Source organism: Achromobacter deleyi, from assembly GCF_016127315.1.
In the GTDB taxonomy this organism is placed as follows: Bacteria; Pseudomonadota; Gammaproteobacteria; order Burkholderiales; family Burkholderiaceae_B; genus Achromobacter; species Achromobacter insuavis_A.
On the sequence record NZ_CP065997.1, the window covers coordinates 2,435,072 to 2,887,927 of the forward strand.

Here is a 452,856-nt window from a genome sequence, read left to right on the forward strand (position 1 = left end):
CCCTCGGCCACCATGGCGCCGTGCAGGTCCAGCAGGATGGCGTCGTAGCCGCCCTTGCGGACCTCGTCCAGCACCAGCTTGCACAGCAGCTCGTGGGTCTCGGCGCTGGTCGGGCCGCTGGGCCAGGACTCGGCCGCCACCGGCACCACGATCTCGGCGCCGACCCGGCGCGCCACCTCGATATAGCCGCCCAGGCCGCTGTCGGTGTTTTCGTAGGCCCGGATGGCGCGTTCGCCGGCCAGGATTTCAGGGTTGCCGCGGAAGAAACGCGCGAGCGGGGTGGGCACGGGCGAGAAGGTGTTCGTCTCGTGCTTGATCATTGCCAGAAGCCAACGCATGGAAATTCCTGTGGGTTGCCAAAGGGAAAGGGAGACTCTGCCGGCGGGCGTCAGGCGGCGCGGGGCGGCTGCGGCCAGGGATGCTGGGCCGGGCGCATGCGCTCCCAGGCGCGGGCCACGCGCAGCACGCCCAGGTCGTCGAAGCGCGCGCCGGCGATCTGCAGGCCGATCGGCAGGCCGGCCCGGGTGTAGCCGCAATTGACCGAAGCAGCCGGCTGCTCGCTCATGTTGTAGGGCAGCGTGTAGCCGATGTGGTGCATGGTCGTGGCGACCTCGTTGGTGGGCGCGGCCCACTCGGCGTTGTAGGCCACCACCGGCGCCACCGGCGACAGCACGTAGTCGAAGGGGGCGGTGGCGGCCACCGTCCTGGCGCGCACGTTGAGGGTTTCGTAGTAGCTGCGGAACACGGCTTCGCCGGTCTGGCCGCCGCCGCTTTCGGCCCAGGCGCGGATGAACGGCAGGATCTTGGCGCGGCGCGCCTCGGGCAGGGCGCCCAGGTCGATGGCCGAGCGGGTGCGCCAGAAGCGGTCGACGCCGTCCAGCATGTCGGGCGTCATCCACGGCTCGAGCGGGGTGACGATGGCGCCGGCGGCTTCGAACTGGCGGGCCGCGGCCTCGACCGCCGCGCGGATCTCGGGATCCAGCGGCAGGCCGCAACCGGCGTCCAGCTGCAGGCCGATGCGCAGGCCGCGCACGTCCCGTTCCAGGTTGAGCCAGTCGAAGTCCTGGAACGGCAGGCTCATGTGGTCGCGCGCGTCGGGTTGCGACAGCACGCCCATCATCAGCGCGGCGTCGGCGATGTCGCGCGTCATGGGGCCGGCGCAGCGGCCCATGAAGGGCGGATCGATGGGAATGCGGCCCAGGCTGGGCTTGAGCGTGGCGATGCCGCACCAGGCCGCCGGCAGGCGCACCGAGCCGCCGATATCGGTGCCGATGTGCAGCGGGCCGTAGCCCGCGGCGGCCGCCGCGCCGGCGCCGGCGCTGGAGCCGCCCGGGTTCTTGGTGAGGTCCCACGGATTGCGCGTCAGCGCATGGAAGCTCGACAGCCCCGAGGACAGCATGCCGTAGTCGGGCATGGTGGTCTTGCCCAGCACCACGGCGCCGGCCTCGCGCATGCGCGCCGCCGGCGGCGCGTCGGCTGCGGCGGGCGTCAGGTCGGTGGCGGCCGTGCCCAGCGGCACCGGCACGCCGCGGGTGGCGATGTTTTCCTTGATGGTGGCGGGCACGCCGTCCAGCGAGTAGCCGCCGCAGGCCTGCGGTTCGCCCTTCATCCAGCGCGCCTCGGAGGCGCGTGCCTGGGCCAGCGCCTGGTCGGGATCGAGCGCGTAAGTGGCGTGGATGTGCGGTTCCCAGCGCGCGATGTGATCGAGCACCGAGCGGGTCGCCTCGACCGGCGACAGGGTCTTGTTGCGATAGGCGGCCAGCAGTTCCTGGGCCGAGAGTTCATGCGGTTGCGACATGGCGGATTCCAATGGACGGTGGGTTGCCGGGGAGTTCCTAGGCGGCGGGGGACGCAAGGCCGGCCGCCACGGGCCGGAAGTTGCGGAAGTCCCAGTCGCGTCCGGGCGCCGCGTCGATCAGGGCGCGGGTGTACTCGTGGCGGGGATCGGTCAGCACGGCCTGGGCGGCGCCGGTCTCGACGACCTTGCCGCGCTGCATGACCATGATGGTGTCGCAGATCTGCGCGGCCACGCGCAGGTCATGCGTGATGAACAGCACGCCCACGCCGGTGCGTTGGCGCACCTGCTCGAGCAGTTCCAGCACCTGCGCCTGCACCGACACGTCCAGCGCCGAGACGGCCTCGTCGGCCACCAGGATCTCGGGGTCCATCACCAGCGCGCGGGCGATGCAGATGCGCTGGCGCTGGCCGCCGGAGAACTGGTGCGGATAGCGCCGCATGGCGTCGGGGCTCAGGCCGACCACCGACAGCGTCTCGCCGGCGCGCTGCTCGGCCTTGTCGCGGGGCACGCCGAAATTGAGCAGGCCCTCGATGATCGACTCGCCCACGGTGCGACGCGGGTTGAGCGAGCGGTACGGATCCTGGAACACGATCTGGATGCGGCGGCGCACCGGCCGCAGGGCCGCGCCGGACAGCGTGCTGAGGTCTTCGCCGCCCATCATCATGTGGCCGGCGGTGGGCTCGATCAGGCGCACGATGCAGCGCGCCACGGTCGACTTGCCCGACCCGGATTCGCCCACGATGCCGAGGATCTCGCCCTTGCGCAGCGTCAGGTTGACGTCGGCGGCGGCGATCACGTTCTGCGGCGCGCGGCGCGAGAACAGCGAGCTCTTGCCGCCATAGGTGCGGCCCAGGCCCTTGACGTGCAGCACCGGCTGGCCGACGGGCGCCTCGCGGTGCGAGGGCACCAGGCTCGGCACCGACGACACCAGCCGCCGCGTGTACGACTGCTTGGGTTCGGCCAGGATCTCGTGGCGCGTGCCGCTTTCGATCAGGTCGCCGCGGTTCATCACCACGATGCGGTCGGCGATCTCGGCGACCACGCCGAAGTCGTGCGTGATGAACAGCACGGCGGTCTGGTGCTTGACCTGCAGTTCCTTGATGAGCAGCAGGATCTGTTTCTGCGTGGTGACGTCCAGCGCCGTGGTCGGCTCGTCGGCGATCAGCAGCTTGGGTTCGAGGATCAGCGCCATGGCGATGACGATGCGCTGGCGCTGGCCGCCCGAGAGCTGGTGCGGATAGGCATCGTAGATGCGTTCGACGTCGGGCAGATGCACCGAGCGGAACATCTCCAGCACCTTGGCGCGGCGCTCGGCGGCCGACATGCGGCGATGCAGCCGCAGCACTTCGTCGACCTGCTTGCCGACGGTGTGCACCGGATTCAGCGCGGTCATGGGTTCCTGGAACACCATCGCCATGCGGGTGGCGCGCAGTTCGCGCAGGCGGCGCGGCGTGGCGGTGGCCACGTCCTCGCCTTCGACGCGGATCGAGCCGGCGCTGATGCGCAGCACGCCGGGCGGCAGCAGGCCCATGACGGCCAGCGAGGTGACCGACTTGCCGGAGCCGGACTCGCCGACCACGCACACGGTCTCGCCGGCGTGCACGTCCAGGCTCAGGTTGCGCACCACGCGGTTGCCGGCGCCGCCGACTTCCACCGACAGGTTGCGGATGGCCAGCACGGCGGACGAGGTGTCGCCCGCGGGGGGAGTGGGAGAGTAGGTCATCGGCATCAGATCCTGCGCACCATTTTCGGATCGAGGGCGTCGCGCAGCGCGTCGCCCAGGATGTTCACGCTGAGCACGGTCAGCGACAGGAACAGCCCCGGGAACAGGATCAGGCCGGGCAGCATGCGGAAGTACATGCGGCCCTCGGACATGATGTTGCCCCATGAGGCGATCTCGGGCGGGATGCCCGCGCCCAGGAAGCTCAGGATGGCCTCGGTCAGCATGGCCGAGGCGAACACGTAGGTGCCCTGCACCGTCAGCGGCGCGATCGTGCTGGGCACCATGTGGCGCCACAGCAGCAGCGGCAGCGGCGTGCCCAGCGCCAGCGCCGCCTCGACGTAGGGTTCGCCGCGCACGGTCAGGATCTGGCCGCGCACCAGCCGCACCACCCGCGGGATCTCGGGAATGGTGATGGCCACCAGCACCGTCATCAGGCTGGCGCCGGTCACCGACACCAGCGCGATCGCCAGCAGGATGCCGGGGATCGCCATGATGGCGTCCATGGTGCGCATGATGATGCCGTCGAGCGAGCGGAACCAGCCGGCGATGACACCCACCACCAGGCCGATGGCGACGCTGACGACCGCGGCGCCCAGGCCCGCGATCAGCGAGACGCGCGCGCCATAGGCCACGCGCGACCAGACGTCGCGGCCGAACGCGTCGGTGCCGAACAGGTAGTCGGTGAACGGCTGCTTCAGGCGCGCGCCGGGATTGATGTAGGTCGGGTCGACCGTGCCCAGCAGCGGCGCGAACAGGGCGATGGCGACGATGATGAGCAGCACCACCAGGGCCAGCATGACCGGCCAGCTCCTGAGGCCCTGGCGGATCTGGCGCCAGGCGGTGACGTGGGGCGTGCCGCCGCCGGGAAGATCGGCGGCCGCTTGCGCGGCGGCGTCGGTGGGCGTTTGCATGGCGTGGCCTCAGTATCGGATACGGGGGTCGAACACCGTGTAGGCGCAATCGACAACCAGATTGATGAACACGTAGACGAAGGCGAAGAACAACGTCAGGCCCTGGATCACGGGATAGTCGCGCGCCAGCACGGCTTCGACCACCAGCCGGCCCAGGCCGGGGATGTTGAACACCGATTCGGTCACCACCACGCCGCTGATCAGCAGCGCGATGCCCAGGCCCACCACCGTGGCGATGGGCACGGCGGCGTTGCGCAGCGCGTGGCCCAGCAGCACGCCGGTCTCGGTCAGCCCCTTGGAGCGCGCGGTGCGGATGAAGTCCTCGCCCATGACCTCGATGACGCTGGTGCGCGTGATGCGAGCGATCAGGGCGATGTACACCGTGGACAGCGCCAGCGACGGCAGGATCAGCCGGTGCAGGAACAGCCAGAAGCCATTGGCCAGCGGGGTGTAGCCCTGCACGTTGAACCAGCCCAGCTTGATGGCGAAGGCCCAGATCAGCAGATAGCCGGTGACGAACACCGGCACCGAAAAGCCCAGCACCGAGAAGCCCATCACCGCCCGATCCAGCAGCCGGCCCTGGCGCCAGGCCGCCAGCACGCCTAGCGGAATCGCCACGATCAGCGTGAAGACCAGCGTCAGCACCGCCAGGCTCAACGAAGGCTCGAGGCGCTGGCCGATGAGCTGGGTCACGGGCACGCCGGACATCAGCGAGGTGCCGAGATCGCCCTGCAGCAGCTTGCCGCCCCAGATGACGAATTGTTTGACGACCGGTTTATCCAGGCCCATCGTCTGGCGTATCTGTTCGATACGCTCGGGCGTGGCGCCATCGCCCGCCATGATGATGGCCGGATCTCCCGGGCTCAGACGCAATATCGCGAAGACCACCACCGCGACCATCACCAGAACGGGGATGGTCGCGAGGAGCCGGCGTGAGACGAATGCCAGCATGTATTTCCCCCTGAACTACCTGCCCGTCAAGGGGCTTTCTTGACGTTCCAGAACGCGAACACCGGCGCGTGCACCAGGCCCGAGAGCTTGGTCGTGTAGACGGTGGGCACGGACATCTGGCCCAGCGGCACGTACAGACCCTCGTCGATGCCGATGCGTTGCAACTCATCGGCGATCTTCTTCTGCTCGGCCGGATCGGAGGTCAGCGCGAACTTGGTGCGCAGTTCCTCGACCTGGGGGAAATCGGGCCAGCCGAACCAGGCGTTGTCGCCGTTGGCCGCGGCCGGCGCCGAGCGCACCGGGTCCATCACGTCGGTGGCGTACCAGTTGGTGTTGTGGATGTTCCAGCCGCCTTCGGCCGGCGCCGCCTTCGAGGCGCGGCGGGTCGCCACGCTCTGCCAGTCCATCGCCGCCAGGTTGACGTTGAAGCCGGCCTTGCGCAGGGCCTGGGCCATCACCACGGGCTGGGCCGACAGCGTGCCGACGTCGGTGGCGTGCATCACCAGGATCGGGGTGTTGTCATAGCCGGCTTCCTTCAGCAGGGCCTTGGCTTTCTCGATGTTCGAGGGCACCACCACGTCCTTGCCGATGTCCGATTCCAGCGGCGTGCCGCAGCCCCACAGCGAGGCGCACGTCTTCCAGTACTTGGGATTGCCGACCAGCGCCTTCATCACGTCTTCCTGGCCGATGGCGTACATCGCGGCCTGGCGGATCTTCTTGTTGTTGAAGGGCGGGTACTTGAAGTTGAAGCGGTACATCGTGAAGTAGCCGACCGGGCTGAGCGACTCTTCCTTCAGGTCCTTGTTGCCCTCGACCATCGGCAGCAGGTCATACGGGAACTGTTCGACGAAGTCGATCTCGCCGCCCAGCAGGGCGTTGGCGGTGGTCAGGGCGTCGGGCATCACGTCCCACTCGACCTTGTCCACGTTCACGACCTTGCCGCCGGCCAGGCCGCTGGCGGGTTCCTTGCGCGGCACGTAGTCGGTGTTCTTGACGTAGACGGTCTTCACGCCCGGCTTGAATTCGGCCACCTTGAACGGGCCCGAGCCGGTCATGTCGGTGATCGGTTGGCCGATGGCCTGTTCGGCGATGCGCTTGGGCATCATGAACGGCGCGGTGCCGGTCGGCTTGGACAGGGCGCGCAGCGCCAGGTCCGTGGGTTCCTTCATGACGATGCGGAAGCTGTTGTCGTCGATGACTTCGATCTTGTCGGTGAATTTCAGCAGCGTGCGGCCCATGCCGTCGCCCGCGGCCCAGCGCTTGATCGACGCGACGCAGTCCTCGGCCGTGACGGGCTTGCCGTCATGCCATTTCTGGCCCGGGCGCAGCGTCATGGTGTAGGTCTTGCCGTCGGCCGAGACATCCCATTTCTCCAGCATCTGCGGCTGGATCTTGTTGTCGGCATCGGTGGCCAGCAAGGTGTCGTAGATCATGTAGCCGTGCCACGTCGTGATGTACGCGGTGGTGGCGTGCGGATCGGTCAGGCGCAGCGGCGAGTGCATCACCGCCTTGATGACGGTGTCGGCGTAGGCGCCGTGGGCCATCAGCAGGGTGGCGCCGGCGAACGCGGCCGCGCGGATGAACTTGAGCATGAAATTCCCCTTTTATGCGTAGTGAGCGGCGCGGATTGCCGCTACGTCGTTGACGCGCCGCGCCGGGGCGCGGCGTGCGAGGGTCAGTCGGCTGCGGCGCCGGCAAAGACCGGGCCGCAAGGCGCCATTCTGATGCCCGGACGCAACCGTGTCCATGGTTGTTTTGCCGCATCCATCAGCATCGAGCCGGGCGCGGCGCAAACCAGGATCGTGTGCGCGATCGGCGTGAAATCCGCGCGGAAATGCGCCGAGCTTTTCACCGCCAGGATGGCTGTGCGGCGCGGCTCGACGCCGGCGAAGCGGAACATTTCCTGGTCGGCCATCTGCACCTTGTTGGACGCCACCACGATGCGTACGCCGCCGATGCGCAGACAGGCGCTAGGGCCCAGGTCCATGTGGAAGCCGCGGTAGAACGCGCCGTGCGTATCGAAGCGTCCATCCGAAGTTTTCTCCACGATGAACTCCGCGTCCAGCGGTTCGTCGTCGGGAATACCCGAATGTCCACCTAGTGCAATGCGGACCGTTTTACCCACGCCGGCGCGGTGCGCGGCCAATGCGGCTTCCGGATCGACGATCAGGCCGATAGCGGCGTCGCGCACCTGGTGGCGGATCAGGGCGCGCAGCAGGCCGGTGGTGTCGGAACTGCCGCCGGCGCCAGGGTTGTCCTGCGCGTCGGCGATGACCACGGGCGCGCTGGCCTCGCGCGCCAGCCGCAGGGCGGTGGTGACGGCGTCATCCGGCGTGTGGAGCGTGCCGCCGAAATCGCGCTCGGCATCGAGCACCGCGCGCGCCAGCGCGTCGGCGGCCGCATCGGCCTCGGCCTGGGTCGCGCCGTAGGCCCACACGGCGGGCAGGCAATCTGGAAAATCCGCCGCCGGGAAACCGGTGGCCAGCGACACGCTCTGGGCGCCACGCGTTTCGATCTCGCCCACCATCTGGTAGAGCGAGCGCGCCGGCTCGATGTCGGTCGATTGCCAGCACAGCGGAATCAGGTAGGGCAGCTGCCGCAACGCCACGCAGGGCCGCGGCGCGCCGGCCAGGCGTCGCGCCAGCAGCGCGGCGGCGCGCTGGCCGGTCTCGGCCATGTCGATGTGCGGATAGGTGCGGTAGCAGACCAGCGCATCGGCGTGGCGCACCATCGCGGGCGTCATGTTGGCATGCAGGTCGAGGCTGGCCACCACCGGCACGTCGGGGCCGACCAGCGCGCGCACGCGCTTGAGCAGTTCGCCCTCGCCGTCGTCCAGGTGCTCGGTGACCATGGCCCCGTGCAGGTCCAGGTACACGCCATCCAGCGGCATGGCCGCTTTCAGGCCCTGCAGGATCAGCGCGCTGATGCGTTCGAACGCATCCTCGGTGACCGGGCCGGAAGGACTGGCCGCGGCCCACGTGGCCGGCAGCAGCGTGTGCTGCTGCATGGCCTCGATGAAACCGGCCACCGGAATGTTGGCGCCCGCCACGGCCTGGAACATCGCCGGGCCGCTGACCAGCTTCGGCCAGCCGCCGCCCTTGTCGGCGAAGTCCTCCCAGGCCGCGCGCGAAGGCGCGAACGTATTGGTTTCATGCTGAAAGCCGCCGATCCCGATGCGCATCAGGATTCCCCTTGTTGTGTGTCTTTCGGCAAAACCCCGGCCGCTTTGCGGCTCGGGGCGGTGAGAGCGTCTACATGATTACTTGGCCACCGGCATGGTGAATTCCGCGCCCTTGGCGATGCTGTCCGGCCAGCGCTGCATCACGCTCTTGTAGCGCGAGTAGAAGCGGATGCCTTCCTCGCCGTAGGCGTGGTGGTCGCCGAACAGCGAGCGCTTCCAGCCGCCGAACGAGTGCCAGGCCATCGGCACCGGGATCGGCACGTTGATGCCGACCATGCCCACCTTGATCTGGCGGGCGAAGGCGCGCGCCACGCCGCCATCGGACGTGAAGCAGGCCACGCCGTTGCCGAATTCATGGGCGTTGATCAGTTCGACGGCGGCGGCGAAGTCGGGCACGCGCACCACGCACAGCACCGGTCCGAAGATCTCTTCGCGGTAGATGTTCATCGTGGGCTTGACCTTGTCGAACAGCGTGCCGCCCAGGAAGAAGCCCTTTTCCGCGCCCGGCACCTTCAGGCCGCGGCCGTCGACCACCATCTCGGCGCCGGCGGCGATGCCGTCCTCGATGTAGCCGATGACCTTGTTGCGGTGCTGCGCCGTGACCAGCGGGCCCATTTCGGCGTCGCCCTGCATGCCATCCTTGACCACCAGCGCCTTGACGCGCGGGACCAGGCGTTCGATCACCTTGTCGGCCACGTCGCCCACCGCCACGGCCACCGAGATCGCCATGCAGCGCTCGCCGGCCGAGCCGTAGGCCGCGCCCATCAGCGCGTCGGTGACCTGGTCGAGGTCGGCGTCGGGCATCACCACCAGGTGGTTCTTGGCGCCGCCCAGGGCCTGCACGCGCTTGCCGCGGCGCGTGCCTTCGGCGTAGATGTATTCGGCGATCGGGGTCGAGCCGACGAACGACAGGGCCTCGACGTCGGGGTGCGCGATCAGCGCGTCCACCGCCTGCTTGTCGCCGTGCACCACGTTGAACACGCCCGGCGGCAGGCCGGCTTCGGTCAGCAGCTCGGCCAGGCGCAGCGAGGCCGAGGGATCGCGTTCGGACGGCTTGAGCACGAAGGTGTTGCCGCAGGCGATGGCCACCGGGAACATCCAGCACGGCACCATCATCGGGAAGTTGAACGGCGTGATGCCGGCCACCACGCCCAGGGCCTGGCGCATGCTCCAGTTGTCGATGCCGCCGCCGATCTGGTCGGAATACTGGCCCTTGAACAGATGCGGAATGCCGCAGGCGAATTCGACGATCTCGATGCCGCGCATCACTTCGCCCTTGGCGTCCGAGAACACCTTGCCGTGCTCGCGCGTGATCAGCTCGGCCAGTTCGTCCTGGTGCTTGTCCAGCAGCGCCTTGAAGTTGAACAGCACGCGGGCGCGCTTGAGCGCGGGGGTTTCCGACCAGGCCGGAAAGGCGGCCTTGGCGGACGCCACGGCCAGCGCCACCTCATCGGTGGAGGCCAGCGGCACGGACGTGATGATCTCGCCCGTGGCCGGGTTGAAGCCATCCGCGTAGCGGTTGCTGCGGCCATCGTAGGGCTGGCCGTTGATGTAGTGGGAGAGGTTCTTCTTCATGGGAAAGCTCGGGGCAGGGTTCTTTGAAAACGCCGGAGGGCGGCCCGGGGCCGCCCGCCATTGTGTGCGATGCGCGGCGCCTGCGCCGCGCGGGAGTTACGCGATTTCCTTGAGCACCTTGCCGATCTGCTCGAAGATCTGGCCGATCTGGGCCTCGTCGATGATCAGCGGGGGCGAGACGGCGATGATGTCGCCGGTGTAGCGCACCATCAGGCCGCTGTCGAAGCACTTCTGGAACACTTCGGCGGCGCGCGCGCCTGGCGCGCCGGCGCGCGGCGCCAGCTCGACGCCGGCCACCAGGCCCAGGTTGCGCACATCGATCACGTGCGGCGCGCCCTTCAGGCTGTGGGCGGCCTGCTCGAAGGCGCCGGACAGTTTGCGGGCGCGGCCGAACAGGTCTTCGCGGCGGTAGATGTCCAGCGTCGCCAGGATGGCGGCGGCCGCCAGCGGGTGGGCCGAATAGGTGTAGCCGTGGAAGAACTCGATGCCGCCGGCCGGGCCGTTGACGATGGCGTCATGCACCTCGCGGCGCACCGCGACCGCGCCCGCGGGCACGGCGGCGTTGCTGACGCCCTTGGCCATGGCGATCAGGTCCGGCGTCACGCCGAAGAATTCCGACGCGGTGGCGGCGCCGAGGCGGCCGTAGGCGGTGATGACTTCGTCGAAGATCAGCAGGATGCCGTGCTTGGAGGTGATCTCGCGCAGCTTTTCCAGGTAGCCCTTGGGCGGGATCAGCACGCCGGTCGAGCCGGCCATCGGTTCGACGATCACCGCCGCGATGGTCGAGGCGTCGTGCAGCGCGACGATGCGTTCGAGTTCGTCGGCCAGTTGCGCGCCCCAGGCCGGCTGGCCCTTGGAATAGGCGTTGTGTTCCAGGTTGTGGGTGTGGGGCAGGTGGTCCACGGCGGGCAGCAGCGCGCCGGAGAAGGTCTTGCGGTTGGTCGAGATGCCGCCGACCGAGATGCCGCCGAAGCCCACGCCGTGGTAGCCGCGCTCGCGGCCGATCAGGCGGGTGCGCTGGCCTTCGCCGCGGGCGCGGTGGTAGGCCAGGGCGATCTTCAGGGCGGTGTCGACCGACTCCGAACCCGAGTTGGTGAAGAACACGCGGTCCAGGCCCTGCGGCATGAAGCTGGCGACCGCGGTGGCGGCCTCGAAGGCCAGCGGGTGGCCGAGCTGGAAGCCGGGGGCGTAGTCCATGATGCCGGCCTGGCGCGAGATCGCCTCGACGATCTCCTGGCGGCCGTGGCCGGCGTTGACGCACCACAGGCCGGCGGTGCCGTCCAGCACCTGGCGGCCGTCGGCCGAGGTGTAGTACATGCCCTTGGCCGACGCCAGCATGCGGGGATGCGCCTTGAACTGCTTGTTGGCGGTGAAAGGCATCCAGAGATGGGACAGGTCGGGCAACTCGGCGGGGGCGTTCATGGTGGCTCCAGGGGAAGGACAAGCGCCGGAGCCTGCGCGCGTTTCGGGCGGGCGGCCGGCGGGATGCGATTGATTCTGGTACGTCCGGCGAGGAATGAAAATATACAATCCGCGCAAACCGGGCTAACTGTATAGTTGCAAGCATGACAACTGTACAGTTAGCGTAGCGCCGTGATCGACTTCAAGCCCGTGCGTGCCCGCGGCCAGGCGCCGACCCTGGTGGACCAGGTGGTGGCGGCCGTGTTGCGCGCCATCGAGGCGCAGGAGCTGCGTCCGGGTATGTCCCTACCCTCGGTGCGCGACTTCGCGCGCCAATACCAGGTCAGCACCTTCACCGTGGCCAGCGCCTACAGCCGGCTGGTGTCGCTGGGCTGGCTGGCGGCGCGTCCGGGCGCCGGCTACCGGGTGGCCTCGCCCGACGCGCCGCCGCGCCGCGGCGAGCCGCAGTCCTGGGAGCCGCCGCGGCTGAACGCGGCCTGGCTGCTGTCGGATATCTTTGCCGACCACTCCATCCCCATCAAATCCGGCTGCGGCTGGCTGCCGGGCGAGTGGCTCAATGAAGAGGGGCTGCACATGGCGCTGCGCCACATGGGCCGGGTGCCGGCCATGCGCATCGCCAACTACGGCCATCCCTATGGTTACGCGCCGCTGCGCGAGACCATCGCCGCCACGCTCAGCGCCCAGGGCATGGAAGTCGAGGTGTCGCAGGTGCTGCTGACCCAGGGAGTGACGCACGGGCTCGACATGGTGATCCGCACGCTGCTGCGTCCGGGCGATACCGTGCTGGTCGAGCAGCCGGCCTACGCCAACCTGCTGCAGATGCTGCGCCTGGCCGGGCTGCGGGTGGTGCCGGTGGCGCGCACGCTGGACGGGCTCGATTGCGAGGCGCTGGAGCAGGCCGCGTCGCAGCACCGGCCGCGCGCGCTGTTCGTCAACACCGCCCTGCAGAACCCGTCGGGCGCCAGCATCAGCATGGCCAACGCCTTCCGCATCCTGCAACTGGCCGAGCGCCACGGGCTGTGGGTGGTCGAGGACGACATCTCGCGCGAACTGGCGCCCGGCGTCACGCCCATGCTGGCGGCGCTCGATGGCGGCCGCCGGGTGGTCTACCTGGGCGGTTATTCCAAGGTCATCAGCCCGTCGGTGCGGGTCGGCTACGTGGTGGCGCACCGCGACCTGGCGCGCGACATCGCCCGCACCAAGATGGCGGTGGGGCTGACCTCGCCGGAGATCATGGAACGCATCGTGCACCAGGTGATCCGCGAGGGCCGCTACCGGGCGCACATCGAACGCACCCGCGAACGGCTGGCCCAGGCCCACGCGACGGTGGCGGGGCTGATGGCGCAGCACGGTTTCGAGATCTATGCGCGGCCGCAGGCGGGCCTGTTCCTGTGGGCCAAGGTAGCCGGCCAGTGGCGCGAGCGCGGCGCCAACGGCCTGGCCGGGCTGGCGCTGAAGGACGGCATCTGGCTGGCGCCGGGGTCGTACTTCGAGGCCGACGAGGCCGACACGCCGTGGGTGCGTTTCAACGTGGCGTATTCGGAAGCGCCGGCGTTGTGGCGCTTCATGCGCAACGAGGGCGCGGCCTAGGGCCTGTTCACACTGAAAGGCGCTTCGCACAGGCCGGTAATCGGCCGCCAGGCCGGGCGCCGCCGGCATCCAGGGCGGCCGGCGCCCGATTCATGGCGCGGGTTCAGGCGCGTTCGTACGTCACGAAGTCGTAGCGGTAGCCGTTTTCCTCGGGCTGCGCCTCGCGCGCGGTTTCGCGCCACTGGAAGCCGGGCAGCAGCGGGAAGAAGGCGTCGCCCTCGACCTCGGCGTGGACTTCGGTGGCCAGGATGCGGCTGGCCAGCGCCAGCGCTTGCGTGTAGATCTGCGCGCCGCCGATGACGAAGGCCTCGGCGCTGTCGCCGCAGGCGGCGATGGCGGCTTCCAGCGTCGGCACCACGGTGGCGCCCGCGGCCTCGAAGGCGGGATTGCGGCTGATGACGATATTGGCGCGGCCGGGCAGGGGGCGGCCCAGCGAGTCCCAGGTCTTGCGGCCCATGACGATGGGATGGCCCAGGGTGCTGCGCTTGAAGTGCGCCAGGTCGCCCGGCAGTTTCCAGGGCAGGGCGTTGTCGCGGCCAATGGCGCGGTTGGTGGAATAGGCGACGATCAGGGTCAGGCGGGCGGACATGCGGGCGGGGGCGCTCAGGCAAGGGGAGCCGGCGTGGCCGGCGGGAAGACCCCAAGCGTAGCAAATCTGGCCCGCGCCGTTTCAGCTGGAGGCGTGTTCCAGGAATTCGTCGGCCGGCATCGGCTTGCCCAGCAGGAAGCCCTGCAGTGAATCGCAGCCCAGGCCGGTCAGGAATTTCTGCTGCGCGGTGGTTTCCACGCCTTCGGCCACGATGCGCAGGTTCAACTGCTGCGCCAGCGCGACGATGGCCGAGATGATGGCGGCGTCCTCGTTGTCGTTGTCCAGCTGGTTGACGAAGCCGCGGTCGATCTTCAGCTCGGTGGCGGGCAGGCGCTTCAGGTACAGCAGGCTGGAGTAACCGGTGCCGAAATCGTCGATCGAGATGGTCACGCCCAGCCCCGACAGGCGCTTGAGCACCGTCAGGCTGGCCTCGGCGTCGCGCATCGCGGTCGATTCGGTCACTTCCAGCGTCAGGCAGGCGGGCGGCACGTCGTGGCGCGCCAGTGCGCTGCGCACGGTCTCGACCAGGCCGGAATGGGCGAACTGCAGCGCCGAGATATTGACGGCGATGGTCCAGTGGCCCTGTCCGGCGTTGATCCACTCGCGCATCTGGCGGCAGGCTTCGTTGATGACCCATTCGCCGATCGACAGGATCAGCCCGGTCTTTTCCGCCGTGGGGATGAACTGGTCCGGACCCACCAGGCCGCGGGTCGGGTGATTCCAGCGCAACAGCGCCTCGGCGCCCATGATGGGGCCGGCGGGCGCTTCGTACTTGGGCTGGTAGTGCAGCACGAACTGGTCGCGTTCCTGCGCCAGGCGCAGGTCGTGCAGCAGCTCGATCTGCTCGTGCGCGTCGGCGTTCATCGACGGCTCGAAGAAGCTGTAGCCGGTGCCGCCCAGGCGCTTGGCGTGGTACATCGCGGCGTCGGCGTTGGTCAGCAGGGCGTGGGTGTCCTCGCCGTCGTTGGGGTAGATGGCGATGCCGACGCTGGAGGTCACCAGCACTTCGTGGCCGTACACCATGACGGGGCGGGCAATGGCCTCGATCAGGCGGTCCGCCACGTTGGCGGCGTCGGTCGGTTCCACCACTTCGCTGAGCACGATGAATTCGTCGCCGCCGAGCCGCGCCACGGTGTCGTGGGTGCGCAGCGTTTGGCGGATGCGCTGGGCCAGGTCGATCAGCAGGGCGTCGCCGGTATGGTGGCCGTAGGCGTCGTTGACCGCCTTGAAACCGTCCAGGTCGAAGAACAGCACCGCGAAGTAGCCCTTGCGGCGGCTGGCGCTCTCGATCGCCTGCTCCAGCCGGTCTTCCAGCAGGATGCGGTTGGGCAGCTTGGTCAGCGTGTCGTGCAGCGCCAGTTGCACCAGTTCTTCGTTGGCCTCGGCCAGCGACGAGGCCAGCGCCGAGGTGCGGGCCTCGAGGCGGTTGTCCAGCACCGCCACCACCAGGGCGATGGCCAGTACGCTCAGGGTCACGGCGGTGACGGCGATGGCCAGCCAGCCGGCCGAGATGCCGCCGTCCGCCGCCATGCAGATGCTGCCGGCGGGGAAGCCCGCGGCTTCCATGCCGGTGTAGTGCATGCCGACGATCGCCAGCCCCATCACCACGGCCGCCAGCGGCCGCGACAACGCCACCCGCGGGCCGTCATGGCGCAGGCGGTAGGTGATCCAGAGGGCGGCGCCCGAGGCCGCCACCGCGATCACGATGGACAGCGCGAACCAGAACGGGTCGTAGACGATGCCCGGCATCATGCGCATGGCGGCCATGCCGATGTAGTGCATGGCGGCGATGCCCGCGCCCATCAGCAGCGCGCCCACGATCAGCCGGCGCCAGGGCAGGTCGTCCTTGCAGACGATCCACAGCGCGAAGGCCGAGCAGCCGATGGCGATGGCCAGCGACAGCACCGTCAGCGGCAGGTCGTAGCCCATCGGGATCGGCAGGTTGAACGCCAGCATGCCGACGAAGTGCATGGACCAGATGCCGATGCCCATGGCGAGCGCGCCGCCGCCCAGCCAGTAACGCGCCGCCGGCAGTCCGTTCGCCGCCCTGACGCGGTTGGCCATACCCAGCGCCGTGTATGACGCCAGGATGGCGACCCCTAGGGATACGAGGACGAGCGAAGGGTTATATGTTCCAACGAGCATTTTTGGGGTCCTGTCCTGAGCGCATACAGCCGCCGCGCCGGCCTCAATTCAAATCAATTAGTAGTCAACAGTTGCAAACGAGCCGCAAGAGGATCCTGCTGTCGACGCTGGCGATTTACGTACTCACTAGTCTGGATGGGGGGTGCGGCGCTGCACTGCAGGCGGTCGGCGAGGTCGGGCGGCTTGCCCGGCTACGCGGCGAGTGGCAGGCACGGCGCGACATGGGCCGTTCAGAAACCAAGGCGCGCAGGGCTTGATGGCCGCGCGTCCGAGGCTAAGGGATGGGTTATACCGAAAACGCGCCTCCAGAAGCTCACCAATCTTCACCTGCGCGAGAGGGGCGCTCCCGGCGCCTGGGCGGCCGGCCCGGGCGCCGGTGTGCAATGCCGCTCGCCGGCCTCAGACCGCCATGGGCGCCGTCAGCGGGGCGTGGTGAGTGTAGCCCTCCAGCGAGAAATCGCCCGGCTCGACCTTTTCCAGCCATTCCGGCTCGTAGCGGCCGGTCTGGGCGAAATCGGGGATGCGATCCGACAGCACCAGCCGGGGCGCCTCGTGCGGCGTGCGGGTCAGTTGCTCGCGCAGCATCGGCAGGTGGTTCTCGTAGATATGCGCGTCGCCGATGAAATAGGTGAACCAGCGCGGCTTGTAGCCGGTCAGCCGGCCCACCAGGTGCAGCAGCGCCGCGCCCTCGGTCAGGTTGAACGGCGTGCCCAGCCCGACATCGTTGGAACGGATGTACAGGCACAGCGAGATTTCGCGGGTGGTGGCGTTCGGCAGGAATTGATAGAGCAGGTGGCAGGGCGGCAGCGCCATTTCCTCGATCTGCGCCCAGTTCCAGCCGTGGAACAGGATGCGGCGGTCGCCCGGACGCTCGTGGATGGTATCCAGGCATTGGCGCAACTGGTTGACCGCTTTATAGAGCAGCACCTTGGAGACGCCGCCGTCCTGCAGGTCGGCCACCTTGGTGTAGCCGCGCGCCAGGGCATCGTCGACCTGGCCGGCGCGGTTCGCGTCCAGCAGCTTGTACGCCGGCCACTGGCGCCATTGCACGCCGTAGACCGGGCCCAGGTCGTCCGGGCCCTCGCGGTAGGGATTGGCCAGCCACTGGGCGTTTTCGTTGGCGTTCTGGTCCCAGACCTTGCAACCCAGTTCGCGGAACTGCGCCGCGTTGCGCACGCCGCGCAGGAAGCCGACCATCTCGCCGATGGCGGACTTGAAGGCCAGCTTCTTGGTGGTCACGGCCGGAAAGCCCTGCTGCAGGTCGAAGCGCAGTGACGCGCCCGGCATGCTCAGCGTGCGTATTCCCGTCCGATTCTCCTGCCACGCGCCGGTGTCGAGGATGGATTGAACGAGGTCCAGGTATTGTTTCATGGGTACAGAATCAGAAAAGGCTTAGGTGGCGTCGGCGACGGGCCGCGTCAGGCCGCCGCGGGAGCTTCCTGGGTGTCGATGATATCCACCGAGAAGGTCATTTCGGCGGTCTTTTCGAGCATGGCGGACGCCGAGCAGTATTTCTCGTGCGACAGCTGCACCGCGCGCTCGACCGCGGCGCGCGGCAGGTTGCGGCCGGTGACCGTGAAGGCGAAATGGATGCGCGTGAACACCTTGGGGTCGACATCGGCGCGGTCGGCCTGCAGCTTGACGCTGCAGCCGGTGACGGCGTGGCGGCCGCGCTTGAGGATCAGCACGACGTCATAGGCGGTGCAGCCGCCGGTGCCGGCCAGCAGCATTTCCATGGGACGGGGCGCCAGGTTGTGGCCGCCGCCGTCCACCGCGCCGTCCATCACGGCCACGTGGCCGCTGCCGGTGCTGGCGGTGAAGAGCATGCCGTTGGGGCCGCCCCAGTCGATCGTGCATTCCATTTGTCAGTCCTTGTGCTTGAGCGCAGTCAATGGCTGATGATACCCGTTGCGTACAATTCCGCTTGAGAGCCCCGCCCCGCATCAGGGGTGTGCGGCCAATCCAGGAGCCGTCCATGTCCCCCACCTTGTCCCAATCCGGTCCCGCCGCCTTCCTGCGCCGCTCGAATCCGCTGGATGCGCTGTTGGCGGAAGCCGACCGGGCGCTGCGCGTGCTGTCCGGCAACGCCAGCGCCGGCCGCGCCAATCCGGCCACGGCCGAAGAGGCGCCGGACACCCTGTCGGCGCAGGAAAAGCGCCACGCGGCCGGACTGATGCGGGTCAACCACGTGGGCGAAGTCTGCGCCCAGGCGCTGTACCGCGGGCAGGCGGCGGTGTGCCGCGAACCCGGCCCGCGCGCCCTGTTGCTCGAGGCCGCCGGCGAGGAGGTCGACCACCTGGTGTGGTGCAACCAGCGCCTGACCGAGCTGGGCAGCCGTCCCAGCCTGCTCAACCCGGTCTGGTATGCGGGCTCGTTCGCGCTGGGCCTGCTGGCCGGCTATGCGGGCGCGCCGCGCAACCTGGGCTTCATGGCCGAAACCGAAAAGCAGGTCGAGGCGCACCTGGAAGGGCACCTGCGCACCCTGCCCGAGCAGGACGCCCGCTCGCGCCAGATCGTGCGGAAGATGAAGGAAGACGAAGCGCAGCACCGCGCCAGCGCCGAGGCCGCCGGTGGCGTGCCGCTACCCGGTCCGGTCAAGGCCGCGATGCGGGCGATGTCCAAGGTCATGACGACGACCGCTTACTGGGTCTGACCGCGGGGCCCGGCGTCGGGGGCGGGCGGTGGCCAGCCCCGGCATGCCTGCCCATGGGGCATGAAAATGTTGCAATGCGCAAAAATTGCAGCATATTGGTGCCGCATGCACCTTTCCGGTGCAAGGAATAGGGCGGGAATACCCGGAACCAGCTAGGGTAAGTCCGCAAGGGGTTTACCCCTTCGGCAATAACCCTCCGTTTTTGCAGGTCATTGCTACATGCGGCTTTGCGGGCGGTGGCCGCAGGGATTGCGGCAAAAATGCAACGCGAAATGCTGCGGTGCGTTGGGCCTAAAAAAATTCTTGCATCGCACAAAAAAACCCGATACTATGCATCTCATCGGATGTTGAAACGCAGTCGGCGCGGTTCAAAAGCAAAACCCAAGCAACACTGAACCCCGACAGCGCAGCGAGCGAAAGCGGCTCCCAACATGCCACGGTTGTCTCCTCCACCCTCCTCCTTTGGTGGATTTAGCCCGAGATCTCACGATCTCGGGCTTTTTTTTAAGTCAAAATAATGCGTCCCCATTTATGCTGGATACCCGGCCGTCAACGCCGGACGAGGCAGGGGCGGAAGGGGCACGATCATGCCCTGGCGTGCTCCGCGTTTTCCCTTGGATATTTCGCATGTACAGAGGCGGAAAGCTCTACAATTACTGCATGAAATCCGTATTTCCGCGCGCCGCCGGCCGCGTTGCAGCATCTCCCGCCAAACGGGGATCCCCGCACGTGTCCAGGCCGGGGTTGCGGACGTTACGTTCTGTCCCGGTGATTTGCACTTCCTTATCCCTCCCATATATGGGCGTTACACCTGCCGCCGATAATGGCCGGCCTGTCTCGATAGACCAACCAGAGGTGACCCTGTGACCTGGCTGTACATATGCGTGGTCGCGTTCATGGTGGGGGGACTCATCGTGGCGTCGGAGCGCTGGCATGGCGCCTTCACCGGCGACAGCGATCTCAACAAACCGCAAGCGAACCATTCGCGCGCCACGCCTCGCGTGGGCGGACTGGCCGTGCTGGCGGGCACGCTCATGGGCCTCTTGGTGCTCGGGCCCGAAAACATGACCCTGACCTGGCTGTGGCCGGCGCTGTTCGTGTCGGCGCTGCCCGTGTTCGTGGCCGGCCTGCTCGAAGACATCACCAAGGACATCGGCGCCAGCAAGCGCCTGCTGGCGGCCTTCGCGTCGGCCGCGATCGCCTGGTGGCTGCTGGGCGGCGTCAGCCGCGTCGGCATGGCCCCGGTGGATTACGTCCTGTCGTACTGGCCCGTCTCCCTGATCTTCACCATGTTCGCGGTCGGTGGCTGTACCCACGCCCTGAACATCGTCGATGGCATGAATGGCCTGGCCGGCATGGTCGCGACGCTGATGGCCGTGTCCATCAGCCTGGTGGCGCTGCAGGTGGGCGACGTGCCGATCTTCCTGGTGGCGGCGGCGCTGGCTTCGGCCACGCTGGGCTTCCTGGTCTGGAACTTCCCGTTCGGCCGCGTCTTCCTGGGCGATGGCGGCGCGTATTTCCTGGGCTTCATGCTGGCCGAGCTGGCGGTGCTGCTGGTGGTGCGCAACCCCTCGGTGTCGCCGTTCTACGCGCTGGCGGTGTTGTTCTACCCCGTCTTCGAAACCGGCTTTTCCATCTGGCGCCGCCGCTTCAAGCGCGGCGTGCCGGTGGACCAGCCGGATGCCTTGCACCTGCACCAGCTGGTGTTCCGCCGCCTGGTGCGCGTGACCTTCAGCCGCGGCCGTCGCCATGCGGTGCCGGCGCTGTGCAACGCCCTGGCGTCGCCATACATGTGGGTGCTGGCCCTGATCGGCCTGGTGCCCGCCACCATCTGGTGGGACAACGCCTGGGCGCTCAGCGCCAGCCTGGTGGTGTTCGCCAGCGTCTATATCTGGCTGTACGCGCGACTGGTGTCGTGGCGCCGTCCGGGGTGGCTGCTGTTGCCGTCCGTCCTGCGAGCCGATTAAGTGTTGAGCGCCCCGGTGATCGCCGCCGGGGGCTCGGTTATCCATCACCCCGACCATATTTAAATGCCGTAATCGCGTTACGGTGAAGGGAGAGTTATGTTGCGTATTCAGGATGTGAAACTCGCGGTCGTCGGCCTGGGCTATGTCGGCCTGCCGCTGGCAGTGGAATTCGGCAAGAAGCGCTCGGTCATCGGCTTCGATATCAATACGCGCCGGATCGACGCCCTGAAGGCTGGTCACGACCACACGCTGGAAGTCAGCGACATCGAACTGGCTGAAGCCAAGCAACTGTCCTATACCGCCGACCGCGCCGAACTCGGCCAGGCCAACGTCTTCATCGTCACCGTGCCCACGCCGATCGACGAGTACAAGCAACCCGACCTGACGCCGCTGGTCAAGGCCAGCGAAACCATCGGTTCGGTGCTCAAGCGCGGCGACATCGTCATCTACGAATCGACCGTCTATCCCGGCGCCACCGAGGAAGACTGCGTGCCGGTGCTGGAACGCGTGTCGGGCCTGAAGTTCAACGTCGACTTCTACGCCGGCTACAGCCCCGAGCGCATCAACCCGGGCGACAAGGAACACCGCGTCAGCACCATCAAGAAGGTCACCTCCGGCTCGACGCCCGACGTGGCCGAGCTGGTGGACCAGCTCTACAAGCAGATCATCACCGCCGGCACCCACAAGGCCTCCAGCATCCGCGTGGCCGAGGCCGCCAAGGTGATCGAGAACACCCAGCGCGACGTCAACATCGCGCTGATCAACGAACTGGCCCTGATCTTCAACAAGATGGGCATCGACACCGAAGCCGTGCTGCAGGCCGCCGGCACCAAGTGGAACTTCCTGCCGTTCCGTCCGGGCCTGGTCGGCGGCCACTGCATCGGCGTGGACCCGTACTACCTGACGCACAAGGCGCAGTCGATCGGCTACCACCCCGAGATCATCCTGGCGGGCCGCCGCCTGAACGACTCGATGGGCGGCTACGTGGTGTCGCAGCTGGTCAAGGCCATGACCAAGCGCCGCATCCACGTGCAGGGCGCGCGCGTGCTGGTGATGGGCCTGACCTTCAAGGAAAACTGCCCCGACCTGCGCAACACCCGCATCGTCGACATCGTCAAGGAACTGGGCGACTACAACGTCGACGTCGACGTGTACGACCCGTGGGTCGAGCCCGAGGAAGCCGTGCACGAATACGGCATCACGCCGGTCGCCAAGCCCGAAGAGGGCAAGTACGACGCCGTGATCCTGGCGGTGGCTCACCACCAGTTCAAGGATCTGGGCGTCGAAGGCATCCGCAAGCTGGGCAAGCCGGAACACATTCTTTATGACCTGAAGTACGTGTTGTCGCCCGCCGAATCCGATCTGCGCCTGTAAGGAGGACGTCGCATGACCACACGCTTTGAATCCGTCACCCGGGAACTCGCGGCCGCGCCGCGCAAGTGGCTGGTGACCGGCTGCGCCGGCTTCATTGGCTCCAATCTGCTGGAGACCCTGCTGAAGCTGAACCAGACCGTCACCGGCCTGGACAACTTCGCCACCGGGCACCAGCGCAACCTGGACGAGGTGCAGGCCTCGGTCACGCCCGAGCAATGGGCGCGGCTGACCTTCATCGAGGGTGATATCCGTGATCTCGAGGCTTGCCGTCGAGCGGTTCAGGGCGTGGACTTCGTGCTGCACCAGGCGGCGCTGGGTTCGGTGCCGCGTTCATTGAAAGACCCGATCACCACCAACGAGGTGAACATCGGCGGCTTCCTGAACATGCTGGTCGCCGCGCGCGACGCCGAGGTCAAGTCGTTCGTCTATGCGGCGTCCAGTTCGACCTACGGTGATCATCCGGCCCTGCCGAAGGTCGAGGAGAACATCGGCAAGCCGCTGTCGCCCTACGCCGTCACCAAGTTCGTCAACGAGCTGTACGCCGACGTGTTCGCGCGTTCCTACGGCTTCGAGACCGTCGGCCTGCGCTATTTCAACGTGTTCGGCAAGCGCCAGGATCCCAACGGCGCCTATGCCGCGGTCATTCCCAAGTGGACCGCCGCGATGATCCAGGGCGAGGACGTCACCATCAACGGCGACGGCGAGACCAGCCGCGACTTCTGCTTCGTCGAGAACGCGGTGCAGGCCAACATCCTGGCCGCGACGGCGCCCGCCGAAGGCCGCAACCAGGTCTACAACGTGGCCGTCAGCGGCCGCAGCACGCTGAACCAGCTGTTCGGTTTCCTCGTGAAGGCGCTGGGCAACCAGGGCGTGAACTACGGCAAGCAGCCGGTCTACGCCGATTTCCGCGCGGGCGATGTGCGCCATTCGCAGGCGGACGTCAGCAAGGCCGGCCGCCTGCTGGGCTACGAGCCCACGCACACCGTGCTGCAGGGCCTGGAAGTGGCGATGCCCTGGTACACGCAATTCCTGCGTTGATTTGAAAGCACTCATCCGCAAACTCGGCAGCATCCACCCGGACCACCAACGCATTTTCAAAGGTGCGTTCCGGGTGGCGGTGTTTCTGCTGCTGGGCAAGGCCGCCGGCGCCGTCAAAGAGATGGCGGTAGCGTACCGCTACGGCGTCAGCGACGCCGTGGACGCCTATCAGTTCACGATGACCATGGCCACCTGGCTGCCGGTCACGATCGTGGGCGTGCTGTCGGTGGTGCTGATTCCGGTGTTGGTGCGGCTGCGCCGCGCCGAGGACGCCGAACGCGAACAATTCATCCGTGAACTGCAGGGTTGGGTGGCGGCCGCGGGCATCGCGCTGGCCGCCTTGACCTGGTTCGCCTGGCCCAAGGTGCTGGGCGCGCTGGGCCAGGGACTGTCCGCCCGGGTCGGCGAGATGACGGGCGAACTGCTGCTGGCCTTCGCGCCGGTCGCGGCCCTGTTGCTGGTCGCCGGCATCAGCGCCGCGCGGCTGCGTTCGCACGAGCGCCACGTCAATACGCTGCTGGACAGCGTGCCGGCGGTGGCGACGCTGGCGTGGGTGATGCTGGCGGCCAGCGCCGAGAGCGTCGGTCCGCTGCTGTGGGGCACGTTGGTGGGCTACGCGATCCAGACCGTTTGGCTGGCCTGGCTGGCCGCGCGTGCCGACGGCGGTTTCTGGGGCGCGCCGAAACTGACTTTGCGATCGCCGCACTGGCCCGAATTGATGAGCGCCGCGGGCGTGATGCTGATCGGCCAGGTGGCCATGAGCTTTGTCGGCCCGCTGGACCAATACGCCGCCGCCAACCTGGGCGCCAACGCCAACGCCACGCTGGGCTACGCCAGCCGGCTGCTGTCGCTGCTGCTGGGCATCGGCGCGGTCTCGGTCGGCCGCGCGGCGCTGCCGGTGCTGGCCGACGTGCAGGCGCGCGGCGACAGCGCGCGCGCGCGCGGCATGGCATTGAAATGGTCGGTGCTGATGGTGGCGGCCGGCGCCGTCGCGGTGGCCGTGGGCTGGGTGCTGGCGCCGTGGGGCGTGTCGGTGCTGTTCCAGCGCGGCGCCTTCACCGCCGAGAATACCGAGGCCGTGGCGCACGTGCTGCGCTGGGGCCTGTTGCAGCTGCCGTTCTATTTCGGCGTGCTGATCCTGGTGCAGTTGCTGGCCAGCCAGAACCGCTACCGCATCATGGCCGCCATCGCGGTCGGCAATTTCGCGTTGAAAGCCGCGCTCAATACGGTGCTGGCGCCGAAGATGGGCGCCGCGGGCATCATGCTGGCCACCAGCCTGATGTACGTGCTGTCCTATGCCTGCTATCTGGTGGTGGCCCTGCGCCGCGCCGAACCCAAAGAGGCCGCCTGAATGCCCGCCGTTCCCGACTCCGGCCGCCCGTTGCGCGTGCTGCTGTTCATCCATTCGCTGCACGGCGGCGGCGCCGAACGGGTCGCCGCCGACCTGAGCGCGCATTGGGCCGACATGGGCCGCGAGGTCATGGTGGTGACGCAGGCGAGCGCCGGCGGCGACGTCTACGCCCTGCATCCCAAGGTGCGGCGCGAGGTGCTGCACACGGCGGGCGAGGGCGGCGGCCTGCGCGGCATCTGGAGCAATGTGCAGCGCGTGCGCGCGCTGCGGCGCGTGATCAAGGCGTTCCGCCCCGACATCGTGCTGGGCATGATGACCACGGCGTCGGTGCTGTCGGTGCTGGCGTGCACCGGCCTGTCGTGCCGGGTCGTCGCCACCGAACACACCCATCCGCCGTCGCAGACCCTGTCGGGCTTCTGGCAGCGGCTGCGCCGCCTGACCTATCCGCGCGCCGCGCGCGTGGTGGCCCTGACCCGCGGCACCGCGCAATGGATCGAGCAGCATGTGCCGGGTTCGCGGCTGGCGGTGATCCCCAATCCGGTGCACTGGCCGCTGCCCAAGGGCGAGCCGATGCTGGCGCCGCCGTCGGGCGACGGCCGCAAGCGCCTGCTGGCGGTGGGGCGGCTGCATGCGGACAAGGGCTTCGACCTGCTGTTGCAGGCCTATGCCCGGCTGGCGCCGTCGCATCCGGACTGGGATCTGGTTATCCTGGGCGAGGGCGACGAGCGCCGCGCGCTGGAAGCGCAGCTGCGCGAGGCCGGCCTGCAGGATCGCGTCAGCCTGCCGGGACGCGCGGGCAACGTGGGCGATTGGTACCAGAGCGCCGACCTGTACGTGCTGACGTCGCGCTTCGAGGGGTTGTCCAATACGCTGCTGGAATCGATGGCCAGCGGCCTGGCCGCGGTGGCGTTCGATTGCGATACCGGGCCGCGCGAGATCGTGCGCGAAGGGGTCGACGGCGTGCTGGTGCGGCCCAATGGCGACGTCGACGCGCTGTGCCGCGAACTGGATGCGGTGATGGGCGACGCGGCCCTGCGCCAGCGCATGGCCGAAGCGGCCACGGCGGTGCGCGAGCGTTTCTCCGCCGAGCGGGTGCTGGGCCAATGGAAAGAACTTTTTGACGGTGTGCGCGCATCGGGCCGCTAGGCCGCGCCACCCCGTTGCTGCGGTGACCACGAGAACCTGAAATCATGTGTGGAATTGTCGGAATTTGGGGCCCCCTGGGTGACAAGGCGCAAGTGCTGGCGGAAAGCTGCCGCCGCATCCGCCACCGCGGGCCGGACAGCAACGGTTTCTGGGAAGACACCGGCGCCGAGCTGGCGCTGGCGCACGTGCGCCTGGCGATCCAGGACCTGACCGAAGCCGGGCATCAGCCGATGGTGTCCGCCTGCGGCCGCTATGTGATGGTGTTCAACGGCGAGATCTACAACCACATGGACATGCGCCAGCAGCTCGAGGCATCGGGCCTGGCGCCGTCCTGGCGCGGCCATTCCGATACCGAGACGCTGCTGGCGGGCTTCACCGCGCTGGGCATCGAGGCCACGTTGCAGGCCTCGGTCGGCATGTTCGCCATCGCGCTGTGGGACCGCGCCTCGCGCAAGCTGGTGCTGGCGCGCGACCGCATGGGCGAAAAACCGCTGTACTACGGCTACTCGGGCGCCGAGCTGGTGTTCGCCTCCGAGCTCAAGGGCCTGATGCCGATCCCCGGGTTCGGCCGCAACCTGAACCGCAATGCGCTGGCGTCGTTCATGCGGCACAACTACATTCCGGCGCCGCAATCCATCTACGAAGGCATCGCCAAGCTGCCGCCGGGCACCTGGATCGAATTCACCGCCGACGACACCCGCAGCCGCCGCATGCCGGAGCCGCGCGTGTACTGGTCGGCGCGCGAAGCCGCCGACACCGCGGCGCAATCGCTGCTGTCGTTCGATTCCGACGCGCAGGCGACCGACGCGCTCGAAGGCGTGCTGTCCAAGGCCGTGGGCGGCCAGATGCTGTCCGACGTCAGCCTGGGCGCCTTCCTGTCGGGTGGCATCGACTCGTCCACCATCGTCTCGCTGATGCAGTCGCAGAGCTCGCAGCCGGTGCGCACCTTCGCCATCGGCTTCCATGAAAAAGGCTACGACGAGGCGCAGCACGCCAAGGCGGTGGCCATGCACCTGGGCACCGACCACACCGAGCTGTACGTGACCGCCGACGACGCGCTGGCGGTGGTGCCGGGGCTGGCCGACATGTACGACGAACCGTTCGCCGATTCGTCGCAGATCCCGACCTCGCTGGTGACGCGCATGGCGCGCCAGCACGTCACCGTGGCCTTGTCCGGCGATGGCGGCGATGAACTGTTCGGCGGTTATTCGCGCTATTTCCGCGTCAACAACTGGTGGCAGAAGTTCGAGCGCGTGCCGTCGCTGCTGCGCACGCCGGCCGGCGCGCTGCTCAGCGCCTCGACCCACCTGCCGGGACGTGGCGCCTGGCGCGGCAAGGTCGGCAAGCTGGGCGAGTTGCTGCGCGCCGACAGCCGCGGCGATTTCTACCGCCTGTTCGTGTCGTACTGGTCGGACCCGGCCCGCGTGGTCAAGGGCGGCGTGGAACCGGTGTCCGAGTTCGCGCAGGCGATGCGCGGCTCGACCTTCGAATCCATGATGAAGCTGGACACGGTGACCTACCTGCCGGACGACATCCTGGTGAAGGTGGACCGCGCCGCCATGGCGGTGAGCCTGGAGACCCGCGTGCCGCTGATCGACCATCGTGTCTACGAATTCGCCTGGAGCCTGCCGCACCAGTACAAGGTGCGCGGCGCCACCGGCAAGTGGCTGTTGCGCCAGGTGCTGTACCGCCATGTGCCGCAGGCGCTGGTCGACCGCCCCAAGCGCGGCTTCGCCGTGCCGCTGGCGTCCTGGCTGCGCGGACCCTTGCGCGACTGGGCCGAGGCGTTGCTGGATCCGGCGCGCCTGCGCCAGGAAGGCTGGTTCGAACCCGAGCCAATCCTGCGCAAGTGGCGCGAGCATGTGTCCGGGCACCGCAATTGGGATAGCCATCTGTGGGGCGTGCTGATGATGCAGGCCTGGCTGGACCGCTACCGCGCCGGTGGCGAACAGGGAGGATCGGTTGGGAGTCGCTGACGAATGAAAATACTGATGCTGGTCAGTTCCATGCATGCCGGCGGCGCCGAGCGCGTGGCCGCCACGCTGGTCAATGCGTGGGCCGAACGCGGTGACGACGTCACCCTGACGCCGACCTATTCGTCCAAGGGCACCTGCTTCTACCCGCTGTCGGACAAGGTCAAGCTGGATTGGTTGGCGGACCTGGCGGGTACCCGCGTGTCGGGGCCGATGGCCGCGTTCAAGCGCCTGCTGACGCTGCGCCGCCACATCCGCGACACCGCGCCGGACGTGGTCGTGTCGTTCCTGACCAACGTCAACGTGGCCGCCATCCTGGCCACTCGCGGCCTGCGCGCGCCGCTGATCGTCTGCGAGCGCACCAACCCGGTCGCCGAAACCACCACCAGCACGGTCTGGCGCCGGTTGCGCCGGCTGCTGTATCCGCACGCCGACATGGTGACGGTGCAGGCGGCCGACACGGCCGGCCCGTTCTCGCGCCAGGTGCCGGGCATCAAGCGTCTGGCCGTGATCCCGAACCCCTTGCCCGCGCCGCTGCTGGACGCGCCGCTGGTGCCGCAGTATGAGGACGGCGCGCCGCGCACGCTGCTGGCGATGGGGCGGCTGGTGACCGACAAGCAGTTCGACCTGCTGATCGACGTGTTCGCGCAACTGGCGCCGGACTTTCCCGACTGGAACCTGCGCATCTGGGGCGAAGGCCCCGAGCGCGGCGCGCTGGAGGAACAGGTCGCGCGCCTGGGCCTGCAGGCGCGGATCAGCCTGCCGGGCCGCACCGAGACGCCCTGGGATGAACTGGCGCAAGGCCAGGCCTTCGTGCTCAGTTCGCTGGTCGAGGGCTTTCCCAATGTGCTGCTGGAAGCGATGGCGCTGGGCCTGCCCTGCGCCGCATTCGACTGCCCCAGCGGCCCGCGCGAAATGACGCGTGATGGCCAGGACGCGCTGCTGGTGCCCGCGGGCGACCGCGACGCGCTGCGCGAGTCGCTGCGCCGCCTGCTCGGCGACGTGGCGTTGCGCCGGCAATTCGGCCAACGCGGCGCCGCGGCGGTGCGCCAGCGCTATGCGCTGGCCAGCGTGCTGACGGAATGGGACGAATTGTTCGAAGCCGTGAGGGAAGGCCGATGAGCGCGGCGACCTTGCGCGTGGTGCATGTGATCGCCGGCCTGGGGCAGGGCGGCGCCGAATCCGTGCTGTGGCGCCTGTCCACCTATCCGGGGCAGGCGGTCGAGCACATCGTCGTGTCGCTGACCGACGAGGGCGTCTACGGCGAGCGGCTGCGCGCCGCCGGCGTGACGGTGCATACGCTGGACATGCCGCGCGGCCGCATCACGCTGGGCGGCTTCCTGGCCTTGCGTCGACTGATCGCCGCTGCCCGCCCCGACGCCGTGCAGACCTGGATGTACCACGCCGACCTGATCGGCGGCCTGGCGGCGCGCCTGGCGGGCGTGCGCGCCATTGCCTGGGGCATCCGCAATTCCGGCGCCCATCTCGAGCGCAGCAGCCGCTCGGCCCGCATGGTGCTGCGCGCCTGCGCGCTGCTGTCGGGCGTGCTGCCCGGCGCCATCGTCTGCGCCGCGCAGGACGCGGCCGAACGGCATGCGGCCAAGGGCTATCGCCGCGATCGCATGGTGGTGATCGCCAACGGCTACGACCTGTCGCGCTACGCGCCCGACGCGGCCGCGCGGGATCGGGTGCGCGGCCAGTGGGGCCTGGCCGGCGACGTGCCGGTGATCGGCTGCGTGGCGCGCTGGGACCCGTTGAAGGATCACGCCAATCTGTTGCGCGCGGTGGCGGCGCTGGTGCGCGACGGCCGCGACGGCGGCCTGCGCTGCGTGCTGGTGGGGCGCGGCATGACCGCGGACAACCCTGAATTGATGGCGCTGGTCGACAAGCTCGATCTGCGCGAACGGCTGGTGCTGGCCGGCCCCAGCGATGACGTGCCCGCCGTGATGAACGGACTGGACCTGCACGTGCTGTCCAGCTGCGCCGAAGGCTTCCCCAACGTGGTGGCCGAGGCCATGGCCTGCGGCGCCTATTGCGTGGCGACGGACGTGGGCGATGCCGCCTATATCATCGGCGACACCGGCGTGGTGGTGCCGCCCGAGCAGCCCGAGGCGCTGGCGCGCGGCATCGAGACCGCGCTGCGCGAGGTGGCGTCGCGTGGCCGCGGCCGCGCCGGCGAGGCCGGCCGGGCGCGGGTGCTTGAGAATTTCGACCTGGCGCGCATGGTGCAAAGCTACGCCGCGGTGTGGCGCCGTCTGTCCGGAGCATCGGCATGAGCGCCGCCCGTCGTCTGCTGTTCGTGGTCAACAACCCGGCATTCTTCATGTCGCACCGGCTGCCGGTGGCGCAGGCCGCGCAGCGCGCCGGCTACGACGTGCACGTGGCCACGATGGACGGCCCCGCCGTCGCCGACATCGTCGCGCTGGGCATGACCCATCACGTGATCCCGATGACGCGCAGCGGCAAGCGTCCGTTGCAGGAGCTGGGCACGCTGCTGGCGTTGCTGCGCCTGTTCCGGCGCCTGCGGCCGCAGGTGGTGCACCTGGTGACCATCAAGCCCGTGCTGTACGGCGGCATCGCCGCGCGCCTGGCGCGCGTGCCGGGCATGGTGGCCGCGATTTCCGGGCTGGGCTTCGTGTTCCTGTCCAATACCCTGAAGATGCGCCTGGTGCGCTCGGTGGTGGCGCGCCTGTATCGCCTGGCGCTGGGCCATCCCAACAGCCGGGTGATCTTCCAGAACGCCAGCGACCGCGACCTGCTCAAGTCGCTGGGCGCCGTGCGTGACGAACAGGTGGTGCTGATTCGCGGCGCCGGTGTCGACCTGGACCAGTGCCAGGCGCTACCCGAGCCAGCGGCGCCGCCGGTGGTGGCCACCATGGTGGCGCGGCTGCTGCGCGACAAGGGCGTGTGGGAATTCGTCGAGGCGGCGCGGCTGCTGCGCGCGCGCGGCGTGCCCGTGACCATGCGGCTGGTGGGCGGCGTGGATGCCGGCAACCCGACCTCGGCCACGCCCGCCGAGGTCGAGGCCTGGCAGCGCGAAGGCTGCGTCGAGGCGCTGGGCGAACGCTCGGATGTGCCACAGTTGTATGCGGCGTCGCACATCGCCGTGCTGCCGTCCTATCGTGAAGGCCTGCCCAAGTCGCTGATCGAGGCGGCCGCCTGCGGCCGCGCGGTGGTGACCACCGACGTGCCGGGCTGCCGCGACGCGATCGACCCGGACAGGACCGGGCTGCTGGTGCCGGTGCGCGACCCGCAGGCCCTGGCCGACGCCATTGCCCGGCTCGTGGACGACGCGGCGCTGCGCCAATCGATGGGAGCGGCCGGCCGCGCCTTGGCCGAGCGCGAATTCAACATCGAGCGGGTGGCCCGCATCCACGTCGAGCTGTACGACACGCTGAGCGCCTGATTCCGCCTCAGTGGCCCAGCGCGGCGCCGTCGCGCCGGGGGTCGGCGGCGCCATCCAGCCCTTGCGGCGTCACGCGGATCGCGGCGGCGCCGCTTTTCATTTCCACCTGTTCGATCTTGTGGCCCTGCGCGGCCAGCCGTGCGGCGGCGTCCGCCGGCACGCGGCCCTTTTCGACCTGGCTGCGGCCGGTGTTGCCCGCCACGTGCGGCAGCGCCAGCGCATCGGCCGGGCGCAGGCCCCAGGCCAGCGTGCCGACCACGGCCTGGGCGATGTAGTCGACGATGTAGCCACCGCCCGCCGAACCGGTGACCAGCGCCAGCTTGCCGTCGCGGTCGAACACCATGGTGGGCGCCATCGACGTGACCGGCCGCTTGTTGGGCGCCATGGCGTTGGGCGCGCCCTTGCCATGCGCCGACGAGAAATTGGTCAGCGCGTTGTTCAGGAAGAAGCCGTGCGGCATCAGCCACGAGCCGAAGTTCAGGTTGATGGTGGTGGTCATCGACAGGGCATTGCCGTGCGCGTCGACGATGGCGACCTGGCTGGTCTCGGTGGTGCCGGGCGCCTCGGCGCCGGCCGGCGCCGGCACGCCCGCGAACACGCCGGGACGCGGATGCGTCACGGCCTTGGCGGACAGCAGCGCGGCGCGTTCGCGCGTGTAGTCGGGCGCGATCAGCTGGCGCACCGGCGCCTTGACCTGGTCCGGATCGCCGATATAGGCCAGCCGGTCGGCGCGGGCGATGCGGGCGGTGTCGATCAGCAGGTGGTCGGCCGCGGCCGAGCCGGGCGCCAGCGTATCGATGCGGCGCGCGGCCAGCATGCCCAGCTGCTGCAGCACGGACACGCCGCCGAAGCTGGGGGGCGGGAAGGTGCAGACCTTCCATGACAGGAAGGGGCCGCAGATCGGCGTGCGTTCGGCCGGACGATAGGCGGCCAGGTCCTGCGCCTGGATCAGGCTGGGGTACTTGCCCGCGCCCACGGCGGCGAGGACGTCGGCGCTGAGCGCGCCTTGGTTGATGGCGTCGGGATCGGCCGCGACCTTGCGTAGGGCATCGGCCAACAGCGGATTGCGGACAGTGGCGCCGACCGGCAGCACCTGGCCCTGCGCGTCGTAGAAGACCTTGCGGATCGCCGGATTCTCGGCCAGCTGCGGCAGCCGCTGCAGGCTGTCGTGCAGATAGGGCGACATCGGGAAGCCGTCTTCGGCGCTGCGGATGCCGGCCTGGAACAGGCTGGCCCACGGCAGCTTGCCGTAGCGCTGGTGCGCCAGCGCCATGACGCGCACCGTGCCGGGCACGCCCACCGGGCGGCCGTAGCGCGCCACGTCCTTGAGCGGCAGGGTGTCGCCGTTGACGTCGGTGCGCAGGCTGGCGGTGGCGCGTGCCGGGGCCGCGGCCAAGCCGTCCAGGGCTGACAGCGTGGCGCTGCCCTGGTCCCACACCAGCATCAACGAACCGCCGCCCAGGCCGGACGATTGCGGTTCGACCACGGTCAGCACCATCTGCACGGCGATGGCGGCGTCGACCACGCTGCCGCCGCGCTTGAGGGCGTCGAGCCCGGCGGCAGCGGCCAGCGGATTGGCGGCGGCGACGATGCCGGCTTGTGTCTGGGACTGCGTCTGAGCTTGGGCCTGGGCGGAGGCGGCCGCGCACAAGGCGATGGCGGCCAGGAACCGTACGGTGCTGCGGGCTAGCGTAGGCATGGGGCGCTCCGGGTGGGACGACGGGCCATTATTCGCCCGTCATGGCGTCCTGTCCATAGCGGCCCCGGCGCGGGCGGGCGTGCCGTTGCAGCACCGGGCCCGCCGCCGCGGCGAGCGCCTACCTCGGGTTGCGTCGCGCGATGGCGTCGATCCAGAAGCGGGTGGAGGGGTCCTGCGGCGCGACCTGCTGCTGCGGCGAGTCCAGTTCGCGGATGATGTTCTTGGCCAGGGCCTTGCCGAATTCCACGCCCCATTGGTCGAACGGGTTGATGCCCCAGATCACGCCTTGCGCGAACACCTTGTGCTCGTACAGCGCCAGCAATGCGCCCAGCGTGTAGGCCTCCAGGTGCGGCAGCACGATCAGCGATGACGGCCGCCCGCCCGGATGCACCTTGTGCTGCGCCAGCAGGCGCGCGCGCGCCGGATCGGCCTCGACCTGCGAGGTTTCGGCCAGCGCTTCCTCGAACGACTTGCCGCGCAGCAGCGCGGCGCGCTGGGCCAGGCAATTGGCGATCAGCAGTTCATGGTGGCGCGCGTAGGCGTGGTCGGGCTGTTCGCACAGGATGAAGTCGACGGGCGCGCCCGCGGTGTCCTGGTGCAGCCATTGGAAGAAGGTGTGCTGGCAGTCGGTGCCCGGCATGCCCCAGACGGCGGGGCCGGTCGGCACGCCGGTGGGGCTGCCGTCCGCCGTGGCCACCTTGCCCAGCGATTCCATCTCGAGCTGCTGCGCCCAGGGCACCACGTGGAAAAGGCGCGAATCGTACGGCGCGATGACCAGCGAGTCGAAGCCCAGCACGCTGCGGTTGACGACGCCGGCCAGGGCCAGTTGCAGCGGCGCGTTCTCGGCCAGCGGCGCGTGGCGGAAATGCTCGTCCATGGCGGCCGCGCCCGCCAGCAGTTGATCGAAGGTGTCGTTGCCCAGCGCCAGCGCCACCGGCAGGCCGATGGCCGACCAGAGCGAATAACGGCCGCCGACCCAATCCCAGAGCTGGAAGATGTGGTCCGGCGAGATGCCCAGGTTGAGCGCGGCCTCGACGTTGGCCGTCACGGCCACCACCTGCTTGATCGGATCCGCCACGCCGGCGTCGCGCAGCCAGTTCATGGCGACTTCGGCATTGGCCAGCGGTTCGGTGGTGGTGAACGACTTGGACGCCACGATCACCAGCGTTTCGTGCGGGTCGAGGCGCACCATGGCGTCGGCCACGGAATGCGAATCGACGTTCGAGGCGAAGTGCACTTCGCGATGGATGCCGCCGTAGCGCAGCGCCCGGTTGACCAGGCGCGGCCCCCAGTCGCTGCCACCGATGCCCAGGTGCAGCACGCAGCGGTAGCGCTTGGCGGCGTCGGCCGCGCGCACGAACTGGCGCACGCGCTCGCGCTCGGCCAGCACCGCGGCGGCCACCATGGCCGGCGGCTGGGGCGCGCGCAGCGCGGTATGCCAGGCCGGGCGCTGCTCTGTCCAGTTGGCGTTGCCGCCGTCGAACAGTTGCGCGCGGGCGGCCTCGAAGCCTTGCTGCTCCAGCAGCGCGGCGGCGGCTTCCTGCAATGCCGGCGAATGCGCCTGCGCGGTCAGGTCCAGGCGCAGCCCGGGGGCGTTGATCAGTCGCAATTGCTCGCCGCGCCGGTCGGCGTTGCGTGCCTCGGTGGCGAAGCGTTTCCAGGCGGGGCTGTTGAGCAGGGACATGTTCTTAAAAGGGCAGGGAGGCGTCGGGCGCCAGTTTAGCCAGTTCGCGCCGGAAGTCACCCTGGATGCGCGCCAGCGCCTCGGCGGTTTGCGCCTCGAAGCGCAGCACCACGACCGGCGTGGTGTTGGAGGGGCGCGCCAGGCCGAAGCCGTCGGGATACTCGGCGCGCACGCCGTCGATGGTGACCACGCGCACAGCGCCGGGGAACTGGCCCTGCTCCTGCAGCGCCTGCACCAGCGTGAACGGCTGGCCTTCTTCCATTTCCAGCTTCAATTCCGGGGTCGAGACGTCCTGCGGCAGGGCCTCCAGCGGCGCGCCGGCATCGGCGTGGCGCGACACGATTTCCAGCAGGCGGGCGCCGGTGTAGAGCCCGTCGTCGAAGCCATACCAGCGTTCCTTGAAGAAGATATGGCCGCTCATCTCGCCGGCCAGCGGCGCGCCGGTCTCGGCCAGCTTGGCCTTGACCAGCGAGTGGCCGGTCTTCCACATCAGGGGCTCGCCGCCCGCCGCCTGCACCGACAGCCCGACATGGCGGCTGCACTTGACGTCGTAGATGATGGTGGCGCCGGGATTGCGTTCCAGCACGTCGCGGGCGAACAGCACCAGCTGGCGGTCGGGCCAGATGATCTGGCCGGACTTGGTCACCACGCCGAGGCGGTCGCCGTCGCCGTCGAAGGCCAGGCCGAGTTCGCAGTCGGTGGTGGCCAGGCAGTGGATCAGGTCCTGCAGGTTCTTCGGTTCGGCCGGGTCGGGATGGTGGTTGGGGAAGGTGCCGTCCACTTCGCAGAACAGCTCGGTGACCTCGCAGCCCAGGGCGCGGAACAGCTTCGGGGCGATGGCGCCGGCGACGCCGTTGCCGCAGTCGATCGCGATTTTCATGGGGCGGGCGAGCTTCACGCCCGAGGCGACGCGCGCGATGTACGCGGCCACCAGATCCAGCTCGCGGCGCACGCCGGTGCGGGCGGCGGGCGCGTCGGCGGCGCCGTTCATACGGCGCGCCAGGGCCTGGACGTCCTCGCCATACAGGGCGCGGCCGCCCATCATCATCTTGAAGCCGTTGTACTTGGGCGGGTTGTGGCTGCCGGTGATGGCCACGCCCGAGCCGGTTTGCATGATGTGGGTGGCGAAGTACACCAGCGGCGTGGGCACCTGTCCGATATCCAGGGTATCGACGCCGCCCTCCAGCATGCCTTCCTGCAGCGCCTGCGACAGCATCTCGCTGCTCAGGCGGCCGTCGCGGCCCACCACCAGCGTCTGCACGCCCTGGTCGTGCGCGACCGCGGCCAGCGCGGCGCCCAGCGATCGGGCAAAGCGCGCGTCGATCAGATCCGGCACGGTGCCGCGGATGTCATACGCCTTGAAGACGGAGGAGGGGAATTGCGCGTTGTCGGCCACGTCGGATCCTTATTGTTTGCTACGGCTTGCCGCGGCAGGACCGTCCGGGAGGGCGGCGGCCTGCTGGTAAACCCGGATGCCGGCGCATGCCGGCCCAGGGGGGGCGGAGTTGAATTATCCTCCATTGGCCGGCCGCGTGCCGCCCTGATCTGGTGCGCGATGGGGGCCCTTTTCGCCTTGTTCCGGTGCGCCGGCGCAACGGAACCGGACCCTTCCTATCTTGGCGACCGATGGCATGGAACTTGCTGGTCATCCGAAGGTGATACGCTTGTCATGCAAGCAGAAAGACCAGAAAGACCGGAGGGGCCCATGGGAGCCAAAGTATCCACAGTCACGTCATCGGGCGGCGCCAGGCGCAGGCGCGGGCCGCCCACGGACTTCGTCGGGCCGGCGGCCGGGCGGGAACGCCGGCTCGACGTTCATGTATTCGTATCGCCCGAGGGCGAACTGGCCACGGGCCGCGCCTGGGAGCGCTGTGTCTGGCGCGACGCCCGCGTGCTGATCGCCGAATGCCCGGCGCCGCATCTGCCGGCCTCGGTCGAAAGCGCCTTGCGCGGGATCGCCGCCAGCGTGGCGCGGGATCGCGCCTGGCAGGGCATGGGCACGGTGGCCTTTTCGCTGGATGACCGCAGCGGCGTGTTCCGCGTGATCCGCGCCGAGGCCCAGCCGCGTTCGGGCGCCGCCGTGGCCGATTTCGAGCCGGTCGCGGCGCATGCGCTGGAAGTGCGCATCGACGGTTGCGCCGATCGCCACATGCCGTGCACGCACCTGCTGGTGTGCGGCGCCACCCGCGGCGAAGCGCTGCGGCGCGCCTATCGCGCCCTGTCCGAAATGCCCGGCCCCGCCGGCGTGGACCGGGCGTTCCTGATGAACCGCATCGCCTCGCGCGCCTATTGCACGGGCCTGACGGGCACGCGCCTGGACCAGGCGGTCGGCTAAGGCCGCCGCGCCCGCTCTGCCTCTACAATAGTCCGCACCAACCTTGAACAGCGCCCGGGCGCGGCCCGGCGCGATTTTTCCGTGCGGCGCCTATGACCTTGCTGAGCGAATTGCAGACCCTCCTGGGCGAGTCCCATGTGCTGACCGGCGCCGATGCCGAACCTTTCGCGCTGGACTGGCGCCGCCGCTATCGCGGCCAGGCGCTGGCCGTGGTGCGGCCCGGCTCCACGCAGGAAGTGGCCGATGCCATCAAGCTGTGCGCGCGTCATGGCGTGCCGGTGGTGCCGCAGGGCGGCAATACCGGCCTGTGCGGCGGCGCCACGCCCGACGGCTCGGGCAGCGCCGTGGTGCTGTCCACCGCGCGCCTGAACCGGGTGCGCGCGCTCGATACCGACAACGACACCATTACCGTGGAAGCCGGCTGCATCCTGCAGGCCGTGCAGCAGGCCGCCGCCGACGCCGGCCGGCTGTTTCCGCTGAGCCTGGCGGCCGAGGGCAGCTGCACCATCGGCGGCAACCTCGCCACCAACGCCGGCGGCACCCAGGTGCTGCGCTACGGCAACACGCGCGACCTGGCGCTGGGGCTGGAAGTGGTCACCGCCGAGGGCGAGATCTGGAATGGCCTGCGCGGCCTGCGCAAGGACAACACCGGCTACGACCTGCGCGATCTCTACATCGGCAGCGAAGGCACGCTGGGCATCATCACCGCGGCCACGCTCAAGCTGTTCCCGCGGCCGGTGGCGTCCTGCACCGCGCTGCTGACGCTGGACAGCATCGACAACGCGGTCGAGCTGCTGTCGCGCGCCCGCGCCGGCTTCGGCGCCGCGCTGACCGGCTTCGAACTGATGAGCGGCGACTGCCTGCAGGCGGTGGTGCGCCTGTTCCCGCAGCAGCGCCTGCCGTTCGACGGCGCGTCCGCCGCCTCGCCGTGGTTCGCGTTGCTGGAGCTGTCCGACAGCGAAAGCGAGGCGCATGCGCGCGAACGCTTCGAGACGGTGCTGGGCGAGGCCATCGAGGCCGGCCTGGTGAACGACGCGGCCATCGCCGCCAACGTCGCCCAGAGCAAGGCGCTGTGGCACCTGCGCGAAAGCATTCCGCTGGCCGAGGCCGAGCTGGGCAAGTCGGTCAAGCACGACGTCTCGATTCCGATCTCGGCCATCGCCGGTTTCGTGCACCAGACCAACGGCCTGCTGCAGGCGCGCTTTCCCGGCGTGCGCCATGTGATCTTCGGCCACCTGGGCGATGGCAACCTGCACTACAACGTCGCCAACGCGCCGGGCCAGACCGAGGCCGAACTGCTGGCGCTGCAAAGCGATATCTACGGCGTGGTGCACGACAGCGTGCATGCGCATGCCGGCTCCATCAGCGCCGAGCACGGCGTCGGCCAGCTCAAGCGCGACGAGCTGCCGCGCTACAAGAGTCCGGTCGAGCTGGCCCTGATGCGCCGCATCAAGCGCGCGCTCGACCCGCAAGGCCTGATGAATCCCGGCAAGGTGCTGCAAGCCTGAGCGGGGCGCACACAACCTTCTTTCCATGGGGAACGAGAACATGGCGGCCAGTCCCGCAGCGGGTGCGAATCACCGGATCCTGATCGTCGAGGACGATCACATCATCGCCGGCAATCTGTACACCTTCCTGGAAGCGCGCGGTTTCCTGCCGGACGTGGCCTACAGCGGCCCCGCCGCGCTCAAGCGCCTGGAAGAGCAGCGGTTCGACGCGATGATCCTGGACATCGGCCTGCCCGGCATGGACGGCCACGCGGTCCTGCACACCGTGCGCGCGGACCGGCGCCTGCCGCTGCCGGTGCTGGTGCTGACGGCGCGCGACAGCCTGGACGACAAGCTGGCCGGTTTCTCCCATGGCGCCGACGACTACCTGACCAAGCCCTTCGCGCTGCTCGAGGTCGAGGCGCGCCTGCTGGCGCTGATCCAGCGCGCCAAGGGCTCGACCGTGGACACGGTGCGGGTGTTCGGCGACCTGTCCTATGACACCCGCAGCCGCGTTGTGTCGATCGGCGGCAAGCCGGTGCACCTGACGCGCAAGGCCATCATCATCCTGGAAGCGCTGCTGCGCGATCCGGGCCGGGTGGTGTCGCGCGAGGAACTGGAATCGCAATTGTGGGGCAGCGAGCCGCCGTCGTCCGACGCCCTGCGCAGCCAGGTCCACCTGCTGCGCCGCGCCCTGGCCGACGCCGGCTTCGACGGCATCGAGACCATGCACGGCACCGGCTGGCGCCTGGTGACGGCGGAGCGCGGCGCATGAGCCGGATCGCGGGCAGCGGGACCCTGACGCAACGGGTGGTGTGGGCGCTGACCGGCACCGTGGCGTTGTTCGTGACCGCGCTGGCCCTGCTCGCCTACCTGACGTTCGACCAGATGGAAGACGATCTGGTGAACGACATCCTCAACACCGAAATGGACCGCCTGGTGCAGCATGCCCGCACCAGCGACCAGTTCCTGCCACGCCGCGGCGCCCGCGAACTGGGCGGCTCGATGCGCGCCTGGCTCAGCGTCGACGGCGAGGCGCCCGTCGGCATGCCGGAGGAAATCCGCGGGCTCGACAACGGCCTGCACCTGATCGAGCCCGGCGCCTACACCTGGCACGTGATGGTGGCCGACACCGGCAACGGCAAGGTCTACCTGCTGTATGACGCCACCGACAACGAAGAGCGGGTGCACGATTTCGGCCTGATCGTGCTGGGGGTCGGCGCGATCTGCGTGGTCGGGGCCTACGCCCTGTCGCGGCGGGTGGCGGCGGTGGCGGTGGGTCCCTTGCTGGACCTGACCGACCGCCTGTCGACCTGGGCGCCCGGCGCGCCCGACCTGGCCGTGACCCGCGACGACGAGGCGGGCCGGCTGATCGAGGCCTTCAACCGGGTGCAGAACCAGGTCGACCGCTCGATCGCGCGCGAACGCGAGTTCGCCGGCAACCTCAGCCACGAGGTGCGCACGCCGCTGGCCGCGATCCGCTCCGACAGCGAACTGATGCTGCTGACCCAGGACCTGACGTCCGACCAGCGCCAGCGGCTGACGCGGGTGATCGACAACGTCGACGACGTCATCGTCTGCCTGGAAAGCGCCCGCGCCATGGCCCGCGACCAGATGCGCCCGCCCGAGCCGGTCGACCTGTCCGAATGCATGCTGGACGCCTGGCGCGGCTACGAGACCCAGGCCGGCATGGCCGAACTGCGTTTCGACAACGTCATCCCGGCGGACCACATCCGCATCCTCGACCGCTACGCGTTGCTGACCGTCCTGCGCAACCTGGTGCGCAACGCGGTCGAACATGCGGCGCCGGCCACGCTCACGGCCAGCCTGGGCGCCGACGGCGCACTGCAGTTGAGCGACGACGGCAAGGGCATCGCGACGGACGACCTGCCATTCCTGTTCCGCCGTTACTACAGCGGCCGCCTGCGGGATTCGGGCACGGCCGGGCGCGATGAAACCGCGCGCGGCCTGGGGTTGGCCATCGCCAAGCGGGTCTGCGACATGCAGGGCTGGACGCTGACGGTGGATTCGTCGCGCGAGGGGCCGCAGCGCGGCACCCGTTTCACCTTGCGCCTGGACGCGGCGGGGGGCGCGGCGTAGGGCAACCACGGGGGCGACGGCAGGGGCTACTTCAGGGGGCTACTTCAGGGGCGCCAGCCCGTTCCCGGCGAGGCCGAATTTGACGAATTTTCGACTATCGGCCGCCTAAGCTGTTTGCTTCGGCCGAGCGCCATCGTCCCCCGCGCTACATGTCACCCATTTCTCCGCCAGCGGCCGTCCGGCCGACGCCCGCTTTCTACTTTTCCACGCATGTCCTCGGGGTGACGCTGATGCTGGCGTGCCTGGCATGGTGGGTCAACGTCTCAGGCCTGGACCTGGCCATCGCCCGCGCCCTGTTCAGCGTGCCGCTGGACGACTTCCCCCTGCACACCAACCGCTGGCTCGAACTGGTCGGCCATCGCATGGTGCTGGCCCTGCCCATCGGCATGGCGCTGGGCGCGATCGGCGTGGCCGCGGCCAGCTACCGCATTCCCGCGTGGCGCCACCTGCGCGGCGCCGCGCTGGCGGTGGCGGCGACCTGTATCGTGGGGCAGCTGGCCGTCACGCAGCTCAAGCACCACACCACCCTGCCGCGCCCCTTTGACCTCGAGACGCTGGGCGGGTACACCCCGTATCCGCTGTCATGGTGGACCTGGGATCGCGCCAAGGCGGGCGGGGCGCTGCCGAGCGGCCACGCCGGCGCCGGCTACTCGATGCTGACCCTGTATTTCGCCGGCTGGGCCGCGCAGCGGCCCGGATGGCGCTGGTGGGGGCTGGCCGTGGGCATCGCCGCGGGCGTCGGGTTCTCGATCGTGCGCGTCCTGCAGGGCGCGCATTTCCTGAGCCAGACGCTGTGGTCGGCGGCCCTGATGTGGCTGCTGGCCGCACTGTTCTTCTGGCCGGTGCTGCGGGGCCCGACCGCCTCGCGCGGCCCGGCCCGCATGCCCGGGGTTCAATTCAGCAGCACGCCCGGCAGCCACAGCGAGAACGCCGGCACGTAGGTGACCAGCGCCAGCGCCGCCAGCAAGGCGCCGTAGAATGGCCAGATGGTCCGCATCACGGTGCCGACCGAGACCCCGCCGATGGCGCACCCCACGAACTGTGTGGTGCCCACCGGCGGCGTGTTCAGCCCCAGCGCGCAGTTCAGCAGCATCACCATGCCGAATTGCACCGGCCCCATGCCGTACTGCATGCAGATCGGCAGGAAGATCGGGGTGCAGATCAGGATGGTCGCGGCCATGTCCAGGAACGTGCCCAGCACGAACAGGATCACGTTGACCATCAGGAAGATCGCCCACGGGCTGGTGGACACCGACGCCATCAGCTCGCCGGTCTTTTCCGCCACGCCGTAGAAGCTGATCAGGTAGCCGAAGGTGGCCGAGATGCCGATCAGCAGCAGCACCACGCCGGTCGTCTTGACCGCCTTGCTGGCGGCCCGTACGAACTGGTCCCAGGTCAGCGAGCGGTAGACGAAGACCGTCAGCGCCAGCGCGTACAGCACGGCCACCGCGGCCGATTCCGTGGCGGTGAAGACCCCGCTCAGGATGCCCACGATGATCAGCACCACCACGAACAGCCCCGGCGTCGCGGCCACCAGCGAGCGCGCCACGATGTGCCAGCCGGGAAACGTGCCGGCCGGATAGCCGCGGCTGCGGGCCACGAAATACGCCGCCGCCAGGTTGCACAGCGTCAGAATCAGCGCCGGCACCACGCCGGCCGCGATCAGCGCCGCGATCGACACCTTGCCGCCCGCCGCCAGCGTGTAGATGATGATGTTGTGGCTGGTCGGCATCAGCGCGCCCACCAGCGCCGCGTGGGTGGTGACGTTGACCGCGTAGTCGGCGTGGTAGCCCTCGCGCTTCATCATCGGGATCATCACCGAGCCCATCGCCGACACGTCCGCCACCGGCGAGCCCGACACGCCGCCGAACAGCGTGCAGGCCACCACGTTGGACATGCCCAGGCCGCCGCGCACGTGGCCCACCAGCGACTTGGCGAAGGCGACGATGCGGTCGGCGATGCCGCCGTACAGCATCAGTTCGCCGGTGAAGATGAAGAACGGGATGGCCAGGAACGAAAACGCATTCATGCCCGAGGTCATCTGCTGGAAGGCCACCGCCAGCGGCAGGTCCTCGTACATGATCGCGGTGATGGACGACAGCCCGATGGCGAACGCCACCGGCACGCCGATCACCAGGAAGCCCATGAAGGTGAACGAGAGTAGGGTCAGCGCCATGCCGGTACCACCTTTTGGTTGCGCAACAGGGCGATGATGTGCTCGATCGAGAACAGCGCGATCAGTACGCCGGAGAGGGCCGCGGGCACGTATTTCCAGCCGTTGGAGATGCCAAGATTGGGAATCTTGTAGGCCCACACGGATTCGGCCAGCAGGGCGCAGTTCCACGCCATCAGCGCGCCGAACAGCAGCACCAGCAGGTGGATGAATATCTTCAAACGCCGCTGGCCGGCCGCCGGCAAGGCGTCGACCAGCGACTCGAAGCCGATGTGGCCGGCGTCGCGCACGCCGACGGCGGCGCCCAGCATGGTGACGTACAGCACCAGCAGCAGCGCCAGGCTCTCGGCCCAGGTGGGGGTGCTGTTCAGCACGTGGCGGCCGAAGATCTGCAAGGTGACCGCGATGATCAGGCAGACCAGCCCGAACACGCTGGTCCACATGCACAGGCGCGCCAGCCGGGCGCAGCCGCGGGAAAAGACGTCCAGCGGGGCAGCCGGGGCATGCGCCCGGCCCCCCGCCGCGACATCCGGGTCATGGGTGGAGGTAGCCAACATGCGGATTCCTTATTGGACGGCCTGGATCTTGGCGACCAGGTCTTTCATGTCCGGCGTGGTGACGAAGCGGTCGTACACCGGCTTCATCGCCGCCTGGAACGAGGCCTTGTCCACCTCGATGATCTGCGAGCCGGCCTTCTCGACCACCGCGCGCGACTTCTGTTCGCGCTCGTCCCACAGCTTGCGCATGTAGGGCACCGATTCGCGCGCGGCCTCGCGCAGGATCTTCTGGTCCTCGGCCGACAGCTTGTCCCATTGCCGCTTCGAGAAGATCAGCATTTCCGGTGTCATGGTGTGCTCGGTCAGCGCGTAGTACTTGGCGACCTCGTAGTGGTGCGCGCTTTCGTAGCTCGGATAGTTGTTCTCGGCCGCGTCCACCAGGCCGGTCTTGAGCGAGGTGTAGACCTCACCCATCGGCATCGGCGTGGCGTTGCCACCCATGGCTTCCACCATCGCCACCGACAGATCCGACTGCTGCACGCGGATCTTCAGGCCCTTGGCGTCGGCCAGCGTCTTGATCGGCTTGTTGCGCGTGTACATCGAGCGCGAGCCGCTGTCATACCAGGCCAGGCCGACGAAGCCGGCCGACTCGCAGGACTTCAGGATCTGTTCGCCGAGTTCGCTGTCGAGCACCTTGTGCAGATGATCCTTGGAGCGGAACAGGAATGGCAGCGACGGCACGCGGGTGGTCTGGCAGATGTTGTGCATGGCCGCGCTGGACACGCGCGCCATGGCCAGCGCGCCCATCTTCACCTGCTCGATCGAGTCGTCTTCATTGCCGAGCGCGCCGCCGGCGTACACCTTGATGGTGATGCGGCCGTTGGTGCGCTGCTTGACCAGTTCGCCGAACTGGCGCACGGCTTGCACGGTGGGGTAATCGTCGGGATGGATGTCCGCGGAGCGCAGCTCGGCGGCATGGGTGGCGGGAATCAGCGTCAGCAAAGCGGCCGCGGCCAGGATGGCGCGGGTCAGGGTCGGGCGCAACATGTCTACCTCCGGTTGGGAGTACGGCGTTTCGTTGAGGGCCATTGCGGCCCCGAAGCTCTTCGATGTGTACGGACCTGCTCACTACTCGTGCTTGGGCGCCTGGGGCGCCGCGGTCGGGTGCTAACCGGCGCTTGCGGTTTCCTCCAGGCCCCGCGCGCCGGGGCGCAGGGCAAAGACGGCGCCGGCGGCGGAATCGGGGGCGGCGTCCGCGGGGCGGATGGACGTGACCAGCAGCAGGTCCAGGTCCGGCCCGCCGAAGGCGCACATGGCGACGCGGGCGGCCGGGACGTCCAGGCTGCGGTCGAGGCGGCCGTCCGGCGTATAGCGGTAGATGCGGCCGGCTTCGTTGCCGCAGATCCAGTAGCCGCCGTCGGCGTCGACGGCGGCGCCGTCGGGCCGGCCGGCCGGCAGTTTCGGGATGAAGACGCGGCGGTTGCGCGGCAGGCCGCTGTCGATGTCGTAGTCGAAGGCCCAGACCACCTGCCGCGACGGGTGCGAGTCGGACAGGTACATGGTCCTGCCGTCGGGGCTGAAGGCCAGGCCGTTGGGCACGATCAGGTCGTCGACGATCGCTTCCAGCGGCTGGCCGGGCGCATGGCGATACAGTTTGCCGGCGTTGCGGGCCAGGCCCATGTCCATGACCATGGTGCCGGCCAGGAAGCGGCCCTGGCGGTCGCAGCGGCCGTCATTGAAGCGCATGCCGGGCGCGCCATGGCGCACCGGCGCCAGCGGCCGCGGCTGGCAGGGTTGGCCGGCCACGAGCGGCCCGCAGGCGTACAGGCCGTCCTCCATCGCCAGCAGCCAGCCGTCGCCGCGCGGGGCGAGGCAGCCGGCCATCTGCGGCAGCGTCCAGTGATCGAGCCGGTCGCTGGCGGGCGTCCAGCGCCACAGCGCGCGGCCGGGGATGTCGGTCCAGTGGAACGCCTGGTCGGCAGCGCGCCACACGGGGCTTTCGCCCACGCCGCAAAGCAGGGTTCCGATGCGTTCGGCAGAGGTTGCCATGATGGGGAAGAGGGGTGTCAGCGCGGGGGGAAGGGGAACGGGCCGGCCTTGACGAACGCGCCACCCTGGTAGCGCGCGGCGGGGTCGTCGGCCGCCAGCGGCGGCTGCGCCTCGACCTGCGCGCGGAAGATTTCGGAGGAGTCCCCGGGGGCGAAGCCGAGCGCGGCGGCGCCGTGGTTGTCCCACCAGCTGTCGCGGTTGGCCGACGCGCCATAGGCGATCAGGTGGCCCACGTCCGGCGTGAACAGCGAGCGCACCACCAGGTCGGTCAGGTCGTCGTGGCTGAGCCAGGTCACCATCATGCGGCGGTCCTTGGGCTCGGGAAACGACGAGCCGATGCGCAGGCAGACCGTCTCGATGCCGTAGCGGTCGTAGTAGAAACGCGACAGGTTTTCGCCGTAGGCCTTGCTCAGGCCGTAATAGCCGTCGGGCCGCAACGGCACGTCGGCATCCAGGCGCGCGCCCTGTTCGTAGAAGCCGATGACGTGGTTCGAGCTGGCGAACACCACGCGCCGCACGCCGTGGATGCGCGCCGCTTCGTAGACGTGATAGACGCCCTGGATGTTGGCCGGCAGGATTTCCTCGAAAGAACGCTCCACGGAAACGCCGCCCAGGTGCACAATGGCGTCGGTGCCGCGCACCAGTTCGGAGACGGCGGCCGGATCGGCCAGGTTGCACGGCACGACCTCCTCGCCGGCCGCGGCGGGCGCCATGGCCGCGACGTCGGAGACCCGCAACACGTCGGCATGGGCTTTCAGCCGCGGGCGCAGGACCCGGCCCAGGTTGCCGGCCGCGCCGGTCAATAACAGGCGATGACAGCGGGGGGAGGCAGGCATGCGGTCGACGGCTAGGCTCATGGCGCAACGCTCGGTGGATGGCGCGGTGGAGTGGACTTACCTGGTACGTTATCGTACAACCTGTCCAAAGTATAATAAGCACGAAATTTTGCAGTCAAGCGCCACGCAACCGCTCTCGGATAATCCCTGATGAACGCTCCTGTCGATACCCCCGTCTTGCCGCAGCGTCGTCCTCGGAACCTGGCCCAGGGCCTGGTCGAGAGCATCTCCGAACGCATCCGCGGCGGTGAGATCCGCCCCGGCGACAAGCTGCCCACTGAATCCGAGATCATGCGGCAGTTCGGCGTCAGCCGCACCGTGGTGCGCGAAGCCTTGTCGCGGCTGCAGGCCTCGGGCCTGGTCGAAACGCACCACGGCGTCGGCACTTACGCGCTCGAGCCCAGCGGCAGCGGCGATTTTCGCGTCGACCCGGCCGATATCGCCACGGTGCGCGATGTGCTGGTGCTGCTGGAACTGCGCATCTGCCTGGAAAGCGAGGCCGCCGGCCTGGCCGCGATGCGCCGCAGCGAGGCCCAGCTGGCCGAGATGCGGCGGGCGCTGGACGCCTTCAAGGGCGCGCTGGACAGCGGCGGCGACACCATCACGCCCGACTTCCAGTTCCACCTGTTGGTGTCGCAGTCCACCGACAACCGTTATTTCGCCGACCTGATGTCGCACCTGGGCTCGGCCATCATTCCCCGCACCCGCATCAATTCCGCCAAGTTCGCCCACGAAGACCGCGCCGCCTACCTGGCCCGCGTCAACCTGGAGCACGAGGACATCTACAGCGCCATCATGCGCCAGGATGCCGAGGGCGCGCGCGCCGCGATGCGCACCCACCTGAGCAACAGCCGCGAACGCCTGCGCCGCGCGCAATGACGCCGATCCGCGAGCGCGCCCGAGGGTAGCCGGGCGCCTTGCGTGGCGCGTTGGCATCGAAATCGGATGTCATACAACATGACAAGGTTGTCATCCACCTGATACGGGCCTCGTGCCGCGCCGCCGCCGGCGCTGCGGCGCGTCAATCCGCGTTAACCTTGGCCGTTTTCAATCACCGGACGGCAGGCATGGTTTGGCTGGGTAAGCGCGGCGCATCAACGGATTCCATTTGTCTGGGGAGGGCCGCCGCATGCGCCGCCTGACGCTCCGTTTCATCGTGTCCGTGCTGGTTCTGCTGACGCTGAGCCGGCTGGGCCTGTCGCTGTGGATGTGGGACCGGGTCGAGGCGGCCGGCGGCCTGTGGCCGGTGCTGTTCGGCGGCCTGCGCATCGACGTCTGCCTGCTGTCCATGGTGATCGCGCTGCCGGCGGTGTTCTCGCCGTGGCTGGGGCACCGGCCATGGGCCGCGCGCGTCACCGCCTGGTGGTTCCGCGTCTGGTGGATGCTGTACGTGCTGCTGGAAGTCTCCACGCCGCAGTTCATCGCCGAATACGACACGCGCCCGAACCGCCTGTATTTCATCTACCTGCTCAACCCGAAGGAAGTCGGCTCGATGCTGTGGCAGGGCTACAAGGGCGTGTTGCTGGCCGCCCTGGTGGCGCTGCTGGTGGCCGCTTGGCTGGCGGTCAAGCTGTTCCCGGCGCGGGTGCGCGATCCGTTCCTGGCGTGGTGGAAGCGGCCGCTGGCGTCGCTGGCGATCCTGGCGCTGGTGGTGCTGGGCGCGCGCGGCACGCTGGAGCATCGCCCGATCAACCCGGCCAAGGTCGCGTTCAGTTCGGACGCCATGGTCAATTCGCTGGCGCTCAATTCGCTCTACAGTGTGTTCGATGCCGCCTACCGCATGCGCGACGAACGCTCGTCGGCGGCGATGTATCCGAAGATGCCGGTGGACGAGATGAACGCCATCGTGCGCGACAAGGCGGGCCTGACGGGCGCGCCGCTGGATGCGCGCTACCCCAGCCTGCACGAGCAGAAGGCCACGGTGCGGCGCGACAAGCCGCTCAACCTGGTGATCATCCTGCAGGAAAGCCTGGGCGCGCAGTATGTCGGCAGCCTGGGCGGCAAGGACCTCACGCCCAACATCGACCGCCTCGGCAAGGAGGGCTGGATGTTCCACCGCGCCTACGCCACCGGCACGCGCTCGGTGCGCGGCATCGAGGCGGTCACGGCGGGCTTCCTGCCCAGCGTGGCCGACGCGGTGGTGAAGCTGCCGCGCTCGCAGACCGGTTTCTTCACGCTGGCGCAGGCGCTGGGCAAGCATGGCTACCACTCGCGCTTCGTGTACGGCGGCGAATCGCACTTCGACAACATGCGCGCCTTCTTCCTGGGCAACGGCTTCAACGAGGTGGTCGATCGTCCGAAGTTCGAGAACCCGGTGTTCGAAGGCTCGTGGGGCGCGTCCGACGAAGACATGTTCACCCAGGTCGACCGCCTGCTGCGCGCCGACGGCGACAAGCCGGTGTTCACGCTGGCGTTCTCGGTCAGCAACCATTCGCCGTGGGAATATCCGGCGGGCCGCATCCAGCCGGTGGGCGATCCCGCCAGCGTCGACAACACCGTGCGCTACGCCGACTGGGCGCTGGGCCAGTTCTTCGACAAGGCGCGCAAGGCGCCGTACTGGGACAACACCGTGTTCCTGGTGATCGCCGACCACGATTCCCGTGTGTACGGCTCGATCCCGGTGCCGGTGCGGCACTTCCAGATCCCGGCCCTGATCCTGGGCGCCGGCATCGCGCCGCGCCAGGATGAACGCATCGTGAGCCAGATCGACATGGCGCCCACGCTGCTGTCGCTGATCGGGCTCGACAACGTCAACCCGATGCTGGGCGCGGACCTGACGCAACGCGATCCCAACCGCGCGCTGATGCAGTACGCCGACAATTTCGGCTACCTGCAAGGCGACAAGCTGCTGGTGCTGGAACCGTCCAAGGCGCCGCGCGAATTCCGCTACCGCGCCGCGCCGGTCGGGCAGGACGAGACCTACGAGCCGGTCGAGCCGGCGGATGAAGCCCTGACCAAGGAGGCGCTGGCGCACGCGCTATGGGCCAGCTGGGTCTACCGCGAAGAAAAATACCGCCTGCCTTGACTTCACCCCGTCCGGGGCTGGGGCCGGTTTGATCCCGCTCAAACCGGCCCGAAGCCAGCCCTCGCACACTCGCGCTCATGACTTTTCCCGATCCGCTCGCCGGTCCGATCCGGCCCCCTGTCGCTGATGCAACCGACGCGCCCGCGTCCGCCCCGGCCCCGCGCTGGCGTGGCTGGCCGGTGCCGCGTGGCCGCCTGGCCTGGCTGACCGGCGTGTTCAGCACGCTCATGATCGGCGTCAGCACGCTGTTCTGGTGCCTGCTGCTGTTTCCCATGGCGCTCTTGAAACTGGCGCTGCCGTTCGCCGCGGCCAGGCGCCGCATCGATCCGATCCTGAACGGCATCGCCACGGCCTGGATCAGCGTCAATACCGCCTGGTTCACGCGCATCCAGCGCGCGCCCTGGGACGTGCGCGGCAACACCGGCCTGCGCTACGCCGACTGGTACCTGGTCAACTGCAACCACCAGTCCTGGGTCGATATCTTCGTGCTGCAAGGCTCGCTGAACCGCCGCATCCCGCTGCTGAAGTTCTTCCTCAAGCAACAGCTGATCTACGTGCCGGTGATCGGGCTGGCGTGGTGGGCGCTGGACTTCCCGTTCATGAAGCGCCATGGCAAGGCGGCCTTGCGCCGCAATCCGGCCCTGGGACGCCAGGACCAGGAAACCGCGCGCCGCGCCTGCCAGAAGTTCTCGCTGGTGCCGACCAGCGTGATGGTGTTCGCCGAAGGCACGCGCTTCACGCCGGCCAAGCGCGATGCGCAGGGCTCGCCGTACCGCCACCTGCTCAAGCCCAAGGCGGGCGGGCTGGCGGTGTCGCTGAACGCGATGGGCACGCGCTTTCGTTCGATGATCGATGTCACCATCGCCTATCCGGCGGGCGTGCCCAGCTTCTGGGATATGGCCTGCGGCCGCATGGGCGAGGTGCGGGTGCGCATGCATCACGTGCCGGTGCCGCCGGCCTTCTGCGAAGGCGACTACAGCCGCGACAAGGCTTTCCGCACCGAATTCCACCACTGGCTGGGCCAGCAATGGCAGGCCAAGGATGACGAGATCGAGGCGTTGACGGCCGATGCGGCCGCCACGCCCCGATCCTGACGGGCGCCGCTCAGACCCGCGCCGGCAGCACCGTGCCCGAGCATTCGCCGAAGCCGATGCGCGGGTAGCCGGCCTTGACGCACTCGGCGCGCATGATGACCTGGTCGCCATCCTGCAGGAAGGTGCGCTTCTCGCCCCAGGGCAGCTCGATCGGGTTCTTGCCGCCGTGGTTCAGTTCCAGCAGCGAACCGGCTTCCGACGGCTGCGGGCCCGACAGCGTGCCGGTGCCGAGCATGTCGCCCGGCTGCAGGTTGCAGCCGTTGACCGTGTGGTGCGTGATCAGTTGCGCCACGTTCCAGTACGCATCGCGGAAGTTGCTGCCCGACAGCCGGGCCGGCGCCTGCTTGCCGGCGCGCGACTGTTCGGTCGTCAGAAGCACTTCCATCCGCACGTCGTAGGCGCCCTTGGCGCGGTTGGCGTCGGAGGCCAGGTACGGCAGCGGCTGCGGCTCGGACGGGCCGCGGTTCCATTGCGTGCGGAACGGCTCCAGCGCTTCCAGCGTGACGATCCACGGCGAAATGGTCGAGGCGAAGTTCTTCGCCAGGAACGGGCCCAGCGGCTGGTATTCCCAGGCCTGGATGTCGCGCGCCGACCAGTCGTTCAGGATGCACAGGCCGAACACGTGGGCGTCGGCGTCCGCCAGCGCGATGCGGTCGCCCTGCGTGTTGCCGGTGCCGACGAAGATGCCCAGTTCCAGTTCATAGTCCAGCCGTGCGCAGGGGCCGAACTGCGGCGCCTCGCCCTCGTTGGCGGGACGCGTCTGGCCGACGGGGCGGGCGAACTTCTGGTCCACGCCGATGCTGGAGGCGCGGCCGTGGTAGCCGATCGGCACCCACTTGTAGTTCGGCAGCAGGGGATTGTCGGGGCGGAACTGCTTGCCCACGGCGGTGGCGTGGTGCACCGAGATGTAGAAGTCGGTGTAGTCGCCGATGCGGGCGGGCGTGGTGTATTCGGCGTCGGCCTGGGCCACCAGCAGCGGCTCGACCGTGGCGCGCAGCGCGGCGCCTTCGCGCAGGGCGCGCGACAGCGCCAGGCGCAGCGCGCTCCAGTGGGCCTGGCCCAGGGCCATCAGCGCATTCAGGCTGTCGCCCTGGCAGGCGGCCAGCGCCTCGGCGGCGGCGCCCTCGAACGGCTTGGCGGCGGCCAGCGCGGCCAGGTCGGCGATCTGGTCGCCGATGGCCACGCCGGGGCGGAAGGATTCCTGCGAGCCCTTGCGGCGGAACGCGGCGTAGGGCAGGTTCTGCACCGGGAAGTCCGACGTCCCCGTGTTGGCGCTGGCGATCCAGCTCTTCAGGGACGGGTCGTGGGTTTCGTTGATGGGAGAGGTCATGGCGGGAATGTCTCGTTCAGTGTTTATAAGGGGCCGGCGGGCGCCGGGAAAATCCAAAGCCAAACGGCGATGCGCTTGCGCGCATCGCCGTGGGCGGGCGTGACGGCGGAAACGCCGGTCACGCCTTGCGGGGATCGAAGTGCTTCTTCAGGCCCTGCCAGCACCGGTAATAGTCGCCCTGCAATTCTACCGAGGCCATGGCCTGGGCCGTCGGTCGGATCACGCGCCGCGTCTCGAACATGAAGGCCATGGTGTCGCGGATGTAATGGGCCTGGCTGGTATCGGCGTGCGAGGCTTTCTCGAACGTGCCGGCATCCGGGCCGTGGCCGCTCATGCAGTTGTGCAGGCTGGCGCCGCCGGGGGCGAAGCCGTCCGACTTGGCGTCGTACACGCCCTGGATCAGGCCCATGAATTCGCTGGCGACGTTGCGGTGGAACCAGGGCGGACGGAAGGTGTTTTCCATCGCCAGGATGCGCGGCGGGAAGATGGCGAAATCCATGTTGGCCGTGCCCGGGGTGTCGGACGGCGCGGTCAGCACCGTGAAGATCGACGGGTCCGGATGGTCGTAGCTGATCGAGCCGATGGTGTTGAAGTGGCGCAGGTCGTACTTGTACGGCGCATGCGTGCCGTGCCAGGCCACCACGTCCAGCGGCGAATGGCCGATCGAGGCGCGCCAGAAGCCGCCGGTGAACTTGGCGATCAGCTCGAAGTCGCCTTCCAGGTCTTCGTACCAGGCCACCGGCGTCTTGAAGTCGCGGGCGTTGGCCAGGCAGTTCGAACCGATCGGACCCAGTTCGGGCAGGCGCAGCGCGGCGCCGAAGTTCTCCAGCATGTAGCCGCGCGCGGTGTCGTCCAGCAACTGCACGCTGAAGCGCACGCCACGCGGGATCACGGCGATCTCCAGCGGCTCCAGGTCGATCAGGCCGAGCTCGGTGGCCAGGCGCAGGCGGCCCTGTTGCGGCACCAGCAGCAACTCGCCGTCGGCGTTGTAGAAATAACGGCCCTGCATCGAGCGGTTGGCCGCATACAGGTGGATGCCGACGCCGCTTTGCTCGTCGGGGCCGCCGTTGCCGCCCCAGGTCTTCACGCCCTCGACGAAGTCGGTGGGCGCGGTGGGGATGGGCAGGGGGCTCCAGCGCAGCTGGTTGGGCGTGACCGGGCCATGGCCGAACGCGCTTTCCCAGCCCGCGGCGCCGCCGAACGGCTCGAACGGCAGGTGCTGGGCGCCCGGGCGGATCCGATACAGCCACGAACGGCGGTTCTCGCTGCGCGGCGCGGTGAAGGCGGTGCCGGACAGCTGTTCGGCGTACAGGCCGTAGGGGCATTGCTGCGGCGAATTGCGGCCCAGCGGCAGCGCGCCGGGCAGGGCTTCAGTGGCACAGTCGTTGCCGAAGCCGGTCTGGTATTGCAGTTCCATGGAATCCTCCTGGGTGGCGCGCGATGCTTTGCCGCGCGGTCTTGGTCGTGGCGCGCCGGATGGGGATGTCCGGCGCCGATACGCCATTGTCGGAAAAATCCCCCGCCACGGCTACGGGAATGCAAAAATAGCAACTATAAATTTTGTGAATAGTAGGGGTGCCTGAATGGCGGACTTGCGCGACGTCGACCTGAACCTGCTGATCCTGTTCCAGCACCTGCTGGAGGACCGCAATCTGTCCGCCGTGGCGCGGCGGCTGGACCTGTCGCAACCGGCGGTCAGCAACGCCCTGCGCCGGCTGCGGCTGGCCTTCGGCGACGAGCTGTTCGTGCGCACCGCGCAGGGCATGTTGCCGACGCCGCGCGCGCAGCGCCTGGCCGGCCCGGTGAGCGAGGCGCTGGCGATGCTGTCGCAGGCCTTGCAGGACCAGGACGCGTTCGACGCCACCGCCAGCACGCGGCGTTTCCGCGTGGCGATGACCGACGTCGGCGAGATCCACTTCATGCCGCGGCTGATGGAAGTCTGCGTGCAGGTCGCGCCGCAGGTGCGCATCGATTCGGTGCGGGTGCAGGGGCCCGACCTGCCGCGCGAGATGGAGGCGGGCCGGGTCGACCTGGCCATTGGCGCGTTCGACGAGATGGGGGCGGGCACCTTGCAGCGCATGCTGTTCCGGCAGGGGTACGCCACGCTGTTCCGCCAGGCGCATCCGACCGCGCATGCCGGCATGGGGCTGAAGGCGTTTCGCGCCGAGCGCCACCTGATCGTGTCGCGCGCCGCGCCCTACGGCCAGGTGGTCCAGTCGATGGAGCGCGCCGGGGTGATGCTGGCCGAGCACTTCAGCGTGCCGCATTTCTCGGCCGTGCCATACATCGTCAGCGCCACCAACCTGCTGGCGACGGTGCCCGAGAAGCTGGCGGCCAGCGCCGCGCCGCCCTTTGGCCTGCGCTACATGACGCCGCCGGTGAAGGTGCCGGCGCTGCAGACCAATATGTACTGGCAGCGCCGCTACGACCGCGATGGCGGCAACCAGTGGCTGCGCGCCCTGATCGTCAATGCGTTTGCGGTGGGTTCGTCGCCGGCGTGACCGACGCGCGCGCCTGCGCCAGGGCTTCGCGCAGCACCCCCATGTCGCCCAGGTGGTTGGCCAGCAGCAGGATCAGCGCGGCGTTCATTTCCTGGCTCTGCTCGTTGCTCAGGTCGCGATGGGCGTCGATCAGCGCTTCGTAGAAGTCGTCCGGCGCGGCCAGGTTGGTTTCGGTGTTCAGCATGGATAGGGCCTCCGGGTTCAGGCGCGGCCAATCGCGCGGTTGACGGCCGACGCCACCGCGTCGGGCTGGAAGGCGCGCCAGCGCGCGGCGATGTGCTGGTCGGGGCGGATCAGATAGGCGGTGCCGGACAGCGCGTCATAGCGCCGGGCCAGCAGGCCCTCGCTGTCGACGACGCGCGCCATGTCTTCCGGCCAGCCGGCGGTGTCGCAGCCGGGGCCGGTCACCAGCACGGCTGTCACCGGCACGGCGGCCAGGCGCAACGCGCGCAGGGCCTGCAAGGTGTCGATGGCGGGCGGCTGGTCGCCGCAGAACAGGGCCAGCGTGAAGCCGGCATCCAGTTGCGACAGCCACCAGGGCGAGTCGCCGGGGCCGCGCACCGGCGCGTCCAGCGCCACCGCGCCCGGCCGCATGCGGCCCGCGAACGCGTCGCGGTCGGGGCTGTTCAGCGGCGAATCGGCGTAGGTGGCGGGCAGCGACAGGCGGCCGCTGTTGACCAGCGTGCGCGCGAACGCGTGGGTGCGGGCCAGGTTCAGCACGGCGTTGCGGAAGCTGCGGCTGATGTCGCTCTTGGGCGTGATGAAGTCGGTGGCGCGCGAGGAATTCAGGATGTTCTCGTCGGCGGCGTGCTCGCGTTCGGCGGCGTAGCTGTCGATCAGCGATTCGGGCGCGTGGCCGGCCAGCACCAGGCGCAGTTTCCAGGCCAGGTTCTCGGCATCCTGCACGCCGCTGTTGGCGCCGCGCGCGCCAAACGGCGAGACGCGGTGCGCCGAGTCGCCGGCGAACACCACGCGGCCGTGGCGGAACTTGTCCATGCGCTCGCAGGCGAAGGTGTAGACGCTGACCCATTCCAGGTCGAATTGCGCGTCCGGGCCGAGCAGGGCGCGGATGCGCGGCAGCACGTTCTCGGGCTTGACGGCCTCGACCGGGTCGGCGTTCCAGCCCAGCTGGAAGTCGATGCGCCAGACGTTGTCGGGCTGCATGTGCAGCAGCACCGATTGATTGGGGTGGAAGGGCGGGTCGAACCAGAACCAGCGCTCGGCCGGGAAGTCGGCCTTCATCTTGACGTCGGCGATCAGGAAGCGGTCGCGGAAGATGCGGCCGTGGCTTTCCTGGCCGATCAGCTTGCGCACCGGCGAACGGGCGCCGTCACAGGCCACCAGCCAGTCGGCATGCAGCGCGTAGCCGCCTTCGGGCGTGTCGATCGACAGCACCACGCCGTCGCCCGCCTGTTCCAGGCCCACCACCTTGTTCTTCCAGCGCAGGTCGATGTTCGGTTCCTGGCGCGCCTGTTCGTACAGATAGCCTTCGGCGTAGTACTGCTGCAGGTTGATGAAGGCGGGGCGGCGATGGCCGGGTTCGGGCAGCAGGTCGAAGCGCCAGACCTCCTGGTCGCGGAAGAACACCTTGCCCACGTTCCACGACACGCCCTTGTCGACCATGCGCTGGCCGACGCCGAGGCGGTCCCAGATTTCGAGGGTGCGCTTGGAAAAGCAGATGGCGCGCGAGCCGGTGGACAGGCGGTAGTCGTCGTCCAGCACCACTACCCGCACGCCCTGGCGCGCCAGGTCCAGCGCCGTGGTCAGGCCGACCGGGCCGGCGCCCACCACCACCACCGGGTGGCGCGCCTGCGTCGCGGCGGCCTGGTCGGCGTGCTTCTCATAGGCGAATTCCATCGCCTGAAAGTCGATGTCTCCCACGGTTGTCTCCTGTGTGGGTCATTTTGTTTTTATGCGCGGCGCCGCGCGTCGCCCGCGGCGCATGGCCGGCGGGTCGTGCGGCGCCGTTTCAATCGGTGGAACCGCGGCCGGCGGACCGGCCGCGCGGGATCAGCCCTCCAGCTGGGCCCACATTTCCAGGTCGCGCTTGTCGGTCCAGATGCGCGGGTGGACGTGGCCGCTGGCCTCGTCGTAGGCGCGCGACACGTCGAACGGCATGCAGTGGTCGAAGATGACCCAGTCGCTGTAGCGCGGCTTCATGAAGTCGTAGACCTCGCGGTAGATCGTCTTCAGGTCCTTGCCCTCGGCCACGCCGCGGTTGACCGCGCCGTACAGGTCGGTCAGGAAGGCGCGCGTGCCGGCCAGGCCCTGGCGCACTTCGGTGGCGTTCTTCAGCGCGGGGCCGCGGCCGGGCACCATCTTTTCGGCCTCGAAGCCCGACAGCGCGTCCAGCGTGCTGGGCCAGTCGCGGAAGTAGGCGTCGCCGCAGTAGGGGGTGGACTGGTATTCGACCAGGTCGCCGGCGAACAGGATCTTCTGCTCGGGCAGCCAGGCGATGGTGTCGCCCTTGGTGTGGCCGCGGCCGACCTGCAGCAGCTTGACTTCCAGGTTGCCCAGGTTGACGGTCATCTCGCCCTTGAACGTCATGGTGGGCCAGACCAGGCCGGGGGGAATCGATTCGGCGTTGCGGAACAGGCGCGGGAAGCGGCCGATCTCGCTGGCCTTGTCCTGCTCGCCGCGTTCGGCGATCAGGTCGTAGGTGTCGCGGCTGGCCAGGATCTCCTGGGCGTTGTAGGCCGAGGCGCCGAACACACGCACCGCGTGGTAGTGCGACAGCAGGATGTACTTGATCGGCTTGTCGGTGACTTCGCGGATGCGGCGGATGACGTCCTGCGCCATGACCGGCGTGGCCTGGGTGTCGACCACCATGACGGCCTCGTCGCCGATGATCACGCCCGTGTTGGGGTCGCCTTCGGCGGTGTAGGCATAGGCGTTGTCGGACAGCTTTTCGAACGAGACGACCTTGTCGGTCAGGTCGGCGTGCGAAGCGAATTGCTTGCTCATGGAGGCTCCTTCCACTTTTATAGGAATAGGGTGTGTGGACGGACTATAGCTTGACGTTAGTGGTTGTGCAATACGTTTGCTATAAACGAATTGACCCTTTTTGCCAGGGATTCCCTTGGGTTTCCGGGGCTTGCCCAAATGCATCCGGGCCGCGCAGGGCGGCCCGGATGGGAACCTTTCAGGCCGCGGGCGGCCCCAGGGGGTGGGATGTTTCGAGGGGGCCGCTCAGGTCTTTTGGCACTTGGGGCAGTAATAGGTCGCCCGCTGGCCCTGGACGATGCGCTTGATCGGCGTGCCGCAGACCCGGCAGGGCTGCCCGGCGCGTTCGTAGACCGCGGCGTGGATCTCGAAATAGGCGCCTGGCTCGCCGGTGGCGCCGACGTAGTCGCGCAGGGTGCTGCCGCCGGAGGTCAGGGCGTCGGCCAGGGTGGCGCGCACCATGTCCGCCAGGCGGTCGCAGCGGGCGCGCGACAGTTTGTTGGCCGGGGTCTTGGGATTGATGCGGGCGCGGAACAGGCTTTCGGAGGCGTAGATATTGCCCACGCCCACCACCGCCATGCCGGCCAGCAGCACCTGCTTGATCGCGGCGCCGTGGTTCTTGAAGTGGTGGTGCAGCCAGGCGCCGTCGAAGCGCGGGTCGAACGGCTCGATGCCGAGCTTGGCCAGCAGGGGGTGGTTTTCGACCGGTCCGTCCGCATCGGGGTGCCACAGCACCGCGCCGAAGCGGCGGGGGTCGTGCAGCCGCAGCACGGCCTGGTCGAAGATCCATTCGACGTGGTCGTGCTTGCGCAGGAATTCACCGGGCGCCACGCTGCGCAGCGATCCGGACATGCCGAGATGCACTATTTGGGTGCCGTGGTCGAAGCGCAGCAGCAGGTATTTGCCGCGACGGCCGCATTCCAGTACGGTCCGGCCGCCCAGCAGGGCGGGCAGGTCGGCCGGGATGGGCCAGCGCATCCGGGACTCGTGGACGACCAGCCGCGTGAGGGGGCGGCCGGTGATGACGGCGTCGATTCCGCGACGCGTGGTTTCAACTTCAGGCAGTTCCGGCATGAGCCAGTGTAAGATCATCAATTGCGTGTACGAAGATTGTGCCACCAACCGGACGGGCCGCGTGAAGTCGTCTTTCAAACAAATGAATATCGGGATTGCCGCGCTGGCGCTTGCGTTGGCCTCCGCCCTGGCCCCTCAGGCCCAGGCCGCCGACAGCCGGACGCGGGATGCGACCGGCCCCCGCATGGCGCCCCAGAACCGCCAGCCAGAAACCGAGGTGATCCGCCTGCGTCCGGGCCAACTGCCCTACGTGTCGCTGACCGCCGACATCTTCTATCGTGTCCTGGCGTCGGAAATCGCCGCCCAGCGCGGCATGTACGGCACCGCCGCCAACACCATGGTCGGCCTGGCGCGCGACACCGGCGATCCCCGCCTGGCGCGCCGCGGCCTGGAATTCCAGCTGGCCGGCGGCAACCTGCCGGGCGCCCTGGACGCCGCCCGCGTCTGGGCCCGCCTGTCGCCCAACGACCTGGAAGCCAGCTCCACCGAACTGGCGCTGGCCGCCGCCAACGGCCAGACCAAGGGCCTGTCGCAGGCCCTGCGCAACCGCATCGAGGCCTCGCGCGACAAGCCGGCCGCCATCGGCCAGGCCCTGGCCGTGCTGAGCCGCCTGAACGACCGCCGCCTGGCGCTGCGCATCCTTGACGAAGCCCTGAGCGACAGCGTGCGCAAGCTGCCCGCCGCCCACCTGGCGCTGGCCGACGTGGCCTCCGCCGCCGGCGACTACCCGCGCGCCTCCCAGGAGGCCCATGCCGCCCTGGCCGCCGACCCCAAGTCCGAACCCGCCGCCCAGCGCGTCCTCGAGTACGGCGCCAAGGTCGACCCGCAGCGCGCGCAGGCCGATGCCCGCGCCTATATCAACCGCAATCCCAACGCCCGCAAGGTCCGGCTGATGTTGGCCGGCCAGATGGCCGACGCCGGCGACTACAACGGCGCCCTGGCCGAACTGCAGGCCATGTCGCGGCGCTCGCCGGAAGACTTCGACCTGCTCTTCATGCAGGCCCAGCTGGCCTACAAGGCCGGCCAGCTGCCGCAGGCCAAGACGTTGCTGCAGCAGTACCTGGACGTCCAGAACCAGCGCCAGCGCGCCATCGTGCCGGGCGCCACCGACGCCGGCGCCGCCGCGGCCGATGCCCACGTGCTGCTGTCGCGCATCGCCGAAGACCAGGGCCAATACGACGAAGCCATCGCCGAACTGGGCCGCATCGACGATCCCTCGCTGCGCTTCTCGGCGCGCATGCGCCAGGCCGCCCTGCGCGCCAAGTCCGGCCGGGTCGACGACGCCATCAAGATGGTCGACGCCGCCGCGCCCCAGGACGAGGAAGAACGCACCCTGGGCGTGCTGACCAAGGCCCAGATCCTGCGCGACGCCGACCGCGTCGGCCAGGCCGTGTCGGTGCTGGAAGCGGCCGACCAGGCGCTGCCCGACACCGTCGAGATCAAGTACGAACTGGCCATGCTGTACGAGCGCCAGGACCGCCTGGCCGACCTCGAGCGCATGCTGCGCCAGGTCATCGCGCTGGATCCCGAGCATGCCCACGCCTACAACGCGCTGGGCTACACGCTGGCCGACCACAACCAGCGCCTGCCCGAGGCGCTGGACCTGATCACGCAGGCGCTGGAACTGTCGCCCAACGACCCGTTCATCCTGGACAGCATGGGTTGGGTCAAATTCCGCATGGGCGACCAGGTCGCCGCCGCCGACTACCTGCGCCGCGCCTACAGCGTGCGTCCGGAAGCCGACATCGCCGCCCACCTGGCCGAAGTGCTGTGGACCCAGGGCAAGCGCGACCAGGCGGTCGAGCTGCTGCGCGCCGCGCTGCTGAAGGATCCCAAGAACAAGACCGTGCTCGAGGTCGTCAAGCGCCTCGGGGTCAGCCTGTGACGGCAGCGGTAGTCACGACGCCTCGCGGCCTGGCCGCCGGCATGGCCTGGCTGCGCTGGGCCTTGCTGGCCCTGCTGGCCTTCGCGCTGGCGGCCTGCACCACCACGCCCAAGCCCATTGAAGGCGCCTCGGCCGACGCCTTCTCGCGCATCGGCCGTTTCGCCATCACGGTCAACGAGGAAAGCGGCAAGCAGAATGCCGTGCAGGGCGGTTTTTCCTGGTCGGACGACGGCCGCCGCTATGTGCTGGACCTGACCAACCCGCTCGGCTCGACCGAGGCGCGGGTCGAGGGCCAGCCCGGCGCGGCCAGCCTGACCAAGGCCGACGGCACCCGCCTGGTGGCCGACAACCCCGACGCCCTGGCCGAAGACGCCCTGGGCAGCAGCATGCCGGTGTCCGGCCTGCGCGACTGGCTGCGCGGCAGGCTGCCGGGCCAGCCCGAGGCCACCGACGTCTCCAACGACGAGCTCGGCCGCCCCGTGGCGTTCGAGCAGGGCGGCTGGCGCGCGCGGTTGTCGCGCTACGACACGCTCGGCCCGCAGATGCTGGTGCTCGAGCGCCAGGAACCCGGCCGCCGCATCATGGTGCGGCTGGTCGTCAACAAGCCCTGATTCCTGCAGTTTCGTGACCACCGCGACGGCCCTTCGGGGCCGTTTTGTCGTCGGTCGGTAGCACGTCCCTCCGGCTTCAATTTGGCAAATAAGCGTTGCAAAACCGACGCTGTTACTGATTGATAGATTCTGTTTAACCTGAATAATTCTTCCGATACCCGCGCGCACGACCCCTGCGCGCGGCATGCAAGGCCGGTGGCCGCGGATCGCGCCGCCGCTTTTTTACGGAGAATGCCAATGTTCAGGAATACGCGAATCGCGACGATGCTCTTGGGGATCATCGCGGTGTTTTTCACTTTCCAGCTGCTGGTGGGCGGCATGGGTTTCGTCGCGCTGCGCCAGACCAACCAGGACGTCGGCCAGCTCTATCGCCTGTCTTCGCAACAGGTCAATGCCGTGAACTCGGCCGCGTTGTCGCTGGTGGCGGCGCGCACCGACCTGAGCCGCTACGCCACCCGCGTGGCGCAGGGTAATGCCAGCGACACCACCGCGCTGCGCCTGGCGCGCCAGCGCATCGCCGCGGGCGATCGCGCCTTCCAGACCTTTGCCGGCGGCCTGTCGGCACAAGAGAAGACCGAGTCCAAGGACCTGATCGAGGCCTACAACAACCTCAGCGGCAACCTGCAGAGCGTCGGCAAGGTGCTCGAGGCCGGCGACATGGACGCCTACTTCAAGCAGGGCACGCAGCAGGTGCAGGAGTTGCTGGTGTCCGAGCGCGACGCCTTCATGCGCCGCGCCGAAACCACCGGGCAGGAGGTGATGGACGAGATCTCGCTGTTCCACATGATCTTCACCTATCTGCTGGCCGGCATCCTGGTGCTGGGCCTGTTGATGGCGGTGGGCGCGCATGTGCTGATCCGCCGCATGATCGTGCGTCCGCTGGTGGAAGCCGGCGAGATCTTCCGCCGTATCGCCGAGGGCGACCTGACGCGCCGCGTGGCCGATCGCGGCCGCAACGAGATCGGCGCGCTGCTGAGCGCGCTGCGCGCGATGCAGGACAGCCTGGTGCGCACGGTGTCCACGGTGCGCCGCGGCGTCGATGAGATCAACGTCGGCGCGCGCGAGATCTCGTCCGGCAATGCCGACCTGTCCAGCCGCACCGAAGAGCAGGCCGCTTCGCTCGAGGAAACCGCCGCCAGCATGGAAGAGCTGGCCACCACCGTGAAGCAGAACGCCGATACCGCGCGTGAAGCCAACCGCATGGTCGCCGCCTCGGCCGCCGTGGCGCAACGCGGCGGCGAGGCCGTCTCCAGCGTGGTCGAGACGATGCGCGCCATCTCGGGCAGCTCGTCGCGCATTTCCGACATCGTCGGCGTGATCGACGGCATTGCCTTCCAGACCAACATCCTGGCGCTGAACGCCGCCGTGGAAGCCGCGCGCGCCGGCGAGCAGGGCAAGGGCTTCGCCGTGGTCGCCAGCGAGGTGCGCACGCTGGCCCAGCGCAGCGCCGCCGCCGCCAAGGAAATCAAGCAGCTCATCGAAGACTCGGCGCAGAAGGTCGGCGTCGGTTCCGAGCAGGTCGAAACCGCGGGCGCCACGATGCGCGAGATCGTCGATTCGGTGCAGCGCGTGACCAGCCTGATGGGCGAGATCTCCGCCGCCTCGGAAGAGCAGGCCACCGGCATCGACCAGGTCAACCGCGCCGTGACGCAGATGGATGGCGTGACCCAGCAGAACGCCGCGCTGGTGGAGCAGGCCGCCGCCGCGGCCGGCGCGCTCGAAGAGCAGGCGCGCCAGCTGGCGGGCGCCGTGGCCGTGTTCAAGCTGCCGGAAGGGCAGGTGATCGAGGCCCCGGCCGAGCGCCTGGCCGGCCGCGTCGCGCCGCAGATCGCCTGATCGCGGGTGGTGCGGCGGGCGGCGGCGGTCCGGTTTTGCCGCGCCCGCCGCCGTCGCATCCGGCGGATCGCTAAAATCGACGCAACCGTCCTTTTCCCCGATCCGCCGTGACTCTCTACGACGTACCCGCGCCCGCCAAGGTGAACCTGTTCCTGCATGTGGTGGGCCGCCGTCCCGACGGCTACCACCTGCTGCAGACCGCCTTCCGCTTCATCGACCTGTGCGACACGCTGCATTTCGAGGCGCGCGCCGATGGCGTCATCAGCCGCGCCACGGAATTGCCCGGCGTGTCGGAACAGGACGACCTTACCCTGCGCGCCGCCCGCGCCCTGCAACAGGCCACCGGCACGCGCCAGGGCGCGCAGATCGCGCTGGAAAAGCGCATTCCGCAGGGCGGCGGCCTGGGCGGCGGCTCCAGCGATGCGGCCACCGTGCTGATCGCGTTGAACCGCCTGTGGGGTACCGGCCTGTCGCGGCGCGAGCTGATGGACCTGGCGCTGCCGCTGGGCGCGGATGTGCCGGTGTTCGTGTTCGGCCAGTCCGCCTTTGCCGAAGGCGTGGGCGAGCAACTGACCGCGCTGGACCTGCCGGCGCGGGCCTATCTGGTGGCGCAGCCGGACGCGAGCGTGCCGACTGTTGGAATTTTTTCCGCCCCCGATTTGACAAGGGATTCTTCTTACATCACAATAGCGGACTTTCTTGCTTCGCCTACATTTTCCTTCGGGAAAAATGATTTGGAGCCGGTGGTCTACCGTCTTTATCCTGAGGTTCTCAGGGCATCGCGGTGGCTTGCAGAGCAGGGTGTGTTGAAAGACACGGGTACCCAAGTTCGCATGTCGGGATCTGGCGCGTGTTTATACGCCGAGTTTTCCGAACTTTCGGAGGCCGTTTTGGCGAAAACGGAAATTACCGCTACAATGCGCGGCGCTGTTGAAGCAAACTGCAAACTCAACAGCACAACGCAACCACGGTTCCGGTTAGTGCAGGCATGTCCTGGGTTGACTGAGCATCCGTTGCGGAATTGGATTGCAAGATAGTTGGGGAGTCGCCAAGCTGGTTAAGGCACCGGATTTTGATTCCGGCATGCGAAGGTTCGAATCCTTCCTCCCCAGCCAACCGAATACATAAAAAAGCTGTTGAACACGCCTGTAAGACACTGGCCCGGGTTCAGCAGCTTTTTTATTTTCCGGTTTCCGCAGGTTCTCGCATCACCTCGTTAGTGTCTCGAAACGACCATCGCATCATCCATCATGGCAAACGATAGCTTCATGATCTTCACGGGCACGGCCAATACTCGGCTGGCCGTGGACGTAGTCAACCACCTCGATATGTCCCTGGGCAAGATGACCGTCGGTCGCTTCTCCGACGGCGAGGTGATGGTCGAGATCAACGAGAACGTGCGCGGCAAGGACGTCTTCGTCCTGCAGCCCACCTGTGCGCCTACCAATGACAACCTGATGGAAATCATGGTGATGGTCGATGCCCTGCGCCGCGCCTCGGCCGGCCGCATCACCGCCGCGATTCCCTATTTCGGCTACGCCCGCCAGGACCGCCGCCCGCGTTCGGCGCGCGTCGCGATCTCGGCCAAGGTCGTGGCCAACATGCTGCAAGTGGCTGGCGTCGACCGCGTCCTGACGATGGACCTGCACGCCGACCAGATCCAGGGTTTCTTCGACATTCCCGTGGACAACATCTACGCGGGCCCGATCCTGCTGGGTGACATCTGGCGCCGCAATTTCTCGAACCTGGTCGTCGTGTCCCCGGACATCGGCGGCGTGGTGCGGGCCCGCGCGCTGGCCAAGCAGCTCGAAGCCGACCTGGCCATCATCGACAAGCGTCGTCCGCGCGCCAACGTGTCGGAAGTGATGAACATCATCGGTGAAGTCGACGGCCGCACCTGCATCATCATGGACGACATGGTCGACACCGCCGGCACGCTGTGCAAGGCGGCCCAGGCCCTGAAGGACCGCGGCGCCGGCGCCGTTTACGCCTATTGCACGCACCCCGTGCTGTCGGGCGGCGCCATCGACCGCATCGAGGCGTCGGAACTGGACGAACTGGTCGTCACCGACACCATTCCGCTCTCCGAGCAAGGCCAGGCCAGCGGCAAGATCCGCCAGCTGTCGTGCGCCGCGCTGCTGGGCGAGACCATCCTGCGTATCTCGAACGCGGAATCGGTCAGCTCGCTGTTCGTCGACTGACGCCAGGCGTCGGTCGGGCGTTCGGCCCACCCCTGTTTTTTGTGTCTTGCTGGTCGCGGCAAGACGCAAGCAACACGGCGCACCTGTCGTGCGCCGTGATCACAACCGGCGAAGTCCGCTTCGCCAATTTTTGTTTTTGGAGTTTTCCATGAAATTTATCGCCACTGCGCGTAGCGTCCAGGGTTCGAGTGCGAGCCGCCGCCTGCGCCGCGCGGGCCGCGTTCCCGCCATTGTCTATGGTGGTACGGCTGCCCCGCTGAACATCGAGCTCGACCACAACGAGATCTACCATGCCCTGCGCAAGGAAGAGTTCCACGCGTCGATCCTGCAAATGCAACTCGAAGGCGCCAAGGACGAACAAGTCCTGCTGCGCTCGGTTCAATGGCACGCCTACAAGCCGCAAGTCCTGCACGTGGACTTCCAGCGCGTCGACGCCAACCAGGCGCTGCGCACCAAGGTGCCGCTGCACTTCGTGAACGCTGAAGTCTCGCCGGCCGTCAAGCTGAGCGGCGCCATCATCAGCCACGTCGCCAACGAACTGGAAATCACCTGCCTGCCGTCGGCGCTGCCCCAGTTCATCGAAGTCAACCTGGCCGACATCCTGGCCGGCGCTTCGATCCACCTGGCCGACATCAAGCTGCCGATGGGCGTGACCTACGTCCCGCACGGTGGTGAAGAGAACCCGCTGCTGGCCGCCGCTGTCGTCAAGGGTGGCGCTGCCGCCGACGAAGCCGACGCCGCTCCGGCCGCTCCCGCCGCCTAAGTCCTGCCGGAAAGCTCCGGCTTTCCCGCGGCTTGCGTCCGAAACCCTGCGTGTGCATTTGCATGCGCAGGGTTTTTTGGTTTAAACACCCCCCATCATGTCTATTCCCATACGCCTCATCGTGGGATTGGGTAACCCCGGTCCCGACTACGAAACCACCCGCCACAACGCGGGCTTCTGGCTGGCCGACCACCTGGCGGACGACCTGCGCACCTCGTTCGCGCTGGAGAAGTCGTTCTTCGGCATGGTGGCCAAATCCCGCCTGGGGGCCGACAACGTCCTGCTGCTCAAGCCCAACACCTACATGAACCGTTCCGGCCAGGCGGTCGGGGCGCTGGCGCGCTTCTACAAGCTGACGCCGGAGCAGGTGCTGGTGCTGCACGACGAGCTCGACCTGATGCCGGGCCAGGTGAAACTCAAGCAGGGCGGCGGCCATGCCGGCCACAACGGCCTGAAGGACATCCAGGCCGCGCTCGGCAGCCCGAACTTCTGGCGCCTGCGCATCGGCATCGGCCATCCGCGCACGCTCGGCCTGGCGCAGCAGGTGGCCGATTTCGTGCTGCATCCGCCGCGCCGCGAAGAGCAGAAGGAAATCGAGGCGGTCATCGACCGCTGCCGCGCCGTGGTGCCGGCCATGCTGGCCGGCGACTTCGCCCTGGCCACCCGCCAATTGCACAGCGGCAACGACGCCTGATGGACGGCGCCCCGGGTTCCGCCGCGCCGCGCAAGCTGCGCTTCCGCAGCGAGCTGGCGGACTTCTGGCGCTTCGTGCGTCATCCGCATCCGGCGCGCCGCCTGCCCGGGCGCACGCCGGCGATCGGCTGGGTGTCGGACTGGTGGCCGGGCGTCGGCCCCGGACGCCTGCTGGCCTGGGCCGCGGTGCTGTGGCTGATCAACCTGTTCGCCCTGGGGCCGGTGGCGGTCGCCGCGGCCGGCGTCGGCGGCGTCACGCACCGGCTGGACCCGGCCAACATCCCGTGGCTGACGGCGGTGATCTGGGCCCCGCTGGTCGAGGAAATGCTGTTCCGCTATGGCCTGCGCCGGCCCAAGCAGGCGCTGTGGCTGTGCCCGGCGCTGTTGCCGGTGGTGCTGTACGGCCCGCGCATCTGGACGGGCCTGCTGCTGGCGGCCTTCGTGCTGCTGGCCTGCTGGTCGCTGCGTCCGCGCCCCGAGCCGCTCAAGGGCTGGAACACCGCCTGGCGGCGCCATTACCTGAAGCACTTCGGCTGGGTGTTCCACCTGGTGGCGCTGACCTTTGCCGCCGTGCACCTGACCAACTTCGTCTTCAACCACACGCCGTACTGGCTGCTGCCGCTGCTGGTGTTGCCGCAGTGGCTGACCGGCCTGGTGCTGGGCTGGATCCGCATCCGCCGCGGCATCGGCGCGGCGATCGCGCTGCACGCGATGTTCAATGCCGGCCCCATTTTGCTGATCTGGGCCGTGATGCGCTGGGCCCCCACGGCGGCCAGTTGAACCGTCCGTCCCCCCGGGCGCGGTCATCATGGCGCGTCGCCCGGCGGGGTAAACTAGAACGTTAACGATCAATACCGTACTTACACAGGATTCCCATGGCTCTGCAATGCGGCATCGTCGGCCTGCCCAACGTTGGCAAATCGACACTCTTCAATGCTCTGACCCGCGCCGGCATCGCCGCCGAGAACTACCCGTTCTGCACCATCGAGCCGAACGTCGGCGTGGTCGAGGTGCCGGATCCGCGTCTGCAGAAGCTGGCCGAGATCGTCAAGCCCGAGCGCATCCTGTCGGCCACGGTCGAGTTCGTCGACATCGCCGGCCTGGTGGCGGGCGCCAGCAAGGGCGAAGGCCTGGGCAACCAGTTCCTCTCGCATATCCGCGAAACCGACGCCATCGTCAACGTGGTGCGCTGCTTCGAGGATCCCAACGTGATCCACGTGGCCGGCAAGGTCGATCCGATCGCCGACATCGAAGTCATCGAGACCGAACTGGCGCTGGCCGACCTGCAGACCGCTGAAAAGGCCCTGCAGCGCCACCAGAAGACCGCGCGTTCCGGCGACAAGGAATCGCAGCGCCTGGTCGCCGTGCTGGAAAAGTGCGTGGCGCAACTGAACGAAGCCAAGCCGATCCGCTCGCTCGACCTCACCACCGAGGAAAAGGCCGACATCGCCCAGCTCTGCTTCATCACCGCCAAGCGCGCGATGTACGTGGGCAACGTGGCCGACGACGGCTTCACCAACAACCCGCTGCTGGACCGCCTGACCGAATTCGCCGCCGCCCGCAACGCGCCGGTGGTCGCCATCTGCGCCGCCATCGAATCCGAGATCGTCGACCTGGACGACGCCGACCGCCAGGCCTTCCTGTCGGACATGGGCATGGAAGAACCGGGCCTGAACCGCCTGATCCGCGCCGCCTTCAAGCTGCTGGGCCTGCAGACCTACTTCACCGCCGGCGTGAAGGAAGTGCGCGCCTGGACCGTGCCGATCGGCGCCACCGCGCCCCAGGCCGCGGGCGTCATCCACACCGACTTCGAACGCGGCTTCATCCGCGCGCAGACCATCGCGTACGAAGACTACATCGCCTACAAGGGCGAGCAGGGTGCGAAGGAAGCGGGCAAGATGCGGGCGGAAGGCAAGGAATACATCGTGCAGGATGGCGATGTGATGAATTTCTTGTTCAACGTCTGATCCGACGATTCGATTTCACGGCGTTTCGTGAAACTCGGTGAAATGATGGAAGTGTCTGAAAAACCGCGTATTTACGCGGTTTTTTGGTTTCAGGGAGTTGCTTGGTCGTTCTCCGGTTGCCGAGCTATATGTGAGTACGATGCCGAGTACGAAAATTTGCGACTCCTCGGAAAGGTGAGTGCATTTGCGCAGATATTTTGTTGTTAAAGGGGCAACTCATGCTCACGGATGCGCATTGCCGCAATGCAAAGCCACGGGAGAAGCTGTATCGGCTCAATGATCACAAAGGCCTCTACCTGGAGGTCAAGCCTTCTGGAGTGAAGGCGTGGAGGTATCGATATACGCTCCACGGCAATGCCAGCATGTACGCATTGGGCGACTATCCCGACGTCAAGCTGTCTGAGGCACGGCAGCTTTGTGAGGACGCGCGCAAGCTCGTGAAGCAAGGTATCAGCCCAGCTCAACAGCGACAGATCGATCGGATCAGACAGGTCAGCGAGGCGAAGAATACGTTTGAGCTTGTCGCCAAGGAGTGGCTGCAAACCAAGGACTGGCAGACGATCACCAAGCAAAGACGCTTGGACATGATGAACAGGGTTGTCTTTCCAAAAATCGGCGCGATGCCGGTACGAGATGTCACCCCTGTGCACGTCTTGAGTATTCTTCAGGACACGGTCAAGCGAGGGGCGCCATCAGTGGCGGCAGAGGCCCGGCGGACGATGTCGGCCGTATTCGAGTTCGCTGTGGCGACCTTGCGGGCCGAAACGGACCCGGTCTGGCCTGTCCGCAAGGCAATCCCGGCAAACAAGACCCAGCACAAGACGGCACTCACCGTTGAGCAGATCGGCAGGCTTCTCCGTGACTTCGACAACCACCGCTGCACATTTCAGATCAACTATTGCATGCAGCTTATGTGGTGGACGCTCGTGCGTCCTTCCGAGGCTGCCGAAGCTGAGTGGTCGGAGTTCGATCTGGCTGCTGCAACGTGGCGCATTCCTGCAATTCGGATGAAAGCGAGGAAGGAGCACGTCGTGCCTTTGCCCAGACAAACAATTGCGATGCTTGAAAAGCTTCGCGGGCTGACTGGTGACCGCAAACATGTTTTTCCTGGACGCGACGACCGCAACGGACCAATGTCCATCGCTGCGCTCCGGCAGGCTCTCAAAGTTGTCGGTTGGAGCGGGACCTATAGTCCCCACGCCACTCGCACCACTGGACGCACCCGGCTGAACGAGATGGGATATAGGCCCGATGCGATCGAGGCTCAACTCGCTCATGCTGATCAGAACAATGTGCGTCGCACGTACAACCACGCTACGTACCTTGATGAGCGCAAAGCGATGATGCAGCAATGGGCGGACCGCCTAGACGAATGGAAGGAACTATGACGTACTCACCATATCGGCTGGGGCATATTTCAGCCAAAACGCGGCGATATTATGGGCAGGCGGGGCAATCCAAGGGGAGTGTCCTACACCCCACAATGGTCAATACCGAACGCGAGGTCAGATCGATAGCTGGAGGGTTACGTCATGGGCTGGACCATGCTCCGTGATCGTCCCACTGATACAATTCGAGGCCGTTCGGCCAAGTTCTCTGATAAAAAATCACAACTAATGACTCAGCGTGGAAATATTCCGGTGATCGATCTATTTGCCGGACCGGGAGGGCTGTGCGAAGGATTTTCGTCTGTCGTAGATGCGGCGGGCGTTCGCAGGTTTGCAGTCAAGGTCTCTATCGAAAAGGATCCCGTCGCTCATCGGACGTTGCTACTTCGGGCGATCTTCCGCAAGTTTCCCAAGGGACAAGTTCCGAACTGTTACTACGACTACGTCCGCGGCCAGATCACGCGCGAGCAGTTTCTGTCCCATCCTGATATCAAGGTCGCTGCGGAGCACGCAGCCAAAGAAGCTCGTTGCGCAGAGCTCGGCGTTACCTCGCCCGAGGAGGTCGACGGATGGATTCGCGAGGCGCTGGGTGCCCAGGCGGATTGGGTGCTTATCGGCGGCCCGCCTTGCCAAGCCTACTCCCTCGCGGGCCGATCGCGGCTTCGCAGCAAGGACGTGAAGAAGTTCGAGGCGGATGCCAAACACTTCCTCTACATGGAGTACTTGCGGATCATCCAGCAGTTCGCTCCGGCCATCTTTGTGATGGAGAACGTCAAGGGGATGCTCAATTCCACAAACTCCGGCAAGCGCATCTTTGAACAGATCCTTTCTGACCTAAAAGCTCCCCGTGCCGATCTCAAATATGAGATCCGATCGTTTGTGGTCCACAAGGCCGAAGGCGAGCTCGAGCCCAACGACTATGTGATCGAAGCCGACGACCACGGCGTTCCGCAAAGTCGGCATCGGGTGATCCTTTTTGGTATTCGTTCAGATGTGGCGAAGACTACTCCGGCGCTCACAGAGCGACCTGAGTCTTTTCTGCTTAGAAAGGTGAGCAAGAAGGTTGGCGTGAGTGCAGCTCTGGCCGGCCTACCGCCGTTACGCAGTCGTTTGTCGAAGGAGCCTGATTCGCCTGAAGCGTGGATCGCTGCGGTTCGCGAGTCGCCTCAGGCGCTTAAGGGGTGGCGTGTGCCGCTGCGCAGTGTTATTGAAACGGCCATGGGGAAGTACATTAAGAAGGCCGAGAAACATACGACCTTTGGTGCACCGTTCGTGGAAGCTTTGGTAGCACCGGGGAGGTGCATGCCCCAGGATTTGCAGGACTGGTACCTGGACCCGAAGCTCGGTGGCGTCTTGCACCATGAGACCCGCAGCCACATGCGATCGGATCTGCATCGCTACATGTTCGCTGCCTGTTTTGCCGCGACGCACCCGTACTCCCCGGATTTGCGCAATTTTCCGCCGAAGTTGCTCCCCGATCATGTGAACGTGGACGAAGAGACGATTCCATTCAAGGATCGTTTTCGCGTCCAGATGGGGAAATCTCCATCGTCTACGGTGGTTGCTCACATCAAGAAGGATGGGCACTACTATATCCACCCTGACCCTGGACAGTGCCGCAGCCTGACAGCGCGCGAAGCCGCCCGCTTGCAAACCTTCCCCGACAACTATTTCTTTGAAGGAAATCGGACGGAGCAATACGGCCAGATCGGCAACGCCGTCCCGCCGTTGCTAGCCAAGCAGATCGGCGAGATCATCCTCGACTTCATGACATCACCGCGCCGGCGGTGATGCCGTGGTGCCGGTCAGGATGGGACACGAACGTCTCGAGCTTTACAAGAATCCTGACCGGGCGCACAGCGCGCCGAGGATGCAGCATACGCCGTCAGCGGCCGGAGTCATTGTGCTCTGCCGGAATGCCACTTCGCCTTGCAGAAATCGTGCGAGTGGCATCCGCCATACTATGCTTCGACGCGCTTGAGCTCGAACTGCGTTGCTTCCCGGTCAGGCTGGCGCCCGACCCTCGTAGAATTCGCGGGCAAGCATTTCAATGGAGGGGGCGTGGTGGCCACGGCTCGGCTTGAAATTAGGACAGTTCGTTAAGGTACGCTGCCTGCCCAGGCTTGGCGTCAGCCGCCGGAATTGGTGCGCTGATCTCCCCAAGGCTTACGTCGCTATTGATCCATTGTCGCAGGGCTGCGGGCAGGCCCGCGGCGGTCTCACGATCGCGCGTCGAGCACTCCCATACGGTTAGCACTCGCCAGCCCAACTCGGTCAGCTTGGCGACAGCGTGGTGATCCCGATCGACATTGCTACGCAGCTTGGAGGTCCAAAACTCAGTCCGTGTCGACGGCGTTTTTGCGTATTTGCATCCCTGGTGCGCGTGCCAGAAACAGCCGTGTACAAAGATCGCAATCTTGTGGCCTGGCATGGTGATGTCCGGAGTGCCCGGCAAATCGCGCCGATGCAGCCTGAAGCGATACCCCATCGCGAACAACATCTTACGGACCCGCATCTCGGGAAAGGAATTCTTGCCCTTGATGCCGGCCATCATCTGACTGCGTTTTTCTGGGCTGACGACATCGGTCATAATGATTGACTATACCGCTCGACTACCCTAGCCGCTACTCATGTGGCCTTTACCTCGGGAATGTCGTCGGCTGGCTCCGAGTAGTTCGCGCCCATCACAGCATCCTTGCATTCAGGGCGCTTGGCCCACTCCGATACCATGCGCCCGCCAGAAGTAGCGTGCAGCATGTCGTTGACTTCTTTGGCCCAGATAGCAATCTGCGACATCAGCTCCGGCGATGCAGCTTGTTTGGTCCAGATGCGATCAAGGTCGATGCGTGCACCCAGCTTTTCGGAGAGCACGGCGATAGTGTAGGAGGTTACGTTCGCTTGGAATGCTTGGAACATCGGCCGCAGCAACTTCTGGGTTTCTCGATACAGTTTGGCTTTGGCTATCATTGCCTTGAAGTCGGCCACATTTGGCAACGGCATCTCTTGGCCGTCAATGGGCGAGAGCGCGGCCATGAAGCTGTCGAAGTTCTTCTGCGAACCCCTGCTCACGATATCCGGCTTGCAGTCCCAGGCGTTGAGGTACTTTGCCAAATCGGTCTTGGTCACGCGGCGGGCCGATGGAATGGCCTCCTTCAGTGCCCTGAGACGAGCTGGTGTATTCCCCTCGCGAGTGAGTAGGGTGTTGTAACTTCCTGCGGCGCGCTCGTAGAACCATTGACCCACCCCGTCTGGGCAGTAGACCGAGCGCGACAGCTTTTCGATCTCTACGTGGAATGGCTTATTGGCTGAGAGGTCCGACTGGCGAACTGCGTTCTGGCTGTTGGCGTAGCGCGAGATGTCGGACACCAAAGCTTCCTCCTTGGTGGAGTCCTGTACCTTCATCACGATGATCTTCGCGGGCACGCGGACGTGACCGAGATCCGTCTCAGGATGTTTCTTCTTGGTGAAATAGAGTGAGGCCGTCGTTTGGCCGCCGTTGACGATTTGCAGCCCTTTGAGCCAGGCGATGCCCTGCTCGCCCTGGGATGTCTTGCCCAAGATCATCTCATCAGCCACGATCACAATTCCATTGTTGTAGGCCATGAACCGCTCGGGTGCCGAACGTAGCGTCGACTGAATACCGGCGTTGACACTTTTCTTGCTTGTGACGCTGAGGAAGGATCGGACATTGGCCTCAAGTAGGCGTGCGCCAAACTTCTCATAGAGCAGCCGCAGGGCTTCGCCTGGAACTGCCGTCAACGCGTAGTCATAGTCATCGTTTTCGCCTGGTACATAGACGCAGGGCAGGGAAGATCCTGACACCTCATTGAAGTCAACAACCAGTTCGTCGCGCGGCTTTCCCTCGGACGTGTGCCTATGCAGCCGCTCGATGTCCATCACTTCCAGGCGCACGGCCTTGCCACCAATGTCACGTGTCTTGAAACTCTTGGATTTGGCCACACGGTCCGTTATTACGTAGACGCGGATCTGTTCAAGGTCATTAAAGACAGTCTGCAGCGTCTCGGCCAATGAGCGCACGTCGCTGGATGGATCGAGCCTTTTGGCCATCTTCCCTTCGGCGCAAAGTGTCAGAAAACGCAGGCAGCGCTCGGCAGCTAACTTGGCTTCGGAATCTGCGATGGGTGTGAGCTCATCGACGCCGGCATACAGGCTCACGAATAGGTCCAGCTGGTCGCTGTCTTCGGAAATGGAGTAGCCACTGAGCCGCAGGATTGCATTGCTCACAGTGCCTTCGAAGTGACACTCGACGGGTTCGAAGGTCATGCCGATCTCCGACATGTGTTCCATGACAATGCCGGCGAAGACCAGTTCCTCGTAGAGCGCGCCATCGCGCAATTGAGATTTCACTTCGGACTGCGTCTCGCGCAGGAAGTCCAGCAAAGTAGAATTCATATCGCTCTCAATCTCTTCAATGCATCAGCGGCCGGGATACTCGATCCCGCGACCTTGCCGAGGTCAATCTCGTAGGCGACTCTAGCAATACCCAGTGGTACGCTGTCCGGCGTGAGGCGGGGGAATCCGTCCTTCACCTCGATGACGAGAATGTTGACCAGCGTGAATCGGCGGATATAGTTGTCCGCGTGGGCGTCAAAGTAGCCGGCGGCAATCAGCCGCTCGCTCAACAGACGAATGGCCTCGGCTTCGCCCGCGGCGACATCGCGCATCTCCGCCACTAGTTCCGGCAGACTCTGCCCGGTTTCACTTTGGTGCAGACGCGTGCCGGCGAGGAACAGCGGCTGGCGCGCGGAGTCATCGAGCTGTTCGAGCGAGCCGATTTTGGCGGGGAATCCCGCGGCCGAAATAGTGGCCTTGACCTCCAAAGCCCCGGTGCCGATCTCGAAGTCTTGGATGCCATCGAGCGGACCAACCCACGATTCGATGGCGGAGATCACCGGCACGCCCGCGTCGATGATTGTCCGAAGCAGCGTGAGCTCTCCCACCAAGCCGATCTCAGCCTCAGGGCTTAGCGACTGCGAACCCTTGCGCATGAACTCTTGCCATGCGCCAACCCGACCGAGAAACACTTGCAGTAGCTTCCTTTCGGTTGCTCCGGCCGAGGCTGCCTCGTCCAGCGTTCCCACCACGTCGCAAACCATGGCGGCAAAGAGTTCAGCGCTGCCGGCGGTCCGCCTCGTCAGCGCGAGGCGTAGCTGGTGGATGCCGTCGGAATCCGCGCGCTCAACGCTGAATCCCTGGCCTTCGGGCAGCTTTTCAGCCGGCGTCAGTCGGGCAGAGGGGAAGCCAAGCAGAATCGCTTCGGCGTTGTCAGGCGAGCGTCGACCCGCTTGCACATCGACGGGGCCGGCTGGCGGCAGCACGATGGCTTGCCAACCTGGTGTGGGGTCATCAGCGGACAGCGATAGCCACGCGAGCAGGAACTCTTCATTCGGACGGGCCATATTCCTGAAGCCAGTAGAGGTGGTTGACTTCGTATTCCACGCTGATAGCGTTGTCGCTTGCAGGGAACGCGATGGCAAAGGCCATGATGGGTTTATCCCAATCGGGGACGATTAAACGTTCGGGAGTCGTGCTCTTGTCTTTGTAGATGTAGGGTGTGAGAGGATAGAGCAGTAGCAGTCCGCGATCCGCTTCGCCGCCGAGCTTACCGCGCGTTTTTCGGATGCCTTTGCCGCTTGGGAAGGTCGATGGATTGCTTGGCTCGCGCTTGGATGCTGCTCTGGTGCGAGCCAATGCGTCTCGCCAGGCATCATCGTTAAGGTCGATGCCCTCATCCTTCGGATCGGTGAGGACGCCGATCGCGAAGAGCTTCGGATCGATCTTCTCCTGGTCGTCAGGGTCCTCGGTCTTACGTATCGAATAGGTCGTCGAAGGTTTGCCACCGGGGAAGGTGTGTGGTTCGCCCGAGCCCTGGCCACCGGCGAGCAGGGCAACGCTCCACTTGGTGAGCTGCCCGATATCGACCATCTTGATGATGAACTCCGAGAGTAGTGCGGATTTCGCGCTGCTAGCGTTCGGATGCGTCGCGTAAGCCCCCAGGAACGTAAGCACCTTGGATGCATCCACATCTCTCCAAAGGCGAGCGCCAGGCCAGGAGTCTGGGTCGCCATCTCGGCCGTATTTTGGATCAGGGAGCCAGTTGTCGCCGAGGGATGCGATCAAGGCGTCGGTGGCTTCCAGGTTTTGCTGTTGGATCGCCGCATCCCGATGGAAGAGGATGGTCTGAGGTCGTGTTCCACTGTAGCTGAGCGAGAGGGTCTGCGCGTTTCGCATTTTCAACCGGGAGGTGACAGTAAGTACCTCGTGCGACATAACTTTGAGGCCGTACTGTTCTGGCGTCAACTTGGCATCGGCCATGAAGTCGAACTCATCCCGCAGCTCCTCCGATGCATCGGCAATGTGGGCGAACCATCTCACCAAGTCGGGGGACGTGTAGAGACGGCATAGGTCCAGGTAGCCAGGGCGGTAGCCAAACCAGCGACCCATCTGCATGAGAGTGTCATACATCTTGGTGGTACGGACGAAGTAGCTCACGCACAGCCCTTCCAACGTCAGGCCACGAGCCAGCTTGTCTCCGCCAACCGCAATTACTTTGAGGGCAGAACCCGGAGTTGCATAGTCGAGCGCGTCTTTCGCGGTGCCATTGATCGACCGGACCTCAATATCATCGAGCACGTCGGGCAAGGCCTTAAGGACATCGTTCCAACTGGGCATCGCCGGCGGACGTTCGTCCGGCGGCGAAAGTTCAGCGACTTGGTCCCGGATGGGGAGGAAGTCCTTCTCCCAGAGCTCGCGCAACTGATTGAGCAATACGTCGGCATCGATTCCGCGCGTAATCTTCTGCCGCATGCGACGGACAGCCTCTTCAACCTGTTCGCGCACATGGGTCTGCACGTCAATGAGCCGTGTAACGTGGATAAGCATTGAACTGTGCTGGTCCCCTTGGCCGCGCAGGTCTCGCACGGCGCAAGCAAGGACGAATCCACAGATAGCCTCGTGCAACGAAGGAGGGATGATCTTCTGGCCGTTGTAGGTCGGCACATGGGTCTTCTTGTGCTTAGGTGGCATCCAGCCTGAATCAGCCTTGGGGTCGTAGTGGTCCGCGATGTTCCGCGAGAGCGGCAGCGCGCCCGTGCGCCCATCTTTGGTCATCTTGCCGAACATGCGGGTTGGGCCTACATAGTTGGAGGGCGCGGCAAGGTTGATGATAAAGGCCCGTGGGAAAAGGTCGGGTCCCTCTTTGGTTGTCGTGCCCTTGTGATGAATGAAGATGTTGGCAAATGGAGTGGCGGTGTAGCCGACATAGGCCTTGCGGGTAAAGGCGTGCAGCACTTGCCGGATCAGGCTGTTAATTGTCTTCGGCTGATGCTCTTCATCTGGCGTCCCGTCGTCATTGAACATCTGTTCGCCCGTGTCGACCGATGCATGGTCTGCCTCGTCGTCAATCACGAGAAGCGGTAGCTTGGTCACGAGCTTACGGCCGTCGACTGAGTCAGTGCTGTCGGCCACGCGCGTCCGGATCCAGTTTAGCAACTCCGTGAGGACGGTTTTCTGCTTCTTGACCACGAAAAGCCAGGGCCGCTCTTCGGGCGAGATGCCGTGGAAGTGTTTGGCGATGGCCTTGTTGAAGTCACCATTCTCTGCTCGAGTGGTCGCGGAGTTGGTCTTCAAATCCTCGCCGAATTCGGCTACGCCGATGGGCATGCCAGGATCTCGGTCGACGGTCGTCTCGTAGCCCAGGAAGCTTTCCTCAAGCCGCATCTGGGTTTGCGATCTCAGGTTGTTATGCATGCCTGCAAGCACGATTATGATTTTGTAGCCGGCGTCAGCGGCCTTGCAGATGAGGCCTGAGTAGTTACTGGTCTTGCCTGACTGCACATGGCCGACAACGAGCCCGCGGCGGTCCCAGTCGTCGGAGCGTTGTGGATCTTCTAGCAGACCAAGAATTTCATCCGTGGCTCCATTGAGCTCTTCGACCACAGAGTCGGAGAGCTTGGCTTCGAGGAAGTCTCGGTAGCGACGCCAGTAGTGCCAATCGCGCTTGCGAGCGGCTGAGAGCCAGTCGAAGTGGTTCGTATTGTCCTTGAGCGTGGTGGCCTTGCCGATCCGATGGCTGAATCGCTGGATCAGAGCGATGACAGCCTTGTTTTGGTCAACGGCGTCCGGTGAAGCGCCCGCGAAGATAGTGGCAGCCAACTGTACCTTCTCGGCAATGAAGGCCGGAGTGATCATGGATGGATCTTTCTCCGCCTTGATCAGTCGCTGCGCAGTGGCAATGACATTTTCCAACAATTCAGCCTGAGCGGCTGTCGCTTCTGCTGCGGTCATTGATTCCTCCCTAGTGTTGCGACCAGCGTCGGATATTTCTGAAATGGTTCGGTCCTCAGCATCGACCTCCGGGCCTCCTCTTCGCTCAGGCCTTTACGTTCGATCAGGTCATTGAAGAGTACGGTTGCAACCTCGATGACGGTAGCAGTCGGTTCGCCCTCGAAGTCCGTGCGTGGCGTTTCCTTGTTCTCTGCAGTGTCAAGCCAGATGCGTTGGATTGGAACGGTCTCTTCGATCACGCGTAGCATGGCCCTCACTAGTGGCTGCAGATCTCTGGAGCGTTCCAAGACAGCAGTAACTGACGGGTGCGAATCGTCGATGCGGTAGCGCATGCCAGCTTTAAGTCGTTCGACCCGCCAAGCTTGCCCGATAGGTTGATTGCCTGCAGCAGGAGTCGGCGCCCCGCGGAACGCGAAGACGCGACGGGCGCGATCGCGCGTATTCTCGGCGAGAGCCATCAACCAGGGGCGCAGTGAAACAGGCGGCCGTGCTGTCGACTTGCGGACATCGATCTTCCAGTCGGCGTCGGCAGTATTGGGGATGTCCAGCCGAATGCGCGCTAGGCGATATACTTCCTCGCGATTCCAGGCCTTCGGCCTGCCAAGTCCAAGCCAACCGCCAGTCACCAGCAGCCGTTCGTTGCGATAAACGTAGAAACCTTGCTGCGCAGTCCAGCCAGCCGATCCGGCGTTCTCTTCGAACTCATCAGTGCTCAGCTGGTCGCGGTGGGGCAGAACGTGGCACTGAGCGAGAACCAATCCGCTGTCGGTGCGCTGTTGAGCGACAGGCGAGGCCCACGGCTTAGCTGAGTGTCCCGTCATGAATGGATCCCAAGGTTCGACGGGGCGGTTGTTGATCAGCAGCTTGATTCGCGCGCGAGGTCCTTGCAGTAGGCGATGAAAGACCATGGCCAGATGCGACTCGACGCCGTCGATGAGGTCGCCAAAATTGTCAGCGGTGTAGCCGGCAGTGACGATGCGGTCGAGCCTCTCCCAGAGCACCAGCGTCCCGGCCGCTTTGCCGTCGAGGCTGGCGAGATGTTGCTGAGAGCCGTCGGCTGGGCCCTCGAAGAGCAGCCAATCGCTGTTCGGGTCGGACGCGAGCTCGTCGAGATCCCATCGCAGGCAGCTCCGCCTCTTATCTTTTACGCTGGCGACTGTCAGCCGCCGGCACTGTGAAAGAGACGCGGTCTTCAAGCCCATGCCGAAGCGCCCCAGGTCATGGGCCTCGCGCTTGGTCAAAGGGCTCCTGTCGCCGAGCCTCATCGCACTTTCGAGTCCTGGGTCGTCCATGCCACAACCGTCGTCCAAGATAAGCACGCGGCTGTCGAGGCTATCCCACTGGAAGTCGATGCGCACCTCGCTCGCTCCGGCGGAGATGCTGTTGTCGACGATGTCGGCCAGGGCTGTTGCCGTCGAGTAACCCAACCCCCGCATGGATTCAAGCATGGCGGTTGCGCGGGGCGGAGCTTTGCGCGTTTTCACTATCATTTCCAATAGCCCTTCCCAGGCCAATACTCGAAACCTAATCCCAAGAGTTTGCGCGCAAGCCTTCGATGCTGGTGGTCGGGAGTAGCCACCAGCTTCACCCAGATGCCGCCGGAGACGGCCTCCCGCCCGTCTTCGACCGGCACGTTGAGCGTGGCAGCCTGCGCGAGTACTTGGCCCAGGGCTAGAGACTTAGAGGAGCCGTTCCGTTGAGTTGACTTGCTAGGCGGCGCAGTTTCCGCAATGCAGGGGGTGTCGGCTTCGGGGGGGGCTCGTTCTTGAGAGACGAAGATGTGTTCCTTGCGCTTCAGGCCCAAAGCTAGTCGTGCGAGGGGTTCTGTCCGAGCCGAATGCCGGAGCTTCCTGAGCGCCTTGCCTTCGATTTGCCGGATCCGCTCTCGCGTCAAATCGAAGCACGTGCCGATCTCGTCTAGTGTGAGTGTCTCTTGAACCCCAATGCCGAATCGCATCCGCAAGACCAGCTCTTCCTTGCGGCCCTTCGTCGAGAGAGACGAGACGAAGCGGTCTAGCACTCGATTCAGTTGCATCTCGTTGACAACGTCCGCTGGATCGGGCACCGAATAGATGTCGATGGCTTTCATGTCGTCGGTGAGCAGCTCATCGATGTAGGAGACGTCGAGCGCGATACGCTGCAGCGCCGCAAGCTTGTGATGCGACATTTCCATGCGTTCGGCCAGTTCGTCGAGGGTCGGTCTACGGTTGGTGGGTGTTTCGAAGGTCCGGGTGATGCGCTCCATGCGCTGGATCTTCTCGTGGATGTGAACCGGGATTCGGATGGTCCTGACTTTGTCGGCGATATGGCGGCCGATCTGTTGCCGGATCCACCACGTGGCGTAAGTCGAGAAGCGATAGCCGCGGCGCCAGTCGTAGCGGTCCACGGCTTTAAGCAGCCCGATGTTTCCCTCCTGTGCCAAGTCGTCCAACGGCTCTCCGCTGTACAGATATTTTTTGGCTTGAAAGAAGGCCAGCTTCAGGTTGGCCGTTGTCATCCGATCGCGAGCCTTTCGGAAGTTGGTCATGGCGCGCTGGAATCCATGGCAGGGAGCGATTTGATACGGGGCATCAATCAGCTCCAGCAAGAAGCGACGATTGAGGCGCAGGGCCGCAAGCGCCTGGCGGATCTCATGCGGTGGTGTCCGGGGTGCTACGTTTGCCTCAATCAAGGCGGCCAGTCGCTGGAGCGCGTCGGCAAAAGTGGCTTTGCCAGGGTTTACAGCTGTTTCTTGCCCTAGCTCATCGGCCTCGGCCGTGGCATTTTCCGGCTCCGCGGCCACGAGCATGCTCGTTTCCAAGTTTTCGTCTGAGGCCGGCTCCGGATCTACTTCGGCCCCGCCGACCCAGATCGAAGAGAGTTGGCGCGATCCTTTGATAGCCTCGGCGCCTGCGGCAAGCGTTTGCGAGATGCCATCCGGCCATCCGGCAAGTTCATCAAGTGCGTCATCGAGGGCCGCTTCCATGTCTTTGGCGAGCTGAATTTCCTCGTCAGCTGTGAGCAGGGGCAGGCGTTGAAAGTCGCGCTGATACATTTGCAGCGGCTCATGGCGAGATGACGCGGCGCGGTCGATTGCGACCAGGACCTCGTCAAGGATGATCTCTTCATCGGGCGTTTCTTCGGGATCGATGAATACCTCAAAGCTCTCGTCGACGTTCGAGTATTCAAATCGCTCGTCGACCTCGGCACCAAGGTCGTTGATAACCATGGTCAAGTAGGCTTCGGCCCAGGAATTGACCGACCGGTCGTCGTTAGTCGACTGGTTTTGAACATCCAGGCCTGGTACGCTGCCTTCGCGAATTGCTCGCAGGAGCAGGCGCCTGAGTTGCGCGCGGCCTTCGGCGTCATCCACTCGGGTCAGCGGCAGTGCCAATGCGGGCAGGTAAGCGTCGATGTCATTCCACTCGGCCGAGGAATCGATTGGCTCATGAGCGGTGATTGCTGTCTGGACTGTGCTGGCCGAAATCAGGACGGTCAGGTTGGCAACGGGTTTTGTAGGTTCCTCTTCGACTTCCCAACCGGAGAGGTCGAACTCTCTATCGTCTATCTCGTCGACCGCAACTTCGGGAGCAACTTTCTCGGCCTCAACTGGCGTGGACTCCAGGGCGATGACCTCAATGGGGGAGGAGAACTCAGCGGCGGTACCCGGCGACGGATAGGTTTGGGTGTCGGAAGACGGAAGGGGAGGGATCGGTGTGCGAGCGACGTCGAGGATTGCTGCGGTGGCTTCAGCTCCTGCAGCGACGGCGATCTCAAAAGCGGTCCTGCCAGAAGGGTCGAGCAAACCCTGGTCGGCACCCGCGGACAGCAGCAGCTTGCAGATATTCGGCTTGTTGCGAGAGGCGGATAACATGAGGGGAGTCAAACCACGGGCGTCGCGGGCGTTCAGGTCGTCGCCCCGCTCGATGTGTATTTGAACTGCGCTCTCGACGCCGGCTATCACGGCCAGCCGTAGGAACTGGCTTAAGGGGCGGCTACTGGCGATGTACGCTTCGTTCATAAGAACATGCCCTTTCCGTCCGGCTGATTCGTGGGCTCTATTTCTTGCTCGTTCAGCTTGCCATTACGTTTTGTCGCAATGTGCAGATCCTGGCCAAGCATTTTGGTTCTCCTGGGCCGACGCGGCCATTTTGTTTTCTGGGAGTTACAAAATTGTACAGGATGCCCGTGGGTCAGTATTCGGCATTGCACAGGAAGCGGTTATCAGGGCGCGAGATAGTGACACATTATTTACGCAGTCCTCTCACAGGCCCCGCTCAATTTGACCCTGCTGTTTCCATTCCGCTTACACAAAGCGCCTTATTGCCGCCACGCTAGTTACGTGTTGGTTTCACGATTGCCACGTAACGCTGATCGAAAACTCAGGTGTATTTAGAAAATACGGGATCCGAAAGGATGGACGCGTATCTTTGGTTTGTTTGTCCCCACCGAGTTCCGACATTCTTTGAGCTGCATTCTTCGAGCTCAAAGAATGTGGCCGCTGAGCGTGATGCCGTTAGGAATCATGCGTTGCGGCCGATGGGGACAGTCTTCTTCTATAGTGCGTCCAACAAGGGCGCTGTGGTACCTGACTGCGGCCATGGGCCGGTGTTGCCGCCGCGGCGCTTGAGGACCTGCGATGGTGCTATCAAGTCCAATGCATGTCGTCAGTTCGGACCCGCAATGAGTCCAGAGACTATGGGGCGCATGGCTTGTTGGTACTTCATCGTGCCTGCAGCGGCGAACGAGTTGCTGCTGTGGGCTATCGCTATCCCATGCTCTAACAGAGTCAACAATGAACAGCCAGTTGGAAGACATACTGTGCCAGAGATATCCGAAGATCTATGCCGAGAGACAGGCCTCTAAAGGCGCAAGCAGCATGGCATGGGGGATCATGTGCGGCGACGGTTGGTTCGACCTGCTCGATGCGCTGTGCTCTTCGTTACAGTTCCAGACCGATCGATGCGGCGCTCCGCAGGTTGTAGCCTCGCAGATCAAGGAGAAGTTTGGCGTGCTGAGTTTTCATAGAAGGGATGCAAGTGAGACGCAGCGCGGCATGATTGCGATGGCGGAAGCCATGTCTACGAGGATTTGCGAGAAGTGCGGCAAGCCGGGGCGGATACTTGCGGTCGACTCGTTGAGGCAGACTCTGTGTACAGAGCATGCCCCTGACTGCGCAAGGCCTCTGGGCGCCGATTAGCGGCTCAAGTGGGCCGCAATCCCATTGCGTGGAGGCGCGCGGCTTCGTGAGGCTTTACCTGTATTTTTTCTGAATCTGTGTTTTGCAGGTAAAAGTCATGATTATCAGTATGTTAAGAGTCGAGCTAAGCTTGGCCGCGCCTGCCTGCAGATGACTCGTAGTGCTAGCTTTCCATCGATCGGAAAATTGAGTACGCAGTTGAGTATAAATTCTGATCTGGATTGGTCGAGCGCAGTAGATTCAGTAGCTTAGCCTCCAACTTCCTGTTCAACGTCTGACGCCTCGTTTCAGACATACCCGCGCCAGGCTGGCGCGGGCCTTTTTCAGATAAAGGCCCGCACCTGCCTGGCGTTTGCAATTCCCTTCGCGGCGCGGTCTTCAGAACTTCGCCTGCAAGCTCAACGTCACCCGCCGCGGCTCGCCATAGATCAGGCCGTTGTAGAAGCCATACTGGCGGTAGTAGGTCTTGTCGAACAGGTTGCTGACGTTGAGCATGGCCGACAGATGGCGGTTGATGTCGTAGCGCGCCATCGCGTTGAACAGCGCATAGCCCTTCAGCGGAATCGGCGAGTCGTCGAAGCCGCCGCGGCCATTCGGCCGGCCGGGGTAGGGCTCGGACACCGTCTTGCCTTGCCAGGTCAGGCCGCCGCCGATGGTCAGCCCCCGCAGCATTCCCTGCAGTCGGTAGGTGGTGTTCAGCCGCAGCAGATGGCGCGGGTCGGGGCGCTCGGCGGTGTCGTTGTTGCCGACGTCCAGATAGGTGTAGCCCAGATAGACGTTCCAGGCGGCGGTCATGGCGCCGGCGATCTCGGTGTCGACGCCCTTGACGATGACGCCGGTGCCGGGCCGGTAGGCCTGGTCGCCATCGGGCGTCAGCCTGTCGCCGTCTTTCAGGGCGACGTTCTTCTGCAGGCTGCGGAATGCCGACACGGCGGCATTGAGCGCGCCATTGAACCATTCGCCCTTGATGCCGGCCTCGTAGCTCGCGCCCGTGATGGGCTTGAGGGTGTCGCCGCCTTCGTTCTTGCTGGTCTGCGGCGTGAAGACATCGGTGTAGCTGGCGTAGACCGAGTAGGTCGGCGTCAGCCCATAGACCAGGCCGTAGTAGGGCGTCCAGGCGTGGGCGGCGTTTTCGCCGGTGCGCGCGCCGCGGACGCCCGCCGCGTTGTAGTTGTCGCTGTGGATCTGGTAGAGGCTGCGGCGCAGCCCGGTGATCAGGGTCAGGTCGTCGGCAAGCTCGAAGCGGCCCGCGACGTAGCCGCCGTAGAGCGTTGTCCGGGTGACGCGGCGGGCGTCGGTGCGGAACGCGCGGATGTTGCCGTATTCGTCGCCGCGCCAGGCGCGCCAATCCGCCACGGGCAATTCGGTGCGGTACTGGCAGCGTCCCTTGAAGCCGGCGATGCCATCGATGCTGCAGTTGCTGCTGTTGAAAGTCCAGGATGGTTCGTCCATGCGGGAGCCGTTCAGGCCGACGAGCAGTTCATGCCGGCGTCCGAGCAGTTCCAGCGGGCCGGACAGATCCAGCGAGAAGGCGTCGGTTTCGCCTTCCGTTTCCGAGTGGATGGCATTGAGGTAGGCGCCGCTGCCGTCCTGCTTCCAATGGGGCCAGCGGACCTTGCCGTTGTTGACCTTGATGGCGCCCTTGTTGTTCAGGTCCGCGCGCGAGGTGTGGGCATAGTCGGCGCGCAGCTTCCAGTCGTTGTCGAAGCGATGGTCGAGCGAGGCGAACAGCGTCTTCGCTTCCATGTCGCTCTTGCTCCAGTCCGCCGCGAGATTGAGGCTGCGGCGGAAATGGGTCGGCGAGCCGTCCGCGAACCAGGCGGGCACGTTGGCGCCCCAGGAGGCGCCGTGGAAGATGCTGTGTTCGTACTGGAAGCCCAGCCCCACCTGCGTGCGGGCGGTCACATCCATGGCGACGCTGGCCAGGAACCCCTGCCGTTCGATGCCGGAGCGGTCGCGGAATCCGTCGGAGTCCTCGCCGCTGAACACCAGGCGCGAGCGGACGCGGCCGTCCGCCGCCAGCGGTATGTTGATGTCGCCGACGGCATTCTTCTTGTTCCAGCTGCCGGTGCGCAGGATCAGGCTCGCGCCGAGCGTGCGGCCAGGGCGCTTGCGCACCAGGTCGACGGTGGCGGAGGGATCGCCGATGCCGCCCATCAATCCGTTCGCGCCGCGCACGATGCTGACGCGGTCGTAGAGATCCATGTTGATCGCGCCGCTGCCGCCGCCGTTGAACGAGGACCCGCCGATGATCGACAGGCCATCGACCTTGTAGTTGGTGATGTCGAATCCGCGGGCCCGGTAGGTGGTGCGCCCGCCGTTGTCCAGTTCGGTGAAGGTGATGCCGGTGGTGCTGCCCAGGACGTCGCCGATGGACTGCATGCCCTGGTCGTCCATCTGCTGGCGGGTCACCACCGACACGGACTGCGGCGTTTCCTTCGGACTCAGCGTCAGGCCCGTCGATGCCCGGGTCGCGGGCACGGTATAGGCGCGTGTCGCCTCGGTGGGCTCGTCGGCCTGGCCGCTCACTTCAATGGCCGGCAGCGTGGCCGGTCCGGGCGATGTGTTGCCGGCGGCATCCGGCTGCCGCGCCTGGACGGGGGCGGCAGCGGATGCCAGGGCAAGCGAGATCAGGCCAAGCAGTACGGACGAACCTGACGAGTGGTGGTGCATGACAATTCATCCCTGTTCATATTGGAAAAGAAGCGCCATTGATTGGTATTTTTATTTATGAAAATGGCTGCCCAGGGAATATGCCGGATATCAGCCGGGATGGACCGCGCAACGCGCGATGGCGCGGCAAAAGAAGACTTGTTGAAGGGGGGGCGGCGCCGCCGCGCGGACGGGATCATGCGGTGCGATGGCGAGGAGCGCGGAGCTTCATCGCCATGCCGACGCACCGGCACCGTGTGCGCTCACCAGGGCTGCAGCAGCCAGCCCTGGTCCGTTGCCCGCAGCCGATCGGTCAGCGCGAGGTTGTCGAGGAACGCCTCGTCATGCGACACCACGACCAGCGCGCCAGGATAACCGCGCAGCATGCTTTCCAGCGCGAGCGTGGAGGGCAGGTCGAGGTGATTGTTCGGCTCGTCCAGCAGCAACAGCCGCGGCGGCGGATCGGCGTAGAGCACGCGCGCCAGCGCCGCCTTCAGCCGTTCGCCGCCGCTGAGCGCGCCGCTTGGCGCCGTGACCTTGTGCGCGTCCAGGCCGAGGTGCGCCAGGCGCATGCGCAGCTCGCCTTCGTCCAGGGCCGCGTTGACGGCCTGCAGCTGTTCGAGCGCGGGCCGATCCGGCGCCAGGTCGGCCAGCCGCTGGTCGAGATAGACGCATTCGGCCACGCCTTTGCGCTCGCCAGACAAGGGCGCCAACTGGCCGGCCAGCACCTTGAGCAAGGTGGATTTGCCGCAGCCATTCGGGCCGGTGACCGCGACGCGTTGCTGGCCGCCCAGCAGCAGGTCGACGTGGCGGGTGGGGCCGTCGATGAAGGGCAGGGTGACGGCATCCAGCGCCGCCACGCGCCGCTGTGCCGCCTGCGCGACGGGCAGGGCATGCAGCGAGATGTCGGCGTCCCTTTTCACCTGCGCCGCGGCATCGCGTACGGCCTGGGCCAGGCGGTCATGGGCGGCGGCATGTTGCTGGCGCAGCCTGCCGGCCGAGTCCTCGCTGCGGCCCTTTTGCCGGTCGAGCAGGATCTTCGCCTGGTTGGCTTCCTTGCCATGCCGCTGGCCGCGCGCCTGCCGGCGCTCCTGCCGTTCGCGCTGCGTCTGCATGGCCTGTTCTTCGCGGCGGCGTTCGAGCTTGCGGTGTTCGAGCCGCTCCAGCGCATTCGATCGTTCCTGCGCCTTGCCGGTGGCATAGGCGCCGTAGTTGCCGCCATAGCTGCGCAGGCCCAGCGACGACAGTTCGACGATGCGCGTCAGGGTGTCGAGCAGTTGGCGGTCGTGGCTGACGACCAGCAGTCCGCGCGGCCAATGCCGCAGCTGTTCGATCAGCGCCTGCCGGTTGCGCCGGTCCAGGTGATTGCTGGGTTCGTCGAGGATGAGGAAGTCCGCGTCGGACAGCATGGCGCTGGCCAGCGCCACGCGCATGGCCTCGCCGCCGCTGAGGGCGCTGGCCGGCGTCGAGGCGTCGAGATGGCCGAGGCCGTCGCGTGCCAGCGCGTGTTGCAGGCGTTGGCGGATGTCCCAGCGGTCGCCGACGCGCTCGAAGTCTTCCGGCGCGCTGCTGCCGGCCTCGATGCGCGCCAGCGCCTCCAGCGTGGCTTGCACGCCGGCCAGGCTGGCGATGGTGGCGCCGGCGGGTGGGGACACCTGTTGGGCCAGGTAGAAGACGTTGCCCGATCGCAGGCAACGTCCGCTCGATGGCGACAACTGCCCGGCCAGGATCTTCGCCAGCACGGTCTTGCCGGCGCCATTGCGCCCGACCAAGCCGGTGGGGCGCGGGTCGAAGGTTTCGTCGAGTCCGGAAAAAAGCGGGCTGCCATCGGGCAGCAGGTACGACACGCTTTCCAGCGTGAGATAGGGAGTCGTCATGCGTGATGCTTCCAGGGATGCCAGGAACTCCCCCAGCGAACGGGGGCGGGTGGAGACTGGCCGTCAGGGCGACGGCGGCATCAATGGCGCATGGGACGAATACCTCGATGAATGGCGATCAGGCCGTTACTTTAAAAGCCCTGGGGGAAATTGGCAAAACGCGCGCGGGGCAAGGTCGTTCGGGCTGGCGGGAAGCGCACGCGGCAAGGGCATTCAGGCCCGGGGAAGCATGCGCGGCGTTTCAGGCCTCGAGGGCCTGCGCCACCGCCCAGCCCGCGAGGTACAACCCGACGCCGAACGACGCATGCGCCATCAGGCTGCGCAGCCGCGCCACGCCGGGTTTCGGCATCCGCGAGGCCGCGATGCCGGCGCCCATGCCGGGTTGCAGGATCAGGAACGGCGCCGCGACCGTGGCGATGCCGACGATCAGCGCCGGCGGCAGGGTCGGCCGCGCGGCCCAAGCCGGGCCCCAGAGCGCCAGCAGCAGCAGGGCGAACAGGACGCCGATGGCGTAGTGGGCGATCCAGCCGATGGCGCGTTCGCCCGCGATGGGCGCCGAGCGCGCAATGCCGGGATGGGTCAGGCGGCCGCGCGGCAGATGGCCGATCCAGCGGCCGACCATGGCGTAGTCCAGCGACGGCGCGTTGAACAGGCGCTTGAGCAGCAGCGCCCACAGATCCATGACGAGGGTGGCGCCGACGCCGATCAGCACGGCGCGGAGAAGGAGGTCGGGCGGCATGCGGGGAGCTCCGGCAAGATTAAATAACAATCAATAGATTAATTGAATGTTATTCAATAACCTTTCCAGGTGTCAATGTCACGGACGAATGTCGGGGCTTTGCCCGCGCGTAGCGGCAGGGGGGATGGCTTTGGTCGCGACCGTTGGCGGGCTGCCCTGGGCGGCCCCGGGCGCGGTTATTCGCCCTTGCCGCCGCCGGCCGCGCGCAGGAAATTCTCTTCCAGCACGTTCAGCACCCGGTTCAGCGTGTCGATGTCGGCGGCCGACAGGCCCTTGAGCGATTCGTCGAAGAAGGCCGCGCGCTTGGGCAGGGCCTCGTCGACCACGGTCTGGCCGGCCGGCGTGAGGCGGGCGTTGGTCAGGCGGTTGTCGTGCGCATCAACGGCGCGGGCGATCCAGCCGAGTTTCTGCATTGCCTGCAACTGACGGGTGAGCGAGGCGGGATCGAGGCGGCAGCGCTCGGCCAGGTGCTTCTGCGAGCATTGGCCGTTTTCATGCAGCGCCAGCAGGATGCGCCAGCGCGGCAGCGCGTGGCCGACCCGGCCGCTGAAAGCGCTTTGCATGACGCGGTAGGTCTGGCCCATGTGCTGGATGACCTGCAGGCCCTGTTGTTGTTTGGGCAAAAGCTACTCTCCGACGCTGGCGGGCTCCGGCTTGGAGACGCGCGCCAATTGCACCAGGGGGACGCGCCGCACGCACCAGAGCGCCAGCACCGCGACCGCCAGGGCGATGAGTTGCCCTTCGTGGATGGCGCTGACCAGCGCCACGCGCGCGATCTCGATCAGCGACGCTCCATCCTGGCCTTGATGCGCCAATTGTGCCAGGAACTGCGTCTGGGCCTCGGGATTGACCAGCATCTGCGGGTCGTCCAGTTGCGGCAGCCAGCGCGCCGAGGCGCCCCGCAGCGTCGATTCGACGCCGCTGAAGTAGCTGTGGTTGACCATGGTGCCAACCACCGCGGTGCCGAGCATGCCGCCGATCATGCGCAGCGATTGCAGCAGCGCGGTGGCGATGCCCAGGTGGGTGCGCCCGGCGGTCTGCTGCGCGAACACGGTCAGGTTGGGCATGATGAAGCCCATGCCCAGGCCGGCCATCAGCATGTAGCCGGCGATCAGCCAGTGCGCGGTGTAGTTGTGGGTGGTGACGATGCCCAGGCAGGACAGCGCCATCAGCAGGAAGCCCGCGTACAGCATGCGGTTGGGGTTGCGGATGCGGGTGATGATGCGGCCGTTGATGATGCTGCCGACGGTGATGAAGACCACCAGCGGCGTGATCAGCAGGCCGGCGTCCTGCGGCGACAGGCCGAAGCCGCCCTGCAGCAGCAGCGGCGCGTAGAACAGCAGCGAATACATGGTCACGCCGACCAGCAGCGCCAGCGTGAACAGCGTGGCCAGGCCGCGATTGCGGAACATGTCGAACGGCAGCAGCGGATGCGGGCAGCGGCGTTCCCACCAGTACAGCAGGCCGAAGGCGGCGATGCTGCCGACGCCCAGCAGCACGATGGTGGCGCTCAGGCCCTGCTTGGGCAGCAGTTCCACCAGCAGTTGCAGGCCGCCGAGCGCGACGGCGATCAGCAGCGCGCCCTGCCAGTCCAGGCGCACCTTGCCCTCGGTGTGGTTGCGCAGGTGCGGCAGGTAGCGCGCCACGAACCACAGGCCGAGGATGCCGATGGGCAGGTTGACGTAGAACACCGAGCGCCAGCCGTAGTGCTCGGTCAGCGCGCCGCCCAGCGTCGGGCCGACCGCGTTGGCGATGCCGAAGGCCGAGCTGAGCATGACCTGCCAGCGCAGCCGCACGTGGGGATCGGGGAACAGGTCGGGGATGGAGGCGAAGGCCGTGCCCACCAGCATGCCGCCGCCCACGCCCTGCAGGGCCCGCGCCAGCACCAGCGTGAACATGCTGTCGGCGGCGCCGCACAGCACCGAGGCCAGCGTGAACAGCACGATCGCCGCCACCACGAAGGGCTTGCGGCCGTAGTAGTCGCCCAGCCGGCCGAAGATCGGCACAGTGATGACCGAGGTCAGCAGATAGGACGTCGCCACCCACGCGTACAGTTCGAAGCCCTTGAGCTCGGCCACGATGGTGGGCAGGGCGGTGCCCACCACGGTCTGGTCGATGGCGACCATCATCATGACGAAGCACATGCCCAGCATGGCGAGCAGGGTCTGCCGGAAGGGAAGCACCTGGCCGGGCGAGTAAGGGGTGCTGGGGGCGGGGGCGGGCATTGTTGGATGGATCAATTATTGATGAGTCAATAATTCTAGCCCTACAATCCCCGAGACAGAAAACCGTCAGTTTCGGGGTCGGCGCGCAGGCGGGCCCGATTTGTTACGATAGCGGTATGTGCACGCTGGTCATGCTGGCGTCTTCAGCAGGTCTTTCCATGGCAGTTCCTCTCCGCTTGGCGTATCGGCCCCCGGCCTGACGCAGGCGACGGCACGCGATCGAAGACGGATAAATCAGGAAGCCGCGCGTCCGGCGCGACGGCAAAGCGCCATTCCCGCGCCAGGCGCGGCGGGTGGCATTCAAGGATTACCAGTCGAGGTACCGACGGGGCGGCAATGAAAACGTGGTTCAAGCGCATTCTGATAGGCCTGGTGGTGTTGGTTGTCGTGGCCGTCGTTGGCCTGGCCATCTTTTTGCTGACGTTCGACCCCAACGCGTACAAGTACAAGCTCGAAGAGCTGGTCCAGGAACGCTATCACCGCACGCTCACGATCGACGGCGAAATCGAGCTGTCGCTGTTCCCGCGCATCGGCCTGTCGGTGCAGGGCGTGTCGCTGTCCGAGGTCAATAGCACCGAGACCTTCGCCTCCATCGAGAGCACGCGCCTGGCGGTCGCCGTGTGGCCGCTGCTGTCCAACAGCTTCGTGGTCGACCACGTCGCCATCAGCGGCTTCAAGGCGCGCGTGGTGCGCAACAAGGACGGCCAGTTCAATTTCAGCAACCTGGTGGGCGGCACCGCGCCCGTGGTGGCCACGCCCGCCAACCCCGCCGAGGCCCTCGCGGGGGCGGCGCAGACCGCCGCGCAGGCGCTGACCAGCGGCACGCTGCCGACGTCGCGCAACAACATGCAGATCGACATCGCCGGCCTCGACCTGAAGGACGGCGAGGTGCTGCTGCAGGACGAGATGTCGGGCATGGCCGTGGCCGTGACCAAGATCAACGCCAACACTGGCCGCGTGACCTTCAACCAGCCGTTCGACGTGCGCCTGACGGCGCGCCTGGAAGGCGGCAACCCGCGCATCGACGCCAACCTGACCGGGCAGGCGCTGCTGACGCTGGACCCGTCCGCCAAGCGCTACGCGGCCCAGAAGCTCGACCTGCGCATGGACGGCAAGCTGCCGGGCGCCGAGGCCAAGAGCCTGGCGGTGCGCGGCAACCTGGCGTTCAACGGCCAGAAGTCGGCGCTGGACGTGGCCGGCCTGGAAGTCGTGTTCCAGGGCGACGTGACCGACCCGGCCGCGCGCGCCACCAACGTCGACGCCAGCGTGGCCATGCCCAAGCTGTCGATCGACCCGCACAAGAGCCAGTTGCAGATCGAGAAGCTGGCGGTGCGCGCCAAGGGCGGCGTGGCCGACGGCCCGTTCGAATTCGCCGTGGACGCGCCGGCGCTGAACATCTCGCCGACGCAGGCCACGGGCGAGGCCCTGACCGGCCGCGTGCGCATCAGCGGCCTGGACGCCAGCTTCGGCCTGAACGGCATCAGCGGCAACGCCACCGAACTCGACATCAAGGAAGCCAAGCTCGACAGCACCTCCAAGAAGGGCGACCGCGTCGTCAAGCTGACGTTCGCCTCGCCGCTGTCGCTGAACCTGCTGCAGCGCCAGGGCGGCCTGTCGGGCCTGCGCGGCGACGTCAACATCACCGATCCGGGCCTGCCCAAGGGCAGCCTGCAGATCCCCGTGATCGGTAGCCTCAACGTCGACCTGCTCAAGGACACGGCCAGCAGCAAGATCAACGCCGTGCTCGAAGGCGGCAAGTTCGACCTGAGCGCCGACATCGCCAAGCTGAGCGACGCGCCGCAGGTGAACTTCGCGCTGGCGGTGGACACGCTGGATCTGGACAAGCTGGTGCCGCCGGCGGCGGCTGCCGCCGCGCCGGCCAAGCCGCCCGCTGATGGCAAGAAGGACGAAAACAAGCCGGTGCCGCCGGCGCCGGCCGCGCCCGCGGACGATTCGATCAACCTGTCGGCGCTGGTCGGCCCGAGCGTGAACGGCACGCTCAAGGTCGGCAAGCTGGTGGTGCGCGGCCTGAAGGCCGATGACGTCGCCGCCGCCGTCAAGCTGGATCGCGGCAAGCTCGACATCTCCAGCCTGACCGCGGGCCTGTACGGCGGCAAGCTGGCCGGCGCGCTGTCGGTGGACGCGGCGCAGGGCAACCAGCTGGCGACCAAGATGTCGCTGGCGGGCATCTCGATCGAGCCGCTGCTGATGGACCTGGCGCAGCGCAACGTGCTGAGCGGCACCGGCAGCCTGGCGCTGGACCTGAAGACCGCCGGCGCCAACGCCTATGCCATGAAGAGCGGCCTGGGCGGCACGCTGCAGGTGCGGCTGCGCGATGGCGCGGTCAAGGGCATCAACCTGACGCAGACGCTGCGCGAGCTGAAGGCCGCGCTCAAGCCCGAGTCGCAGGACGAAACGGTGGCGGCCGACACCAGCAAGCAGACCGCGTTCTCCGAAATGGATGCCGACCTGGCGTTCACCAAGGGCGTGGCGAGCGTGAAGCGCCTGAACGTGGTGTCGCCGCTGCTGCGCGTGACGCAGGGCGAGCCGGCCACCATCGACTTCGTCAAGAGCGAGCTGGACCTGGTGGCGCGCGCGCGCGTCGTCAATCCAGCCGCCGACCCCGAAGGCAAGGAACTGATCGACCTGAAGGACGTGACGATTCCGGTGCACGTGCGTGGTCCGTTCGAAAAGCCCAGCTACACGCTGCTGTGGAAGGACGCCATCGCCGGCATCCTCAAGCGCAGCCTGGAAAACAAGCTGCGTGAAGCCGTGACCGGCAAGGGCAAGGGCGGCGCGGCCGTGGACAAGGCGCTCAAGGGCCTGCTGGGCAAATGAGCGCCGCCTTCCAGCCCATCGCCCAATGCGGCCACACGGAACAGGCCGAGGCCGCCGCCTATCACCGGCAGTGGCTGGTCGCCAATGATTCGGGCCAATGGCTCAACCGCGAGCTGTGCCCGCGGCTGGCCGACGTGACGGTGGAACTGCGCCTGGGCTACCTGGTGCTGCGCGCGCCGGGCATGCTGCGCATGGATATTCCGCTGGACGTGATCGAGGACGACGACAGCGTGCGCTACAGCATGAAGGTCGGCGAGCAGGTCATCGACGTGGTCGACGAGGGCGAGCTGGCCGCCGCCTGGATCTCGAATTTCGTGCAGGTGCCGTGCCGCATCATGAAGGTGCACCCGGACACGCCGGTGACCGCCTGGCCGGACTGAGTCCGGGGCGCGGCCAGGCGCCGCGCTCAACGCGGGGCGAGACCCGCTTCAGGCCGCCTGCTTGCGCTTGAATTCAAATACGGTGTGGGCCAGCAGGCCCGCCACCAGGCCCCAGAAGGCCGAACCGATCCCCCAGAAACTGAAGCCCGACGCCGTCGCCAGCAGCGTGATGAGCGCGGCTTCGCGCCGCTGCGGGTTGGCCATCGCGGCCGCCATGCCGCCCATGATGGTGCCCAGCAGCGCCAGGCCGGCCAGGGCCGCCAGCAGCGCGGCCGGCAGCGCCTGGAAGAACACCGCGACCGCGCCGGCGACGATGCTCAGCGCGAAGTAGCTGATGCCGTAGGTGGCCGCGGCGATGTAGCGTTTGGACGGCTCGGCGTGCGCCTCGGGGCCGGTGCAGATGGCCGCGCTGATCGCGCCCAGCGTGACGCTGTGGGCGCCGAAGGGGGCGGCCAGCAGGCCCAGGAAGCCGGTGGCGGCGACCAGCCGCGAGGCCGGCGGGCGATAGCCGGCGGCTTGCAGGATGGCCAGGCCGGGCAGGTTCTGCGAGGCCATCGCCACCACGAACAGCGGCACGCCCAGGCTGACCGCGGCCTGCATGCTGAAGACGGGCGTGGTCCAGACGAATTCGGTCAGGTGCCAGTCGAGCTGGTCGACCCGCATGAGGCCCAGGCCGGCGGCCATGGCGACCGCCACGGCCATCACCATCAGCACGGCGTAGCGTGGCGCCCAGCGCCGGCACACCAGGTAGGCGGCGCACATGGCCAGCACCAGCGCCGGCTGCTTGCCAACGTTGGTGAAGATGCCCATGCCGAAGTTGAGCAGCACGCCGGCCAGCATGGCGGCGGCGACTTCACCGGGAATGCGGCGCAGGATGGGATCGATCCAGCCGAACAGGCCGCAGGCCAGCGTCAGTGCGGCGGCCAGCACGAAGGCGCCGATGGCTTCGGGGAACGGCACGCCGGCCAGCGCGGTGACCAGCAGCGCGGCGCCGGGCGTGGACCAGGCCATGACGATGGGCAGGCCGGTGCGCAGGCTGTAGGCCGCGCCGCCCAGGCCCAGCACCAGGCTGAGCGAACCGATCCAGGAACCGATGCGGGCGGCGTCCAGGCCGGCGGCATGGCCGGCCTGCACCATCAGCACCGCGGTGCCGCCAAAGCTGACCAGCACGGCGACCAGGCCGGCCGCGATGGCGGAGGCGGACAGGTCGCGGCGGGCGTTGGGGCGGGAGGAGGGAGTGTCGAAGCCGGGCTGGGCGGTGTCGCTCATGCGGCACCGGTCAGGCGACGGTACTTGGCCATCAGCTGTTCCTGGCCTTCATTCCATTGCGGATGCAGCTCGATGCACTCCACCGGGCAGACCACCTTGCATTGCGGCTCGTCGTGGTGGCCGACGCATTCGGTGCAGCGGTCAGGGTCGATGACGTAGTAGTCCTCGCCCATGGAAATCGCGTCGTTCGGGCACTGGGGCTCGCAAACGTCGCAATTGATGCATTCTTCGGTGATGGTCAGGGCCATGATGGAGGGGCTACGGAATCCGGCAGGGATATTGCAATTGTACTGCCGGGCCCGCGTGGGGCCGGGCAAGCCCCTGGCGCCGACCTGCCCATCGCCTTCGCCACGGTGCGGGCGGGGCGCCAAAACGCAGGGAGGGCGCACGAGGCGCCCTCCGGGAGGGTTCGGTTAGGCGGAGAGCGGGGACGCTCAGCCCGGCCAGGACTGCTCGCGGCGTTCCTTGGCTTTTCCCTGCAACCAGCGTTCCACCGAGGGGAACACGAACTTGCTGACGTCGCCGCCCAGCTGGGCGATTTCGCGCACGATGGTGCCGGAGATGAACTGGTATTGATCCGACGGCGTCATGAACAGGGTCTCGACGTCGGGCAGCAGATGGCGGTTCATGCCGGCCATCTGGAATTCGTATTCGAAGTCGGACACGGCGCGCAGGCCGCGCACGATGACGCGTCCACCCTGGTCGCGCACGAAATCCTTGAGCAGGCCGCCGAAGCTCTGCACTTCCACGTTGGGATAGTGCCCCAGCACTTCGCGCGCGATGTCCACGCGCTCGTCGATGCTGAAGAAGGGCTTCTTGTTGCGGCTGTGGGCGATGCCGACCACGACTTTGTCGAAAAGCGTGGCGGCGCGGCGGACCAGGTCTTCGTGGCCTCTGGTCAGCGGGTCGAAAGTGCCAGGGTAAACAGCGATGATCATGCGAGCTCCGTACCGTTATTAGTGGTGTACACCATCCTCCGAAGCTCGGATTATTGATCTATTTGCGCAATGCAGCAAATTCCAGGAGGTGGTAGTGCACCGCCCCGGCCTTGTCCTGGCGCAGGATCGTGAATCCCTCGGGAGGCTCGATGGCGTTTTCGGCCTCGACGTAGACCAGGCCGCCCTCGGCCAGGATGCCCGGCAGGATCGGCCACAGGCGCGGCAGCCAGCCTTGTCCGAAGGGCGGATCGAGCAGGATGAGATCAAATCGGGACGCATCCATTCTTTCGGCGACCTGCATCGCATCGCCCACGTGGATGCGTATCATGTCGGCTTTGAGCTTGTCGCGCAGTGTCCGCAGCGCGGACGCGGCGGTCTTGTCCCGCTCGACCATCTGCACATGCGCCACGCCGCGCGAGGCCGCCTCGAAGCCCAGGGCGCCGCTGCCGGCGAACAGATCCAGCACCTGCTTGTCGGCGAATGCGCCGCCCCACAGGTGGTTGAGCCAGTTGAACAGCGTTTCCCGCACCCGGTCGGGCGTCGGGCGGAGCGTCTCCACGTCGGGCACGACGATAGGGGTGCGCCGGTATTGGCCCCCGACGATACGAATATACTTGTTACCCATGTTTAGCCGCTTCTTCAAGAAAAAATCCCCTCCGCCCGCCGCGCCGGCCCAGCCCGCGCCGCCGCCGGAGCAGGTGGACGCCGGGATCGCGCCGCAAGCCGAGGTCGAGGTCCCCGCCAAACCCGTAGAGCCCGCCGTTTCGGTGCGCGAATTCGCGCCCGTCGCGACGCCCGAGGTGACCCTGCCGGTGCCATCCGCCGAGGTGCCCGCGCCGGCTTCGGCCAGTGTGCCGCAACCCGCGCCGGCCGTGGTGCCGCAGCCGCAGGCCTCGGCGCCGGCGGTCGCGCCTGCTGCCACGCCGGTTTCCACCCCCGCTTCCGCCGTACCCGCACCGGCTTCCGCGCCCGTTGTCGCCGCGCCGGCCGCGACGCCCAGCGCCGCCGCGCCGGCCGTTGCCGCGCCGCCAGTTGCGCCCGCGCCAGTGGCACCGCCGCCCGTCGTTACACCGCCGCCGGTCGTCGCCGCGCCGGTGCCTGCCACGATTGTGCCGGCCCCCGCTGCGCCCGAACCCGAGTCCGAGCCCGCGCCCAAGAAGGCGTCGTGGCTGTCGCGGCTCAAGCAGGGCCTGTCGCGCACCGGCCAGAGCATTGGCGGCATTTTCGTCGGCGTCAAGGTCGACGAGAACCTGTTCGAGGAACTCGAATCGGCGCTCATTATGGCCGATGCCGGCCTGGAGGCCACCGAGAAGCTGCTGACCGCGCTGCGCGCGCGGGTCAAGAAAGAGCGCATCGAGGACCCGGCCAAGGTCAAGACCGCGCTGCGCCAGCTGCTGGCCGATCACCTGCGCCCGCTGGAGCGCGCCTTCGACCTGAAGCGCACGCAGCCGCTGGTGGTGATGATCGCGGGCGTCAACGGCGCCGGCAAGACGACTTCCATCGGCAAGCTGGCGCACACCTTCCAGCGCCAGGGCGCGAGCGTGCTGCTGGCCGCGGGCGACACGTTCCGCGCCGCGGCGCGCGAGCAGCTGATCGAATGGGGCAGCCGCAACAACGTCACCGTGATCTCGCAGGATGGCGGCGATCCGGCGGCGGTGGCGTTCGACTCGGTCAACGCCGGCCGCGCGCGCGGCGTGGGCGTGGTGATGGTGGACACGGCCGGCCGCCTGCCGACCCAGCTGCACCTGATGGAAGAACTGAAGAAGATCCGCCGCGTCATCGGCAAGGCCGACCCGGCCGCGCCGCACGAAGTGCTGCTGGTGGTGGACGGCAACACCGGCCAGAACGCGCTGGCGCAGATCCGCGCGTTCGACGCGGCCATCACCCTGACGGGCCTGGTCGTGACCAAGCTGGACGGCACCGCCAAGGGCGGCACGCTGGCGGCCGTGGCGGCGGGCAGCCAGGGCGTGCGGCCGATCCCGGTGTACTGGATCGGCGTGGGCGAAAGCCTGGAAGACCTGCAGCCGTTCGTGGCCGACGAATTCGCCGGCGCTCTGCTGGCCGACTGATCGCAGCCGCCGGGCCTTGCCGCCCGGCGCTGAAAACACCGCGCCCCACGTCTCCTGTATCGGAGGCGTGGGGCGCGGTGTTTATGGCGGGCGCGAACGTGGTCCGCGAGGGACCGCGCCGGCTTATTTCCAGAAGGGCTTGCTGCCGGCCAGGTCGTCGAACGCGCGTTGCGCATCCACCGCCAGTTCTTCCAGGCGCGCGCTGATCCAGCCCAGCGCGAACCAGGCTTGCGGATGCGTGGCCGTACACGACTCGTAGTAGTCCTTGGCCACGGCCAGGTCGTTGATCTCGCCCAGGATGTCCTGCACCCGCGACAGCAGCTTGCGGTAGCCACGCAGCTTGGTCGGCGGCAGCAGCGATTCGGCGAAGGCCAGGCTGTAGCGCAGGCGCTTGCCGCGCTTGCGCAGATCATGGCGCGTGGGGATGTCGAGCGTGGCGAACTGGGTGCCCTGGTCGGCCACCTTGCTGTGCCAGCGATGCAGGCGCCGCGCCAGCTGCTTGTGCAGCCGCTGCGTGTCGGGCTCGGGCGCCAGCATCGGGATGATGGTGGGTTTGACGCTGGGGCCGGCGATGCCGCCTTCGAGGCGGATGGCCGGTTCGGGCGCGACGTCGCTGGGCATGCCGTTGGCGATCGGCAGGCCGTCGCTGGTCGGCACGGCGGGCGGCACGTCCAGGCTCCATTCCAGCAATTCCAGCAGCCAGGCCTGGAACGCCTTGCCGCCAGCGATGGCGCGGGCGTCCTGTTCGGGCGGCGCGGCTTCCATCGGAATCACCGGCATGCCGGCGCGCATCAGCGCGGGCGCCACGGTTTCGTTCAGCACGTCCTGGTCGCGGTTGGCGCCAAAGGCGGCGAAGTGCGCGCGCACGCCCTGCATGATGGAATCGGAGACCGGCGCGATCCAGCCGTCGAACAGCTTCCAGGCCGAGCGCAGGCGGCGGATGCCGACGCGCAGCTGGTGCACGTGTTCGGAATTGCCGGCGCGATACACGCCCTCGGTGTCGACCTCGGCCAGCACCGCGGCGTTGCGCGCGATCTGGTCGAGGCATTCGGCGGCGATGCGGCCCATGGCCTGGGGCGCGGTCATGTCCTCGCGCAGCTTGACGGCCGCGGCGCCGCGCGGCGCCCAGAACTGCGCGATGGCCTGGGCGCGGCGGCTGTCGAGGTCGTCGCCGGGAATGGCGTCGACGTCGGCCAGGCGCTGCGCCAGCTGGGCCAGCGCGTCGCCGCGCTCGGACTTGCTGCGCGGGTCCAGCACCAGGCTGTGGCGCTGCTGCCAGCCGCGCGCGACCGCGAAGATGGCGGCGGGGCGGCCCGAGACCAGTTCGAATTCGAGTTCGGAGATCGGCAGTTCCAGCGCGCCGGCGCGCAGGATGCCGGTGTCATAGGCCAGCTCGACCGTGCCGTAGCGGGTGCGCACCTTGCGCAGCATGCGCTGCACGTCGGTTTCGTAGCGCAGGCCGAGTTCGCCCTTGATGGCCGCCAGTGCAGCCTCGACCTCGGTGCCGGCGTACACCGACAGGTCGAGCACGGGGCCGGGCCGCGGGTGGTTCAGTTCGATGCGGGTGATGGCGTTGATGCCGGGCATCTTGAGGGTCTGCACCCAGTCGCGCCCTTCCTGGCGCAGGCGGATGGCGATGCGGGCCTTGGCCAGTTCACGCTCGGGCGTGTCGAAGTACATCGCATGCAGGCGGATGCGCGTCGCCTCGCGTTGCTTGATCTCTCGCAGCACGGCCTGGCGCGAAGCCGTGGGCACGTGCAGTTTCAGTTCCTGTTCCGACATGGCGGCGGGTGTCCAACGGCAAAAGCCGAGATCTTAATCAAAGGGGGCGGGAGGTTTGATGACCGGTCATATTTATTTCACAAATGCCCTGTCGAGCATAGACGGGGTTGCGGTGCATCAACAATCGTCCGCATGCCGGTCGACCCATATTCTGGGCTTTGATTGCGTCCGCTCAATTACCCAGTTTCAGTGATAGGCAAGGCGGGGCCGAACTTTTCTAATTGTAATTGGCGGGCCGGACGCTTTTCGCGGGGCCTCGATACCCATTCGCGCCCGCCCCGGCACTGCCGGCGACGGGCCATGACAAAAAGAAGAGAGGCCCATGAACCGCACGTATCGCATCGTCCAGAGCCGAGCCACGGGCCAGTGGCAGGTGGCCAGCGAGCACGCCCGGGGGCGGGCCAAGGGCGGGGCGCCCGCCATGGCGCTGGCGGCCGTCCTGGCGCTGGCCTGCGCCGTGCCCGCCGCGCAGGCGGTGGCCGGCGCGGCGGTGACCGGCGACGTGACGCCCGTGGTGAACTGGGGCGATGCCAATGACCTCGTCGTCGGCGATACCGCGTCCGGTTCGTTGCAGATCGAACCGCCGGGGACGGCCGTGCGCAGCGCCAGCGGCTGGCTGGGATTGACGACGGGCGGCGTGGGCACGGCGAAGGTCTCGGGCCTGGGCGCGTACTGGATCATGAACGGCAGCCTGGTCATCGGCGCCAGCGGCAACGGCACGCTGACGGTCGCCAACCACGGCTCGGTCACGGTGGGCGCGAATGGCCAGGGCTTTGCCGAGCTGGCCCGCAATCCCGGCGCGGTCGGCGTCATCAACATCGGCACCGCGCCCGGCAGCGTGGCCGCCGATGCCGCGGGCGTGCTGGACGCGGCGGAGGTCCGCTTTGGCGCGGGCAGGGGCACGCTGAACTTCAATTCGGTGAGCATGGTGCTCTTCAATTCGGCGCTGGTCAGCAGCGCGGCGGGCCGCCACCAGCTCAATCATTACGCCGGCATCACGCGATTGCTGGGCGACAGCGCGCGCTTCAACGGCGATACCACCGTCAGCGGCGGCGAACTGCGGATCCTCAACGTACTGGGCACGGAGGAAGGGCGGATCGATGCCGGCGCGGCGGCCGACGCCACGGCCAGGGTCAATGTATCCAATTCCGGATCGACCTGGGCCCTCACCGGCAACCTGTTCGTCGGCGGCGCCGGGCCCGCTGAATTGAGCGTCGCCAACAGCGGCACGGTCTCGAACCAGTTCGCCACGGTCGATGCGCAGGGCAACGGCACGGCGAGCGTGGCGATTGCCGATGCCGGGTCGCGCTGGGTCAATCGTGCGGCCCTGCTGGTAGGGTCGGAAGGCGGGCGCGGCGCGGTATCGATCCTGGCGGGGGGCTATGTGAGCAGCGTTGATGGCGTCATCGGCCGTCTCCAGAACGGCAATGGCACCCTCCTGGTGACGGGGCGCGGCTCGACCTGGGCCAACGCCCGCGAGCTCAGGGTGGGCGATGTCGAGGGCCAGGGCGCAATGATGATAGAGGCCGGAGGCATCGCCTCGAACGTCGACAGCTTTGTGGGCAGCATGAGCGGCAGCGGCAATGTCATCGTCCGCGGCGCCGGTTCCCTCTGGAACAACAGCGGCGCAATGACGCTGGGATTCGGCGTGGGGACGGGCGCGGGCAGCCTGACGATCGCGCAAGGCGGCGTTGTCAACGTCGGCGCCAGCAACACGGGGAGTGTCTCGCTGGCGAAGGATTCGCTCCTGTTCTACCGGACCTCCGGCACGATCAACATTGGCGCGCCGGTGGGGCAGGCGGCGGTGGGCGCGGGCACGCTCAACGCCGGCGATATCCTGTTCGGCGCCGGCAACGCCACCGTGAATTTCAACCATAGCGACACGGCCTACGCATTCGCGACGCGGCTCGCCAGCGTGGGCAATGGCTCCCACAGCCTGAACCAGATCGCCGGCACCACGCGCCTGACAGGCGACAGTGGCGCGTTCCAGGGCAAGACCACTGTGTCGGGCGGCAGGCTGGTGGTGCTGAATCAGCTGGGGGGCGCGGCCGAAGTGACGGGCGGGACGCTGCAGTATGGCGATGCGACGACCGGCGCCGCCAACCGCCTGGCCGGCGACCTGCAGGTGTCGGGCACGGGCAGCACGCTGGCGGTGCAGGGGACCGCCTCCCTGGGGGTGGCGGGCAACGTCGGCATGGCCGACCACACCATCCTCGATCTCACGGCCGGTACCCACGGCGCTGCGCTGCGCGCCGACACGGTGACGCTCGGGGCCGATGTGAGCTTCCGGCTGGGCGGCATCTATAGCGCCAGTCCGGCGGAGGTCCTGCTGATCGACACCACCCACGGCATCAACGGCGACTTCGCCCGGATCAGCGCCGGTGGCGCCGCCGGCGCGGTGGACTATCTGAGCGTCAACACGCGCAAGTCGGCCGACAGCCGCCAATACCTGGCCAGCTACGGCCTGACCTGGACCGCCGGCAACAGCCTGGCGCATGGCACGTTCACGCTGGCCAACGCCACGGATCGGTTCACGGTGGGCGCGGCGCTGGCCGACCAGGCCGCCAACGCGGCGACCGGCTGGAATGGCAGGACGCTGACCAAGGCCGGCGCCGGGACGCTGGTGTTGAGTGGCGCCAACACCTACAGCGGCGGCACGCGCGTCACGGGTGGCGCGCTGGAGGTCGAGCGCGACGCCAACCTCGGCGCCGTCGCCGGTGGCCTGGCGCTCGAGGGCGGTGGCATGCTGGCGACCACGGCGACGTTCGATACGGCGCGCGCCGTTACCGTGACGCAGTCGGGCGGCTTCGACGTGGCCGCCAACACCACGCTGGGCCTGACCGGTGCGCTGTCGGGCAGCGGCGACCTGATCAAGGCCGGCGGGGGCGTGCTCGACCTGAAGGGCGACGGTTCCGGCTTCACCGGCCGCACGCTCGTCAATGGCGGCCGGCTGGCGATCAACGGCCGGCTGGGCGGTTCGTTCACGGTGGCCGATGGCGGCGTGCTGGGCGGCAATGGCACGATCGGCGCTGGCGTGGGGTCGAGGGTCACCGTGGCCAATGGCGGCGTGTTGTCACCGGGCAATTCGATCGGCATGCTGACCATCGACGGCGACCTGGTGATGCAGCCGGGGGCGCGTTATCTGGTCGAGGCCGACCCCGCGGGCGGCAGCGCCGACCGCGTCCACGTCACCGGCAACGCCACGCTCAACGGCGGTTCGGTCGTGCACATCGGCGCCAGCGGCAACTACGGTCTGCGCGCCAGCTACACGATCATGGAAGTGGACGGCACGCTGTCCGGCCGCTTCGATACCGTGTCGTCCGATTTCGCGTTCCTCACGCCCAGCCTGGACTACGACTACGGCGCGGGCCGCGTGTCGCTGAACCTGGCGCGCAACCAGACCGGCATGGCGTCGAAGGGCGCGACGCGCAACCAGCGCGCCGCGGCCGCGGCCATCGACAGCATCGGCCTGGCCGGCGGGCATGCGCTGTATGACGCCGTCGTGCGCCTGCCGGACGATGCGGGAACGCTGCAAGCCGGCTTCGACCAGTTGTCCGGCGAGCTGCACGCCTCGGCCAAGACCTTGCTGCTGCAGGACAGCCGTTACCTGCGCGACGCCATGAGCGGCCGCCTGCGCGCGGCCGCCGGCAACGGCACCGGTCCCGCGCCATTGGTGGCGGCGCTTGGCGGCGGCGCGCCGTTGCCGGCCGGCCTGAACGGGCCCGCCAGCTGGATCCAGGGCATGGGCAGCTGGAGCCGGATCGACGGCGACGGCAATGCCGCCCGCGTCAAGAGTTCGACCGGCGGCTTCCTGATGGGAGTCGACGCGCCGGTGGGCGAGGCCTGGCGGCTTGGCCTGATGGCGGGCTACAGCCGCACCGATTTCGACGTCAACGACCGCGCGTCGTCCGGCCACAGCGACAACTACCACCTGGGCGCCTACGGCGGCGGCCAATGGGGCGCGTGGGGCCTGCGCGGCGGGCTGGCCTACAGCTGGCACGACATCGCCACGCGCCGCTCGGTCGCCATGCCGGGCTTGGCCGACCGCCTCAAGGCCGGCTATGACGGTCGCACCGCGCAGGCCTTCATCGACCTGGGGTATCGCATCGAGACCGCGGCCGTCGCGCTCGAACCGTTCGCCAACCTGGCCTACGTCAACCTGCGCACCGACGGCTATCGCGAAAGCGGCGGCCCCGCCGCGCTGCGCGCCAGCGGCCAGACCACCGAGACGACCTTCACGACGCTGGGGCTGCGGGCCGCGTCCGGCTTCGACATGGGCAGTGCCCAGGCGGTGGCGCGCGGTTCGCTCGGCTGGCGCCACGCGCTGGGCGACGTCAAGCCGGTGGCGACGCAGGCCTTCTCGGCGGGCGACGCGTTCACGGTGGCGGGCGTGGCCATCGCCCGTGACAGCGCGGTGATCGAGGCCGGCCTGGATCTGCAGGTCACGCGCCGGACCACCTTCGGCCTGGCGTACCAGGGGCAACTGGCCAGCGCGGCGCGGGATCATGGCGTGCGGGCCAATCTCGCGATCCGCTTCTGATGCGTCGCGCCCGGTCCGCCAAGCTTCGTTGGCCCCCGTCGTTCGCGGCCTCTGCACATCCCGCGCGGGCAAAAAAAACCGCCCGTTGCCAGGCGGCGCAAAGGAACGTTGGTTGCGGGCGCGTCAGAGGATGCGCTTGCGTGCCTGCGTGATGAGGATCTCGGCCAGCACCACCACCACGAAGATGGCCGCCAGCACCAGCGCGACGCGGTCCCACTGGAACAGGTTGAGCGCGGTGTCCAGCGCCATGCCGATGCCGCCGGCGCCGACCAGGCCGAGCACGGCCGATTCGCGCACGTTGATGTCCCAGCGCAGCAGCACGATGGACCAGAACGCCGGGCGGATCTGCGGCCAGTAGGCGTACCAGATCACCGAGGCCTTGCTGGCGCCGGTGGCGGTGACGGCCTCGATCGGGCCGCGCTGCGCTTCCTCGATGGCTTCGCCCACCAGCTTGCCGACGAAGCCGATGGAGCGGAACGCGATGGCCAGCGTGCCGGCCAGCGCGCCGGGGCCGAAGATGGCGATGAACAGCAGCGCCCACACCAGCGAGTTGACCGAGCGGCTCGACACCAGGACCAGGCGCGCGAGCATGTTGATGGTCTTGCTGGGCGTGAGGTTGTTGGCCGCCAAGAGGCCCACGGGCACCGCCATGAACACCGACAGGATGGTGCCGAGCGTGGCGATGTGCAGGGTCTCGATCAGCGCGTCGTGCACGCCGCCGCGATAGTGGGCCCAGTCCACCGGCCACATGCGCTGGAACAGGTCGGCCATCTGCTCGGGCGCGTCGTAGAGGAACTCGGGGATGACCTCGACGCCGCGGATGGCCTGCACGATGGCGGCCACCAGCAGCAGGTAGAGGGCGAAGCGCAGCAGCCGCTGGCCCAGGCTGTAGCGGTGCCAGACGCGCGGCGCGCCATTGGCGGGCAGGGTGGGAGCGTGCGTGTTCATTGGTCCGCCTCCGCCTTGCGCGCGGCCTGGTAGGCCGCCTTCGAGGCGCTTGAGCCGAGGCCGCGCGCGCCGGCGAAGCGGCTCTGCAGGATGCGGTCGAAGCCCAGGTTGTCCAGGAACACGGCGCGCACGAAGCCCGCCAGGATCTCGCCCAGCATGATGATGGCGATGAGCGTCAGCAGGATGGCGCTGACGAAGTCGTAGTCGAAGCGCTGGAAGGCCGAGAACAGCGTGCCGCCCACGCCGCCGGCGCCGACGATGCCCACCATGGTGGAGTTGCGCAGGTTCGAGTCGAACTGGTAGGTGGCAAAGCCGATGAAGCGCGCGAACACCTGCGGCAGCACGCCGAAGGCCAGCACGTTGGCGAACGAGGCGCCGGTGGCGCGCACCGCCTCGACCTGCTTGAGCGAGATTTCCTCGATGGCCTCGGTGAACAGTTTGCCGATGAAGCCGATCGAGGCCACCGTCAGCGCCAGGATGCCGGCCAGGGCGCCAAAGCCCACGGCCTTGACGAACAGGATGGCGACGATCACCGGATGCAGCGCGCGGCACAGCGCGACGATCGAGCGCGCCGGCCACGAGACCCACGCCGGCATCAGGTTGCGCGCGCCCAGCAGCCCCACGGGCAGCGCGAACAGGATGCCCAGCACCGAGGCCAGCACGGCGATCTCCAGGCTTTCGGCGATGCCCTTCCACAGCGTGGCGGGCTTCTCGAAATTGGGCGGGAACATGCGCGCCAGGAAGGTCGAGGCGTGGCCCATGCCGCTTTCGAAGCGGGCCCAGCTGAAGTCCAGCTGCGCGGCCGCGTAGACCGTGTACAGCACCAGCAGCAGCACGCCGGCCTTGGCGCGGCCGGACAGCGCGAAGGGGCGCGGGTGGGAGGAGCGGGGAGTCATCAAGCCAGCCAAGACTCGCCTCCGTAGATGGTCTTGAGCATGGTGGCGTCCAGGCCATGGCCGTCGCCGTCGTAGACCACGTGGCCGCCGGACATGCCGACGATGCGGCCGGCGTAGCGCCGCGCCAGCTCGACGTCGTGGATGTTGACGATCACGGGGATGCCGCTGGCGTCGCCCTGCGCCGCCAGCAGCTCCATGATCTCGACCGAGGTCTTGGGGTCGAGCGACGAGGTCGGCTCATCGGCCAGCAGCAGCTGCGGGCGCTGCATCAGCGCGCGGGCGATGCCCACGCGCTGGCGCTGGCCGCCCGAGAGGGCGTCGGCGCGCTGGTCGGCGAAACCGGCCAGGCCGACGGTATCCAGCAGCTGGTAGGCGTGCTCGATGTCCTCGGCCTCGAAGCGGCGGGTCCAGGCCTTGAAGGCGCCGGTGTAGCCCAGCCGTCCGGTCAGCAGGTTTTCCATCACGGTCAGGCGTTCGACCAGGTTGTATTCCTGGAACACCATGCCGATGCGCCGGCGCGCGCGCCGCAGCGACGCGCCACGCACCCGGGCCAGGTCGACCGTGCCGTCGCCGGACTCCAGCACGATCTCGCCGCGGGTCGGCTCGATCAGCCGGTTGATGCAGCGCAGGAGCGTGCTCTTGCCGGTGCCCGACGGGCCGATGATGGCCGTCAGGCCGCGTCCCGCGATCTGCAGGTCGATGCCGTTCAGTACCGGCCGGCCGGCCCGGTATTCCTTGACCAGGCCGGAAATGCGTAGCGACGTCGTCATGCTGATTACTTCTTGCTCTTGGCGGATTCGCGGTCGTAGGCGGCGCGGTTGAAGCTCTCGCCGCCGGATTCGGCGACCTGGCGCACGATGGCCCAGTCCTTCTGGTAGGTCACCGGGTAGAAGCGGTCGGCGCCGTCGAAGGCCTTGGACATCTCGGCCGGGAAGCGGTAGTCGTAGAAGCACTTGAGCATCTGGTCGCGGAACTTCGGCTCCAGGTCATGCGCGTAGGCGAACGACGAGGTCGGGAATTTCTCGCTCTTGTAGATGACGCGGAAATCGGCTTCCTTGACCTGGCCGCGCTCGATCATGCGCTTGAACACGTCCGAGGCCACGGCGGCGGCGTCGTAGTCGCCGGAGTTCACGCCCATGACGGACTGGTCGTGCTTGCCCGAGAACACCACCTTGTAGTCCTTGTCGGGCGTCAGGCCTTCCTTGGGGAACAGCGCCACGGGCGCCATGTGGCCGGAGTTCGACGACGGCGCGGTGTGCGCCAGCTTCTTGCCCTTGAGGTCGGTGAGCTTCTGGTACGGGCTGTCCTTCTTGACGATGACGATCAGGTTGTAGCCCTGGAAGCCGTCGGCGTAGCCCTTGACGGCGAACGGCACCGCGCCGGCGATGTTCACGGCGAAGGCGGTGGGGCCGGTGGAGAAGCCGCCCACGTGCAGGCGGCCCGAGCGCATGGCCTCGATCTCGGCGGCGTTGCTCTGCACCTGGTAGAACACCACGCGCTTGCCGGTGCATTCCGACAGGTGCTTGGTGAACGGCTTGAAGATGTCTTCATACACCGCCGGGTCTTCCACCGGGGTGTAGGTGAACACCAGCGTAGACGGCGTCTTGAGCTTGGCCGGATCGGTGGGCGTGTCGGCCACCAGGTCCTTGTTGGCGTCGCAGTACATCTGGTCCAGGTCGCCCCGGTTCGGGCAGGTGTCGGCGGCGTGGGCTGTGGATGCCCCGAACGCTCCGAACGCGAGCGCGGCCAGCGAGGCCGCTTGCAGGTGACGCAATGCGCGCATCGTATGTCTCCTCTTATAGGTCTGAATATGACTGGTAACTGAATTCAAACATACAAGCGGGGGGCCGACACTTGGGAAAGTCCCTGCCTTTTTTTTCGGGTTTTGTTCGTTTTGTTCGCTTCAGGTTCGTTTTTGCGCGAACGGCGCGAGGGCCCCGTGGACGGATCGGCGGATCCGCCCGCAGGGCTCGCGGGTCAGGCGGGAGGCAGGGTCAGGCGCGGTAGCCCAGCTTGCGCGAGATTTCCTGCGCGCAGGCCAGCAGGGGGCGGGCGATGGCGCCGTCCCAGGACACGTCGAACAGGCCGGTGGGGCCCAGGCTGGTCAGCCCCAGCACGATGTTGCCGGTGTTGTCGAACACCGGCACCGACAGGGCGTCGACGCCGGGCAGCGGGTTGCCCAGGGCGCGCGCCATGCCGTGCACGCGGATGTCGGCCAGCTGCGCCTCGATGTTGGCGCGGCTGGCCTTGCGCGGCGGCGGCACGCTGGCGATGACGGCGGTGTCGCCTTCCTCGCGGGCAATGTAGTGCTCGCTGACCTTGGGCGGCAGCCAGGCCGCGAACACCAGGCCGGTGGCGGTGTGCAGCATGGACATCACGGTGCCCTTGCGCATGTTCACGTGCACCGGGTAGCTGGCCTCGGTCATGTGGATCATGGTGGGGCCGTGCGAGCCCAGCACCGCGATCCCCAGGGTGTGGCCGATCTCGGATTGCAGCTTGGCGATCTCGGGCATGGCGATGCGCACCGGATCCAGCCGCTGCAGGCTGACCAGTCCCATCTGCAGGGCGAACGGCCCCAGCTCGTACTGGCCGGTGATGCTGTCCTGCTGCACCAGGCCGACGCGGATGAAGCTGACCAGGTAGGGGTGGGCCTTGGCCGAGGTCATGCCGGCGCCGGCGGCCAGGTCGCGCAGCGTCAACGGCTTGGCGGCGTCGACCAGCGCGGCCAGCAGCGGCACGCCGACTTCGATGGACTGGATGCTGCGGCGGCCGTCGTTGGCGGCGGGGGCGGAAGGTTTGGCGGTGGCCACGGTGCGAGCCTCAGGTAGTGACGGCGCGGGCGGCCAGCAGGCGGTCGGCCATCTCGGTGAAGCCGGCGCCGCCGTGGAACGCGGCCACGTAGGCGGGGCGATGCGTCAGACGGTGCAGCTGCGACTGGATGTTGGCCACGCCGACCGAGACCGGGAAGTAGGCGAACATGGGCTCGTCGTTGGGCGAGTCGCCGATGAACAGGGTGCTGTCGAGCGCGCCGGCCACGTCCATGCCGAATTCGCGCTGGAACAGGGTGCGCGTCATGGTCAGCTTGTCGTAGTCGCCGAACCAGCCATTGACGTGGATCGAGCTGACCTTGGCCTGGGCGCCGGCGTCTTCGAAGATGCGCACGATGCGGCCGATGTCGGCCTCGGGCAGGGGCGGCACGTCCTCGCAGAAGTCGATGGCCAGGTCGGCCACGCGGTAGTCCTGGTCGCTGGCGACGGCGGCGCCGGGCACCTCGGCCAGCACCCGGTCGCGGATGGCGTCCAGCTGCTTGCGGCTGGCCTGGCGCGAGGCCGCGTCGGTCCAGTAGTGCGTGACCATGCGGCGCGCCTGGCGGTCGTAGGCGTAGTAGAACGCGCCGTTCTCGCCGACCACCGCGCGCACCGGCCACATGCGGGCGATGTGGTCGCACCAGCCGGCCGGGCGGCCGGTGATCGGCACCACCTGGATGCCGGCCTGTTCCAGGCGTTCCAGGGCGGCGTAGGCGTCGGCCGGCAGCCGGCCTTCGGTGGTCAGGGTGTCGTCGATGTCGGTGAGCACGACGCGGATCCCCGCCGCGACGGTCGAAGGCATGGCCGCAAGGGCTTGCATGGCGTTTTTCCTTGGTTTTATGGGGTGTTCTCCGGCCGAAAGTTTAACCGGACGGCCCTGTTTGGGCGGGGGCGGCGCGGCCCGGTAGGGGATATGGCGCCAGGGGCGGTAAAATCCGGGCTTTCCCGCCTGGTTTGCGTGCCCGCCATGTCCGTCCAGTTGTCCCCGTTGCCCGGCTCCGAGCCGGAATCCTTCGATATCGCCTCGGTCGCCGAGATCATCGCCGAGCTGCGCGCCGGCCGCATCGTCATCCTGGTTGACGAGGAAGACCGTGAAAATGAAGGCGACCTCGTCATGGCCGCCGAATTCGTCACGCCCGAAGCCATCAACTTCATGGTCACCCACGGCCGCGGCCTGGTGTGCCTGACCCTGACCGAAGAGCGCTGCCGCCAGCTGGACCTGCCCCTGATGGCGGCCCGCAACGGCACGCGATACGGCACCAATTTCACCCAGTCGATCGAGGCCGCCGAAGGCGTCGAGACCGGCATTTCGGCCGCCGACCGCGCCCGCACCATCCAGGTGGCGGTGGCGCGCGACGCCAAGCCGTCCGACCTGGTCCAGCCCGGCCATATCTTCCCGGTACGCGCCGTGCCCGGCGGCGTGCTGGTGCGCGCCGGCCACACCGAGGCCGGCTGCGACCTGACCGCCATGGCCGGCCTGACCCCGGCCGCCGTGATCTGCGAGATCCTCAAGCCGGACGGCACCATGGCGCGCCTGCCCGACCTGGTCGAATTCGCCCGCGAACACGGCCTGAAGATCGGCACCATCGCCGACCTGATCCAATACCGCAGCGAGCACGAATCCATCGTCAAGCGCGTCGGCAAGCGCAGCATGCAGACCGCCTGGGGCACGTTCGAGGCCGTGGCCTACGAAGACGCGGCCACCGGCTCGGCCCACCTGGCGCTGGTGCATGGTACCGTGACGCCTGACGTCGAGACCCTGGTGCGCGTGCACGAGCCGGCCTCGGTGCTGGACGTGCTGGATACCGGCGCCAGCCCGCACAGCTGGGGCGTGGCGCAGGCCCTGCAGACCATTTCGCAGGCGCCGGCCGGCGTGCTGGTGCTGATGAACTGCCAGTCCTCCACCGAACACCTGTTCGCGCAGATCGCCGGCTGGAACGACCCCAAGGCCAATGCCAACCCCGCCAACGCCGACCGTTTCGGCCTGCGCACCTACGGCATCGGCGCCCAGATCCTGCGCGACCTGAACGTGGGCCAGATGAGGCTGCTGGCCCGGCCGCGCAAGATGCCCAGCATGGCGGGCTTCTCGCTCACCATTACGGGTTACGATTGCGACCCTCTGAACACTCCCGCAACACACTGAAGGCCGACACATGAACCCTTACATCCTTACCCCCGACCTGAACGGCGAAGGGCTGCACATCGGCATCGTACGCGCCCGCTTCAACGAAGAGATCGGCCAGGCCGAGCTCGAAGCGTGCCTGAAGGAACTGGCCGAACTCGGCGTGGACGAGCGCGACGTGATGGTCGCCACCGTGCCCGGCGCCCTGGAACTGGGCGTGGCCCTGTCGCACATGGCCGAGACGTTCGAGTTCGACGCCCTGATCGCGCTGGGCGCGGTCATCCGCGGCGAGACCTATCACTTTGAAGTGGTCAGCAATGAAATGGCCACTGCTATCACCCGCATCTCCCTCGAGACCGGCATCCCGGTCGCCAACGGCGTGCTGACCGTGGACACCGACGAGCAGGCGCAAGCCCGCGCCGCCGGCAAGGGCCGCGACTGCGCGCAGGTGGCCGTTGAAATGGCCAACCTGGTGGCGGCCCTGGAGCCCGAGGAAGAAGACGAAGACGACGAAGACGAGGACGAAGATTTTGACGACGAAGAAGACGACGACCAGCGCTGATAGCGCGGCGCAAGCCCGCGCCAACGCCCGCAGCGCGCGCCGCCGTGCGCGCGAATTCGCGCTGCAGGGCGTGTACGCGTGGCTGCTGCGCGGTGGCGAAGGCACGCAGGACGCCGGCGAGATCGACGCCCACCTGCGCGACACCGAGGAATTCTCCGAGGCCGACGCGCAATGGTTCAAGACCTTGCTGCATGGCGTCCTGCGCGAGGCGCCCGCGCTGCGCGAGCGTTTCACGCCCTACGTCGACCGCCCGCTGGCCGAGCTGTCGCCGGTCGAGCATGGCATCCTGCTGATCGGCAGCTTCGAACTGATCCATCATGTCGAAGTGCCGTACAAGGTCGCCATCAACGAAGCCGTGGAACTGGCCAAGTCGTTCGGCGGCACCGATGGCTTCAAGTTCGTCAACGGCGTGCTCGACAAGCTGGCTGCGGACGTGCGGGCGCACGAGATCAAAAAATAGGCCCCCCCCCCCCGAAGCGCTGCGCGCTTCCCCCCCAAGGGGGCGCCGCTGCGGACCGGCGGAGCCCGGATCCGCGCGGCCCGGGTCTGGAGGGCCTATTTCATTTGGGGAGCCCATTTTTTGGGGTGAGCTTCCTGGGGCAAGCTTCCTATTGGGGTGAGCTTTCCCTCGTTCCTTTGGCGATTCTCCCTTTGGAGCGGGGCTCCTGTTTGGGAGTCAATTCCGGCGCATGGCGCCGGACTGCGGAGTTGTCGTGGCGTCCGAATTCGATCTGATCGCGCGCTATTTCACGCGCTCCGCCCCGGCGGGCCTGCTGGGCGTGGGGGACGACTGCGCGTTGTTTCCCGTGCCGCCCGGCGAGCAGGTGGCCACCAGCACCGATCTGCTGCTGGAAGGCCGGCATTTCTTTCCCGATGTCGATCCGAAGGCGCTGGGGCACAAGGCCCTGGCGGTGAACCTGTCGGACCTGGCCGCCATGGGCGCGCGGCCCATCGGTTGCGTGCTGGGGCTGGCGTTGCCGCGGCTGGACGAGCCATGGCTGGCGGCGTTTGCCGACGGGTTTCATGCGCTGGCGGCGGTCCATGGCTGCCCGCTGATCGGCGGCGACACTACCCGCAGCGCCCATGACCTGGCCATCAGCGTGACCGTGTTCGGCGCCGTGCCGGCGGGCGCCGCGCTGCGCCGCGACGGCGCGCGCACGGGCGACGACATCTGGGTGTCCGGCGAACTGGGCGCGGCCGACGTGGCCTACCGCCTGCTCGACGGGCAGTACCCGGCCGACGCGGCGAGGCTGGCCGCGACCCGCGGCGCGCTGGAATGGCCCGCGCCGCAGGTGGCGCTGGGCCTGGCGCTGCGTGGCATCGCGCACGCCGCCATCGATATTTCCGACGGGCTGTTGCAGGACCTGGGCCACATCCTGGCGGCCAGCCGGGTGGGCGCGTCGCTGCATGAAGACCGCATGCCCGTGGCGGCCGCGCTGGCCGGCATGCCCGCCGAGCAGGTGCGCCGCGCCGTGCTGGGCGGCGGCGACGTCTATCAGCTTTGCTTCACCGCGCCGGCCGACCGCCGCGACGCCGTGCGGGCCGCCGCGCAGGCGGTGGGCGCGCGCGTGACCCAGGTGGGCAGCGTCGTGGCGCAGTCGGGATTGGCGGTGCTGGACGCCGCGGGGCAGCCGCTGGCCCGCTTGCCTGCCGGCTTCGACCATTTTCCCGCGGCCTGAGCGGCCGCCGGTTTGGCGGCGAGCGCCGCCAAACCCTGCCACAATCGCTGCCATACGCGCCGCCAACAACAGCGCCATTCCCCCAGCCATCACCGGGCCCTCATCCATGCCGTCCTCTTCCCCCCATTCCCCGTCGATGCGCGAACGCTCGCGCGCGGTCTATCCCTCGCTGTCCTGGGTCTGCCGCGATCCCGGCCGGCTGATCGCCTTCGGCCTGGGCAGCGGCCTGATCCGGCCCGCCTCGGGCACCTGGGGCACGCTGCTGGCCTGGATCATCTGGGTCGCGGCCGCGCCGGCCGCCTCCGACCTGGCCATCGGCATCTTCCTGGCGCTGGCCTTCCTGTACGGCTGCTGGGCCTGCGACCGCGTCGGCCGCGAACTCCAGCAGCCCGATCATGTCGGAATGGTGTGGGACGAGATGGTGGCGTTCTGGCTGGTGCTGTGGCTGACGCCGGCCGGCTGGCTGTCGCAGACGCTGGCGTTCGTGCTGTTCCGCGCGTTCGACATCGTCAAGCCGCCGCCCATCAAGTTCTTCGATGCCCGCCTGAAAGGCGGTTTCGGGGTAATGTGGGACGATATCGTCGCGGCCGGATACGCCTTGCTGATCATGGCGCTGGCCGTGCGCACAGGAGTCTTGGGATGAACCAGCAACAGGAAAGCACGCGGTCCAATCTGTCGGCCGAACAACTGGCGCAAGCCACCGCCTATGGCCTGGCCGAACGGCTGGGCGACACGCTGCGGCGCCAGGGCCTGATCCTGGGCACGGCCGAGTCGTGCACCGGCGGCCTGCTGGCCGGCGCCGTCACCGCGGTGCCCGGTTCCAGCGAATGGTTCGACCGTGGTTTCATCACCTACAGCAACGACGCCAAGGTGGCCGAGCTGGACGTGTCGCCGGATGCCTTGCATCACTTCGGCGCGGTCAGCGAGCCGGTGGCGCTGGAAATGGCCAACGGCGTGCTGCTGGCGTCGCCGGCGGCGCAGGTGGCGGTGTCCACCACCGGCATCGCCGGCCCCGGCGGCGCCACGCCGGGCAAGCCGGTGGGCATGGTGTGCTTCGGCTTCGCGCAGCGAGTCGGCGACGGCATCAGCAGCCGCGCCGTCACCCACGTGTTCAGCGGCGACCGCGCGCAGGTGCGCAACGCCTCGGTCGAATTCGCGTTGCGCGGCTTGCTTGAACTGCTGGGAGCGCCGGTCAACCGGCGTTGAGACGGCCGCGCGCGATGGCGCGGTCGGGAAACACACAGGCGGGGGCCGGGCGGCCCCCGCAAGCGCGGGTCAGCGCACCGCGTTGATGGCGTCGCGCAGGCCGCGCGCGGCCGTGCCGGCGGCTTCGCGCCAGTCGTCGCCGCCGCTGGCGTAGATGATGGCGCGCGACGAGTTGATCATCATGCCGTTGCGCGCGGCGTTGGCGCCGGCGTTGACGGTGGCGGTGATGTCGCCGCCCTGGGCGCCGATGCCGGGCACCAGCAGCGGCACCGCGTCGCCGATGCGCTGGCGCACCGCGGCCAGCTCGTTCGGGAAGGTCGCGCCCACCACCAGGCCGCATTGGCCGTTGGCATTCCACTTGTCGGCCACCAGCCCCGCCACGTGCAGGTACAGGGGCTCGCCGTTATCCATCTTGAGGAACTGCAGGTCCGAACCGCCCGGGTTGGAGGTGCGGCACAGCACGATCACGCCGCGGTCGCGCCACGCCAGGTAGGGCTCGACCGAGTCCAGGCCCATGTAGGGGCTGACCGTCAGCGCGTGCGCCTGGTAGCGCTCGTAGGCTTCGCGGGCGTAGTTCTCGGCGGTGGAGCCGATGTCGCCGCGCTTGGCGTCCAGCACGATGGGCAGGTCGGGGTGCTTGTCGCGGATGTGCTGGCAAAGCGCTTCGAGCTGCTCTTCGGCGCGGTGCGCGGCGAAGTAGGCGATCTGCGGCTTGAAGCTGCAGGCGTACGGCGCGGTGGCGTCGACGATGTCGCGGCAGAACTGGAAGATCGCGTCCGGCTTGTCCTGCAGTTCGCGCGGGAAGCGCTGCGGGTCGGGATCGAGCCCGACTTGCAGGAGCGAGTTGCTGGTGGTCCAGGCGTGTTCGAGTCTTTGGAGGAAATTCATGGGGAGTTCAGTGCAGTTTGACCCGGGGGCGCGTGCGCCGCATGAGCAGGCGCGCCAGGGCCAGGGAGGCGGTGCGTGAGATGCCCAGCACCGCTTTGTGGTGCATCAGGTGCAGGCTCATGTACATCAGGCGCGCCAGTGTACCGCTTACGAACAGTCCCCGTCCGGCCAGCTTGCCCATCAGGCTGCCCACGCCGGCGTCCTGGCCCAGCGAGACCAGCGAGCCGTGGTCCTCGTAGACGTAGGGGGCGGTGGGCTCGGCCGCGCGGCGCAGGCGCGCGGTGAGCTTCTTGCACAGGTAGTCGGCCTGCTGGTGCGCGGCCTGGGCGCGCGCCGGCACGGTGCGGCCTTCGCGCCAGGGCGCGGCGCAGCAGTCGCCCAGCGCCAGGATGTGCGGGTCGGCGGTTTCGAGCCGTTCATTGACCTCGAGCTGGCCCAGCTTGTTCAGCGGCAGGTCCAGCTCGGCCAGCAGGGCCGGGCCCTTGATGCCGGCGGCCCACATGCACAGGCGCGCCGGGAATTCGCGGCCGTCGGCGGTCTTGACCGAATCGGCGGTGACTTCCGAGACCCGGCAGGCGGTTTCGACGCGGATGCCGAGTTCGGTGAGCCGCGCGGTGGCGGCGGCGGAGATCTTTTCGGGCAGCGCCGACAGGATGCGCGGCGCGCCCTCGACCAGCGTGATCGCCAGGTCGCGCTCGGCGCGGAAGTTCGGCAGGCCGTAGGCGCTGACGACGTGGCTGGCCTCGGTCAGCTCGACCGCCAGTTCGACGCCGGTGGCGCCGCCGCCGACGATCACCAGGTCCAGCCGCGCGGACGGATCGCGCACCTTGGCCTGGTCGACCAGCGCCATGGCCTTGAGCATGGTCAGGCGGAACTGCTCGGCGTTCTCGGTGGTGTCGAGCGTGACGGCGTGCTCGGCCGCGCCCGGGGTGTTGAAGAAGTTGGAGGTGCTGCCCAGCGCCAGCACCAGCGTGTCGTAGGCCAGTTCGCGGCGCGGCAGCACTTCCTGGCCTTGCGCGTCGGCCACGGCGTCCACGGTGACCTGGCGGCGTTCGCGGTCGACGCCGACCAGCTGGCCCTGCGCGAAGGAAAAGCCGTTCAGGTGCGCCAGCATCAGGTAGGACAGGCCTTCCTGGTGGATGTCCAGCGTGCCGGCCGCCGCTTCATGCAGCGACGGCTTCCAGATGTGGAACGGGCGGCTGTCGACCAGGGTGACATGCTGGCGGCCGTGGATGCGGCCGAGCTTGGCGGCCAGTTCAAGGCCGCCGGCACCCCCGCCGACGATGACGATACGTTCCGAGGTGGCTGGCGTCGAATTGGGCATCATGGCTCCCAGTATAGAGGCGCGGGCCCCTGGACGGGCAAGCCTGCGCCGGGATTCAGTGCATCACGAAGCGGCTGACCGCCACGCCGACCCAGACCGCCACGGTGAACAGCAGCAGCAGCATGACGGCGGCGCTGCCCAGGTCCTTGGCCCGGCCCAGCAGCGGATGGGTGTCCACCGACAGCGCGTCGGCCAGCGCCTCGACCGCCGAGTTCAGCAGTTCCACCGCCAGCACCAGCACCACGGTGCCGATCAGGAAGAAGACCTCGACCGTGGTGCGGCCCAGGAAGAACGCGGCCGGGATCAGCAGCACGGCCAGCGCCAGTTCCTGGCGGAAGGCCGCCTCGTACTTGATGGCGGCCTGCAGGCCCTGCAGCGAGTAGCGCAGCGCGTTCAGGATGCGGCGCAGGCCGCCGGTGCTTTTGTAGGGCGAGTGGTGCGGATCGGTCGACATGGGGAGCGTAATAAGGCCGGGTGTGGCGGCTTTTTAACAGATATGGATTGCCGGCGTGACGCGATGCACGACGGGCGGGCCGGCAGGGCATCGTCTTGGTAACGTCGAGTTACGTTTTGCCTTCGTCACGCCCATGCGATACCCTTGCGACGCGCGGCTGCGCGACGGGGCCATCGACCCTGCCCGCCGCGTGCAATTTCCCTACCAACGCGCCTATCTGCAGGCCACGCGGCAGACGCATGACGGCGCTCTATGGCACGGCAATCCATGCTCGAACGCTTGAATACGGAGTCCTTGGCGCGTCTTCCCGCAGACGTGGAAAAACCCGGCTACGACCGCAGCCGGCTCACGCCGGGCATCGTGCACCTGGGGCTGGGCGCCTTTCACCGCGCGCACCAGGCGGTGGCGACGGACATCGCCATGGCCGCCAGCCAGGACCTGAGCTGGGGCATCCTGGGCGTATCGTTGCGCAGTCCCGCCACCCGCGACGCGCTGGCGCCGCAGGACGGCCTCTATACGCTGGCGCTGCGCGACCAGGGCGCCGACGGCCAGCCGCGCGAGCAACTGCGCGTGGTGGGCGCGGTGCAGCGCGTGATGGTGGCCGAGGAAGATCCTAACGCCGTGCTCGAGCGCATCGCCTATCCGCAGACGCGCATCGTCAGCCTGACCATCACCGAGAAGGGCTATTGCCACGAGCCGGCCAGCGGCCACCTGCGATGGGACGACCCCGACATCCTGCACGACCTGGAGAACCCGATCCGCCCGCGCAGCGCCATCGGCCTGCTGGTCTACGGCCTGGCGCTGCGGCGCGAACGCGGCCTGCCGGCGCTGACGCTGCTGTCCTGCGACAACCTGCAGGCCAACGGCGATACCCTGCGCAGCCTGGTGCTGGCCTTCGCGCTGCGGCTGGACGTGGCGTTGACCGGCTGGATCGACGCCCACTGCACCTTTCCCAATTCCATGGTCGACCGCATCGTGCCGGCCACCCGCGACGACGACCGCGCGCGCATCACGCAGCGGCTGGGCATGGAAGACACCTGGCCGGTGGTCGGCGAGCCCTACCTGAACTGGGTGATCGAGGACAAGTTCGCGGCCGGCCGTCCCGCCTGGGAAGCGGCGGGCGTGACCTTCGTGGCCAACGCCGCGCCCTACGAACGCCTGAAGCTGCGCATGGTCAACGGTCCTCATTCGGCGCTGGCCTACCTGGGGGCGCTGCTGGGCATCGAGACCATCCGCGAAGCCGCGATCCTGCCGGCGCTGCGCGAGTATCTCGATGACATGATGCGCCACGAGATCGCGCCGACGCTCAAGGGCATCCCGGACTCGGGGCTGGAAGGCTATCGCCAGCGCTTCCTGGCGCGCGTGGACAACCCGGCGCTGCCGCAGCCGACGCGGCAGGTCGCGATGGACGGCTCGCAAAAATTGCCGCAGCGGCTCTTGGCCACCATCCGCGACCGCCTGCGCGGCGGTGACGATATCCGCCGCCTGGCGCTGGCGGTGGCGGCCTGGCTGCACTATCTGCGTGGCGAGGACGAGAACGGCGCCAGCCATGAGATCCAGGATCCGCTGGCCAGGCCGCTGGCCAGGCTGGTGGCGCGCGCCGACGTCGCGGCGCGGGCGGCGGCGCCCAAGCAGGCCGCGTATCGCCGCGCGCTGGTGCTGGCCGGTTTTCGGCCGGTGTTCGGCGACCTTGGCGAGAAGCCGGTGTTCGTGGCCGCGCTGGCCGCGCAGCTGGAGACCCTGCGCGAACACGGCGTGCTGCATGCGCTGGAAGCCGTGGCGCGCGAACCCGAGACCATCGCCCCGTCAGACAGCCTGGCGCTGGCCGACGCCATGGATGCGGCTGACGCCGATGCGGCGGCGCAGCCGCGGGAAGCGGCGGGCGTCGGCATGTGATCCCACGGCGCGCCGCCGGCGGCCGCCGCGCTACACGCCCAGGTAGTGCAGCAGGCGCGGCTCGTCGTCGATGAAGGCCTGCGAGGTGCCGCTCCAGGCCACCCGGCCTTTCTCGATGATGGCGTGGCGGTCGGCGGTGGCCAGCAGCGGCTCCAGGTTTTTGTCGATGCACAGCACCGCCAGCCCGGTGCGCTTGAGGCTTTCCAGCGCCTGCCAGATCTCTTCGCGCACCACCGGCGCCAGGCCTTCGGTGGCTTCGTCCAGGATCAGCAGGCGCGGGTTGGTCAGCAGCGCGCGGCCGATGGCCAACATCTGCTGCTCGCCGCCCGACAGGTGGCTGCCCAGGTGGCGCGCGCGTTCGGCCAGCCGCGGGAACAGCGTGTAGACGCGTTCCAGCGTCCACGGCTGCGCCAGCCCCTGGCGGTTGTGCGCGGTGGCCACCAGGTTCTCGCGCACCGACAGGTTGGGGAACACGTGGCGGCCCTCGGGCACGAGGCCGATGCCGCATTGCGCCACCTTGTAGGCCGGCAGCGCGGCGACGTCGCGCCCGCCGAACGTGATGGCGCCGCGGCTGGCGCGGTTCAGGCCCATGATGGCCTTGACCGTGGTCGACTTGCCCATGCCGTTGCGGCCCAGCAGCGTCACGAATTCGCCCGGCCCGATATCCAGGTCGATGCCGAACAGCGCCTGGCTGGCGCCGTAATGCGCGGTCACGCCGCGCAGCGACAGCAGCGCGCTCATGCGGGGGCTCCCTGCGCGCGGCGGCCGGCGTGGCCGCGCTCGCTGCCCAGATAGCATTCGCGCACCTGCGGATCATTGCGGATCTGGTCGGCGTCGCCGCAGGCCAGCGCGCGGCCATACACCAGCACCGTGATGCGGTCGGACAGCGCGAACACCGCCTGCATGTCGTGCTCCACCAGCAGGATGGTGTACTGCCCGCGCAGCCGCTGCAGCAGCCGCGTCATGGCCTCGGATTCGTGCTGGCTCATGCCGGCCATGGGTTCGTCCAGCAGCAGCAGGCTCGGCTCGCAGGCCAGCACCATGGCCAGTTCCAGCTGCCGCAGCTCGCCATGCGCCAGCGCGGCGGCTGGGGTGTCGGCGCGGCCGTCGAGTCCGGCCAGCGCCAGCGCGTCGCGCGCCGGTTCGCGCAGCGCGGGGGTGGACAGCATCGGCCGCCAGAAGCGGAAGCTGTGGCCGCGCCGCGCCTGCACCGCCATGGCCACGTTCTCCAGCGCGGTGAACGGCTTGAATACCGACGTGATCTGGTACGAGCGCGCCAGCCCGCGGCGCACGCGCCGCTCGACCGGCAGCCGCGTCACGTCCTCGCCATCGAGCAGCACGCGGCCGCCGTCGGGCCGCAGCTCGCCGCTCAACTGGCCGATCAGCGTGGTTTTGCCCGCGCCGTTGGGGCCGATCACGGCATGCAGTTCGCCCGGCCGGATGTCCAGCGACAGGTCGTCGGTGACGGTCAGGCCGCCGTAGCGCTTGACCAGGTGTTCGACGCGCAGCGCGCTCATCGTGGTTCTCCGGTGGGATGGGGCAGGGTGCGGGCGGCGCGCAGGCGTATCGGCGCGTCCGACAGGCCGCCATAGAGGCCGCGGCGCGACACTAGCACCACGCCCACGATCAGCAGGCCCATCACCAGCATCCAGTGGTCGGTCAGCAGCTTCAGGCCTTCCTCCAGCAACAGGAAGGCCAACGCGCCGGCCACCGGGCCGACGACCGTGCCCAGCCCGCCCAGCGCCACCATCACGATCAGTTCGCCGGAGGTGGTCCAGGCCAGGTACGAGGGCGACACATACAGCGTCAGGTTGGCCAGCAGCACGCCGGCCACGCCGCACACCATGGCCGACAGCACATAGGCCGCCAGGCGGTAGCGCAGCGTCGCGAAGCCCAGCGCGCGCATGCGCCGCTCGTTGGCCTGGCAGCCGCGCAGGGCCATGCCGAACGGCGCGTGCACCAGCCGGTGCAGCGCGGCCAGCGCCAGCAGCAGCACGCCGAACGCGGTGTAGTACAGCGCCAGCGGCGTATCGAGCCGGAACAGGCCGAAGTCGCTGCCGGCGAACAGCGACATGCCGTCATCGCCGCCGAAGCCCTCCAGCCCCGTGGCCAGGAAATAGAACATCTGCGCGAACGCCAGCGTGATCATGATGAAGGCGATGCCGGACGTGCGCATCGCCACGTAGCCGCTGACCAGGCCGACCACGGCGCAGGCGCCCAGCGCGGCCAGCAGGTGCAGCCAGCCGTTCTCGATGCCGTAGTGGTTCAGCACGCCAACCGCGTAGGCGCCCAGGCCCAGGTACAGCGCGTGGCCGAAGCTGACCATGCCGCCGTAGCCCAGCAGCAGGTTCAGCGCCAGCGCGGCGATGCCGTACACCAGCACCCGGCCGAACAGCGCCAGCAGGAACGGTTCGCCCTGCCATTGCGCATACAGCGGCACCAGCGCCAGGAGCAGCAACAGCGCGCCGGCGGCGAGCGTGCGGGGAGAGAGTCGAAGCATGTCGTGGCCTCCTTGGGCGCTATCCGTGCCGCACGGGAAACAGGCCCTGCGGCCGCAGCGCCAGCACCAGCGCCATGACGATGTAGATCAGCATCGAGGCGATCGCCGGCCCCGCCGCGTTGGCGGCGGCCGGCGGCAGCGCGGCGCGCAGCAAGGCGGGCAGCAGCGCCCGCCCCAGCGTGTCGACCAGCCCCACCATCAGCGCCGCCAGGAAGGCGCCGCGCACCGAGCCGATGCCGCCGATGACGATCACCACCAGCGTCAGGATCAGGATCGGCTCGCCCATGCCGGTCTGCGCCGACAGGATCGGCCCGGCCATCAACCCGGCCACGCCCGCCAGCACCGCGCCCAGCACGAACAGCAGCGTGTTCAGGCGCGCGATGTTCACGCCCAGCGCGCCCACCATCATGCGGTCGGTGGAGCCGGCGCGGATCAGCATGCCCAGCCGCGTGCGGTGGATCAGCACGTAGCAGCCCGCCGCCACCGCCAGCCCCGCCACGATGATGAGGAAACGGTACAGCGGATAGGTGACGCCCAGCAGGTCGATGGTGCCCGACAGCCACGACGGCAGGCCCATGCTGATGGGCGCCGGGCCCCAGATGATGCGCGTCAGTTCGTTGAAGAACAGGATGAAGCCGAAGGTGGCGAGCACCTGGTCCAGGTGCTCGCGCGGATACAGCCGCGCCAGCGCGATGCGGTCCAGCAGCAGTCCCAGCAGCGCCATGCCGGCCACCACCGCGGCGGCGGCCAGCAGGAACGAGCCGCTGTGGCGGAACACGGTGGCCGCGATGAACGCGCCCATCATGTACAGCGAGCCGTGCGCCAGGTTGATGAAGTTCATGATGCCGAACACCAGCGTCAGGCCGGCGGCCAGCAGGAAAAGCAGGATACCCAGCTGCAGGCCGTTCAGGGCCTGCACCAGGAGCAATGTCGCGGACATGGCGCCTTACCTCGTTCTTGCCCGGCAGGCCGGCGTCATTTCATGGCGCACTGGGCGGCGTACTGATCCGAGACCTTGGACAGGTCGGCGAAGATCGGGCCCTTGTTGACGAAGCCGACCTTGCCGTCCGCGCCCGCCGCCACGTCGGCGCGGAAGAAGCCGGCCGCCGGGAAGTGGTTGGGCTGGTAGCGGAATTCGCCGCGCACCGACTGGAAATCGGCCGCCTCCAGCGCCTTGCGCAAGGCTTCCTTGTCGTCGGTCTTGCCGCCGGTGCGCTTGAGCGCCGAGCCGATCAGCTGCGCCGCGTCCCAGGACTGGGCCGCGTAGCTGGAGGGCTCGCGGCCGTACTTCTGGCGGAAGGCGGCGGCGAAGGCCTTGTTGGCGGCGTTGTCCAGGTCCGGCGAATACGGCACGTTGGTGACCGCGCCCAGCGCATCCTTCTGCAGCGCGGGCAGCGTGGCGCCGTCGATGGTGTCCACCGACAGCAGCGGGATCTTGTCGAACAGGCCGGCCTGGCGGTACTGCTTGATGAAGTTCACGCCCATGCCGCCGGGAAAGAACACATAGGCGGCATCGGGCTTGGCGTCGGCCAGGGCCGCCAGCTCGACCGAGTAGTCGGGCTGGTTGACCTGGGTGAAGACCTCGTTGACCACCTCGCCCTTGAAGAAGCGCTTGAAGCCGGCCATGGCGTCCTTGCCGGCCTGGTAGTTGGGCGCCAGCAGGTAGACCTTCCTGAAGCCCATCTGGTTTGCCATCTCGCCGCTGCCTTCGTGGCGCTGGGTGTTGTTCCACGAGGTCGAGAAGAAGAACGGCGAACAGTCCTTGCCGGCCAGGTTGGTGGGGCCGGCGTTCGAGCCCACCAGGAACACGCCGGCGCCCGTCACCGGCCGCGCCACGGCCAGCATCACGTTGGAATACACCACGCCGGTGATGATCGGCACCTTGTCGCTCTGCACCAGCTTGCGCGCGGCCTGCACGCCGACCTCGGGCTTGAACTGGTCGTCTTCCTTGATGACCTGCACCGGCACGCCGCCCAGCTTGCCGCCGCCCTGTTCGACGGCCAGCATGAAGCCGTCGAGCTGGTCCTGCCCGAGCACCGAGCCGGGGCCGGTCAGCGTGGTCAGCAGGCCGATCTTGACGTCGGCCCAGGCGGCGGCGCCGGGCGCCAGTCCCATAGCCGCGGCGGCGGCCAGCAGATAGATGCGTTTCATGGTGATTCCCCTTGCGTTGCCGTGTCTCACGGTCATGGTTGGCGGGTGCTTCAACGGCCCAGCCCGAAAAAGGTCTGCGTGTTGCCCGACAGGATCTTCTGCTGCACGGCGGGCAGCAGCTCGGAGTTCGAGACCAGTTGGCCGACCTCCTGCTCGCCCAGCGGATAGGGATAGTCGGAGCCCAGCAGCACGCGGTCCTCGCCCATCACGTCGATCAACAGGCGCAGCGAGCGCGGATCGAACACGGCGCTGTCGACGTAGAAGCGGTCGGTGTACGACGAGGGCAGCCGCGGACAGTCCTGGCGCACGATGTCGCGGTGGCGCCAGGCGTTGTCCACGCGCCCCAGCAGGAAGGCGAAGCTGCCGCCGCCATGGGCGAAGCAGAGCTTGAGGCTGCGCGGGATGCGCTCGAACGCGCCGGACAGGATCAGCGACAGGATGCCCAGCTGCGTCTCGGCCGGCATGGCGACCAGCCATGGCAGCATCCAGCGCTTCATGCGGCCGTCGGTCATCATGTCCCACGGGTGCACCAGCACCGGGATGTCGTGTTCGGCGCAATGCACCAGGAACTGCACCAGCGTGTCGTCGTCCAGGTCGCGCGGGCCGACGTGGTTGCCGATCTGCACGCCCAGGTGGCCGGCGGCGCGGGCGCGCGAGGCCTCGCGGCAGGCCAGGTCCAGATCCTGTAGCGGCACCTGCGCCAGGGCCTTGAGGCGGTCGGGCGCGAACGCGCAGTGCTCCAGCGCCAGGTCGTTCATGCGCGCGGCCCAATCGGCCGCGGCCTGCGCCGGATAGGTGTAGCCGAACATCACCGGCGTGGCGCACAGGATCTGCAGGTCGACGCCGTGGCGGTCCATCTGTGCGACGCGCAGGGCCGGGTCCCACAGGGTGGCGTCGACGGGGCGGAACGGACGGTCACCGGCCATGATCTGGCCGGTCGAGCCATCGCCGTCGCGCCGCAGCCAGGGCGCATCGACCGGGTCCAGCGCCGCCGCTTCCTGCCGCGTGATGGGCGGGAAGAAGTGCGCGTGCATATCGATTTTCAAGGTCATAAAAGGACGGATGACAGGTTGGGGGCGTCAGGCGGGCGACGGCTGCGCGGCGGGGGCTTGCGCCTTGCCCGGGTGGATCGCGCCGCAGCCGGGGCAGGTGCGCTTTTCCTCGCTGGCGTAGAAGGCCTGGAACAGCGGCGGCAGGTCGGTCACGATGCTTTTCAGCTGCACCTCGACGCGGTGCACCAGCTGGCCGCAATGCGGGCAATACCATTCGAAGCCGTCCAGCAGCCCTTGCGGGCGCTGGCGCTCGATGACCAGACAGGCGCTGCCGGTCTCGGGGCGCTGCGGCGAATGGCGCACGTGCGGTGGCAGCAGGAAGATGTCGCCTTCCTTCAAGTCGACGCGCTCGGGCTTGCCGTCGATCCACAGCGACAGCCAGGCGTTGCCGCGCACCTGGTAGAAGAACTCTTCCAGCGGATCGTCGTGGTAGTCGGTGCGCAGGTTGGGGCCGCCGACCACGGTGACGATGAAATCGGCGTCCTGCCAGATCTGCTGGTTGCCCACCGGCGGTTGCAGCAGGTGGGCGTGGTCCTGGATCCAACGCTGGAAATTCAGGGGCGGGCCATAGGCGGGCATGACGGTCTCCGGGAGGCTCTTGCGGACTTCGCTGAAGGCAAGTCTAGGCGGGGGAAGGGGCCGCGGCACAATAGAAATTGCGCGGTTGGATATGCGGGGTATCTATCGCGGGGTTTCCCTGAACGGGATATCCCGGATGCGCCGGATCAGGCGTCCTGAGGACCCGGCGCGCGCTGCGCCGCGATCTGCTTGAGGTAGTCGACCAGGCGCAGGCAGGCGGGCGTCAGCGGCCGGTCGGCGCGGATCGAATAGCCGACGTCGCCGAACGCGCCGAAGGCGTCGGTGGGCAGGCGCGTCAGCACGCCCATGGCCAGGAACTGGGCCGCGGCGTCATAGGGCATCAGCGCCAGCGCATCGCTGTGCATCAGGATGCCGATATTGGTCAGCAGCGACAGCGACTCGACGTGGCGCGTGGGCAGCCGCACGCCGGCATCGAAGAAGCTGCGCTCGATCGAGGCGCGCAGCGGCGAGGTGGGCGCGGGCAGGATCCAGATGTGGTCGGCCAGCTCGGCCAGCGTCACGCGAGCGGCCCCGGCCAGTGGATGGCGCGCGCCGGCCACCAGGCACAGGTCTTCGCGATACAGCTTGTGGTGGTCGACGGCGACGCCCGAGATCGACGCCATGTCGGCGCCCGGCAGGCGGCCCACCACGATGTCGACGTCGCCGGTGGCCAGCGCCGGCAGCAGCTGCGCCGACGGCCCTTCGCGCACCGTGACCTGGATGCCGGGGTGGTCGGTCATCAGCCGCGCGATGGCCTCGGGCAGCAGCTTGGCCGAGGCCGCGATCAGCGTGCCCACCACCACGTGGCCGCTGGCGCCGCCCAGCACCGCGTCGATGTCGTCGGCCATGTAGCGGATCTCGGCCATCATGGCGTGCACGCGGCGGCCCAGCACCAGCGCCAGCTCGGTCGGCGTGACGCCGCGGTTGGAGCGCTCGAACAGCGTCGCGCCGAAGAAGGCCTCCAGGTCGTGGATGGCCTTGGTGACGGTGGGCTGGGTCAGGTGCATTTCGCTGGCGGCGCGCGACAGCGAACGGCGCGCCAGCACGCGCTCGAAGATCTGCAGCTGGTGCAGCTTCAGTTTGTGGCTGAGCGCGTTGGGCGTGATGCGGAAGTTCGACATGCGCGCGGCCGTCCCGGCGCGGCGGCCGGGGCGGCGATCCTGTTCCGAAGGAAAAGCCGGAAGGCGGTCTGGCGCCATGGCCGCGCGGGTGTCGGTCAACGCGCCAGCGGCTTGTAGGCGACCGCCTTGATCTCAATCAGCAATTGCGGGTGCGGCAGCTGATGCACCGCCACGGTGGTGCGTGCCGGCCCATCGGCGTCGAAGAACTCGCCGTAGACCTGATTGTAGCCACCGAAGTCGTTCATGTTGACCAGGAAAGTACTGATCTCGACCACGTCCGCCAGGCCCGCGCCGGCGCTGGCCAGGATGTCGCGGATGTTCTCGATCACCGCGCGCGTCTGCACGCGGATGTCGAGCGTGGTGGTGCCCATCGCGTCGACCTCGGCGCCGGCGATGCGGTTGTCCGGCAGGCGCGAGCTGGTGCCCGAGACGAACAGGAAGTCGCCGGCGCGCTTGATGTGGGGATACTTGCCACGCGGGGTGGCCTTGCCGGCGACGACGGTGGCGCTGACGGAAGCTTGGGTCATGGCGGTGTCCTTGGAGGCGCTGTGGCTCACAGCTTGATGCAGACGTTGGTGGGTTCGGTATAGAAATGCAGCGAATGGCGGCCGCCCTCGCGGCCGATGCCGGACAGGCCGCTGCCGCCGAACGGCGTGCGCAGGTCGCGCAGGAACCAGCAATTGACCCACGCCAGCCCCACCTTCATCGCCTGCGCGACGCGGTGGCCGCGGGTCAGGTCCTGCGTCCAGACGGCGGCGGCCAGGCCGTAGCGGGTGTCGTTGGCCAGGCGGATGGCCTCTTCCTCGGTGTCGAACGGCGCCACGTGGCAGACCGGGCCGAACACTTCTTCCTTGATGCAGCGGGCGCTCTCGGGCAGGCCGGTCCAGATGGTCGGCTGCACGTAGGCGCCGGCGTCGCGCGCATCGCCGAACACCGGCACGCCGCCGCCGCTGACCACGGTGGCGCCTTCCTCGCGCGCCAGGGCGAAATACGACAGCACCTTTTCGCGGTGCTCGCGCGACACCAGCGGCCCCATGCCGGTGTCCGGATCATCCGGCCAGCCGATGCGCAGCGCCCGCGCGCGCTCGGCCAGCGCGGCGACGAAGCGGTCGTAGATCGGGCGTTGCACGTACACGCGTTCGGTGCACAGGCAGACCTGGCCGCAGTTGGCGAACACCGAGCGCGCGGTGCCGTCGACCGCCGCCTCGAAGTCGGCGTCGGCGAACACCAGCGCCGCGTTCTTGCCGCCCAGTTCGAACGACACCGGCTTCACGCCCGGCGCCACGGCGCGCATGATGGCAGCGCCGGTGGCCGACTCGCCGGTGAAGGTGATGCCGTCGATGTCCGGATGCGAGGTGATGAACTCGCCCGCGGACCCCGGTCCGAAACCGTGGGTCAGGTTCAGCACGCCGGGCGGCAGCCCGGTCTCGTGCGCGACCTCGGCCAGCAGCGTGGCCGTGGACGGCGTGACTTCCGACGGCTTCATGATGACGGTGTTGCCGAACGCCAGCGCCGGCGCCACTTTCCAGGTCAGCAGCAGCAGCGGCAGGTTCCACGGCGAGATCACGCCGACCACGCCCAGCGGCTTGCGGTAGGCGTAGTTCAGCGCCTGGCGACCGTCGGGCGTGTCGGTCATGTAGCTTTCCATGTCCAGCGTGCGCGCCAGTTCGGCGAAAGCGCGGAAATTGGCGGCGCCGCGCGGAATGTCGATCTGGCTGGCCCAGGAGACCGGCTTGCCGGTGTCGCCGATCTCGGCCTGCAGGAAATCATCGAAGCGGCGGTTGATGCCGTCGGCCAGCGCCAGCAGGTGGTCGGTGCGCTGCGCCACCGGCAGTGCGGCCCATGCCGGCAGGGCGTGGCGCGCGGCGGCGACGGCGCGGTCGACCTGCTCGCGGCTGGCTTCGTGGGCCTGGGCGATCAACGTGTGATCCACCGGACTGTGTTTGTCGAACGTGGACGCGCCGTCTTCGAAGCGGCCGTCGATGTAGTTGCGCAGCTGGCGGATCATCATGGCCTGTTTTCCAATGTCAATTAAGTACGTATACGTACCATATTGGAAAATAGTAGGCAGCGGCTGGCGGCAAGTCAATGGGGGGAAGCGATGGGCCGGCCCGCGGGCCGGCCTCGGGGATGGCGCCGGATTACCACCGATAGCTCAGCGTGCCGTACACCTGGCGTTCCTGGCCCCAATAGCACGACGTCGTGCTGCCGCAACTGGCCACATAGCGGCGGTCGAACAGGTTGGTGGCGGACAGCGCAATGGCCAGGCCCTTGAGCGACGGATCCAGCGCACCCAGGTCGTAGGCCAGGCGTGCGTCCACCAGCGTCACGGGCTTCATGGCCAGGGTGTTGTTGGCATCGCCGTAGGTGCTGCCGCGATAACGCACGCCCAGGCCGGCGCTCAGGCCCTGGGCGATGCCGCCAAAGCGGTGGTCGGTCCACAGCGCGGCCTGGTGGCGTGGCAGGTTCTGCAGGGCGTTGCCCTCGGTGTTGACGCCCATGGCATCCGGCGTGTTGCGCGTGACTTCGCCCTGGCTATAGCCATAGGAGGCGATCACGCTCCAGCCGCCGCCCAGTTCCGCCTTGCCTTCCAGCTCCAGGCCGCGCACGCGCGCTTCGCCCGTCTGCACGCTGAAGGCGGGGTTGGTCGGATCGGTGGCGATCACGTTCTTCTGCGTCAGCTGGAACACGGACAGGGTGATCAAGGCCTTCTGGCCGGGCGGCTCGTACTTGATGCCCGCTTCGTATTGCTCGCCCTTGGTTGGCTTGAACGGCGTGCCGGAGCGGGTCGCGCCGATGGCGGGGTCGAATGACGTTGAATAACTGACATAGGGCGCCAGCCCATTGCGCGCCAGGTAGACCACGCCGGCCCGTCCGGTCCAGGCGGTGTCGTCCTGGCTGTTGGCCGCATCGCTGCCGAAATTGATGCCCTGCTTGCGATTCCAGGCGCGGTCGTGGCGCACGCCGCCGGTGAAGGCCCACTGGCCCGCGCGGATCTGGTCCTGCAGGTAATAGCCGATCTGCGTGGCGCGGGTGCGGGTGTCGGTGTATTCGGCAATGTCCTGCGGCCGTTGGCCATAGACGGGGCGATACAGGTCCAGCGGACCCAGCGACCCCATGTAGAAGCGGTAGCCGTTGTTGGTGCGGCGCAGGTCCAGCCCGGCCAGCACCGTGTGCGACAGCGGTCCGGTGTCGAACTCGGCCTGCGCCTGGTTGTCGACGCTGAAGGCGTAGACCTGTTCACGCCAGCCGACGTAGCTGCGGTCGACCAGCCGCTTGTCGGCATCGAGGAAGCCATTCAGGAAGCTGTTGCGGGCGCTGAAGTCGATCTCGGCGTAGCGCAGGTTCTGGCTGACCTTCCAGGTCGAGTCCAGGCGGTGGTCCAGGCGATAGCCGACCGAGCGTTGTTCCACGTCCCAGCGATCGACACCCGGCTCGCCCGGAAAGCGCGAACGCTTCAGGCCGCCATTCGGGTTGTCGTACAGCGTGCCCTCGGCCGGCAGGAAGTAGCCGGTCCAGCCGTCGACGCGGTCGCGCTGGTATTGCAGCCGCAGGGTGAAGCTGGTGTCGGCGTTCGGCGCCCAGGTGAAGGCCGGGGCGAAGTAGCGATTGGTTTCGGACACGTGATCGAGCGAGGCGTCGGCATCGCGATACAACCCGGTCAGCCGGTAGCGCAGCGTCGCCGCCTCGTTCAGCGGACCGCCCAGGTCGAAGGCGCCTTGCTTGTGGCCGTTGTTGCCGCCTTCGAGCTGGATCTCGCCCTGGCGCGCATCGGGCGGCGCCTTGGTGACGTAGTTGACCAGGCCGCCCGGCGTATTCTGGCCATACAGCACCGAGGCCGGTCCCTTGAGCACTTCGATGCGCTCGGCGCCGTAGGGGTTGAGCCGGGGAATCACGTATTCGCCGGTGGCGGTGCGCAGGCCGTCCTGATAGGTGGCGTAGTTGGCGTTGAAGCCGCGCAGCTGGATCACGTCGAAGCGCACGTCATAGCCCGCCCAGGCGGCATTGACGCCGGGCGTGTAGGCCAGGGCCTCGGCGGTGCTGCGCACCGGCCGGCGGTCCATCTCGGCGCGGCTGATGACATTGATGGTCTGCGGGGTTTCCAGCAGCGCGGCATCGGTCTTGGAGCCGGAAGCGCTGCGGGTGGCGACCAGCCCGTCCGCCGGCCCGAACGCGGATTCGCGCAGGCCTGGCACCGTGATCGGCGTCAGTTCCACCGCGTCCGGCGCCGGCGTGCGGAAGACCTGCAACCGGCCTTCGGCGTTGCGGCGCGCCGACAGCCCGGTGCCGTGCAGCAGGCCGGACAGATCCGCATCGGTCCCTGTCGGCGCCGGCAGGCCGGGGCTGCGCAGCCCGCGCGTCAGCGCGGCATCGTAGGAAATCACCAGGCCATGGCGCTGGGCATACGCGCCCAGCGCGTCGTCCAGCGGTCCGGCCGGAATCGGCGCCTCGCCGGCGGCGTGGGCCACCGTCTGCAGCAACAGGGTCAGGCCGGCCAGGGTCCGGCGCAATCGTCTCGGGTACATCGCAATGCTCCATGCGGTTGTGCATGGAAGAGATGACGTGCCAGGCGTCCAAAGGGGAAAGGGCGGTTACAACTTTTCCTGGGCTGCCGCTATCCGGGTGTCGCCGGCGCTAGCGGCGTTCGACTCGCTGCAGCCAGGGACCGTAGTGGCGCACGCGGATGGGCAGGTTTTCCTGGAGCGAGGCCAGCGCGGCGTCGCCGTCCAGCGGCAGCACCGCCGACACCCGCAAGTCGGCCAGCGCCTGCGCGTCATACAGCAGCAGGCCACGGCGATGGCGCGCCAGTTCATCGAGCACCTGGGGCAACGGCGTGTCACTGACCGACAGGCGGCCCTGGGTCCAGCCCTCGGCATCGCGCGGGGCGGTCCGCGGCGGGCCGACCGAGTCGGGGCGGATATCCAGCGTCTGGCCGGCCGCGGCATCCTGGCAGGCAGCGCCCGGGCGCGCAGGACACGCCTTGACGCGCGATTCGGTCACCGTCACGCGGGTGGCGTCGGGCAGCAGGCGGACGATGTAGCGCGTGCCCAGCGCCGTGGCGCTGCCATCGCGGGTGTCGACGACGAAGGGCCGGCCGGCCTGGCCCGGCGCCACTTCGGCCAGGATCTCGCCCTGCCGCAGCACGATGCGGCGTTCCTGCGCGGTGTAGACGATGTCGACCGCGCTGTCGGTGTTGAGCGTCAGGCGGCTGCCGTCGCTCAGTTCGATGGTGCGGTGTTCGCCCACGCCGCTGCGCAGGTCGGCGGTCAGCCACGGCAGTTGGGCGTGCAGCGCCCACCAGAGCGGCGCCAGCGCGGCCAGGGCAAGCGCCGCCGTTCGCACGGCCGCGCCGCGACGCTTGCGGCGCCGGCCGCGGGTTTCTTGCAGCATGGCGCTCAAGCGGTGCCCCGGCGCCTGCTGGGCCGGGGCCGCCAGCAGCCCCCACAGCGCCTGCATGCGCTGCCAGGCGCGTTCGTGATCGGGATGGGCGCTGCGCCATTGCTCGAACGCGCGCGCTTCTTCCGCGCTGGGGGCGCCGTCCATCACGCTGTGCCAATGCGCCGCCTGCTCCAGCGCGGCGCGTGGCAGCGTCGCCTCGCCGGACGGGCCGGCGGCATCGTCAAACAGCATGGGCGCGGTCCGCGGCCGATTCGGCCAACGCGTCATGGCAGGCCAGCAAGGCCTGCGCGATATACAGCTTGACCGAGCGTTCCGACACCCGCAAGACCTGCGCGATGTCGTGTTGCGGCATGCCGTCGTACAGGCTCATGAGAAAAGCCTGCGCGGCTTTGTGTGGCAGGCGATCGATGGCCTGGCTGACCGCCGCCAGCGCCTGCACGGCCATGGCGACCTGCTCGGCGGAGGCCTCCGCGCGCAGCGCGTGCTGCTCGGCGTGCAGCGCCAGATAGGCCTGCTCGATATCCTGCCGGCGCCGTTCGTCGATCACCAGCCGGTTGGCCGTGGTGGCGAGCAGGGCGCGCGGCTGGTCCGCGGTTTCCAGGCCGCCATGCCGCAGCAGGCGCAGGAAGGCGTCGTGCGCGATGTCCTCGGCGTGGAATCGGCATTTCAGCTTGCGCAGCAGCCAGGCGCGCAGCCAGCCGTGATGCGCCGCGTAAAGATTCTGGAAGGCCGGCAGGACGTTCGGTCCGGACATGGTGGAAAAAATCAGGAATTGAGAAGCGTTATCAGCTTGAGGATTGTACGCGGCTTCGCCGTCCATGCCACCCCGAGGGTTCCCGGCCTACAATCGCCAGGCTGATTCACTGGATCCCAGATGACCTCTTCCGCCCGATCCGTCCGCCCGGCCAGCGCCCGGGCCCTGCAGCAATTCGACCTGACACAGGTGGCCTCGCACCTGCTGCGCCGCGCTCACTTCCGGGCCGAGGCGCTGTTCGCGCAGGCGTTTCCGGACGAGGACCTGACGCCGCGCCAGAAGGCCTTGCTGATCACGGTCCACCAGAACCCGGGCGCGACCCAGAGCCGTATCGCCGAACTGATCGCGCTGGACCGCAATTCCTTCGCCGAAATGATCGCCCGCATGACCGCCAAGGGCTATGTGCGGCGCACCCGCTCGGCCGAGGACGGCCGCGCCTATGCGCTGGAGATCACCGACGAGGGCATGGCGCTGCTGGCGCGGGTGCTGCCGCGTGATGCGCAGGTGGAGGCGCAGGTGCTGGCGCCGATCCCGGAGGAACTGCGGCCGGTGTTCCTGCAATGCCTGAGATTGATGGCGGGGCTGGAGCCGCCGGCGGGGACGTGAACGGCGCCGCCGCACCGCGCTCCCGCGGCATCGGGCCGTAACGCGGCCGTGCGTCGCCTCAGGGCGCGTCGGACGGCGGTGGCGGCGCGGTGTTTGCCGGCGCCGGGGTGGGCGATGATGCCGCCGTCGCGTGCTTGTCGTTGGCCGCGCGGCCGAAGCGCAGCGCGAACTGCCGCGTGAACACCGCGCCGAAAAAGAAGATCTGCGCCGAGTAATAGATCCACAGCAGCAGCGCGATCAGGGAGCCCGCCGCGCCGTAGGCCGACACCGCCGCGCCCCGGCTCAGGTACACGCCGATGCCCCACTTGCCCACCAGGAACAGCGCCGCCGTGACGATGGCGCCGGGGATCACGTCGCGCCAGGAGATCCGCGCGCTCGGCAGCAGCTTGAAGATCACCGCGAACAGCGCCACCACCACCGAGAACGAAAACAGGCTTGAGGCCCAGTCGGCCGCCGTGGCGAAGGCCGACGCCGTCCACAGGTCGCCGTAGTACTTGCGCGCCGCGCCCAGGCCCGCGTTCACCGTCAGTGAAATCAGCAGGAACAGCGCCAGCACCAGCACCAGGCCGAATGACAGCATGCGGCTGCGAACCATGCCCTGGATGCCGCCCTTCTGGTTGCCGGACACTTCCCACAGGTCGTCCAGGCTGGCCTTGAGCTCGGCGAAGGCCGTGGTGGCGCTGAAGATCAGCACGAAGATCGAGATCAGCGCCGCGATCCAGCCGCCGCCGGATTCATGGGCGCTGGCCAGCACCGTCTGGATCACCTCGGCGCCGCGCTCGCCGGTCAGGTCGCGCAGCGACGCGAACAGCTCCGAGCGCACCGCGTCCTCGCCGAAGAAGGCGCCGGCCACGGCGATCACCAGGATCAGCATGGGCGCCAGCGAAAACACCATGTACAACGCCAGCGCCGCGCCCTTGCTGGAGGCGCGATGGGTCGACCACTGGTTGGCGGAATCCATCAGCAGCCCGCCGATCTCCGACGGACGCAGGACACGCAGGCTGTTGGGAAGGCGCATGGGTCTGGGCTCGGGCTAGGGAGCCTTCATTGTAGGGACGCATGCGCCGGCGCGAAACCATGAACTTGTTGGCAAACGTTCCGGGGCCCGGCGCGATGGCCGGGTCCACAAAAAGAAAAACCCCCGGGGCGAAGGTCCGGGGGTCTTTCGGGGTACTGCGTTCCCCGGCCGAAGCCGGGGAGGCCATGCAAGGGAAGCGGGACTTAGAAGTCCATGCCGCCCATGCCGCCCATGCCGCCGGGCATGGCCGGGGCAGCGGGCTTGTCTTCGGCCAGTTCCACAACGGCGGCTTCGGCGGTCAGCAGCAGGCTGGCGACGGAGGCGGCGTTCTGCAGGGCGGTGCGGGTCACCTTGGTGGGATCCAGCACGCCTTGCTCGACCAGGTCGGTGTACTCGCCGGTCGCGGCGTTGTAGCCGTAGTTGCCCTTGCCGTTCAGCACGTTGCTGACCACGACGCTGGCTTCTTCGCCGGCGTTGGTGACGATGGTGCGCAGGGGCTCTTCCACAGCGCGCAGGATCAGCTTGATACCGGCGTTCTGGTCAGGCGTGTCGCCCTTCAGGTCAGCGATGGCTTGCTTGGCGCGCAGCAGAGCCACGCCGCCGCCAGCCACAACGCCTTCTTCCACGGCAGCGCGGGTAGCGTGCAGGGCATCTTCGACGCGGGCCTTCTTTTCCTTCATTTCGACTTCGGTGGCAGCGCCAACGCGAATCACGGCAACGCCGCCGGCCAGCTTGGCCACGCGTTCTTGCAGCTTTTCACGGTCGTAGTCGGACGTGGCTTCTTCGATCTGGATACGGACTTGCTTGACGCGAGCCTCGATCGACTTGCTGTCGCCAGCGCCGTCGATGATCGTGGTGTTTTCCTTGCCCACTTCGATGCGCTTGGCTTGGCCCAGTTCAGCCAGGCCGGCCTTTTCCAGCGACATGCCGGTTTCTTCGGAGATCACCGTGCCGCCCGTCAGGATGGCGATGTCTTCCAGCATGGCCTTGCGGCGGTCGCCGAAGCCAGGCGCCTTGACGGCGGTGGTCTTCAGGATGCCACGGATGTTGTTGACCACCAGGGTCGCCAGGGCTTCGCCCTCGACGTCTTCGGCGATGATCAGCAGCGGACGGCTCGACTTGGCGACTTGTTCCAGCACCGGCAGCAGGTCACGGATGTTGCTGATCTTCTTGTCGAAGATCAGGACGAACGGGTCTTCCAGCGCGGCGACTTGCTTTTCCGGGCTGTTGATGAAGTAGGGCGACAGGTAGCCGCGGTCGAATTGCATGCCTTCGACGACGTCCAGCTCGTTTTCCAGCGACTTGCCGTCTTCGACGGTGATGACGCCTTCCTTGCCGACCTTGTCCATCGCGTCAGCGATGATCTGGCCGATCGAGGAATCGCTGTTGGCCGAGATCGAGCCAACCTGGGCGATTTCCTTGCTGGTCGTGACCGGCTTGGATTGCTTCTTCAGCTCGGCGACGGCAGCGGCGACAGCCTTGTCGATGCCGCGCTTCAGGTCGATCGGGTTGAAACCGGCGGCAACGTACTTCAGGCCTTCCTGAACGATGGCCTGGGCCAGCACGGTGGCGGTGGTGGTGCCGTCACCGGCGTTGTCGGAGGTCTTGGAGGCAACGTCCTTGACCAGCTGGGCGCCGATGTTCTCGAACTTGTCCTTCAGTTCGATTTCCTTGGCGACGGAGACGCCGTCCTTGGTCACGGTCGGGGCGCCGAACGAGCGCTCCAGCACGACGTTGCGACCCTTGGGGCCCAGGGTGGTCTTGACGGCGTTGGCGAGGACATTCACGCCACGGACGATGCGCACGCGGGCGTCGTCACCGAACAGTACTTGCTTGGCAGCCATTTGTTAGCTTCCTTCGAAAATTCGTTTGAGGCAGGGTTTACTGGACCACGGCGAGGATTTCGTCCTCGCGGATGACGAGCAGTTCTTCGCCGTCAACCTTGACCGACTGGCCGGCGTACTTGCCGAACAGAACCTTGTCGCCAGCCTTCAGGTCGACCGGCAGGATCTTGCCGTCTTCGGTCTTCTTGCCGGGGCCGACGGCCACGACTTCACCCTGGTCGGGCTTTTCAGCGGCGCTGTCGGGGATGACGATGCCCGACGCAGTCTTGCGCTCGTTTTCGAGGCGTTTGACGATCACGCGATCGCCCAGGGGACGCAAGGCCATGAGGAACTCCTGTTACTAAAGAAGAAAGTGAATGATCGGTTAGGCCCGGGAGGACTGTTAGCACTCACCGGTGTCGAGTGCTAATTATAGGGATGATGTCGCGAGGTTCAAGGGGGGGAGGGGGGCTGTTACATATGGCGGAGCCGTGTGGTGGGTGAGTGGTGCGTCCCTTTTTATTTGCCGCCTTGCGGTCGCCGGTGTCGAAAATCATCCAACGCGGGATTTACGTCACTCAACACATAAGCCCTGATCGCGATACTCACCCGGTGCCCCCAGCGCGGCGCAGAACTTGTGGTTTTCGCCGGAATAGGCGTGTTTGGCGCGGATGGTCAGCGTGGCGCCGGCCAACCTGACCTTCTTTGGATCGCAGGACCAGAAGCCGCTGGAGATTTCGTTGTACGCCGCCCTGGCGACGAGGCGGGGCGGTTGTTCGGGCTGCTTCTTTCCGGATGTCGTCGTGGCCAACCACTCGATCCAGACACGGCAGCTCACGTGCTCGAAGCCCACGTTCTCGAGGATCACCCGGTAGGAGCCCTGCCCGTCGCGGGAATGCCAACTTCCGCCAGTCAGCGTCCCCAGGAGCTCCGCTTGATCCGCGTCAGTCTCCGCGACGGAGGGAGCCGCCACCAGGAACGAAAGGCTGAGCAACGCTGACGCAAGAATTTTCATGGTTCGGATTGCCTGTCGGGATTCGGCGTGAAAGGAGTGATGGACGGCGCTCGGCGGCGTTTTATGGACGGGATGGCAAGCATAACCGGCAGGTATCGCAGCAGGTCGCATCCGAGGTCGAAGCGCGGCGAGGATTTCTGGCCGCCGCTCGCCATACCCGCAGTTATACGAATCGCAGTTGCGTCCCACATAGATCTTGTCCGCCAGGTTCCGCGCATTCAATGCCAGGCTCCAGTGCTGGAAGTCATAGCCCAGCATGGCGTCGAACAGGGTGTAGGCCGGCACCTTGGCGGGGGCGGAACTATTGGCGCCGTCGGTCGCGCCTACGAAGCGCACGCCCATGCCCACCTTGATGCCGTTGGCAAAGCGGTAGTCGCCCCAGGCCGAGGCCTGGTTGCGCGGAGTGGCGGTGAGTTGGGTGCCGATCTTGTCGGGGTTGGCGTTCTTGGTCACGCGGGCGTCGGGCGTCCACGTATAGGACAGCAGCAGTCGCGGGTGCCGGGCGGCTGGTAACGCAGGCCGACCTCGTATTGGCGTAGTTGGGCAACAGCTGATTGGCGGGCGTGCCGCAGGCCACCGTCACACCGGAGACGGTGCAGTCCGCCATGGCGGCGGGCCCCCAAGCGGCCAGCCCCAGGGCCGCGGCCATCGCGTGCAAGCGCCACCGCACCGGCGCGTAAACCGCCGTGGGCGCCGCCCCGCCGCGCGGTTGGGCCGCCAGCTCCGACACGGGCTGCCACATGCGCCTAGCGCGTTCCATACCAGGCGGTACACGGGCTTCAAGGCCTACTCCTCCAGGATTAGCGGTGATCGCTGCGGGGCGTCCGCGACGCGGAACGGCCAAGGACGGCGACAGCCGGGCGCGGACGATTTCCGGCCGGGGCGCGACTATACCGCTGCGCAACTTTTTATTACAAAAATAGAATGGAAGAAGGGCCGATGTTTATCCAGCTTGCGTTACTCAAGGCGTATGCCTGGGTTGTCGCCTGTCACGGGTTCAAGGAATACCGGAGCCAAAAGTTGCACAACCTCCCGACAAACGGGAGAATCGGCCGCTGGTCCCCCCTATCGGTGGCCGCAGACTATTCAGGAGTGATGGACGTGCGCAACCCCGTTCTTGCGGCAATACCGGCCGGCATCATGGAAGGCTGGCGCCGGCAACGCGCTCAAGGCAGACACACGATCCTGCATGCCGTCATCTGCGCGGTCCTCGCCAGCGTTCCTTTCCTGCCGGTCGAAACCGCCCATGCCGTCGGCTTCGACTGCAAGGCCGCGAAAACCCATGTCGAACATCTGATCTGCGCCGACCCAGCGCTGTCCAGGCTGGACGATCAGACGAAGGCGCTTTACGACAGGATTCAGGCCGAAACCGCTGGCCGTGACGGCGAAACCGGTGAATGGCGCGATCCTGTGGCGAAAGAGCAGACGCAATGGCGCACCACCGTGCGCGACCGTTGCACAGACGCCGCCTGCCTGAAATCCGCTTACGAGGACCGTATCGCCGCCATGAAAAAGAACTGGGCAGAGGCGCTGGGACCCGCGGGCGAGTAATACGCGAAGCCCTGCTCTGCGAATGCCTGTCATAGCGCTCAACTCCTTGGCATCTGAATCGCTGTTCCCCCTGGCTCTGAAAAAGGAAAGAGGCCTGGGCTTGGAGTATTGGCCACTTGGTTTCCGCCCCTCTTTTGATATCAGCAGTCTTCGCGCTGCAAAGCCTGTTTCAAGCAGCTAAAAATCTGCTCGATCTGCTCAGTGTTGATGATCAAGGGTGGCGAAATAACGATCATGTCGCCAGAGGCACGCACCAGCACGCCATTGTTGAAGCAATACCGCGCCACATCTGCTCCTCGGCTGCCGGTCGCCCCAGGGCGCGGCGCCAGATCCACCGCGCACAACAAGCCTATGCTGCGAACGTCAGTGACATGAGGCAACCCCTTGAGCGCCAGCGCGCTCGACTGCCAGAAGGGGCTGATCTCCTGCACCATGGAATTGATGCCCAGTTCCTCATGCAGTTGCAGCGTCGCCAGGCCAGCAGCGCAGGCCAGCGGATGAGCCGAATAGGTGTAGCCGTGCATCAATTCGACCACCTGCGGAGGACCAGCCATGAAGGCGTCATACACACCACCACTGACGATGACACCACCCATGGGCACGGCACCATTGGTCAAGCCCTTGGCCACCGTCATCAAGTCGGGCGTGACGCCAAAGACCTGTGAGGCGAAGTTGCCGCCAACTCGCCCGAAGCCGGTGATCACCTCGTCGAAAATGAGGAGCACACCGTGCTGGGTGCACAGTTCGCGCAGGCGCTGAAGATAACCAACCGGCGGCGGATATACGCCGCCCGAACCGGTGACCGGTTCGACGATGACGGCGGCAACCGTGCTCGGATCCTGGATGTCCAGCAGCAAGGAAAGTGCTTCGGCATAGTTTGCCCCTTGCTCGGGGTTGCCAGCGCTGAATCGCATGCTGGCGTCATAGGGCAATGGCAAATGACTGACCTCACCAAGGAGCGGGCCGAAGTCGCGCTTTTGGCGGCCGATGCCGGAGACGGACAGGCCGCCAAAGCCCATGCCGTGATAGCCCTTGGCCCTGCCAATCAGTTTAGTGCGCCGGCTGTCGCCACGGGCCTGATGATAGGCACGCGCAATCTTCAGGGCCGTGTCGACCGCCTCGGAGCCCGAGTTCGTGAAGAACACCTTGTCCATGCCCCCCGGGGCTAGCGCGATCAAGGCATCCGACATTGCCTGAGCCGCCGGGTGGCTCATCTTGAACGAGGACACGAAGTCCAGGCGGGCGGCGGCCTGCTGAATCGCCTGCACAATGCTGGCCTGACCGTGGCCGGCGTTGACGCACCACAGACCCGCCATGGCGTCCAGAATCAGCTGACCGTCGGTCGTGCGGTAATACATGCCCTCGGCGCTATCGAACATCATCGGCTGTTGTTGAAACTGCCGCATGGGAGTGAATGGGGCCCAGAAGGCATCGGAAACGGAACTGGCGTCGGTCATGGGATCTCCTTGGTTTCTGAATCGGCGGCGGGCTCAGTGTTCAGCTGAGCGGATGCGGTAGCCACCATTGGCGAGTTTTTCCAGCGGGCTGGCAGCGGCCAGCAATTTACGTGTGTAGGGGTGCTGCGGACCGTCAAACAACACGTCGCGGCTAGCGATTTCGACTATTTTTCCTTGGCTCATGACGGCGACTCGATGCGCGATCCGTTCAACGGCTGCCAAATCGTGCGAGATGAACAGGCAGGCGAAGCCATATTGCTTTTGCAAGCGCTCGAACAGATCCAGAATCTGCTTCTGAATGGTCATGTCCAAGGCGGAGATGGGCTCATCGGCGATCACCATCCTTGGCCGCCTCACCAGCGCTCGGCCAATGGCCACACGTTGACGCTGGCCGCCTGAAAGTTGATGCGGGAAGCGCTCGCTGAATGACGAATTGAGGCCAACATCGTTCAGCGTCTCCGCCACCCGTGAGCGGCGTTGCGACTCGTTCAGATCATCACTATGCCGCAACGGTTCGATCAGGATCTGCCCGATGCGCATGCGCGGATCCAGCGAAGAATACGGATCCTGGAAGATCATCTGACATTGCAGCCGGGTGCTGCGATTGACAGACTTGAGCAAATCCACGCCCTGGAACTCAATGCTCCCAGCGCAGGGCTTGACCAGCCCGGCCACTGCGCGGCCCAGCGTGGTCTTGCCGGAGCCGCTACCGCCCACCAGCGCCAACGTTTCGCCCGGCGCGATGCTGAGGTCTACCCCGTGCACCACGCGATAGGCATCGCTACGCCTCCAGAAGCCGCGTTGTCCGGGATACTCGATGCATACGCCTTTGACTTCGAGCAACGGGGCCTTGGACTCGGGCAAAGGAGGCAGTACGCCGCGGCGCGGCAACGATTCGAGCAACTGACGGGTGTATTCGGCGCGGGGAGCCAACAGGATGGAATCAGTCGGCCCCTGCTCGACAGCCTGCCCATTGCGCATGACCACCACTCTGTTGGCATAGCGCGCCACCAGCGAAAGATCATGGCTAATGAAAAGCACGGCCGTGCCCTGCTCGCGCGTCAACTCCAGCATCAGTTCGATGACATCGAGTTGTGCCAGGCAGTCCAGCGCCGTGGTCGGTTCATCGGCAATCAGCAAGGCCGGACGAAGCAGCATGACCGCAGCCAGCATGATGCGTTGGCGCATGCCGCCCGAAAACTCATGCGGATAAGCTGCCAGGCAGCGCACCGGGTCTTTGATGCCAATGCGCTCCAGCATGGTCAGGCAGCGCTGACGTATCGCGCCCGCGCTGAGTTCGGTATGCAGCTTGAGCGCTTCGCTCATCTGCCGGCCTATGGTCAAGGCGGGATTGAGCGAGACCATTGGCTCTTGAAACACCATGCCGATCTCGGCCCCGCGCACTCGGCGCAGGGCTTTGGCATTCTGCGTGTCCAACAACTGGCCTTTGAAACGGATCTTGCCGCCAGACAACTGCATGGGCGCTGGCAATAGGCCGATCACGGCACGGGCAGCCATTGTCTTGCCGCTACCCGACTCACCCACCAGCGCCAGGATCTCGCCCGCCGCAAGTTCAAAACTTACATCATTGACGGCCAGCGGGCCATCATGGCCGGCTCGAATCCTGAGGTTTTCAACGGCCAACAGTGGCGCTTTCTCGGTCATGCTCAACTCCTCATGCGCGGATCGAGGCGATCGCGCAATGCATCGCCAAACAGATTGATGCCTAACAAGGCCAGGCTGATCAGCACCCCGGGGAACACGCCCAGCCAGGCGGCCGAGGCGACGTAAGGACGGCTGGCCGCCAACATGCTGCCCCAGGTCGCGGCGGGCGGCGGCACGCCCAGGCCCAGAAAGCTCAAAGCGCTTTCGGACAGGAGCGCCCAGCCAAACATGCTGGTCGCCAGCACGCACACCGGTGCCAGACAGTTGGGCGCGATGTGTCGGAACATGGTGTACAGCTCAGAATTGCCGATGACTCGCGATGCCTCGATGAACTCGCGTTCGCGCAGCGACAGTACGCTGCCGCGCACGACACGCACCACCGACGGGGTGTAGGCCATGCCCAGCGCCAGCACGATGCTGTACTTGCTGGCGCCCAAGACGGCCATGATGCCCAAGGCCAGCAGAATGCCCGGAAAGGCCAACAAGGCATCGTTGAACATCATCAAGATTCGGTCGGTCCAGCCGCGCAGATAGCCAGCCAGCATGCCTATCATCGTGCCGCAGACCAGAGCCACCGCCACCGACAGGAGGCTGATCCACAAGCTGGTGGAAGCACCGATGATGAGACGGCTCAAGACATCGCGGCCGAACTCGTCGGTACCAAGCCAGTGCGGCGCGCTCGGCGCCTGCAGCCGCGCGCTTAGCTCAAGTTTCAGCGGGTCATACGGCGTCCAGACGAGACCCAGCAGAGCCAGCAAGACCAGACTAAGCAAGAGGCCGCCGCCGATCACGGCGTTAAGTGGCAGCGGATTGCGCCGCTGCGCAGGCGCCGCCGGAAGAGAGATGGCGTTGCCAGTCATAGCTTTACCCTGGGATCAAAAATTGGATACAGCAGGTCGACGATCAAGTTCACCACGACGTAGATACTGGTGATCAACAAAAGACAACCCTGCAAGACAGGATAGTCACGCGAGAAAATCGAATCCACCATCAGCCTGCCTATGCCAGGCAGCGTGAAGACAGTTTCCAGCACGGCGATACCGCCCAGCAGATTGCCCAGAATCAGGCCTACCAGCGTCCAGGTCGGCGCAAAGGCATTGCGCAAGGCATGGCCCCACAGCACCGCCGTCTCCGACAGCCCCTTGGCGCGAGCATGAGCGATGTACTCGAGGCGCAAGACCTCGATGGTGCTGGCGCGCGCCATGCGTGCGATCGAGCCGAACTCCACCAGCGTCAGCGTCACGACCGGCAATACCAGATAGCTCAGCCCGCGCAAGGGATCGGCGCTGACGCTCACATAGCCGACGATGGGCAACCAGCCCAATTTCATGCCGAAGAAGTAAAGCAGCAGCAAGCCCAGCCAGAAGGCCGGAATCGACAGCAGCAAGGTGGCGCTGGCAACCAGACCCAGGTCCATCAGGCTGTTCTGCTTCCAGGCGGCGTAGAGGCCGACCGGCACAGCCAGCAGCACGGCGAAGCCGACCGAGATCAGGACGATGACAGCGCTGACGCTGAAGCGCTCAATCAGCAGATCCAGAACCGGCTGGCTACTGCTGATAGACAGGCCGAAATCACCGCCTAACACGGCTCGGATCCAGATCAGGTATTGGGTCAGAATCGAGTGATCCAGACCCAGGGTCTTGCGCATCTCGGCCAGGCTGCTCGTGTCCGCCATATCCCCCAGCATCAACAAGGCGGGATCGCCGGGGATTAAGCGGATCAGGCCGAACACCATGATCGAGATCAGCAGCAGAGTGGGCAGCGCCATGCCCAGGCGCTGAACGAAGAATTTCAACATGACTGGCCTACTTCGCGGTCACCGCCAAAGACACGCCCCAGAGGCGTGGCTTGGAAATTGGCCAGGTTCGATAGCCCTGTATGTCGTCACGGAAGGCGCCGATGGCGGTGCCGTTGTAGATGATGACCATGGGCACATCCTGAATTAGCTTTCGGTGCAACTGGTCAAACAGCGCTTGACGCTTGGCCGGTTCGGATTCCTGCATGGTCTGCTGCAGGATGCCGATGGCGTCTTCGTTGTCCCAGACTTTGCGGGTTTCCTTGGACTTGTCGCCTAGCACCTGCTCAAAGCTCAAGGCTGGATCGAAACGCGGCGAGTACGAGAACGACATCATTTGATAGTTGCCGCTCTGGTAGCGTTCCAGCTGCGTGCCCCATTCCAGCGTCTCCATTTGGATATTGATGCCTGCGGCTGCCAGCATGGCCTGACTGAGGATGCCCATGTCGAACATCTGCGGATAGCGCTTGTTGACGATCATCTTGATCGGCTGGCCGCGATAGCCGGCAGCGCTCAGCAAGGCACGCGCTTCGACCAGATCGGTGGTGTAGCCTTTGGCGGTCGCCGCGTCGTAATAGGTACTGCTGCTGGGTACGGCCGAGTTATTGACCTTGGACAGGCCATTGGACAGCGTGGCTACCATCTGGCTGTAATCCAGCGACAGGGCAATGGCGCGGCGAATGCGCACATCTTTCAGCAAGGGGTCGCGGGTCTGGAGCAGCAGGCCGTTGATGGACATGGCAGGGCTGACCTGAATGGTCAGCCCTTTGGCGTGCTGCAAGTCAGCCGCGTCGGTTGCCGTGACGTCAGGAAGCAGATCGACACCGCGCGCCATCAATGCAGCTTTGGCCGTGGCGTTATCGGGGATTACGACAAAGCGCAGCTGGTCTACCAGTGCCTGCTTATTGCCTGTATAACCGTCCGGCTTGGCCTCGGCGCGAGCGGAATACTCGGCAAAACGCTGCAGATCGATATATTGACCGCGTTTCCATTCGCCCAGCTTGAAGGGCCCTGTACCCACCGGCACACGCCATGCGCCCTCGGGCGTCAGCGAATCCGGGTGCAGAATGCCGGTGCCACCGCAATCGGTTCGGGCCATGGTGGCCAAGAACAGCGCATTGGGCTGCTCCAGCTGGAAGACCACGGTCATCGGGTCCGGGCTACTGATGTCCTGCACCTTGAGCAAGCCCCGGCCATCGAAATCGGGTAGGCAGCGCCATTGCGTTTTGGGGTCCAGGTAACGGCGCCAGGTCCATAGAACCTCGGCGGCGGTCAGCGGCGCTCCATTATGAAAATGCACGCCCTCGCGCAATTTAAAGCGGTAGATGCGTCCATCGTCGGATACCGTGACCGACTCGGCCAGCATGGGGCCTACGGTGGCGTCCTCGCGGTAGGCCACCAGGCCTTCCACCATATGCATGAGGACGGCGTCGGTATTCTCGTCGCGGTTGACGCCGGGGTCAGTGCTGCGGATGTCACCGCTGATGCCGACCTGGATGCGTGACGGCTCGGCGGCGTGAGCGCCGGCGGTCGCAAAGGCCAAGGCTAGCGCAGCGTAGCTCAGGGCTGCCTTTACAGAGTTGCGCATGAGGTATTCCTCCTTGAATGGAATGGGCGGCATGGACGGATGAGGCCTTGCCGCTTGTGCTTATTGCTGCACTTAGGTGGCCCGCCGCTGGCGCAACACTGCCGCGAAGAACTTCTGCGCGGCGGGCATGACTTTGATGCCCATATGTGGAACGTTGGGAATTTGGTCCAGCTTGACATTCACGCCAGCTGCTTCAAAGCTGGCGCGCAGCCGTTCCAGGCGCTCGGGCCGGGTTTGGCCGGCGTCGTTGGCGCCTTCCATGTAATGCTTGCCGCCGGGGCGATGGGTAATCTCCCAGGTTTCGAGATCGGCGGCGCCCACCGCCATATGGATGGGTACCTGGCGCAAAGCGTCCAGGTTCAGGGCTTTGCCAAAACGCGCGTCCATATCGGCCACCCCCACCCACCATTTGCGCCCGGTGTCCAGCAGCGTGACCGAGCCCGGCGCGCCTATCGACGCGGCCCACAGCCGTTCGGGATGCAGGTAGCAGAATCGGTGGGTGAACTGGCCGCCGCCGGAGTAGCCGAAGAGCGCAAATTTGTCGAAGTTGCGGCCATACTTCTTGCCGACGTCAGCAACCATGTCCAGCAGAATCTGGTCGTAGCGAATATCGCCTTCGAGAATCTGTTTGTAGCCGTCGCCGTTGCCGTCCCCCTGCACGCCGACCGGAAACAGCGGAGCCAGAATGACACAATCGTTCCAGCGGCCAAATTCGGAGAAGTTGTTGCGATAGGTCTCCATCGCACGATTCGAGCCATGGACCACCACCACCAGATCCACCGGACACGCCGTATTTTCGATGGACTCCGGCACGTAGAGGCAATAGGCAAATCGCTTGTCGCCCGCATGGGAATAGACAGTCGTCGGACCTTGATCGTAGAGACGCCGCGCAGTTTGGCGCGCCAGCAGATCAGCCTGGGAATCGTGAGTAGCGGTGCTCATGGTCTAAACCACTTAATGAGAAAGATCCGCAGTATCCGCCAGCGCCAAACAAAAGAAAATATAATTTATTTTTAATTGGGGTAAAGTAAATTTTTATCCAAGAAATTCAATGCAACATGAGTAGCATTCGTTTTTTAAGAACATTTATTGCCGTCGCCGAGCAAGGCAGCTTTGCTGCCGCCGCCGATCGGGTTGCACTGACTAGCGCCGCGGTTGGTCAGCAGATGCGTGCGCTGGAGGATGAAATGGGCCGTCCTCTGTTCGAGCGTAGCCATAGACAGACCGGTTTGAGCCGGGAAGGTCAGCTGCTATTGCCGCGGGCTAAACGTCTGGTAGCCGATTACGAAGCCATGCTGGAAGATCCTGAACGCGATTTGCGCATGGAGGGCGAGGTCACGGTTGGCGGTATCATTTCTGCCATGGGCTTGCTGGCCAATTGCCTGGTGCAGTTGAAGGCCGTTCATCCTCTGGTGTCGGTCACACTGACCAGTGCCCGCTCGGATGAATTAGCGCCGCTGCTACTGGCTGGCGAACTGGATGCCGCCGTGGTGGTGGAATCCCCTCGGCAAAACTTCAAAGGCCTGAGCAGTTCACGGCTGTATGACGAACCCCTGATCTTGCTGGCCAGCGCCGAAGCCCAGTCCAGAACACCAGGCATCCGCGAGTTGCTGGCGACCCAGCCATATATCCGCTATGACCGCAATACGGCAACTGGCGCCAGAGCCGACCGAGTATTGCGCCGCTTGCGAGTCAAGCCTCAAGAAATACTGGAGCTCAACTCGATACTGGGCATTGCCGCTCTGGTGCGCCAGCAAGTGGGTGTCAGCCTGGTACCCCTGCTGCAACACGTCTATTGGGATCAGGATCCGGCCTTAGCGGTGTTACCGCTGCCGGGTCCGCAAGAATTCCGTAGCATTAGCATCGTTGAGCAAGGTCGCAAGCGTCATCTGACCAGCGAGATCAGTAAATTTCTGCGGGCGGCGCTGACATGAATCGCCGATCCGGCCTTCAGCGAAATAGGCTGGCCGGCGTCTGATGTATCCGCTCGATCAACGTTCTCTGATCCGCTGGCTTTCCATGCCGCCGCTGTTACCAAGGCGCAGACCCGCATAGCCTCGACGACGTGAATCATGTCCTGGCGGTCACGCCCCTTTGATATGAGCTACGAAGAAGAGCGAACCAGCTCAGCATAGACGCCGCGCTGCGCCAGCAGTTCTTCATGGGTGCCACGCTCCACGATCCGCCCGGATTGCAGCACTATGATCAGGTCGGCGTGGCGAACGGTGGATAGCCGATGCGCGATTGTGATGATAGTGCGGTCCTTCGAAAGGGTGTTCAAGGCTTCGGTCAGGGCCCGCTCGGTGCGAGTATCGAGCGAACTGGTGGCTTCATCGAGCAACAGCACTGGGGGATTGCGCAGTATGGTGCGGGCCAGCGCCAAGCGCTGTTTCTCTCCGCCTGAGAAACGGTGTCCACGTTCTCCAACCAATGTGTCGTAGCCGTGTGGCAACCTGCGTACTGCGGCATCGAGTTGTGCTGCCTGGGCCGCCGCCACCAGTTCCTCGTCGGTTGCCTCCGCTTTGGCAAAGCGCAGGTTGTCGGCCACCGAGGCGTCCAAGAGGTACGGTTCCTGCGAGACCACGCCGAGCATTTCGGACAACGATTGGAAACTGAGATCTCGGACGTCGATTCCGTCATAGCGGATCGAGCCGTCATCGACGTCGTATAGGCGAGCCAGCAAGTGGCCGAGTGTACTCTTGCCCGATCCGGTAGCACCGACGATAGCGACGTGGCTGCCAGCGGGGATGTCGAAGCTGATCTCCTCCAGGACGGGAGGGCTGCGCTTGTCGTAGCGGAAGGTGACGTTGTCGACCTGCACCCGGCCACGCATGGATTCGCGAACCAGCTCCACTGCGGCCGCTCGTTCTTTGATTTCGATCGGCGTGTCCAGGTACTCGAAGATGCGGGCGAACAACGCGCGGGTTGTGCGTACATCGCGTCCAAGCTGCAACAGTTGCTCGAAAGGCCACAGCAGCTGTTCCTGCAGGGCGATCAGGGCGACCAGAGTGCCGATGGTCAGTGGCGTGCTGCCGCTTATCAGCACCCCCCCGAGAAGCAAGGTCAGCGCGGGCAGGATCGAGAGCGTCAGGCCGATCAACGCCCACTGCCATTCGCCTGCGGTCCGGGAGCGCACTTCCAGCGCGGCGACGTCTCGCGAAGTGCGCGAGAAGCTGTGGATCAATAGGCCGCTTCGGCGCAGAGTGCGGGCCAGGATGATGCCGGAGAGCGAGAGAGATTCCTGGATCGCCGACGAAAGGTCCGCCTGCCTGGCTTGCTGCGCGTAGATAATGGCCTCTCGCTGCCGGGCGACTCGTTGGCTGATCATGACCGTCAATGGTACGACCAGCAACGAGAAGAGCGCCAACCGCCAGTCAAGCAGACACATGGCGATGGTCGTCATGAGCACCGTGCTGAGGCTGCGCGCCAGCTCGTTCCCCGCGTCGGTAACCAGCGACTGCAGTCCGCCGATGTCATTGGCGATGCGCGACTGGATTTCACCGGTGCGGGTGCCGGTGAAAAATCTCAGGGAAAGGGACTGTAAATGCGCGTATACCCGCACGCGCAGGTCATGCAGAATGGCTTGCCCGATTCGTGCCGACAGAATCGTCTGCAAGGCGCCGATCGCAGCGCCCACTATAGCCACCGCGATCATTCCGCTGACGAGCCAGAGCAGCATGACCAGGTTTGCATGGGGCAATGCTTCGTCGATAACGGCACGCAGCATGAATGGCGAGGCCATGCTGGTCAACGAGCCTAGCAGAAGCAACACCACAACCAGTAGGATTCGTCGGCGATAAGGTGTGAACAAGGTGAACACACGCGCAAGCGAAACGTGCCTGACGGCTAGGTCTTCGTAGCACTCTGGGTCATTCCCGGGACGTTCATTCCGTGTTTGCATCTCACGCTACCTACGGGCGTTGACCGGATTCGTCCGCGAGCGGCACCTCGGATCGCCCAAAGCTCTGATTCTCGCAATCCTTTATAGAGATTCGTTCCCGCTGCTATGGACACTGTGTGGAGATAGAGGGGGGGCTAGCAACAGCGACGTGCGGATGCGGGCTTCCATCCTATGTCCACAATTGCGCAACGATGTATCCACCTCGGCCACGCAAACTCTCCGCACCCATTACGGAGATTCCGCGTCCATGTCCATCGACACCGCCAGCCTGCTGGCAGATGAAGCCCGTTATTGCTCTTTCGGCGATACGGTCCACTACGTAAACCCGCCCAAGATATTCGCCGGCTGCGAAGGCAGTTACATGTTCGACGAATCGGGTACGCCGTATCTGGATCTGCAGATGTGGTACTCGGCAGTCAACTTTGGTTATCGAAACGCCCGTCTTGAAGACGCCATGCGGCGTCAACTCGAAACGTTGCCCCAGGTCGCCAGCCAGTACCTGCATCCGACCAAGATCGAATTGGCCCGTGTCATCGCTCAAGACGCCGAAAAGAAGTGGGGCCGCGCCGGGCGCGTGCACTTCAACGTCGGCGGGGCTCAAGCCATCGAAGATTCGCTCAAGATTGTGCGCAACGCCAGCCAGGGAAAGAGTTTGATGTTTGCCTTCGAGGGCGGCTATCACGGTCGTACGTTGGGCGCGTCGAGCATCACGTCCAGCTATCGCTATCGACGCCGCTATGGGCATTTCGGCGATCGGGCGCAGTTCATTCCGTTTCCGTATCCGTTTCGTCGCCCCAAGGGCATGACCGCTGAAGAGTACGCGGACTCGATCGTCAGGGAGTTCGCCCGAAAGTTCGAGAACGAGTATCACGCGGTCTGGGACCCGAAAGCCGCGCAGTGCGAGTATGCCGCCTTCTACATTGAGCCGATTCAGGGCACGGGCGGGTATGTGATTCCACCCGCCAATTTCTTCACCGGCCTCAAGCACGTGTTGGATCAGCACGGCATTCTGCTCGTGGTCGACGAGATTCAAATGGGCTTCTGGCGCACGGGAACGCTGTGGTCCGTGGAGAACTTCGGTATCAAGCCGGACGTGCTGGTGTTCGCTAAAGCGCTGACCAATGGCCTGAATCCGCTTTCCGGCCTGTGGGCGCGGGAGGAACTTATCAATCCAGAGGTGTTTCCCCCCGGTTCTACGCATTCGACTTTCGCCTCCAATCCCTTGGGGACGGCCATTGGCCTGGAAGTCATGAAGATGACGCATGAGGTCGACTTCGGGCGCCGAGTAAGAGATTCTGGTGCCTACTTCCTGGAAGGCCTGCGCGATCTGCAAAGGCGCCATCGAGAAATCGGCGACGTTGATGGTCTAGGGCTTGCGTTGCGCGCTGAAATATGCACGGAAGACGGCTATACGCCCAACAAGGCCCTGCTGGATCGCATGGTCGACATCGGCTTGGCAGGGGACCTGGACTACCAGGGACGCAAGCGTGGTCTGGTGCTTGATGTGGGCGGCTACTACAAGAACGTGATCACGTTCGCGCCATCCTTGATGATAAGCCGTTCGGAAATAGACGAGGCACTGGCCCTGCTCGACCAGCTGATCGCGCGCGCCAGGCGAACCTGATGCCCGCAAGCCGTGTTCTGCGGAACTCGCTCGAACCCAACGCCCTTGTCGAGTGCTTCGTAAAGCATCCTCCGGAGGGCTTCGAGATCCTGCAGGAGTCTCCCTTGCTGGCGTTTGTCGCGCCGTTCGATCTGCTGACAACGGCGGACGATGCCCTCAAGGAGCGAGTGCGAGGTCTGCCCGGCTACGCGCGGTGGTCGCGATGGCTCACCCTGCGCGCGAATTTCATTGGCACGACGGTGAGCGAGTACGCCTTGATTCCGGTCGATGCGGATCCGGCGGCCATGGTGCGAGCGCTAGGCCAGGGGCCTGGGCGGCGCCGCGGACTGACCATCATCAAAGACCTGCCGCACCACTCTCCGTTGCTTGGTGAGGCAGAGAACGCGAACGCGGACGCTTTTGCGCAGGCCTGCGAGGAGCAGGGATGGGTGGTGGTCGAGGGCCAGGCGCTGGCGTACGTTCCCATTGATTTCTCTGATAGCGGCGCCTATGTGGAGCGCCTGCCCAAATCCGCGCGCCGGTACTTGACGCGAAAGCTGCGTGCCAGGGATCGGGTCACGGTCGAGAAGATTGTCACGGGAGCGGCATTTTCGGACGATGCGCGAATCGATAGTTACTACGCCTTGTACGAAGAGGTCTACGCCCAGAGCAGCATCCACTTCGACCGTCTGACGCGCCCTTTTCTTGCGGCCTTGCTACGCGATGAAGCCGCTCAAGGGATCGTCTTTGAGTACCGTCACTCCGACACCGGCGACCTGCTGGGATGGAACCTCTGTTTTGACGACGGTACGCGCCTGGTGGACAAGTATATCGGCTTGTCCTACCCCGGCTCGCGCCAGGTGAATCTGTACTTCATAAGCTGGATGGTCAACCTGGAATACGCCTTGCAACGAGGGCTGACCCACTACGTCGCAGGCTGGACCGACCCTGGTGTCAAGGCGATGCTGGGCGCGAAGTTCACGGCGACGCGCCACGCCGTGTACGTGCGCAATCCAGTGCTCCGCATGCTGGCGCGCAGCTTCCGTAAACACTTCACGGCGGATAAGCAATGGTTGCCTTAGAAGAAGCGTTCCACGCCGCAAGCCGCCCGGTGGTATTCGACACGGATGGCTCAGTCGGAGCGCTTCCCGCCGAAATCAGATTGATACTGAACGATGATTGGCGTGAAGCCATCCGCTATGGCTGTCGGCGCGACGTCTTGAGGGCATGCATGCGAAATCTGGAAAGCCGCATGCCGGCCGCGGGCGATCACGGCACCGTCTTTCTTGGCAGCGGTGATTTTCATCATCTGAGCTTGCCGTTGGTCGAGCGTTGCGCACGGCTGCAGACGCACGCTGGCCTGCGCGTGGTTGTCCTGGACAATCATCCAGACAACATGCGGTTCCCTTGGGGAGTCCATTGCGGTTCCTGGGTTCATCATGTGGCTCGTATCCCTGAAGTGGCCCAGGTGCATATCATCGGCATCACGTCCGGCGATCTGGGGTTCGCACACGCGTGGGAACACAAGCTAGGCTCCCTGCTGGCCGGAAAGATCTCTTACTGGAGCACCGGTGTTGACACGCGGTGGGCGCGATGGCTTGGACTTCAGGCACATTTCCATAGCTTTCCAGACCGGGAAAGCCTGATCCTGGCAGCCAGCGCGGCGCTGCGGGCCGAGCGTCGGCCTACTTATTGCAGTATCGACAAGGACGTGTTGTCACAGGACGAGGTGCACACGAACTGGGACCAGGGCGTGCTCCGCCGTGCCGATGTGGCGGCTATCGTCAACGCGCTGCAGGGGTGCGTGGTTGGCAGCGACGTCACGGGTGACGTTTCCGTTTGGCGCTACCGCACCGCCTGGAAGCGTTGGCTGAGCGCGGCAGATGGGCAGGAGACTGCCCATCTGGTTGAGCATTTGCTGCCATGGCAGGCTCGCCAGAATGCCTTCAATTGGCAAATTCTTCGTATGCTCAACGCGGCGCGCTAAACGGCATCGTGTTCATTTTCGCCGTGGCTTCGAGGTCGAAGATGACTCGCTAAGGGCGAGGCATCCTATGCCAGCCAAGATCAACACGGTTCCGGCGACCTGCGGCCAGCCGATGGTTTCGCCAAAAAAGTAGGCCGACGCCAGCAGTACCGCGACAATCTCCAGGTACGATGCGGCGAAAGCGGGGCCAATGGGAGCATGCCTGAGCAAAACCATCCAGGCAAAAAATGCTCCCGCGTACCCGATAAAGGCGCCGTAGATCCAAGGCTGCCCGAATACCCGGCCCATCCAGGCCCACGACATCTCGAGCGGAAGCGCCTGCTCGCCCGCCAACTTGAAGCTCAGTTGCGCGAGGGTGTCGAACGACATCAATACCAGGAATCCGATCAAATAAAACCGCCGCATCGTTTCCTATCCTTTCAGGCCCACGACGGCCACGCCAATCGAAACCAATAAGATCCCCATTACCCGCAACGGCGTCAGGCGTTCCCCGAACACGATGCGACCGAGCAACATCACAATCACGATACTGATCGATCCCAGCAGCACGCCGTCGGAGAGCGGTACCAGGGAAATGAATGCGAGCCAGAGCACGAACTCCATGGCATAGCAGACGAAGCCGATCCATATCCAGGGCCTTCTTGCCATTCTCCGCCACCGATTCCCGCCTTCCCCCAGGTGTGGGTCGACCGCCGCAGCTTTGAATACGAGTTGTCCGATGCTGTCGAACAAGAGATTGAGAATCCACAGCATCATCACCAAGGGCGACATCGAGTCATTCATTCCGCTGGTTCCTGTCGGTTGAAGGTCGATCCGAGAGCTCGGCAATGAATGCGGCCACGCTGGTGATGACGGTCCGGCGCTCCTTGTCGATCGTGATCATGTGATAGCTGTCTTCAAGCAGCTGCAGACGTACGGAAGCATTCTTTGCTCGTCGCACTATCTGCAGCGCGTTCGACACTGAAGCGATATCGTCGTGTCGGGCATGCATGACCAGGCAAGGCGCGCGCAGCGCTTTCATGTAACGCAATACCGACGACGCCAGCTTGCGCATTTCCACCACCGACCACCAGGGATTACCCGGCAATCCGGATGCGCGGCTATTTCCCTCGCGCATACTGGCAACGACCCGGGCGCGCAGTGCTTCGTCCTTGATTCCGTAGGGGGGCTGTTCCAGGAAGACGCGACCGCGACCGATGCCGAGCCCTCGAAATAGCGGCAGAAGGAAAGACAGTCTGGTGTAGTAGGGCATGCTCCAGCCATCATGGCGAAATGCGGGCGACAGTGCCAAGACACCGGCGACGTGGAATGGGCGCTCTTGTGCCAAGGCTAGCGCCAACAGCGCGCCCATCGACAGCCCGCCGACGAAGAGGCGATCGACCCGGCTGGCCAGGATGTCGGCGCCACGACGCACGCAGGCGAGCCAGTCCAGCCACGTCGTGGCGACCAGGTCTTCCTGTGTGCCGCAGTGCCCTGCGAGCTGTACCGCGAATACGCTATAGCCGAGAAGATGCAAGCCGCGCGCCAGTACGCGCATCTCGTTGGGGGTACCGGTCAAGCCATGGATGAGAAGCACCCCGGTACGGGCCCGGCTTCCTCGTCCTTCAAGAAAATACTCATTCCCAAGGGTTGGGACGTGGGGATGCTCATCTCGTGGGAAGTTTGCCCGCTTGCCAAGCGGCGGTGGGGCGGCGTTCGCGACGAAAGTGGGAAGGATCACGCCAACCACCTTTCTTCCCGGCGAATCGGAAGAGAGGAAAGGCGTAACAGGGCCTCGTCGAAGTCGAGAAAGGGGGCGTGGGGAATCTCGTTGCCGCGGCAGTATTCCAACAGCCTGGACTTGGCAAGCACGTAGTCGGCATTGGCGGAGACACAGTAATCCGAGGTTCCGTCGCCCACATAAAGGACGCGCTTGCCTGCCTTCCGGTGGTCGTTCAATTGCCCGCACTTGCAATTTGCGCTGGCGCAACCCGCTTGCGCCCACGGCGTTTCCAATTTCCAACACCGGAGCCCGGCAGGTAAAAGCTGGTTGGCCACGATAGGAATCTGTCCTAGGCCTTCCCGGGAAAGTACCGTGGAAATAGCGTGATCCAGCCCGTCGCTGACCACGCGCACTTCCATGCCCAGCTGAAAAGCATGCTGTACGAAGCGGTGAAACCCCGGGTCTATGGTGATCTGGTTCAGGCTGCTCTGAAGCTCCAGAGCGCTCATGTCCAGAAGGGCCACCTGCCGCCTCATGCACTCTCGAGAGCCGATTTCCCCTCGCTGCCATGCTTCTTCCAGCGCTTCCCACCCGGGACGACCATAGCGTACGAGAAGTGTGTCGGTAACGTCCTGATGGCTGATGGTGCCGTCAAAGTCGCAAAGGATCGTCCAATTGGAAAAAAAGGTCTCATTCATGAAATTTCACTATTACGTTTTGCCCAACGAGCGCGGGGATCGGACCGTCGAATTCCAGGATGCACTCGACCACGGGGGCAGGGGCGCGTTGCGTGTCCTGTTGTTGAAGGCCATTTCTATAGATGGGGTTGATGCGGACTAGCCGCGCTGGCGGCCATGGGGATGCGTTTGCCGAGGGATCCTGGTCCGACGCCACGGTTGCCAGCATGCCCGGGCGCACCGAGGTGACGTACGTGGCATTGAGCTCCGCGCGCACAATGAGCGGGCGGCGCGGAAGGAGGGTCAAGGCAGCATCACCGGGTTTCAGATGGGAGCCGACCTGAGTGGAGACCTCCACCACGAACCCTTCCGCGGGCGCGCGCAGCGCCAGCTGTGTCACCGCGGCCTCGGCTTGCTTCAGGCGGGTTTCGGCCACCTCCGATTCGGCACGCGCCACTGCGGCGTCGGACTTTGCCTCGGCCAATCTTTGCTGCGCTTCATCGGCCAACTGAGGCGAGGCCGCGCCTGAGCGTGCCGCTTCGCCGTAGCGCCCAGCAGCCCGCCGCAGCTCGGGCAGGCGCCGCTCGCTAGCCTCCAGCTTGGCGCGAGCCAGTTTCAATTCGGACTTCGCCAAGGATGCCGCCGCGGAGACCTGCTCACTTTCCATCTTCAGCAGCACCTGGCCGCGCTCGACGCGAATGCCCTCGCGCGCGTCCATGGCGATGACTGATCCTGCAATTGTCGGCGCCAGCACAATCAGCCCACCTTCGACCTCGACTTTTCCGCGCGCGACCGCGACGGGGCGCGGGCCCTGGCTTTCGGTGCGTTGCGTGGAAGCGTCCGCCGTGTCGCGCTCCGAGCAGGCGCAGAGCGCCAGGGTGCATGCGATCACTAAAATGTGCCAGCGCGCGATGGCTGAACCCCTCATTCCTCTACTCCTCGATGATCTGGCATATTGCGTGTATCGCTGCGTATGCTCCCGTCTTCCATGTAGATGACACGATCGGCATGTTTCACCAGGCGCGGGTCATGGCTGACGCACAGTACGGTGGCCCCGCGCTTGCACGCGAAGCGGCGCATGATGTCGACCACGCGCTGCCCGTTTTCGGCGTCCAGCGAACTGGTCGGCTCGTCCGCGAACAGCAGGTCTGGCGCTTTGGCGATCGCACGGGCAATGGCCACCCGCTGCTTTTCCCCGCCGGAGAGCTGGGCGGGCCGCAAATGGGAGCGATGTGACAGCTGGACCTCGTCCAGCGCATGCCTGGCAAGCGCGAGGCTGTCGGCGTTGCGGACTCCCAGATAGCCGAGCGGCAGTTGCACTTGCTCCAGCGCCGTGAGCGCCGGAAACAGATTGAACCCTTGAAACACGAACCCCGTGTGTCTCAGCCGGAAAGCCTCTTGCGCCTTGCGGCTCATGCTGCCAACGTCATGCCCGAGCGCCCGTGTATGGCCGCTATCTGGACGCTGAAGGCCGGAAAGCAAGGAAAGCAGGGTGCTTTTCCCGCATCCCGACGGACCTGAAATCAAAGTCAGTTCGCCGGGGTACACGTCCAACGACAGCCCTTGCAACACCGGTGCGTGTACCCCGCCCGAAGAAAAGGACTTCACGAGTCCGACCGCTTCCAGGCTAGGGGTGGCGACAGCATTGGCCGAGGGGCTATGCCGGCTGGGGTGTGACATATCCGAGTCCATCAACGAAGCAACAAGGATGGGTCGGTGCGGAACAGGGCGCGAATGGCCATCAGGCTGGAAAGCAATGCCATCAACCCAATCATGACAATACAGGCCAGGGCCGCCGTCGGTGTCATGGCGACCGGGACGTGATAGGCTGCCGCGGCCGCCAACAGAAGCGCGCTTGCGATAGCCGCAATCAGTAAGCCCAAGCCCCCTACCAGGCAAGCTTGTTCGATCACTACCCGGGAAAGCGCGTAGCGGCTGGCACCAAGGGCGTTGAGCGTGGCGTACTCGCGTGCCGATGCCGCTACGACAGCCGAGAACGATTGACTGGTGATCACGACACCGACGATGCAGACAATGAGCGCCATGAACATTACAGCCGTCCCCGCGCCCGTATCCAGCAGCCAATAGCGCTGGGAGCGTTGCGCGAACTCCCGCGCCGTCCAAACCTGGAGTGGCCCGAAACTCGAACCGACCTTGGCCAGTCTCGCATACGCCGCCTGGATACGACTGGAGTCGGCAAGGCGCGCAACGTAATAGGTTTTTCCTTGATTGGCCTGCTGCGGCGCAATGGCGGTTGCGGTTTCCAGCGACGCCAATACGTTCACCCCGCCCAGGCCGCGCAGGCCAGGCAGCGTGGCGACAACACGCACCGCGTAGCGATTGATCCAGGCCCGCCCACCCACGCTCACACCCAGCGAATCGAGGTCTGCGCTGTCTACGATGACCGCGCCTGGCTCGCGCAGGCGTGCTCGGAGTTCCGGGGGAAGTAGCCTGGAGAAGAGCATCGCCTCGCGATCAGTCGAAATGCCGGATAAATACACGGATACGCTGCCCAATCCGGGAGACTCGGGGGTCCAATCGCCATCGACCCATTGATAGGGCTCAACCGCCACGACGTCCGGGTCCATGCGTAACCACACCTCGGCATCCGCGCTTACAGAACGGCCGAAATTGACGCTCTGTGTGCCTGGATAGCCCGCCCAGATATGTCCCGAAGACTCCCGGACGTACAGGGCCGCCGTGCCGAATATTCCCAGTACCAAAGCTGCCTGGGTTGCCAGCATCAAGCCGGTGAACCCCACGGATAGCACCACCGGCACGAAGCGTTTCCATTCGTGTATCAGTGTCTTGCGCGCCAGGGCGATCATGGATTCGCTTCCCCGCCGTCGTCGAGCGGTGCGCCGCCCAACGCCTTGTATAGCGCGACGAACGCCAATGTTCTGGAGCCCCGCGCCAGTTCGGTCTTTGCCCGCGCTTCGAGAAAGGAACGCTTTTCCGCCAGCGTCTCGAAGTCGCTCGACAAGCCGAGCGCGGCCAGTTGGCGCTGTGCAGCGACGCGTCGAGCCTGCGCTTGGCCGGCTTCCTCCAGCGCCTGGACCCGCTCACGCAGTCGCTCAAGCGAAGACAATGCTTCTTCGACTTCGGATACTCCGGTCAGTACGGCCTGTTGGTATCCCAGTAACGCCGCATCGATCCCACGCTCGCTGGCTACGACCTGGGCCCGTCGCACCCCCCAATCCCATAGCGGAATATCGATCGTTGGTCCCACTGACGGCACGAAGTTGCTGTTGGAGCGGCGATTCTGGGTGACGTTGTAGGAATATAGGATCGAGCCTCCCAGGCTTAGCCGCGGGTACATCGCCGCGCGGGCGATCCCCAGACTCGCGGCCGCCCGCAGCACTTCAGCCTCGGCTTCGCCAATATCTGGCCGGGTTCTAAGGAGATCAGCCGGAATGTCATGTAGAGCGAAAGACGTTAGCGTGCCTGGTTGCACGGCTTCGTACCACGCCGGGTCGGGACCGCTTCGGCCGAGCAGTAGCGCCAGCGCCCGCGCAGCACGGTCCGCCGTCAGGCGCATGGCGGCGAGTTCTGACTGCGTTTGCCAACGTTGCAGGCTGGCGGCATCCACCTCTTTTTGACTTCCGAGATGGGCGTTCAACCTGGTCAGGGTGAAACGTTCGGCTTTCGAGTCGATGGCTTGTATCTGACGCAGGATCTCTATCTGTCCATTCGCCACACCCAGATCGAGATAATTGCGCACCACTGCGGCGACGAGCGATACGCGCAGGCCTTGTTGGCGCGCCTCGGCCCGCTCCAAATCCGCCTGGGCCAGAATCCGTCCGCTCTCCGCGGCGCCGAACAGGCCCAATTCCCACGCCATGTCGAGGCCGACGTTGAAGTATGAATCCCGTGCGGCGGCATCCTTGGCTGGATGAGCACCTGCCGTAAGCCAGGGAAGGAATCGCGCATTCGCTCGGCCGGCAAGCTGACGTTCCGCTTCCAGCAGGCGGGCGGACTGAGCAAGGTCCAAATTGTGATGCAAGGCTTCTTCGACCAATCTGTTCAATCGGGAGTCGTCCAGCGCTTTCCACCAGGACCGCAAATCCACGGGCCGTCCTGCCGGCTCCGCCGGCTCCGACCAGGCGCTGGGCACCTGGCCGGGCATTTTCGGTACCGAAACGGCAGTGCAGCCGAGTTGCGTGGCAATGGCTAGCAGCGTGATAAAGCGGATCCTGGATAGAGCGGACGGGCTTGTCATGGGAAAATCGCGTGGCAGAAATCCACCCGTGTCGATTGAATGGCCAATGCAAGGATCATCGTTGCCTGACGTTGCGCAGGCATGCGGTTTGTATGGAGAACTGATGGACGTGGAGTTTGGGGGGGGGAGATCGCCCGTTATTCCTATACGGGTTGCGGCATGCGCCGGTCGCTGGTGGCAAGGCTTGGCACAAATACGTAACCTTGTCCCCAGACTGTCTTGATACAAGAGGGGCCGGGATTTTTCCCGTTCAGCTTGCTGCGTAACTTGCACACGCATACATCGATCCTGGTCTTGCTGCCGATGTGCCTGGAGCGGGAGTCACCCCGCGTCAGCCTTGTCAGCTCCTCTCGCGACAGGACTTTCCCCGCATGATTGGCCAATACCCACAAGATCTCGAACTCCGCCGTGGTGAGTGGCACGGTTGTGCCGTCGCCCCATATCGCCGAGCGGGTGCGGCGGTCGATGGTAAGCGCTCCGAGTACCAACTTGTCGCGTCGGATTTCCGCCGTGATCTGCCGGCGCAGCAGCGCGCGAATTCGTGCCAGCAATACCCGTGGCTGTACCGATTTGACGACATAATCATCTGCACCGGACTCCAGGGCCTGGATGTGGCTGCGACTGTCGCTGGCGGCGCTCAGCACCAGGATCGGAACCTCCGATGTAGCTCTGAGATCTTTGCATACTTGCAAGCCGTCGTAGTCAGGAAGCTGTAAATCGATAATCGCTATCGCCGGACTGTGGTGTTCGAAGGCCCGCGTTGCATGCTCTCCTCGGTATGTCTGGGCAACCTCGAATCCGTGCAGGCTGAGGAACCGCGCGACCAGGTTCGACATTTTCGGATCCTTTTCAATCAGCAGAACCTTTGTCGATTGAGCGGAGGCGAGGGACATAGTCAGTTCCTTTGGTCGAGAGATGTTCGCGACCGCGGCAAAATTGCCGGATAGGGAAAGTATGTCGAGAGCATGACCCACGCACGTGGTGGTTCAGTGCATGCTTTGCGGAGGTTTGATGTAGTGGATCGTCAAATACGCGTTTCGCATCTGGTTCGACGGAACTCGTCTTGCCCGAAGGAGAGGCGTCCGAGCCAGGCAGGCGCGGGACGATGCCGCCGGTTTGATGGAGGCCCGAGCGTAGCGCTACGAGTCCGCCGTCTTGTCGCTAGCCGACAGTGCGATGGGCCAGCGTAGTTCGAAGCAAGAACCGCCGGCCGCGGACGGGTGGCACGACGCACGACCTCCGTGCGCCTGGGCGATGGCTGCGGCTACGGCCAGGCCCAACCCGCTTCCGCCACTACTACCGGTGTCCTTGCCGTCAGTCCGCTGCAGGCGTCGAAATGCGGTAAATACCTGCGAAGCAAACTCCTTCGGGATGCCGGGGCCTTCATCTTCAACCTGCAAGATGCTCCATTCATCCTCCAGCCGAGTCCGGATAGTGACCACGCCGGGCACCGCATGCCGGCGCACATTCTCAAGCAGCGCGAGCAGCGCTTGGCGGATGCGCACTGGGTCGCATAGTACGGCTCCCGCTTGCAGATCGAGTTCTGGGCGATGGCCCGATGCCTGCAGGGCATGCGTGCAGAAATCAACCACTGAGGCCACCTCGATGGAAAGATCGGTCTCTTGGATGTGCAAATCGAGATGCCCGTTTTCGGCCAGGCTGACCGCGCGCAGGTCTTCGATCAGTCGCGATAGGCCCTCAACCTGTGCCAACAGGCTGCGGAACAGAGATTCTTCGGGATAGAAAACGCCTTCCGCCAACCCTTGCAGGCGCCCGCGCAGAATCGTTACTGGCGTGCGCAATTCGTGGGCAATTGCCGCATTCCAGAAAGAGCGCTCGTGAGTCATGCGCTGCAATTGGCTGGCGAGCGCATTGAAGTCATCCGCCAGCGCGGACGCCTCTCCAAGTGAACGGTCGCCCGCATCCGCGCGCGCGCTCAGATCGCCGTTGGCCACCAGACGGATGCTGTTGGCGAGCGAATTGAGTGGAACCAGGATGCGTCGCGCCAAATGAAGGGCGACAACGGCGGCCAGCACTAATGCAACCACCGTGGTCAATATCATCCAGACCCACTCGACATCCGTCACCTCCCATTCAGACGTCTCTGTGATGGTCTCGGGCCAATACTTGTCCGCGAGGTAAAACACGGCATAGGAGGTCAATATCAGGAACAGCACCACCCCAAACGCCAGGGCAACCATGCTCAGCACGATCTGGCGGCTCAGTCCGGCAGGTTTCATTCGGCGCCCAGCAGTTTGTAGCCAACACCGCGAATCCCGACCGGGATGCCCTCTATGCCGACATCCTCCAACTTCTTGCGAAGCTTGCTTATATGGCTGTCCACAGTGCGTTCCAGCGAGTCGCCTTCCGGCAGGCAGGACGCCAGCAATTCGGCCCGCGTGCAGACCTTTCTCGGCGCGCGCGCCAGATGTGTCAGGAGTCGGAATTCGGTGAGCGTCACGCTGACTATCTGGGGTTGCCCATCCACGCTGACGGTGACCACATGCTGGTCCAGGTCGATTTCAAAGGGAGAGACCCGCAGTATCCGGCCATTATCCGTGGGGCCAGCCATCGAGCGGCGCAGGACGGCCTGTGTGCGTGCGACAACCTCTGCCGGATTGAACGGTTTGACCACATAATCATCAGCGCCAAAGCGCAGCCCCATCAACTTGTCGACGTCCTGATCCATGGCCGTCAGCATAATGACCGGGGTATTGCCTCGATGGCGGATTTCGGCGAGCACTTTCCAGCCGTCCACTTTAGGCATTTGCACGTCAAGCAGTACAAGGTCCGGCTTCATCGCCAGGTGCATATCCAATGCCCGGCGGCCGTCAGCCGCATGGCAAGTTCGTAGCCCGGCGCGCTTCAGATAGGCCTGCAGGATGTCTGCGATCTCCAGCTCGTCTTCGGCGATGAGGATCAAGGCCTGGTGGTCTGCGTAACTACCAAGCGAGGAGGTATCGGTGGACATGACGGCAGTTGCGAGGGGTGGGGTTATCGATGCCGCCATCATATCTCCACACAATACCGGCGTAAACGCCACCCCGAGCCTTCAGCATGCGGCCATGCTTGCGTGCAGATCGGCAGCGAAGGGCACGGACGGGAAGGAATCTCCAAATGATATTTGCAGGTCTGTGCCGCGGTTCGAGTGCGTTCGAGATTGATTTTTTCGGGCGTGTCCGCGCACGGTCCGAAGCGGCGTTCGCCCGTTCCGGCGGGCGCATCAGAATAGTGAATTGGAGGCATCCCAGGCGCGCAATGCGTTGCGATTTCTGGTCGGGACGGCGCTTCCGGCTGGAGGCCTCTGACGAGGCTGGGCAGCGGACGACCCATGAAGAGCAGCCTCGCGTATCCCTATGACCGACCCGTTCGATAAGCCGGACACGGGAGGGGCGTTCCAGCATTTGTCATGGGGGCAAAGGGCGCGGGGGCGCCTGCGTGCCGGATGGGTGGCGAGTTGCCGGGCGTTGTCACGGCTTGGTACTTCAGTGACCCAGTTCGCCTTGTTGTGGTGGATCGCCGACACGACGGGGAGCGCGGCGGCAATCTCCGCTGCGGCGTTGGCCGCCCTGTTGCCACGAGCGTTGCTATTCCCGGTGAGCCGGGCGCTCATGCTCCGCCATGGCTTGCGGCTGCCGACCATCATTGGCAGTCTTGTCGTAGCGCTACTCGTGCCGTTGCTGATGTTGTTGATGTCCGGTGAGCGCATCGAGCTTTGGCATGCTTACGCAACGATGGCCTTGCTCAGCGCCTTGCAGGCGTTCCAGCGGTCGGCAGATGACGGTGACTTTTCGATTCTCGTGCCTGGCGGCTTGGTTGCGCGAGGCGCGAAGCGGGGTGATGCGGCACAGCGAGTCTCTCTGGTTGTCGCCGCTCCGCTTGGGGCATTTTTACTTCACATCCTGGCGCCCGGCCAGGTAATGGCGAGTGCCGTGTCGACGGCTTTGCTTGGCCTCGTACCCTTGGTGTGCTTTGACGGGAGGCGGAAGAGTTCCCATGCCGTTCGCGGCAAGGGGCCGTGGGAAGAATTCCGGAAGGACGCTAGTCTGAGTTGGCATACGCAGGGGCTGCGTCAGCTGTGCGTGATGCTCGGCGCGATGGCGCTGGTGACCACGGCCGCCTTCGCGTTGATGCCCTTGCTCGTCAAGGACCATTTTGGCGGCGGAGCGGGCCAGTTCGCCTGGTTGCAAGTGTTGACGGGCATGGGCATCGGGTTGGGTCGCCTGTTGATGGCGGCCATGGCTCCTCGGCGTTCCGTGCGGTGGGTCCTGGGTGGCTTTTCGGTTTGTTCGGTTTCAATTGTGCTTGCAGCGATGGCGCCGAGTGGCCTGTTCGGCGTGGCGGCCGCCTGGTGGGTGATGTGTGGAATTACTTTCGCGTTCGGGGTGACACCAGTGGCCGAGCTGCTGCGGGCGGCGACGCCGATTCACCTGCGGAGGCGGGCGCTATCGGGGATCATGGCGATCGTTGCACTCGCTGCGCCGCTGGGCCTTGTCGTGGCAGGGGGCGTGGGGGAATGGCTGGGGATACGCGCGGTCTTCGTCATGATCGGTCTGGTAGGGCTGGGAACCTGCCTTGCCGGAGGGCTTTCCTCGTCCCTGGCAGCCCTCGATGAACAGGGAACGTAGCGCAGGCCTTTCTAGTCGCCTCCATCCAATATCCATGATTCCCTGGAACAATCACGATGCAGGTGGAGCAAGCTTCCGGAATTTTCCTGGCTATCTTCAAGCTGGCCGTCCTTGCATGGGCAACTTGATCCGCAATGCAATGGATCACGCCGCACGCGCCACGCTGACTGTCAGCGCAATCGCAGGTGGAATTGAGTTGCGGGATACTGGCAAGGGCGTAAATCCGTCGACCTTGCCGTTTATTTTTGATCGCGGCTTTACCGCCAGGCAGCCGGATGGCCATGCTGGCGATAAGACGACCTGGGGTTGGCTCCCGCTTCCTGGGCTTGCAGTGGAAACGGCCGGGTGCGGAGCTTGGGATTCATTCATCAAAGGAAAAGCAATGGAGACGATTACGTCAAGCCGCCTTGTCTTGAGGCCCTTCGCTCAGCGAGATGCCGCGGACTATTTCGAGTACATGCAGGAACCCGTTGCAAGCTGCTTCCTGTCGCTAACGCTCACGAACTTGAAGGATGCCGAGCACGAAGTCGCAAAGCGGAGCACCGACGAACAAAGCCTCGCGGTATGTTTGCGCTCCTCTGGCAAGCTCATCGGGGATCTCTTTGCCGAGCCGGAGGGCGACACCTTCTCGGTGGGATGGAATTTCAATCCCGCTTTCGGGGGAAAGGGCTATGCGTTCGAAGGCGTGGCCGAGATGTTCGCCCACCTTTTTACCGGGCGCGCGGCGCGTAGGTTGTATGCCTATGTGGAAGACACCAACCTTCGTTCTCGAAGACTGTGCGAACGACTCGGGATGCGTCAGGAGGGGGTCTTCCAGGAGTTCATATCTTTCAGGAACGATGAAAATGCCGTTCCGATCTACGAGAACACCATGCAGTTCGCCCTTCTCAGGCGCGAGTGGTTAGCCCGGGGCGGGAGCGCGCGCTCCGTGCCTCTTTAGGTTCGGCCCGGGGAGGGGCCTTCGGAGGGCGCACGTCGGCATGGTGTCGTGTTCGCAGGCTCGGAGCGTCGCCGTGGTAGTCAGAACATGCGGGGTAGGACATCGCTGCGCGGGTCACGGTCGAGGAACCGACGCTTCAGGGCGCCTGCTACGTGCAGGGAAACCAGCCCGAGCAAGGTGTAGGCCAGCGTCTTGTGCAACCATTGGAAGACGATAAACCACTTGTCATTCTTTGGCAGGAGCTCCGGCAGATGAGCGCCGAAGAACGGGATGCCGTCGCTCATTGTGAACGTGCTCGACATCGAATAGCCCATCAGCGGCACCAGGACGAGCAATACGCGTAGGTGGCCCGATGCACCAGTTTCGATAGCGCCTGCTCGTAGGCCGCAAGCGAGCGCGGCGGTTCGGGCAGGCGAGGCTGGCGCCAGCGGATGACGAGTTGCGCCAGGACGACCAGGAACGCCAGTACCCCGAAAGTCTTGTGCCAGGGGTAGTACAGCTCGAATTTCTCGGGAGCCTGGTCCTCCATTCCGGTCATATGCCAGCCAGCCCACAGCACGCCGAGTATCAACACGGCGCGCAGCCTCGGGATGAGCCTCGGGTTCTCGCTGGTGTGCATGGGGACCAGCAGCGGCTTTTCAGTCGAGCGAGATGCCGGACTCTTGGGCCACACGCCGCCATTTTCCTTGTTCGGCCGCGAGCATGTCGTGGAACTGTCCGGCTGTACCCGGCGACACATCCACACCTCTTGCTATCAGCTTTTCCCGCACATCGGGCATATGCAACACGGAGTTCAAGGCGGCATTGAGCCGTTGTGCCACGTCGGGCGCCATGTTAGCGGGCGCGAATACTCCCATCCAGCCTTCAGCGGCCAGGTCCTGAAAGCCCAGCTCTTGCAGGGTGGGCGTGTCCGGCAGGTCACGCAGTCGTGCAGGGGACGGCGTGGCTAGCGCGCGCAGCTTTCCCGATTTGATCTGGGGCAAAGCGACCGCCGCGGTTTCGAATGTGAAGTCGACTTCGTTCGCCAACAACGCGCTCATTGCCGGCGCGCTGCCTTGGTAAGGGATATGTGTCGCTTTGATCCCGGTGCGTGACAGGAACAACTCGCCGATCATGTGATTGGTTGATCCAATGCCGAAGGACGAAAAATTCAGGCGTTCGGGTTGCGCCTTGGCACGGTCGATCAGTGATTGCACGCTGGTGATGGGCGAGGCGGAGGGCACGACCAGGACAAAGCTGACGCTACCCACTTCGCCAATCGGCGTGAATTGTTCGAGCACGTCGTATGGTGCCGTCTTGCGGGTCACTGGGTTGATGATCAATTCGGCGCTGGTGCCAAAGAACAGCGTGTTGCCATCGGGCGCCGCCCGCGCCACGTTCAATGCCCCCAACGTGCCCCCGGCGCCGCCGCGGTTCTCGACGATCGTGGGCTGGTGCAGAAGCGAGGGGAGTTTTTCCGCAATGATGCGGGCGGCCCCATCGGTGCCCCCGCCAGGAGGAAAGCCGACTACCAGACGTAGGGGGCCCGCGGGATTGCCGGCGGCGCCGGCCTGAGCCGCGCACAGCGCGCCCACGCACAAGAAGACCAAACGGAGCAGCATGCTCATGGAGGATTCTCCAACCGGAACGGTACGTTCCAAAAGGCAAAAGGGAAACGATTGCGTTACGGCTGACCCGCGTGTTGGCGTACGCCTTCTTCCTGTGCGGCCTTTTCGGCGGCGCATACGCTGGCACGAGCGCCGACCCGTTGCAGGTAGCCTTCCAGATGGGACCATGCGGTTGTGTCGATATCGTGGGCGCGGGTCCACATGGCGATGGTGTAGCAATGGGCGTCCGCAATCGTGAAGTGGCGGCCCATCAGGAAGTCCCGTTCCGCCAACTGATCGTTGAGCCATTGCAACCGGCCTTGCAGATACTGGCGGGCGATCAATTTGTACTCGGGCGGCGTGATGGCTTTGAACAAAGGCATGAAGCCGCCTTTGTGCAGATCCGCCGCGATGAAGCTCATCCACTCCATGATGCGGTAGCGAGTCAGCGACCCGGGCGGCGCGAACAAGGTCGTGCCGGGCTGTTGGTCGGCCAGGTATTGCATGATGACGGCTCCTTCGCTTAGGTACTGCCCGTCGGGCAATTGCAAGGTGGGCACTGTGCCCTTTGAGTTGACGAGCAGGTAGTCCGTCCCGTCGGCCAGCCGCTTGGTGCGCATGTTGACCCATTGCAGGTCCAATGCGATGCCGAGTTCGCGCGCGACGATGTCGACCGCCAGGGAGCAACCCCGTACCTCGTGATAGAACTTCATGTCAGTCTTCCCTGGTGATATGCCAAAACTGCAGCGAGAGGCTGACGGCCTGGCATCAGATTGAAACTTCGAAATATCGGAAAACAGTAGTACAAAAATAGAAAAATATCTAAATCAGTACTACAATTCTCCCGTGGCTCGAGGTTGTTTCCAACTAGGGGAAACACTTGCCCGGCCGATGGTCTGCCGTCGGCGGCTGCTTGAGCCATCAAAGGCCAGCCGGCCTTCGGACAGCGCCGGTGCCGAGGGCGGCCGTGCCCTGTCCGAGCACGTATTTCCTAAAAGGGGAAGGAGCACATCATGCAAGGCACGATCTTGGTGGGGACTGCGGGGCAGGGCATATTGCGAAGCGCCGACAGCGGCGCGAGCTGGCACCGGCTAGGTCTGAAAGAGGCGATTGAGTTTGATGGAGTCGTGCGCTGCCTGGCGGTAGACCCGTCCGACCCCGCCCGTGTGTTCGCGGGCGCGGATGCCGGTATCTGCCTGAGCACCGACGGCGGAGCGCACTTTCGGCGGCTGGAGTCTCCGGCCAATGGGCAGACCGTGTGGGCCCTGGCACTGGACCCGAGCAACCCCGCGCTTGTCTACGCGGGTACAGGGGCACCGTCGCGCGCGCGCATGTTCCGTTCCGCCGATGGCGGCCAGACGTGGGATACGTTGCCGGTCGAGTTGCCGGAGTTCTGCGCCGGTGTGAATCGGCCGCGTATTCTGGCCATTGCCGTGGATCCCGCCAATGGCGAGGTCTGGTTCGGGGTCGAAGAGGGCGGCGCGTGGCGCAGCCGCGATCAGGGCGATTCCTGGCAGAGGGTTGACGAGGCCGCCAACGGAATCGTCAGTGGTGACATCCACGCCATCAGCGTTTTGCCGTCGCGCGGCAAGCTCCCGCGAACGCACCTGATCTGCACAGTCAATTCGGTCTACACCAACGTCGACAACGGCGAAGGCACCTGGCAAGGCGCCAGTTCGGCGGATCGCTTCGATGGCATGTACTACACCCGCACGATCCAGCCACTGCCTGACGGCGAGGACACCCTGTTGCTGGCGGTTGGCGATGGCACGCCTGGCACGCGGACTCGGATATATCGCTCCGAAGACCGCGGCCGCACTTGGGCCAGCGCGATTTTGCATTCGCCGCCGAACTCGACCTTCTGGGCCTTCGGCGTGCATGCGGCCGATCCGTCGCTCGTGTTTGCCGGCACGAAGTATGGGCATCTGTTCCGGTCGATGGATGGCGGACGCAGCTGGTTCAAGGAGTGGCGTGATTTCAGTGAGATCACCTCGGTGGCGTGGACACCGTTCGTCGCGCCGATCAAGGCCCACCCCCAATCCCGGTTGCAGAGCCTGGCTACGTGACCGCCGGATTGTCGTCGCGTCGGCCGCGCTCGTGAGGCGGCCCTCCCTATCCCATTCCATTTCCTGAACAAGAGACGGACCTTATGAAGACCCATAATTTCAGCGCCTTCCATATCCGCAAGTGGTATCTGCAGATCGAGGATTCCCTGGCAGGAGAAACCGGCGCGCCCGCGGATGGCGAGCCATTGCGAAAGATCGTCATTGCCGCCTGCATCCACAATCCCTATGCTGGCCGCTATGTCCAGGACCTGTCCGCGTGGATCGACGCTTCGCCCGAACTGGGGCAAGAGTTTGGCCGCCGCATCCGCGAGGCAGCTGCGGGAAGGGCGATCGAGAGCTATGGCAAAGCGTGCCTGGTAGGGATGGACGGAGAATATGAGCATGGCAATGCCCTGCTCACCAATCCCGCGGCCAACCCTGTGCGGGATGGCCTGGGAGGCGCCAAATCCTGGGTGCCGTCCACCGGCAAGCGCGGCGCGCCCGGCACGGCCATCGATATTCCCCTGGCGCATAAGGACGCGCTCTATGTGCGGTCGCACTACGACACCGTCACGGCGCAATTCAACGATGGCCCGAACCGTGACGAAGTCGTGCTGGTCTGGGCGTTCGCAACACGGGGACGGCTGAACGCGCGCCTGGGCGGATTGCGCGCTTCCGAAGTGAAGGGGCTTGACGGCCTCTGCTGATCTGGCCAGATTCAAGGAGAGGTATATGAATCGTCGCGACTATTCGCTGACCGTATCCGGGCTGGGCCTTCATGTCGTTGAATGGGGCGAGGTCGACGGTTATCCCATTGTCATGCTCCATGGCATCCGAGGCTACGCCGAGACCTTTTCGCGCTTGGCGGCCGCATTGCAACCCGGGGTGCGGGTGATCGCCTTCGACCAACGTGGCCGAGGCGATTCCGATTGGGACCCCGGCTGGAATTACTATGTGGACGCCTATGTGGCGGACCTGGAGGGCGTCACCGGGGAACTGGGGCTGGGACGATTCGATTTGCTGGGGCATTCGCTGGGGGGCATCAACGCCATTGTGTACGCGGCGAGGCATCCGCAGCGGGTCCGCCAGTTGGTCATCGAAGACGCGGGACCGGGAGCTTTTGAAGTCAGCGCGGGGGCCTCGCGTATCTGCCAGGAACTTCAGACCACGCCGGAGCGGTTCGCGTCATGGGACGAGGCCTCGGCGTTCATGCGTGCGTTGCGCCCTTCTGTCAGCGACGCGGCGCGCCAGGAGCGTTTGGCCAGCATGCTCAAGCCGGCAGCGGAGGGGGGCTTTACCTGGCGCTACGATCATGCGGGCATTGCCGCAACCCGCTTGAACCCGGATCCCGCGCGGGTCGTAGACTTGGAGCCATATGTGCGGGCGATTGCGTGTGATACGTTGGTGGTACGCGGCGGGAGGACGGACTACTTGCAGCCCGACATGGTGCGGCGCATGTGTGACCTCAATCCGCGTCTTCAATGGGTCGAGATCCCGGATGCCGGCCATTATGTCCACGATGACCAGCCTGTCCTGTTTGCTGAAGCGGTGCGGGCATTCCTGAGCGGCCAGCGTGCCGCGGACGCCTGACGAGAGTGGCATGGCGGGAAAGGCCCGCCAGGATGCATCCAGGCCCCCGGCTTGCATGCCAGGGGCTGGACTACTCGTTCCCTATCCGGCCAGATCTGCCGCTTCCGTCGCCAGGACCTTTTGATAGATTGCGATGGTGCTTTCCACTGCGGCCTGCAATCCTGTCGGCGAAGAGCCCACCCAGTCGTAGCCCTGTCCAATCATGCGTTGGCGAGCGGCGGCGTCTTTGCCCAGGTCTTCTGCCAGCCTCGCGACGCTACCGCAAATGGACGCGGGGACGCCCGCGGGTCCAAACAAGCCGAACCAACCGCTGAAGTCCAATTGCCGCACCTGCTGTTCCTCAAAGGTCCTGGCTTCGGGAAAAACTCGCGTGCGGGTCTCGCCCGTCACACCGAGGACGCGAACCTTGCCTTCGCGGACCAGGCTTTCAAGCGCGCTGCTGGTCAGGAATACCGCATCGATGTGGTCGCCCAGCAGATCGGTGAGCGCCTGCCCGGAACCTTTGTAGGGCACGTGGGACAACTTGGCTCCCGTCGACTGGGCCAGCAGCAGGCCATACAGATGCGCTGACGAGCCGGTGCCGAAGGTGCCGTACGTCAAAGCCTGCTGGCGGGCGTCGGCCAGGAATTCCTCCAGCGTTTTCCAACGCGACTTGCTGGCGACGGCCAGCACATTGGCGGTGGTTGCCAGCAAGGTGACGGGGCTGAACTCTTTGGTGATTTCGGCAGCGGCCGTCTTGGCGATGAGCGGCCCGAGCACATGCGTGCTGGATGTGCCTAGCAACAAGGTCGCACCGTCGGGCTTCTGGCGCGCGACATGGCGGGCGGCGATGGCGCCGTTGGCGCCCGGTTTGTTCTCCACCACGAAGGTGGTGCCGGGTGCGTGTGTCTGGGCGAAGTGGGCGAATTCGCGCGCGAGCTGATCGGCGCCTCCCCCCGGGGCGAAAGGCACCACCAGCGTAATCAGTGCGGGGAGTGGTTGGCCCTGGGCCTTGGCCAGCTTGGTTCGCCCCAGGGCCCCCGCCGCTATGAGGCCCAATAACCCTGTGGTGAAAGATCTGCGTTTCATGACCGCCTGCTCCTGGGGTAAGGATCGGCCGCGGCAACGCCCGCCAGCCGTCCGAGAACGTGAGTGACGGTCCAGATCGTACTACCAAAAATAGATAAAATTGATTTTGGTACTACAATTTAATGGATAACACCTAGTGCTGGCGGATCCGCAATACCTGTAGTGCCGTACGCGCGGCTTGACGGACGTGGTGCAGGGCGGCTTTGCCGGCGGCTGCTTCGTCACGGGCCTTGAGCGCATCGAAGATCTGGGTCAATTCATAGAGGGTTTCAGGTAACCGAGCGGGCGCTGATAAGGATGTCCGTCGCAACAGCACGATGCGGTTGTGCAGTTGGCGCAGCATGTTGCCCAGCAGGCGATTACCGCACCCCGCGGCTATTGTGTCGTAGAAGGTATCGCTGAGGGCGACCGTCTGCTCGACGTCACCGCGACGCGCGGCGTCGGCGAGAGAGTCGAAGGTGGTTGCCAAGGTCTGCATGTGCTCGCTGCGCGCGCGTAATGCGAAGCCGGTGCAGATCTGCGCTTCCAGGATGCCTCGTACTTCGTAGATTTCTTCTGCCTCTTCGTAGGTCAGCACCGCGACCACTGGACCTCGATTGGGGATGATCTCGATAAGGCCTTCGGCCTCGACCTGGCGTAGCGCTTCGCGCACCAGTGTTCGACTGACGTCGAGCAGTTCCATCAACTCACGTTCCTTGAGGCGCTCGCCTGGTTGGAATCTGCCTGAAAGGATGGTTTTGCGTAGCGCATCTTCCGCTTGCCGCCGCAATGGGGTTGACGGGATGTCCTGTTCGGTAGGCGCGTGCGAGTCCTGTTTATCGTTATTCATAGAGTGTCATACCGGAATTTGCCGTTCTCTCAAATCGATCATACGAAAATTGTATGGCATTGCGGAGTTTGATCGTACGTCGTTTCCGTCCAGGCGCTTGAACTGCGCATCCCCTGCGCGCTCAGCGAGGTGTGCTTTCGGTCCCCCTCGATGAACCAAGCGGCTTTAAACCCTTGATTTCCATCAGCGAGCCCGGCGCAACGCCTCGCTTACGGCGCCGAGGTCGAGCTTTCGCGCCGCGGCGGAAAGTGTCCGCTGCGCCAGGCCGCGCCTGATCCAGTCGAGCACGGCATCTTGTTCGGCATCGCCCGCGATCGTTTCGGCCTCGTGACGTGGCACCGCGATGACCAGGCCGAGCTGCTCGCGCGCCGCCTGGTACCGGCCCTTGGCCTCGAAGCCGTGCTGGCCGTGGTCCGTCACGCTGCCGCCGATCCACAGCGAGAGATCGAGCGTGGCGAGACCGGACACCGCGAGCGGCGCGAGCGCGGCCTTGAGCCGCGGCCGGCAGCCCACGATGGCGGCAAGGTACCGCACGCCGGTTTCCGGGCCGCCCATGACGCCGTGCAACGTGACTTCCATGTTTTCTCCTTCAGCGTGTCTGGCCAGACGATACTCGTATCTGCCCTGGCGCATGCGGGAGCACCCACTTCAGTGAACGCGGACGGGGGGCGCGCCGGGTGTCGACGCGGCCCCCAGGTTCAGTCCGCCTTGAGCTGCAGCTTCTCGAACAGGGCGTCGATGCGGCGTTCCAGTTCCGGGGTCGCGGGCATCATGGGCAGGCGATGTTCGTTGCTTTCCAGCAGGCCCATCCGCTTCATCAGGTATTTCAGCGGGATGGGGTTGGTGTCCCAGAAGATCATCTTCATCAGCTCGAACAGCTTGAAGTGCAACGCGCGCGCCGCTTCGAGCCTGCCGTCGCGCACCAGGTTGCACAGCTGCGCCACTTCCGCCGGCGCCACGTTGGCGACCGCATTCATGGTGCCGCCCGCGCCCAGGCACATCATGGGAAAGGTGAATTCCTCCAGCCCCACGAAAATGCGGAACTCGGGGCCGAAGCGATACAACATCTCGGTCACGAACGAGTGGTCGTCCAGGGCATGCTTGATGCCCACGAAGTGGGGAACCGCCTCGGAAATCTGCTCCAGCGTGGCCAGGTCGGTCTTGAACGCGGTGCGGCCGGGGATGTGATACATCATCAGCGGCACGTCGACCCGCTTGCCCAGGTCGATGAAATAGGCTGCCACGCCGCGTTGCGGCGGCCGGATGTAGTAGGGCGTCACCACCAGCAGCGCGTCGACCTCGGCGCGGGCCGCGTGCTCGGTCAGCACGACGCTTTCGGCATGCGATTGCGAGCCGGTGGCGGCCACCACCTGCAGCCGTCCGCGGGCCGCCTCGACGGCGACGGTCACGGCCTGGTTGCGTTCTTCGAGGGTCAGCGTCGACGGCTCGGAGGTGGTGCCGTTGATCAGCACGCCATGCGTGCCGTTGCGCGCCTGGAAGTCGATCAGGCTGGCCAGCCTGTCGTAATCGACCTTGCCGTTCCTGAACGGCGTCACGATAGGCGGGATCGAGCCCCGCAGGGCGTCCTTCTGCAAAGTGATCATTGCGGTGCTCCGGCGTTCAGGCGGCCTTGCGGTTGGTGATGAAGCCTTCCTGCTTGCCCAGCACGGCGGCGGGGTGGTGCAGGTCTTCCTGCCAGAGCAGGGATTCCATGAAGATGTTCAGGGGCTGGTCCTGCACGGTCAGCTCGTACACGTAGTCATCGTAGGAGGCGTGGTTGTGCACCGCCCAGCCCGGCGCCGACAGCATCAGGTCGCCGGCTTTCCACTCGTAGCGGTTGCCCGCCACGCTGCTGTAGCCGCTGCCGGAGAAGTAGTAGTTGATGGCGGCGGAGACGTGGCGGTGCGGGCGGTCGATGATCTTCGGCGGCCGGATCGTCATGGTCGCGAAGAAGTTCGGGGTGATCCCGTTGAAGCGGCCGGTGGCGGGGTTGTAATACATGTACAGGCGCCGTCCCACATATTCCTTGCCCAGCGCTTCCAGCTTGTCCAGCTGCGGCTTGACCTGGTCCCAGGCGAAATGCAGCGTGCGCGAATCCACCGCGGTCGGGTTGATCAGCGTCTCGTAGGGCATCAGCAGCCCGCCGTCGTCGTTGATGGGAAAGATGCCGAAGGGATTGCGGCGGCGCGGGTCGTCGGACTCCTCGCGCTGGCCCGTGCCGGCGCGCGCGTCCATGTCCGGCTGCGCATCCGTCACGTAGACGTCCATGAACTGCAGCAGCGGCACGTTCGAGTAGGTCAGGCGTACCTGCAGGTCCTCGCCGTCGTTGTAATGGCTGTACGGCGTATAGCTGGGGTGGTTCCACACGTCGTACTGCCTGAAGGCGACCTGCTTGCCGCCCACTTCGGTCACGCCCTGCCCGCGGATGCAGAAATTCACCTCGGTGGCGTTGTGGCGAAAGGGCGCGGTGCGCTCGCCGGGCTTGAGCACCGACAGCCGGACCTGGATGCCCGGCGCCATGCCGGGGGCGAACTCGCGTGCGTTGGGGTGGGCGATCAGCGACTCGCGGCGGCCCGAGGCCGGCAGCGGCGAGGCGGCCAGGCGCTCGATTTCGGCGTCGATCTCTTCCTTGGTCACCACGATGGGCGCCCATTGCGTGTTGTACGAAACGGGCGGTTCGCCGCCGCAATCAAGGAAGCGGCCATTGAGTCTTTCGAATTCGCGGGTGTATTCGTTCATGGTTCGATCTCCGGGGTCGGTGTGGATGTCGGGTCGGTATGTCGAGCGTCGTCGTGTTCGTGTTGGGGGGGCAGTAGGTATCGCGCGCCGTGCCTGTGCGCGTCCTCAGGCCTGCCGCGCGGCGAAGAACCGCGGCTTGCTCTTGACCGGCGCGGGCATGGCGCGGCCGATGCCCTGGTTGCGCGCGCGTTGCAGGATCTCGACGCCCAGCGCGAGGTCGGACAGGCCCATGCCCATGGCCTTGAACAGCGTCAGGTCGGCGTCGGCGGGGCGTCGCGCGCCGTCGTGGATGCGGGTCGACAGGGTCTGCACCGTCTCCCAATCCTCGCCATAGCGGGTGCGGAACTCGCGTGACAGGCGCTGCACGCTGGACAGGTCGTCCACGGCGATCACGCCGGCCCGGTCGAACACGTCCTGGCAGAACTCTTCGCGGTCCGGCGCGATGGCGCCAATGGCGTTCAGGTGCGCGCCGCGCGCGAGCATGCCGGCGTCGACGAAGGGGGTGCGCGCGCGCGTCGCCAGCGTGACGACGTCCGCGCCGTCGCAGGCCGCCGCCATGCTGGCGCAGGCCTTGACGCGCAGCCCGCGGTCGGGGAAGGCTTCGGCGATGCGCAGGGCGAAGGCGTCGCGCGAGGCCTCGGTCGGGGTGTAGACGCGGATTTCCTCGATGTCGCGCACGGCCAGCACCGCGGCCACCTGCGACATGGCCTGCTTGCCGGCGCCCGCCATGGCCAGCACGCGGGCGTCGGGCCGGGCCAGCCAGTCCGTGGCCACGCCCGTCGTGCCGCCGGTGCGCATGTTGCCCAGCGCGAACGCCTCGATGATCGCGGCCAGTTGGCCATCCTCGGCATTCCACAGCAGCAGCAGCGGGCATGTGCCGCCATCGGTATGCGCCCAGCTTTTCGTGCCGACGTAGTGGCCCAGCCGCGCGCCCAGCGCGTGCAGGTTGCTCTGGCCGAACTGCAGCATGGTCTTGGGCATGCTGGCCGCCAGGCCCTGCGCCTGCATGCTCAGGCCCGTGCCGAGCGCGGGGATGGCCTCGTCCAGCGTCAGCAGCGCGGTGACCTGGGCTTCGGTGATCCACACGGGTTCTGCATTCGTCATCATGGGTTTCCTTGCGTGGGTGGCGCGCTGTTGGCGGTGGGCGGGGCATCCGCGGCGGCATCGGCGCCGAAGCCGTCGTCCCAGATGGACGGCACCGGCGGGCGCAGCCCGAACGTGTTGACCACCAGCGCGTGGGTGATGTAGCGGCCGGCCAGCATCGCGATGGCGACGGCCTGGCTGGCGGGCAGCAGCGCCGCCAGCCGCTCGAAATCGTCCTGCGCCTGCAGGCCGCGTGTGCGCACCGCCGCCATGACGTAGCGCTGCACGGCGCGCTCTTCCTCGGACAGCAACGCGGCTGAATCGGGTTGCAGGCGTTCGGCGTCCTTGACCCAGTCGCGGCCCAGGCCCAGCCGCACGCACAGGCGCTCGTGCTGGTGCCGTTCATAGGCGTTGTCCATCAGGGTGGCCGTGGTCAGCACCGCGACTTCGGCCAGGTTGTCGGGCAGGGCCTCTTTCAGCGACTCGGTAAAGCGCATGAAGTCCAGCAGCACGTCGGGCGCGTGGGCGCTGACCTGGAACAGCTCGCCCAGGTAGCCCAGGCGGCGCACCCGCGGCGTCAGGTACTCGGCGAGGTCGGGCCGCATGGCTTGCAGCTGCAGGCGTGGAATGGTCTGGCTCATGATCGTCAGTCGATGGTGATGTGATATTGGTCGGCCAGCTTCTTCCACTTCACGAGCTCGGCGGCGATCTGCTTCTGCAGCTCGGGGCCGTTCATCTGCAGGGGCACGAACAGGCGGTCGGACAGCGCCGTCTGCGTGGCCTTGTCCTGGGCCAGCGCCATGAATTCCTGGCTCAGCTTGTCGACGATGGGCCGCGGCGTGCTGGCGCTCACGAAAAAGCCGATCCACACGGCGAAGTCGTAGTCCTCGAACCCCGGCAGCTCGGCCAGCGCGGGCACGTCGGGATGGAAGGGGACGCGATGCTTGGTGGCCACGGCCAGCAGGCGGATCTTGCCCGTCTTCAACTGCGGGCTGATGTTCGAGATGGCGTTGAAGATCACGGGCACCTGGCCGCCGATGCCATCCGTCAGCGCGGGCGCGCAGCCCTTGTAGGGCACGTGGACCATGTCGATGCCGGCCCGGTGGGCGAATTCGACGCCGGCGAAATGCTGCGCCGTGCCGGTGCCGCAGGACGAGAAGCTGAGCGTGCCGGGATGGGCCTTGCCGTAGGCGATCAGTTCCTGCACCGAATTGACCGGCAGCTTGGTGCTGACGGCCAGCGCGACGGGAGTCTCGGCAATCGCCATGATGGGGGTCAGGTCCTTCTGCAGATCGAAGTTCTGCGCCACGCCCAACGCGGCGTTGACCGTCATGGTGTTGTTGCCGATCAGGATGGTCTCGCCATTGGGCACGGACCGGGCCACCGCGCCGCTGGCGATGTTGCCCGACGCGCCGGCGCGGTTCTCCACCAGGAAGCTCTGCTTGAAGATCTCGCCCAGGCGCGGCGACAGCATGCGGCCGATAACGTCGGTGCTGCCCCCCGGCGGGAAGGCCGAGATCATCGTCACCGGGTGCTCGGGATAGCCGGCATGGGCGGCGCTGGCCAGCATCAGGGTCAGGCCGAGCCGGGCGGCCCAGCGGATGGCGCGGCGATGCGGGGATTGCTGCAGGCGGATGTTTCGTTCCGTCATGGTTGTCTCCTTGTGGCTGTTGGGTTTTTGTTCCCAACTTTGCGTTGTGATTTTGGATATCATCGTAGGATCGCAATCAACCTATGTATAGATTGATTTACAATCAATCAACTAGCATGGTGATCTGGAAAACCGCTACAGCCGGACGCTTGGCGCCACCGGCCGGGAACACGCAGCATGGAAAACCGACGCAAGAAAACGGCCGCCCCGGTGGCTGACGAGAACGCTCCCGCCGCGGGGACGTTGGTCGATGCGCGCACCGCCATCGAGCGGCTGGGCATCAAGATGCAGACGCTGTATGCCTACGTCAGCCGTGGCTGGGTGCGCGTGGTGCCGGCGGTGGGCGGCAAGGGCAACCTGTACTACGTGGAAGACCTGGATGCGCTGGCCGCGCGCGGCCGCGGCCGATCCATGACCGGCGCGGGGGCCGAGCGCATGATCCGCTGGGGCGGCAACGCGGTCATGCAGACCTCGATCACCGCCATCGGTCCCGAGGGGCCGCGCTACCGGGGCAAGCCCGCGGCCGAGCTGGTGCTGCACCATCGAACCTTCGAGGACTGCACCGAACTGCTGTGGAACGGCATGCTGCCCGACACCTCGGTGGCCTGGCAGCCCGCCAGGCCCGGGGTCGGGTTCCAGGCGCTGGCCGACGGCATCGTGCAGGTGGCCGCGCGCAATCAGGCGCGCCGGCTGCTGTCCGTGGCGGTCGAGGCCTATGCGGCCAGCCTGGGCCGCAATCCCGAACTGGCGCTGGGCGCGCCGGTGCTGGCCGCGCGCCAGTTGATTCAGGCCATGTCCGCGGCGACCGGCCTGCTGGCCGACCCGCCCACCTATGCGCTGAACGAGACGCCGCAATCCATCGCGCAGATACTGGCCGTCAATCTGCGCGTGGGCGATACGCCCGAGCATCTGCGCCTGCTGGACGCGGCGTTGATCCTGAGCGCCGACAACGAACTGGCGCCCGCCACGTTTGCGGCGCGCATCGCCGCGTCGGCGGCGGCCGACCTGTTCTCCTGCGTGACGACGGCGCTGGGCGCCTTCGAGGGCATGCTCACCGGGCTGGGCTGCGAACAGGCCGAGTCGGTGCTGGCGCAGGCGCGGTCGCGCGACGCCTATCTCGATCAACTGAAGAGCCTGCTGGCGCGCAAGAGCCCCGTGCCGGGGTTCGGCCATCCGCTCTATCCAGACGGCGACCCGCGCGCCACGCTGCTGCTGGACCTGGTGCGCGAGGTCGGACCCGCCAGCGCGCGTGGCGAGATGGCGCTGCAAGGGGTGGACCAGGCCAGCAACGAGCTAGGCCTGAAGCCCAACCTGCCGCTGGCCCTGGCGGTGTTGTCGGCGGTGCTGGGCGCGCCGCTGGGGGCCGCTGGCGCGCTGATGTCCGTGGGACGCGCGGCGGGGTGGGTGGCGCATGCGCTGGAGCAGCGCCTGGCCGGTTTCCTGGTGCGGCCGCGCGCGCGGTACATCGGGCCCTCGTGAGGCCATCGCGGGCCTGAGGTCCGCGCCACCAGGCCTCAGTGGCCGCGCCCCAGCGCCTTGGCCATGGTCTTGGCGTATTCGCGCGCCACGCGCGCATCGATCACCGCGACCTTGCCCGCCTTCACGGCGGCAATCGCCTCGTCCAGCGCCTGGGCCAATTGGTCCGCGGTCTGCACCGGTCCCCAGCCCAGCGCTCCCTGCGCGCGAGCCAGCCCCGCCAGGTCGATCTCCGGGCCTTCGATGCGCTGGCCGATCCATTTATTCTCGACCGGGCGCGAGCGTATTTGCGCCACCTTCTCCTGGTGGACCTCGTCGTTGAAGAACGAGCGGTTGTTGGCCACGATCACCAGAAGGGGGATGCCATAGCTGACGGCGGTCCACAGCGCCGTGGCGCCCATCAGATAATCGCCGTCGCCCAGCACCGCCACCGGCAGCCGCGGCGTGCCGCGAAGGCCCAGGGCCGCGCCCACCGCCATGCCCGGACCCGAGCCGATGCCGCCGCCGCCGTCATAACCCAGATAGTCGAGCGGATGCGCCAGCGGATGCGCGTCGCCGGGCCAGCCCAGATTGGCGCGGATCAGGCAGGCGGGCGCATGGCGGCGCAAGTGCTGGCTGACCGTGCCCGAGAATACGGCCAGCGACATGCCTTCGGCGGCGTCGCCCGATTCGTGTGGCGCCATGTCGGGCTCGGGCGGCAAGTCGGCCGCCGCCATGCGCGCATCGCCCAGGTCGCGCAGCGCCGCCAGCGTCTGCGCCACGAACTCGTCGGGATCGCACATCAGATAGGTGTCCGCGCCCACCAGCCCCTGATGCTCGCCGCCGAAGCCGTTGTGCAGCACCTGGTCCAGCGACACCTGCATCACGTGGGCCGGCGTGCGCGTCGGGCCCCAGGCCGTGCGCAGCGTGCCGGCCAGATCCACCCAGTCCAGGCTCAGGACCACGTCGGCCTCGCGCAGCGCCTGCAGGCCTTCGTCGGCCATGAAGAACGACGGCGTCGTGCCGTGCAGCGGATGGCGCGTCGGAAACGCCGCGCCCACCTTGAAGTCGGTCAGCACCGTGGCGGCGCAATGTTCGGCCAGCGCCACGCGGCGGTCCCAGTCGGCTTCGTCGCGCGAGACGCGTCCGATCAGGATGACGGGCCGCCTGGCCGCGTGCAGCCGTTGCGCCGCCTCGCGCGCCAGGCGGTCGGCGATGCCCGGGCGCGGCGGCGGCGCATGCCGCGCCAGCGGCAGCAGCGGCGGCGCGTCCGCGCAGGGCGCTTCCTGCAGCGCGCTGTCGAAACACACGTAGACCGGGCCTTGCGGCTGCGTCGTGGCAATCTGCCGCGCGCGCAGCACCGCATCGCGCGCGCCTTCCAGCGAGTACGGCTCGGCGTCCCATTTGACGAACGAGCGCACGAGCGCGCCCTGGTCCTTCGAGGTGTGCAGCCAGTCGATCCACGGACGGCGGCGCGCCGAATCGACCGGCCCGGTGGCGCCGAACACCATGACGGGCACGCGATCGCAATAGGCGTCGAAGATCGCCATAGAGCCGTGCATCAGGCCCACGTTGGCGTGCAGGATGGCCCCCATGGGGCGTCCCGTCACCTTGGCATAGCCATGCGCGATCGCGACCGCGTGTTCCTCATGCAGCACGGTCAGCATCTTGGGCGATTCGTCGCCCAGGTAGTTGACCAGGCTGTCGTGCAGGCCGCGATAGCTGGCGCCCGGATTGAGCGCCACGTACTCCAGGCCGAGATGCCGCAGCAGCGCGGCCAGGTAGTCGCTGCCCCATTCGGGCGGGGGCGTGTCTTGGTGGGACGGGGCGTGCGTGGGAGTAGACATCGAATGAATCAATCCAGGGTGACGTTGACGTTCTTGGTCTGCGTGAATTCCAGCAGCTCTTCCTTGCATTCCTCGCGGCCGACGCCCGACTGCTTGTAGCCGCCGAACGGCGCGCCGATGAAGTGCGCCGACGAGCCGTTGATCCACACATAGCCGGCCTGCACGCGCGCCGCGGCGCGATGCGCGGTGCGCAGGTCGGTGGTCCAGATCGAGGCCGTCAGGCCGTATTCCACGCCGTTGACCGCGGCGTACAGGTCTTCCTCGTTCGACCACTTGAGCACCGACAGCACCGGGCCGAAGATCTCCTCGCGCGCCACGCGCATTGACGGCGTCACGTTGGCCAGGATGGTCGGCTCGACGAAGTAGCCCGCGGCCAGCGCGGGGTCGCCGCTGCGCTTGCCGCCATGCGCCACCCGCGCGCCTTCGGCCACCGCCGATTCCACATAGGACAGCGTCTTGTCCATCTGCTGGCTCGAAACCAGCGCGCCCATCGTCGTGCGCATGTCGGTGGGCAGGCCGGGCGTGTGCAGCTGCGCGGTCAGCTCGACGATGCGCGCCAGCACGTCGTCGTGGATGGACTCGTGCAGGAACAACCGGCTGGTCGACCCGCACGATTGGCCGCACCAGGTGAAGTTCATGCCGCGCACCGCGCCCAGTGGCATCTTGTCCAGGTCCGCGTCGGGATAGACGATCATGGCATTCTTGCCGCCCAGTTCCAGCAGCACCTTCTTCAGGTCGTCCGCGGCCGTGCGCATCACCGCCTTGCCGGCGTTGACGCTGCCGATCAGCGCCACCGCCGCCACGTCCGGATGCGCCGACAACGCGGCGCCCGTCTCGCGGTCGCCGCCCAGGCAGTTCAGCACCCCGGGCGGGAACAGGTCGGCAATCAGTTCGAACAGGCGCAGGGTGGACAGGGGCGCCTGCTCCGGCGGCTTCACGATCACCGTGTTGCCGGCGGCCAGCGGGGCCGCGATCTTGCCGGCGGCGAACATGAAGGGATGGTTGAACGGGATGATGCGCGCCACCACGCCCAGCGGTTCGCGCAGCGTGTAGTCCAGCGAGCCGTTCATCGTGGGGATGGTCTCGCCCTTCAACTCCATCACCAGGCCGGCGAAGTACTCCAGCTGCGCGGCGGCGAACACCGCGTCGTCCTGCATCTGCCTGACCGGGTTGCCGCAATCGACGGCATCGATCAGGGCCAGTTCCAGGCCATGTTCGCGGATGATCGCCGCCGCCTGGCGCAGCAGCGCGGCGCGGGTCAGCGGCGGCGTGTCGCGCCACGCGGGGAATGCCTGCCTGGCCGCGGCCACGGCCGCATCGACGTCGTCGGCATCGGCCACCGCATAGCGTCCCAGGTCGGCCTGCGTGCCGGGGCTGTGGCTGCGTTGATAGTTGCCGCCGCGGGGCGGGTGCCAGGCGCCGCCGTAATACAGGTCGCGCCGGGTCGGCAGGGCGTGGGGCACCTGCGCGGACAGGTCGGGCCCCTGGTCGGGAGTGATCATCGATGTGCTCGCTGACAGGCCGGCCCGCGCGGGGATGTGCTGATTACGCGCAGGCGGCGGGGTGATGAAGAACGCCTAGGCTATTGCCGTGGATACATATCGGTCAATCTTGATTTGAAATCAATATAAGAGGGAGGGCGGCCGCCTAGATCGATTGGCCGCCGGAGACTTCGATGCGTTGGCCGTTGACCCAGCGGTTGGCCGGGCCCAGCAGGCTGGCGATCATCGGGCCGATGTCATCGGGCACGCCCACGCGGCCCAGCGCGGTCATGTTGGCGAAGGCGTCGTTGTAGTCCGGGGTGTCGCGCACCGCGCCGCCCAGGAAATCGGTCTCGATCGCGCCCGGGGCGACGACGTTCGCGGTGATGCCGCGGCCGCCCAGTTCCCTGGCCAGGTACACGGTGAGTGTTTCCACCGCGCCTTTGGCGGCCGCGTAGGCCGAGAAGCCGGGAAAGGACACGCGGGTCAGGCCCGACGAGAAGTTGATGATGCGTCCGCCATCGGCCAGCATCGGCAGCAGCGACTGCGTCAGGAAGAACACGCCTTTGACATGAACGTCGAAGAGCGCGTCGAACTGCGCCTGCGTGGTGGCGGAAAACGCCGTCATCTCGCCGTGTCCGGCGTTGTTGATGAGATGATCGAACGTATCGCGGCCCCAGGTGTCCTCGAGCGCCGCGCGCACAGCCATGACGAAGTCCGGGAAAGATGAGACTTTGCTCGTATCCAGCCGCAGCGCGACCGCCTTGCGGCCGAGCGCCTGGATGTCCGCCACGACGGCATCCGCGGCGTCCTTGCCATCGCGATAGGTGACGATCACGTCGCCGCCATGGCGGGCGATGCTCAACGCGGTGTTGCGGCCCAGGCCGCGGCTGGCGCCGGTCACAAGGGAAAGGGTGGTCATGGGGAAGCTCCTGGTTGGGTGAGCTTCGATCTTAGGAACCCGGGGCGTGGGCAGGTTGCCTGATTATTTTGAATTCTTGCCCGATTGTTTTGTTCGCGCCGGTTCAGGCTTGAATGGTGCTATGTTGGCGGCAGGCGGAATCCCCATGCAATTGCCCGAAGAAATGAAAGAGGTTGCCCGATCCTGTGATGAAAGCCCCGCGGGGGCCGGCCTGTCCAGGCCCGGCGAACTGACCGGGGCCCTGCTGCGGGCGGCACGGCAATATGCCGACGCACGCCTTGACGGCGAGGGCGTGGCCGCCACCCCCATCGATGGCATGTTCATCCTGCGCGAGACCGCGCCGTCGCCCCTGCAGTACGCCATCACCCGGCCCCTGGTCGCGCTGGTGCTGCAAGGCGGCAAGCGCGTCGGCATGGGCGAGCGCAGCTTTACGTTTGGCGCTGGCGAGTCGCTACTGATCGCGATGGACGTGCCGACGGTGAGCCAGGTCATCACGGCGAGCGCGGCCGCGCCCTACTACTCGCTGGTCGTGGAACTGGATGCCGCGGTGATCACCGAGTTGGTCGGTGAAATGGGCGAGCTGCCGCTGCAACCCGACCACCCGGTACGGGTGGGCCGGACGGAAGCGGAGGTCGCCGACGCGGCCTTGCGCCTGCTCAGGCTGCTCGACAGGCCGCGATCGCTGGCGGTGCTGGGCCGCCAGCTGGTGCGGGAACTGCATTACTGGTTGCTTGCCGGGCGGCATGGCGGCGCCATTCGCGTGCTCGGAGTGGCCGACGGCCATGGCCGCAGGATTGCCCGCGCCATCGAGATGCTCAGGGCCGGATATGCCCGGCCCCTGCGCATCGAAACGCTGGCCGAGGCGGCGGGCATGAGTCTGTCCGTGTTTCATACGCACTTTCGCAACATCACGACGCTGACGCCGCTGCAATTCCAGAAGCAGCTTCGGCTGCTCGAGGCGCGGCGGCGCATGCTCGCCGAAGGCGTTGCCATCGGCGCCGCCGCCCATGGCGTCGGCTATGAAAGCGTGACGCAGTTCACCCGTGAATATGCGCGGATGTTTGGCCAGCCTCCGGCCCGCAACATCCGGGAAATGCGCGCGCTGGCGCATTCGGCGACGTCTTGAGCCGCGGCGCGCGCGGTCAAAAATTGATTGTAAATCAACCTATACACACGTTGATCGGGCTTCTAGGATAGCGGCGACGCTACAAGCCGAAGCGGCACACGCGCCGCACAATCAGGAGACGAGCCATGCCCGCAGAAACTTCAGGATCCGCATTCGCGCCCATCGTCCACAGCGCGCAGCAGTGGCGCGACGCGATGTCGGAAATGTCGAAACGCAAGACGCCGAGTTTCTTCCATATCCGCGCCCGCTTGCCGCGGCAGGGGCGCACCAATCAGGTGCTGGGCGCGTCGCCCTACATGAACGTCGTGCTCAAGACCTATGCCGGCGGCGGCGAGAACGAGATCCATGCCCACACCAACGAGGACCACGTCTTCGTCGTGCTGCAGGGCGGCGCCACTTTCCTGGGGCCGCGTGGGGAAACGCGGCGGGTCGGGCGCAACGACTGCGTGCTGGTGCCGGCAGGCGCGTTCTATTCGTTCCAGGCCGACGAGGCCGAACCGCTGGTGATGCTGCGGGTGGGCGCCGCCATCGACCGGGCGGGGGACGTGCTGGCGCGCGTCGACGAGCGGGGGCAACCTTTCGATGGCTACTCCGAACGCAACAGGGAAGTCCCCGCCATCCTGCACGATGCGCTGATTTACGAGTGACCCGCGGGCGGCCGGCCGCGGGATCCGCTAGTCCCCCGCGACCGCATGCGCCGGGAATGCCGGCACCACGAATTCCCCCAGTTCCTGGACGACTTCATGCGCCGGCCGGCGGCTGTACTTGAGGTTGAGACCGACGTGGTTGACGCCGATGGCCTTCAGGGAATGCAGGTACTGGATGACGAAATTTCGGCCCGCGCGGAATCCCAGATGCATGGGAGCGGGCGGCGCATCGGCTTGCTCGGCCAGGTCGATGTACAGCGATTGCGCAAACGGCTTGAATGCCGGCGTCAGCGATCGCCACCGCTTGATCGTGCCGGCCTGCTCCGCCAGGTTCTGCGGATAGAAGAGCCAGCCGTCGCCATGCTCGGCGATCCATTCGATGGATTGGCGGGAGTTGCCCGTCACCATCACGGGGATGTTCCGCAATGTCGGCTTTGGCAGCGTGTCCGCGCCGGACAGGTTCACGCGAGGCGTGGCGATCCGCGGAAAGTCCTCGGCCCAGGCCTGGCGCATGACGGCCAGGGCCTCCCGGAACAGTTCGCCACGCGCGGCCAGGGTCTGGCCGAAGGCCGGGAACTCCGCCGGCCGGTCGCCGGTGGCGATGCCCAGCACCAGGCGCTGGTTCGACAGGCGGTCGATGGACGCCGCCGCCTTGGCGACGAGCAAGGGGTGGCGCAGCGTGGTGATGATGCTGCCGGTCGCCAGGGCAATGCGCGACGTGTGCGCGGTCACGTAGCCCATGAATGCCCAGGGGTCATGGATGTGGCCCACGTCGCCGAACGAGGGCACGTTGAGGAACACGTCCCGGAAGTACAGGGCCGCGAAGCCATGGGATTCGGCCAGTTGGGCCGTGCGGATCTGCTGCGCCAGGTCCATGTCGGGAACGGCGCCGGAATAGGACTCGATGGCGAAGAAGAGCCCCAGCGTCAGGCTTGCCTCCCGGTACATGGTCGAGTAGCCACGGTGGTGTGTGATCGCGTTCATGATCTGGCATTCAGAGAGGCGAAGGGGACTGCTTCTTCTTGAACGCGCGCCAAGTCATGGCGCGTTTGCCCGGCGCGTCGGTATCGCCCGGCTTCAGGCGGTGGATCGCCTGGTTGTGCGGCGCGGACTTGACGATGCGCGGATCGGAATAGGCTTCGTCGGAAATCTGCGCGAGCACCGCGATCCAGCGGTCCAGCGCCTCCTTGCCGTACATCTCGCCGGCCTCCGGCGTGAACGGTTCGGGCAGCAGCCAGGGTTCGTGGCTGGTCCACATGGCGTCGATGCCGAAATCGGTCATTCGATTCTGCACGTCATGGACGTCGACGCCGGTCTCCTCCTTCATCTGTTCAAGGCTGTAGCGGGTCATTTCCAGCCTTGGCAGCGTCGCTTCGGGATGGGATCTGTTGACGCCGCGGATCGCGAGCAGTCCCTTCTCCATGTAGTTGTTGGCCAGCACCGAGATGTCGGAGGCTTGCGCGATGCCGGCGGCGCCCATGGCGCGGACCCAGGCATAGGCTTTCAGGATGACCTGCACGTTGCCCCAGAACTCGCGGATCTTGCCGACGCTTCGCGGCCGGTCATGGTCGAGGCGGTAGCGGCCGTCCGCATGCGTCACCAGCGGCGTGGGAAGAAACGGCGCCAGCTCGGCGGTGCATCCATAAGCCCCGGTGGCCGGGCCGCCGACGCCGCTCTTGGGCGCGCCGAAGGTCTTGTGCAGCATGAACATGCAGGCGTCGAAGCCGATCTCGCGGGCCCGGACCTTCGACATGGTGCCGTTGAAGTTGGCGGCGTCGTAGAACGCCAGGCCGCCGGCCTCATGCACGATGCGGATCCATTCCTTCATCTCGGGGTTGTAGACCCCCATGTCGTCGGGGTTGTTGACCATCAGGGCGGCGGTGCGGTGGGAAACCGCCGCTTTCAGCGCGTCGAGCGACGGATAGCCGTTTTCATCCAGCATCAGCGTGATGACCTTGAATCCCGCGGTCGCCGCCGTCGCCGGATTGCACGGGTGGGTCTGGATGGTCGTGATGATCTCGTCGCGCTGTTCCAGTTCCCCGCGCGCGGCGTGGTAGGCGCGCGTCACCGCACAATGCGTGAACGCGGCCTCGGCGCCGCCGCCGGCCTGGAACACGAACTGGTCCATGCCCGACAGCTCGCGCAAGGCCAGGTCCATGTTGTGCACGATCTCCAGGGCGCCCTGCATGGTGTCTTCATGCTGCAGCGGGTGCAGTTGGGTGAGCTCGGGGCGCCACGCCATCTGCTCATTGATTTGCGCGTTGTACTTCATCGTGCAGGTGCCGAACAGGCTGGTGCCCATCATGCCGAGCGTCTGCTGCGACAGGCGCAGATAGTGGTACAGAACCTCCGGCTCCGACATTTCCGGCAGGGCGGGCTTATCCTGGCGGCGCAGGGCGAACGGGATGAGGTCGTCGGCGTCTCCGACCTGGTCGCGGATCTCGCTTTCGATCGGCGGGAACAGGAGGCCTCGGCGTCCGGGGTGGCCCATTTCCATGATGATGGGTTCGTTCCAGACCGGGGCGTGATATTCCTTGGGCTTGATTGTCATTGCTGGGTCACCTCTTTGAGGGCGCCGGCCAGGCGCTCGATGTCGGATAGGGTGTGGATCTCGGTCACGCTGAAGAGGGCGCTTTCGCCCAGTTCCGGAAAGTCCGCCCGCAGGTCCTTGCCGCCGAAAATTCCCCTTGCGAGAAGGGCGCGGTTGATGTGCGCGACGGTCTTGCCGGTGCCGTCGAAATTGACGACGAACTCCTTGAAGAAGCCCGCCGGGAAATGGATGCGAATCCCGTCGATCTGCGCCAGGCGCCGCGCGGCATGATGGGCGCGCTGCAGAATCAGCCTGCCGACGTCGACGAATCCCTGCGGACCCATCATCGCCATGTAGGTGGTGGCGGCGATCGCCCACATGTAGACCGAATGCCCGGTCCAGTCATTGCCCTTGTCGCGAAGGCCATAGGATGACTGGTGGAAAAGGCCGAGGCCGAAGCCATATTCGCCCGGCTTCAGGGTCTCGGAAATGCTGATGAAGAGCGTGGGGTACGCCTCGGCGTAGCGGGGTTCGTCGCGCGATGCGATAAAGCCGCCGAGGCCTCCGCCGGCGTGCAGGTGGACGCCCAGCGGCTGGATGGTGCCCACCACGATATCGGCGCCGTAGTCGGCCGGCGAGGCCAGCACGCCCAGCGAGATCGGATCGACGCCGACGATCGTCTCTGCCCCCGCGGCACGGGCGATGGCGGCGATGGCGGCTGCCTGGTGCTCGATCACGCCGAGATAGGACGGCACCTCGAAGTACACGGCGGCGGTCCGGGAATTGACGGCGGCGCGCAGGTCGTCCAGGTCGATCAGGCCGGTGGCGGGATCGTAGTCGACGAGGCGGATGGCGATATGGCTTGCCATCTCGGGCGGCTCGCAATAGTTGCGGATGACCGACAGCCGCTCGGGATCGATCGCGCGCACCACCACGACCTCGCTGCGCGCCGTCAGGCGCGCGGCCATCCGCATGGCGTGGCCGGCCGCGGTGCCCCAGCTGCGCACGGGCAAGCCGACGAGGTCGAGGTTCAGCAGTTCGCCGAGCTGGCTGCAGAATTCGAACCACGCCTGGTTGCGGCCGTGATCGGAGCTGGGCTCGCCGAAGATGGACGTCAGCCACTCGTTGCGGCGGACCACTTCGTCGACGGCCGCGGGGACGTGATGCTGCCAGATGCCGGCGCCCAGGAAGCTCAGGTTCTGCTCGGTGGTCTGGTTCTTGGCGAGCGTTTCGACGAGATGCCGTCGCAGTTCGCGTTCGGTGAGCGCCGGCGGCAGGTCGAGCGGTCGCGCCAATCGATGATCCGCGGGGATCTGGGCGAACAGTTCCTCGATGGTCTGGACGCCGACCGAGGCCAGCATGTCCTGCTGTATCGATGGCACTGAATTGGCCATGTAGGGGTGGGCTGTGGATGGTCGCATCGGACGCTCCTGTCTTGTTTGGGGGGAAGGGGTCAGGCGGTGAGCCTGAGGCGGGTGCTGCGGCCGGGGCCGATCTCGACCCGGATGTGGCCCGTGAGCAGGGCGTCGACCTCGTCGTCGCCGGTGTCCACGCGCAATGGCGCATTGCCGAGCGCGATGAGTTTCTCGGTGCTGGCGATGACGGTGATCCGGTCGCGGCCGACCTGGCGGATGACCTCGGCGCTGATCTGTTGATTGCCGCGTCCGAACACGCTGCCTTGTCCGCCCAGGACGCCGACGATGAGGTGCGACGCGCGCCGCGCCATCAGGCGCAGCAGGGTCTGTTCGTCCAGGTCCTGGCCGACCAGCGCGCCGTTCAATACGGCATCGACGCCGAGCAAGGTGCTGGGCAGCCCCAGCGCGTTCGAGACGCGTCGGGTGGTGGTGCCGGGGCCCAGGATGTAAAGCCGGTCCGGCCGCATGCCGACGGCGATCTGACGAGCGATCGCATCGAGTGTCGCGTCCTCGCCGGGGCCCGCGCCGGCTTTTGCGTTCTGGGCCAGCCGGCGTGCGTGCGGGCTTTTCGCATAGCCGAACAGGCGCGCGGATACGCGGTCCTGGCGCATGGCCGCCTCGTCCAGGTCCATGATCTCGGCGTCGCGCAACGACACGCCAGGGGCCCCGCTAAGATGCAGCGCTGCCAGCAGGCCCGCGTTGCCCGGGCTCGTGCCGAAGACGGCGGAGTGCATTTTCACGCCGGCGGGGACGCCCAGCAGGGGGACGCGATCGCCGACGGCGGCGAGGACGTCGCGCGCGGTGCCATCGCCACCGACGAACAGGAGCAGCTCGATGCCGTGGTCCAGCATCGCGGCGGCGGCGGCCCGGGTGTCGGCGCTGGAGGACGCGGCGCCGCCTGGAAACGGCAGCAGCGCGGGCGCGAGTCCGGCGCTTCGGACGGCGTCTTCACCCATGCCGCCCCGAACGGTCAGGACACGCAGGGCGGGGCAGGCCATGACGGCTCGGCGCAGCGCCTTGGCCGCTTTCGACCCGGCGATGGGGCGCGCGCCGCGGTGCAATGCCGCTTGGAGAATGGCGGCGCCATCCGTTCCTTTCAAGCCGACGCTGCCGCCCATGCCGGCGATCGGATTGACGATGAGCCCCATGAGCGGGCAGGCAACCCCGGCGCCGGCGGTGATCTCGACATTGGCCATGCAGCCTCCACGCTTGCAACGGTTTCAGGTTTCACATACATTGTGAATGTGGAATTCTGAACGGCATACATTGTGTATGTCAAGTGAAATACATTATGTATGTGAAAAAAGGGGGAAGGGGTGAGAAGTCGTGCTGAGACCATGGCGGAAACGCGCGAGAAGCTGATCGCCGCGGCGCGGAAAACGTTCGCGGCCCGGGGATATGTCGACAGTCCGATGGAAGACATCACGGCCGAGGCCGGGCTGACCCGGGGAGCGCTCTACCATCAGTTCGGCGGCAAGAAGGGCCTGCTCGAGGCGGTCATCGAGCAGATCGATGCGGAGATGACGGAGCGCCTGTCGGCGATCTCCAGCCGCGCGACCTCGACGTGGGCGGCGCTGATCGACGAATTGGTGGCTTATGTGGCGATGGCGGCCGAGCCGGAAATCCAGCGCATCGTCCTGCTGGACGGTCCCGCCGTATTGGGCGAGCCATCTCAATGGCCGACGCAGATTGCCTGCGTCCGCAACACCCGGAGGCATATCGAGCGGCTCATCGACGAGGGCGTTGTCCAGCCCGTCGATGCCGAGGCCACCGCGCGCCTGGTGAGCGCGGCCGCGCTCGGCGCCTCGCTGTGGGTGGCGAACGCCGAGGATCCGCACGCGTCTTCGCGCAGGGTGTCGGAGAGTCTTCCCGTGCTCCTGTCCGGCCTTCTGGTCAAGCCGCCCAAGGCGGCGGGAAAGTAAGCCGACCGCGTCCTGCCGGCTAGGCCCGGAAGTGCTTGCGCAGGATGCTGTCCAGCTGGTTCGCGGCGGGATCTTCCAGGGCCGAGGCCGCGCGCAGCAGGACGATCTCATGCGCGGCGATGGCCGGCAATTCCTCCAGCACCCGCATGCCCGCGGTGATCCGCGAACGGTCGACCAGGCTTATGCCCAAGCCGGCTTCCACGCACGCTTCTACGGCCTGGCTGGACGGGCTGCTCAGGACAATGCGCCAGGCGCGCCCCGCCTGGTCGAGCGCGCCGGTCATGGCGTCGCGATAGGGGCAATGCGTGGCATGCAGCGCCAGGGGAAGGGGCTGCGGCAGATCCCCGGTCCGCATCGCGCTGCCGACCCAGACCGGCGTGGCCCTTGCCAGCACCTGCGCCGCGGGGCCGGCGCGCGCCGGTCGCACGGCAAGGGCCAGGTGCAGCCGCCCGCGTTCGACCTGCGCGCGCAGCGTCAGGCTGGGCGCGGTCGAGACATCCAGCACCACGTTGGGCCACGCCGCGGCGAACAGGGGAAGCACGTCGCGAATCACGTGAACCGCGTACTCGTCGGGCACGCCCAGCTTGATGCGCCCGGTCAGATCGGTGCCGCGCAGATCCTCCAGCACCTTGTCGTGGCGGCGCAGCAGGTCGGCCGTTCCGGCCAGCAGCCGTTTGCCCAGCGGCGTCAACGTGACGGACTGGTTGTCCCGCTCCAGCAGGCGTCCACCGGCAACGGCCTCGAGCCGCTGGATATGCATGCTGACGGCGGCGGGGCTGCGGTGGACGTGCTCGGCGGCGGCCCGGAACTGCCCGAGTTGGGCAACCGCCTGAAAGGTACGCAGCAGCTCGATGTCCAGGACAGGATTCATGGTTTTGATTTCTTGAACGACATAGTCAGTACATTTTGATTTATTTAATAGCGGGGCGGCGCTAAGGTCAAGGCATCAGAAAGACGTGTTGATGAGCCGAACCCTCCATGCCCGATGTCGATGCCCGCGTGATCCCTTGTTCCCCGCCGCCTGCCGTGTCCCGCGGCGCGCCCGGGGTGGCGCCGCTCCTGCTGCTGGAAGCGGCGCTGGTGGTGGCCTGGAGTTCGGGCTTCGTGGGCACGCGCTTTTCGATCGATCACGCGCCCGCGTTCCTGGTGGTGTTCTGGCGCTGCGTGGTGGTGACGCTGGTACTGCTGCCGTGGGCCATCGGCGCGCTTGGCCGCGTGCCGGCCGCCGTGCTGCTGCGCCATGCCGGGATCGGCCTGCTGGCCATGGCGGGCTATCTGGCGGGCGTCGCCAAGGGCATCGAGCATGGCGTCCCGGCCGGGTTGGCGGCGTTGATCGCCGACCTGCTGCCGCTGGGGACGGCGCTGCTGGCCCTGCGTTTGCCCGGCAAGCGGCTTGGCGGGCGTGGCTGGGCCGGCCTGTTTGTCGGCTTGCTGGGCGTGCTGATGGTGACGCGCGATGCGCTGGCGTGGGGGGACGCGCCGCTCTGGGCGTATTGCCTGCCGCTGCTGGGCATGCTGTCGCTGGCCGTGGCGACGTTGTGGCAGAAGCGGATGCACGCCGAGGCGTCGCTGGGTCTGTTGCCCAGCCTGTGGTTGCAGTGCGCCGTGTCGGCCGTGGCGTTCGCGGGGTTGGCGGGCCGGGAAGGCAGCTTGATGCCGGTCGCAAGCGTTGGGTTCGCCGTGAGCGTGTCGTGGACGGTCGTGCTTTCCACGTTGGGCGGCTATGGCCTGTACTGGGCCTGCCTGCGGCGTTCGTCGCCGACCCGCGTGGCCAGCGTGCTGTACCTCAGCCCCGCGGTGACGCTGCTGTGGGCCTGGGCGATGTTCGGCGAGCCGCTGTCATGGCTGATGCTCGTGGGCACCGGGGTCTCGGGCCTGGGGATCTGGCTGGTGGCGCGGTCGGAGCGGGCGCTGCCGGCAGGCGCGTCACACTGCGGGCGATGATAAGCTTTATTCTCATCTTCGCTCGCGCCTGGCCCGCGCTTTCTTCGCTATTCAAGTCTCATGGCAACCTGACGCGCGCTCCGCCTGACCGGTCGCAGACAGCCGCAACAGGTCCGGTCCACGGATTTGAAAGGGCAACGGGATCGGCGGCGGCCTGGCGTGATGAACCCCGGATTCAAGACGATTGCGGTACGACCTGGAGTGGACCGATGAGAGCGGCAAAATTCCTTTCATGCATCAAATGGGGCTTGCTGTGCGGGCCGCTGTTGCTGGCGGCGGCCGGGTGCGGCACGCACGAAGCGGCGCGCGCCGCGCCGAAGGCGTCGAAGCTGGAGGCGCCGGTCAAGCAGGTGGCGAATCAGGCGCTGGTCATCAAGGGTTCATCGGGAGAGGGAGAGCTGCCGCTCTATGCTTCCGCCGATATCCTGGCCCGGGCCCCGAAGATATCGACCGTGCTGATCGTGATCCATGGCACCTTGCGCAACGCGGACACGTACTTCGACACCGGCAAGGAAATCGTGTCGGGGGCGGGGAAATCGGACGGCACGGTGATGGTGGTCGCGCCGCAGTTCCTGACCGCGCCGGATGTCGAGAAGTTCTCGATGTCCGCGCGCACCCTGAGGTGGTCCCAGGAAGGCTGGAAGAGCGGTGAGCCGGCGCTGGGCCCGGCGCCCCTCAGCTCGTTCGAGGCGATCGACGCGCTGCTGGACCACTTCGCGGACAAGAAACGCTATCCGGCCCTGACGCACGTCGTCGTGATGGGGCATTCCGCGGGCGCGCAGATCCTTCAGCGATACGCCGCCGTGGGGCGCGGCAGCGCTGCCCTGGCGCGCCGCGGCGTGCCGCTGCGCTACGTCGTTGCGAACCCTTCCAGCTACGTCTATTTCAGCGATGAGCGGCCCGCGCCGCCGGCTGCCGGCACCTGCCCCGCCGCGACGAAATGGAAGTACCAGCTGACGGGTGGCCCGCCCTACGTGGCCGCGCAGGATCCCGCCGAGGCGGAGGCGCGTTACGCCAGCCGGAATGTGGTGTATCTGCTGGGCCAGGCGGACACCGATCCCTACACCCACTTCATCGACCGTTCCTGCGGCGGCATGGCGCAAGGCCCCAATCGGCTGGAACGCGGCCGCGCCTATTTCGACTACCTGACGCGCAGGCACCCGGCCGGACTGAACCAGAAGGTCGTGGAAGTGCCGGGCGTCGGCCACAACAACCTGGGGATGTTCACCTCGGCATGCGGCATCGCGGTGCTGTTCGATCGGCCGCTGCCGGCGAGTTGTCCGGTCGTGGGGCGATGAGGTCAGGCGGCCTTGCTGATCACCACCGGAATCGACTTGTAGCTGGGCGTGCCGCTTTGCCTGTCCTGGTAGTCCAGCGGGCATAGGTTGTTGGCCTCGGGGTAGTACGCGCCGACCGAGCCGGGCGCGATGTCGTACGCGATCGCGGTCAGTTGCAGGCGGCGGTGCGCCTGGCCGGGCAGGCCGCTGTGCAACTCCACCTTGTCGCCGTGCTTCAGGCCGTGGCGCGCCAGGTCGTCGGCATGCATGAACAGCACGTCGCGTCGGCCGAACACGCCGCGGTAGCGGTCGTCCAGCCCGTAGATGGTGGTGTTGTACTGATCGTGGCTGCGCAGCGTGGTCAGCGTCAGCGCGCCCGCCGCGACCGTGCCGGGATCCTCCTGCAAGCCTTTGAATGGCAGGAACTCGGCCTTGCCGGACTTCGTCTTCCAGATGCGTTCGGTGGGCGGCAGCGACAGGCGGAAGCCGCCCGGCTGCAGGATGCGTTCGTTGTAGCCGTGAAAGTCCGGGTAGACCTTTTCGATCAGGTCGCGGATGCGGCCATAGTCTTCCACCAGATGCAGCCACGGCACCCGCGTGTTCGGCAGCGTCGCGGCCGCCATGCCCGCGATGATCGCGGGTTCCGACCGCAGGTGCTCGGACGCGGGCGCGAGCTTGCCGCGCGAGGCATGCACCATCGACATCGAATCCTCGACGGTGATGGACTGCGCGCCGCTGGCCTGCACGTCGCTTTCGGTACGGCCCAGCACCGGCAGGATGATGGCGTCGCGGCCGATCAGCAGGTGCGAGCGGTTCAGCTTGGTGTTCATATGCACGGCCAGGTCCAGCCGGCGCATGCCGGTTTCGCACTGTTCGGTGTCGGACAGCGCCATGGCGAGATTGCCGCCCAGGCAGATCAGCACGCGGGCATCGCCGTTCACCATCGCCTTCATGGCGTCGACCGCGTCGTGCCCGTGGCGCTCGGGCGGCCGGAAACCGAAGGTCTTTTCGATGTTGTCGAACATCACCGGGTCGATCTTCTCGGTGATGCCGACGGTGCGGTTGCCCTGCACGTTGGAGTGGCCGCGCAGCGGGCAGATGCCGGCGCCCGGCCGGCCGAAGTTGCCGCGCATGAGCAGCAACGCGGCGATCTGCTGCACATTCTGCGTGCCGCGCGCATGCTGGGTGATGCCCATGCCGTAGGTCACGATGGCGGCCTTGGACCGGGCGTAGGCCGCGGCGACCTGTTCCAGGTTGTCGCGCGTCAGCCCGCAGGCGCGTTCGATGTCGGCCCAGGCGGTGCCGTCCAGGTCCTCGACGTAGGCGTCGAAGCCGTTCGTGTGCTCGGCGATGAAGGCGTGGTCGATCGCGCCGGGCGCCTGCCGATCAAGCGCCAGCAGCGCCTTCATGATGCCTTTCAGCGCGGCCGCGTCGCCGCCCACCTTGACCTGGTAGTACGTGGAGGCGATGCGGGTCGAGCCCAGCGTGCCCATCTCGATGGGGTTCTGAGGATCGGCGAAGCGTTCCAGCGCGCGCTCGCGCAGCGGGTTGAACACGATGATCGGCACGCCGCGGCGCGCGCACTCGTGCAGCGTGCCCATCATGCGCGGATGATTCGTGCCGGGGTTGTGGCCCATCGAAATGATCAGGTCGCAGGCATCGAAATCGTCCAGCGACACGGTGCCCTTGCCGATGCCGATGGCCTGCGGCAGCCCGACGCTGGTGGCCTCGTGGCACATGTTCGAGCAGTCGGGAAAATTGTTGGTGCCATACTCGCGGGCGTACAGGCTGAACAGGAACGCGGCCTCGTTCGAGGCGCGGCCCGAGGTGTAGAACTCCACCGCGTCGGGATCGGGCAGGCTGGCCAGGGTGCGGCCGATGTGCTGGAACGCGGCGTCCCACTCGATCGGCTGGTAGGTGTCGGTGGCGGCGTCGTAGCGCAGCGGATGCGTCAGCCGGCCGGCGTCTTCCAGGTCGTGGTCGGACCAGGTCAGAAGCTCGGTCACGGTGTGGGCGGCGAAGAACGCCGGGGTCACGCGCTTCTTGGTGGCTTCCCAGGTCACGGCCTTGGCGCCGTTCTCGCAGAACTGGAACGTGGACGTGTGCGCCTTGTCCGGCCAGGCGCAGCCGGGGCAGTCAAAGCCGTCCGGCTTGTTGGTGCGGAAAAGCAGCACCGGCGCCTCGGCAATGCGCATCTGGTCGGCGATGGCCTGCGCGGTGGCCTTGAGCGCGCCCCAGCCGCCGGCGGGCGCGTCATAGCGTTCGATGCCGGTCAAGTTACGTGATGTCATGCAAACCTCTTCATGTCGGGCCGGGCAGCGGCGCGCCGGCCGCTGCCGCTGCCGCGGTCCGGGTGGCCCGAGCCGCGCAAAAATGGTGGGTCGCCGCGGAGCCTACCACCGCCAGGATGATCGGCACCAGGAAGCCCTGGTCCACGCGCGTGAATTCCAGGATCAGGACGGTGGCGGTCAGGGGCATGCGCATCGATGCTGCCAGGAACGCCGCCGCGCCCACCACCGCGTAGGCGCCGGGCGGCGCGTCGGGCCAGACCTGGTTCCAGGCCGCGCCCAGCACGACCGCCAGCAAGGCGCCGATGGCGATGCCGGGCGTGAGCAGGCCGCCGGAGGCGCCGGCGCGCAGCGAGCCGCTGGTGATCGCCACCTTCAGGACGAGCAGCAGGGCCGCCATGCCCAGCGTCAGCTCGCTGCTGAAGCCCAGCTGCGCCGCGCCCTTGCCGTTGCCCAGCAGCGCCGGCAGAAAAACCGCCAGGACCCCGATCAGCGTGAAGTTCACCAGCGCCGCCGCCGGCAGCCGCCATCCGCGCGCCGCCTGGCGCCGCGCGGCGGAGGTCAGTTGCACGAAGCCGTGCGCGGCCACGCCGAAGACGGGGCCCGCGATCACCGACCAGACGATCAGGCTGGCGTCCGCGGTCATCGGCGGCACGGCGTACTGGATCTCGTTGCCCAGCCCGATCCAGGCGATCACGGCGCCGATGCAGCACGCCGCCAGCGCCACCACGGCGGCGGGCCACGCGAACGAACCCAGCAACACTTCCAGCACGAACAGCGCCGCGCCCAGCGGCACGTTGTACACCGCGGCCAGGCCCGCGCCGGCGCCGCACGCCACGATCAGGCGATGCTGGTCGGCCGGCAGGCGCAGCCACGCCGACACGCCGCTGGCCGCCAGCGCGCCGACTTCCCGCGGCGCCACCTCGCGCCCCAGCGGCGATCCCAGCGCGACGGTGACGATCTGCAGGATCGCATGCGCCAGGGTGGTCTTGGCCGGCATGCGCGCGGCGGGATCCTGCACCGCCTGTGTCACGCTGACGAGCGGCCGTCCGAACCGGTAGACCAGCCACCAGCCGCCGCCGGCCACCAGGCCGCACAGTATCAATACCGCCAGGCGCCGCGGGCCGCCGGCGGCCTCGACGCCCTGCAGGAAGGATTCGGGGCCGACGATGCGGTCCAGGCTGTAGCCGTACGCCACATGCTGCACGGCGTGCAGCAACATGCCCAGCAGCATGCCGCCCAGGCCGGCGGTCAGGCCGGTGAGGAGGATGGCGAGCAAAAACCGCGGATGAGAGCGTGGTCGGGCGTCAGCCGGCGCTTCATTCATGCCTGGATCGGCTCCTGTCGGGTCGGGGAGGGGGCAGCGGTCCGCTTTCGGTGGATGATGATGGACGGTAGACCAGGCAACGTCAACGAATCGTTAACGACCGGGGCCGTCACCCCTGGGGACGGTGGCAGACGGCTTCCAGATTGTGGCCGTCCGGGCTGATGACAAAGGCGGCATAGTAGTGGGGATGGTAGTGCGGGCGCAGGCCTGGGGGGCCATTGTCTTTTCCCCCCGCGGCGAGCGCGGCGCGGTGGAAGGCGTCCACTTGCGCGTGGTCGTCCGCGCTGATGGCAATATGTAAAGGGGCCGAAACATGGGTTCCCGAGTACAGCCAGAGTGACGGCTTGCCCTGCCTGCCCAGTCCGAGGCTCGTGGGGCCCTGCATGACCAGGCTCACGCCCAGCGGCGCCAGCGCCTTGATGAAGAAATCGTGGCTCAGGTCGATGTCGCTGACGCCAAAGCCGATGTGATCGAGCATGCCGCACCTCCGGAGTCATTGGGGTATGCGTGCTCTTTTAACACCCCGGACTTCGCGCCATAGCGGGGGGACGCCGCCGCTGTTCAACCCGTCTTGCGCGGGTAGGGCCGCGCCTGGCCGATCGGGTATTCTTGCGACTATTCACGCGAAGGAGCGCGATCCTGTCACCGCAGAAATCGATTCGCCGGGACTTGGCGATCCTCTGGTTCTGGATCGCCATCGTCGCGCTGGTGTTGGCGGGGTTGCTGGTCGCACTCAGCCGCCAGGGCGCCAGTTCGCAGGTCGCGCGTGCGCGCGACCTGGCGGCCGTCAGTTGCGAGGCCCTGCGCGCTGGCTCGGCGCGCCTGCGGCTGGTCGACGCGGTCGGCCCGCAAACCGCAGCGTCCGCTCTGCCCGGCGCCCAGGCGATCCTCGATCTGGCCTTGCGGGATCGTCCCGGCATGGAAGGCGGTTTCTGGCAGCCGGGCGCGGGGGTGGTCGCCTATGCTTTTCCCACCTATGACGGCACCGGCATCAAGCGTGACCCGCCCAGCGCGGAACTGGAGCGCATCGGCGCCACGGCGCAGCGCGCGCTGGACGCGGCCGTGCTGGTGACCGACATGCGTCCCGGCCTGCGCGAAGCCGTGGTTTTCGCCGCCTGCCCCGTCGACACCCCGAATAACCCGCTTGCGGCCTGGACCCTGACCCGCGTGCCGCTGATCGGCGGCGACGTGATCAATGCGCTGATCCTGGCGGTCAGCCTGCTGCTGGGCATGGTGGTGGTCTCCGGCCTCTGGCTCGGCCGCACGTTCGCCCGCTGGCGCCGTCAATCCGACGACATGCAGCGCCAGCTGCAACAGGCCGAACGGCTCGCCACGCTGGGGCGCATGTCCGCGGGGCTGGCCCACGAAATCCGCAATCCCCTGGGCACCATGCGCATGAAGGTCGAGAATGCGCTGGTCGCGCCCGAACCGGTCCGGGAGGCGCGCGTGGCCGGCGCCCTCGAGGCGGTGCTGACGCAGACCGAGCGCCTCGAATCGCTGGTGGCCAGCCTGCTGGCCCTGACGCAGCCGTTTCGCGTCGAGCGCCAGGCGCTTGATCTCGCCGCCTTCCTGGATGACCGGGTGCAGGCGCATGCGGCGATGGCGCAGGAGTCCGGAATCCGGCTGACGACGGACGTCTCGGACGTGTCCGGCTCGCGCGGGTGGTTCGACCCGGCACAGATGGCGCGGGTATTCGACAACCTGCTGCTGAACGCGCTGGCGCACACCGGCGACGGCGGCGTGGTCGAGCTGGGCGCCGGCCGCAGCCCGCGCGGCGCCTTGCTGCTGTGGGTCGCCGATGACGGCACGGGCGTGCCGGAAGCATTGCGCGAAACCCTGTTCGAGCCGTTCGTCACGGCCCGCACCGGCGGGTCCGGCCTGGGACTCGCCCTGGTGCGGGAAATCGTCCAGGCGCATGCCGGGCAGATCCGGTTGGCCCGGACCGCGCGGGGCGCCCGCATCGAAATGGAGCTGCCATGGCCCGCATCCTGATCGTCGACGACGACGCGGCATTTCTCGACAGCCTGAGCGAGACGCTGCAAGACCTGGGCCATGCGGTGCTGCAGGCCACCTCGACCCGCGCGGGCCTGAACCGCCTGCGCACCGAGGCGGTGGATCTGGCCATCGTCGATCTGCGCATGCCGGGCGATGATGGGTTGGTGTTCCTGCACAAGGCGGCCGAGCTGTCGCCGGTTCCCTGCATCATGCTGACCGCCTACGCGAGCGGCGGCAATACGATCGACGCCATGCGCCTGGGGGCCTTCGACCACCTGACCAAGCCGGTGGCCCGCGCCGCCCTGGTGGAGACGCTGGATCGGGCGCTGCGCAGCGTCGCGGCGGCCGGCCAGGACGCCGCCGGCGCCGACGCTGACGACGCGCCCGTCGACGACTTCGAACTGGTCAGCGGCAGCGCCGCCATGCGCGAGGTCTTCAAGCGCATCGGTATGGCGGCGCGTGGTGATGCCACGGTGTTGATCCTCGGCGAGACCGGCACCGGCAAGGAACTGGTCGCACGCGCCCTGCATCGCAGCAGCGCGCGCGCGTCGCGGCCTTTCGTCGCCGTCAATTGCGCCGCCATTCCGGCCGAACTGATGGAAAGCGAACTGTTCGGCCACGTCAAAGGCGCGTTCACCGGCGCCACCAACGATCGCGCCGGACGTTTTCGCGAGGCCGAGGGCGGCACGCTGTTTCTCGATGAAATCGGCGATATGCCGCTGGCGACGCAGGCCAAGATCCTGCGCGTGTTGCAGGAACGGGAAATCACGCCCGTCGGCGGCGCGCGCGTCGTTCCCGTGAACGTGCGCATTGTCGCGGCGACCCACCGCGATCTGCCGGCGGCGGTCTCGGCGGGGCAATTCCGCGAGGATCTCTGGTATCGGCTGCAGGTGGTGCCCATCGCGTTGCCGCCCCTGCGCGACCGGCTGGGCGACGTGGTGCTGCTGGCCGAGCATTTCCTGCGGCGTATCGGCGGTGGCTCGCCCAAGCGCCTTTCCCGCGCGGCCGCGCAGCGGCTGCTGGCCCACGGCTGGCCCGGCAACGTGCGCGAACTGCGCAACGCCATGGAGCGCGCGGCGGTGCTGTGCCGCGGCATGACCATCGAGCCCGAGCACATCGACCTGCCGTCCCTGCATGCGGCCCCCGAGACGGGCAGCGATATGGCCCTGGATGGTCCGTTGGCCGACGCGGTGGCCGCCCTGGAACGCACCATGATCCGGCGCGCACTGGCGGCCACGGCCGGCAATCGTGCCGAGGCCGCCCGCCGGCTCGGGCTGTCGCGCCAGCAACTGTACCGAAAGCTGGCCGAGCACGGCCTGGAATGAGGTGTCCGGTCCTGTGACGCCCGGCCGTCACAAGATCGGACACCTGTGGCGTGCCGGACTGCGCAAGTCCTTGATTTTCCTGGATCTCCTTGTTGGCACACGGTTTGCGTTCAAACCAGGTGTGTTCACTGCCGGTGCAAGGAGTCCATCATGTCTCGATCCGCGTTTTCCCTTTTCGCCATTGCGGCCGCCCTTGCCGCTGGCACGGCCTGCGCCGCGCCGCCGCCTGCTGGCGCGATGCCATCGCCACCCCTTGGCGCGATGCCGCCGCCCGCGCCCGGCGCCGCCGCGCCGGCGGTGGCTCAGGGGCAAGTCCAGCGCCTGCTGATCAACCCCTATGGCGAGGTCGACGGCCTGCGGCTGGTCGATGGCACCGTGGCGCAGTTCCCGCCGCATCTGTCCCAGGCGCTCAGCGCTGCCGTCAAGCCCGGCGACACCGTTCGCATCATCGGTCGCCCGCTGTCGCGCGACAGCGTCAAGGCCGATGCCATCGTCAATGCCACCAGCGGCCAGACCGTGTACGACCAGCCGCCGACGCCGGACGCGGGGCGGCCGCTGCCGCCGCATCTGCGCGCGCAGGCGCTGCGGCCGCAGCGGGTGGAAGGCCAGGTCGATGCCGTGTTGACCGGCCCGCGCGGCGAAGCCAACGGCGTCATCCTGACCGACGGCAGCATCGTCCGCTTCCCGCCGGAGAGCCTGCGTCTGTCGGTACTGCCGGGGGCATCGTTCGCGGCCGACGGCCTGGGAACGCGCAATGCCCTGGGCACGTCGCTGGAGGCCGTCAGCATGGGGACCAGCCTGTCGGCGCTGCAACCGCTGTACGACCGGGCCCCCTAAATGTCCCCCAAGCTCCTGCCCGTCGCGCTGCTGCTGGTCTCCAACGTATTCATGACCTTCGCCTGGTATGGACACCTGAAGTTCGGCGAACGTCCGTTGTATGTCGTCGTCCTGGCCAGCTGGCTGATCGCCTTCGCCGAATACTGTTTTGCGGTGCCGGCGAACCGCATCGGCCACACGGTCTACAGCGCCGCCGAGCTCAAGACCATGCAGGAAGTCATCACGTTGACGGTGTTCGCCGTGTTCTCGGTCTTCTACCTTGGCGAACGGCTGACGCTCAATCACCTGGTGGGATTCGGCTGCATCGGACTGGGCGCGTTCTTCGTTTTCAAGGGCCCGTTGCCTTAGGAAGCGATCATGCAGACCGCGCAAACGGACAACGACTCGCGACGCTGGCTCGCCGGCGTCAATTTCTTCCTGGCGGATGTGCGTGACGGGCTTGGCCCGTTCCTGGGGGTATTCCTGTTGGGCCATGGCTGGCGAGCCGATGCCATCGGCTACCTGATGACGGCGGCCGGCCTGGCGGGCATGCTGGCCACCACGCCGATGGGGGCGTGGGTGGACGCGTCCCGCCGCAAGCGCGGCTTGCTCGCTGGCGCCACCTTGGCGCTGATCGCCTGCAACCTGATGCTGTGGGCCATGCCCGTCGCCAGCGTGGCGGCCGCCACGCAGATCCTCGCGGCAATCATCGGCGCGTTGTTCGCGCCCGCCATCATGGGCCTCACGCTGGGGCTGGTCGGCCCGCACGGCCTGCCTCGGCAGCTTGGCTTGAACGAAGCCTGGAATCACGCGGGGAACGTCGCGGCCGCGGCGCTGGCCGGCCTGGCGGGCTACCGCTGGGGGTTGTCCGCCGTCTTCGTCCTGATGATGATCGTGCCGTGTGGCGCGTTCCTCTGCCTGGGGCGGATACGGCCGTCGGCGATCGATCATGAGGTTGCGCGCGGCGCGGCGCCGACGGCGCAGGCCGACGCCACCCAGGAACGGACGCCGACAACCTGGCAAGTGCTGTCGCGCTCGAAGGCGTTGCGCCTGGTAGCGCTCGTCATGATGCTGTTCCATCTCGGCAATGCGGCCATGCTGCCGCTGTTGGGGCAGGCCGCTGTCTCGCGTGGGGAGGCCGACCCCAGCGCCTACACGGCATTGACCATCATCGTGGCGCAACTGGTCATGATCCCGGTGGCTTTGCTGGCGGGACGCCACGCCCGGCGGCATGGCTATTGGCGGCTTCTCACGCTGGCTTGCGCGGTCCTGCCCGTGCGCGGATTGCTGGCCGCCACGTTGCCACCGAGCTGCGCCCTGGTGCCGGTGCAGATGATGGATGGCGTCGCCGCGGGCCTGGTGGGCGTGGCGCTGCCCGGGTTGGTGGCATCGATCCTGCGCGGAAGCGGTCACGTCAATGCCGGGTTGGGCGCCGTCATGGCCGTGCAGGGCGTCGGCGCGGCGCTCAGCCCCGCATTGGCCGGCTGGGTGGCGCAACGCTTTGGCTACGGGGCGGCGTTCGTGGCGCTGAGCGTGGCCGCGGCCATCTCGCTGGGACTGATCGTGACGCATCGGGCTGAATGCGGGAGCGGCCGATCCCGCAGGCCAAGGCGCGTCCCCGACGTACACTCTTCACATTGAACATGCAGGTCCCAAGGCGGGAGAGCACGCCATGCTATCGACATTGATCTACCGCAGCCGCGTCCGTGAACCCTGGAATGCCGAGGCGCTCGGTGTTCTCATCCAGCAAGCCAGGGAGCGCAATGCGTCCTTGAACGTCACGGGGATACTGCTTTTTGACGGCGTCCATTTCGTGCAGCTGCTGGAAGGACCGGCCCGGGCATTGGCGGTGCTGTTCGAGGCGATCCAGAAGGATGCGCGGCACACAAATGTCGTGCATCTTCTGCGCGACCAGGGGCCATTTCGTCGCTTCGCGGGCGATCAGATGGCGATGGTCGATCTGCGTGAGCTCGACTCGACGCAGGTGGCATCGCTGATTCTCGAAAAAATGAAGAAGAAGGCCAGGTTGGCCGCCAGCGACGACCGGGTCATCAAGCTTCTCTCGTGGTACGCGCTTGCGAGGGGCACGGGCCATATCGTCGAAGGGGAAAACGCGGGGAACTGGCGATTCGTGACGCAGGGGGAAACCTCGCCCGGACAGGGCTTGCTGGCGGAGCAGGCGTATCAATTCGCCTTGCAGCCGATCGTGGAGCCCATGCGTCGAACGATCACGTCCTTCGAGTTCCTGATCCGCGGCGATTCCGGCGGCTCGCCCGAGCAGCTGTTCTCGTCCGTTCCGCCTGTCCAGCGCTACCGGATCGACCTGGAGTCCAAGGCATCCGCGTTCCGATTGGCAAGCCGCCTGTGCTTGGAGGACGTCAAGCTGTCGGTGAATTTGTTGCCCATGTCGCTGGTTGCCGATCCCTCCGCAGTGGATCATCTGCTTGACCAGATAGCCGCCTGCGGCCTGTCTCCCCAGCAGGTGATCGTGGAGGTCACCGAGCAGGAGGCCGTCGCCAATCAGGGCGATTTCGGCTCCGCCATCGAACGTTTGCGCAGAGCCGGGATCGGGGTCGCGATTGACGATTTTGGCGCGGGCTTTGCCGGCCTGTCCCTGCTGGCCGAGTTTCAGCCCGACAAGCTCAAGATCGACCGGAAGATCATCCAGAACATCCATTCGGACGGCCCCCGCCAGGCGATCGTGCGCGCGATTCTCGAGGCGTGCGCGGCCATGGGTATCACGCCGGTGGCCGAGGGCGTGGAACTGATCGAAGAGTGGTGCTGGCTCGAGGCGGCCGGACTGGAGCGTTTCCAGGGCTACCTGTTCGCCAGGCCCGCGCTGAATTGCCAGCCCGAGGTCAGGTGGCCTGAACGGGTCGCCCCGTGCCAGATCACCTGAGGGGGGAGTGTGGATCTGATTACCGGTGCGGCGACCGGGCCGAGGCCATGGCGATCATGCACAGGCCCGCGGCCAGCGCGCCGCAGGCGCAGATCGCCAGCGGCAGCAGCGCCGGCCCTTGGGGCGCCAGGCTGACGGCATAGCCGATGGCGGCCGACATCAGGTAGTGCAGCGTGCCCATCAGCGCCGACGCCACGCCCGCCTGCCTGCCGGCGTGGCTCATGGTCAGGGCGGTGAGGTTGCCGAAGATCAGCCCCAGCGCGCCGACGGCCACGGCCAGCAGGCCCGCGTACACGGCGAACGGCGCGTGGCCGGCCCGCGCCAGCAGGAACAGGACCAGCCCCGCCAGCGCGTGCGCCGCGATGCCCGCCAGCAGGATGGCGCCGGCCGGGCGTCCTTGTCCAAGCAGCCGGTTGCTTATCATGCCCCCCAGCACCAGGGCCACCGAGTTGCCGGCGAACAGATAGCTGAACTGCGTGGCGCTGAGCCCGAAGTGGCCAGTGAACACGAAGGCCGACGCGCTGATGTAGTTGAACAGCGACCCCAGCACGAAGCCGCCGGCCAGCGTGTAGGCCATGAAAACCGGATGCCGCAGCTGGCGGCCGTAGGCGCGCAGGATCGCGCCGGCATGCAGCGGCGCGCGGCGCTCGGCCGGCAGCGAGTCGGGCAGGGCGCGCCAGCCCCATGCCAGCCCGGCCACGCCCAAGCCCGCCAGCACCCAGAAGATGCCGCGCCAGCCACCGTGCGCGAGCAAGCTGCCGCCCAGGATCGGCGCGGCGATGGGCGCGATCATCATGACCTGCATCAGGAGCGAGAAGATGCGCGCCGACTCGGCCACGCCGCACAGGTCGGCGACGATGGCGCGCGGCGTCACCAGTCCGGCCGCCGCGCCCAGCGCCTGCACGAAGCGCGCCGCCAGCAGCCATTCCACCGTCGGCGCGACGGCCGCCATCACCGAGCCCGCGACGAAGATGGCCACGCCGGCCAGCAGCGGCAGGCGGCGGCCGTAGCGGTCCAGCAACGGGCCGTACAGGGCCTGGCCGATGGCCAGCCCCGCCAGGAACACGGACAGCGTCTGCTGGATGCGCCCGGCCGAGACGCCGAAGTCCGCGGCGATGGCGGGCATGCCCGGCAGGTACATGTCGATCGCCATGGCGTCGAGCGCGGTCAGCAGCGCCAGCAGCAGGATCAGGCCGGCGCCGATCAGGTCGCCGCGTTGGGTCGTGGCGGCGCCGTTCATGCCGCGCGCTCCGGCCCGATGGCGTATGCCAGGGCGTCGGCCTGCAGGCGCTGCATGGCCGCCAGCCGCTGCCCCGCCTGATCGGCATTGGTGTAGACCAGCTTGACCTGCACGGCGTCGATCATGCCCAGATAGGCTTCCGCGTAGCGCGCCGCGGCCGCCTTGGACAGCCGGGCGCGCTGGCCGACCCAGGCGCGCAGCCGGGCGTCGAAATCCGCGCGCAACTGCGCCAGATAGGTTTCGTAGTCGGCGGTGATGGCGCTCTCGAGCGTCTCGGGCGGGACGTAGCTGGCGCGCAGCAGGAAGCGCAGGTGCAGGGAGTCGCCATGGCGCCCTACCAGATGGGCGCAATAGGCGGAGCCGGGCAGGGCGTTGCCGGCCTCGGCGTCGAAGCAGTCCCGCGCCAGCTGCATTTCCAGCGCCAGCGCATCGCCGAAGATCTCGCGGTACAGGGCGTCCTTGCTGGCGAAGTGCGTATAGAGCGAGGCTTTGCGGATGCCGACGGTGTCGGCGATATCGGCGAGCGACGCGCCGTCGTAGCCCTGGTTGGCGAAGTGGCCGAGCGCGGCGTCGAGGATGCGCTGGACGGAAGGGGTGCGTGTCATGGCGGGGAAGTCCTGGTCGATCCGCTGAAGGCCGGGGGCGGGCGCCGTTGATGGCCGGCCTTCAGGTGAACGGACTTTAAACTAACTACCGGTCGGTAGTCTAGTGCCCGGCACGCGCCACGCAGCACGTGGCAGGGGGGCAAGCGCCGCGGACTCAACCCGCGGCGAAATCGGTCGAGCGCGCCAGGGCCTGCCAGGCCTCGGTCTCGCGCGCCACGTAGGCCTGCTTGTCGGCGATGGCGGCCAGGGTGTCGCTGCCCAGCGGCAGGCGCAGCGGCGGCTCGGCGGCGTTGGCCAGTTCGACCATGGCCGCGGCCAGCTTGACGGGGTCGCCGGGTTGCTGGTGGTTCAGGTGCGCGGCCTTCTGGCGCACCTGGCCCGACGTGGCGGCGTAGTCGGCGATTTCGCCGGGCGCGACGACCAGCGAACTGGCGTCCAGGAAGTCGGTGCGGAAGTAGCCGGGTTCGACCACGGTGGCGTGGATGCCCAGCGGCGCCAGCTCGTCGTGCAGGGCCTCGGTCAGCCCCTCGACGGCGAACTTGGTCGAGCAGTACGCGCCGAAGCCGGCCCCCGAGCGGAAGCCGCCGATGGACGAGATATTGATGACGTGGCCGGCGCGGCGCGCGCGCATGGCCGGCAGCACCGCGCGGGTCACGTTGAGCAGGCCGAAGACGTTGGTGTCGTACATGCGGCGCACGTCGGCGTCGCTGGATTCCTCGACCGCGCCCAGCAGGCCGAAGCCGGCGTTGTTGACCAGCACGTCGATGCGGCCGAAGGCGTCCAGCGCGGCGGCGACCGCGGCCTGGGCCTGTTCGGGGCGGGTCACGTCCAGCGCGACCGGCAGCAGGCCGGGCGCCTGGCCCAGGCGTTCGATGATGGCGGCGGTATTGCGGCCGGCGGCGACCACGGCGTTGCCGTCGGCCAGGGCGGCTTCGGCGATCAGCGCGCCCAGGCCGCGCGAGGCGCCGGTGATGAACCAGATTCTCTTGAAATTCGTCGGGGTGTTCATGCGTTTCTCCAGTCAGGGGGAAGGGATGAAACGCATGGTAGAGAGTCAGGTGTGTTCCGAATAGCGGCTATTCAATAGAATGATAATCAACTTTTATTTGCCAATAGGCCGCCCCGACCGGCCGGGAGACCTGCCATGAATGAAGTCCGCGCCCTGACCATCTTCGTGCGCACCGCCATGCTGGGCAGCCTGCGCAAGGCCGCCGTGGACCAGGGCATTTCGCCGCAGGCGGCGAGCCACGCGGTGATGCAGCTGGAGAAATCGCTGGGCGTGCAACTGCTGCGCCGGACCACGCGCAAGCTGAGCCTGACCGAGGAAGGGCGGCGGCTGCTCGACAGCGCCAGCCCGGCGCTCGGCCTGCTGTCCGAAGCGCTGGCGGATGCGCGGCGCGCCGGCGACGAGATCAGCGGTCCGCTGCGCATCAGCGCGCCGCGGTCGCTGATCCACTGCATGCTGTGGCAGCACGTGCTGGCGTTCGCGCGTGAATATCCCGCGGTGCAGCTCGACGTGCATTTCGACGACCGTTTCACCGATCTCGTCAGCGACCGGGCCGACGTGGGTTTTCGCGGCGGTTCGTTGCCGGCGGCGGGCACCGTGGCGCGCCGGCTGCTGCCGATCCAGCTGCTGATCTGCGCCGCGCCCGACTACCTGGCGCGCCACGGCGCGCCCGCCGATATCGACGACCTGGCGCGGCATCGCTGCACGGGGTACATCCACGCCAACACGGGCAAGCTCGCGCCGTGGGCATTCCAGGTCGATGGCGAACAGGTCTACCGCGAGATCACGCCGGCGCTGTGCATGAACGACATCGACGCCGAGGTCCAGACCGTGCTGGCGGGCGAGGCCATCGGCCAGCTGGGCAGCTTCAGCGCCGTGCCGCACATCCGCGCCGGCCGGCTGGTGCCTTTGCTGCTGCGGCACGTGGTGTATCTCGAGGGCATCTACCTGTACTACGGGCGCCGCACCGAGCAACCGCTGCGCGTGCGGACGTTCGTCGACTTCATGGTCAGGCAGCTGGAAGGCAACCGCCAGTTCTTCCTGGAGCCTGGCGAGCTGGCGCGGGCGTGGGGCTAGCCGCGTCAGGCCTGTCGCCTCAGGTTCGCGGCGTCTCGCTTTCCAGCACCGCCAGCACCCCGATGATGAGCGCCTGCATGCCCTGATCGAGCTCCGCCTCCATCTCGGCTTCCTCGGCGGTGCGCGCCGCCTCGACCACCGGCTCCAGGCCGGCCACCGAATACACGGTGTCGGCCACCGCCATGCAATGGAACGCCACCGTCGCCAGCAGCATGCGCGCCTGTTCTTTTGAAATACCGTAGGCGTGGGCGATGTGGCGCTGGTGCCCTTCGATCTTGGCGATCATCGACGGCGTGGCCGCCAGCCGCCGGATCACGTAGGGCGTCACGCCCGGATGCGCCTTGACGAATTCCCGCACGGATGCGGTGAACACGGTCAGGTATTCCTTCAGCCCGCCGCGGCCGTTGCCGCTCGCTTGCGGGATCTGCCAGCGCTTGAAGATCTCCTCGGCGATCAGGCGCTTGAGCGCCTCGAGGCTGGGCACGTGCTTGTAGAGCGCCATGTGGCTGACGCCCAGCGCGGCGGCGACGCCGACGAAGGTGAGGTTGGGCAAGCCCATTGCAATGCCGGCGTCGGCAATCCGCTCCAGGGTGATGGTGGGCGGGCGGCCCCGCGCCGGACGGCGCTCTGGCGGGTTCATGTCTGGTCCTTGGTGATGACGGCGGCTATCCGTCACTTTAACCCGCGCACGATTATTTAGTTTATGGCAATGCAACTAATTCAGGATTTAGTTTATAGTCATGCAAATAATTATCACCAACATCTGGGTAGTCCGATTTCATGAGCACGTCCGCAGTCGCCGCGGCCACCCCTGGCCCGCTCAGGCAAGTGTTGTCCCCGATCCGCGGGCAACTGATCGCCGCGGCGGTATTGGCCTCGGTGGGCACCATGCTCACACTGGCGCCGCTGGCGGGCATCGCGCACATCGCGAAGCTTCTGCTGGCCGCCCTCGACCTGGCGGACGCCGCCCGCGCGGCGGTGCAGGCGGAACTCTGGTGGGTGGCGGGCGCCAGCGTGATCTGCCTGTTCGCCGGCATGGCGCTGGTGTCCGCCGGCGAACTGACCGCGCATCTGGCCGATAACCGCGTCACGCACCACCTGCGACTGGCCGTGGCGCGGCGGCTGGCGCAGGCGCCGCTGGGCTGGTTCAGCGGCAAGGCGTCGGGCGAGGTCAAGCAGGCGATGCAGGACGACATCGCCACGCTGCACAGCCTGACCGCGCATTTCTACACGGCGGTGGGGCGCGCGGCGGGCGCCATCGGGCTGTCGGTCATCTACCTGTTCGCGCTGGACTGGCGCATGGCGCTGGCGGCGTTGCTGCCGTTTCCGGGGTTCTTCCTGTTCCTGCGCCGCGCCATGAAAGCCGGCGGCGGCGAGATGCAGGCCTTCGTCACCCGGCTCGAACGCCTGAACGGCGCGACAGTCGAGTTCGTCGGCGGGATGCCGGTGGTCAAGGCGTTCGGCGCCGGCGGCAAGGCGCATCGCGGCTACCACGAGGCCGTGGATGGACTGGCCGAGGCCTTCGTCCGTTTCACCCGCCCGCTGGTGGCGTCGATGGCCCATGCGCACGCCATGATCGCCCCGGTCACGGTGCTGGGCGTGGTGTTGGCCAGCGGCGCGCTGTTTGTCGGCCTGGGATGGATCGCGCCGGTGCAGGTGCTGCCGTTCGCGCTGGTGGCGCCGGCCATCTGCGCGCCGGTGCTGCTGTTGCATACCTTGCTGCACGACCTGGGCAGCGCCACGGCCGCCGCGCAACGCGTGCTGGCGTTGCTGCGCACGCCGGTGCTGGCATCGCCCGAGGCCGCACGCCGCGGGACGCCGGCCGGCCACGAGGTGCGTTTCGAGAACGTCGCCTATGCCTATGGCGAGTCACGCCAGGTATTGTCGAACATCAGCTTCACGCTGGAGCCCGGCACCGTGACGGCCGTCGTCGGGACGTCGGGCGCGGGCAAGTCCACGCTGGCGCGGCTGCTGCTACGGTTCTTCGATCCGGACGAGGGGCGCATCACGCTGGGCGGGGTGGACCTGCGGCACATCGAGACCACGCAGCTCTACCGGCGCATCGGCTTCGTGTTGCAGGAGGTGCGCCTGATCCACGCCAGCATCCATGACAACATCGCGCTGGGCCGGCCGGCGGCCAGCCGCCTGGAGGTCGAGGCCGCCGCGCGCGCCGCCAACATCCATGAACGCATCCTGGCGCTGCCGCGTGGCTACGATTCGGTGGTTGGCGAGGACGCGCAGCTGTCGGGCGGGGAGCGCCAGCGCGTGAGCATCGCGCGCGCCGTGTTGCTCGATGCGCCGGTGCTGGTGTGCGACGAGGCCACGGCGGCGGCCGATGCCGGCAACGAGGTGGCGATCCAGGAGGCGCTGTCGCGTTTCGCGCAAGGGCGCACGCTGATGGTGATCGCGCACCGGCTGGACACGGTGATGCACGCCGACCGCATTCTCGTGCTGGAGGATGGCGCCATCGTCGAGCAGGGCCGTCACGATGCGCTGCTGGCGCTGGGCGGCCGCTATGCCCGGCTGTGGACGCTGGGCGGCTACGACGTGGCGGCGGAACAGGCGGGGGCGTCATGCTGAAGACCTTCCTGCTGTTGCTGGGCAAGGAGGCGCCCGTGCTGCGGCGTTATGCCTGGATGGCCGTCGCCTATGGCGTGCTGTGCGGGCTGGCCATCACCTCGCTGGCGCCGGTGCTGATCCATCTGCTTGACGGTGACGTGCGGCGGGTGGCGCCCTGGCTGGCGTTGCTCGTGGCCGAGGTGGCGGCCTGCTGGCTGCTGCGGCGCCAGGTGGAGCGGGCCGGCGTGCGCGTGGGCGTGGCCATCCTGCAAAGCGGTCGCCATCGCCTGGGCGAGCACGTGGCGAGCCTGCCGGTCGGATGGTTCACGCCGGCGAACACGGCGCGTCTGGGGCATGTGGTCACGCAGGGCATGATGGCGGTGGCCCAGCTTCCCGCGCACGTGTTCACGCCGGTGCTCACCGGGATCGTGACGCCGATGGTGCTGGTCGTCGCGCTGTTCGCGCAGCACTGGCTGCTGGGCATGATCGCGCTGCTGGCGTTGCCGCTGCTGGCGGGCATGCTGGCGCTGACGGCCGCCATGTCGCGGCGGGCGGACGACGCCTTCCATCGCAGTTTCGCCGACGCCAGCCAGCGCGTGGTGGAGTTCGCCCAGGCGCAGTCGGTGCTGCGCGCGTTCAATGGCGACGGTGGCGGATTGCGGTTGCTGGAGCAGGCGGTCGAACGCCAGCGCCAGGCCGGCGCGCGGCTGATCGGGTTGTCGGCGGGGGCGGCCGTCCTGAATGCCTGGGCCGTGCAGGCGGCGTTCGCCGCCATGCTGATGGCGGCGGTGTGGTGGGCCAATGGCCTGGCGGGCGGTCCGTTGGCGTCCGGGGCGGTCGTGGCGGTCATCGTCTCGCTGGTGCTGGCGGCCCGCTACGTCGATGCGCTGCTGGAGGTGGCGGGCTATGGCGAGGTGCTGCGCGGCGCGCGCGGGCAGCTCGATGCTATTGCGGCGCTGTTCGCGGTGGAACCGTTGCCGGAGCCCGAAGCGCCGCAGGCGCCGCGCGATGGCGCGATCGAGCTGCGCGGGGTGGACTTCCGCTACGCGCCGGATGAACCGGACGTGTTGCGCGACGTGACGCTGCGCATCGCGCCGGGCAGCATGGTCGCCCTGATCGGCGAGTCCGGCTCCGGCAAGACCACGCTGGCGCGGCTGATCGCCCGCTTCTTCGACGTGACCGCGGGCAGCGTCAGCGTCGGCGGCGTGGACGTGAGGCAGATCGCCAGCGCGCGCCTGGCCGGCCAGATCAGCCAGATCTTCCAGGACAACTACCTGTTTTCGGGCAGCATCGCCGACAACATCCGCGTCGGCAAGCCGGACGCCAACGACGCCGAGGTCATGGAGGCCGCGCGGCAGGCGGGCGTGGCGGCGATTGCCGAACGGCTGCCGCAAGGCCTGGACACGCCGGTGGGCGAGGGCGGCGCGCGCCTGTCCGGCGGCGAGCGCCAGCGCGTCGCCATCGCCCGCGCGTTGATCAGCGCCGCCCCGATCCTGCTGGTGGACGAGGCGACCGCGGCGCTGGACGCGGAGAACCAGATCGTCGTCACCGAGGCGCTGGCGCGGCTGCGCGGCCGGTGCACGCTGGTGGTGATCGCGCACCAGTTGTCCACGGTGGCAATGGCCGACCAGATCGTGGTGCTGGAAGCCGGCCGCGTCGTCGAGCAGGGCTCGCCCGCGCTGCTGCGCGCAAGCCAGGGGCGCTATGCGCGATTCCTGGCGCAACGCCGGGCCGCCAAGGGCTGGCGCATCGCCGCCGCGGAATCGGACGAGGTGTGCGGCTGATGCGTGCGGGTCTGGTCGGCGTATTCATCGTGCTGTGCGGCGCGTCGTTGCTGGTGGGCGCGCGGCAGATGGCGTGGTCGCAGGTGTTTTCGCTGTCGGGCGACGACTGGCTGACGCTGACGGCGAGCCGGTTGCCGCGCCTGGCGGCGCTGGTGCTGACGGGCGTGGGCCTGTCGGTCTGCGGGGTGATCCTGCAACACGTCGTGCGCAACAAGTTCGTCGAACCGGCCACCTCGGGCGGGCAGGATGCCGCCAAGTTCGGCATCCTGGTGTCGCTGACGCTGGCGCCCGCCGCCGGCACGGCGGCGCGGATGCTGTTCGCGCTGGTCTTCTGCCTGGCCGCCAGCCTGCTCTTCGTGGCGATCGTGCGCCGCGTGAAATTCAAGAACACCGTGCTGGTGCCGGTGATCGGGCTGATGTATGGCGGCGTGCTGAGCGCGCTGGCGGAGTTCTACGCCTACCGCCACAACATCCTGCAGAGCATGCAGGGCTGGATGCTGGGCGACTTCTCGCGGATCGTGCAGGGCCACTACGAGATCATCTACCTGATCCTGCCGATCGTCGCGCTGACGTATCTGTACGCGCACCGCTTCACCGTGCTGGGCATGGGCGAGGGCATGGCGTCGAGCCTGGGGCTGAACTACTCGGCTACCGTAGCGCTGGGGCTGGTGCTGGTGGCCGTGACGGTGTCCGCCACGGTCATCACGGTCGGCGCCATTCCCTTCGTCGGCCTGGTGGTGCCGAATCTGGTGGCGCTGCATTACGGCGACAACCTGGGCCGCACCCTGCCGCTGGTGGCGCTGGGCGGCGCGTCGCTGCTGCTGGCCTGCGACGTGCTTGGCCGCCTGTTGATCCACCCGTTCGAGGTGCCGATCGGCCTGACCGCGGGCGGGCTGGGCGGCCTGCTGTTCCTGGCGCTGATCTTCTGGAAGCACCGATGATGCGCCGGGCTCCACGGCAACTGGCCTGGCTGCTCGTCATCGCCCTGGCGCTGGCGTTCCTGTTCCTGGGCGCCGGCTTCGATTTCGACTACGTCATCCCCAAGCGGCTTGCGCGGCTGGCGGCCATGCTGATCGGCGGCGTGGCCATCGCCTGGTCGTCGATCGTGTTCCAGACGCTGACGGGCAACCGCATCCTGACGCCGGCCATCATGGGCTACGAGGCGGTCTACCTGTTGCTGCAATCGCTGCTGGTGCTGGCGCTGGGGGCGCAGAGCCTGGTGCTGCTGGGGGCGAACGGCAATTTCTTCCTGTCCGTGGCGGTGATGCTGGGCTATTCGTGGCTGATCCATCGCGGATTGTTCCGCCAGGGCCGGCAGAACGTCTATTTCCTGCTGCTGGTGGGGTTGGTGCTGACGATGGTGATCGGCACCTTCACGCAGTTCGTGCAGCTCAAGACCAGCCCCGGCGAGTTCTCGATCCTGCTGGGGTTCTCCCAGGCGTCGTTCAACAAGACCGAACCGGCGCAGTTGCTGGTGTCGGGCCTGCTGGTGGCGGGCGTGTGCCTGGCCGGCCTGAAGACCTTGCCGACGCTGGATGTGATGTCGCTCGGACGCGATCAGGCGATGTCGCTGGGCGTGGATTATCAGCGCCAGGTGCGGCGGCATCTGGCGCTGATCGCCACGCTGGTCGCGGTATCGACCAGCCTGCTGGGACCCACGGCGTTCATGGGCATCTTCGTCGCCAACATGGCCTATGCGCTGGCGCGCACGCGTCGCCACCGGGTCACCCTGCCCACTGGCTGCGCCATCGCGATCGGCCTGTTCCTGCTGGCCCAGTTGGCGGTGGAGCATCTTTTCAACTATCGGACCACCGTCGGCATCCTGGTCAACCTGGTGTGCGGCGCCTGGTTCCTGGCGCTGATGGCGCGGGCGCGGGGCACGGCATGATTAGCGTCAAGCATCTTTCCAAACACTATGGCGCGCGGGCGGTGCTGTCCGACGTCAGCGCGCAGTTTCCGGCGGGGCGGCTGACCTCGCTGATCGGCCCCAACGGCGCCGGCAAGACCACGCTGTTGATGATGATGGCGCGGCTGCTGGAGCCGACCCGTGGCGACATCCTGATCGACGGCCGCGACGTGTCGGGTATTCGCATCGGCGACTACGCCAAGCGCGTCGCCACGCTGCGTCAGTCGCCCGATTTCAACCTGCGCCTGACGGTGGAAGAACTGGTGGCGTTCGGGCGCTTCCCCTACAGCCGCGGCGCGCTGACGCCGCAGGACCGGGGGGTGATCGACGAGGCCATCGCGTTCCTGTCGCTGGGGCCGCTGCGGCAGGCCTATCTCGACGAGTTGAGCGGCGGCCAGCGGCAGATGGCGTTCCTGGCCATGACCATCGCCCAGCAGACCGACTATCTGCTGCTCGACGAGCCGCTGAACAACCTGGACATCAAACACGCCGTGCAGATCATGCGGGCGCTGCGCCGCCTGTGCGACGCGCACGGCCGCACCGTCATCCTGGTGGTGCACGACATCAACTTCGCGGCCAGCTACTCCGACCACATCGTCGCCATGAAGGATGGCGCGGTGCATTGTGCCGGCACAGTGCAGCAGGTCGTGACCGAGGACCGCTTGCGGGAACTGTATGGGCTGGATTTCGAGATCACGCACGGCGCGCGCGGACGCCTGTGCAACTACTTCAACCCATCGGGAGAATTGACATGACCTTCAAGCACAGATCCTGGGCGCTGGCCCTGCTGGCGGCCGCCACGATCGCGGTGCAGGGCTGCGGCCGGGAGGCGGCGGATCCGCCCCAGGCCGCGCGTGCGCCCGATGCGCCCAGCGCCGCCGCGCAACCGGCCTATGCGGCCGTCACGGTGCAGCACAAGCTCGGCACCACCGTCATCGACAAGCGGCCGCAGCGCGTGGTGGCGCTGGACATGAACGAGGTCGATTTCCTGGACCTGCTGGGGGTGCCCGTGGCCGGCATGCCGAAGGATTTCGTGCCGCACTTCCTGGCGCAATACAAGGACGCGCCGGACGTGCGCGACATGGGCGCGATCGTGCAGCCGAACCTGGAGCGGGTGCACGCGGCCAAGCCGGACCTGATCCTGATCACGTCGCTGCAGGCCAACCACTACAAGGAACTGAGCCAGATCGCGCCGACGATCCATTTCGACGTGGATTACCGCGACAGCCAGGTCAATCACATCGAGGTCATCAAGGACCACCTGATGACGCTCGGGCGGATCTTCGAGAAGGAAGACCTGGCGCGCCAGCAGGCGGCGGCGCTGGACGATAAGGTCCGGGAGGCGCGCCTCCTGATCCAGGGCCGCCCCGAGAAGGCGCTGATCGTGCTGCACAACAACGGCGCCTTCACGTCCTTCGGCGTCCAGTCGCGCTATGGCTTCGTCTTCAACGCGCTGGGCGTGAAACCGGCCGGCCCGGGCGGCGAGGCCGGCCTGCATGGCCAGCCGATCTCGAGCGAGTTCATCCAGCAGGCCAATCCCGATGTCATCTACGTGGTGGACCGCACCGCCGTGATGGAACGCCGGCCGGTCCTGAACGCCGAGACGCTGGGCAACCCCCTGCTGCGCCAGACGCCCGCCTGGAAGAACGGCCGCGTGGTCTTTGCCGATGCCGAGGCTTGGTACGTCACCGCCGCCAGCGTGAATTCACTGCGCATCGTGATCGACGACGTGATGAAGGGCTACCGCGACTGACTCGAGCGGCCGGCGCTTCGGCGCCCCGGATTTTATTGATTAACGATTCCCATTCGCTTCATTGTTTTCATTCGCAGTGCAGAAAACCGATGAAGGCCAACCCACGCTCAACCGAACGGAGCATCCCATGAGCAAACGTCGCCATAGCGGCCGCGTCGCACGTCCTTCATCGCGCGCCGCGAATGCCAGGACCGTCTTTCCCTTCAATGTCCTGACCGCGGCCCTGTTCGGCCTGACGGCCGGCGCCGCCCTGGTCGCGGCCCCTGCCGCGCTGGCCCAGGAGGCCGTCGATGGCCGCGCCCGAACCAGCGAAACGGCGACGCAGGCGCCAGCGGGCGAGTCCGGCGCCGGGGTCAAGACGCTGCCGGCGGTGCGCGTCACGGGCCAGTCCGAGGAACCCGCCGCGCCTTATGCCGGCGGACAGGTCACGTACGGTGGCCGCGCCGGTTTCCTGGGCGAACGGGACTCCATGAGCACGCCGTTCTCGGTCATCAGCTACACCGACAAGTACATCCAGGACCTGCAGGCCCAGGACATCACCGACGTGATCGCCCGCACCGACCCGTCGGTGTTCAGCAATGGCGTCACCGGCGCCTGGAGCGAGAACTACTCGATCCGCGGTTTCGCTTCCGCCACCACCGACATCTCCTTCGGCGGGCTGTTCGGCATGGCGCCGTACTACCGCACCACGCCTGAAATGTTCGAGCGCATCGAGGTGTTGAAGGGTCCGTCGGCCCTGCTCAACGGCATGCCGCCGGGCGGCTCGGTGGGTGGCACCGTCAACCTGGTGCCCAAGCGCGCCGGCGATGAACCGTTGACGCGGCTGACCGCGACCTACATGTCGGACGCGCAGTTCGGCGGGCACCTGGACATGGGCCGCCGCTTCGGCGAGGACAAGCAGTTCGGCATCCGCTTCAACGGGGTCTACCGCAACGGCGCCGGCGCCATCAAGGACCAGGACAAGAAGGCGCAGCTGGCCGCCGTCGGGCTGGACTGGCGCAGCGAGCGCGTGCGCATCTCGGCGGACCTTTACGACAGCGACGAGCGGGTCGACGGCGTGACCCGCGGCATCAACCTGGCGCCGGGCGTGGGGGTGCCCAAGCCGCCCAAGGCCGACACCTTGCTGAACCCGGACTGGGCGTACGTGCACAACCGCGATCGCGGCGCGATGGTGCGCGGCGAAGTCGACCTCAATGACAACCTGATGGCGTATGCGGCGATCGGCGCCAGCCGGTCCGAGTACACCTACAACGGCGCCATCTCGGCCCAGGTGCTCAATGCCGCGGGCGATTTCCGCACCACCATCGGCCAATTGAACATGCACATCAAGAAGACCACGGGCGAAGCCGGGGTCCGGGGCAAGCTGCAGACGGGCGGCGTCAAGCACCAGTGGGTGCTGAACACCACCTACTACACCGATACCGAACATGACTATGGCCGCCGTTCGGTGCCCGGCGCGGACTGGACCACCAACATCTACAAGCCGGTCTGGGGCCCGGAGGTCGACGGCGTCTGGCCGGCGATCCTGCATACCGAGACGCGCCTGATCAGCTACGGCCTGGCGGACACCCTGTCGTTCGCCGAGGACCGCGTGCAGCTGACGCTGGGCGCGCGCCGCCAGGAAGTTCGTTCGGACACCTTCAACGTCGCCACGGGCGCGCGCACCAGCCGCTATGACGCCAATGCCACGACGCCGGCGGCGGCGATCCTGGTCAAGGCCACCGACAACATCTCCGTCTACGTCAACTACATCGAGGGCCTGAGCAAGGGCCAGACGGCGCCGGTCACCGCGGCCAACGCCGGCCAGTTGTTCGCGCCGTACAAGACCAAGCAGAAAGAGGCCGGCATCAAGCTCGACTTCGGCGACTTCACGCATACCCTCAGCGTGTTCGAGATCACGCGGCCGAGCGGCTACACCGATCCCGTCACCAACGTGTTCTCGTTCGGCGGCGAACAGCGCAACCGGGGCGTGGAATGGGGCTTCTTCGGCGAGCCGCTGCGCGGCGTGCGCCTGATGGGCGGCGTGGCGTACATCGACCCGAAGGTCACGAAGGCCGCGCTGGCCGTCAACGAGGGCAGGCAGGCGACCGGTGTGCCCAAGCTGCAGGGCAAGCTCGGCATCGAGTGGGACGTGCCGGCCGTGCAGGGGCTGACGCTGACCGCCAACGCGACCTCGCTGTCCAAGCAGTACATCAGCGCCGACAATTCGCTGTCGGTGGCTGGCCGCACCACCTATGACGTCGGCGCGCGCTACGCCACCAAGGTGGCCGACCGTCCGCTGATCTTGCGGGCGGGTATCAACAACCTGACCAACAAGGCCTATTGGGGCATGCCGCAGCTGTCGAGCCTGGCGCTGGGCGCCCCGCGCACCTTCATGCTGTCGGCATCGATGGACTTCTGACGGCGGCAAGGCGCCGGCCCGCGGCGCTGACGCGGGCCGGCGTTGCCTATTGGCAGCGCTGCGGCACCTTGCGCAGGGGCTCGGTGTAGCCCAGCGCCGCGACGCGGCCGGCCAGCTGGGCGTAGGCGTCGTCGCTCAGGCACGGCACGCGCGCCATGATCCACACATAGTCGCGCTTGGAGCGGCCGATGATGGTGGTCTGGTAGGCGTCGTCCAGATAGGCGATGACGTACTCCGCCTGGATCGGCCAGATGAATTGCATGCCCCAGACGGCGTTGCCGCTGTCCGGCCGCACCGTGGCCACCGGGTGCATGGTGCTCACGTCGGCGTCGAAGCTGCCCTTGCGGTAGCGGAAGTCCGTCCGGATCCGGCCATCGGGCAGTGGCCGGTAGCTTTCCACCGCGTCGTAGGCGTTGCGCTCGGGCCAGCTGGGGATGTGCGCGATGACGTACCAATCGCCCATGAAGCGCGACAGGTCCACATGGGCCACGGGCGGCATGGGCGCGGGCCCGGCGCAGCCCGCCAGCAGGCCCATCGCGGCGACACACAGGGCGCGCAACATGGCGGTCTCCTCAGGGACGGGTGAAGCGGTAGTGGGCGACGCCCCATTGCTGGCCGTCGTCGTAGCCGAACAATTCGGCGCAGGCCATCCAGAACATGCGCCAGCGCTGGTGCCACAGCGGCGCCAGCTGGGGGCCGTAGGCCTGCTCCAGCACCGCCCGGGCCTGGGCGGCGCGGGCGTCCTGGTTGGCCAGCCAGTGGTTGGCCGTGCGCGCGTAGTGCGTGCCGTCGAGAAACCACTTTTCCTGCAATTGCAGGTCGCGCTGGAAGTGCAGCAGCGTGTCGGCCGCCGGCATGATGCCGCCGGTGAAGAAGTGGCGTCCCATCCAGTTGCCGGCGCCTTCGGTCTCGAACGGGTAGGCGCGTTCGCGGTGCGCGAAGATGTGCACGAACAGCTTGCCGCCGGGGCGCAGCCATTGGCCGATGCGGGCCAGCAGGTCCTGGTAGTTGCGCATGTGCTCGAACATTTCCACCGAGACGCAGCGGTCGTAGGCGGCCGCGGGCAGCGCCAGCACGTTCACGTCGCAGGTGATGACCCGCACGTGTTCCCAGCCGCGCTCGCGGCAGCGCGCCTCGATGTGCTGGCGCTGGGTGGCCGAGTTGGACACCGCGGTGATGCGGGCGTTGGGATAGTGTTCGGCCATCCACAGCGTCAGCGAGCCCCAGCCGCAGCCCAGTTCCAGGATGTCCTGGCCGTCGGCCAGTTCGGCGCGTTCGCCGTACAGGCGCAGCATGGCGGCTTCGGCCTGGTCCAGGGTCTCGGCGCCGGTCGGGTACAGGCAGCCGGAGTATTTCATGCGGGCGCCCAGGCAGAGCTGGAAGAATGCGGTCGGCAGTTCGTAGTGCTGGGCATTGGCGGCGTCGGTGTGGATGGCCACCGCGCTGGCGCGCAGGCGCGCGATCAGGTCCTGGTTGCGCGCCGTCCAGGCGTCGATGCCGCCGGCGTATTCGGCCGCCAGGCGTTCGGCGCACAGGCGGCGGATGCCCAGGCGCAGCAGCGCGTCGGGCACCAGGCCGCGTTCGGCCAGGCCGAGCAGGCCGGGCGCGGGGCGGTCGGTGGCGAGCGGAAGGTCGTGCAGGCTGGCGGTCGTCATGGCGGGCCTCGTCAGGATTTGGGGAACCACGGGAAGAAGGCCGAGGTGCGGCGCTGGTACGCGCGGTAGTCGTCGCCGCGCGTGCGCAGGGCCTGCTGCTCGGTGAAGGGGATGCCGCTGATCCAGCGCAGGAACACGTACATCAGCACGGGGCCGAGCCACGCCAGCCAGGCCAGGGGCGAGCCCCAGGCCAGCGCGACGTAGCCGAACCAATGGCACCATTCGAAGAAATAATTGGGATGGCGCGAGTAGCGCCACAGGCCATCGCGGCAGGTCTGGCCGCGATGGGCCGGATCGTCGCGGAAGCGGTCGAGCTGGCGGTCGGCGATGACTTCGCCGGCCAGCGCCGCCAGCCAGATCGCCAGGCTCAGCGCGACGGGCAGGCCGCGCGCGGGGCTCACGCCCACGGCCAGGAAGGGCAGGCTGAACAGCATCACCAGGCCGGCCTGGAACATGAACAGGCCGAAGAACTTGCCCTGATGGCCCGCCCAGTGTTCGCGCAGCGCGCGGTAGCGCCCGTCCTCGCCCTGCCGGACCCTGCGCCACAGATGCCAGGCCAGCCGCAGCGACCAGACGCCGGCCATCACGGCCAGGCTGGCCCTTGGCGCCCGGTCGCCCTGGCCGGTGGCGGCGACCAGCAGGGCGCTGGCGCCCATGCCCGCGGCCCAGACCACGTCGACGATGCCCGCGTTGGCGCGGCGGCGCTGCCAGGTCCAGGCCAGCGCCATGGCGATGACCATGACGACGGCGATGACCAGCCATTGCGACAGGGGATTCATGCGGCCTCCCGCGTCCAGCGGTGCGCCCAGCGCGTCAGCGCCGGCAGGATCAGGCCCCAGCCCAGCGCCAGCGCCACGGTGGCGCGCCAGGCGGGCGCGTCGAACTGCACCGCCTGCCAGCCGCGCGCAGCGCCCCAGTAGGCCAATGGCCCGCCGATGGCGCCGAAAGCGCAGGCCAGCCAGCGGCGCGGCCGCAGGTAGGCCAGCGAATGATTCAGCGTCAGGGCGAAGGCCGCCCACAGCGCCAGGATCCAGCGCGGCGCGGGCCAGGCATCGGCGGCGTACACCGACCAGCCCAGCGCGGACAACGCGCCGTCGAGCAGGCAGCCGCACAGCAGCGCGGCGGCGGCCAGCTTGAGGTCGGCGCGCCACTCGACCGAGCAGGCCAACTGCGCGGCAATGAAGACCAGGGCCGAGACCACGCCCGGCCAGGCCAGGCCGCGGCCGGCGCCGATGACGGCGCTGAACCAGACCAGCTGGTAGCCGAGCAGGTTGGTCCAGAAGCGCATCACACGCCTGCCTGGACCCAGCGTTCGCCGCTGCCGCGGGCGCCGGGGTGGGTCAGCAACAGGTGCGAGACGCCGATGGAACGCTCGCGAAAGCCGCCTTCGCAGTACGCCAGATAGAACTCCCACAGGCGGCAAAAGCGGCTGTCGAAGCCCTGATCCCGCACTTCGGGCAGATGCGCCAGGAAGCGTTGCCGCCAGGCCTGCAGCGTGCGCGCGTACGACAGGCCGAAGTCCTCCAGGTGCACCAGGGCCAGGTCGCTGGCGCGCGTCTTGGCGCGCAGCATCGCTTCGATCGAGGGAATGAAGCTGCCCGGGAAGATGTGGCGCTTGATGAAATCCACTTCGCCCAGCGCTTGCTGGTAGCGGTGGTCCTCGATGGTGATGGCCTGGATCAGGGCGCGCCCGTGCGGCGCGAGCAGGTCGGCGACCTTGGCGAAATAGGTCTCGAGGTATTGCGCGCCGATGGCCTCGATCATCTCGATCGACACCAGCTTGTTGTAGCGGCCCTGCAGGTCGCGGTAGTCCTGCAGCACCACGCTGACGCGATCGTCCAGGCCGGCGGCGCGCACCCGCGCCAATGCCATGACGTGCTGCTCGCGCGAGATGGTGGCGGTGGTGACGTGGCAGCCGTAGTGGCGCGCGGCATGGATGGCGAATCCACCCCAGCCGCTGCCGATTTCGACGACGCGGTCGCCCGGGCCGAGTTCGAGCTTGCGGCAGATGGTGTCCAGCTTGCGCCGCGACGCCTCTTCCAGCGTGTCGTCGGCGCCGGCCCACAGGGCCGACGAATACATCAGGTCGGGCGACAGGAACAGCGAGAAGAAATCGTTGCCCAGGTCGTAGTGGGCGGCGATGTTGCGGCGGCTGCCTGCGTGGGTGTTGCGGTTGCCGGCGTGCCAGCGCTTGAGCACCCAGCCGGCCACGCGCGCCAGCCCCGATTCCATGCCGTCCAGCGTGTCGCGGTTGCGCACCAGCAGGCCCACCAGGGCGACCAGGTCGTCGCAGGTCCACATGCCGTCGCCATACGCCTCGCCCGCGCCGACGCTGCCCTGCGTGGCCACCAGGCGGTAGAAGGCCATGTCGCGGATGGTCAGGCGCACCACCGGCTCGCCCTGGCCGAGCGTGGCGCTGCCCAGGCTGTCCTCGATCGCCAGCCGCCCGCCGGTCAGCGTCGAGAGGCTGGCGAACAGCCGCTTGCGCAACAGGCGATCCAGCGCGCCGGGCGGGCGGGTCGCCGCGATGGCGGCATGTTCGGAAGGCGTCATGGCTTTCATTGGGGTTCTCCGTTGGGCGTGCGGGGATGGTCGTGGATCGGGTTGCGCTTGAGCCAGAGGCGCAGGGCCTGCCAGTGGATGGCGCCGATGACCTGCGCGGTCATCAGCGGAAAGCGCCACAGCAGGCGCGCCAGCGCCGCGCCGTCGAGTTCGCGGCGTTGCAGGTGCAGGTGGGCGTCGAACTGCGGCTGGCCCTGGCGGTTGACGCGCATGTGCACCCGCAGGTCCTCGCCCGGCGCGTTGAAGCGCCAGTCGTAGACGCAGTCCATCGGCATGAAGGGCGAGACGTGGAAGCGCTTGTCGAAGCGCCAGGCCAGCGCGCCGTCGCGGCGGTCGGCGGTCTCGACCGGCAGGACGACGCAGTGGCGCTGTTTCCAGGGCGTGTTGGTGATCTCGGCCAGGATGGCGGCCAGGGTCACGCCATCGGCTTCGTAGCAGTAATAGAAGCTGACCGGGTTGAAGACATAGCCGGCGTAGCGCGGATGGGCCAGCAGCCGGATCGGTCCGGCGGGGGCCTGGCCCAGGCTGGCCTGCAACCGCGCCCGCACGGCCTGCGCCAGCGGCAGGCCGGCATCGCCGTCGAGATAATCGCCGCGGCGCCATTCGGCCAGGTTGGGCCGGTCCACCGACCAAAGCCAGCGGCGCTGGAACACCTGGTCGATCTCGTCCAGGTCCAGGTAGAGCTGCGCCATGCAGTAGCTGAAGCCGTGCGCGTGCGGCACGTGGCGCCGGTGCGTCACGCGGCCTTCGTAGAGGGCGCTGTGGCCGTTCATGCCGCCACCGCGGACAGCGCCGCGGCCTGTGACTGGATGCCGCGCACCACGTCCAGCGCGCTGGCCACGCCGTCTTCGTGGAAGCCCCAGCCCCAATAGGCGCCCGCGTACCAGCAGCGCTGGTGGCCGGAGATCTCGTCGCGGCGCGCCTGGGCGGCCACGGACGCCAGTGTGTGGACCGGGTGGTGGTAGCGCATGCGGGCCAGCACCCGCGCCGGATCGATGGCGTCGCCGCGATTGAGCGTGACGATGAACGGCTGGCGCGATTGCAGGCCCTGCAGGAGGTTCATGCAGTAGCTGACCGAGCACGGCGCCGACGGATCGGCCGGCACGTAGGCATTCCACGCCGCCCAGGCCTTGGGGTGGCGCGGCAGCAGGCGCGCATCGGTGTGCAGCACGACGTCGTTGTGCTGATAGGTGATCGCGCCCAGCACCTCGCGCTCGGCGGCGCTGGGCGCGGCCAGCAGCTTCAGGGCCTGGTCGCTGTGGCAGGCGAACACCACCTGGTCGTAGCGCGGCCGGCCCTCGCACGAGGCCAGGGTGACGCCGTCCGCCTGGCGCGTGACCTGGTACACCGGGCAGTTCAGGCGCACCCGCACGTTCCAGCGTTCGCGCAGCGCGCGGATATAGCTGCTGGAGCCGCCCTGCACCACGCGCCATTGGGGCCGCGGATCGACTTGCAGCATCTGGTGGTTGGCCATGAACTGCACCAGGTAGCGCGCCGGGAACTCCAGGATGCGCGCGGCGGGCGACGACCACAGCGCCGACGCCATCGGGATCAGGTGGTTGGCCTGGAACGCCTGGCCGTAGCGGCGCCGCGCCAGGTACTCGCCCAGCGTCGGGCCGGGTTCGTCGCCGGCCAGCAGCGCCGGCGCCTCGCGGTAAAAGCGCAGCAGGTCGCGCACCATGCCCAGGAAGCGCGGCGACAGCAGGTTGCGGCGCTGGCAGAACAGGGTGTCGAGCGAGGTCGCGTTGTATTCCAGGCCGCCGGCCTCCTGGTGTACCGAGAAGCTCATGGTGGTGGGCTGCGAGCGCACGCCCAGCTCGTCCAGCATGGCCGTGAAATGCGGGTAGTTGACCGGGTTGTGCACGATGAAGCCGCTGTCCACCGCGTAGCGGCGGCCGTCCTGCTCGACGTCGTGGGTGTGGGTGTGGCCGCCCAGGTAGTCGTTGGCTTCGTACAGCGTCACGTCATGGTCCTGGCCCAGCTTCCAGGCGCAGACCAGTCCCGCGATGCCCGAACCGATGATGGCGATGCGCATGGTCATTCCTTGGCGCGCGCCAGCACCCAGGCCGGCACGGGTTTCAGGTCCCAGATCAGGCCGGTGGCCGCCAGCAGGCGCAGGCCGTACCAGGTGAGGTCGATTTCGCGGGCGCGAAAGCCCTGGCGCGCCGAACCGGGATAGAAATGGTGGTTGTTGTGCCAGCCTTCGCCGAAGGTCAGCAGCGCCAGCCAGGCGTTGTTGCGGCTGTCGTCGGCGGTGTCGTAGCGGCGCTTGCCGTAGCAGTGCGCCAGCGAATTGATGGTGACGGTGGCGTGGAACAGCGCCACGGTCGAGATGAAGAAGCCCCACACCAGCATCTGCGGTCCGCTGGTGCCCAGGCCGGGAGCCAGGCGTTCGAGCGCGGCGCCCAGGGCGTAGCACAGCAGCGCCAGCGCGATGGGCACGGCGGCGTCGAAGCGGTCCAGCCAGCGCAGTTCGCGGTAGCGGCGCAGGTCCGGCACGCGGGCCAGGTCGGTGGCGAAGGCGCGCGGCGTCAGGAACCACCCCATGTGGCTCCACCAGAAGCCATGGCGGGCCGGCGAGTGCAGGTCCTGGTCGTCGTCCGCGTGGCGGTGATGGTGGCGGTGATGGGCGGCCCACCACAGCGGGCCGCGCTGGGCGCACGAGGCGCCGAGGATGGCGAAGACCAGCTGCATGGTGCGCGACGTGCGGAAGGTGCGGTGCGAGAAATAGCGGTGGTAGAAGCCGGTCAGGGCGAACATGCGCAGGGCGTAGAGCGCCGCCGCCACGGCCAGCGCCACCGGCGATACGCCGGTCCACGCCACGCCCAGGCAGCCCGCGTGCAGCAGCGCGAAGGGCAGGGCGCGGGTCCAGTCGATACGGTCGGGCGGGCCGCCAGGCGCGCCCGCCGCCTGGGTGTCGACCCAGCGGCGCATCGAGGCGGTCCAGCGAGAGAGTTCGGGGCGCATCATCGTGTCCTGTTCAAGGCTTGCGGGGATATACGGGCGGGCGCGCCGGCTGGATGCGTTGGTAAAAACCCTTAGTCGCAACGCCCCGTCAGCGGCGTGGCCGCGGCGGCGTCCATGTCTTGCTGCGTGGGCGGGGCCAGCTCGGCGTCGGCGGGGAATTCGATCCGCACGGTCTGCGTGCCGCCGTTGCCGTCGCGCAGGTTGCTGGGCCCTTCGAAGCGGCGCAGGCGCCGGCTGTCGCGGTCGTAGGTCACGCGCAGCGGGGGCGCGGCGAAGCCGTACCAGGCATCGAGCCGCAGCCGGAACATGCGCTGGCCCGGCTCCGGCGAGTCGCGCACCTGGACCTCCAGCGGCACCCAGGCCAACCGGCTGGGCACCAGGAATTGCAGGGGCGCGGCGGGCGCGTCCCAGTGCGTGCCCAGCCAGGCGTCGAAGCCGGCGTCGATCACGGGGTCCGCGACCGCCGGCAGCTTCTGGCTCTGCATGGCGGCGCTGGCGCGGGCCTGCATGTAGACGTGACGTTCGCCGTCGCGGCGGCTGGCGCCCTCGCGGTAGCCGTCGCGCTGGTCAAACAGCGCGAAATCGGGCGCGGGATCGTCGACGCCGCCCCGCACCCATTTGCGCGCGAAGGCGGCGCCGTCCGGACAGCGGTACAGCACCAGCCGGGTCTGCCGCGCGCCGTCCCTGACGACCCAGTGCTCTTCGCGGTAGCGCTCGGCGCCGCCGTGGGGGGCATAGGCGTAGCCCAGGTAATGCTCGTTGGCCGCCCGGGTGACCAGCGGCGCCAGCGGCAGGATCAGGGCAAGCAGCAGAGCCAGCGGCAGGTCGGGGCGCATGGTCATTCTCCTGGGGAGGGGGCGCAGGGGCGGGCCACGAAGGCGGCGATGTCGTCCAGCACCGGCGCGCGCCAGCGCAGGGGCCGCGCCAGCGCGCCGACCAGCAGCTTGTGGCCGAGGCCGGGGTATTCGACCAGGCGCGCGCAGGCCCCCGCGGCGCGCAGGTCGCGCGCCAGGGCGGCGCTGTTGCGTTGCGGGTCCACCTCGGTGTCGGCGGCGCCGGTCAACAGCAGGCCCGGCGGGGCCGCGGCGCTGGCGTGGCGGATGGGCTGCGAATCGGCCGGCGTGTCGGGGAACAGGAAGACCGGCCGCACGTCGCGCGCGGTGATCGGCAGGAAGTCGTAGGGGCCGGCCAGGCCGATCCAGCCGGCCAGCGTGCCCGGCGCGGAGCCGGCCTCCCGCAGCCAGCGCGGGTCCAGCGCCAGCATGGCGGCGAGGTAGCCGCCGGCGCTGTGGCCGGCCACGAACACCCGGCCCGGGTCGCCGCCATAGGCGCCGATATGCCGCTGCGTCCAGGCCACCGCCAGCGCGGCGTCCTGCAGGAACGCCGGGTAGGCGGCTTCGGGGTAGAGGCGGTAGTCGGCGATGACGGCAATGATGCCGCGCGAGGCCAGCGCGTCGCCGGCGAAGCGGTAGTCGGCGCGTTCGCCGCTGCGCCAGCTGCCGCCGTAGAAGAACACCACCACCGGCGCGCCGGCGGCGTCCGGCGGCGCGTAGAGGTCCAGGCGCTGGCGCGGCAGCGGGCCATAGGCCAGCCCGGACGTGGCGCGGCTGGCGCCGTCCGGCACGGCGCCGTTGAGCAGGGTCAGGGGCGAGCAGGCGGCCAGCAGGCACAGCGCCAGGCCGGCCACCAGCAGCATTTCGAGCAGGCCGCGCGGGCCCGGGCCGATCCAGGAAGACATGGGGTGCTCCGCAACGGGGACACCCCTCTATACGGGCCCGGGCCCGCGTTGGATGCGGCTCAGATCTTCAGCACGTCGCCGCTCATGATGACCGGCCCGGTGGGCGCGCCGGTGGGCGAGCCGCCCGGCGGTTCCAGCGTGATGGCCAGTTGCTGGACGCCGGCCAGGCCCTGGGCGCGGCGCAGCGCCGTCAGGCCTTCGGGCGACACCAGCCCGACCGACTGCGGCGCCTGGCCGGGCGGGATGGCCCAGAGCTCCAGCGCCTTGCCGCCAGCGCGCGTGGCCAGGTTCTGCAGCGCCTGGATACGCAGGCCGCCGGCTTCGTCGGCGCGCACCACCAGCATGGCCTGGGCTTCGGGGCTTTGCAGCACGGCCATCAGTTGCGCGCGGGCGGCGCGGTCCACCTGCATGGGGTAGATGACGACGCCGGCCACCAGCAGGGCGGCCAGCGCGCCGCTGGCGATGCGCCAGAACGCCAGGCCGCGCCACCAGGGGGCGGCGCCGGGGCGCAGGCGCGATTCGATGGCGCGCCAGACGCGGCCCGGCGGCGTCCTGCCCGGCAGCGACCAGAGCAAGGGGTAGATGTCGTCTTCCCAGCCGCGCACCTGCCGGCGCAGGTTGGCATCGGCGGCCATCAGGCCCTCGAAGCGGCGGCGGGCGCCGCCCCGCATGGCGCCCGAGACATAGTCGGCCGCCAGCCGGGCGCGCAATTGCGGATCGCGGTAGTTCATGACAGGCACCTCTTGAGCCGTTCCATGCCCCGCCGCACCCAGCTCTTGATCGTGCCCAGCGGCGCCTGCAGGCGGCGGGCGATCTCGCCGTGGCTCAGGTCGTCGAAGAAGGACAGCGCGATGGCCGTGCGCTGCTGGCCTTCCAGCTGCTTGAGGCAGTCGGCCAGGCGCCGGGCGTCCTGGTCGGTCTGCAGGCGCTCGAAGGGGCCGGGCGCGTCATCCGCCCAGGCCAGCGTCAGTTCGCCGTCGGCGTCCGGGCGCTCCAGGTCCGGCCTGCGCAGCAGGTCGATACAGCGGTTGCGCACGATGCGGGTCATCCAGGTCATGACTTGGCTCTGTTCCGAAGAATAGCGGGCGGCGTTGCGCCAGATATTGATGAAGCTGTCCTGGAGGACTTCTTCCGCCCAGTCGCTTCGTCGCAATATACGGACGGCGAGGGCAAACAGATGCGGGGACGTTTGACGATAGAGTTCGGCCAGCGCGGATTCCTGGCCGCGCGCGCAATCCTGTATCAGGGCCTGCAGACGTATCGGGTCGGGCATGAAGAATATCCGGGGTCACATTGGGGTGCGGCCGCAGAGTGCGCGGAAGGGGGGCGGCGGCGGAACGCGCCGCGGCACCATGGCGACATACTACCGAAAACTCCGGCGTCGTTGCGCGGTCCAGGTCCCCGATCCGGCGATGCGCGCCGCCTTGGCCCGGGCGCGCGGGGCTCATGGGGCGCGGGGCCGGGCCTCAACCCTGAGCGGTCGACGCCTGTCGTGGCAGCGCCACGCGGAAGCGGGTGATGCCGTCGCGCGATTCGGCGCTGATGCGGCCGCCATGCGATTGCGCGACCTGCTGCGCGATGAACAGCCCCAGGCCCAGGCCGCGATGGCCGCCGGCCGGCCGCACGCCGCTGCGGAACGGATTGAACAGCTGCGGCAGCAGCTCCGCGGGGATGCTGCCGCCGTTGCTGACCGTGACCACGACCCGGTCGGCGGCGGAACCATCCACCTCGATCCGCACCGGCACGTCGCGGGCGCCATGGTGCAGGGCGTTGCCGAGCAGATTGGCCAGCACCTGCGCGATGCGCTCGCCGTCCCACTCGCCGATCGGGTCGCCATGGAATTCGGCGTCGATGTCGCGCTCGGCGAAGCCGGTGCGCAATTCGTCCAGCGTGCGGTTGACCAGCGTGTCCATGCCGATGCGCGCCGGCGTCAGCGCCAGCCCGCCGGCCTGGCGGATGCGCGTCACGTCGAGCAGGTCCTCGATCAGGTGCTTCATGCGCTCACTGCTTTGCAGCATGCGCTGCGCCAGGCTGACGACGCGGGCGTCGCCGCCCTGGCGCTCCAGCATCGACGCGCCCATGATGACGGCCTGCAGCGGCGTGCGCAGGTCATGGCCCAGCACCGCCATGAACATGTCGTTGACCCGCAGGGCCTCGGTGCGCGCTTCCAGCTGCTGCGCCAGCGCGCGCCGGCGTTCGTGCAACTCGAAGAACACGTTCGCCTTGCTGCGCAGCATGTAGGGGTCGACCGGCTTGTAGAGGAAGTCCACCGCGCCGCTCTCGTAGCCGCGGAACTGCCAGTTCTGTTCGCGCGAGCCGGCGGTGATGAAGATCAGCGGAATGTGGCGGGTGCGTTCGCTGCCGCGGATCAGTTCGGCCAGCTCGAAGCCGTTCATGTCGGGCATCTGCACGTCGAGCAGCGCCAGCGCCACGTCGGGATGGTTCAGCAGCAGTTCCAGCGCCTGCGGGCCCGACTGCGCTTTCAGAACCTCGACCCGGTCGCTCGCCAGCAGCGCTTCCAGCGCCACCAGGTTCTCGGGCACGTCGTCGACCAACAGGCACTTGATGCGGTCGTCCGAGGGTTTGGCGGATGTCAATATCATGGTGTCGTGGGGTTGGGGAGTTCAGGGGTGCGGCTGCGCGGGCTGTTGTGACAGCAGCGCCGCGATGGCGGCGGGCGCCAGGACTTCGGCGGCGTCGATGCGGGCCAGGGCGGCGTCGGGCATGGCCCGCATGGCGGCGGTGTCCGGCGCCTGGACCACGGCGCGGCCGCCCGCGGCGTGGATGGCGGCCAGGCCGGCGGCGCCGTCCTCGTTGGCGCCCGACAGCAGCACGCCCAGCAGCCGTTCGCCATAGCCGTCGGCGGCGGACTGGAACAGCACGTCGATCGACGGCCGCGAGAAATGCACCAGCGGGCCGATCGACAGCGCCAGCCGCGGTCCGCGGTCGACCAGCAGGTGGTAGTCGGGCGGCGCGAAATACACGTGGCCCGGCCGGACGGGCTGCTGGTCCTCGGCCTCGCACAGCGGCAGCGCGCAACGGTCGCGGAAGATGTCGACCAGCAGGCTGCGGCGGTCGCGCGGCAGGTGCAGCAGCACGATCACGGCCGCGCGCAGGCCGGCCGGCAGGGCGGGCATCAGCAGGTTCAGGACCTCGATGGCGCCCGACGAGCCGCCGATGACGATGGCGTCCCAGGCGAGCGCCGCGTCGCGGCGATCCGGCGTCGGGGCGCTCACAGGCCGGCCTTCTTGCGGTAGATGCGGTCTTCGAGCACGAAGTCGTCGAAGCCGTCGGCCTGGGCGGAAAAGCGCACCGACTCGCGCGAACCCAGGCCCATGAAGCCGCGATGCACCAGCGCGTCGTGGAACAGGCGCAGCGCGCGGTCCTGCAGGTCGCGCTCGAAATAGATGAGCACGTTGCGGCACGACACCAGGTGCACTTCGGCGAACACGCTGTCGGTGGCCAGGCTGTGGTCGGAGAACACCATGTGCTCGCGCAGCCGCTTGTCGAACACCACGCGGCCGTAGCGCGCGGTGTAGTAGTCGGACAGCGAGCTGCGGCTGCCGGACTGGGCGTGGTTGCTGGTGAAGGCGGCGACCCGCTCCAGGTCGAACACGCCCTGTTCGGCCGCGCGCAGCGCATGCGGGTTGATGTCGGTCGCGTAGATCAGGGCGCGGTCCAGCAGGCCTTCCTCGTGCAGCAGGATGGCGAGCGAATAGACTTCCTCGCCGGCGCTGCAGCCGGCCACCCACACCTTGATCGAAGGGTAGGTGCGCAGGATCGGCACCACTTCGCGGCGCAGCGCCAGGAAGTAGCTGGGGTCGCGGAACATGTCGCTGACCTGCACTGTCAGGAATTGCAGCAGGCCGGTGAACACCGAGGGCTCGTGCAGCACGCGGTCCTGCAGCTGCGACAGGGTCTTGCAGCTGAAGTGCGACAGCGCGCTCTGCAGGCGGCGCTTGAGCGAGGCCTGCGCATAGGCGCGGAAATCGTAGTGGTACTGGTGGTAGATCGCGTCGAGCAGCAGCCGCTGCTCGATATCCTCGGTATGCGCCTTGTTCGGTGGGGACTGGGGCATGGTCGCGGGGCCGCGTTACTTGCGCATCCAGACGCGCACCAGCGACAGCAGGCGCTCCACGTCCAGCGGCTTGGCGATGTAGTCGTTGGCGCCGGCCGCCAGGCATTTCTCCTGGTCGTCCTTCATGGCCTTGGCGGTCAGCGCGATGATCGGCAGGCGGCGCCATTCCGGCCGCGTGCGGATCTCGCGCATGGCGGTGTAGCCGTCCATCTCGGGCATCATGATGTCCATCAGCACCAGGTCGATCACCGGATGACCGTCCACGCCGACGCGATCCAGCGCCTCGAGCGCCTCGCGGCCGTTGCGCGCGATCTCCACCCGCAGGCCGGTCGGCTCCAGGATGCTCGACAGCGCGAACACGTTGCGCACGTCGTCCTCGACCACCAGCACCGTGCGGCCTTCCAGCGTGCTGTCGCGGCTGCGGGCCAGCTCCAGCATCTGGCGCTGCTGCGGCGGCAGGTCGGCCTCGACCTGGTGCAGGAACAGCGTCACTTCGTCCAGCAGGCGCTCGGGCGAACGCGCGTCCTTGATGATGATGGACTTGGAGAAGCGGCGCAGCTGCTGCTCTTCGTCGCGCGACAGGGCGCGGCCGGTGTACACGATCACGGGCGGGAACGACACGCTCTCCTGCTCGGCCATTTCGCGCAGCAGCTCGTAGCCGCTGATGTCGGGCAGGTTCAGGTCCATGACCACGCAGTCGAAGGTGGCCTCGCGCAGCAGGTTCAGGGCGGCGCCGGCGGTCGCGGCCGGCACGATCTCGACGTCGTCGCGCGCCAGCAGCTCGCGCACGCTTTCGCGCTGGCGGTCGTCGTCCTCCACCACCAGCACGCGCCGCACGTTCTGGGTGAACTTGGCTTCCAGGCGCAGCAGCGCCTGCGTCAGCTCTTCGCGCTTGACCGGCTTGAGCGCGTAGCCGATCGCGCCGCGGCCCATGGCCTCTTGCGAATAGTCGGCCACCGACACGATGTGCACCGGGATGTGGCGGGTCTGGGGATTGCGCTTGAGTTGGTCCAGCACGCCCAGGCCCGAGAAGTCGGGCAGGTTGATGTCGAGCACGATGGCGTCGGGCCGGCGCTGCGCCGCCAGCGCCAGGCCGTCGGTCGCGGTGTGCGCGGCCAGGCAGCCGAAGCCCATTTCGCGCGCCAGGTCGCCGAGAATGCCGGCGAAACGTTCATCGTCCTCGATGACCAGGATGGTGCGGCCGGCCTCGGGGGCCGCTTCCAGGTCCGGCTGGACCGGCTCGGCCACCGGCGCTGGCCCGGGCGCGGCGGGCGCCGCCCAGGCGGGGATGACGGGGGGCGTCGGGATCGGCGCGGGCAGGCTGGGGCCGGGCGCCACCGGCGCGGCCTCCAGGCGCATCGGCAGGAGCAGCGTGAACACGCTGCCTTGCCCCGGCGTGCTGACCAGCGACAGGGAACCGCCCAGCAGCTTGGCCAGGTCGCGCGAGATCGACAGCCCCAGGCCGGTGCCGCCATGCTTGCGGTGGCTGCTGCCATCGGCCTGGCGGAAGGCCTCGAAAATCAGTTCCTGCTGGTCGGCCGGCACGCCGATGCCGGTGTCCTGCACGGCGAACGACAGCATGTTGCGCGGCGCGCGCGAGACCTTGAGCGCCACGCTGCCCTGCTCGGTGAACTTGAAGGCGTTCGACAGCAGGTTCTTGAGCACCTGGCCCAGCCGCTGCGGATCGGTGTGCAGCGACGCCGGCACGTCGGCGGCGATGTCCAGTTCCAGCGTCAGGCGCTTGTCCTGCGCGATCGGCCGCAGCGGATCCAGCAGCCGTTCCAGCGTGGGCGCGATGGCCACCGCCTCGACTTCCACGGTGGCCTGGCCGGCCTCGATCTTGGCCAGGTCGAGAATGTCGTTGATCAGCGCCAGCAGGTCGCTGCCCGCTTCGTAGATGGTCCGCGCGTACTTGACCTGGTCCGCGCTCAGGTTGCCCGGCTTGTTCTCGGACAGCAGCTTGGACAGGATCAGCGTCGAATTCAGCGGGGTGCGCAGTTCGTGGCTCATGTTGGCCAGGAACTCGCTCTTGTACTGGCTGGCCTGCGTCAGCAGCCGCGCCTTGTCGGTGAGCGCGCCCTGCACCCGCAGCAATTGCTCGGTCTGCATCTCCAGGCTGACGTTGGCCTGCTTGAGCTCGGTCTGCTGCACTTCCATGCGGGCCTGCGATTCCTGCAGGATGCGGCTTTGCTGTTCCAGCTCTTCGTTGCTGACGCGCAGCTCTTCCTGCTGGGTCTGCAGTTCTTCCGACTGGCGCTGGGTTTCGGCCAGCAGCGCTTCCAGGCGCGTGCGGTCCACGCCGGCGCGGATCGCCGAGGCCAGCATCTCGGAGGCGCCTTCCAGCAGGCTGCGCTCGCTCTGGCCGACGGCGTGGTTGAAGCCCAGTTCGATCACGGCATAGACGCGCTCGTTCTGCATGGCGGGCGCGAGGATCAGCTCGGCCGGGTTGGAACGGCCAGTGGCCGACGAGACCTCGAAGTGGCCGGCCGGCACGTCGCGCAGGTGCAGCAGCTTGCGCGAGGCGGCGGCCTGGCCGACCAGCCCCTGCGCGCCGGGAATCTTCTGCGCCAGCCGCTCGGCCGGCAGGGCGTAGCCGCCAAAGAGCTCCAGGTCGTCGCCGCCGTTGGTGACGACGTAGCCCGCGCCGACGCTGGCGTGCAGGTAGTCCGCCAGGTAGTCCAGCGCGCGCCTGCCGATCTCGTCCAGGCGATGGTCGCCGCGCAGGCGCAGGCTCAGGCCCGAGAGGCCCGTCGTGACCCAGGCCTGGCGCGCCTTGGCGCGATATTCGCGGATGGTCATGCCGGCCGATGCCAGGATCAGCACCAGCAGCAGCAGCGATCCGCCCCATGAGTAAAGGGTGGAGGTGGCCGAAGCCGCCGCCCAGGCCTCGCGTTCTTCCTCGACCTGGCTCAGCTGGCGCGTGTACAGGTCGGCGACCAGGTCGCGCAAGCGGTCCATGGCATCCTTGCCGGAATCCGTGCGCACCACGGCCATCGCGCCTTCCACGTCGCCGGCCTTGCGCATTTCGACCGTCTCGCGCAGTTCGGTCAGCTTCTGCTGCGTGATGCCGGCGATGTCGTTGACGATGCGGCGTTGCGCGGAATCGTCGGCCGCCGCTTCCTTGACCACTTCCAGGCGCTGTTCGATCAGCGGCACCGAACGCAGGTACGGTTGCAGGTAGGAAGGGTCGCCCGTCAGCAGATAGCCGCGCTGGCCGATCTCGGCATCCTTGAGCGCCGAGTTGAACAGGCTGAGCTGGCGCACCGTTTCGGTGGCGCGGTCCATGGCCTTGACCGCGCGGGTGCGGGTCTCCGCCGAACGCACGTTGACGAAGGCGATGAGCAGGGTGGCCAGCGCCGCCAGCACGAAACCGGCCATCAAGGTGCGGGGAAGAGTATGGCGGCTGGCGGGTTGCAGCGAATTCGGCATGAGAACGGTTTACGGTTCAGAGGAAAGGGCGGCGCGCGGGGCGGGGGACGGCGTGGACGATTATAGGGATGCGTTCTGGTCCCCGCCGCCAGGCCAAACCGGGGAAATATACAGGGGTATGGGGCGTTCGTTTCGCCCGGATACAATTACTTCACACATGAAGAGCCCGCATGTCCTAGGATTCGGCCTCTCCCCCAAATCTGTTTTGCCCGCCGGCGTCTTGAATGCATGGCACCGACAACCATGACGAAAATCCTTTTGGTCGACGATCAGCCCGTGCTGGTCGCCCTGATGAGCGAATTCCTGAGCGGCGAAGGCTATGACGTCACGACGCACACGGACGGCTTGACCGCGCTGCGGCAAATGCTCGAAGTGCGGCCGGATCTGGTCATCACCGACTTTTCCATGCCCGGCATGGACGGCGGCGCCCTGCTGACCGCCATGCGCGAGAACGCCTACCTGGGCGACACGCCGGTGCTGGTGCTGAGCGGCCGTCCGGAATCCGAGATCGCCGCGGCCTGCGAAGGGCGCGCCACCCTGATGCGCAAGCCCGCCGAGCCGCACGACGTGCTGGCGGTCGTTCGTCGCCTGGCGCCGATGCCTGCGCGGCGACCGCGCGCCGACGCGCCGGTCCTTGCGGCGGGCGAGGCCCGCGAACTGGCCGCCCTGGCTGCGTAGAGACGCTTCACTGCGTGCAGCCCCGGGCCCGGCCCGCGCGCGCACGGAATCACATCGACGACAGGGCCGGCAAGCGGCCTCAGCGCGCCCCGGCGGCCAGCAGCAGCTGCGTCGTCGCCGCCTGCCCGCGCTGGCGCGCGTGCCACAGCGGGCTGCGGCCATCGCCGTCGGCCAGGTTCACATCGGCCCCGCCCGCGATCAGCAGCGCGACGACGGCCTGGTGGTCCGGCCCGCCGTCGCTCAGGATGATGGCCTCCAGCAGGCCCGTCCAGCCCAGTCGGTTGACATGGTTCGGATCGACGCCGGCCGCAAGCAGCATGCGCACGGTCTCGATCAGGCCGCGTTCGCAGGCGGGGATCAGTGCGGTGCCGCCGTAGCGGTTGGTGCTGCGCAGGTCGGCGCCATGGCGCAGCGTCCGCGCCAGGATGCCGTTGTGGCCGCGCGCGCCGGCGTACAGGTAGGCGCTGTCCTGCATGGCGTTCTTGGCGTTGACGTCGGCGCCGGCCTCGATGAGCGCCGTGGCGGCCGCCTCAGCATTGGCCAGCGTGGCGCGCAGCAGGGGCGTGTTGCCGTCGGCGTCGCGCGCTTCCCGCGGCGCGCCCTCGGCCAGCAGGGCCTGGACCCGGGCGGCGTCGCCGTCGCCGGCGGCCCGCAGCAGGGCGGCCCCCGCCTCGGTGGTGTTGGGACTGGCGGCGCCTACGCCGGTCGCACCTACGCCGGTCGCACCGCCCTCCGCGACCATGAGCAGGGTGGCGGCCAGGAATGCGCGCCAGGAACGGATGATGGACATGCGTCGAGCCTCCTTGTCTTGGAACGGGATACCCCCCGACTATGCCGCCATGGCCCGGCACGGTCCGCCTGTTTGGCGAATGCCGCCGATCCCTGCAGAATCCCAGGATTCCCTTCTATCCGTTTCCGCCATGGACACCTTCAACTACATGCGCGCCTTCCGGCGCATCGTGGAACTGGGCAGCCTCGCCAAGGCGGCCGAGGACCTGGACCTGTCATCCGCCGGTCTCAGCAAGCAGCTGCGCACGCTGGAGGCCCACCTGGGCGCGGTGCTTCTCCAGCGCACCACCCGCAAGATGAGCCTGACCGACACCGGCGCCGCCTACTACGCCGAATGCTGCCGCCTGCTCGATGAACTCGACACCCTGGAGAAATCCATCAGGCAGCAGGCCGGGCGCGTCGCCGGGCGGCTGCGCGTGAACGCGCCGGTGTCTTTCGCGTTGAGCGTGTTGTCGCCGCTGCTGGCGCGCTTCCTGCGGCTGTACCCGGAGCTGCGGCTGGACCTGGCCATGGAGGACCGGCTGGTCGACGCCGTGGGCCAGGGGTTCGACGTGTCGATCCGCCTGCGGGCGCAACTGGACGATTCCTCGTTGATAGCGCGCCGGCTGGCGTCGCTGACCCAGGTGCTGTGCGCGGCGCCGTCGTATCTCGACCGTCGCGGCCGGCCCGACAGCGTGGACGCGTTGCGCACGCATGACCTGCTCAGCTATAGCCTGGCCGACAGCCCCGGCCCGGTTCCGGACGACGACGCCGGGCAGCCGGCTGACCCGTTCGGCGGCCCGGCGCGGGTCCAGGCCAACAACAGCCTGATGCTGCGCGACCTGCTGGAGGCCGGCCTGGGAATCGGCGCGTTGCCGTCCTTCCTGGCCGCGCCCGCCATCGCCGCGGGCCGGCTGGCGCAGGTGCTGCCGGAGCTGCCCGGCGCGCCGCGCCAGGTCTACGCGGTGTATCCGACCAGCCGCCACCTGCAACCCAAGGTCAAGGCCTTCGTGGATTTCCTGGCCGAGCATCTGCCCGCCGCCATGCGCGGCGATTGCTGACGCCCAGCGAATAATGTCCTGCCGGCGGCCACCTTACTGGCGCGCCGTTCCCTCCGTAAGCTGGCGTCCATTGAAACCACGCACAAGGTGCATCATGTCGCTGTCTTACACCCGCAAACTGCTCGGCCTGGCGCTGGCCGCCGCCCTCGCCGGCAACGCTTTCGCGCATGGGGCGCCGTCGCGCGCCCCGGCGTCCGGGCAGGAGGTGGGCATCAGCCCCTGGGGGCCCGACGACGAGATCGGCCGCCTGAACCTGATCACGCCCGAATCGCGCGCCGCGATCATGTCGCGCGTGGCCGGCGGCAAGGTCTACGACCTGGCCACGGAATACTACGTGGGCATGCCGAGCTGGCAGGACGCGGGCGATCCGCGCTACCAGTTCTGGATGACGCACACGCCGCGCGGCACCGAGGTCGACGACCCGATGGGCGTGGGCAAGGACATGAACGCCACGCGCAGCTACACCGGCACCGCGTTCTCGATGTACAGCCACACCGGCACGCACATCGATGCGCTCAACCATTTCGGCATCCACGGCAAGGTCTGGAACGGCTTTCGCGCCGACGAGCATCTGGGCGACCGCGGCTGGCGCCGCACCGGCATCGAGAAATTCCCGCCGCTGGTGGCGCGCGGCGTGCTGATCGACGTGGCCGCGCTCAAGGGCGTGGACATGCTGCCCGATTCGTACCGCATCACCCGCCAGGACCTGAAGGCGGCGCTGGCGCGCCAGAAGACCGCGTTGCAGCAGGGCGACATCGTGCTGATCCGCACCGGCCGCATGAAGCTGTACGACGATCCGGCCGCCTACATGGCCAAGCCGCCCGGCATGGGGCTGGACGCGGCCCGCTATCTGGTGGAGGAGGGCGGCGCCATGATCCTGGGGGCCGACAATCTCAGCTTCGAGACCTTCCCGTCCGAGGTGGCCGATGACTACGTGCCGCTGCATACGTATCTGCTGGCGCAGCAGGGCGTGCCGATCATCGAGCTGGCCGCGCTGGACGAGTTGTCGCGCGACCAGGTCTATGAATTCGCCTTCATCGGCGGCCCGCTGAAGATCCGCGGCGGCGACGCGGCGCCGCTGCGCCCGGTGGCGATGCCGTTGCGCTGAGGCGGCCACGCCGCCCCGCCTGCGCCTGCGGCCGCGCCGCCCGGCCTATGCCTTCGTCCGGGAGGGTTCGCCGTGCTGCGGGCGATCGAACGCGCGCATCGGCGGCAGGACGCCGCCGTAGCGCTCGACCTGCACCGCCGTCAGTTGGCCGCTGCAACCCTGCGCCAGCGACGAGGTGCCGACGTCGCGCGTCAGGATGTTGGGATTGCCGTGGCCGCACAGCGTCACCTCGCCGCGCTCGTCCCGCACCGGGTCGTACCAGGCGCCGGTGGGCAGCTGCGCCACGCCGGGCATGATGGCCTCGCTCAGCGTGGCGCTGGCCAGGCAGGCGCCGCGCTCGTTGAACAGCCGCACGATGTCGCCCTCGGCGATGCCGCGGGCGGCGGCGTCATCGGGATGCAGGGTGCACACCTCGCGGCCCTGGCGCTTCTGTGACGCACTGTGGGCGCCGAAATCCAGCTGGCTGTGCAGGCGGGTGGCGGGCTGGTTGGCGACCAGGAACAGCGGATGCGCCGGCGTCGGCGCGTCCTGTGGCGCCAGCCAGGCCGGATGGCCGGGGCAATCGGGGTAGCCGAAGCCGGCCACGGTCGGCGAGCTGATCTGGACCTTGCCGCTGGGCGTGGGCAGCGGCTTGCCGGCGGGATCGTCGCGGAACGCGCGCAGGATGCCGCCGTCGTCGTCCTGCTGCGGCAGCGTCCATTCGCCGCGCGTCCAGAACTGGTCGAAGTCCGGCGCCTCCAGGCCTTTTTCCTCGAGGGCCGCGCGGGTTCTTTCATACAGGTGGCGCAGCCATTCGCCGCTGCTGCGGCCTTCGGTGAAGGCCTCGCGCGCGCCCAGCCGTTCGGCCAGGTCGGCGAAGATGTCGTAGTCGTCGCGCGCCAGGCCGTTGGGGGCGGCGATGCGGTGCATGGCCACCAGCAGCGGGTCGGTGGGCGCGCCGCCGATGTCCTCGCGTTCCAGCGTCATCGTGCAGGGCAGCACGATGTCGGCGTGGCGCGCGGTGGCGGTCCAGCCGATCTCGTGGACCACGAAGGTGTCGAGCGTGGCGAAGGCGCGCGACAGGCGCTTGAGGTCCTGGTGATGGTGGAACGGGTTGCCGCCCGCCCAATAGGCCAGGCGGATGTGCGGGTAGTCCATGCGCTTGCCGTTGTAGTCGAACGGCTCGCCAGGGTGCAGCAGCATGTCGGCGATGCGCGCCACGGGGATGAAGGCCTTGACGCCATTCACGCCCTGCGGCAACGACGCCACCGGCACCGCGTTGCTGCGCTTGCCGTAGTGCGCCAGCGTGCCGAGCGCGTAGGCGTAGCCGCCGCCCGGCAATCCCAGCTGCCCCAGCGCCGCGGCCAGCACCGCGCCCATCCAGACCGGCTGTTCGCCATGTTCGGCGCGTTGCAGCGAATGCGCCACGGTCACCAGCACGCGCTTGCCCGGCAGCAGACGCGCGATCCGCGCGATGTCCGTGGCCGGCACGCCGCAGATCGGCGCGGCCCAGGCCGGATCCTTGGCCTGGCCGTCCGCGCGGCCCATCAGGTAGTCCTCGAAGCCATCCCAGCCTTCGCAGAAGTCGCGCAGGAACGCCTGGTCGTGCCAGTCATTGGCCACCAGCTCGTGCACCAACGCCAGCATCAGCGCCACGTCGGTGCCGGGCACGGCGCGCACCCACTGCGCCATCGCGTCCGCCGGCAGGTCGGAGGCCAGCGGACTGATGTTCAGGAAGCGGCAGCCGCGCCGCGCGGCCTGGCGCATCGAGTCGCGCTCGATGTGCCGGCTGATGCCGCCGCTGGCCACGCGCGAGTTCTTCAGCGCCATGCCGCCGAAGGCCAGCACCACGTCGGTGTGCGCCACGATCTGTTCCCAGGTGACGTTGCGGCGCGCCACGTCGTCCATGCTGCCCAGAATGTGCGGCAGGATCACGGCCGAGGCGCCCGCGCTGTAGCTGTTTACCGAACGCACGTAGCCGCCCAGCGCCGTGTTCAGAAAGCGGTGCACCTGGCTCTGCGCGTGATGGAAGCGGCCCGCGCTGGACCAGCCGTACGAGCCGCCGAACACCGCCTGCGGGCCGTGCTGGTCGCGCACCCGGCGCAGTTCGGCGGCCAGCAGGTCCAGCGCGTCGTCCCAGCCGAGCGGCACGTAATCGTCGCGTCCCCGGCGCGTATCCGGACCCGGCCCGCGTTCCAGCCAGCCGCGCCGCACCATCGGCGTGGTGACGCGCGCCGGATGGTCGAGCGCGTTGGTGAAGTTCTGGATCAGCGGGTTGGGGTCGGGATCGCCCGGATGCGGCCGCACGTCGAGCGCGCCGTCTATCCAGGCGGCCGAGAACACGCCCCAGTGCGCGCTATGGGACAGGCGGCCGCTGTCGGGACGGGGCGGGCGGGAAGAGGCGTCGATCATGGGCGGATCAGGGGTTGGCGCCCGTGGCGACGGGCGCGTCGGGTTGCGCGCTCCATTCGCTCCACGAGCCGGGGTAGAGGGCGGCGCCGGACAAGCCGGCGATTTCCATGGCCAATAGATTGTGGCACGCGGTGACGCCGGAGCCGCACTGGCACACCACCGCGTCCGGCGCGCGGCCGTCCAGCTGCGCCAGGAAGGCTTGGCGCAGCGCGGCGGGGGGCAGGAAGCGTCCGTCGGCGCCGAGGTTGTCGCGAAAGAACCGGTTGCGAGCGCCGGGGATGTGTCCGCCCACCGCGTCCAGGGTTTCGTTCTCGCCCCGGTAGCGGTCGGGGGCGCGCGCGTCCAGCACCCGGCGCGCGTCGGTGGCCAACGCCTGCCGCAGCTGGGGGTAATCCAGCGTGGGCTGGCGGCCCTCGCCGACGGCCAGGGCGCCCGCCGGGCGCGGCGCCGGCGCATCGGTCGTGAACGGCTGGCCCGCGGCTTTCCAGGCGCCTTCGCCGCCATCGAGCACCGCCACGGCCTCGTGGCCGATCCAGCGCAGCAGCCACCACAGGCGCGCCGCGTACATGCCGCCGGCATTGTCGTAGGCGACCACCTGGGTGTCCGCGTTCACGCCCAGCGCCGCCAGGGCTCGCGCCAGCGCGGCGCGGTCGGGCAGCGGGTGGCGGCCGTTGCGGCCGGTCTTGGGTCCGCTGAGGGTGTCTTCCAGGTGCACGTGGAAGGCGCCCGGCAGGTGGCCGGCATCGTAATGGCGGCGGCCCGCCTGGGGATCCGTCAGCTCGAAGCCGCAGTCCAGCACCACGATGTCGCGGTGTCGCGGGTCTTGCAGGGCGCGGGCCAGTTCGTCCGCGCTGATCAGGGTGGTGTACATGCGTGGCTCCCGCTCAACCCTGGCCCGCCGTCAGCGCGTCCATCGCGCGCAACGAATACACGTAGGCGGCGCCCGCGTTCAGGGCGATGGCGGTGCTCAAGGCCTCGCTCAGCTCCAGTTCCGTCACGCCGGCCTTGCGGGCGGCGTCGGCATGCGCGGCGATGCAGCCGTCGCAGCGCGTGGTGACGGCCACCGCCAGCGCGATCAGCTCGCGCGTCTTGGCGTCCAGCGTGCCGGTGGCGCCCTGCGCCTGGTTCAGGGCGCGGAACGCGGTCAGCAGCTGCGGGTTGTGCTTGCCCAGGGCCTCGCCGGCCTTGCGATTGTTGGCGAGGGTGTCGGTCCAGTTCTGCAACATGGTGGGGTCTCCTGAAAATCGGTTTGGTCGGATCGGGTCATTGGCCGATCTGCTTGAGCAGGTCGGGGGTGGCGGCTTTGCGGTAGTTGGCGATGTCTTCGAGGATGTACTGCCTGAACTGGTCCAGCGGCAGGTCGCGCTCCATCGCGGCGTCCTTGCGGATCGTGTTCTGCACGGTGGGGTCCGCCAGCGCGCGCGACAGGTGCTCGGACAGCACCTTGAGCACCGCGGGCGGCGTGCCGGCCGGCGCCGCCAGGCCGTACCACTGCGTCATGGTCATGTCGATGCCGAGCTCCTTGAAGGTCGGCACGTCGGGCAGGATCGGGCTGCGCTGGCGGCCGGTCAGGGCCAGCACGCGCAACTGGCCCTGCTGCACCTGCGGCACCAGCGGCGAGGCGGTGGCGAAGAACATGTCGATCTGTCCGCCCAGCATGTCGGTGATGGCGGGGCCGGAGCCCTTGTACGGCACGTGCAGGAGCTTCAGGTGGCCCAGCTCCTTGATGGTCTCCATGCCGATGTGGGCGGCGCCGCCGGTGCCGGTGGAGGCAAAGGTCAGTTCCTTCTGCCTGGCGGCGTCGATCACTTCGCGCGCCGTCTTGAAATGCGACGGCGTGGCCACGAACAGGCCGTGCGGCGCTTCCAGGATCAGGCCGATCGGCGCGAAGTCGTCCGGCACCTTGTACGGCAGGCTCTGCGGCTTGAGCGCCGGCGACACGGCCAGGTTGCCGCTCATGGCCAGCAGGATGGTGTAGCCATCGGGGGCGGCCTTGGCGACCAGGCCGGCGGCGATGTTGCCGCCCGCGCCCGGCCGGTTCTCGACGATCACGGTCTGCCCCAGCGTCTTGCCCATGGCGGTGGCGACCAGGCGGCCGTAGAGGTCGCCGCCGCCGCCCGGCGGAAAGCCCACCACCAGGGTGATGGGACGCTCGGGAAATGCCGCCTGCGCCTGGCCGCCGGCCAGCGCGGCCAGGCCCAGTGTCGCGGCGATGGCGGCGCGCCGCCCCAGCCGGCGCATGGCGCCGCTCGCGAAGGAAATGCCCATGGTGTTTGTCTCCTGTGTATTTTTTATCAGGGGGGAACCGTCAGGCCTGCAGCCAGCCGGCTTGATGTCGCTGCACCACCCTGTCCACCGAGGCGGCACACTGTCCCAGGTAACCCGCGGGATCGGTCAGGCGCAGGATCTCTTCTTCGCCCAGCAGGTTGGCCAGATCCTTGTGCTGGCGCAGCGCCTGGGCGAAATCGAGCTTGTGCGTGATGCCGTGCATCGAGGCCTCGTAGATCCATTCGTGCGCGGTCTGTTTGCCGACGCGCTCGGACAGGTCCAGCATCACGTGTTCGGACAGCAGGTAGCCGCGCATGCGGTCCAGGTTGCGCGCCATGGCGTCGGCGTCCACGCGCAGCCCGGCCAGCAGGTTCTTGGCCTGGAACAGCATGGCGCCGGCGATCAGGCAGCATTCGGGCAGCGCCTTCCATTCGATCTTCCAGGCAATGCCGTCGCGCTCGCCTTCCTGCACCATGCCTTCGAGCATCAGCGTCGCATTGGCGCGCAGCGGCCGGCACAGGCCGGCGAGGTTCTCGGCCGAGGTCGGGTTGCGCTTGTGCGGCATGGTCGACGAGCCCAGCTTGCCTTCCGAGAAGGCTTCCTCGACTTCGGCGAATTCGTTGCGTTGCAGGTTGAAGAGTTCATTGCCGATCTTCGACAGCGTGGCGCCGATCATGGCCAGCACCAGCGCGTATTCGGTGAAGCGGTCGCGCGCCGGCGCCCAGCTGATCGGGGCCGCCTCCAGTCCCAGCTTGGCCAGCGTGCGGCGCTCGACCTCGGCGGCCTGTTCGCCCAGCGAGGCCTGGCTGCCGACCGCGCCGACCACCATGCCCACCAGCACCCGCGCCTCGCATTCCTTCAGGCGTTCGTGATGGCGCGACAGTTCGTCCAGCCACACCGCGCACTTGTGCCCGAAGGTGATGGGCAGCGCCTGCACGCCATGGGTGCGCCCCGCCATGGGCGTGTCGCGATGGCTTTGCGCCAGGCGCGCCAGCTCGCGGCCGATGGCGGCGAGGTCGCGCATGAAGACGGCATGGGCCTGCTTGAGCTGCAGCGCCACGCCGGTGTCGACCACGTCCTGGGTGGTGGCGCCGTAATGCAGCCATTCGCCATGGTCGGGGCCGCAGCGCGCCTGCAATTGCTTGAGCGCCGGCACCAGCGAATGCTTGATGCGGCGGATCTCGGCCGACATCGCGGCGATGTCGATATTGGCCACCGCCGCCTGGGCGCGGATTTGCTCGGCGGCGGCGGCCGGGATGATGCCCAGCTCGGCCTGGGCCTCGGCCAGCGCGGCCTCGAAATCCAGCCATTGCTGGACGCGGTTCTCTTCCGAGAAGATGGCGCGCAGTTCATCGGTGCTCCACAGGTGCTGGAGCGATTGCATGTCGAAAACGGAAACGGGCATGGTGCGGGTCCTGGAGGCTTAGGAGTGATGGGCGGGGCGCGGCAGCAGCCGGCCCGGATTGAACGTGCCGCGCGGGTCGAGCGCGTGCTTGATGCGTTGCATGACGTCCACCGAGACGGCGGGCTTGTATTGCAGGAAGGCGTGTTGCTTGAGGCGGCCGATGCCGTGTTCGGCCGAGATCGATCCGCCCAGCTGCGCGGCGACCTCGTGCACGACGTCGTGCACCGCGTCCTCTCGCGTCCGGAAGGCGGCGTCGTCCATCGCCAGCGGCTTGCTCTGGTTGTAGTGCAGGTTGCCGTCGCCGACGTGGCCGAAGCAGACGATGCGGATGCCCGGCATCAGGGCCTGCAGCCGCGCGCCGGCGGTGGCGATGAATTCGGGGATGCGCGACACCGCGACCGAGATGTCGTGCTTGATGGAGGGGCCGTCCAGCCGCTGCGCCTCCGGCACGTGCTCGCGCAGCGCCCACAGCTCGTGCGCCTGGCGGCCGGAGGCGGCGATCACCGCGTCGGTCACGCCGCCGTGTTCCATCGCGGCTTCCAGCACGCCTTCCACGGCGGGCTCGGGATCCATCTGCGCCGAGGTCTCCGAGACGTCGAACAGCACCGCCCAGGGCGAGGGTTGCGCCAGCGGATCGCGCATGCCGTCCAGCGGATGCGCCAGCACCTGGTCCAGCGTCTGGCGGCCGATCAGCTCGAACGCCGTGACGCGCTCGCCGACCGCGTCGGTCAGGCGCGCCAGCAGGTCCACCGCCGCCTGCGGCGTCGGCACCGCGGCCCACACGGTCACCACTTTGCGCGGCAGGGCGTACAGGCGGAAGGCCGCCGCCGTGACCACGCCCAGCGTGCCCTCGCCGCCGATGAACAGCTGCTTGAGGTCGTAGCCGGTGTTGTCCTTGCGCAGCGTGCCCAGTTGCGGCAGCACGCGGCCGTCGGCCAGCACCACTTCCAGCCCCAGCGTCAGTTCGCGGGTATTGCCATAGCGCAGCACCTGCTCGCCGCCGGCGTTGGTGGAGACCACGCCGCCGATGGTGGCGCTGCCTTCCGAGGCCAGCGACAACGCGAACAGCCGGCCGGCGTCGGCGGCCGCCTGCTGCGCCGCCAGCACGGTGCAGCCGGCTTCCAGCGTGATGCTGTTGTCCAGCGCGTCGACCCGGCGCACGGCGGTCATGCGGTCCAGGCTCAGCACCACTTCGCGGCCCGAGGCGTCGGGCGTCGAGCCGCCGACCAGGCCGGTGTTGCCGCCTTGCGGCACCACCGCCACGCCCTGCGCCGCGCACAGCGCCACCACCCGCGAGACTTCGGCCGTATTGGCGGGGCGCGCCACGGCGCGCGCGGCGCCGGGAAAATTGCGGCGCCAGTCGGCCGTGTAGCGGGCCATGTCGGCCGCGTCGGTCAGGACGTGGGACGGCCCGACGATGGCGCCGAGCGCCGTGGCGATTGCATCGATCTGATTCGGCATAATGCTACGGTGCGCGGCGCCGGGGGCTGGCCCCCTTGCCGCGCGACGCTTGTCTCCTGGTTGAAACCGGGACGGCATTTCCCTGGTCCGGTAGCCGTCTTTCGTTTCATTGATTAAAATACGTTTTATTGAACAAAACTATAGGAAGCATCCGAAACCGTGTCAAGCGAGAATTCCCCTAAGCCGCCCGCCGGCGTGCTCGAACGCGGCATCTCCGTGCTGGAGTGTTTTGGCGAAGACCATCTGCGCCTGTCGCTGCGCGACCTGGCCGACCGCACCGGCCTGGACAAGGCCACGCTGCTGCGCCTGCTGGGCGTGTTCATCAAGGCGCGCATGATCCATCGCTACGACAGCAGCACCTACGCGCTGGGACCGGCGTTGCTGCACATGGGCATGCTGTATCGCGATACCTTCGACCTGGGTTCGCGCCTGCAGCCGGCGCTGCGCAGCATCGTGGCGCAGACCGGCGAGACCGTGGCCCTGTACGTGCGCAGCGGCGACGACCGCATCTGCCTCTACCGCGAGAACACCACCAAGGAAGTGCGCCACCACGTCGAGGTCGGCACGCGCATCAGCCTGAAGGACGGCGGTTCGTCGGCGCATGTGCTGCGCGCCTTCACCGGCGGCACGACGCCGCTGGCGCGCGACATCCAGGAAAAGGGCTACGCCATGACCCGCTCCGAGCGGGTCGCGGAAATGGCGTCGGTGGCCGTGCCGGTGTTCGATGCCGACGATGCCTTCGTCGGCGCGCTGGTGGTGCTGGGGCTGGCGTCGCGCCACAACGAGGCGGCGCAGCGCAAGGCGGTCGAGATCGCGCGCCACGAACTGGCGCAGCAGGGCTTTCGCACCGCGCCGCCTGCGTCCTGGACGCCGCCCGTCACGCCATGACGGGCGCATGAGGCGCGGCGCGCCCGGGCGGGCGCGCCGCGGCAGCGCCTAGCGGGACGACGCCGCGCCGAACAGCGCGGGATCCGGCAGGCAGGGCCGCGCGTCATTGCCGGCATCGGTGAAGCGCTCGCACCAGGCCACGATGGCCTGGGCGGCGGCGTCATCCATGGCCGGCGCAAAGGCGCGCATGCGCGCCTGCAGCGCGGGCCAGTCGTAAGGGTCTTCGGGATCGCCGCGCCGCAGCTGGCGCAACGCGCTCAGCCGGCGCCCATCTTTCAGTATCAGGGTCACCCGGCATGGCCGCAGGCGCGGAAATTCGCGTTGGAAGGCATCACTGGTGCGCACCGTGATGCGGCGCGCCAGCGCCACCAGGTCGGGCGCCTGCAGATCCGCGGACTCCATGTCTTCGATGCCCAGCCCGCCGGTGAGCAGCAGCCGCGCCACCACGTAGCGCAGCGAGAAGCAGGTCTGCGCGGGCGTGGCGGGCCAGTCGACGCCGGCGATCTTCAGCGCGTGCGTGAATATCTCGATGTCCACCGATTCGATGTCGTCGGGCGTCGGCGCGTGCGCGTCCAACAGCTCGCGGGTGGCATCCAGCGGCGTGAAGAGCTGGGCGCAGCAGGGCCAGGCCTTGATGGTGGCGGTGTTCAGGCGCTCCTCGGCATCGAGGCCGCCGTCGAGCGCATCGAGCGGACCGTCGCCCGCCAGCAGCGCGTACAGCCCGCGCGCGCCGGTGGCGAAGCGTCGCGCGCCCGGCAGGCCGGCGCGCGCGGCATAGGCCGCGGCCAGGCCGTTGCGCACGGCGAAGGCCGGATGCAGCGACTTGGCTTCGTGCGCGTCGTCGTCCACCAGTTGCCACAGGCCCGCCGCCTGGGTGGCGCCGATGCCGAGCGCGTGGTGCAGGGGCGTCGGCGCCAGCCTCAGGGCCACGCCGGCAGCGGCCGCCGCGCCCACCGCGCCCGCCGTCGCGGTGGCATGAAACCCCGCCGCGTGGCGCGTGCCCAGGGCCTCGCCCAGGCGCAATGACACTTCATAGCCGGCGATGATGGCGTCCGCGACCTGCCGCTGCGTCATGCCGCCGTCCGCCGCCAACGCCAGCGCCGGCGTGACCGACACCACGCCCGGGTGCAGCATGGCGGCGCGATGCGCGTCGTCGATTTCGCGGATATGGGCGATGGCGGCATTGGCGAAGGCCGCGCCATTGGCGTTGACGGCCGGGCCGCCGAAAACGGGCGCCGGCCCCGCGCCCGGCTGGCAGTCGTGCGCCACGCGCCGGTAACGGGCCGCCGCCGGCGTGTCGGCGGCGGACCATCCCGCCGTGAACCAGTCCAGCAGCGCCTGCGCCAGCCGCGCGCGCGTGGTCGGGGAAATCGGGCGCCGTTGCAGGTCGGCCAGGTGGGTCACCAGGGAGTGTTCAGCGGAGGAGGTCATTGTCGTTTCGTTGAATGGAATGTGTTTCATTCAACGAAACAAGAGGCGGTTTGTCAAGCGCGGGGTTGCACGCCTCGCTACTGCTCTCGCTGCCGCGCCTATCGTTGGCCGGCGTCCTGCAACGCGGTCAGCGCCGCGAGCCGGGCCAGGTCGGTGCCGGCGGGAGCCGCGGCCAGGGCCGCGCGTATGCGTTGCGCCATCGGCTGGTTGAAATCGGCCGCGATCTCGGCGCGCAGGGTGATCCGCCCCGTGGCGCCATCGAGCCGCATGTCGGGCGTCACGCCGTCGCGCTCGAGCGTCGCGCCGTTGGCCCGGTGCACGCGCGCGCTGGTCACCACCAGCGCGCCCTGGTTGTCGGGCAGCGGCAGGACCGTCTGGATCGTGCCCGCGCCGGCGGTCTTCTCGCCGATGAGCAGGCCGCGGCCGTGGTCCTGCAACGCCGCCGCGACGATTTCCGCGCCGGCGCCGGTGCGGTGGTCGATCAGCACCACCATCGGCACGTCATGCGGCAACCGGCCGTGCCGGGCGACGAGCGTCACGGCATTGGCCGGCGTGCGCCCGCGCAGGCTGCCGACGCGGGTGCCCTCGGCCAGCACCATGCCCGCCACCTGCTCGGTCACCTCGAGCAGCCCGCCGGCATTGCCGCGCAGGTCCAGCACCACGCCCGCCAGCGGCGCGGCGCCGCCGGACCGCGCGGTATCGAGGGCGTCCCGCAGCAGCGCGCCGGTCTGGCTGTTGAAGGCCGATATGCGGATCACCGCCACCGCGCCGTCCCGCTCCCAGCGCACCGATGGCGGCGCCTGGACCGGCCCGCGCACGGGACGCATGACGAGGGCGTCGGCCACGCCGGGTCGCTGGATCTCCACCGTGGGGCGGGTGCCGACGACGCCGCGCAGCAGCGCGACGGCCTCGGGTAGCGGCAGGCCGGCGGTCGGGTGGCCGTCGACGCGGGTGATGATGTCGCCGGCCTGGATGCCGGCGCGTTCGCCCGGGCTGCCGGGCAAGGGCCGTTCGACGGTCAGGACGCCCCGCTGGATCGACATCTCCAGGCCGACCGAGGCCGGCGGCGGCGCCATCTCGGCGCGCGTCGCCACGCGGCTGTAGGCGTCCAGGCTGGCCAGCATGCCGCGCAGGGCCGCGTTCAGGGCGGCTTCGCGCGCCGCGCCGGCGGCAAAGCGCAGGATCTCGTCGGCCAGGATGCGGGTCTGCGGCGTGATGCCGGCGGCCTTGTCCTCGGCCTGGATCGCCTGCGCGAGGGAGGCCTTGCGCGCCTCGTCCGAGGCGCCGGGCAGCGCGGCGAGGGCGCGCAAGCCATGCACCGCCAGCGCGCGCGAATCGAGCGGGTCGACGTATTGGTCCGTGAGCTGCGTGACGGCCGCGGCCAGCGTGCCCTCGACCTGCTGGCGCGATTGGGCCCAGGCGGGCGGCGCCAGCGCGACGCCGCAGGCAAGCAGCAGCGCGAGCGTAGGCCGCGGCAAGCGGGGCCGCGGCGCCTGGCGCGCGTCGATCACTGCACCTTCACGCGCACCGCGGCGCCAGGGCGCGGTTCGAATGCCGGCACCGTGCGGTTCTTCACGGCCTCGCCCCTGGCGTTCCACACCAGCGTGTCGGTGGGGAAGCTCTCGTCGCGCGTCATCTTGTCGATCTGCGCGGCCACCAGCTTGGCGGCGCCGTCCACCTCGGGGTTCCAGGCGTACACGCCCCACTGGCCGTACCAGGCCGCGGGTGCGTCGGCGTCCAGGCGCCGGTCGGGGCACATCACCAGGCCCTTGTCGAGCAGCACGCGCAGGCCGCCCACCGGCACCAGCTTGACGGCCGGGGTGGTGCGCTCCTTGCTGTGTCCGGGGCATACGTTGGCGCTGCGCGCCACGGTGGTCTCGACGACCTCGCGGTCGGATTGGGCAACGGCGGTCGATGCGGCGCACAGGGCGAATGCGGCGGCAGTCCAGGCGAGAGGGATACGGCGGGTCATGCGTGGCCTCCTTGTCCGGGAGCGGACGGGTCGGTGGGTGGAAGTCCTGGCTGCCGGCCGCGCGGATGCGGGCCGGCGGACAGGGCGGTCATGGCGTTGGCGGCGTGCGCGGGCGGTCGGGGCGGATGATCCGCCAGAAGCTGGCGCCCACCACGGCGCCCAGCGCGGCGGCGGTCAACGGCACGATGGGGCGCGACACGATGGTGTCGGCCATCATGGCCAGCGCGAGCCGCAGATCGCCGGGACCGAATATCGAGGAAAGCAGGATCAGCGCGCACCAGCTCACCAGGCCGATGGCGGTGAAGGCCAGCAGATAGGGCGCCAGCGTGGCGCGGCCGCGGCGGCGCAACGCGAAGTGCGCGGGCAGGCCCAGCAGCAGCATGGCGCCGGCGCCGGCCGCCGCGCCCAGCAGGGTGGCCATCAAGGTCCAGTCCGGCTGCTCGGCGGCCGCGATGAAATCGGGCTGGCGCCAGAACAGATGGGCCTGCAATCCGATGACCAGCGCGGACCAGAAAGGTCCGGCCAGAAAGGCAAGGAGAAGTCTCGTCATGCTGCGGAGTGCGTCGCCGGTGCGGGCACGCGGCGCCTGGCTTTTTTTGCGTGCGGCGATCTTATCAGCCGCCATGTTTCGCTGGCGGTTACAGGTGCGACAAGATCCAGGCGGCCGTGCCGCGACCGCCCGTCGCCGCCGTGTCAGAAATCCATCGTCGCCGACAGGCTGATGGTCCGCGGCTGGCCGAGATACAGCCAGTTGCTGGAACTGCCCGACCAGTAGTCGCGGCCGAATGCGTTGTTGATGCCGGCGCGCAGCACCAGCGGGCGATCCCAGGCGCGGGTCTTGTAGCGGGCGCCGAAATCCCAGCGCGTCCAGCCGGGAATGCGGCGCGTATTGGCCTGGTCGAGATATTGCGGGCTGGTGGAGGTCATGCGCGCGGTGAGCGTCAGGCCGGGCAGGGTGGACAGGTCGTATTCGCCGCCGAGGTTCACCTGCCAGCGCGAGACGTTGGGCGCGATCTTGTCGTCGTACAGGCCGCCATCGGTCTTGGTCAAGCGCGGATCGGTGTAGGCCACGCCGCCCAGCAGGCGCAGGCCGCGCGCCGCTTCGCCGAAGACGTTCAGCTCCACGCCGCGATTGCGCTGTTCCATGCCGACCTGGTAGGTCGAGGTGCCGTCGCCGTTGGCGACCGCCAGGCCGCTTGGCTTCTCGATCTGGAACAGACTGACGGTGCCGCTGAAGCGGCCGAAGTCGTACTTCACGCCGACCTCGCGCTGCTTGACCTTGATCGGCGCGAACATCTGCCCGGCGTTGGTGGTGCCCATCGGCGCGGTGTCGCCCTGGATCAAGCCCTCGATGTAGTTGCCGTAGATCGACAGGTCCGTCGCCGGCTTGATCACGGCGGCGAGAACGGGGGTGATGGCATGTTTGTCGTAGGTGGCGCTGGCGACGCCGATGCCGGTGTCGGTGACGATGTTCCTGACCCGCTGGTAGCGCGCGCCAAACGTCAGCGCGATGCGGTCGTCGAGCCACGAGACCGTGTCGGACAGCGCCACGGACGGCAGCCGCAGCGAATTGGTCTGCGGCGGGTTTGACGAAAAGCCGTCCGTCGACGGACGGCTGACGCTGACGGGATGGTAGATGTTGGTGGTGAAGCTGGAGAACCCGTAGTACGCGTTCGTATAGCCCGTGTCGCTGGTCAGGTGGGTCGCGCTCAGGTTGACCTGGTGCTTGAACGCGCCGGTCTCGAAGGCGCCGCGCACGCCGGCCTGGACGACCCGGTTCTCGATCCAGTTGGGCCAGTAGTAGACGGTGGCCTGGGCGTTGCCGGCGGCGTCCGTGACGAACAGGTCGGTCGACAGATAGCGTGACCGTGTCTTGCTGGCGCCGACCGCGCCGTACACGCTCCAGTCGGGGTTGAGGTCGTACTCGGCCTTGGCGAGCAGGTAATCGCTCGTCGACCTGGAATACTCCCAGTCCTGGGCGATCTGGCGCCTGGCGGAGGGCGGCCTGGGAATGGACAGGCCATCATCGATGCCGAACCCGGCCGCGCCCTGGGGCGCTTCGTTGTTCATCGTCTGGTGTCCCGCGTCCAGCGATGCGCGCGCATTGACGCCGCGATAGTCGATACCGACCACCGCCGCGCCGAACTCGACCGATTGCCCGGCCGTGGCGGTTCGGCCGTCGCGGTACAGGCCGTTGAAGCGGATGCCCCATTGATCGTCCTGGCCAAAGCGGCGGCCGAAATCCAGGTGGCCGCCGACGTTGCCGTCGGACAGGTAGGTGGTGGTCAGGCGCGTCAGGGGCTTGTCGTCCGCGTGCTTCGGTACCAGGTTGATCGCGCCGCCGACGGCCCCGCCGGCGCCCGCCGCCATGCCGTTCAACAGCGCATTCGGGCCCTTGAGAATCTCGACGCGCTCGACCAGTTCGGCGGCGCCCGCGCGGCTGGAGATGATGCCGGGAATGCCATCGAGCAGGATCGAGTCCTGGACGGACAGGCCGCGGATCATGAAGATCTCGCCGCCCGCCGCCGCGTTCGTCAGGCCATAGGACACCGTGCGCACGGAGGGATCGTTGGCCAGCACATCGGCGATGGTGATGGCCTGCTGGTTCTCCATCAGGTCGGCGGTGTAGCTGGTGGCGTTGAACGGCGTATCCATCAGGTCCTTGTTGCCGAGCAGCCCCATGCGGCTGCCGCGCGCGACCTGGTCGCCGGCGTAAGGCGCCGGCAGGCCGCCGGCCGGTTCGGCGCTGGCGGTGACGGTCACGGCGGGCAGCGTGGTGGGGGATCCGGACGCCGCGGCGGGCAGCGCGCGCAGCAGGTAGGCGCCATTCGTCTGGCGCACCGCTTCCAGGCCTTGCCCCGAGAGCAGCGTCGCCAGGCCGGCCTCCACGCCATACGTTCCGCGCAGTCCCGCGCTGGCCTTGCCCGCTGTCAGGCCGCCGGGCGCGGACAGCAGCACGCCCGCCTCCTGCGCGAAGCGGTTCAACACCGTGGTCAGCGGACCGGCGGCGATGTCATAGCGCCGCGTCTGCGCGGCGTCCGCCTCGGCTCGCGCCGGCACGGGCCAGGCCGCCGCGCAGAGCAGGGGGCCGGCGATGGACAGGTGCAGGGTGAGCAGCAGGGGGCGCAAGGTGGTGTCGGGCTTGCCCGCGGTCAGGCGGCGTGGCGCGGACGTGACGCGGTGCGGGAGGCGGCTACGGCGGTACATGGATGGCTATCCTCGAAGGTTGAAGGCGATGAGGCGATCAGCGAGGGCGGCGGCGGGCGCGCGCTGTCTGATCGACGCTTATCTCTTGAACCGGATGAGGCGGAAAAAGGGGAACCGTCCTACGCGGGAAAATTGCCGGGCTAGCGGGCGTCGACCGTGATCCACCAGGGCAGCGAGTGATGGATGCGGATCGGCAAGGTCTGCGCCAGCATGGCCAGGGCCTGGTCCGTGTCATCGGTCGGATAGACCCCCATGACCTTCAGGCCGGCGACGGCGGGCGCCACGTTGATATGGCCGCGACGGTAGCGGCTCAGTTCGGCCAGCAGGTCACCCAGCGGCATGTTGTCGGCGAGCAGAATGCCCTTGCTCCAGGCCGCGCGCATGTCGTCGGCGCCATCCAGCGGGGTCAGCGCGCGGTCGTCGAAGCGCGCCGCTCCGCCCGCTTCGATGCGCCGTTGCCCGCCATATTGCGTGAGGATCTCGACGGCGCCGTCGAACACGTCCAGGCGTGTCTGCTGGTCGGTCAGCCGAACCGTGAAACGGGTGCCCAGGGCCTGCAACCGGCCGAACCGCGTCTGCACGAAGAACGGCCTGCCCTGGGCGTCTGGAGCGGTCTCGATGAGGATTTCGCCGGCCAGCAGCGCCAGGCTGCGCATGCTGTCCTGGTAGCGCACCTGCAGCGCGGTGCCGGTGTTGAGCCAGACCCGGGAGCCATCCGCCAGCCGCAGCTCGCGCCGTTCGCCCGTGCCGGTGGCGTAGTCGGCGCGCAGCGCCGCCACCAGCGCGGGCAACGGTGTGTGGCGCCATCCCAGCCACGTCGCCGCGCCCAGGCCCAGGATGCCGGCCAGGCCGTTGACGACCCGGCGGCGCGTGGCCAGCGAGCGGCGGGCGGCGGCGACGCCCGCCGCGGCCGCGGCGCCGCCGGCGCTGGTCTCCCGCAATGGCATGAACTTGCGGCTGACCGCCTCGATGTGTTGCCACGCCCGGCCGTGGGCGGGGGAGCCGGCGAGCCAGGCGCGCCACGCGTCGCGTTCCTGGTCGGAGACGGCCGCATCGCCCAGCGTCGCGTACCAGTCGGCGGCCTGCTTGAGATGTTCGACGGTGACGCCGCGCTCGTCGGCGTCGTCGCCGTTGTCTGCGGGCACGGAAGACGCGTCGCCGGCCAGCATGGTCAAGCCTTTAATCCGGCTTCGATCAGCGCGCATTCCAGCATCGCCTGGGCCATGTACTTCTTGATCATGCGTTCGGAAACGCCCAGCTCGACGGCGATCTCGCGATACGGCATGCCATCGACCTGCGCCATCACGAACGCGGCGGCGGCCTTGTGCGGCAGGCGGCCCAGCATGCGGCCGATGTCGAGCAGGGTCTCGATGACGATGGCCTGGTGCTCCGCCGAGGCCGTGACCGGCTCGGGTTGCGCGGCCAGCGCATCGAGCCAGGCGCGCTCGACCTCGCGGTGGCGCCACAGATCCACGCACAGCGCATTGCCCACCGTGCGCAGATAGGCGCGGGCTTCCGCCACGCTGCCGAAGCGGGGAAATACCGTCTTGCTCAGCAGCCGGATGAAGGTGTCATGCGCCAGATCCGCGGCGTCGGCGGCATTGCCGAGCCGGCGGTGCAGCCAGCTGCGCAGCCAGCGGTGGTGATCGCAATAGAGGGCCTGCGCGGCGGCAGGGGGCGGGCAGTCGGAGGCGCTCACGGGATCAGGGGGGGCGGTTGGGGGCGGCCGGTGCCGGCGACGGGCAGCTCTGGCGATAAATCTGGAATGAGAATTAATAATCGTAGCGCAAACGTGCCGCTCGACACAACGCGCCGAAACCGCAAGCGCCACCGACGGTCACGCGCATGACGTCCGCCACCCCGCTGCCGCCGCCGGTGGCCGTGGCCGGCAGCGCGGCTTCGCACCCCGTGGAATAAACCGCCCGGCTCGATTGTCTGCGCTGATGAGGGTCCATTGGGGACCCCGCAACTGACAGGAGCCGCCATGTCCCGAATCCATCACCTGTGGCGCAGGCGCGCGCTCGCCTGCGCGCTGACCCTGCTGGCGGGCGCCGGCAGTGGCCAGGCCTGGTCGCAGTCCGCCCCATCCGCGGAGGAAGCGGCGTTCCTGGCCGAAAACGACGCCGCCATGAACCGCATGATGGACGCGATGGCGCCCCATCCCAGCGGCGACATCGACCAGGATTTCGTCGCCATGATGGCGCCGCATCACCAGGGCGCCATCGACATGGCCATGGCCGAACTGCGCTATGGCAAGAACGAACAGCTGCGCCGCCTCGCGCAGGAAATCATTGTCGAGCAGCAGCAGGAAATCGCCGCCATGCGCCTGGCGCTGGGCCAGCCGCTGCCCGAATCGCGTCCCGCGCCCGACCAGCCCGCCGATCTGCGGCCGGCCCCCGCCCCCGCCCAGTCCCACCACGGAGCTTCCCATGCCCAGTAGTTCATCCCTCAATCTCCTGGCCGGCGCCGTCGCGCTGGCCCTGGCCCCGGCCGTGTTCGCCGGGCAGGCGCCCGGCGCGGCGGCAGCGCCCGATATCCCCGTGTCGCACCGCGACCGCATCTATGCCGCCGAACAGTTTTCCAACACTGTCTCGGTCACCGACCCGGTGGACAACAAGCTGCTGGGCGTGATCCGGCTGGGCGATCCGGCGCCCGGCAACTTCAGTCCGTTGTACAAGGGCCAGGTGCTGGTGCATGGCATGGGCTTCGCGCCTGATCACCGCACGCTGGCGGTGGTGTCCATCGGCTCGAATTCGGTCACCTTCATCGATACGCAGACCAACATGGTCAAGCACACCACCTACGTGGGCCGCTCGCCGCACGAGGCTTTCTACACGCCCGACGGCAAGGAGGTCTGGGTCACGGTGCGCGGCGAGGACTACGTCTCGGTGATCGATGCTGCGACGTTCAAGGAAACCGACCGCATCAAGACGGCGGCCGGCCCGGGCATGCAGATATTTTCGCCGGACGGGAAGTACGGCTACATCTGTTCGTCGTTCAACCCGGAAACCGTGGTGGTGACGGTCAGCGACCACAAGATCGTGGGCAAGGTCGCGCAGGCCAGTCCGTTCTGCCCCAACATCGCCGCCACGCCGGACGGCCGGCAGGTGTGGTTCACGCTCAAGGACGTGGGCAAGACGCAGGTGTTCGACGCGCGCCCGCCGTTCAAGCTGCTCAAGACCCTCGATACCGGCCCCATCACCAACCACGTGAATTTCGCCCGCACTGGCAAGGACAAGGCGACCTACGCCTACATCACGGTGGGCGGCTTGAACCAGGTGCAGGTCTACCGCACGGATGACTTCTCGCGCGTGGCGACGATCGGCGTGGGCAAGCTGCCGCACGGCGTGTGGCCGTCGGGTGACGGCAGCCGCGTCTACGTCGGCCTGGAGAATGCCGACCAGCTGGCCGCCATCGACACGGCGACCAACAAGGTGGTCGCCAACGTGCCGATCGGCCAGGCGCCGCAGGCCATCAACTATGTGCCGGACGCCGTGCCGCAGGGCGACGGCCTGCAGAACCTGCAGCCCCTGGGCGTGGCCGGGCAGGCCGCGCACCTGGAGTTGCAGGCGTGGGCCGACGGCAAGCGGCAGCTGGCGGCGTCGGCCCCGACCAGCGTCACCCTGTTCGACCAGGGCCTGACGCAGGTGCTGCAGGCCTCGGCCACCGGCCTGCAACCGAAGCAGCCGTACGTGCTGGCGCTGTCGGAGCAAGCCGATGGGTCGGGTCAGCTGCAAGCGCTGTCGAACTTCATGACCAACCCGGCCGGGTCGGCCATCGTCAACGCCATCGGGCCGATCCGCCAGATCGTGCAGGGCGCCGGCGCGGCGACGGACGCGCGTCGCTACCTGGTGATCGCCCCGCTGCGCGACGGCAAGCCGGGCGCGCCGGTGCAGGTCCAGGCGCTGTGAACGCCGGCCGCGCATGGCCCCATGGCCATGCGCGGCCGGCGCGATAATGCAAGGCAAGCATGGAGAGAGTCCCCGTATGGACGATCTGGTCCAACTGATTGAGCCGATGATCCCGGCGATGCGCCGCTACGCCAGGGCGCTGCTGCGCGACCAGGCGGTGGCCGACGACCTGGTCCAGGACTGCCTGGAACGCGTCATCGCGCAATGGCACAAGCGGCGCGACGCCGGCAGCACGCGCAGCTGGGTGTTCGCCATCCTGCACAACCTGGCGATGAACGTATTGCGGCAGACCCGCGCGCGCGGCCATCACCTGCCGCTGGATGAGATCGACGAGGCCGTCCTGACCACCCGCGCCACGCAGGAAGACGGCTTGCGCTATGGCGAGTTGCTGCGCGCCCTGGACACCCTGCCCAAGGAGCAGAGCAGCGTGCTGCTGCTGGTGTCGGTGGAGGGCCTGTCCTATGCCGAGACGGCCAAGGTGCTCGACGTGCCGATCGGCACGGTGATGTCGCGCCTGTCGCGCGGCCGTGAAAAACTGCTGAACCTGATACAGGGCGACGTTGCCGCGCCCGCTCGTCCCGCCTTGCGGAGAGTCAAATGAACATGGACCGACCTTTACTCGAGGATGACCTGCTGGCGTATGTCGATGGCGCGCTGGACGCCGACATGCGCGCGCGCGTCGAACAGTACCTGGACACGCATCCCGAGGCGGCCCGCCGCGTGCAGGGCTACCTGGCGCAACGCGAGGACCTGCGCGCCGCGCTGGCGCCGATCGCGCAGGAGCCGATCCCGGCCGCGCTCAACCTGTCGCGGCTGGTCGATGCGCATCGCTCCGCGCGCCGCGTGCCGTGGAAGATCGCGGCGTCGGTGGCGCTGGCCTTTACCCTGGGCGGCACCGGCGGCTGGTTCCTGCGCGGCCCGGCCGACCAGGCCGGCGTCGCGGCGCTGGCGCGCGAGGCGGCCAGCAGCTACCAGGTCTATGCGGCGGATCGCACCCGGCCGGTGGAGCTGCGCGCCGACAGCACGCCCGAATTGGTGAGCTGGGTGTCGCAGCGCTTGAATCATGCGGTGTCGGTGCCGGACCTGAGCCAGTCGGGCTACCGCTACATGGGCGGACGCCTGGTCGCGACCGAGCACGGTCCGGCCGCCCTGTTCATGTACGACGATGACCGCGGCACGCGCGTGACCATGCTGGTGCGGCCGATGAAGGTCGAGGGCGACATGAAGATGGTGCCGCACCGGCAGGACGGCGTGGCGGGCTACTCGTGGGCCGACCAGGGGCTGGGCTACAGCCTGATGTCCAGCCTGGACCCCGACAGCATCCATCGCCTGGCCGACGAGACGCGGCGTCAGTTGACGGCGCCGCGCGGCGCCGGCTAGCGGGGCGTCAGCGCTCGGGCGTGGCCAGCATGTCGGCGCGGCGCTGGTGGCGCCCGCCTTCGAACGGCGTGTCGAGGAACGCGCCGACGCAGTCGCGCGCGACGTCCAGGCCGATGATCCGGCTGCCCAGCGCCAGCACGTTGGCGTCGTTGTGCTGGCGGCTCAGCCGCGCCATGGTGGCGTTGGCGCAGAGCGCCGCCCTGACTGCCGCGTAGCGGTTGGCCGCGATCGAGATGCCGATGCCCGAGCCGCAGATCACGATGCCCAGGCGGGCGCGGCCGTCGGTGATGGCCTGTCCCATGGCGAAGCCATAGGCGGGATAGTCCACGGATTCCTCGCTGTGGGTGCCCAGGTCGAGCCAGTCGATCGACGCGAATGACTGCTTCAGTTTTTCCTTGAGGTCGTATCCGGCGTGGTCGGCGGCGATGGCGATTTTCATTCTGGGGTTCCCGGTGGCTCGGTGAGGGTTCAGGGCCGCGGCAGGCGCGGGTCCGTTGTTGGCATGTCGACATCGCCGAGACCGGCGCGCAGTTGCACGATGTCGCGCTTGACGGCGTGGGTGAAGGCGCGCCAGGGCGCGCCGGCCTGCTGCTCGCGGCCGTCGACCCACATCAGTTTGTGGAAGAAGGGCGGCGCCACGATGGGCACCACGAACAGGTGCGGATCGCGCCGCTCGCTCAGCAGCCCGGCCGATTCGAAGATGGTGACGCCGACGCCGTCGCGCACCAGCAGCATGCGCGCGCCCAGGGCGTCGACCTCGTGCACGATGTGCGGCGTCAACTGCAGCTGCTTCATCGCCTGGTCCAGGTCCAGGCGGGTGCCATGGCGCCGCGTGGGAATCAGCAGCGGCAGCCGCGCCAGCTGCTCCAGGGTCAGGCCCTGGTCCAGGTCCAGCCCATGGCGCCGCGCCAGGTCGCGCGAGCCGACCACGTAGACGGGTTCCAGGAACAGCAGGTCGCCCGCCAGCTGGCGCGGCCGCTTCGGTTCATAGATGACGGCGGCGGAAAGCTCGCCGGCAAGCAGCCAGTCATGCAGGTCGCCGCTGTGCCCTTCGCGCACCACGAAGGTCAGGGCAGGGTACTGGCGCTGCACGCTGGCCATCAGCTTGGGGGCGATCGATTGCGAGAAGAACATCGGCACGCCCAGCTTGAACACGCCGGCCAGGTCGCGGTCGGCGGCCTTGCCTTCGGCCTTGATCTGGGCCACCTGCTGCAGGAAGCCGGCGGCCAGCTCCAGCAGGCGTTCGCCGGCGGCGGTGGGAATCACGCCGCGGCCATGGCGCCGCAGCAGCGGACAGCCCATTTCCTGTTCCAGCGCGGCCACCTGCCGGCTCAGCACGGACTGGTTCAGGCCCAGCGTGTCGGCGGCCCGGGAAAAACTGCCCGCCCGCACCGCCTCCCTGAGGTATTCGAGTTGCTGCGTGTTCATGATCGACCGATCCGTTGCGCCATGCATATCGGGTCGACACGACCGCGCCTGCTGCAAGGTATGCAAATAATGCATGGCTGATAGTAGCGCAATCGGCTAGGTCCGCGCCATGGCGCTCCCTACACTGCCTGCACGTTCCCGCTTCCGCCGGGACGACACATATACAAGGGGAATTCATGCGTCTGCCCAGTCTTCTGGCCGGCCTCGCGCTGGCTGTCATTTCCGTTTCCACGCACGCGGCGTCCACGCTGGACACCGTCAAGAGCCGCGGCACCCTGCGCTGCGGCGCCCTGAACGACATGCCGGGCTTCGGCTCGCCCGACAGCCAGGGGACACTGCGCGGCATCGACGTCGACTTCTGCCGCGCCATCGCCGCCGCCACCCTTGGCGACGCCAACAAGGTTACCTTCGTGGCGACTTCGCCGCTGAACCGCTTTTCCGTGCTGCAGTCGGGCGATGTCGACGTGCTGATCCGCCAGACCACCCAGACCTTCACGCGCGATTCGCAGCTGGGCTTGCTGTGGGCCGGCATCACGGTCTATGACGGCCAGGGCTTCATGGTGCGCAAGGACATGGGCGTGACCTCGGTCAAGGAGCTGGACGGCGCCAGCATCTGCCTGCTGCCGGGCAGCAACACGGAACAGAACATCGCCACGTTCTACCAGGCCAACGGCATGCGCTACAAGCCGATCTCGATCGACAACGCCGACGCCCTGCGCCGCGCGTTCTTCGAGGGCCGCTGCGACGTCTACGTGGGCGACCGCGCCCAGCTTGCCGCCAACCGCTCGGTCGCGCCCAAGCCCGACGATTACGTCATCCTGCCCGAGGTGCTGGCCAAGTCGCCGCTGGGCCCGATCGTGCGCCAGGGCGACGACCAGTGGCTCAACATCGTCAAGTGGACCATCTATGCGACGCTGCTGGCCGAGGAAAACGGCGTCGACAGCGCCAACGTCGAGGCCAAGCGCGCCGACGGCGCCAACGCCGAAGTCGCGCGCCTGCTGGGCAAGACGCCGGGCCTGAGCAAGCAGCTGGGATTGGCCGATGACTGGGCCTACCAGATCGTCAAGCAGGTCGGCAATTACGGGCAGATCTATGACCGTTCGCTGGGCGAGAAATCGCCGCTCAAGCTGCCGCGCGGCCTGAACAAGCTGTGGACCGACGGCGGTCTGCAATACGCCCCGCCGTTCCTGTGAGCCACGCCATGACGGATGCGACGACGATGGCGCCGGCGCCGCCGCGCGCCGCCGGCCAGACGCCCGGCGCCCTGCGCCGCAAGCTGTGGCAATGCGCGGTGGGCGCGGCGCTGGCGCTGCTGGTGATCGCCAGCGGCTTCATCCTGCGCGATAACCTGCAGCGGCTGGGGCTGACGGTCGGCTTCGACTTCCTGCAGCGGCCCGCGGGCTTCCAGATCGGCGTGTCGCTGCTGCCGTACGCGCCGACCGACTCGATCGCCTACGCCATCCTGACCGGCGCGCTCAACACGGTGATGCTGGTGGTGCTGGCCGGTGTCTGCGCCACGGTGCTGGGCGTGGCCATCGGGCTGGCGCGCCGCAGCGTCAATCCGCTGGTGCGCGGCCTGACGCTGGGCTATGTGGAACTGCTGCGCAACACGCCGCTGCTGATGCAGATCCTGCTGTGGTCGGCCGTGCTGCTCAAGCTGCCGCCCGCGGCCAAGGCGCTGCAATGGGGCGGCCTGACGCTGAGCCAGCGCGGCATCTATTTCCCGTCGCTGCATTTGGTGGCCGGGCAGGGCATGGCGCTGGCGGCCTGCGTGGCCGCCGCGCTGGCCGCCGCCGTGGCGGTGCGGGCCGGCTTGCGCCGCTTGCGGCCGGGCGCGGGCCGCGCGCTGTGGATGGGAGGGGCGGCGGTGGCGGGCCTGGCCGTCCTGGCGTCGTGCTGCGCGGCGCTGGGCGTGTTCGAAGTCAGCGTGCCGGTGCGGCGTGGCTTCAACTTCCAGGGCGGCGCGAGCCTGTCGCCGGAGTTCGCCGCCATGCTGATCGCCCTGACGCTGTACTTCGCGGCCTTCATCGCCGAGATCGTGCGCAATGGGGTGGACTCGGTCGCGCGCGGCCAGTGGGAAGCCTCTCAGGCGCTGGGCCTGTCGGGCCTGACGACGATGCGCGAGGTGGTGTTTCCGCAAGCCCTGCGCATGATGGCGCCGGCGCTGATCGCGCAATACGTGTCGCTGATCAAGAACTCCAGCCTGGCCATCGCCATCGGCTATCCGGACCTGTTCTGGTCGGTGTTCACGACCATCAACATCACGGGACACGCCATCGAAGGGGTGTTGCTGCTGGCCGGCGCCTACCTGGTGCTGACGCTGGGCACCTCGTGGGCGTTGAACCTGTGGTACGCACGCCTGCGCCGCAAAGGATGATTCCATGACATTGCCTCTTTTCCTGCGGCCGTATTTCGGCACGGCCGGGCGCACCCTGTTGACGGTCTGCAGCCTGCTCATTCTCTACAGCCTGGCCGCGCCGGTCTGGCGCTGGGCCATCGCCGACGCGGTCTGGACGGGCGACGCCCAGGCCTGCCGCGCCGCCGCCGGGGCCTGCTGGAGCTACGTCGGCGTCAAGCTGGATTTCTTCCTGTTCGGCTTTTTCCCGCCAGCGCAGCAGTGGCGGGCCGGCATCGCCATGGCCATCCTGGTCCTGGTGATCGCCGCCAGCCTGTTGCCGCGCTTCTGGCGCGCGCCGCTGCTGGCGGTGTGGGCGGCCAGCGTGGCCGTGGTGCTGTGGCTGATGGGCGGCGGCGCCGGCCTGGCGCCGGTCGCCTCGGACAGCTGGGGCGGCCTGCCGCTGACGCTGCTGCTGGCCGCCTACGGCCTGGCGCTGGGCTACCCGCTGGGCATCCTGCTGGCGCTGGCCCGCACCGGCAGCATTCCGTTGCTGCGCTACGTGGCGGTGGTCTTCATCGAGGGTCTGCGCGGGGTGCCGTTCGTGGCCATCCTGTTCATGGCCAGCGTGACACTGCCGCTGCTGCTGCCGGAAGCGGCCACGCCGGGCAAGCTGCTGCGCGCCTATATCGCCTACAGCTTCGTGGCCGCCGCCTATTTCGCCGAGGGCTTTCGCGGCGCGCTGCTGGCCATGCCGCGCGGCCAGACAGAGGCGGCCAACGCGCTCGGCATGGGCTACTGGCAGACGATGCGCGACGTGATCCTGCCGCAATGCGTGCGCAGTTCGCTGCCAATGCAGGTCAACACCGTGGTCAGCTTTTTCAAGGACACCTCGCTGGTGGTGATCATCGGCCTGACCGATTTCCTGCGGGCGGTGTCCGCCGGCTCGCGCGACGCCGAATGGCTCGGCTTCGACGTCGAGGGCTATGCCTTTGCCGCCGCCACCTACTTTTGCATCTGCTTCGCCATGAGCCGCTATTCGGCCTGGCTGGAAGGTCGCCGCGGCGGGACCGTGGCGGCCGCGCCCGCCGCGGGGCAGACGCCGTAATGGAGAACACGATGGTTCAACACGACACGCAAGACGCCGCCCTGGCCATCCGGCTCAAGGACGTCGAGAAATGGTACGGCCGCATGCACGTGCTGCGCGGCATCACGCTGGACGTCGCGCCGGGCGAGAAACTGGTCATCTGCGGCCCGTCGGGCTCGGGCAAGTCGACGCTGATCCGCTGCATCAATCAACTGGAGGCGCACCAGCGCGGCAGCATCACGGTGGAAGGCATCGCGTTGTCCGACGACCCGAAGGTGCTGCGCAGCATCCGCCGCGAGGTCGGCATGGTGTTCCAGGGCTTTCACCTGTTCCCGCACCTGACCATCCTGGAGAACTGCATCCTGGCGCCGATGCGCGTGCGCGGCCTGGACCGCGCCAGCGCCGAGCGCACCGCCATGCAGTACCTGGAAAAAGTGCGTATCCCGGACCAGGCCGGCAAGTATCCGAGCCAGCTGTCCGGCGGCCAGCAGCAGCGCGTGGCGATCGCGCGCGCCCTGTGCATGCAGCCGCGCGTCATGCTGTTCGACGAGCCGACCTCGGCGCTGGACCCGGAGATGGTCAACGAGGTGCTGGACACCATGATGGAACTGGCCGAAAGCGGCATGACCATGCTGTGCGTCACGCACGAGATGGGCTTTGCCCGCAAGGTGGCCGATCGCCTGGTCTTCATGGACCAGGGCCAGATCGTGGAGGAGGGCGCGCCGGACGAGCTGTTCGACAATCCGCGTTCGCCGCGCCTGCAGGCCTTCCTGGGCAAGCTGATGCGGCCGACTCAGGAGCACGCATGAACGCCGCCGCCCACCTCGCGCCGCCCGCGCTGCGCCACGTCGTCACGGACGGCGCGCCGACGCCGCGCGGCCATTATTCGCAGGCCATCGTGGCCGCGGGCCTGGTGCATGTCTGCGGCCTGCTGCCGGTCGATCCCGAGTCCGGCCGCATCGTCGGCGCCGACGGCGCGGCGCAGATCGCGCGCGTGCTGCGCAGTCTCGACGCGGTGCTGCGCGCCGCGGGTTCGGAGGCGGGCAGGGTGGTGTCGCTGCAGGTGTTCCTGTGCGACAGCGCCCTGTGGCCGGTCGTCAACCAGGCCTGTGCCGACTACTTCGGCGACCACCGCCCCGCCCGCACCGTCGTGCCGATCAGTCCGCTGCGCGACGGCGCGCTGATCGAATTGAACGCCATCGCGCTCGCCTGAGCGCCATTCCCTCCTGCCACTTTCACCACTATGACCGTTCATCCGCTGTTCGACCCTCGCGACTTCCGCATCCCCGAGGGCGTTTCCCACGTGTGCGCCGCCGGCGAGACGGCGTTCTTGCGCCGACACGACGAGGCCTATGGCCGCTATGTCCGCGACAAATCCAGCGGCGCCCGCGGCCGCGCCGCGCAGGAGGCGCAGGTCGAGCGCGCCCGCGAGCAGGTCGCGGCGCTATGGGGCGTGCCGGCCGGCGACATCGGCTGGGTGGGCTGCGTCGCCGAAGGCGTGTCGCTGGTGCTGGAGAGCATCGACTGGCGCCCGGGCGACAACATCTGCGCCATGGCCACCGAGTATCCCTCGCTGGTGGCGCCGTTCCTGGCGCGGCGGGACGCGCCCTACCAGCTGCGGTTCGCCGATCCCGCCAGCGCCGCGGGCGTCGCGGCGCGGGTCGACGACCGCACGCGCGTGATCCTGGTCAGCTACGTGTCGTACCTGAATGGCGAGCGCTTCGATCTCGGCCCGCTGCGGCAGGCGGCGGACGCGGTGGGCGCGCTGCTGATCGTCGACTTCACCCAGGCCTCGGGCTACCTGCCCATTGACGCCGAGGTGGCGGACTTCGCCTTCAGCGCCAGCTACAAATGGATGCTGGGCATGACCGGCGTCGCCACCGCCTGCTGGAACCGCCGCCGCCAGCCCGACTGGGCCCCGGCCACCGCCGGCTGGTACTCGCTGGCCAACGACAACACCCGCTTCGACGCCGGCATCACGCTGCGCGGCGACGCGCTGCGCTTCACCCGCGGCAATCCGGCCCACGCCAGCCTGTATGTGTTGTCCAGCGCGCTCGACTACCTGGCGCGGTTCGAGGCCGACGCCGTCCAGGCGCACGTGCAGGCCCTGACCACCGACCTGCTCGGCCGCCTGGCGGGCCTGGGCATCGAGCCGTCGACGCCGGCCGATCCGGCCCGGCATGGCGCCAGCGTCTGCGTTGCCCGTGCCGACGCCCGCGCGCTGCATGAAGCGCTGGACCGCGAGCAGGTGCTGACCTGGAACGGGCGCGGCCGCCTGCGCATCAGTTTCCATGGCTACAACGGCACGGCCGATGTCGACCGGGTGGAAGCGGGACTGGCCAAGGCCCTGGCCGAAGTCATGGCGTAGGCGTGGCGTTGGCGCGCGCTCAACGCGGCGCGCGGGCAACGCGCTGGCCGGCCGGCGCCTGCGCGCGTCGCAGCCCGCGGCGGCGCCACCACAGCCAGATGCCGCTGATGCCGAGCGCGCCGAGCCCCAGGCCCAGCAGGGCGACGGCGGCTTCACCCGCCACGCCGCCCAGCTCGCCGGTGTGCAGCGGATACAGGATGGAGTTGATCCGCGCGCCGGGGTCGAGTTCATTCCAGCGCTGCGCCGCCACCACCGTCGCGGTGCGCGGATCGAGCCAGACCGTCGAGCGGCCGTTGGGATGCGGGTCGTCCGGCAGGCGCATGCGCACCGCCAGCGGACGGTCGGCGTGCGGGGTATAGAGAAAGAAGCCGATGGCGCCATCGGGGTAGGCCGCCTGGGCCGCGGCCGCCAGTTCGTCCAGCGGACGCATCGGCGCCTGGCCCGGCGCCAGCTTGGGCGCGACGACGCGCGGCTGGCCGCTGGCGGCGGTGATCCAGCCGCCGATCGGACGCCAGGCCAGGTAGGCGCCGCTGGCGATACAGACCGCCAGCGCCAGCGCCAGCAGCGCGCCGCCGTTGCGGTGCACGTCGAACAGCGCGCGCAGGGTGCCCTTGTCGAACACCATGCGCAACGACGGCGGCCACTTGCGCGGCCACCACAGCACCAGCCCCGACAGCATCAATAGCAGGTAGGCCAGCGAGGCCCAGGCCAGCACGGCCTTGCCGGTCCGCTCGAGCAGCAGGGCGCTGTGCAGGTTGTAGGCCACGGCGACGAAGCCGTCGTTGTCGCCGCGCCGGCCCTGTTCGCGGCCGCTGGCGGGATCCAGATAGACCGTGCCGCGCCAGGCCGCGCGCACGCGGACCTGCACGGTTTCGCCGGGTTCGCGCGGCGGCCTGAAGGTGAATGCGGCCTGTGGGCCGAACTCGGCCGCGAGCGTGGCGCGCATCGATTCCAGCGAGGCCGGCTGCGCCGTCGCGGCGCCGGCCGCGACGAAATACACCGGATGCAGCCACTGGTCGAGCGGGCGCGCCACCACCAGCAGGGCGCCGCTCAACCCGGACAGGATCAGGATCCCGCCCAGGCCGAGCGCGATCCAGCGGTGGCAGGACAGCCACAGGCGGCGCGCCATGCCCGGTCCGCGCTCAGTACGCCAGGCGCGCCTGCACGTAGACCATGCGCGGCGCGCCGACCATGCGGCCGGCGTTGCTGTCGACGTTGCGGGTGTAATAGCGGCGGTCGAACACGTTGTTCACGCCGAACGCCAGTTCGCTGCCCTTCCATTGCGGAATCTTGTAGCTGAGCTGGGCGTTCCAGACGCTGAAGCCCGGCACGCGGCCATTGCTGGCATCGGCGGTCTCGCGTTCGGTGTTGGCGGTGTCGGAGTATTGGCCGCTCTGCATCGTGGTGAAGACGTTGAAGGTCCAGTCGCGCAGGCTGTAGCGCCCGCCCAGCGTGCCGGTCTGGCGCGAATAGAACGGCACGTCGTTGCCCTCGAATTCGCCGGACTTCTGGATGGCGCGCACGTAGGTGTAGTTGGCGTAGACGTTCAGCCCGGCGAGCGGGCCGGCCTTGTCGAAGTCGTAGTCGATCGCGAACTCCACGCCGTTGTGCGTGGTGGCGCCCAGGTTGCGGAACACGGCCGGATTGGTGCCGGGGATCGACAGGATCTGGTTGTCGAAGCGCAGATTGAACGCGGTGAATTCGGTATGGACCTGTTCGCCCGAATAGCGCAGGCCGGCCTCCAGCGTCTTGGCGACCTCGGGGTTCAGCGGGTTGGTCGCCGACATCGAGTTCAGCTGGGTGTACTGCACGGCGCCGAACGAGGTGCTGTAGTTGGTGTACAGCGTGAGCGCGTCGTCGACCAGGTAGGCGACGTTCAGCGACGGCAGCGCGCGGTTGTTGCGCACGTCGAACGGCGTGTCGTCGGGGGTGCCGCTGGGATTGCGGTTGCTGTGGATGCGCTCGTAGCGCACGCCCGGCGTCAGGCGCCAGTTGCCGAACGCGATGCGGTCGTCCAGGTAGATCGAGTGGGCCTCGGTCTCGTTGTCGAAGACCTGCGTGACGCCGACCTGCCGGCCGGTCGCCAGCGATTCCGAATAACGCCGATCCTGGCCGGTCTCGCGGATGTAGCGGTAGCCGACGGTGATGTCATGCGTGGTCGGGCCCCATTCGACGCGCTGGGTATAGCGCGGCTCGATGCCCAGCACCTGGTTGTTGCGCGGCTGGAAGTCGTTGCGGCCGGTGGCGGTGTTGATCAGCGAGCTCTGGCGCGAACTGTCGTAGTGGTAGACGCGCACCTCGAATTCCTGCGTGTCCGAGAGCGAGTTCAGGTAGCCGACGTCGACCTGGTCGCGCTGCCCTTTCCAGTAGTCGGTGGGCCGGGTGTTCTGGAACGGATCGTCGCGGTACTGGGCCACGGTCAGGCCGCCCGGCGTCATGGACTTGACGTCGTAGTGGGCGAACTTGCCGTAGATTTCCGAGGTCGGGGTCAGCGCGAAGCGCCACTTGAGCGCCACGTCGTTGTAGCGGTCGTGGCTGCTGTCGCGCCATTGCTCGCCGTCCATGCCCGAATACATCAGCGCCACGCCCAGGCCGTTGTCGAACTGCGTGCCGAGAAAGCCGGTGTACTGGGTGTTGGTGCCGCCGTGGCTGAAGATGTTGTAGCGCGCCGAGGCGTCGGCGGTCAGGCCGCTGGTGTTGGGGATCGAGCGCGTCTTGAAGTTGATGACGCCGCCCACGTTCTGCGGGCCGTAGCGCACCGCGCCGCCGCCGCGCACCACGTCGATCGACTCGATGTTGCCCAGGCTGGTCGGCGACATCACCAGGTTCGGCTGGCCATAGGGCGCCATGGCCATCGGGATGCCGTCCAGCAGCATGGTGGTGCGGAACGAGTTGCGCGGGTTCAGGCCGCGGATGCCGACGTGCAGGCCCACCGAGCTGCCGCTGGCGCTGGTGCTGCCGCTGATCTGCACCCCGGGCACGCGCCGCAGGGCGTCGGCCACGTTGGTCGCGCCGCTGTTGTTGATGTCGTCGCTGCGCAGCAGGGTGCGGGCGCCGCCGAAGGTCTGGACGCTGTTTTCAAGACCGGTGCCAAGCCAGTCGGCGCTGACCTGGATCGCTTCCATGGTGTTGGCGCTGGCGGCGCGCGGCGGGCGAACCACGTAGCCCTGGCCCGGCTGCGGTTCCGCGCTCAGGCCGGTGCCGGCCAGCAGTTGCGCCAGGCCGGCGTCGATGGTGTAGCTGCCCTGCAGGCCGCGGGTGGTCTGGCCGGCCGCGTCCTCGGGGCGGAACGACACCGTGATGCCGCCCGCCTTGGCAAAGGCGTTCAGGGCCTGGTCGAGTTGTCCCGCGGCGATGTGGAAGTCGTGCGCCGTGGCCTGTTGCGCCGCCTGGGCCCGGGCCGGCGGCGCCGCCGCGAAGGCGGCCGCCAGGGCGAAGGTCAGCGCCGCCAGGCGGGCGCCTTGTCCCGATTGGCGGGCGCGGGTGGATTGGAGTCGAAAGGCCACGGTTCACGTCCCTGGTTGATCATCAATGTCCGCTATGCCGGACGAGCGATGGGAAAAGGGACAGGGGAAGGAAAATTGAATTGAAACTAAATGAAACTAATGGCTGGATGTGGCAGGTCACGCGGCCGCGCTCGACAGCGTCACCCAATAGCGGGTGCGCTCGACCACGCGCAATCCCAGTGTCCTGGCCAAGATCGCCAGCACCGCGTCCGTGTCCTCCAGGCGGAACACGCCCGAGACGCGCAAGCCGGCCACGGCCGGATCGCAGCGGACGACGCCGCGCCGGTAGCGCGAGAGTTCCGCCAGGAATGCGTCCAGCCGCATGTTGCTGGCCTCGATGACGCCGCGCGTCCAGCCCGGCGCCTCGGGGCCGGCGGGTCGGGCCGGCAGGAAGGCGTTCGCGGTGAAGCGCAGCGACTCGCCGGCGTTGACGATGCGGGGGGCGCCGCCGCCGCGCAGGGTGACCTCGACGCGGTGTTCCAGCACCGTCAGCGCGGTCGTCGCGTCATCGCCTTCCGGCCGCCGCACCACGAAGCGGGTGCCGAGGGCGCGCAGGCGTCCCTGCGGGGTTTCGATGATGAAGGGCCGCGCCGTGCCCGTGGGATCGGACGCGGTCCGGACGTAGACTTCGCCGGCGCGCAATTGCAGCATCCGGGTGTGTTCGGAGAAACGCACGTCGACGTCGGTATCGGTGTTCATCTGCACCTGGCTGCCGTCCGCCAGCGTCAGGTCCTGGTGGCCGCCGACCGCGGTGCGGTAGGCCTCGCCGCCGGAGGGCGAGACCGTCAGGCGATAGCCCAGCCAGGCCGCGGGCAGCGTCACGCCCAGCGCCGCCACCGTGCGCAGCACCGCGCGGCGGTTGGCGCGGCGTTGCCGCGTCAGCAGGGGCACGCCCAGGGCGGGCGGCACCGCGTTGAATTGCTGGCTCAGGCGCTGCGCGCGCTGCCAGGCGACCTCGCGTTCGGGATCGCCCTGGCGCCAGCGCTCGAAGGCGGCATGGTCTTCCGGTCCGGCTTCGCCGGAATGCAATCGCACGAGCCAGCGGGCGGCCTCGCGGATGACCGCGGCGTCAGGGGGCGTGGTGTTGATCGTGGCCACGGCGGATCAGTGGTCCATCAGGGTGAGGCAGATCTCGAAACCCTGCGCCATGTAGCGTTTCACGGTGCGGTCGCTCAACCCGGTGCGGGCGGCGATCTCGACGTAGGAAAGCCCTTCCAGTTGCGACAGGACGAAGACCTCGCGCGCCTGGGGCGCCAGGTTGGCGAGCATCTGGTCCAGCTGCTGCAAGGCTTGCTGTACTTCCAGCAAGGCATCGGGCGAGGCTTCCATTTCGGGCGGCAGCGCCGCCACCGCCTCCAGCCACGCGCGCTCCAGCGAACGGCGGCGCCAATGATCGTTGAGCAGGCCGCGTGCGATGGTGGTCAGGTAGGCGCGCGGTTGCCGCAGCGCGCTGACTTCGTGGGGCTTGCGCAGGACGCGCAGGAAAGTGTCGTGCGCCAGGTCGGCCGCCTCATCGCCATGGCCAAGCCGATGCCGCCACCATTGGCAAAGCCAATCGTAGTGATCTTCGCAGAATAGCTGGAGGGGATTGGACATGCTTGGGAGTCCCCGCGAGCGGCGGGGAGGACACGAGGAACCCGCGTCCCTGTGCCAGGTCCAGCGGCCGATATGCAGGAAATGATACCAAGAATTGTTCGCAGTTTCGAACCCTTGCCGTGACGTGTTGCGTGATTGCTATGGGGACGGATTGCACCGAGTTGGTGCGTCGCTGTCAGGAGGCCGGACCGGGGGCCGGCAGCGTTGGCGGCGTCGTGCAATTGCCCTCGATCTGTTCGCCCGCGAAGGCGCGTTTGATGAAGGCGGTGGAGTCGGGCAGCGATCCGTTCACCGTGGCGGAGTGGTCGAACCCCGGATAGACGTGCCATTCGACGCGGCTGCCCGCCGCGCAGGCCGTCGTCACGCCGGACTGCTGCGCTTCGGGGAAGACGTCGGTGTCCTTGCCGCCGGTGCCCCAGAAAATGGGGATCTCCGTGTGCAGGGTGGGCGGATGCTTGACGCCGGCCAGCTTGCGCGTGATGGCCGAGAGATCCTGGCGGAAGCTGTTGTCCTTGTCCAGGTGATCGAAGCGGGCCCGCTGCTCGACCTGCGGAAAGCACGCCGTGCGGGTCAGCTCGAACGCCGGCAGGGCCTTGTCGGACACGTATTCCTCCGGCTTGATGGCGGGATCGACCAGCTGGATCGCGTTCAGGTACACCAGGAAATAGGCGACCCGCTTGGTGTTGTTCATCGGCGCCGCGTAGTCGCGCGCCGACAGGTTCACGCCGGTGCCGACGGCGCCGGCGATATCGAGTTCGGGGGCGTAGTCCTTGGCGAAGGTGGCCGTCGCCACCACCGCGCCGCCGCCTTGCGATTGCCCGATCAGCACCGTGCGCGCGGAGACCGGGTAATGCTTCTGGACGGCGCGAATGCTGTCCAGGATGCTGTAGGCCTCGGACCGCACGTGCGCGTAAGGATGCGCGCCCGGGGTGCCGAGGCCCTGGTAGTCGGTGGCGACGATCGCGTAGCCCTGGTCCAGCCAATAGTCGAGATAGCGCGTGTCGCGGTCCCCGCGCCCGGCAAAGGACGGGGCGCAGACGTCGGCGATGCCGACGGTGCCATGGGCCCAGGCGAGCAGCGGCCAACCGCCGGCCGGCGGCGCGCGGGCAGTTCTTTCAGTCGGTTCCGGGATGGCGGACTCGCGCAATGCCGCAGCGGCCCAATGGCGCCGCCGGCAAATGGCGCAGGCCCCAATATTTTTGGCGCCAATTTTGTGAGAAAATTTCCGCGATGCCCCAGGACATGGCGCCCGAGCCGCGCGCGTCATGTCCTGGCGGTCCGACGCCACCCCACGCGTCCGCCCGCCGCGCCGCTTGCGCCGCCCGGCGCCGGACGTCCACCTCGCCATCGCCCATGTCCGCACCGCTCGACGCCGTCTCTCCCGCCCATGACTCCAAGGCCCGCCACGACGGCCTGTGCCGCAAGACCGCCAGCGCGGCCGGCGTCGATCCCGATGCCGTGATCGGATTCCTCGACGACGTCGAACAGGCCGGCCTGGACCTGCATGGCTTCATGCTGTTCCGCGACGGCGCGGTGGCGGCCGAGGGCTGGCGCTGGCCCTACGCCGCGCAGCGGCCGCGCAATCTGCATTCGGTGGCCAAGAGCTTCACGGCCAGCGCCATCGGCCTGGCGGTGCAGGAAGGATTGCTGCGCCTGGACGCGCCGGTCATCGGCTTCTTCCCTGAATTCGCCGAGGAGGCCCGGCAGCCGGGCCTGGAAGCGATGACCGTCGAGCACCTGCTGACCATGAGCGTCGGCCATGAATCGGAAACCTCGGGCGCGGTCTGGCGCGGCATCAAGACCAGCTGGGTGCGCGAGTTCTTCAAGATCCCGCTGGCGTACGCGCCGGGCGAGCGCTTCGTCTACACCAGCGCCGCCAGCTACATGCTGTCGGCCATCCTGACGCGCCTGACCGGCCAGACCATGCACGACTACCTCAAGCCGCGCCTGTTCGAGCCGCTGGGCATCGCCGGCGAAGCCTGGGACGTGGGGCCGGACGGCGTCAACCCGGGCGGCAACGGCCTGGTGGCGACGACGGCGGACCTGCTCAAGCTGGGCATCCTCCATCTGCAGGACGGCGCCTGGCAGGGCCGCCAGGTGCTGCCGCCGGACTGGGTGCGCGCCGCGACGCGGGCGCAGGGGCCGTCCGCCGGCTATGGCTACCAGTGGTGGGTGTACGACGACGCCACCTATGCCGCCATCGGCAAGTTCGTGCAGATGGTGCGCGTCTATCCCGAACATGGCGCGGTGCTGGCGGTGATCGGCGCGATGAAAGGCAGCTCGCGCCTGGTGCCGCACATGAACGCGCACTTCCCGGCGGCGTTTGGCGTGTCGAGTCCCGACGCCGCCAAGGATGAGCGCCTGGCCGCGCGCCTGGCGGCCTGGCAGCACGAGGAGGCGGCCGCGCCGTGGAAGTCGCCGTTCCAGGCCGCCGGCCTTCCCGCGCAGCCGCCGCGGCGCCTGCGTTTCACGGCCGCCGACAACGCCCAGGGCATCACCGGCATTGAACTGGACCTGTCCGCCGAGGGCTGCCGCTTCACGCTGACGGATGCCGACGGCCGCCACACCATCATGGCCGGCTGGGATCGCTGGGTCGAGGGCGTGACCGACATGCCGGGGCGCGACCTGCACCACGGTTATCACATCCCCGATTGCGTGGTGGTCGCGCGCGCCGCCTGGCTGGACCAGCGCCGCCTGCACATGACGTGGATCCTGCCGGAGACGGCGTTCCGCGACACGGTGCTGTGCGAGATCGACGGCGACACGCTGCGCTATACCCGCACGGTGAACATCAACAGCGGCGCGCTCGGCTACGACACGGTGGTCGCGCGCGCGGATCAACCGGCCTGACCGGGCGTCACGGTTCGGTCACAAACGCCGACTACGATGCAGCAGCTCTGGCGCCTGCCGTCATCGCGGTGAACATCGCGGCTGTGTTCGACTATTCCTGCCATGACTCCCTCCCGACGCGCCCGCGGCGCCTGGTTCGTGACTCGCTGCTTCCTGCTCGCCGCCGCCCTGGGCGTGCACGGGCAGGCCGCGCGCGCGCAGGGCGCTGGCGACCTGCGCTTTTTCGACATTCCCGCTTTGCCGTTGGCCGAGGCGCTGCAACGCTTCACGGCCAGCACCGGTCATTCCGGGTTGTATGACAGCCGCCTGACGAAAGGCCGCCGCTCGAGCAGCGTGGTGGGCAACTACACGGCCGAATCGGCCTTGCGGCTGCTGCTGCGGGATTCCGGCCTGCAGGCCCGCTACGGTTCCCCCGACACCTTCATCATCGCCGCCGAGGCCCCGGCCGCCGCGCCGCAACCGGCGCAGGCCCTGGCGGCGCGCAGGCGCTTCTACGGCAAGCTGCAGGTCGCCATGCGCGCCTTGCTGTGCGGCGACCCGGCCGTGCGCCCGGGGCACTATCGCGCGGCGATCAGCCTGTGGTTCGGCGATGCCGGCCAGGTCCGGCGCGTGCGCCTGCTGGATTCGACCGGGTCGCCGCAGCGCGATGCGCTGCTGGCGCAGCGGCTGGAGCGGCTGCGGCTGGACGAACCGGCGCCGCCGGGCGTGAACCAGCCGGTCACGTTCGTCATCCGGCCGCAAGCCGCCGCCGCCGAGGGAGACTGCCTTGCGTCGTGACGCGGCGGCCACTAGCTGGCCGGGACGGGGGGCGTGATGGACGTCGGCCTGGCCGCCTTGCGCAAATCGCTGGTCACCCACTATGACCGGCTCAAGCGTCGTCTCGCCGCCCGCCTGGGCAACGACGAGCTGGCCAGCGACGCGCTGCAGGACGTCTACCTGAAGCTGGACGCGGTGGCCGCGCCCGACAGCGTGCGCCAGCCCGAGGCCTATCTGTACCGCATGGCGTTCCATATCGCCGTCGACTACGCGCGCTCGGGCGACGAGCGCCTGACGTCCGCCGAGACCGACGAGATTCTCGGCCTGACGCCGGATTCGGCGCCGGGCCCGGCGCAGATCACGGAGGACCGGCAGACGCTGCAGGTCCTGCTGGCGGCGCTGGAGCGCCTGCCGGTGCGCCAGCGCGACATCCTGCTGGCGCACCGGCTGGATGGAACGCCGCAGAAGGATCTGGCGCTGCGGTATGGCATTTCGGTGCGCATGGTGGAGCGCGAATTGCAGAAGGCGCAGGCGTATTGCCGCGCGCGACTGCCATCCCCGAGACAGGAACGATGAACATCAGCCGTTATTTCACCTGCGCCGCCGAGGCGCTGGAGCGCGAGGCCGACACCTGGGTGCGGCGCATCCAGTCCGGCCAGGCCACCCGCCGCGACGCCCTGGCGCTGCGCGAATGGTGCGCGCGCAGCGACGCGCACGCCGCGGCCTTCGAACGGGCGCGCCGCGCCTGGGCCGAACTGGGCGCGGCGGGCCGCGAGTTCCGCGCCGTCCACCCGCGCACGGCGCCGGCCCCGTCCGGACGCCGGCGATTCCTGCGCATGGGCCTGGCGGGCGTGGGCACGGCCACCGCCGCGGTCGCGTTGGCGCCGCTGGGATGGTGGTCGACGCTGGCCGGACTGGGCGCGGACTACAGCACCGGCGTGGGCGAGCAGCGCACCGTCGAGTGGGGCGGGCAGGCCGTGGTCGAACTGGATGCGCACACGCGCATGAATGTCTCGGACGGGCAACGGCGCCTGGCGCTGCTGGAAGGGCAGGCCGCCATCAGTTGCCCGCAGGCGCAACAGGCCCTGACCGTGTCGGCCGGCGCGGGCGAGATGGTGGTGGGTGGGGCGACGGTGGGGCTGCGCCGCATCGGCGACAGCGTCACGGTGACCTGCCTGTCGGGCCAGGTGGCGATCCGCCACCCGCGCGCCGAGCTGGCGCTGCGGGCCGGGCAGCAGGCCAGCTACGACGCCGACGCCGTGATGACGCCGGTGCGCGCCGACCTGGAACAGGCCATGGGCTGGCGCGAGGGCGTGCTGGTGTTCCGCGACATGCCGCTGGCCGACGCGGTGGCCGAGATCAACCGCTATCGGCCGGGCCGCATCCTGGTGCTGGGCGACGCGCTGGCGGCGCGGCGGGTCAGCGGGCGGTTCCAGATCGCGCGGCTGGACCTGGCGATCGACCGCATCAGCGAGGCCTTCGGCGCGCACGTCAGCACGCTGCCCAAGGGCGTGGTGGTCCTGAGCTGACACCTGCATGAGCTGAAACAAAAGCTTCACGAAAAAAACGGTTCGGGTTCGGGATGGGCAAACACGACAGGAAGTAACGCAGGCGCACGCCCCGCTCCCACGCGGAGGGCGCGCCATCCGGTCCCTTACCTGAGTCCGTTTCCATGCCCGGCCATTCCCGCTTCGCTTCCCGCCTTTCTTCCCGCTCCCTCGCCCGTGGCCGCGCGCCGCGCCGCACGCCGCTGGCGTTGGCGCTGGCCTCGCTCGCGTTCGTCGGCGCAGGCGCGCAGGCCCAGCCCGCCGCTTTCAGCAGCGGCTGGTTCGCGGCCAAGAACGCGACGCAGGCCAATACGCTGGCCACCGGCCGCCTGCCCAATGGCCTGCCGGCCACCTCGCTGCCCGGCGGCGACCGCCAGGCGCAGGCCGCGCGCGAGCAGCTGCAGCGCTCGGTCGGCAACCTGGGGCGCAGCGCCGCCTCGATCGCCGCGCAGCAGGCGGCGCAGCGCGCGGCGCGCGATGCCGCGCTGGCCGCTGGCGGCAGCGTGCCGGACGGCCTGGCCGAGGGCGGCCTGAAGGTGGACGCCAATCCGCTGACCGCGGGCTGGCGCAATGCCAAGGCGCCGGTGCAGACCGCCGCCGCCGGCCGTGCCAAGGTCACCATCGAGCAGACCGGCGACAAGGCCATCCTGAACTGGGAGACCTTCAACGTCGGCCAGCGCACCACGGTCGAATTCCGCCAGGAGGCGTCCTGGGCCGTGCTGAACCGCGTCAACGATCCGAAGGCGCGGCCCTCGGTGATCCAGGGGCAGATCCAGGCCAACGGCACGGTGATGATCGTCAACCGCAACGGCGTGGTGTTCGACGGCACCTCGCAGGTGAACGTGCGCAACCTGGTGGCGGCGGCGGCGCGCGTCAGCGACGCGCAGTTCCTGGACAAAGGCCTGTACAGCGCCAATGACAGCACGCCGACCTTCGCCGATGCGCTGGGCAAGGTGGAACTGCGGCCGGGCGCCAGCATCGAGACCAACCGCCCGTCGAGCGTGACGCAGTCGGGCGGCTACGTGCTGCTTCTGGGCCGCGAAGTCGACAATGCCGGCACCATCGCCACGCCGCGCGGCCAGGCCGCGCTGGCCGCGGGCGACAGCTTCGTCATCCGCCGCGGGCAGGGCACCGAGGGCAATGTGGCCTCGACCACGCGCGGCAATGAAGTGCTGCCGTCCGGCGACGGCATCGTGCGCAACCGCGGGCTGGTGCTGGCGCCGCTGGGGGACATCACGCTGGCCGCGCGCCAGGTCGAACAGGCCGGCGTGCTGGCCGCGACCACCTCGGTCGACGCGCGCGGCGCCATCCATCTGAACGCCACCGGCGCCAACGGCGCCGTGACCCTGTCGTCCGCGGCGACCACCGCGATCCTGGTCGACGCCGACGGCGCCACCGCGCTGGACGGCCAGCGCGACAACCTGATGCTGCCCAGCGTCAGCGGCGGGCCGACCCTGGCGCCGACAGATGCCAACCGGCGCGAATTGTCGCTGGTGCAGATCCAGAGCAGCGGCGCCGTGGACTTCCAGTCCGGCTCGCTGACGCTGGCCACAGGCGGCCAGGTGGCGGTCAAGGCGGCCGGGCGCAGCCTGGTGCGCGACGGCGCGCAGATCGACGTCAGCGGGGCCATCGGCGTGGCGGTCGCGATGGAGTCGAACAATATCAAGATCAACCTGCAGGGCAACGAGCAGCGCGACTCGCCGCTCAATCGCGATAGCGGCCTGCTGAACAACAGCGACGTCTGGCTGGATCGCCGCGACCTGATCCGCGTGGCCGCGGGCAATGGCGGCACCGATGCCGACCGCTGGTACAGCGGTGGCGGCCTGCTGGAAGTGGCCGGTTATCTCGGCAACCTGGCGGTGCCGGCCAGCCACTGGCTGGCGCAGGGCGGGCAGGTGCGCTTCGAAGGCGCGGAGGTCGTCACGCAGGCGGGCTCGGCGATCAACCTGTCGGGCGGCACGCTCGACGTGCAGGGCGGCACCTTGCGCCAGACCTGGCTGCGTGGCGAGGACGGGCGCCTGTACGTGGCCGACCGTGCGCCGGCGGACATGCTCTACACCGGCCTGTATCGCGGCTACGAACAACGCTCGGAGCGCTGGGGCGAGCAGGCCACGCGCCGCTTCTACAACCCGCTGCTGGCGCCCGTCACGCGCTACGAGGATGGCTACACGGTGGGCCGCGATGCCGGCGCGCTGGTGGTCTCGACCCGTAGCGCGGTGCTGGAAGGCACGCTGGTTTCCGACACCTACCAGGGCGTGCGCCAGGACCGCGCGCCGCAGGCCGGGCTGGACGGCTACAGCCAGTCGCAACGCGCCGTGGCGCGCCGCGCGCAACTGGTGGTCGGCAACAACCTGCGCTACTACGACAGCGCGACGCGCCAGGTCCATTACCAGCTCGGCGCGACCGCCGATACCGTGGCCGAAGTGCGGTTGGGAACGGGCCAGTCGCGCATCGCCGATAGCATCGACCTGCAGGCCGCGCTGCCGCAGGACCGCGCCGGCAAGCTGTTCCTCGACACCGATCTGCTCAACGGCTTCGGCCTGGGCGGGCTGCGCATCGCCGCCAGCCGCGAGATCGTGGTCGATGGCGCCTTGCGCGGCGCCGATGGCGGCGAGATCACGCTCTATGCGCCGCGCATCGACGTCCGGGCCGACGTCACCAGCCGCGGCGGCCTGATCCAGATCGGCAACGTGCTGCTGCAGCCGGGCACGCCGGGCCGGATCGAGGAGATCGCGCTGGCGCCGGCGGCCAACACGCGCGCCTGGCTGCGCGTCCTGGATGGCGTCACGCTGGATGCGCGCGGCACCTGGGCCAACCTGCTGCGCGACGGCGCCGGTCTCGCGGGCCTGCCGACGCGCGATGGCGGCCGCGTGGCATTGCGCGGCACGGGCGACGTGATCCTGCAGGCGGGCAGCATCGTGGACGTGTCCGCGGGCGCGTCGGTGCTGCCGACCGGCAAGCTGGCGGGCGGCAAGGGTGGCAACGTGACGCTGGCCGCCAATACGATGAGCCAGCTGGGCGGCAGCGGCGGCAACCTGACCCTGGCGGGCGAGGTGCGCGGCTATGGCGTGACGGGCGGCGGCACGCTGGCCGTGGTGAGCGGCGGCCGCATCGTGCTGGGCGGCGCGGCCGTCGCGGACGCGACCGCGCTGCGCCTGGACCCGTCCTTGTTCCGCAGCGGCTTTGGCCGCTATGAGGTCAACGGCCACCAGGGCGTGACGGTCGCCGACGGCGCGGCCATCGACGTGCTGATGCCGGTGCTGCGGCTGGAGATGGGCACGGCGCAGGCGCCGGGCTCGGGCCTGGCGCCCACCGACGTGCTGTCGTTGTGGACGCCGCCGCTGTATGCCGAAGACCCCGTGCGCGGCCGGCTCACGCAACGCGCCGGCGCCGACCTGGCGCTGAGCTCCGATCGCAATGCGGTCGGCGGCGCCATCCTGGTGGGCGAGGGCGCGCGGGTCAGCGTCGACGCGGGCCGTTCACTGTCGTTGAAGGGCGCGGGCCAGATCACCGTGCTGGGCCGGCTGGAGGCGCGCGGCGGGCTGATCTCGCTGCAGGATGCGCGGCTGGTCGAGCAGCCGTATGCGCCGACGGCCAATCCGCGCTCGGTCTGGATCGGCGAGCACGCGGTGCTGGACGCCTCGGGACGCAGCCAGGTCGCGCTGGATGCGCAGGGCCGGCGCTATGGCGTGGTGCAGGCGGGCGGCGCCATCGAGATCGGCGGCCGGCTCGATTGGGAAGGAAGCGGCTATGCCGGATCGCGGCTGATCGATGCACACCTGATCGTGCGGCCGGGCGCCGTGCTGGACGCCTCGGGCGCGCAAGCCGTGCTGGACCTGCCGGGCCGTGGCGCGGTGCGGGTGGGGGGCGACGGCGGCCGTATCGTGCTGGCCTCGGCCAACAGCCTGCATCTGGACGGCACGCTGCGCGCGGCCGCGGGCGCGGCCGGCGCGGCGGGCGGTACGCTGGGCCTGTCGCTCGGCGGCGCCTTCTACCTGCGCGCCGCGTCGCCCGACCTGGCGGTGCAGGCCGAGCGCCTGCTGACGCTGGTGCAGTACCAGGGCGCCAGCGCGCTGGCCGACGGCCTGCTGCCCGGCCAGGCCAGCGCCGCGCTGGCCTATGGCCAGGCGCGCCTGGGCGTGGACCGGATCGCGGCGGGCGGCTTTGACAACCTGGCGCTGTACGCCAGCGTGCGCACCGAGGGCGACCTGGACCTGGCCATGGGCCAGAGCCTGCGCCTGACCGGCACGCTGTCGCCGTATGCCAACGCGCCGGCCGGCAGCGTGGTGCGCCTGAGCGCGCCCTACCTGCGCTTGAATGAAACGGCCTATGCGCCCCTGGGCGGCGGCGACACCTTGCTGCAGATCGCGCCCAGGGAGCTGTGGCGCCTGAAGAATGGCCACCGCCTGGCGCTGGCGGCCGATCTGCTGGACGTGCGCGGCAAGCACGACATGCTGGGCTTCGAAGACGTGCAGGTGGATGTGAACGGCGACCTGCGCCTGCTGGCGATGGCGGACTTCTCCAGCCTGGCCTGGCGCAGCCAGCTGCGCGCGCCGCACCGCCTGACGGTGACCGCGGCGCAGATCTATCCCGGCACGGGCGCGACGGGTCGCCTGGAGGTCGGCACCTACCAGACCAGCTCGCCGTCCGGCAATGTCACGGCCTACGATCCGGACGCGGTCCTGACCCTGCGCCGCACCGCCGGCACGCAGCCGCAGGCGCCGGATTCGGTGTTCGGCAGCATCTCGTTCGCCGGCGCGCGCGTCGAGCAGGGCGGCGTCGTGCGGGCGCCGCTGGGCCGCATCGTGTTCGACAACGACCTGGGGCCGGCCGGCGTGGTGCGCTTCCTGCCGGGCAGCCTGACCTCCATCAGCGCACAGGGTCTGCTCATGCCCTACGGCGGCACGGTCGACGGCGTGAAGTATCTCTACGGCAGCCAGGAAGTGCGGCCGGTCGGCGTGGAAGGCGACATCCTGGGCGGCCTGCGCCGCGAGATCCTGCTGGCCGTCAAGCGCGCCGAGGTGGACGAGGGCGCGGTGCTGGACCTGTCCGGCGGGGGCGAACTGACCGGCGCGGCGTTCGTGCGCGGCCGCGGCGGCTCGGTGGACGTGTTGCGCCATGCGCTGGCCGACGCCAACCCCGGATTCAGCTTCAGCAATCCGGGCAACGCGGTCTATGCGATCGTGCCGGGGTACGGCGCCGGTTATGCGCCGCTGGCGCCGGACGCGGGCGCGGGCGACCCGGCGGTGGGGCGGCGCGTCACCGTCGGCGCCGGCGTGCCCGGCCTGCCCGCCGGCACCTACACCCTGCTGCCTTCCACCTATGCGTTGCTGCCTGGCGCCTTCCGCGTCGAACTGGGCGCACAGGGCTTCGCCGATGCGCCGGCGGCGCGCACGCGCGGCGGCAGCTGGGTCGCCAGCGGCTGGCTGGGCACCAATGGCACCGGCCAGCAGGCGGCGCTCGCCAACCGGCTGCTGATCACGCCGGGCGACGTGGTGCGGCGCCATGCGCAGTACAACGAGACTTCCTACAACCGCTTCGTGGTGGCCGACGCCGCGCGCACCGGCGTGACGCGCGCCGGCCTGACCGTCGACGCCGGCACGCTGCAGCTGGCGCTGAAGGCCGGCGCCGGCATGGACGGCCAGGCCGCCTTGCGCTTTGCCGGCAGCACCCGCTTCGGCGTGCCGTCGGATAGTGGCGGCTACGCCGGCGCCCTGGTGGTGACCGGCCCCGCGGCCGGGCTGGAAATCCTGGCGCCGGGCCAGGCGCCCACGCTGGGGGCGCAGGCCGCGGCGGTGTCGGCCGCCGACCTCAACGCGCTGGCGCCCGCCGCCATGTTCCTGGGCGCGAGCAAGATCAACTCCGCCGGGGGCATGCGCCTGTCGGGGCCGACCGGCACCCTGCTGGTGCGCAGCGGCGTCGAACTGTCGGCGCCGGAGCTGTTCCTGTACACCTCCGGCAGCGGCCGCGGCATCGTGGTGGAATCCGGCGCGACCCTGACCACCCTGGGACGCGGCGCGGTATCGCGCGATGCGCGCGACGGCCTTTACTACGTCACGGACTTCGGCGGCGTCCTGGCGCTGTCCAACGGCCTGGTGAATCTGCTGCCGGTAGGCGACAGCGCGCCGGCGGCCATCGACGTGGGCGCGTGCCTGGCCAATTGCGCCGGCCCGGCGCGTCTGTTGTCCGAAGGGTCGATCAGCGCGGCGACCAACGGCGCCTTCACGCTGCGGGACACGGTGCAGTACGGCACCCGCAACCTGGCGTTGAGCGTTTCGGCCGTCAACCTGGGCAGCGCCGAAGCGCTGGCGCAGGCCGGCGCCGCCGGCAAGCTGCCGCCCGGCATGGGCCTGAACCAGAATGTGCTGGCCAACCTGCTGCGCGGCAACACCGCGCTGGGCGCGCCGGCGCTGGAAAGCCTGATCCTGACCGCGGGCGAGTCGGTCAACGTCTACGGCAGCGTGTCGCTCGACGCGCGAGGCCGGTCGCTGCAACGCCTGGTCCTGGGCGCGCCCGCCATCTACGGTTATGGCGCGGCGGGCGACGTGGCGACCATCGCCGCGAACGAATTCGTCTGGGCCGGGTCGATCCCGGCCGACCGCAGCGGCAACGTGCCGTTGGGCTCGTCGAAACCGCAGGCGCCGGGCGGCGCCATCCTGGACCAGCTGGGACACGGCCGCCTGGACATCGCCGCCGACGTCATCCGGCTGGAAGCGTCGCCGCTGCAGCTGCCGTCGCCGCTGGTGGCGGCCAACCGGTTGGCGCTGGGCTTCTCGGCCGTCACCCTGGACGCCGGGCGCATGATCACCGGCAGCGCCAAGGGCGGCGTCGTGGTCTACCACGAGCAGGACGGCTACACCGCCGCCGACGGCTGGCGCTATCGCGGCGGCGATCTGCTGATCCGCACGCCGCTGCTGACCGGCGAGGCCGGCGCCGAGCTGGCGTTCAAGGCGGGCGGCGCGCTGCGTGTCACGGGCACCGGCGCGGCGCCCGAAGCGCGCAAGGCGCTGGGCGCCAGCCTCAGCCTGGCCGGTGGCAGCGTCGTCGTCGATACCACGGTGGTGCTGCCTTCGGGCAAGCTGGCCATCAAGGCCGACGGCGACATCACGCTGGGCGCCGGCGCGCGCATCGACCTGGCCGGCCGCGAGGTGCAGTTGTTCGATGCCGCCCGCTACAGCTGGGGCGGCGACCTGGAACTGCAGAGCGTGGCGGGCAACATCACGCTGGCGGCCGGATCGGTCGTCGACCTGTCGGCGCGCCACAACCGCGGCGGCCGCCTGCAGGCCATCGCGCTGGGCGCCGGCGCGGGCCGCATCGACCTGGCCGGCGTCGTGCTCGGCTCGGCCTCGGGCCTGTACGACGCGGGCGGCACGCTGGCGCCGTACGACAGCGCCGAAATCGTGCTGCGGGCGCAATCGCTGGCGGATTTCGCCGGCCTGAACACCCGCCTGAACGATGGCGGCGTGACCGGCGCGCGCCGCTTCCAGATCAAGCAGGGCGATCTCTCCGTCGGCGACGAGGTGCGGGCGCGCCATGTGGAGATCGTGCTCGACGGCGGCAGCCTGACGGTCAATGGCCGCATCGACGCCAGCGGCCAGCAGGTCGGCAGCATCCGCCTGGCCGCCAAGCGCGACCTGATCGTCAACGGCCTGCTCGACACCCACGCCACCGGCCTGCGCGTCGACAGCTACGGCCAGGTCATCGACAGCGCCAACCGCGCCATCGTCGACCTGACCGCGCGCGAAGGCACGCTGACCCTGGGCGCCGGCGCGCGCGTGGACCTGCGCGCGGGCACCGAATCGCCGCGCCAGGATGGCGTCGCGCGCGGCACGCTCGACCTGAACGCGCGCCGCCTGGGGGGCGGCGCCGAGCGCGGCGCGATGGCCGGTTCCGGCGACGGCGCCAACGACGTGGCGCTGGTGGTGGCGGGCACGCCATCCATCCTCGGCACCCGGACCGTGGCGGTGAACGCCTTCCGCCGCTACGATGACGCGCCGCTGGCCAGCGCGCCCGACGTCAACGGCAAGCGCCCGCAGGAAATCACGCAGGGCTACCTCGACGGCATCGACCGCGAGAGCCAGGCCTTCATCAATGCCGCGCTGGGCAACGCGGCGCTGGGCGCGCGCCTGGCGGGCCTGGGCGGCTACCGCCTGCGGCCCGGCGTGGAGGTCGTCAGCGCCACCGCCGATGGCGACCTGAGCGTGGTCGGCGACCTGGACCTGTCGAACCATCGCTACGGCCCCAATGCCGACCGCTACACGCCGGCCTTGCGCGGCTACGGCGAGCCGGGCGTGCTGGTGCTGCGCGCCGGCGGCAACCTGAACCTGTACGGCAGCATCAACGACGGCTTCGCGCCGCCGCCCGATTCACCCGACGACGCTTCCGGCTGGAAGCTGGTCGAGGGCCGCCTGCCGACCACGCCGCTCACCCCGGTCACGCCGTTCGGCGAGGACCTGGTGGTGCCGATCGGGGGCATCAATCTGGAAGCCGGCACGCGCTTCCCGGCCGGCCGGGCGTTGAACTACGACCTGTCGGCCAAGGCCGCGACCCTGCCCGCCGGCACGGTGCTGCCGGTCGCCATGACCCTGGATGCGCCGGTGACCCTGCCGGCCGGCCTGGTGCTGACCGGCGACGTGACCGCGGCCGACGGCAGCGTGCTGCGGGCCGGCACGGTGCTGGCCAATGCGCTTGCGTTGCAGGCGGGCGCCAAGCTGGGCGCCGGCTTCGTGCTGCGCTCGCAGGCCGCGATGCGCGCCTTCGTCTGGCCCAAGGGCGTGGCCCTGCCGGTGATGCTGGAGGCCGCGACCCGCGTGACCCTGGCGCAAGGCGCGATCATCCCGAGCCAGACCCGCGTAGTGCTGCTCAACGGCGAACCGGTGAACCTGCGGCCGCAGGGGGCCGACGGCAAGCAGGGGCGCAACTGGGCCCTGGCGCCCATGCTGGGACCGGGCGCGACCGCCTGGGACCTGACGCTGGTGGCGGGCGCCGACCTCGCTTCGGCCGACCTGCGCGCGCGCAACGTGCTGGGCACCGGCGACATCGTGCTGGCCGACGCGCATCACGGCGTCGCGGCGCGCGCCAAGGAAACGATCACGACCGTCTTCATCGGCGACCTGGTCATCACGCGCCAGTTCATCGAGGAATGGGGCGAGTCCGAATCCCTGATCGGCCGGCTGGCCAAGGAAGTCGCCGCGGAAATGGGCTTCGGCGGCGAGGCCGACCTGTGCGGCATGTCGCCGGCCTATTGCGTGCCGGCGCCGCGCCGGGTGTCCGAAGCGGGCTCGGTGCGCTGGCATGGCGACGCCAGCTGGGCCGGCCGCACGGTCGACGAACTGGCCGCGCTGCTGGGCAAGACGGCGGACGAGGTTTGCGTCGACGCCAGCTATTGCGTCGGCGGCAAGGCCGAGACCACCATCACCCGCGAGTACCGCTATGGCTTTGGTTCGCCGGCGTTCAGCGTGCTGCGCACCGGCGCCGGCGACCTGACCCTGCTGGCCGGCCGCGACGTGGCCATGACGTCGATGTATGGCGTCTACACGGCCGGCGCGCCCACTTCGCTGGGCGCGCGCGATGCCGACTACAACCTGGCGCGCGGCCATGACGGCAAGTTCGGCGGCCCGCTGGGCATGATCCTGGACGACCACAAGTACGACGCGGCCATGGCCGCCTACCGCGCCTGGTATCCCGACGGCGGCGGCAACCTGGTGGTGCAGGCCGGCCGTGACATCCACGGCGACGCCTGGGCCAGGGAAACGCTGACCGCGGGCAAGGATGACACGCTGGGCGGCCGGGCCCATTACGCCAGCGCGACGACCGGCAACTGGCTGTGGCGCCAGGGCGTGATCGGCATGCCCGGCGTGGCGGATATCGCGCCGGCCTGGTGGATCAACTTCGGCACCTACGTGTCGGGCGGCAGCGTCTCCGAGCGCGAACCGCGCCTGGTCGGCTTCACCGGCTTCGGCACGCTGGGCGGCGGCAACGTCAGCATCAGCGCCGGCCGCGATGCCGGCGTGCGCGATGCGCGCGGCGACGCGCTGGCGGCGCAGGGCGGCGTCGTGCCGCGCTCGCAAGGTCTGAGCGCCGCGGTGGGCAGCACCGGCCGGCTGGTCGATGGCAAGCTGGTGCTGACCGGAGGCGGCGATCTCGATCTGCGTGTCGGCGGCAGCCTCAACCCCGGCCTGCGGGCCACGCAGATGTCGACGCTGTTCACCAGCGGCACGGGCGGCGGCGACAACCTGGACCTGAACGGCGTGCTGGTCAACCTGCGCGGTCGGCTGGCCCTGGACGCTGGCCAGGTCGGCGGCCTGTCGCCGAAGTTCGGCGATGGCGCCGGCCTGCGGGCGCCCGATCCGTTCGCGCTGGCGGGCGGCGTGCCGCTCGGCGCGCCGCGCCTGGTGCTGGGCGATGCCACCGCCTGGATCGACACCCGGGGCGACCTGGCGCTGGGCGCCGTCAGCGACCCGGGCCGCGTGGCGCCGCTCAACAGCAGTCCGTACCTGAAGGCCGGCGCCACCACGGCGACGCCGGGCGGCGCGGAATCCTGGTTCACGCTCTGGACCCCGGCGACGGCCGTCAACCTGTTCTCGGCCGGGGGCAACCTGTCGCCGATGTCGGCGTCCAACAGCCTCTCGCTGGGCAGCGAAGTGGCGTCGGAAAGCCCCGGCGGGCAGGCCAAGGCCAACTATTACGTCTATCCGTCCATCCTGCGCGCCGTGGCCGCGGGCGGCAATATCGTGCTGGCGCCGGGCGTCGGCAACGCGGCTACCGCCAACACCATCTTGCTGCTGGCGCCGTCGGCCGGCGGCCAGCTCGAACTGCTGTCGGCCGGCTCCATCCTGGCCCAGGGCGGCCATGCGGTGTCGATGTCGGGCGCCGACACGGCCCTGCCGACCCCGATGCGGCCCGCGTTCACGGCCTATTCCCTGGACGGGACCAGCGCGCCGCAGCTCAGCAACCGGGCGGCGGACGGCGGCGCGGTGGCCGAATCCGCGAGCAGCAAGCCGCTGTTCGTGTTCGGCCCGAACACCGCCACCGATCGCAGCCTGCACCCGGACAACGGTCCGGTCGCGAGGTTCTATGCCGTGAATGGCGATATCGTCGGCCTCAGGAGCGGCGGCGTCTCGGCCCTGGTCAATATCGGCAACGAGCCGGAACGCCGCGTGCTGTCCTGGCACGAGGCGGCCTTGCCAGTCTCGGTGCGCGCCGGCCGCGACATCCTGAAGCTGGACGTGACGGCGCTGCACAACGATGCGCGCGACCTGTCGCTGATCCAGGCGGGCCGCGACATCGTCTATGCCAACGCGCAGGTGGCCGGTCCCGGCACCTTGCTGATGCAAGCCGCGCGCCAGGTGCGGCAGGACGACGCGGCCAGCGTGCGCAGCCTGGGCGCCATCGTCCGCGGCGACACCCGGCCGGGCGCCGACATCGCGGTGCTGGCCGGCGTGGGCGCGGCGGGGCCCGACTACGAGGGCTTCCTGGCGCGCTATCTGGATGCCGAGCGGGCCTTGCCGGCGGGGACCGGCCTGGCCGCGCGTCCCGACAAGGTGGCGCAGGCCTACGGCGGCGAGCTGACGCTGGCCGACTGGCTGCGCCAGCGCTTCGGCTACAGCGGCGACGAAGCCGGCGCGTCGGCAGAACTGGCGCGCCAGCAGTCGCTGCGCGACGCCGATCCCGACCGGGCGCGGCGCGACCTGGCCCGCGATTTCGCGCAGGACAGCGGGCTGTACCTGGTGAACTGGCTGCGCACCCGCCACGGCTACGCGGGCGGCGAGGCCGACGCGCGCGCCGCGCTCGCGGCGCTGCCGCCGGCCGAGCGCGGCATCTATGCGCGCCAGCTGTTCTTCGCCGAACTCAAGCTCGGCGGGCGCGAGTACAACGACGACGCCAGCGCGCGCTTTGGCAGCTACCTGCGCGGCCGCCGCGCCATCGCCGCGCTGTTCCCGGCGGTCGATGCCAACGGCGCGCCGATCCGCTATGACGGCGCCTTCACCATGTTTGGCGGCGCCGGGCTGCGCACCAGCTTCGGCGGCAACATCCAGCTGCTCACGCCGGGCGGGCAGCAGGTGCTGGGGGTCGAGGGCGTGGCGCCGCCCGCCAGCGCCGGCATCGTCACCCAGGGGCAGGGCGACATCCAGCTGTATGCGCTGGGCAGCGTGCTGCTGGGCCAGAGCCGCATCATGACCACCTTCGGCGGCCACATCCAGGCGTGGTCGGCCGAGGGCGACATCAACGCCGGCCGCGGCGCCAAGACCACCGTGCTGTACACGCCGCCCAAGCGCGTCTACGACGCCTACGGCAACGTCACGCTGTCGCCCACGGTGCCTTCCAGCGGCGCGGGCATCGGCACGCTGGCGCCGATTCCCGAGGTGCCGGCGGGCGACGTCGACCTGATCGCGCCGCTGGGCACCATCGACGCGGGCGAGGCGGGCATCCGCGTGTCGGGCAACGTCAACGTGGCGGCGCTGCACGTGGTCAACGCGGCCAACATCCAGGTGCAGGGCGACAGCAAGGGCGTGCCGGTGGCGGCGACAGTCAACACCAATGCCCTGTCCAGCGCCAGCGCCGCGGCCTCGTCGGCCTCCAGCGCCGCGCAGGACGTGATGCAGCGCGACCGGGCCGCGGCGCGGCAGTCGATGCCCTCGATCATCTCGGTGCAGATCCTGGGGTATGGCGACGAGCAATTGCCGGCCGGCGCGCGGCCGCCGGGCCCGGCGGCCAACGCCGGGCAGGATCCGCTCTACCGCGCCGACAGCGTGTTCCAGATGGTCGGCGACGGGCCGTTGACGACGGCGCAGCAGGCCGCGCTGACGCCGACCGAACGGCGCAACTGGCAGCCATGACGGCCGCCCTGCTTGACGCGCGCCCGGCCGCGGGCGGGGCGCGCGCCGCCAGCGGGGGCGAGCCGACGGCGCTGCAGCGCTTCATCGCCAGCCACTACGACGACCTGCGCTGCCGCCTGGCGACCTACCTGGGCTGCGAGGACCTGGCGGGCGACAGCCTGCACGACGCGTGGCTGCGCCTGGCTTCCTGCGAAGCGCGCGAGGTGAGCAACCCCGCAGCCTACGTGTTTCGCATGGCTTGCAACCTGGCCATCGACGGCATGCGCCAGGGCTGGCGCGAGATCGGCCAGGAAGGTGACGAGCAGGGCGCCTACGCCGACGAGGCGCCGGGGCCGGCCCAGGTGGCCGAAGCCCGTTCCGAGCTGCTGTCGTGCCTGCGCGCGATGCAGGGCCTGCCGAGCCGGCGCCAGGGAATCCTGCTGGCGCGCAGCGTCGAGGATCTGTCGCCGCGCGAGGTGGCGCTGCGTTATGGCATCAGCGTGGACCGCGTCGGCGGGGAAGTGAAACGCGCCCGCCAGGCGCTGGCCGCGCCGTCCTGGGCGCGCGCCAGCCGCCTGTCCGCGCAGCCTGCGTGAGGTCAGACCGGCCCGGCCGCGCCCTGTTCCTGCTTGGCCAGTTCCTTGATGCGTTCCTGCACCTTTCTGGCGACTTCTTCCTTTTGCGCGGGCGTCATCGCGGCATATTGTTCCTTGGTGATGCCGAGCGACTGCAGGATCTGCGTGAACAGGCGTTCCGCCGGCGACATCGTCAGGTAATCCTGCAATTCCTGCTCGGCGTCGGACGGCCCCTGGGCGGCCAGGCCCAGCTTGTGGCGGCCGGCGTCCGCGTCCTGCGCGTCCTGCAGCGTCGCGGCGAACGATTTGCCGCCGGCGCCGGCGGCCATGGCCGATTTGCCGGCCCAGGCGCCCAGGGCGCTGCCTGTCGATTCGACTTTGTTCACAGCCCATTCTCCGGTGATTGGTTCAGCCGGCATTAGACGGCCGGGGCATCGTCGTCAATGTGCCGAATTTGACGGTGAACCTGGCCCTTACTTGTTGTTTGACCACGCGTTGGCGCGTGCGTCAATACGGTCCTGTCCTTGTCGGTCTGCGGCCTCGGCCGCTTGCGTCGTCTCAGGCGGCGCGCTTGCGGGCCAGCGACTTGGCCAGTTTCCAGAACGCCGCGGCCGCCGGCGAGAGCCGGCCCTCGTTGAGGCAGGCCAGCCCGACCCGGCGCGAGGTCTGCGGCGTCAGCGGCCGGTACACCACGCCGTCATACTTCGCGGGCAAAGCCAGCGCCGCCACCACCGAGATGCCTTCGCCGCGCGCGACGAAGTCGAGAATGGACAGCATCTGCGACAGCTCGTGCGTCACCTTGAGCGTGACGTCGGCGCGGCTGAACATCCTGGCCACCAGGCCCTGCGAACCCGCGTGGGTCAGGATGAAGGGGAACTGCGCCAAGCTCCTGACCTCGATCGTGTCGGCGGCGGCCAGCGCGTGGTTCGCGGGCACCACCGCGACCAGCTCGTCGTGGGCGATGGCCAGGGTGTCGAACCGCGGCTTGGGCAGCGTGACCACGCCGATCTCCAGGCGGCGTTCGATCAGGTCCTGCTCGATGTCGGCGTCGGCCTTCTCGAACACGCGCAGGTCGATGCCGGGATAGCGCTGGCGGAATTGCCGCAGCAGCGGCGGCAGCAACCGCAGCGACGAACTCAGGCCGAACGAGCCGATCTTCAGCACGCCGCTTTTGAGCCCCTCGCTGGCGTTGGCGGTGGCCTGTATCAGCTGCAGGGCCGCGAACAGGTCGCGCACGTGCGGCAGGATCTGCTGCCCGGCGTGGCTCAGTTCGAGCTGCGGCGCATTGCGGTCGATCAGCATCACGCCCAGCGTGGACTCCAACGCGCGCAGCGCGTGGCTGGTGGCCGACGCGGTCATGCCGATCTTGGCGCCGGCGCTGGCGATACCGTCGGCGCAGGCCAGGGATAACAGCAATTCCAGCTGGCGCAGCGTGGGCGCGTTGGGACCGAGAGTGGGAGTCATGTTGAATTCAAATTCAATTGAGATTGAATCATGTGAATTCTAGAATGATTCCTCTCATCCAGGACCGCGCCCATGTTCACTCCCATTGCCTGTTTCCGGGCGTGCGCGTCCATCCGGGCCGGCAGCCCCCCCGCCGGCGTTGCGCCGTCACCCAGCAGCTGGGCGGCGCAAGAACCGGCCAGGATGCGCGAAAGCATCGAGGATGCGCACGCCATCGAACGTGCCCGGGGTCAACGGCCGCATGCCAGCTTGCATGAGCGATGTCGGGGCAGTCTAGAATTCACCCCGCTCATTTTCACTTTAGTTTTCTTCAAGAACCACACATGAAAAACACATTGATGGCCACGCACCTGCGACTGGTCGGCATGGCGGCGCTGTGGGGCGCGTCGTGGTCGTGGGGCAAGGTGGTGGCCCAATCGATGGCGCCGCTGGCGGCGGCCAGCCTGCGCTTTTTGTTCGCCAGCGTGGTCCTGCTGCTGTGGATGCATCGCGCCTCGGCGTTGCGCGACCTGCGCAAACTGAGCGGACGCCAGTGGTTCGGCCTGACCGCCGCCGCCATGGCCGGCGTGTTTGGCTATTCGAGCTTCTTTATGTTGAGCCTGCAGTTGGTGCCAGCCGGCAAGGCCGCCATCGTGGTGACGCTGAATCCCGGCGCCACGCTGCTGCTGGCCGCCATCCTGTTCCGCGAGCACCTGAACCCGGCCATCCTGGCCGGCATGGTGCTGTCGGCCATCGGCGCCTACATCGCCATCAGCGGCGGCTCCAGCGCCGCCCTGCCGGGCACGCTCGGCATCGGTGAACTGCTGCTGCTCGGCTGCGTCGCCTGCTGGGTCGCCTACACCCTGATCGGCCGGCTGGTGCTCAAGGGCGTGGACGCGCTGACCACTACCACGGTCACCACCGTGATCGGCGCGCTGATGCTGCTCCTGACCAGCCTCGGCGTCGAAGGCCAGGCCGCCTGGCAGGCGCTCGGCAATGCGCCGCTCAAGGCCTGGGGCAGCCTGGCCGCCCTGGCCTTCGGCGCCACCGCCATCGCCTACGCCTGGTACTTCGAGGGCGTGAAGGCGCTGGGCGCCGGCGCGGCCTCCGGCTACATCACGCTGGTGCCGGTGTTCGGCGTGCTGTTCTCCAGCCTGTGGCTGAGCGAGGCGACCAGCCCGAGCCTGTTCCTGGGCGCGGCCCTGGCCATTTCGGGCATGACGCTGATGCACCTGGGCCGACGCCGGGCGGAGCGGCGCAGCCTTGGGAGTCGTGCATGCCGATAGATTTCGAGCCGATCGAGCAGGCGTTCATGCAGACCCTGCGCGCGCAGCCCGCGTTCGCGGGCTGGAAGAAGCGGCGCAAGCGTTGCCTGTGGCGGGCGCTGGCCGACGGCGTCGAGCAGGGCGTGGAACTGCTGCGTTACCGCGACTCGTTCGAGAATCGCCAGCTGGTGTCGCTGGGGCTTTACGTGTCGGTCCCGTGCGAGCGTGAATGGCCGGTCTACGTGCCGCCGGACGTGTGGGACAAGGGGCGGCTGTACCGCCGCGCCTGCCTGGCGCCGGGGCAGGGGCTGGTCGGCGAGGCCACGTTGGGCAGCGGCGCGGTGATCGAGCTGTGTTCGCCCGACGACCTGGCGCGCTGGCTGGCGGCCTTGCCGGCCGATATCGAGCGGTATGTCGGCCCCTGGTTCAGCCAGTACGACACGCTGGCCGCCGCGTCGTACGAGTACGAGATTCCACGTTGGCGCCTGCAGCAGGCCGGCCTGCTGCCGTAGCGCCGTCCGCGCCGCGGGGCGGCCTGGCGCCCCTGTACGATGAAATGACAGTGCTGTGGGTATCATTCAACCCTTATGTGCTGGCGGCGGCCGCGCCCGTCGCCCCATTTCAGCAGAAACCAGGAGTTCCCATGATTCGATCTCATGCGCCCAGCCGCTTCCTCTTCGCCGTCGCCGCCTTGCTCGCGGCCGCCGGTAGCCACGCCCAGGGCCCGGACCGGCCCGCCGTGCTGAAGGCGCTGGAGGCGCGCGGGCTGCGCGTCGTGGAAGAGTTCAAGGTCGGCGGCGATCTGCGCGCATTCGCCGGCGTGGCGGGCGACCAGCCCGTGGCGATCTATGTCACCCGCGACGGCAACGCCATCGTCGGCGCCCGCCTGGACGCAGAGGGCAAGCCGCTCGACGACGCCAAGCTGGAAGCGCTGGTCAGCAAGCCGATGGGCGACCAGGCCTGGGCGCAGCTCGAGAAATCGACCTGGGTGCTGGACGGCAAGAAGGATGCGCCGCGCATCATCTACACCTTCAGCGACGCCAACTGCCCCTATTGCCACAAGTTCTGGGAAGCGGCGCGGCCGTGGGTGGATTCCGGCAAGGTGCAGCTGCGGCACGTGCTGGTGGGCGTGATCCGGCAGGACAGCCCGGCCAAGGCTGCGGCCATCCTGGGCGCGGCCGATCCGTCGGCGGCACTGATCGAGAACGAGCACAAGTTCAACAATGGCGGCATCACCCCGGCCAAGAGCGTGCCCGACAACATCGGCAAGATACTCGACGACAACCAGGCCTTGATGGTGTCGCTGGGCTTTCGCGGCACGCCCGGCATCGTCGTGCGCGACGACACCGGGGCGATCAAGAAGTACAACGGCATGCCGCAGGCCGCCAAGCTGGCCGAGGTGTTCGGGCCGCGTTGACGCGGCTCGTCCTGCGTTGTGATCGCCGCGCGGCGGCCCGGCGCAAGGCGGCCGGGCCTGTCGGATCACCCCTTGCGGCCGGCGGCCTGCAGGATCAGGTTGGTGATCTCGTCGGGATGCGACAGCAGCGACAGGTGGCCCGACGCCAGCTCGATGGTGTGGGCGTTCATGCGCTTGGCCAGGAAGCGCTCCAGCTCGGGCGAGGTGGTGCGGTCGTTGGTCGACACCGCGTACCAGGTGGGCTTGTGGCGCCACGCCGCCTCGGTGGTGCGCGAGGCGAACAGCGTGTCCGAGATCCGGCCCTGTTCGGCATACAGCACGCGCGCCTGCACCGGGTCGAGGTCGCCGGCGAAATCATGCAGGAAGGCCTGTTCATTCAATTGCGCGAAGCCGCCGGACTTGACCAGGCCGGCGCTGGCCGGCGGCGTGGGGAACTTGGCGGCCAGCGCGCCGTAGTCCTCGCCGGCGTCGGGCGCGCGCGCCGCCACGTACACCAGCCCGGCCACCTTGGGATCATTGCCGGCCTGGCTGATCACCGTGCCGGCCCACGAATGGCCCACCAGGATCGTCGGGCCGTCCTGCAGCGCCAGGGCGCGTTGCGTGGCGGCGGCATCATCGGCCAGCGAGGTCAGCGGATTCTGCACCGAGGTCACGTGCAGGCCAGCCTTCTGCAGGCGCTCGATCACGGCCGACCAGCTCGAGCCGTCGGCGTAGGCGCCATGTACCAGCACGACGTTGCGGATGGGGGCGGCGTCGGCGGCCGACGCGGTGTGGGCGAGGCCGGTGCCGGCCAGGGCGAGCGCGGCGGCGATGAGGGTGTGCTTGATCTTCATGGGATGTCCTTCGGTTCTCGGTCGGTAAGGGGCATGCAGGCCTGGGGCGCCCGACGCGATGTCGCCAGCGTCTGCCTGTCCGCCGTAAGACGAACGGGCCGCGGGCTTATTCCCGCGAGATGAAAAAAAAGCCGCCCGGTTCGGGGCGGCTGGATCGCGGGCCTTGCGCGGCGGTCTGGGCTGGCTGGCTTGGTCGGGCTGACTCAGGCGTCCGGCGCCACCGCCTGCTGAACCGCGCGCGCGGCTGGCGTATCGCTCGGGCTGACCACGCCGTAGAAGTAGCGCCCCTGTTTCCAGTACTGCGCCGTCAGGTCGCCGTCGCGCCGCTTGCCGTCGCCGAAATTGACCACGCCGCCGGGCGGACGCACGTAGTACAGCACCGATTCGCCCGCCGGGTTCTGGTACAGCACCATCGCCGCCGGCCCGTACTCCGATGACATCAGGCGTCCGCCCACCGGCTGGAAGCCGAAAGCGTTGAAGTCGGGCAAGGGCGCCGGCTGCACGAAGTGCCGGTTCAGCCAGGCCTGCAGCTCGGCGGGCTGGCTGGAACGGAAGTCGACCATCGACGGCGCCGCGTCCGAGGCGAACATGCGGTAGGCCTGCACCGCGTCGGCCATGGGCAGGTAGTTGGCGCGGATGGCGGCGTCGCGGATCTGCCAGCCGCCCACGCTGCCCAGGCCCAGCATCAGCACCAGCGAGGCGGCCAGCGCCATGGCGCGGCGCCGGCGGGCCGCCTGGGCCAGGCGGATCTGCGCCGGGTCCAGCCGCGGCGGCGCCGCGAAACGGCCCAGGTCGGCGTGCTGGCGGCGCAGGCCGTCGGTCTGCTGGCGGATCGCGTCGACCTCGCGGGCGGCGTCGGGGTGGTTGGCCAGGTAGCGCTCGACCTCGCGGCGGCGGTCGGCGTCCAGCTGGCCATCGGCGTAGGCATGCAGTTCTTGATCGCTGGGAGTCGGCATGGTCATTTCATCAATCGCAGGGCAGGCTTGGCGGCCACGTGGCCTTCCGTAATGTCGCGCAGCGCCTTGCGCGCGCGGGACAGCCGGGACATTACCGTACCAATGGGAATATCGAGCACGTCGGCGGCTTCCTGGTAACCCAGGCCTTCCACCGACACCAGCAGCAGCAGGCTCTGCTGGTCGGTGGACAGGCGCGCCAGGTCGCCCAGCGCGGCGCGGGCCATCGCCACGTCCTCGGCCGACGGCGCCACCGGCTCGGGGGCGCCGCTGAAGAAGTCGAGGATGCGGGCATAGCGCTTGCCGCGCCGCTGGCTGTCCAGGAAGCACCGGTACAGGATCGAGAACAGCCAGGCGCGCAGATCGCCGCCAGCATGCCGGCCGCCGGCCCGCGACAGCGCGCGTTCCATGCAGGTCTGCACCAGGTCATCGGCGTTGGCCACGTCATGGGTCAGCGACAGCGCGAAGCGGCGCAGCCGCGGCAGCACCTCGCGCAGATCATCGTCGGTAAAGCCGCCAGTCATGGGGAAACAAGCCTTTCACGGGTCCAGGGTTGCCGTAAGACGACTGACGGTCGGGTTTATTCCCGGCCTTGGCGGGAATATTACATTTGGACGGTCAGGGCGGGAATCCCGGCCCGTTCATCCAGGTTGGGGACGGTTCAATAGCGGCCCTGCGGGAGCGCGTCCGCGAGATACGCCGGCGCATCGGGCCGCGCCGTCAGCATGTGCCGCACCCAGGCATCGCGCTCGTGAGCGGTCACCACCAGCTCCCAGACGCAGGCGAGTGGCGGCAGGGATGCCGTCATTCTATTCGGCCCTTGCGCGCGATTCGTTCCACGTCGACAACGCCCGGGCGCTTCCCTTGCGTTCGCTGTAGCGGTCGGTCAGGTACGGGGCCACGTCGCGCGTGAGCAGCGTGAACTTCATCAGTTCCTCGACCACGTCGACGATGCGGTCGTAGTAGGGCGACGGCTTCATGCGGCCGGCGTCGTCGAACTCCTGGTGCGCCTTGGCCACCGACGACTGGTTGGGAATGGTCAGCATGCGCATCCAGCGTCCCAGGATCCGCATCTGGTTGACGGCGTTGAAGGACTGCGAGCCGCCGGATACCTGCATGACGGCCAGCGTCTTGCCCTGCGTCGGGCGCACCGCGCCCACCGACAGCGGAATCCAGTCGATCTGCGTCTTCATCAGTCCGGCCATGGCGCCGTGGCGTTCCGGCGAACTCCACACCATGCCCTCGGCCCACTGCACCAGCGCCTGCAGCTCGCGGACCTTCGCATGGTCGGCGCTGCCGGGGGCGTCGACCAGCGGCAGGCCGGTCGGATCGAAAAGCCGCGTCTCGCCGCCCAGGGCTTGCAGCAGGCGCGCGGCCTCCTCGGCGGCCAGCCGGCTGTAGGAGCGTTCGCGCAGCGAGCCATACAACAGCAGGAAGCGCGGCGCATGGCGCGCGCGGACGGGGTCGAACAGCGCGGCGGCGTCCGGCCGCGCGAACCGGGCGGCATCGAGGTTGGGCAGGTCGGTCAAGCAATGTCTCCGAGTGAAGGGGGCGGGGTCAATGGCGCGCCAGGCCGGCGTCGTACCAGCCCTTGCTGCGGTTGACGACCCGCACCACCAGCAGCATTACCGGCACTTCGATCAGCACGCCCACCACCGTGGCCAGCGCTGCGCCCGACTGGAAGCCGAACAGGCTGATGGCCGCGGCCACGGCCAGTTCGAAGAAATTGGAGGCGCCGATCAGGGCCGACGGGCAGGCGATGCTATGGCGCTCGCCGACCTTGCGGTTGAGCCAGTACGCGAGCCCCGAGTTGAACAGCACCTGGATCAGGATCGGCACCGCCAGCATGGCGATCACCAGCGGTTGGCCGAGGATCGCCTGGCCCTGGAAGGCGAACAGCAGCACCAGCGTCAGCAGCAGCGCCGCCATGGAGAACGGGCCGATCCGCGCCAGCGCGGCATCGAAGACGGCCTCCCCGCGGCGCAGCAGCGCGCGGCGCCACAGTTGCGCCAGGATCACGGGAATCACGATGTACAGCCCCACCGAGACCAGCAGCGTGTCCCACGGCACGGTGATGGACGACAGACCCAGCAGCAGGCCCACCACGGGGGCGAAGGCGAACACCATGATGGCGTCGTTGAGCGCCACCTGCGACAGCGTGAACAGGGCGTCGCCGCCGGTGAGCCGGCTCCAGACGAACACCATCGCGGTGCAGGGCGCCGCGGCCAGCAGGATCAGGCCGGCGATGTAGCTGTCCAGCTGCTCGGCCGGCAGCCAGGGCGCGAACAGCTGGCGGATGAACAGCCAGCCCAGGAAGGCCATCGAGAACGGCTTGACCGCCCAGTTGATGAACAGCGTCACGCCGATGCCGCGCCAATGGCGGCCGACCTGGCCCATCGCCGCGAAGTCGACCTTCAACAGCATGGGGATGATCATCACCCAGATCAGCAGGCCCACCGGCAGGTTGACCCGCGCGAACGCGAGCCGTCCGATGGCCTGGAACGGCGCGGGCAGCAGCTGGCCCAGCGTGATGCCCAGCACGATGCAGAGCAGGACCCACAGCGTGAGATAGCGTTCGAACAGGCTCAACCCGGGCGCGCGCCGCGAGGCGGGCGCCGACTGCGTTTGCGACGTCATGGGTCTACTCGCGCGTATTGCCGATGCCGCGCAGTTCGGCCTGCAACGACAGGGCGTCGAGCTTGTCGTGCGGCAGCGACAGGAACAGTTCGATGCGGCGCTTGAGCATGCGCGCCGCGTCATGGAACGCCTTGGCGCGCTCCGCCTCGTTGCCTGCATGGCTGGCCGGGTCCGGCACGCCCCAGTGCGCCGTCAACGGATGTCCGGGCCAGAAGGGGCAGACCTCGCCGGCGGCGTTGTCGCAGACCGTGATGATGAAATCCATCCGCGGCGCGTCGGGCGCGGCGAATTCATCCCAGTTTTTGCTGCGGTAGCCATCGACCGGCAACGAATACGAGGCGAGCGTGGCCAGCGCCAGCGGATGGACCTCGCCCTTGGGCGTGCTGCCGGCGGAATACGCGCGGAAGCGGTCGCCGGCCAGGCCGTTGAGCAACCCCTCGGCCAGGATCGAGCGGGCCGAGTTGCCCGTGCAGAGGAACAGCACGTTGAAGGGGCGGGATGACATGGGGACAACTCCAGTTCAGCAGGTGGTGCAGGCGCCGGGGGTGTTCACTTCGCAGGGTTCGCCCTGGCAGCAGTGTTCGGTGAGATAGCCGAGCAGGCCGTTCATGCGGGCGTAGTCGGCGCGGTAGATCAGGTTGCGGCCCTGTTGTTCGACCGTGACCAGGCCTGCGTGCGCCAGCTCCTTCAAGTGGAAGGAGAGCGCGTTGCGGGCCACGCCGAGCTGCTCGGCCAGCACGCTGGGCGTGAGGCCGGGCAGGCCGGCCACGACCAGCGCGCGGAAGGTGCGCAAGCGTTGCGGATGGGCGAGGGCGCCGAGGGCGGAGACGACATGATCTTCATTCATGATTCGATAATACAACGATTATTGAATCATTGGGTGTTTTTTCGTCGGTATCCGGTCCTGCCCGCGCCATTGGCTAGCGCGGCCCGCCGCGCTCCACCCCGAACCTTCCTCGCAACGCGCGGTTCAACGGCGTCGAGTACCCGCGCGCCACTACCGCGCCCAGCAGGCACGAGCCGATGAAGTAGGCCAGCAGCAGGCCGAGCCGCTCATCTCCGGCGAATTGCGCCGGTGGCAGCCAGACGCGCAGCAGCCCCAGCACCAGCAGGTGCAGCAGGTAGATCTCGTAGCAGTCGCGGCCGCAGCGCCGCAACAGGCGTCGCGCCAGCCCTGGCGGCGCCTGTCGCGCCGTCGTTCCTCCGAGCAGCAGCAGCGCCGTTCCCAGCGCCATCGCGCTGACGCCCAGCACGTTGCTCTGGCTGATCGGCCAGGCCAGGTACAGCGTGGCCATGGCGATGGCGGCCAGCGGCCGCATCAGCGGCCCGTGCAGCGACGGCCAGGGCCGCCGCGGCGACAGCACCGCCGCGCAGCAGCCGATGGCGATGGCGTCGAAGCAGGCGAGATAGCCATAAAGGTACGCTTCGCCGTCGCCCTGGTTGGCAAGGCGGTAGAGCGGGCCGGCCACGATCAGCAGCGCCGCCAGCGCCAGCAGCCGCGCGTCGCGCCGCAGCCACGCGCAGGCCAGCGGAAACAGCAGGTAGAAGGCCATCTCGACCGACAGCGACCACATCACGCCCAGGGCATAGTTGATCCAGCCCGCGCGGATGACCAGCACGTTCATCCAGGCGCCGAGCGCGGCGGCGTTGGTGGTCCAGAGCGAGACCCCGCTGCCCGCGCGGTTGCCGAACAGCGGCAGGCCGGCCAGCGCGAGCGCGTCGACCGCCAGCAGCGTCAGCGCCAGCGTGGGCAGGATCCGCGCCAGGCGCAGCAGCCAGAACGACGCCGGCCGGATGGCGTCCAGCCGGCCCCAGCGCTCGAGCGCGTTGCGAGTGATCAGAAACCCCGAGATGACGAAGAAGATCGTCACGCCGTAGTTGCCGTTGCGCGCGATGGCCTGCGGCAGCGGCCAGCCGGGCAGGCCGGCCAGCAACGTGTCGCGCAGCGGATAGGCGATATTGAAGTGGTGCAGCAGCACCAGCAGGATCGACAGCCCGCGCAGGGTGTCGATGCCGTCATCGCGCGTCTCGGCGTTCATGGTTCGCGCCGGCTTACTTGCGGGGCGCGTCGGCCATGGCGGGCCAATCGCGCATCAGGTCGTCGCGGGCGCGCAGGCCGGCGTTGGGCTTGGTGGCCTGCTCGTCCTGCACCAGGCGGGCGAACACCAGCTGGCGGCCGTCCTTGCGTGCCCAGCCGACGAACCAGCCGTAGGCGTTGGCCGCCGTGTAGACGCCGTTGCTGCCAGGCGAGCCAGTGCCGGTTTTACCGTAGAGGCGCCAGCCGCCGGCTTCGCCGGCGTCGAACAGCGTCTCGGCCAGATCGTAGGCGGCCGGCTTGAGCGGCAATTGCCGGTTGACCAGCTTGCGCAAGAACGCCAGTTGTTCCAACGGAGAAATTCGCAGCGACGAGTTGATCCATGCGCCGTCCAGGCCGTTGTGCTTGCCGGGTTCGCCCGAGGCATCCTCGTTGCCGTAATGGAAGGCCGAGGCATAGCGCTGGAAGCGTTCCTGCCCCAGCGCCCGCGCGGTCAGCTGCGAATACCAGACCACCGAATACTTGATCCAGCGCGCCGGATCCGTGGGCTGGCGCCAGGCGTCGCCGCCCCAGTCGGGGTAGCCGGGCTGGTAGTTCCAGACCGGCGCGTGCGGGCCCGTCAGGATGCCGGCGTCCGCGCCCATCAGGGCGATGGGCAGCTTGAAGGTCGAGGCCGGCGTGTAGCGCGCGGCGCAGGCCTGCTGCGTGCCCTGCTGGTACACGATGCGGCCGTCGGCGGCGTCGGCCACCACGGTGCACAGGACGGCCGCCTGGGCGGGGGCTCCGGCCAGCGCGGACAGGGAAAGGGCTGCGCCGAGGGCGCACGAAGAGAGTCGAACGGTCATGATCGATGAAGCGTGGCGGGGAAAAACGGGGAAAAGCGGTCAGGCGCGATCGGGGTGGCCGTTGAGCAGCACCAGCGTCAGGTCGCGGTCGTCGATGTGGATGCGCATGGCCAGGCAGCGCCCGGCATCGGTCGATGTGCCGGTCTTGGACAGGCGGATGTCCCAGCCCTGCGCGCCGACCAGCGGATTGGTGTTGTGGTAGCGGAGCCGGTTGCCGGCCGTGTCGACCGTTTCGGCGAGCGCGGTGGTGTCGCGGGCGATCTGCGGATAGGCCGCGGCCGCGCCGACGATGCGGCCGATGTCGGCGGCGCTGGCGCGATTGGCGTTCGACAGTCCGGTCGGCTCTTCCAGCGTGGTGTGCTCCAGGCGCAGCGCGACGGTCTTGCGCTGCAGGGCCTGGGCGAAGGCCGCCTCGCCGCCGGGGTAGGTGCGCGCCAGCGCGTGGGCGGCACGGTTGTCCGAGGCCATCAGCGCCAGCTTGAGCAGCGTGTCCAGCGTCACGCTGGCGCCGACCGGCAGCGGCGACGCGGCGCCGGCGGCGGTGGCGCGCGCGTCGCGCTCGTCGATGCGCACGGTGCGCGACAGGTCGGGCGCCGCGTCCAGCACCACCATGGCGGTCATCAGTTTGGTCAGCGACGCGATCGGCACGGCGTCGTGTTCGGCGCGGCCGAGCAGCGTGGCGCCGGAGCGGCTATCCAGCAACAGCACGTGCGCGGCGCCGCTGGCCTCGATCAGCGCCTGGACGCCCGGCAGCCGCGCCAGCAGGCGTTGCGCTTCCTGTGCGGACAGCGGCTGTGCCGGCCCGGCCGTCAGCGCCGACCAGGCGCCGAAGCCCGCCAGCGCGCAGGACAGCGCCAGCACCGGCAGGGCCACCGCGCGCCGGGCGCACAGCGTATCGGGGCGCACCAGGCGGCGGATGCGGTCGAGCAATTCACCGTCGCGGGCGCCGGGCGCCACCGGCACCGGTACGCCAGCGCCGGCGTTTTCCAGGGCGTGCAGCGCGCGCGCCAGCGGCATGGGGTCGCCGATCAGGGTCGCGGCCATCTGGTCGGCGATGCGTTCGCGCTCGATCCGCAGGCGGCGCGACAGCCACCAGATCGACGGATGGAAGAACAGCAGCACCTCGGCCGCATGCTGCAGCAGGTTCACCAGGTAGTCGTGGCGCCGCACGTGGGCCAGCTCATGCGCCAGCAGCGCGGCCAGCAGGTCCGCCGGCATGCCGGTGACGAGCGAGGCCGGCACCAGGATCACCGGCTTGAGCCAGCCGGCGGTGACCGGCGTGGACAGGTGACGCACCACGCGCAGGCCGACCGAGCGCGACAGCCGCAGGTGGCGCGCCATGTCCGCCACGCGGGTTTGCCAGGCGGCATCGTTCCAGGGTTCGCTGGCGCGCAGCACGCCGCGCAGCCAGCCCAGTCCCAGCAGCACCCGCAGCGCCGCGAGCGCGCTGCCGGCCAGCCAGGCCAGCGCCAGCCACAGCGGCCAGGCCGTGGCGGCCGCATCCGCCGCTGACGCGGCCGCGGCGGGCATAGGCGCCGGCAGGCCGCGCCAGGCCAGCGCCACGTCGGTCACGCCGATGCCCACGCCGGCGAACAATGCCGCGCCCAGCAGCGCATAGCGCAGCCGGGCATCGTCGGGACGCGTCAGCGACAGCAGCGCCAGCGTGGCGGCGTGCAGGCACAGGATTTTCCAGGCCACCGCCGGCAGGCTGCCGCCGAGGGTCCAGGCCGTGGCGAGCAGGAAGTCGGTCACAGCTTGCCGTCGCGCAGCAGGGCTTCGATTTCCGCGCGCTCTTTCTTGCTGACGTGGCCTTCGCGCAGGGCGGCCAGCACCAGCGCCTTGCCGGAGCCGGCGAAGGCCTTGCCGATCAGGTCCTTGACCAGCCCGCCCTGCGTCGCCTTCTGGCTCTGGGCGGCGGCATAGACGTGCGAGCGTTCGCTTTCATCGCGCGTGAGCAGGCCCTTGCCGTGCATGATCTGCATCAGCCGCAGCACGTTGGCGTAGGTCAGGCTGTCGCGCCCGGCCGCCATCGCGGCGTGGACCTGCTTGACGGTGGCGGGGCCGGTTTCCCAAAGCGCCTGCAATACGTCGAGTTCGGCGCTGGTCGGCTTGGCGCCGGCGGGTGGGTTGGAGGTCATGAAGAAAAGGAAGTCGACAAAAGACCGATCTAGAATAAATGTTCTAGAATAGTTTGTCTACTTCCGCTTCTTGCCGCATGGGAGCGGCGCGTCGGCCGGGCTTCAGCGCGACAGACGGGGGTTGAACGCGTCGTTCAGCGCATCGCCCAGCAGGTTCAGCGACAGCACCGTCAGGATGATGGACACGCCCGGCAGCGCCGCCAGGTACCAGGCGGTGCGCAGCATCTCGCGGGCGTCGCCGATCATGCTGCCCCACGACACGGCGTTGGGATCGCCCATGTTCATGAAGGACAGCGCCGATTCCATCAGGATGGCGTTGGCCACCAGCACCGAGGTCGTCACGATCACCGGCGGCAGCGCGTTCGGCAGGATCTCGCGCAGCGCGATGCGGGCATGGCTGAAGCCCAGGCTGCGCGCCGCCTGCACGAATTCGGATTCGCGCAGGGTGCGGAATTCGGCCCGCACCAGCCGCGCCACCACCGGCCAGGAGGCCACGCCGATCGACAACGCGATCACCGTCACCGAGGGCCGCGCGATCGCCACGATGACCACCACCAGCAAGAAGGCGGGAATGGTCTGCAACAGCTCGGTCACGCGCATCAGCGCCACGTCGACCCAGCCGCCGAAATAGCCGGCCGCCGCGCCGATGGCGATGCCGATCACCAGGCTCAGCAATGCCGCGGTGACGCCCACCGTCAGCGACACGCGCGCGCCATGGGCCAGGCCGGCGGCCACGTCGCGGCCCATGGTGTCGGTGCCGAGCCAGAACTCGTGGTCCTGCCCGGGCCACAGGATGGGCGGCCCCACCATGTCGAGCGGGTCGTGCGGAAAGACCCAGGGCGCGGTGAGCGCGGCCAGCAGGATCAGGAGCAGCAGCAACGCGCCGGCCACGGCGGCCGGGTTGGCCAGCAGTCGGCCCAGCGCGCCGCGGCGCAGCCGGGGCAGGGGGGCGGAGGGCGCCGGCGCGGAAGCGGATTGAGCGGTCATGGCGAATCAGAAAAAAAGGTCAGCGCACGCGGATGCGCGGGTCAAGCAGGGTCTGCAGCAGGTCGACGACGATATTGGCCACGATCACCAGCAGCGACGACAGCACCAGGATGCCCAGCAGCACCACGTAGTCGCGCGCCATCACGGACTCGTAAGCCAGGCGGCCCAGGCCGGGCCAGCTGAACACCGTCTCCACCACCACGGCGCCGCCCAGCAGGGTGCCGACGTTCAGGCCGGCCACGGTGGTGACCGGGATGAGCGCGTTGCGCAGCACGTGGCGCAGCGCCACCGCGCGCGGCGTCAGGCCCTTGGCGTGGGCGGTGCGCACGAAGTCCTGGCGGTTCACCTCCAGCATCGAGGCGCGCGTCAGGCGGGCGAAGATGGCGACGTAGAAGCCGGTCAGCGCCAGCGTCGGCAGCACCAGGTGGCGCGCCACGTCCAGCGCATGGGCCCAGCCGGTGGCGCCCGAGCCGATGGTGGACACGCCGCCGGGCGGCAGCCAGCCCAGCTTGACCGACAGCAGGATGATGGCCATCAGCCCGAGCCAGAAGCCGGGCGTGGAATACAGCAGCAGCGCCGCCAGCGATAGCACGCGATCGAGCCAGCGGCCGGCGAAACTGGCCATGACCGCGCCCAACGCGATGCCGGCCGCCAGCGCGCAGGCGAGCGCGCTGCCCATCAGCAGCACGGTGTTGCCCAGGCGGCTGAAGATCAGCTCGGACACCGGCAGGTTGTAGCGCGGCGACACGCCCAGGTTGAGCGTGGCCAGGTCGCGCAGGTAGGCGCCCAGCTGCTGCAGCACCGGCTGGTCCAGCCCGAAGTGGCTGCGCAGCGCCGCCATGCTGGCCTCGGTGGCCGAGCCGGACTCGGCCGCGATCACGTCGGCGGCGTCGCCCGGCACGGCCTGCAGCAGGAAGAAGCTCAGCAGCACCACGCCGATCACGGTCGGCACTGCCTGCAGCAGCGACCGTCCCAGGACGCGCAGGGAACGGGAGGCGCTCATTGCAGATAGACGTCGGCCAGGTTGGATTCCACTCCGTCGGCCGTCAGCGAGTGGTCATGCACGCGCTGGTTGGCGATGGTGATGAACTCCGGCTGGTACAGGTTAAGGTCGGGCACTTCGCGCGCCACGATCTGCTGGAACTCCTTGAACAGCTGCACGCGGCGGGCCGGATCGTTCTCGACCGCGGCGGCCTCCAGCAACTGGTCCACCTTCGGGTTCTGGTAGTGCGTGCCGTTCGAGAACGGCACGCCCTTGATGAAGTTCTTCGACCAGTACAGCCGCTGCACGCCGACGGTGGGGTCGAACAGGTTGCTGGCGCCGTTGGTGGTGAAGGCGAAGTCGCGGTCGGTGTAGACGCGCTTGATGAAGGCCGAGGCGTCCTGCGCCCGCACCGTCACCGCGATGCCGACGCGCGCCAGCGTGGTGCGCAGGTAGTCGGCCAGGCGCGGGCCGTCGGCGCCGATCGGGTTGTAGTCCAGCGTCACGCGAAAGCGCACGCCGTCGGCGCCCTTGGGATAGCCGGCCTCGTCCAGCAAGGCATTGGCGCGCTTGAGGTCGAAGGGGTAGGGCGTGGGCGCCGGGTCGTTGTAGGTCTTCAGGCCCGGCGCGATGGGCGAATACGCCACCTGGCCGACGCCGTAGTTCACCACCTTCAGGATGACGTTGCGGTCGATGGCGTGGGCCACCGCCTGGCGCACCTTCTCGTTCTTGAAGTGCGGGTCGTCCAGGTTGAATTCCAGGCGCGTGACGTTGTACGAGTAGCTGTTGCCCTTGGTCTCGAAGCGCAGCGACGGCACCGCCTTCAGGCGCGCCAGATCGGCCAGCGGCACCGGAGTGCGGTAGCCCAGGTCGGCGGTGCCGGTCTCGAAGGCGATGGCCGCCGCCGCCGGGTCGGCGACGATGCGCACGATCAGGCGGTCGATGTAGGGCTTGGGCTTGTCCCAGTAGTCGGGGTTGCGTTCGTAGACGATGTGGCTGCCGCGCACCCATTCCTTGAACTTGTACGGGCCGGTGCCGATCGGCGCCGAGGTGGCCGGGTTGGTCAGCGGATCGGTGCCTTCGTAGATGTGCTTGGGGATGATCGGCGTTTCCGTGGCGACGAACGCGCGGATCAGGTAGGGCGCCGGCTTGGACAGGCGCAGCACCACGGTGTGGTCGTCCGGCGTCTCGATGGCGGTGACGTTGGCGAAGGTGTTGCGGCCGCGCGGATGGATCTTCTTGAGCAGCTCGATGGAGAAGGCCACGTCCGCCGCCGTGAACGGCTTGCCGTCATGCCACTTGACGCCCTGGCGCAGCGTGAAGGTGTACACGGTGCCGTCGGGGCTGATGTTCCAGGCGGTGGCCAGCTGCGGTTCGGGATTCAGGTCGTAGTCGTACTTGAGCAGGCCTTCGGTGACCTTGGCGCTGACGCTGAGGATCGGCGTGGCGACGTTGCCCACGGTGACGAGCGCGGTGGGTTCGGACGGCAGCAGCAGCGTCAGCGTGCCGCCGCGGGTGGGTTCCGCATGGGTGTACGGGCTGGCGGCCAGCAGCAGGCCGGCAAGGGTCAGGCTGAGGAAGGAACGGCGGGTTGGCTTCATGATCGTCGGGTAGGGGAATGAGGTGGGCCCCGGGACGCGCCCGGGGCGTCTGGGAAGGCAGGCGCTCAGGCGCCGCCCTGCTGGTAGGCGTCGGCGGCCTGTTCCGCGCTGACCAGGCCGTAGCGCACGTCGCGTTCGACGCGCGCGGCGTCGCGCCGGGCCGGGTCGCCCAGTCCGCCGCCGCCCGGGGTGTGCACCACCAGGCGTTCGCCGGCCGGCACCAGTTGGCGGCCCTTGGCGCGCAGGCTCGGGCCGGAGGCCAGCCCCAGCGCGCCGCCGGCGCCGGCCTGTCCGCCGAGCGCGCCGCGGGCCGGATGCACCACGCGGTCGAAGGCGGCGGCGATGATCATGGCCGCCTGCGGATCGGCGTGGCGCACGACGATGGTCTGGCCGAGGCCGCCGCGCACGGCGCCCGGGCCGCCCGAGTCCGCGCGGTATTCCTTTTGCTCGAACACCAGCGGATTGGCGCTTTCCAGGATTTCCAGCGACACGTTGCGCACGCCGCTGGGGTACGAGGTGACGGACAGCCCGTCCTTGCCGGGCCGCGCGCCGGTGCCGCCGGTGGAAAAGCTCACCGCGTTGAAGCGCGGGCCGGCCAGCAGCGCCTGCTGTTCTTCCTGCGTGGCGCCGGCCAGCGGCTCGCCGCCGACCAGGTGCAGGTTCCACAGCGACGAGGCGCCCTCGGCCGGCACCTGGTCGGGCCTTGCCTGGCGCAGCGCGCCGAACACGGCGTCGGGCAGCAGCTGGCCGATGATGTGGCGCGCCGTCACCGCGGCCGGGAAGCGAGCGTTCAGGATCGAGCCTTCCGGCGCCGCCACCTCCACCAGCGACAGCGAGCCGGCGTTGTTGGGCACGTCGGCGCCGATCAGGCAGCGGATGCCGAACGAGGTGTAGGCGTCGGTGTACGCCTTGACCACGTTGATGCCGCGCGCCACGCTGGGCGAGGTGCCGTCGAAGTCCACCAGGATCTTGCCATCCCGTACCGTCACGCTGGCCTGCAGCGTGATGGGCGCGTCGTAGCCGTCGATCACCAGCGTGTTGTGCCAGGTGCCTTGCGGCCATTCGGCGATGGCCTGGCGCATGGCTTGCGCCGATTGCTCGATGATGTAGCCGCCCAGCGATTCCAGGTCGGCCAGCTGGAACTCGGTCAGCAGCGACTTCAGGCGGCGCCCGCCGATGTCGTTGCAGGCCACCAGCGCGTACAGGTCGCCCTCGACCTGTTCCGGCTCGCGCACGTTGGCGCGGATGATGGCCAGCACGCCGGGGTCGACCTGGTGCTGGTGGAAGAAGCGCAGGATCGGCAGGAACAGGCCTTCGTGATAGACCTCCAGGCCGTCGGCGCTGCTGCCGATGCCGCCGATGTCGATCACGTGCAGGGTCGAGGCGAACAGCGCCACCAGCGCGCCGTCGTGGAACACCGGCGACACCATGGTCATGTCGAACAGGTGGCCAGTGCCTTTCCACGGGTCGTTGGTCAGCAGCACGTCGCCGTCCTTGAGCGTCTCCGGCGGAAACACCTTGAGGAAGTGCTTGACCGATTCGGCCATGGCGTTGACGTGGCCGGGCGTGCCGGTGACGGCCTGGGCGATCATGCGGCCGTCCGGCAGGAACACGCCGGCCGACAGGTCGCCGGCTTCGCGCGTGGCGGTGCCGAAGGCCGAGCGGATCAGCACCTGGGCCTGTTCTTCCACCACCGACAGCAGGCGGTTCCAGGCCAGCTGGAAGCGGATGCGCTGCTGGGGGGTATGTTGCGGGGCGGTCATGCGGGGTCCTTTGCGGCGCGCGCGGCGGCCGCCTTGATGTCGTCCAGCACCAGCGAGCCGAGCCGGCTGCGCCGCGCCTCGAAGCCCGCGGGCACGAAAGTGGTGGTCTCGTCTTCCACGACCAGCGCGGGGCCGGCGAGCTTCTGCTCGGCGTCGAGCGCCTGGCGTTCGTAGGTCGGCACCTCGATCCAGTCGTTGCGGTCGAAGTCGTAGAGCCGGCGCGTGCCGGCCTGGCGCGCCGCCGTGGCCGGGCCGCTGGCGATGTGGTCCTGCGGCCGCGCGCGGCGCTCGCCGGCCTGGGCGGCGACCGACCAGCTGACGGCCTCGGGCGCCACGTGCGGCAGGCTGCGGCCATACAGCTGGGCGTAACGCTCGGCGAAGGTCGCGCCCAGCCGCGCGCTGGCGGCGGCGTCGAAGGGGCCGTCCGGCAGGTCCACGGCAATCTCGTGGCCCTGGCCGCTGTAGCGCATGAAGACCACGCGCTTGTGGTGCAGCGGCGCGTGGGGCGCGGCACGCCGCACCACGATGTCGACCCCGGCGGTCAGTTCGTCCAGCAGGCGCTGCACCGCGGCATGGTCGATGTCGGCCAGGCGCTGGTGGAAGCTGCGCACCGCCTGGTAGGCGATCGGCGCCCACAGGAAGCCCACGGCCGAACCGACGCCCGCCGATTCCGGGATGATGACGCGGCCGATGCCGAGCTTGCGCGCCAGGCCGGCGGCATGCAGCGGGGCGGCGCCGCCGAAGGCGATCAGGGTGTGTTCCTCGGCCGCCTTGCCCAGCTCCGAGGCGTGCACGCGGGCGGCGTTGGCCATGTTCTCGCTGACCACCTCGATGATGGCCTGGGCGGCCTGCGGCGCTTCCAGCCCGGCCTGGCCGGCCAGGTGCGCCTGGATCGCCTGCCGCGCCAGTTCCGGCTGCAGACTGACCTTGCCGACCGCGAAGCGTTCGGGCGTGACGGTGCCGATCAGCGCATGGGCGTCGGTGACGGTGGGCAGTTCGCCGCCGTTGCCATAGGCGGCGGGTCCGGGCGACGAGCCGGCGCTGTCCGGGCCGACTTGCACCACGCCCAGGTGATTGACGCGCGCGATCGAGCCGCCGCCGGCGCCGATCTCCACCATCTCGATCACCGGAATGCGGATCGGCAGGCCCGAGCCTTTCAGGTGGCGGTGCACGCGGCCGAATTCGAAGCTGCGGCTGACCTGCGGCTCGAAGTCGTCGATGTAGCAGATCTTGGCGGTGGTGCCGCCCATGTCGAACGACAGCGCGCGCGCCGTGCCGGTCTGTTCGGCGATGTGCTGGGCCAGGATCGCGCCGCCGGCCGGGCCGGATTCCACCAGCCGCACCGGTTCGTCGATGCCGGTCTGCAAGGTGGCGATGGCGCCGCCCGAGGTCATCAGGAACGGCTCGTCGCGCAGCCCGCGTTGGCGCGCGGCCTCGTTCAGGCGGCGCAGGTAGCCGGACACCTGCGGCTGCACGTAGGCGTTGGCGCTGACGGTGGACAGGCGCGGATATTCGCGGATCTCGGCGCAGACGTCGGAGGACAGCGACACCCACAGCTGCGGCGCGTGTTGCTTCAGCAGTTCGCGGATGCGGCGTTCATGGCCGGGGTGGGCATAGCTGTGCAGCAGGCACACCGCCACGCTCTCGATGCCGGCGCGGGTCAGCTCGCCGGCCAGCGCGACCACCTGGGCCTCGTCCAGCGGCGTCAGCACCTGGCCATGCGCATCGACGCGCTCGGTGACGCCATGGCGCCAGGGGCGCGGCACCAGCGGTTCCGGCTTGTCCAGGAAGATGTCGTACTGCGCGAAGCGGTCTTCCAGGCCGATCTCGACCAGGTCGCGAAAGCCCGCGGTCGTCAGCAGCGCGGTGCGGGCGCCCTTGCGTTCGATCAGCGCGTTGGTGGCCAGCGTGGTGCCCAGGATCAGCAGGTCGACCCGCGGCCACGCCAGGCCGGCCTGGCCGAGCAGCTCTTCGATGCCTTGCAGCACGGCGGTTTCGGGCGCGTCGGGCGTGGTCAGCAGCTTGGCGGACCAGCGTCGCGGTTCCTGTTCGAGGACGATATCGGTGAACGTGCCGCCGACATCGACGGCAACGCGCACCGGCGCCGTCGAGGCGGACTCAGAGGGGGAGTGGGACATGTGGGCAGGGAAGGAAAAAGCGGAGGAGGTCACGCGGGGCGCCGCCAGGCGGGGCTTTGCAAAAGACCGATCCTAAGCAGTCAGGGCGGCTGCCAGAAGGATGTTTTTCGCATGTCGATATGCGGATTTCGTGCCAGCCGGCCTTGGCGCCGGGTAATCTGGCAATCGGTGATTTGCTAATCGCCGATCTGTCGTTGCCCGCCGCGCGTCGGGCGGCGTGGCGGCCCCGGCCGCGCGGCACGACGGCGCGATGGCGTCGCTGCGCGCGCGGCGGCCAAGGACGGGCGCCTTATTGCGCGCCGTCGCGGTCCATCGATCGCAATTGCTTTGGAATCTGATAGCGCTGGCCGTCGAATTTCAGCGTGCGCGGCGTCTTGCCCTTGTCGACGACTTTTTCCTCGCAATCGCCGCGGACCACGGCCGCCCGGCTCGACTCGTACGATTCGCTCGTGACGATGTCGCGGTACCCCTGCGTGACCGTGTCGCCCATGGACAGGGTGACGGCGCGGCTGGTGAATCTTCCCGCGCAGTTGGTGTCCCATTCGCCGCCCGAGCGGCTGGCGGTCAAGCCATCCAGCACCATGGCCAGGCCCTTGGGGCCGATGTCGAACAGGCGCAGGCTGGTCTCGTCGAAGGGGTTGGCGCGCGAGGCGCCGACGCGGGAGATGCGCAGGCCGAAGGCGCGGCGGCCGGGCGCGAGGTCGTAGCGGGCGGTGTCGAAGGCCACGTTGGTCAGGCGTATCGCATCGTCCGACATCAGTCCTTCCAGCCGGATGTCGTGGCGGATTTTCAGGGAGGAGCCGTCCAGCACCAGGATGCGCAGGTCGCCCGCGTGGCCATCGTCTGGGTTCGGCGTGTCCTGCATCAGCGGAATCGCCGCCAGCAGAAGGCCCGGCTGGGCCGGCCAGGTCTTGCACGTCACGGCGAAGGGTTCGCCGTAGTCGGCGTCGGCGATGCGGATGACGATATTGTCGTGTCCCAGGCGGAGGTTGCCTTCGTTATCGGGGGCGGGCGCCTCGGGGTAGGCCACATGCACGATGGCCGCGGCCTGCGGGCAGGCGTCACGGGCGGCCTGCGCGGCGCCGGGGACGAGCCAGGCGGCCAGCGCCAGCGGCGCGGCCAGGACCAGATGACGGATCATGAGGGGGATCTCTTGGTTTATTGCACGTGGGTGGGCGTGGCGGCGCGCGAGGCCTGCGTGGGCAGCGCTTCCTGCGTCAGGGTGCCGGGATCGGTGGCGGACGGGCGCACCACGACCGCGTTCTGGGCGTCGTTGGCGCCCAGCTTGGGCAGGTCGGCGGGCCGCGCGGCCAGGGTCGCGAACGGGCCGCCGCCGGTGGCGGGCATGCCGTCCAGCGTCAGGCTGGCCGCCCAGACGCCGTCGCGGCGCGACAGCACCAGGTAGCGCTGGGGGCCGCCGGCCATGCGCGCGACCACGTACAAGGTGCCGTCGATGAGGTGCAAGGCCGGCGGCGAGGCGGCCGCGGCGTCGAGCCTGGCCGGCTTGCCGTGTTCGACCAGCCAGAGCGGCCCGTCGGCGCGTTCCAGGATCGCCACGATCACATTGCCCTGCGCATCGGCGTCGATGGCGGGGCGGCCGATGTAGGGCACGCCCAGGTCGGTCGGCGTGCTCCACTCCATGTCCAGGTCGGTGGTGTCGCCGGCTTCTTCCAGCCGCGTCAGGTGGTTGTTGGCGCGCTGGCGGAAATAGAGTTCGACGCGGTGCTCGTGGTTGCGGATCGCGGCCAGCCCGCCGGCGGCCTGGGGCGCCTGCACGCGGCGCCAGGAATGCCACTCGGGGCGCTGGCCCTTGCGGGCCGGCAACTGGCGCGTGTAGAACAGCTGGCCGCCGCCGGCCGACGCGAACACGATGTAGCGGCCGTCGTCGCCGCGCACGACCGCGGGCGCGCCGGTGGCGCCGTCCAGTGGCGGCAGGCTTTGCCACGGGGCCCAGCTGCCGTCGATCCCGGACGGCGCGATCCAGTGCAGCAGGCCGTCGTAGCCGAGCGCCACCGCGGCGGCCTCGCCGCGCGGCGCCACGGCCGGGATCTGGCTGACGCGCACGCCGGCCAGAGGCTGCCAGCCCTGCCAGGTGCCGTCGTGGCGCTGCTTGTTGGCCCACACGCCGCCCAGGGGGTCGCGCGCCATCAGTCCGGCGGTGCCGTCGGCGTGGCCGAACGTGACCAGCGGGCCGCCGGTGCGGCCGCCCAGGCTCTGCCAGCGGCGCTGGCCCGCGTCCCAGCGGTTGGCGGCCGCGTTGGTCTCGCCGGCGGCGAACACCACCAGGCCGTTGCGGCCGTCCGGATAGATCTGCGGCGGCATGTCCTGGCGCGAGACGTAGTATGCGCGCTGCACCCAGGCGGCCGCGGGGCCGGCGGGCTCCTTGCAGCCGGTCGGGCCGGCGCAATAGTGGTAGTCGTTCCAGGCGTAGTGCTGGAAGATCATCGATTTGCTGGCGATCTCGTTGTCGGCGAGGTTGCTGGCGCGTTCCTGGCTGGGGTAGTCGATGTAGCCGATCTCGGCGTAGTTGCCGGGCGCGCGCACCATGGCCGCGCGCACCAGCCGCGCGCTGGCGATATGGTCGGGGTGCCCGTGACCGGCGCAGCGCCAGCACAGCTGCGTGTAAGGCACGCTGATGGTGTCGTCCAGGTGCCGCACCGTGGTCGGCTGGTACTGGCGGATCAGCTCGGCCAGGGTGTCGATCAGCTGTTCGCGCGAGTAGACCTCCGGATACGGCCCCAGCGTGTCCACCGTCTGCCCCGGCTCCGATTCGGTGCGGCTCAAGGGCGTCAGGCTGCCCCAGCCCTTGCCCAGCCACGGGTCTTTCAGGCGCAGATGCCACAGCTGCACGCGCGGATTGCCGGACAGGGTGAAACGCGCGATCTGGCGCTGGCCGGCATGGCCGGCGCTTTCCTTCCACAGGTCGGGCTGGTGCGCCATGTAGGCATAGGCCGCGCGCACGCCGCGCTCGCGGCCCAGCATGTAGGCGTCGCCCTCGCCGGCATCGCTGGCGGTCAGGTAGATCACCCGCACGCAGCCGCCCGCGGCGACGTTGGACGCGATGTCCGGATTCATGAACAGCAGGTCGTCATCCAGGTGGGCGACGACGGCCAGATCCTTGATGCCGTTGCATTGCGCCAGGGTGGGAGGCGCGGCGAGCGCGGCGGAACTGGCCAGGCCGGCGAGCAGCAGCGTCCGGCCGATAAAGGAAAGCAAGGTCGTGAGGATCCGCGTCAAAGGGGCGTCGCTCCGATAGGCATGGGGATGAAACTGCCGATTGCGGGCATCTTAGCAAGTCCGATCCAAAGCGCCGGTCACATGGCGATTGAGAATAAATCTCAGTACAATGCGGCGAATTCCAACCCGCCCGCATCGCCTGCCCGCGAATCGCTGGTCAAACCGTCGGCACCGTGTTCATCATTGCCTCCCATCCTTGTCATCAGCGTCCGCTCCCGGCCTGTCCCGGCCGGGGCGGGCCATGCGTGGCACGGGCACGGGCAACGGAGCGCGCGGCATGAGCCGCAACCCCTTGCTGGCGTCCCGCGAGACGGCGCTGCCCGATGAGCCTGGCAACGACAATGACAGTGTCATCGCCAAGGCCTACGCACGCTGGCGGCTGCCGTTGCTGCGCGGACTGGCGCGATTCAAGGGCAGCATCGGCAGCGCCGAGGACGCGCTGCATGATGGCGTCGTCAAATGGGTCGCGGCCAACCCGGCGCTGGATTCCATCGACGAGCAGGGCGCCTATCTGCGCAAGACCGTGCACAACGGCGTGGCGGACGAGTTCCGCGAACGCGAGGCCGGCCGACGCCTGCGCACCGCGTCGTTCGACGAGATCGCCGAGGACGCGCAGGGCTGGGCGGCGGACGAGGCATCCTGCCCGATGCGCGCGGCCGCCCACCAGCAGCGGCTGCAGCGCCTGGCCGAGGCCCTGCGGGAATTGCCCGAGCGCCAGCGCGAGGCCTTCGTGCTGAGCCGCTTCGACGGCTTGACGCAGGATGAAATCGCCGCGCGCATGGACATTTCCCGGCGCATGGTGGTCAAGCACCTGGCGCGCGCCATCGCCTACTGCGAGGTCCGGGTGCACTATGCTACGGTGGCCCAGATGCAGCAGATGCATCGGTTCGCCGCCGCTGACGGCGGGCCGGACAATAACAACAAGAGCGACGCCGCCCCGTCATGACCGATACCGCTTCCTCCGTCCCGCCCGACCTGCTGGCCCTGCATGAGGCGGCGGCCGAATGGCTGGTGCGCCGCCAGGATGCCAGCTGGTCGGCCGCGGACCAGCGCGACCTGGAGGCCTGGCTGGCGGCCGCGCCGGCGCATCGGCAGGCCTACGCGCAGGTGTCGCGCACCTGGCGGGACCTGGCGCAGACCCCCCGGCCGGCGCTGGCATCGGACCGCCCGTCGGCGGCGCCGCGTCGCGCCAGGCGGCCGGGCGGCAGGTTCTGGTTGCCGGGCCCGCCGGCGTTTTCGCGCGCGCTGGTTGCCGCCTGTGCGGCGCTGGCCATCGCCGCGGGCGTGGGCGGATACCACTGGGCCAATACCCCGGACTACGTGCTGGAGGTGCGCACCGTGGCGGGCGAGATGCGCCAGGTGGACCTGCCCGATGGCTCCCATGTCGCCTTGAATTTCGGCAGCACCTTGCAGGTGCGCTACTACCCGGGCCGGCGCGAGGTCGTGCTGGACCAGGGCGAGGGCTTTTTCGAGGTGGCGCCGGACAGCGGCCGCCCCTTCACCGTGGACGCGCGCCAAAGCCGCGTCACGGTGGTGGGCACGGCCTTCGACGTGCGCACCACGCCGGACGAGGTCTTCGTCAAGGTCCTGCATGGCCGGGTGCGGGTGCAACCCGATCGCCACAAGGGCGGCGACGAGCTGTCGCTGGGGGCGGAGCAGGGCGTCGCCGTGGCCGCGGGCGCGACCGCCTACCAAGCGGTGGCCGTCGGGGCCGATGGCATCGGCGGCTGGCGCAATGGCCGCCTGGTGTACCGGCGCACGCCGCTGGCCGAGGTGGCGCAGGAAGTCGCGCAATACCTGGGCAAGCCGGTGACGCTGGGCACGCCGGGGCTGCAGGCCCTGCCGGTCTCGGGCTTTGCCGCCACCAACGCGCCGGCGGCGTTCCTGGAAGCCTTGCCCGACCTGCTGCCGGTGCGGGTGGCGCGCACGGCCGACGGCGGCTACCTGATCCAGCCCCGTTGAGCGGCCGCGCGCCGCCTGAAAAATATTTCTCCACGCGGGTTCCCAATCCTGCCCTGAAATCCGTTTACCCCTGCAAGGCCGGTAGCGGTCAACAACAGTGAGCGGGAGTGGGAATGGGACGGGGTAAGTTGAAAAGCGCGTTGGCGGGCAGCGCATTGACCGTGGGCGTGCGGGCCAGGGCATTGCCGATGTGGGTGGCGGGGGCGCTTGCCGTCCTGGCGGCGCCGGCGGCGCAGGCGCAGCAACCGGCCGAGCCGGTGCAATTCAGCATTCCGGCGCAGCCGCTGGATCGCGCCCTGAGGCTGTTTTCGGAGCAGTCGCGGCACCAGGTGCTGTTTGATGAGGCCGTGGTGGCCGGGCACCAGGCGCCGGCCGTCAATGGCCGCCTTACGCCGCGCGAGGCGCTCGACCAATTGCTGGCGGGCACGCAGGTGCGCGTCAACAGCAGCCGGCCGGATGTGTTCACCCTGACCGCTGCCGCCAAGCCGGGCCAGTCCTCGAGCGATGCCGTGACGCTGCAGGCGGTGACCGTCAGCGGCGGCAGCCTGCGCGACCCGACCACCGAACTGACCGGTTCGTACACCAGCGGCGCGCTGACCATCGGCAAGATGACGCAGTCGATCCGCGAGACGCCGCAGTCGGTCAGCGTGATCACGCGGCAGCAGCTGGACGACAAGAACCTGACCACGCTGGACGAGGCGCTGGCCCAGACCACGGGCGTGACCAAGACGGCGCGCAACTTCGGCAACCACAAGTTCTCGATCCGCGGCTTCACCGTCGACGACAACAATTACCTGGTCGATGGCGTGGCCGGCATCGTTTACGCGCCCGTGGGCTGGCTGCCCATCGACACGGCGGTGTTCGACCGGGTCGAGGTGCTGCGGGGCGCGGGCGGGCTGATGCTCGGCTCGGCCGACCCCAGCGGCGCCATCAACATGGTGCGCAAGCGGCCGCGCGCCGAAGGCCACCTCGAGATGAGCACGACAGCGGGGTCGTGGGACAACTACCGCATGGAGGTCGACGGCGGTGGCCCCCTGAACGCCTCGGGCACGGTGCGCGGGCGGCTGGTCACGGCCTACCAGGACCGTCATTATTTCTATGACGGCACCAAGGCCAGGTCGCCGCTGTTCTACGGCGTGATCGATGCCGACCTCGGTCCGCGCACCACGTTGACGCTGGGCGCCCGCCACCAGGCCACCGATACCGATGGCTATTGGCTCTTCGGCCTGCCGCGCTACACCGACGGCGGTCCGCTGGACGTCAAGCGCTCGACCTCGCTGATCCAGGACTGGAACCGGCAGAATGGCCAGGTGAACGAGGTCTTCGCCGAGGCCGAGCACCGCTTCTCGAAGGACTGGAAGGCACGGCTGTCGGTCAACCGCACGGAGGTCGACCTGGACCAGCGCGTGGCCATCCCGATTGGCGGCGTGGACCGCGCCACCGGGCTGGGCCCCAGCTTCTACACCACCTACTTCAACCGCACGAGCGTGCGCAGCGACGGCGTCGACCTGCACACCACGGGCAGTTTCCAGGCGCTGGGCGGCACACACCAGCTGCTGCTGGGCGCCAGTTGGGCGCGCCAGCGCACCAACCAGAAGTCGGCGAGCCTGGATACCGACATGCCGATCGACATCTACAACCCAGACCATTCCGCGCTGCCCAAGCCGGCGCGTCCGGCCTGGGACTCCAAGGAAACGGCGCGCAACGAACAGGCCGCGCTGTACGGCAACATGCGGCTGCAACTGGCGGACCCGCTGCACCTGCTGCTGGGCGGCCGGCTCACCTGGCTCAAGTACCAATCCACCGACGGCCTGACGGGGGCCAGGACCCGCGATTACGAGCAGAAGCACGAGTTCACGCCGTATGCCGGCCTGGTCTATGACCTGAATTCGCAATGGTCGGTCTACACCAGCTATGCCGACATCTTCCAGCCGCAGAGCTCGTATGTGACGTCGTCCGGCTCGCCGCTGGATCCGGCCATCGGCGCCAACTACGAGGCCGGGATCAAGGGGGAACTCTACGGCGGCCGCCTGAACCTTTCGGCCGCGGTGTTCGCGGTCAAGAAGTCGGGCATCGCGGTGGTGGACGAGTCCAACCCGGGCGGTTGCACCGGGTCGCTTGCCTCGAACGACTGCTATCGCAACGGCAGCACGCTGCGCAGCAAGGGCTTCGAACTGGAAGCCAGCGGCGAGCTGTCGCCGGGCTGGCAGGTGATGGCCGGCTATACCTTCGTCACCAGCCGCGATGACGAGGGCGAGACGATCAGCGCCGAGACGCCGCGCCACCTGTTCCGCCTGTCGACTACCTATCAACTGCCCGGCCGCTGGAATGCCTTCAGCGTCGGCGGCGGCGTGTCGGCGCAAAGCGGCTACTCGTACCCGGCGTACGACGACACGTCCGTGCGCATGGGCGCGCCGGGCCGCGCGGTGTGGGACCTGCGCGCCGGCTATCGCATCGACAAGCACTGGAGCCTGGCCCTGAACGTGGCGAACGTGTTCGACAAGCACTACTACGGCATGGTGAGCCAGATCCGCCGCGGCAACCACTTCGGCGAACCGCGCAACGTGATGCTGACCCTGCGCGGCACGCTATGACGCGTCATGCGGCCCGCCGCCGGCCCTCGCGCGGGTCGGCATGAAGGCCGGCTTGCGCCAGGGCATGGCCTGGCTGCACACCTGGTGCGGCCTGGCCTGTGGTTGGCTGCTGTGCGCCATCATGTTCACGGGGACGCTCAGCGTCTTCCGTGAGCCGATCACGCGGTGGATGGAGGCGGCTACCTTGCCCGCGATGGCCGCCGGCAGCCAGGCCGACCCGTTGGCGCATGCGACGCGCATCCTGGCGTCGCGCGCGGGCGGCGCGGCCGCCTGGGACATCGACTTGCCGGCGCGGCCAGGCCAGCCGTTGCGGCTGGCCTGGCATGGCAGCGACGGCCAGGAACATGAAGCCTGGATCGATCCGGTCAGCGGCGACGAACGGGCGCCGCCGCGGCTGCGGCAAACGGAAGGGGGGCGCCATTTCATGTCGTTCCACTACACCTTGCACGGCGGCCTGCCGGGCTACTGGCTGGTGGGGGCGATATCGCTGTGCATGCTGGTGGCGCTGGTGTCCGGGGTGGTGGTGCACAAGCGCATCTTCAAGGACTTCTTCACGTTCCGGCGCGGCAAGGGCCAGCGCAGCTGGCTCGATGCGCACAACGCCACCGGCGTCCTGACCCTGCCGTTTCTATTCATGATCTGCTACACCGGGCTGGCGTTTTTCTACACCAGTTACATGCCTTGGCCGCTGCAGGCCGTGTATGGCGCGGATGACGGCGCCTATCGCCGCTACCAGGCCGAGCTGAAGCCGGCGCCGCCGGCACCGGCCAGCGCGGGAACCGGCCAGGACGCCGGATTGGCGCTGCGCGCGTTGGTGTCGCGGGCCCGGATGCTGACCGGACAGGAGGCGGATCGGATCGCCATCGAGCGCCCCGGCGCGGCCGGCGGCATCGTCCGCGTGTCGGGACGCAGGGAAACGGGCGCGGCGCCGCGCCTGCTCACCCATGCCAGCCTGGTCGTGTTCGACGCGCGCAGCGGCGCGGTGCTCCAGGCCGTGCCCGCGTTCGAGGCGGGCACGGCCGCCCATCAGGTCCACGAGGCCATCGAAACCCTGCACAAGGCCGACTTCGGCGGCTGGAGCATGAAGTGGCTGTATTTCGTCAGCGGCCTGGCAGGCACCGCGATGGTCGCCACCGGCACGCTGCTGTTCGCGATCAAGCGGAGCAAGAAGAGCGAGCACGAGTTCGGCGCGGCGACGGCGCGGGTCTACCTGTGGGTGGAGGCGCTGAACGTGGCGGCGCTGGCTGGCATTGCCTTGGCGAGCATCGTGTATCTCTACGCCAACCGGCTGATTCCCGCGGCGCTGGCGGGGCGTGAGAGCTGGGAGATCCGGGCGTTCTTCCTCGCGTGGGCCGCGTCGTTGGCGCACGCCAGGTGGCGCGGGCCCCGACGCGCCTGGATCGGCCAACTGGCCTTGGCGGCGTTGCTGTGCCTGGGCTTGCCGTTGCTGAACCGGGCAACCACGGGCCAGCATCTGTGGGCCTACGCCGAACGCGGCCTGATGCAGCAGGCGGCGCTGGAACTCACTGTGCTCGGGCTGGGCCTGGCCCTGGGCTACGCCGCCTGGGCGGTGCGGCGCGGCTGGGGGCATGCCGCCCCGGCGCCGGCGAACGCGCGACGGCCCGCCGCCGGCCCGAACCCGCCCACGGCGGCCCACCGGTGGCAGGTCGGGAGCCGCGTGCTGGCGGCTTCGGTGGGCGGCTATGGCGTGTCGGCGCTGGCGCTGTCGTGGCTGGCGCTGGCGTTGCCGACGGCGGGTGTGTCGCCGGCCGTGGCGGTGCTGGCGGCGACGCTGGCAAGCTTTGTCCTGTATCCGTTGATCGTGCTGGGGGTGTTCAGCGCCCGCAGCGCGGGACGGGCGTGGGGCGCCCTGGCGCTGGTCGGCGCGCTATGCACGGCGCTGTTGCTGGGGTGGCGCGCCTAGCGTCGCGGCGCGCCGGGTCGCGCCGGGTTGCATCATCAGGCATTTGCTAATCGCCGATCTGTCGTTAGCCGCCGTGCCGCGCGGGCTTAGCATCGGCGCCATGACCGAACTCCTGCGCATCCAGAACCTTACCGTCGACCTGCCGGCAGGCGCCGACCGGCGCCACGCGATCCACGACCTGTCGTTGTCCATCCAGGCGGGCGAGATCGTCTGCGTGGTGGGCGAAAGCGGCTCGGGCAAGTCCCTGACCGCCGGCGCCATCCTCGGCCTGTTGCCGCAGGGCGTGCGCGCCAGCGGCGGGCAGGTGCTGTGGGAAGGGCAGGACCTGCTGCAACTGTCGCCCGCGGCAATGCGCCGCCTGCGCGGCCAGCGCATCGGCATGATCTTCCAGGAACCGATGACGGCGCTCAATCCGCTGCGCACCATCGGCGACCAGATCGGCGAGGTGTTCCGCACTCACACGCGCTTGCCCGGCACCGAGATCCGGCGGCGCACGCTGGGGTTGCTGGATTCCGTGCGCCTGCCCGATCCGGCCCATGCGTTCAGCGCTTATCCGCACGAACTGTCCGGCGGACAGCGCCAGCGCGCCATGATCGCCATGGCGCTGGCGCTGGAGCCGGCCCTGCTGATCGCCGACGAGCCGACCACGGCGCTCGACGTCACCACCCAGGCGCAGATCCTGCACCTGATCCACGACCTGCAACGCCGCAAGGGCACCGCGGTGCTGTTCATCACCCATGACTTCGGCGTGGTGGCCGAGATCGCCGACCGCGTCGCCGTCATGCAGCGCGGCGAACTGGTGGAAAGCGGCCGCGCCGACGAAGTGCTGGGGCATCCACGCCATCCCTATACCCGCGCCCTGATCGCGGCCGTGCCGCCCTTGTCGCCGGCGGCCGCGCGCGCGCCGGCCACGCCGGACAAGCCGGCCATCCTCACCACGGCCGGCTTGTCCAAGACCTACCGCAAGCGCGGCTGGTTCGGCCAGCCGGGGCGGGTGACCCACGCGCTGGACGGCGTGTCGCTGACGCTGCGCGAAGGCGGCACCCTCGGCATCGTCGGCGAAAGCGGTTCTGGCAAGTCCACCCTGGCGCGCACCCTGCTGGGGCTGCTGCCGCCGGATGCCGGCGCCGTCACGCTGGCCGGCGAATCGCTGGCGTTCAAGGGCGCGGCCGCGCGCCGCGCGCACGCGCGGCGGGTGCAGATGGTGTTCCAGGATCCCTATGGCTCGCTCAACCCGCGCCAGCGCGTCGGCGAGATCGTCGCACGCGGCCCCATCGTGCATGGCATGCCGCGGCGCGAGGCCTGGGCCCAGGCGCGGGAATTGTTCGAACTGGTCGGCCTGTCGCCGGACGCGGTCAACCGCTATCCGCACGAGTTCTCGGGCGGGCAGCGCCAGCGCGTGGGGTTGGCGCGGGCCTTGGCGATGCGGCCGCGCGTGCTGATCGCCGACGAACCGGTGTCGGCGCTGGACGTCTCGGTGCAGGCGCAGGTGCTGGCGTTGCTGGCGCGCCTGCGCGAGCAGCTGGGGTTGTCGATCCTGTTCATCACCCACGACCTGCGGGTCGCGGCGCAGGTCTGCGACCACGTCGCCGTCATGAAGGATGGCAAGGTGGTGGAGGAAGGTCCGTGCGCCGAGGTGTTCGGCCAGCCGTCGCATGCCTACACCCGGGCGCTGCTTGCGGCGGTGCCGGGGCGGGGCTGGAATCCCGTCGAGGCCGCCGCGCAACGGGCGGCATAGCGATCGTGGCATGGCGGCCGACGCGCGGGCGGGAAAAGACGTAACAGCCCGCGCGACGTTCGGGGTATAACCGACGGATACAGCGCCACGGCTCACGCGTCCCGCGCGAGCCGCGGCCATCCGAGCGGGAGCGCCCATGGCCGACATCGTCCAATTGCATCCTGAGGGCCTGTACTGCGCCGCGGGCGGGTTCTACATAGACCCCTGGCGTCCGGTGGACGTCGCCGTCCTCACGCATGGCCACGGCGATCACGCCCGGGTTGGCATGGGGTGCTATCACACCAGCGCCGAAGGGCTGCCCATCCTGCTGTGGCGGCTGGGGCGGCAGGACTATCGCGTGCACGCGTACGGCGAGCCGTTCACGCTGGGCCGGGCGCGGGTCTCGCTGCATCCGGCGGGTCACGTGCTGGGGTCCGCGCAAGTGCGCATCGAAGTCGATGGCCAGGTCTGGGTCGTCTCGGGCGACTACAAGCGCCAGCCCGATCCCACCTGCACGCCTTTCGAGGTGGTGCCATGCGACACCTTCATCACGGAAGCCACCTTCGGCCTGCCGATCTACCGCTGGCCGGACACCGCCGAGGTGGCGCGCGACATCGTTCAATGGCGCGACCATTGCGCCGCCCGTGGCGACGCGGCCATTCTCTACTGCTATGCGCTGGGCAAGGCGCAGCGGGTGCTGGCCGAACTGATGCCTTTCGTCGACCGCCCGGTCTACCTGCATGGCGCGATTGCCGCGGGAGTGGACGTCTACCGCGAGGCCGGCATCGCGCTGCCCGACACGCGCCTGGTCATCGAGGCGGACGGCGTGCCCGCGGCCGCGGGCACGGGATTTGCTGGCGAGCTGGTGCTGGCGCCGCCCTCGGCCGCCGGCAGCGCGTGGCTGCGGCGCTTTCGCAAGGCGCAGCATGGCTTCGCGTCCGGCTGGATGCGGCTGCGCGGCAATCGGCGCCGGCGCAACATGGACCGCGGCTTTGTCGTATCGGACCACGCGGACTGGCCCGACCTGCTGCGCACCATCCGCCAGACCGGCGCGCGGCGCGTCATCGCCACGCATGGCGACACCGACGCGCTGGTGCGCACCTTGAATGAAGCGGGCGTTGCCGCCGAGACGCTGGCCACTCAGTACGGCGAAGACGACTAGGGCGGCGGGCTTTTTCGGGTCGACAGGGGAACGGACGCAGGCATGAAGCGATTCGCGGCGTTGTATCAGGAACTGGACCGCAGCACCGCCACCTTGGACAAGCGCGCGGCGCTGGTGGCGTACTTCCGCGATGCGCCGCCGCGCGATGCGGTGTGGGCGCTGTACCTGCTGGCCGGCGGCAAGATCACCAGCGCGCGCCGCAAGATCGCGGCGGTCGGCGAACTGCGAGCCTGGGCCGCGGTCGCGTCCGACACCGCGCCCTGGCTGGTGGATGCCTGCTACGACCAGGTGGGCGACCTGGCCGAAACGCTGGCGCTGCTGGTCCCCGATCCCGCCCAGGCCGCGCCCGAGCGCGGCCTGGCGGATTGGATCGAGGAAATCCTGGTGCCCATCGCCAATCGCGACGAGGCCGAGCGCCGCGAGGTCATCGTGGCGGCGTGGCGGGGGCTGCCGTATATCGAACGCCTGGTCTTCAACAAGCTGCTGACCGGCGCCCTGCGCGTCGGGGTGTCACAACGGATGGTGCAGCAGGCGCTGGCGGAGATGTCGGGCGTGCCCATCGCCCGTATCGCGCAGCGCATGCTGGGGGCGTGGTCTCCCAGCCCGGCATTCCTGCGCGACCTGCTCAGCGCCGACGAACTGCCCGGAGACCGGCAGCAGCCTTACCCCTTCTTTCTGGCCTCGCCGCTGGAGGGCGAGCCGGCCCTGCTGGGCCCGATAGGCGACTGGCTGCTCGAATGGAAATGGGACGGCATCCGCGCGCAACTGATACGGCGGCGCGGCGAGGTGGCGCTGTGGTCGCGTGGCGAAGAGCGCCTGGACGGCCGCTTTCCGGAAGTGGAGGCCGCCGCGGCCGCGCTGGGGGTGGATTGCGTCATCGACGGGGAACTGCTGGCCTGGCACGACGACACCGCCAGCCCCATGCCGTTTTCCGCCTTGCAGACCCGCATCCAGCGTCTCAAGCCCGGGCCCCGATGGCTGGCCGAGGCGCCGGTGCGGATGTTGGCCTACGACCTGCTGGAGCTGGACGGCGCCGACCTGCGCGACCTGCCGCAGACTGAACGTCGCGCGCGGCTGGAGGCCCTGTTGCGCATGCACCCGGACCCGCGCCTGCGGCTGTCGCCGTTAGTGGCGCCGGCAAGCTGGGACGAGGCGCGCGCGCTGCGGGCGCAATCGCGGGAACGCGGCGTGGAAGGCTTCATGCTCAAGCGCGCCGGCGCGGCGTACCAGGCCGGCCGGCGTCGTGGCGACTGGTGGAAGTGGAAGATCGATCCGCTCACCATCGACGCGGTGCTGCTGTATGCGCAGTCCGGCCACGGCCGCCGCAGCACGCTCTACACCGACTACACCTTCGGTCTGTGGGAAGGCGATGCGCTGGTGCCCATCGCCAAGGCCTATTCGGGCCTGGACGACAAGGAGATCCTGGCGCTGGATCGCTGGCTGCGCGCCCACACGCGCGAGCGCTTCGGCCCGGTGCGCTCGGTCGACCCGGTGCAGGTGTTCGAGCTGGGGTTCGAGGGCGTCAACCTGTCCAAGCGGCACAAGTCCGGCGTGGCGGTGCGCTTTCCCCGGATCCTGCGCTGGCGGCACGACAAGCGCGCCGACCAGGCCGACCAGCTGGCCACCCTGAAGGCGCTGGCGCGATGAGCGCCGCGCGCCGGGACCGGGAGGCGCCGCTGGCGGCGTGGTTCGCCGCGCGCGGCTGGAAACCCGCGCCGTTCCAGCGCGAAACGTGGCGGCGCTATCTGGACGGAGAGTCGGGCCTGCTGCACACGCCCACCGGCAGCGGCAAGACCATGGCGGCATTCGGCGGTCCGCTGCTGGAGGCGCTGGCCGATGAGGCGCCAGCGCCTCCGGCGGCGGGCGAAGGTCCGCGGGTGCTGTGGGTCACGCCGCTGCGCGCGCTGGCCGCCGACACCACCCGCGCCCTGACGCAGACGGCCGCCGACCTGGGCCTGGCCTGGACGGTGGCGCTGCGCACCGGCGATGCCAGCGCGCGCGACAAGCGCCTGGCGCGGCAGGGCAAGGCGCAGGTGCTGGTCATCACGCCGGAGTCCCTGGCGCTGCTGCTGTCCTACGCTGACGCGTCGCTGCGCTTTCGCGCGCTGCGCTGCATCGTGGTGGACGAATGGCATGACTTGCTGGGCAACAAGCGCGGCGTGCTGCTGCAGCTTTGCCTGGCGCGCCTGCGGCGCCAGTCGCCCGGCGTGCGGACCTGGGGCCTGTCGGCCACGCTGGGCAACCTGGACGAAGCCCGGGCCGTGCTGCTGCCCCATGCGCCCGGCAGCGCGCTGGTGGCGGGCGCGCGGCCGCGCAAGATCCAGATATCGACCTTGTTGCCCGAACGCAGCCGCGCTCTGCCGTGGGCGGGGCACCTGGGGCTGTCGCAGCTGGAACGGGTCTTCAAGCGCCTGTTCGACGTGCGCGCGACACTGCTGTTCACCAACACCCGCGCGCAGGCCGAGCTCTGGCATCGCGCGCTCGAATCGATCTGGCCGGAGGCGCCGGGCACCCTGGCGCTGCATCACGGTTCGCTCGATCCCAAGCTGCGCGCGGCGGTGGAGCAGGGCCTGCGCGACGGCGCGGTGCGCTGCGTGGTGGCCACCTCCAGCCTGGACCTGGGCGTGGATTTTCCGGCGGTGGACCAGGTGTTGCAGATCGGCAGCCCCAAGGGCGTGGCGCGCCTGTTGCAACGCGCAGGCCGCGCCCGGCACCGGCCGGGCGAGTCCGGCAACGTGGTGTGCGTGCCGGCGCAGGCGCTCGAACTGATCGAGTACGCCGCCGCCCGGCAGGCCATCGCGCGCGGCGAGATCGAATCCCGGCCGCCGCCGGTCGGCAGCCTGGACGTGCTGGCCCAGCACGCCGTTACGCTGGCGCTCGGCGGCGGCTTCGACGCCGACGCGCTGTACCAGGAAGTGCGCGGCACGCACGCCTATGCCGCGCTCGATCGCGCGACCTGGCAGGCGGTGCTGGACTTCATCGTGCAGGGCGGCCGCGCGCTGGCCAAGTATCCGGATTATCAACGGGTCGTGCGCGACGACGACGGACGCTACCGCGTGCACGACCGGCGCGTCGCGTTCCGCCATCGCCTGTCCATCGGCACCATCACCGCCGACGGCGCCGTGGCCGTCAAGTACCTGCGCGGGGGCAGCCTGGGCTCGGTGGAAGAAGGCTTCCTGGCGCGCCTGCGGCGTGGCGACCGCTTCCAGTTCGCCGGCCGCACACTGGAGTTGGTGCGGCTGGAAGGCATGGTCGCCTACGTGCGCCGCGCCAAGGGTGGCGATGGCCCGGTCGCGACCTGGCAGGGGGGGCGGATGCCCCTGTCGACGCAGCTGGCCAGCGAGGTGGAACGCCTGTATTCGCATCCCGGCCAGCATCCGGAGATGCGCGCGGTCGCGCCGCTGCTGCGGATCCAGGCGCAGGCCAGCGCATTGCCGGATCGCGGCCGGCTGGTGGCCGAGCGGATCGGCACGCGGCGCGGCACGCATCTGTTCCTGTTCCCGTTCGCCGGCCGCGCCGTGCACGAAGGCATCGCGGCCATGATCGCGCTGCGCTGGGGCCGGCTGCAGGCCAATACGATTTCCTACACCGTCAACGACTACGGGCTGATGCTGACGCTGGCCGAGCCCGCCGCGCTGGATGACGCGCTGCTGCGCCGGCTGCTCAGCCCCGCCAACATGGCCGACGATCTGCGCGATGGCGTCAACCTGGGCGAAATGGCGCGCCGCCAGTTCCGCGAGATCGCGCGGGTGGCGGGCCTGCTGACGCCGTCGCTGCCCGGCCAGGCGGCGCGTTCGCTGCGCCAGGTCCAGGCGTCCAGCGGCCTGCTCTACGACGTCCTGCGCCGCTACGACCCGGACCATCTGCTGCTGGCGCAAGCGGAACGGGAGGTCTTCGAACTGCAACTGGAGGCGCCGCGTTTGCTGGCGGCGCTGCACGACTGCCAGCGGCGCGAGCTGCTGCTGCGCGAGCCGCGGGCGCTGACGCCGCTGTCGTTCCCGCTATGGACGGAAAGCCTGCGCGGGCAGCTGAGCACCGAGACCTGGCAGGCGCGGGTCAGGCGCGCCGCGGCGCAACTGGAGAAGCGCTATGAGCGGATCGCCTGAAGCGGCGCTGGCGGTGGCGCTCGCGGGCGAACCCATGACGCTGTTGGGAGAGCGGGCGCTGTTCTGGCCCGCCCGGGCGCGATTGATCATCGCCGACCTGCACCTGGGAAAGAGCCATGTCTTTCGGCGGGCGGGGATCGCGGTTCCCAGCGGCGCCACGCGCGGCGACCTGGATCGCCTGGCGGCCCTGGTCGCGCGCACGGCGGCCCGGGAATTGTGGATCGTGGGGGACGTGCTGCACGGACCCTCCACGCAGGCGGCCTGGCGAGACGCCTGGTCGGGCTGGCGGCGGCAACATGCCGCGCTCGACGTCGCCGTGCTGGCGGGCAATCATGATCGCGCCTTGGATGGCGCCACCTTCGACGTGCGGCAGCTTGGCGAGGCCTGCGTCGACGGCCCGTTCCAGTTCAGCCATATCCCGCGTGCCGGCGCGGACGGCCGGCATGTCATTGCGGGGCACGTGCATCCGAAAACCGCCGTGCCCGGGGTGCCGCGCAGTTGGCCGGCGTTCTGGCTGCGCGAAGGCATCACGGTCCTGCCGGCCTTCTCGGACTTCACCGGCGGCCACGTTGTGGGCGGCGCCGACGGCGGGCGGATCGTTGCCTGCGTGGAAGGCGTCCCGATCGCCGTGTGGGGACGCCTGCGTTGAGGTTGCCAACGCGGGCTGGTGCCGCATGCCGCGAGCCGCATGCCGTGTGGCGCGCGTCGGGGCGTCGTGGGCCGGCGGCCGTGCGCACCGCGCCGCGGGGCGAGCGGCGTTCGCGTCAGCCCTGCTGCGCCAGCCACATCTGGCGATAGCGCCCCTCGCTGTCCAGCAATTGCGCGTGCGTGCCGCGTTGCGTGATGCGGCCGTCCTCGAACACCAGGATGCGATCGGCCGCGACGATGGTCGACAGTCGATGCGCGATGACGATGACGCTGCGGTCCGCCACCAGGGTGTCGATGGCGGCCTGCACCGCCAGTTCGCTCTCGGTGTCGAGCGCGGCGGTGGGTTCGTCCAGGATCACGATCGGCGCGTCCTTCAGGATCGCGCGCGCGATCGACAGGCGCTGGCGCTCCCCGCCCGACAGCTTGCCGCCTGCCTCGCCCAGGCGGGTCTGCCAGCCTAGCGGCAGGCGCTCGATGAAGTCCAGGCAATGGGCCGCGCGGGCCGCCGCCTGGACCTCGGCCTCGCTGGCATCGGGCCGCGCCATGCCGATGTTGCCGAGCACGGTGTCGTCGAACAGGTGCACGTCCTGGAACACGGTCGAGATCAGTCGGTTCAGGTCGGCGGGCGGCAGGCTGCGGATGTCCACGCCGCCGATCCGGACCGCGCCGCGCTGCGGATCGGCGTGCCGCATGAGTAGCCGCGTCAGCGTGGTCTTGCCGGAGCCGGACGGGCCCACCAGCGCGGTCAGGCCGCGCGCCGGCAGGTCGAGGTCGATGCCGCGCAGGGCCGGCATGTTGCCGCCGGCGTAGCGGAATTCCAGATCCTCGATGCGGATGGCCGCCGGGGTCGCCGCATCGCCTTGCGACGGCCATTGCGGCAGCGGCGCCACCGCGCGTACGGCCTCGATGCGGGCCAGCGCGGCCTCGATCAGCGACAGGATCGTGGTGAAGTTCACGAAGGTCGCCAGCGGTTCGGCAAAGCGCGCCACCAGCACCAGCACCGCGCCCAGCGCCGCGGGCGCCAGGCTGCCCTGCGTGACCCACAGCATGCCGCAGCCCAGGATCGCCAGCATGCCGGATTCGACGGTGGCGGCCACCATCAGTGACGGTTTGGCGCCGCGCTGGTGGTGTTCGCGCTGCAACTGCTCCACGTGCTCGAAACCGGCGCGCAGGCGGTCGTTGGCGGTGCCCGCCCGGCCCGTCGCCAGGCACACGGGCAGCCCCTGCATGTATTCGAGCAGTTCGGCATTCAAGGCCTCGTTGGCGCGGCCCGTGGCCGTGTGGCCGCGATCCAGCGCCGGCCGGCGCCAGCGGTAGAGCGGCACGATGGCGGGGAATACCAGCATCAGCGCCACGCCCAGCCGCCAGTCCCAGGCCAGCAGCGCCAGCGCCGCCGCGGCGGGCGTGACGACGGCGCCCAGGATCAGGTTGATCACCGTCAGCGCATAGTTCATCTGCTCGTCGACGCCGCCCAGCAGCTTGGCCGCGATGCCGCCGGTGCGGTGGGCCTGCAAGGTCTCCAGCGGCATGCGCCGCAGCTGTTCGCCCAGCAGCACGCGCAGCTCATGGGTGGCGCGCGCCATGTGGCCGCGATAGTCGAAGCCCTGCGCGCGCCAGCGCAGGGCGATGGCGGCCGCCGCCAGCAGGGTGAAGGCCGCCAGCCAGTGCCACGAGGCGGACCAGGGGGCGCCGCTCGTCACGTGGACGAACAGGGGCACGATGCAGGCCAGCGACAGGCCCTGGCACACGGCGGCCAGCAGCAGCAGGCACAGGCTGGCGCGCAGGCGGCCGGCCTGGCTGCCGGCGCTGCGCAGAAGGCGGCGATAGGTGTCGCGCCAGGGCGCGGGAGGGGTCGTCATGATGGCTGCTCGCCCAAGGTCCAGCGCCGGGCGCGCTGATGGTTGTCCCACAATCGGGCATAGAGGCCGCCGGCCGCGACCAGCGTGTCGTGCGTGCCGCTTTCGGCCAGCCGGCCCCGGTCCAGCACCAGGATCTGGTCGGCGTGGCGGATGCTGGCCAGTCGGTGGGCGACCATGATGACGGTCTTGCCGCGCATCAGGGCGGCCAGCGCCGCGCCCACCGCGCGTTCGTTCTCGGGGTCGGTGGCGGCGGTGGCTTCGTCCAGCACCAGGATCGGCCGGTTCATCAGCACGGCGCGCGCGATCGTCAGCCGCTGGCGTTGGCCGCCGGACAGGTCCCTGCCGCCTTCGCGCAGCGCGGTGGCGTAGCCGTCGGGCAGCGCCAGGATGAAGTCATGCGCCTGCGCGGCCCGGGCGGCGGCCTCGATCTCGGCGGGGCTGGCGTCGGGACGGCCCATGGCGATGTTCTCGGCCACGCTGCCGGAAAACAGGAAGTTGTCCTGGAACACGAAAGCGACGTGCTCGAACAGGGTCTCGCGTTCCAGGTCGCGCACGTCGACGCCGCCCACCAGCAGGCGCCCCGCCTCGATGTCCCAGAAGCGCGCGATCAGCCGCGCCACCGTGCTCTTGCCGGCGCCGGATCGGCCCACCAGCGCCGTCACCTGGCCGGCGTGCGCGGTGAAGCTCAAGCCGTCCAGCGCCGGGTTGCCGCCATAGCCGAAGCGCACGTCCTCGAAGCGCACGCTGGCATCGGCCGGCCGCCGTTGCGGCGATCGTGCCGGCGGCAGCGGCGCGATCGCCAGCACCTGCTGGATGCGCGCCACGCTGAGTTTGGCCTGGTCGATCATGTGGGCCAGCGACATCATCGGGAACATGGCTTCGGCCATGCCCATGCCGAACAGCAGCACGGCCAGCCAGATGGGAAAGTCGAGCTGGCCCTGTGCCGTCCACCAGGCGCCCAGCCACAGCAGCACCGCCAGCGTCGGCAGCGGCCCCAGCGCGGCAATCGCGAAGCGGGAACTGAAGCTGGCGCCGCGGTACCAGTCGGTCAGCATGGCCAGGTAGCGCTCCAGGGCGCGGTGGTAGCGGCCGAAGGTGGTCTGGCCGGTATCGAAGGTGCGCACCACCGGCATCGCCTGCACATATTCGATCACCGCGGCGCTGACCTGTTCGCGCGCCTGGTGATAGCGCCGCGTCATGACCTCGCGGCCGCGCATCGCCAGCGACAGCACCCCCACGCCCACCGCCAGCACGCCCACGGCGGCCAGCGCCATGCGCCAGTCCAGCGCGAACAGCAGCACCGCGCTGAACACCGGCATGGCATAGGCGCGGGCGAACAGCGGCGTGCTGTCGGCCACGAACACGTGCAGCGCCTGGACGTCGTTCTGCACCACCTTGGCCAGCGGCCCGCTGCCCAGCGCCTGCAGCTCGCCGAACGACAGCCGCGCCAGGTGGCGGACCAGGTCGTTGCGCAGGATCACCTCGAGGCGGAAGGCGGCATAGTGCGATTGGTTGAAGGCCTGCAACCGCAGCAAGCAGGCCAGCAGGGTGCAGGCCAGCGCGCCCAGGAACGCCGGCCAGGGATAGTCCGCCGATGACCGCAGCAGGTCGCGCATGGCGAGCGCCAGGCAGCCCAGGCTTGCCAGGCTGCTCAGCACGCCCGCCACCGCCAGCCCCATGGCCAGGCGGATCTGGCCCCGCACCGGCCGCATGATTTCCCAGGGTCCGTTCATGCGGCCTCCCGGGGCACCCAGCGCGCGGCGGCGAGCAGGCCCAGCACGGCCAGCGCGACGGCCACGCCAATCACGCCGCCGTAGCCGATGCGGCCCGCCAGCAGGGTGCCGGCCGAGGTCAGCAGCATCGAGAAGAAATGGCTCACGCTCATCTGCAGGGTGTAGTCGGTGGCCGGGCTTTGCGGCGACGACTGATCCATGATCAGCGTGCACAGCACCGTCGCGGCCGGGGTATACAGCATGTAATACAGCACCACGGCCACGCCCGCGCTGGCGTGCGACCCCCAGGCCATGGCCGGCAGCGCCAGGACGGCGATGCCCACGACCTGCAGCAGCGCCGCCGACAGCGTGGCGCCGCGCCGCGACCAGCGTTTCAGCAGGCGGCCGTAGGCCAATGCGACAAGCAGGCCGGCGATGGCGCCGACCACGTTGAGCACCAGGCCGATGTCGGCGAGCGACCACCCGGTATCGATCAGCGAGGGCATGATGACCGCATAGCCCAGCGACGCGGAGGCCGGGTAGAGCACCAGCAACAGCAACCAGCGCTTGCGCTGCGGGCCGCGCCAGAAGGCCAGCAGGCGCGCATGGCTGGCGGCGCCGGCGCTACGCGCCCATTGCGGTTCGCGGTAGCCCAGCAACTGCACCCACGACACCGCCGTGAGCGCCGCCAGCACCAGGCAGCAGCCGCGCCAGCCCAGCTGCGGATACAGCATCAGCATCATGCCGCCGCCGACCAGGTTGCCGATCAGGCCGCCGGCGATCTGCAGGCCATTGCCCAGGCCGCGATCGGCCGGGTGGGTCAACAGCCGGCAGGCCAGGCCGTCGAGCGCCACGTCCTGCGCGCCCGAGAACAGGGCGGTGGCCCAGCACAACAGGTAGACCAGGGTGAAGTCCTGGCGCAGGTCGAGCATGCCGATCAGGACCAGGCACAGCACCAGCCCTCCCTGGGCCACCAGCAGCCAGCCGCGGTAATGGCCGCGCAGGCCGGTGGCGTGGCGGTCGATCCAGGGCGCGTACAGCGCCTTGAGCGGCCACGCCATGCCCATCAGGTAGACCAGCCCGATGGTGTCCAGGCTGGCGCCACCCTCGCGCAGGATGGCCACCATGGCGATGACGAAGAACATCAGTCCCAGGAACTGGGTGCTGTAGAGACTGGCCAGCAAGGCCCAGGCGCGACGCGATGGCATGGAAACTTCCGGATCAATAAGTATAGGAAACGCCGACCCCGAGCGTGCGGCCGCGGGCCGGCGCGCCATAGGACACCGACGGCGGCGCGAAGTAGCCGTACAGGTCGTACTGCCGGTTCAGCAGGTTGCTGCCCCACACGTAGTACTCGGCGCGGCCGTTGGCCACGCCCAGGCGGGCGTTCAGCAGGTGGTAGCTGTCGAGGTCGAAATGGTTCTGCGGATCGGCGGCGCGCTTGCCGACGTATTGGTAGTCGATCCGGGCATTGAAGACGGGCGCCGCCATCGCCAGCATCGCCGGCAGGGCGCGGCGGTAGGTCACGCCCAGCGTGCCGCCCCAGCGCGAGACGTCGGGCACGCGGTTGCCGGCCTTGACGTCGCCGTCGCCGATGCCGTTGACGGCGGTGGTGATCTTGGCGTCGATGTAGCTCAGGCCGGCGGTGAAGCCCAGGCCGTTGTCCAGCTGCACCGTGCCCTGCAGTTCGGCGCCCTTGCTGCGGGTGTCGGCGTTGAGCGCGTTGACGGCGAACGTGGCCGAGTCGTACGACAGCAGGTGGTTGTTGCGCACCTGGTTCAGGTACACGGCGCCGTTCAGGCCGTAGCGCCCGTCGGCGCTCAGGTACTTGAAGCCGAGTTCGTAGGAGTCGGTCTTGGCCGCCTTGTACGGCTCGCTGTCCAGCGGCTGCGCCGCGTAGTCGTTGAAGCCGCCGGGGTTGTAGCCGCGGCCGTAGCTGCCGTACAGCGTGGTGGTGGGCGTGAGGGCGTAGGCCAGCGCCACGCGGCCGGTGGTGAAGGTGTCGTCGAGCTTGCGGTGGTCGGTGGTGACCATGCCGCCGCCGTGGTACTTGCCGTCGTAGGTCTTGCGCACCCATGACTGCCGCAGGCCGGTGGTGAGCTTCCAGTCGCTGGCCAGCGGCACCGTCATTTCGCCGTAGATGCCGTAGCGGTCGGTATCGAAGTCGCGGTACTTGGCGCTGGCGTTGCCGTAGGTGTTGCGCGGCGTGTCATACGAGCGCTTGGCCTGCGAGTACGACAGGCCCGTGACCCAGAACACCTGGCTCTCGGGCAGCGAGGCCAGCCGCACGTCCTGCGTGAACAGGCGCTCGCGCGCCTCGTCGACGTTCCAGAACTCGCTGTCGCCGCGGCCCATGGCGTTCTGCAGGCGCCGGTCGTAGACCACCGGGCCGATGTTGTAGCTGTCGGTGTAGGCCGAGGTGGCGGTGAGGCGGGCGCGGTCGAAGCGGTGGTCCAGCTGCAAGGTGTAGCGCTCGACGGTCTTCTTGGCGTCGTCCAGCAGCGACGGATCCATGTCGACGGTGGGCGGCCGGCCGTAGGGCATCAGCACCAGCTGTTCGCCCAGGTGGCGGATCTGGTGGCGTTCGGCCGACACCAGCGCGCTGGTGCGCGCGGTCAGGTCCCACAGCAGGCTGCCGCGGAACGCCAGGTCGCGCGGCTTGGACAGCGGCTGGTCGGTGCGGGCGTTCTCGATCCAGTGGTCCGAGCCGCCGGCGCGGATGGCGAAGCGGCCGGCCAGCTTGTCGGTGAGCGGGCCTCCGACCGCCGCTTCGGTCAGGAACTGGCGGTCCTGGCCGTATTCGGCGCGGGCATAGCCTTCCCATTCGCGGGTCGGGCGGCGCGTGGTCAGGTTGACCGCGCCGGCCTCGCCCATGCCGCCGAACAGCATGCCCTGCGGACCCTTGAGCACCTCGATCTGGTCGACGTCGAGCGTGCCGATGGAGATGTGGCGGGTCGACAGAGGGCTGCCGTCGACGTTCAGCGCCACCGAGCTGTCATCCATGCTCATGGGGTACAGCGCGCCGACGCCGCGGATGTAGATGGTGGACACGTTGGCGCCGCCCGACGAATTGACGTTGACGCCGGGCGTGGCGCGCAGCACCTGCTCGACATTGAGCAGGCGGCGCTGTTCCAGGGTGATGCCGTCGATGACCTCTACCGTGTACGGCAGGTCCTTGGCGTTTTCGTCGGCGCCGCGCGCATGCACGGTGACGGCGGGCAGGGTGGCGGCGTCGGTGGCGGATTGCGCCTGGGCGGGCAGGGCGATGGACATTGCCAGCGTGGACAGGGACAGCGCTGGCAGGGAGGGGAGTCGCATGGGGGCCTTCTGGAAGTGGGGAGTTGGAACAATCGCGGTTGGCCGGACCGCGATTGCGGGCTTGATACGAATGGATGATAATGATTTACATTTGTATTGCTACCCGGATCCGATCATTCCCGCCCGAATCGGATCAACTCTGCCTGGTGCGCGTCCCATGAGTTCCGGCCTGATTCCGCTTTCCCGTGTCGTGATGGATACCTCGGTGCTGCGCCTGGGGCCCGGCAGCGTCTGCCGCATCACCCGCATGCCGCTGCAGGATGGCGCCGAGCTGGTCTACTGGCGCAGCGCCTTTCGCGAGGCCATGGACATCCCCCTGCAGGACGACAGCGACTACGTTCATTTCAGTTTCAACAGCCGCATGGACGGACGCGCCGCCTGCCACTTCGACGGCTGGGAGGGCGGCCGCGAGTTCGCGGTGCGCGAGGGCACCGGCACCATCAGCTACGGCCCGGGGCGGCGCGGCCACTACTGCCAGGAAGGCTGCCTGGACAACGTCACCGTGATGGTCAGGCCCGACGTGCTGCGGCACTGGAGCCACGACCTGGAAGGCGACCTGGCCAGCGGCCTGGCGTCGGCGGCCTGCTTCCTGCATGGCCATGGCGGCGCCGAGCTGCGCGGCACCGCGCATCAGCTGGCGCAGGGCCTGGCCGGCGAGGGCGCGGCCAGCCGCCATGGGCTGTGGATGCAGGCCCAGTCGCTGTTGCTGGTGGGCCTGTTCCTGGAATCCTGCGGCCGGCCCCTGGCCGGTTTGCCGGTGGCCATGCAGCGCCGCATGGCGCGAGTGCACGAGCATCTGCTGGCCGACCTGAGCCGCGCGCCCAGCCTGGAGGCGCTGGCGCGCGAGGCGGACGTCAGCGTGCCGACCCTGGCGCGGGCGTTCCGCCGGCACTATGGCCGCAGCATCTACGACTGCTTCCAGCACGAACGCATGCAGCAGGCGCGGACCCAACTGCTGCGCGGACGGCTGTCGGTGGCGCACGTGGCGACGGACCTCGGCTACAGCAATCCCAGCCATTTCTCGGCGGCGTTCCGCAAGCAGTTCGGCGTCAACCCGTCGGCCCTGCGGCGCGGCAGCTAACTGCCCTGGCGTCCGATTTTCCGGGATGACGCCAGGGGCATCAGGCCTTGGGGCACGGTTTATATAATATAGTCCCCTACACTATATTTTTCCGCGCACCGACCATGGCCCACACCATCCGCCAGAAAGAAAAGCTCATCGCCCGCGTGCGCCGCATCCGCGGCCAGCTCGATGGCCTGGAACGCGCGCTCGAGACCGAGGCGGCCTGTGGCGAAGTGCTGCGCCAGCTGGCCTCGGCCCGCGGCGCGCTCAGTGGCCTGACGGCGGAAGTCATGCAGGGCCACCTCGACGAGCACATCGTGCATGCGCCGTCCGAGGCCGAGCGGGTCGAGGCGGCGCGCGAAATGATGGACGTGATCCGGGCCTACATGAAATAGCGCCCGCCGGCATGGGGCCGCCGGTTCAAGGCCCGCGAGCAGGAGCAATGCCATGACTACCCCCCCGACCCATGACCATGTCTTTCTCGGCCTCGACCACCGGCGCAACGAACGCCGGGTGTGGTGGGTCATCGCCCTGACGGCGGGCATGATGGTCGTCGAGATCATCGCCGGCAATCTCTACGGGTCGATGGCGCTGGTGGCCGATGGCTGGCACATGTCCACGCATGCCGGCGCCATGCTGATCACCGCGCTGGCCTATGGCTACGCGCGCCGCCAGGCCCGCAATCCGCGCTTCACCTTCGGCACCGGCAAGCTGGGCGAGCTGGCCGGGTTCGCCAGCGCCATCGTGTTGGCCCTGATTGCCATGATCATCGGCTGGGACAGCCTGGCGCGGCTGGTCGATCCGGTGCCGATCCGCTTCGACGAGGCCATCGCCATCGCCGCGGCGGGGCTGGTGGTCAACCTGGTGTCGGCCTGGCTGCTGCGGGACGACCATGGCCACGCCCATGGTCACGCGCCGCACGATCATCATGATCACGAACACCTGCATGAACACGGCCACGAACACGATCGTGCCCACGGCCATGAGCCCGTCCACGCGCACGGCGCGGCGCATGGCGGACCGCAACAGACCCACGACAACAACCTGCGCTCGGCCTACGTCCACGTGCTGGCCGATGCCTTGACCTCGGTGCTCGCCATCGTGGCGCTGCTGGCGGGCCGCAGCTACGGCTGGCTATGGGCGGATCCGGCGATGGGCGTGGTCGGCGCGCTCGTCATCGCGCGCTGGTCGTGGGGCCTGATCCGTGATTCCGGCACCGTGTTGCTCGACGCCACGCCGCAAAGCGGCAAGATGCGGCGCGACATCGAACAGGCGCTGGATGCGGGCGACGGCGAGATCGCCGACCTGCACGTCTGGCAGGTCGGCCCGGGCCACTATGCCGCGATCGTCTCGCTGGTCACGCGCCATCCGCGCGACAGCGCGTTCTACAAGGCCAAGCTGGCGCATATCGCCGGCCTGTCGCATCTGACGGTGGAGACGCAAGCCTGCCCGTGAGGAGCGGCCCGCAGGCTCACTCGCAGGCCTTCGCGTCGCGCCGCGCCGGATCGACGCAGCGGCTCCAGGCCTGCGCGTCCAGTGCCGTCACGGGCAGGAAGCGGGTCATGTCATGCACGTACAGGAAGACCCGCCCCGGCGTTTCCCGCAAGGCCTGGTGGAACGGCGCGATCTGCGCCGCATCCAGCACCACGCGGCCCTGGGCATTGCTCTTGCCTTTCAGCAGGACCGTCTGCACTTGCGGGTCCCACGAAGGCAAGGCATCGCCCTCGACCGTGTCGGCCGGCACGCGCACCACGCGCCACGGTTCGTCGGGGATCTCGGTGATGACGACCGGCGACGCGCCGGGCGCCACCGGCAGGATCCGGTCTTGTGGGTCGGGCGGCAGCGCATAGGCGATCAGCGCGCCGTCCCGGTCGGGGTCGGGACGCGAGCGGTAGACCGCACGCGTGCTGCCATCGGGGTTCAGGCTGCGCACCACCGTGCCGAGCGGCCCGGCGCGCTGGTCGATGGCGCGCAGCAGCGTGCCGCCGTCGTCGCGCACGTAGTACACCGGCCGCGACGGCGTGCCCCCGCAGCCGTCCTGGAACACGGCCGTGACGCGGCCCTGGGCGTCGCGGGTGACGCAGGCCTGTTGCAGCGCGCTCTGGCCATGGCGCGCCGACGTGAATTCGGCATAGGCCGCCAACCGGTTCCCGGCATCGTAAGCGAGCCGGTAGCCGCCATCCTCGACCTGGCGTCCGCGCACCTGCCGGTAGCGGTCGATGCGGCACAGCCGGCCGTCGGCGTCCCGCTGCAACACGGTCATGCCGGGGGCGCCGGCGGGGCTGGCGTAGACGCTCCAGTCCACCGCGTCGGTCCAGATACGCGGCGTGAGGTCGCCATCCTCGGCCACCGCGATCAGCCGGGTGTCGGCCTGCACGCGTTCTCCATGCAGGCCCAGCAACACGCGCGGGCCGTCCAGCGACAGCGCCAGCGGCTGGGGGCGCAGCGCGACGCCCGCCGGCTCGGCGCCGAAAGACGTGTCGATGGGCGCGCAGGCGGCCCAGCCCAGGGCGGGGGCGGCGGCCAGCAGCAGGGCGCCGAGGTTGCGCTGCCAGCGCCGGGACATCGTTGCGTCAGCCATGTTGCTGGTCGTCCACGAAGCGCACCACGTTCCAGTATTCCCGCGTCATGGCGCCCAGCCGCAGGCGCGGGCCATCGTCGAACACCAGGAAGGGATAGACGCCGCGCTCGAGCGTGCCGTCGGGGGGCAGGCGATAGGGCTTGGCGGCATCCGGGTTGTTGAAATAGCGTTCCAGCTGGCCGCCGCCGTCGATGTGCAGGTACCACGCCCGCAGTTGCAGCGGCGCCTTGCCCGGCGGCGTGTCGGTGTAGGGGCCGCCGTCGCCCGCCACCACCGATTGCCGCAGGAGGCCGAGCAGCAGGCGCGTCGGCCCCTGGAACACGATTTCGCCCGACACGGCGCCGGCCGGTTGCGCCGCCAGCTGGCGCACGAAGGCCACCGCGCGCGAGGACGGCACCACGGTATCGGCGAAGAGGCGCTCGACGTCGGCGTCGGTGGGATTGGGCAGGGCGGCCAGCCGGCGCAGGTCGCGCTCGAAGTCGCCGAGCCATTGTTGGTAGCGCTGCGTCTGGGCCTGGCGATCGAAGGCCTGAGCGGCAGGGGCGCAGGCCAGCCACAGCAGTGCCGCGACGCAGCAGAGCGCGCGGCGCAGGCGATGGGTGGCGAGACGCGGCAACGCCAGCGAGGGGGAGGTCATGCCGGTGGACTCCTGCGGGAGGACGGGATGCCCGGGATTATGCGCAGAGCCGTGGCGGTCTGTCACCCCGGGGGGATCGCCGCCGCGGGGCGCGGGATATTCGCCAACGCTTCGTAACGTCTGCGCACCGGGGCCGGCGTTATGCTCGATTGGGTGGCATTTTTCCGTTCGCGTGTCGTTTCTCATCGCAGGAGACCGATGATGATCAGCAAGAATACGATTTGCCTCTGGTACGACCGTGACGCGCTGGACGCGGCGCGGTTCTATGCGCAGACCTTTCCCGACAGCGCCGTGGGCCGCGTGATGCATGCGCCCGCCGACTATCCGTCGGGGCGCGAGGGCGATGTGCTGACGGTGGAGTTCACCGTTGCCGGCATTCCCTGTCTTGGCCTGAACGGTGGGCCCGGCATCCTGCACAACCAGGCCTTCTCATTCCAGGTCGCGACCGACGACCAGGCCGAGACCGACCGCCTGTGGAACGCGATCGTCGGCAATGGCGGCCAGGAAAACGTGTGCGGCTGGTGCCAGGACCGCTGGGGCCTGTCCTGGCAGATCACGCCGCGCGTGCTGACCGAAGCGCTGGTGTCGCCGGACCGCGCCGCCGCTAGGCGCGCCTTCGAAGCCATGATGCAGATGGGCAAGATCGACGTCGCCGGCATCGAGGCGGCGGTGCGCGGCTGACGCGCGCCCCGGTGGCGCAACCGTTACCGCCTCGCCGCGAGACGGCGATCAATCCGCCGGCAGCCCGAACGCCTCGCGCAGCGCCGCGCCCGCCAGGTCGAACAGGCGGCGGGCGTCGGGCGTGAGTCCCAGCATGTGGATGCACGCATGCACCATGCCCGGCAGCAGTTCGTCGCGCGCCGCCACGCCGGCCTGCCGCAGCCGTTCGGCGTAGGCCAGGCCCTCGTCGCGCAGCGGATCGTATTCACAGATCAGCAGCGTCGCCGGCGGCAGGCCGGCCAGGTCGGCGCGCAGCGGCGAGGCATACGGCGAGGCGCCGTCGCGCTCATTGACCAGGTAGGTGAACCAGCAGTAGCGCATCACGGCCTCCGTCGCCGCCGATGGCGAGGCGGGCGGGGTCGATGCCCAGCATGCCGGCATGGGCCGCCACCCAGGTCAGCGCCGCGTACACGTCCTCCAGCGGAATCGGGAACTTGCTTTCCGGCGCCAGGCGGTAGTCGACCGACAGCACCTTGCAGCCGGTGGCGTTGGCCAGCGCGCGGCAGGGGTTGTCGTAGACCTCCAGCGAGCACTGGAACCAGCCGCCGCCATGCGCGTACACCAGCGCCGGCAACACCGCGCCGGGCGTCGCGCCATTCGGCGTATAGGCGCGCACCCGCAGCGGATGGCCGCCATGGCCGGGCACGATGTGGGTCTCGATGGCTGCCACCGGTTCCAGCGGTCCCTGCAAGGCGCGCAGGCCGGTTTCGGTGGCCGCGCGTTGCGCCTGCAGGTCCAGCGGCGCGGCGGCCGATGACAGGCGCCGCAGATAGGCGTCGATATGCGGATCCAGGGGCATGCTCAGCCCGCCTTCGACAGGAACGGCAGCAGGTGCGCGAGGAATTCCTCGGGGCACTCCTCCGTCACGAAGTGGCCGCAGTCGGCAATGATGGCGCCGCGCACGTCGAGCGCATTGCGCTGCATGGTGACCAGCGGCGCGTCGCGGGTGGCGTGTTCGGCGCCGATGGCCAGCACCGGCATCGGCAGCGGGGTGCGGGCGCGCTCGCCGTTCTGGCGCACGGTCTCGGGGATGGCGCGGTAGTAGGCGAAGCCGGCGCGCAGTCCGCCCGGCGCGGCGTAGGCGTCGATGTAGGCCTGCGCGGCGACGCGGTCGCGGCGGTGCGACCACTTGTCGAACATGTACGTCAGGTAGGCCTGTTCACGGCCCGCGATCAGCGCCTCGGGCAGGTCGGGCAGGCGGTTGAACATGAAGTGCCACAGGAAGATGTTGTCCTCCGGCGGCGCGAAGATGGTGGGCTCGGGCGCCAGGCCGGGGATCACCGCTTCGGTCAGCGCCAGGCGCGTGACCGCGCCGGGGAAATCGCTGGCCAGCGCATAGGCGACCCACATGCCGATGTCGTGGCCCACGACTTGGTAATGCGCGTGGCCGAGCTGCGCCATCAGCTGATGCAGGGTGGCGGCGATGGCGCCGGTGTCGTAGCCGGTCTGCGGGCGATCCGAATCGCCGGTGCCGGGCGGATCCACCGCAATGGCCTGGTAGCCCTGGCCGGCCAGCGCGTGCATCACGTGGCGCCAGGTAAGCCAGGTCTGCGGCCAGCCGGGGATGAGCAGCACCGGCGTGCCGGTGCCGGCGACGGCGCAATGCAGGCGCGCGCCGTTCACCATTACATAGCGATGCGAGAAATCCGCGCCGGGCGGCAGGTAGGCGTCGTGGGGGTGTGTCATGAGTCTTGGGATATAGGCAAGTATTGGAGGGGGAACGTGCGCGCGCAAATCAGGCGATGCCCAGCAGCGCATTGATCTGGCGCTGGTCGATGGCGGCGCCGGCGAAGTCGTCGAAGATCTTGCCGGTGACCGGGATGATGTGCTGCTGGATGAACGCCGCGCCTTCGCGCGCGCCGGCTTCCTGGTCCTTCAGGCAGCATTCCCATTCCAGCGTGGCCCACCCGGCGTAGTCGTGGTGCGCGAGCCTGGAGAAGATCGCCTTGAAGTCGACCTGGCCATCGCCCAGCGAGCGGAAGCGGCCGGCGCGGTCGCCCCACGACTGGTAGCCGCCGTAGATGCCCTGGCGTCCGCTCGGATTGAACTCGGCATCCTTCACATGGAACATGCGGATGTGGTCCTTGTAGATGTCCAGGTAATCCAGGTAGTTCAACTGCTGCAGCACGAAGTGGCTGGGGTCGAACAGGATGGCGCAGCGGGCATGGCGGCCGACGCGCTCGTGGAACATCTCGAACGTGATGCCGTCGTGCAGGTCCTCGCTGGGGTGGATCTCGTAGCACAGGTTCACGCCCTGCTCATCGCAGGCGTCCAGCACCGGGCGCCAGCGCCGCGCCAGTTCGTCGAACGCGGTCTCGATCAGGCCGACCGGCCGTTGCGGGAACGGGAACAGGTAGGGCCAGGCGAACGACCCCGAGAACGTGCCCATGTCGGTCAGGCCCAGGCGGCGCGAGGCCTGCGCCGCCAGCAGCAGCTGGTCGTGGGCCCATTGGGTGCGGGCCAGCGCATTGCCGCGCACCGCCGCCGGCGCGAAGGTGTCGAACATCGCTTCATAGGCCGGATGCACGGCCAGCAGCTGGCCGAAGATGTGGGTGGTCAGCTCGCTGATGACCAGTCCATGGCTGGCCAGCATGCCGGTGATCTCGTCGCAATAGTCCTGGCTGGACGCGGCCAGCGCCACGTCGAACAGGCGCGCGTCCCAGGCCGGAATCTGCAGGGCCTTGAAGCCCAGGCTCGCCGCCCATTCGGCGATGGCGGGCAGGCTGTTGAACGGCGCGGCGGCGTCGCTGAATTGCGCCAGGTGGATGCTGGGGCCTTTGAGGGTTTTCATGCTGTGGTCTGCCTTTCGTTTGCCGGATATCGGCTTGAGTCAATTGTTTGTCGAACGACAAAGAATAGACCGAAACCGGCGCGCGACGCAAGCGCATGCGCGCCGGAGTGCCCGGAGCGGCGCGGCGCTACACTACGAAAACACGCAACTCATCAGGCATGGCACATGGCAGGCAGACCCAGGGAATTCGACCGCGACCTCGCATTGCAGCAGGCGATGCTGGCCTTCTGGCAGCATGGCTACGAGGGCACGTCGATGGCCGATCTGGTGGCCGCCACCGGCCTGGCCTCGGCCCGCCTGTATGCGGCGTTCGGTTCCAAGGAAGGCCTGTTCCGCGAAGCGGTCGAGCGCTACGAGGCGGGCGACGGCGCCTTCGCCGAACACGCATTGCAGTCGGCGGACGTGCGCGAGGCCGTCGAGAAAATGCTGCTGGAGGCCGTGTCGACCTACACGCGCCGCGGCCGGCCGCAGGGCTGCATGGTGGTCAGCGCCGCCACCAACTACGCCGCCGAAAACGAAGCCGTGATGCGCTGGCTGGCCTCGCACCGCAAGGCGCGCACGCAATCCATCATCGACCGCCTCGAGGCCGCGCAGCGCGATGGCGCGCTCAAGCCCGGCACCGACGTGCAGGCCTTGGGCGACTACTACGCCGCGCTGCTGCACGGCCTGTCGGTGCAGGCGCGCGATGGCGTGGGCAAGGCCCGGCTGCTGGCCCTGATCGCGCCGTCGCTGGCGCCGCTGGCGGCCGCGATGCGCGCGGCCTGATCGCCCCGCGCTGGACTGGAACGTGTAGCGCATCCGCGCCAGCACGTTGCGCGGGTCGGTCTGCGGCGTGCTGGCGGGCGTCAAATAATAATGAATCTCACTTGTGGCATGTGGCCCGTCGCACACCGCGCCGTCCGCCGCGGGTGCCGTTATTGCCGGTTCTTGTAAGGGATGCGCGCCGCGTTCCGTCGGGCCGGGGCGCGGCGCGGGGAACGGCAATTGCGCAGGCGGGGGATGGCATTACCGCAACCGCAAGGAGAATCGACGTGCAAACCGTATCCGACTTCGTGCTGGACCGTCTTGGCCAGTGGGGCGTGCAGCGCATCTATGGCTACCCCGGGGATGGCATCAATGGGCTGATCGGCGCGTTCGGCCGCAACCCGGCGCTGCAATTCGTGCAGGCGCGGCACGAGGAGGGCGCGGCCTTCATGGCGTGCGCCCACGCCAAGTTCACCGGGCAGGTCGGCGTCTGCATGGCCACCTCCGGACCCGGCGCAATCCACCTGCTCAATGGTCTGTACGACGCCAAGCTGGACCACCAGCCGGTGGTGGCGATCGTGGGCCAGCAGGCCCGCAGCGCGCTGGGCGGCGACTACCAGCAGGAGGTGGACCTGGCCAATCTGTTCAAGGATGTGGCGCACGATTTCGTGCACATGGTGACCTCGCCGCTGCAGGCCCGGCACATGGTCGATCGCGCCATGCGCATCGCCATGGAACGGCGCAGCGTCACCTGCCTGATCTTTCCGAACGACGTGCAGGATCTCGAGGCCGTCCCCACGCCGCCGCGCGAACACGGCACGGTGCACACCGGCATTGGCGTCACCTCGCATGCGTCGGTGCCGGCGGAGGCCGCGCTGGCGAACGCGGCCGACATCCTCAATCGCGGCGAGCGGGTGGCGATGCTGGTGGGCGCGGGTGCGCTGGCGGCGGGCAACGAAGTCCGGGCGGTGGCCGAGCGCCTGGGCGCGGGCGTGGCCAAGGCGCTGCTGGGCAAGGCGGTGCTGCCGGATGCCTTGCCATACGTCACCGGCGCCATCGGCCTGCTCGGCACCCAGCCCAGCTGGGAAATGATGAACGAATGCGACACCCTGCTGATGGTGGGCACCTCGTTTCCCTACGCGGAATTCCTGCCGCGCGAGGGGCAGGCGCGTTGCGTGCAGATCGACCTGGACGGGCGCCAGCTGAGCCTGCGCTATCCCGCCGAGGTCGGCCTGGTCGGCGACGCGCGGCTGACGCTGGAGGCCCTGCTGCCCCTGCTGCGGCCGAAGGCGTCCGGCGACTGGCGCGGATACATCGAAAAGCGCGTGCTGCGCTGGCGCGAAACGGTCCAGGCGCGCGCGGCGGTCGCGGCCAACCCCGTCAACCCGCAACTGCCGTTCGTGGAATTGTCCGAGCGCCTGCCGACGGATTGCATCGTCACCTGCGACTCCGGCTCGGCGGCCAATTGGTACGCGCGCGACGTGCAGTTGCGTGAAGGCATGATGGGCTCGGTGTCGGGCGGCCTGGCGAGCATGGGTTGCGGCGTGCCATACGCCGTGGCGGCCAAGCTGGCCTATCCCGGCCGGCCGGTGATCGCACTGGTGGGCGACGGCGCGATGCAGATGCTGGGCATCAACGAGCTCATCACCATCGCCCATCGCTGGCGCGAATGGAGCAATCCGACGCTGGTGGTGATGGTGCTCAACAACGGCGATCTCAACCTGGTGACGTGGGAACAGCGTGTCATGGGCGGCGATCCGCGCTTTGCGGATTCGCAGTGGCTGCCGCAGTTCTCCTATGCCGACTATGGCCGCCTGCTTGGCCTGGAAGGCATTCGCGTGACGGCGCCGGATCAGGTTGGCCCGGCCTGGGACCAGGCCCTGGCCGCCGGAAGGCCCGCGGTGCTGGAAGTGGTGACCGATCCGGAGATGCCGCCGCTGCCGCCGCACGTGTCGCTCAAGCAGGCGCGCGCCTATTTGGCCGCGCTGCGCAAGGAAAGCGATGGCGCCGGCGCCGCGGCGCTGCGCGCGACGCTCAAGCAATGGTGGGCCGGCTGAGGGTGCGGCACGCGGCTTGCTAACGGATTGGCGTCCGTCGCCGCGGCCCGCAGCGGCTCGCGCCTGGCGGTCATTTTTTCAAGGAGAGGTCATGGCTACACAAAATGGCAGCGACACGCTGCGTGAACTGGTGTCGGGAACCGAGAACCTGCTGCGCAGCACCGCCAGCTACGGCGGCGCGGAGATCGAGGCGGCGCGGGATCGGCTCAAGCACCAGCTGGACGCCGCGCGCGTCCAGGTCCGCGACAGGGGCCGGCACGCGTGGCGGCGGGCCAGGGAAGTATCGGCCGCCACCGACGGCTATGTGCACGAGAACGCCTGGAAGACCATCGCCGGCGCCGTGCTGGTGGGCGCGCTGGCCGCCGTCTGCCTGATGGCGGAATCACGCCGCCGCTGAGCAGGCCGTTCATCCATTCCATTCAATTCAATACATGCCGCGGGCGACCGCGCAGGAGCGACACCATGGAACACCAATCGAATATCGTCGGCGGTCCGAAAACCAACGCGCTCGGTCCGGGGCCGGAGGTCATGGCCGCCAATACGCTGGAAGGCAACGACGTCTACAACGCGGCGGGCGAGAGCCTGGGCGACGTCAAGGCCATCATGATCGATGTGCCGCGCGGCCGGGTGGCCTACGCGGTGCTGGCGCGCGGCGGCGTGCTGGGCATGGGCGAAAAGCTGTTCGCCATTCCCTGGCACGCGCTGACGCTGGATACCGACCGCAAGTGCTTCGTGCTCAACGTCGACAAGGAAACGCTGAAGAACGCGCCGGGCTTCGACAAGGACAACTGGCCGAGCATGGCCGACGAGACCTGGGCCCGCGACCTGCACAAGTACTACAACCAGGACGTCTACTGGTAAGCGGCTTCCAGCAATCGCAGCAGCATGCCGGCCAGCGCCTCGCGCTCGGCCGGCGTGAAGATCGCGCACGCCTCCTCGTCGATCTGGCGCAGCAGGGCGCGGCCCGGCTCCAGCTTGCGCTGCGCGGCCGGGGTCAATGACACGAGGCTGCTGCGGCCATCGGTGGGCGACGGGTCGCGCCGCACCAGGCCATCGCGCTCCATGCGCGCCAGCAGTTGCGCCATGCTCGGCTGCTCGACGCCGGCGGCTTCGGCCAATTCGCGTTGCGTCAGCGCGCCGCCGTCCTTGAGGGCCGCCAGCACCGGCAGCTGCGAAGCGGTGAGGCCGATGGTCTTGAGGCGCTCATCGGCCTGGCGCGTCAAGAGCCGGCCGTAGTGGTTGATGAGCAGGGTCGGCATCTGCCGCGGTTGCCAATCGGGTTGCCAATCGGTAGGGGCGGTCATACGTCCTCTTTTAATTGAATAGGTACCTATGTAATATATATAGGCACCTATTAAATTAAAGGAAAGACCGCCATGCGGCAAGCCCCCACCATCGCGATCGTCGGCGCCGGCCCGGCCGGCCTGACCCTGGCCAATGTCCTGCAGCGCCATGGCTGGCGCGCGGACGTGTTCGAGGCGGACGTCTCGGTCGACGCGCGCGACCAGGGCGGCTCGCTGGACCTGCATCCCGAGGAAGGCCAACGGGCGCTGGCGCGGGCGGGATTGCTGGATGCCTTCATGGCGATCGCGCGGCACGAGGACCAGGAGACACGGCTGGTCCACCACGCCACCGGGGAATTGCTGCGTGAACAGATTCCCGCGCCGGGCGAGGGCGACCGTCCGGAGATCGACCGCCAGGCGTTGCGCGCGCTGTTGCTGCACCCGCTGGCCGCCGGCGTGGTGCGCTGGGGCGAGCGGCTGGAGGCGGTGCTGCCCCGCGCCGACGGCCGTCATGACCTGCGTTGCGCCAGCGGGGTGAAGGGACCGTATGACCTGGTGGTGGGCGCCGATGGCGCCTGGTCCAGGGTCCGCGCCGCGCTTACGCCCGCTCAGCCTGCCTACACGGGCGTCACTTTCATCGAACTGTGGTTGCGCGACGTCGACCGCCGCCATCCGCGGGCCGCCCGCCTGGTGGGCCACGGCACGCTGTTCGCGTTGCATGGCGGCGCCGGCATCGTGGGGCAGCGCAATGGCAACGCCACCTTGCGCGTCTACGCGGCGCTGCGGACCGGGGCGGTGGCCGGGGCCTGCTCCGACCCGGCATTGGCCACAATCGGCAAGGATGCGCTGCTGGCCCGCTTTGCGGGCTGGGCGCCGTCATTGCTGGACCTGATCGCCGAGGCCGAGGGGGTCGCCGCGGTGCGTCCGATCATGGCGCTGCCGCCGGGCCTGCGCTGGCCGCACCGGGCCGGGCTGACCGTGATCGGCGATGCGGCGCACGTGATGCCGCCGCTGGGCGTGGGGGTCAACCTGGCGATGCTGGACGCGGCGGAGCTGGCCGAGGCGCTGGTCGGGGCCGATGATTGGCGCGCGGGGCAACGGCGCGGCGAGGAATCGATGTGGGCGCGCGCGGCGGGCATCGCGCCGGGCTGCATCGAGGCGCTTGCCGACATGTTCGATGACAACGGCGCGCGGGCCTTGGTCGAACAACTGGAGGCGCATGCCCGGCGCGATGACGCCGGCCTTAGTCGATGAGCGAGGCGGCGTCGGCCCAATCGCCGCGGTCGGGCCGCACGGCCAGGCGTGTGTCGCCGCGCCGCACCTGCTCGTCGTCGAGCCGCGCGGCGCCGGCCGGGTCGATATCGAAGGCGATGTCCAGCACGGCCGCCACGCGCGGGTCTTCGATGGGCAACTCCCAGGTCAGGAATACTTGCGACAGGTCCGGTCCCGGCGCGAAGTCCGATTCGCGGAACACGTGGGCGCCGCGTGGCACCACGCCGTGCGGCTGGCAGGTATCGAACAGCACCGCGGTGCCGCGCGTCAGCGCGATGCGCTGGCCGGTCTGCGCGAAAACCAGGTCCAGGCCCTTGTCCTCGCTCAGGAACAGATTGCAGAAGGCCGCGCTGCCATATTGATCGCCGTCGTGGTGGTAGCGGGCGCCGCGGCAGGCCATCAGCGCGATGTCGCCGTCGGCCAGCACGTCGCCCAGCCCGAGCGCGGCGCTCCAGTCGCGCATCGACCGCACGCAGGCGCTGTATTCGGGCCAACGCGTCATGGTGCGCGCCAGCGGCATCTGCTCGACGTCGCCGGGTTCGAGTTCGAGCCGGGTGTCGATTTCCCGCGCCCAATCGGCGACCAGGCGCGCCGGCGGCGCGGGCAAGGCGAGCGTGGCGGTGCGCACGGCGGCGCCGACGCCGCGGCTGCGCAGCGCGTCGCCGCGCCAGAAATAGGAAACGAGGGGGGCGGTGGACATGGCGCCATTAGAGCCCAAACCCGCCCGGTTTCAGCCGCCCAGGGCGCCCGCCCACAGCCGCTGCACCCACGAGCGGCGCGCCGGACGCGGCCGGTTGCCGGTGTAGTCCTTCTGGGAGGCCTTGACCACGTCGCCGAACGGCGCGTCGTTGCGGTAGTCGCAGGGCGAATGACCGGCCGCCAGGGCCTCCTGGTAGTAGCGCTCGAACAGTTCGGCCAGGTCGGCCCGGGCGTGCGTCACCACCTCGCCGTCGAACCAGTGCTGGCGGCCTTCGGCATGCAGGCGCGGCATCGCATAGCGGTGCGAGAACTGCGTGCCCATGTCGGAATAGTGGAGGATGCCGATCTCGTCGCGCGCCAGGTTTTCGCCGTCGATGCTGTTGTAGCGGGCGTCCAGGTGCTGGACCAGCCGCGGCCGGTCGGCGAAGTAGTGCTTCATCTCGCGATTGGCGTTGCGCTTGGCGCGCAGGGCCTCCAGCGTGGGCAGATAGGGGCGAGCGCGGGCGCAGTCCCACAGCGCCACGCAGGAGCGCCAGCCGTCGCCGTCGCGGCAGCCCGCGACGATGGCCTCGCCATCCAGCGGCAGGTTCCAGATATCGGCCAGGTCGCACAGCACCAGCATGTCGGCGTCCATGTACAAGGCGCGACCCTGGAAGCCGGCGGCGGCCGGCACCGCCCAGCGGAAGGCCGAGAACGGCGTCGACCATTTTTCGGTGCGCCAGCCGCGGCCGCGCTCCGGATCACAGTACCAGGGGCTGGCGGGGTCGCGCGACAGGCGCATCCAGGTGATCTCGACCGGGCGCGAGGCATGCTTGCGGGCGCTGTAGTCCAGCACCATCATCTGTTCGAGATCGCAATCGTTGGGGTCGCAGCCGACAAAGATCCTGATGGGGTCTTGCATGGTGTCTCCGTCTTCCCAGGTTGTCACGGCGCGCCGATCCCCGCTCTTCGGCGAACCTGAATTATTCCTGAATTGTAGACGGACTGGCCCGCGAACGGCGGGCTTTTGCCTCAGAACACCTGGATCAGCATGTTGATGCCGGCAATCAGCAACACCAGCAGCGCGATGCGGTTGAACACCTCGACATTGACGCGGTGGTGCAGGCGCTGGCGCTGTGCCTGGCGGCCATCCTGCGCGGCGCGTCGGCCGGGCGGGGCGCGGACGGCGCGTCCTGAGGCGGGGCATCCCGCCGGGTCCGCGTGCTTGCCGCCGCCGCGTTGCACGTAGCGGACGCTTGCCTTGTCCACGCCACCGGCGGCGGGCAAACGGAATACAGTGCGCAACAGACCCCGCCGCGTTCCCGTGGCGGGAGAACACCACACAGGGAGACAGCATGGATACGGCAGGTCAAACGGGCGCCAGCGTGCGCGAACGGGTCGGCGAGACGGAATGGCAGGTGCGCAAGGACCTGGCGGCGCTCTACCGGCTGGTGGCGCTGTTCGGGTGGGACGACCTGATCTTCACGCATATCACGGCCAAGGTGCCGGGCACCGAGCATTTCCTCATCAATCCCTACGGCATGATGTTCGACGAGATCACGGCGTCCAGCCTGGTCAAGATCGACCTGCACGGGCGCAAGGTGATGGACTCGGAATACGACATCAATCCGGCCGGCTTCACCATCCACAGCTGTATCCACGCGGCCCGCAAGGACGCCATGTGCGTGCTGCACACGCACTCCATCAACGGCGTGGCGGTGTCGGCGCAGAAGGAAGGCCTGCTGCCGCTGTCGCAGTTCGCGTTCATCGTGCTGCGTTCGCTCAGCTATCACGACTACGAGGGCCTGGCGCTCAATCCCGAAGAGCAGCCGCGGCTGGTGCGCGACCTGGGCGGCAACAACTACCTGATCCTGCGCAATCACGGCCTGTTGACGGTGGGGCAGAGCATGGCCGAGGCGTTCCAGGCCATGCACCGGCTGGAAGCGGCCTGCATGGTGCAGGTGCGGGCGCAGGCGGGCGGCGAACTGACGTTCATTCCGCCCGAGGTGCTGGCGCGCGCGGCGGTTGAATCCCCGGCCGACCGGGCGCACAAGGCCTCGCTGGCCTGGCCGGGCCTGCTGCGCCGGCTGGACCGGCGCAATCCGGGCTACGCCGACTGACGGCGCCGGCCGCCGGGCGCATTGCGCCGCGGCGGCGAGACTGGCGGGGCCGGGACACCGCCAGGGTGGCCGGCCCGCGCGTCACTTCTTCCCGGGATGCGGTTCCAGGAACTCGGCGCAGTCCGGCACCGGCGTGGCGGGCCGGTAGACCGAGCCCTCTTCCTGCCACTTGTAGGTCACCGTGTAGCTGCACTGCTTGTCGGCCCGCGGCTGCAACTGCGCGGCCGTCGGCGCGGGCCGCTTGCCCGGATCGCCGTAGCGGCTGGCGTCGGCCGGGCTGCGCGTGGCCTGGGTGGTGACCTGCAGGTCCGGATACGGCTGCTTGCTGGGCAGGGCCTTCACCGTGGCGTCATAGCGGTAATAGTCCATGCAGTTGCCTTCGCGGCGCTTCTCGTCGGCCTCGTTGGCGCAGGCGCGGATGCCGGCCTTGGCGGTGTAGGGAATCAGGTGCGCCAGGGCCGAGGACTTGTCGCCCAGGTCGACCATGAACAGGTACAGGTCGCGGCGCGAGAAGCTGCCGCCGGGGAACTGGATCTCTTCCTTGTAGTCCGGTTCGTTCGGGCCGATCACGCCGACCAGGGCGCGCTCCTCGCTCAGGCGGATGAGGTGCGGCCAGACGGTGAAGCGCGTGAAGTTCGGGATGTCGGGCAGGTCCCAGAAGCGGTAGTCGGCGCGCAGGGTGCGGCTGGTGGCGAACGGGCCATTGTCCTCGAAGCCGCCGTCGACCTTGATCCCCACGCACCAGTCGGCCTGCTCGTTGCAGTACAGCTGGTTTTGCGGGTTGAGCGTCAGGGGCTCGACATCGGGCTGCACCGCGGATGCGGCGGCGGGCAGGACGGCGCAGAGCAGCAACGCAAGGACTTTGTTCATCGTGGTTCCTCGTGGATCGGGAAAAGCGCCGGCGCATTGTGGCCCGATTTTTCCGGCGAAGCGTCACTAATTGTATGAAGCGGTGCGAAAGTTCCGCGCCCGGCGGCGCCTCAGCGCGGCCCCTGCTCGCGGTGCCGCAGGATCAGGTCGTGCAAGGCCTGGGCGGCGGGCGACAGGTGCGCGCCCTTGCGGCTGATGAGCGAAAAGGTGCGGCCCACGACCGGCGTGTGCAGCGACACCACCCGCAACCCCGGATACGAACCGGCCTGCCAGGCCAGCCGCGGCACCACGGCGATGCCGGCGCCGGCCGCCACCAGCCCGACCGCGGTCGAACTGCGCTGCACTTCATAGAAGGCGGTCAGCCGCGGCGCCAGTTCGGCCAGCGCGTGGTCGAGCAGCGGCCGGTTGTTGCTGCTGGTGCCCGGAAAGATCAGCCGATGGCCTTCCAGCTTTTCCCAGGGCAGCGTGCGACGGCGCGCCAGCGGATGGTCTTCGCGGCAGATCAGCACGAAGTCGTCCTGCAGCAGCGGGATGCTCTGCAGCGTGGGGGCGTGGGTCTCGGCGATGTTGATGCCGAACTCGGCTTCACGCGTGAGCACCGCCTGGGCCACCGCGCCGGACGAATGGTCCAGCACCTTGACGCGGTTCTGAGGATGCTCGGCGCTGTAGCGCTGCAGGATGTGCGGCAGGTAGTGCACGCCGATGGTCGGCACACAGGCCAGCGTCACGTCGCCGCGCTGGGCCTTGCCGGTTTCGCGGATCTCGGTGAGCGCCGCGGCCAGGTCGGCCAGCAACCGGCGCGCCTGCGGCAGGAAGCTGTCGCCGGGCGGCGTCAGCGCCACCGAGCGGGTGGTGCGTTCCACCAGCCGCACGCCCAGGAACGATTCCAGGTTCTGCAGCCGGCGGCTCAACGCGGTCTGGGTGATGCTGAGCTCGCCGGCGGCGCGGCGAAAGCTCTTGTGATCCGCGATCGCCACGAAGGCCTGTACGCCGAGCACGTCGATTTTCATGAGGAAAACGCATCAATTGACTAATTAATATCATTTTACGGTCGGCTGGCGGGCGCCCACAATGCCCGCATCCGAGGAGGACGACAGACCATGAACATCACCATTCTGGACGATTATTTCGACACGCTGCGGGGCTTGCCCTGTTTCCGCAAACTCGACGGCCACGCCGTCACGGTCTGGAACGACCACGTGCAGGACGTGGACGCGCTGGCCGAGCGCCTGCGCGACACCGAGGCGCTGGTGCTGATCCGCGAGCGCACCCAGATCCGCGCGCCGCTGATCGCGCGCCTGCCCAAGCTGCGGCTGATCAGCCAGCGCAGCGTCTATCCGCACATCGACGTCGACGCCTGCACCGAGCATGGCGTCATCCTGTCGTCGAACCAGCACGCCGGCACGCCGTCGTACGCGGCCGCCGAACTGACCTGGGGGCTGGTGCTGGCCGGCATGCGGCGCATCCCGCAGGCGGTGCAACTGCTCAAGCAGGGCACCTGGCAGACCGGCATGGGCCGCACGCTGCGCGGCCGCACGCTCGGCATCTACGGCTATGGCCGCATCGGCGCCGAAGTGGCGCGCTACGGCGCCGCCTTCGGCATGAAGGTGCTGGTGTGGGCGCGCGAGGCCTCGCGCCAGCGGGCCCGCGACGACGGCTGGGACGTGGCGCCCGACAAGCAGGCCTTCTTCGAGGCCTGCGACGTGCTGTCGCTGCACATGCGGCTGGTGCCGGACACGCGCGGCATCGTCACGGCGGCGGACCTGGCGCGGATGAAGCCGTCGGCGCTGCTGGTGAACACCAGCCGCGCCGGCCTGATCGAGCCCGGCGCGCTGGTGCAGGCGCTGCGCGCGGGCCGGCCGGGCGCGGCGGCGGTGGACGTGTTCGAGTCGGAACCGATGACCGATCCGCAGCATCCCTTGCTGCAGCTGCCCAACGCCCTGTGCACGCCGCACATCGGCTACGTCACCGAAGACGAATACGAGACCCAGTTCTCCGACGTCTTCGACCAGATCGTCGCCTACGCCGCCGGCAAGCCGATCCACGTGATCAACCCCGCGGTCCTGGCCTGACGGCCGTTGCATGGACGCGGCGGGGCGCCGTCCCGCCGCGCCGGTTTCACGCGCGTTTCAGGCGGCCGGTCAGCAGGACGGCCGCCGCCGGCGCGAGGGCGAACACGCCGAACAGCACCAGCGCCGCGCTTTTGGCGCCGTCGATGCCACCCGGCTGGGTCAGGCCGCCGGCATTGGCGACCACGCCGGCCAGCGCTGCGGTCAGGGCGGTGGCATACAGCTGCACCGTGGTGATCGACGACGACGCCAGCGTTTCCTCGCCCGGCGCGGCCGCCGAGAACACTCGGGTCAGCAGATGCGGCCAGCCCAGGCCGATGCCGAAGCCCACCGCCGTCAGCGCGATGCCGTGCAGGACCGGGCCCAGCGACGCCGGCTGCCAGGCGACGACCGGCATGGTGGCCGCCAACGCCGCCAGCGCGGCCAGCACCACCAGCGGACTTGCCCGGATCAGGCGCCAGGCCCGGGCCGGCTCGCGGCCGGCGCTGTAGATCGAGGCCAGCGTCCAGCCGCCCGCCATCAGCGCGGTCATGTAGCCGGCGGCCAGGGGTGTCATCGCGTGCGCCACCTGCAGGAAATAGGGCACGAAGATCTCGGTGGTCAGGGCCGCCACCAGCAGGCTCATGATGGCGTACAGCAGGCCCAGCTGGGTGCCGAGCGAATAGGCGCCGGTCGGCAGCAGCTTGGCGCGGGCGCGGCTGTCGATGCGGGCGATGGCGGCGGCGATGGCGATGCCCGCCACGATGCCGGCGGCGTTCCAGGCCAGGCTCTGCGACAGGCCGGCGGCCGAGATCGCCAGCACCGACAGCACCAGCAGCGTGATGGTCAGCCAGGGCACCGGGCCCGATGCCGATTCGCCCGCGCTCTTGCCGCGGAACTGGCTGGCGACGATCAGCGCCAGCAGCAGCGCCACCGGCACCAGCACCCAGAACGCCGGCCGCCAGTGGCCGCTCTGCGCGAACACGCCGCCGATGGCCGGGCCGCCCAGGGTGGCCACGCCCCACATGCCGGACACCAGCGCCATGGCCCGCGGCCACAGCCGCGCGTCGAACACGACCCGGATCAGCGCATAGCTCAGTGCGAACAGCACGCCGCCGCCCAGGCCCTGCACCGTGCGGCCCAGCAGCAGGGCCGGCATCGACGGCGCCAGCGCGCAGCCGATCGCGCCGGCCGAGAACACCGCCAGCGCCAGCAGGTACGCCAGGCGCGGGCCGAGGCGGTCGATGAGCTTGGCCGACAGGGCCGAGCCGACGATCGAGGCGGCCACGAACAGGGTGGTGTTCCAGGCGTAATAGGCCAGCCCGCCGATCTCGCGGATGATGGTCGGCAGGATGGTGGTGACGACGTAGATGTTGATGGCGTGCAGCGCGACGCCGCCGGCCAGCGCGATCGAGCGCAGCCCGTTCCTGCCGCGCAGCAGGTCGCCCCAGGAGGCGGGGGCGGCCGTCGCGGCGGACGCGGGGGGAGGGGATGACATGGGAGGCGTCTCTTTTGTAAATTATCAATCCAACAAATGATGGAATGATAGGAAGATGATATGGTCGCGTCAATGAAGACCCTGCCGCCGACTCTGCCAATGACCGATCCCGCCGCCGATTCCCTCGATGACCTGGCCGATGCCGCCAAGACGCTCGGTCATCCGCATCGCCTGGCCCTGTTGCAGGCGGTGCTGCAGCGCGAAAGCACGGTCGAGCAGCTGGCCCTGGGATCGGGGCTGTCGGTCACCAATGCCTCGCAGCATCTGCAGCAGCTCAAGCGCGCCGGCTTCATCCAGTCGCGCCGCGACGGCAAGCACGTGCTGTATCGCGGCGGCGCCGGCCCGGTGTCGGAAGTGCTGTCGGCCTTGCAGGACTACCTGTCGCACCAGCGCCAGGAAATGCGGCGCGTGGCGGCCGACAGCGTCAACCGTCCCGAGCAGCTCGAAGCGGTCTCGATCGAGCAACTGGTCGCCAGGCTCGACGAGGGCGCGCTGCTGCTGGACGTGCGTTCGCGCGAGGACTACGCCGCCGGCCACATTCCGGGCGCGGTCAACATCCCCACCGAGGAACTGGAGCCGCATCTGGCGCAGCTGCCGCGCGACCAGGACATCGTGGCCTATTGCGGCGGCCGTTACTGCGTGCTGTCGATGCGCGCGGTGGCATTGCTGCGCGCCCGCGGCTTCCAGGCGCAGCGCCTGGGCGACGGCTTTCCCGCCTGGAAGGCGGCCGGCCTGCGCATCGAGGCCACGCGCCACTGATCACAACCAAGCGGGAGACACACATGGATATCGGATTCATCGGCCTGGGCGTCATGGGCACGCCAATGGCGCTCAACCTGGCCCGCGCCGGCACGCCGCTGGTGGTCTGGAGCCGTTCCCCCAGTGGCTACGACGCGCTGCGCGCCGCGGGCGCGCGCGTGGCCGACGATGCCGGCCAGGTCTTCGCGCAGTGCCGCACCGTGATCCTGATGCTGGCCAACGACGCGGCCATCGACGCGGTGCTGGCGCGTGGCACGGACGACTTCGCCGCGCGCGTGCGCGGCCACGTGATCGTCAACATGGGCACCACCTCGGCGGACTTCTCGCGCCAGCTCGGCGCGGATATCGAAGCAGCCGGCGGCCGCTACGTCGAGGCCCCGGTGTCGGGCTCGCGCAAGCCGGCCGAAGCCGGGCAACTGGTGGTGATGCTGGCCGGCCATGACGACGACGTCGCTGCCGTGCGCGAGCTGGTGCGGCCGCTGTGCCGCGACAGTTTCGTCTGTGGCGCGGTGCCGTCCGCGCTGGCCATGAAGCTGTCGGTCAACCTGTTCCTGATCACCATGGTCACGGGCCTGACCGAGTCGGTGCATTTCGCCGCGCGCCAGGGCATCGATCTGGCGCTGTTCGCCGAGGTGCTGAACGCCGGGCCGATGGCCAGCGACGTGTCGCGCGTCAAGCTGGGCAAGCTGGTGACGCAGGATTTCTCGGTGCAGGCGGCGATCACCGACGTCCTGAAGAACAGCCGCCTGGTGGCCGAGGCCGCGCGTAGCGCCGGCATCGCCTCGCCGCTGCTCGACGCCAGCCATGCGCTGTACGGCGAGACCGAGGCCCAGGGCCTGGGCGCGTCCGACATGGTGGCCGTCATCCGCGCCATCGAACGGCGCACCGAGGCCGGCTGACGCCTCGCCGTGATCTCTTCCTTTCTTCTTTCCGTAGCACCATGATCACCCTGAGAATCTCCACCCCCGCCGACGGCGAACGCGTCGTCGACATCTGGCGCCGCGCCGTCGATGCCACCCATGATTTCCTGTCGCCGCAGGACCGTCGCGATATCGAGGCCGAGGTGGTGGGCTTGCTGCCCGCCGCCACGCTCGATCTGGCCGTGGATGCGAACGACCGCGCGCTGGCCTTCATGCTGCTGGACGGCAGCCACATGGAAGCCTTGTTCGTCGATCCCGACGCGCGCGGCACGGGCGTCGGCCGCGCGCTGGTCGAAGACGCGCTGCGGCGCCATCCGGGCCTGAGCACCGACGTCAACGAGCAGAACGCGCAGGCGATCGGTTTCTATGAACGGCTGGGGTTCGAGCGCACCGGGCGTTCCGATCGCGACGGCCAGGGGCGGGCTTACCCGCTGATCCATTTGCGTCATCGCGCGGCCGCGCCGGCATGAGCGCGGTCTTCAAGTCCGAGCGCCCTGCCGAGGCGGTGCGCGCGGCCTGGCAGGGCGCACGGGCCGTCGGTTGCCGCGTTCCCGTCCGGGCGCGCGCTTGCGCCGCTACGCTGTGGTCCGCGTGTGCAGCGCCGGCGGCTCGAAGGCCCGCACCGGCGGCGCGTGGCCATTCCAGCGTTCCACCTGCACCAAGGCTGACAGCGCGCTGGGGCCCTGCGCCAGCCGCGACGTGCCCACGTCCACCGTCAGCACGTTGGGATTGCCGTGGCGTTCCAGCGCGCCATCCTGCGGATCGAACCAGGCGCCCGTGGGCATCACCACCACGCCGCGCAGCAGGTCGGCGCTGAGCTGCGCGCCGCCCAGGCAGGCGCCGCGATCATTGAATATCCGCACCACGTCGCCCTGCGCGATGCCGCGCTCGGCGGCATCGTCGGGATGCAGCAGCACCGCCTCGCGGCCGGCGACCTTGTTGGCGCGCGTGGCCGGGGCCGGGTCCAGCTGCGAGTGCAGGCGGTCGGCGGGCTGGCAGGTGACCAGGTGCAGCGGCCAGCGCGCCGCGCGTTCGGCGCCCAGCCATTCCACCGGCGGCAGCCAGGCCGGATGCGGCGGGCAGTCGTCGTAGCCGAATTCGGCGATGGCCGCGCTGTGCAGTTCGAGGCGGCCTGAGCGGGTCTTGAGCGGATGCGCGGCGGGATCTTCGCGGAACTGCTCGAATAGCACGAAGTCGCGCGTCGGCGGCGGCAGCGCGACGTGGCCGCGTTGCCAGAATTCGTCGAAGGCCGGCAGCGTCAGTTGCGCCGCCTCCCAGGCCGGCCGCATCTGTTCGTAGATGTGGCGGATCCAGGTCATCTCGTCGCGGCCTTCGGTGAAGGCGTGCTCGAACCCGCCGCGCGCGGCCAGTTCGCGGTAGATGTCGAAATCGTTGCGGCTGTGGCCCACCGGCGCCACCGCCTGCCGCATCGCCAGCAGATAGCGGTCGCGCGACGAGCCGCCGATGTCGTTGCGTTCCAGCGTGGTGGTGGCCGGCAGCACGATGTCGGCGCGGCGCGCGGTCGGCGTCCACCACGGTTCGTGCACGATGATGGTCTCGGGGCGTGTCCAGGCACGCATCAGCCGGTTCAGGTCCTGGTGATGATGGAACGGATTGCCGCCGGCCCAATAGACCAGGCGGATGTCGGGATAGGCGCCGGTCCGGCCGTTGAATTCGTATGGCTCGCCCGGCTGCAGCAGCATGTCGGTCAGGCGCGCCACGGGGATCGAGGCGCCGGCCGGATTGCGGCCGGCGCGCATCTCCGGCGCGGGCAGGTCGGGGCGCGGATTGCCGGCGCCGTTCATCGAGCCATGGCCGAAGGCGAAGCCGCCGCCGGGCAGGCCGATCTGGCCCAGCAGCGCGGCCAGCGCGACGCTGCCCCAGTAAGGCTGTTCGCCGCGATGGCCGCGTTGCAGCGACCACGAGCACGACAGCAGCGTGCGGGCGCCGGCCGCGTCCCGCGCCAGCGCGCGGATGGTAGCGGCCGGCACGCCGCAGATGCGCTCGGCCCAGGCCGCATCCTTGGGCTGGCCGTCGGCGCGGCCCCGCAGGTAGTCGGCGTACTGCTCGAAGCCGTTGCAGCAGCGCGCCAGGAAGTCGCGGTCGTGGCGGTCCTCGGCCAGCAGCGTGTGGGCCATGCCCAGCATCATCGCGGCATCGGTGTTGGGGCGGATGGGGATCCATTCGGCCGCCAGCGCCGCCGGCGCGTCGCCGCGCGTGGGGCTGACCACCACGGCGCGCATGCCGGCCTGGCGCGCCCGCGCCAGCCAGCCCGGCGCGCTGTGGTCGCCCGCGCCGCCCGAGGCGATCTGGGTGTTGCGCAGCGGGATGCCGCCGAACGCGATCAGCAGCCGCGTGTGCCCGACCACGCTGTTCCAGTCGGTGATGCGGCCGGTGACGGGCGCGTAGGTGCCGATGATGTGCGGCAGCAGGAACTGCGCCGCGCCCCAGCTGTAGTTGCCGGATTGGTCGACGCAGCCACCGCCGGCATACAGGAAGCGGTGCGTCAGCGTGCGGGCGTGATGCAGCCGTCCGGCCGACGACCAGCCATACGAGCCGCCGAAGATGGCGGTCGGCCCATGCTGCGCGCGCACGCGTTGCAATTCATCGTGCACCAGCGTCAGGGCGGTGTCCCAATCGACTTCCACGTAACCGTCGACGCCGCGCAGCTCGGGCGCCCCGCGGTGCCTGAGCCAGCTGGCGCGCACGCTGGGGCGGGCGATGCGCAGCGGCGAGTGCACCATGTCGGGCATCGTGTGGATAAGCGGGGACGGAGCCTGATCGTGCGCGAACGGCTCGCAGCCGATGACGCGGCCGTCGCGTACCAGCGCGGTGTACGCGCCCCAGTGAGACAGGGACGGATGACGGGATATCGCTTCGGACATGCGGGCGGCGCCGTGAAAAGCGTATTGTTATGGAAATCCTCATAACTTAACGGTATTGCCTTAGAAATTCTTTGTCTTTCAGGCCCCGCGAAAGTGTGGAAAATAGAAAAATTTTCGGGGCCGCTCTTCCTATACTGCGAAAGCAGCAAGGGGAATGGTCAGGTGCAGGCGCCAACCACCGCGCGCCAGCCTGGCTTTTTTTGATTGAGCAGTCCTTCCGCATGTGGAGCAGGTCATGAGCAAAATGAAAATCCAGGGGTCCTTCGTCGCCATCGTCACGCCGTTCAATCGCGACGGCAGCGTCGATTTCAGCGCCTTCCGCAGTCTGTTGAAGTTCCAGGAAGACAACGGCACCGCCGCTGTGCTGATCATGGGATCCACGGGTGAGGTCTCGCTGCTGTCGCCCGAAGAGCGCCGCCAGGTGATCGTCGAGACGGCCAAGATGAAGACCGGCAAGATGAAGCTGTTCTACGGCTGCACCGGCAACAACACCGACAGCACCATCGACTACCTGAAGTTCGCGCGCGCCAACGGCGCCGATGGCGCGATCCTGGCCGCGCCCGCCTACATCTGCGCGTCCGAAGCCGACACCGAAGCCTATTTCCTCGAAGTGGCCGACGCCACCGACCTGCCCCTGGGCATCTACAACAACCCGCCGCGGGTCAAGAGCGACCTGCACTGGGACCAGCTGCTGCGCATCTTCAAGCACCCCAACTACGTGGTGCACAAGGAATCGACCACCCGCGTCGGCCAGGTGGCGCAAGTGCTGCGCGGCCGGCCCGACGTGTCGGTGATGTGCTGCGACTCGCCCAACCTGGGCCTGGTGGTGCCCACCATGAGCCTGGGCGGCCACGGCACCGCCAACATGACCGGCAACATCGCGCCGGCCGAGATGGCCGACATCTCGCGTCCGTGGGACACGCCGGACGTGTCGGTCAGCTTCCGCGAAGGCTACCTGGGCCTGCTGCCGATGCTGCACTACTCGTACTCGGCCATCAACCCGGTCGCCATCAAGTCGCTGATGAAGGCGGTGGGCCTGCCGGTCGGCGACCTGCGCCGTCCGCTGCGCGGCCTGGAGGGCGACGCGCTGGCCAAAGGCCTGCGCATCGTGCGCGAGCTGGGGCTGGACACCAAGTACGGCTTCAGCTCCGCCCAGCTCAAGGCGGCCTGATTCCCCTGTTCCGGCGGCAATAGCCGCCGGATTCATTTTGACGACCCACGACATGGCGGCCGCGAGCGTCGCGGCCGGTGGCGTGGTCGGCCCCTGCGCGTCCGGAATGGACGCGCCCTCGCCAAGAGAGACTCATCATGTTCCGTTCGCCCTCCCGTCCCGCGCCGTTCACCCGGTTGCTCGCCACCGCCTTGACGGTCGTGGGCGTCACCTGCGGCGCCAGCGCGCTGGCCGCCGATACCGCCGGCTATCCGCAACGCCCGATCACGCTGGTGGTGCCGCATCCGCCGGGCGGTTCGGTCGACGGCGTGGCACGCCTGTATGCCGAGCAACTGAGCAAGGAACTGGGCCAGTCGGTGGTGGTGGAAAACCGCGCCGGCGCCTCGGGCATGATCGGCGCCGCCTATGTGGCGCGGGCCGCGCCGGACGGCTACACGCTGTACCTGAACGCGTCCATCCACGCCATCAACCCGCTGCTGTACAAGAAGACCATCAAGTTCGACTCGGTCAAGGACTTCACCCCGATCAGCGAACTGGCGCAGGGCGCGCTGATCTTCAGCGTCTACCCCAAGGTGCCGGCCAACAACGTCGGCGAGCTGGTGAAGGTGCTCAAGGCCGACCCGCAGAAGTACTCGTTCGCCACCTCCGGCTTCGGCTCGGCGGGCCACCTGGCCGCGGCCTCGTTCCTGCATGACAACGGCCTGGCGCAGATTCCCATCGTGCTGTATCGCGGCGGCGGCCCGGCCTTGTCCGACCTGGTCGGCGGCCAGGTGCAGGGCCTGATCGATCCCATGCTGTCGTCGCTGCCGATGGTGCGCGCCGGCAAGCTCAAGGCGCTGGCGGTGACGGGCGCCGAGCGCAGCCCGCTGCTGCCCGACCTGGCCACCATGAAGGAGCAGGGGCAGAAGAACTTCGAGTTCTATTCCTGGTATGGCGTGTGGGGCCCGGCCAACCTGCCGGAACCGGTGCTGCGCAAGCTGGAAGGCGTGTCGGCCAAGGTGATGGCCAATCCCAAGATCGTCGAGCAGTTGAACGGCCTGGGCTTCGAGCCCTCGGTCAAGAACTCGGCGGCCTTCGCCAAGTTCATCGACGCCGAGATGAAGCGCTACCAGGTCATCATCGACCAGGCCAACATCAAGATCACGGAATAGGGCGTGGCTGGCGCGGCTTGAGCGCCGCGGCCAGCGCCACCAGCAGCAACAGGCTGGCGGCGACCACGTACGGCATCCAGGGCCGCACGCCGTACAGCAGCGTGCACACCAGCGGCGCCACCACCATCGCCATGCCCTGCACCGCGATCACCGAGCCGGCGGCGATGCCTTGCTCGTCGGCGGTGACGGCGTTGGCGGCCAGGGTCTGGATCGACGGGAACACCAGCCCCATGCCGGCGGCCATGATGGCGTAGCACGCCAACAGGCCCGCGGCGCCGCCCAGCACCGGCACCAGCAGGAAGCCGATGCCGGACAACAGCGCGCCGCCCGCCAGGCAGCGCGCCGCGTTCATGCGGCGCGCCTTGGCCAGCCCCACCTGCACCAGGATCAGCATGACGCCGACGGTGGTCATGGCCCAACCGGCGGTCCGCGCCGCGGGGCCGGGCGCCTGGCGCAGCGCGTCCATGGCGTAGAAGCCGACGATCATCTGCGCGGTGATGACCGCGCTCATGGCCAGCAGCATGGCGGCCAGCGGCAGGCGCAAGCGCCGGTCGCTCAGTTTCAGCGGCGGCGTGGCGCGCGGTTCGTGCGAGGCGTCGGACGGCAGCTTCGCGGCCAGCCACAGCGTGCCCAGCAGGGGCAGCGCGGCGGCGATGTAGAGCGGCAGGGTCAGGCTGTCCTTGACCAGCAGGCCGCCGATGACGGGTCCCAGCACCATGCCCAGGCCGTTGGCCGCGCCCAGCTTGGCCATCATCGCGCCGCGCTGCTCCGGCGCGGTGATGTCGGCGATGCGGGCCGCGCTGACGGTGGGCATGGCGGCGTAGAAGGCGCCGATCAGCGCGCGCAACGCCATCAGGGCCAGCAGCGCCAGCCATACCGGCGGCGGCTCGCGCAGCATCAGGTCCAGGCCCACGGCCAGCAGCAGGTAGCTGACGATGTAGCCCGCGGCGGCGCGCAGCAGCACGCGGCGGCGGCCCACGCGATCGCTGCGGCCGCCCCAGTAGCGCGCCATCAGCATCCACAGCACGCCGGCCACGGTGACGACCAGGCCGCCATGCCATTCGGCCAGCCGCAGGCCGCGCACCACGGGGCCGATGACGGGCATGAAGGCCATGATGGCGGTCAGGCACAGGGTGTTGAAGACGAACAGGGCGGCGGCTTCGTTCGGGCGGCGAGGGGTGTCTGGCAATTGCGGCATGAAAGACGGGATGCGGATGAAAATTGTTATCATCCAGGCCAGGCGGCGGCCGCGCTAGCGAATCCGCGCCGGAAATCGCGGAATTGGAAAAAAATGGCCTCTCAGCCTCGTCTCGCTCCGGATCGCGCCGCGCCGCTCACCGCGCAGGACCTGCTGCGCCTGCTGCCGCCGGACTGGCTCGAGATCCGCACCCACCACGAACTGCCGGGCGGCATCTCGATCGGCTGCCTCGACGGCCGGCCGCAGTCCGATTGGGCCGCCAGCGGCGCGGCCGAATCCAGCGTCGGCGTGGCGATCGTGCTCGACGGGCAGTTCGGCCTGGGCTTCGAGGGCGGCGCCGCCCTGCGCGTGCAGCCGGGCAGCGTCATCCTGCACGGCACCGCCGAGCCGGTGCCCGGCTGGGATGAGTTCAAGGGCCGGCGCGCCATCCGCGCGGTCGACATCCGGTTTTCCAGCGACGCCGTGCGCGCCTTGTGGTGGCGCACCTTGCGGCAGGTGCCGTCCGCCGCCTTCGCGGCCGATGGCAGCGTGCCGGCGCGCGATGCGCAGCTGGCGATGCTGCCGCTGTGGCCTGGCCTGGCGCGGGTGGCCAGCGAGATCCTGGCCTGGAACCAGGATCGCGGCGAGATCGCCGCGCTGTATCTGCAAGGCAAGGCCCAGGAGGCGCTGGCGCTGACCCTGGCGCATCTGGCGGGCCGCGGCGCGGCCGATCTGCCGCCGCCGGCGGATCGCAAGCGGCTGGCCGAAGCCCACCGCCGCATCCAGCGCGACTACGCCGATTGCGGCAGCGTGCGCCAGCTGGCGCAGGCCGTCGGCCTGAGCGAAAAGCGGCTGCAGGCCGGCTTCATGTCGCTCTACGGGCAATCGGTGCATGGCTGCCTGCTGCAGGCCAGGATGGACGCGGCCGCGCGCCTGTTGCGGCGCGGCTGCTCGGTCACCGAGACCGCCTACAGCATCGGCTTTTCCAGCCTCAGCCATTTCATCAAGGCCTTCAAGGCGCATCGCGGCGCCACGCCCACGGCCTGGCTGCGCGGCGCCGCGCAGTAGCCGCTCAGGCGCCGCGCGCCTGGGGGGTAGCGGCAATACCGGTATCGCGGCTGGCCTTGCTGCGGGGGGCGAGGCTGGCAACAATCCCGGTTCCGCGACTCCCGTCCGACAGCGACAAGGCTTTTCCCCATGACTTCGCCCACTTCCCCGGAACGCGCTGATACCGCCGCGCCGGCCGAGAACATCCACTGGCGCCGCAACCTGGCCGTCTGTTTCGCCGGCTCGTTCAGCACCATCGTGGCGATGACGCTGCTGCTGCCGTTCCTGCCGCTGTACGTGGAAGAGCTGGGCGTGCAGGGCCATGCGGCCATCGTGCAGTGGTCGGGCGTGGCCTATGGCGCCACCTTCTTCGCCGCGGCGCTGGTCGCGCCGCTGTGGGGCCGGCTGGGCGACCGCTACGGGCGCAAGCTGATGCTGGTGCGCGCCTCGTTCGGCATGGCGATCTGTATGTCGCTGACCGGCATGGTGCAGAGCGTGTGGCAGCTGGTGCTGCTGCGGCTGCTGGTGGGCCTGGCCGGCGGCTACGCGTCGGGCTCGACCATCCTGGTGGCGATGCAGGCGCCCAAGGCGCGCTCGGGCTGGGCGCTGGGCGTGCTGTCGGCCGGCATCATGGCGGGCAACCTGGTGGGTCCGCTGATCGGCGGCGCGCTGCCGCCGCTGATCGGCATCCGCGCCACCTTCCTGCTGGCGGGCGGCGTGATCTTCCTGGCGTTCCTGGCCACCGTGTTCCTCATCAAGGAAATGCCGCGCCCGCCCAAGGCGGCCGGGCAGGACGGCAAGCGTCGCGGCGGCTGGGCGCAGATCCCCGACAAGCGGCCGGTGGCCGCGATGCTGGCGACGGGCATGCTGCTGATGTTCGCCACCATGTCGATCGAACCCATCATCACGGTCTACGTGGGCCAATTGGTGGAGGATCCGGCCCGCGTCACGCTGGTGTCGGGCGTGGTCATGTCGGCGGCGGCGCTGGGTGCGATCCTGTCGGCCTCGCGGCTGGGCCGCTTGGCAGATCGCGTCGGCCACTGGACGGTGATCGTCGGCGCGCTGGCCGTGGCCGCGCTGCTGCTGATTCCGCAGGCCTTCGTCACCGCCGGCTGGCAGCTGGTGGCGCTGCGTTTCCTGATGGGCCTGGCGCTGGGCGGGCTGTTGCCGTGCGTCACCAGCGTCATCCGCCACAACGTGCCCGACGGCGTCGGCGGCAATGTGCTGGGCATGTCGATCTCGGCGCAGTACGCGGGCCAGGTGGCGGGCCCCTTGCTGGGCGGCTTCATCGGCGGGCATTTCGGCATGCCGGCGGTGTTCCTGGGAACCGCGGTGCTGCTGGCGCTGGGCGCCGCCGCCAACGGCGTGCTGCGGGCGCGCCACCAGCGCAGGCTGGCCGAGGCGTAGCGGGCGCGCCGCGCCGGCCGCGTGACGACGCGCGCCGCGGGGGGGGGGGGGCGCGTCAGAAGCCGGCCGAGCGCGCATCCATGACGTGGTCGATCAGACCCCAGTCCACCGCCTCTTCGGCGCTCATGTAGCGGTCGCGATCGAGGCTGCGCTCGACGTCTTCGTAGCTGCGTCCGCAGTGCTCGGCATAGAGGCGGATGATGCGCTGCTTGGTGCGCTGCATTTCCTCGGCGTGGATCAGCATGTCCGAGGCCTGCCCCTGGAAGCCGCCCAGCGGCTGGTGCACGTGCAGGCTGGCGTTGGCCAGCGCGGCGCGATGGCCGGGCTCGCCGGCCATCAGCAGGAACGATCCCATCGAGCGCGCGGTGCCCATGCACAGGGTGTGCACCGGCGACTTGATGAACTGCATGGTGTCGTACATGGCCAGCCCGCTGGTGATGACGCCGCCGGGCGAATTGATGTACAGATGGATCGGCTTGCCGGGATTCTCGGCTTCCAGGAACAGCAGCTGCGCGCACACCAGGGCCGACACGGCGTCATTGACCTCGCCGCTCAGGAAGATGATGCGTTCGCGCAGCAGGCGCGAATAGATATCGAACGAACGTTCCCCGCGGCCGGACTGTTCCACCACCATCGGGACGAGCTGCATCGTTTCGCTCATGCGCGAACTCCTGTCTTGCATCAAAAGAAAAAAAGCGGCGTCAGGCGGCGAGCTTGAAGGCCGGCCAGGCATCGTTCGCCGCCTGCGGCGCGGGCCGCGCCAGCCGCGCGTCGTCGGGGGCATGGATGATGGTCAGGCGGGTGCCGCCATCGGCCGTGGGGCTGAGCTGGAACGTGACCACGCTTTCCAGGCAGGGCGGCAGCGTCTCGCGCATGCGGTAGCGGACCTCGACCCCCGGCGTGGCGGCCAGCGGCTCGGGGTCGGCCAGCGCGCCGTCCGGCAGCCACTGCTCGCGCAGGGCGGGAATGCTGAGGGCGCGCCAGACCTTCTCGGGCGGCGCGTCCAGTTCGTAATCGAGCACCAGTGCCGTGTCCTGCGGGGCGGGGTCCGAGTGGGTCATTGGTCCATGTCCTTGAGCAGCGTCTTCAGGGCGTCGACCCGCGCCGGCCACCAGGCGCGGTACTTGGACAGCCAGCCGGCGAGCAGCGCCAGCCCGTCCGGGTCGACCTGGTAGTTCACGAAACGACCCTGGCGCTGCTCGCGGATCAGCCGCGCCTGGCGCAGCACCGCCAGGTGCTGCGAGACCGCGGGCTGGCTGATGTCCAGGCCTTCGCGCAGCGCACTGGCGTTCATGGCGCCCGCCGCCAGCTTGTCGAACAGCGCGCGGCGGGTGGGATCGGCCAGGGCCTTGAAGATGTCGTTTTCGATCATGGTAACACATTAGCAGTTGCTTATGTGTTGTGCAAGCCCCGCGCGAACGGCGGGCCAGGCCGCCGCGCGTCTCAGTGGATGACGCGGGCCGCCTTGCGGGCGCGCTTGATCTCGTACATGCGGGTATCGGCCAGGCGCACGGCCTCTTCGGCCACCAGGCCGCGCGGATCGAGGGCCACCACGCCGACGCTGGCGCCCTCGTAGGGCAGGGCGACGTCGCCGAGCGGGTAGCGGCCGACGGTGGCGGCGGCGGCGCGGTCTTCCAGTGAGCGGGCGGCTTCCTCGGCGTCGCCGCGTTCGGCCTCGTGGCCCGGCGCCGCGTCGCCGCGCGCCAGCGCGGGGCCCGGGCCGATCAGCACGAACTCGTCGCCGCCCAATCGCCCGACCATGTCGGAGGCGCGCAGCGCCATCGCCAGGCGCCGCGAGACTTCCTGCAGGAAGGCGTCGCCCAGCTGGTGGCCGTAGGTGTCGTTGATGCCCTTGAAGCCGTCCAGGTCGACCACGCCGACCAGCACGCTGCCGCCTTCGCGCAGGGCACGGCCGCGCAGGCGGTCCAGTTCCTCGTACAGCGCGCGCCGGTTGGGCAGGCCGGTCAGCGGATCGGTCAGCGCGTAGGCCATCAGCTTGGTGTTGGCGGTGCGTAGTTCCGCCACCAGCTGTTCGCGTTCCAGGAAGTTGGAGATCACGCTGGAGAACAGGCGCATGATCTCCTCGGCCCGCGGCGCGATGCTCTGGCGGCTGGCGCTGGCGCCGCACAGGGTGCCCAGCAGCAGGCCGTCGTCGGTGCGGATCGGGGTGCTGACGTAGGTCTGGATGCCGAGCTGGCGCGCGGCGTCGGAGTCGGGCCAGCAGGCGCCGACGTCGCTGGTGGACATGCGGCCTTCCTCCAGCGCGCGCTTGCACAGCGTGTCCGACCACGGCACCGACAGGCCTTCGGGAATCTGCAGCGCGCCGACGTTGCGCGCGTAGCGCACGTGCTGCTGGTCCTCGTCCGGATCGATCGAGGTGAGGTAAGTGGATTCCAGGCCGGTGACGGCGCCGAGCATATCCAGGAGGGGGCGCGTCAACTGCTCGACCGATTTGGCCGCCTGCAGAGACGCCGACAGTTCGGCGAGTATCGGGTCCAACGAAAGCTCCCAAAAAAACACTGACGCATCGACGCCGGCCCCGGGTCCTCGGCCCAGGGAGCGGCCTTGTCGACATTATGCCTGCCCTGCCTTCCTAAAGTCCTATGCTGCACTGCCGTAAGCCAGGGTGGCGCGGACGCTATGTCGTCGCGTACCTGGATACCCGTGCCCCCCGGCATGGGCAGTTGCAGTAAGAAGACAAGCATGAAAATCACCTCGTTGCGCAACAGGATCCTGTTGATCACGTGTTTTACCGTCGTCGGCGCGCTGGTGCTCTCGGGCATTGCGATTTATCACATCGTGCGCGACAACATGATGGCAACCATCTCCGCGGACCTGGATGCCATCGCCGCCGGCAACGCCAGCGCCATCGAGCGCTGGTCGGCCGACAAGGCCCTGGCGGTATCGGCCACCGCGGCGGTGGTGGAAAAGGGCGATCCGCGCGGCCTGACCAAGCTCATGGGCGAGACCAACGGCTTTCCCATCACCAGCATCGGCTGGTCGGACAAGAGCTACTTCTCGACCGCGCAGACGCCGCCCGACTACGACCCCACCGCGCGCCCCTGGTACAAGAGCGCGGTGTCCGCCGGCAAGCTGACCGTGACCAAGCCATATGGCGATTCCGGCACCGGCAAGCCCTACGTGGCCTTCACCGCGCCGATCGTGCGCGCCGGCCAGACCACCGGCGCCATCAGCGGCGCGGTGGCGCTGGACGGCATCAAGGACGTCATCAAGGCGATCCGGCCCACGCCCTCCAGCACCGCGTTCGTGCTGGCCACCGACGGCCAGGTGATTTCGCACGTCGATGACAAGCTGGCGCTCAAGCCGTCGACCGACGTGGCCGCCGGCCTGACGCCGGCCGTGCTGGCCGGCATGGCGCACGAGGGCGCCATGCCGCTGGTGCTGAGCCTGGGCGGCGTGCCCAAGCTGCTCAAGGCGCATCCCATCGCCGGCACCGACTGGTTCCTGGTGATCGCGCTGGACGAGGCCGAGGCCACCGCCGGCCTGTCGCAGGTCTTCAACGCCACGCTGATCTCGATGGTGGTGCTGACGCTGGTCGCGGTGCTGCTCGCCAGCGTGGTGACGTCGCGCGCCTTCAAGCGCCTGTCGGCGGTGCGCGACGCCATGGACACCATCGGTTCGGGCGACGGCGACATGACGCATCGGCTGGCGGTGGTGGGGCATGACGAAGTGGCGCAGATCTCGTCGTCGTTCAACGCCTTCGTCGACAAGATCAGCCACGTCATGCTGGACGTGCGCAACGGCGTGCACTCGATGACCTCGGCCACGCGCGAGATCGAGATGGGCAACCGCGACCTGTCGCAACGCACCGAAGTGTCGGCCGGCTCGCTGCAGGAGACCTCGTCGGCGCTGACCGAGCTGACCTCCAGCGTGCGCCAGACCGAAGAGGCGGCCGAGCACGCCACGCGCCTGGCGACCGAAGCCAGCCAGGCGGCCGAGCGCGGCGGCCAGGTGGTGACCGACGCGGTCAGCACCATGGGCGCGATCGCGCAGTCGTCCGAGCGCATCACCGAGATCATCAGCGTCATCGACGGCATCGCCTTCCAGACCAACATCCTGGCGTTGAACGCGGCGGTCGAGGCCGCGCGCGCCGGCGAGCAGGGCCGCGGCTTCGCGGTGGTGGCGGGCGAGGTGCGCACGCTGGCGCAACGCAGCGCGGCCTCGGCGCAGGAGATCCGCACGTTGATCCAGGCGTCGGTGCAGAACGTGCGCAGCGGCACCGAGCGGGTCCAGGCGGCCGGCTCGACCATGCACGAGATCGTCGAAGGCGTGTCGCGCGTTCAGCGTCTTGTCAGCGAGATCCACGGCGCCATGGCCGAACAGAGCGTGGGCATCAGCCAGATCGACCGCAGCGTGTCGGACATGGACCAGGCCACGCAACAGAACGCGGCGCTGGTGGAGCAGTCGGCGGCGGCCTCGGCGATGCTGAGCGACCAGGCCGGCGCGCTGGCCGGCACCGTGGCCCTGTTCAAGCTGCGCGGCGATGCGCACGGCGCCGCGCCGCGCATGGCGGCCTTGCCGGCCTGATCCGGCTCGATCGGCGTGGCGGCGCGTGACGCGCCGCGCGCCAAGGCGCGGGGCGGCCCGTCATTCCGTGGGGTGATGGGCCGCGCCGGCGTCGCGCAATGCGGCGCGGGTGATGCCTTTGTGTGGTTGGATTCGGCGCTCGCCGTGGCGGATATGGATGCATTCCGCCGGCCTTTCTTCGTTCCGTTCGCGGACGCTTTCCCTGTCTTTCGCTGACCCGATCCGCCTTGCCGGAAGCGGCCGCGCACGCGGCTTTCGTCTCGCTGAATGGGGGGTGAGGCCACGGGCCGTTTTGATTTTGACATCAATTCAGGATGCAGTCAGCTTGATGTCGCCAGACCTACGGGAAAGCGATAACGCATTCGCGTGTTCCGGCGCAAAAAGCGAAAGCTGATTGGAAGTGTCGCTCTCTACTATCTGCCGACCTCGTCCGCAGCACCGAAATTTTCAGCGGGAAGACAGGCGGGGGAACCAGACCGGTTTGAACAACCGGGTGGCAATAACAAGCGAAAAAAACGCAATGCCTGGGAGGGCGCGTCTTATGTACTTTGGCAATAGAAACTTTGTCGCGGGGCTCTTCATGATCGCCTTCGCCCTGCTGTTCGGGCTGGCGGCGTTGAAGTATCAACTGGGGACATTCAGCCGTTCGGGGCCGGGCCTGTTTCCGCTGATGGTCAGCTCGCTGCTGGGCGTGATCGGGGTGATCTCGGTGGTGCGTTCGCGCTTCGTGCCGCCGGTGCCGCTGAGCTACAGCATCAAGAACATCGCCATCATCATGCTGAGCCTGTGCGGCTTCGCGGTGGTGTCGGGCTTCATCAACATGATCGTGGGCATCGTCTTCCTGGTGTTCTGCTCGACGTTGGCGGGCACCTCGTACTCGGTGGTGCGCAATATCAAGATCTCGCTGGGCCTGATCGCGGTGGCGTTTGCCTTCCGCAACCTGCTCGGCCTGAACCTGCCGCTGTTCTGAGGGAGAGCCATCATGATGGAGATGTTGAACAATCTCGCGTTCGGTTTCGAGCACGCGCTGACCCTGCAGAACCTGATGTACTGCGCGATCGGTTGCGTGGTTGGCACGCTGGTCGGCCTGCTGCCGGGCCTGGGCCCGCTGTCGACCATCAGCCTGCTGTTGCCGCTGACGTATTCCATTCCCACCGGCGGCGCGCTGATCATGCTCGCCGGCATCTACTACGGCGCGCAGTACGGCGATAGCGTCAGCGCGATCACGATGAAGATCCCGCATGCGAGCAGTATCGTCGCCTGCATCGACGGGTATCAGATGAACCTGAAGGGCAAGACCGGCCTGGCCCTGTTCACCGCGGGCGTGTCGAGCTTCATCGGCGGCACCGTGGCGATCGTGGTGCTGTCGACGATGGCGCCGGCGCTGGGTGAAGTCGGCCTGCTGTTCGGCCCGGCCGACTACTGCGCGCTGATGCTGCTGGGCTTCTTCTGCGTCAGCTTCGTCAGCAGCGGCAGCCTGCTCAATGGCCTGGCCATGGCCATGATCGGCATCCTGCTGGGCGTGATCGGCACCGATGTCAACAGCGGCGTGGCGCGCTACACGATGGACCTGGCCTTCCTGCAGGACGGCGTGGGCCTCATCAGCATCGCGCTGGGCTGCTTCGGCATCGCCGAGATCGTCAAGAACCTGGACAACCGCAACACGCTGACGCCGTTCAACGGCAAGATCAAGCTGATCCCGACGTGGCCCGAGTTCAAGCGCATCATCCCCAGCGCGCTGCGCGGCAGCGTGGTGGGTTCGGTGCTGGGCATCCTGCCCGGCGGCGGCCCGACGATCGCGCAGTTCGCCGCCTACGCGGCCGACAAGCGCTTCAGCAAGTACCGCCACGAGATCGGCAACGGCGCCATCGAAGGCGTGGCGGGCCAGGCGGCGGCCGACGAAGCGGCCGCGCGCACCAGCTTCATCCCGCTGATGGCCATCGGCATCCCCGAAAACGCCGTCATGGCGCTGATGCTGGCCGCGTTCATCGTCAAGGGCATCCAGCCCGGTCCCAACATGATCGCCACCCACCCCGACCTGTTCTGGGGCCTGGTGGCCAGCATGTGGGTGGGCAACTGCTTCCTGCTGATCCTGAACGTGCCGCTGGTGCGCTACTGGCTGTCGGTGTTCAAGATCCCGTACACGGTGCTGTTCCCGGCGATCCTGTTCTTCTGCTGCATCGGCACGTTCAGCATCAACAACAACCTGGACGACATCTACATCACGGCGATCTTCGGCCTGATCGGCTACCTCTTCCTGCGCCTGGGCATGGAAGCGGCGCCGCTGATGCTGGGCTTTATCCTCGGCCCGATGCTGGAAGAGAACTTCCGCCGCGCCATGCTGCTCAGCCGCGGCGAGTTCGGCGTGTTCCTGACGCGGCCGATCAGCGGCACGCTGCTGGCGCTGATCGGCGCGGCGGTGGTGTGGCAGCTGGTGTCGTTCCTGCGCAAGGCGCGCAAGGCGCCGGCGCTGGAACAGGCGCCGGTCGAGCCCTGACGCGGCCGGGATTGGGCCTGCGCGACGTTTCCTCTCGCGCGGACAGGCCCTAGCCCCTGCCAGTGATGCGGGCGGCGGCCTCGGCCGATTGTTGGACGGCCCGGTCGCCGCGAGCGCGCAGATCCGCTTCATAGTCTTGCAAGGCCTGCCCCCGCGGCAGGCCTTTGCACACCTGGGCCAGCCGCGTCGCCAGCGACTGCGCGTCCGCCAGGGCGGTGTTGGCGCCCAGGCCACCCGCCGGGCTCATCGCATGCACCGCGTCACCCAGGAAAGCCAGGCCGGCTTGCGACCATTGCGGCAGGGGCGGCGCCTGGTAGACGGTCTTGAGCGCGATGCCGCGCGGGTCGCTGGCCGCCACCATCGCCGCCAGCGCGGGATGCACCGGCGCCAGCAGGCGTTGCGCGGCCTGCTGCCAGCGCGCGCCCGTCGCGGTGTCGTCCTGCCGGTTCGCGTGGGTGGCAGCGTCCGCGTCATCCGCGCCCAGCACCGCGCGACGCTCGCCGATGATGGCCCAGTATTGGTAGCCGGGCACCGCCGTCAGCGTGCATCCCGGCGCGAGGCGCTGCGCCAGCGCCGGCAGCGCCGCCAGCTGCATGGCGTCCAGCACCAGCGCGTAGCCGGCGCCGAACACCACGCCGGCGCCGTCGCGCAGGTCCGCCGGCAGGCCGTCGGGCGCCAGGCTGCCGGCCGGCGCCATGCCGAAGATCGTCACCGTGCCGGTGTCCGCGGGCACGGCGTGCGGCAGGTGCTGGCGCCGCAGCGCCGAATGCACGCCGTCGGCGGCCACCACCAGCGTGCCAGGCCGGGCGCGGATGCCCTCCAGGCGCGGGCCGCCGGCATCCATGCCGGCGCAGCCGTGGCCGAAATGCACGTGCCCCTCCAGGCCGGCCAGCAGGATCTCGCGCAGCGTCTGCCGGTGGGCCGAGCGGTCGGGCGCGGTGTCGGCATCCTCCAGGCGCCAGGTGGCCGAGGCGCGTTGCGGCAGCGGCCGCAGCCGCGCGTCGAGCAGGGCGCCCGGGCGGTCGTGGGTCGAGCAGCTGTGCTGGAACAGGGCGTACAGATCCGGCCGCAGGCAGTGCGCCAGCGCCGCCTGGCCGGTGGCGTCGATGCGCAGGCGGTAGCCCTGCACGCGGCTGTCGGTGCGCGCGTCGCGCTCGTAGACGTCGAAGTCGATGCCGGCGCGCGCCAGCCCCTGCGCCAGGCACAGGCCGCCCAGGCCGGCGCCGATGATGGAAACGTGGAGATTCTGCATAATGTCCTCGAAGCAAGCCGGCGTCGCCGGCACCCCCACAGCTTGCGTGCAAGCGCGCCCGCGCCGGTAATGCCGTCGCGCCAACAAATCATGCGAACCCGCCAGACTCTATCGCCCGCGCCCGATTACAGCGAATTGCTCGACGGCCCGGCCGTGTGCGTGTTCCATGGCGCCGACGCGCCGGGCAGCGAATTCCGACTGGGCTCGCGCGAATACGATTGGCACGCGCATGCCCGCGGGCAGCTGTTCGGGGTGGACAGCGGCGCGATGCGGGTGCGCACCGAGGCCGGCTCGTGGCTGCTGCCGCCGCGGCGCGCGGGCTGGATCCCGCCGGGGCTGCGGCATCGGGTCAGCGTGGCGGGCGCCGCCAGCGGCTGGGTGGCGCTGGTGCATCCGCAGGCCGCCGCGGCCTTGCCGGCGGCGCCCTGCGTGCTGGGGGTGGACGGGGTGTTGCGCGCTATGGTGCTGCGCGCGGCCGATTGGCCCGACAAGCTGGCGCTGGACCCGGCTCGCGCGCGCTTCGCGGCCGTGCTGCTCGACGAGATCGAGGCCGCGCCGCGCGAACGCCTGCACCTGCCGTGGCCGCGCGACCGGCGCCTGGCGCGGCTGGCGCAGGCGCTGGCCGACGATCCGGCCGACAACCGGCCGCTGCAAGCGCTGGCCGCGCATGCCGGCCTGGCGCCGCGCACCGCGCAGCGCCTGTTCCGCGACGAGACCGGTTTGGGGTTCGCGCAGTGGCGCCAGCAACTGCGCCTGATCCATGCGCTGGAACGCCTGAGCGCGGGCCAGCCGGTGGCGCAGGTGGCCGACGCGCTGGGCTACGCCACGCCGGGTAATTTCATCGCCATGTTCAAGCGCGCCTTCGGCATGACGCCGGGGCGCTATCTGCGCACGCCGCTGGGCGAGGGCGAGGCGGCCGTCGCCTGATCCGGGCCGGGACGCGCGGCGTCCCGGTTGCTGGCTTCCGCCAGGGCCTGCGCGAGGCGCCTGTCGGCGTGAACCGGCCCTGCTCGCCTTACTCCGCCAGCTTGCGCATCTCGGCGATCAGGTCGGCCTTGCCCTCGAAGCCGATGCCGGGCAGTTCGGGCAGGGTGACGTAGCCGTTGTCGACCCGCACGCCATCGGGAAAGCCGCCGTAGGGCTGGAACAGGTCCGGATAGGATTCATTGCCGCCCAGGCCCAGGCCGGCGGCGATGTTCAGCGACATCTGGTGGCCGCCGTGCGGGATGCAGCGGCTGGCCGACCAGCCGTGCTGGCGCAGCATGTCGAGCGTGCGCAGGTATTCCACCAGGCCATAGCTCAGGGCGCAGTCGAATTGCAACCAGTCGCGGTCCGGGCGCATGCCGCCGTAGCGGATCAGGTTGCGCGCGTCCTGCATCGAGAACAGGTTCTCGCCGGTCGCCATCGGCTTGTCGTAGTAGTTGCGCAGCGTGGCCTGCAGTTCGAAGTCGAGCGGATCGCCGGCTTCCTCATACCAGAACAGGTCGTACTGCGACAGCGCCTTGGCGTAGCGGATCGCGGTGTCCAGGTCGAAGCGGCCGTTGGCGTCGACCGCCAGCTTCTTGCCGTCGCCCAGCACGCCGAGGATGGCATCGATGCGGCGCAGGTCTTCGTCCAGCGAGGCGCCGCCGATCTTCTTCTTGACCACCGTGTAGCCGCGGTCGACGTAGCCGCGCATTTCGTCCTTGAGCTTGCCCAGGTCCTGCCCCGGGTAGTAGTAGCCGCCCGCCGCATAGACGAACACGCGGCGCTCGGGGCGGCCGTTGCCGTAGCGCTCGGCCAGCAGCTGGAACAGCGGCTTGCCGGCGATCTTGGCGACCGCGTCCCACACCGCCATGTCGATGGTGCCGATGGCGACCGAGCGTTCGCCGTGGCCGCCGGGCTTCTCGTTGACGTACATCGCGTTCCAGACGCGGTGCGGGTCGAGGTTGTCGCCGCTGTCGTCGAGCAGGCTGGCGGGATCGGCCTCCAGCACGCGCGGGATGAAGCGTTCGCGCATCAGCATGCCCGCGCCGTAGCGGCCGTTGGAATTGAAGCCGTAGCCGATCACCCGCCGGCCGTCGCGCACCACGTCGGTCACCACCGCCACCAGGCTCAGCGTCATCTTGCTGAAATCGATGTAGGCGTTGCGGATCGGGGAACTGATCGGAACGGTCTTCTCGCGGATTTCTACGATTTTCATGTTGTCTCCTGGCCGGGGCGGGGATGGGAAAACCGTAGATTATTGGCTCCATGCGGCATTATGATTCGCCATCAGGCACTACTTTATTAACTTGAAGTTAAAAGTGCCGGCGGCTAATCCCCCTGGGGCGTGCCGCCGGCGGCGAGTCCCCAAGAGGCGTTTGCGGCGGTGAACAACGATCTGGCATCTTCCCTGGAGTTCTTCGTGCTGCTGGCGCGCCACCGCAACCTGTCGACGGTGGCGCGCCAGCTCGACCTGACGCCGCCCGCGGCCACCAAGCGCCTGGCGCAGCTGGAGGCGCGGCTGGGCGTGCGGCTGGTGAACCGCACCACCCGCAGCATCAGCCTCACGCCCGAAGGCGAAACCTATCTGCACTACGCCACGCGCATCCTGGCCGACGTGCGCGAAATGGAAGAGGTGGTGTCGTCCAGCGGCTCGGTGCCCAAGGGCCTGCTGCGCATCAACGCGACGCTCGGCTTCGGCCGCACGGCGATCGCGCCCATCGTGTCCGAATTCGCCGCGCAGCATCCGCAGGTCGAGGTGCAGCTGGACGTCACCGACCGGCCCATCGACCTGGTGGAAAGCGGCGTGGACCTGGGCATCCGCTTTGGCGCCTTGCCCGACCAGCGCCTGGTCGCCCGGCGCGTGCTGTCGAACCGGCGCTTCCTGTGCGCGGCGCCGCGTTACCTGGCGCGGCACGGCACGCCCGCCAGCCTGGGCGACCTGGCCAGCCACCAGTGCATCATCCACCGGCAGAACGAGGACGCCTATGGCGTCTGGCGCTTCACGCGCGACGGCCGCGCCGAGACCGTGAAAGTGCATGGCGCGCTGTCCAGCAACGATGGCGACATCGTGCTGAACTGGGCGCTGGACGGCCACGGCATCCTGGTGCGATCGGAGTGGGACCTGGCCAAGTACCTGGAGAGCGGGCGGCTGCGGGTGGTGCTGCCCGAGTTCATCCTGCCCTCGGCCGACCTGTTCGTGTACTACCCCAGCAAGCGCGACCTGTCGGCGCGCACGCGGGCATTCATCGACTTCCTGATGGCGCGCTTCGCGTAGGCCAGGCCGGGGCGCGGCGACACGCCGGTCGGCGGTATGCGCGGCCGGACGCTAGCCGAACCGGTAGGCCAGCACTTCGTCGCCGGCCGGATCGATCTCGCCCGTGGGCACCCAGCCCAGGCGCCGGTAGAAGCCATGCGAGCGCACGCCCGGATCGGCCGCGCAACTCAGGAACAGGCGTTCGTGGCCCAGCGCGCGCAGCATCCGCATGACCTGGTCGAGCAATGCGCGGCCGATGCCGCGGCCCTCGTAGGCCGGCAGCAGGGCCAGCACCATGATCTCGCCGCTGTCGCGATCGCCGAAGCAGTAGCCGGCTAGCTCGCCGTCCGCCAGCGCCACCACGCCGGGCAGCGCGCCGTCGCGGATGCCGTCGCTCCAGCTTTCGCGCGTGATGCCCAGGGCGCGCAGGTCCTCGGCCGAGAAGGCGTTTTCGCGGGTGCGGCCGCGCAGGTCGATGCAGGCGGCGGCGTCGTCGGGATGGGCTGGGCGGTAATGCAGGTTCATGTCGGGTGGGGTCAAACGGAAGCGGGCGCGCCCGGCGTGGCGCCGCGCGCCGGGCGCGGCACGGGGATCAGCCGCCGAGCGCCGCCAGGTTCAGCGTGTGGCTGTGGCCGATCCACACCGCGCAGTCGCGGTGGTCGCGCAGCGACTCGCCGGTGTTGGGGTGCAGGAACACGTCCAGCGCGCCATGGTTGAGCGTCAGCCAGGTGACCACGCGCGGCAGCGCGGCCGGCGCGAAGGCGAGCTGGTAGCTCCATTGCGGGTGCGGGCCGACCGGACGCTCATGGAAGCGGCCCATCTCGATGCTGTCGCCGAACGCGGCCAGCGCCTGTTCGCGCAAGGCCCAGGCCGCGTCGCGGCTGTCGGCGTTGAAGTAGACGTGGGCATGCCAGCTGCCGACGATGGCGGGGTCCAGGATCATGATGGTCAACCTCCCGCGCGCTTGGCGCGATGGCCGAGTTTTTCGAGCGCGGCCAGGATGCGGTCGCAGTGGTCGCCCTGCACCTCGATGACGCCGTCCTTGACGGTGCCGCCCGAGCCGCAGGCAGTGCGCAGCTGCTTGCCCAGCGTCGCCAGCGCGTCGTCGTCCAGCGGCAGGCCCTTGACCACGGTGACGGCCTTGCCGCCGCGGCCCCTGGTTTCGCGCGACACGCGCACGCCGCCGGGGGCGGGCACGGGCCGTGACGCCGCCTTGCATTGGCAGTCGGCGAGCGGGCGCCGGCATTGCGGGCACATCCGGCCGCCGTCGGTGGAGTAGACGAGTCCGCCTGGGGAGCTGCTTTTCATGGGGTATTGCGTGATGTTGCGGTTCAGGCAGTCATTATGCCGGAGCGGCCGCCGCGCCCCTTGCGTTGTGGGGGTTCATTCGTCGAAGCCGCGCGGCCCCAGCGTTTCCACCAGGTAATCGATGAACGACTTGATGCGCGATGAGATCGCGGTGTTGCGGTAATAGACCGCGTTGACCGGCTGGCGCACGTCCAGCGTCTGGCGCGGGAACAGCTGGCGCAGGGCGCCGGACTGGCGGTCGGCGCGCGTCATGAAGTCGGAAAGGCAGACGATGCCGGCGTCGTTCAGCGCCAGTTGCCGCAGCGTCTCGCCGCTGAACGAGCGGATCGCCGGCTGGATGTGCAGCGGCTGGCCGTCGGCGTCCTCCAGCGGCCATTCGTTCAGCGACTCCAGTTGCGAGAAGCCCAGCAGGCTGTGCTCGGCCAGGTCGGCGACGCGCTTGGGCGTGCCGCGTGCCGCCAGGTAGCCCGGGCTGGCCAGCACGCGCACGCGGCTGCGGCCGATGGGCACGGCGTGCAGCGACGAGTCCTTCAGGCTGCCGATGCGCAGCGCCAGGTCGGTGCGGCGTTCCAGCAGATCGATGTTGCCCTCGTTGCTGTTCAGTTCCAGCTCGACCTTGGGATAGCGCTTGCGGTAGCCCGGCACCAGCGGCACGATCACGTGCAGCATGAACGGCGAGGCGGCGTCGACCCGCAGGCGCCCGGCCGGCTGGTTGCGGCGCGCGTGCATCAGTTCCTCGGTCTCTTCGACCGCGGCGATGATCTTGCGGGCCTGCTCCAGGTAGGCGCGGCCTTCCTCGGTCAGCTCCAGCCGCCGGGTGGTGCGGCGCATCAGCGTGGTCTGCAGCTTTTCCTCCAGCCGCGTCATGGTGCGGCTGGTGGCGGAGATGGTCTGCTGCAGCGTATCGGCGGCGGCGGTGATCGAGCCGCTGTCCACGATGGCGATAAAGACCTGCATTTCGTCGAGTGTCGTCTTCATATTTGACGTTATATCAAAAGTATTTCGCCAATACAGGGCTTATTCCGCAAGGATCGGGCGGGCACACTGGGTGCATTCCAACAACTTACCCAGGAGTTTCACATGAGCATCCCGTCTTTTGGCGTCGGCACCTTCCGCCTGCAGGGCCAGGTCGTCATCGATTCCGTGCGCAACGCGCTGGACGTCGGCTACCGCGCCGTCGACACCGCCCAGATCTATGAAAACGAAGCCGAGGTCGGCCAGGCCATCGAGGCCAGCGGCATCGCCCGCGACGAGCTGTTCCTGACCACCAAGATCTGGGTGCCGAACTACGGCCGGACCAAGCTCGTGCCGAGCCTGAAGGACAGCCTGGCCAAGCTGCGCACCGACTACGTCGACCTGACCCTGATCCACTGGCCCGCGCCCGGCAACGGCGTCGGCATCGTCGAAATGATGGCCGGCCTGATGGATGCCCGCGAGCAGGGCCTGACGCGCCAGATCGGCATCTCCAATTTCCCCATCGCCGAGACCCGCGAAGCCATTGCCGCCGTCGGTAAGGACGCCATCGCCACCAACCAGATCGAGCTCAGCCCGTACCTGCAGAATGCCAGTCTGGTGGACTTCCTGAATGAACAAGGCATTCAGGTCACGTCGTACATGACGCTGGCCTACGGCAAGGTGCTCAAGGACCCGGTGATTGGCCAGATCGCGCAGCGCCACAACGCCACGCCGGCGCAGGTCGCGCTGGCCTGGGCGCTGCAACGCGGCTTCGCCGTGATCCCGTCGTCGACCAGGCGCGAGAACCTGGCGAGCAACCTGCTGGCCCGCGACCTGCGCCTGACCGATGCCGACATGGCGCAGATCGCCGCGCTGGAACGCAACGGCCGCGAAGTCAGCCCCGACGGCCTGGCCGCCGCCTGGGACTGAGCCGCGCCACCGGCGCCGCGCGCGCCAACCTGATCTCATGAGGAGCCATTCCATGAAGCTATTCATCACCGGCGCCAGCGGATTCATCGGCGGCGCGGTCGCCACCTTGATGGCCAAGGCGGGCCATGAGGTCCGCGGCCTGATCCGCAATCCCGAACGCGTCGCCGAACTGCGCGGATTCGGCATCGAACCGGTGCTGGGCACGCTGGACGACGCGGCGCTGCTGGCGGCCGAGGCGCGCGCCGCCGACGCCGTCATCAATGCCGCCGACAGCGACCATCGCGGCGCCGTCGAGGCCCTGCTGGGGGCGCTTGCCGGCAGCGGCAAGGCGTTCATCCACACCAGCGGCAGCAGCCTGGTCGCCGACGACGCGCTGGGCGAGCCGTCCGACGCGGTGTTCGACGAAACCACGCCGGTGGCGCCGGTGCCGGGCAAGACCGCGCGCATCGCCATCAACGACCTGATCCTGGCCAGCGCGCCGGGCCTGCGCAGCGTGGTGCTGTGCCATAGCCTGATCTATGGTGCGACCGAGGGGCCGCGCGCCGAAAGCGTGCAGATCCCGCCGCTGGTGGCGCAGGCCCGCGAAAGCGGCATCGCCCGGCACGTCGGCCGCGGCCTGAACCGCTGGTCCAATGTGCACGTCGCCGACGTGGCGGCGCTGTACCAGTTGGCCCTGGAGAAGGCGCCGGCCGGCAGCTTCTATTTCGTCGAGAACGGCGAAACCGCCTTCGTCGACCTGGTCGGCGCCATCGGCCAGGCGCTGGGCCTGGGGCCGGCCCAGGCCTGGGATCCGGCGCAGGCGGTGGCCTATTGGGGCAAGGACCTGGGCGCCTATGCGCTCGGTTCCAACAGCCGGGTGCGGGCGGGCAAGGCGCGCCGCGACCTGGGCTGGGCGCCGCGGCACGATGACGTGCTGGGCTGGGTGCGCCAGGCCCTCGCCTGACGCGGGACGGCGCGGCGCCGGGTCGGGGCCGCGCCGGCGTCCACGGGGTGGGCCAACGGCGGGGCGTCGTCAGCAAAACGCCAACAGAGTTGCGGTAAGGTAATCGTTCCCTTCAGAGATTCCGCACGGAGCAGAACTTGAAATACCGCAAACTCGGCCGTACCGACCTGGACGTCAGCCTGATCGGCCTGGGCACCATGACCTGGGGCGAGCAGAACACCGAGGCCGAGGCCCACCAGCAGCTGGACTACGCGCTCGAGCGCGGCGTCAACCTGGTCGACGTGGCCGAAATGTACCCGGTGCCGCCCAAGCCGGAAACCCAGGGCCTGACCGAAACCTACATCGGCACCTGGCTGGCGCGCAGCAAGCGCCGCCAGGACATCGTGCTGGCCAGCAAGGTGGCCGGCCCGGTGCGCGATCCCAAGCGTCCCGGCCACATCCGCGACGGCAAGACCTTCCTGGACCGCAAGAACCTGACCGAGGCGCTGGACGCCAGCCTCAAGCGCCTGCAGACGGACTACCTGGACCTGTACCAGCTGCACTGGCCCGACCGCACCACGGCCACCTTCGGCCAGCTGTCGTATCCGTGGGTCAAGGATGACCACACCGTGCCGATCGAGGAAACCCTGTCGGTGCTGCAGGACTTCGTGCGCGCCGGCAAGGTGCGTCACGTCGGCGTGTCCAACGAAACGCCGTGGGGCGTGTCGCAGTTCCTGAAGGCCTCCGACAACCTCGGCCTGGCGCGCATCGCCTCGATCCAGAACGCCTACAGCCTGCTCAACCGCGTCTACGAGATCGGCCTGTCGGAATTCACCCACCACGAAGGCGTGGGCCTGCTGGCCTATTCGCCGCTGGCGATGGGCATGCTTTGCGGCAAGTACCTGGACGGCGCCCGCCCGGCCAATGCCCGCCTGACGCTGTACACGCGCTTCACCCGCTACAGCAACCCGCAGGCCGAGGCCGCCACCCGCGAGTACGTCGAACTGGCACGCCAGCACGGCATTTCGCCGACGCACCTGGCGCTGGCCTGGGTCAATCAGCGCCCGTTCGTCACCAGCAACCTGATCGGCGCCACCAACCTGCAGCAATTGAAGGAGAATATCGACAGCGTCGACGTCGAACTGTCGTCCGACGTGCTGCAGGCCATCGACCAGATCCACGTGCGCCATCCCAACCCGGCGCCCTGATCCCGCCCGCCGGGAGCCACGAGGACATCCATGCGAAATCTCGACTTCAGCTCCTGGCAAACCGTACTTTCGACCCTGCTGGGCCTGGCGGTCATCACCCTGATCGGGGTGGGGATCCGCCTGCTGGTGATGCAGACCATCCAGCAGCGGCGCGAACGCGAGAACCGCCAGATCAACGAGCGCCTGCGTACGTTGATCGCGGCCTACAAGACGCTGGGCGGGTCCTTCACCGGCAACCTGGTGGTGGACCCCAGCCACCTGCGCGACCTGCGTCGCGGTGTGCCGCAAGCGGCCGCCGCCGGCGACCCCGACGCGCTTGACGAAGCCGATCTCGATGCGGCCGACCCGCTGCGGCCGACGTCGCTGGAAGGCCCCGGCGGCGAACGTCGGCGGCGGGTGCGCGACGCCGTCGAGGCGGCGCTGTCCGACATCATCCTGCTGGGCACCGAGGACCAGGTGCGGTTGGCGGCCCGGGCGGCCTCCGACCTGGTGGCCGGACGCCGCATCGAGACCGCCGAACTGGTGGTGTCGCTGCGCGATTTCATCCGCCGCGTGCTGAACCTGGAGCCGGTGCCGGCCGGCCTGGCGATTCCGCGCCAGGGTCCGACCCGGCCTGCGGCCGGCGGCGCCAAGGGCGCGGGCAGCGCCCGCGGTGGCGACGCGGGCGGCGGTGGCAAGGGCGGCGCGGCGGGTGGCGGCGGTGCCGCCGCGGGCATGGGCATGGGCATGGGCCTGGGTTCGGGCCTGGCGGCCGACGATCCGCACGACCCCCACGGCGGCGCGCGCTGAGCCGTCTCGGCCTGTCGGCGCGCTCGGACGACGGGGCCGCCGTTCAGCGGCCGGCCATCATCGCGGCAGCCTGGCCGCGTTCTCAATACACGTCGCGCACATAGCGCTTGTCCGCCGTCATGCGCGCCACATAGGCCGCGGCGGCGTCGGCGTCCATGCCGCCGTGTTCCCGCACCACCTGCCGCAGCATGGCGTCGACGTCGCGGGCCATCTGCGCGGCATCGCCGCACACATAGAAGTGCGCGCCGTCCTGCAGCCAGGCCCACAGCCGCGCGCCGTGTTCGCGCATGCGGTCCTGCACGTAGACCTTGGCGGCCTGGTCGCGCGAGAACGCCAGGTCCAGCCGCGTCAGCAGGCCGTCGTCGCGCAGCGCCTGCAGTTCGTCGCGATAGTAGAAATCGCTGGCCGCGTGCCGCTCGCCGAAGAACAGCCAGTTGCGGCCGCGGTCGCCGCGCGTCCGCCGTTCCTGCAGGAAGGCGCGGAACGGCGCCACGCCGGTGCCGGGGCCGACCATGATCATCGGCGTGTCGCCTTGCCGTGGCGGCCGGAAGTGGCTGGCTTCCTGCACGAAGACCGGCACCTCGACGTCGCCCGCGCGGTCGGCCAGGAAGGTCGATGAGACGCCCTTGCGCCGCCGCCGGCCATTGTCGTAGCGCACGGCGGACACCGTCAGGTGGACCTCGCCGGGGTGCGCCTTGGGGCTGGAGGCGATGGAGTACAGGCGCGGTTGCAGGCGCTTGAGCGCGCCCAGCCACGCCTGCGCCGGCAGCGCCACCGGGAACGCGTGCAGCACGTCGGCCAGCTGCTTGCCCCACAGCCATTGCCGCAGGTCGGCGCGGCGCTCCTCGGCCAGCAATTGCCGCAGGCCGGGGTCGCGCGCGTGTTCCGCGATCAGCGCCAGCGTGGCCGGCGCGGGGCGCGCGATTTCGTAATGCGTGGACAGCGCCCGGGCCAGCGGCATGTCGCCCACGCCCGGCACGCTGGCCACGGCGTCGCCCGACAAGCCGGCCTGCGCCAGCAGTTCCTCCACCAGTTCGGGACAGTTCACCGGCCATACGCCCAGGGCGTCGCCCGCTTCGTAGTCCAGCCCTGTGTCTGCGATGTCCAGCGCCAGCGCGCGCGTGTCCTTGTCGCCGCCGGCATTCAGCCTCTGGTTGCCGATCAGGCGCGCGGGAGCCGGACGCGCGCGGGAGGGCGGGGCGGGGCGCGCGCCGACCGGCGGGGCGGGCGGTTCGGGCGCTGCGACGCGGACCGCCACGGCGGACGGGGCCTCGGCAGCCAGCGCCACCGCGATGTCGTCAGGCATCAGGCCACCGGCCGGATGGCCATGCTGTTCGGCGTCGGCCGCACGGATACTGGCGATGGCGCTTTCGAGCCAGGCGTCGGCCGGCGCTTCGTAGTCCGTGTCGCAATCGACCCGCGCCAGCAAGGGCTGTGCGCCCAGTTGCGCCAACCGTTGGTCGAGCCGGCGGCCGTGGCCACAGAAGGCGTCATAGTTGCTGTCGCCCAGCGCCAGCACCGCGTAGCGCAACGACGCCAGTCGCGGCGCAGCGGCGGCCGACAGCGCCCGCCACAGGTCCTGGCCGTTGTCCGGCGCATCGCCGTCGCCGAAGGTGCTGGTGATCAGCAGCAGGTATTGGCTGCGGGCCAGGGCGTCCAACGCGCAGTCCGCCATGCAGGCGGTGCGCAATTCGAAGCCGGCCGCGGCCAGCGCGGTGGCGCTGCGTTCCACCAGCGATTCGGCATTGCCGGTCTGCGAGGCCCACAGCAGGGTGACGCGCGGGCGCGGGCCGATGATGCGGACAGTGGCTTCGCCCGCGTCGGCGCCGGGCGTGACCGCCGGCGCCAACGGCAGCGGCGCGCGGCTGTACAGGCCGTGCAGCAGGCCGTTGAGCCACAGGCGGGTGGCCTCGTCGAAAGGCGCGTGGACGGGCAGCTCCGGCACGCCCGGCGCGCCGCCGGCCTGCCGCAGGCCGTTGAGAAAGCCCGACAGGTAGTGGCGCTGGCGCGCATCCAGCGCGGGGGGCTCGGCGCCGCTCGTCAGGCCGAGCAGCGCGGCCATGGCCTCGGCGGGAGCGGCGCCGCCGGCCGCCATCTCGGCCATGGCCAACGCGGCCGGCGCCTCGCCGTTCGCCGTCCCCCCGGCAGGCGCCGCCACGCGGCACAGCGCCACCGCGCAGAACTTCAGCTCGGGCTGCTGCGATACCGGGTCGATGGCGTCGCTGGTGACGGCGTTGATGCACAGGTCGTCGCCATACACGTCGTTCCAGTGAATGGGGGCGAAGCAGTTGCCGGGCCGCACCCGGTCGGTGACGACGGCGGGCAGCAGCGCGCGGCCGCGGCGGGAACGGATCTCGACGCCGTCGCCAGCGGCGATGCCGAGCGTCGCCGCGTCGTCGGGATGGATCTCCACGAAAGGCGCGGGGTTGAGCTTGTTCAGCATCGGCACCTTGCCGGTCTTGGTCAGCGTGTGCCATTGGTGCTGCAGCCGCCCGGTGTTCAACACCATGGGATAGTCGGCGTCGGGCAGCTCCGCCGGATCGACGTGAGGCCGCGCGTGGAACTGGGCGCGGCCGTTGGCGGTGGCGAACACCAGGCGCGGCCGGGCGCCGTCGTCCCCCTCGCGCGGCGGCTGGCCGATGCCGTCGTTGAGATAGCGGATCGGGTTGCGGTCCGGGCCGTCGGCGCTGGCGCAGGGCCATTGCAGCGGCGTCTCGCGCAGCCGCGCATGGCTGGCGCCGCGCAGATCGTAGCCGGTGGCGGGGTTGGAGAAGCCGGTGATTTCCTCGAACACCTCGGCCGCGCTGGCGTACTGGAACGCGTGGCCGTAGCCCATCTCGCAGGCCACACCGGCGATGATGCGCCAGTCGGGCAGCGCGTCGCCGGGAGGCGGCACGGCCCGCGGCATCAGCGTCAGGGTGCGTTCGGAATTGATCATCACGCCCTCGGCCTCGGCCCACAACGCGCCGGGCAGCAGGATGTCGGCGTAGCGGTTGGTCTCCGTGTCCAGGTAGGCGTCCTGCGCGATCACCAGTTCCGCGGCCTTCAGCCCGGCCACCACGTTGGCGCGATTGGCCACGCTGGCCACCGGGTTGGTGCAGATGATCCAGCAGGCCTTGACCTCGCCCGTGGCCATGCGCTGGAACAGGTCGATGGTGCCTTGCCCCAGCCGCGTGTGCAGCGTGCCGGCCGGCACGCCCCAGCGCGCCTCGACGAAGGCGCGGTCCGTGGCCGACAGCACGCTGCGCTGGCCCGGCAGGCCGGGGCCCATGTAGCCCATCTCGCGCCCGCCCATGGCGTTGGGCTGGCCGGTCAGCGAGAACGGCCCGCTGCCCGGCCGGCAGATGCGGCCGGTGGCCAGGTGCAGGTTGCACAGCGCGTTGGTGTTCCAGGTGCCGTGGGTGCTCTGGTTCAGACCCATGGTCCAGCAGCTCATCCACTCGGGCGCCGCGCCGATCCAGTCGGCGGCCTGGCGCAGTTGCGCGGCGGGAATGCCGGTCAGCGCCTCGACCTGTTCGGGGGCGTAGTCGCGCAGCAGCTCCGGCATCGCCTCCCAGCCGTCGGTGTGCGCGGCGATGAAGGCCGCGTCGATCTTGCCGGCCTGGTGCAGCAGATGCAGCAGCCCGTTGAGCAGCGCCAGGTCGGTGCCGGGCCGGATCGCCAGGTGCAGGTGCGCCTTCTCGGCGGTGGCGGTGCGGCGCGGGTCGACCACGATCAGGCGGGCGCCGGCCTTGACCCGGTCCATCATGCGCAGGTACAGGATCGGATGGCAGTCGGCCATGTTGGCGCCGATCACCAGGAACAGGTCGGCGCGGTCGATGTCCTGGTACGAGCCGGGCGGGCCGTCGGCGCCCAGCGACAGCTTGTAGCCGCTGCCGGCGCTGGCCATGCACAGGCGCGAATTCGATTCGATGTTGTTGGTGCCGATGAAGCCCTTGGCCAGCTTGTTGGCCAGGTACTGGGCCTCGATCGACATCTGTCCCGACACGTACAGCGACACCGCGTCGGGGCCGTGCGCGTCGATGATGGCGCGCAGCCGCCCGGCGGTGTCGCGCAGGGTGTCCGCCATCGGCCGCGGCGCCAGGTCCTGGCCGCGCCGGTCGCGCACGTAGGCGTGCTCCAGCCGGCCCGACTGGCGCAGGGCGAGGTGGGCCGACGACCCCTTGGTGCAGAGGCGGCCGAAGTTGCTGGGATGCTCGCGGTTGCCGGTGATCTTCACCACTTGCTCCCGTTCCACGTGCAGGGTCATGCCGCAGCCCACGCCGCAGTAGGGGCAGACGGTGTCCACGGTGCGCTGGCTGCCGCTCATGCTCGGTTCCCAAAAAAGAAAGCGCCCTGCCTGCGCGGCCAGCGGCCGGGCGGGCAGGGCGCCATTGCCCTGGTTGGTTCCCGGCGTGGCCGGGTCGATGCCCTGTCGATGCAAGTTCCATGCCAGTCGCGCGTCACCGGCATGGCGGGGACCCTGAGGGCGCGCGGCGCGCGCGGTGGTGCGCGATGGCACCGAATTGGTGCGCCGCCGACCCGTTTGGGTGCGCGGTGCAGGAGGCGGCGGGCCGCCGCTCGGGCGCCGCCGCGATGGCACGCTTATTGCTTTGATTGCCATACCGGGCCCGTGTCCGGCCAGACAACGCAAGCTTTGCAGGCAACGGCGCCCGGACCCAACAGTCCCGGGCGCCGTTTGTCTTTTGAAAACCGAACGGCCCAGCCTGGATAGACCCATGAGCACAGCGACCTCCACGACTTCCATGCAGACCCTGATCGTCATCGGCAATGGCATGGTCGGCCATCACTGCGTCGAACAACTGATCGAGCGCGGCGCGCTGGCGCGCTATCGCATCCTGGTGTTCGGCGAAGAGGGCCGGCGCGCCTACGATCGCGTGCACCTGTCCGAGTACATAGGCGGACGCGATGCCGAGTCGATGGCCATGAGCGACGCCGCGTTCTACGAACGGCCGGGCCTGTCGCTGCGGCTGGGCACGCCGGTGCTGCGCATCGACCGCCACGCGCGGCGGGTGGTGACGGCCGACGGCAGCCACGGCTACGACAAGCTGGTGCTGGCCACCGGCTCCTATCCCTTCGTGCCGCCGATCGCCGGCGCCGAGGGGGCTTCGCGCCTGGTGTACCGCACGCTGGATGACCTGGACCAGATCCGCGCGGCGGCCGACGGCGCCCGGCGCGGCGTGGTGGTGGGCGGCGGCCTGCTGGGCCTGGAGGCCGCCAACGCGCTCAAGTCGCTGGGGCTGGAAGCGCACGTGGTCGAGTTCGCGCCGCGCCTGATGCCGGTGCAGCTGGACGAAGCCGGCGGCGCGGCGCTCAAGGCGCGCATCGAGACGCTGGGCGTGGGCGTGCACCTGTCGCGCGCCACGCAGGAGATCAAGGACGGCACGCAGTACCGCTACCGCATGCGCTTCGCCGAAGGCGCGCCGCTGGAGACCGACCTGATCGTGTTCTCGGCCGGCATCCGGCCGCGCGACGGCCTGGCGCGCCAGGCGGGGCTGACGGTGGCCGAGCGCGGCGGCGTTGCCGTCGACGGCCATTGCCGCAGCAGCGATGCGTCGGTCTACGCGATCGGCGAATGCGCCGCGTTCGACGGCGCCATCTTCGGCCTGGTGGCGCCCGGCTACCAGATGGCGCGCGTGGCCGCCGCCGACCTCTGTGGCGAGGCCGGCGCGCCGTTCGCCGGCGCCGACATGTCGACCAAGCTCAAGCTGCTGGGCGTGGACGTCGGTTCGATCGGCGACGCCCACGGCGCCACGCCGGGCGCGCGCAGCTACCGCTACATCGACGAGGCCGGCGCCTCGTACCGCCGCCTGGTGGTGTCGGCCGACGGCAAGCGCGTGCTGGGCGCGGTGCTGGTGGGCGACAATAGCTACTACGACACGCTGCTGCAATACGCGCAGAACGGCATCGCGCCGCCGCCCGACCCGGCCAGCCTGATCCTGCACGCCGGCCAGGCCGCGCCCGCGCTGGGCGCCGGCGCGTTGCCGGCCACCGCCACCATCTGTTCGTGCCACAACGTCAGCAAGGCCGCCATCTGCGACGCGCTCGACGGCGGCTGCGCCGATGTCGGCGGCGTCAAGGCCTGCACCAAGGCCGCCACCGGCTGCGGCGGCTGCGCGGCCCTGCTCAAGCAGGTGGTGGAACACGAACTGGCGAGCCGCGGCGTCGCGGTGGACAAGAGCCTGTGCGAGCATTTCGCGTACACCCGCCAGGAGCTCTACGCCATCGTGCGAGTGCAGGGCATCGAATCGTTCGAGGAACTGCTGGCGCGCCATGGCCGCGGCCACGTCGGCTGCGACCTGTGCAAGCCGGTGGTGGCCTCGATCCTGGCCTCGTGCTGGAACCGCCCGATCCAGGACCCGAACCTGGTGCCGCTGCAGGACACCAACGACACCTTCATGGCCAACATGCAGAAGAACGGCACCTACTCGGTGGTGCCGCGCATTCCGGGTGGCGAGGTCACGCCCGACGGCCTGATCGCGATCGGCGCCGTGGCCAAAAAATACAAGCTCTACACCAAGATCACCGGCGGCCAGCGCATCGACCTGTTCGGCGCGCAGTTGCACGAGCTGCCCGACATCTGGGCCGAACTGATCGCCGCCGGCTTCGAGACCGGCCACGCCTACGGCAAGTCCACCCGCACCGTGAAGTCCTGCGTCGGCAGCACCTGGTGCCGCTACGGCGTGCAGGACAGCGTCGCCATGGCGCTGCGCATCGAAGACCGCTACAAGGGCCTGCGCGCGCCGCACAAGCTCAAATTCGCGGTCTCGGGCTGCACCCGCGAATGCGCCGAGGCGCAGAGCAAGGACATCGGCGTCATCGCCACCGAGAACGGCTGGAACCTGTACGTGTGCGGCAACGGCGGCATGCGGCCACGCCACGCCGAGCTGTTTGCGCAGGACCTGGACGACGCCACCCTGATCCGCCATATCGACCGCCTGCTGATGTTCTACATCCGCACCGCCGACAAGCTGCAACGCACTTCCGTCTGGCGCGAGTCGCTGGAAGGCGGGCTGGACTACCTCAAGGCCGTGGTCATCGACGACAGCCTGGGGCTGGGCGCCGAACTGGAGGCGCAGATGCAGCTGGTGGTGGACCGCTACGAATGCGAATGGGCCAACGCCCTGTCCGACCCGGAAAAGCTCAAGCGTTTCCGCACCTTCGTCAACAGCGCCGCCGCGGATCCGGACATCCGCTTCGTACAGGAGCGCGGTCAGCCGCGCCCCGCGCCGGCCGCGCGCGTGATTCCCATCGCCGAGGAGCTTGCCTGATGCGTTCGAATGTCGTGATTGCCCTGCGCCAGGATCCCCCGCCCGACGCCATGTTCGGCGTCGCGTCATGGCGCCCCGTCTGCACCCGCCGCGATCTGGTCGCCGGCTCCGGAGTGGTGGCATTGGTCGAGGGCCGCCAGGTGGCCCTGTTCTATTTGCCGGCGGTTGCCGGTGAAACGCTGTACGCCATCGACAACCGCGATCCGAAATCGGGCGCCAACGTCATCGGCCGCGGCATCGTCGGCCACCTGGCCGGCGAACTGGTGGTGGCCTCGCCGTTGTACAAGCAGCACTTCCGGCTGCGCGACGGCGCCTGTGTCGAATACCCCGAACAATCGCTGCGGGCGTGGCCCGTGCGTTTCAACGGCGACGCGGTCGAAGTCCAACCGCCCGCGACGGCTTGAGGATGCCCGCCATGCCGCGGCACGCCATGCCCTCGACCCTGCGCTTCCTCCTGGCGGCCCGCCGCAGCGAGCTGCACGGGCTCGAGGCGCTGGCCAGCACCTGTGAACTGGCCACCCTGGTCAGCAAGCTGGTGCACGTGCTGCAGAAGGAGCGCGGCTCGTCCAACCTGTACCTGTGCGGCGGCCAGGACGCGTTGCGCCAGACGCTGGCGGGCCTCAGTTCGGACGCCTGCGCGGTCGAGGAGGAAGTGCGCCGTTTCCTCGACCGCCTGGAACCGGATGCCACCCGCAGCGCCGGCAAGGCGCGGCTGCTCAACTGCATCGCGTACGCGCTGTACCGCCTGGACGAACTGCCGCGCACGCGCCGCGCCATCCGCGATCGCCGCGTGGCGGCGGAAGAGGCCGGCGCGGTCTTCACGCGGCTCATCGCCAGCCTGTTCGCGCTGGTGTTCGAAGCCGCCGACTCGTCGCTGGACGCGGGCGTCACGCGCCTGCTGGTGGCGCTGCTGAATTTCATGCAGGGCAAGGAGCTGTGCGGCCAGGAACGCGCCTATGGCGTCATGGGCTACACCGCCGGATACTTCACCGAATCGCAGAAGGCCCGCGTGCTGGAGCTGGCGGACCTGCAGAAGCGCTGCTTCGACAGTTTCGCGCAATACGCCGGCGCGGACGCGCTGGCCGCGTGGGAACGGCTGCAGCAGGGCGCCGGCCCGGTGCTGCGATTGCGCGACATGGCGCTGCGGACCTCCGAGGCCGAACGCGTCGACGCCGGCCTGGCCGAACTGTGGTTCGGTCTTTGCACCGAACGCATCGACGCCATGCGCGCGGTCGAAAGCCTGCTGGCCGAGGCCCTGACGCTGCAATGCCATCGCCGCATCGTCGAGACCCGCGCCGAGCTCGACAACCACCGGCTGCTGCTGAGCCGTTTCGCCGATCACGCCAGCGACGACGCGCCGGCGATGCTGTTCCAGCTGCAGGGCCGCATTCTCGATGTGCCGCCGCAGGACGGCGTGGGCGAGGCCATGGAACGCTCCATCCTCGACCTGATGCGCGATCAGGCGCAGCGCCTGCGGCAGTCGGACGACGCGCTGGCGCTGGCGCGCGGCGCGCTGGAGGAACGGCGGCGGGTCGAACGCGCCAAGTGGCTGCTGGTCAGCCGCCACGGCCTGAGCGAACAGGCCGCGCACGACCAATTGCAGCGTGTCGCGATGGACTGTCGCCGCTCGCTCGACGAGGTCGCCCGGCAGGTGCTGGCCGAACTCGATACCGCGGCGCGCTGAACGCCGCCGCGATGCCAGCCTACGCGCGCGGCACGTCCCACAGCGCGTCGGGCAGGTAGCCCTCCTGCTCGCCCTTGCGGGCGTAGCCCAGCGGATTGGCGACCACGTGGCAGCCGTCCTTCACGTAGTCCAGCGGGCAGTGCAGGTGGCCGTGCAGCCACATGTCGGCCAGCGGCAGCAGGTGGTCCAGCGCGTTGCAGAAGCCGGCGGTGCCCGGCGTCACGCCGTAGCGCGGATCGGCGCTGGCCAGGCTTGGCGCGAAGTGGGTGATGGCGACCGTGGGGCCGTCGAACGGCGCGCGCAGCGCTGTTTCCAGCCAGGCCTGACAGGCCAGGCCCTGCTCGCGCATCTGCTCGGCCATGAAGGGCGCGCCGTGGCGCCGCATCTGCGCCTTTTCCAGGTAGAAGTCGGCGGCGCGGAAGGCCTTGCCGCGCTTGGCCAGCGCCTGCGTCAGCGTGTCGCCCGGCGCGGCCAGCGCGTCGAAGTCGGTCCATAGCGTGGTGCCCACCAGCCGCACGCCGTCGATCACCAGGGTCTCGCGTTCCAGCCACTGGATTCCCAGCGCCTGGCACAGCGCCCGCAGGCGCTCGTGGGTTTCGTCGAAATCGAGGTTGTCGTATTCGTGGTTGCCCGGCACATAGACCACCGGCGTCGGCCAGCCGTGGCGCGGCGCATAGCGGCCCAGGCCGAAGTCGTCCGTCGCCAGCCGCGAGCGTTGCTGGTAGGAGCCGATGTCGCCCGCCAGCACCAGCAGGTCCGCGCCCGGCGTCGGCTCCGCGACGAAAGTGGGGTCGGATTCCAGGTGCAGATCGGACAGCAATTGAATTTTCATGGGCCGGGCTTGTCTTGGTTGCGATTCGCAAGTAAATTGGTTGCGACCCGCAACTTCAGGACGCGCCACCATGGATCTTATCGACTTTCCCACCCGATCCCGCGAACAGACCATCCGCGACCTGCGGGAATTCTCGCGCAAGCTGGTGCGCGAACTCGGTTTCATGCGGCCCTCGCTGGCCGGCAGCGAGCTGGCGCCGTCGGCGGTGCACGCCATCATCGAGATCGGCCTGCAGCCGGGCATCCAGGCGCGCGACCTGGCGCTGGTGCTGCGGCTGGACAAGTCCAATACCAGCCGCCAGGTCGCCAAGCTGGAGGCGGCCGGCCTGGTGGCGCGCGAAACCGACAGCGGCGACGCGCGCGCCTCGCGCCTGTCGCTGACGCCAGCGGGCCTGGACCTGCGCAACCGCATCGACCAGTTCGCCACCGAGCAGGTGTCGCGCGCCTTGCGGCAACTGGCGCCGCCCGACCAGGAAATCCTGGTGCGCTACCTGTCGCTGTATGCCGACGCGCTGGCGCGCGAGAATCCGAACACGCGCGCCGCCCAGGCCAGCGACGCGATCGAACTGCAGATCCAGGAAGGCTACGCGCCGGGCTGTATCGGCGACGTGGCCGCCTTGCATGCGCGCTACTACGCCCAGGCCGCCGGCTTCGGCGTGGTGTTCGAGCGCCTGGTGGCGACGGGCCTGGCGGCCTTCGCCGAAGCGTTGCCGGCGCCGGGCAAGAACCTGTGGCGCTATGCCGACGGCAATCGCACGCTGGCCTCCATCGCCATCGACAGCGACCTGCGGAAACGCACCGCGCACCTGCGCTGGTTCATCGTCGATGAATCGCTGCGCGGACTCGGCGTCGGCCGCGCGTTGTTGACTCGCGCGATGCGCTTCGCCGACACGCTCGATGTTGACGAAACGTATCTGTGGACCTTCAAGGGATTGGACGCCGCGCGCCATCTGTACGAGTCCGAAGGCTTCGTGCTGACCGAGGAAGCCGAGGGCACGCAGTGGGGCGGCGTGGTGGTGGAGCAGCGCTTCAGCCGGCCCGCGCGCTGACGCATCTGGACACACACTGAGGCCGCGCGCACGCGCCGCGGCCCGCTTCGGCACGCCACCTTTCACGGCGCTGTCACGTCGCATTCCTAGACTCGCTGGGGTCTTGCCGGCTGGTCGCGGCAAGGTCGGTCCTCCTCTTTCCAAAGAACCTCCCCATGCCCTCCAAGAGTCTTGCAAGAACCCTTGCCGCGGTCCTGCTCGCGGCCGCCACGCTCGCCGCCTGTGGCGGTGACGATTCCTCCGATGATCCCGCGCAGCCGCCGGTCACCCCACCGACCGCGCCGCAGCTGCGTTGCGCCCCGTAAGCGGCGGTAGCGCCGACCTCCACGATTCCGAGCACACCCGATGACCTCCCGCCGCAATTTCCTCCAGACCGCCACGGGCGCGGGCTTCGCCGCCGCCGCGCTCGCCGCCTTCCCGCCCAGCATCCGCCGCGCCCTCGCCATTCCCGCCAACAACGCCACCGGCACCATCAAGGACGTCGAGCACGTCATCATCCTGATGCAGGAGAACCGCTCGTTCGACCATTACTTCGGCACGCTCAAGGGCGTGCGCGGCTTCGGCGACCGCTTCCCGATCCCGCTCGCCAACGGCCGCAAGGTCTGGCAGCAGCAACGCGGCAACGGCGCCGTGCTGACGCCGTTCCACATCGACGGCACCACCAACAACGCGCAGCGCGCGTCGGGCACCCCGCACAGCTGGGACGACAGCCAGAAGGCCTGGGACGGCGGCCGCATGGCGCAATGGCCGACGCACAAGAACGACATCTCGATGGGCTACTTCAAGGAACGCGAGCTGCCGTTCCAGTTCGCGCTCGCCAATGCGTTCACGCTGTGCGATGCCTATCACTGTTCGATGCACACCGGCACCGACGCCAACCGCTCGTTCCACCTGACCGGCACCAACGGCGCCGTGCCCACCAACACCGCCTTCGTCAACAACGAGTGGGACTGGATCGACGGCCTGCCGGCCAACGTCAACAAGGGCTACACCTGGACCACCTACGCCGAGCGGCTGGAGCAGGCCGGCGTCAGCTGGATCTCGTACCAGAACATGCCCGACGAATGGGGCGACAACATGCTGGGCGCGTTCCGCACCTTCCGCCAGGCCAACGTGAATTCCGGGTTCCCGGTGTCCAGCGGCGGTGAGCCCGGCGTGCCCTACGCCAACACCGGCCAGGCCTTGCCGTACAAGGCCTACGACCCGGCCACCGACAACGCCGCCAATCCGCTCTACAAGGGCGTGGCCAACACGCTGCCGGGCGCCGCGCCCGAGAACTACCTGGACGCCTTCAAGCGCGACATCCGCGACGGCAAGCTGCCGCAGGTGTCCTGGATGAACGCGCCGTCGATCTACTGCGAACACCCCGGCCCGTCGAGCCCGGTGCAGGGCGCCTGGTTCCTGCAGGAAGTGCTGGACGCGCTGACCGCGGTGCCCGAGGTCTGGAGCAAGACGGTGCTGCTGGTGAACTTCGACGAGAACGATGGCTACTTCGACCACGTGCCGTCGCCGTCCGCGCCGTCGCGCGATGCCGGCGGCAGCGCCGCCGGCAAGACCACGCTGGCCGATGCCGACCTGACGCCCGAGTACTTCACGCATGCCTCGCCCGCCGGCAGCGCCAGCCAGCCGGCGACCAAGGACGGCCGCGTGTACGGCCCTGGCCCGCGCGTGCCGATGTACGTGATCTCGCCCTGGAGCCGCGGCGGCTGGGTCAACTCGCAAGTGTTCGACCACACCTCGGTGCTGCGTTTCCTGGAAGCGCGTTTCGGCGTGGCCGAGCCCAACATCAGCCCGTTCCGCCGCGCGGTTTGCGGCGACCTGACCAGCGCCTTCAACTTCAAGACGCCCAACACCGAGGCGCTGCCGACGCTGGCCGGACGCGCCACGCGCGCGGCCGCCGACCAGTTGCGCACCGCGCAGGAAGCCCTGCCGCAGATGCCGCTGCCCACCGACATGCAGCTGCCGCTGCAGGCCAGCGGCACGCGGCCGTCGCGCGCGCTGCCGTACGAACTGCACACCAGCGCGCGCTGCGCCGCGGCCGGCACGGTGGAACTGGTGTTCGCCAACACCGGCACGCAGGGCGCGGTGTTCCACGTCTACGACCGCTATCACCTGGATCGGCTGCCGCGCCGCTACGCGGTCGAGGCCGGCAAGACGCTGTCGGACACCTGGAACGCATTGCAGGACAACCTGGGCATGTATGACCTGTGGGTGCTTGGCCCCAACGGCTACCACCGCCACTTCAAGGGCGACACCAACCGCATCGCCGACAGCGGCGCGTTGCCCGAGATCCGGGTCTGCTACGACATCGCCAATGGCGAGGTCTATGCCGAGCTGCTCAACACTGGCGCCAAGTCCTGCACCTTCACGGTCGCGCCGCAGGCGTACCGCCAGGACGCGGCGCTGACGCTGGACGTGGCGGGCGGCGGCAAGGCCACCCGCAACTGGGGGCTGGCGGCCAGCGGCCAGTGGTACGACTTCGCCGTCACCTGCTCCAGCGATCCGGCGTTCTACCGCCGCTTCGCCGGCCGCGTCGAGACCGGCGCGCACACGGTGAGCGATCCGGCCATGGGCGTGGCCGGCGCCTGACGGCCGGGCGCGGTCAGACGCGGAAGTCCGCCGCCATGTCCTCGTCGGTGCGCATGGGCAGCTTGCCCGCGCGGCAGGCCTCGAGGAAGCGGCGGTAGTCCTTCTCGTTCTGCCGCGCGTAGCCCTGCGCATACGCCAGCAGCGCCTCGGGGAACTGGCCCGCGCGTCCCATGTACGCGGCCAGTTCCACCGAGTGCCCGCTGGCCTTGGCATGGGCCCGCGCCAGCGCGCGGCCGCACATGCGGGCGTAGCCGGTCAGGATCTTCTGGTTGAAGCTCTCGACGTCGGCCGACACTTTCATGTCGCGCAACTGGCGGAAGTAATAGTGCCTGCCGCGCGGCCCGGTGGCCCAGCCCAGGAAGATGTCGCTGGCCGCCTGCAGCAGCCGCTGGCCCGCCACCACGCGATACCCGTCATGCGCGGGCGCCTTGTCGCGGGCATAGCGGGCGATGACGGATTGGCGCGCCTCCTTGACCTGCAGGAACAGCGGATTGCCCCAGCTGTCGACCATCAGCATCACCAGGCAGACCGTGCCCACGCTGCCCACGCCCACCACCTTGAAGACCACGTCCTGCACCGCGAAGTGCTTGAGCAGCTCGCGCCGGTCCGGCGCCAGGCTGTCGAGATAGCCGGCATAGCACTTGGCCATCTTCTTTTTCCAGGTCGGCGTGTCGGGCCAGTGCTCGGCCTTGCCCAGCAGGGTGACCGGGCCGCTGGGATGGAACATGGCCGGCGGCGCGTCGCGGATACGCCAGCGGTCGCCTTCCAGGTACGCCATCTTGCGCAGCATGCTCTCGTTGGTGCGGCCGGCGGCCTTTTCCATGGCGCGGCCGATCAGGCGGCGGCCCTCGGGGGTTTCCGCGTCCTGCAGCATGCGCTCGAAGGTGATGCCCTCGTACCAGACGTCGAGCGTGCTGTTCTGCGCATACTCGTTCATGCGCAACTGGTATTCACTGGTGGCCGCCATGACGATGTCGGCGCTGTCGCCGCGGCCGTAGCCCATGTGCGCCGCCGCCACCGCCAGACTCGCCGTCAGCCGCTTGACGTCCCATTCCCACGGGCCGGTGGCGGTTTCGTCGAAGTCGTTCAGGTCGAACAGCAACTGCCGCTCGGGCGTGGCGAAGCCGCCGAAGTTGAGCAGGTGGGCGTCGCCGCAGATGGGAATGGAGATACCGGTATGCGGGGTGCCGGCCAGGTCGTGCGCCTGCAGGATGGCGGCGCCGCGAAAGAAGGTGAAGGGCGAGGCCGCCATGCGGCCGTAGCGCAGCGGAACCAGGGCCTGTACCCGCCCGGCGCTGTTGATCCGCAGCAACCGGATCGGGTCCCGGTCGACATTGCCGAGGGCGGCGTGGGCCGAACGCTTGACGTGCTCCCGGGCCTTCTGTCCGTTGGACCTGCGCGCTTGAATGCTGTCTGTTTCGAGCATGGCGGTTCCCTGGTCGCGGACCGGCGCCGATGACCGGCCTGTCGCCAGGAGTGTAGCGGGACTGCACCCGTTGCGGGCGTCCGCGTCAGCGCGCCGGCCGTCGCGGCGCCCGGCCCCTGACCGCCGCCTCAGATCACGGTGATGCGCAGTTCGGCCAGCAGCGCGGCCGCCTGGGTCTTGGAGATGGCCGCGCCGGCCAGCCGCGCGGCGGCGGACAGGTCGATGCCGCCCAGGTCGGCCTCGCGCAGGTCGGCGCCCTCGAAGCGCACGTTCTTGAGCGTGGCGTTGCGCAGGCTGCCGCCATGGAAAGTCGTGTCGCGCAGGTCGCAGCCGGTCAGGTCGGCGTCGGAGAAATCCAGTTGCTGCAATGCACACTTGCGAAACGAGATGCCGCGCACCAGCGCGCCCACCAGCAGGCAATCTTCCAGCGTCCAGCCCAGGCAGGCGATGCCGTCGAAGTCGACGCCGGTCAGCTTGCAGCCCTGGAAGCGGGCGCTCGCCAGGCGCGCGCGGCGCCAGTTGGCGTTGTTCAGGTCGCAATGCTCGAATACCGCGTCGCTGGCGTCGGCCGAGGCGAACACGGCCTGTCCGCCACGGCAGCGCCGCCAGACGCTGTCGGCCAGCGTCGCGCCCTGGAACGAGGCGCGGGCGATGGCGCAGGCGGTGAAGCGGGCGCCGCGCAGGTCCAGGCGCGAGAAGTCGGCTTCCTGGAAGTCGCAATCGTCGAAGGTCAGCGGCTGGCCGTCGGCCCGCTCGATCAGCGCCTGCATCGCCTGGCGGTCCAGCGCCTGGCCGGTGACGGTTTCCATGGATTGCCGCGTCATGCCCATCTTCTCTATCGGGTTCATCGAACCCTCATTGGAACATGCCGTGCTCGACGCAGAACGCCACCAGTTCCTGGTCGGTGCGCACCTCCAGCTTGCGCATGGCCGATATCTTCTGGCCGCTGACGGTCTTGACGCTGCGCTTGAGGCTGCCGGCCACCTGCATCATCGATTCGCCGCGCACGAAGTGCCGCAGCACCTCGAATTCCTTGGGCGACAGGCTGTTGATGCGCTCGCCGATGAGCGTGCCGCGCCCCGCCGGCGACCGCCGCCGCGGCAGGCCGGGCGGATAGTATTTGCGGCCGTGTTGCAGCGCCTGCAGGGCGGTGACGATCTCGTTCGGGCTGTCGTGCTTGAACACCACCGCGTCCACGCCGGCGTCGTACAGCGCCGACACGATCATGGGGTTCGACACCATGGTCAGCACCACCACGCGCACGCCGGGGTAGTGGCGGATCAGGTACTTGACCAGGCGGATGCCGTCGCCGTAGAGGTCGTCGCCGGGCATGGCGTAGTCGGTGATCACCACCTGCGGCGCGTCGCGCGCAAGCTGTTCGACCAGCGCCGTGGGCGTGTCGAGCGCGGCGACGACCTCGAAGCCCAGGTGCTTTTTCAGCAGGTCGGCCATGGCCATCAGAACCAGCGGATGGTCGTCGGCGATGACGATGCGGAGTCTTTGCATGCGGGGCGCGATCAGGTTGGCCGGGAGGGCTGGCGGATTATTCCGCACCCGGGACCGGCCCCGGGCCTGGCGGCGCCGAAGTCGGACGAAGGGAGAAAAGCGTGCGGGCCGGGAGCGGGGGGAGTCATGGGCGGGCTCTCAGGAATGCAGGACGCGCGGCAGCGCCGGGGGCGCGGCGTGATCGCGCCGGCCAGGAGGGCGCGGTCGATTGAGAATTTTCTTGTGCAGTCGCGCGTCCGCTTTTGGCACCATCGTCTTCCTGTCTTGTCTGCATTGATCTTCCGCCCGACGCGGCCGGCATTGCGGCGTGCCCACGCCCCTGAGGTTCCATGATGTCTCCCTTCACGCGCCGCGCCTGGCCGGCGCCCGGGGTCCCGCCCCGCCATGTGTGAATCCGTTCACGCCTGGCCCGCGCGCGACGACGCCCCGTCCCTGCGATTCCAGCCCGTGTTCACCGGGCAAGGCCAGGTGCATGAATACGCGGTCGTCGACCGCCCCACGCCCTCGGCGGGCGGCCTCTCCGATATCGGGGCCCAGCGAGCCCGCCTGCGGGCCGCGGTGGCCTTCGCCGCCAGGTCCGGGGTGGCGCTCGACCTGTCTTTCGAGCATGCGCTGGCGGCGTCGCACGACGCCGATCTGGCGCAACGGCTATGCACCGATCTCGATATCGGCCTTGTGCAAGACCAGCTCCGCATCGGCCCGCCCGCCAGCCGCGAGCGGCTGCAATGGCCCGCCCGGCGCCTGACCTTCCGCCTTCCATTGTTGCTGCGCCTGGTGCCGCAGGCGCATCTGCTGACCTACTATGCCGAATTCGCTCCGGGCCTGCGCGCGCAATTGCTTGGCGCGTCTGGCGGCGCGTTGCGCGGATCCGGCCTGACGTTGAAGATTCCGCGTGGGCTCGGCGCCGATCGCGCGTTGCAGCGCCGCTTGCGCGCGTTGGCCGGGCGCGCTGCCGACGCCGGGCTGGAAGTGTTCGCGGATGACATCCAGGATATCAACGATTTCGTCTGGCTGCGGCGGCTGCCCGGGCTGCTGTTTCGCGGCCCGGCGCTCAGTGCGCCGCTCAGCGGGTCCTGCCTGGGGAGCTGGTTGCGGGCGGACGGCGGCGCCTGGCGCAGCTTCCAGGTGTGCGTGCCGCAGCCCGCCCAACCCGGCGAGTGACGTCTGCGGCGGCCTCAGCCAGCCTGCATGCTGCCCAGGATGAAGCCATCGACCGCGTTGCTGCGGCCGCGCCACAGCGTCGGCTGGCCCGCGATCGGGGTGCCGTCGGCGGTGAAGAACAGGGCGTCGGCCAGATGGATGTAGTTGGGCAGGGGTTCGGCCGGTTGCGGCAGCCGGAACACGTCGCCCAGTTCCGCCAGCGAGGTGCGCACCGATTGCCGCGCCTGGCTGTCCATGTCCGACAGCGAGTCGGCGAAGGTCTCGGCGAAACGGTCGAAGTACTCGGCGCCCGACACGATCGAACCGGACACCAGCATGCCGCCCATCTGCAGCGTCACGCCGATGCTCTTGAGCTGGCCGCCGTTGTTCACCAGGTTCACCAGGAACTGCAGGAAAACGTCGGCCGGCGGCGCGGTGACGGCGGGGGCGGGCTGGGACGGGGTGGGGGTCGGTTCGAGACTCATGGCGGCATGGGCTCCGGAATGTGCGAGGGAGTCACAAGATACTCGAACTGCGGCCGGCGCGCATCGGGGCAATCGGCGGAAAAACAGCCGGATCGGGTGTCATTCCGCGGCATCGGCGCGGCGGGCCGCGGAGTAACTTGCGGACAATCGTGTTTTCCCCAGAGCAGGCCGCCCATGATCACCGTGAATTCCAGGAATGCCGCTGACGCGGCCGATCTTCGACTATCGTCGTCCGCCGCGGGCGCCGACGGCGCTTTCCGCGCCGCGTTCCAGGACGCGCAGCAGCGCGGCGCGTCGGCGCTGGGCGGCGGCGTGCGCGGCGCCTCGCCCGTCGCCACCTCGGCGTCCGAGCAGGAGTTCATGGACTACGCCTCCATGTCGCTGCAGGACAAGATGTTCTACGCGGCGCTGGCCTCGCTCGGCATCTCGAAAAAGGACTACGACGCGATGTCGGCGGCCGACAAGCTCAAGATCGCCGAGAAGGTCTCGCTGGTCATGCAGGAACTGGCCAAGGCCGAGCAGACCCGGCAGCAGCAGGTCGGCTGACCTGGCGGGCGGCCCCGCCGGGGCCACCGCGCATCATCGACCCGGGTCCGGCGCGCCCGCTTGCGCCGCGCGGTCCGCCTCGTGCCGCCGCAACATGGCGGCGACGCGCTCGCCCGCGGCCCGCAGCCGCGCCACCAGCGCGTCGGGCGCGAGCACGTCGAACTCCACCTCCAGCGCCATCAGCCAATACGCCAGCGCGTCCAGCGACTGGCCGGTGCATCGCAGCAGGCAACGGCCCGCATCCAGCGCCTCGATCTCGCCGACCGTCGCCGGGATGCGCGCGGCCATCGCCGCCCTGGGCGCATGCAGCACGATGCGCGCTTCCTCGGCGTGGTTGCCGCCGACCGAGCGCGCTACATAGGCGCGCAGGTCGCCGCCATCCGGCGGCGGGCGCGGCGCGAAATGCGCACCGAGCGTGACCTCGCCGGCGATGCGGTCCAGCCGGAAGGTGCGCCAGTCCTCGCGCGCCGGGTCCCAGGCCACCAGGTACCAGCGGTATCCCGTGTGCGCCAGCCCCTGCGGCTCGACCTGGCGCGTGCTGGCCTGGCCGCGGCCGTCGGTGTAGTCGAAGTTCACGCGCAACTGGTCGCGGCAGGCGGCCGCCAGCGCGGCCAGCTGGCCCGCGTCCACCAAGGGGCCGTTGCGCGCCAGTGGCACCAGCGCCGCGCGCAACGCGTCGACCTTGTGGCGCAGCCTGGCGGGCATCACCTGTTCCAGCTTGACCAGCGCGCGCAGCGCCGCTTCCTCGACCCCGCCGACCGAGCCGGTGGCCGCGGTGCGCAGCGTGATGGCCACCGTCAGCGCCTCGTCGTCGTCCAGCAGCAGGGGCGGCAGCGCGTTGCCGGCGCGAAAGGCATAGCCGCCCGCCACGCCGCTGCTGGCCTGGATCGGGTAGCCCAGTTCGCGCAGGCGGTCGATGTCGCGCCGCAGCGTGCGCGGGTGCACTTCCAGCGTCTGCGCCAGCTCGCCGCCGGCCCAGTGGCGGCGGGTCTGCAATAGCGAAAGCAGGCGCAGGAGACGGTTGCTGGAAGTGAGCATGGGGACAACGATAAAGCGAATCGAGGGCGGAAACTGTCCGCAATGGATTCTACAGTTCATCCCGTCGCCAGCGGCCATGGGGCCGCGGCGGGAATCCACGAAACCGGAGTTTTTTCCATGTCCATCGTCTTTTATTGGCACCCCCAGTCCAGCGCCTCCCCGATCGCCGCCGCCCTGGCCGAACTGCAGGTGCCGCACGAACGCGTGAAGGTCGACATCCGCACTGGCGAGCAGCATCGCCCCGAATTCCTGGCGATCAATCCGAATGGCAAGGTGCCAACGCTGACCGTGGACGGCGCGCCGCTGTTCGAAGGGCTGGCGATCCAGCTGTGGCTGGGCGAGCAATGGGGCGTCGAGCGCGGCCTGTGGCCCGCCGCGGGCACGCCGCAACGGCTGGCCGCCATGTCCTGGAGCGCGTGGGCCTATGTGTCGTACGGCGCGGTGCTGTGGCGCCTGTTCCACGTCGGCCACGGCGAGGAAGGCCAGCGCGATCCGCGCCATGCGGAACGGGCGCTGGCCGACCTGGACGTTTTGCTGGCGGTGCTGGACGGCCACCTGGCGCGCCAGCCCTGGATACTGGGCGCCGAATACTCGCTGGCCGACCTGGTGGTGGGCTCGGTGATCGGCTACAGCACGATGCTCGGGGCGCGCGTGGCGGCGCACCCGAAGGTGCAGGCCTGGCTGGGCAAGGTGCAGGCCCGGCCCGCCATGCAGATCGACCGCTGAGGCCGTCCGCGCCTACCAGCCCCAGCAGGTGCCGGTGGCGGGCTTGCCGCAGGCGCGGTAGTTGACGGCGAACCACAGCTTGCCGGCGCCGCGCGGTGTGCCCTGCGGCGTGGCGTCGGTCTTGACGTCATTGCGCGGCAGCTCTTCGAGCGTGTCGCGCGCCGTCTTGGTGGGTGAACCGCTGGGCGCGCCCGCCACCAGCTGGATGCGGCCCAGGCTGGCGGCGGTGCGGTCCTGGAACACGATGTCGGTGTCGGCCAGCGCGGTCATCTTCAGGGAAGCGTTGCGCACGGCGGCGGCATAGCCGTCGTTGGCGCCGGTGGACGCCAGCGCGCCGCTCAGCGTGCTGACCGTCAGGATCTGCGCGGGCGTGGCCGGCGCGGCCATGGCGTACTGGTCCAGGCCGGGCAGCTGGTTGGCGGCCACCTGGCGGCGCAGCCAGTCGCCCCACAGGAATTCGGCGAATTCCGGCAGGCTGCCGTTGCTGTAGGCGATGTCGCGGGTGAAATACACCAGCGAGCGGTAGCGGTCTTCCTGCATGCCGCCGGCTTCCTGCGCGTTGGCGATGCCCAGGCGCTTCGGCAGCTGGTCCACGGTGATGGGCTGGTTCTGGCCGTCGCGCAGCCACGCCTTGCGCTCATCGACCATGCGCTGCCAGAAGGCCGCGGCGGTGCCGGTGTCGCTGTAGTTGGCGTCCACCTTGACCCACACCGGCAGCTTGGGGCCGCCGTCGAAGATCTCGCGCAGCGACGAGAACGTGTGGTGGCCGTCGGTCAGGTACAGGTTGCCGTCCCAGCCTACCACCACCGTCTTCAGGTTGGCGGGGTTGGCGCCGAAAGCGGCGGTGCAGCTGAAGGTCGCCGGCTGGTCCAGGCGCGCGGCCTGCAGCTGGGCGATGGAGGTGAAGGCCTGGGACGTGGTGGCGCCCATGTCCTCGCAGTAGTCGCTGAACTTCTTGCCGACCGTGCGGTTCAGGTAATCCAGCTGCTTGGTCGCGTCGGCGGCCCAGGTGGGGCGGCTGAAGTCGCCCTGCCAGCGGCCCAGCTTGTAGTAGATCTGGTCGTAGCCGATCGCGGCCTGGGTCGGGTGCAGTTCCTCGATGCGGACCTTGATGACGTCGCCCGACTTGGTCGACAGATAAGCCTGGTTGCGGGTGTCGGTCGGCGGCGCCGGATTCTGCACGACGGGGCTGTCGTCATCATCGTCTTTGCTGCCGTTGCAGGCGGCCAGCACCAGCGGCAGCGCGGCCAGCGCCAGGATCCGCAGGGCGGGGCGCCAGCGCGCGGTGAAAGGGCGGGGAAGGTCGGAGTGGGGCATGCGGGACATGAATGAGCGTTTCGGGGTCGGCTGGAGAAGTATCCAATAATGACAGCCACGTGTTTCGTGTTCATTGCACCGTCACGGCAGCTTCATGCGCGGCGTCGTTCAAGGCGTTGCTTGATCGATGCGGGCCCAATGCTAAGATCGCCGCCAATGACCGCGCCACCCCTCCAGACCCCTCTCGCGGCCGAACTGGCCGAACTCGCCCGCACGCTGGGCAATGCCCATCGCCTGGTGCTGCTCGAGCATATCGCGCAGGGCGAGCGCCCGGTCGAACGGCTGGCCGAATTGTCCGGCCTGTCGGTCGCCAACACCTCGCAGCACCTGCAGCAGTTGCGCCGCGCCGGTTTCGTGGCGACCCGGCGCGATGGCAAGCACGTGTACTACCGGCTCGGCACCGCGCCCATCGCCGGGCTGCTCAATGCCCTCGGGGCCGTGGCGCAGCACAACCGCGGCGAGATCCGGCGCCTGGTGGCGGACAGCCAGGATCGCCGCGACGGTCTCGAGGCCATCTCGCGCGACGAACTGCTCAGCCGCCTGGGCGAAGGCAGCATGACGCTGCTGGACGTGCGGCCCGCCGACGAATTCGCGCAGGGCCACCTGCCCGGCGCCATCAACATCCCCGCCGACGAGTTGCTCGAGCGGCTCGGCGAATTGCCGGCCGCGCACGAGATCGTGGCCTATTGCCGCGGCCCGTTCTGCGTGCTGTCTTCCGACGCCGTCACCGCGTTGCGCGCGCACGGCCTGCGCGCCCGGCGGCTCGACGCCGGTTTTCCGGACTGGCGCGCCGAGGGGCTGGCGGTCGAGACGCCCGACCCGCCCGCGCGTTAGCGCGCCGCGACGTCTTGCGCAGAGGGCCGCATTCAAGCCGGCTTCGAGCGCGCCAGCAGCAACGCCAGCGCCAACCCCAGCCACGCCAGGGACAGCGGCCGGGGCGTGTCGAAAGGCAGCCATGAGGTGGCCGCCAACCCCAACCCCAGCAGGCTGTAGTAGGCCAGGCCGAACAAGGCGCCGGCCCGCCCCAGGCAGTGTCCGTAATGCCGCAGCGCCGGTCCCAGCAGATTGGGTATCGTCAGGCCATAGCCCGCGAACACGGGCAACGCCGTGGCCGCCCACAGCCAGCCCGGTTCCGGGCGCCAGGCCATGGCGGCGGCCTGCGCCGCCGTGCCCAGCGCGACGCAACGCAGCCCGTAGCGCACCCGGCGCTCGGCATCCGCGGCGGCGGGCAGCCGGCGGTTGGCGGCTGCGCCCAGGCTGCCGACCAGCGCCACGCCCAGGCCCACCCAGCCGAAACCCAGTCCCGGCAGCGGGCCCGTCATGAACGGGCCGGCGGCATAGAACGAAAACACCAGCAGGTTCAGGCCGGCGACCCGCAGCACCGCCAGGCGCAGCGCGGCGTCGGCCAGCATCTGGCCGGCCAGCGCCGCCAGCGGCACGTGGCCGGTGCGCGCCGGGCGGGTTTCGTGCCAGCGCCAGGCGACCGATCCCAGCAGCAGCGCGATCACGACGGCGAGCGTTGCCAGCACGCCGGCATAGCCATGCCGGTCGGCCAGCAGTTGGCCCGTCAGCGGTCCGACGGCGGGCGACCAGGCCAGCACCGCGCCCAGCGTGACGAAGGTGCGCGTCAGCCGCGGGCCGTCCAGGCAATCGCGCAGCACGGTCTGCGTCACCACCGAGCAGGCCGCCAGGCCCAGCGCCTGGACGAAGCGGCCGCCCAGCAGCCAGCCATAGTGCGGCGCGGCCAGCGCGCACAGCGTGCCCGCCAGCCCGGTGGCCAGGCCGGCCAGCATGGCGGGGCGGCGGCCCCAGGTGTCGGCGAGATGCCCCCACAGCAGCACCCCGACGGCAAAGCCGATGAAGAACACGCCCATGACCGGCTGCGTGGCGGCGGCGTCCAGGCGCCAGTGGCGCGCCAGGTCCGGCAGGGCGGGGGCGAGAATGGTCTCGGCGATCTGCGGCAGGGCCAGCAGCGCGATGACGAGCCAGGGCGGCGGCAGGGCGCCGGGGGTGGTCGGAGAGGAGAGACGGGAAGACATGCGACGGCCGTGATGCGAAAAGCCGCTAGCGTAGGCGCGCGGCGACGCGCAAAATCACGACATCGCGCCATAAAACATCGCCAATCGGACATGCCTATCTATTCGCTCGACACCGTCGAGGATCCGGACCTCGTCGCCTGCCCCGTGGTGGGCATGGCGATCGATACGCGCGCGCACGCGTCCGACTGGCACGCGCATCAACGCGCGCAATTGCTGTATCAGGCGGAAGGCGGGGTGACCTTGTATCTCACCGACCGGGTGGGGCAGCTGGCGCCGCTGCAGGCGGCCTGGCTGCCGGCCGGGTGCGTGCATCGCACGGCCATGCAGGGCACGTTCGCGTACCGCAGCCTGTACTTCGATGTGGCGGCCTATCCGGACCTGCCGCGCGAGCCGCGCATCCTCGATGTCAATCCGCTGCTGCGAGAGATGATCGTGCGCGTGACGCATTGGCCATCCGACCAGCCGCTGGACGGGCCGCGCCAGCGCCTGGTGGGCGCGCTGCTGGACGAACTGGCGGCGGCGCCCGCGGCGCCGCTGCATCTGCCCATGCCGCGCGACCGGCGGCTGGCGCCGATCGCGCGTGAACTGTTGGCGGACCCGGCCTGCGCGCTGTCGATCGACGACTGGGGCCGCCGGGTGGGCGCCAGCGGCCGCACGCTGGCCCGCGCCTTCCTGGCCGAAACCGGCCTGCCGTTCACGCGATGGCGCACGCAATGCCGCCTGCTGATGGCGCGGGCGCGGCTGGCCGAGGGCGCGTCCGTCACGGAGGTGGCGCATGCCGTGGGCTATGCCAGCGACAGCGCCTTCATCGCCATGTACCGGCGCGCCTACGGCGAGCCGCCGGGGCGCCGGCAGCGCCGGCGTTAGAACACGTGGCGGATGCCGACGCCGGCCGCGGTGCTCTTGAGGCCGTCGATGAACGCGTAGTCCTTGCCGTACGAACCATAGGCGTACAGGTTGGTGCGCTTGGACAGGTCGTAGGTGTAGCCCACGCTCCAGACGTTCATGTTGGCGTCGCCGCCGGTCAGGCGGTCATTGGACGGCGAGACGTGCTGCCACGACGTGAACACGCTGCTGGCGCCGCCGATCGGGAAGGTGGCGCCCAGCATGTAGGCATTGGCCTTGAAGCCGTCCACATAACGGTTGGTGCCGAACTCGTCGCTGAAGGGCGTGCCCGCCGGCAGGTCCTGGCCGACGAACCAGCCGTCGGTGGTGCGGCCATAGGCGGCGGCCAGCTTCACCACTTCCAGGTCGTACGACGCGCCGATGGCGTATTGGCGCGGCGTCGCGCCGTGGTCGATCGAGCCGCGGTTGGAGCCGTTGAGCTGGTCGTAGGTCAGGGTGACGTTGACCGGGCCCTCGACGTAGCGCAGGCCGGCGGTGATGCCGCGCGAGTTGTCGTTGGTGCGGAAATGGGTTTCGTCGCTGTTGGTATCGTCGACGTTGAAGGAATAGCCCGCGGCGAACTGGAAGCCGCTCATCGAGGGGCTGCGATACATGATCATGTTGTCCCAGCGCATGGTGTTGGCCGCGCTGAAACCCAGGCCCAGGTTCGATTGGGTGTAGCTGGTGTAGAAGGGATCGATGTCGGCCAGGTAGTTCGAGCCGACGGTGGCCTGGCGGCCGAATTCGATCGTGCCCCAGGCGTCGTTGGCCAGCCCGAGGGTGGCTTGGCGGCCGAACAGGCGGCCGCTCTGGCCGCGGGTGCCGTTGCCCGAATCGAAACCGCTTTCCAGCGTGAACACGGCGCGCAGGCCATCGCCCAGGTCTTCTGATCCGCGCAGGCCCCAGCGGGAGCCGGCCTGGATGCCGTTGATCATGCCGAGCTTGCTGCCGTCATAGCCATTGCCCTTGATCTTGTTGTAGCCAATGCCGGTGTCGATGACACCATAGAGAGTGACTGACGTTTCTGCCTGAGCGACGCCTGCAAAAGTGGTCAACATTGCGGCTGCGAGCAGCGTCTTTTTCATCCGTGGAACTCCTGTAGTGAAGTGGGAAAAAAACAAAGGGAACAGCAGCCAGGCATGATGCCGATTGCGGTTCCCGAACGGCATTGTAGGTCAAAAAGTCCTATTTCCTGACAAAAAGCGTGGATTTCTGGCTATTTTGGTCGATCGGTGGACGGAATTGGAGGGTTTGCCGGAACCGGCCGCGCGGGTATCCGACACGGCTTGGCCGCCTCGATCAGGAGGGGGGCGGACATGCAAAAAAGCGCCGCCAGGGGATGCCCTGGCGGCGCCTCGGAGGCGATGCGCCGACCGTGCCGGCGCGGCCCGATCGCGGCTTAGAACAGGTGACGCACGCCGACGCCGCCCGCGGTGCTCTTCAGGCCTTCAACCAGCGCATAGTTCTTGCCATACGAACCATAGGCGTACACGCTGGTGCGCTTGGACAGGTCGTAGGTGTAGCCCACGCTCCAGACGTTCATCTTAGGATCGTCGCCGTCCGCGGAGGCCAGATGCTGCCACGAACCGAACAGATTGCTGGCGCCGCCCAGCGGCAGCGTGGCGCCCAGCATGTAGGAGTTGGCCTTGAAGCCCTCGCCGATAAACTCGTATGAGCCAAAGGTGTCGTTCTGGCCAACGCTGCCGACTGGCAATTCCTGGGCGACAAACCAGCCGTCGGTGGTGCGGGCATAGGCTGCGGCGAGCTTGACGACTTCCAGGTCGTACGAAACGGCCAGCGCATATTGACGCGGCGTGATGCCGCGGTCGAGATCGATGGGGTGGCGCGGATCATCAGTGGTCTTGGCCTGGTTGGAGCTGTTGAGCTGGTCGTAAGTCATCGACACGTTCAACGGACCATTCACGTAGCGCAGGCCGGCGGTGATGCCGCGCGCGTTGTCGGCGGTGCGGAAGCCGCTCTGGTTCTTGTCGGTGCTGTCGACGTTGAAGGAATAGCCCAGGGCGAACTGGAAGCCGTCGGTCCAGGGGCTGCGGTACATGATCATGTTGTCCCAGCGCATGGTGTTGGCCGCGCTGAAGGTCGTACCGATGTTGGCCTGGGTGAAGCTGGTGTAGAAGGGGTCGATTTCCGCCAGGAAGGTGCCGCCGACGGTGGTCTGGCGACCGAATTCCACCGAACCCCAGGCGTCGTTGGCCAGGCCGACGGTGGCCTGGCGGTTGAACAGGCGGTTTTGCTGCGAGGTGCCGTCGCCCGAATCGAAGCCGCTTTCGACCGTGAACATGGCGCGCAGGCCATCGCCCAGGTCTTCGGAGCCCTTCAGGCCCCAGCGCGAGCCGGCCTGCACGCCGTTGATCATGCCGATCCTGCTGCCGCCGAAGTTCACGTCCTTGCTCGTGCCCGTGGTGGGGTTGATGACGGAATCGGTGGTGTCGGATACCTTGTTGTAGCCGATGCCGGTGTCGATCACGCCGTAGAGCGTGACCGAGGTTTCCGCCTGGGCGACGCCGGCGAAAGTGGTCAGGATGGCGGCTGCGAGCAGCGTCTTTTTCATCGGAAGAACTCCTAGAGAGGTAAAGGGCGGAAGAACGGAACCGCGGGCCGGAAGGCCGGCCGGGCTCCGGTTGCCCGTGTCGATTGCACCGGGCCATTCTCCGGTAAGTTCGGCGAAGGGCTGGCTATCCTGCTTTCTTCTAGGACAGATCTGAGACGAGTTCGCCACGCTGGCGCGCGCGGGCGTGGGAATGGGCCGCGCGACCTCGCCGGCGTCGCCTGTTCAGGGCGTGCCGGGAAGTCCGGGCGAGAGGGGGGGGGAGGCGATCCGGCGGGCGTGCCGGATCGTGGGGCTCAGCGGCGGGCGCGCAGCCGGCGTTCTTCGCGCACCACGATGCCGGCGCCGAGGATGATCATCGCGGCCAGGGCGTACCAGGTGATGGCGTAGACCAGGTGATTGTTGGGGAAGGTCAGCGTGGTCAGGCCGCCGACGGGCGCCTGCGTCGGATCGCGGCCGGCGCCGGGAGCGGCGTCGGCGTCGATGAAATAGGGCGCCACGTCGCCCAGGCCGCGCGCCTGGGCGATGGCCGGCAGGTCGCGCGAATACCAGAGATTGGCGGCTGGATCGTTGTTGCGCAGGAAGCCGTTGCCCGGCTCGCCCATGCGCAGCAGGCCGTCGACCTTGACCGGGCCGGTGTCGGCTTCGGCCGGGGCGCCGGCAGCCTGGCGCTTGCGCCATTCGGGCAGCACGAAGCCGCGGTTGACCAGCACCGTGCCGGCGCCGTCCGCCAGTTGCAGCGGCGTCATGACCCAGTAGCCGCTGCCCAGTTCGGTGGCGGCCTGCACCAGCGTCTGCTTGTCATATTGGTAGGCGCCGCTGGCCGACACGCGGCGGTATTCGGCGTTGTCGGACGTCAGTCCCGGCCAGTCGGCGCGCGCGGGGGCGGGCGTGGCGGGCGCGTGGGCCCGCTTGTCCACCTGCGCGATCAGGTTCTGCTTCCAGGCCAGGCGGTGCACCTGCCAGGTGCCGAGGGCGCACAGGCCCGCGAACAGCGCGACCGCAACCACGCCCAGGACGGCCAGGGTGGTTGCGCTGCGGGGATTGCGGGGGGTGTCGCCGGAATGCGTAGAGTCTTTTGTTGCCGCCATCACGTCAGGGCATATTCCGCATGTCGTGGATCGACATGGGCATCATGTTGGAGTTCAGGTGATACATGATCCAGATGGATCCGCTGAGCGTAATCACGACCAGCACCAGCGTGAATATTAACGCCAACATGTTCCAGCCGCTTTCGGACTTGGCGTCCATGTGCAGGAAATAGATGATGTGCACCACGATCTGGACCGCCGCGAACGCCAGGATGATCAGCGCCGTGGTGCGCGAGCTTTCGAACACGCGGTCCATCACCAGCCAGAACGGGATCGCGGTCAGGATGGCGGCCAGGATGAAGCCGGTGACGTAGCTTTTCAGGGTGCCATGGGCGGCGCCGTCGTCATCGTCGTGGTGATCGTGGCCGTGGCCGGCATGGGCGTTCATGGCAGCACTCCCATCAGGTAGACAAAGGTGAACACGCCGACCCAGATCAGGTCCAGGAAGTGCCAGAACATCGACAGGCACATCAGCCGGCGGCGGTTTTCGGGGATCAGGCCGTGCATGCGCACCTGCACCATCATCGTCACCAGCCAGACGATGCCGAACGTGACGTGCAGCCCGTGCGTGCCCACCAGCGTGAAGAACGACGACAGGAAGGCGCTGCGCTGCGGCCCGGCGCCGATGTGGATCAGGTGCGCGAACTCATACAGCTCCAGTGACAGGAAGCCCAGCCCCAGCAGGCCGGTGACCGCCAGCCAGCCCTGCGTGGCGCCGACCCGGTTGCGCCGCATCTCCAGCATGGCGAAGCCGTAGGTGATGGACGACAGCAGCAGCAGCGAGGTGTTGACCGCCACCAGCGGCAGGTCGAACAGGTCGGCGCCGGACGGGCCCGCGGCGTAGTTGCGCCCGAGCACGCCGTAGGTGGCGAACAGGCAGGCGAAGATGAGGCAGTCGCTCATCAGGTAGACCCAGAAGCCCAGCAGCGTGCCGTTCTTCGGGTGGTGTTCGCCGGCTACGTGGAACACGGGCTCCGGGGGCGGCGTGGCGCCGCCGGGCAGGGTGGGGGCCAGGGTATCAGACATGTTTCGCCAACAGTTGGGTGCGGGCGTCCTCCGTGCGCACGACCTCGTCGGCCGGCACGTAGTACTCGCGCTTGTAGTTGAAGGTATGGACGATGGACACGATGACCAGCGCGGCGAGCGACAGCATGGCCAGCGGCCACATGTGCCAGATCAGCGCGAAGCCCATCACCACGCTGATGGCCGCCAGCACGATGCCGGCCCAGGTGTTCCTGGGCATGTGGATGGGGATGAAGCCATCCTGCGGGCGCTGGTAGCCGTGCTGTTTCATCTGCCACCATGCGTCCTGGTCATGCACCCGCGGCGTGAAGGCGAAGTTGTAGTTGGGCGGCGGCGAGGACGTCGACCATTCCAGCGTGCGGCCATCCCACGGATCGCCGCTGTCGTCGCGCAGCGACTCGCGGCGGCGGTAGCTGACCACCAGCTGGATCAGGAAGCAGGCGATGCCGATGGCGATCAGGAAGGCGCCGAACGCGGCCACCTGGAACCAGATCTGCAGCGACATGTCCTCGAAGTGGTTGACGCGGCGCGTCACGCCCATCAGGCCCAGCACGTACAGCGGCATGAAGGCGAAGTAGAAGCCCACCAGCCAGAACCAGAACGAGCACTTGCCCCAGAACGGATCGAGCTTGTAGCCGAAGGCCTTGGGGAACCAGTAGGTGATGCCGGCCATCAGGCCGAACAGCACGCCGCCGATGATGACGTTGTGGAAGTGGGCGATCAGGAACAGGCTGTTGTGCAGCGCGAAGTCGGCCGGCGGCACCGCCAGCAGCACGCCGGTCATGCCGCCGATCACGAAGGTGACCATGAAGCCCATGGTCCACAGCATCGGCACCTCGAAGCGGATGCGGCCGCGGTACATGGTGAACAGCCAGTTGAAGATCTTGGCCCCGGTCGGGATCGAGATGATCATAGTGGTGATCCCGAAGAACGAGTTCACGCTGGCCCCCGACCCCATGGTGAAGAAGTGGTGCAGCCACACCAGGTACGACAGCACCGTGATCACGACCGTGGCGTAGACCATCGACGCGTAGCCGAACAGGCGCTTGCGGCAGAAGGTGGCGACCACTTCCGAGAAGATGCCGAAGGCCGGCAGGATCAGGATGTAGACCTCGGGGTGGCCCCAGATCCAGATCAGGTTCACGTACATCATGGCGTTGCCGCCGAAGTCGGCCGTGAAGAAGTTGGTGCCGACGTAGCGGTCCATCGACAGCAGCGCCAGCACGGCCGTCAGCACCGGGAACGCGGCCACGATCAGCACGTTGGTGCACAGCGCGGTCCAGGTGAAGATCGGCATGCGCATCAGCGACATGCCGGGCGCGCGCATCTTGACGATGGTGACCAGCAGGTTCACGCCGGACAGCAATGTGCCGACCCCCGCGATCTGCAAGGCCCATATGTAGTAGTCGACCCCCACGTCCGGACTCTGCGCGATGCCCGATAAAGGCGGATACGCCAGCCAGCCGGTGCGGGCGAATTCGCCCACGAACAGCGACATCATGACCAGCACCACGCCGCCGGTGGTCATCCAGAAGCTGAAGTTGTTCAGGAACGGGAAGGCCACGTCGCGCGCGCCGATCTGCAGCGGCACCACGTAGTTCATCAGCCCCGTGACCAGCGGCATGGCCACGAAGAAGATCATGATGACGCCGTGCGCCGTGAAGATCTGGTCGTAGTGGTGCGGCGGCAGGTAGCCGGTGGAATCGCCGAAGGCCACGGCCTGCTGCAGCCGCATCATGATGGCGTCGGCGAAGCCCCGCAGCAGCATCACCAGCCCCAGGATCATGTACATGATGCCGATCTTCTTGTGGTCGATGCTGGTGAACCACTCGTGCCACAGGTAGCCCCACTTGCGGTAGTAGGTGATGGCGCCCAGCACCACGATGCCGCCGATCGCCACCATGGCGAAAGTCGCCAGCAGGATCGGCTCGTGCAAGGGGATGGCGTCCCAGGTCAGGCGACCGAAGATCAGCTTGGTGAGGTCTGGTTGATCAGTCATCTCGGTTTCCAGGGCTCGGTTTCCAGGGGGAATACCTTGATTTCACGCGATGCGCCGCGGCGGCGACGACGCCGCTACAGCGCCAGTTCCGCCGCCGAGGTGCACATGGCGCCGACATACTTGCGCGGCGGGGCATCGGCCAGGCCCAGGCGCTCGCGCGTGGCCGCGTCCAGGCTGGCGATGTTGCGCGCGCCCGGGATGCCCATGCCGCCGCCGGCGTCGATCGCCATGGCGTCCTTCATGCACATGCGGTTCGGTTCCACGCAGCGGTTGACGATGGCATCGAACAGGCCGGGCGCGACGCTGGCGTAGCGCTGCACCGGGTTGCGTTCGCTGGGCTGCTCCAGCTTCAGGTAGGTGTCGCGGCCGAGCGTGGCGCCGGAGGCGCGGGCGTCGGCGATCCACTTGTCGAAGCCCTGCGGGTCCAGGCCGTGGAAGCGAAAGCGCATGCCGGAAAAGCCCGCGCCGCTGTAGTTGGCCGACAGGCCCTCGTATTCGCCGGGGTGGTTGATGACCGCGTGCAGCGTGGTCTGCATGCCCGGCATGGCGTAGATCTGGCCGGCCAGCGCCGGGATGAAGAACGAGTTCATCACCGTCGACGAGGTGATCTTGAACTGGATCGGGCGGTCGACCGGCGCGGCCAGTTCATTGACCGCCGCCACGCCCTGTTCGGGATAGAGGAACAGCCACTTCCAGTCGAGCGCCACCACTTCGACCACCAGCGGCTTGGTGCCGGGCGGCACCTCGCGGCCTTCGGACAGGCGCGCCAGCGGGCGGTAGGGATCGAGCTGGTGGGTGCTGACCCAGGTGAGCGCGCCGAGCGCGATGATGATCAGCAGCGGCGCGGCCCAGATCAACAGCTCCAGCATGGTGGAGTGGTTCCAGTCGGGGTCGTAGTGCGCGTCGCGGTTGCTGGCGCGATAGCGCCACGCGAACAGGAAGGTCAGGAAGATCACCGGCACGATGATGAGCAGCATCAGGCCGGTCGAGATGATGATCAGGTTGCGCTGCTGCACCGCGATGTCGCCTGATGGTGAGAGCAACACCGCATTGCATCCGGAGAGCAATGGCAGGGCGGCTAACAGCAACAATCCGCGGAACCTTGGGAAAGACGGCATGGCCATACCCCGAAACGTAACCGTGGGAGGTAAACGCAACACTACGCTGGAAGCCGCGAAAAATCTAGGGTAAAAAGAGCAAAAGTATGCACGGGAAGGCGTGCGGGGCGGGACCGGGCGTGATCGCGCCGCGGTCCGCGAGGCCTTGCCGCATGTGCGTACTAGTGTGTTGCAAAAGCGTAGGCAAGGCGTTTTCCAAAACCTCCTTTCAGCGAGCACTCACATGGCGACCACCACGCAGTATCCCGGTCATGCCTCTGCCTTGCCCAGTCCGGGCGCGACAGGGGGCGCGGCCAGCCACGCCAAGGTGGCGCCGGGCGAAATCGCCGTGGGGGTCGTCATCGGACGCGCCTCCGAATACTTCGACTTCTTCGTTTTCGGCATCGCCTGCGTGCTGGTGTTTCCACGGGTGTTCTTCCCGTTCGAGGCGCAGCTGGAAGGCACGCTGTGGGCCTTCGTCATCTTCTCGTTCGCGTTCATCGCGCGGCCGATCGGCACCGCGCTGTCGATGGCGATCCAGCGGCGCTGGGGGCGCGGCACCAAGCTCACGATCGCGCTGTTCCTGCTCGGCACCGCGACGGTCGGCATGGCCTTTCTGCCCGGCTACAACGTCATCGGTTCGCACGCCATCGTGCTGCTGGCGGTGTTCCGCTGCCTGCAGGGGCTGGCCTTCGGCGGCTCGTGGGACGGCCTGCCGTCGCTGCTGGCGCTGAACGCGCCGCCCAAGCGCCGCGGCTGGTACGCGATGCTGGGCCAGCTGGGCGCGCCCATCGGCTTCATGATCGCCAGCGCGCTGTTCCTGTTCCTGCACCTGACGCTGACCGAGGCCGACTTCCTCGACTGGGGCTGGCGCTATCCGTTCTTCGTCGCCTTCGCCATCAACGTGGTGGCGCTGTTCGCGCGGCTGCGGCTGGTGCTGACCGAGGAATACACGCAGCTGCTCGAAGAGGGCGAGCTCGAACCCATCGGCACCGGCCAGATGGTGCGCGAGCAGGGCTACAACCTTTTCCTGGGCGCGTTCGCGGCGCTGGCCAGCTATGCGCTGTTCCACCTGGTGACGGTGTTCCCGCTGTCGTGGATCGCGGTCAGCGCCACGCAGCAGATCTCCGATGTGCTGATCGTGCAGATCATCGGCGCGGGCGTGGGCATCCTGGGCACCATCGCTTCGGGCTGGATCGCCGATCGCATCGGCCGGCGCACCACGCTGGGCCTGCTGGCCGCGCTGATCGGCGTGTTCGCGCTGTTCACGCCGTGGCTGCTGGGCGGCAGCCCCAAGGCGCAGGACGCCTTCATCCTGATCGGCTTCGCGCTGCTGGGGCTGTCGTACGGCCAGGCGTCCGGCACGGTGACGGCCAACTTCACCAAGCGTTTCCGCTACACCGGCGCGGCGCTCACCACCGACATGGCCTGGCTGATCGGCGCGGCTTTCGCGCCGCTGGTGGCGCTGGGCCTGTCGGCGCGCTTCGGGCTGGTGGCGGTCAGCATCTACCTGCTGTCCGGCACCGCCTGCACGCTGCTGGCCCTGCGCATCAACAAGGCGCTGGAAACGCGTGACTGACGGGAACAGGGCGCCAGTACGCGGCAGCGACGCGGGGACTTCATTCTATTGGGTGCGCGCCCTGGCGCTGGGCGCGTTGCTGATCGCCATTGCCATGTACCGGCCGCTGGATCCGCTGGTCATCCCGGCCTGGTATCGCGCCGCGGGCGACGCGTTCTTCGTCATCGTATGCATGCTGGCCGCGGCGCTGGGCCGGGGCGCGGGCTTTCGCGACATCGGGTCGCGCGGCTTCGTGTCCGCATTCCTGCTCTACAGCCCGGCCTGGCTGCAAGGCGGTACGCCGCCCGCGGCCGCGCCGTGGTTGCCGGACCTGCTGGTCGGCCTGTTGCTGGCGTGGCCGCTGCTGTGGCTGTGCGAGGCGCTGTGGTGGCGGCGCGGAACGCGCGCCGCCTGAACGCGCGACGTCTGAATGCGCGACGCCGCGCCCGGGGCGCTGCATGCGTGGCGCGGACAGGCCCGTCCGGGCTGTCCGCCCGCACTGTCCGCCCGTACTGCGCGGGTCAGCGCACCGGCCAGCCGTACATCTGGCCGCCGTCGCGCCATTGCGCGTTCAGGCCGCGCGGCAGCTTCATCGCGCTGGCCATCCCCAGGTTGCGCTCAAAGCTCTCGCCGTAGTTGCCGACCTGCTTGACGATGCTGTAGGCCCACTTGTCGTCCACCCCCAGGTTCTTGCCCATGCCCGGCGTTACGCCGAGGATGCGCTGCACGTTGGGGTTGTTGCTTTTCAGCTGGCTGTCGACGTTGGCCGAGGTGACGCCGAATTCCTCTGCTTCGAGCATGGCGTTGAGCGTCCAGCGCACCACGTTGAACCAGTTGTCGTCGCCCTGGCGCACCATCGGGCCGAGCGGGCTCTTGGCGATGTTCTCGTCCAGGATCAGGTAATTGTCCGGCTGCTCCAGCGTGGTGCGCGAGGCCGCCAGCTGCGATTTGTCGGAGGTGAAGGCGTCGCAGCGGCCGGCCGCGAAGGCGCGCACGATCTCGTCGTACTTGTCGATCACCACCGGCTTGAACTTCAGGCCGTTGGCGCGGAACCAGTCGGCCAGGTCGAGCTCGGTGACGGTGCCGGGCTGCACGCAGATGGTGGCGCCGTCCAGTTCCCTGAGCTTCTTGACGCCGAGCTTGGCCGACACCATCACGCCCTGGCTGTCGTAATAGTTCACGCCAGTGCTGATCAGGCCCAGCGTGGTGTCGCGCGCCATCGTCGGAGTGACGTTGCGCGTCAGCACATCGACCTCGCCCGATTGCAGCGCGGTGAAGCGCGCCTGCGTGGTCAACGGCGTCAGGCGGAATTTGCTGGCGTCGTTGAAGACGGTGGCGGCGATGGCTCGGCACATGTCCACGTCCAGCCCCTGCCAGTTGCCCTTGCTGTCCGGCGAGGAAAAGCCCTGGATGCCGGTGGACACGCCGCACTGCACGTAGCCCCGCTTCTTGACGGTGTCGAGGGTGGGGCCGGCGTGGGCCAGGCTGGTGACGGTGGCCAGCGCCAGGGCGCCGGCCGTGGTTCGGAATATCGGCATTGCGTTCTCCGGCCGGGCCCGGCCCGGCGCCAGGGTGGGACGGTTCAGGCGGTCAGCGCGCGGGGCTTGGCGATCTGGTCCAGGCTTTCGGTCAGGGCCTGGTCCAGGATCGCGACGGCGCGGTCGATTTCCTCGTTGCTGACCGTCAGCGGCGGCGCGATGCGCCAAACCGAGCCGCGCTCGGGACGACGGCGGATGTTCATCGACAGCCCCAGTTCGAAGCAGCGCTGCGTGGTCAGGGCGCCAAGCGCGTGGTACGGCTCGCGCGTGTCGCGGTCCTGCACCAGCTCCACGCCCAGCAGCAGGCCCAGGCCGCGCACGTCGCCGATGGCTTCGTGGCGCTGTTGCAGTTCCAGCAGGCCGCGGCGCAGGTAGTCGCCCTGGCGGCGGGCGCGCTCCAGCAGCTGTTCGCGTTGCAGCGTTTCCAGCACCGCCAGGCCGACGGTGGCGGGCAGCGGGTCCGAGACGTGGCTGGTGTAGAAGGTGAAGCCCTTTTCGTGCACGTCCTGCTCGATGGCGGGCGTGGTGATGGTGGCCGCCAGCGGCAGGCCGCCGCCCAGGGTCTTGGAGACGCTGATGATGTCGGGCGTGACGCCGAAGTGTTCCGAACCGGTGCGGCAGCCGAGGCGGCCGAAGGCGGTCTGCGCCTCGTCGAAGATCAGCAGCATGCCGCGCGCATCGGCGGCGCGGCGCAGGGCCTGCATGTATGACTTGGGCGGCACCAGCACGCCGCCGGCGCTGATCACCGGTTCGACGATGATGGCCGCGGGCCGGCCGGCCGAGGCCATGTCGAACATCTTCAGGCCGATCTCCAGGCAGGCCAGCGCCGACTGTTCGGCGTCCAGGCCGGCGATGTAGGGGCGGTACGCGTTCGGCTCCGGCATGACGAACACGCCGGCCGGCGGCACGCCGTAGCCCTTGCGGTCGCTGGCGTACGAGACCGAGCCGGCGCCGCTGGTGACGCCGTGCCACGAGCCGCCCACGGCCAGGATCTCGAAGCCGCTCTTGTGCATCTTGGCCATGCGCAGCGCGATCTCGTTGCTCTCGGAACCGGTGTTGACGAAGATCGACTTGGTCATGCCGGCCGGCATCCAGTCGCGCGCCAGGGTGGCGGCCAGTTGCGCCACGGCTTCGGGGATCATGCCGCTGAAGAAGTGGAAGGCGGTCTCGCCGGCGCGGCGCACCGCGTCGACGATGGCCGGATGGTTGTGGCCGATGGTGGCGCACATCTGGCCCGAGGTGAAGTCCAGGATCTCGCGGCCGGTGTCGTCGCGCACCACCGTGCCCTTGGCCGACTTGAACAGGTTCGGGAAGGTGTCGCCGCCGTAGCGGATGAGGTATTCGCGGGCCGCCGCACGCAGGGTTTGATCCATGTTTACACTCCGGCAAAAGGCAGGTTCCAATGCGGAACCGACGGACGCAGTGTCTGGCGGCGCGGCGCCGGCGTCCAATGCGAAGTACGCATGCGCCGTCATGCATGGCGCGCATGGCCCATGCGAATCGCGCAAGGAGCGGTATGGATACCCGGTGGCTGCAGGACTTCATCACCTTGTCGGAGCTGCGCAACTTCACGCGCGCGGCCGAGGCCCGCAATCTGTCGCAGGCGGCCTTCAGCCGCCGCATCCAGAGCCTGGAGAACTGGGCCGGCGCGCGGCTGATCGACCGTTCCGCCTTTCCGACCCAGCTGACCGAGGCGGGCGAGCGCTTCCGCGTCGCGGCGATCGAACTGGTCAACCAGCTGGTCGAGGCGCGCGCGGGCATCGCCGCGGTGCCGGCGCGCAACCAGCTGCGCCTGGCGACCTCCTATGCCTTGGCCACGACCCACCTGCCGCGCTGGTGGCGCGACTGGAGCGCGGGACAGCAGCTCAGTCGCAGCCTGCAGACGGGCAACGTGCACGACACGGTGTCGGCCTTCACCTCGGGCGCGGCCGACCTGCTGATCTGTTTCCACCAGGTGGCGCAGCCGCTGCCGCTGGACCTGTCGCGGTATGACTGCCTGACGCTGGGCCGCGAGCTGATCCGGCCGTACGCGGCGCGCGGCCTGGTCGAACGCGAGGGGCTGGACTTGCCGGGCACCACGGCGCGGCCGGTGCCGTTGCTGATGTACTCGCCCAGCGTCTATTTCGCGCGCCTGATCGACGCGGCGATCGAGAGCGGGCCGGAGCCCTTGCACGGCGTGCGCCTGTTCGAGGCGGAGATGTCGGACGTGCTGGGCGACATGGCGGCGCAGGGGCTGGGCGTGGCCTGGCTGGCCGACAGCGCGCTGGGACGCCTGGAAACGGCCGACCTGGTGCCGCTGGCCAACCGCGCCTGGGACATCGAGGTGGCCATCCTGGCATTCAAGGACCGCAGCGACGCGCGCGCCGCGGTCGAGGCCGTGTGGCGGCGGATGGCCGCCGCGGCTCAGCCGGCGTAGCCCTCCAGCACGTTGGCGACATTGGTGCCGACCTCGGCCACCGCATAGCCGCCTTCCATGGTGAAGACGGTGGGCAGGCCCAGCCGTGCCAGGCGCGCGCCCACCTGCAGGTAGTCGGCGCTGCGCAGCTTGAATTTCGAGATCGGGTCGCCTTCGTAGGTGTCCACGCCCAGCGCGATCACCAGCGCGTCCGGCTTGAAGCGGCCGATGGCGGCCAGGCCCTGTTCGAGCGCCTCGGTCCAGCCGGCGAAGTCGGTGCCGGCCGTCAGCGGCAGGTTCAGGTTGGCGCCCAGGCCCGCGCCCTGGCCGGGCTCATCGGCGTAACCCAGGAAGAAGGGATATTCGGTGGTCGGGTCGCCATGCACCGACACGGTCAGCACGTCGCCGCGCTCGTAGAAGATGCTCTGGGTGCCGTTGCCGTGGTGGTAGTCGATGTCCAGCACCGCGACGCGCTCGGCGCCGGCCTCGCGCAGCGCCTGGGCCGCCAGGGCGGCGTTGTTCAGGAAGCAGTAGCCGCCGAAGAAGTCGGCGCCGGCGTGATGGCCGGGCGGGCGCGTAAGCGCCATGGCGGCGCGCGGGCCGCTGCCGCTCGAGACCGTGCGCGCCGCGTCGATGGCGCAGGCCGCGCCGGCGGCGGCTGCTTCCCAGGTGCCCGCCGTCAACGGGCTGCCGCTGTCGAACGAGAACAGACCGAGGCGCGCGGCGAAGTTGCTGGGCGCGATGTCGTGGCGGAAACCGCGCACCGGCCACACCGACGGCAGGATGTCGAGCTCGGCGTTGGCCGGGTCCAGCGCGATCCAGTCGGCCCAGGCGCCTTGCAGGAAGTCGACGTAGCGCGGGCTGTGCACGCGCCGGATCAGGTCCAGGTCGGGCGCGGCCGGCGCTTGCAGCGTGCCGATGCCGCGCTGGCGCAGGGCGTCCAGCACGTACTCGAGCCGGGCCGGGGTCTCATGACAGGGCACCAGCTTGCCGCGGAACATTTCCTGGCGGCCATCGTGTTTGGCGTGGACGGGGTTGTGGAAGATATGCACGGTAGCGTCCGTGGAAGAAGGGAAGGGAAACTATAGCGGCCGCGCCGCGTACCAGGCGATGGCCGGCAGCTCGCGCAGGATCGAATACAGGTCGCGCGCCTCGGCGAAGCGGGGCGAGGCGCCGCCAACCTGGGGCACGCCGTGGCGCCTGAGCGCCAGCATGGTGCGCGGCACGTGGAAGTACTGCGTGATGGCGATGGCGCTGGCGTAGCCATGCTCGCGCATGTAGGCGCTGGCGTGGATGGCGGTGGCCCAGGTGTCGTTGCCGAGGCTGTCGGCCACCACCCGGTCGGCCGGCACGCCGCGCGAGATCAGGTAGTCGCGCATGACCGCGGCCTCGTCGCGGCCCGCCGGATCGACGCCGCCGCTGACGAAGACGACCCTGCAGCGCCCGGCGGCGTAGCAGTCGTAGGCGCGGTCCAGCCGGGCCGCCAGGCGCGGCGACGGACGGCCGTCGGGCGCGACGGTGTTGCCCAGCACCACCGCGACGTCCGCACGCGGGGCGCCTGCCAGCAGGCCCGCCGCGACCAGCGCGGCGGCCGCCAGCACCACGGCGGCGCACAGGCCGGCGGCGGTGGCGAGGAGGCGGCGGCGCCAGCGGGAGGGTGAAGCGTTCATAGGCGCGGACGGTGACGACGGGATGGGTTCATTGCCGCTTGGGGAAGGGCAGATCGACCTCGATGGCATTCGAATAGACCGGCTCGGTCGCGGCCGCCGGATCGGTCAGCGCCACGACCAGGCGATAGCGGCCGGGCGCCAGGTCGGGAAAGAAGGGCACGTACTGGCCGTTGCCGGCGTCCACCTGATAGCTGGATGCGCCGTCCGCGTCCTGGCGCCACAGCACCGGGTCGTCCGCCCAGCGGGCCGCATGGCGTGCCTGGATCGGCGCGGCGGGGCGATCCGAGCCTTCGCCGTAGGCGGGGCCGAGCTGCGGGGCGGCGGGAGCTTCCAACGTTACCGGCGGCCGAGGGTACAGCGGTTGCAGTGTGCGCCGGTCCTGGCTGTCGATGAACAGCAGCCAGACGCGCGGCGACTGCAGGCGCACCGGGCCGGGCCCGAGATTGGTCACGTGCAGCGTGAAGCGGCCGCCGGCTTCGTAGAGCGTGGTGCCGAGGTGGCCGAACACCGACAGCTGCAGGCCGCTGGCGGGCGGACGCTGCGGCGGGGCGTAGCGATGCTTGTCGATCTTCAGGTCGGCGTAGCGGACCCATTTGGGTGGCGCATCCGCGGCCGCGCCGGCCAGCCGCACCTGCAGCCAGTACGGCCGCAGCGCGATGACGTCGAGCCGGTCGCCGGCCTTGGCGGTCTGTGCCGACAGCGCCTTCACATCGGGCGCGTCGTACAGGTCGAGTCGCTCAAAAGGCACGGCGCCGTCGTCCAGCGGCGCGCCTTCGCCGTCGATCTGGATGCGTGCCACCGTGCCGTCCTCGTGGAACGCATAGGTCAGGTCGAAGGCCGTGTCCTCCAGGTCGAACAGCGCCTGGGTGGTCCATTGCACCGGGCGCGCCGTGCCGTCGGCGCGCAGCACGTAGTCCTCGGTGCCGTTGCGGTCGGCGCCATAGCGGCAGCCTGTCGAGAAGGCCGCCTTGCCGGCATCGAACACCGGGTTGACGAACTGGTGGCACGGGCTGGCCTCGGGCGCGGGGTGCGCGATCTCGTGGAAGCGGCCGTCCTTGGGGCGGTACAGGAACAGGCGGGCGTGGACCTGGCCGCTGCCGCCGCTCTGGCCGATCACCAGGTCGCGGTAGCCGTCGTGGTCGATGTCGGGCGTTTCGAAAACGTCGGCCGCCTCGTCGTCCAGGCGGGCTATTTCCTGAGGCGCGCCTTTGCCGACGCGGACACTGACGCGCTGCTGGGCGGCGCCGCCGACGGTCACCACCGCCCGCAGGCCCGGCTTGATGTCGTAGGCATGGTCGCGCGCGAGCGCGCTGGCGCTGACGCCGGTGCCGGCCAGCAAGGCCGCGAGCAGGAACATTTTCAAGGCAGCGACTCCCGGATTTCTTCTCGGCGCATTATGCCCGAGCGCCCGCGCCGGGCGATGGCTGCCCCGCACCCGGATGGGGGACGGGCCACGGCTCGCGGCGGTCGGAGGTTCCTGGGTAGAATCGTCGGATAGCCTGCGATGCGCGTGCCATGAACCTTCCGTTCCCCATCCGTCAAGAATGCCCCCCGGGCGCCTGTATGTGCGACCGCGACCGGCTGCTGGCCGATCCGGCGGCCGACGCGCGCATCCTGCGGCTGACCAAGGAAGAGGAAAAGCGCCTGGTGGCGCGGCTCGAGAACATCGCCAGCCTGGAAGACCTGCGCGCGATGCAGGACCGCATGCAGGCGCAACTGGGCATCGTGGTGCGCATCGTCCCCAGTGACAACGAGGTGCGCACCTCGCGCGGCATCGCCATCCAGCTCGACGACCAGCCGGGCCTTTGCCGCAAGACGCGCTCGTCGATTCCGGCCGCCATCCGCCGCGGTTTCGACAACAAACCCGAGATCGTCTACGCGCTGCTGAACGAGCGCGACCTGCTGAGCGGCACGTAGCGCCGTCGAGGACGGCGCCAGCCGCGTCCCTATCTGCCGCGCGGCGCCGGGCAGGGCGCCAGCGGCACCACGTCGGCGGGCGTGCGGCCCGCTTCGGGCCGGGTATCCACCTTCTTGCCGCCGCGCGCCGCATAGGCCAGCAGCACGGCGCTGCCGGGCTCCAGCCTGGGCGTGTTGGGGCCGCCGTAGGCCACGGTCCAGCCGCGCACCGCCAGCGGCGCCAGGGTGTATTGCAGCGCCGAGCCGGGCGAGACGTGGGCGACCTTGCCGGCGAACAGTTCCTGCTGCCGGGTCTCGACGCCGTTGACGGACTGGTAGGTGGCGATGCTGACCAGCGCGGCCGATTCGCCGTGCCGCGCCAGGATGGCGGTTTCGTAGCGGCCGGGGGGAATGGCGCCGAGGCTGACCGTGATGTTGTCCCGGGCCTGGCCGCCGGCGTCCAGCCGCACGCCGGTGACGTCGGCGCGGGCCAGCGGCGCCGAGCCGGTGTTGCGCACCCGCACGCTGTATTGGCCCGACGTGCCGGTCAGCGTGCAGACCTCGACGCCGTAGGGCGCCTTGGTGGCATGGGCCGGCGGCGTCGCCAGCAGGGCGGCGGGCAGGATGGCGACGCGGAAAAGGCGGGACGGCACGGTACGCTCCTGTAAGGAGGCAGCGCGCCGGGACGCCGCGTTGCCTGCCTTATTACACCACTTGGCGGCCGGGGCCGTCGCCCTGCGGGCGCTTGCCGGCCAGCCAGTGCAGGATCAGCGCCAGCACCAGCAGGGCGGCCATGATGAAGCCCCAGAACAGCCAGCCCAGCACGGCGATCCAGGTGCCCAGGCTACCGGCGGCGGGCAGGATCTGGTTCAGCCCCTGCACCAGCCAGACCAGGCCGGATTGCAGCGACTGGATCAGGCCGGCGTCGACCCAGGGGGCGGCCCAGGCGGGCGCGGCCCATTGGGCGGAGCCGATGGCCGTGGCGCCGGGCACTTGCGCCGAGGCGATGGTGGCCAGCACCCAATCGGTCAGTTGCAGCGTCAGCGCCACCAATCCGGTCCATAGCGCGGCCAGCACGGCGAAACCGAGCCAGATGATCTTTTTCATTGCGGGGTACTCCGGTGATTCAAGAAAGAAACGCCACGATAGAGCGGAAAGCCATTCTGAAAAACCAGCGTCTTTGTGACAAACATTAAGAAAAAACCGAAGTCTTGGCATGCGCCAGGATGCGTTGCACCAGCGGATGGTGCTGTCCGCGGCGGTTGCGGATGCCGTAGATCTCCTCGTGCACGCTATCGCAGCGCGCCAGCGGCCGCAGGCCGCGCAGCAGGCCGACGTCGTCGCCGCCCAGGCGACTGAGCGGGAACACGCCCAGCCCGCGCGCGGCGAACACCGACATCAGCGCGCTGTCCTCGAACTCGCCGACCACGTTGGGCCGCAGGCCCTGTTCATTGAACCACCGGTCCAGCGTCTGGCGCAGCACCGAATGGCCGGTGGGCAGCAGCACCGGCAGGCGTTCCAGGCAGTGGGGGAAGTCCTGGGTGTCGGCCTTGCGCACCAGTCGCGCCGGGCCGTACCAGTCCACCGGCGAGGACACCAACCGGTCGCTGGTCAGGCGCAGGTTGGGGTTGGCCGGCGCGCCCTGGCCGGCCAGCACCAGGTCCAGGTGGTGGCGCGCCAGTTCGCCCAGCAGTTCCTCGACCTCGCCCTCGTGGCAGGTCAGGCGCAGGTCCGGGGTGTCCAGCACCGGGCCCAGCAGTGCGTGGGCGGCCAGCTTTGAGATGCCGTCCGACAGGCCCACCGACAGCCGGATCACCGGCTTGGTGGCGGCGGCGCGGACCTCCTGCGGCAATTCCTGGCCGATCTGGAAGATCTCCTCGGCGCGGGCGAAGGCCGCCTGGCCGGCGTCGGTCAGGGCCACGCCGCGGCCGGCCGGGCGCAGCAACTGGTGGCCCAGGTTCTTTTCCAGTTCGCGCACCTGGGCGCTGATGGTCTGGATGGCCATGTCGAGCCGCTCGGCGGCGCGCGAGAAGCCGCCTTCCTTGGCGACCATCCAGAAGTAGTACAGGTGGCGGTAATTGAGCATGGCGATATTCACTTCGGTTTTTTCGAACCATAACTCACTTTCAGGCTGATTTCTCCATCGGCCCGGGATCCGGATCATGAGGGCCTTCATACATAAGCGGGAACATCATGGAAGCCTTGCTCTCATTTCTACAAGCCGACTTCGCCGGCACGCCGGCCTGGAGCTGGCTGCTGTTCATCGGCATCGTCATCTCCCTGCTGGTCTTCGACCTGGGCGTGCTGCACAAGGAAGACCGCGAGATCGGCGTGCGCGAAAGCCTGCTGCTGTCGGCCGGCTACATCAGCGCGGCCCTGATGTTCGGCGGCTGGGTCTGGTGGCAGATGGGCCCGGCCAGCGGCATGGCCTATTACACGGGCTTCCTGATCGAGAAATCGCTGTCGCTGGACAACGTCTTCGTGATCGCGCTGATCTTCAGTTTCTTTGCCATCCCGCGCCAGTTCCAGCACCGCGTGCTGTTCTGGGGCATCCTGGGGGTGATCGTGCTGCGCGCCATCATGATCGGCCTGGGCGCCGCGCTGGTCAGCAACTTCGGCTGGTTGATGTACCTGTTCGGCGCGTTCCTGGTGTTCACCGGCATCAAGATGTGGATGATCGCCGACCAGGAGCCGGACATCGCCACCAACCCGATCCTGAAGTTCCTGAAGCGCCGCATGCGCGTCACGGAAGGCCTGCGCGGCAACGCCTTCTGGGTGCGCGAGCCGGACGCGGCCACGGGCAAGACGGTGCGCTGGGCCACGCCGCTGTTCCTGGCCCTGGTATTGATCGAGTTCGTGGACCTGCTGTTCGCGGTGGACTCGGTGCCGGCGATCTTCGCCATCACCACCGACCCGTTCATCGTGTACACCAGCAACATCTTCGCGATCCTGGGCCTGCGTGCGCTGTACTTCGCGCTGGCGGCGATGATCCACCGCTTTCACTACCTGAAGTACGCGCTGTCGCTGGTGCTGGTGTTCATTGGCACGAAGATCTTCCTGGTCGGCTTCGTCGGCAAGATTCCCGCCGTGGTGTCGCTGTCGGTGACCTTCGGCCTGATCGGTGGCGGCGTGCTGTTCTCGCTGTGGAAAACCCGCTCGGGTGCGCCGCAGCCTGAGCTGAAGACGGAGTAAGCGCGTCCGGCGCTTATCGAGGGGCCCGCCGATGGCGGGCCCTTTTTTCATCGCCGGGCCGCCTCGAGCGTGCGCAGGAAGTCGGTGATGGCCTCGGCGGCGGCCCTGGGCGCGGCCTGCAGCAGGCAATGCGGCGCGTCGATGTCGACGATGCGGGCCTGAGGCGCCAGCCGCGCGACCAGCGCGGCGGCGGCGGGCGGCACGACGCGGTCGTGGCGCGCCTGCAGGTACAGCAGCGGCATGCGCACGCCGGCGAATGCCGCGGTCTGGTCGGCGCCCATCACGGCCTTGAGGCGGGCCCGCATGACGGTGGGCGCCACCCGCGCGACGGCCTGGTCCAGCGCGGCGCGCAGCGCCGGAGTGCCATGGGCGCCCAGCAACAAGTGGTGCAGGACCGCGCGCGGCAGCAGCGTGACCGGCAGCCAGCTGGCCAGCGGGCGCGCCACGCCCAGGCGGGGATGGGGCGCGCGGACGAACGAGGCGCACAGGATCAGGCCGCGCAGGTTCGGCGGCGGCGCGGCGGCGATGGCGGCGCCCAACGGTCCGGAGAATGATTCGGCCAGCAGCACGAACGGCGTCTGCGCGGGCAGGGCCTGGCGCACGCGCTGTTCCAGCGCGGGGTAATCGAGCGGCTCGCGGGCGGGATAGCGCAGCACCACGGGCGGCGGCGCGGCGGGGAGCGCGGACAGCAGCGGATCAAACAGATCGCCGGTGCCGTCCATGCCGGGCAACAGGACCAGTTGAAGGGGCATGCGCGAGGTTCCGATTGGGGGGGATAGCCGCATTCTGACAGGGTGCCGGCATATCCACTGAATATGAATATGTAGCCCTATATATATTTGTCATATGGAATGACGCGGCGTAGAGTGCGGAACGTACCCAGACCCACGCAAGGAGCCGCCATGACCTGGTCCGCCAAACAGTATTCCGCCTTTGAAAACGAACGCACCCGTCCGGTGCGTGATCTGGTCGCGGCGCTGCCCAACGAGACGGTCGCGACCGCCGTCGACCTCGGGTGCGGCCCCGGCAACTCCACCGAGGTGCTGGCCAGCCGCTATCCCCAGGCCGAGGTGACCGGCATGGACAGCTCGGACGACATGGTGGTGGCGGCGCGCAAGCGCCTGCCGTCGATCGCGTTCGAGCTGGCCGATATCGAGACCTGGAATCCGCCGCGCCAGTACGACGTGATCCTGGCCAACGCCGCGCTGCAATGGGTGCCCGACCACGCGACCCTGTATCCGCGCCTGGTGGGTAAGCTGGCCCCGGGCGGCAGCCTGGCGGTGCAGACGCCGGACAACCTGGAAGAGCCGGCCCACAAGCTGGCGCGCCAGGTCGCCGCGGATGGCCCCTGGGCCGCCAGGATCGGCGACGTCAAGCATCCGCCGCGCCACAGCGCCGCCTGGTACTACGAACTGCTCAAGCCGCACTGCGATCGCCTGGATGTGTGGCGCACCACCTACCTGCACCCGCTGGCGGGCGCGCAGGCGGTGGTGGAGTGGTTCAAGGGCACGGCCCTGCGCCCCTACCTGAACAAGCTGGATGCCGGCGAGCAGGCGGCGTTCCTGGCGCGTTACCAGGAAGAGATCGCGCGCGCCTATCCGGCGCTGGCGGACGGCACGGTGCTGCTGCCGTTCCCGCGCCTGTTCCTGGTGGCGGGGCCGAAGGGCTGAGGCCCGCATGCCTCAGGCGCCGTCGAGGCCGCCGGCCTTGTCGGCGAAATAGCGCGCCGGCGTCTGCCCCAGCGTCTTGCGGAACATGGTGATGAAGGCGCTGACCGATTCATAGCCCAGGTCTTCGGCGGTGCGCTGCACCGACACGCCCGACGACAGGCGCTGCAGCGCCATCACGATGTGCATCTGCTGGCGCCAGCGGCCGAAGCTCATGCCGACCTCCTGCCGCACCAGGCGCGCCAGCGTGCGCTCGCTCATGGCCAGGCGCCTGCCCCACTCGGCCACCGTGCTGCGGTCGGCCGGATCGGCGTGCAGGGCCGTGGCGATCTCGCGCAGGCGCGGGTGTTCCGACAGCGGCAGGTGCAACTGCTCGGTCGGCATCTGCGCCAGTTGCTCGACCAGCACGTCGGCCAGCCTGCGGTTGCCCGGATCGGCGGTGGCGGCCGGCGACAGGTCGGCCAGGTGGACCATCAACTCGCGCACCAGCGGCGTGATCGCCAGCGTGCAGCATTGGCGCGGCAGGCCGGGGGTATCCGGCGGCACGAACAGGAAGCAGACCCGGCCATTGTCGGTGACCCGGTTGCTGTGCGGGGTGCCGCCCGGGATCCAGACGCCGTAGCGCGGCGGCACCATCCACAGGCCCTGCGGCACCGTGCTGGTCACGGCGCCCTGCAGTGACAGCACCAGCTGGCCCATGCGGTGGCGGTGGGTGGGGGATTCGTGGCTGTTCCGGGCCGCATCCACGCGCATGGCGTAGGTCCATTGCGCGGGCATGTCGGGATCGAAATAGGGGCTGTGGGCTTCCGGCGGATACATGGGGCGGACGTGGCGGGATCCTGGTTGGCAGGATTTAGGGATATTCTGTCATTATCTCGAAATTCAGCAGCCATGGCATTGCCTAAGCTGTCGTCATGAATCCTTCCCAGCCTTCCCCCGCTTCCCAACGCCCCGTCCTGCTGATCGTGGGCATCCTCTTCATTGCCATGGCGCTGCGCGCGCCCGTCACGGGCGTGCCGCCGCTGGTCGGGCTGATCCGCGAACAGCTCGGCCTGTCGAACACCGCCGCCGGCATGCTGATCACGCTGCCGTTGCTGGCGTTCGCCGTGGTGTCGCTGGTGTCCGCCGGCATGGCGCGCCGCCATGGCCTGGAACGCAGCCTGTTCTTCGCGTTGCTGCTGATCGGCGGCGGCATCGTGCTGCGCAGCCAGGGCCAGGCCTGGGCGCTGTATGTCGGCACCGCGGTCATCGGCTCGGGCATCGCCATCGGCAACGTGCTGCTGCCCAGCCTGCTCAAGCGCGACTTCCCGCAACGGGTGGCCGGGCTGACCTCGGCCTATGTGCTGACCATGAGCATCGCGGCCGGCGCCGCCTCGGCGCTGGCGGTGCCGCTGGCCAGCCTGGCCGGCGGCGACTGGCGCATCTCGACGCTGTGCATGCTGGTGATTCCGCTGGCCGGCGCGTTGCTGTGGCTGCCGCAACTGGCCAACCACACGCCGCCGGCGTCGTCGACCGCGCACGCGCCGCATGGCGGCCGCCTGTGGCATTCGCCGCTGGCCTGGCAGGTCACGTTGTACCTGGGCATCAATTCGTTCGTGTTCTACGTGGGGGTGAGCTGGTTGCCGGCGATCCTGCGCGACGCCGGCTACTCGGCCGAGCGCGCCGGCTCGCTGCATGGCCTGCTGCAACTGATGTCGGCCGGGCCGGCGCTGTTCCTGGCGCCGGTGGTGCGCCGCATGAAGGACCAGCGCGCCGCGGCGTTCTGCTCGGCGGCGGCCTCGCTGGTGGCGTTCACGGGCCTGATCGTGGCGCCGGGCTGGGCCACGCTGTGGATCGTGCTGCTCGGCCTGGGCACCGGCGGCGGCATCATCCTGGGCCTGATGTTCGTGGGCCTGCGCGCCAGCCATGCGCAGCAGGCGGCCGCGCTGTCGGGCATGGCGCAATGCATCGGCTATCTGTTCGCGGCCAGCGGCCCGACGCTGGTCGGCGCCCTGCATGACCGCCTGGGCGGCTGGTCGGTGGCGCTGGGCCTGTGCGCCGGGCTGTGCGTGGCGATGGCGGGCTGCGGCCTGCTGGCGGGCCGCAATATCCAGGTCGGCCAGTTCCACCCGCGCGTGGCCGAGCCGCCGCGACGCTAGGCAACCGAGGCGGCCCGTCTCAGGGCTGCCCGGCCTGGCTGCGCCACAGGCGCACCAGCGTGTCGGGGGCCTGCGCCTCGGGCACATCGAACGCGAGGCTGGCGCTGTCGCCGCTGGCCGGATCGCGAAACACCACTTCCACATGGAAATAGCGCTGGTCGCCGCCTTGCGCGGCGCAGTCCGGCGTCGCCAGCGGCGCCGTGCGGCGCAGGGCGTCGCCGACTTCCTGGCGCAGGTCCGGCGGGCAATCGGTCAGGTCGATGCTGCGGGTGCGCGCCAGGCCGGGCAGGTACGCCAGCCCGCCTTCGCGCGTCAGGCTGACGCGCAGCGTGAGTTCGAGCGGCGGCAGCGCGATCATGGCTGTATGCCCACCGCCGCCCAGGCGCCGGCCACGGCCTTGTGCGCGGCATCGCCGCGTACGCTGCGCGCCACGTCGAGCGTCAGGCGCGCGAAGGCGGCGAAGTCGGCGTCGTGGCGCAGGCGCTTGTCGCGCAGCGTGTCGTACCAGATGCGCCCGGCCACTTCCCAGGCCGGGCCGTCGAGCGCCGTGGCGGCCAGATAAAAGGCGCGGTTGGGGATGCCGGAGTTGATGTGCACGCCGCCGTTGTCCTGCGGCGTATCGACATAGGCGCTCATGTGTGCCGGCTGCGGATCCTTGCCCAGCACCGGGTCGTCATAGGCGCTGCCCGGCTCGGCCATCGAGCGCAGCGCGCGCGCCTTGACCTTGGGCAGGAACAGGCCCTGGCCCACCAGCCAGTCGGCCTCGCGCGCGTTCTGGCCCAGCGCATACTGCTTGACCAGCGCGCCGAAGACGTCGCACAGCGATTCGTTCAGCGCGCCCGACTGGCCCTGGTAGGCCAGCGCCGCCTCGCTGTCGATGACGCCGTGGGTCAGTTCATGGCCGATGATGTCGACCGCCACGGTGAAGCGGTTGAAGATCTCGCCGTCGCCATCGCCGAACACCATCTGCGCGCCGTTCCAGAAGGCGTTGTCGTAGTCTTCGCCGTAGTGCACGCTGCCCACCAGGGGCAGGCCCGCGCCGTCGATCGAGTCGCGCTGGTAGATGTCGTGGAACAGCTTGTAGGTGGCGCCCAGGTGCGCATAGGCCTCATCGACCGCGGCGTCGCCGCTGGCCTTGGCGTCTTCGGCGCGCACCAGCTTGCCGGGCAGGGTGGTGGTGTTGCCGGCGTCGTGTACCGCGCGTTGCGGCGTGCCGGCCTGACCCTGCGGGCGCGGCGGCGCCACCTGCGCGCGCGGCGGCTGCGCCGCCATTTCACGCAAGCCGCGCTGCTGCTGGTCGATGATGAGGGTCTTGACCGCCGGCATGCTGACCCGCGCGTCGGCGTGCTGCGCCAGGCGGTCCAGGACGTAGGGCGGAACCACGCCGATCAGGGGCGTGGACGCGGAAGGGCGTGGCATTGTCGGTCTCCATCCGAAGGACATTGCGGACGCGGCGCGCGGGCCGTACCCGGAGGCAGGCTTTACGGTAGCAGATGGGCCCTGCGCGGGGGCGTAACAGTGTGCGGCGTGATGCTAGGAACGATAAGCGTGCGCCGGCGCCTCGACGCCCGCGGCCTGATCCGTTATCTTCAGCGCGTTCCGCCACTGCCGCTTTCATTTCGAGACACTGCATGCCCGCCGATTACCGCATCCGCCATCTCGCGCTGACCGAGACCCACATCCTGCTGACGCTGGCCGACGGCCGCGAGCTGCGCGAACCGATCCGGCGGCACATCCGGCTGGAGAAAGGCAGCCCGGCCGAGCGCGAACAGTGGCAACTGGTGGACGACGACCATGGCGTGGTCTGGCCCGGCCTGCTCGCGCCGTCGGCCGAAGGCATGCTGAACGTCCGCGACCTGCTGTGGGACGCGCATTACGAGAAGGCGCTGGCCGCATTGCAGGCCGCCGGCTGGAAGCTGGACAGCCTGCCCCAGCGCGAGCAGGAACTGGTCGCGCTATGGCGCATGGAAGCCGATATCAACAACGGCGGCTTCATGCAGTTCCTGTGCAACTGGGGCGACCCGACCTGCCAGCTGGCGCTGCTCGCGCTCGGCAAGATCGGCGCCACGCGCACGCACGCCATCCTGGCCGGGATGCGCGGATTGATCGATCGCTTCGAGGCCGCGCCCGAGGTCATCGAACTCAACGATATCTATGGCGCCATGACCGAGGCCGAGCAGGCGCGGCTGCAGGAACTGGACGAGGCCTACTTCGAGTACCCGGACAACCTGGCCCGCCTGGGGCTGGCTTGCTATGACGCGCCATGACGCGGGCGGTTGAGCGGCCCTAGGCGGCGGGCGCGCGGCTGGCGGCTTCGCCCAGGGCGCGCAGGCCCGCGGCCAGCTCGGGCGTCCAGGGCCGCGCGATATTGAGCCGCAGGCAGTCGCCATACTTTCCCGAGGCCGAGAACAGCGTGCCGGGCGTGTACGAGATGCCTTGCGCCACCGCGGTGCGCAGCAGCGCCAGCGTGTCGGTGGGTTCGGGCAGTTGCAGCCACAGCCACCAGCCGCCCTCGGGGCCGCCGATCCGGGTCCCCGCGGGGAAGTTCTGGCGCACCTTGTCGCGCGCCAGGGGCACGATAGACGCCAGCCGGGTTCGCAGCTTGCGCAGGTGGGCGGGCAGCTTGCCGGCTTTCATGTAATCCGCCAGCACCTGCTGCTCCAGCAGCGGCGCGGCCAGCGAATTGCTGATCTTCAGCGATTCCAGCTGGCGCTGGCGCTTGCCGCCCAGCACCCAGCCCAGGCGGAACGCGGGCGCCATGCTCTTGCTGCACGAGCCGCAGTAGATGACGCGGCCATCGCGGTCCCAGGCCTTGAGCGCGGGCGGGCGCTCGGTCCGGTGGCCCAGGTCGCCGAAGGCGTCGTCCTCGATCACGGTCAGGTCATGGCGCTGGGCGATCTTCAGCAGGCGTTGCTTGGCCGCGTCGGGCATGCAGTCGCCCAATGGATTCTGGAATGTGGGCATGACCACCACGGCGCGCACGTCGGCCTGGTGCTCCAGCGCGTATTCCAGCGCTTCCAGGCTGAGGCCCTGGCCGGGCACGCAGGGCACCTCCAGCGCGCGCATGCCAAGGTGTTCGAGCGTCTGCAGCAGGCCGAAATACACCGGCGATTCGACGATGATGGTGTCGCCCGGCCGAGCGGCGGCGCGCAGGGCGATCTGCATGGCCTCGGTGGCGCCGTTGGTGATCAGCAGCTCATCGGGCGCGGCATCGATGCCGCAGCCGGCCAGGTGGGCCAGCAGTTCGGTCTTGAAAGCGGGCAGGCCGGTGCCCGATGGATAGGCGCCCAAGGCCAGCGGCTGCTGGCGTAGCTGGCGTTGCGCGATCCTGGCCAGCGCGTCGCAGGGATACCAGTCGGGCGCCGCGCTGGCCAGGTGCAGCGCCAGCGGCAGCGGCTGCGCGGTCAGCGCATAGAGCTGGGTCATGCGGTGTTGCAGCGAGGCCAGGCGCTCGTATTCCATGCCGGCCGACCGTTCGCTCGCCATGGCCGGCAAGCGGCCGCGCGCCTGGCGCAGGGCCTTCCAGTCGGCCACGTAGGTGCCGGACTTGTAGCGGGCCTCGGCATAGCCTTCGCGTTCTAGCTGGCGGTAGCAGCGCACGGCGGTGGCGACGCTGACGTCATGCGCGGTCGCCAGTTCACGCACCGACGGCAGGCGCTCTCCCACGCGGTACTGCGCGGCGTGGATGGCGCGCTTCAGGCGCGCCGCGAGCAGGGCGTAACTGTGCTGCATGACAGATCCTGGAATTCGCAATCTGTGCAGCATAGCCTGGCGCCGCGCTGTCGTCGCGCGCGGGCCGGGTCGGGCGCATGATGGGCGCGGTTTCCATTCATCCGCAACCCGAAGGCGCACGCCATGCACGCAGAGAACTTTTCCTTGTCCCGCTACCTTGAACGCATCGGTCATGCCGGCGCGGCGCGGGCCGATCACGCCACGCTGGCCGCCCTGATGCGCCGCCAGCTGTTCACCGTGCCGTTCGAGAACCTGGACGTACAGGCCGGGCAGGTGGTGTCGCTGGTGCCCGAGGATATCGTCGACAAGATCGTGGCGCGCGGACGCGGCGGCTACTGCTACGAGGTCAACGGCCTGTTCGCGATGGCATTGCAGGCGCTGGGCATCGGGTATCGCTTCGTGGCCGCGCGGCCCATGTTCTATCCCGTCAGGCGTCCCCGCACGCACATGGCGCTGGTGGCGCGCGTCGATGGCGCCGATTGGCTCTGCGACCTGGGCTTCGGCAGCTATGGCCTGCGCGCGCCGCTCGACCTGGCGGACCTGGACCGCGAGGTGCGGCAGGACATGGACCGCTTCAGGCTGAGCCGCGCCGATACGGGCGAGTACCTGCTGCAGGCGTGGGCCGGCGGCCAATGGCAGAACCAGTACGGCTTCGACCTGTCGCCGCAGGAATGGATCGACTTCACGCCGGCCAACTACCTGAACTCGACCCATCCCGATGCGATCTTCGTGCAGAAGCGCGTGGTGGTGCTGCATGGCGAATCCGGCCGCAGCATCCTGGTGGGCAACACGCTCAAGGTGGTGGCGGCGGACGCGGTGACCGAGACGACGCTGGATGAGGCCGAGGCCGTCGCCGCGTTGCGCGAACGCTTCGGGCTCGATCCGCGGGCCGGCATGCGCCGCCCGCGCCACGACGGCGCGGACGCGGCCTAGTCGAACACGCCCGCCCGCACGGCGCTACAGGTCAGGACGGTCACAAAGACAGCGATGGGATGGCGCATGGGGCAGGCCTCGGAATCGGGGTAAAAACAGCGTAATGCCTGGCTGGAACGTTTGCCAGTCCTAATGGCAAGCAGTTTTTCTCATTGCAACAACCGTAACCTGTCACACTGCTGACTCGGGCTAGAATCGCTCGCTTCTATTCCGGGGGGAATGCCAGATGCGATATTTCCTGATCTTGGTGGGGGCCGCCGTGGTCGCCTATTTGCTTGCGCGCGGCATCGCCGCCGTGCTCTCGGATCGTAAACGCAATAAATCAGAAAGGGACTGAAAAGTGAAGCCGACCGACCTCCAGATCGTCAAGTCCGTCAAGCCGCGCAGCCTCAAGGTGGGCATCATCACGGGCGTGCTGTTCGTGCTGATCCTGTGCCTCGCGTTCGGCTCCTGGTTCCAGGTGGACCAGGGCGAGCGCGGCGTGGTGCTGCGCAACGGCAAGCTGGTGCGCGTGTCCGAGCCCGGCCTGGATTTCAAGACGCCGTTCATCGACAACGTGATGACGGTGTCGGTGCGCGACCACACCTTCGTGTTCGAGAAGCTCGAGGCCTACAGCTATGACCAGCAGCCCGCCACGCTGCGCGTGTCGGTCACGTACCGCGTGCCGCCGGAGCACGTCGCCGAGCTGTATTCCGAATACGGCACCATCAACAACCTGCAGATGCGCGTGCTCGAGCGCAAGACGCCCGACGCGGTCAAGAACGTGTTTGGCCAGTACACCGCCGTGCGCGCCATCCAGGAACGCCAGAAGCTGGGCCTGGACGTGAACAACGCCGTGCTCAAGACCATGGAAGGCGCGCCGGTGCAGGTGGTGGGCGTGCAGATCGAGGAAGTCGGTTTCTCGCAGGCCTACGAGCACTCGATCGAACAGCGCATGCTGGCGCAGGTGCAGATCGAGACCACCCGCCAGCAGAAGGAAACGGCGATGATCAACGCCGAGATCCAGGTGGTCAAGGCCAAGGCCGAAGCCGACGCGCGCCGCCAGCAGTTCACCGCCGAGGCCGACGGCATCCGCATGCGCGGCGACGCCGAGGCGGCGGCGATCCGCGCCAAGGCCGAAGCGCTGGCCGCCAACACCAACCTGGTCAGCCTGAACGCGGTCGAGAAATGGGACGGCGTGCTGCCGTCCACGCAGGTGCCGGGCGCGGCCCTGCCGTTCATCGGCATCAAATAGCGGCGGCGTTGTCGCTGCGCGCGGCGGCCGGCATGCGCCGCCGCGCGAAGTCCACCAGGTGCTCGCCCGACAGCGCCTTGCTATAGAACCAGCCCTGCACGATGATCTCGGCGCTGGATTCGAGCGCCGCGATCTGCTCCTGGGTTTCCACCCCTTCGACGATGATCTGCAGGTCCAGCGCCTCGCAGAAGCGCAGCAGGCCGCTCATGACCTGGGCGCCGCGCGCGCTGCTCTGGGCCAGCACGAAGCTGCGGTCGATCTTGACCGCGTCGATCTCGAACTGGTGCAGATAGCTCAGCGCCGAGTAGCCGGTGCCGAAATCGTCGATATACACCTTGCAGCCGATGCCGTGCAGGCGGTCGAACGCCGTGTGCAGCGCCTCTGCGTCCTCGACCAGCGCGTCCTCGGTCAGCTCGACCGACACCTGGCCCTGGGCCTGCTCCAGCACCTTGACGAGCTTGTCCAGATACGACTCCGAGGTCAGCGTGCCGCTGGTGACGTTGACGGTCAGGGGCAGGGTGAAGCCCGCCTTGCGCCAGGCATGGCATTGCAGCACCGCCTGCTTGGCCACCCACAGGTCCACTTCGCGCATCAGGTCGGCCTGCGCCAGCCAGCGCAGGAATTCCAGCGGCGCCTGCTGCGTGCCTTCCGGGCCGGTGGCGCGCAGCAGCGCCTCGCAGCCGGTGCAGCGGCCGTTGCGCAGCGACACCTGCGGTTGGTATTCGAGATAGAAGTCGTATTCGCTGATGGTGCGGATGCGCGAGATCTCGGCGCTGCGTCGGGCGCGGTTGGTGTAGGTCGAGACGACCGGGTCGTGCGCGAACAGCAGCGATTCCTCCTGCAGGCGCGGGAAGGTGGTGTCGAGCGACTTGAAGTAGACGGTGGCGTCGGCCTTGCGCTGGCGTTCCAGCGCGACCACGAAGGGCGCGTAGATGCAGGCCCCCAGCGCGATCAGCGCCACCTGCAGCACGACGCCGCCCAGGTGGCCGCCCGCGCTGAGATAGGCGTTGAGCAGCACCGGCGAGGTCAGCGGCAACGTGACCGAGGCGGGCGGGATCCAGCCCAGCTGCACCACCGCCAGCGCCACCAGCGTGTTGCAGACCGGCGCCAGCACGAACGGGATCAGCAGCCGCGGATTCAGGATCAGCGGCAGGCCGAACAGCAGGATCTCGTTGACGTTCAGCAGCGATACCGGAATGCTGGCCAGCGCCAGCAGCCGCAGCGACTCGCTGCGCGAGAACATCAGGATGGCGGCCACCAGCGACAGCGTCGCCCCGGCGCCGCCGATGAACACGAAGGCGCCGAGCAGGCTGCCGTTCAGCGCGTACATGCCCTCGTGGCCGGCGGCGATGCTGGCCGCGTTCAGGGCGGTGGCCTGGTCCAGCACGTCGATGACGGGCGCCATCGCGTGAGAGCCGTGGATGCCGAAGAACCAGAAGATCGAGTTCAGGGCGGCCGTCATCGGGCCGGTGGTGAAGGGGCTGTCGAGCGAGGCCAGGTCGAGCGGGATGTCGAACTGCGCCACGCCGGGAATCCGCATCAGCGCGCTGACCGCCAGCGCCACCGCGCCGGCGGTCAGCAGTCCCGGTATCACCATGTTCAGGGTGCCGCGCACGTTTTCGCCGATCAGGCCGTCGGGCGCCAGCCGCGTCCAGCGGCGCCGGTGCAGCCAGGCCAGCAGCGGCAGGCTGCCCAGCGGCAGCAGGATGGAGATGCTCAGGATCAGGGTGGCGGCCGCGTGCGGGTAGGGCGCCAGCAGGCCCTCGGCGATCACCACGTACGACAGGCACAGGAACGCCGCCGGCAGATTGGGCACGCGGTGGCGGATCGACAGCATGTAGCCGACCGAGGTGCTGACCAGCATCGGCATGACGCTGTTGAGCCGGGTGTGCACCGCGGCCAGTTCCTGCACCACCGTCGAGGACAGGCCGAGCTGCCCCGCCACCACCGACAGCACCAGGAACAGCGCCGACACGAGCAGGCACGGCATCGTCCAGAGCAGTCCTTCGCGGATGGCGCGCAGCGCGCTTGCGCTGGCCAGGGCCGCCAACCGGTCTTTCGGATAGCGCATGAAGCTCGTTGTCGGCATACCGGTTCGCCCTCAGAAGCCCGCTACCGAGGGCAGGCTGGCCCGGGGGCGCGGCGGCGTCGCCGGCCCCGGTTTGTAAGAATCCTTTGCCGCATCCTAGCGCCTGAGTTCCCGACTTAGCAATCGCGTCGCCGAAAAATCCTAGGGATTCCCCTCTGTCAAGAATTGAAAAGCGGGCGCATCGTGCACGTATCGGGATAAGGGCGGCGCGCTACCATCGGGCGCAAGCCCCTGTTTGGCGGGAGCCGCGGTTTCGGGACAGGCTGTACCGAGAGGGAGACACGATGTCGCAGTTGGAGTGGGTGCCCGGCGACAAGACGCCGGAGCGGCAGGGCTATTACGAGACGCGGCTGGACACCGGGGATACCGCGATCACGCTGTACAGCGTGCTGGGCTGGATGCCGGTCAAGGCGCCCGGCATCATGGTGAGCTGGCGCGCGCTGCCGCCGGCCGCCGAGCGGCAGGAGGCCGAGCGGCACATCCAGGAGTTGCGGGCGGCGCAAAGCCACGTGCCGATGGATTATTGAGCGGCCGGCGGGCAGGCCGGCGCGGCCGTGGTCTTGCGGTAATGAGAATTGTTTGTAAAATCCGCAGCGTCGCCACACTACGCCACCGGATCGTTCCATGTCCCGCCCCGCCTCGACCCGCCCCGGATGGCTCGCCTGCTATGACGAGCTGATCGGCGCCTGGAGCCGCCGTTCGGGCAACCGGCACGATGCCGAAGACGCCGCCCACGACGCGATCGAACACCTGCTGAAGGCGGACGGCAGCGTGGCGGCCAAGGCCCGCGGCTATCTGTTCCAGGCCGCCGGGCATCGGTTGATCGACCGCTGGCGCCGCCAGCGGCGCGAGCAGCACGTCCCGCTGGACGAACTGGACGAGCATGACCAGCCTTTGCAGACCGACCCGGAATCGCCGGTGCGCGCGGCGCGGCTGGCCGACGATCTGGCGCGGGTGCTGGGTGAACTGCCGCCCAAATGCCGCCAGGCATTCGTGTTGAACCGGATCGAGGGCTGGACCCAGGCCGAGGTGGCCACCTACATGGGCCTGTCCAAGAATATGATTGAACGCTATGTCATGCGAGCGATCGAACACGTGCGCGAGCGCCTGCGCGAGCACAATCCATGACGCAGTTTTCCTTCAATCCATGTCCGCGCCCGCGCGCGGACGGCAGCCGACGATGACCGAGTCTTTTTACCGTGACGCCGACGATCCGAGCCAGCCCGCCACCGCCGCCTGGTGGTTCGCCCGCTGGCATTCGGGCGACATGACGCGCCGCGAGCGCCGCGCCTTCGCGCGCTGGCGCCGCGAGCAGCCGGATGCGGCACGCGAATTCGACCGGATGCAGCAATTGGGCAAGGTGGCCGAACATCTGCCGCAGGACCGGGTGCGGGCGCTGCTGGGCGGAGCCGTCCCGGCGCGTCCGTCGCGTCGCCGCGTCGCGATGCCGTTGCGCGTGGGCATCGCTTGCGCGGCGCTGGCGCTGGTGGCGTTGGCCGGCTGGTGGAGCCTGCCGGGCGAGGCGCCCACCTTCACCACCGTGGTCGGCGCCGACCGCGGCGAACGCAAGCAGGTCACGTTGCCCGACGGCTCCGTGCTCGACATCAACGGCAATACGCTGGCCGAGGTCAAGTTCTACGCGGGCCGCCGCGAGATCGAACTGCAGGGCGGCGAAATCCTCTTCAGCGTCAGCCCGGAGGCCGAACGTCCCTTCATCGTGCGCGCCGGCAGCGGCGACGTGCGCGTGACCGGCACCGTGTTCGACGTCCGGCGCGACGAGGACGTGGTGACCGTGCTGGTGCGGTCCGGCACGGTGGAGGTCACCGGCGGCCATTGGTGGAATCTCGGCCTGGCGGTGCTGCGCGGCGGACACGGCATCCGCGTGCCCGGCAGCGGCGCCATCGGCGTGCCGGCGCCCACCGATGTCGATACGGCATTGGCCTGGCAGACGGGCCGGGTGGTGTTCAAGAATGCGCCGCTGGCCGAGGTGGTCAGCGAAATGAACCGCTACCTGGCCACGCCATTGCGCCTGGCCGACAGCAAGAGCGGGCGCTTGCGCGTATCGGCCTCGTTCAGCCTGGACCGTCCCGAGTCCCTGCTGGAGGCGCTGCCGGCGGTGACGCCGGTGAAGCTGACGCCGGCGGCGGATGGCGCCATCGACATCTCGGCACGCTAGGCGCTCGCGCCGTTACAAAATAATCGGGCCCGGCATTCAGGTTTTTTCGCACCGGCATCGTTCTACACAGGAAGGCGCGTCGCGCCGCGTCCCCAAGCAGGGACTTTCCTGTCCATCGCCGAACCGAAACCGTTGCTGATCGTGAATGCCTCTTCCGGGCGCCGCCTGCGCGCCACTCCCCGCTTTGCCCTTTCCTCCCTGATGCTGTCGCTGGCCATGGCGGCCGGCGCCTGCGACGCGGCCCAGGCCCAGTCGCAGGCGCCCGCGGTCGCCGTCGACATTGCCCCGATGCCGCTGGGCGAAGCCTTGTTGCAATGGGCCGCGCAGACCCGCCAGCGCGTGTTCTACGCGCCCGAGCTGGTGGCCGGCTTGCGCACGCCCGGCTTGCGCATGAGCGGCAGTCCGGAGCAGTCGCTGGCCCGCCTGTTGCAGGGGACGGGTGTGGCCTATCGCTGGCAGGGCGACAGCATCGTGCTGACGCGGGACGGCGAGGTGGCCAGCCTGTCGCCGGTGAAGGTGCTGGGCAGCGGCGATCCCGCGGTGACCGAGGGATCGGGTTCCTACACCACGCCGGCCACGTCGGCGGCCACCGGGCTGGCGCTGTCGCTGCGCGAAACGCCGCAGTCCGTCACGGTGGTGACGCGCCAGCGCATCGAGGACCAGAACCTGCGTTCGCTCGACGAGGTGATGGGCAACGTGGTGGGCGTGCAGGTGGTGGCCGAGGACAGCGACCGCACCGACTTCTGGTCGCGCGGCTTCTACATCGACAGCCTGCAGTACGACGGCGTGCCCACCACGATCGGCCTGTCGATGTATGGCGAGTCCGACAATGATTCCATCATCTACGACCGCATCGAGGTGGTGCGCGGCGCCACCGGCCTGATGACCGGCGCGGGCAACCCGTCGGCTTCGATCAACCTGGTGCGCAAGCATGCCAACAGCCGCGAATTCACCGGCTCGGTCAGCGTCGGGGCCGGCTCGTGGAACCAGTTCCGCAGTTCGCTCGACCTGAGCACGCCGTTGAACGAGGCCGGCAGCGTGCGTGCGCGCATGGTGGCGCTGTACCAGGACAAGGATTCCTACATCGATCTCTACCACGCCGACAAGAAGGTGTTCTACGGCGTGATCGATGCCGACCTGACGTCGTCCACCACCCTCAGCATCGGCATGGACTCGCAGGACAAGCGGCCGCGCGGCACCACCTGGGGCAGCCTGCCGGTGGTGTTCAGCGACGGCACGCCCACCGATTGGCGCCGTTCCAAAACCACCGCGGCGGACTGGACCTACTGGCACACCACGCAGCGCACCACGTTCGCCTCGCTCTCGCACCGGTTTGACAACGACTGGGAGGCGAAGGCCGACTGGTCGCTGCGCAAGAGCAAGTACGACGCCAAGCTGCTGTACCTGTATGGCCAGCCCGACCGCGAGACCGGCACAGGTTTGCGCGCGTTGCCGGGCTATTGGAATTCCTACGCGCAGCAGACCGCGCTGAACCTGCAGGTCAAGGGGCCGTTCCAGTTGCTGGGGCGTCGCCATGAACTGGTGCTGGGCGCGATGCGCAGCCGCTACAGCGAGGACTTCTACAGCTATGGCCGCGCCAGCGCCATGCCAGACACCGGATCGTTCTACGACTGGGATGGCAAGTACCCGCAGCCCGACTGGACCACGTCGACGCTGCGCGACACCGTGACGCACCAGCGCGGCGCCTATGCCGCGGCGCGCTGGTCGCTCAGCGACAGCCTGACCCTCATCACCGGCGGCCGCTACGCGACGTGGCAATCGCGTTCGCCGACGCGCGACCAGAAGGATTCGCGCCTGATTCCCTACGCCGGCCTGGTGTACGACATCAACAGCACTTACTCGGCCTACGCCAGCTACACCGACATCTTCCAGCCGCAGGACTATCGCGACCGCAACGGCAATTACCTGGATCCGGTCGAGGGGCAGAACTACGAAGTGGGCGTCAAGGGCGAGTACCTCGACGGCAGGCTCAATGCGTCGCTGGCGCTGTTCAAGGTCAAGGAAAGCAAGACGGGCGTGCCGGACGCCGGCTACATGGTGCCGGGTTCGACCGATGGCGCCTACAAGACCGCCGACGGCGTCACCACGCGCGGCATCGAGATGGAAGTGACCGGCCAGTTGGCGCCGGGCTGGAACACGACGCTGGGCGGCACGTACTACACCAGCCGCGACGTGCATGGCGTGTCGGTCAACACCGAACGCCCGCGCGCCACGGCGATGCTGTTCACGACCTACCGCCTGCCGGGCGCGTGGAGCAAGCTGACGCTGGGCGGCGGCGTCAATTGGCAGATCAGCACCTACACCAACGTGGAGCTGGACGACGGCAACGTCACCGCGAAGCAGAAGGCCTACGCGCTATTCAACCTGATGGCACGCTACGACTTCAATGCCCGCCTGTCGGCGCAATTGAACGTGAACAACCTGTTCGACAAGAAGTACTACCTGGGCGGCGTGGCCAACCAGGTCTATTACGGCGAGCCGCGCAGTGTGTTCCTGAATCTGAAGGCGACGTTCTAGCGTCGGTCGCCCGCCGCGGCATCGGCTCGTGCAGGGTCTGCCGTTCGCTCGCGTTGCCCACGGACGGACGGCGGCCCGGCCTCAGGCCTGCTGGCGCGTCGCCGCCAGCACGATCTCGCGGATGCACACGCCGGGCGGTTGCGAGTAGGCGTAGTACACCGCGTTGGCCACGTCCTCGGCGGCCAGCACCTTGCCGCCCATGTCGGCCTTCCAGTCCTGGTAGCCGCTCTTGATGCCTTCGTCGGTGGTGTGGCTGAGCAGTTCGGTCTCGACCGCGCCGGGGGCGATGGTGACCACGCGCACATTGTGCGGCGACAGTTCCTCGCGCAGGTTTTCCGACAGGCCGTGCACGGCGAACTTGGTGCCGACGTAGGCGACGTGGTTGGGGAAGGTCTTGCGGCCCGCCACCGAGCTGATGTTGATGATGGTGCCGCGGCCGCGCTCGGCCATGCCGGCGGCGACGGCGTGCACGCCGTTGAGCAGGCCCTTGACGTTCACGTCCAGCATGCGATCCCACTGTGCGGGATCCTGGCGGGTGATGTCGCCCAGCAGCATGACGCCGGCATTGTTGACGATGGCGTCGGCGGGGCCGTACTGGGCCTCGGCCTCGCGCAGGGCGGCGGCCAGCGCGGCGCGGTCCGTCACGTCGACCTGGCGCGCCAGCGTGTTCGGCAGGTTCAGGGCCTGCATCGGCGCCAGGCGGCGCGCCAGCAACAGCAGCGGGTGGCCCTGCGACGAGAACAGGCGGGCGGTGGCCAGGCCGATGCCGGAGCTGGCGCCGGTGACGACGACGAGGGGGCGTTGGGGGGTAGTCATGGTGGAGACTCCAGGTATTGGTTATTCATATGCCAGAGGGGCTGAAAACCATTCTAGGCCCGGCTTTCGCGCTTGAAAAATGGTTTATTCTTCTCGCATCAATCGGGAAAACTTATGGATAACCGCCAGCTCAACGCCTTCATCGCGGTCTTCGAGGAACGCAACATCACCGCCGCCGCGCAGCGGCTGCACCTGAGCCAGCCGGCCCTGTCGGGCACCATCAAGAGCCTGGAGAGCCTGCTGGGCACGCAGTTGTTCGAACGCCAGGCGCGCGGCGTGTCGGTCACGGACGAGGCCCGCATCCTGTATCCGCAGGCGCGCCGCCTGGTGGCGCAGACCGAGTCGATGGCGCGCCAGTTCCGCCAGGATGCCCACCTGGCCGAGCTGCGCATCGGCGTCGAGGGCGAGATCGCGGGGGCGCACGTGCGCGCCTTCGTGGCGCGGGCGCGGCAGGCGGTGCCCAATCTGCTGCTGCACCTGCTGGAAGGCTGCGTCGGCGACGCCCGCCTGGCGACCGAGGACGAGCGCTGCGAGGACGAACTGTTCGTGCCGCTGTGGGACGACCCCTATGCCATTGCGCTGCCGGCCGAAGCCGGCGACGGCGCGGCCTCGCGATGGATCGTCTGTCCCGACCACCCCAGCCATCAGCGCCTGCTGCCGTATTACGGCGCGGCCGCCGGCGCGCCCGCCGCGCAGGCCGGCTCGTTGCGCCTGGCGCTGGAGCTGGCCGCGGCCGGCGTCGGCGCCTGCATCGCGCCGCGCTCGCTGATCGCGCAGCAGCCGGGCGTCGCGGCCCAGGATCTCGACGGACTGGCGCTATCGCGCCGCGTCGGCCTGTGCTATGCGGCGCAGGCGCTGGACAAGCCGGCGCTGGCCTTGCTGGCCGAACAGTTGAGCCAGGCGCCGCGGGAGTGACAGGGGGCGCCAGGCGCCGGGGTTGCCGGGGAGCCCTGGCGAAAAGGGCCAGTCCATTTATAATTGAGAATAATTTCCATTATCTCAACTGCCCCGGTGGACCGGCCGAGGCCGGATCGCGATGCCTCCCTCTTCCTGCGCGCCCCATGCCGAGGCGCAGTCCGTTTACCTGGCCCACCACCATTGGCTGCGCGCCGTGCTGCAGCGCAAGCTGGGCAACGCGTCGGACGCCGCCGACGTGGCGCACGACACCTTCGAACGGCTGATCCGCGCCTATCCCGCCGAACCCTTGAGCGAACCGCGCGCCTACCTGCGCACCATCGCCAACCGTCTCCTGATCGGCCGCGCGCGCCGCGCCGCGCTCGAGACCGCCTACGCCGAATCACTGGCCTTGCAGCCGGTGCCGGTGGAGCCTTCGGTCGAGGCCCGCGCCCTGGTCCTGGAGGCGCTGGAGCAGGTCTGCGAGCTGCTCGATACCCTGCCGATGACCAGCCGCCGCATCTTCCTGATGGCGCAGCTCGACGGCATGTCCAACGGCGAGATCGCCGAGCGCCTGGGCCTCACGCCCAACGCCGTGCAGAAATCGCTGGCCCGCGCCCTGGTGCGCTGCTACGCCGCGGTGTACGGTTGAGCGGCCGCGCCGAGGGCAGCCGCCTGCTGCGGCCGCACGCGCCGGAGGCCGGCAAGATCGATCCCAAGGTGATCCGCCAGGCGGCCGATTGGTGGGCGCGCCTGCGCGACGGCGCGACGCCGGCGGACCGCGCCCACTTCGAGCGCTGGCGCCAGGCGCTGCCCGCCCATGACCTGGCCTGGCAACGCCTGGTCGCGCTCACGCAAGGGGTGTCACAGGGCGTGCAGCAGGCGGGGGCGGGCGTGGCCTCGCGCGCGCTGCAGCAGGCGCCGTTGATCCGTTCGCGGCGCAACGCGATCCGCTGGATGGTGGCCGCGGCCGGCGTCGGGCTGGGCACCTGGGTGGCGAGCGATCGCGAGGCCCTGCGCGGCCTGGCGGCCGACCTGCGCACCGGCACGGGCGAGCGCCGCAGCGTCACGCTGGCGGACGGCACCCGCGTCGAGCTCAATGCCGGCAGCGCGCTCGACCTGCGCTATACCGATACCCGGCGCGAACTGGTGCTGCTGGAAGGCGAGATCCTGGTGACCACCGCCCGCGATCCCCTGGGCCGGCCGTTCTCGCTGCGCACCCGCGCGGGCGTGGTGACGCCGGTGGGCACGCGTTTCCTGGTGCGTGACCTGGGCCAAGGCCGCGCGCGGGTGGCGGTACTGGAAGGGGCGGTGGACGTGGACTGTGGGCCGGCGGGCGGCGCGCCGCGCCGGGTGACGGCCGGCAGCCAGGCCGAATTCTCGCGCGCCGGCGCCTTCGACGCGGCCGCGCTGCGCCCCGAGGTGTCGGCCTGGCTCGACGGCATGCTGCTGGCCGACGCCATGCCGCTGGCCGATTTCCTGGCCGAGCTCGGACGCTATCGCGCCGGCGTGTTGCGCTGCTCCCCGGACGCGGCGTCGCTGCGCGTGGTGGGCGCGTTTCCCGTGGCGGACACGGACCAGGTCCTGGCGATGCTGCAAGAGGTGTTGCCGGTGCGGGTGCGGCGCTATACGCGCTACTGGATCAACGTCGGGCTGGCCTGACGCGGCCAATGTGTAACTGAAACGGCGTAATGGCGGATCTCGCGCTTCATGTAGGGAAAGCAGCCCCGACGACGGGCGGCGCCGACCCCTCATGACACAGGATCCTTCTTCATGCCTCGCCTCATCCCGCCCGCGGTTTCCGCCGTGAAAGCCTCCCGCCGCCGCGTTCCGGCGAGCACGCGGTTGCGCGCCGCCCTGTCCCTGGCATTGCCGCTGATGGTCGCCGCCGGCGCCGTTGCCGAGGTCCATGCGCAGGCCGCGCCGCGCACCGTCTCCTTTTCGGTGCCGGCCGGCGCGCTGGGCGGCGCGCTGGGGGCGTTCGGCATGCAGGCGGGCGTGATGGTGGCGTCCGATCCGGCGCTGACCCGCGACGTGCGCACCGAGGGCGTGACCGGGACCTATCCGGTCGATGCCGCGCTCGAACGGCTGCTGGCGGGCACCGGCTTGCAGGCCGTGGCGCGCGCCGAAGGCGGCTATCGCCTGCGCCGCGCGGTCGATCCGCAGGCGGCGCTGCTGGCGCCCGTGACGGTCACCGGCAGCTACCAGGCCACCACCGACGGCACCGGTTCCTACACCTCGTCCGCCGCCACCATCGGCAAGACCACGCAGGCGCTGAAGGACATTCCCCAGTCCGTCACCATCCTGACGCGTCAGCGGATGGACGACCAGGACATGACCAGCCTGCCGGACGCGATCAACAACACCACCGGCATGGTGGGCGTGCAGGGCGTGGGCCCGGGCATCGCGATCAACGCGCGCGGGTTCCCGGTGGACATGCTGCAATACGACGGCGTGCCTTTGCTGCGCAACAGCTACAGCCTGGGCAACTGGGAGCAGGATTCGCTGGTGTTCTATGACCGCGTCGAAATCCTGCGCGGCGCGGCCGGCCTGCTGCAAGGCGCCGGGAGCCCCGGCGGCGCCGTCAACCTGGTGCGCAAGCGCGCCGGCGCGGAGCCGTCCGTGGTGGTGACGGGCAAGGTCGGTTCCTGGGATCGCTATGGCCTGCAGCTGGACGCCGGCAGCCCCTTGAATGCCTCGGGATCGCTGCGCGGTCGCGTGGTGCTGGATGACGAGCGCAGCCATTCGTACACGGACTACGTGTGGCACAAGACGCGCAATGTGTACGCCGCGCTGGATTACGACATCAGCGCCGACACCACGGCGGGCATCGCGGTCAGCAATCGTTTCAGCCGTTCGCGCCCCATGCTGGTGGGCTATCCGCGCTTCGCCGACGGCGGCGATATCGACCTGCCGCGCTCGACTTTCACCGGATCGACCTGGAACCGCGCCAAGAACGACCAGACCGTGTTCTACGCGGACCTGGACCACCGCTTCAACGACGCCTGGCGCTTCAAGCTGGGCGGCGTCGCCATGAACGAGAAGAACACCAGCGTGCACCAGCGCGTGGCCGATTCGGTGCAGCGCGATGGCAGCGGCTTGTCCTATGGCAATTTCGGCGTGGATTTCAGCAGCCGGCAGCGTGGCCTGGACATGTCGGTCAGCGGCGATTTCACCGCGCTGGGCATGAAGCAGGAGGTGGTGCTGGGCGCGAACTATTCCAAGCTCACCACGCAGGACCGCTTCACGCGGGCATGGAGCGATAGCGACGGCAACATCTTCGATATCGACCACAACCGGCCCTGGCAGGACATCGACTCCATCGCGGCGGCCAGCGGCTATGACAGCCGCAGCAGCTACGACATCCGCCAGAAGGGCATCTACGGCACGTGGCGCATCAAGCCCACCGAGTCGCTGGCGCTGATCGGCGGCGGCCGCGTGGGCTGGTACGACTTTGCCTACCGGTCCGCCGGCGAGACCTCGGCCACCACGGAGTCCGGCCGCGTCATTCCCTACGCGGGCATCGTCTACGCGCTGAACAACAGCTGGTCGGTCTACACCAGCTATTCGTCGGTGTTCGAACCGCAGACCGAGCGCACCGTCTCGGGCGGGCTGCTCAAGCCGGTGGAAGGCGCCAACTACGAAGCCGGCGTGAAGGGCGAGCTGGCGGATGGCCGCGTCAACGTGGCGCTGGCCGTGTTCCGCTATGACCACAAGAACCGCTCGGTGACCGACTACGAAAGCGGCTTCGCGTGCGATGGCTGGTATTGCTCGCGCGCGGCAGGCGAAGTGCGCAGCCAGGGCTTCGAGGCGGAAGTGTCGGGCGAGGTGATCCAGGGACTGCAATTGTTCGCCGGCTACACCTACAACACCACCAAGTACCTGGCCGACCCCGACAACGAGGGCAAGATCTTCAACACCTGGACCCCCAAGCACATGCTGCGCCTGTGGGCCAACTACAAGCTGCCGGGCGAATGGAACCGCCTGAGCGTGGGCGCCGGCGTCAACACGCAGACGCATACGTTGAGCTCCGACCGCAAGTTCGCGCTGGCCGGCTTCACCGTCTGGAACGCGCGCCTGGGCTACCAGGCCACGCCGGAAGTGAGCGTCGGGTTGAACGTGAACAACGTCTTCGACAAGAAATACTACGTGCCGTCCTACAACACGCTCAGCAGCAACAACTACTACGGCGAGCCGCGCAATGTCATGCTGACCGTGCGCTACACGCCGAAGCTGTAAGGGGAGCGGCGGGAATCGGGGAATCCGGAATGGGATAAAATAGTAACAATTCCCATTTAGATTCCACCGCGAGACGCGCCGTGTCCTCGACCGATTCCCTGCCCACCGACGCCGTTACGCGGATCTATCGCGAGCATCACGGCTGGCTGTCCGTCTGGCTGCGCAAGAAGCTCGGCAACTCGTTCGATGCCGCCGACCTGGCCCACGACACCTTCGTGCGCCTGATGGCGGCGCGGGTGCGCGCCGGCGGCGGCGACGAGCCGCGCGCGCTGCTCACCCACATCGCCAAGGGCCTGGTGGTGGACCACTGGCGCCGCCGCGCGCTCGAAGACGCCTATCAAAGCGCGGCCGCGCAGCTGCCGCCGGGCGAGGCGCCTTCGCCCGAGGTGCGGGCGCTGATCCTGGAAACGCTGCACGCCATCGATGCCACCCTGCGTACGCTGCCCGCCAAGACCCGCGCCATCTTCCTGGCCTCGCAGTTCGACGGCATGGCGTATGCCGACATCGCGAGCGCCCAACGCGTGTCGCTGGCCACGGTCAAGCGTCACATGCAGAAGGCGCTGACCGCCTGCCTCATCGCCCATCAGGGCGGCGCCGCGTGAGCGCCGCGCCGGATGCGGCGGTCCTGGAAGAGGCCGCCGGCTGGCTGGTGCGCTTCCAGTCGGAGACCCTGTCGGCCGCGGACCGCGCGGCCTTCGAGCGCTGGCGCGGCCGCAGCGCGGCGCATGCCGCTGCCTGGGCGCGGGTGGAAGACATGCTGCGCAGCTTCGGGCAGGTGCCGCCCGAACTGGGCGCGCGCACGCTGCGCCAACTGGACCGGCCCGGACGGCGCCAGGCGCTGCGCGGCGTGGCGGGCCTGCTGCTGCTGGGGCCGGCGGCCTGGCTGGCGTGGCGCGAATGGCCATGGCACGAATGGAGCGCCGACGCGCGCACCGCCACCGGCGAGCAGCGCCGCATGCAACTGGCCGACGGCACCCGCCTGCTGCTGAACACCGCCACCGCCGTGGATATCCAGTACACCGCCGAACAGCGCGTGATCTGGCTGCGCGCGGGCGAGATCCTGCTGACCACCGGCAAGGACCCGGCGCCGGTCCATCGGCCGTTCATCGTGCGCACCGCCCAGGGCTCGGTGCAGGCGCTGGGCACGCGCTTCATGGTGCGGGACGAGCGCGGCGGCATCCGCGTCGCGGTGTTCGAGGGCGCGGTAGCGATCCGGCCGGCCGCCAGCGACGCGCAGCGCGTGTTGCGGGCGGGGCAGCAGACCGTGTTCGACGCGGGGCGGATCGAGCCCGAGTCGGCCGCCGACGCCGCGCAGGTGTCCTGGGAGGACGGCATGCTGGCCGCGCGCAACTGGCGCCTGGCCGACGTGGTCGCGGAACTGGCGCGCTACCGCCGCGGTTTCCTGCGCTGCGATCCGGCGGTGGCCGAGCTGCGCGTGTCGGGCGCCTTTCCCTTGAACGACACCGACGCCGGCCTGCGCCTGCTGGAGAAGACGCTGCCGGTGCGGATCCAGCGCATGACGCCGTACTGGGTCACCGTCGCGGCGCGCTGAGAGCGCGCGGCCGTTACAAATTAATCGCCGATTCCCTGACACTTTTTCCGCCTTCGTCCGGTGTACCGGGTGAATCGTCGCGGCGCGACCGCGATGCCCCGCCCACGAAGGATCCCTCATGGCAAGCCGTTACTCCCGTTCCCTGTCCGTCCGCCGCGCGCGGACCTCATCGTCGTCCACGCGGGCCGCGGTGCGCGCCCTTGGCCTGGGCGTGGCGCTGGCGCTGGCGTCGACGGCCTCGCAGCCGGCGCGCGCCGCCGATGCCGTCAGCGCGGCGAGCGGCAAGCCCTATGCGATTCCCGCCGGCCCGCTGGGCGACACGCTGGCCCGCTTCGCCGCCGCATCCGGCGTGCCGCTGTCGTTCGATCCGGCCCTGCTGGCGGGCCAGCACAGCGACGGCCTGAATGGCGTCTACACGGTGCGCGAGGGCTTCGCGCGGCTGTTGTCGGGTTCCGGCTACGCGCTGGCGGAGCAGGGCGGCGGCGCCTATTCGCTGCGCAAGCTGCCGCCGCAGGGCGATGCCACGATGCTGCCGAACGTGGTGGTGACGGGCGCCGACGCGCATCCCTCGGCGCTGCCGGCCAGCTACAGCGGCGGCCAGGTGGCGCGCGGCGGCCGGCTGGGCCTGCTGGGCAACCGCGACGTGATGGATACGCCGTTCAGCATCGCCAACTACACCGCGGACCTGCTGGCCAACCGCCAGGCGGTGACGCTGGCCGACGCGCTGAACGTCGATTCCTCGGTGCGCTTCACCGGCCAGATCGGCGGCGTGACGGACTCGTTCTACATCCGCGGCTTTCCGATAGGCGAAGGCAACCTGGGCGAGATCGCTTTCGACGGCGTCTACGGCGTGGCGCCCAACTACCACGT

Annotated in this window: 396 protein-coding genes, 1 tRNA gene and 1 pseudogene (2 of these 398 only partly in view); 165 read left to right on the top strand and 233 right to left on the bottom strand. The window is 68.6% G+C overall.

All coding sequences use genetic code 11. From position 1 onward, the window contains the following. From I6I07_RS10965 to I6I07_RS11005, 9 genes are all read right to left on the bottom strand, one after another. Positions 1-338: the start of a M81 family metallopeptidase gene (locus I6I07_RS10965; protein WP_198486648.1), read on the bottom strand. It extends 1,138 nt beyond the left edge of the window; only the first 338 of its 1,476 coding nucleotides appear in the window; it begins with the start codon at positions 336-338; its stop codon lies beyond the left edge, outside the window. Between the two features lie 50 nt (positions 339-388). Next, positions 389-1,798, bottom strand: a complete 1,410-nt coding sequence (locus I6I07_RS10970) for an amidase (RefSeq protein ID WP_198486649.1) — start codon at positions 1,796-1,798, stop codon at positions 389-391. Positions 1,799-1,835: 37 nt separating this feature from the next. Then, positions 1,836-3,521: an ABC transporter ATP-binding protein gene (locus I6I07_RS10975; protein WP_198486650.1), complete on the bottom strand. Its 1,686-nt coding sequence runs from the start codon at positions 3,519-3,521 to the stop codon at positions 1,836-1,838. Positions 3,522-3,526: 5 nt separating this feature from the next. Then, the gene (locus I6I07_RS10980; RefSeq protein ID WP_061073274.1) at positions 3,527-4,432 is read right to left on the bottom strand and encodes an ABC transporter permease; all 906 of its coding nucleotides are present in this window, start codon (positions 4,430-4,432) and stop codon (positions 3,527-3,529) included. A 9-nt stretch (positions 4,433-4,441) separates the two neighbouring features. After that, positions 4,442-5,383, bottom strand: coding sequence for an ABC transporter permease (locus I6I07_RS10985; RefSeq protein WP_006391414.1), 942 nt, complete (start codon positions 5,381-5,383; stop codon positions 4,442-4,444). Positions 5,384-5,409: 26 nt separating this feature from the next. Beyond that, entirely contained in the window at positions 5,410-6,975 is a 1,566-nt protein-coding gene (locus I6I07_RS10990) for an ABC transporter substrate-binding protein (RefSeq protein ID WP_198486651.1), read from the bottom strand. Positions 6,976-7,058: 83 nt separating this feature from the next. After that, positions 7,059-8,564 carry a M81 family metallopeptidase gene (locus I6I07_RS10995; RefSeq protein WP_198486652.1) on the bottom strand — a complete coding sequence of 502 codons (1,506 nt, stop codon included), beginning with the start codon at positions 8,562-8,564 and terminating at the stop codon, positions 7,059-7,061. A 78-nt stretch (positions 8,565-8,642) separates the two neighbouring features. Next, the gene (locus I6I07_RS11000; protein ID WP_006391411.1) at positions 8,643-10,139 is read right to left on the bottom strand and encodes a CoA-acylating methylmalonate-semialdehyde dehydrogenase; all 1,497 of its coding nucleotides are present in this window, start codon (positions 10,137-10,139) and stop codon (positions 8,643-8,645) included. Between the two features lie 96 nt (positions 10,140-10,235). After that, positions 10,236-11,561, bottom strand: a complete 1,326-nt coding sequence (locus I6I07_RS11005) for an aspartate aminotransferase family protein (protein WP_198486653.1) — start codon at positions 11,559-11,561, stop codon at positions 10,236-10,238. Positions 11,562-11,732: 171 nt separating this feature from the next. Between I6I07_RS11005 and I6I07_RS11010 the strand changes: the two genes are divergently transcribed. Further along, a complete protein-coding gene (locus I6I07_RS11010) occupies positions 11,733-13,151 on the top strand; it encodes a PLP-dependent aminotransferase family protein (protein ID WP_198486654.1) in 1,419 nt (472 codons plus the stop codon). 103 nt (positions 13,152-13,254) lie between these two features. Here I6I07_RS11010 and I6I07_RS11015 read toward each other — a convergent pair whose 3' ends face one another. From I6I07_RS11015 to I6I07_RS11030, 4 genes are all read right to left on the bottom strand, one after another. Then, positions 13,255-13,740 carry a dihydrofolate reductase gene (locus I6I07_RS11015; protein WP_054428987.1) on the bottom strand — a complete coding sequence of 162 codons (486 nt, stop codon included), beginning with the start codon at positions 13,738-13,740 and terminating at the stop codon, positions 13,255-13,257. Between the two features lie 81 nt (positions 13,741-13,821). Next, the gene (locus tag I6I07_RS11020) at positions 13,822-15,885 is read right to left on the bottom strand and encodes a putative bifunctional diguanylate cyclase/phosphodiesterase (RefSeq protein ID WP_198486655.1); all 2,064 of its coding nucleotides are present in this window, start codon (positions 15,883-15,885) and stop codon (positions 13,822-13,824) included. A 399-nt stretch (positions 15,886-16,284) separates the two neighbouring features. After that, complete coding sequence (locus tag I6I07_RS11025; RefSeq protein ID WP_198486656.1) at positions 16,285-17,256, bottom strand: thymidylate synthase; 972 nt, start codon at positions 17,254-17,256, stop codon at positions 16,285-16,287. A 47-nt stretch (positions 17,257-17,303) separates the two neighbouring features. Further along, complete coding sequence (locus I6I07_RS11030; RefSeq protein WP_198486657.1) at positions 17,304-17,747, bottom strand: OsmC family protein; 444 nt, start codon at positions 17,745-17,747, stop codon at positions 17,304-17,306. 113 nt (positions 17,748-17,860) lie between these two features. On the opposite strand from I6I07_RS11030, the gene coq7 reads away from it, so the two are divergent. The 10 genes from coq7 to I6I07_RS11080 all read left to right on the top strand — a co-directional run bounded on the left by coq7 (position 17,861) and on the right by I6I07_RS11080 (position 30,793). Continuing rightward, entirely contained in the window at positions 17,861-18,538 is a 678-nt protein-coding gene (coq7, locus tag I6I07_RS11035; RefSeq protein WP_198486658.1) for a 2-polyprenyl-3-methyl-6-methoxy-1,4-benzoquinone monooxygenase, read from the top strand. A gap of 863 nt (positions 18,539-19,401) precedes the next feature. Beyond that, positions 19,402-20,505 (top strand): MraY family glycosyltransferase, encoded by a 1,104-nt coding sequence (locus tag I6I07_RS11040; protein WP_006391403.1) that lies wholly within the window; start codon positions 19,402-19,404, stop codon positions 20,503-20,505. A gap of 96 nt (positions 20,506-20,601) precedes the next feature. Continuing rightward, the gene (gene tviB, locus I6I07_RS11045) at positions 20,602-21,879 is read left to right on the top strand and encodes a Vi polysaccharide biosynthesis UDP-N-acetylglucosamine C-6 dehydrogenase TviB (protein WP_198486659.1); all 1,278 of its coding nucleotides are present in this window, start codon (positions 20,602-20,604) and stop codon (positions 21,877-21,879) included. Between the two features lie 12 nt (positions 21,880-21,891). Further along, a complete protein-coding gene (locus I6I07_RS11050; protein ID WP_198486660.1) occupies positions 21,892-22,917 on the top strand; it encodes an SDR family oxidoreductase in 1,026 nt (341 codons plus the stop codon). A 1-nt stretch (position 22,918) separates the two neighbouring features. Continuing rightward, positions 22,919-24,268 (top strand): murein biosynthesis integral membrane protein MurJ, encoded by a 1,350-nt coding sequence (gene murJ / locus I6I07_RS11055; protein ID WP_198486661.1) that lies wholly within the window; start codon positions 22,919-22,921, stop codon positions 24,266-24,268. Next, positions 24,269-25,414: a glycosyltransferase family 4 protein gene (locus I6I07_RS11060; protein ID WP_198486662.1), complete on the top strand. Its 1,146-nt coding sequence runs from the start codon at positions 24,269-24,271 to the stop codon at positions 25,412-25,414. Between the two features lie 44 nt (positions 25,415-25,458). Beyond that, a complete protein-coding gene (gene asnB, locus I6I07_RS11065) occupies positions 25,459-27,390 on the top strand; it encodes an asparagine synthase (glutamine-hydrolyzing) (protein ID WP_035359546.1) in 1,932 nt (643 codons plus the stop codon). Positions 27,391-27,393: 3 nt separating this feature from the next. Further along, positions 27,394-28,509, top strand: a complete 1,116-nt coding sequence (locus I6I07_RS11070) for a glycosyltransferase family 4 protein (RefSeq protein WP_198486663.1) — start codon at positions 27,394-27,396, stop codon at positions 28,507-28,509. Continuing rightward, on the top strand, positions 28,506-29,663 hold the full coding sequence (locus tag I6I07_RS11075; RefSeq protein WP_198486664.1) for a glycosyltransferase family 4 protein: 1,158 nt from the start codon (positions 28,506-28,508) through the stop codon (positions 29,661-29,663). The genes I6I07_RS11070 and I6I07_RS11075 overlap by 4 nt, the downstream gene beginning before the upstream one ends. Beyond that, positions 29,660-30,793: a glycosyltransferase family 4 protein gene (locus I6I07_RS11080; RefSeq protein ID WP_198486665.1), complete on the top strand. Its 1,134-nt coding sequence runs from the start codon at positions 29,660-29,662 to the stop codon at positions 30,791-30,793. The genes I6I07_RS11075 and I6I07_RS11080 overlap by 4 nt, the downstream gene beginning before the upstream one ends. A 7-nt stretch (positions 30,794-30,800) precedes the next feature. Here I6I07_RS11080 and I6I07_RS11085 read toward each other — a convergent pair whose 3' ends face one another. The 3 genes from I6I07_RS11085 to I6I07_RS11095 form a co-directional block, all read right to left on the bottom strand. After that, positions 30,801-32,492, bottom strand: coding sequence for a gamma-glutamyltransferase family protein (locus tag I6I07_RS11085; RefSeq protein ID WP_232626036.1), 1,692 nt, complete (start codon positions 32,490-32,492; stop codon positions 30,801-30,803). A gap of 118 nt (positions 32,493-32,610) precedes the next feature. Then, positions 32,611-34,176: a glucose-6-phosphate isomerase gene (gene pgi / locus I6I07_RS11090; protein ID WP_198486666.1), complete on the bottom strand. Its 1,566-nt coding sequence runs from the start codon at positions 34,174-34,176 to the stop codon at positions 32,611-32,613. Between the two features lie 4 nt (positions 34,177-34,180). Next, entirely contained in the window at positions 34,181-35,572 is a 1,392-nt protein-coding gene (locus I6I07_RS11095; RefSeq protein ID WP_198486667.1) for a phosphomannomutase/phosphoglucomutase, read from the bottom strand. Between the two features lie 309 nt (positions 35,573-35,881). Here I6I07_RS11095 and I6I07_RS11100 point away from each other — a divergent pair, with 309 nt between their 5' ends. From I6I07_RS11100 to I6I07_RS11120, 5 genes are all read left to right on the top strand, one after another. Then, positions 35,882-36,511: a BPTD_3102 family carboxylase-like protein gene (locus tag I6I07_RS11100; RefSeq protein WP_198486668.1), complete on the top strand. Its 630-nt coding sequence runs from the start codon at positions 35,882-35,884 to the stop codon at positions 36,509-36,511. A gap of 92 nt (positions 36,512-36,603) precedes the next feature. Then, positions 36,604-38,019 carry an FAD-binding oxidoreductase gene (locus I6I07_RS11105; protein ID WP_198486669.1) on the top strand — a complete coding sequence of 472 codons (1,416 nt, stop codon included), beginning with the start codon at positions 36,604-36,606 and terminating at the stop codon, positions 38,017-38,019. Positions 38,020-38,059: 40 nt separating this feature from the next. Then, positions 38,060-38,773 carry a response regulator transcription factor gene (locus I6I07_RS11110; protein WP_198486670.1) on the top strand — a complete coding sequence of 238 codons (714 nt, stop codon included), beginning with the start codon at positions 38,060-38,062 and terminating at the stop codon, positions 38,771-38,773. Further along, on the top strand, positions 38,770-40,098 hold the full coding sequence (locus I6I07_RS11115) for a sensor histidine kinase (RefSeq protein WP_198486671.1): 1,329 nt from the start codon (positions 38,770-38,772) through the stop codon (positions 40,096-40,098). The genes I6I07_RS11110 and I6I07_RS11115 overlap by 4 nt, the downstream gene beginning before the upstream one ends. 149 nt (positions 40,099-40,247) lie before the next feature. Beyond that, a complete protein-coding gene (locus I6I07_RS11120) occupies positions 40,248-41,039 on the top strand; it encodes a phosphatase PAP2 family protein (RefSeq protein ID WP_198486672.1) in 792 nt (263 codons plus the stop codon). Here I6I07_RS11120 and I6I07_RS11125 read toward each other — a convergent pair. The 5 genes from I6I07_RS11125 to I6I07_RS11145 form a co-directional block, all read right to left on the bottom strand. Next, on the bottom strand, positions 40,991-42,274 hold the full coding sequence (locus tag I6I07_RS11125) for a TRAP transporter large permease (RefSeq protein ID WP_006391382.1): 1,284 nt from the start codon (positions 42,272-42,274) through the stop codon (positions 40,991-40,993). The genes I6I07_RS11120 and I6I07_RS11125 overlap by 49 nt on opposite strands. Further along, the gene (locus tag I6I07_RS11130) at positions 42,265-42,828 is read right to left on the bottom strand and encodes a TRAP transporter small permease (RefSeq protein WP_198486673.1); all 564 of its coding nucleotides are present in this window, start codon (positions 42,826-42,828) and stop codon (positions 42,265-42,267) included. Before I6I07_RS11130 ends, I6I07_RS11125 begins: the two co-directional genes overlap by 10 nt. Positions 42,829-42,837: 9 nt before the next feature. Next, a complete protein-coding gene (locus I6I07_RS11135) occupies positions 42,838-43,815 on the bottom strand; it encodes a TRAP transporter substrate-binding protein (protein ID WP_198486674.1) in 978 nt (325 codons plus the stop codon). A 120-nt stretch (positions 43,816-43,935) separates the two neighbouring features. After that, entirely contained in the window at positions 43,936-44,817 is an 882-nt protein-coding gene (locus tag I6I07_RS11140) for an SMP-30/gluconolactonase/LRE family protein (RefSeq protein WP_054428969.1), read from the bottom strand. Between the two features lie 17 nt (positions 44,818-44,834). Then, a complete protein-coding gene (locus I6I07_RS11145; protein ID WP_232626037.1) occupies positions 44,835-45,653 on the bottom strand; it encodes an NAD-dependent epimerase/dehydratase family protein in 819 nt (272 codons plus the stop codon). 150 nt (positions 45,654-45,803) lie between these two features. Here I6I07_RS11145 and I6I07_RS11150 point away from each other — a divergent pair, with 150 nt between their 5' ends. The 3 genes from I6I07_RS11150 to I6I07_RS11160 all read left to right on the top strand — a co-directional run bounded on the left by I6I07_RS11150 (position 45,804) and on the right by I6I07_RS11160 (position 49,772). Then, positions 45,804-46,532, top strand: a complete 729-nt coding sequence (locus I6I07_RS11150) for a FadR/GntR family transcriptional regulator (RefSeq protein ID WP_198486676.1) — start codon at positions 45,804-45,806, stop codon at positions 46,530-46,532. 250 nt (positions 46,533-46,782) lie between these two features. Continuing rightward, the gene (locus tag I6I07_RS11155; protein WP_198486677.1) at positions 46,783-48,678 is read left to right on the top strand and encodes an LTA synthase family protein; all 1,896 of its coding nucleotides are present in this window, start codon (positions 46,783-46,785) and stop codon (positions 48,676-48,678) included. Between the two features lie 179 nt (positions 48,679-48,857). Then, positions 48,858-49,772 carry an acyltransferase gene (locus I6I07_RS11160; RefSeq protein ID WP_198487487.1) on the top strand — a complete coding sequence of 305 codons (915 nt, stop codon included), beginning with the start codon at positions 48,858-48,860 and terminating at the stop codon, positions 49,770-49,772. A 10-nt stretch (positions 49,773-49,782) separates the two neighbouring features. Here the strand turns inward: I6I07_RS11160 and fahA are convergent, their stop codons facing one another. Then, complete coding sequence (fahA, locus tag I6I07_RS11165) at positions 49,783-51,102, bottom strand: fumarylacetoacetase (RefSeq protein WP_198486678.1); 1,320 nt, start codon at positions 51,100-51,102, stop codon at positions 49,783-49,785. Between the two features lie 118 nt (positions 51,103-51,220). Further along, positions 51,221-52,519, bottom strand: a complete 1,299-nt coding sequence (gene hmgA, locus I6I07_RS11170) for a homogentisate 1,2-dioxygenase (RefSeq protein ID WP_198486679.1) — start codon at positions 52,517-52,519, stop codon at positions 51,221-51,223. A 166-nt stretch (positions 52,520-52,685) separates the two neighbouring features. On the opposite strand from hmgA, the gene I6I07_RS11175 reads away from it, so the two are divergent. Continuing rightward, positions 52,686-53,603 (top strand): LysR family transcriptional regulator, encoded by a 918-nt coding sequence (locus I6I07_RS11175; protein WP_198486680.1) that lies wholly within the window; start codon positions 52,686-52,688, stop codon positions 53,601-53,603. On the opposite strand, the gene I6I07_RS11180 is transcribed toward I6I07_RS11175, so the two are convergent. The 4 genes from I6I07_RS11180 to mutM form a co-directional block, all read right to left on the bottom strand. After that, positions 53,569-53,787: a DUF2783 domain-containing protein gene (locus I6I07_RS11180; protein ID WP_198486681.1), complete on the bottom strand. Its 219-nt coding sequence runs from the start codon at positions 53,785-53,787 to the stop codon at positions 53,569-53,571. The genes I6I07_RS11175 and I6I07_RS11180 overlap by 35 nt on opposite strands. A gap of 17 nt (positions 53,788-53,804) precedes the next feature. Then, positions 53,805-55,484, bottom strand: a complete 1,680-nt coding sequence (locus I6I07_RS11185) for an FAD-dependent oxidoreductase (protein ID WP_198486682.1) — start codon at positions 55,482-55,484, stop codon at positions 53,805-53,807. Positions 55,485-55,613: 129 nt separating this feature from the next. Continuing rightward, a complete protein-coding gene (locus I6I07_RS11190) occupies positions 55,614-56,567 on the bottom strand; it encodes an MBL fold metallo-hydrolase (RefSeq protein WP_054428960.1) in 954 nt (317 codons plus the stop codon). Positions 56,568-56,792: 225 nt separating this feature from the next. Next, a complete protein-coding gene (gene mutM, locus I6I07_RS11195; protein WP_006391368.1) occupies positions 56,793-57,620 on the bottom strand; it encodes a bifunctional DNA-formamidopyrimidine glycosylase/DNA-(apurinic or apyrimidinic site) lyase in 828 nt (275 codons plus the stop codon). Here mutM and I6I07_RS11200 point away from each other — a divergent pair. The 12 genes from I6I07_RS11200 (at position 57,619) to I6I07_RS11255 (ending at position 70,755) form a co-directional block, all read left to right on the top strand. Continuing rightward, the gene (locus I6I07_RS11200) at positions 57,619-59,505 is read left to right on the top strand and encodes a tetratricopeptide repeat protein (protein WP_198486683.1); all 1,887 of its coding nucleotides are present in this window, start codon (positions 57,619-57,621) and stop codon (positions 59,503-59,505) included. The genes mutM and I6I07_RS11200 overlap by 2 nt on opposite strands. Positions 59,506-59,546: 41 nt before the next feature. Continuing rightward, positions 59,547-60,116, top strand: coding sequence for a lipoprotein insertase outer membrane protein LolB (lolB, locus tag I6I07_RS11205; protein WP_198487488.1), 570 nt, complete (start codon positions 59,547-59,549; stop codon positions 60,114-60,116). A 237-nt stretch (positions 60,117-60,353) separates the two neighbouring features. Beyond that, the gene (locus I6I07_RS11210; RefSeq protein ID WP_198486684.1) at positions 60,354-61,952 is read left to right on the top strand and encodes a methyl-accepting chemotaxis protein; all 1,599 of its coding nucleotides are present in this window, start codon (positions 60,354-60,356) and stop codon (positions 61,950-61,952) included. Between the two features lie 107 nt (positions 61,953-62,059). Then, complete coding sequence (gene ispE / locus I6I07_RS11215; protein ID WP_198486685.1) at positions 62,060-62,989, top strand: 4-(cytidine 5'-diphospho)-2-C-methyl-D-erythritol kinase; 930 nt, start codon at positions 62,060-62,062, stop codon at positions 62,987-62,989. A gap of 1 nt (position 62,990) precedes the next feature. After that, positions 62,991-63,067, top strand: a tRNA-Gln gene (locus I6I07_RS11220). A 135-nt stretch (positions 63,068-63,202) separates the two neighbouring features. Further along, on the top strand, positions 63,203-64,153 hold the full coding sequence (locus tag I6I07_RS11225) for a ribose-phosphate pyrophosphokinase (RefSeq protein WP_006227587.1): 951 nt from the start codon (positions 63,203-63,205) through the stop codon (positions 64,151-64,153). A gap of 148 nt (positions 64,154-64,301) precedes the next feature. Next, positions 64,302-64,916 (top strand): 50S ribosomal protein L25/general stress protein Ctc, encoded by a 615-nt coding sequence (locus tag I6I07_RS11230; protein WP_198486686.1) that lies wholly within the window; start codon positions 64,302-64,304, stop codon positions 64,914-64,916. Between the two features lie 97 nt (positions 64,917-65,013). Beyond that, positions 65,014-65,610, top strand: a complete 597-nt coding sequence (gene pth, locus I6I07_RS11235) for an aminoacyl-tRNA hydrolase (RefSeq protein ID WP_198486687.1) — start codon at positions 65,014-65,016, stop codon at positions 65,608-65,610. Continuing rightward, the gene (locus tag I6I07_RS11240) at positions 65,610-66,389 is read left to right on the top strand and encodes a type II CAAX prenyl endopeptidase Rce1 family protein (protein WP_006391361.1); all 780 of its coding nucleotides are present in this window, start codon (positions 65,610-65,612) and stop codon (positions 66,387-66,389) included. Before pth ends, I6I07_RS11240 begins: the two co-directional genes overlap by 1 nt. A gap of 95 nt (positions 66,390-66,484) precedes the next feature. Continuing rightward, positions 66,485-67,576: a redox-regulated ATPase YchF gene (ychF, locus tag I6I07_RS11245; protein WP_198486688.1), complete on the top strand. Its 1,092-nt coding sequence runs from the start codon at positions 66,485-66,487 to the stop codon at positions 67,574-67,576. 218 nt (positions 67,577-67,794) lie between these two features. Then, on the top strand, positions 67,795-68,964 hold the full coding sequence (locus tag I6I07_RS11250; RefSeq protein ID WP_198486689.1) for a tyrosine-type recombinase/integrase: 1,170 nt from the start codon (positions 67,795-67,797) through the stop codon (positions 68,962-68,964). A gap of 144 nt (positions 68,965-69,108) precedes the next feature. Then, entirely contained in the window at positions 69,109-70,755 is a 1,647-nt protein-coding gene (locus I6I07_RS11255) for a DNA cytosine methyltransferase (protein ID WP_232626039.1), read from the top strand. A gap of 295 nt (positions 70,756-71,050) precedes the next feature. Here the strand turns inward: I6I07_RS11255 and I6I07_RS11260 are convergent, their stop codons facing one another. The 6 genes from I6I07_RS11260 to I6I07_RS11285 are packed head-to-tail and all read right to left on the bottom strand — an operon-like array spanning position 71,051 to position 81,271. Continuing rightward, positions 71,051-71,554: a very short patch repair endonuclease gene (locus I6I07_RS11260; protein WP_198486690.1), complete on the bottom strand. Its 504-nt coding sequence runs from the start codon at positions 71,552-71,554 to the stop codon at positions 71,051-71,053. Between the two features lie 38 nt (positions 71,555-71,592). Next, positions 71,593-73,377, bottom strand: a complete 1,785-nt coding sequence (locus I6I07_RS11265; protein WP_198486691.1) for an AIPR family protein — start codon at positions 73,375-73,377, stop codon at positions 71,593-71,595. Continuing rightward, a complete protein-coding gene (locus I6I07_RS11270) occupies positions 73,374-74,384 on the bottom strand; it encodes a PD-(D/E)XK motif protein (RefSeq protein WP_198486692.1) in 1,011 nt (336 codons plus the stop codon). Before I6I07_RS11270 ends, I6I07_RS11265 begins: the two co-directional genes overlap by 4 nt. Next, positions 74,368-77,271, bottom strand: a complete 2,904-nt coding sequence (locus I6I07_RS11275; protein WP_198486693.1) for a Z1 domain-containing protein — start codon at positions 77,269-77,271, stop codon at positions 74,368-74,370. Before I6I07_RS11275 ends, I6I07_RS11270 begins: the two co-directional genes overlap by 17 nt. Continuing rightward, positions 77,268-78,719, bottom strand: a complete 1,452-nt coding sequence (locus I6I07_RS11280) for an ATP-binding protein (RefSeq protein ID WP_198486694.1) — start codon at positions 78,717-78,719, stop codon at positions 77,268-77,270. The genes I6I07_RS11275 and I6I07_RS11280 overlap by 4 nt, the downstream gene beginning before the upstream one ends. Positions 78,720-78,757: 38 nt before the next feature. After that, positions 78,758-81,271, bottom strand: coding sequence for a sigma-70 family RNA polymerase sigma factor (locus I6I07_RS11285; RefSeq protein ID WP_198486695.1), 2,514 nt, complete (start codon positions 81,269-81,271; stop codon positions 78,758-78,760). Positions 81,272-82,045: 774 nt separating this feature from the next. Here I6I07_RS11285 and I6I07_RS11290 point away from each other — a divergent pair. Continuing rightward, a complete protein-coding gene (locus I6I07_RS11290) occupies positions 82,046-82,450 on the top strand; it encodes a hypothetical protein (RefSeq protein ID WP_198486696.1) in 405 nt (134 codons plus the stop codon). A gap of 378 nt (positions 82,451-82,828) precedes the next feature. Here I6I07_RS11290 and I6I07_RS11295 read toward each other — a convergent pair whose 3' ends face one another. The 5 genes from I6I07_RS11295 to I6I07_RS11315 form a co-directional block, all read right to left on the bottom strand. Further along, positions 82,829-85,123: a TonB-dependent siderophore receptor gene (locus I6I07_RS11295; RefSeq protein WP_198486697.1), complete on the bottom strand. Its 2,295-nt coding sequence runs from the start codon at positions 85,121-85,123 to the stop codon at positions 82,829-82,831. 242 nt (positions 85,124-85,365) lie between these two features. Further along, entirely contained in the window at positions 85,366-86,979 is a 1,614-nt protein-coding gene (locus I6I07_RS11300; protein ID WP_198486698.1) for an ABC-F family ATP-binding cassette domain-containing protein, read from the bottom strand. A 241-nt stretch (positions 86,980-87,220) separates the two neighbouring features. Continuing rightward, positions 87,221-87,718, bottom strand: a complete 498-nt coding sequence (locus tag I6I07_RS11305; protein WP_198486699.1) for a DUF2938 domain-containing protein — start codon at positions 87,716-87,718, stop codon at positions 87,221-87,223. 176 nt (positions 87,719-87,894) lie between these two features. Further along, on the bottom strand, positions 87,895-88,341 hold the full coding sequence (locus tag I6I07_RS11310) for a MarR family winged helix-turn-helix transcriptional regulator (protein ID WP_198486700.1): 447 nt from the start codon (positions 88,339-88,341) through the stop codon (positions 87,895-87,897). A gap of 3 nt (positions 88,342-88,344) precedes the next feature. Then, entirely contained in the window at positions 88,345-89,943 is a 1,599-nt protein-coding gene (locus tag I6I07_RS11315) for an MDR family MFS transporter (RefSeq protein ID WP_035359525.1), read from the bottom strand. Positions 89,944-90,279: 336 nt separating this feature from the next. Between I6I07_RS11315 and I6I07_RS11320 the strand changes: the two genes are divergently transcribed. Both I6I07_RS11320 and I6I07_RS11325 read left to right on the top strand, forming a co-directional pair. Then, positions 90,280-92,781 carry an AsmA family protein gene (locus I6I07_RS11320; RefSeq protein WP_198486701.1) on the top strand — a complete coding sequence of 834 codons (2,502 nt, stop codon included), beginning with the start codon at positions 90,280-90,282 and terminating at the stop codon, positions 92,779-92,781. Next, positions 92,778-93,161 (top strand): MOSC N-terminal beta barrel domain-containing protein, encoded by a 384-nt coding sequence (locus tag I6I07_RS11325; protein ID WP_054428947.1) that lies wholly within the window; start codon positions 92,778-92,780, stop codon positions 93,159-93,161. Before I6I07_RS11320 ends, I6I07_RS11325 begins: the two co-directional genes overlap by 4 nt. Positions 93,162-93,209: 48 nt before the next feature. Here the strand turns inward: I6I07_RS11325 and I6I07_RS11330 are convergent, their stop codons facing one another. The 4 genes from I6I07_RS11330 to rsmD form a co-directional block, all read right to left on the bottom strand. After that, positions 93,210-94,430 carry a benzoate/H(+) symporter BenE family transporter gene (locus tag I6I07_RS11330; RefSeq protein WP_198486702.1) on the bottom strand — a complete coding sequence of 407 codons (1,221 nt, stop codon included), beginning with the start codon at positions 94,428-94,430 and terminating at the stop codon, positions 93,210-93,212. Continuing rightward, complete coding sequence (locus I6I07_RS11335) at positions 94,427-94,678, bottom strand: YfhL family 4Fe-4S dicluster ferredoxin (RefSeq protein ID WP_006391351.1); 252 nt, start codon at positions 94,676-94,678, stop codon at positions 94,427-94,429. The genes I6I07_RS11330 and I6I07_RS11335 overlap by 4 nt, the downstream gene beginning before the upstream one ends. Before the next feature lie 186 nt (positions 94,679-94,864). Continuing rightward, positions 94,865-95,368, bottom strand: coding sequence for a pantetheine-phosphate adenylyltransferase (gene coaD / locus I6I07_RS11340; protein WP_198486703.1), 504 nt, complete (start codon positions 95,366-95,368; stop codon positions 94,865-94,867). A 58-nt stretch (positions 95,369-95,426) separates the two neighbouring features. After that, positions 95,427-95,993: a 16S rRNA (guanine(966)-N(2))-methyltransferase RsmD gene (gene rsmD, locus I6I07_RS11345; protein WP_198487490.1), complete on the bottom strand. Its 567-nt coding sequence runs from the start codon at positions 95,991-95,993 to the stop codon at positions 95,427-95,429. Between the two features lie 421 nt (positions 95,994-96,414). On the opposite strand from rsmD, the gene ftsY reads away from it, so the two are divergent. Then, positions 96,415-97,437: a signal recognition particle-docking protein FtsY gene (gene ftsY / locus I6I07_RS11350; protein WP_420094574.1), complete on the top strand. Its 1,023-nt coding sequence runs from the start codon at positions 96,415-96,417 to the stop codon at positions 97,435-97,437. 123 nt (positions 97,438-97,560) lie between these two features. Here the strand turns inward: ftsY and I6I07_RS11355 are convergent, their stop codons facing one another. After that, positions 97,561-99,219 carry a CYTH and CHAD domain-containing protein gene (locus I6I07_RS11355; RefSeq protein WP_198486705.1) on the bottom strand — a complete coding sequence of 553 codons (1,659 nt, stop codon included), beginning with the start codon at positions 99,217-99,219 and terminating at the stop codon, positions 97,561-97,563. Between the two features lie 322 nt (positions 99,220-99,541). Between I6I07_RS11355 and I6I07_RS11360 the strand changes: the two genes are divergently transcribed. Beyond that, positions 99,542-103,759, top strand: coding sequence for an autotransporter domain-containing protein (locus tag I6I07_RS11360; RefSeq protein WP_198486706.1), 4,218 nt, complete (start codon positions 99,542-99,544; stop codon positions 103,757-103,759). Positions 103,760-103,882: 123 nt separating this feature from the next. Here I6I07_RS11360 and phnE (I6I07_RS11365) read toward each other — a convergent pair whose 3' ends face one another. The 6 genes from phnE (I6I07_RS11365) to I6I07_RS11390 form a co-directional block, all read right to left on the bottom strand. Continuing rightward, on the bottom strand, positions 103,883-104,707 hold the full coding sequence (phnE, locus tag I6I07_RS11365; RefSeq protein ID WP_006391346.1) for a phosphonate ABC transporter, permease protein PhnE: 825 nt from the start codon (positions 104,705-104,707) through the stop codon (positions 103,883-103,885). Then, positions 104,704-105,603: a phosphonate ABC transporter, permease protein PhnE gene (phnE, locus tag I6I07_RS11370; protein ID WP_198486707.1), complete on the bottom strand. Its 900-nt coding sequence runs from the start codon at positions 105,601-105,603 to the stop codon at positions 104,704-104,706. Before phnE (I6I07_RS11370) ends, phnE (I6I07_RS11365) begins: the two co-directional genes overlap by 4 nt. After that, complete coding sequence (phnC, locus tag I6I07_RS11375; protein ID WP_198486708.1) at positions 105,603-106,373, bottom strand: phosphonate ABC transporter ATP-binding protein; 771 nt, start codon at positions 106,371-106,373, stop codon at positions 105,603-105,605. Before phnC ends, phnE (I6I07_RS11370) begins: the two co-directional genes overlap by 1 nt. Before the next feature lie 5 nt (positions 106,374-106,378). Further along, entirely contained in the window at positions 106,379-107,386 is a 1,008-nt protein-coding gene (phnD, locus tag I6I07_RS11380; RefSeq protein WP_054476210.1) for a phosphate/phosphite/phosphonate ABC transporter substrate-binding protein, read from the bottom strand. Positions 107,387-107,597: 211 nt separating this feature from the next. Beyond that, positions 107,598-108,413, bottom strand: a complete 816-nt coding sequence (locus I6I07_RS11385; protein WP_198486709.1) for an IclR family transcriptional regulator — start codon at positions 108,411-108,413, stop codon at positions 107,598-107,600. 10 nt (positions 108,414-108,423) lie between these two features. Beyond that, positions 108,424-109,230, bottom strand: a complete 807-nt coding sequence (locus I6I07_RS11390; RefSeq protein ID WP_198486710.1) for an HAD-IIB family hydrolase — start codon at positions 109,228-109,230, stop codon at positions 108,424-108,426. A gap of 147 nt (positions 109,231-109,377) precedes the next feature. Here I6I07_RS11390 and ribBA point away from each other — a divergent pair, with 147 nt between their 5' ends. The 6 genes from ribBA (at position 109,378) to I6I07_RS11420 (ending at position 113,979) form a co-directional block, all read left to right on the top strand. Continuing rightward, a complete protein-coding gene (ribBA, locus tag I6I07_RS11395) occupies positions 109,378-110,553 on the top strand; it encodes a bifunctional 3,4-dihydroxy-2-butanone-4-phosphate synthase/GTP cyclohydrolase II (RefSeq protein WP_054428927.1) in 1,176 nt (391 codons plus the stop codon). Positions 110,554-110,563: 10 nt separating this feature from the next. Continuing rightward, on the top strand, positions 110,564-111,094 hold the full coding sequence (gene ribH / locus I6I07_RS11400; RefSeq protein WP_006391339.1) for a 6,7-dimethyl-8-ribityllumazine synthase: 531 nt from the start codon (positions 110,564-110,566) through the stop codon (positions 111,092-111,094). Further along, the gene (gene nusB, locus I6I07_RS11405; RefSeq protein WP_006391338.1) at positions 111,063-111,554 is read left to right on the top strand and encodes a transcription antitermination factor NusB; all 492 of its coding nucleotides are present in this window, start codon (positions 111,063-111,065) and stop codon (positions 111,552-111,554) included. The genes ribH and nusB overlap by 32 nt, the downstream gene beginning before the upstream one ends. Positions 111,555-111,807: 253 nt before the next feature. Then, positions 111,808-112,773, top strand: a complete 966-nt coding sequence (thiL, locus tag I6I07_RS11410; RefSeq protein ID WP_420094575.1) for a thiamine-phosphate kinase — start codon at positions 111,808-111,810, stop codon at positions 112,771-112,773. A 136-nt stretch (positions 112,774-112,909) separates the two neighbouring features. After that, the gene (locus tag I6I07_RS11415; protein WP_198487491.1) at positions 112,910-113,416 is read left to right on the top strand and encodes a phosphatidylglycerophosphatase A; all 507 of its coding nucleotides are present in this window, start codon (positions 112,910-112,912) and stop codon (positions 113,414-113,416) included. After that, complete coding sequence (locus tag I6I07_RS11420) at positions 113,413-113,979, top strand: CinA family protein (RefSeq protein ID WP_198486712.1); 567 nt, start codon at positions 113,413-113,415, stop codon at positions 113,977-113,979. Before I6I07_RS11415 ends, I6I07_RS11420 begins: the two co-directional genes overlap by 4 nt. A gap of 69 nt (positions 113,980-114,048) precedes the next feature. Here I6I07_RS11420 and pyrF read toward each other — a convergent pair whose 3' ends face one another. From pyrF to I6I07_RS11435, 3 genes are read right to left on the bottom strand one after another with little or no spacing between them, the layout of a single operon-like run. After that, complete coding sequence (gene pyrF, locus I6I07_RS11425) at positions 114,049-114,867, bottom strand: orotidine-5'-phosphate decarboxylase (protein ID WP_061073317.1); 819 nt, start codon at positions 114,865-114,867, stop codon at positions 114,049-114,051. 7 nt (positions 114,868-114,874) lie between these two features. Next, positions 114,875-116,194, bottom strand: a complete 1,320-nt coding sequence (locus I6I07_RS11430; RefSeq protein WP_198486713.1) for an NAD(P)/FAD-dependent oxidoreductase — start codon at positions 116,192-116,194, stop codon at positions 114,875-114,877. 52 nt (positions 116,195-116,246) lie between these two features. After that, positions 116,247-116,645: a diacylglycerol kinase gene (locus tag I6I07_RS11435; RefSeq protein WP_006391332.1), complete on the bottom strand. Its 399-nt coding sequence runs from the start codon at positions 116,643-116,645 to the stop codon at positions 116,247-116,249. Between the two features lie 267 nt (positions 116,646-116,912). Here I6I07_RS11435 and I6I07_RS11440 point away from each other — a divergent pair, with 267 nt between their 5' ends. Beyond that, a complete protein-coding gene (locus tag I6I07_RS11440; protein WP_198486714.1) occupies positions 116,913-118,541 on the top strand; it encodes a mannitol dehydrogenase family protein in 1,629 nt (542 codons plus the stop codon). A gap of 30 nt (positions 118,542-118,571) precedes the next feature. Here I6I07_RS11440 and I6I07_RS11445 read toward each other — a convergent pair whose 3' ends face one another. The 14 genes and pseudogenes from I6I07_RS11445 to I6I07_RS11505 form a co-directional block, all read right to left on the bottom strand. Continuing rightward, on the bottom strand, positions 118,572-119,282 hold the full coding sequence (locus I6I07_RS11445) for an ABC transporter ATP-binding protein (RefSeq protein WP_198486715.1): 711 nt from the start codon (positions 119,280-119,282) through the stop codon (positions 118,572-118,574). Continuing rightward, the gene (locus I6I07_RS31905) at positions 119,279-119,584 is read right to left on the bottom strand and encodes a hypothetical protein (protein WP_420094584.1); all 306 of its coding nucleotides are present in this window, start codon (positions 119,582-119,584) and stop codon (positions 119,279-119,281) included. The genes I6I07_RS11445 and I6I07_RS31905 overlap by 4 nt, the downstream gene beginning before the upstream one ends. A 9-nt stretch (positions 119,585-119,593) precedes the next feature. Beyond that, positions 119,594-119,992, bottom strand: a pseudogene (locus I6I07_RS31910) (ATP-binding cassette domain-containing protein); the annotation flags it as partial. 62 nt (positions 119,993-120,054) lie between these two features. Then, complete coding sequence (locus tag I6I07_RS11455) at positions 120,055-121,041, bottom strand: branched-chain amino acid ABC transporter permease (RefSeq protein WP_198486717.1); 987 nt, start codon at positions 121,039-121,041, stop codon at positions 120,055-120,057. A gap of 19 nt (positions 121,042-121,060) precedes the next feature. Further along, the gene (locus I6I07_RS11460; protein ID WP_006391326.1) at positions 121,061-121,981 is read right to left on the bottom strand and encodes a branched-chain amino acid ABC transporter permease; all 921 of its coding nucleotides are present in this window, start codon (positions 121,979-121,981) and stop codon (positions 121,061-121,063) included. 35 nt (positions 121,982-122,016) lie between these two features. After that, positions 122,017-123,192, bottom strand: a complete 1,176-nt coding sequence (locus I6I07_RS11465; protein ID WP_198486718.1) for an ABC transporter substrate-binding protein — start codon at positions 123,190-123,192, stop codon at positions 122,017-122,019. Positions 123,193-123,242: 50 nt separating this feature from the next. Further along, positions 123,243-124,244, bottom strand: coding sequence for an amidohydrolase family protein (locus I6I07_RS11470; RefSeq protein WP_198486719.1), 1,002 nt, complete (start codon positions 124,242-124,244; stop codon positions 123,243-123,245). Between the two features lie 27 nt (positions 124,245-124,271). Next, positions 124,272-124,823, bottom strand: coding sequence for a 3-hydroxyanthranilate 3,4-dioxygenase (locus tag I6I07_RS11475; protein ID WP_198486720.1), 552 nt, complete (start codon positions 124,821-124,823; stop codon positions 124,272-124,274). Positions 124,824-124,969: 146 nt separating this feature from the next. After that, entirely contained in the window at positions 124,970-126,022 is a 1,053-nt protein-coding gene (locus I6I07_RS11480) for a LysR substrate-binding domain-containing protein (protein WP_198487492.1), read from the bottom strand. A 17-nt stretch (positions 126,023-126,039) separates the two neighbouring features. Then, entirely contained in the window at positions 126,040-126,471 is a 432-nt protein-coding gene (locus tag I6I07_RS11485) for a RidA family protein (RefSeq protein ID WP_198486721.1), read from the bottom strand. Positions 126,472-126,497: 26 nt separating this feature from the next. Then, a complete protein-coding gene (locus tag I6I07_RS11490) occupies positions 126,498-127,955 on the bottom strand; it encodes a 2-hydroxymuconic semialdehyde dehydrogenase (RefSeq protein ID WP_198486722.1) in 1,458 nt (485 codons plus the stop codon). Positions 127,956-128,085: 130 nt separating this feature from the next. Next, entirely contained in the window at positions 128,086-130,470 is a 2,385-nt protein-coding gene (locus I6I07_RS11495; protein WP_198486723.1) for a TonB-dependent siderophore receptor, read from the bottom strand. Positions 130,471-130,579: 109 nt separating this feature from the next. Continuing rightward, positions 130,580-131,575, bottom strand: coding sequence for a FecR family protein (locus I6I07_RS11500; protein ID WP_198486724.1), 996 nt, complete (start codon positions 131,573-131,575; stop codon positions 130,580-130,582). Continuing rightward, positions 131,565-132,098, bottom strand: coding sequence for a sigma-70 family RNA polymerase sigma factor (locus tag I6I07_RS11505; RefSeq protein WP_061073327.1), 534 nt, complete (start codon positions 132,096-132,098; stop codon positions 131,565-131,567). Before I6I07_RS11505 ends, I6I07_RS11500 begins: the two co-directional genes overlap by 11 nt. A gap of 120 nt (positions 132,099-132,218) precedes the next feature. Between I6I07_RS11505 and I6I07_RS11510 the strand changes: the two genes are divergently transcribed. Beyond that, entirely contained in the window at positions 132,219-132,704 is a 486-nt protein-coding gene (locus tag I6I07_RS11510) for a MarR family winged helix-turn-helix transcriptional regulator (RefSeq protein ID WP_061073328.1), read from the top strand. Between the two features lie 58 nt (positions 132,705-132,762). Here I6I07_RS11510 and I6I07_RS11515 read toward each other — a convergent pair whose 3' ends face one another. The 4 genes from I6I07_RS11515 to I6I07_RS11530 all read right to left on the bottom strand — a co-directional run bounded on the left by I6I07_RS11515 (position 132,763) and on the right by I6I07_RS11530 (position 137,013). Further along, positions 132,763-133,722 (bottom strand): YihY/virulence factor BrkB family protein, encoded by a 960-nt coding sequence (locus tag I6I07_RS11515; RefSeq protein ID WP_198486725.1) that lies wholly within the window; start codon positions 133,720-133,722, stop codon positions 132,763-132,765. A gap of 203 nt (positions 133,723-133,925) precedes the next feature. After that, complete coding sequence (groL, locus tag I6I07_RS11520) at positions 133,926-135,566, bottom strand: chaperonin GroEL (RefSeq protein WP_116519843.1); 1,641 nt, start codon at positions 135,564-135,566, stop codon at positions 133,926-133,928. A gap of 37 nt (positions 135,567-135,603) precedes the next feature. After that, on the bottom strand, positions 135,604-135,891 hold the full coding sequence (gene groES / locus I6I07_RS11525; RefSeq protein ID WP_006221616.1) for a co-chaperone GroES: 288 nt from the start codon (positions 135,889-135,891) through the stop codon (positions 135,604-135,606). 228 nt (positions 135,892-136,119) lie between these two features. Continuing rightward, entirely contained in the window at positions 136,120-137,013 is an 894-nt protein-coding gene (locus tag I6I07_RS11530) for a TonB-dependent receptor domain-containing protein (protein WP_198486726.1), read from the bottom strand. Positions 137,014-137,499: 486 nt separating this feature from the next. On the opposite strand from I6I07_RS11530, the gene I6I07_RS11535 reads away from it, so the two are divergent. Continuing rightward, a complete protein-coding gene (locus tag I6I07_RS11535) occupies positions 137,500-138,111 on the top strand; it encodes a lysozyme inhibitor LprI family protein (protein WP_232626043.1) in 612 nt (203 codons plus the stop codon). A 140-nt stretch (positions 138,112-138,251) separates the two neighbouring features. Here I6I07_RS11535 and I6I07_RS11540 read toward each other — a convergent pair whose 3' ends face one another. The 6 genes from I6I07_RS11540 to I6I07_RS11565 form a co-directional block, all read right to left on the bottom strand. Further along, positions 138,252-139,568, bottom strand: a complete 1,317-nt coding sequence (locus tag I6I07_RS11540) for an aminotransferase class III-fold pyridoxal phosphate-dependent enzyme (protein WP_198486727.1) — start codon at positions 139,566-139,568, stop codon at positions 138,252-138,254. Between the two features lie 33 nt (positions 139,569-139,601). Continuing rightward, positions 139,602-141,233, bottom strand: coding sequence for an ABC transporter ATP-binding protein (locus tag I6I07_RS11545; protein WP_232626044.1), 1,632 nt, complete (start codon positions 141,231-141,233; stop codon positions 139,602-139,604). A 2-nt stretch (positions 141,234-141,235) separates the two neighbouring features. Then, entirely contained in the window at positions 141,236-142,093 is an 858-nt protein-coding gene (locus tag I6I07_RS11550; RefSeq protein WP_232626045.1) for an ABC transporter permease, read from the bottom strand. After that, positions 142,090-143,031, bottom strand: a complete 942-nt coding sequence (locus tag I6I07_RS11555) for an ABC transporter permease (protein ID WP_116519817.1) — start codon at positions 143,029-143,031, stop codon at positions 142,090-142,092. The genes I6I07_RS11550 and I6I07_RS11555 overlap by 4 nt, the downstream gene beginning before the upstream one ends. 7 nt (positions 143,032-143,038) lie before the next feature. After that, positions 143,039-144,616 carry an ABC transporter substrate-binding protein gene (locus I6I07_RS11560; RefSeq protein WP_198486729.1) on the bottom strand — a complete coding sequence of 526 codons (1,578 nt, stop codon included), beginning with the start codon at positions 144,614-144,616 and terminating at the stop codon, positions 143,039-143,041. A 72-nt stretch (positions 144,617-144,688) separates the two neighbouring features. Next, positions 144,689-145,558 (bottom strand): alpha/beta hydrolase, encoded by an 870-nt coding sequence (locus tag I6I07_RS11565; protein ID WP_198486730.1) that lies wholly within the window; start codon positions 145,556-145,558, stop codon positions 144,689-144,691. Between the two features lie 116 nt (positions 145,559-145,674). On the opposite strand from I6I07_RS11565, the gene I6I07_RS11570 reads away from it, so the two are divergent. Beyond that, positions 145,675-146,550 (top strand): LysR substrate-binding domain-containing protein, encoded by an 876-nt coding sequence (locus I6I07_RS11570; RefSeq protein WP_198486731.1) that lies wholly within the window; start codon positions 145,675-145,677, stop codon positions 146,548-146,550. A gap of 170 nt (positions 146,551-146,720) precedes the next feature. On the opposite strand, the gene I6I07_RS11575 is transcribed toward I6I07_RS11570, so the two are convergent. Then, entirely contained in the window at positions 146,721-148,358 is a 1,638-nt protein-coding gene (locus I6I07_RS11575; RefSeq protein ID WP_232626046.1) for an ABC transporter ATP-binding protein, read from the bottom strand. 406 nt (positions 148,359-148,764) lie between these two features. On the opposite strand from I6I07_RS11575, the gene I6I07_RS11580 reads away from it, so the two are divergent. Genes I6I07_RS11580 through I6I07_RS11590 form a run of 3 tightly spaced genes read left to right on the top strand, consistent with a single transcriptional unit; the run spans position 148,765 to position 152,107 of the window. Continuing rightward, entirely contained in the window at positions 148,765-150,141 is a 1,377-nt protein-coding gene (locus tag I6I07_RS11580; protein ID WP_198486733.1) for an aspartate aminotransferase family protein, read from the top strand. Beyond that, positions 150,141-151,202, top strand: a complete 1,062-nt coding sequence (locus I6I07_RS11585) for a GNAT family N-acetyltransferase (protein WP_198486734.1) — start codon at positions 150,141-150,143, stop codon at positions 151,200-151,202. Before I6I07_RS11580 ends, I6I07_RS11585 begins: the two co-directional genes overlap by 1 nt. After that, complete coding sequence (locus I6I07_RS11590) at positions 151,190-152,107, top strand: hypothetical protein (RefSeq protein WP_198486735.1); 918 nt, start codon at positions 151,190-151,192, stop codon at positions 152,105-152,107. The genes I6I07_RS11585 and I6I07_RS11590 overlap by 13 nt, the downstream gene beginning before the upstream one ends. Positions 152,108-152,119: 12 nt before the next feature. On the opposite strand, the gene I6I07_RS11595 is transcribed toward I6I07_RS11590, so the two are convergent. From I6I07_RS11595 to I6I07_RS11645, 11 genes are all read right to left on the bottom strand, one after another. Beyond that, entirely contained in the window at positions 152,120-152,476 is a 357-nt protein-coding gene (locus tag I6I07_RS11595; protein WP_232626047.1) for a DMT family transporter, read from the bottom strand. A gap of 42 nt (positions 152,477-152,518) precedes the next feature. Then, complete coding sequence (locus I6I07_RS11600; RefSeq protein ID WP_232626048.1) at positions 152,519-152,890, bottom strand: EamA family transporter; 372 nt, start codon at positions 152,888-152,890, stop codon at positions 152,519-152,521. Further along, complete coding sequence (locus tag I6I07_RS11605; protein ID WP_232626049.1) at positions 152,883-153,827, bottom strand: alpha/beta hydrolase; 945 nt, start codon at positions 153,825-153,827, stop codon at positions 152,883-152,885. The genes I6I07_RS11600 and I6I07_RS11605 overlap by 8 nt, the downstream gene beginning before the upstream one ends. Next, complete coding sequence (locus I6I07_RS11610) at positions 153,824-154,507, bottom strand: MtnX-like HAD-IB family phosphatase (protein ID WP_198486737.1); 684 nt, start codon at positions 154,505-154,507, stop codon at positions 153,824-153,826. Before I6I07_RS11610 ends, I6I07_RS11605 begins: the two co-directional genes overlap by 4 nt. After that, complete coding sequence (locus I6I07_RS11615) at positions 154,500-155,414, bottom strand: HlyD family secretion protein (RefSeq protein ID WP_198486738.1); 915 nt, start codon at positions 155,412-155,414, stop codon at positions 154,500-154,502. The genes I6I07_RS11610 and I6I07_RS11615 overlap by 8 nt, the downstream gene beginning before the upstream one ends. After that, positions 155,411-156,166 carry an ABC transporter ATP-binding protein gene (locus tag I6I07_RS11620; protein ID WP_198486739.1) on the bottom strand — a complete coding sequence of 252 codons (756 nt, stop codon included), beginning with the start codon at positions 156,164-156,166 and terminating at the stop codon, positions 155,411-155,413. The genes I6I07_RS11615 and I6I07_RS11620 overlap by 4 nt, the downstream gene beginning before the upstream one ends. An 11-nt stretch (positions 156,167-156,177) precedes the next feature. Continuing rightward, entirely contained in the window at positions 156,178-157,314 is a 1,137-nt protein-coding gene (locus I6I07_RS11625) for an ABC transporter permease (RefSeq protein ID WP_198486740.1), read from the bottom strand. Continuing rightward, positions 157,311-158,705, bottom strand: coding sequence for a TolC family protein (locus tag I6I07_RS11630; protein WP_198486741.1), 1,395 nt, complete (start codon positions 158,703-158,705; stop codon positions 157,311-157,313). The genes I6I07_RS11625 and I6I07_RS11630 overlap by 4 nt, the downstream gene beginning before the upstream one ends. Before the next feature lie 143 nt (positions 158,706-158,848). Then, entirely contained in the window at positions 158,849-159,598 is a 750-nt protein-coding gene (locus I6I07_RS11635; RefSeq protein WP_198486742.1) for a response regulator transcription factor, read from the bottom strand. A gap of 246 nt (positions 159,599-159,844) precedes the next feature. Then, positions 159,845-160,945 carry an ATP-binding protein gene (locus I6I07_RS11640; protein WP_198486743.1) on the bottom strand — a complete coding sequence of 367 codons (1,101 nt, stop codon included), beginning with the start codon at positions 160,943-160,945 and terminating at the stop codon, positions 159,845-159,847. Continuing rightward, entirely contained in the window at positions 160,942-161,676 is a 735-nt protein-coding gene (locus I6I07_RS11645; RefSeq protein WP_198486744.1) for a response regulator, read from the bottom strand. The genes I6I07_RS11640 and I6I07_RS11645 overlap by 4 nt, the downstream gene beginning before the upstream one ends. A 517-nt stretch (positions 161,677-162,193) precedes the next feature. On the opposite strand from I6I07_RS11645, the gene I6I07_RS11650 reads away from it, so the two are divergent. Next, complete coding sequence (locus I6I07_RS11650) at positions 162,194-163,333, top strand: MFS transporter (RefSeq protein ID WP_198486745.1); 1,140 nt, start codon at positions 162,194-162,196, stop codon at positions 163,331-163,333. A 34-nt stretch (positions 163,334-163,367) separates the two neighbouring features. Continuing rightward, entirely contained in the window at positions 163,368-164,273 is a 906-nt protein-coding gene (locus tag I6I07_RS31670) for a GNAT family N-acetyltransferase (protein ID WP_232626051.1), read from the top strand. A gap of 80 nt (positions 164,274-164,353) precedes the next feature. On the opposite strand, the gene I6I07_RS31675 is transcribed toward I6I07_RS31670, so the two are convergent. The 4 genes from I6I07_RS31675 to gstA all read right to left on the bottom strand — a co-directional run bounded on the left by I6I07_RS31675 (position 164,354) and on the right by gstA (position 166,572). Beyond that, the gene (locus I6I07_RS31675) at positions 164,354-164,587 is read right to left on the bottom strand and encodes a hypothetical protein (RefSeq protein WP_332840437.1); all 234 of its coding nucleotides are present in this window, start codon (positions 164,585-164,587) and stop codon (positions 164,354-164,356) included. After that, complete coding sequence (locus I6I07_RS31680) at positions 164,587-164,811, bottom strand: hypothetical protein (protein ID WP_232626052.1); 225 nt, start codon at positions 164,809-164,811, stop codon at positions 164,587-164,589. Before I6I07_RS31680 ends, I6I07_RS31675 begins: the two co-directional genes overlap by 1 nt. 100 nt (positions 164,812-164,911) lie before the next feature. Further along, complete coding sequence (locus I6I07_RS11665; RefSeq protein ID WP_198486746.1) at positions 164,912-165,880, bottom strand: Bug family tripartite tricarboxylate transporter substrate binding protein; 969 nt, start codon at positions 165,878-165,880, stop codon at positions 164,912-164,914. A gap of 56 nt (positions 165,881-165,936) precedes the next feature. After that, entirely contained in the window at positions 165,937-166,572 is a 636-nt protein-coding gene (gstA, locus tag I6I07_RS11670; RefSeq protein ID WP_198486747.1) for a glutathione transferase GstA, read from the bottom strand. Between the two features lie 300 nt (positions 166,573-166,872). Between gstA and I6I07_RS11675 the strand changes: the two genes are divergently transcribed. The 3 genes from I6I07_RS11675 to I6I07_RS11685 all read left to right on the top strand — a co-directional run bounded on the left by I6I07_RS11675 (position 166,873) and on the right by I6I07_RS11685 (position 169,494). Then, the gene (locus I6I07_RS11675; RefSeq protein ID WP_198486748.1) at positions 166,873-167,925 is read left to right on the top strand and encodes a WD40/YVTN/BNR-like repeat-containing protein; all 1,053 of its coding nucleotides are present in this window, start codon (positions 166,873-166,875) and stop codon (positions 167,923-167,925) included. An 83-nt stretch (positions 167,926-168,008) separates the two neighbouring features. After that, positions 168,009-168,611, top strand: a complete 603-nt coding sequence (locus tag I6I07_RS11680; protein ID WP_116519795.1) for an amino acid synthesis family protein — start codon at positions 168,009-168,011, stop codon at positions 168,609-168,611. Between the two features lie 25 nt (positions 168,612-168,636). Further along, complete coding sequence (locus I6I07_RS11685) at positions 168,637-169,494, top strand: alpha/beta fold hydrolase (protein WP_198486749.1); 858 nt, start codon at positions 168,637-168,639, stop codon at positions 169,492-169,494. 81 nt (positions 169,495-169,575) lie between these two features. Here the strand turns inward: I6I07_RS11685 and I6I07_RS11690 are convergent, their stop codons facing one another. From I6I07_RS11690 to I6I07_RS11725, 8 genes are all read right to left on the bottom strand, one after another. Continuing rightward, positions 169,576-170,562: a tripartite tricarboxylate transporter substrate binding protein gene (locus I6I07_RS11690; RefSeq protein ID WP_198486750.1), complete on the bottom strand. Its 987-nt coding sequence runs from the start codon at positions 170,560-170,562 to the stop codon at positions 169,576-169,578. A 133-nt stretch (positions 170,563-170,695) separates the two neighbouring features. Then, complete coding sequence (locus I6I07_RS11695) at positions 170,696-171,391, bottom strand: GntR family transcriptional regulator (RefSeq protein ID WP_198486751.1); 696 nt, start codon at positions 171,389-171,391, stop codon at positions 170,696-170,698. 183 nt (positions 171,392-171,574) lie between these two features. Then, entirely contained in the window at positions 171,575-171,970 is a 396-nt protein-coding gene (locus tag I6I07_RS11700; RefSeq protein ID WP_198486752.1) for a hypothetical protein, read from the bottom strand. Positions 171,971-172,089: 119 nt separating this feature from the next. Next, positions 172,090-172,995 carry a 4-hydroxy-tetrahydrodipicolinate synthase gene (dapA, locus tag I6I07_RS11705; RefSeq protein WP_198486753.1) on the bottom strand — a complete coding sequence of 302 codons (906 nt, stop codon included), beginning with the start codon at positions 172,993-172,995 and terminating at the stop codon, positions 172,090-172,092. A gap of 16 nt (positions 172,996-173,011) precedes the next feature. Continuing rightward, the gene (locus I6I07_RS11710; RefSeq protein ID WP_198486754.1) at positions 173,012-174,130 is read right to left on the bottom strand and encodes a cupin domain-containing protein; all 1,119 of its coding nucleotides are present in this window, start codon (positions 174,128-174,130) and stop codon (positions 173,012-173,014) included. Between the two features lie 105 nt (positions 174,131-174,235). Further along, positions 174,236-175,237 carry an ornithine cyclodeaminase family protein gene (locus I6I07_RS11715; protein WP_232626053.1) on the bottom strand — a complete coding sequence of 334 codons (1,002 nt, stop codon included), beginning with the start codon at positions 175,235-175,237 and terminating at the stop codon, positions 174,236-174,238. After that, positions 175,234-175,854 (bottom strand): hypothetical protein, encoded by a 621-nt coding sequence (locus I6I07_RS11720; protein WP_198486755.1) that lies wholly within the window; start codon positions 175,852-175,854, stop codon positions 175,234-175,236. The genes I6I07_RS11715 and I6I07_RS11720 overlap by 4 nt, the downstream gene beginning before the upstream one ends. Positions 175,855-175,859: 5 nt before the next feature. Continuing rightward, on the bottom strand, positions 175,860-176,864 hold the full coding sequence (locus I6I07_RS11725; RefSeq protein WP_198486756.1) for a Bug family tripartite tricarboxylate transporter substrate binding protein: 1,005 nt from the start codon (positions 176,862-176,864) through the stop codon (positions 175,860-175,862). A gap of 177 nt (positions 176,865-177,041) precedes the next feature. Between I6I07_RS11725 and I6I07_RS11730 the strand changes: the two genes are divergently transcribed. Continuing rightward, entirely contained in the window at positions 177,042-178,343 is a 1,302-nt protein-coding gene (locus tag I6I07_RS11730) for a citrate/2-methylcitrate synthase (protein ID WP_198486757.1), read from the top strand. Between the two features lie 35 nt (positions 178,344-178,378). On the opposite strand, the gene I6I07_RS11735 is transcribed toward I6I07_RS11730, so the two are convergent. The 3 genes from I6I07_RS11735 to I6I07_RS11745 all read right to left on the bottom strand — a co-directional run bounded on the left by I6I07_RS11735 (position 178,379) and on the right by I6I07_RS11745 (position 182,569). After that, positions 178,379-180,166: a thiamine pyrophosphate-binding protein gene (locus I6I07_RS11735; protein ID WP_198486758.1), complete on the bottom strand. Its 1,788-nt coding sequence runs from the start codon at positions 180,164-180,166 to the stop codon at positions 178,379-178,381. 8 nt (positions 180,167-180,174) lie between these two features. Beyond that, positions 180,175-181,668 carry an aldehyde dehydrogenase family protein gene (locus tag I6I07_RS11740; RefSeq protein ID WP_198486759.1) on the bottom strand — a complete coding sequence of 498 codons (1,494 nt, stop codon included), beginning with the start codon at positions 181,666-181,668 and terminating at the stop codon, positions 180,175-180,177. Between the two features lie 145 nt (positions 181,669-181,813). Further along, positions 181,814-182,569 (bottom strand): SDR family NAD(P)-dependent oxidoreductase, encoded by a 756-nt coding sequence (locus I6I07_RS11745; RefSeq protein WP_198486760.1) that lies wholly within the window; start codon positions 182,567-182,569, stop codon positions 181,814-181,816. Positions 182,570-182,714: 145 nt separating this feature from the next. On the opposite strand from I6I07_RS11745, the gene I6I07_RS11750 reads away from it, so the two are divergent. Continuing rightward, entirely contained in the window at positions 182,715-183,695 is a 981-nt protein-coding gene (locus I6I07_RS11750; RefSeq protein WP_198486761.1) for an AraC family transcriptional regulator, read from the top strand. 125 nt (positions 183,696-183,820) lie between these two features. After that, positions 183,821-184,342, top strand: coding sequence for a cupin domain-containing protein (locus tag I6I07_RS11755; RefSeq protein ID WP_198486762.1), 522 nt, complete (start codon positions 183,821-183,823; stop codon positions 184,340-184,342). A gap of 27 nt (positions 184,343-184,369) precedes the next feature. Here the strand turns inward: I6I07_RS11755 and I6I07_RS11760 are convergent, their stop codons facing one another. The 4 genes from I6I07_RS11760 to I6I07_RS11775 all read right to left on the bottom strand — a co-directional run bounded on the left by I6I07_RS11760 (position 184,370) and on the right by I6I07_RS11775 (position 189,483). Continuing rightward, entirely contained in the window at positions 184,370-185,326 is a 957-nt protein-coding gene (locus I6I07_RS11760) for an LLM class oxidoreductase (protein WP_232626054.1), read from the bottom strand. 10 nt (positions 185,327-185,336) lie between these two features. Beyond that, the gene (gene gcvPB, locus I6I07_RS11765) at positions 185,337-186,893 is read right to left on the bottom strand and encodes an aminomethyl-transferring glycine dehydrogenase subunit GcvPB (protein WP_198486763.1); all 1,557 of its coding nucleotides are present in this window, start codon (positions 186,891-186,893) and stop codon (positions 185,337-185,339) included. Continuing rightward, on the bottom strand, positions 186,890-188,233 hold the full coding sequence (gcvPA, locus tag I6I07_RS11770; protein WP_232626055.1) for an aminomethyl-transferring glycine dehydrogenase subunit GcvPA: 1,344 nt from the start codon (positions 188,231-188,233) through the stop codon (positions 186,890-186,892). The genes gcvPB and gcvPA overlap by 4 nt, the downstream gene beginning before the upstream one ends. Before the next feature lie 92 nt (positions 188,234-188,325). Further along, the gene (locus I6I07_RS11775; protein ID WP_198486765.1) at positions 188,326-189,483 is read right to left on the bottom strand and encodes an ATP-NAD kinase family protein; all 1,158 of its coding nucleotides are present in this window, start codon (positions 189,481-189,483) and stop codon (positions 188,326-188,328) included. 141 nt (positions 189,484-189,624) lie between these two features. On the opposite strand from I6I07_RS11775, the gene I6I07_RS11780 reads away from it, so the two are divergent. After that, positions 189,625-190,209 carry a TetR/AcrR family transcriptional regulator gene (locus I6I07_RS11780; RefSeq protein ID WP_198486766.1) on the top strand — a complete coding sequence of 195 codons (585 nt, stop codon included), beginning with the start codon at positions 189,625-189,627 and terminating at the stop codon, positions 190,207-190,209. A gap of 19 nt (positions 190,210-190,228) precedes the next feature. On the opposite strand, the gene I6I07_RS11785 is transcribed toward I6I07_RS11780, so the two are convergent. Further along, entirely contained in the window at positions 190,229-191,080 is an 852-nt protein-coding gene (locus I6I07_RS11785) for a LysR substrate-binding domain-containing protein (protein ID WP_198486767.1), read from the bottom strand. Positions 191,081-191,256: 176 nt separating this feature from the next. Here I6I07_RS11785 and I6I07_RS11790 point away from each other — a divergent pair, with 176 nt between their 5' ends. Both I6I07_RS11790 and I6I07_RS11795 read left to right on the top strand, forming a co-directional pair. After that, positions 191,257-192,153, top strand: coding sequence for a DMT family transporter (locus I6I07_RS11790; RefSeq protein WP_232626056.1), 897 nt, complete (start codon positions 191,257-191,259; stop codon positions 192,151-192,153). Positions 192,154-192,362: 209 nt separating this feature from the next. Next, on the top strand, positions 192,363-193,451 hold the full coding sequence (locus I6I07_RS11795) for an alpha/beta hydrolase (RefSeq protein ID WP_198486769.1): 1,089 nt from the start codon (positions 192,363-192,365) through the stop codon (positions 193,449-193,451). A gap of 2 nt (positions 193,452-193,453) precedes the next feature. Here the strand turns inward: I6I07_RS11795 and I6I07_RS11800 are convergent, their stop codons facing one another. From I6I07_RS11800 to I6I07_RS11810, 3 genes are all read right to left on the bottom strand, one after another. Then, positions 193,454-195,721, bottom strand: a complete 2,268-nt coding sequence (locus tag I6I07_RS11800; protein ID WP_198486770.1) for an FdhF/YdeP family oxidoreductase — start codon at positions 195,719-195,721, stop codon at positions 193,454-193,456. A 10-nt stretch (positions 195,722-195,731) separates the two neighbouring features. After that, positions 195,732-197,045 carry a chloride channel protein gene (locus I6I07_RS11805; protein ID WP_198486771.1) on the bottom strand — a complete coding sequence of 438 codons (1,314 nt, stop codon included), beginning with the start codon at positions 197,043-197,045 and terminating at the stop codon, positions 195,732-195,734. A 109-nt stretch (positions 197,046-197,154) separates the two neighbouring features. After that, the gene (locus I6I07_RS11810) at positions 197,155-197,523 is read right to left on the bottom strand and encodes a VOC family protein (protein WP_198486772.1); all 369 of its coding nucleotides are present in this window, start codon (positions 197,521-197,523) and stop codon (positions 197,155-197,157) included. Between the two features lie 191 nt (positions 197,524-197,714). Between I6I07_RS11810 and I6I07_RS11815 the strand changes: the two genes are divergently transcribed. The 6 genes from I6I07_RS11815 (at position 197,715) to I6I07_RS11840 (ending at position 204,080) form a co-directional block, all read left to right on the top strand. Next, positions 197,715-199,037 (top strand): sensor histidine kinase, encoded by a 1,323-nt coding sequence (locus tag I6I07_RS11815; RefSeq protein WP_232626057.1) that lies wholly within the window; start codon positions 197,715-197,717, stop codon positions 199,035-199,037. Continuing rightward, positions 199,022-200,365 carry a sigma-54-dependent transcriptional regulator gene (locus tag I6I07_RS11820; protein WP_198486773.1) on the top strand — a complete coding sequence of 448 codons (1,344 nt, stop codon included), beginning with the start codon at positions 199,022-199,024 and terminating at the stop codon, positions 200,363-200,365. Before I6I07_RS11815 ends, I6I07_RS11820 begins: the two co-directional genes overlap by 16 nt. Positions 200,366-200,515: 150 nt before the next feature. Continuing rightward, positions 200,516-201,202, top strand: coding sequence for a hypothetical protein (locus tag I6I07_RS11825; protein ID WP_420094576.1), 687 nt, complete (start codon positions 200,516-200,518; stop codon positions 201,200-201,202). Further along, on the top strand, positions 201,203-201,550 hold the full coding sequence (locus I6I07_RS11830) for a DMT family protein (RefSeq protein WP_006391285.1): 348 nt from the start codon (positions 201,203-201,205) through the stop codon (positions 201,548-201,550). It abuts the gene before it with no gap. Positions 201,551-201,559: 9 nt separating this feature from the next. Further along, positions 201,560-202,822, top strand: coding sequence for an MFS transporter (locus tag I6I07_RS11835; protein WP_198486774.1), 1,263 nt, complete (start codon positions 201,560-201,562; stop codon positions 202,820-202,822). A gap of 31 nt (positions 202,823-202,853) precedes the next feature. Beyond that, positions 202,854-204,080 carry a diguanylate phosphodiesterase gene (locus tag I6I07_RS11840; protein ID WP_198486775.1) on the top strand — a complete coding sequence of 409 codons (1,227 nt, stop codon included), beginning with the start codon at positions 202,854-202,856 and terminating at the stop codon, positions 204,078-204,080. Between the two features lie 19 nt (positions 204,081-204,099). Here the strand turns inward: I6I07_RS11840 and I6I07_RS11845 are convergent, their stop codons facing one another. The 3 genes from I6I07_RS11845 to I6I07_RS11855 all read right to left on the bottom strand — a co-directional run bounded on the left by I6I07_RS11845 (position 204,100) and on the right by I6I07_RS11855 (position 206,934). Continuing rightward, a complete protein-coding gene (locus I6I07_RS11845; RefSeq protein WP_198486776.1) occupies positions 204,100-205,320 on the bottom strand; it encodes a multidrug effflux MFS transporter in 1,221 nt (406 codons plus the stop codon). After that, entirely contained in the window at positions 205,317-205,925 is a 609-nt protein-coding gene (locus I6I07_RS11850; protein WP_198486777.1) for a TetR/AcrR family transcriptional regulator, read from the bottom strand. Before I6I07_RS11850 ends, I6I07_RS11845 begins: the two co-directional genes overlap by 4 nt. Positions 205,926-206,079: 154 nt before the next feature. After that, positions 206,080-206,934: an oxidoreductase gene (locus tag I6I07_RS11855; RefSeq protein WP_198486778.1), complete on the bottom strand. Its 855-nt coding sequence runs from the start codon at positions 206,932-206,934 to the stop codon at positions 206,080-206,082. Positions 206,935-207,069: 135 nt separating this feature from the next. On the opposite strand from I6I07_RS11855, the gene I6I07_RS11860 reads away from it, so the two are divergent. Then, positions 207,070-208,008 (top strand): LysR family transcriptional regulator, encoded by a 939-nt coding sequence (locus I6I07_RS11860; RefSeq protein ID WP_198486779.1) that lies wholly within the window; start codon positions 207,070-207,072, stop codon positions 208,006-208,008. Positions 208,009-208,027: 19 nt separating this feature from the next. On the opposite strand, the gene I6I07_RS11865 is transcribed toward I6I07_RS11860, so the two are convergent. Further along, positions 208,028-208,648: a TetR/AcrR family transcriptional regulator gene (locus tag I6I07_RS11865; protein WP_198486780.1), complete on the bottom strand. Its 621-nt coding sequence runs from the start codon at positions 208,646-208,648 to the stop codon at positions 208,028-208,030. Positions 208,649-208,788: 140 nt separating this feature from the next. On the opposite strand from I6I07_RS11865, the gene I6I07_RS11870 reads away from it, so the two are divergent. From I6I07_RS11870 to I6I07_RS11900, 7 genes are all read left to right on the top strand, one after another. Then, complete coding sequence (locus I6I07_RS11870; RefSeq protein ID WP_198486781.1) at positions 208,789-210,588, top strand: ABC transporter ATP-binding protein; 1,800 nt, start codon at positions 208,789-208,791, stop codon at positions 210,586-210,588. After that, positions 210,582-212,351, top strand: a complete 1,770-nt coding sequence (locus I6I07_RS11875) for an ABC transporter ATP-binding protein (RefSeq protein ID WP_198486782.1) — start codon at positions 210,582-210,584, stop codon at positions 212,349-212,351. Before I6I07_RS11870 ends, I6I07_RS11875 begins: the two co-directional genes overlap by 7 nt. Continuing rightward, positions 212,351-213,292 carry an ABC transporter permease gene (locus I6I07_RS11880; RefSeq protein ID WP_198486783.1) on the top strand — a complete coding sequence of 314 codons (942 nt, stop codon included), beginning with the start codon at positions 212,351-212,353 and terminating at the stop codon, positions 213,290-213,292. Before I6I07_RS11875 ends, I6I07_RS11880 begins: the two co-directional genes overlap by 1 nt. Beyond that, positions 213,292-214,239: an iron chelate uptake ABC transporter family permease subunit gene (locus tag I6I07_RS11885; protein WP_054429253.1), complete on the top strand. Its 948-nt coding sequence runs from the start codon at positions 213,292-213,294 to the stop codon at positions 214,237-214,239. Before I6I07_RS11880 ends, I6I07_RS11885 begins: the two co-directional genes overlap by 1 nt. Continuing rightward, complete coding sequence (locus I6I07_RS11890; protein WP_198486784.1) at positions 214,236-215,012, top strand: ABC transporter ATP-binding protein; 777 nt, start codon at positions 214,236-214,238, stop codon at positions 215,010-215,012. Before I6I07_RS11885 ends, I6I07_RS11890 begins: the two co-directional genes overlap by 4 nt. Next, on the top strand, positions 215,009-216,010 hold the full coding sequence (locus I6I07_RS11895) for a siderophore ABC transporter substrate-binding protein (RefSeq protein ID WP_198486785.1): 1,002 nt from the start codon (positions 215,009-215,011) through the stop codon (positions 216,008-216,010). Before I6I07_RS11890 ends, I6I07_RS11895 begins: the two co-directional genes overlap by 4 nt. Before the next feature lie 127 nt (positions 216,011-216,137). Continuing rightward, complete coding sequence (locus tag I6I07_RS11900; RefSeq protein WP_198486786.1) at positions 216,138-218,411, top strand: TonB-dependent receptor; 2,274 nt, start codon at positions 216,138-216,140, stop codon at positions 218,409-218,411. A 46-nt stretch (positions 218,412-218,457) separates the two neighbouring features. Here the strand turns inward: I6I07_RS11900 and I6I07_RS11905 are convergent, their stop codons facing one another. The 16 genes from I6I07_RS11905 to I6I07_RS11980 all read right to left on the bottom strand — a co-directional run bounded on the left by I6I07_RS11905 (position 218,458) and on the right by I6I07_RS11980 (position 234,840). Then, on the bottom strand, positions 218,458-218,973 hold the full coding sequence (locus I6I07_RS11905) for a lipocalin family protein (RefSeq protein ID WP_198486787.1): 516 nt from the start codon (positions 218,971-218,973) through the stop codon (positions 218,458-218,460). Between the two features lie 10 nt (positions 218,974-218,983). Next, complete coding sequence (locus I6I07_RS11910; RefSeq protein ID WP_198486788.1) at positions 218,984-220,066, bottom strand: SAM-dependent methyltransferase; 1,083 nt, start codon at positions 220,064-220,066, stop codon at positions 218,984-218,986. 11 nt (positions 220,067-220,077) lie between these two features. Continuing rightward, on the bottom strand, positions 220,078-220,845 hold the full coding sequence (locus tag I6I07_RS11915; RefSeq protein WP_198486789.1) for a DUF1295 domain-containing protein: 768 nt from the start codon (positions 220,843-220,845) through the stop codon (positions 220,078-220,080). Next, a complete protein-coding gene (locus tag I6I07_RS11920) occupies positions 220,842-221,354 on the bottom strand; it encodes a DUF2878 domain-containing protein (RefSeq protein ID WP_198486790.1) in 513 nt (170 codons plus the stop codon). Before I6I07_RS11920 ends, I6I07_RS11915 begins: the two co-directional genes overlap by 4 nt. Further along, entirely contained in the window at positions 221,354-222,619 is a 1,266-nt protein-coding gene (locus tag I6I07_RS11925; RefSeq protein WP_232626058.1) for an SAM-dependent methyltransferase, read from the bottom strand. The genes I6I07_RS11920 and I6I07_RS11925 overlap by 1 nt, the downstream gene beginning before the upstream one ends. Before the next feature lie 5 nt (positions 222,620-222,624). Beyond that, positions 222,625-223,401 carry a DUF1365 domain-containing protein gene (locus tag I6I07_RS11930; protein WP_198486792.1) on the bottom strand — a complete coding sequence of 259 codons (777 nt, stop codon included), beginning with the start codon at positions 223,399-223,401 and terminating at the stop codon, positions 222,625-222,627. Continuing rightward, positions 223,398-224,663 carry an NAD(P)/FAD-dependent oxidoreductase gene (locus I6I07_RS11935; protein ID WP_198486793.1) on the bottom strand — a complete coding sequence of 422 codons (1,266 nt, stop codon included), beginning with the start codon at positions 224,661-224,663 and terminating at the stop codon, positions 223,398-223,400. Before I6I07_RS11935 ends, I6I07_RS11930 begins: the two co-directional genes overlap by 4 nt. A 2-nt stretch (positions 224,664-224,665) precedes the next feature. Continuing rightward, positions 224,666-225,598, bottom strand: a complete 933-nt coding sequence (locus I6I07_RS11940; protein ID WP_232626059.1) for an acyl-CoA desaturase — start codon at positions 225,596-225,598, stop codon at positions 224,666-224,668. Between the two features lie 68 nt (positions 225,599-225,666). Further along, on the bottom strand, positions 225,667-226,431 hold the full coding sequence (locus tag I6I07_RS11945) for a hypothetical protein (RefSeq protein ID WP_198486794.1): 765 nt from the start codon (positions 226,429-226,431) through the stop codon (positions 225,667-225,669). Between the two features lie 2 nt (positions 226,432-226,433). Beyond that, a complete protein-coding gene (locus tag I6I07_RS11950; RefSeq protein ID WP_198486795.1) occupies positions 226,434-227,333 on the bottom strand; it encodes an alpha/beta hydrolase in 900 nt (299 codons plus the stop codon). 59 nt (positions 227,334-227,392) lie between these two features. Next, complete coding sequence (locus tag I6I07_RS11955) at positions 227,393-228,064, bottom strand: anti-sigma factor (RefSeq protein ID WP_198486796.1); 672 nt, start codon at positions 228,062-228,064, stop codon at positions 227,393-227,395. Continuing rightward, positions 228,061-228,606 carry an RNA polymerase sigma factor gene (locus I6I07_RS11960; RefSeq protein WP_006391269.1) on the bottom strand — a complete coding sequence of 182 codons (546 nt, stop codon included), beginning with the start codon at positions 228,604-228,606 and terminating at the stop codon, positions 228,061-228,063. Before I6I07_RS11960 ends, I6I07_RS11955 begins: the two co-directional genes overlap by 4 nt. Positions 228,607-228,799: 193 nt before the next feature. Continuing rightward, complete coding sequence (locus tag I6I07_RS11965) at positions 228,800-229,936, bottom strand: hybrid sensor histidine kinase/response regulator (RefSeq protein ID WP_198486797.1); 1,137 nt, start codon at positions 229,934-229,936, stop codon at positions 228,800-228,802. Between the two features lie 21 nt (positions 229,937-229,957). After that, positions 229,958-230,569: a chemotaxis protein CheB gene (locus I6I07_RS11970; RefSeq protein ID WP_198486798.1), complete on the bottom strand. Its 612-nt coding sequence runs from the start codon at positions 230,567-230,569 to the stop codon at positions 229,958-229,960. Further along, positions 230,566-231,411: a CheR family methyltransferase gene (locus tag I6I07_RS11975; protein ID WP_198486799.1), complete on the bottom strand. Its 846-nt coding sequence runs from the start codon at positions 231,409-231,411 to the stop codon at positions 230,566-230,568. Before I6I07_RS11975 ends, I6I07_RS11970 begins: the two co-directional genes overlap by 4 nt. 15 nt (positions 231,412-231,426) lie before the next feature. Further along, positions 231,427-234,840 carry a response regulator gene (locus I6I07_RS11980; protein WP_198486800.1) on the bottom strand — a complete coding sequence of 1,138 codons (3,414 nt, stop codon included), beginning with the start codon at positions 234,838-234,840 and terminating at the stop codon, positions 231,427-231,429. A 243-nt stretch (positions 234,841-235,083) separates the two neighbouring features. On the opposite strand from I6I07_RS11980, the gene I6I07_RS11985 reads away from it, so the two are divergent. Next, positions 235,084-235,518: a response regulator gene (locus I6I07_RS11985; RefSeq protein ID WP_232626060.1), complete on the top strand. Its 435-nt coding sequence runs from the start codon at positions 235,084-235,086 to the stop codon at positions 235,516-235,518. 79 nt (positions 235,519-235,597) lie between these two features. Here I6I07_RS11985 and I6I07_RS11990 read toward each other — a convergent pair whose 3' ends face one another. Further along, complete coding sequence (locus I6I07_RS11990) at positions 235,598-236,308, bottom strand: ankyrin repeat domain-containing protein (protein WP_198486801.1); 711 nt, start codon at positions 236,306-236,308, stop codon at positions 235,598-235,600. A 130-nt stretch (positions 236,309-236,438) separates the two neighbouring features. Between I6I07_RS11990 and I6I07_RS11995 the strand changes: the two genes are divergently transcribed. Together I6I07_RS11995 and I6I07_RS12000 are read left to right on the top strand one after the other, a co-directional pair. Further along, positions 236,439-237,347: a LysR family transcriptional regulator gene (locus I6I07_RS11995; protein WP_198486802.1), complete on the top strand. Its 909-nt coding sequence runs from the start codon at positions 236,439-236,441 to the stop codon at positions 237,345-237,347. A 94-nt stretch (positions 237,348-237,441) separates the two neighbouring features. Further along, entirely contained in the window at positions 237,442-238,455 is a 1,014-nt protein-coding gene (locus I6I07_RS12000) for a cyclase family protein (protein WP_198486803.1), read from the top strand. Positions 238,456-238,500: 45 nt separating this feature from the next. On the opposite strand, the gene I6I07_RS12005 is transcribed toward I6I07_RS12000, so the two are convergent. Genes I6I07_RS12005 through I6I07_RS12030 form a run of 6 tightly spaced genes read right to left on the bottom strand, consistent with a single transcriptional unit; the run spans position 238,501 to position 245,980 of the window. Further along, complete coding sequence (locus I6I07_RS12005; RefSeq protein WP_198486804.1) at positions 238,501-240,846, bottom strand: molybdopterin guanine dinucleotide-containing S/N-oxide reductase; 2,346 nt, start codon at positions 240,844-240,846, stop codon at positions 238,501-238,503. 7 nt (positions 240,847-240,853) lie between these two features. Next, complete coding sequence (locus I6I07_RS12010; protein WP_198486805.1) at positions 240,854-241,717, bottom strand: sulfurtransferase; 864 nt, start codon at positions 241,715-241,717, stop codon at positions 240,854-240,856. A gap of 13 nt (positions 241,718-241,730) precedes the next feature. Then, positions 241,731-242,072, bottom strand: a complete 342-nt coding sequence (locus tag I6I07_RS12015) for a carboxymuconolactone decarboxylase family protein (protein ID WP_006391254.1) — start codon at positions 242,070-242,072, stop codon at positions 241,731-241,733. 37 nt (positions 242,073-242,109) lie between these two features. Next, positions 242,110-243,114 carry a tripartite tricarboxylate transporter substrate binding protein gene (locus tag I6I07_RS12020; RefSeq protein WP_198486806.1) on the bottom strand — a complete coding sequence of 335 codons (1,005 nt, stop codon included), beginning with the start codon at positions 243,112-243,114 and terminating at the stop codon, positions 242,110-242,112. Positions 243,115-243,154: 40 nt separating this feature from the next. Then, complete coding sequence (purB, locus tag I6I07_RS12025) at positions 243,155-244,519, bottom strand: adenylosuccinate lyase (RefSeq protein ID WP_198486807.1); 1,365 nt, start codon at positions 244,517-244,519, stop codon at positions 243,155-243,157. Between the two features lie 18 nt (positions 244,520-244,537). Next, the gene (locus I6I07_RS12030; RefSeq protein ID WP_198486808.1) at positions 244,538-245,980 is read right to left on the bottom strand and encodes an FAD-binding oxidoreductase; all 1,443 of its coding nucleotides are present in this window, start codon (positions 245,978-245,980) and stop codon (positions 244,538-244,540) included. Between the two features lie 159 nt (positions 245,981-246,139). Between I6I07_RS12030 and I6I07_RS12035 the strand changes: the two genes are divergently transcribed. Further along, positions 246,140-246,868: an IclR family transcriptional regulator gene (locus tag I6I07_RS12035; protein WP_232626061.1), complete on the top strand. Its 729-nt coding sequence runs from the start codon at positions 246,140-246,142 to the stop codon at positions 246,866-246,868. Between the two features lie 48 nt (positions 246,869-246,916). Here I6I07_RS12035 and I6I07_RS12040 read toward each other — a convergent pair whose 3' ends face one another. The 7 genes from I6I07_RS12040 to I6I07_RS12070 all read right to left on the bottom strand — a co-directional run bounded on the left by I6I07_RS12040 (position 246,917) and on the right by I6I07_RS12070 (position 255,177). Beyond that, positions 246,917-248,299, bottom strand: coding sequence for an MmgE/PrpD family protein (locus I6I07_RS12040; RefSeq protein ID WP_198486809.1), 1,383 nt, complete (start codon positions 248,297-248,299; stop codon positions 246,917-246,919). A gap of 98 nt (positions 248,300-248,397) precedes the next feature. Then, positions 248,398-249,777 (bottom strand): S41 family peptidase, encoded by a 1,380-nt coding sequence (locus tag I6I07_RS12045; RefSeq protein WP_198486810.1) that lies wholly within the window; start codon positions 249,775-249,777, stop codon positions 248,398-248,400. Positions 249,778-249,806: 29 nt separating this feature from the next. After that, positions 249,807-250,271: a hypothetical protein gene (locus tag I6I07_RS12050; RefSeq protein ID WP_198486811.1), complete on the bottom strand. Its 465-nt coding sequence runs from the start codon at positions 250,269-250,271 to the stop codon at positions 249,807-249,809. Positions 250,272-250,359: 88 nt separating this feature from the next. Next, positions 250,360-250,821: a hypothetical protein gene (locus I6I07_RS12055; RefSeq protein ID WP_198486812.1), complete on the bottom strand. Its 462-nt coding sequence runs from the start codon at positions 250,819-250,821 to the stop codon at positions 250,360-250,362. Positions 250,822-250,964: 143 nt separating this feature from the next. Next, positions 250,965-253,478: a TonB-dependent receptor gene (locus tag I6I07_RS12060; RefSeq protein ID WP_198486813.1), complete on the bottom strand. Its 2,514-nt coding sequence runs from the start codon at positions 253,476-253,478 to the stop codon at positions 250,965-250,967. A gap of 140 nt (positions 253,479-253,618) precedes the next feature. After that, the gene (locus I6I07_RS12065; RefSeq protein WP_198487505.1) at positions 253,619-254,647 is read right to left on the bottom strand and encodes a FecR domain-containing protein; all 1,029 of its coding nucleotides are present in this window, start codon (positions 254,645-254,647) and stop codon (positions 253,619-253,621) included. Positions 254,648-254,649: 2 nt separating this feature from the next. Further along, a complete protein-coding gene (locus I6I07_RS12070) occupies positions 254,650-255,177 on the bottom strand; it encodes a sigma-70 family RNA polymerase sigma factor (protein ID WP_198486814.1) in 528 nt (175 codons plus the stop codon). Between the two features lie 285 nt (positions 255,178-255,462). Between I6I07_RS12070 and I6I07_RS12075 the strand changes: the two genes are divergently transcribed. The 4 genes from I6I07_RS12075 to I6I07_RS12090 all read left to right on the top strand — a co-directional run bounded on the left by I6I07_RS12075 (position 255,463) and on the right by I6I07_RS12090 (position 258,769). After that, positions 255,463-255,918 carry a DUF305 domain-containing protein gene (locus I6I07_RS12075; protein WP_198486815.1) on the top strand — a complete coding sequence of 152 codons (456 nt, stop codon included), beginning with the start codon at positions 255,463-255,465 and terminating at the stop codon, positions 255,916-255,918. After that, positions 255,908-257,389: a YncE family protein gene (locus I6I07_RS12080; protein WP_198486816.1), complete on the top strand. Its 1,482-nt coding sequence runs from the start codon at positions 255,908-255,910 to the stop codon at positions 257,387-257,389. The genes I6I07_RS12075 and I6I07_RS12080 overlap by 11 nt, the downstream gene beginning before the upstream one ends. A 76-nt stretch (positions 257,390-257,465) precedes the next feature. Then, complete coding sequence (locus I6I07_RS12085) at positions 257,466-257,990, top strand: RNA polymerase sigma factor (RefSeq protein WP_054428831.1); 525 nt, start codon at positions 257,466-257,468, stop codon at positions 257,988-257,990. A gap of 2 nt (positions 257,991-257,992) precedes the next feature. Then, the gene (locus tag I6I07_RS12090; RefSeq protein WP_231690468.1) at positions 257,993-258,769 is read left to right on the top strand and encodes an anti-sigma factor family protein; all 777 of its coding nucleotides are present in this window, start codon (positions 257,993-257,995) and stop codon (positions 258,767-258,769) included. 7 nt (positions 258,770-258,776) lie between these two features. Here the strand turns inward: I6I07_RS12090 and rpiB are convergent, their stop codons facing one another. After that, positions 258,777-259,208 carry a ribose 5-phosphate isomerase B gene (gene rpiB / locus I6I07_RS12095; RefSeq protein ID WP_054428829.1) on the bottom strand — a complete coding sequence of 144 codons (432 nt, stop codon included), beginning with the start codon at positions 259,206-259,208 and terminating at the stop codon, positions 258,777-258,779. A gap of 29 nt (positions 259,209-259,237) precedes the next feature. Further along, positions 259,238-260,197 carry a LysR family transcriptional regulator gene (locus I6I07_RS12100; protein WP_198486817.1) on the bottom strand — a complete coding sequence of 320 codons (960 nt, stop codon included), beginning with the start codon at positions 260,195-260,197 and terminating at the stop codon, positions 259,238-259,240. 176 nt (positions 260,198-260,373) lie between these two features. Between I6I07_RS12100 and I6I07_RS12105 the strand changes: the two genes are divergently transcribed. From I6I07_RS12105 to I6I07_RS12130, 6 genes are read left to right on the top strand one after another with little or no spacing between them, the layout of a single operon-like run. Next, on the top strand, positions 260,374-261,390 hold the full coding sequence (locus I6I07_RS12105) for an amino acid ABC transporter substrate-binding protein (protein WP_054428827.1): 1,017 nt from the start codon (positions 260,374-260,376) through the stop codon (positions 261,388-261,390). An 8-nt stretch (positions 261,391-261,398) separates the two neighbouring features. Further along, positions 261,399-262,574, top strand: a complete 1,176-nt coding sequence (locus I6I07_RS12110; RefSeq protein WP_198486818.1) for an ABC transporter permease subunit — start codon at positions 261,399-261,401, stop codon at positions 262,572-262,574. Positions 262,575-262,578: 4 nt separating this feature from the next. Beyond that, a complete protein-coding gene (locus I6I07_RS12115) occupies positions 262,579-263,640 on the top strand; it encodes an amino acid ABC transporter permease (protein ID WP_198486819.1) in 1,062 nt (353 codons plus the stop codon). 11 nt (positions 263,641-263,651) lie between these two features. Next, positions 263,652-264,428 (top strand): amino acid ABC transporter ATP-binding protein, encoded by a 777-nt coding sequence (locus I6I07_RS12120; protein WP_198486820.1) that lies wholly within the window; start codon positions 263,652-263,654, stop codon positions 264,426-264,428. Then, complete coding sequence (locus tag I6I07_RS12125; RefSeq protein ID WP_198486821.1) at positions 264,425-264,832, top strand: RidA family protein; 408 nt, start codon at positions 264,425-264,427, stop codon at positions 264,830-264,832. The genes I6I07_RS12120 and I6I07_RS12125 overlap by 4 nt, the downstream gene beginning before the upstream one ends. 30 nt (positions 264,833-264,862) lie before the next feature. Then, complete coding sequence (locus I6I07_RS12130) at positions 264,863-265,987, top strand: aminotransferase class V-fold PLP-dependent enzyme (protein ID WP_198486822.1); 1,125 nt, start codon at positions 264,863-264,865, stop codon at positions 265,985-265,987. 19 nt (positions 265,988-266,006) lie between these two features. Here the strand turns inward: I6I07_RS12130 and I6I07_RS12135 are convergent, their stop codons facing one another. From I6I07_RS12135 to I6I07_RS12155, 5 genes are all read right to left on the bottom strand, one after another. Next, a complete protein-coding gene (locus I6I07_RS12135) occupies positions 266,007-267,116 on the bottom strand; it encodes a PepSY-associated TM helix domain-containing protein (protein ID WP_198486823.1) in 1,110 nt (369 codons plus the stop codon). A 13-nt stretch (positions 267,117-267,129) separates the two neighbouring features. Next, positions 267,130-269,493 (bottom strand): TonB-dependent siderophore receptor, encoded by a 2,364-nt coding sequence (locus tag I6I07_RS12140; RefSeq protein ID WP_198486824.1) that lies wholly within the window; start codon positions 269,491-269,493, stop codon positions 267,130-267,132. A 117-nt stretch (positions 269,494-269,610) separates the two neighbouring features. Then, positions 269,611-270,591, bottom strand: coding sequence for a FecR domain-containing protein (locus I6I07_RS12145; protein ID WP_198486825.1), 981 nt, complete (start codon positions 270,589-270,591; stop codon positions 269,611-269,613). A gap of 6 nt (positions 270,592-270,597) precedes the next feature. After that, positions 270,598-271,089, bottom strand: coding sequence for a sigma-70 family RNA polymerase sigma factor (locus I6I07_RS12150; RefSeq protein ID WP_198486826.1), 492 nt, complete (start codon positions 271,087-271,089; stop codon positions 270,598-270,600). Between the two features lie 175 nt (positions 271,090-271,264). Further along, a complete protein-coding gene (locus tag I6I07_RS12155) occupies positions 271,265-272,236 on the bottom strand; it encodes an alpha/beta hydrolase (protein ID WP_198486827.1) in 972 nt (323 codons plus the stop codon). A 206-nt stretch (positions 272,237-272,442) separates the two neighbouring features. Between I6I07_RS12155 and I6I07_RS12160 the strand changes: the two genes are divergently transcribed. The 6 genes from I6I07_RS12160 to I6I07_RS12185 all read left to right on the top strand — a co-directional run bounded on the left by I6I07_RS12160 (position 272,443) and on the right by I6I07_RS12185 (position 289,656). Next, the gene (locus tag I6I07_RS12160; protein WP_198486828.1) at positions 272,443-273,939 is read left to right on the top strand and encodes a serine hydrolase domain-containing protein; all 1,497 of its coding nucleotides are present in this window, start codon (positions 272,443-272,445) and stop codon (positions 273,937-273,939) included. Positions 273,940-274,041: 102 nt separating this feature from the next. Then, positions 274,042-274,716 (top strand): secretin and TonB N-terminal domain-containing protein, encoded by a 675-nt coding sequence (locus I6I07_RS12165; RefSeq protein WP_198486829.1) that lies wholly within the window; start codon positions 274,042-274,044, stop codon positions 274,714-274,716. A 36-nt stretch (positions 274,717-274,752) separates the two neighbouring features. Next, on the top strand, positions 274,753-275,271 hold the full coding sequence (locus I6I07_RS12170) for an RNA polymerase sigma factor (RefSeq protein ID WP_198486830.1): 519 nt from the start codon (positions 274,753-274,755) through the stop codon (positions 275,269-275,271). Then, positions 275,268-276,224, top strand: coding sequence for a FecR family protein (locus I6I07_RS12175; protein WP_198486831.1), 957 nt, complete (start codon positions 275,268-275,270; stop codon positions 276,222-276,224). The genes I6I07_RS12170 and I6I07_RS12175 overlap by 4 nt, the downstream gene beginning before the upstream one ends. A gap of 143 nt (positions 276,225-276,367) precedes the next feature. Next, the gene (locus tag I6I07_RS12180; RefSeq protein WP_198486832.1) at positions 276,368-289,081 is read left to right on the top strand and encodes a filamentous haemagglutinin family protein; all 12,714 of its coding nucleotides are present in this window, start codon (positions 276,368-276,370) and stop codon (positions 289,079-289,081) included. After that, the gene (locus tag I6I07_RS12185) at positions 289,078-289,656 is read left to right on the top strand and encodes an RNA polymerase sigma factor (RefSeq protein WP_198486833.1); all 579 of its coding nucleotides are present in this window, start codon (positions 289,078-289,080) and stop codon (positions 289,654-289,656) included. Before I6I07_RS12180 ends, I6I07_RS12185 begins: the two co-directional genes overlap by 4 nt. Positions 289,657-289,658: 2 nt before the next feature. Here I6I07_RS12185 and I6I07_RS12190 read toward each other — a convergent pair whose 3' ends face one another. Then, positions 289,659-290,021: a hypothetical protein gene (locus tag I6I07_RS12190; protein WP_198486834.1), complete on the bottom strand. Its 363-nt coding sequence runs from the start codon at positions 290,019-290,021 to the stop codon at positions 289,659-289,661. Between the two features lie 172 nt (positions 290,022-290,193). Continuing rightward, positions 290,194-291,099: a LysR family transcriptional regulator gene (locus I6I07_RS12195; protein WP_198486835.1), complete on the bottom strand. Its 906-nt coding sequence runs from the start codon at positions 291,097-291,099 to the stop codon at positions 290,194-290,196. 323 nt (positions 291,100-291,422) lie between these two features. Between I6I07_RS12195 and I6I07_RS12200 the strand changes: the two genes are divergently transcribed. From I6I07_RS12200 to dsbG, 3 genes are all read left to right on the top strand, one after another. Next, on the top strand, positions 291,423-292,364 hold the full coding sequence (locus I6I07_RS12200) for a DMT family transporter (RefSeq protein WP_232626062.1): 942 nt from the start codon (positions 291,423-291,425) through the stop codon (positions 292,362-292,364). Continuing rightward, a complete protein-coding gene (locus I6I07_RS12205; protein WP_232626063.1) occupies positions 292,355-292,855 on the top strand; it encodes a hypothetical protein in 501 nt (166 codons plus the stop codon). Before I6I07_RS12200 ends, I6I07_RS12205 begins: the two co-directional genes overlap by 10 nt. Before the next feature lie 131 nt (positions 292,856-292,986). Next, positions 292,987-293,760, top strand: a complete 774-nt coding sequence (gene dsbG, locus I6I07_RS12210) for a thiol:disulfide interchange protein DsbG (RefSeq protein WP_198486836.1) — start codon at positions 292,987-292,989, stop codon at positions 293,758-293,760. Positions 293,761-293,825: 65 nt separating this feature from the next. On the opposite strand, the gene I6I07_RS12215 is transcribed toward dsbG, so the two are convergent. The 19 genes from I6I07_RS12215 to I6I07_RS12305 all read right to left on the bottom strand — a co-directional run bounded on the left by I6I07_RS12215 (position 293,826) and on the right by I6I07_RS12305 (position 313,888). Further along, positions 293,826-294,593 (bottom strand): alpha/beta fold hydrolase, encoded by a 768-nt coding sequence (locus I6I07_RS12215; protein WP_198486837.1) that lies wholly within the window; start codon positions 294,591-294,593, stop codon positions 293,826-293,828. A 203-nt stretch (positions 294,594-294,796) separates the two neighbouring features. After that, complete coding sequence (locus I6I07_RS12220; RefSeq protein ID WP_232626064.1) at positions 294,797-295,549, bottom strand: anti-sigma factor family protein; 753 nt, start codon at positions 295,547-295,549, stop codon at positions 294,797-294,799. Between the two features lie 2 nt (positions 295,550-295,551). Next, entirely contained in the window at positions 295,552-296,070 is a 519-nt protein-coding gene (locus tag I6I07_RS12225) for a sigma-70 family RNA polymerase sigma factor (protein WP_198486839.1), read from the bottom strand. 137 nt (positions 296,071-296,207) lie between these two features. Next, positions 296,208-296,354, bottom strand: a complete 147-nt coding sequence (locus tag I6I07_RS12230; RefSeq protein ID WP_232626065.1) for a hypothetical protein — start codon at positions 296,352-296,354, stop codon at positions 296,208-296,210. 1 nt (position 296,355) lies between these two features. Beyond that, a complete protein-coding gene (arsH, locus tag I6I07_RS12235) occupies positions 296,356-297,075 on the bottom strand; it encodes an arsenical resistance protein ArsH (RefSeq protein ID WP_198486840.1) in 720 nt (239 codons plus the stop codon). Positions 297,076-297,103: 28 nt separating this feature from the next. Beyond that, a complete protein-coding gene (arsB, locus tag I6I07_RS12240; RefSeq protein ID WP_198486841.1) occupies positions 297,104-298,183 on the bottom strand; it encodes an ACR3 family arsenite efflux transporter in 1,080 nt (359 codons plus the stop codon). 4 nt (positions 298,184-298,187) lie between these two features. After that, positions 298,188-298,688: an arsenate reductase ArsC gene (locus I6I07_RS12245; protein WP_198486842.1), complete on the bottom strand. Its 501-nt coding sequence runs from the start codon at positions 298,686-298,688 to the stop codon at positions 298,188-298,190. A gap of 15 nt (positions 298,689-298,703) precedes the next feature. Continuing rightward, positions 298,704-299,030, bottom strand: coding sequence for an ArsR/SmtB family transcription factor (locus I6I07_RS12250; protein ID WP_198486843.1), 327 nt, complete (start codon positions 299,028-299,030; stop codon positions 298,704-298,706). 73 nt (positions 299,031-299,103) lie between these two features. Next, complete coding sequence (locus I6I07_RS12255; RefSeq protein ID WP_198486844.1) at positions 299,104-300,222, bottom strand: acyltransferase family protein; 1,119 nt, start codon at positions 300,220-300,222, stop codon at positions 299,104-299,106. A gap of 13 nt (positions 300,223-300,235) precedes the next feature. Next, complete coding sequence (gene blaOXA, locus I6I07_RS12260; protein ID WP_198486845.1) at positions 300,236-301,063, bottom strand: class D beta-lactamase; 828 nt, start codon at positions 301,061-301,063, stop codon at positions 300,236-300,238. A gap of 39 nt (positions 301,064-301,102) precedes the next feature. After that, positions 301,103-302,815: a M56 family metallopeptidase gene (locus tag I6I07_RS12265; RefSeq protein WP_198486846.1), complete on the bottom strand. Its 1,713-nt coding sequence runs from the start codon at positions 302,813-302,815 to the stop codon at positions 301,103-301,105. Then, entirely contained in the window at positions 302,812-303,201 is a 390-nt protein-coding gene (locus tag I6I07_RS12270) for a BlaI/MecI/CopY family transcriptional regulator (protein ID WP_006391195.1), read from the bottom strand. The genes I6I07_RS12265 and I6I07_RS12270 overlap by 4 nt, the downstream gene beginning before the upstream one ends. Positions 303,202-303,303: 102 nt before the next feature. After that, a complete protein-coding gene (locus I6I07_RS12275) occupies positions 303,304-304,188 on the bottom strand; it encodes an ABC transporter permease (RefSeq protein WP_198486847.1) in 885 nt (294 codons plus the stop codon). 19 nt (positions 304,189-304,207) lie between these two features. After that, on the bottom strand, positions 304,208-305,191 hold the full coding sequence (locus I6I07_RS12280; RefSeq protein ID WP_198486848.1) for an ABC transporter permease: 984 nt from the start codon (positions 305,189-305,191) through the stop codon (positions 304,208-304,210). Then, positions 305,188-306,771 carry an ABC transporter substrate-binding protein gene (locus I6I07_RS12285; protein ID WP_198486849.1) on the bottom strand — a complete coding sequence of 528 codons (1,584 nt, stop codon included), beginning with the start codon at positions 306,769-306,771 and terminating at the stop codon, positions 305,188-305,190. The genes I6I07_RS12280 and I6I07_RS12285 overlap by 4 nt, the downstream gene beginning before the upstream one ends. A 65-nt stretch (positions 306,772-306,836) precedes the next feature. Continuing rightward, a complete protein-coding gene (locus I6I07_RS12290) occupies positions 306,837-308,534 on the bottom strand; it encodes a hydantoinase B/oxoprolinase family protein (RefSeq protein ID WP_198486850.1) in 1,698 nt (565 codons plus the stop codon). After that, positions 308,531-310,672, bottom strand: coding sequence for a hydantoinase/oxoprolinase family protein (locus I6I07_RS12295; RefSeq protein ID WP_198486851.1), 2,142 nt, complete (start codon positions 310,670-310,672; stop codon positions 308,531-308,533). The genes I6I07_RS12290 and I6I07_RS12295 overlap by 4 nt, the downstream gene beginning before the upstream one ends. Positions 310,673-310,961: 289 nt before the next feature. Further along, positions 310,962-311,813, bottom strand: coding sequence for a hypothetical protein (locus I6I07_RS12300; protein ID WP_198486852.1), 852 nt, complete (start codon positions 311,811-311,813; stop codon positions 310,962-310,964). Positions 311,814-311,830: 17 nt separating this feature from the next. Then, positions 311,831-313,888, bottom strand: coding sequence for a PIG-L family deacetylase (locus I6I07_RS12305; RefSeq protein ID WP_232626066.1), 2,058 nt, complete (start codon positions 313,886-313,888; stop codon positions 311,831-311,833). Between the two features lie 298 nt (positions 313,889-314,186). Here I6I07_RS12305 and I6I07_RS12310 point away from each other — a divergent pair, with 298 nt between their 5' ends. The 9 genes from I6I07_RS12310 (at position 314,187) to pdeM (ending at position 328,023) form a co-directional block, all read left to right on the top strand. Further along, a complete protein-coding gene (locus tag I6I07_RS12310) occupies positions 314,187-314,855 on the top strand; it encodes an RNA polymerase sigma factor (RefSeq protein WP_198486854.1) in 669 nt (222 codons plus the stop codon). Next, positions 314,852-315,871: a FecR family protein gene (locus I6I07_RS12315; protein WP_198486855.1), complete on the top strand. Its 1,020-nt coding sequence runs from the start codon at positions 314,852-314,854 to the stop codon at positions 315,869-315,871. Before I6I07_RS12310 ends, I6I07_RS12315 begins: the two co-directional genes overlap by 4 nt. A gap of 128 nt (positions 315,872-315,999) precedes the next feature. Continuing rightward, on the top strand, positions 316,000-318,465 hold the full coding sequence (locus I6I07_RS12320; protein WP_232626067.1) for a TonB-dependent siderophore receptor: 2,466 nt from the start codon (positions 316,000-316,002) through the stop codon (positions 318,463-318,465). Positions 318,466-318,505: 40 nt separating this feature from the next. Further along, positions 318,506-320,389, top strand: coding sequence for a PepSY-associated TM helix domain-containing protein (locus I6I07_RS12325; RefSeq protein ID WP_198486857.1), 1,884 nt, complete (start codon positions 318,506-318,508; stop codon positions 320,387-320,389). Positions 320,390-320,489: 100 nt separating this feature from the next. Beyond that, positions 320,490-322,127, top strand: a complete 1,638-nt coding sequence (locus I6I07_RS12330; protein ID WP_198486858.1) for an ABC transporter ATP-binding protein — start codon at positions 320,490-320,492, stop codon at positions 322,125-322,127. A 136-nt stretch (positions 322,128-322,263) separates the two neighbouring features. Beyond that, the gene (locus tag I6I07_RS12335; protein ID WP_198486859.1) at positions 322,264-323,268 is read left to right on the top strand and encodes a ligase-associated DNA damage response exonuclease; all 1,005 of its coding nucleotides are present in this window, start codon (positions 322,264-322,266) and stop codon (positions 323,266-323,268) included. 42 nt (positions 323,269-323,310) lie between these two features. After that, on the top strand, positions 323,311-324,915 hold the full coding sequence (locus tag I6I07_RS12340; RefSeq protein ID WP_198486860.1) for an ATP-dependent DNA ligase: 1,605 nt from the start codon (positions 323,311-323,313) through the stop codon (positions 324,913-324,915). Then, the gene (locus I6I07_RS12345; protein WP_198486861.1) at positions 324,912-327,374 is read left to right on the top strand and encodes a ligase-associated DNA damage response DEXH box helicase; all 2,463 of its coding nucleotides are present in this window, start codon (positions 324,912-324,914) and stop codon (positions 327,372-327,374) included. Before I6I07_RS12340 ends, I6I07_RS12345 begins: the two co-directional genes overlap by 4 nt. Further along, positions 327,358-328,023 (top strand): ligase-associated DNA damage response endonuclease PdeM, encoded by a 666-nt coding sequence (pdeM, locus tag I6I07_RS12350; protein ID WP_198486862.1) that lies wholly within the window; start codon positions 327,358-327,360, stop codon positions 328,021-328,023. Before I6I07_RS12345 ends, pdeM begins: the two co-directional genes overlap by 17 nt. A gap of 115 nt (positions 328,024-328,138) precedes the next feature. Here the strand turns inward: pdeM and I6I07_RS12355 are convergent, their stop codons facing one another. From I6I07_RS12355 to I6I07_RS12370, 4 genes are read right to left on the bottom strand one after another with little or no spacing between them, the layout of a single operon-like run. After that, the gene (locus I6I07_RS12355; protein ID WP_198486863.1) at positions 328,139-329,881 is read right to left on the bottom strand and encodes an ABC transporter ATP-binding protein; all 1,743 of its coding nucleotides are present in this window, start codon (positions 329,879-329,881) and stop codon (positions 328,139-328,141) included. Further along, positions 329,878-331,593 (bottom strand): ABC transporter ATP-binding protein, encoded by a 1,716-nt coding sequence (locus I6I07_RS12360; protein WP_269784344.1) that lies wholly within the window; start codon positions 331,591-331,593, stop codon positions 329,878-329,880. Before I6I07_RS12360 ends, I6I07_RS12355 begins: the two co-directional genes overlap by 4 nt. Before the next feature lie 17 nt (positions 331,594-331,610). Continuing rightward, positions 331,611-332,801, bottom strand: coding sequence for an MFS transporter (locus I6I07_RS12365; protein WP_198486865.1), 1,191 nt, complete (start codon positions 332,799-332,801; stop codon positions 331,611-331,613). A gap of 13 nt (positions 332,802-332,814) precedes the next feature. After that, complete coding sequence (locus I6I07_RS12370) at positions 332,815-334,911, bottom strand: TonB-dependent receptor (RefSeq protein WP_232626068.1); 2,097 nt, start codon at positions 334,909-334,911, stop codon at positions 332,815-332,817. A 157-nt stretch (positions 334,912-335,068) separates the two neighbouring features. On the opposite strand from I6I07_RS12370, the gene I6I07_RS12375 reads away from it, so the two are divergent. The 3 genes from I6I07_RS12375 to dmeF all read left to right on the top strand — a co-directional run bounded on the left by I6I07_RS12375 (position 335,069) and on the right by dmeF (position 337,429). Beyond that, positions 335,069-335,992 carry a helix-turn-helix transcriptional regulator gene (locus I6I07_RS12375; RefSeq protein ID WP_198486866.1) on the top strand — a complete coding sequence of 308 codons (924 nt, stop codon included), beginning with the start codon at positions 335,069-335,071 and terminating at the stop codon, positions 335,990-335,992. A 104-nt stretch (positions 335,993-336,096) separates the two neighbouring features. Next, on the top strand, positions 336,097-336,369 hold the full coding sequence (locus tag I6I07_RS12380) for a metal/formaldehyde-sensitive transcriptional repressor (RefSeq protein ID WP_198486867.1): 273 nt from the start codon (positions 336,097-336,099) through the stop codon (positions 336,367-336,369). Between the two features lie 52 nt (positions 336,370-336,421). Further along, the gene (dmeF, locus tag I6I07_RS12385; RefSeq protein ID WP_198486868.1) at positions 336,422-337,429 is read left to right on the top strand and encodes a CDF family Co(II)/Ni(II) efflux transporter DmeF; all 1,008 of its coding nucleotides are present in this window, start codon (positions 336,422-336,424) and stop codon (positions 337,427-337,429) included. A 16-nt stretch (positions 337,430-337,445) separates the two neighbouring features. On the opposite strand, the gene I6I07_RS12390 is transcribed toward dmeF, so the two are convergent. Then, positions 337,446-338,555, bottom strand: coding sequence for a hypothetical protein (locus I6I07_RS12390; protein ID WP_232626069.1), 1,110 nt, complete (start codon positions 338,553-338,555; stop codon positions 337,446-337,448). Further along, positions 338,548-339,192, bottom strand: coding sequence for a hypothetical protein (locus tag I6I07_RS12395; protein WP_198486869.1), 645 nt, complete (start codon positions 339,190-339,192; stop codon positions 338,548-338,550). The genes I6I07_RS12390 and I6I07_RS12395 overlap by 8 nt, the downstream gene beginning before the upstream one ends. A 201-nt stretch (positions 339,193-339,393) precedes the next feature. Between I6I07_RS12395 and I6I07_RS12400 the strand changes: the two genes are divergently transcribed. Continuing rightward, the gene (locus tag I6I07_RS12400; RefSeq protein WP_198486870.1) at positions 339,394-339,873 is read left to right on the top strand and encodes a VOC family protein; all 480 of its coding nucleotides are present in this window, start codon (positions 339,394-339,396) and stop codon (positions 339,871-339,873) included. 48 nt (positions 339,874-339,921) lie between these two features. On the opposite strand, the gene I6I07_RS31685 is transcribed toward I6I07_RS12400, so the two are convergent. The 4 genes from I6I07_RS31685 to I6I07_RS12415 are packed head-to-tail and all read right to left on the bottom strand — an operon-like array spanning position 339,922 to position 342,703. Further along, the gene (locus I6I07_RS31685) at positions 339,922-340,233 is read right to left on the bottom strand and encodes an alpha/beta hydrolase (protein ID WP_232626070.1); all 312 of its coding nucleotides are present in this window, start codon (positions 340,231-340,233) and stop codon (positions 339,922-339,924) included. Continuing rightward, on the bottom strand, positions 340,199-340,711 hold the full coding sequence (locus I6I07_RS31690; protein ID WP_232626071.1) for an alpha/beta hydrolase: 513 nt from the start codon (positions 340,709-340,711) through the stop codon (positions 340,199-340,201). Before I6I07_RS31690 ends, I6I07_RS31685 begins: the two co-directional genes overlap by 35 nt. Positions 340,712-340,713: 2 nt before the next feature. Next, positions 340,714-341,598, bottom strand: coding sequence for an alpha/beta fold hydrolase (locus I6I07_RS12410; protein ID WP_198486871.1), 885 nt, complete (start codon positions 341,596-341,598; stop codon positions 340,714-340,716). Between the two features lie 49 nt (positions 341,599-341,647). Beyond that, a complete protein-coding gene (locus tag I6I07_RS12415) occupies positions 341,648-342,703 on the bottom strand; it encodes a sugar phosphate isomerase/epimerase family protein (RefSeq protein ID WP_198486872.1) in 1,056 nt (351 codons plus the stop codon). A gap of 165 nt (positions 342,704-342,868) precedes the next feature. On the opposite strand from I6I07_RS12415, the gene I6I07_RS12420 reads away from it, so the two are divergent. The 4 genes from I6I07_RS12420 to I6I07_RS12435 all read left to right on the top strand — a co-directional run bounded on the left by I6I07_RS12420 (position 342,869) and on the right by I6I07_RS12435 (position 346,365). Beyond that, positions 342,869-343,468: a TetR/AcrR family transcriptional regulator gene (locus I6I07_RS12420; RefSeq protein WP_198486873.1), complete on the top strand. Its 600-nt coding sequence runs from the start codon at positions 342,869-342,871 to the stop codon at positions 343,466-343,468. Positions 343,469-343,734: 266 nt separating this feature from the next. Further along, positions 343,735-345,504 (top strand): thiamine pyrophosphate-requiring protein, encoded by a 1,770-nt coding sequence (locus I6I07_RS12425; protein ID WP_198486874.1) that lies wholly within the window; start codon positions 343,735-343,737, stop codon positions 345,502-345,504. Positions 345,505-345,595: 91 nt separating this feature from the next. After that, on the top strand, positions 345,596-345,901 hold the full coding sequence (locus tag I6I07_RS12430) for a DUF883 family protein (RefSeq protein WP_006391160.1): 306 nt from the start codon (positions 345,596-345,598) through the stop codon (positions 345,899-345,901). Positions 345,902-345,966: 65 nt separating this feature from the next. Further along, positions 345,967-346,365 carry a PRC-barrel domain-containing protein gene (locus I6I07_RS12435; RefSeq protein ID WP_006391159.1) on the top strand — a complete coding sequence of 133 codons (399 nt, stop codon included), beginning with the start codon at positions 345,967-345,969 and terminating at the stop codon, positions 346,363-346,365. On the opposite strand, the gene I6I07_RS12440 is transcribed toward I6I07_RS12435, so the two are convergent. Continuing rightward, on the bottom strand, positions 346,356-346,808 hold the full coding sequence (locus I6I07_RS12440; protein WP_225856561.1) for a MarR family winged helix-turn-helix transcriptional regulator: 453 nt from the start codon (positions 346,806-346,808) through the stop codon (positions 346,356-346,358). The two genes, I6I07_RS12435 and I6I07_RS12440, sit on opposite strands and share 10 nt — an antisense overlap. 72 nt (positions 346,809-346,880) lie before the next feature. On the opposite strand from I6I07_RS12440, the gene I6I07_RS12445 reads away from it, so the two are divergent. After that, positions 346,881-348,041, top strand: a complete 1,161-nt coding sequence (locus tag I6I07_RS12445) for an FAD-dependent oxidoreductase (protein ID WP_198486875.1) — start codon at positions 346,881-346,883, stop codon at positions 348,039-348,041. Here the strand turns inward: I6I07_RS12445 and I6I07_RS12450 are convergent. The 3 genes from I6I07_RS12450 to I6I07_RS12460 all read right to left on the bottom strand — a co-directional run bounded on the left by I6I07_RS12450 (position 348,031) and on the right by I6I07_RS12460 (position 350,042). Continuing rightward, positions 348,031-348,759 (bottom strand): hypothetical protein, encoded by a 729-nt coding sequence (locus tag I6I07_RS12450; RefSeq protein ID WP_198486876.1) that lies wholly within the window; start codon positions 348,757-348,759, stop codon positions 348,031-348,033. The two genes, I6I07_RS12445 and I6I07_RS12450, sit on opposite strands and share 11 nt — an antisense overlap. Positions 348,760-348,789: 30 nt before the next feature. After that, on the bottom strand, positions 348,790-349,659 hold the full coding sequence (locus I6I07_RS12455; RefSeq protein ID WP_198486877.1) for a glycosyl transferase: 870 nt from the start codon (positions 349,657-349,659) through the stop codon (positions 348,790-348,792). Positions 349,660-349,769: 110 nt separating this feature from the next. Continuing rightward, a complete protein-coding gene (locus I6I07_RS12460; RefSeq protein ID WP_198486878.1) occupies positions 349,770-350,042 on the bottom strand; it encodes a hypothetical protein in 273 nt (90 codons plus the stop codon). Positions 350,043-350,092: 50 nt separating this feature from the next. Here I6I07_RS12460 and I6I07_RS12465 point away from each other — a divergent pair, with 50 nt between their 5' ends. Beyond that, the gene (locus I6I07_RS12465; protein WP_198486879.1) at positions 350,093-350,857 is read left to right on the top strand and encodes a class II aldolase/adducin family protein; all 765 of its coding nucleotides are present in this window, start codon (positions 350,093-350,095) and stop codon (positions 350,855-350,857) included. An 81-nt stretch (positions 350,858-350,938) separates the two neighbouring features. Here I6I07_RS12465 and I6I07_RS12470 read toward each other — a convergent pair whose 3' ends face one another. Both I6I07_RS12470 and I6I07_RS12475 read right to left on the bottom strand, forming a co-directional pair. Next, a complete protein-coding gene (locus tag I6I07_RS12470; RefSeq protein ID WP_198486880.1) occupies positions 350,939-351,727 on the bottom strand; it encodes a hypothetical protein in 789 nt (262 codons plus the stop codon). Positions 351,728-351,837: 110 nt separating this feature from the next. Then, a complete protein-coding gene (locus I6I07_RS12475; protein ID WP_061073450.1) occupies positions 351,838-352,737 on the bottom strand; it encodes a LysR family transcriptional regulator in 900 nt (299 codons plus the stop codon). A gap of 90 nt (positions 352,738-352,827) precedes the next feature. Here I6I07_RS12475 and I6I07_RS12480 point away from each other — a divergent pair, with 90 nt between their 5' ends. Continuing rightward, positions 352,828-353,799: a D-2-hydroxyacid dehydrogenase family protein gene (locus tag I6I07_RS12480; protein WP_198486881.1), complete on the top strand. Its 972-nt coding sequence runs from the start codon at positions 352,828-352,830 to the stop codon at positions 353,797-353,799. A gap of 46 nt (positions 353,800-353,845) precedes the next feature. Here the strand turns inward: I6I07_RS12480 and I6I07_RS12485 are convergent, their stop codons facing one another. Continuing rightward, positions 353,846-355,273, bottom strand: a complete 1,428-nt coding sequence (locus I6I07_RS12485) for an MFS transporter (protein ID WP_198486882.1) — start codon at positions 355,271-355,273, stop codon at positions 353,846-353,848. Between the two features lie 99 nt (positions 355,274-355,372). On the opposite strand from I6I07_RS12485, the gene I6I07_RS12490 reads away from it, so the two are divergent. From I6I07_RS12490 to I6I07_RS12500, 3 genes are read left to right on the top strand one after another with little or no spacing between them, the layout of a single operon-like run. Beyond that, entirely contained in the window at positions 355,373-356,032 is a 660-nt protein-coding gene (locus I6I07_RS12490) for an ArsR/SmtB family transcription factor (RefSeq protein WP_198486883.1), read from the top strand. A gap of 23 nt (positions 356,033-356,055) precedes the next feature. Further along, positions 356,056-356,931 carry an NAD(P)-dependent oxidoreductase gene (locus tag I6I07_RS12495; protein ID WP_198486884.1) on the top strand — a complete coding sequence of 292 codons (876 nt, stop codon included), beginning with the start codon at positions 356,056-356,058 and terminating at the stop codon, positions 356,929-356,931. A 41-nt stretch (positions 356,932-356,972) separates the two neighbouring features. After that, positions 356,973-357,422: an acetyltransferase gene (locus I6I07_RS12500; RefSeq protein WP_198486885.1), complete on the top strand. Its 450-nt coding sequence runs from the start codon at positions 356,973-356,975 to the stop codon at positions 357,420-357,422. Between the two features lie 105 nt (positions 357,423-357,527). Here I6I07_RS12500 and I6I07_RS12505 read toward each other — a convergent pair whose 3' ends face one another. Then, complete coding sequence (locus I6I07_RS12505) at positions 357,528-359,837, bottom strand: molybdopterin-dependent oxidoreductase (protein WP_198486886.1); 2,310 nt, start codon at positions 359,835-359,837, stop codon at positions 357,528-357,530. A 235-nt stretch (positions 359,838-360,072) separates the two neighbouring features. Between I6I07_RS12505 and I6I07_RS12510 the strand changes: the two genes are divergently transcribed. Both I6I07_RS12510 and I6I07_RS12515 read left to right on the top strand, forming a co-directional pair. Next, positions 360,073-361,008 (top strand): 4-hydroxy-tetrahydrodipicolinate synthase family protein, encoded by a 936-nt coding sequence (locus I6I07_RS12510; RefSeq protein WP_061073457.1) that lies wholly within the window; start codon positions 360,073-360,075, stop codon positions 361,006-361,008. Between the two features lie 137 nt (positions 361,009-361,145). Further along, positions 361,146-362,159 carry a Bug family tripartite tricarboxylate transporter substrate binding protein gene (locus I6I07_RS12515; RefSeq protein ID WP_198486887.1) on the top strand — a complete coding sequence of 338 codons (1,014 nt, stop codon included), beginning with the start codon at positions 361,146-361,148 and terminating at the stop codon, positions 362,157-362,159. Here I6I07_RS12515 and I6I07_RS12520 read toward each other — a convergent pair. Continuing rightward, positions 362,149-363,357, bottom strand: coding sequence for an MFS transporter (locus I6I07_RS12520; RefSeq protein ID WP_232626072.1), 1,209 nt, complete (start codon positions 363,355-363,357; stop codon positions 362,149-362,151). The genes I6I07_RS12515 and I6I07_RS12520 overlap by 11 nt on opposite strands. A gap of 93 nt (positions 363,358-363,450) precedes the next feature. Between I6I07_RS12520 and I6I07_RS12525 the strand changes: the two genes are divergently transcribed. Together I6I07_RS12525 and I6I07_RS12530 are read left to right on the top strand one after the other, a co-directional pair. After that, positions 363,451-364,404: a helix-turn-helix transcriptional regulator gene (locus tag I6I07_RS12525; RefSeq protein WP_198486889.1), complete on the top strand. Its 954-nt coding sequence runs from the start codon at positions 363,451-363,453 to the stop codon at positions 364,402-364,404. A 129-nt stretch (positions 364,405-364,533) separates the two neighbouring features. Beyond that, positions 364,534-365,790: an MFS transporter gene (locus tag I6I07_RS12530; RefSeq protein ID WP_198486890.1), complete on the top strand. Its 1,257-nt coding sequence runs from the start codon at positions 364,534-364,536 to the stop codon at positions 365,788-365,790. Between the two features lie 55 nt (positions 365,791-365,845). Here I6I07_RS12530 and I6I07_RS12535 read toward each other — a convergent pair whose 3' ends face one another. From I6I07_RS12535 to I6I07_RS12550, 4 genes are all read right to left on the bottom strand, one after another. Beyond that, complete coding sequence (locus I6I07_RS12535; RefSeq protein WP_054489858.1) at positions 365,846-366,451, bottom strand: ATP-dependent Clp protease proteolytic subunit; 606 nt, start codon at positions 366,449-366,451, stop codon at positions 365,846-365,848. A gap of 40 nt (positions 366,452-366,491) precedes the next feature. After that, positions 366,492-366,851: an SRPBCC family protein gene (locus I6I07_RS12540; protein ID WP_006391137.1), complete on the bottom strand. Its 360-nt coding sequence runs from the start codon at positions 366,849-366,851 to the stop codon at positions 366,492-366,494. Further along, positions 366,848-367,162, bottom strand: coding sequence for an ArsR/SmtB family transcription factor (locus tag I6I07_RS12545; RefSeq protein WP_006391136.1), 315 nt, complete (start codon positions 367,160-367,162; stop codon positions 366,848-366,850). Before I6I07_RS12545 ends, I6I07_RS12540 begins: the two co-directional genes overlap by 4 nt. Positions 367,163-367,233: 71 nt before the next feature. Next, positions 367,234-368,289: a sensor domain-containing diguanylate cyclase gene (locus I6I07_RS12550; protein ID WP_198486891.1), complete on the bottom strand. Its 1,056-nt coding sequence runs from the start codon at positions 368,287-368,289 to the stop codon at positions 367,234-367,236. Positions 368,290-368,493: 204 nt separating this feature from the next. On the opposite strand from I6I07_RS12550, the gene I6I07_RS12555 reads away from it, so the two are divergent. The 3 genes from I6I07_RS12555 to I6I07_RS12565 all read left to right on the top strand — a co-directional run bounded on the left by I6I07_RS12555 (position 368,494) and on the right by I6I07_RS12565 (position 372,835). Then, positions 368,494-370,338, top strand: a complete 1,845-nt coding sequence (locus I6I07_RS12555) for a methyl-accepting chemotaxis protein (protein ID WP_198486892.1) — start codon at positions 368,494-368,496, stop codon at positions 370,336-370,338. 580 nt (positions 370,339-370,918) lie between these two features. Beyond that, complete coding sequence (locus tag I6I07_RS12560) at positions 370,919-371,308, top strand: tripartite tricarboxylate transporter TctB family protein (protein WP_006391132.1); 390 nt, start codon at positions 370,919-370,921, stop codon at positions 371,306-371,308. Between the two features lie 15 nt (positions 371,309-371,323). Continuing rightward, complete coding sequence (locus I6I07_RS12565) at positions 371,324-372,835, top strand: tripartite tricarboxylate transporter permease (RefSeq protein ID WP_198487510.1); 1,512 nt, start codon at positions 371,324-371,326, stop codon at positions 372,833-372,835. 49 nt (positions 372,836-372,884) lie between these two features. On the opposite strand, the gene I6I07_RS12570 is transcribed toward I6I07_RS12565, so the two are convergent. Beyond that, entirely contained in the window at positions 372,885-374,087 is a 1,203-nt protein-coding gene (locus tag I6I07_RS12570; protein WP_198487511.1) for an FAD-dependent oxidoreductase, read from the bottom strand. Positions 374,088-374,177: 90 nt separating this feature from the next. Between I6I07_RS12570 and I6I07_RS12575 the strand changes: the two genes are divergently transcribed. Continuing rightward, complete coding sequence (locus I6I07_RS12575; RefSeq protein WP_198486893.1) at positions 374,178-375,014, top strand: helix-turn-helix transcriptional regulator; 837 nt, start codon at positions 374,178-374,180, stop codon at positions 375,012-375,014. An 88-nt stretch (positions 375,015-375,102) separates the two neighbouring features. Here I6I07_RS12575 and I6I07_RS12580 read toward each other — a convergent pair whose 3' ends face one another. After that, positions 375,103-376,269: a mandelate racemase/muconate lactonizing enzyme family protein gene (locus tag I6I07_RS12580; protein ID WP_198486894.1), complete on the bottom strand. Its 1,167-nt coding sequence runs from the start codon at positions 376,267-376,269 to the stop codon at positions 375,103-375,105. A gap of 168 nt (positions 376,270-376,437) precedes the next feature. Between I6I07_RS12580 and I6I07_RS12585 the strand changes: the two genes are divergently transcribed. After that, positions 376,438-377,328 carry a LysR family transcriptional regulator gene (locus I6I07_RS12585; protein WP_006391127.1) on the top strand — a complete coding sequence of 297 codons (891 nt, stop codon included), beginning with the start codon at positions 376,438-376,440 and terminating at the stop codon, positions 377,326-377,328. A 51-nt stretch (positions 377,329-377,379) separates the two neighbouring features. Here the strand turns inward: I6I07_RS12585 and I6I07_RS12590 are convergent, their stop codons facing one another. The 4 genes from I6I07_RS12590 to I6I07_RS12605 all read right to left on the bottom strand — a co-directional run bounded on the left by I6I07_RS12590 (position 377,380) and on the right by I6I07_RS12605 (position 379,593). Then, a complete protein-coding gene (locus I6I07_RS12590; protein ID WP_198486895.1) occupies positions 377,380-377,832 on the bottom strand; it encodes a GNAT family N-acetyltransferase in 453 nt (150 codons plus the stop codon). 67 nt (positions 377,833-377,899) lie between these two features. Next, a complete protein-coding gene (locus tag I6I07_RS12595; protein WP_198486896.1) occupies positions 377,900-378,250 on the bottom strand; it encodes a DOPA 4,5-dioxygenase family protein in 351 nt (116 codons plus the stop codon). Between the two features lie 5 nt (positions 378,251-378,255). Continuing rightward, positions 378,256-378,615, bottom strand: a complete 360-nt coding sequence (locus tag I6I07_RS12600; RefSeq protein WP_198486897.1) for a translation initiation factor Sui1 — start codon at positions 378,613-378,615, stop codon at positions 378,256-378,258. A 75-nt stretch (positions 378,616-378,690) separates the two neighbouring features. Then, on the bottom strand, positions 378,691-379,593 hold the full coding sequence (locus I6I07_RS12605) for a LysR substrate-binding domain-containing protein (protein ID WP_198486898.1): 903 nt from the start codon (positions 379,591-379,593) through the stop codon (positions 378,691-378,693). A 102-nt stretch (positions 379,594-379,695) separates the two neighbouring features. Here I6I07_RS12605 and dkgB point away from each other — a divergent pair, with 102 nt between their 5' ends. The 4 genes from dkgB (at position 379,696) to I6I07_RS12625 (ending at position 383,418) form a co-directional block, all read left to right on the top strand. Further along, positions 379,696-380,499 carry a 2,5-didehydrogluconate reductase DkgB gene (dkgB, locus tag I6I07_RS12610; RefSeq protein ID WP_198486899.1) on the top strand — a complete coding sequence of 268 codons (804 nt, stop codon included), beginning with the start codon at positions 379,696-379,698 and terminating at the stop codon, positions 380,497-380,499. Between the two features lie 52 nt (positions 380,500-380,551). After that, positions 380,552-381,442 (top strand): NAD-dependent epimerase/dehydratase family protein, encoded by an 891-nt coding sequence (locus I6I07_RS12615; RefSeq protein WP_198486900.1) that lies wholly within the window; start codon positions 380,552-380,554, stop codon positions 381,440-381,442. Positions 381,443-381,579: 137 nt separating this feature from the next. Continuing rightward, complete coding sequence (locus I6I07_RS12620) at positions 381,580-382,629, top strand: NADP(H)-dependent aldo-keto reductase (RefSeq protein ID WP_198486901.1); 1,050 nt, start codon at positions 381,580-381,582, stop codon at positions 382,627-382,629. A gap of 30 nt (positions 382,630-382,659) precedes the next feature. Beyond that, complete coding sequence (locus I6I07_RS12625) at positions 382,660-383,418, top strand: hypothetical protein (RefSeq protein WP_198486902.1); 759 nt, start codon at positions 382,660-382,662, stop codon at positions 383,416-383,418. A gap of 82 nt (positions 383,419-383,500) precedes the next feature. Here the strand turns inward: I6I07_RS12625 and I6I07_RS12630 are convergent, their stop codons facing one another. After that, positions 383,501-387,727, bottom strand: a complete 4,227-nt coding sequence (locus I6I07_RS12630) for a bifunctional nitrate reductase/sulfite reductase flavoprotein subunit alpha (protein WP_198486903.1) — start codon at positions 387,725-387,727, stop codon at positions 383,501-383,503. A 409-nt stretch (positions 387,728-388,136) separates the two neighbouring features. Here I6I07_RS12630 and nirB point away from each other — a divergent pair, with 409 nt between their 5' ends. Genes nirB through I6I07_RS12645 form a run of 3 tightly spaced genes read left to right on the top strand, consistent with a single transcriptional unit; the run spans position 388,137 to position 392,373 of the window. After that, positions 388,137-390,689, top strand: coding sequence for a nitrite reductase large subunit NirB (gene nirB, locus I6I07_RS12635; RefSeq protein ID WP_198486904.1), 2,553 nt, complete (start codon positions 388,137-388,139; stop codon positions 390,687-390,689). Further along, a complete protein-coding gene (gene nirD / locus I6I07_RS12640) occupies positions 390,689-391,093 on the top strand; it encodes a nitrite reductase small subunit NirD (RefSeq protein ID WP_232626073.1) in 405 nt (134 codons plus the stop codon). Before nirB ends, nirD begins: the two co-directional genes overlap by 1 nt. Positions 391,094-391,104: 11 nt before the next feature. After that, positions 391,105-392,373 (top strand): nitrate- and nitrite sensing domain-containing protein, encoded by a 1,269-nt coding sequence (locus tag I6I07_RS12645; RefSeq protein WP_198486905.1) that lies wholly within the window; start codon positions 391,105-391,107, stop codon positions 392,371-392,373. 19 nt (positions 392,374-392,392) lie between these two features. Here the strand turns inward: I6I07_RS12645 and I6I07_RS12650 are convergent, their stop codons facing one another. After that, positions 392,393-393,205 carry a metallophosphoesterase gene (locus I6I07_RS12650; RefSeq protein ID WP_198486906.1) on the bottom strand — a complete coding sequence of 271 codons (813 nt, stop codon included), beginning with the start codon at positions 393,203-393,205 and terminating at the stop codon, positions 392,393-392,395. Positions 393,206-393,275: 70 nt separating this feature from the next. On the opposite strand from I6I07_RS12650, the gene I6I07_RS12655 reads away from it, so the two are divergent. Together I6I07_RS12655 and I6I07_RS12660 are read left to right on the top strand one after the other, a co-directional pair. After that, positions 393,276-394,253, top strand: a complete 978-nt coding sequence (locus I6I07_RS12655) for a GNAT family N-acetyltransferase (RefSeq protein WP_198486907.1) — start codon at positions 393,276-393,278, stop codon at positions 394,251-394,253. A 345-nt stretch (positions 394,254-394,598) separates the two neighbouring features. After that, positions 394,599-396,842, top strand: a complete 2,244-nt coding sequence (locus tag I6I07_RS12660; RefSeq protein WP_198486908.1) for a phosphocholine-specific phospholipase C — start codon at positions 394,599-394,601, stop codon at positions 396,840-396,842. A gap of 13 nt (positions 396,843-396,855) precedes the next feature. On the opposite strand, the gene I6I07_RS12665 is transcribed toward I6I07_RS12660, so the two are convergent. The 3 genes from I6I07_RS12665 to I6I07_RS12675 form a co-directional block, all read right to left on the bottom strand. Further along, positions 396,856-398,268, bottom strand: a complete 1,413-nt coding sequence (locus I6I07_RS12665; RefSeq protein ID WP_198486909.1) for a DUF2252 domain-containing protein — start codon at positions 398,266-398,268, stop codon at positions 396,856-396,858. Between the two features lie 128 nt (positions 398,269-398,396). Continuing rightward, complete coding sequence (locus tag I6I07_RS12670) at positions 398,397-399,092, bottom strand: pentapeptide repeat-containing protein (RefSeq protein WP_198487513.1); 696 nt, start codon at positions 399,090-399,092, stop codon at positions 398,397-398,399. Between the two features lie 31 nt (positions 399,093-399,123). Then, entirely contained in the window at positions 399,124-399,774 is a 651-nt protein-coding gene (locus I6I07_RS12675) for a response regulator (RefSeq protein WP_198486910.1), read from the bottom strand. A 447-nt stretch (positions 399,775-400,221) separates the two neighbouring features. On the opposite strand from I6I07_RS12675, the gene I6I07_RS12680 reads away from it, so the two are divergent. Then, the gene (locus tag I6I07_RS12680) at positions 400,222-400,935 is read left to right on the top strand and encodes a hypothetical protein (RefSeq protein WP_198486911.1); all 714 of its coding nucleotides are present in this window, start codon (positions 400,222-400,224) and stop codon (positions 400,933-400,935) included. A 14-nt stretch (positions 400,936-400,949) separates the two neighbouring features. On the opposite strand, the gene gvpU is transcribed toward I6I07_RS12680, so the two are convergent. After that, on the bottom strand, positions 400,950-401,399 hold the full coding sequence (gene gvpU, locus I6I07_RS12685; protein WP_198486912.1) for a gas vesicle accessory protein GvpU: 450 nt from the start codon (positions 401,397-401,399) through the stop codon (positions 400,950-400,952). 174 nt (positions 401,400-401,573) lie between these two features. Here gvpU and I6I07_RS12690 point away from each other — a divergent pair, with 174 nt between their 5' ends. Next, on the top strand, positions 401,574-401,945 hold the full coding sequence (locus I6I07_RS12690) for a hypothetical protein (RefSeq protein ID WP_198486913.1): 372 nt from the start codon (positions 401,574-401,576) through the stop codon (positions 401,943-401,945). Positions 401,946-401,978: 33 nt separating this feature from the next. On the opposite strand, the gene I6I07_RS12695 is transcribed toward I6I07_RS12690, so the two are convergent. After that, positions 401,979-402,983: a helix-turn-helix transcriptional regulator gene (locus I6I07_RS12695; RefSeq protein ID WP_198486914.1), complete on the bottom strand. Its 1,005-nt coding sequence runs from the start codon at positions 402,981-402,983 to the stop codon at positions 401,979-401,981. Positions 402,984-403,100: 117 nt separating this feature from the next. Between I6I07_RS12695 and I6I07_RS12700 the strand changes: the two genes are divergently transcribed. After that, on the top strand, positions 403,101-403,709 hold the full coding sequence (locus I6I07_RS12700; protein ID WP_198486915.1) for a glutathione S-transferase family protein: 609 nt from the start codon (positions 403,101-403,103) through the stop codon (positions 403,707-403,709). 12 nt (positions 403,710-403,721) lie between these two features. On the opposite strand, the gene I6I07_RS12705 is transcribed toward I6I07_RS12700, so the two are convergent. Next, positions 403,722-405,035: a ParB/Srx family N-terminal domain-containing protein gene (locus I6I07_RS12705; protein WP_198486916.1), complete on the bottom strand. Its 1,314-nt coding sequence runs from the start codon at positions 405,033-405,035 to the stop codon at positions 403,722-403,724. Positions 405,036-405,182: 147 nt separating this feature from the next. Between I6I07_RS12705 and I6I07_RS12710 the strand changes: the two genes are divergently transcribed. Continuing rightward, positions 405,183-405,860 (top strand): ArsR/SmtB family transcription factor, encoded by a 678-nt coding sequence (locus I6I07_RS12710; protein ID WP_198486917.1) that lies wholly within the window; start codon positions 405,183-405,185, stop codon positions 405,858-405,860. Between the two features lie 32 nt (positions 405,861-405,892). Here the strand turns inward: I6I07_RS12710 and I6I07_RS12715 are convergent, their stop codons facing one another. After that, entirely contained in the window at positions 405,893-407,065 is a 1,173-nt protein-coding gene (locus tag I6I07_RS12715; protein ID WP_198486918.1) for a multidrug effflux MFS transporter, read from the bottom strand. A 90-nt stretch (positions 407,066-407,155) separates the two neighbouring features. On the opposite strand from I6I07_RS12715, the gene I6I07_RS12720 reads away from it, so the two are divergent. Further along, complete coding sequence (locus tag I6I07_RS12720) at positions 407,156-407,932, top strand: AraC family transcriptional regulator (RefSeq protein WP_198486919.1); 777 nt, start codon at positions 407,156-407,158, stop codon at positions 407,930-407,932. On the opposite strand, the gene I6I07_RS12725 is transcribed toward I6I07_RS12720, so the two are convergent. From I6I07_RS12725 to cyoA, 7 genes are all read right to left on the bottom strand, one after another. Further along, complete coding sequence (locus tag I6I07_RS12725) at positions 407,929-409,035, bottom strand: porin (protein WP_198486920.1); 1,107 nt, start codon at positions 409,033-409,035, stop codon at positions 407,929-407,931. The genes I6I07_RS12720 and I6I07_RS12725 overlap by 4 nt on opposite strands. Positions 409,036-409,349: 314 nt before the next feature. Then, positions 409,350-410,522 (bottom strand): porin, encoded by a 1,173-nt coding sequence (locus I6I07_RS12730; protein WP_198486921.1) that lies wholly within the window; start codon positions 410,520-410,522, stop codon positions 409,350-409,352. A gap of 293 nt (positions 410,523-410,815) precedes the next feature. Beyond that, a complete protein-coding gene (locus I6I07_RS12735) occupies positions 410,816-411,610 on the bottom strand; it encodes an SURF1 family protein (protein ID WP_198486922.1) in 795 nt (264 codons plus the stop codon). Between the two features lie 4 nt (positions 411,611-411,614). Continuing rightward, positions 411,615-411,998, bottom strand: coding sequence for a cytochrome o ubiquinol oxidase subunit IV (gene cyoD, locus I6I07_RS12740; RefSeq protein ID WP_198486923.1), 384 nt, complete (start codon positions 411,996-411,998; stop codon positions 411,615-411,617). Continuing rightward, entirely contained in the window at positions 411,995-412,636 is a 642-nt protein-coding gene (gene cyoC / locus I6I07_RS12745; RefSeq protein ID WP_054428714.1) for a cytochrome o ubiquinol oxidase subunit III, read from the bottom strand. Before cyoC ends, cyoD begins: the two co-directional genes overlap by 4 nt. Then, complete coding sequence (gene cyoB, locus I6I07_RS12750; RefSeq protein WP_198486924.1) at positions 412,629-414,632, bottom strand: cytochrome o ubiquinol oxidase subunit I; 2,004 nt, start codon at positions 414,630-414,632, stop codon at positions 412,629-412,631. Before cyoB ends, cyoC begins: the two co-directional genes overlap by 8 nt. 74 nt (positions 414,633-414,706) lie before the next feature. Then, positions 414,707-415,750 (bottom strand): ubiquinol oxidase subunit II, encoded by a 1,044-nt coding sequence (cyoA, locus tag I6I07_RS12755; protein WP_054429238.1) that lies wholly within the window; start codon positions 415,748-415,750, stop codon positions 414,707-414,709. A gap of 223 nt (positions 415,751-415,973) precedes the next feature. Here cyoA and I6I07_RS12760 point away from each other — a divergent pair, with 223 nt between their 5' ends. Beyond that, positions 415,974-417,308 (top strand): MFS transporter, encoded by a 1,335-nt coding sequence (locus tag I6I07_RS12760; protein WP_061073484.1) that lies wholly within the window; start codon positions 415,974-415,976, stop codon positions 417,306-417,308. After that, positions 417,301-417,702: a hypothetical protein gene (locus tag I6I07_RS12765; protein WP_198486925.1), complete on the top strand. Its 402-nt coding sequence runs from the start codon at positions 417,301-417,303 to the stop codon at positions 417,700-417,702. The genes I6I07_RS12760 and I6I07_RS12765 overlap by 8 nt, the downstream gene beginning before the upstream one ends. 106 nt (positions 417,703-417,808) lie before the next feature. Here I6I07_RS12765 and I6I07_RS12770 read toward each other — a convergent pair whose 3' ends face one another. Continuing rightward, entirely contained in the window at positions 417,809-418,825 is a 1,017-nt protein-coding gene (locus I6I07_RS12770) for an amino acid ABC transporter substrate-binding protein (RefSeq protein WP_198486926.1), read from the bottom strand. A gap of 44 nt (positions 418,826-418,869) precedes the next feature. Beyond that, the gene (locus I6I07_RS12775; RefSeq protein WP_006391086.1) at positions 418,870-420,198 is read right to left on the bottom strand and encodes an aspartate aminotransferase family protein; all 1,329 of its coding nucleotides are present in this window, start codon (positions 420,196-420,198) and stop codon (positions 418,870-418,872) included. 143 nt (positions 420,199-420,341) lie between these two features. Between I6I07_RS12775 and I6I07_RS12780 the strand changes: the two genes are divergently transcribed. Beyond that, a complete protein-coding gene (locus I6I07_RS12780) occupies positions 420,342-421,241 on the top strand; it encodes a LysR family transcriptional regulator (RefSeq protein ID WP_198486927.1) in 900 nt (299 codons plus the stop codon). Here the strand turns inward: I6I07_RS12780 and I6I07_RS12785 are convergent. From I6I07_RS12785 to I6I07_RS12795, 3 genes are read right to left on the bottom strand one after another with little or no spacing between them, the layout of a single operon-like run. Next, on the bottom strand, positions 421,229-422,272 hold the full coding sequence (locus tag I6I07_RS12785; RefSeq protein WP_198486928.1) for a histone deacetylase family protein: 1,044 nt from the start codon (positions 422,270-422,272) through the stop codon (positions 421,229-421,231). The genes I6I07_RS12780 and I6I07_RS12785 overlap by 13 nt on opposite strands. Positions 422,273-422,302: 30 nt before the next feature. Then, positions 422,303-422,890 (bottom strand): SanA/YdcF family protein, encoded by a 588-nt coding sequence (locus tag I6I07_RS12790; protein ID WP_198486929.1) that lies wholly within the window; start codon positions 422,888-422,890, stop codon positions 422,303-422,305. 28 nt (positions 422,891-422,918) lie between these two features. After that, the gene (locus I6I07_RS12795; protein ID WP_198487514.1) at positions 422,919-424,247 is read right to left on the bottom strand and encodes a hypothetical protein; all 1,329 of its coding nucleotides are present in this window, start codon (positions 424,245-424,247) and stop codon (positions 422,919-422,921) included. A 158-nt stretch (positions 424,248-424,405) separates the two neighbouring features. Here I6I07_RS12795 and I6I07_RS12800 point away from each other — a divergent pair, with 158 nt between their 5' ends. After that, positions 424,406-424,807 carry a hypothetical protein gene (locus I6I07_RS12800; RefSeq protein ID WP_198486930.1) on the top strand — a complete coding sequence of 134 codons (402 nt, stop codon included), beginning with the start codon at positions 424,406-424,408 and terminating at the stop codon, positions 424,805-424,807. Positions 424,808-424,836: 29 nt separating this feature from the next. Here the strand turns inward: I6I07_RS12800 and I6I07_RS12805 are convergent, their stop codons facing one another. From I6I07_RS12805 to I6I07_RS12815, 3 genes are all read right to left on the bottom strand, one after another. Then, the gene (locus I6I07_RS12805) at positions 424,837-425,439 is read right to left on the bottom strand and encodes a hypothetical protein (RefSeq protein WP_198486931.1); all 603 of its coding nucleotides are present in this window, start codon (positions 425,437-425,439) and stop codon (positions 424,837-424,839) included. 52 nt (positions 425,440-425,491) lie between these two features. Continuing rightward, positions 425,492-425,893 carry a hypothetical protein gene (locus I6I07_RS12810; RefSeq protein WP_006391079.1) on the bottom strand — a complete coding sequence of 134 codons (402 nt, stop codon included), beginning with the start codon at positions 425,891-425,893 and terminating at the stop codon, positions 425,492-425,494. An 85-nt stretch (positions 425,894-425,978) separates the two neighbouring features. Then, complete coding sequence (locus tag I6I07_RS12815) at positions 425,979-426,872, bottom strand: LysR family transcriptional regulator (RefSeq protein ID WP_035360896.1); 894 nt, start codon at positions 426,870-426,872, stop codon at positions 425,979-425,981. A 107-nt stretch (positions 426,873-426,979) separates the two neighbouring features. Between I6I07_RS12815 and I6I07_RS12820 the strand changes: the two genes are divergently transcribed. Then, positions 426,980-427,978, top strand: a complete 999-nt coding sequence (locus I6I07_RS12820) for a TerC family protein (protein WP_198486932.1) — start codon at positions 426,980-426,982, stop codon at positions 427,976-427,978. Between the two features lie 47 nt (positions 427,979-428,025). Here the strand turns inward: I6I07_RS12820 and I6I07_RS12825 are convergent, their stop codons facing one another. Next, on the bottom strand, positions 428,026-428,730 hold the full coding sequence (locus I6I07_RS12825; protein ID WP_198486933.1) for an alpha/beta fold hydrolase: 705 nt from the start codon (positions 428,728-428,730) through the stop codon (positions 428,026-428,028). Positions 428,731-428,880: 150 nt separating this feature from the next. Here I6I07_RS12825 and tam point away from each other — a divergent pair, with 150 nt between their 5' ends. Continuing rightward, positions 428,881-429,648: a trans-aconitate 2-methyltransferase gene (gene tam / locus I6I07_RS12830; RefSeq protein ID WP_198486934.1), complete on the top strand. Its 768-nt coding sequence runs from the start codon at positions 428,881-428,883 to the stop codon at positions 429,646-429,648. Positions 429,649-429,660: 12 nt separating this feature from the next. Here the strand turns inward: tam and I6I07_RS12835 are convergent, their stop codons facing one another. Further along, the gene (locus I6I07_RS12835) at positions 429,661-430,464 is read right to left on the bottom strand and encodes an AraC family transcriptional regulator (RefSeq protein WP_198486935.1); all 804 of its coding nucleotides are present in this window, start codon (positions 430,462-430,464) and stop codon (positions 429,661-429,663) included. Between the two features lie 95 nt (positions 430,465-430,559). Between I6I07_RS12835 and I6I07_RS12840 the strand changes: the two genes are divergently transcribed. Further along, positions 430,560-431,783 (top strand): MFS transporter, encoded by a 1,224-nt coding sequence (locus tag I6I07_RS12840; protein ID WP_198486936.1) that lies wholly within the window; start codon positions 430,560-430,562, stop codon positions 431,781-431,783. A 19-nt stretch (positions 431,784-431,802) separates the two neighbouring features. On the opposite strand, the gene I6I07_RS12845 is transcribed toward I6I07_RS12840, so the two are convergent. Both I6I07_RS12845 and I6I07_RS12850 read right to left on the bottom strand, forming a co-directional pair. Then, positions 431,803-432,141 (bottom strand): protealysin inhibitor emfourin, encoded by a 339-nt coding sequence (locus I6I07_RS12845; protein ID WP_006391072.1) that lies wholly within the window; start codon positions 432,139-432,141, stop codon positions 431,803-431,805. Further along, positions 432,138-433,202, bottom strand: a complete 1,065-nt coding sequence (locus tag I6I07_RS12850; RefSeq protein WP_198486937.1) for a M4 family metallopeptidase — start codon at positions 433,200-433,202, stop codon at positions 432,138-432,140. The genes I6I07_RS12845 and I6I07_RS12850 overlap by 4 nt, the downstream gene beginning before the upstream one ends. 212 nt (positions 433,203-433,414) lie before the next feature. On the opposite strand from I6I07_RS12850, the gene I6I07_RS12855 reads away from it, so the two are divergent. Continuing rightward, positions 433,415-434,050, top strand: coding sequence for a DMP19 family protein (locus tag I6I07_RS12855; RefSeq protein WP_198486938.1), 636 nt, complete (start codon positions 433,415-433,417; stop codon positions 434,048-434,050). A gap of 19 nt (positions 434,051-434,069) precedes the next feature. Here the strand turns inward: I6I07_RS12855 and I6I07_RS12860 are convergent, their stop codons facing one another. After that, positions 434,070-435,515, bottom strand: coding sequence for a PLP-dependent aminotransferase family protein (locus I6I07_RS12860; protein ID WP_198486939.1), 1,446 nt, complete (start codon positions 435,513-435,515; stop codon positions 434,070-434,072). A gap of 123 nt (positions 435,516-435,638) precedes the next feature. Here I6I07_RS12860 and I6I07_RS12865 point away from each other — a divergent pair, with 123 nt between their 5' ends. Together I6I07_RS12865 and I6I07_RS12870 are read left to right on the top strand one after the other, a co-directional pair. Continuing rightward, complete coding sequence (locus I6I07_RS12865) at positions 435,639-436,448, top strand: arylamine N-acetyltransferase family protein (protein WP_198486940.1); 810 nt, start codon at positions 435,639-435,641, stop codon at positions 436,446-436,448. A 394-nt stretch (positions 436,449-436,842) separates the two neighbouring features. Beyond that, on the top strand, positions 436,843-437,682 hold the full coding sequence (locus I6I07_RS12870; protein ID WP_420094585.1) for a prohibitin family protein: 840 nt from the start codon (positions 436,843-436,845) through the stop codon (positions 437,680-437,682). Here I6I07_RS12870 and I6I07_RS12875 read toward each other — a convergent pair. Then, positions 437,675-439,771: a PTS sugar transporter subunit IIC/EAL domain-containing protein gene (locus tag I6I07_RS12875; RefSeq protein ID WP_198486942.1), complete on the bottom strand. Its 2,097-nt coding sequence runs from the start codon at positions 439,769-439,771 to the stop codon at positions 437,675-437,677. The two genes, I6I07_RS12870 and I6I07_RS12875, sit on opposite strands and share 8 nt — an antisense overlap. Before the next feature lie 284 nt (positions 439,772-440,055). Here I6I07_RS12875 and I6I07_RS12880 point away from each other — a divergent pair, with 284 nt between their 5' ends. From I6I07_RS12880 to fhuE, 4 genes are all read left to right on the top strand, one after another. Further along, positions 440,056-440,298, top strand: a complete 243-nt coding sequence (locus tag I6I07_RS12880) for a hypothetical protein (RefSeq protein ID WP_006391064.1) — start codon at positions 440,056-440,058, stop codon at positions 440,296-440,298. 97 nt (positions 440,299-440,395) lie between these two features. Next, positions 440,396-440,899, top strand: a complete 504-nt coding sequence (locus I6I07_RS12885; protein WP_198486943.1) for an RNA polymerase sigma factor — start codon at positions 440,396-440,398, stop codon at positions 440,897-440,899. A gap of 52 nt (positions 440,900-440,951) precedes the next feature. After that, positions 440,952-441,947, top strand: a complete 996-nt coding sequence (locus tag I6I07_RS12890; protein ID WP_198486944.1) for a FecR family protein — start codon at positions 440,952-440,954, stop codon at positions 441,945-441,947. A gap of 132 nt (positions 441,948-442,079) precedes the next feature. Further along, a complete protein-coding gene (gene fhuE / locus I6I07_RS12895) occupies positions 442,080-444,485 on the top strand; it encodes a ferric-rhodotorulic acid/ferric-coprogen receptor FhuE (RefSeq protein ID WP_198486945.1) in 2,406 nt (801 codons plus the stop codon). Positions 444,486-444,566: 81 nt separating this feature from the next. Here fhuE and I6I07_RS12900 read toward each other — a convergent pair whose 3' ends face one another. Beyond that, entirely contained in the window at positions 444,567-445,301 is a 735-nt protein-coding gene (locus I6I07_RS12900; RefSeq protein WP_198486946.1) for an SDR family oxidoreductase, read from the bottom strand. A gap of 114 nt (positions 445,302-445,415) precedes the next feature. On the opposite strand from I6I07_RS12900, the gene I6I07_RS12905 reads away from it, so the two are divergent. From I6I07_RS12905 to I6I07_RS12935, 7 genes are all read left to right on the top strand, one after another. Continuing rightward, positions 445,416-446,216, top strand: coding sequence for a LysR family transcriptional regulator (locus I6I07_RS12905; RefSeq protein WP_198486947.1), 801 nt, complete (start codon positions 445,416-445,418; stop codon positions 446,214-446,216). Positions 446,217-446,337: 121 nt separating this feature from the next. Continuing rightward, positions 446,338-446,847 carry a sigma-70 family RNA polymerase sigma factor gene (locus I6I07_RS12910; protein ID WP_198486948.1) on the top strand — a complete coding sequence of 170 codons (510 nt, stop codon included), beginning with the start codon at positions 446,338-446,340 and terminating at the stop codon, positions 446,845-446,847. Next, on the top strand, positions 446,844-447,857 hold the full coding sequence (locus I6I07_RS12915) for a FecR domain-containing protein (protein WP_198486949.1): 1,014 nt from the start codon (positions 446,844-446,846) through the stop codon (positions 447,855-447,857). The genes I6I07_RS12910 and I6I07_RS12915 overlap by 4 nt, the downstream gene beginning before the upstream one ends. Positions 447,858-448,073: 216 nt before the next feature. Further along, positions 448,074-450,434: a TonB-dependent siderophore receptor gene (locus I6I07_RS12920; protein ID WP_232626117.1), complete on the top strand. Its 2,361-nt coding sequence runs from the start codon at positions 448,074-448,076 to the stop codon at positions 450,432-450,434. 80 nt (positions 450,435-450,514) lie between these two features. Further along, a complete protein-coding gene (locus I6I07_RS12925) occupies positions 450,515-451,036 on the top strand; it encodes a sigma-70 family RNA polymerase sigma factor (protein WP_198486950.1) in 522 nt (173 codons plus the stop codon). Beyond that, positions 451,033-451,986, top strand: a complete 954-nt coding sequence (locus I6I07_RS12930; protein ID WP_198486951.1) for a FecR domain-containing protein — start codon at positions 451,033-451,035, stop codon at positions 451,984-451,986. The genes I6I07_RS12925 and I6I07_RS12930 overlap by 4 nt, the downstream gene beginning before the upstream one ends. Positions 451,987-452,104: 118 nt before the next feature. Beyond that, a protein-coding gene (locus I6I07_RS12935; protein WP_198486952.1) for a TonB-dependent receptor crosses the window boundary here: on the top strand, positions 452,105-452,856 show its beginning. Its footprint extends 1,708 nt past the window's final position; only the first 752 of its 2,460 coding nucleotides appear in the window; its start codon is at positions 452,105-452,107; its stop codon lies off the right edge, out of view.

Bases quoted from the DNA above. Each gene is read 5' to 3' on its own strand.
- I6I07_RS11610 (WP_198486737.1), bottom strand. From the start codon at position 154,507: ATGAATGAGACCTTTTTTTCCAATTGGACGATCCTTTGCGACTTTGAC.
- I6I07_RS12555 (WP_198486892.1), top strand. From the start codon at position 368,494: ATGAAAATCACCTCGTTGCGCAACAGGATCCTGTTGATCACGTGTTTT.
- I6I07_RS12075 (WP_198486815.1), top strand. From the start codon at position 255,463: ATGTCCCGAATCCATCACCTGTGGCGCAGGCGCGCGCTCGCCTGCGCG.
- I6I07_RS11285 (WP_198486695.1), bottom strand. From the start codon at position 81,271: ATGAACGAAGCGTACATCGCCAGTAGCCGCCCCTTAAGCCAGTTCCTA.
- I6I07_RS11225 (WP_006227587.1), top strand. From the start codon at position 63,203: ATGGCAAACGATAGCTTCATGATCTTCACGGGCACGGCCAATACTCGG.
- I6I07_RS12110 (WP_198486818.1), top strand. From the start codon at position 261,399: ATGACGGATGCGACGACGATGGCGCCGGCGCCGCCGCGCGCCGCCGGC.
- I6I07_RS11690 (WP_198486750.1), bottom strand. From the start codon at position 170,562: ATGAAACGCAGATCTTTCACCACAGGGTTATTGGGCCTCATAGCGGCG.
- I6I07_RS11455 (WP_198486717.1), bottom strand. From the start codon at position 121,041: ATGCTTCGACTCTCTCCCCGCACGCTCGCCGCCGGCGCGCTGTTGCTG.
- I6I07_RS10980 (WP_061073274.1), bottom strand. From the start codon at position 4,432: ATGCAAACGCCCACCGACGCCGCCGCGCAAGCGGCCGCCGATCTTCCC.
- I6I07_RS11280 (WP_198486694.1), bottom strand. From the start codon at position 78,719: ATGCTTGAATCCATGCGGGGGTTGGGTTACTCGACGGCAACAGCCCTG.
- I6I07_RS11920 (WP_198486790.1), bottom strand. From the start codon at position 221,354: ATGCGCTTCTGGACCAACCTGCTCGGCTACCAGCTGGTCTGGTTCAGC.
- I6I07_RS11930 (WP_198486792.1), bottom strand. From the start codon at position 223,401: ATGAACGGCCACAGCGCCCTCTACGAAGGCCGCGTGACGCACCGGCGC.
- I6I07_RS12205 (WP_232626063.1), top strand. From the start codon at position 292,355: ATGCCGATAGATTTCGAGCCGATCGAGCAGGCGTTCATGCAGACCCTG.
- I6I07_RS12710 (WP_198486917.1), top strand. From the start codon at position 405,183: ATGACCGCGCCACCCCTCCAGACCCCTCTCGCGGCCGAACTGGCCGAA.
- I6I07_RS12015 (WP_006391254.1), bottom strand. From the start codon at position 242,072: ATGTTGCAGAACTGGACCGACACCCTCGCCAACAATCGCAAGGCCGGC.
- I6I07_RS12515 (WP_198486887.1), top strand. From the start codon at position 361,146: ATGTTCCGTTCGCCCTCCCGTCCCGCGCCGTTCACCCGGTTGCTCGCC.
- I6I07_RS11540 (WP_198486727.1), bottom strand. From the start codon at position 139,568: ATGACCGACGCCAGTTCCGTTTCCGATGCCTTCTGGGCCCCATTCACT.
- I6I07_RS11020 (WP_198486655.1), bottom strand. From the start codon at position 15,885: ATGCTCGTTGGAACATATAACCCTTCGCTCGTCCTCGTATCCCTAGGG.
- pth (WP_198486687.1), top strand. From the start codon at position 65,014: ATGTCTATTCCCATACGCCTCATCGTGGGATTGGGTAACCCCGGTCCC.
- I6I07_RS12855 (WP_198486938.1), top strand. From the start codon at position 433,415: ATGCCCGCCGATTACCGCATCCGCCATCTCGCGCTGACCGAGACCCAC.
- I6I07_RS11240 (WP_006391361.1), top strand. From the start codon at position 65,610: ATGGACGGCGCCCCGGGTTCCGCCGCGCCGCGCAAGCTGCGCTTCCGC.
- I6I07_RS11905 (WP_198486787.1), bottom strand. From the start codon at position 218,973: ATGTTGCGCGCCCTGTGTGTCGCCGCGATGGGCCTGCTGGCGGGCTGC.
- I6I07_RS11805 (WP_198486771.1), bottom strand. From the start codon at position 197,045: ATGAATGAAGCGCCGGCTGACGCCCGACCACGCTCTCATCCGCGGTTT.
- I6I07_RS12445 (WP_198486875.1), top strand. From the start codon at position 346,881: ATGCGGCAAGCCCCCACCATCGCGATCGTCGGCGCCGGCCCGGCCGGC.
- I6I07_RS11315 (WP_035359525.1), bottom strand. From the start codon at position 89,943: ATGCCCGCCCCCGCCCCCAGCACCCCTTACTCGCCCGGCCAGGTGCTT.
- dkgB (WP_198486899.1), top strand. From the start codon at position 379,696: ATGAGCATCCCGTCTTTTGGCGTCGGCACCTTCCGCCTGCAGGGCCAG.
- I6I07_RS12100 (WP_198486817.1), bottom strand. From the start codon at position 260,197: ATGAACACGCAGCAACTCGAATACCTCAGGGAGGCGGTGCGGGCGGGC.
- I6I07_RS11300 (WP_198486698.1), bottom strand. From the start codon at position 86,979: ATGACGACTCCCTATCTCACGCTGGAAAGCGTGTCGTACCTGCTGCCC.
- I6I07_RS12310 (WP_198486854.1), top strand. From the start codon at position 314,187: ATGAGCCGCAACCCCTTGCTGGCGTCCCGCGAGACGGCGCTGCCCGAT.
- I6I07_RS11560 (WP_198486729.1), bottom strand. From the start codon at position 144,616: ATGCGCAACTCTGTAAAGGCAGCCCTGAGCTACGCTGCGCTAGCCTTG.
- I6I07_RS11275 (WP_198486693.1), bottom strand. From the start codon at position 77,271: ATGACCGCAGCAGAAGCGACAGCCGCTCAGGCTGAATTGTTGGAAAAT.
- I6I07_RS11260 (WP_198486690.1), bottom strand. From the start codon at position 71,554: ATGACCGATGTCGTCAGCCCAGAAAAACGCAGTCAGATGATGGCCGGC.
- gcvPA (WP_232626055.1), bottom strand. From the start codon at position 188,233: ATGCTGGCCTCGGTCGGCGTCCAGACCATCGAGGAACTGTTCGCCCAG.
- I6I07_RS12115 (WP_198486819.1), top strand. From the start codon at position 262,579: ATGACATTGCCTCTTTTCCTGCGGCCGTATTTCGGCACGGCCGGGCGC.
- pgi (WP_198486666.1), bottom strand. From the start codon at position 34,176: ATGTCCCTGCTCAACAGCCCCGCCTGGAAACGCTTCGCCACCGAGGCA.
- I6I07_RS11675 (WP_198486748.1), top strand. From the start codon at position 166,873: ATGCAAGGCACGATCTTGGTGGGGACTGCGGGGCAGGGCATATTGCGA.
- I6I07_RS11445 (WP_198486715.1), bottom strand. From the start codon at position 119,282: ATGAGCGCGCTGCTGTCGCTGCGCGGCGTGACCGCGCATTACGGCGCC.
- I6I07_RS11545 (WP_232626044.1), bottom strand. From the start codon at position 141,233: ATGACCGAGAAAGCGCCACTGTTGGCCGTTGAAAACCTCAGGATTCGA.
- I6I07_RS11910 (WP_198486788.1), bottom strand. From the start codon at position 220,066: ATGACGACCGCCAGCCTGCACGACCTTCCGCTCGCCACCGACCGCCCC.
- I6I07_RS11665 (WP_198486746.1), bottom strand. From the start codon at position 165,880: ATGAGCATGCTGCTCCGTTTGGTCTTCTTGTGCGTGGGCGCGCTGTGC.
- nirD (WP_232626073.1), top strand. From the start codon at position 390,689: ATGCGTTCGAATGTCGTGATTGCCCTGCGCCAGGATCCCCCGCCCGAC.
- I6I07_RS12860 (WP_198486939.1), bottom strand. From the start codon at position 435,515: ATGCAGCACAGTTACGCCCTGCTCGCGGCGCGCCTGAAGCGCGCCATC.
- I6I07_RS12470 (WP_198486880.1), bottom strand. From the start codon at position 351,727: ATGAACAAAGTCCTTGCGTTGCTGCTCTGCGCCGTCCTGCCCGCCGCC.
- I6I07_RS12670 (WP_198487513.1), bottom strand. From the start codon at position 399,092: ATGACGCGGCAATCCATGGAAACCGTCACCGGCCAGGCGCTGGACCGC.
- I6I07_RS11615 (WP_198486738.1), bottom strand. From the start codon at position 155,414: ATGAGGGGTTCAGCCATCGCGCGCTGGCACATTTTAGTGATCGCATGC.
- I6I07_RS31690 (WP_232626071.1), bottom strand. From the start codon at position 340,711: ATGCCCCTGGATCCGCATATCGACGCCTATCTGCGGCGCCTGTCATCG.
- I6I07_RS11210 (WP_198486684.1), top strand. From the start codon at position 60,354: ATGTTCAGGAATACGCGAATCGCGACGATGCTCTTGGGGATCATCGCG.
- gstA (WP_198486747.1), bottom strand. From the start codon at position 166,572: ATGAAGTTCTATCACGAGGTACGGGGTTGCTCCCTGGCGGTCGACATC.
- I6I07_RS12910 (WP_198486948.1), top strand. From the start codon at position 446,338: ATGCCTCCCTCTTCCTGCGCGCCCCATGCCGAGGCGCAGTCCGTTTAC.
- I6I07_RS12125 (WP_198486821.1), top strand. From the start codon at position 264,425: ATGAACGCCGCCGCCCACCTCGCGCCGCCCGCGCTGCGCCACGTCGTC.
- I6I07_RS11825 (WP_420094576.1), top strand. From the start codon at position 200,516: ATGTCTCGATCCGCGTTTTCCCTTTTCGCCATTGCGGCCGCCCTTGCC.
- I6I07_RS12500 (WP_198486885.1), top strand. From the start codon at position 356,973: ATGATCACCCTGAGAATCTCCACCCCCGCCGACGGCGAACGCGTCGTC.
- pdeM (WP_198486862.1), top strand. From the start codon at position 327,358: ATGAGCGGATCGCCTGAAGCGGCGCTGGCGGTGGCGCTCGCGGGCGAA.
- I6I07_RS12290 (WP_198486850.1), bottom strand. From the start codon at position 308,534: ATGACCGCCCCGCAACATACCCCCCAGCAGCGCATCCGCTTCCAGCTG.
- I6I07_RS12270 (WP_006391195.1), bottom strand. From the start codon at position 303,201: ATGACCTCCAACCCACCCGCCGGCGCCAAGCCGACCAGCGCCGAACTC.
- I6I07_RS11390 (WP_198486710.1), bottom strand. From the start codon at position 109,230: ATGCAAGCCCTTGCGGCCATGCCTTCGACCGTCGCGGCGGGGATCCGC.
- I6I07_RS12535 (WP_054489858.1), bottom strand. From the start codon at position 366,451: ATGAGCGAAACGATGCAGCTCGTCCCGATGGTGGTGGAACAGTCCGGC.
- I6I07_RS11230 (WP_198486686.1), top strand. From the start codon at position 64,302: ATGAAATTTATCGCCACTGCGCGTAGCGTCCAGGGTTCGAGTGCGAGC.
- I6I07_RS11685 (WP_198486749.1), top strand. From the start codon at position 168,637: ATGAATCGTCGCGACTATTCGCTGACCGTATCCGGGCTGGGCCTTCAT.
- I6I07_RS31680 (WP_232626052.1), bottom strand. From the start codon at position 164,811: ATGACCGGAATGGAGGACCAGGCTCCCGAGAAATTCGAGCTGTACTAC.
- I6I07_RS12510 (WP_061073457.1), top strand. From the start codon at position 360,073: ATGAGCAAAATGAAAATCCAGGGGTCCTTCGTCGCCATCGTCACGCCG.
- I6I07_RS11870 (WP_198486781.1), top strand. From the start codon at position 208,789: ATGAGCACGTCCGCAGTCGCCGCGGCCACCCCTGGCCCGCTCAGGCAA.
- I6I07_RS12340 (WP_198486860.1), top strand. From the start codon at position 323,311: ATGAAGCGATTCGCGGCGTTGTATCAGGAACTGGACCGCAGCACCGCC.
- I6I07_RS11435 (WP_006391332.1), bottom strand. From the start codon at position 116,645: ATGTCGACCGATCCGCACCACTCGCCCTACAAAAGCACCGGCGGCCTG.
- cyoC (WP_054428714.1), bottom strand. From the start codon at position 412,636: ATGTCTGATACCCTGGCCCCCACCCTGCCCGGCGGCGCCACGCCGCCC.
- I6I07_RS12300 (WP_198486852.1), bottom strand. From the start codon at position 311,813: ATGATCCGTCATCTGGTCCTGGCCGCGCCGCTGGCGCTGGCCGCCTGG.
- I6I07_RS12380 (WP_198486867.1), top strand. From the start codon at position 336,097: ATGGCCCACACCATCCGCCAGAAAGAAAAGCTCATCGCCCGCGTGCGC.
- I6I07_RS12060 (WP_198486813.1), bottom strand. From the start codon at position 253,478: ATGTACCGCCGTAGCCGCCTCCCGCACCGCGTCACGTCCGCGCCACGC.
- tam (WP_198486934.1), top strand. From the start codon at position 428,881: ATGACCTGGTCCGCCAAACAGTATTCCGCCTTTGAAAACGAACGCACC.
- I6I07_RS12365 (WP_198486865.1), bottom strand. From the start codon at position 332,801: ATGCCATCGCGTCGCGCCTGGGCCTTGCTGGCCAGTCTCTACAGCACC.
- I6I07_RS12605 (WP_198486898.1), bottom strand. From the start codon at position 379,593: ATGAAGACGACACTCGACGAAATGCAGGTCTTTATCGCCATCGTGGAC.
- I6I07_RS11130 (WP_198486673.1), bottom strand. From the start codon at position 42,828: ATGTTGGCTACCTCCACCCATGACCCGGATGTCGCGGCGGGGGGCCGG.
- I6I07_RS12845 (WP_006391072.1), bottom strand. From the start codon at position 432,141: ATGATCGCGCTGCCGCCGCTCGAACTCACGCTGCGCGTCAGCCTGACG.
- I6I07_RS11820 (WP_198486773.1), top strand. From the start codon at position 199,022: ATGGCCCGCATCCTGATCGTCGACGACGACGCGGCATTTCTCGACAGC.
- I6I07_RS11890 (WP_198486784.1), top strand. From the start codon at position 214,236: ATGATTAGCGTCAAGCATCTTTCCAAACACTATGGCGCGCGGGCGGTG.
- I6I07_RS12525 (WP_198486889.1), top strand. From the start codon at position 363,451: ATGGCCTCTCAGCCTCGTCTCGCTCCGGATCGCGCCGCGCCGCTCACC.
- I6I07_RS12295 (WP_198486851.1), bottom strand. From the start codon at position 310,672: ATGTCCCACTCCCCCTCTGAGTCCGCCTCGACGGCGCCGGTGCGCGTT.
- I6I07_RS12810 (WP_006391079.1), bottom strand. From the start codon at position 425,893: ATGAAAAAGATCATCTGGCTCGGTTTCGCCGTGCTGGCCGCGCTATGG.
- I6I07_RS12315 (WP_198486855.1), top strand. From the start codon at position 314,852: ATGACCGATACCGCTTCCTCCGTCCCGCCCGACCTGCTGGCCCTGCAT.
- I6I07_RS11255 (WP_232626039.1), top strand. From the start codon at position 69,109: ATGGGCTGGACCATGCTCCGTGATCGTCCCACTGATACAATTCGAGGC.
- I6I07_RS11995 (WP_198486802.1), top strand. From the start codon at position 236,439: ATGGACACCTTCAACTACATGCGCGCCTTCCGGCGCATCGTGGAACTG.
- I6I07_RS11725 (WP_198486756.1), bottom strand. From the start codon at position 176,864: ATGACGGAACGAAACATCCGCCTGCAGCAATCCCCGCATCGCCGCGCC.
- arsB (WP_198486841.1), bottom strand. From the start codon at position 298,183: ATGACGTCGCAAACGCAGTCGGCGCCCGCCTCGCGGCGCGCGCCCGGG.
- I6I07_RS11490 (WP_198486722.1), bottom strand. From the start codon at position 127,955: ATGATGATCCGCCAGCTGCGCAACTACATCGACGGCCGCTTCGAAGAC.
- phnE (WP_006391346.1), bottom strand. From the start codon at position 104,707: ATGAACACGCACGCTCCCACCCTGCCCGCCAATGGCGCGCCGCGCGTC.
- I6I07_RS12450 (WP_198486876.1), bottom strand. From the start codon at position 348,759: ATGTCCACCGCCCCCCTCGTTTCCTATTTCTGGCGCGGCGACGCGCTG.
- I6I07_RS11565 (WP_198486730.1), bottom strand. From the start codon at position 145,558: ATGAGCACCGCTACTCACGATTCCCAGGCTGATCTGCTGGCGCGCCAA.
- I6I07_RS12615 (WP_198486900.1), top strand. From the start codon at position 380,552: ATGAAGCTATTCATCACCGGCGCCAGCGGATTCATCGGCGGCGCGGTC.
- I6I07_RS12720 (WP_198486919.1), top strand. From the start codon at position 407,156: ATGCCTATCTATTCGCTCGACACCGTCGAGGATCCGGACCTCGTCGCC.
- I6I07_RS12850 (WP_198486937.1), bottom strand. From the start codon at position 433,202: ATGCCACGCCCTTCCGCGTCCACGCCCCTGATCGGCGTGGTTCCGCCC.
- I6I07_RS31670 (WP_232626051.1), top strand. From the start codon at position 163,368: ATGATTCCCTGGAACAATCACGATGCAGGTGGAGCAAGCTTCCGGAAT.
- I6I07_RS11875 (WP_198486782.1), top strand. From the start codon at position 210,582: ATGCTGAAGACCTTCCTGCTGTTGCTGGGCAAGGAGGCGCCCGTGCTG.
- I6I07_RS11865 (WP_198486780.1), bottom strand. From the start codon at position 208,648: ATGAACCCGCCAGAGCGCCGTCCGGCGCGGGGCCGCCCGCCCACCATC.
- I6I07_RS12800 (WP_198486930.1), top strand. From the start codon at position 424,406: ATGAACCTTCCGTTCCCCATCCGTCAAGAATGCCCCCCGGGCGCCTGT.
- I6I07_RS12330 (WP_198486858.1), top strand. From the start codon at position 320,490: ATGACCGAACTCCTGCGCATCCAGAACCTTACCGTCGACCTGCCGGCA.
- I6I07_RS12495 (WP_198486884.1), top strand. From the start codon at position 356,056: ATGGATATCGGATTCATCGGCCTGGGCGTCATGGGCACGCCAATGGCG.
- I6I07_RS12645 (WP_198486905.1), top strand. From the start codon at position 391,105: ATGCCGCGGCACGCCATGCCCTCGACCCTGCGCTTCCTCCTGGCGGCC.
- I6I07_RS12030 (WP_198486808.1), bottom strand. From the start codon at position 245,980: ATGCCGAATCAGATCGATGCAATCGCCACGGCGCTCGGCGCCATCGTC.
- I6I07_RS11550 (WP_232626045.1), bottom strand. From the start codon at position 142,093: ATGACTGGCAACGCCATCTCTCTTCCGGCGGCGCCTGCGCAGCGGCGC.
- I6I07_RS12920 (WP_232626117.1), top strand. From the start codon at position 448,074: ATGGTCGCCGCCGGCGCCGTTGCCGAGGTCCATGCGCAGGCCGCGCCG.
- I6I07_RS12390 (WP_232626069.1), bottom strand. From the start codon at position 338,555: ATGGCTGACGCAACGATGTCCCGGCGCTGGCAGCGCAACCTCGGCGCC.
- I6I07_RS11745 (WP_198486760.1), bottom strand. From the start codon at position 182,569: ATGACCACCCTTTCCCTTGTGACCGGCGCCAGCCGCGGCCTGGGCCGC.
- ychF (WP_198486688.1), top strand. From the start codon at position 66,485: ATGGCTCTGCAATGCGGCATCGTCGGCCTGCCCAACGTTGGCAAATCG.
- I6I07_RS11570 (WP_198486731.1), top strand. From the start codon at position 145,675: ATGAGTAGCATTCGTTTTTTAAGAACATTTATTGCCGTCGCCGAGCAA.
- I6I07_RS11190 (WP_054428960.1), bottom strand. From the start codon at position 56,567: ATGAGCAAGCAATTCGCTTCGCACGCCGACCTGACCGACAAGGTCGTC.
- I6I07_RS11005 (WP_198486653.1), bottom strand. From the start codon at position 11,561: ATGAACGCCCCCGCCGAGTTGCCCGACCTGTCCCATCTCTGGATGCCT.
- I6I07_RS11465 (WP_198486718.1), bottom strand. From the start codon at position 123,192: ATGAAACGCATCTATCTGCTGGCCGCCGCCGCGGCTATGGGACTGGCG.
- tviB (WP_198486659.1), top strand. From the start codon at position 20,602: ATGTTGCGTATTCAGGATGTGAAACTCGCGGTCGTCGGCCTGGGCTAT.
- I6I07_RS12170 (WP_198486830.1), top strand. From the start codon at position 274,753: ATGGACGTCGGCCTGGCCGCCTTGCGCAAATCGCTGGTCACCCACTAT.
- phnD (WP_054476210.1), bottom strand. From the start codon at position 107,386: ATGCGCGCATTGCGTCACCTGCAAGCGGCCTCGCTGGCCGCGCTCGCG.
- I6I07_RS12530 (WP_198486890.1), top strand. From the start codon at position 364,534: ATGACTTCGCCCACTTCCCCGGAACGCGCTGATACCGCCGCGCCGGCC.
- I6I07_RS11730 (WP_198486757.1), top strand. From the start codon at position 177,042: ATGGAAAACCGACGCAAGAAAACGGCCGCCCCGGTGGCTGACGAGAAC.
- I6I07_RS11740 (WP_198486759.1), bottom strand. From the start codon at position 181,668: ATGATCACTCCCGACCAGGGGCCCGACCTGTCCGCGCAGGTGCCCCAC.
- I6I07_RS12665 (WP_198486909.1), bottom strand. From the start codon at position 398,268: ATGCTCGAAACAGACAGCATTCAAGCGCGCAGGTCCAACGGACAGAAG.
- I6I07_RS12655 (WP_198486907.1), top strand. From the start codon at position 393,276: ATGGATCTTATCGACTTTCCCACCCGATCCCGCGAACAGACCATCCGC.
- I6I07_RS12600 (WP_198486897.1), bottom strand. From the start codon at position 378,615: ATGAAAAGCAGCTCCCCAGGCGGACTCGTCTACTCCACCGACGGCGGC.
- I6I07_RS11990 (WP_198486801.1), bottom strand. From the start codon at position 236,308: ATGTCCATCATCCGTTCCTGGCGCGCATTCCTGGCCGCCACCCTGCTC.
- I6I07_RS12090 (WP_231690468.1), top strand. From the start codon at position 257,993: ATGGACCGACCTTTACTCGAGGATGACCTGCTGGCGTATGTCGATGGC.
- I6I07_RS11555 (WP_116519817.1), bottom strand. From the start codon at position 143,031: ATGTTGAAATTCTTCGTTCAGCGCCTGGGCATGGCGCTGCCCACTCTG.
- I6I07_RS11715 (WP_232626053.1), bottom strand. From the start codon at position 175,237: ATGATGACGAATGCAGAACCCGTGTGGATCACCGAAGCCCAGGTCACC.
- I6I07_RS11595 (WP_232626047.1), bottom strand. From the start codon at position 152,476: ATGTCGTTCGACACCCTCGCGCAACTGAGCTTCAAGTTGGCGGGCGAG.
- I6I07_RS11075 (WP_198486664.1), top strand. From the start codon at position 28,506: ATGAGCGCGGCGACCTTGCGCGTGGTGCATGTGATCGCCGGCCTGGGG.
- I6I07_RS12250 (WP_198486843.1), bottom strand. From the start codon at position 299,030: ATGAATGAAGATCATGTCGTCTCCGCCCTCGGCGCCCTCGCCCATCCG.
- I6I07_RS12165 (WP_198486829.1), top strand. From the start codon at position 274,042: ATGACTCCCTCCCGACGCGCCCGCGGCGCCTGGTTCGTGACTCGCTGC.
- I6I07_RS11495 (WP_198486723.1), bottom strand. From the start codon at position 130,470: ATGTACCCGAGACGATTGCGCCGGACCCTGGCCGGCCTGACCCTGTTG.
- gvpU (WP_198486912.1), bottom strand. From the start codon at position 401,399: ATGAGTCTCGAACCGACCCCCACCCCGTCCCAGCCCGCCCCCGCCGTC.
- I6I07_RS12005 (WP_198486804.1), bottom strand. From the start codon at position 240,846: ATGATCGACGCCTCTTCCCGCCCGCCCCGTCCCGACAGCGGCCGCCTG.
- I6I07_RS11695 (WP_198486751.1), bottom strand. From the start codon at position 171,391: ATGAATAACGATAAACAGGACTCGCACGCGCCTACCGAACAGGACATC.
- I6I07_RS11780 (WP_198486766.1), top strand. From the start codon at position 189,625: ATGGCGGAAACGCGCGAGAAGCTGATCGCCGCGGCGCGGAAAACGTTC.
- I6I07_RS11420 (WP_198486712.1), top strand. From the start codon at position 113,413: ATGAACCAGCAACAGGAAAGCACGCGGTCCAATCTGTCGGCCGAACAA.
- I6I07_RS12010 (WP_198486805.1), bottom strand. From the start codon at position 241,717: ATGTACACCACCCTGATCAGCGCGGACGAACTGGCCCGCGCCCTGCAA.
- I6I07_RS12420 (WP_198486873.1), top strand. From the start codon at position 342,869: ATGGCAGGCAGACCCAGGGAATTCGACCGCGACCTCGCATTGCAGCAG.
- I6I07_RS11360 (WP_198486706.1), top strand. From the start codon at position 99,542: ATGAACCGCACGTATCGCATCGTCCAGAGCCGAGCCACGGGCCAGTGG.
- I6I07_RS12715 (WP_198486918.1), bottom strand. From the start codon at position 407,065: ATGTCTTCCCGTCTCTCCTCTCCGACCACCCCCGGCGCCCTGCCGCCG.
- I6I07_RS11080 (WP_198486665.1), top strand. From the start codon at position 29,660: ATGAGCGCCGCCCGTCGTCTGCTGTTCGTGGTCAACAACCCGGCATTC.
- I6I07_RS11795 (WP_198486769.1), top strand. From the start codon at position 192,363: ATGAGAGCGGCAAAATTCCTTTCATGCATCAAATGGGGCTTGCTGTGC.
- I6I07_RS11295 (WP_198486697.1), bottom strand. From the start codon at position 85,123: ATGCACCACCACTCGTCAGGTTCGTCCGTACTGCTTGGCCTGATCTCG.
- I6I07_RS12055 (WP_198486812.1), bottom strand. From the start codon at position 250,821: ATGACGAGACTTCTCCTTGCCTTTCTGGCCGGACCTTTCTGGTCCGCG.
- I6I07_RS12540 (WP_006391137.1), bottom strand. From the start codon at position 366,851: ATGACCCACTCGGACCCCGCCCCGCAGGACACGGCACTGGTGCTCGAT.
- I6I07_RS11855 (WP_198486778.1), bottom strand. From the start codon at position 206,934: ATGAACACCCCGACGAATTTCAAGAGAATCTGGTTCATCACCGGCGCC.
- I6I07_RS11155 (WP_198486677.1), top strand. From the start codon at position 46,783: ATGCGCCGCCTGACGCTCCGTTTCATCGTGTCCGTGCTGGTTCTGCTG.
- I6I07_RS11110 (WP_198486670.1), top strand. From the start codon at position 38,060: ATGGCGGCCAGTCCCGCAGCGGGTGCGAATCACCGGATCCTGATCGTC.
- I6I07_RS11115 (WP_198486671.1), top strand. From the start codon at position 38,770: ATGAGCCGGATCGCGGGCAGCGGGACCCTGACGCAACGGGTGGTGTGG.
- I6I07_RS12590 (WP_198486895.1), bottom strand. From the start codon at position 377,832: ATGAACCTGCATTACCGCCCAGCCCATCCCGACGACGCCGCCGCCTGC.
- I6I07_RS10975 (WP_198486650.1), bottom strand. From the start codon at position 3,521: ATGACCTACTCTCCCACTCCCCCCGCGGGCGACACCTCGTCCGCCGTG.
- I6I07_RS11145 (WP_232626037.1), bottom strand. From the start codon at position 45,653: ATGCCTGCCTCCCCCCGCTGTCATCGCCTGTTATTGACCGGCGCGGCC.
- I6I07_RS11885 (WP_054429253.1), top strand. From the start codon at position 213,292: ATGCGCCGGGCTCCACGGCAACTGGCCTGGCTGCTCGTCATCGCCCTG.
- I6I07_RS11950 (WP_198486795.1), bottom strand. From the start codon at position 227,333: ATGTCTTCCTGGATCGGCCCGGGCCCGCGCGGCCTGCTCGAAATGCTG.
- I6I07_RS10985 (WP_006391414.1), bottom strand. From the start codon at position 5,383: ATGCTGGCATTCGTCTCACGCCGGCTCCTCGCGACCATCCCCGTTCTG.
- I6I07_RS11985 (WP_232626060.1), top strand. From the start codon at position 235,084: ATGACGAAAATCCTTTTGGTCGACGATCAGCCCGTGCTGGTCGCCCTG.
- I6I07_RS10970 (WP_198486649.1), bottom strand. From the start codon at position 1,798: ATGTCGCAACCGCATGAACTCTCGGCCCAGGAACTGCTGGCCGCCTAT.
- I6I07_RS12485 (WP_198486882.1), bottom strand. From the start codon at position 355,273: ATGTCATCCCCTCCCCCCGCGTCCGCCGCGACGGCCGCCCCCGCCTCC.
- I6I07_RS12375 (WP_198486866.1), top strand. From the start codon at position 335,069: ATGAGTTCCGGCCTGATTCCGCTTTCCCGTGTCGTGATGGATACCTCG.
- cyoB (WP_198486924.1), bottom strand. From the start codon at position 414,632: ATGACTGATCAACCAGACCTCACCAAGCTGATCTTCGGTCGCCTGACC.
- I6I07_RS11475 (WP_198486720.1), bottom strand. From the start codon at position 124,823: ATGCCCGCCTATGGCCCGCCCCTGAATTTCCAGCGTTGGATCCAGGAC.
- I6I07_RS11515 (WP_198486725.1), bottom strand. From the start codon at position 133,722: ATGCGCCTTCCCAACAGCCTGCGTGTCCTGCGTCCGTCGGAGATCGGC.
- purB (WP_198486807.1), bottom strand. From the start codon at position 244,519: ATGCCCGTTTCCGTTTTCGACATGCAATCGCTCCAGCACCTGTGGAGC.
- I6I07_RS12275 (WP_198486847.1), bottom strand. From the start codon at position 304,188: ATGACCGCTCAATCCGCTTCCGCGCCGGCGCCCTCCGCCCCCCTGCCC.
- mutM (WP_006391368.1), bottom strand. From the start codon at position 57,620: ATGCCGGAACTGCCTGAAGTTGAAACCACGCGTCGCGGAATCGACGCC.
- I6I07_RS11735 (WP_198486758.1), bottom strand. From the start codon at position 180,166: ATGTCTACTCCCACGCACGCCCCGTCCCACCAAGACACGCCCCCGCCC.
- I6I07_RS12120 (WP_198486820.1), top strand. From the start codon at position 263,652: ATGGTTCAACACGACACGCAAGACGCCGCCCTGGCCATCCGGCTCAAG.
- I6I07_RS31685 (WP_232626070.1), bottom strand. From the start codon at position 340,233: ATGCGCTACTGCTGGTTCACCTACCTGGTCAATGAGCGCGACGGCGCC.
- I6I07_RS11590 (WP_198486735.1), top strand. From the start codon at position 151,190: ATGGTTGCCTTAGAAGAAGCGTTCCACGCCGCAAGCCGCCCGGTGGTA.
- I6I07_RS12335 (WP_198486859.1), top strand. From the start codon at position 322,264: ATGGCCGACATCGTCCAATTGCATCCTGAGGGCCTGTACTGCGCCGCG.
- I6I07_RS11700 (WP_198486752.1), bottom strand. From the start codon at position 171,970: ATGGAAGTCACGTTGCACGGCGTCATGGGCGGCCCGGAAACCGGCGTG.
- I6I07_RS11015 (WP_054428987.1), bottom strand. From the start codon at position 13,740: ATGTCCGCCCGCCTGACCCTGATCGTCGCCTATTCCACCAACCGCGCC.
- I6I07_RS11120 (WP_198486672.1), top strand. From the start codon at position 40,248: ATGTCACCCATTTCTCCGCCAGCGGCCGTCCGGCCGACGCCCGCTTTC.
- I6I07_RS11330 (WP_198486702.1), bottom strand. From the start codon at position 94,430: ATGAGCGACACCGCCCAGCCCGGCTTCGACACTCCCTCCTCCCGCCCC.
- I6I07_RS12400 (WP_198486870.1), top strand. From the start codon at position 339,394: ATGATCAGCAAGAATACGATTTGCCTCTGGTACGACCGTGACGCGCTG.
- I6I07_RS12660 (WP_198486908.1), top strand. From the start codon at position 394,599: ATGACCTCCCGCCGCAATTTCCTCCAGACCGCCACGGGCGCGGGCTTC.
- I6I07_RS11105 (WP_198486669.1), top strand. From the start codon at position 36,604: ATGACCTTGCTGAGCGAATTGCAGACCCTCCTGGGCGAGTCCCATGTG.
- I6I07_RS11485 (WP_198486721.1), bottom strand. From the start codon at position 126,471: ATGACCCAAGCTTCCGTCAGCGCCACCGTCGTCGCCGGCAAGGCCACC.
- I6I07_RS12225 (WP_198486839.1), bottom strand. From the start codon at position 296,070: ATGACTGGCGGCTTTACCGACGATGATCTGCGCGAGGTGCTGCCGCGG.
- I6I07_RS11750 (WP_198486761.1), top strand. From the start codon at position 182,715: ATGCAATTGCCCGAAGAAATGAAAGAGGTTGCCCGATCCTGTGATGAA.
- I6I07_RS11810 (WP_198486772.1), bottom strand. From the start codon at position 197,523: ATGCTCGATCACATCGGCTTTGGCGTCAGCGACATCGACCTGAGCCAC.
- I6I07_RS12395 (WP_198486869.1), bottom strand. From the start codon at position 339,192: ATGACCTCCCCCTCGCTGGCGTTGCCGCGTCTCGCCACCCATCGCCTG.
- I6I07_RS12890 (WP_198486944.1), top strand. From the start codon at position 440,952: ATGACCGAGTCTTTTTACCGTGACGCCGACGATCCGAGCCAGCCCGCC.
- I6I07_RS12770 (WP_198486926.1), bottom strand. From the start codon at position 418,825: ATGCCGATATTCCGAACCACGGCCGGCGCCCTGGCGCTGGCCACCGTC.
- I6I07_RS11200 (WP_198486683.1), top strand. From the start codon at position 57,619: ATGAGCCAGTGTAAGATCATCAATTGCGTGTACGAAGATTGTGCCACC.
- I6I07_RS12150 (WP_198486826.1), bottom strand. From the start codon at position 271,089: ATGTCCAATCCCCTCCAGCTATTCTGCGAAGATCACTACGATTGGCTT.
- blaOXA (WP_198486845.1), bottom strand. From the start codon at position 301,063: ATGACCGTTCGACTCTCTTCGTGCGCCCTCGGCGCAGCCCTTTCCCTG.
- I6I07_RS12820 (WP_198486932.1), top strand. From the start codon at position 426,980: ATGGAAGCCTTGCTCTCATTTCTACAAGCCGACTTCGCCGGCACGCCG.
- ribBA (WP_054428927.1), top strand. From the start codon at position 109,378: ATGTCCGTCCAGTTGTCCCCGTTGCCCGGCTCCGAGCCGGAATCCTTC.
- I6I07_RS11620 (WP_198486739.1), bottom strand. From the start codon at position 156,166: ATGTCACACCCCAGCCGGCATAGCCCCTCGGCCAATGCTGTCGCCACC.
- I6I07_RS11270 (WP_198486692.1), bottom strand. From the start codon at position 74,384: ATGGCCCGTCCGAATGAAGAGTTCCTGCTCGCGTGGCTATCGCTGTCC.
- I6I07_RS11925 (WP_232626058.1), bottom strand. From the start codon at position 222,619: ATGACGCCTTCCGAACATGCCGCCATCGCGGCGACCCGCCCGCCCGGC.
- I6I07_RS11955 (WP_198486796.1), bottom strand. From the start codon at position 228,064: ATGAACTACCGCGATCCGCAATTGCGCGCCCGGCTGGCGGCCGACTAT.
- I6I07_RS12780 (WP_198486927.1), top strand. From the start codon at position 420,342: ATGGATACCCGGTGGCTGCAGGACTTCATCACCTTGTCGGAGCTGCGC.
- I6I07_RS11775 (WP_198486765.1), bottom strand. From the start codon at position 189,483: ATGGCCAATGTCGAGATCACCGCCGGCGCCGGGGTTGCCTGCCCGCTC.
- I6I07_RS12650 (WP_198486906.1), bottom strand. From the start codon at position 393,205: ATGAAAATTCAATTGCTGTCCGATCTGCACCTGGAATCCGACCCCACT.
- cyoA (WP_054429238.1), bottom strand. From the start codon at position 415,750: ATGCCGTCTTTCCCAAGGTTCCGCGGATTGTTGCTGTTAGCCGCCCTG.
- I6I07_RS12215 (WP_198486837.1), bottom strand. From the start codon at position 294,593: ATGAAGATCAAGCACACCCTCATCGCCGCCGCGCTCGCCCTGGCCGGC.
- I6I07_RS12410 (WP_198486871.1), bottom strand. From the start codon at position 341,598: ATGACACACCCCCACGACGCCTACCTGCCGCCCGGCGCGGATTTCTCG.
- I6I07_RS11335 (WP_006391351.1), bottom strand. From the start codon at position 94,678: ATGGCCCTGACCATCACCGAAGAATGCATCAATTGCGACGTTTGCGAG.
- I6I07_RS11480 (WP_198487492.1), bottom strand. From the start codon at position 126,022: ATGGCGCCAGACCGCCTTCCGGCTTTTCCTTCGGAACAGGATCGCCGC.
- I6I07_RS12370 (WP_232626068.1), bottom strand. From the start codon at position 334,911: ATGCGACTCCCCTCCCTGCCAGCGCTGTCCCTGTCCACGCTGGCAATG.
- groES (WP_006221616.1), bottom strand. From the start codon at position 135,891: ATGGCCTTGCGTCCCCTGGGCGATCGCGTGATCGTCAAACGCCTCGAA.
- I6I07_RS11980 (WP_198486800.1), bottom strand. From the start codon at position 234,840: ATGCCGAATTCGCTGCAACCCGCCAGCCGCCATACTCTTCCCCGCACC.
- I6I07_RS11585 (WP_198486734.1), top strand. From the start codon at position 150,141: ATGCCCGCAAGCCGTGTTCTGCGGAACTCGCTCGAACCCAACGCCCTT.
- I6I07_RS12200 (WP_232626062.1), top strand. From the start codon at position 291,423: ATGAAAAACACATTGATGGCCACGCACCTGCGACTGGTCGGCATGGCG.
- I6I07_RS11085 (WP_232626036.1), bottom strand. From the start codon at position 32,492: ATGCCTACGCTAGCCCGCAGCACCGTACGGTTCCTGGCCGCCATCGCC.
- I6I07_RS12475 (WP_061073450.1), bottom strand. From the start codon at position 352,737: ATGAAAATCGACGTGCTCGGCGTACAGGCCTTCGTGGCGATCGCGGAT.
- I6I07_RS12465 (WP_198486879.1), top strand. From the start codon at position 350,093: ATGGATACGGCAGGTCAAACGGGCGCCAGCGTGCGCGAACGGGTCGGC.
- I6I07_RS11880 (WP_198486783.1), top strand. From the start codon at position 212,351: ATGCGTGCGGGTCTGGTCGGCGTATTCATCGTGCTGTGCGGCGCGTCG.
- I6I07_RS11140 (WP_054428969.1), bottom strand. From the start codon at position 44,817: ATGGCAACCTCTGCCGAACGCATCGGAACCCTGCTTTGCGGCGTGGGC.
- I6I07_RS12595 (WP_198486896.1), bottom strand. From the start codon at position 378,250: ATGATCCTGGACCCCGCCATCGTCGGCAGCTGGCATGCCCACGTCTAC.
- I6I07_RS11845 (WP_198486776.1), bottom strand. From the start codon at position 205,320: ATGAACGGCGCCGCCACGACCCAACGCGGCGACCTGATCGGCGCCGGC.
- I6I07_RS11070 (WP_198486663.1), top strand. From the start codon at position 27,394: ATGAAAATACTGATGCTGGTCAGTTCCATGCATGCCGGCGGCGCCGAG.
- I6I07_RS12505 (WP_198486886.1), bottom strand. From the start codon at position 359,837: ATGTCCGAAGCGATATCCCGTCATCCGTCCCTGTCTCACTGGGGCGCG.
- I6I07_RS11025 (WP_198486656.1), bottom strand. From the start codon at position 17,256: ATGAAACAATACCTGGACCTCGTTCAATCCATCCTCGACACCGGCGCG.
- coq7 (WP_198486658.1), top strand. From the start codon at position 17,861: ATGTCCCCCACCTTGTCCCAATCCGGTCCCGCCGCCTTCCTGCGCCGC.
- I6I07_RS11000 (WP_006391411.1), bottom strand. From the start codon at position 10,139: ATGAAGAAGAACCTCTCCCACTACATCAACGGCCAGCCCTACGATGGC.
- I6I07_RS11625 (WP_198486740.1), bottom strand. From the start codon at position 157,314: ATGATCGCCCTGGCGCGCAAGACACTGATACACGAATGGAAACGCTTC.
- I6I07_RS12875 (WP_198486942.1), bottom strand. From the start codon at position 439,771: ATGCCGACAACGAGCTTCATGCGCTATCCGAAAGACCGGTTGGCGGCC.
- I6I07_RS11180 (WP_198486681.1), bottom strand. From the start codon at position 53,787: ATGCTGAACACCGAAACCAACCTGGCCGCGCCGGACGACTTCTACGAA.
- I6I07_RS11500 (WP_198486724.1), bottom strand. From the start codon at position 131,575: ATGCTGTTTGACGATGCCGCCGGCCCGTCCGGCGAGGCGACGCTGCCA.
- gcvPB (WP_198486763.1), bottom strand. From the start codon at position 186,893: ATGACAATCAAGCCCAAGGAATATCACGCCCCGGTCTGGAACGAACCC.
- I6I07_RS12105 (WP_054428827.1), top strand. From the start codon at position 260,374: ATGCGTCTGCCCAGTCTTCTGGCCGGCCTCGCGCTGGCTGTCATTTCC.
- nirB (WP_198486904.1), top strand. From the start codon at position 388,137: ATGAGCACAGCGACCTCCACGACTTCCATGCAGACCCTGATCGTCATC.
- I6I07_RS11575 (WP_232626046.1), bottom strand. From the start codon at position 148,358: ATGGCCTCGCCATTCATGCTGCGTGCCGTTATCGACGAAGCATTGCCC.
- I6I07_RS12415 (WP_198486872.1), bottom strand. From the start codon at position 342,703: ATGAAAACCCTCAAAGGCCCCAGCATCCACCTGGCGCAATTCAGCGAC.
- I6I07_RS11850 (WP_198486777.1), bottom strand. From the start codon at position 205,925: ATGACACGCACCCCTTCCGTCCAGCGCATCCTCGACGCCGCGCTCGGC.
- I6I07_RS12175 (WP_198486831.1), top strand. From the start codon at position 275,268: ATGAACATCAGCCGTTATTTCACCTGCGCCGCCGAGGCGCTGGAGCGC.
- I6I07_RS12885 (WP_198486943.1), top strand. From the start codon at position 440,396: ATGTCCCGCCCCGCCTCGACCCGCCCCGGATGGCTCGCCTGCTATGAC.
- I6I07_RS12705 (WP_198486916.1), bottom strand. From the start codon at position 405,035: ATGTCCCGCATGCCCCACTCCGACCTTCCCCGCCCTTTCACCGCGCGC.
- I6I07_RS12690 (WP_198486913.1), top strand. From the start codon at position 401,574: ATGATCACCGTGAATTCCAGGAATGCCGCTGACGCGGCCGATCTTCGA.
- I6I07_RS12700 (WP_198486915.1), top strand. From the start codon at position 403,101: ATGTCCATCGTCTTTTATTGGCACCCCCAGTCCAGCGCCTCCCCGATC.
- I6I07_RS12545 (WP_006391136.1), bottom strand. From the start codon at position 367,162: ATGATCGAAAACGACATCTTCAAGGCCCTGGCCGATCCCACCCGCCGC.
- I6I07_RS11510 (WP_061073328.1), top strand. From the start codon at position 132,219: ATGACCTCTTCCGCCCGATCCGTCCGCCCGGCCAGCGCCCGGGCCCTG.
- I6I07_RS11305 (WP_198486699.1), bottom strand. From the start codon at position 87,718: ATGCCGCCCGACCTCCTTCTCCGCGCCGTGCTGATCGGCGTCGGCGCC.
- I6I07_RS11945 (WP_198486794.1), bottom strand. From the start codon at position 226,431: ATGCGCCCCGACCTGCCGCTGGCTCTGCTGCTTGCCCTGATCCTGCCG.
- I6I07_RS12725 (WP_198486920.1), bottom strand. From the start codon at position 409,035: ATGAAAAAGACGCTGCTCGCAGCCGCAATGTTGACCACTTTTGCAGGC.
- I6I07_RS12775 (WP_006391086.1), bottom strand. From the start codon at position 420,198: ATGGATCAAACCCTGCGTGCGGCGGCCCGCGAATACCTCATCCGCTAC.
- I6I07_RS12065 (WP_198487505.1), bottom strand. From the start codon at position 254,647: ATGCTGGCCGGCGACGCGTCTTCCGTGCCCGCAGACAACGGCGACGAC.
- I6I07_RS12795 (WP_198487514.1), bottom strand. From the start codon at position 424,247: ATGTTCCTGCTCGCGGCCTTGCTGGCCGGCACCGGCGTCAGCGCCAGC.
- I6I07_RS11600 (WP_232626048.1), bottom strand. From the start codon at position 152,890: ATGAATGACTCGATGTCGCCCTTGGTGATGATGCTGTGGATTCTCAAT.
- I6I07_RS11250 (WP_198486689.1), top strand. From the start codon at position 67,795: ATGCTCACGGATGCGCATTGCCGCAATGCAAAGCCACGGGAGAAGCTG.
- I6I07_RS31675 (WP_332840437.1), bottom strand. From the start codon at position 164,587: ATGGGCTATTCGATGTCGAGCACGTTCACAATGAGCGACGGCATCCCG.
- I6I07_RS11630 (WP_198486741.1), bottom strand. From the start codon at position 158,705: ATGACAAGCCCGTCCGCTCTATCCAGGATCCGCTTTATCACGCTGCTA.
- fahA (WP_198486678.1), bottom strand. From the start codon at position 51,102: ATGACCTCTCCCATCAACGAAACCCACGACCCGTCCCTGAAGAGCTGG.
- I6I07_RS12900 (WP_198486946.1), bottom strand. From the start codon at position 445,301: ATGACTACCCCCCAACGCCCCCTCGTCGTCGTCACCGGCGCCAGCTCC.
- cyoD (WP_198486923.1), bottom strand. From the start codon at position 411,998: ATGAACGCCCATGCCGGCCACGGCCACGATCACCACGACGATGACGAC.
- I6I07_RS12040 (WP_198486809.1), bottom strand. From the start codon at position 248,299: ATGACCTCCTCCGCTGAACACTCCCTGGTGACCCACCTGGCCGACCTG.
- I6I07_RS12695 (WP_198486914.1), bottom strand. From the start codon at position 402,983: ATGCTCACTTCCAGCAACCGTCTCCTGCGCCTGCTTTCGCTATTGCAG.
- I6I07_RS12020 (WP_198486806.1), bottom strand. From the start codon at position 243,114: ATGGGCATTTCCTTCGCGAGCGGCGCCATGCGCCGGCTGGGGCGGCGC.
- I6I07_RS12480 (WP_198486881.1), top strand. From the start codon at position 352,828: ATGAACATCACCATTCTGGACGATTATTTCGACACGCTGCGGGGCTTG.
- I6I07_RS11175 (WP_198486680.1), top strand. From the start codon at position 52,686: ATGGCGGACTTGCGCGACGTCGACCTGAACCTGCTGATCCTGTTCCAG.
- I6I07_RS11635 (WP_198486742.1), bottom strand. From the start codon at position 159,598: ATGTCCCTCGCCTCCGCTCAATCGACAAAGGTTCTGCTGATTGAAAAG.
- I6I07_RS12880 (WP_006391064.1), top strand. From the start codon at position 440,056: ATGTCGCAGTTGGAGTGGGTGCCCGGCGACAAGACGCCGGAGCGGCAG.
- I6I07_RS12285 (WP_198486849.1), bottom strand. From the start codon at position 306,771: ATGAAGCCAACCCGCCGTTCCTTCCTCAGCCTGACCCTTGCCGGCCTG.
- I6I07_RS11785 (WP_198486767.1), bottom strand. From the start codon at position 191,080: ATGAATCCTGTCCTGGACATCGAGCTGCTGCGTACCTTTCAGGCGGTT.
- I6I07_RS11460 (WP_006391326.1), bottom strand. From the start codon at position 121,981: ATGTCCGCGACATTGCTCCTGGTGCAGGCCCTGAACGGCCTGCAGCTG.
- dmeF (WP_198486868.1), top strand. From the start codon at position 336,422: ATGACTACCCCCCCGACCCATGACCATGTCTTTCTCGGCCTCGACCAC.
- phnE (WP_198486707.1), bottom strand. From the start codon at position 105,603: ATGACTCCCCGCTCCTCCCACCCGCGCCCCTTCGCGCTGTCCGGCCGC.
- I6I07_RS12905 (WP_198486947.1), top strand. From the start codon at position 445,416: ATGGATAACCGCCAGCTCAACGCCTTCATCGCGGTCTTCGAGGAACGC.
- I6I07_RS11935 (WP_198486793.1), bottom strand. From the start codon at position 224,663: ATGCGCATCGCCATCATCGGTTCGGGCATCGCGGGACTGGTCTGCGCC.
- I6I07_RS11680 (WP_116519795.1), top strand. From the start codon at position 168,009: ATGAAGACCCATAATTTCAGCGCCTTCCATATCCGCAAGTGGTATCTG.
- coaD (WP_198486703.1), bottom strand. From the start codon at position 95,368: ATGATCATCGCTGTTTACCCTGGCACTTTCGACCCGCTGACCAGAGGC.
- hmgA (WP_198486679.1), bottom strand. From the start codon at position 52,519: ATGGAACTGCAATACCAGACCGGCTTCGGCAACGACTGTGCCACTGAA.
- I6I07_RS12735 (WP_198486922.1), bottom strand. From the start codon at position 411,610: ATGGCGGCAACAAAAGACTCTACGCATTCCGGCGACACCCCCCGCAAT.
- I6I07_RS12360 (WP_269784344.1), bottom strand. From the start codon at position 331,593: ATGCGGCCGGTGCGGGGCCAGATCCGCCTGGCCATGGGGCTGGCGGTG.
- I6I07_RS11440 (WP_198486714.1), top strand. From the start codon at position 116,913: ATGCTCGAACGCTTGAATACGGAGTCCTTGGCGCGTCTTCCCGCAGAC.
- I6I07_RS12575 (WP_198486893.1), top strand. From the start codon at position 374,178: ATGCGAACCCGCCAGACTCTATCGCCCGCGCCCGATTACAGCGAATTG.
- I6I07_RS31905 (WP_420094584.1), bottom strand. From the start codon at position 119,584: ATGGTGCTGGCCTGCGAGCCGAGCCTGCTGCTGCTGGACGAACCCATG.
- I6I07_RS11050 (WP_198486660.1), top strand. From the start codon at position 21,892: ATGACCACACGCTTTGAATCCGTCACCCGGGAACTCGCGGCCGCGCCG.
- dapA (WP_198486753.1), bottom strand. From the start codon at position 172,995: ATGATCACTTTGCAGAAGGACGCCCTGCGGGGCTCGATCCCGCCTATC.
- I6I07_RS11960 (WP_006391269.1), bottom strand. From the start codon at position 228,606: ATGCCCGACCCGATACGTCTGCAGGCCCTGATACAGGATTGCGCGCGC.
- I6I07_RS11030 (WP_198486657.1), bottom strand. From the start codon at position 17,747: ATGGAATGCACGATCGACTGGGGCGGCCCCAACGGCATGCTCTTCACC.
- dsbG (WP_198486836.1), top strand. From the start codon at position 292,987: ATGATTCGATCTCATGCGCCCAGCCGCTTCCTCTTCGCCGTCGCCGCC.
- I6I07_RS10995 (WP_198486652.1), bottom strand. From the start codon at position 8,564: ATGCGCATCGGGATCGGCGGCTTTCAGCATGAAACCAATACGTTCGCG.
- I6I07_RS12185 (WP_198486833.1), top strand. From the start codon at position 289,078: ATGACGGCCGCCCTGCTTGACGCGCGCCCGGCCGCGGGCGGGGCGCGC.
- I6I07_RS11505 (WP_061073327.1), bottom strand. From the start codon at position 132,098: ATGTCCGGACCGAACGTCCTGCCGGCCTTCCAGAATCTTTACGCGGCG.
- I6I07_RS12625 (WP_198486902.1), top strand. From the start codon at position 382,660: ATGCGAAATCTCGACTTCAGCTCCTGGCAAACCGTACTTTCGACCCTG.
- I6I07_RS11150 (WP_198486676.1), top strand. From the start codon at position 45,804: ATGAACGCTCCTGTCGATACCCCCGTCTTGCCGCAGCGTCGTCCTCGG.
- I6I07_RS12280 (WP_198486848.1), bottom strand. From the start codon at position 305,191: ATGAGCGCCTCCCGTTCCCTGCGCGTCCTGGGACGGTCGCTGCTGCAG.
- I6I07_RS12130 (WP_198486822.1), top strand. From the start codon at position 264,863: ATGACCGTTCATCCGCTGTTCGACCCTCGCGACTTCCGCATCCCCGAG.
- I6I07_RS12825 (WP_198486933.1), bottom strand. From the start codon at position 428,730: ATGCCCCTTCAACTGGTCCTGTTGCCCGGCATGGACGGCACCGGCGAT.
- I6I07_RS12180 (WP_198486832.1), top strand. From the start codon at position 276,368: ATGCCCGGCCATTCCCGCTTCGCTTCCCGCCTTTCTTCCCGCTCCCTC.
- I6I07_RS11645 (WP_198486744.1), bottom strand. From the start codon at position 161,676: ATGTCCACCGATACCTCCTCGCTTGGTAGTTACGCAGACCACCAGGCC.
- I6I07_RS12760 (WP_061073484.1), top strand. From the start codon at position 415,974: ATGGCGACCACCACGCAGTATCCCGGTCATGCCTCTGCCTTGCCCAGT.
- I6I07_RS12050 (WP_198486811.1), bottom strand. From the start codon at position 250,271: ATGACCCGCCGTATCCCTCTCGCCTGGACTGCCGCCGCATTCGCCCTG.
- I6I07_RS12790 (WP_198486929.1), bottom strand. From the start codon at position 422,890: ATGAACGCTTCACCCTCCCGCTGGCGCCGCCGCCTCCTCGCCACCGCC.
- I6I07_RS12440 (WP_225856561.1), bottom strand. From the start codon at position 346,808: ATGACCGCCCCTACCGATTGGCAACCCGATTGGCAACCGCGGCAGATG.
- I6I07_RS11760 (WP_232626054.1), bottom strand. From the start codon at position 185,326: ATGAACGCGATCACACACCACCGTGGCTACTCGACCATGTACCGGGAG.
- I6I07_RS11640 (WP_198486743.1), bottom strand. From the start codon at position 160,945: ATGAAACCTGCCGGACTGAGCCGCCAGATCGTGCTGAGCATGGTTGCC.
- I6I07_RS12220 (WP_232626064.1), bottom strand. From the start codon at position 295,549: ATGCCGACTCCCAGCGATCAAGAACTGCATGCCTACGCCGATGGCCAG.
- I6I07_RS12455 (WP_198486877.1), bottom strand. From the start codon at position 349,659: ATGCAAGACCCCATCAGGATCTTTGTCGGCTGCGACCCCAACGATTGC.
- I6I07_RS12565 (WP_198487510.1), top strand. From the start codon at position 371,324: ATGGAGATGTTGAACAATCTCGCGTTCGGTTTCGAGCACGCGCTGACC.
- I6I07_RS12160 (WP_198486828.1), top strand. From the start codon at position 272,443: ATGTCCGCACCGCTCGACGCCGTCTCTCCCGCCCATGACTCCAAGGCC.
- I6I07_RS11580 (WP_198486733.1), top strand. From the start codon at position 148,765: ATGTCCATCGACACCGCCAGCCTGCTGGCAGATGAAGCCCGTTATTGC.
- I6I07_RS12865 (WP_198486940.1), top strand. From the start codon at position 435,639: ATGCACGCAGAGAACTTTTCCTTGTCCCGCTACCTTGAACGCATCGGT.
- I6I07_RS12675 (WP_198486910.1), bottom strand. From the start codon at position 399,774: ATGCAAAGACTCCGCATCGTCATCGCCGACGACCATCCGCTGGTTCTG.
- I6I07_RS12430 (WP_006391160.1), top strand. From the start codon at position 345,596: ATGGCTACACAAAATGGCAGCGACACGCTGCGTGAACTGGTGTCGGGA.
- I6I07_RS12080 (WP_198486816.1), top strand. From the start codon at position 255,908: ATGCCCAGTAGTTCATCCCTCAATCTCCTGGCCGGCGCCGTCGCGCTG.
- I6I07_RS12815 (WP_035360896.1), bottom strand. From the start codon at position 426,872: ATGCTCAATTACCGCCACCTGTACTACTTCTGGATGGTCGCCAAGGAA.
- I6I07_RS11265 (WP_198486691.1), bottom strand. From the start codon at position 73,377: ATGAATTCTACTTTGCTGGACTTCCTGCGCGAGACGCAGTCCGAAGTG.
- I6I07_RS12345 (WP_198486861.1), top strand. From the start codon at position 324,912: ATGAGCGCCGCGCGCCGGGACCGGGAGGCGCCGCTGGCGGCGTGGTTC.
- ribH (WP_006391339.1), top strand. From the start codon at position 110,564: ATGAACCCTTACATCCTTACCCCCGACCTGAACGGCGAAGGGCTGCAC.
- rsmD (WP_198487490.1), bottom strand. From the start codon at position 95,993: ATGGGTAACAAGTATATTCGTATCGTCGGGGGCCAATACCGGCGCACC.
- I6I07_RS12520 (WP_232626072.1), bottom strand. From the start codon at position 363,357: ATGCCGCAATTGCCAGACACCCCTCGCCGCCCGAACGAAGCCGCCGCC.
- I6I07_RS10990 (WP_198486651.1), bottom strand. From the start codon at position 6,975: ATGCTCAAGTTCATCCGCGCGGCCGCGTTCGCCGGCGCCACCCTGCTG.
- I6I07_RS11710 (WP_198486754.1), bottom strand. From the start codon at position 174,130: ATGAACGAATACACCCGCGAATTCGAAAGACTCAATGGCCGCTTCCTT.
- I6I07_RS12255 (WP_198486844.1), bottom strand. From the start codon at position 300,222: ATGAACGCCGAGACGCGCGATGACGGCATCGACACCCTGCGCGGGCTG.
- pyrF (WP_061073317.1), bottom strand. From the start codon at position 114,867: ATGAATTTCCTCCAAAGACTCGAACACGCCTGGACCACCAGCAACTCG.
- I6I07_RS12230 (WP_232626065.1), bottom strand. From the start codon at position 296,354: ATGACGGCATCCCTGCCGCCACTCGCCTGCGTCTGGGAGCTGGTGGTG.
- I6I07_RS11900 (WP_198486786.1), top strand. From the start codon at position 216,138: ATGAGCAAACGTCGCCATAGCGGCCGCGTCGCACGTCCTTCATCGCGC.
- lolB (WP_198487488.1), top strand. From the start codon at position 59,547: ATGGCCTGGCTGCGCTGGGCCTTGCTGGCCCTGCTGGCCTTCGCGCTG.
- rpiB (WP_054428829.1), bottom strand. From the start codon at position 259,208: ATGAAAATCGCCATCGCCGCCGACCACGCCGGATACGACCTCAAGGAA.
- I6I07_RS12195 (WP_198486835.1), bottom strand. From the start codon at position 291,099: ATGACTCCCACTCTCGGTCCCAACGCGCCCACGCTGCGCCAGCTGGAA.
- asnB (WP_035359546.1), top strand. From the start codon at position 25,459: ATGTGTGGAATTGTCGGAATTTGGGGCCCCCTGGGTGACAAGGCGCAA.
- I6I07_RS11895 (WP_198486785.1), top strand. From the start codon at position 215,009: ATGACCTTCAAGCACAGATCCTGGGCGCTGGCCCTGCTGGCGGCCGCC.
- I6I07_RS11415 (WP_198487491.1), top strand. From the start codon at position 112,910: ATGCGCGAACGCTCGCGCGCGGTCTATCCCTCGCTGTCCTGGGTCTGC.
- I6I07_RS12840 (WP_198486936.1), top strand. From the start codon at position 430,560: ATGAATCCTTCCCAGCCTTCCCCCGCTTCCCAACGCCCCGTCCTGCTG.
- I6I07_RS12835 (WP_198486935.1), bottom strand. From the start codon at position 430,464: ATGTATCCGCCGGAAGCCCACAGCCCCTATTTCGATCCCGACATGCCC.
- I6I07_RS11100 (WP_198486668.1), top strand. From the start codon at position 35,882: ATGGGAGCCAAAGTATCCACAGTCACGTCATCGGGCGGCGCCAGGCGC.
- I6I07_RS11060 (WP_198486662.1), top strand. From the start codon at position 24,269: ATGCCCGCCGTTCCCGACTCCGGCCGCCCGTTGCGCGTGCTGCTGTTC.
- I6I07_RS11975 (WP_198486799.1), bottom strand. From the start codon at position 231,411: ATGCCCCAGTCCCCACCGAACAAGGCGCATACCGAGGATATCGAGCAG.
- I6I07_RS12435 (WP_006391159.1), top strand. From the start codon at position 345,967: ATGGAACACCAATCGAATATCGTCGGCGGTCCGAAAACCAACGCGCTC.
- I6I07_RS12325 (WP_198486857.1), top strand. From the start codon at position 318,506: ATGAAGGCCGGCTTGCGCCAGGGCATGGCCTGGCTGCACACCTGGTGC.
- I6I07_RS12630 (WP_198486903.1), bottom strand. From the start codon at position 387,727: ATGAGCGGCAGCCAGCGCACCGTGGACACCGTCTGCCCCTACTGCGGC.
- I6I07_RS11840 (WP_198486775.1), top strand. From the start codon at position 202,854: ATGCTATCGACATTGATCTACCGCAGCCGCGTCCGTGAACCCTGGAAT.
- I6I07_RS12085 (WP_054428831.1), top strand. From the start codon at position 257,466: ATGGACGATCTGGTCCAACTGATTGAGCCGATGATCCCGGCGATGCGC.
- I6I07_RS11720 (WP_198486755.1), bottom strand. From the start codon at position 175,854: ATGAGCCAGACCATTCCACGCCTGCAGCTGCAAGCCATGCGGCCCGAC.
- I6I07_RS11320 (WP_198486701.1), top strand. From the start codon at position 90,280: ATGAAAACGTGGTTCAAGCGCATTCTGATAGGCCTGGTGGTGTTGGTT.
- I6I07_RS11325 (WP_054428947.1), top strand. From the start codon at position 92,778: ATGAGCGCCGCCTTCCAGCCCATCGCCCAATGCGGCCACACGGAACAG.
- I6I07_RS11135 (WP_198486674.1), bottom strand. From the start codon at position 43,815: ATGTTGCGCCCGACCCTGACCCGCGCCATCCTGGCCGCGGCCGCTTTG.
- I6I07_RS11915 (WP_198486789.1), bottom strand. From the start codon at position 220,845: ATGAATCCCCTGTCGCAATGGCTGGTCATCGCCGTCGTCATGGTCATC.
- I6I07_RS11940 (WP_232626059.1), bottom strand. From the start codon at position 225,598: ATGATGCGCCCCGAACTCTCTCGCTGGACCGCCTCGATGCGCCGCTGG.
- I6I07_RS11470 (WP_198486719.1), bottom strand. From the start codon at position 124,244: ATGACCTTGAAAATCGATATGCACGCGCACTTCTTCCCGCCCATCACG.
- I6I07_RS11835 (WP_198486774.1), top strand. From the start codon at position 201,560: ATGCAGACCGCGCAAACGGACAACGACTCGCGACGCTGGCTCGCCGGC.
- I6I07_RS11830 (WP_006391285.1), top strand. From the start codon at position 201,203: ATGTCCCCCAAGCTCCTGCCCGTCGCGCTGCTGCTGGTCTCCAACGTA.
- I6I07_RS11430 (WP_198486713.1), bottom strand. From the start codon at position 116,194: ATGATGCCCAATTCGACGCCAGCCACCTCGGAACGTATCGTCATCGTC.
- I6I07_RS11290 (WP_198486696.1), top strand. From the start codon at position 82,046: ATGAACAGCCAGTTGGAAGACATACTGTGCCAGAGATATCCGAAGATC.
- I6I07_RS11800 (WP_198486770.1), bottom strand. From the start codon at position 195,721: ATGACATCACGTAACTTGACCGGCATCGAACGCTATGACGCGCCCGCC.
- I6I07_RS12570 (WP_198487511.1), bottom strand. From the start codon at position 374,087: ATGCAGAATCTCCACGTTTCCATCATCGGCGCCGGCCTGGGCGGCCTG.
- I6I07_RS12560 (WP_006391132.1), top strand. From the start codon at position 370,919: ATGATCGCCTTCGCCCTGCTGTTCGGGCTGGCGGCGTTGAAGTATCAA.
- I6I07_RS12000 (WP_198486803.1), top strand. From the start codon at position 237,442: ATGTCGCTGTCTTACACCCGCAAACTGCTCGGCCTGGCGCTGGCCGCC.
- I6I07_RS12580 (WP_198486894.1), bottom strand. From the start codon at position 376,269: ATGAAAATCGTAGAAATCCGCGAGAAGACCGTTCCGATCAGTTCCCCG.
- I6I07_RS11755 (WP_198486762.1), top strand. From the start codon at position 183,821: ATGCCCGCAGAAACTTCAGGATCCGCATTCGCGCCCATCGTCCACAGC.
- phnC (WP_198486708.1), bottom strand. From the start codon at position 106,373: ATGACGACGTCGCTACGCATTTCCGGCCTGGTCAAGGAATACCGGGCC.
- I6I07_RS12135 (WP_198486823.1), bottom strand. From the start codon at position 267,116: ATGGCGCGCCGCCTGTGGCTGTCCTGCCACCGCTGGATCGCGCTCGGC.
- I6I07_RS12355 (WP_198486863.1), bottom strand. From the start codon at position 329,881: ATGACGACCCCTCCCGCGCCCTGGCGCGACACCTATCGCCGCCTTCTG.
- I6I07_RS12730 (WP_198486921.1), bottom strand. From the start codon at position 410,522: ATGAAAAAGACGCTGCTCGCAGCCGCCATCCTGACCACTTTCGCCGGC.
- I6I07_RS11860 (WP_198486779.1), top strand. From the start codon at position 207,070: ATGAATGAAGTCCGCGCCCTGACCATCTTCGTGCGCACCGCCATGCTG.
- I6I07_RS11125 (WP_006391382.1), bottom strand. From the start codon at position 42,274: ATGGCGCTGACCCTACTCTCGTTCACCTTCATGGGCTTCCTGGTGATC.
- I6I07_RS12245 (WP_198486842.1), bottom strand. From the start codon at position 298,688: ATGTCATCCCGCCCCTTCAACGTGCTGTTCCTCTGCACGGGCAACTCG.
- I6I07_RS12490 (WP_198486883.1), top strand. From the start codon at position 355,373: ATGACCGATCCCGCCGCCGATTCCCTCGATGACCTGGCCGATGCCGCC.
- I6I07_RS11355 (WP_198486705.1), bottom strand. From the start codon at position 99,219: ATGTCGGAACAGGAACTGAAACTGCACGTGCCCACGGCTTCGCGCCAG.
- groL (WP_116519843.1), bottom strand. From the start codon at position 135,566: ATGGCTGCCAAGCAAGTACTGTTCGGTGACGACGCCCGCGTGCGCATC.
- I6I07_RS11965 (WP_198486797.1), bottom strand. From the start codon at position 229,936: ATGATATTGACATCCGCCAAACCCTCGGACGACCGCATCAAGTGCCTG.
- I6I07_RS11535 (WP_232626043.1), top strand. From the start codon at position 137,500: ATGTTTATCCAGCTTGCGTTACTCAAGGCGTATGCCTGGGTTGTCGCC.